This is a genomic window from Rhizobium jaguaris, assembly GCF_003627755.1.
GTDB lineage: Bacteria > Pseudomonadota > Alphaproteobacteria > Rhizobiales > Rhizobiaceae > Rhizobium > Rhizobium jaguaris.
In genome coordinates this window covers 344,428-803,052 of sequence record NZ_CP032695.1, presented here as the reverse complement: position 1 = coordinate 803,052, position 458,625 = coordinate 344,428, and the positions used below count along the sequence as shown (strand labels likewise).

Sequence of the window (458,625 nt, the reverse complement as noted above, 5' to 3'; positions counted from 1 at the left end):
TAACGTGGTGATCGGAGCGTATATCGGTCAGGAACGAATGGCGACGAGGATCGCTTTCGAAATGCTTCGGGGCTCGACTTCACGCGTGAAGTGGTGAGCGTCATGATTGCACGGGACGAGACCTTGGATTGCGGCACGCTTTCCACACCCGACCACCCCCTTGAATGTCAGAAAAAGATGCCTTATTTTCTGACACATGAAAGCGAACGTCACATCGGTTCCCGATCGGATCATGAAGCGCGCCCGCGCTATCGGGCGCGGCGGCGTTTTCACGCCCAGCGATTTCTTGGACATGGCGGCCCGAGCGGCCGTCGATCAGGCGCTTTCCAGACTGGTCAAGAACGGCAAGCTGCGCCGCCTTGCCCGCGGCCTTTACGACTTCCCCAAGGCTCATCCGAAGCTCGGCCTGCTTTCGCCGACGCCAGACGATGTCGCGCAGGCATTGGCACGTGAGACCGGGTCGCAGGTGCAGATCTCAGGCGCTCGCGCCGCAAACGCCCTCGGCCTCACAACTCAGGTGCCGGCAAGGAGCACTTATCTGACCGATGGTCCGTCGCGGCGCGTCGTGTTGGGAAAGCGCGTCGTCGATCTTCGCCACGCCTCGCCTAAGCACCTGATCGCCCCCGGAAGTGCAGTCGGTACGGTCGTGCAGGCTCTCCGTCACGTCGGCCCCGTGCGCGCGGCCGACGTTGCGCAGGTGGCCGCTCGTCGGCTTTCGGCCAACGACAAGAAGACCTTGGCCTCGACCGCCGTTCAGGCGCCGGCCTGGATGCGGCCGACGCTCGTCTCGATCGCCAACGCAGCGGTAGCCGATATCGATGGATAAGGTTGCCCGTCTCCCCATCGACGATCGCGCCGCCCTGTTCGGAGAGACGGGCGCCGGCCGGGGTGTCGCCGACACGATCATCGAAAAGGACTTCTGGGTCTGCTGGAGCCTGAAGCGTCTTTTCGATCTGCCGAAAGGGACCACGGCGAGCCTCGTCTTCAAAGGCGGCACGTCGCTCTCCAAAGCATTCGGCGCCATCCGACGCTTCTCCGAGGACATCGACCTTTCGTTCGACCGCGCCGAACTCGGATATACCGGCGATCGCGATCCCGAGAAGGAGGGGATAAGCAGGAAGCAGGCCGCACGGCTTATTGACGACCTGGTCGACGACGTTGAGCGCCACATCGCCGAGAAGCTTCTTCCGGCGCTCCGTGCTGCGATCGTCGAGCAGCTTGGAGAGCCGACCAACGGCGAATGGTCGCTCGAGATCGACGCCACCGACGCCCAGACAGTCAACTTCCATTATCCCACGGCGCTGCCCGCAGCCGAATATGAAGGCATGGCTTACATCACGCCGCGCGTGAAGTTCGAACTCGGCGCGCGCGGCGATCCCTGGCCAACCGAGGAGAAGGTCATCCGCCCCTATGCAGCTGACGACTATTCCGACTTCTTCGAGGCTCCTGACGCCAGCGTGACGGTCCTGTCAGCGCGGCGCACCTTCTGGGAGAAGGCGACCGCCCTTCATGCGGAAGCACATCGTCCGGCCGAGTCACCGACGCCGCAATATTTCTCGCGGCACTATTACGATCTCGCGATGCTGCTCGACACTGACGAAGGCAAAGCTGCAGCGACGGATGTCGATCTGCTAGCTCAGGTCGCCAAGCACAAGACGACGTTTTTTCGCTCCGGTTGGGCGAGCTATGACACCGCCAAGCCGGGCAGCCTGCGGCTGATGCCGAACGAAGGGCGGATCAAGGACTTGCGCGCGGATTATCGGACGATGGCACCGATGATGTTCGACGAGACCCCACCTTCGTTCGGCGACATACTTGCGAAGATTGCGGCACTTCAAGAAGCCATCAATAGATAGATCGGTGCAGTAGAACGGCAGAACCGGCCGTGACATTTCTCCGACGCAGGGACTTCCAGTTACGGTCTTAATATCCGGTCATCTCCAAATACCCAACGCCTGAGCGATTTCCGGAAATCCTGATCGGCCCTTCCCAATACGGAAACTGACTTCTAACCCAGGAATCGTTGTTCAACGCCGAAACGGTGAAATCCAGGTTTTTCTCCGGAAGCTCCAGCCGCCATTCCACTGGAACGTCTCTGCCCGCCGCCAAAGCGTTCTTGAGAGGCGTAACCTTGAGTTCGTTCGAAGCGATATCCGTTGGCTTGCCGTCAGGCGAAATCCATGTCCCGGACGTGAAGCCCCCTCCAGAGGTATCCCGAAGTCGAAACCCCATCATTTTCGAGCCGTCATCGAAATGCAGCGAAAACCAGTCCCATCCTTTCTGATCGACCGCCAACGGCTGGCTGGACCACTCACGGTCAAGCCAAGCCTTACCGGTGACTTCGACACTTTTGCCAGCCAGTCGAAGCGTTCCCGAAATCGAGTAAAACGGTTGGGAGTAATAGTAGCTCGCCTGGCCCTCTGCGGATTTGACCGAATACCCGTTGTCGCCTTGCGGCACCACCGGACCCTTGGCCTCAAGGTTAAGCTGATATCCGAAATCGGTTCCCGTCGCCGACATCGTCAGCTTGGAAAGCTCGTCGCTGCCGACAGCAACGCTTGTCGCCTTGAGCGCCCATTCATCGATCCAGGCATCGAACGGCGTTATGGTGACGCCCGCTTGCCCTATGCCGCCGCGCGCGGTGCGTTCTGCCGAAAACTGCCTGTCGGGGGTGGTTACGGCCGCATTTCCCATCCACACTTGAGGGCTGGACCATCCCGCTTTTTCACCGGGAGCAGCCGCGGAGCGGAACAGCGTCCACTGTGCACCATAGTCGAGGCCATCGGTACCCTTTAGATTGGCAGTCACATACCACCATTCGATCCTGAAATCCGGATGCGGAGCATGGTCGGCGGGGAAATGGAAATGCATTCCCGGCTTCGGGACCGCAAAGCCCTGTGCCGTCGATCCGAGGCCTGCGAAGCCCTGCGTATGGCCACCTGCGGCCGAACCGACCAGAAGACCAAGAGCGAGGATCGAGCAGATGCTAACGTTCATTGGCAAACACCTTCAGCAGCGTCGAAGGTGTGACCTTCGACAATCTCCGCAGGGGGACGGCCGCGGAGACAAGAGCGGCTACGACGGCAAGTCCGGCTAGGCGTATCCAATCGCTAGGAAATAGCCGCAAGGGCAACCGCCAACCGAAGGCCTCGACATTGACGACCGTCAGCAAAACCCACGCAAGAGCGATACCCACTGGAATCGCCAAAACCAGGGTTACGAGCGCCAGCAATAAAGTCCGCCATAACTCAAGTGCGACCAGTCGCCTCCTCGTCAGCCCCATCGCCCAGACCGGTGCAAGCTGTGGCAGTCGCATGCCCGCAAGCGTCGACATACTCGCAAATAATGCAACGCCCGCAACTCCTAATGTCAGGACGTTTAATGCGGCGGTGACCGAGAACGTTTGCTCGAAAATCTCGATAGATCGCTTCTTCAGACTGGCTTGATCAACGACGTTTTGGGCCGGAAGGCCAAACTGCCCGATCAGATCTTGTTTCAGCCGTTCGATCCTGTCACGAGGCACCCGCACGCCAAACCTTAAACGCGGGACGTCAGGGTAATGTCGCGTCAACGCCTCGATCCCGACAATGGCCTGCCCGGTCGGATTGCCGTAATCGGAATAAACGCCTCCGATGGGAAGCTGCCAACCGCCGGGCAGTGAGAGCACATCGCCAAGTCGGTGATGACCGCGCCGATAGAGCTGCTCGTTGACCAACGCGGCTTTTCCGCTTGCTATCTCGTCCCAGGCACCGGGGCGGCTTTCGAGCAAGGGCCAGTTGTCGCGGTAGGTTTTGTCGTCCACCACACCGAACACCTGCCCGGGTGCGCCATCCAGGTTTCCGTCGGTGTTCCAGACTGGCAAAACCACTTCGACGCGGGAGCGCAGCCACGTCGCAAGTTTGTCTCCCTCTTCGTCCGTTCTTGCGGTCAGATAGAGCTCCGAAGCCAGCCTCTGGTCCAACCAACCGGTGAAGGTGGTCCTGAAACTTGCAACCATGGTGCCGACACCGACGTTCGCCGATAGGGCGATCAGCAGCGCCATCAGTGCCAATGCCAAGCCCGGAACTTGTTGCCGGGTGTCGGCCCAGAACCACACGGCCAATGGTTTTGCGGATAAACGGGACATCAAAGAAAGGAAAAGGGTTAAAAGGCCCGGTAACAGCAGAGCGGCTCCCAATAGCAAACAGGCCAGCACGCCGAAGCCGACGATCAACCCAGAACCCCATCGCGCCAAGCCGAGCGAGGCAACAAGCAGAAATATCGAAATCACCGATTGTCCGATGATCAGCTTTTCCGACGCGAGTGCCCAAGCCCTGGGCTGTGCCGGAGCAAGAAGTGGCATGCGCGATATCTGCCAAAGGCTCTGCGCTGCTGACAAAGCAGTTCCCAATACGGCGATCACCATTCCGCTCAAGACCCAACCGCTTCGGAATGCCACGCTCCCCTCGACGCTCGCTCCATAAAGACTTCGAAGAGTGGCAGCGACGCCGGGCAGCAGGAATGATGCCAAGAGGTATCCCAGCCCAACGCCGACAACTCCCGAAATCGTCGCGAAGACCAACAGCTCGACAGCTAGGAGGCCCACCAGTGTGGTCGCGGGAACGCCAAGGGATCGCAGTGTCCTGAACGTTTGCCGCCGTTGCTCGAAGGCCAACCCGATCGTGGCGTAGACGATGAAGAGACCGACGGCGAAGGCAAGGAAGCTGAATGCTGTGAGGTTCAGGTGGAAGCTGTCCGTCAGGCGACTGATGTCCGCCTGTCCGCCCGGCTTTTTGAGAACAAGGTCTGGCGCAACGACGGAAAGTTCCTGCCTCCCAATCGGTTGATCCGGCGCGACGATGAGCCGCGAAATCCGCAATGGCTTAGCGAGGAGTTCTTGAGCGATGCCTATGTCGGCAACGGCCGTCTCAGGGAGCAGGTTTTTACTGATCACTAGCTTGGGAGTTGGAAACCCTCTCAACTCGTGGGCGGTTTCCGGAGAGACATAACGATGCCGGGCGGTGTGATGAAAGCGGCCAGCTCGGAGGTACTGCCCAGTGAACCAGCGGACGCGCCTTGGGGCAGGCTTACTGGCTCGATGCCGACAAGATGGATGTGGTGATTACCAAGCCTCCAATCGCCCTCTAAAACCGGAGAAACGTTCCAGCCAGCACGGCTAAGACGAACGAAGACATCCTGTTCGACCGTCTCCCCGCTGACCGGCACCAGCTGGTCAAATCTGTCTTGGCCGAGGATAGCCGCGGCTCTGTCGTAGCTCGCCCTTGCCTCGGAATTGATTGCCTGAACTCCCGACCACAGTGCCGTGGCCAGGCATAGCCCGAGAAGCAGCATTGCAAGCTGCATCGGTCTGCGCCACCAATGGGATAGAAGCGCGCGGAAAATTGCCCCGATCACGATGCAAACCGCCCGCTCGTTAGTGTGAGCTGTCTACCGAGCCGAGCTGCCAGCCTCATCGAATGGGTCACCAGCAGTAGCGCGGAATTTGTTTCTGCAATGAGCTCCAGCATCAGGCTCATCACGGCGTCGCCGTTCGCCTCGTCAAGGTTTCCCGTTGGCTCGTCCGCCAGAATAAGAGACGGACGCATGGCAAGGGTTCGCCCGATGGCGACACGCTGCTGTTGTCCGCCGGAGAGCTGCTCGGGATATCGCTTCATCAGCCCCGTAAGGCCAAGCCTGTCCGCCAGTCGGCTTTCCCAGGACGCGTCGGTGCGACCTGCCAGGCGTGCGTGGAAGGCCAAGTTGGCAGCGACGTCCAGCGATGGGATCAAATTAAACTGTTGGAAGACGATCCCAACGATACCGCGCCTAACAGCAGCCCTCCCCTTATCGTCCAGATCGGACAAGACGTGTCCCGCAACATCGACACTGCCGCTGTCAGGTTTATCCAAACCCGCAGCCAGATGAAGCAGAGTGCTTTTTCCGCTTCCGGACTCACCGGTCAGAGCGAGACTTTCACCCGCAGCCAGATCGAGATCGACGTCAACAAGGATATCGAGCCTGCCCTCGGCCGTATCGAAATGTTTGCTTACTTTCTTCAGCGACAAGACCATAAAACTCGACGCACCCATTCTTCGACTCTTGGGCAACAGCCTTGCCAATGTCCGTCCTGGCTGTCTAGCAACCGTATTAATCTAAGACGATTGGCCCAGGGAGTAACCAATCAGGCATCCGTTCCGAAAATACCGAGGCAATGCCTCCGGTCGCCGAGCGGACCAGGATCATCTGCAATCCGCGCGGATATGCGGCATGAGCCTAGCTGGTTGCGGCCTGCGCCGGCAGTTTCGCGAAACTGGCCCGCAGCGGCACGGCGGCCGGAGCGCGGCGTACCGGTGGCCGTCCGCACGACCCGGTTCCCATTGCCGGCACCAGTGCCTGCAGATGCAGGACCCGTGGCGATAGGGCGGCGAGATAGGCTTGGGACCCGCCGATATAGATCATCGTCGTGTCTTGCAGGCAGGCCAGCACTTCTACCAGACGCTGCTGGACACCTGGTTCCAGCCCTTCCAGCGTTTCGTCTAGTATCAGCCACCTCGGCCGGGCGAGCAGCGCATGTGCGAAGGCGACTGCCTTCTGCTCATCCGCATCGAGCAGGCGGTCCCAGCGGGCGCGAGTGCCGAGCTTGCCATTCAGGCGGCCGAGACCTACTTTCACCATCGCAGCTTGAAGAGTATCATCAGCATAGGCGCTGCGATCCTCGGGGAAAGCCAGTGCTTCGCGGAGCGTGCCGCCCGGCACGTAGGCGGCTTGCGGGATGAACACCATTTCCTCCGGCGGCGGAAGGTCGATCTGGCCTTTGCCGCAGCGCCACAGACCCGCGAGGGCCTGGAACAGAAGCTTGCGGTTCACTCTGTGGTCGCCGTTGATCATGATCCGCTCGCCGGCAGAGATCTTGACCGTACCCTCGCCGATCCCGAAGCCGTTTTCGACGATGCCGTCGGTCGTCCGGGTGAAGATTTTGATCTCCTTCAGCGTCAGGGCATCGCGTGATGCATGCTTTAGAACGATCGTGTTCGGCATGGACTTGTCGCTGTCCATATCAAGGAGCGCCTGGCGGAAATCGGTGACGCGCATCAACGTTGCGCGCCATTCGGCGATCGGCCCGAAATTGGCGACATACCAGTGCAGCGCGGTGTTGACCTGGTTGAACGCGCCGACCACCATCATGAGCTGACCGAAGGAGAGATTGTCGGTGAAATAGGCGGGTGCTGCCACGAGGATCGGTACGACGAGCACCGTCCAGCCGTAGCTTGCAGATACCCAGGTAAGATTGGTGTTGGCGACCGCCAGCTCGCGAAGGACGGCAAGGACTGCCGTTATGTCGGTGTGGATGCGCCGGCGTTCGTTCTCCTCGCCGCCGGCAATCGTGATCGCCGGCATGTTCTCGCTTGCATGCATCAGTGCGAAGCGAAGCTCGGCTTCTTGGGAATAGCGGTCGGCATTGAGCCGTACCAGCCTGCGTCCGACGAGTTGGCTGAGAACCGAGGCAGAGGCGGCATAGAGGATCGCGGCCCAGACCATGTAGCCAGGAATCGAAAAGGCGCTGCCATAGAATCGGAACACGAAGCCCGCCGACAGTTCCCACAGTACACCGACAAAGCTGAAAAGAAGGATCGTAGATTGTACCAGCCCTATCGCCAGATTTGTCGTACTTTCGGCAAGGTTTCGCGCATCTTCGTGCAGCCGCTGGTCGGGATTGACGCCAATCACGCCCCACGCGGAAAGCTTTAGCGCGCGCTTGCCCTTCAGCCACTGGTCCACGAGATCGCGCGCCAGGCCCTCGCGCATGAGGAGCGCGGTCATCTGGTTGAGCCAGGCCTGCACGACATTGAGGATCAGTAGCGCTCCGGCGATCATCCCGAAAACCCCGAGCTGACGGAAGAAGTCCGTCAGCTCGCGGCGGGCCAGGGAGTCGTAGAAAGGAGCGTTCCAATCATTGAGCAGTACTTGAACGTACGCCGTGACGAAAATTATCGTCAAGAGGCTGACGGCGAGGCAGATGAGTTTCAGGCGGCGACTCGAACTCCAGAAGGCGGCTAACATCATCATGAGACGATAAAAGAGCGAGAGATCGTAACCCGCTCGATCGTCGCCCTGAGTGCCTGGCGTGCTTTTGGTCTCAATCGCCATCAAAGCTCTCCTTCAAAACACCGCCGACCAGCCGGCAGTTGCCGAAACGACCCGTCATTCAAAGGTTCCTTTGACGACCGCCGGCTAGACGATCGACGCAATGACGCGGCTGCCGGCGCAGCTCATCCATTATGTGATTCCCGGCGACTTGCGGCCCAGGAACGGCGGGGCCGCCAGATTGGCAACAATTGCCGCGCATTGCGTCATGATTTGAGGTCGACGGCTTCGCGCTGGCTGGTAGCCGGTGGGGAACGCGTACTCTGTTCACACTCCTTCAGTGACCGGATTCCCTCGGCAATCAATGCGCCGAGGGCCGCCAGTCCCTGCAACATGTCGTCCCTGCCAGCCGCAACCTGATCTGCAATCCGCGCCGCTTCCTCGAGCGCTTGATCCCTAATCCCTGCCGTGGCATCTTCGCTCACGTATCGCCCGATCAGATGCGTCGACGGATCGACAGTGCTCCAGTCCGACCAGCCGCCAGTCGCCGAAACCGCTGCAACAGTATCGTTCGAACAGCCACGGCTGGATTGTGGAGAACCCGCCGATGCGGACCAGCATTTGGAAGCCATAGTCAATCTCAATCCGTGCATAACAACTCTCGCGTGCCTTGGGAGAGCATTCTCCCATAAAGATCTCATGCAGCGGAGAGTAATGCTTTGGGTTACGCCGAGCTATCGTGCGCGCCGGTAGTGGACTGACCGATAAGGCTCGCTTGCCTAGACCTAAGTTTATGCCTGACACAGCGGCTACTTTTATTTTCAGAAAAATATACTCGGTCGGCGAGCCTCGCTGACTATGGTTGACGCACGGTCGAAAGCATTGTGAGTGAGAATCACCACAAGTTAGGCGCGAGGGTTTCGGCTACAAAATGCCCCAAATAGACGGCAAGATCCGATCTTTTGTTGGTATTTCAAAAATTGGATGATCCGCGGCGATTAAGACGACGACTTCAGCGAATTTGTATCGATCGGCAGACTGCGCACACGCTTGTTTGTCGCCGCGAAGATCGCATTGGTCACCGCGGCACTCACAGTAGCTGTTGAAGCTTCGCCAATGCCACCCGGAGCCTCCGCGTTCTTAATCAAGTACGTCTCCACCACCGGCACCTCATCGATACGCATCGGCAGATAGTTGTCGAAATTGCTCTGCTCGACCCGTCCATCCTTGAAGGTGATCGAGCCATGGAGCACCGCGGTCAGTCCGAAAAGCGTTCCACCTTGAACCTGTGCCTCGATCGTGTCGGGATTGACGTACAGGCCGCAGTCGATCGCGCAGACGATACGCTTGATTTTGACTGAGCCATCGGTCCCCACTTCGACCTCGGCGACCTGCGAGGCGTAGCTTCCGTATGCGAATTGTACCGAAATCCCGCGGCCATGCCGTGCAGGGAGTGGTGATCCCCACCCTGCTTTTTCCGCGGCAAGGGACAGAACGGCAAGCGCTCGCGGATTGTGACCGAGCAATCCCTTGCGATAAGCGACGGGATCCTGGTTCGCGGCGCGCGCAAGCTCATCCATGAAGCTTTCGACCACGAAAACATTGTGCGTCGGTCCGACGCCGCGCCACCAGGATGTCCGGACACCAGGGGGCTCGACCTGGACAAAGTCGACGTGGATATTGGGCAATTCATAGGGCGGCTTGGCCGCCGCTTCCACCGCATCAGGGTCCAATCCGTCCTTGACGTAAGGGGGATAATAGCGAGCCATGACGGAGGAGCCGGCGATCCGATGCGTCCACGCAACCGGCTTGCCGGTCACATCAAGTCCGGCCGACAGCCGATCGAGATAGTACGGCCGATACATATCGTGCTGGATGTCCTCCTCGCGGCTCCAGATCACCTTCACCGGACCATCGACGTGCTTTGCTATCTTGACGGCGAGGATCGTCCCATCCGGCTCCAGCCTTCGGCCGAAGCCACCGCCAATCAGATGATTGTGAATTTTGATCGCATCCTTTGGCAGGCTGGTGAGGTCGGCCACCTGGGACTGCGTGATCGTCGGCGCCTGGGTCCCGACCCAGATGTCACAACAATCCTTCTGCAGATGAACGGTGCAATTCATCGGCTCCATCGCCGCATGGGCCAGGAAAGGCACCTGATAGATAGCGTCAACCCGCTGCGCCGACTCAGCAAGAGCCCTCTCTGCATCGCCGTCGCTACGCGCGATCGCGCCAGGCTTTTTGGATTCCTCCTCCAATTGCTTGATGATATCGGAATTGCTGACCATGCCGTTCGGCCCGTCATCCCACGTGACGGCGGCGGCCTCGAGCCCCTTCTTTGCGGCACCCGTGTGATCGGCCACTATGGCAACTGCTTCATCGATATTGACCACCTGCCGGACGCCCTTAACCGCCAACGCCGCCTTCTCGTGCACCGTCTTCACTCTGCCGCCGAGCACAGGTGAAATAGCAACGGACGCAACCTTCATGCGGGCAGTCGCGTATCGATGCCATAGAGTGCGCGCCCGTCGACCTTTATCGATGAATCCACGCGCTTGGCACGCGTGCCGATCAGCGTGAAATCCTTCGGATCCTTCAATTTGACGGTTGCCGCAGGCGGCACAGGCATCATCGCCGCCGCCTCCGCGAGTTCGCCGTAGCTCAGATGCTTCGAGCCTAACGCGTCGAACACGACGCCGTCCATGGCGCGGCAAGTCGCCGGATCGACATTCCAGCTCCTTGCGGCTGCCGCAATCAGCAGATTTCGACCCACTGCGCCTGCCTGACGCAGCGGTATCCAGAAGGCGCGGACAGAGGCGGAACCACCTGTATTTTGAATGCCAATGATCGAATTGACGTAAAGCGCATGATTTGGCGGCGCGTGCTGAACTTGAATCTGGTCAAGCTTCACTTCGAGTTCTTCAGCGAGAAGCATCGAGAGCGACGTGTAAACTCCCTGCCCCATCTCGACCATCGGCATGACCAGGGTCACGGCGCCGGTTGGATTGATCCGTATAGATCCGTTCGGCGCGAAAGTACCCGTGACCTCGTTCTCGACCACCTGTGAAGCTGGCGCCGCGAAGACGGGCTCTGTGCTTGCACCGGTCAGTGCAAAACCAAGCAGCAAACCTGTGCCTTGAAGAAAGAGCGGCGCGACATCGTGCGTTCCATCGGCAATCTGTTCTTTGGGACAAGCTCATCCATGATTTCAAGCCCCCGCAGCGTGTTTGATCGCGGCGCGGATGATGCGTGATAGGTGCCGCATCGGCAGACATTGCCCGACTGGCGGCATCGATGTCGTCATCGGTCGGCTTCGGCGTGTCTCTCAGTAGCGCTGCCGCCGACATGATCTGGCGGACTGGCAATAGCCGCATTGCACTACCTCGAGCTCCACCCACGCCTTCTGTAAGGTCGCGCCCTGTGGTGACTCGCCGATTGCTTCGATCGTGGTGACCGCGCTGTTGCCGACGCTGTCGACTGGCGTCTGACACGAGCGGACCGGCTGACCGTCGAGATGGACGGTGCAGGCGCCCGCCAGCCCTGGCCGCAGCCGAACTTGGTCCCGGTCATGCGAGTATGTCGCGCAGCACCCACAAAAGCTGGATGTCGCCGTCGACGTCGACCTCATGGGTGTGCCGTTGATCTTTAACGTGAAAAGCCATGGACGCTCTCGGTAGCTAGGACTAATGCTAAGAGGGACGCAGCCGGCCGATCCGGACAGCGCCGGCCGACTGCATGCGCCCATGGGCGCGCATCCCTACGGACGAACCCGAATGATTGTCTTCCCCTTGCGTCGCTCGTCGGATTTAAGGCGGCGACGGCTTCCTCGAGGGTCGAGACGGTACGATGTTCGTCCGCAAGCGTCTGTCCCGCACCCGCTGAACGATCTCACCCAGTTGGGCGCAATGGACTCGACAACGAAGTCGATCGTCAGACCATCGCCGGGCCGCGCTCGGTCGGCCCGGCGATGGTCACCAGTGTTCCTCCGGGCCGAATCAGGCCTGCCGATCTCTTCGCAATGTCGCCGCCGAAGACGTCGAAAACCAGATCGACCGAGCCGACGTCTTTCAGGGCGTCGTTCTCGAGGTCGACGAACTCCTGAGCGCCGAAATCAAGCACCGCCTGACGGTCGGCGGCACGTCCGGTGCCGATGACGTATGCGCCGGCCTGTCGTGCGAGCTGGGTAACCATTGAACCGACCACACCGGCCGCGCCGTGCGCGATTACGCTCTGCCCCGCCCGTAGGTGGCCATGTTCGAATAGTCCCTGCCACGCGGTCAGGCCCGGCATCGGCGGGCTGGCGCCCACGGTGAAGTCGACGTCGCCCGGCAGCGGCGCGAGATTGCGTGCCTCGACCGCCACATACTCCGCCAAGCTTCCGTCGCGATACCAATCCGTGAGGCCGAATACCCGTTGTCCGACCGACAGCCCCGTCGTACCATAACCGAGGGCCGTGACCACCCCGGCCAGTTCGTGCCCAGGGATCGACGGTGCTCGGTCACGATTGAGGCGGTCAGTCCAGGTCGGCGGCCACGTCAGCTCATCCCAGGTGAATCCCGACGCATGAACCTGAACGACGACGTCGTTTATCGCTGCCTGCGGCTGGGGCCGCTCCGTCAGCTTCATGCCGGCCGTTCCCGCAGCCTGATCCGTTACTACGATTGCCTTCATGATAATTGTCTCCTCGGTTCGTTCGTCTCGGATGCGGCAACGCCCGTCATTCGGCCGGACATGGAACCTTTCCCACGACCGTCAGGTCGATCGCTGCCAGCGTTTTCTCCCTCGCTAATGCGGCTTGGTCCCGGTCGAGAAACGCGGTGGCCTGCACGGAGAAGAATTGCTGGGTTTTCAGGCCAATGCTGCCCAGTAAGGCCGCCAGATACGGCGTGAGAAAATCGGGCTGGTTGGCTCGCTCGCCGCTAAAGACGCCACCGGAAGCAATGCCAATAAAGACCGGACGATCCGGCAGCATTCCCACCTTCCCGGTCGGCGTCGACCTGAAGGTGCGACCGGCGCGCACGATTTGGTCGATCCACGCCTTGAGGACCGAGGGAACGGTCAAGTTGTGCATGGGCGTCCCGATGACGACCGCGTCGGCCGCCTCGACTTCATGAATGAGCGCTTCGGCGAGATCCAGAGCGCCTTTCAGCGGTGCCGCCAACGTGGCCGGAGACGACAGCGTGGTCGCGTAATCGGATGTGGCGTGCGGCAGGGGGGAAGCGCCAAGGTCGCGCCGGTTGATGTGAGCGCCGGGCGCGACCTCGAGGAGCTTTTTGACAATCGCCGCCGAAAGCTCGCGGCTGTGCGATTGAGGACGCGGGCTGCAATCAATATGAAGGATGTTCATGCGAACCACCTCAACGGCTTGACGAAGCCAATCGTAGCGCCAACCGGTCCTTCGCGTTTGTAGGAGCGCCGCGCGCTCCTATTCGTCGCCGCGGCGTCGAATACCGGACACTTGCGATATTCATCGATACTGATCACGGACAGTCCTTTCAAGCGAGCCGCGCCAATCTCTTTTCCCTTCTCGCCCGCAGGCGTTATCCCGATTGTTTTCATGGGAATTGTCTCCTTGATCGTGTGTTTCTTTGGTGGAAATGTCGCAGAAACGGAAATCCCGTTCGACATCTCATGTCAGCGGTCATGGGGAGCTTCCGAAAGTCGAGGGAGAACCGCCCGTCCATGCGGCGACCCGGTTATCGATTGAAAATCGGATAGCCTTGCCTGTAGATCCAGTCCGACTGTCGGGCCGGCTCGTGACAGGCCTGACAGTCCGCCGTGTAGTCGGTGGATGTGGTCTTCTTCGGATTCGTTGCGTCGAACCAGGACCAACCCCAGCCGTCGCCCCAAAGCTTGTTTCCTGGAAATCGGCCGGCGCCGTCTTTTACCATGACGAACCAGCCGGCGAGCGTGCCGGCACTGCTTACGGTTCCGGTTGTCATCTCGTTGGTCGTCGCATTGAAGACTTCCTTTACGAGAACGGCGCCGTCGGGAAAGCGACCGTCCTTTTGATATGCGGCGACGGTTCCGGGCGATGCATAGACCACGTGCAACTGTTTTGACCCTGGACCATCATCTTTCGCGACTGCCCAACTGCCCAGCACCTGATAAGCGGTCCGATAGTCGGAAGGCACCTGCAGATTTCCGTTGTCGTCGACAACGGCCGCGGCAGCACCGTCGTACTGCGAATGTGTCTTGGCTTGGCCGTAGGCAGTGACTGCGCCGATCACGGACAACCCTGCAAGGACGACACCCAAGGCACTGATGATTCTCATGGCGTTGCTTCCTGTGTTTGCGAACCGGTAGCGTTCGTTGACCATTTCAGTTGTCGCAGTGGGAGACGAAGTTTTCCAATAATTGGCTCGTATCGATTCCATAACGGTGGGGAATGCGGCAGCACCGGTCCTCGTCCATCCTTGTTACGGCGGCTTCAGCGGTATCGATTTCAGAGGGCTCCCTGGCGTGGGAATTAGCCGATCAAGACACCGGTGAAATCGATCTTCAGAGCGTCCCCCGCCGGCGAGGCGGCAAGGCCCGCGGTGCGTGCTTTCATCAAGTCCCTGATGTCCTGAACTACGCCTGCGGCGATCGTGCGCGCTAACGCCATCCCAATTACAACAAGCTATCGACTTGATGGCGAGAGGTGATTTCCCTTTGCGGGCACTGGGATCCATTCTGCTGTTCGACGCCACGCCGAACAGGAATTCGTTGTCCAAGCGGATGGCTTCGGACCACGGACCAGGAGGTTGATATGCAAAAACCAGATGGACTTGGGGCGACCACCCCATGCTCGAAAGCCGCTCCCGCCCTTGAGGTTCTTCCGCAAGACATCGTCGTACTGGCGGACGGTGCGGGCGTGGCAAGCGGAGACGGGCGCCTCTTCGCTGCCACGGTTGCTCCGACGCGCGCGTGTGGACAACAAAGACCGGCGCCTGTGCTCCGGTCTGTCGACATCCCGTTAACGGGCCCCGATGGAGAGGTTTCGGGAATCTTGTGCCGCTTCCAGCCCGCGGCCGGGATCGGCGACCTCCCGGTGCACATCGATCCCGGAACGCGCGGATCCGGCGACGAGGTTTCAAAATCTGTGGTGCATGATATGAACAATCTCCTGGCCGTGATCGATGGCGGCCTTCGCCTTCTGGAGCACCAAAACGACGCCGATGCCCGAAAGACGATCTTCACCCGCTTGCGTGGCGCGATCGAAAAAGGCGCGATTTTGACGCGGAGGCTACTGGACCATGGAAGTCCAGCCCGTCGCTGCTATGCCGGCACGACGCAAGCGCAATTGTCCATCGCCGTTGAGGCCTTGCGACCGTCGTTAAGCCGGGACACGGTGATGGAAATAGAGATCGAATCCGACCTGTGGCCGGTGAAGGCTGATCCCGATGAACTCTATTTCGCGTTGCTGAACTTGTGTCGAAACGCTGATGCAGCCACACGCAAAGGCGGCCTGATCGTCATCTCCGCCGCGAATGTTGCCGAGCGACCGGATGGGTACGGTGGAATGGTCGCGATCACGGTCGGCGACAACGGCTCAGGGATGACCGAGGAGGTGATGGGCCGGGTCTTCGAACCCTATTTCACGACGAAGGAGGTTGGCGTCGGAACCGGCCTCGGACTTGCCCAGGTTCGCGCATTTGTCGAGCGGCAAGGGGGATGGATTCAATTGCAGTCCGAGTTAGGCGTCGGAACCGCGGTCCAGTTGATTTTCCCCCGCCTACCGGACGAGGAGTCTGCTGCTCCCGTCCGGGAGCCGAATGGTGACGACAGTTTCTCGCACTCGGCGCCCTCCACTATCGCCTATACCCCGTCCTCGACGGGGGGCATTTTCCACGTCGTACCCGCAAGGGGGCAACGGCCTTGTTTGCAACAGGCCCTGCGGACTCCCGTTGATGGATCCGTCAACGCTTGCGGCGGGCTTGATCAGTCCGATGACCTGGATCGCGAGCACTTGCTCCGCCCGCCGAGCGTTGAGTAGCGCGAGTCGAATAGCGCCCCGCCCTTTTTCCGCCCAACTGATCGGGCTTGGTTGCATAAGCCTTTAGAGGAGAAGAGCACTTAGCCGAACCGCTCGGTGTGTTCGAGCACCGACGGCAACAAATGCCGTTCGCTGTATGCGAAAGTTTCGTGTTTCACCGGGGTCCTGTCATATGGCGCAGCGATTGGCCCGCACTGTCATTCCGCTCATCGCAGCTTTGGCGGCAACCCCCTATGCCGCACTTGCTGCGCCTCCGGCGGCGCGCCTAGCTCCGCAGGTGAAGTACACCAGCGATTACCGCACTCCTGTTATGCGGCAGGTCCACATTGTACCGACCATCAGCGGACCAGGCTTGTTGACTCTCTTCGGAGCCGATGGATTGCAGGCGCAAACACTACGGGAGATGGGAAACGCGTCGATCTTCGCCACGGATGACATCGCGCGAGCAATTGAGGGCTTCTACGGACAGCCAAAGGCTAAAACAATTTGGGTTGATGCAGGCGGGCCAACGTCGAAGGCAATCCAGGCACTGAGCTTTCTCAAACAAGCGGATGACTGGGGCCTCAATGCTGGCGACTACACAGTTAAGCAGACCTACGACCGATATCCCAAGGGTTCGACTGAGAGAACTCAGGCGCTTGCACAGTTCGAGGCCAGTCTGAGCACCAAGTTCCTCATGTTCCTGCAAGACAATTATCGTGGACGTATCGATCCGAACGCGCTCTCGAACTATTACGATTTCAAGCGCAAAAGTCTGGATCTAGCGGCCACCCTGAGTGAGCTTGGCTTAGCTCCAAACCTGTCGCTCGTAATCAAGCATGTGGTGCCAGACAACGCCAAATTTGCGCAGCTCGCGATCGAACTCCAATTTCTTCGCAGCTCGTCCGCTTCGAGCAATACATTGGCCGATATCAACAAGGTTGTCGTCGCGATGGAAGAACTGCGGTGGCTTCCGCGGGAGTTTCCGGATCGATACGTCTTCATCAATCAGCCTGCGTACATGGCCTATTATCAGGAAAACGGGCAACTGGCTCTTTCGATGAAGGCGGTGATTGGGCAGCAGGATCATCAAACAAACTTTTTCGATGCAACCATCAAAACGGTCGAGTTCAACCCTGATTGGGGCGTTCCGCAATCGATCATCAAGAACGAAATGCTACCCAAACTGCGGCGCGATCCCAACTACCTTGACCGGGAAGGCTATAAGGTTTCCGTTAAAGGCAAAATGATGCCGTCGGCAAAAGTCGACTGGTCGCAACCCCTGGACAACATCTCGGTGGTGCAGCCACCGGGGCCGGAGAACGCGCTTGGTCGTTTGAAGATTCTGTTTCCTAATCCGCATGCCATCTACATGCACGACACCCCGGCTAGGGGAAAATTTGCGTCACAGGATCGTATGTTTAGCCACGGATGCATCCGCCTTCAAAACCCTCAGGCGATGGCGGCAGCCGTGTTGAAAACCTCGATTGATTTCGTTGATGGTCAGATCGCAGACGGAGCAACAAAGGACATGCCCGTCCCCGAGGAGGTGCCGGTATATGTCGCTTACTTCACCGCCTGGCCGACAACTGACGGAACCGTGCACTACTACGAAGATATTTACGGTCGTGATGCCGAAACGCTAAACGCAATTGCGGCGATCACCGCGAGCCGTTCGAACACCTAACGGAAGCGAGCGCGATGTGGATTGGCGTGGCTCTTGTGAATATTGATTTTGCCGCGTGAACGGTTCTGCGTCCATGGTGCCCCTCTCTTTTACCAGCTCCGACCCAACGGCTTGCCGACCGGCGGCCGAAAAACATTTTATAATGTGTGAGTTCATGGCGAACCGCGACTAGCGGAACTGCAGAAGCTAACCCGCATGTCTCACCTGAGCGAGCAGTTTCTTGCGGAAGACTTCGGCTGGCGTTCGCTAGCCAAGACATTTGCGCGGTGTGGCGTTGAGCCGGTTGCAGATATCGATCAGATCGGCCTCTGTGATCGACAATGGATCGACCTCTCTCGTAAGCCATTTCCCTACCCGGCCGTTCTCATTCTCGACCGTGCCCTTCCACCAAGGTGATTGTGGATTACAGAACAACGTTTGCGCGCGTATATTTGCCTGAAGATAGGGCGGGTCTGTATCAACGCAATTTCGACGGGGTGCTCACAATGGCAATCGACTCGACGTGCAGATCGCGCCTACTATTGATGGCAATTCCCACGGTGGCGGTGTTCATTGCAGTCACCCTCTCCTCTTGCACTACCAATAAATATGGAACGCCCGGGCAAGGCATTCCTCTCAGCCATCACGGTCCGGGCTCAAATCGTTAGGGTGCTGGAACGACGTCGCCGTGAGCACGGCCATGCCGATGAAGCGGACCCGGTGCCCAGTTTGCCCGGCCAGCCATAACGCGGGGCTTCTGGTGTTCTGGCTTTGGGGAGAGCAAATCGGGTTTTCAATGGCTGGTCGTTGGCGCGTTTGGACACGGCTAATGGGCAAGATAATGTCTCGTCCCGCCGTACGGCGCGTCATGCTAATTGAAGGGTTGGATTGACCGGCCGCTCCAACGCATGATGCTCGTAGTTTGCAGTCGCCTTATCGGCTTGACGTCGATTTTCATGATGGATGGCACGGCAGCTTTGAACAATTGAAATCCGGAACAGGGAGTCTCACAAAATTCTTGGAGATGGCTGTCGCCGAATGTGGACTTCAATCGTCACGGCGGTCATCAGACGACCTTCGAGCATCCAGAATTTCCCGCATTTTTTCAGAAAGTTGTCGGCGCGTGTACGGTTTGCCGATAAAATGCAGATCGTCGGATTTATACTCGGCCAAGTCGGCAAAGCCCGTTGTCAGGAGGACGGGCAGGTCCGGATGGAGACGGCGGATTTCCTGTTCAAGTTGGCTACCGTTCATGGCCCCCGGCATGACAATGTCGGTGAAGACCAAGTCAAAGGGTTCCTCGATGCTGAGGATCTTGATCGCCTCATCAGCATCGCTGGCGCAGTCGACGTGGTATCCGTATGTCTTTAGGAACTGTTCCGTAAAGTCCCTGACCCTTTGATCGTCTTCTACAATCAGAACACGTTCTGAGCCCCTGGAAACGCCTGTAGACAATCGTTCGGATCCGAATTCAGGATCGTCGGCTCTCGGCAGATAGATTGATACCGTTGTGCCAACGGCCGGTCGGGAATCAATCTCCACATGACCGCCTGACTGTTTGACGAACCCGTAGACCATGCTGAGGCCAAGACCACTTCCCTTGCCGAATTCCTTGGTGGTGAAGAAAGGTTCGAAAGCCTGTTCTCGGGCCTCGGCATCCATGCCCTCGCCATCGTCGGCTATGCTGAGAACAACATATTGACCGGCGGAGACAAGATGGCGGTGCCGGCCGGATCTTTCCACTTCGATATTTTCCGTTCGCACCATCAACTGGCCACCTGACGACATGGCATCCCTGGCGTTCAGGCACAGGTTCAGAATGGAAGATTCGAGCTGCGCCGCATCGGCCTTCACGCTCCAAAGCTTCGCGCCCGGCAGAATCGTCATGTCGATCGCCCCGCCGACAGCGCGTAATAAAAGTTCCTCAATGCCTGCGATGAGATTGTTGAGATCCAAAACCTTCGGCTCCAGCGGCTGCCGACCGGCGAACGTCAGAAGCTGGCGCGTCAGGGCGGCTCCGTGCTCCGAGGCTCTCCGGTTGAGTTCCGCCGTCTTCCATAACCAATCGTCTTTGGGCAGCTCGTCGGTCAGGGTTTCCGCCGTTCCGATGATCACGGTGAGAAGATTGTTAAAATCGTGCGCGACACCGCCGGTCAATTTCCCGATGGCCTCAAGCCTCTGCGTCTGCAGGCGCTTTGCTTCGATCGCGCGACTCTCGGTAATGTCTCGGATGCCGCCAACCACCCTTGTAGCGGCACCTGAACCATTGCGAATAATGTGGCCTTGATCCAACACGTTGGCAAAACTTCCGTCGCCGCGTTGGAACCGGTACTCCATTTGCCAGCATTCCTCCGACCCGGCAATTGCGGCGCGGACATTGGCGAGCACTTCGGTCCGATCATCCGGATGAACATTGGCTTCCCATTGTGCGAACGCCTGCTCAGGCGTCGCCGGGTCATGGCCGAAAAGCGACGAGATGTTGTCGTTCCACCGCACGGTATTACTAGCCATATCCCAGTCCCAAACAGCGTCGGTCGTCACCATTGCGATGATCCTGAAACGCTCCTCGCTTTCTGCCAGTACCTCTTCGGCCTTCCTCCGCTCAGAGATGTCCCTCCCCGTCGCAACGAAATGCGTCGGCTTTCCCTGCGTGTCGAGGATGGGAGCAATACTCAGCTCAACCCAGTATTCATGTCCGTCCTTCGCATAGTTTATGAGCTCGGCACGGATCGGCTTGGCTTGCCGAAGGGATGCGTCTATTCGTTCGACGATGGACTCCTGCGTTTTGTCGCCTTGCAGAAAGCTTGGCGACCGGCCGATTGCTTCTTCGCGCGAATAGCCGGTGATCTCCACAAAAGCATCATTCACATAGAGAATGGTTTGACGATGAGGCGGCCCTGAGGATGCGTCAGTCATGATGACAAAGTCCTTGATCTTGGACACCGCCATCTCGAGCAGCTTAAGTTGCTGTTCGAACGCTCGCCGCTCCGTAACATCGTGAAAGAAAACTGTCAGGCCGGCGACCGACGGATAGGCGGCTATCGAGAACCAGGTTTCAACTCGTCCATAGAATACCTCGAAAACTCTCTTCTGCTGGCTGGCGACCGCCTTCCGGTATTCCTCGCCGATAATGCCATCTGCGGCTTCCGGGAACTCATCCCAAAGGAGCTTTCCGAGCAAAGCTTCGCGCTTTCTTTCCAGAAGCCTCTCCGCTTCGCGGTTCAGATAGGTGAAGCGCCAGTCGCAATCGACGTGAAAGAATGCGTCGGAAATGCCCTCCAGAGACTCAGCAAATTTAAACTCCAGCTTGAGTGCGGAAAGCGTCAGTCGTTTGCGCTCGTCAATATCCTGAACGGTACCCTGTACCCTGTTAATCCTGCCCTTCTCACCGCGCTGGGCCGTGCCTGTTAGCCGCACCCATTTTCGCGGCCCGTCCCGTGTCGCGACTTCGACTTCGATGTCATAGGGCCTTCCGTCGCGGGCGCAGGTTTCAAAGGCGTCCCTGATGCATTCCCTCCATTCCGGCGCGAAGAGCTGGAGCCCCTCTTCAAGCGAAATCGTCCCACGGGGATGGACGTCGTGGATCGCCCAGGCCTCGTCACACAGCGAAAGCTTGCGGCTTGGCAGGTGCGCCATCCAGCCGCCTGCATGGGATGGGCCTGGTGCGGGTCCGGTGATAGGTGCCGTGTCGTGCTGCCGGGCGCAGGCCCTAATCTGATAGATGAGAGCCGATCCCAACATGCCCGCGATAAAGAATGTCCCGCCGGACAGCGACGAGCGCCCGAAGGGGTTGTTCGTGATCACGATCGCCAGAACGATACTTCCAGCGAACGCGCAAAATTGCGAGACAATTGAAACCACCGCAATTCTCTTGCGAAAATCCACGGCACCATTCTTAGTTTGCAATGTTCATGAACTCCGGCGCGAGCGCCCTGCTAGTCCCGTGAAACCTCGATTGGCCAGCCATCCGTTTGCTCGCTCAATACGTCCGAGGTTGCGAGAATCAACAAGCATTTAGTATCGCGCCACGTTGCGGCAATCCATAAGCATTGTCGTATTAACCTTTTTTAAATTTCGCGTTGTGATCCCTTAACGCCGCGCTGATCTATTCGTTGCCTTGCAGTTCAAGTGTTTGGGAGGCCGAGCACCCCCGGGGAGGACTGCCAAAGTATGCAGTGGGTCAAGCAATCGATGTCCGCAAAGCGAAGCACATATCTGTCGAGGGTGGAGTCCAGCTACTTCAGCCGCAAATGGTATCGCCGCGAGGTGCGCCTGTTCTGCAGCCTGCTATTCACGGCGAAATGGATGCGACAGGCGCAGATCCAAAGATGTTTGATGACGGATATCAGTGAAGGTGGGGCATCGCTGCGTATCGGCAAATCGAGGGTGCCGGATCACGTCTATCTCGTTCTCGGAAGCTTTGACTATGTGATCGGCGGCGTGGTCGTCGAAAGGCAAGGAGGAACCCTCCATGTTTGCTTCGTCAAGGAATTGACACCATATTTCGTCAATCGACTGTCGCGGATTCAATCTCCCTTCGCCACTCTGGGAAGCCTGACAAGGAGATCCACATTCCCTGAAACCCCGCAATCGCAATCGCCGTTGTCGGTCGTTCCGGAAAAGGAATGAGCCGCGAGAACGGCAAGACATTCGAGCATTTGTGAATGCCATGAACATACTGGTTGTTGAAGACCAACAGGATATTATTGAAATGCTGCGACTGACGTGGTCGGATTCGCGTGACAAGTTGGAGTACATCTCGTCGGTCAGACAGGCGAGGCGCTACATCCATTCCAACGAACTTTCCGCATATGATTGCATCATCATCGACATCAATTTGCCGGACGGCAGCGGCCTGGAACTGTTGCGGGAAGGCAGGCTGCGCTCAGACATTCCGGTGATTATGATTTCGGGCGCAGGTGACGCAGATAGCCGGGCGGACGCGATCAGCGTCGGCGCAGATGACTACGTCATGAAGCCGTTCAGCGTGAAGGAATTGCGAGCGCGCGCGCACCGTCTCTATGAAACGCGTCGCAGCACCCGGTCGTCGCCACATGCCGCGTCATTTTCGGTAGGTTGCGTCGTATGCGATCTTCAGCGGCTCTTGCTCGAATGTTCCGACATGACAGTCTCCATTACCGCCCTCGAAGGGCGAATCCTTCAAGTCCTGCATAATTGCGAAGGTGCGGATTGCCCGAAATCGCTAATTGCCAGGCAGGCGTTGTTTCGCGAGTACGATCCCCGCGACAAAACGATCGATGTCTACATCAATCGCTTGCGCGGCAAGCTCGCCGAACTTGATGGCGGCAGCGCCGACGCGATCAAAACTGTGCGTGGTGTCGGGTACCGCCTGAGTGGACGCTGAGAACCAGCAGAGAAGAATGGTGTTCCACCACCTTACGGTTCATTTCAAAGGCGATTCACGGGCTCGTCCTGACGACCAATGAGGATACTTGGCCTTGGCTTACCAACTTCCCCCGAACGAACGTGCACGTCTCGACAAGCTTCATAGCCTCGCGGTGCTGACATCCGGGAGCGATCCCATCCTCGACACGATCGTGGAAATTGGCTGCATCGCCGCGAAAATGCCAATCGGGTTGATAACGCTACTGGATGCCGAGTGGCAGTGGTTCAAGGCAAATCGAGGGCTTTCAAAGAACAGGATCCCCCGTGAGCATGCATTCTGCAACTACACGATTCTGAACGACAGACCTCTCATTGTCCCCGATGCTGAAAAGGACAGCAGGTTTTCGGACAATCCCTTTGTCCGCGGGAAGGAACACATCCGGTTCTATGCCGGTGTGCCCATCGAGGTCGAGCCTGGCATCCGTATCGGGTGTCTTTGCGTTGTCGATCGCGAACCGAGAAAGCTTGGTCGCGATGCGATACAGATCTTGAGACGATTGGCCGATTGTGCCGCCGAGAGATTGCGTCAGCGGGGAAACGCGCGTTTGCTGGAGTTTTTCTCTGCTGAACGGCGCGATCAGCTGAAAGCCAGCCTCAAAATGATCGATGCCGCGAAGGTGGCGCTGGCCCAAAATGCGTTTACGCTGTTCTATCAGCCCAAGTTTGAACTTCGAACACGGACACGAGTGGGTTTTGAGGCGCTGTTGCGTTGGCGTCAAGCCGACGGCTCCGTCCTCGCACCTGCGGCCTTTGCCGAGGCTCTAGACGATCCGGAATTCTCGTGCCGCATCGGCAGCTACGTGTTGGGGACAGCCATATCACAGGCGAAAACTTGGGAGCAGGCAGGCTTCGAATTCGGACACATCGCCATCAACGTTTCGTCCAGCCAATTTGCGGATACGGAGGGAAAAATGGCTTTTGCCGATGAGGTGCTAGCGGCTACGAAAAGCGCTTCACTCGACCCTTCCAGGCTGCATATCGAGGTTACAGAAGGAGTGCTCTTATCCGGTCGCGAAAACCAGGTCGCTAGGCAATTGGCGCAGCTCAGGGCGACAGGTTTCAAAGTCGCGTTCGACGATTTCGGCACCGGTTTCGCATCGCTGGTTCACCTGAAAGAGCTGCCGTACGATCAGATCAAGGTCGACGGCTCTTTCGTGCGTGCGATGGTCAACTCCGAGGAAGACATGGCCATTGTCAAGGCAATCGTTGGACTGGCGCAGAATCTCGGAAAGGAAGTTGTCGCCGAAGGCATCGAGACGGAAGCGGAGCTTAGCGCGCTGATAGAGATGGGCTGTGGCTATGGTCAGGGGTATCTCTTCGGCCGGCCGGCTGCGGCGAGCGACGTGACGAAAGTTGAGGGCAATGCCACTTAAGCGATATGGCAACGGCGACAGGAATGCCCGGTCCCGCAGTTCAAACAGGCAGACTTTGGAGAATAACCGGGCTAGGCAATCGCCTTCGTCTTTAGAATTTTTGATCTTGGCCAGGGCAGAGGAAGAGACGTTTCTTTCCCAGCTTGGACGCAAGGCCGCGTGGAAGATATCTTGACCATAAAAGCCTGCATACTCACGGAGAGCCACCTCAAGACCGCCCTCGAAATAGTCCGGGACAACCCCGAATTTCGATCGGTTATGCCGCTGTTGGAGGAGGCGTTGATTGAGGTGGAAGTCGTGCGTCGCACCCGGATGTCCTCTTTGGCTTTGAAAACAGCCCGAGATGGCAACTCGAATGATTGAAGCTAGTCGCTACTGACCTCTTTCAGAAGATCGGCTGCCTTGGCGCCCAGGATCTTTGCAAGATTATCGACAATGTCGATCGTCGGTATCGGAAGCTATGTGCCATGAGCGGTAACCGCCCGTGCGTTGTTGCAGGCGCTAGTGCTGCCGGTGGGCGGGCACCGTGAAGTGAAAAATGGCTCCCCGGGGTAGATTGGCGGTCACCCACAACTGCCCCCCATGGGCCTCGATGATCGACCGGCAAATCGACAACCCCATCCCCATCCCGTTCGCCTTGGTCGTAAACTGCGGTTTGAATATCAGATCGATCGCGCTCGGCTCGACACCCTTCCCCACGTCTTCCACCGACACCATCAGACAGCTGGAGTCGTAGACTTTAGATCTTAAGGAAAGTACCCGGTCCCCATCTTCAGTGGCCATTGAATCGATCGCGTTCGTGATCAAATTCACGAGCACCTGCTGCAGCTGAACCTCGTTGCCCTCTATCGGTGGGAGCGATTGGTTGTAGTCGGTTTGAACCGCTACCCGATGGGTCTGTAGATCGTAGCGGACGAGCGCCAGAGCTTCGCGGATCAGATTGTTGACGTCGAGCGAAGTCCGGATTCGTGCGTCGGTCTTGAAGAGCGTCCGAATATTATCGATCATCGCGCCCATACGGTGGCCGTTGTTCACGATTTGCTGTAATGCGGCTTTGGCCTCATCGATGTTGGGCGTCGCGCGATCAAGCCAGCGCAGGCTCGCACTGGCGTCCATAGTCATCGCCGACAATGGCTGCTTGATCTCGTGCGCCACGGTGGCTGCGACCGCGTCCCCCGTCAGCAGACGCACCTCGCGCTCGCGGCGTTGGCCGACGACTGCGCGCAGCAGTTCACCGTATAGCATCGTCACTTCCTTCATCAGGGTGACCAGCACAAAGCTGCCGGAAAACACGCCGTAAACTCGCCCGGCATACCAACCGACGCTAAAGCGGTACGGGATAGGAAAGGCGGTGAGGGAGATCTCGATGATGTATGCGAACAAGACCAACATCAGCCAGAGATCGAGAACCGAGCGGTGCCGCAGCCATAGCAAGACAAGCGCGACGACGAACAATCCCGCCATCGGTCCGACCACGTAATACCAGAGATAAGAAACCTCCGCCGTGTCGAGCATGATGCGCGGGAGGAACGCATGGCCTGCTGTAACGAAAACTGTTGCGCAACAGCCGAGGGCAGTAACTGATCCGACAGTCGTAAGGACCCTCGCACGAATGGAGCGTGGCGACAGCGCCTCCATCGGATCGGCATCCTTCAACAGTGTATAGACGATCGCGAACAGGGCGAAGCCCGCGTGGGACAGGACATAGAGCCAAACCGTACTCTGGAGGCCGCCGCCAAGGCCGCCCTCCGGCGCCAATACGCCTGGAAATGTGAGCGTCCAAGGAATTGCGAGGAGCGCCGTCAGGAAATAGCCATTCGCTAGTGCGAGGAGCGCATGCGAGCGTAGGACGGAAAACTGCGCGAAGAGCAGGGCTGCGGTGATAGAGTCGATGAGGAAAATCGCAGTGCCGTAAGCGGGTACAAAGGCGTCAACCCGCCTCAGTGGCATGCTAGAGAGTGGGCCCGCCACGATGATAAAGACAACGAGCAGCACTAACACAACGCCAAGCGCGAACCGCCTTTGAGCGACGCTGGGCGAAAGATTCGAGAGCACAAACTCATCCGCCCGTAATCCGGCCGCTGACCCTTCCACAAACATATTCGCCTCACGTCGAAAGCCCGCGATGGACGGCAATTTCAAGTTCGCCAGTCTCCAATTCGAAATCAGACTTCCAGAATGTGGTGCCTTTCCTACTTGCGCGACGAGATCGTCCGATCTCAGTAGCCCGAAGCTGCAGCGCGCCCCGACCACAGTCTAATGCAAGCGATCACTTTCGCCAATGCCGGCACAAGGCGAGTGCAATTGAGCGATAGGGACGTTTCTCTGACCTAACCCCGCCGAAAGATGCGCAGCCCGCTAAGCCTAGCTTATCCCAGCTTTATGCCGCGTTAGCGGCTTCGTTCAATCCCAAATTTCCGATTTTCCAAACGGGTCTCTGACGACATCAAAGAACAACCTCCGGCTATGAAAGATGGCCGGTAATCGAAGCGGCTCAATCCAATCCTAGGTTGACTACCGTCCACGAGAGCTTGCCTGTCCCGGCTAGCCGCATCTCTCTGCGTGCCTGTCTACACCTCGAGACTCGTCGTCTCAATCACGTCCGAAACGCCACAGGGCTACGCCGGTCATCGGATTGACGATTGGTCGCTCCCTTGCTGCCGGCGGGCTGGACGGTCGGCGACGCGAGCGCGATTCTTTGTCCGCCTTTTCGGGTTTTGCCGGTACTGGATTCTCATCCTTGGGGCGTCGCGTTCGTGTCGTTGATGCTCATCGTGTTCTCCATCGGGCTTGGCGTCCGCCTCAAAGAACGAGGATTGTCGGCACCACGCTTCAATCGAATTGTTCACCGTGCCCGATCTGCTCGCGAACTGCATCGCCAATTGGCGGATCATCAGCAGGATCCGGGTCCGCACTGTTGGCGTCCTCCAGAGAGTGAGCCGCCTCGACCAGTGCGGCGAGTACCTCTCGCGCGCCCCACCCCGCTTCGTTCGCTGAAGCGACAACCTCTTCCAGGGCGTATCCGGCCGCCACCTTCAATTCCTCGAAGCGCTGGTGCAAATCCTGAGATCGTGGTGGTGGAAACGGCATGGTCGGCTCCTTTCGTCGACGAGGTAACCCGCAGGATATCGGTCCGCTCCGCCTTCTCGACGGGCCCTAAATAATCGCAGAAAAACCTCCCGTTAACCAATGGATTACTCGACGCGTTTTGGCGCCGCCCGTGGTCAACAAGCTGGCGTGTCGACGAAACCTATGCGCAGCGCGCTGTTGCCTACCTGCATGGTCTTCAGCCGGCGGCCGATGAAGAGCGGGAGGCAGCGTGATGGCGTCCCTCTCCCCGTCTGCTGATCCTTTTCTACTCCGCAACGAAACGCGACCTTTGGGAAAACTTGCTGGTGATCGACCATTATGACAGGGAGGCCGGGAACGAATGCGAGGGCATGTGCGGCGTCTGATTGCTTGTAAAATAGTCAAATAAATCGTATAAGTCGATTTATCTGTAGGAGGCTTACCGTGCAGAAATTTACGACCGTCGATCTGCTGCGCGATATCAAGACCGTCACCATGGCGGCCGATCGTCAGCCGGTTGCGATTACCCAGCACCGCAAACCGCGATACGTCCTCATGACCTACGACGAGTTCGAGGCCATGAAAAGCAGGAGCGACCCTCGAAGGGTTTTCGGCCCCAACGAAGCCCCGAAGGAACTGGTCGATATCATCATGCCAGAGTTGGATCGCTTGATCGAGGAAGGGCGGGAAGCCGATGGCTGATATTCCGGCCAACGGTTCGGTTCTTCGATATCCGTACCTTTGGGCGTGGCAGCGCGACAAGGGCGAAACGGAAGGCCGCAAGTCCCGCCCCGTCTGCATGGTGCTGGCGATCCACAAGGACACGCAGACCCATCTCGTCATTCTGGCGATTTCCGGCACGCCACCGCGTTCTGACCAGACGGCGCTCGAAATCCCGCAGCTTGAATGCCGACGCGCAGGGATTCGCGACTGGAAAGACGCGTGGATCACCGTATCGGAGTTCAACCACGACATCGCTGAGGTGTCGTTCTACTACGACCCCAACGCCGAAATATCGGGCGCTTTCAGTAAGGGGTTCCTGGCCAAAGTTTCCGCCGCCTTCAAACCGTTCCTCGCAACGCCTGCCGCGCGGGTGAGCAGGGGCGGAATAGGGCGCGCTAAGGCCGGCCCCAGCCACTCCAATATGCGCTGGCCGCTCTCAGGAAACTCGCCGAACCCTTTCTCAACTTTCAAAAGATGGACCTGCACCATGGATGGGACGACCTTGTCGATGCCGAGAATCTTCAAATAGGTATAATAGCCGAAGGGCTTCTTCTTGACCGTGCCTATAACGCCGGCCTCTTCCCAGGCTTCCCGTTCCGCAACTTCATGGGCCTTGAGCCCCTTGATCGGCCATCCCTTCGGAATGCTCCAGCGTTGTGTTTCGCGTGTGGTAATCAGGAGCACCTCGATGGAGCGCGCCTTCCCGCGACGAAAACAGATGGCACCGACCTGTCGCGCCATTTCACCATTCATCATTGCCTCCACATGGTCGGCGATGCGTGCTTGGTCATTGTCCCTCACTGAAGCTTTGCGAGCACTATGTCAGGCGATCTGACTTTCTCGAACACGACGCTCGGCGTCGACTGATGGGACAAGGTTCCATCACAGATAATGCCAGGCCCACGTCAGCCACATCGAATTCCCGGATCCTCGCAGCTGCAGCTATGCCCCGATGGGTTTCACAGCGTACTTCTGATAGTAAGTGTTCCTGATCTCGTCCTGACTTCGAGGAGGGCGGGCAAAGACGTGGGCTGGAGACAGCAACGGGATGATCGAGGTAGTTTCGATTTTGACTACGTGATCGACAGGATACTCCGGTCCGTTGGTCGCCCGAACCCAGTTGGCGATCATCAAATACTCGTCATCGCCTGGCGGCAGTATCAACGCACGGCCCTTGAAGCGATAACCGCGCCTCTGGAAGATGTCGACTACGTTAATTTCGACGGCGGGATTGCGCTTCAAATTCACTATCGTCTGGGGCGATGCGATATCAGCGAAATAGAGAACGCCGTTCACGACCATCAAGGACGCCTTCGGCGAAAGATTGGGCGTCCCGTCCTCGTTGATTGTCGCCACGAACGACAGTATTGCCTGCTCGATGATCGCCTTCATATCGGCGGTGATTTCAATCATAGGCATCCTCGCTTGGAAAGATTGGGGCGGCTCCATGCATCGCCCGCTGGAACTCATCAAATGTTGATCTCGGCATCCCGTCTGCGATCGCTCAATGGACGCCCCTTTCACCCGTACACGCGGGCGAGCGACGGAGGCTCCAATATTGGATCTGTGACGGTAAAAAAGAAAATCACCTCTCGCCATGGAGTCGATAGCCGGCCGTTATCGGAATGGCTGAGAGGCGCTTATACGATCGTGATCCTCCGTGAGAGCTCCCCGCAGCATCTTGCTTTCCTTTGACGTTCGCGCCGTTGCGGTCTCCATCTCCGTGCCTCTAGTCGCGACGCGGAACACTGATTCCTTTTTGAACGGCTGAGCGCACGAGGAAGGTGTCGAATGCTCGCAGCACCTGACGAAACTCTGATATCCACACCAAATCGCCCGCCTCATAAAGACCGATCAAGTTTCGAATCCACGGAAACGTTGCCATGTCCCAATCGTGTACCGGTCGCCCATGATCCACGGACGATCGGCAAGCCGCTCACTGAGCGCATTGAGGAGACGACGCGACTCTGCAATGTATCGGTCCCGCGGACGCTTGTTCTCATAGTCCTTACCAGTAAACTTATTGAAGAATCCGACTTGACCAAACATTGGCCCGACACCACCCATCTGAAACATCAGCCAGTGGATAGTCTGATAGCGGCCAACGGGATCCTGCGGAATGAACCGGCCGCTTTTGTCAGCCAGGTATAGCAGGATCGCGCCCGATTCGAAGAGACCGAACGGCCGACCGTCTGGGCCAAGCGGATCGATGATGGCGGGAATCTTGCGTAACGGTGGCCCGACGGCGTTCTCAGCCGACGGGCCAACCATGCGCTTTGATTACTCGGCTGCCTGCTGCAGATCCTCGTCATCCTCTTCGTCATGTTTGCGCGGCTTGTAGCCCGCACGGAGCAGCACATAGAAGACGGGCGTCAGGAGGAGACCGAAGATGGTCACCCCGAGCATCCCGCTGAACACGGCAGTGCCGAGCGACTGGCGCATCTCGGCACCTGGTCCCTCAGCCACCGCCAGGGGGAGCACGCCGAAGATGAATGCAAACGCCGTCATGAGGATCGGACGCAAGCGCAGATGGCTTGCCTCGATCGCGGCCTCAATGGCTGTCTTGCCTTCATCCTGCGCTTGGCGGGCGAACTCAACGATCAGGATCGCGTTCTTGGCCGCCAGGCCGATCAGGACGACGAAGCCGATCTGTGTCAGGACATTGTTGTCCATGCCCCGGAGGTTGACGCCGATGAGCGCGCCGAGAACTGCGAGGGGAACGATGAGGATGATTGCCAGCGGCAGTATCCAGCTCTCATATTGGGCCGCAAGTGCTAGGAAGACGAAGACAACCGACAGCGCGAAGATCCACACCGCGCTGCCGCCCGTATGCGTTTCCTGGTAGGCGATATCCGTCCATTCGAATGTCATGCCCGGCGGTAACATCTTGGTGGCGAGTGCTTCCATCTTCTTGATGGCGTCGCCGGTCGAAACGCCGGGCGCAGCATTGCCCTGCAGCGGTACCGATACATACATGTTGTAGCGCTGGAGGAGGGTCGGGCCGCTGGTGTCGCGGATATCGGCAAGTGTGCCGAGTGGGACAAGCGCGCCGGTGGCGGACCTGACCTTGAGATTCAGCATGTCGTCCTTCTCCATCCTGAACTGCTTGTCGGCCTGCGCGCGCACCTGGTAGACGCGCCCGAAGGCGTTGAAGTCGTTCACGTAGGAAATGCCGAGGTTCGTCGACAGCGTGTCGAAGATGTTCGGGATCGGCACGTTGAGGTACTCGGCCTTCTCACGGTCGATGTCGAGATAGAACTCGGGAGTGGACTCCGAGAACGTCGTGAACACTCCGGACAGACCCGGCGTCTGATTAGCCGCCGCCATCAGCCGTCGCGCTACGTCGAGCGCGCGTGTCATGCTGGAATTGTTCTGGTCCATGATCTGGATTTTGAAGCCGCCGGAATTGCCGATACCCCGAACAGGTGGTGGCGGGACCGCGATGATGAAAGCTTCATCGACGCTCCGGAGGTTTTTTGAAAGCGATCCGATGATCTTGGTGGCATTGTCACCCGTCTTTAGGCGTTCGGCAAACGGCTTGAACGATGTGAACACGACGCCCGCATTGGAGGCATTGGTGAATGTCGCTCCGCTGAAGCCTGCAAATTCCACCGCATCCTGAACGCCAGGCGTCTTCCTGGCGATGTCGGCGACCTTGCGTACGACGGAGTCCGTCCTTTCCAGCGACGAGCCGTCTGGAAGCTGGACGACCACAATGGCGTAGCCCTGGTCCATCACGGGGATGAAGCCGCTCGGGACCCGCGTGCTCATGAACCATGTTGCACCCAGAAGGCCGACGAAGACGACCATGGCGCAACCGACCCCGATCCAGGATCGGACGATGAACCGCACGACGGACGAGTAGCCACGGCTGAGCGCGTCAAATCCCTGATTGAAGCCGCTCGCAGCACCGTGCCCGATCCTAGCAAAAATGTTCCTTCTTTCCTTCGCGTGATCGTGCTTCTTCAGGACGACTGCCGCGAGCGCCGGCGATAGGGTAAGCGAGTTCAATGCCGAAATCGCAGTCGCGATCGAGATGGTGACGGCGAACTGCCTGTAGAACTGCCCCGAGATTCCCGGGATGAAGGCCGTCGGTGCGAAGACGGCGATCAGCACAAGGGAGATTGCGACGACGGCGGTGCCGACTTCGTTCATCGTGACATGCGCGGCCCTGCGCGGACTCATTCCCTTTGCAAGGTTACGTTCGACATTTTCAACGACGACGATCGCATCATCGACGACGATGCCGATCGCCAGGACGAGACCGAAAAGCGTCAGCATGTTCAGCGACATGCCGAAGGCAGCGAGGAAGGCGAAAGTACCGATCAGCGATACCGGGATGGCAACAATCGGAATAATCGCTGTGCGCCATGACTGCAGGAACACGAGGACCACGATGGCGACCAGCACGGCCGCCTCTCCGATCGTTCGATAGACCTCAGAGATGGATTCGGCAACGAACTGCGTCGGGTCGTACACGATGCTGTACTCAAGACCGGGTGGGAAGTTCTTTGACAAATCCGCCATTATCGACTTGATTTGCCCGGTCGTCTCGAGCGCATTCGTGCCCGGTCGGGCGTTGATAACGAGCGCGACGGCCGTTTTGTTGTTCAGATAGCTGTTCGTGACATAGTCCTGCGCACCGAGTTCGACACGCGCGACGTCCTGAAGCTTCACCAGCCGGCCGTCGGCGGCAGCCTTGACGATCACGTACCGGAACTGACGGGTGTCGGAAAATCGGCCATCCGTCCTCACCGTATACTGGAAGGAGTTGCCGCTACCCGCGGGAGGCGCTCCGATGGAGCCGCCCGTGACCTGAACGTTCTGGTCCCTGAGCGCATTGACTACATCGGCGGATGTCATGCCGTAGGCCGACAGTTTCTCCGGGTCGAGCCAGACGCGCATGGAATATTGACGCTCACCGAACATCTGGACGTCGCCGACGCCTTGCAGACGCACGAGAACGTCGCGAATGCGGGTCCGTGCATAGTTGGACGTATAGAGCTGGTCGTAACGGCCGGTCGGGGACAGGATATGGACGACCATCAGCAGATTCGGCGAGGTCTTGTCGGTGGTGACGCCGAGACGTTGCACCTCCTGCGGAAGGCGGGGCAACGCAATGGCGACGCGGTTCTGGACGAGCACCTGTGCTTTATTAAGGTCGGTTCCGAGCTTGAAGGTGATTGTCAGCGCCATCGAGCCGTCGCCACTGGAGTAGGATGACATGTAGAGCATGTCCTCCACGCCGTTTACCTGCTGCTCGATCGGCGTCGATACCGCGTCTGCGATTGTCTGCGGATCCGCACCCGGATAGGACGTGCGCACGACGATCGTCGGTGGCGCGATTTCCGGATACTGCGCGACGGGGAGCTGGAGATAGGCAACGCTGCCGATAATGATGAGAACGACTGAGATAACCGACGCAAAGATCGGCCGGTCGACAAAGAAATGAGCGAACCTCATTGGCCTGCTCCCGCCTCTGAGGCCGCTTGTTGGGCCGTCTCGGGCACATCGTTCGGGTTCTCCCTGGGCAGCTCCACGGTGACTGGAGTAACCTTCGAGCCGGGCCGGACACGGACGGCGCCCTTCACGACGATTTGCTCATCGCCCGTGAGGCCCGAGCGGATAACGCGGTAGCCGTAAAGCTTGGGACCCGGGCGAACGGATTTCGTCGTAACAGTGTTGTCGCGATTGAGCACGTAGACCACGCGCTCGTTCTGGTCCGCGGAAATTGCTTCATCGGGTATGAGGATCGCCGTGTAGGAATTTGAACCTTCGATCTCGACGCGGCCAAAGAGACCGGGCTGAAGGACGAAGTCGGGATTGGCAAAACGAGCGCGCACACGCAGCGTGCCCGTGGCCTGATCGATGGTATTTTCCGCGAAGTTCAGCGTGCCCGCGAACTTCGTCTGGTCGCGGTCCCCGAGACGAACGCTGACCTTCAGACCACCGCCCCCCTCCTGGAGGACATTTCCGTTCTTCCGCGCCGTCTCGGCATAGTTGAGCAGACGACGCTCATCGATATCGAAATAGAAGTCGATAGGATCGAGCGCGACGATCGTCGTCAGCTCGGTCTGGTCGGCCTGCACGAGGTTGCCGACAGAAATCAGATGACGGTTGATACGTCCGCTCAATGGGGCCGTGATCTTGCTGTAGGTGAGATCGAGCTGCGCCCGTTCAACACTTGCCTCGGATCCCTGGAGGTTGGCCTGTGCGGACTGCAGCTCCCTGCGCCGGTCATCGAGTGTCGACACCGTCTGGCTGCCGGACTTTACCAGAGTGTTCACGCGGTCGAATTCCGACTGCGCGTAGGTCAGGGTCGAGCGGGCGACCGCAAGCTGGGCGGTAGCCTCGTTGTATGCGGTGATGAAGGGGCGCTGGTCGATCTCGAAAAGCTCGTCACCCTGCTTGACCAACTGGCCATCCTTGAAGTTGACGCTCTGAAGGTAGCCGCCTACCCTGGAGCGGATGGAAACCTGCTCGGAGGGCTGGAAGCGGCCGATGAAGTCGTCGTCGTCGACGACGTCTCTGACGACCGGCTTCGCCACGGACACCTGCGGTGGCGGAGGCGTTTCCTGGGCCTGCGCAGCTCCCGCCGAGAGAGCTGCGAAGACCAGCACAAGATGTTTCAAAGTTGAATGGCGGAACTGCATCGATTACCTCCGACGTTTTCGATCGAGAAGCCACAGTGGCTCCGGTCTTTTTCGTCGTTCTGCTGAGATTGAACGTTCGTTTGGGGATTGAATGCTTGTTGCGTCCGGCGAGCTCTTGAAGACTGCTTGCTCTCACGTCAGCAGCGAGGCGGCCTCGGGATTTTTGTTGTATTTCTTCATCTTCCGACCTCCTTTGCCGGCAGGCAAAAATAGTAGGATGGCGAAACTCTGTGGTCCAATGACCTGTGGCTATGGAATCGATGCCAGCGGCGCGGCGCAAAAATCATCGATGCGGTCCAGACGCCGCACGCAGAAATTCGATGACGGCGCGATTCGCTTCTTGGAGATTCGAGGCAGGCGTTTTCGGGAGCGATATCGAGGCGCGCCATTTCGGTGATCGCGAGATCCTTTGGGCCTCGTCGCGGCATCCTTGTCGCTATGTCCACGCTGGAGGACGCTGATGCTGTACGGAGATATCGAACACCTCGGCAGTGTCGGCCTCCCGGACCGCGCGCAGAGCCTAGAGCTATGCCCCGACGGGTTTCACAACGTACTTTTGATAATCGGTGTTCTGATCTCGTCCTGACTTCGAAGAGGGCGGGCAAAGACGTGGGCTGGAGACACCAGCTGGATGACCGAAGTGGTTTCGATTTTGACTGCACGATCGACAGGATACTCCGAGCCGCTCGTCGCCCGAACCCAGTCAGTGATCATCAAATACTCGTCATCGCCTGGCGGCAGTATCAACGCACGGCCCTTGAAGCGATAACCACGCCTCTGAAAGATGTCGACTACGTTAATTTCGACGGCGGGATTGCGCCTCAAGTTCAGTATTGTCCGGTGTGTTGCGATATCGGCGAAATAGAGAACGCCGTTCACGACCGTCAAGGACGCCTTCGGCGAAAGGTTGGGCGTTCCGTCTTCGTTGACCGTCGCCACGAACGACAGTATCGCCTGCTCGATAATCGCCTCCATGTCGGTGGTAATTTCAATCATAGACATCCTCGTATGACAAGATTGAAGCAGCTCCATGCATTCGCTCGGCGGAACTCATCAAATATGGATCTCGGCATCCCGCCTGCGATCGCTCGACGGACGCCCACTTTGACCCGCGCACCGGGGGCGAGCAACGGATGCTCGAAGATTGGGTCTGTGACGGTAATAATGAAAATCACCTCTCGCCATGGAGTCGATAGCCGACCGTTATGGGAATGATGAGATCATGATTGTGACGGTCCCGGCGGCAATCCCATACCGGGAACGTCGAAGCTGATCGCTATGCGGTCGTAGGCATTCATTAGGCCGATCGCGATCGTGAGATCGACCGGTTCCTTCTCGCCGAAAACAGCGCGTGCCGCCTGGTAGGCGTCCTCCGGCGCACCGGTCTGTGCCACACGCATCACCGTCTCGGCCCAGGCCAGGCGCTGCACGCTCGGTCTCGCTGAAGAAGGCGCCCCCTTCCTCCCAGGCCTGAACCAGGGCTAGTTTCTCGATCGAGACGCGCCTCTTCGTGAGATCGTTTATGTGCACGTCGAACCAACAGGCGCGGTTGTTAGTCTGCGAAACGGGGAGAAAGACAAGATCGATCACCTCGGCGGTCAGGTCACACTACATGATATAGTATTACACACTACCGAGGACCTTCGCTCCGTTCGGAGCGATTTGGCTTTAGTCCAGACGGCTGGTCATCGGCGTCCTGCCTTTAGGATTATTTAATGGGCGTGGTCAGAGGGCTGTCATTGGTGTCGAGGACAAAGACGGCGAGCAGCTTTGCCGGTTCGGTCTTGCTCGCGTTGCGGCTGATCGAATGGGTCGCACCTGGCGCTTCGGACCAGCTTTCGCCCGCCCGATAGATGCGCGTCTCGCCGTCATTGACCTTCGACTCGATCGCACCGGAAATTACATACGCGTAGATGAAGGCCGACTTCGCATGCGCGTGGGACGGGGAGGCCGCGCCGGGCGCGTAGTCGACCTCCACCGCAATCAGCGACTTGCCTGGAATATTGGGAATGGCCGCTTCGAAGTTCTTCTTGACGGTTTCCGCTTTGCTGTCATGGGCGGAAACAGGTCCGGCCATCGAAAGTGCGAGGGCAGCGCAGATGGCGGTGATGATGGTTCGGGTCTTCATGGCTTTCTCCTTCATCCAAGTGAGGCTGGCATCCAAGTGAGGCTGGCCTTCTAATAGCCTCTGGCCGAAATGTAGCAGTCATCGACTGGGCTTGTTGATCGCCGGCAGCCGTATTGCAGAGTGTCGACGTGGCGCGTGACGGCTTAATTAAGCTTCTTTCCGAGAGAGACGTAACCACTCCTCTAGATTGAATCGGCCAAGACGTGTTTCGCCCATGGGTACGAGCGACTTTTCCTCGAGTCGACCTCCAAAATATCGGGCCTCAGGATCGCGCCGAACCTCGCGCGGATCGCCGAGAGCCTTCAGATAGCGGCCGATGATTTCGCTGAACGGTGCTCGTTCCGGGCCTGCGATCTCGACGATCCCGTTTCGCGGATTAGCGAACGCAACTTCGGCGACAAAGGCGGCGACGTCGTCAGCCGCGATAGGCTGCAGCAGCGCTGGCGCAAGCCTGACGACGCCTCCGTCCGTACTCGCATCGGCGATGCTGCCGAGGAATTCCAGGAACTGGGTCGAGCGGATGATCGTGTAGGGGATACCGGAAGCCTCGATCAGTTTCTCTTGCGCCACTTTGGCACGGTAATAGCCTTGGTCTGGTACGCGGTCAGTCCCGACGATGGATAGCGTGACATGATGCCGGACGCCCGCCGCGGCCTCTGCCGCTACAAGGTTGCGGCCGGAGGTCTCGAAGAATTTCAACACTACCTGGGGGTCGAATGAGGGCGCGTTGGAGAGGTCGATCACCACCTGGGCGCCGGCCATGGCTTCTCTGAGCCCCTCTCCCGTGATGGTGTTGACGCCACCTTTGGGCGACGCCGCAACGACGTACTGACCGCCTCGGCGCAGAATGGCAACAGTCTTCGAGCCAATCAAACCAGTGCCGCCGATCACGACTATCTTCATGGTTACTCTCCTTCGTCGGACACCGGATGCCGCTGATCATTGTTTCGATGCGCTGTGAGATGAGGCGCGGACTTCTTTCCTGAGACGTCCGATGCCAGGGAAGAAAACTTCTCAGGCCCCGCGCCCTCGGGAGTCAGATCGTCGCGTGCCACGTGCGTAGAAGGTCGCGTGATGTGTTTTCCCCGGAGGTGCCAGCAGAGACGGGAAACATCTGGGCCCATCTTTGCCGGTGGGACATCCAGCGGGACATATTGCATGCATCGGCTTTCAATTTGTTGGCGAGGACCGGACTATATGGGCGACGATGCGGACATTAAACGTCGATATCGCCGACTTATGTGTCCGCGCGTCCAAAATGCGTGATCCTCCGTCTGATACCATCGGAGCCATGCGCATCACCGGCTCCTTAGACTTGATGGCGCCACGGCTGGTGGCCGGATATGGCGCGGCGGACCTGAGAGATTGTTGTCGTGAACCCGCGACGCCAACGTGCCGAGAGCATCGTTACTGATGGAAAAAATGGCGCGTCGCTGCGGCAGGCTGGCCGCAACGGTCTCAACAAGGACGCCGGGGGCAACGCATCTATTTTCTATTCTCGGACATTGCGTTTCGTCGGCGCCGTCGCGTTCGGGGCGGCTACGGTCTGGATGCTGACCAGGCGGCTACCCTCAATTGGTTCATCGAAGGCGCCGTGCCTATCGTGCGCCGTCAGGTGGTCAACTTCGGTGCCGAAATAGAGTCAAGATTGGAACGCGATGCCCTGGCCATGACGGCCGAGCGCGTTCAGTTGAGACAGGTACTCTTCAATTTGATCAGACCACGGTTGGATCAGTCGACCTCAAATGTCCCGGCTAGAGCGCCCCGGTGCGACGCGAAAACGAGCTGTCCCATACCCACGTATAATTTTCGCGAGCGTGCAAAGTCGGTATGACTTCCCTTGCCTTGCTTTCCCAAGACCGAGGCCACAGCGGTTGCCCGACGGCCCGTTGCTGATCGCGAGTGCTTCCCCCTGCCCCGAACGCGGAGCGACTCGCACTAAAACCGTCTCCCCTTCCGGAGACGGTCTTTTCCGCCACAGCGCTGGAGTTTGTAAAATGACTACAAAAAAGGTCCTCATCGTCCATGAGCAGATCGGGTTCGTTGCCGCTGCGTCGAACCGTAGTGACGCGGTACAACGCGACCGTCCATGATCATCCGTAACTAAACGGTCTCGCCGCCGCGACCGCAGCTCGCTTGCCGCTATCGCAGGCCGCCGAATTCGTGAGGAGAGCATATTCGTATCGTCATGAGAGCTTCACGCGAGTTGAACGGAACTATCGGATAGCGGCGTAAGCGCCGTCTCCGCCCCATTGGATTGGCTGTATTTTGAGGCTTGCTGCGTGTGCGAGAAGGTTTCCAGGACTATCTGGAGATTGGCATGGCAGATGATGGATTTGTTGGCCGCTACGAAATTGTCGAGCCGCGCCGCGGAAACCGGCGCTGGCCGGATGATGTGAAGGCGCGGATCGTGGCGGAAAGCCTTGAGCCTGGTGTTCGTGTTGTTGATGTCGCGCGCCGTCATGACGTTGTGCCGCACCAGCTTTCCTTGTGGCGCCGGCAAGTGCGCGAGGGCATTCTGGCCCTGCCTTTTGAGGCTATGTCGGGCCTGTCGGAGAGCGGCGATGCCGCGCCTGCATTTGTGCCTTTGGCGGTTGCGGCAGAGCCGAGCGAGGCGGTGAATGTTTTGGCGCCGCCGCTGCCGGAGGCGGGTTGGCCGGTCTTGACGTTGGAGATCGGCCCGGATGTTGTGATGCGGGTTCCCGGCGATGTGCCGGTTGAACGTGTGGCGGCTCTGGTACGAGCCATGCGAGGGACGGCATGATCGTCGCGGGCCAACGACTGCCGATCCTGATTGCAACGCGTCCGGTGGACTTCCGCTGTGGGCATCAGGCGCTGGCCTTGATGGTGCAGACCGAGTTGAAGCTCGACCCGCATTCCGGGGTGACGGTGATCTTCCGGTCGAAGCGCGGGGATCGCCTGAAGATCCTGGTGTGGGATGGCACCGGAATGGTGCTAACCTACAAAATTCTTGAACATGGAAACTTTGCCTGGCCCAAGGTTCAGGATGGGACGATGCGTCTTTCCAGGGGTCAATATGAGGCTTTGTTCGAAGGTCTTGACTGGCGACGGGTCATGGCACAGCGGGTGACCGCGCCGTCGGCGGCAGGGTAAATATCCGGCCGTCTTTGCATTGTTTTATTTGGCTTTTTTGTGCTGCCTTGCTATAAGGCCGCATGTCGTCGCGCCTTGATCTCAGCCTGTTTCCGGACCTTCCGCCAGAGGTTATCAAAGCCTTTGCGGCGATGCAGTTCGAGCTGTCGGTCGAGCGTGCTGCGCGTCAGCATGAGCAGGCTGTGGTGGCCGAAAAGGACGCCTTCATCGCCGAGCTGAAGGAACTGATCGAGAAGCTTGAGGGGCAGGTTCACGACTATCGGCGCACCAAGTTCGGGCCGAAATCGGAAAAGCTCGATCCGGCGCAGATGGAACTGGCGCTGGAAGACCTTGAAACGGCGATTGCCGAAACACAGGCGCGGATCGCCGCCGTCGAGAAAAAGATCGAAGCCAGCGCATCCGATCCGGAAAAGGCCGCTCCTCGCAAGGAGCGTAAGGCCCGTGCACTGCCCGAACACCTGCCGCGGGTCGAGAAGGTGATTGAGCCCGACAGTATTGTCTGCCCCTGTGGTTGCGGCAACATGGTCCGGATCGGCGAAGATCGGACGGAACGGCTCGACCGGATTCCGGCACGCTACGAGGTGATCGTCACGATCCGCCCGAAATACGCATGCCCCAAGGGTCGAACGGGCGTCGTCCAAGCCAGAGCGCCGGCGCATCTCTTGGAAGGGAGCTGGCCGACGGAAGCCCTTCTGGCTGAGATTGCCGTCTCCAAGCATTCCGAACATATGCCGCTCAACCGGCAGGCCGAAGTCATGGCGCGACACGGGGTGCCGATAGACCGCACGGTCCTGGCCGATTGGCTTGGGCGCACGGGCAGCGAAATCGCACCGGTGGTCGACCACATGGCCGAACGGCTGCTGTCGGAAAGCGCGCGGCTCTATGTCGACGAGACCACGGCTCCGGTGTTGGATCCGGGGCGCGGCAAGACGAAGACCGGTTATCTATGGGCCGTGTTGCGTGACGATCGCGGCTGGAATGGCTCCGCGCCGTCGGGCGTGGTGTTCCATTATCGACCTGGGCGTAAAGGCGAATATGCCGCTGAAATCCTCGACGGCTTCAACGGGACAATCCAGGTGGATGCCTACGGTGGTTACTCTCACCTCGCCACGTCGGACCGGATGGGTGGCGACCCCTTGAAGCTGGCTTTCTGTTGGGCGCACGGACGCAGGAAGCTGATCAAGGCCACGCCAAAGAGTGGATCGCCCATCGTCGACGAGGCGCTGGTGCGGATCGCCGCGCTCTACAAGATCGAAGACAGTATCCGGGGCTCAGATCCCAAACATCGCCGGGCAGTTCGACAGGACCTGTCCCTCCCGCTGGTGGACGAGTTCTTCACCTGGCTGGCAGCGCAAGCCAAGCGCATCTCACGCAAGTCTGACCTCGGAAAAGCCCTGGCTTATATGCTAACGCGGCAGGACGGCTTCCGGCTGTTCCTGGACGACGGCCACGTCGATATCGACTCCAACCTGGTGGAAAACGCGATCCGCCGACCCGCCATGAACCGCCGCAATGCGCTCTTTGCGGGGCACGATGAAGGGGGCCGCAATTGGGCCCGGTTTGCCAGCCTGATCGGCACTTGTAAAATGAACGGCGTTGAGCCCTACGCCTATCTGTGCGACCTCTTCACCCGCCTCGCAAACGGCCACCTCGCCAAAGACATCGACGCCCTGATGCCATGGGCTTATGCGCAACGGATCAGAGCCTCACAATGAGCTCGTCAGGTACTCTTCGGTGAGCTCATTTGACGGCCCGTAGATCAACCTCAGACCGCTGCAACTGAAAATTCGATGGGGCGTGGACGCCGCATACATAGCGGCGCCGGCACATTTCAAAGCAAAATTGGTTGGGCGCGAGCGCTTGCCGGCATTTCGATCATCCTTTCCGCAGATACAAAAATTGCATCGACCTCTGAAAGCGAGACAAGAATGAGTTTGGAAGACGCGAAAGGTTTTCGCATGCACCTTGTCAAGCAACTGGCCGATCCCGGCTGCCCTCGGTCCCCGGAGAGGATCAGCGTTGAGGAATTCGGCAGGTGTCATAACCTGGACATCAGCCAGATCCGGCAGTTGCAGTTGCTATTCGGCCCTTTCGCAGACAGGGACGAGTTGTGGGCGAACGTCCGCTGGCCTTCCCGCTTCAGGTAACGACCGCCGCCAATTCGTCAAACCCAGGGCCGATGGCTTCCGGGGGTAATCGCACAACCCTTTGGGCGAAAGCGTTACCGCCGTACAAGGAAGGTAACCTCGCGATGACGCAGCGCGTGCGCGAAACCTAACGTGTCTGTGGTGACTTTCTACACCAAGCGGCAACGTCGCGGGTGGTCTACTTAAAATGCCGCTCGCATCAAGATCGTGCCGCACCTGGTGTTTCACCATTTCGAGTATCGGTGAAGGTTTACCAAGGACGTTAAAACTCAAGTGCACGAAGTTACCAACGAACCGAGACAAGAGATGCGTGGCTGCAGTGCGAGTCGCCCGGACGTTGGCCGGGTTCGGTGTGCTTTGAAATGAAGTAACAACCGGTGCAGTTCGGCGCGCGCACGCCTTCAGAAATAGTCGCCTCCGCCATGCGGCGTGAGATGCCCCAGATAGTCCTTCTTGCCCGCCGGAGCTCCAAGATGCCGCAGAATCGCGTGCGCCACCGCGATATGGAAAAAGAAATCCGCTAGCACGACGTGTCGAATGTAATCGTCTCCGCCGATCCAGTCCTTTGCAACCGATGGGGCCAGTTGGTAAATGTGGCTCTGAGCGTTGGCTAGGTCTTCCGGCTGGATTGTCCGCAAGAAGCTGCGCGTCTCTAGCAGACGTCCTTGAAGAGCGGGATAGATCATCGCGACGTTAGGCGGAGCCGCCTGGTTTCGATTCATAAGCTTGGTCATGTGCAGCTCGACCTTGTTGCAGTTGACCACGAATTGTTCGCCGAACGTCAGCATGTCGGGAGCGAGCCTGGATGTCAGTACGGATCCCGGATCCAGGGAATTGGAGCGTTCCAGGTTTTGGGCATGAAGGAGATAATCATCCATAACCACGAGTCCATGCAGCATCACGGGGACGGTGATGTCGTATATCGAAAAGGACATGTACCCTCCATCATGCCCGATACCGCCATGCACTGGGCTTGCCAGTGCCGAAAGAAGCTCCCTCTCCAGCCGAACTTTCGGCAATCCGTCCAAATTTCCCTGGTGTGTTTTACACTGCGCGCATTGCGAAAGGAGTAGCATCGCCTTTACCGGCGGGAATTGCAAATTCCGTTTGGTGATGCTTTCGATAGGCAATGGATATCGTCGGCGCGGCTCCGTAATCGTGCCCACGGCCGCGAATTTTTAGGCGAAAAAGTTCCTCTTCTCCAACCACAATCACACCGGGATGGAACGCAGACGGAGGGTAGCGTCGTCCAAATGGACGATCGGAATCGCATTGTAGACTTGCTGTGCGGGGCAAGAATCTACGGTGACGCACTTGGCCGACGCGCTATTCGAGCTGTTCGGACTGGTTCGCTACTGAACCCGCCGATCGTCAGATCATGATTCATCCAACACGTCTGACGAAATAGGCCTATTTGCCACCCATTCATGTCGTGACTGAAATTATCATATTCGGGCGTAGAGACTACACTAAACCCTACAGCTGAGCGATTGTGTGCGGGCCTTCATTTGAGGTGATGGTGTTTACTGATGCTCAGTCGAGCCGGAGTGCATGAAACCGTTCACATGACGTGCTGCGCGGAGCGTTCGCGTCAAACAGCGGCGTCAGCAGCCTCCGATCGTCGAGCTGATGTAAGCTAACGCAGCATGAGGTTTTCTGGGTATGGCATGCGAACCGCTTTGGCGAATATCGCGAGCTGATCTCGACAAGCTAATGGGGACGATCGAAGTTGAGTCGGCCCGATTGTCCGAGTGCCGGTTCGCCGCGGGAGCCCGCCTCGGCATCGAGAGAGTCGATCGACCGACCATACATTATGGTCTTACCGGTTCCGGCAAGATCATTGTCGATGGCGAAGTGGCGATCGAGCTCGTCCCGCACATGCTGGTCGTGACGCCGCCGAACAAGTCGATCGAGATCGTCGCGAACGGTTCGTCATTCGGGTGCCCCGGTCCGGTCGCCGGCGGCATCCAGAAAAGCACCTTCGTTCCCGGCTCGGTGACCCGCTACGAGATCGGCGAAGGCGAGCCATCGTTCTCGCTTGTCTGCGGTTGCTTTCGTGCGGTTTACGGTCCGGGACTGGGTCTCTTTGCTTCGCTCGCTTCGCCGGTCGTTGAAACCTTTGACGCGTATGATCAGCTCGACCAGGTCATGAGCTATGCGATGGCTGAACTCACCGCGCGCGAGATCGGTCGCGGGCCGATGGCGTCAGCGCTGTTCAAGCTCGTGCTGCTGACCCTGCTTCGCCGCAGTCTGACTTCATCAAACGCTTGGGTCGAACGCTTTTCGCTTTTGAACGACCCGCCGATAGCGCGCGCGTTCGCCGAAATGGCGTCAAGTCCCGCAGCGGACTTCAGCGTTCAAACCCTGTGCAGATCGGTTGGGTTGAGCCGCTCGGCGTTCATGGCGAGATTCACGGCCGCGTTTGGTGAATCGGCGATGTCTGTCCTGAGACGTCTTCGCATGCGGCATGCGGCGAGCCTGCTCGCCGCCAATGCGCTATCCGTCGAACAAGTCGCACTTCAAGCGGGATATCAGAGCCGTAGCAGCTTCACTCGCACCTTCCGGCAGCACTACGGGACCGACCCGTCAGACTATCGCTCAGAAGCGAAAAACGCATCTTAGAGACGCATGAGACCGAAGATGGCGGCGCCCCGAGCGAATTAGCTGCCGCCGGCCGTTTGTCTTAGTGATACTCAGTTCTTATCAAATAAAGTCAGGTGACGGCAGCGGTCAGTCGATCACCTAACATCGACACCTTTCCAGAATGCGATATAACCGCTTATGGCCGCTGCCGCATCGGTGGGATCGGCATAGTACCATGCCGCGTCTTCATTGGTTTTGCCATCGACGAAAAGCGAGTAGTAATTCGCAAGGCCCTTCCATGGGCAACGGCTGGTGGTGGTGCTCTGCGCAAGATATTGTGTCTTGACCGACTGAGGCGGAAAGTAGTGGTTGCCTTCGACGACAACGGTCTTGTCCGATTGCGCTATCACCGTCCCATTCCACGTCGCCACTGCCATTTCTCATTCCTCTCTATGCGATAAAAGCCGATCCAGCCCTGGCTGGAACCGTTCGATCGGGCCGGTCGTCGCCCCGTAGATCAGCCTGAAGTTGGCTATTGGAGCCGCCTGCCAATTCGCGTCCGCAGTTCCTGCAGGTCCCTCGCGAATACGCGGATGCCCTCGGCCAATTTCTCGGTTGCCATCGCGTCTTCGTTCATGATCCAGCGGAAAGTCACTTCATCGATCGGACCACCGGGCGCCGGATGCTTGATGTCGACCGCGTCCTCGCTCACAAACCAGTGGCAAATGGCATCGGCCGGCCGCCGCAGCGGTTGCTCGGGATGCGTACCGGGTGAAAGTGCTCTCTCAAGTTGATCGCTGTTTGATTCCAAGGCATCCAGGAGACTGGGCGCGATGGTAAGTCGATCGCAGCCGGCCAACGCCTCGATTTGACCGGTATTTCTGAACGATGCGGCCATGACGATCGTCTCAATGCCTTCGGTCTTGAAGTGGTTGTAGATGTCACGAACGGATCGGACACCAGGGTCTTCCTTGGCTGTGAAATCCCTGCCTTCGACTTTCTTGTACCAATCATAAATGCGCCCTACGAACGGCGAGATCAGGAATGCCCCCGCATCGGCGCTTGCAATGGCCTGCGCGCGGTTCAACAAGAGCGTCATGTTGCACGACACGCCCTCGCTCTGCAGGATCTCGGCCGCGCGTATCCCTTCCCACGTCGCCGCGAGTTTGATGAGCACCCGGTCGCGCTGGACACCGCGCTGCTCGTATTCGGCTATGATTTGACGAGCCTTAGCGGTTGAGGCCGCGACATTGAAGGAGAGGTTGGCGTCAACTTCCGTCGAGACATATCCAGGCACGCGGCGCAAAAGCTCGATCCCAACAGAAATCGCCAAGCGATCTGCGGTAGCTGCCGCAATGTGTAACGGGTCACCGCTACACTTACGCCCCCATGACAGCGCTTCCTGGACGACCTCCTTGTAAGGTTCGCTTTCTATGGCCTTGAGAACGATCGTCGGGTTCGTAGTGCAATCCACTGGCTTCAGCCGCTCCACGGCCGCCAGATCACCGGTATCGGCGACAATCGTCGACATCCTGCGCAACTGTTCAAGTTTTGTCGTCATGTTCATTTCCTTTCGGTGCCGGCGGTGATGCGCCGCCCAGCGGGCAAGGACCAACTCCCCTATGCCGCGAGCTCCTGGACGGACCTGGATCCCGTGGTTGGCGAACGCGCGGTCAAATCGGGTTGCGTGATTCCTCTTCTTCGAAGGTGACGGCCACAGCCGCGTTCGCCGAAAGGCGAACTTGCCTGCCATGCACGATAGAGACCAGGCTGAGGTCGACAAAATGATGGTGCCCCTTGTGACTGCCCTCACCACTATCGCGCTTCGACAGTTTGATGCGGCCATCAACTATAGAGTCGACGGTTCCGACATGGACGCCGTCGGCGCCGATCACTTCCATGGCAGGAACGATCTGATATTTGCTCATGGGTTCTCCATCACATTGAGATCAACACATCTTGGCCCGCCGGCCTCTTAAGCGTCCTCAGCGAGCCTCAGCCCCGAAAACTGCCATCGAGCATGCCCGGGAAAGAAATTTCGGTAGCTTGCGCGAATATGTCCTGGCGGGGTTACGCAGGAGCCCCCGCGAAGCACGTATTGGCCTGACATGAATTTGCCGTTGTACTCGCCAACTGCGCCCTCGACCGCGCGAAACCGCGGATATGGCAGGAAGGCGCTGCGGGTCCACTCCCAGACATCCCCAAACATCTGCTGAAGGCCTCTGACGTGAGGTGATGCCGGTTTGGGACGGAGACGATGCGTGTCGAGGAAGTTGCCCTGGATTGCGATCCCCTGGGCTGCTGCTTCCCACTCGACCTCCGTTGGAAGGCGCTTTCCGGCCCATGTCGCGAATGCGTCCGCCTCGAAATAGCTTATGTGAGTGACCGGCGCGGCAGGATCGAGGGGTTGGAAACCTCTCAGTGTCATCGTCCAGTTTTGTCCATCGCACTCCTGCCAGTACAGAGGATGGGACCATCCTTCGGCCTGCACTTTTGCCCAACCCTCTGACAGCCACAGGAGCGATTTCTTGTAGCCGCCGTCATCGACGAAGGCCGCCCACTCGGCATTGGTGACAAGGCGGTTGGCGAGCCGGAAAGGTTCGATCAGGGCGCGGTGTCGCGGACCTTCGCTATCGTATGCGAATCCAACGCCTCCATGCCCAATCTCAACGATTGTCTCGTCGAAGTCGGTAAAGGAGAGCGGAGGTGGATCAGCGGTGTCCACGGTGACGGGCGTGGGATCACGATAAGCGGGACGAAGTGGATTCTGCGCGAAGAGATGCAAGATGTCGGTGAGCAGGAGTTCCTGATGTTGCTGCTCATGGTGGCAGCCGAGCTCGACGAGCTCATTAATGTGCTTTCCGGGGCTCGTGCGCAGTAGCGCGTCGAGGGCATCGTCGACATGCTTCCGATAATCCAGGATGTGGCTCAACGCTGGCCGTGTGATCATCCCACGTCGCGGCCGCGGCTGACGCGACCCGAGCGATTCATAATACGAGTTGAAGAGAAAGTTGAAATCCTCATCAAAGGTTTTGTAAGCCGGGACAAATGGTTTGAGCACCATCGCCTCGAAGAACCAGGTCGTATGTGCGAGGTGCCATTTAGCGGGGCTCGCGTCCGGCATGGACTGCACCGTCGCATCGGCATCGGAAAGTGGTTGACCCAATCTTTCGCTGGTCTGACGAACGTCGTGAAAGAACGTGTGAAGGTCATCCGGCTCAAGCGCCGTCTGGAAAAGCTGCGAAGTTTTCATTGCAAGGCCTCTGAACAGTTTTTGCGCCGGCTATCGAAGACTGAAGTTGGCGTCCAACACGAAGTTAAAGCAAGCTCGCCTCAGAAGAATCAAAACCGTGTCCATGCATGCCGTTGGACGCGTTTACGATCGTTTTCCGAAAGCGCTCAGGAGTCTGTTAGCGTCGATCGAGAAGCCTTTCCGGATTGCCGCTCCTGTAGGATTGCTCCGTGCCATGCCGCTGTGTGACGCGGTACTGTTCTGGCGTCAGCCGCGACACCGCCTCGGGATTTTTGTTGTGTGTTTTCATCTTCCGATCCCTTTGCAGACAAGCGAAGAATAGGGTGGCGAAAATCCACGGTCCAATGACTGGTGGCTATGGAATCAATGCCATCGAAGCAGCGTCCTATGACCAGGCCGACCCGAACGGACTATCATCGACGGCAGCCGGACCAACCGGGCGGCGATCGTTGTCTGCGATGGTAAAGCCCGCTCACGTTGCCGCCTACGACGAACGCTGAATGTGATTCGCATCCCTGGGTCAGCGTCTGAACCATCGCATCGCGCAAGACCATCGGCGTACCGAGAGCGCCGGATCCGGTCCTCGGTCGGTTTCAAATCTATGAACTGCCGGCATCGAGACGACCCGAGCGATGCGCAAAGGACAAGCGAGATAGACTTGCGCTCGGGTACCATTGCTCGACGAGCAGTTCGATACCCTCGCTGCCTGAAGCCTTCCACGAGCCAACTGTTCTCGCGATAATTTTGCGACAGAATCGATGCCCGGCCTAGTCGCTTTCATGTCGCGCCACTTCACTGGCTCGGGAAAAATCGGTCCATTACCGCGTTCGTAATGCGCTCGGACCGGCGATCACCAAGCTGATAGACGCTACCGAAGGCGGGACCGAGTCGGCGCATAAGCACTCCACCCAGCAAGCGTTGAGAGCCGCGCAGACGGGCCCCTATCGTCTCCGGTGCGAGTGCAAACAGCTCGGCAAACTGCCCCGCGGTCATGCCGTCGACGACGCAAGCCACAAACACGATGCGCAGCTTATCGGGCAAGTCATCTATCGACCTTTCCAGGACGTCTCGAATCACACCGTCGGCCATCTAGCGTTCCTTCTTGCGATAACGGCTCGCAGCGCCGGACTACCTGAGCGCCGGCGCATTTAGCGAAATCGTCCGATCGGGCCACAAGGCCCCGGCTCGCCAGGCGGCGCTGCCCTCGCTGCCGGTGTCCACGGACGCAACGAGGACGGCCGAAGACCACCTGAGTGCCCGGTGTACCGGACGGTTTCCTGCAATTTCGACGACCTATGGCCGTACTTGCCCGTTGATTTCTAGCGCATCGCCGATGACGAGCTAATCCAAGCAGGTCGCAAAGGCGAGAATGGTCAGGCAAGCGACATGGTCTAAAACGCGACAATGTTCGGCGAGGAGCCCAGAGTCGCTCGCCCTCCCCGAGTTGTCAGGGACGAACGCGGATGATCGTCTTCCCGGTGCGTCGCTCGGTCGGATTTAAGGCGGCGACGGCTTCGTCGAAGGTCGCGATGTTGCCGATGTTCGTCCGCAGGCGTCCGTCACGCACGCGCTGGATGATCTCACCCAGTTGGGCGCGATCGGACTCGACAACAAAGTCGATTGCCAGGCCGTTGGCGGGGCGCGCCTCGGCTGGCCCGACGATAGATACCAGTGTTCCTCCGGCCCGGATCAGGCCTGCGGACCGCTTCTGGATGTCACCGCCAATGACGTCGAAGACCAGATCGACTGCGCCGACGTCTTCGAGGAGGTCCTTGTCGAGGTCGACGAATTCCTGCGCGCCGAAGTCGAGCGCCTTCTGACGGTCTGCGGCACGGCCGGTGCCGATGACATAGGCGCCGGCTTCACGTGCGAGTTGCGTCACCATCGTCCCGACTGCGCCGGCCGCGCCGTGTGCGAGGATGGTTTGCCCTGCCTGAAGGCGACCATGCTGGAACAGTCCTTGCCACGCGGTCAGTCCCGAGATCGGCAGGCTGGCGCCCACCGAGAAGTCGATGTCGCCCCGCAGCGGCGCGAGGTTGCGTGCCTCGATCGCCACGTACTCGGCGAGCGTGCCGTCGCGATACCAGTCCGAGAGACCGAACACCCGCTGTCCCACCGACAGACCCGTCGTACCGTAGCCGAGGGCGATGACCACTCCGGCCAGTTCGTGGCCGGGGATTGACGGTCTACGGTCACGGCCGCTGCGATCGGTCCAGGTGGAGGGCCAAGTCAGCTCGGTCGGGACGAATCCCGACGCATGAATCCGAACGACGACATCGTTTATCGCTGCCTGCGGCTCGGGCCGCTCCGTCAGCGTCATCCCAGCCGCTCCCGCAGCCTGGTCCGTTACTACGATCGCCTTCATCGTCCGTCTCCAATGAAAGAACACAAGGGACAAAACACCTTCAAGTGGCGGCTTTTCCTTGGGTTCGGTTATGTTTTGACCGGCGTTTTGACCGATCGGCTAAATCTCTTCCTTCCGCTGGACAGGTTGTTCCCGTCCTTCGGTCTTGAACCATGCTCCAATACGTGACCCTGATGCGTTAGCTTCGGTCACAGAATGGCGTTCGGCTCCCGGTTTCCCATTCTCCTTTAAGAGCGCAGCCCAGTTCTACCGGGCTCGCTAGCTTGCCATCAGGACAACCGGGATATCGTCGATGCGCCTTCCGTGGTGCTGCGCGGCTCGTAAGCGCGCTGGTCACGCAGAATCTGGAAGGCGATCGTCAAAAGCTTGCGCGCGATGGCAACCCGCGCCTTGTTGGTTCCTCTGATCTTCAGGTGTTCGTATTGGGCGCGAAGCTGGGCATCGCTGGCGATGGCGGGCGTGACCGCTTCGACGAACGCCCAGCGCAGCCACTTGTTGCCCTGCCGGATGATCTTGCCGTGGAAGGTCTTCCCGCCGCTCGAATAGGTCGACGGCACAAGCCCGGCATAGGCGGCAAGCTTCTTCGGATTGCGGAACCGCGATATGTCGTCGATCTCAGCATCGATCAGTCGGGCGAAGAACTCACCGATGCCGGGGATCGTCTTCAACAGCTTCACATTGGTGTTCGCTTTCGTCATCGCCCGGATCGTTGCTTCCGATTGCTTGACCCGCACGTCGATGTCGGCGATGAAGGCGAGGCCGCGGTCGATCTGGATGCGGTCGATCTCTGAGACCTTCACCTGAGCCAGCTGGATGCGGCCGGCCTTGCCGAACAGGTCGCCAAGCGTCTTCAACTGCGCCGTCTGCTCCGGGTAACGATCAAAGACCGTCACAATCCGGTTCTTGGTCATCGTGCGCAGCCGCACGTAAAACATCCGTTCGCGAAGGGCGACGCGAAGGTCTCGCGATTTCTCGCTTGGTGCCCAGGCCTCCGGCACCAGGTCGGCTCTGAGCAGATGCGCCAGCACCGTCGCATCGATCTTGTCGGTCTTGATCTTGGCGTCGGCGATCGCCTTGACCTTCAACGGATGGGCGAGAACGACATCATCACAAATGTCGTCGAGCCAGTCGTACATCACCATCCAGTTGCGGGTCGCCTCGACAACCGCATGCGAGTTCTCGCGGTAGCGTTCCAAAAACCCGCCCAGCGACTGGCGATCGTTCTTCACCCGGCCGGAGCGTAGCGTCTTGCCGGCCGAATCCTGCACCACCAGGTGACTGTAGGATTTGTGGTAGTCGACCCCGATATGGTATTCATAAGAGGCAGTCATGCTTCCAACTCCCTTGTTGAGATTTGCAAAACCCCAACAGGATAAGCCGAAAGGCTGGAAGTGTGACTGTCCCTCCATCATCACCTGCATCTCAGTGATCCGTTCTCTCAACGGGCGCGGCATCTTTCATGCCATCTCCTTGTCCGTGGTCATCTTCCAAATTTTTTGCAGAAGTTGAAAATAGGGCGGCAAAACTCGATGGTCCAATGACCTGCGGCTATGGAATCGATGCCATCGACGAGGCGCGTGAAAATCAACGAACGGCGCAAACATATGCGTCGCACGTAGAGAGGGAACATTCGTTTCAGCCTTCCCGGCGCGACGGGTCGGTCCGGCTGATAGGTCGGGGAAGTGCTCGACACGATGCCCGCCAGAATTCGATCGAGCTGGTCTCCTCGCAAAAACTCGGCTGATAAGCCTGTCACCGTGGCAGACGCCTTTGCAGCGTTGTGGGTGTGTCGAACAATACGGTTCGTTCTTTGAGCCCGCGGCTCGCCATCAAGCGAACCTGATCTTATGCATAAAATAGCGCAAGTGGCTGGCTGCGGCGGTGCCGAAGTGCCCGCTATGGAGTGGCATCCTGTTGTTCGACGGCTCCGGCCAGGTCTGTTCGGCCGGAGCGCCTCGACTGCGGAAATAGATCAGCCAAGGAGTTAACTGCCTCGAACAGTCGAAGCACTTCCTGCGCTCGAAGCTCGTCTATCTTCTCATGCAGGAGCTCGATTTCCAGTTCGGCCTTTATGTTGATTTTATAGTCGTTTTCTGCCGCTCTTCGGTCGATATCTTGCTGCCTGTTCTGGCTCATCATGATGATCGGCGCTGCATAGGCAGCTTGAAATGAAAGCGCCAGGTTCAACAGGATGAACGGATAGGGATCCCAACTTCTCCCCGCCGCAACGAGGTTGATCGAAATCCACGCCACGAGGAGGAGGGTCTGGATAATGATAAACTTCCATGAGCCCATGACGCTTGCAACCGAATCCGCCACGCGTTGACCGACCGAGATCGGCTCCATCGGATCGCGCACGTCCACCGGATGAAAACGCGACGACCGGCGCAGCCGCCGCAATTCGCCGAGCAGTTCGCGCTCAGTGGGCTCCATGCTGTCGATTTCCGGCTCTACGGCTTTCATGGCTCTGCTCCTCGCCCGCGCGGCGGACGCGTCGCTGGCGCAAAATAAGACTTGGTGTTCGTGGGAAATCTCGGCGCCGCATCCGCCCAGCTCGTGGGTTCCGTAATTAAATTCGACGACCATCCGGGTAAAGCTATCGTATCCATAACCGATCGGAATGCTCGGCGGCGAAGCTAGCGGCGCAGCTCCGCGGCGAGGAAATCCGCCATGGCGCACGGCGGCCCGACTGCGCCATCCTAGAACCCGCGAGTCTCCGATCGATCTTCAGTGAGCCGAACTGGCCGCGTCCGCTGCCTGTTTCGTGAAGTCACCACCGTCGCTGCGCCGGCGAAAGCTCGGATCGCTATCAAAGCAAGGCGCGAAGGCAGCTTCAGCCTAACCGATGGCGTAGGCTCGATTTAAGTGGGGCTCACGATCAACGAAGCGGACCGCATTCCGGACGCTTTTCGGTCCAGCGCACGAATTCGTTAGGATAGTGATCGTGCGGAACAAATCTCTCGCAACAAACGGATCGGTTCGCCTGGACGCGTGACGGGTTACATGTAACCGGGCACCGCCTCGGACATGGCGGCTTCTTCCTGCCTGATACGGACCACCAATGGTATGCAATACAGCGGCAGACCGACGATGAGGGTCCAGTATGCATTCAGGGCAAGCCCGAACCCAATAAGCTCTGGAATGATGTTCAGAAAGTAGTTCGGGTGTCTGACCCAGCTGAAAAGACCAGTCCTGATGAAAGGCTGGCGTTCGTTGATAATAATTTTGACCGTCCATAGCCGCCCCAAGGAGCGCAGCACAGAAATCAGGGCAAGGGCGGAGACCAGATAGATGACGACTCCTATTGCAGACAGGGTGAAATTGAGTTTCGGCAATTTCGCGCCTTCTACTGTCGCAACGATATAGAATGCCAGATGCGCGAGGGCGAGGAAGATGCTGTTGGCAGCCCCGACCTCGTGCGCCCCGGAAGCCTTGAGCGCCCGTTCATTTAGAGTCGAAATGACGACAGTGGAAATGCGCCAGACGAACGCGATGATGACGAAAATGAAGAGAGGTGCAGGCATGATTTCTCCGGGTCAATGCTTCGTGATGCGATTAGATTGAAGTCTATTCTCGAGAGTTTGATCCGATCCGCCCTCGCATAGCGAAACCTTCGGGCGCTCCCCTTCCCTCCTTGCAGATCGCCATAACGTCGCCACTAGCTCCCTCACGAAACGAGCTGGGTTCTCCGCGGGGTAAAGATGCAACCCCGATTTCACCGTGCCAAAAATAACACGGAATCTTTCATCGTAGTGTCACTCGACGGACGTGTTCAAAAGCCGGTCTCTCCGCAAGTCCACAAGATAGTACCGATGCGAACGCCTGCCGCAACATAGTTTGGGTATTGGTCGCCTATACCTCCGTACAGTTGCCGGCCTTCTGCCGAAAACCGCCTTGGATGCGCGCGGCGCCCATTAGCGCCTTCAGAAAAATCGAACTGTGCGCAGAATAAGTTCCCGTTACCGATCTCGATCCTTTGAACGCAGGGACATCGGACCTAAACGACGACGCACTCTACTGGATCATTCGCGCATCAGCGCCAGCCTTGGTGCATGCACGCCTGCGGGAGAGCCAAAAGCTCGTCAATTTTGTCGCGCCGCGGTCGGATCAGTCGACCTCAAGTGTCCCGGCTAGAGCGCCCCGGAACTACCCGAAAACGAGCTGTCCCATACCCACGTATAATTTTCGCGAGTGTGCAAAGTCGGTATGACTTCCCTTGCCTTGCTTTCCCAAGACCGAGGCCACAGCGGTTGCCCGACGGCCCGTTGCTGATCGCGAGTGCTTCCCCCTGCCCCGAACGCGGAGCGACTCGCACTAAAACCGTCTCCCCTTCCGGAGACGGTCTTTTCCGCCACAGCGCTGGAGTTTGTAAAATGACTACAAAAAAGGTCCTCATCGTCCATGAGCAGATCGGGTTCGTTGCCGATAGACTTCCCGCGACATTTGACGTCCTCAAGGCGTGGGAACCCCTGACGCCCGCCGAACGCGATAGCGTCACCGCAATGGTGGTCTCGGGTGACATCCAACTACAGAACACTTACCTCTCCGAATTCCCGAACGTCGGGCTGATTGCGTGCCTTACGAGCGGCTATGACGGTGTCGATGTTTCCTTTGCTGCCGATCGCGGGATCAAGGTGACACGAGCAGTAGAGGTGAATCATGAAGACGTCGCGGATCATGCCATGGGTTTGCTCATTGCTTGGACGCGGGGATTGGTGACGGGTGACAAGCTCGTTCACTCGGGAAAATGGAACGGTGCCGCGAAGGTTGTGACCCGATCGCTAAGCGAGCTATCTGTCGAGATTGTCGGTATGGGCGCGATAGGCAAGGCAGTGGCCCGCCGATGTCTCTCTTTTGGAGTGCCGGTGTTGTGGTGGGGCCCGCGGGAAAAGGATGGTCTCCCGTTTCGTCGCGTGCCAGACCTCGAAACCCTGGCCCACGAAAACAATGTCCTCATCGTCGCAAGCAGCGCCGACAGATCAAACCGGCACATGATTTCCGGAAAGGTCTTAGATGCATTGGGACCTGATGGTCTCCTTGTTAACGTCGCACGCGGAAGCCTTGTCGATGAAAGTGCTTTGATTGAACGCCTGCGATCGGGAAAACTGGCGGGCGCGACGCTCGATGTCTTCGAGCAAGAACCAACCGACCCCGCGAGATGGCGTGACGTTCCCAATGTGATCCTGACGCCGCATTCAGCTGGGGCTACGCGCGCTGTCCTGCCGAAATTAGTGAAACAATTGATTTCGAATCTTGAGGCTTACTTCGGCGGCCGGGATTTGCTGACGCCGATCGCCGCCTGACCGACCGCGTCTGACGGTCGTGAGAAACCATACCTTAGGAGTGCCGGCTTGATCGTGGAGATGTGGCAGCCGAGAGCCGTTTGGCATTCTTACGACCGTCACCGCCGGTGACGCTCATATGGACGGGCAACGGTACTGGGCCTCCATGAGCAAAGACCGGCCTACTGCGATCTGGAGACAGGACGATCCCTTGTTCCTGCGCCCGGGACGCGGAAGCCTGCAAGCGCGACATCGGCACTGGAGAAGTTCGCTTCCCCAATCCGGGATGCTTCGCGCTTCAGACACGCCGCGAGCAAATCGCGGATGCGATCGCCGAACTTCTGGCCGTCTGGATCATTTGCCCCGGGCAGCACACGGTCGTTTCGGCCCTGGGCGGCAAGAGAGCACGGAACCGATCGTCGGGGGCGACACCCTCGACACTGAAACAGGTGGGAATGGAAACCATAACCCTTGGCCATTTCCCAGTGAAAAGGCACGGACGTAGTTTCGCCCCGAGCTCAGCCCGCGAGGATACGGATTATGGTCCTTTGCACACCTTCCAGGTCGTGAGGAGGTGTCGTACCCACCGCATATCACCCGCCTCGTGCCAGCTTCAGGGCCATTCAAGCAATAACTTGCGGAGAAGAGAATGTTGCTGCCTCGTCGACCAGTTCCCGAACTGCGCGTTCCGACCATTGCTCATGGCGAGTTTGATCTTGCTGCCGACGCACCGGAACAATTTACGTTGATATCCTTTTATCGCGGTCTCCATTGTCCGGTCTGCCTCAAGTATCTGCGTGATCTAGATTCGCTGATCCCTGAATATGAGCGTCGCGGCACAAAGGTCATCGCCATCAGCTCCGACCTTCACGAGCGCGCTCAGGACATGGCGAGCAAGGTCGGCACCAACCTGCGATTCGGATATTCGCTGCCACTGACGGTTGCCCGGCAATGGGGACTCTATATTTCTTCGTCGCGTGGAAAGTCATCGATTAAGATCGAAGAGCCGCCGCTATTTTCGGAGCCGGGCGTGTTCCTCGTCCGACCCGACGGTACTTTGTATTACAGTGCGGTTCAAACAATGCCGTTCGCGCGTCCGCTTTTCTCTGAATTGCTTCAGGCGATCGACTTCGCGATCGTCAATGATTATCCGGCGCGTGGCGAGTATGACGGCCCGCTCTAAGCGACCGGCGGCGTAGCTGCGGCCCAGGCCTGTTGCGAGGAACGAAGGCTCTCGAGGAGGTAACGATGGACAAGAATATTATCAAAGAGACAATGCTTTCACTTGAGGACGTGGCCCTTCAAAGCGCTCGCGAAAAATACTTCGACTACGTCGCTGATGCCCGGCTCGATCGAAGCGAACCGGTCGAAAGTGATGAGCAGGCCCAGGCCGAAATCGCCAGTGATCTTTCCGAAGCCCTGGACGATACCCTCCACGATCAGACTGACAAGCTCGAAAAGTTGAGGGAGATCGACTTCGGACCGAAGTCGACCGTTAGCGAAGGGGCGCTCGTGCAGCTTTCCGGTCGATTCTTCGTCATTGCCGTCTCCACCGGCAAATTCACATGCGACGGTCGAGAGGTCATGGGGATTTCCACGATGGCTCCGATTTTCGAGGCGATCGAAGGAGCACACGCTGGCGAGACCGTGGAGTTCAACGGAAGGAAGCTGGTGATAGAAGACGTCGTGTAGCGAGGCTCTTTGTATCGCCGGGGAACCCGGAGAGCGCATGACGGAACTGCCGCGCCAAAGTGCGGCAGCAGTGACCACCGCGTTGTTCGTCTTTGACGCACCGGCTACTTGGCACCGGTGGGGCCCGAGTGAAGCTCTTGCATAGCGCGCGAGAGGGGTAAAAAGAGCACTTCGGATCAGTCATGCTCCGCGTGAATAACTCAAACGCATTTTCACGATCTAGCGCCTCGTGGATGAATTGGTCATTTTAGGTGCCGAACAATTCGAAAATCGTTCAGGAGATACAAGCTTTTTGCGGAAGCCTCCGTTGAAACTGCTCTCGCGCGTTGCTTTGTCACGATCGGAGCCTTCACTGGTTCAACGACGATTGTGGCCGTCAAGAATGAGGCAGCGAACACGGCCAGCTTCCATTGACGCCGTCGGATCGCCACCCTTTTGGCGTCCCGCCCGCAGCTCACGCAGCAACGCGACGCGCGGGCATCGAAATCCAAAGTAACCCGAGTGGGAGTTCGCACCGAAATTGCGGTGCTTTCCTTCCAAACCTGCCGAAATCGAGTTCGCGATGACAAGTGATTCCACGCCGGCTGGCGCGAGAGAAACTCTATCGGACATGGGTGAACCGCCAACCGCGTTGGCGAGCGGTTCTCCCGATGTCAGCTTTGGGTGCGACAGCGTCCCGGCTTTAATCTGCGAGATCGATCTCGAGCGCGGCGGGCGCAGATTCAATCGCGCCTGGGAGCTCTTCACTGGGATCGCCCCCCCAGGCCTTGTCGGCGACGCGTGGCTGAATGCGGTGCATGAGGAGGATCGCGAGACCCTCGGCCATGCCGCCGACACCGAGGGCAGCCCGCGGTCGGTCGACATCCGGATTCGGGACCGAAATGGTCAGTATCATTGGTTCCTGACCAACATCGCTCGACCCATCGCGGCCGATCTCCCTTGGTCATCGAGGACTCTGGTCGCGCTTCCGATTGACGAACGTAAGGCTTGCGAAGCCGCACGAGATGCGGAGTCCGCTGACGTCCGCATGATGCTCCAAAACATGCCAACCATGATTTGGCGCACGACAGCAGCCGGCGAGATGGATTATGCGAACGAACGATATCTTGCGCGCTGGGGTCAAACACACGACACCATCAATGGTTTCGGATGGAAGGACTCGGTTCATCCCGACGACCGCGATGGAATCGTAAGCTACTGGGCCAACCACGTCGGAACCGACGTTGACGGAATGTATGAGTTCCGCGCAGGCTCTCCCTCGACCGGATATCGTTGGTATCTCTCTATTGCCACGCCTCGCCGTGACGACAACGGGAATGTCGTTCAGTGGTATGGCGCAACCTTTGACATCGAGGACAGAAAGCGCGCTGAATACCAGCTCCGGCGGAATGAAGCATTTCTTCGCCAGGGCCAGCTCATCAACAAATCAGGCAGCGTCGGCGCGAACCTTCGAACCGGCGAACATCATTGGTCAGATGAAACCTATCGGATCTTGGAATTCGACCAGGGAGTGACGCCGGGGTTTGGGCCGTATCTCCAGCGTGTTCATCCCGACGATATCGACCTTGTTCGGGAGAAGCTTGAACACGTAAAGCGCAACGAAATCGAGGTGGAGTTTGAGCATCGACTTTCCTTCCCGGACGGTCGGATCAAGCACTTGCGCGTGTTGGTCAATCCGGCGCCCGCGGGTTTGGATGATTTGAACACGGTCGGCGTTATCATGGACGTCACCTCAGCGAAGATGGCCGAACGGGAAATGCACCGCGCCCAGGCTGAACTCACTCGCGTCACCCGCATCGCGACAATGGCGGAGTTGACCGCGTCGATCGCGCACGAGATCAATCAACCGCTTTCCGGAATCCTGACCAACGGCGAGGCAGGTCTGCGCTGGCTCAACCGCGACGAACCGGACATCACGGAAGCAACGGAGGCCATAGAGCGAGTCGTCGTTGGTGCCCGCCGCGTCAGCGATGTTGTTCGGCAGCTTCGAGCGATATTCACCCGCAAGGACCCGGCCCCTACCAAGTTCGACCTGAACGACTTGGTGAGGGGCACACTGCCGCTACTGCGTTCGCATATCAATCATCATCAGGGCGCAGTCAGTCTCAGCTTGGCAGGCAACATTCCGGCAATTTTCGCGGATCCCGTGCAGATTCAGCAGGTCGTCATCAATCTTCTGACCAACGGACTGCAAGCACCGAGGAAATCGGATACGCATGAACGCCGGCTCACGATCGAAACCGCGCGCGATGAAGTCAGCGTTACGCTTCGTGTCAGCGACGACGGGCTTGGGATCGATGACGCGCATCTGACGAACATCTTCGAACCATTCTTCACAACGAAAAACGACGGCATGGGAATGGGACTGTCGATCTGCCGGTCGATCGTGGAATCGCATGGTGGCCGAATGTTCGCCCAAGCAAATCCTGCCGGTGGGGCGACTGTAGGCTTCGCGCTACCAATCGAGCCCAATTTATGAGCCGTGGAGACCGTCATGACCAAGACCTTCGTATATGATCCTATACAAACGTTCAGTAGGCGGCGCCTCAAGCCTAGGCTAAATCCAAAGTGCCCTTGGATTGGCGAACTCAAAGATAACGACACTGCGAGCGATGGGGCTGAAATTGCGCCTAATGTCGTACACTGCAAATCCGTCCGCCATGCAACCGACCTCTAGCGGCGCGCCGATCGTACTCATCGTTGACGACGATGAGCTGGTCTTAAAATCCGTGGATGGTCTTGTCAGATCCGCGGGATATCGGTCTGCTCTTTACCCAAGTGCGGTCGAGCTCTTGTCCAAGCCTCTGCCTGAGGGGGTGCGATGCCTGGTTGCGGACGTGCGCCTGCCGCTTGTGAGCGGGCTCGACCTTCAAGCCGAACTTGCCAAGCGCGGAGAGCGCGTGCCCATCCTGTTCATAACGGGCCACGGCGACATACCGATGTCGGTGCGCGCGATGAAGGCCGGTGCGGTCGACTTCCTATCGAAACCCTTCCGCGACCAGGACATACTGGACGCGATCGCATGCGCGCTGGCCGAGGACATCCGGTTAAAGGAACTGGAGGGCGAACTCGAATCGTTGCGTGCGCGATACGAATCGCTGACGTCGCGCGAGCGCGAGGTTCTGCAAATGGTCTCGTCCGGGCTCCTCAACAAACAAGTGGCATGCGAACTCGGATTGAGCGAGATAACCGTCAAGCTGCATCGCGGGAGCGCAATGCGCAAAATGGGGGCTCTGACGCTCGCACAGGTCGTCAGGATGATGGAGGCGATCGAGCGAGGCACCCTCCAAGGCCATACACCAGTATAGGCTGGGCGACCACATGTTGGATTGTCCTGGCTCTCAATGGCGTTAAACTGCAATCCGAATTTGTGTGTTTCCCCGAAAGGAACCCCTTGGGCGCGAATATCGCCATCGCGATCGTCGACGACGACGAGCTTGTCCGGACCTCGATAGCCGGCTTGCTGCGTTCGTTCGGCATTCGGACTGCGGCATTTGAGTCCGCTGATGCGCTGCTCCTGGCCGGTGCAAACAGGTTCGACTGCGTCGTTTCTGATCTCCAAATGCCCGGGACGAGCGGCCTCGAGCTGAGGCGCATCTTGAATGACCAGGCAGATGTCGTGCCCGTGATCATTATGACGGCCTTCCCCGAGCGCGCCAGCGATGCGCGCCGCCACGGCGAACACTTCCTTTTGATCGAGAAGCCGATCGATAGCGGGCAGCTGATCGCATATATCGAGGATGTCGTTGGATGCCGGATCGGCTGATCCGAGAAGCGTTAGGCGGCGCGATGCTGAGCCATATTTTAGTCGGGTTCGAAGGTGCCGGGGACGCCGTAAGGACCGACGTCGAAGGAGGTGCCGGCGTTCCGCGCCGCGTCGAACACGATGGCATCAGCCCGATCACTCGCTGCTGATCAGCAGTCCCCACTACCGGCGGGGCCGGCTCTTGGAGCCGATCGAAGCGAGATACTTCTTTAACCCCATGACCGTCCATATCGCCTCGCGCAAGGGTAAACTCTCGGCGGATTTGAATCCGATCCTGATCATTTTCGCGGCCGGCATCATCTGGATCCCTATGGCGAAATTAATCTCGGTGTGCCTGCGAAGCCGAGACTGGAGTTGCGAGGCCCGTTGGTGCGATGCGGGGTGGACGGCGCCTGAGCCCGGTACTCATCATTTTCCGTATCGGCTTGGCTCGTCCAATTTCTAAGATTGCGCCAGCGTTCGACGACCTCCCTTGCGCGAGCGAATAACAGCCGTTTTGTGGTCCCGTGGAGCAGCAGAATTCCGCGACCGAGTCCGTCGGAACACCGTATCGAGATACCCAGGGCGGGAGTGGAAGATCTACTCCCGCTATCTGCCATCGAATGCGGCGATCCGGGTTCACCGGGGTGCGTGCCGTAACAAACACTTTCCAACGGGTAGTTAAAACAAACCACTGTATGATTTTCTACCGGCAAGATTTCATGAATAAAGGACTTCGTCGCAAGGCGGAGGTCCCAAATGGTAGTCGACAAGACATGTATTTCGGTCGGCGGAAAAACGGTCGCGGCGGATCGTGTTATTGGCCATCGAGAGGTCGGTCGCTGGGTCGCGAACGGTCTCAAGTTAGTCTCAGCGCTTCCGGGCTTTCAAGCGAGGCGATCGTCAAAACCTGGGGCCCCTAATGCGCTCGCCGCCGCCACCGATCGCATCTTTGCAGTCGCGGGCGTTCCCCGCCAGCTCTGGCGCGAAGGGTCCCAGCATGCCGCCGACATCGCCTCTTATTCTCTCAATCTCGCCGCGGCTCTCGAGCAGGGCGGCCACGCAGCGATCGCCATTACGCCGAGTATCAGCTCGCGCGTTATCGGGGCCATGAGCCGAGAGAGGAACGCCGTTTACGGGTACGCCCTGGATGCGGAAGGGCACGGATTCGCGATTGTCGCGCGGTCAGTGGCGATATCGCTATCGGATCTAGCGCCCTGCGGCTGGCGTGATGCTGCATCGCCATCGCCCGGGCTCAGTAGTCACGGAAATAGTTGACGGTGAACACCATGGAACTCCATCAGGTTCGGTATTTTCTAGCTGTCGCAAGCACGCTGAACTTCACGCGTGCCGCGGAGATGTGTAACGTTACGCAACCGTCACTGACCAAGGGCGTGCAAAAGCTCGAGCAGGAACTTGGGGGCGAGCTCATCTACCGGGAACGTCAGCTCACCCATCTCACCGACTTGGGCAAAGCTGTGCTGCCCATGCTCGAGCGCGCCCTTGCATCGACCGAGGCCGTTCGACGCCGGGCGCGTGAGTTTCGGCAAAAGGAAGTCGCTCCATTAACGATCGGTCTCGCCCCATCGATTTCCGCGTCGCTCATTGTCGAGCCGATTGCGGAAATTCGCAAATTCGTCCCCGGCCTCTATGTCGAGCTTCGAGAAGAGCCGCCAAGCCGCCTTGTCGAACTCCTGCTGGAGGGCGAAGTCAATGTCGCCCTGGTCGGCGATCTTGACGATACGCCAGAACGGATCGACGATTGGGCGCTGTTCGAAGAGCGCTGTGTCGCCGTCCTCGCTCCGTCGCATGAACTTGCAGACCTTCCAGAGATCGGAATGGACGCGCTTCGCGAAGCCACTATCCTGGATCGCTCCTACTGTGACATGGCTCCAAAGTTTCATCGTCTCTACTTTCCCGACGCGCCGCCGCATCACAATCATCGCAGTTGCCGGGACTTGCACCTGCAGCATTTGGCAGCCGCCGGGTTTGGAATAGTCCTCGCTCCCGAGCATATGCCCCTGCTACCCTCACTGAAGGCGCTTCCGATCGAAGGGGATCCGGTATGGCGAGAGGTCCGGCTTCTTGCGGTACAGGGCCGCCGCTACTCACCGGCGCTTGATGCCTTCATAAAGGTGGTGCGGTTGCGCGACTGGTCGCTTCACACAGAAGCGCCCCGCCAACGCGCGGAGGCAGAAGAAGAGATCCGTCTTCCGCGTGCCAGGCACGCGCCTCAAGGGTGAGGCCTGGCACAGGTTGCAGCATTGTGCTGATCCGTGCCGGCCGGCACGACATGATGCTGACGAGCTTCGTGAGGGAATACCCTCACTAGATCTCCATAGTCGCAACTCAAGATGGTCGCGTCTGTTATTGATTTAATAGGCAACGGTAATCTCGAGAAAAAGCTAAGTTGATTCCGACATTTAACGGGATCTCGCCGCTTGGGAGCGAGGGGGGTTCCAGCATTTCCAGACGCTAGTCGGCCTGCTAATTTTACCTGAATATTGAATTGGAAAACGCGAATGCCGACCAGGCCCGACTACATTAACGGTGACGTCTGCCGTGTCATGACAGGTTATCCAGAAGATCGCACGACAACAGAGGCAATACGCTACGTCTCCTCGCACAGCTCGCTCGGAGCGCTGCTGCTCGCTACGAGTGAGAAGGGGGTCGTTACGGTCCTGCTGGGTGCCGACGCTGTTCCACTGACCAAGCTTCTGCTGGAGCGGTTTCCCCTGGCCGACGTACGGCCAGGGCACTGGTCGGAGGATGAACTCGCGATGCGTGTCGTGCATTTCATCGAACGTCCGTCTCGTGGGCTGAACGTGCCGCTTGACCTGCGTGGTACTCGATTCCAGCACCGTGTCTGGGAGATCATCAGGGATATTCCCGTCGGCGAGACCTCAACCTACTCCGCCATCGCACGTCAAATCGGCGCGCCATCCGACGAGAGTGCAGTTGGTTTGGCGTGCGCAGCGAACGAGCTGGCCCTTGTCGTGCCCTGCCATCGGGTCGTTGACGACAATGCACGGACGGGATCACGATACAGGTGGGGCCGTGCAAGGCAGACGGCGTTGCTGGCGCGCGAAAAAGCGAGCTTTGCCGCCAACGCGGCCGACTGAGAGGTTCCCAATGACATGTGGCTTCCTTAATGTCTTGTCGAGGCCCAGCGTCAGGGCCGAGCGGGCTCGAAACGGGTTTGGCGATTTCTGGAGAGAATTCCCGGAGCACCGGGAATTTGATAGGTTGACGACGACGGAACGGCAATTTGTCGAAACCCGCGACCGCATCTTCATCGATAGCGCGGCCGAAAACGGTTGGCCCTACGTTTGGCAACGCTAAGGCTCTTCCGGGGTCGGGAACCTGCGAGCCGACGAGAAGCCGGCGCTCACCCGAAATTATCCCCGGCGCCCGAGTCGCAAGGTTCTGAAGGGTGCGGGAATCACACATCCCGCCGCTGACATTGAGCTGACACGCCCGGACAGCTCCGGCGATCTCGTCGGGACTCCTCAGATTGCGCGCAAGATCGGACCGGCCAATTCATCGCGCAGTTTATGACGCGTTCGCGAGGACAGCAGTCCCGGTAAGCTCCGGGTGATGACGTCGAGCCCTCCAACCGTGCCGCCGCGAGCGAGGCCAAAGATGGATGATCTTGGCGCGACGGCGTTTGCAAGCGACCCCGTCCCTCGCCAGCGTAGAGCCGTATGAAACGTCGAGGATGAAGCACTGGCATTGTGTAGGGACGTACCGATTGCTCGAGCGGCGAGAAATCAGCGCGTTCTCCAGGATCAACTCCGCATGCTCCAAATAGAGGTCTCGATTCTGGCCATGGCACACACTGTCGCGAGAAGCATAGTTCAGGTTGCCGCTCCGCGATGCATGGAACACTTACAGCTCGTGTTCCGAGATGCCGTGGCGAGCCATTCGCACAATGGCTTCCGTCGTGATGCCGAACTTCTCGAAAACGTCTGCCGCCTTGCCTGACGCACCGAATTCGGTGAGACCGACGAAGTAGCCGCTTTCGCCGAGATATCTGTCCCAGGAGTCCCGTATTCCCGCCTCTACCGCCACCCTAATCCCGGAACTTCCCAGGACAGTGCGCCGATATTCCTCGGGTTGCTGCTCGAACAGGAGCCTGCAGGGCATGGAGATTACGCGCGTAGGCACTCCCTCCTGTCGAAGGATCTCGTGGGCTTCCATTGCCAGATGCAGCTCCGACCCCGCAGCAAGGAACGTTACGATGGGTTCGTCGCTTTCCGCTTCCAAAACCACGTACGCCCCTTTTGCCGACTTGTTGCCCGGGGAGTGGTCATGGCGGACCGGCGGCAGAGCCTGCCTGGAGAGTGCGATCAGCGATGGGCCCTCGTTGCGCTCGAGGATCGCTTGCCAGCACTCAGCCGTTTCGACGCCGTCGGCGGGCCGGAACACTGCAAGGTGGGGAATGGCTCTGAGAGCGCTCAGTTGTTCGACAGGCTGGTGCGTCGGGCCGTCCTCGCCGAGGCCAATCGAGTCGTGCGTCATCACGAATACGGTCAGTGCGCGCATCATCGCGGCCAACCGGATGCTGGGTCTGCAATAGTCCGAAAACGCCAGAAACGTCCCACCATAAGGCCGCAGGCCGCCATGCAGGGCCATCCCGTTCATGGCCGCAGCCATGCCGTGCTCGCGCACACCATAGTGGAGGTACGACCCCGAGAATTTCCCCGGTGCGATTTCCTTCTGGATGTCCGTCTTCACGTTGTTGGATGGGGTCAAGTCGGCTGATCCGCCAATGAGTTCAGGCATCGCGACGGTCAAATGCTCGAGGACCAAGCCGCTCGCCTTGCGGGTCGCCATCGGGGTATCCGTACCGCTCATCTCGTTGATGGCTCGCGCGATCGCCTTCCGCCACTGCGCTGGCAACACCCCTCGCATTCGTCGCTCGAACTCGATCTTGACTGGAATGGGGGAGGCGTCCAATCGGTTCAGCCATTGCCGGCGCGTGGCCTCACCCCTCGATCCCACACCGCGCCACGCGTCAATCAGCGGTTCCGGAATCTCGAAAGGCTTGGAATTCCATTCGAGAAGTTCACGGGCACCGGAGACTTCGTCCTCTCCCGGCGTGTCGCTGTGCGCCTTGCGCGTCCCGGAGATTGTCGGGAACCCGAAGCCGATGACGGTCTTGCATGAAATAAGCGAGGGACGGTCCGTAACCGCCTGAGCATTGTGTATGGCCTCCCTGATCGCATCGGTATCGTGCCCGTCAATTTCCTGGACGTGCCAGTTTGACGCGGCAAACCTCGCCGCCTGGTCGTCGGAGACGGCAAGCGACGTGGGGCCGTCGATGGTGATAGCGTTGTTGTCGAAGAACGCGATCAGCTTGCCGAGCTTCAGGTGACCCGCAAGCGAAATGACCTCGTGACTGATGCCTTCCATCAGACAGCCGTCCCCCATGAAGACGTAGGTAAAATGGTCTTGCAGGTCATCCCCGAAGGTCGCGTTGAGGACGCGCTCGGCGATCGCGAACCCGACAGCATTCCCTACCCCCTGACCGAGTGGCCCCGTCGTCGTTTCGATGCCCGGGATGTGCCAATACTCGGGGTGTCCCGCAGTGTTACTGCCGACCTGTCGGAACCTTCGAATGTCGTCCATTGTGATGCCCTCGTATCCCGTCAGGTTGAGGACGCTGTACAGCAGAAGGCAGCCGTGGCCATTGGAGATGACGAATCTGTCCCGGTCTGGCCAGGAAGGGTCCTTGGGGTCAAACTTCATGAAGTCGCGGAACAGCACGGTCGCGATGTCCGCCATTCCCATTGGCATGCCCGGGTGTCCACTCGTCGCGTTCTGGACGGCGTCGGCTGCGATGAACCGAATGCAGTTAGCCATATCGCGCAGAACCGGATCGCGTGGGGCCGGAAATTTTCTGGGCTGTCCACTCGTCATATCAGTCGGCATAGTCTGGGCCTTTTTTAAGATAGTGCTCGGTAATGCAAGCTCCGGCATTCGTTTGGCTTGTCGTCGACGCAGCCACAAAAGTGGCTTCACGCTCTCACCCGATCGCGATGTCGACGATACGCCCAACACCGAAGCTGGCAGCATTTCCAGCAAAGCCAATCCGGCATAGCAGTACCAATGAAACGTCGGAATAGAATCGATAACCAATTCGCTGCCTGTACTTCATGCGCCGATCTTTCCCCGCGGGAAGGCCCGACGAACACTTTCGAGCTGCCGCCCCGGGATCTCCTCTCCGGGCGCTTCCGACCGATTCCGAGACATTATCGATCCTGACTCTCGTATAGCCTCGCCGCGGTCAGTTACCGGCAGGAATGGAAACCATCTCTAGCGGTTATTGGCGTGGCCCAAAAGTCGATCCTACACTGAGTGCTCGAACACATCGCGGCGCCGTCTAGAGCCACCCGGAGGATTTTTCGATGTTTCACCGTTTCGACACCACGCAAGCGAAAGAGGATCGCCGGTTGGATCGTTGCGACATCTACGTTTTGCGGGGGCCGACGGCGATGGCGACAACTTCAGAAGGAATGAGGCAGTGAGTTTCAGCGTCTACGACACCATCATCCCCGGTATGACGCACGGATTTGCCGTGCTGGATACTTATCTCGACCACGGCAAGGCGTTCGAGAAAGAAAAGGGCCTCCAGTCCGGCGACGTGTTGCGCGCCCGGCTTGCGCCCGACATGCTGACCTTCGGAGAGCAGTTTAGCGTCGCCGCCAACAAAGCGGAACGACACCTGTCGTTCCTCATCGGCCGGGATCCAACTGCTCCCCCTGCCGTTGAGCAGACTTATGCCGCCCTTAAAACCCGCGTGACAAGCGTTCGCGCGTTCCTGCAATCGATAACGCCCGAGCAGCTCAGCGGAGCGGAATCTCGGACATACCAGCTCACGCCTCCTATTGTGCGCGGCTGGTTCGGCGGCGCCGACTACATTTTTTACCTGGTGATCCCTGACTTCTACTTTCACCTCGCGACGGCGCACGACATCCTCCGACACCTCGGCGCGAACGTGGGCAAGCGAGACTACCTCGGATGGCTCAATATGGAAAATCCGTTGGGATACTCATGAGCGTCAACTCCGTTCAACGGCGTCGCATGGCCGCGGAACGAACGGCCGGTCCCAGCAAAGCTTGCGGCGACGAGACACGTGGCACAAGGAAGTCTTCGCTTAAACGTGCCGCCGGCTGCGCAATAATAACCCGCTCGCAGATGGCTGCAAATTAGACAGGGTGCCAGAACAAACGGCCTTACCAAAGGAGGCGTCAAATGCGTCCACCGCATAATGAGAAGACAACCTTCCTTGTCTTGTTCCAGACCGATATCAATCGGGGATACATGTGCAACTACAGTGACATCCAACGAGAGCTCGAGCGGCTCGGCGAGGACGTCGTCGAGTGTCGGACCGACACTTGGTTCGTCGAATCGCAATTGAGCGCTGGCGAGATCAGCACGCAGTTGCGGCGTAACCTCAGCGGCGCCGAGAGCCTGTTTGTCGCGGCGCTCGGGTCGGACATCGCGTTTTTTGGTATCCTGCCCGAGAAGATCGCCGCGGTTGCGCGCCACTCCGCCGAGCCCAAGCCGAGCGTCTAGGCGCAGCCCGCCGCGAGGCGCCTTCTATTCCAGTATTCGATCGGGCCTGCCTCAGCCCGGTGATTCCGGAGCCTGTCGGGCTCGATACGGAAAATCCGGAATGTGATGGCGCAAGCCCGAAACCCCTACCGCCAACGCCGGCGCGACCCCTGAAGCTCCAAGAACGTGACCTGTCTCTTCATCCATGGACGGGGCGCTGCTGGAATGGTTGGCCGGCACTTGATACGAACCGATTGGAACCAACGTGAACAACTTAGATTCCGAACTGGGACTCGTCGCCGTCCCCTCACCGCCTGCAGAGAATTCCGTGTCGAAAGAAGGAGAGTCGCCCGAATTCGACGTTGACCTTTTCGTGATCGGCGGAGGATCCGGCGGAATTCGCGCGGCGCGCGTCGCCGCAGGCCACGGTGCGCGCGTGATGCTGGCAGAGGAGTCCCGCCTGGGCGGGACATGCGTCATCAGGGGCTGCGTGCCGAAGAAGCTTTTTGTCTATGCGAGCCGTTTTGCCGATGCCCTCGACGAGGCGGCAAACTTCGGCTGGAAGATATCGCTTCCCCGTTTCGATTGGCCTTCGCTGGTGGCAGCCAAGGACAGGGAAATCGCTCGCCTCGAGGGCTTGTACGCGCAGGGGCAATCCGAGGCGGGCGTGGAGGTAGTCCATTCGCGTGCGATGCTGGAGGACGCACACACGGTACGCCTCGCTGACGGGCGCAGCCTCCGCGCCGACATCATCTTGATTGCGACTGGCGCGAAGCCCGAGCTTCCGCCATTCGAAGGCATCGAGTTGGGCATCACCTCTGATGCAGCCTTCGACCTCAAGGAGTTCCCGCGACGCCTTGTCATCGGTGGTGCCGGCTACATTGCAATGGAGTTCGCGGGACTGTTCGACGCACTTGGCAGTGACGTCACAGTCGTGTGCCGCGGAAGCAATGTCCTGCGCGGCTTCGACGAAGACATGCGTCAAGCCATTACCGCTTCCTACACGAATCGCGGGATCAAGGTGTTGCTCGGCGACAGCATCAAGCGCCTGGCGTCCGGGAAGGTCGGCGGAGGCGGACAGAGGCCAGCCGCGATCGATGTCGTCACTGAGCAGGGCGCGCGCCTTACTGCCGATCAGGTGCTACTGGCCTTCGGGCGGACGCCCAACACCATCGGACTTGGGCTGGAGCGCGCTGGAGTAAAGACCGATGAGAAAGGTGCAATCATCGTCGACGCCAGCTCGCGCACCAGCGTCCCCAACATCTTCGCCGTCGGTGATGTTTCCAACCAGTTCAAACTGACACCGGTGGCAATCCGCGAAGGCCACGCCTTCGCGGACAGCGTCTTTGGGGACAAGCCGTGGCGGGTCGACTACGCCAACGTGCCGACGTCCGTGTTCTCGAGCCCGGAGATTGGAACGGTCGGACTAACGGAACTAGAGGCGCGCGCCGGATACGCAGTCGTCGACGTCTACAAAGCGCGCGTCCGCCCGCTGGCGGCGGGTGTCACCGGAAACTGCGAAACCGCGCTGCTCAAGCTCGTGGTCGACGGTGAGAGTGATCGAATTCTCGGCACACATCTCTTCGCCGAAGACGCAAGCGAGATGATCCAAGCCCTGTCGATCGCATTGGCGAGCGGCGCGACAAGGGCGGGCTTCATGTCGACGATGGCCGTGCATCCCACGTTCAGCGAGGAACTCCTTGCAATGCAGACACCGACGATCCGGTACGATCGCCGATAGTCGACTTCGGCTCCTTCGGAGCGCTCGGCAGATCGGCGATCGACGCGGGCTTCGTCGCCTTCGCGACGGTCTCCTGATTGACCCCGTAACGCGTCAAAACCGCCCTCAGCAAATCATGTTTATCCACCCCAAGTAATAAAGGAACCAGATATGAAAAACCTCAGTGTCACCGTGCTTTTGGCGCTCTCGATCCTTACTCCCGTAGGAGCCCGGGCCGCCGAGTACGAGGTCAGAATGTTGAACAAGGGCACTGACGGACAGGCGATGACGTTCGAGCCGGCCTTCCTGCATATTCAGCCGGGGGATACGGTGCATTTCAAGCCGGTTGATAAGGGACACAATGTCGATACGATACCCGGCATGCTGCCGGATGGGGCGGCGGCGATGAAAGGCGCCATTTCCCACGCCGTGGATATGACTTTCCAGGCGCCCGGCCTCTACGGCTATCGCTGTGTGCCTCATTTCGGAATGGGAATGGTCGGCCTAATCGAGGTCGGCAACACGCCGGCGAACCAGGCTGCTGCGCTGCAGGCGAAAATGCCACCGTTGGCGAAAAAGCGGATGGATACCTTGGTTTCGCAGCTGCAGTGACATTTGCGGATACCACCTGGGTGCCGGCGCTGCGATCCGCCGCCGCGTCGGCCAGCTAAACCGGCCGCCAACCACCCCGGCGCTTTGCAAGGTGGGTATTGTGGGCCGGCGGTCACCATACTCCTCGCGCGCCGGACCACAGTCACCGAAGTAGCGCCGACATATTTGGAGTTCGCGCGCGATGACATCATCACATCAATAACGATGAGCAATATCTCGGGAAGGACCCTTTCGGATCCCGTTGCCAGGGGATGAAATTGATAACTTGTGGCCATTCTCAAAATAAACGGGAGAACCGCGGCCTGTCTGCCGCTAATATATTCAACTGAAGGACCGACGATGAGCGACGTGACCGATGCGATAAGTGAAATCGAGGAGCGAATCTCCATTGCGCGAGACGGCTTGCGAGAATTGAGGGAACAAGCAACGGCTGCGCGAGACGAGACTCTCGTCGCGGAACGGGTGGCGGAACACGAGGATGAAATCGCGCGACTGACATTGCTACTCGCTGAATTGCAGAGTGGAGCCGCCCCCTTTCTCGCATAGCAACGGGAGCGATCCATCGACCCGTTTTCCTAGCGATGGATGTCTCCCGCTTTCCACTTCACGGGTCCCGTTTATACGGCTTCTTCAGATCTGCGGAAGCGCCTCTGCTCCATCTTCAGGGGTCGACGGCAATTTATCACTGGCGCCTTCCTTCGCTGTGGCATCGACAAGGCGCGTCCAGCGCGCCTTGTCGATGCCGTGCATACGCCGCCGTTCGCGAGCTTCTCAGTTGTGCCGTCCTATCACGCGACGCTCCGACCAGGGCCGTTAAAAGCCGTGTCGGGCAGCGCGCTACTGCGTTTGAGACACGCCTTTTGGATTTCCGGACGCGCCGCGCTGTGCCGCGGCTGTGTTTTGTGGCGGGGGAACAGATTATCATCGATGTGAGGAAAGGATTTTGGTGTGGCAACAGTCGAACTGAAGCAACTGTCTGGTGAATACACGATCGCCAAGCTCCCTGTGCTGGCGTCGATCCCCTCATGGGGCGACGGTGAGGGCTTTGTCAGCATAAGCCGTGGCGACGACGAGTTGTCGGTGATCTGCTTGAGGGACCGCGTGCCCACATCCGTGAAGAGCGAAGGTAATTGGGCCTGCTTCAAGGTTGAAGGCCCGTTCGTGTTCGGCGAGATGAGCATCGTGCTCTCAGTCGTGGAATCGGTGCCGGAACACGGCGTTGGCGTGCTCGCTGTCTCAACTTTCAACGGGAACTATCTCCTGGTGCGGAGCCAAGACGCCGCGGCCGCGATCGACTTTTTCATCGCCGCCGGGCACCGCGTTGAATAGGTGATTGCAGCAGCGCGAGAGACCGATGATCTGACACTCGGGAGGGGGCCTATAGCGACCGGACCAATCTGGTACCGCGTTCGCAGATTTGCCTGGGCATGCTCTAACGAACAGCTTCAAGACACTTATCGTGTTCGATCTGTCGTTCGCGTGTGATGCGATGCTGGCCAATCTTAATCGGCGAGTTGTTCCGGGTCGAAGTCGTTTCGCCAGATGGATATACACGGACATTTTTGATTGAATACGCCATCAGCTTACGGAGGTTGGCGTGACATGCCGCGCCTGAAATCGCAGTCCATGGGGCCATTGGTTTCAATGACACTCTAGAACCGCATCGGATGCTGCTTGACCTCGGTCATCGACCGAAAGCCATCGCCGCACATTTCGCGAGCGACGAGCTTATCAGCCTGTCGGGCGAAAGGCGGGCCTGGGCTCCCGACCGGATTGACCCATGCATTTTCCGGTCCGGGGTGTCACGGGTTGATGGAATGAATATGATAACAAGCGGGCATTTCTAAACCATTCGGCGGAGGACTAGATTCAACGGGTACCGCACTCAATACGTCTGGCGCCAGCTTCATCTGCGCTCGACAACTGCCAGTATTTTAGCGGTGCGAATTCGATCACGACCTGTCAACCGAGTCTGGAGAACCCGCAATGCCGTTCCGCTTCGTCACCAAATCTATCCACGCCTATCTCATCGACTATCCCGTAGCGATTGTCCTGCTCGCTGCGCCTTTCGTTTTGAAGCTTGGTCATAGTGGCCCGGTCGCCATGTGGCTTTCGGTAATCACGGGCGTCGCGGCGCTAATATTGCCCATCTTGACCGATCATCAGACCGGCCTCATTAGGATAATTCCCTATTCGATCCACCTCTGGATCGATCGGGCAGTTGGAATAGTATTCCTTGCCGCGGTCTTCGCGTTCGGTTTCACCGGCATCGACGGATGGTACTACGGCGTCCTCGGCATCGCTGTTCTCCTCACCACTTCGGTTCTTAACGCCCCTGAGCCATCGATCTCGGTGCATGGTGCAATGGGCGCCCGCGACACATTCTGAATCGGCTGCTGCGCCCCGGCGACCGTTGAGAGCTCGCCGGGGCGTTTTTCCATTGGCCACTTCGGCGAACCACTCCGCAGAGTGGGAACAGCGTAGGCTAGCCTCATTTCTAAAGCCTCGGGCGGGGACAAGCTTCCCCTGCACCTCACCGAAGAAGGCCCGTGCAGCGCGAGCGCAGCCATTTCACCGGCTTGGAAAACCTGGAACGCGGCGCAATCGCCCGCTGTTGTTGACGACCTAACCTCAACCCAACACGGAGGATTCGAGCCTTGCCAATGCACTTTGCAGACCTCGTCCAACCCGACTGTGCACAGGAAACCAATAAGATTGGGGAGGTCAAGCGACGGGTCATCGCACTCGGCAAATACGATCTCGATGCCGTGGGTAATTGTATCTCCCGGCTCTCCATCGACGTGCGAACAAATTCGGCGGTGACATTCGATTGGTCGACCCGACAGCGAGGCTTGGGACCGGTCGGGGGCACAGAGCTGAAGGGGGAGACGACATGCCCGGACTGACGGCCCTGGAACTCGCGCGCATCCAGTTTGGTTTCACGATTTCCTTTCACATCATCTTTCCGGCGATCTCCATCGGGCTCGCGAGCTATCTGGCGGTACTCGAAGGCCTGTGGCTATGGAGGCAGGAGCCGGTGTACCGTGACCTCTATCATTTCTGGTCGGAGATCTTCGCCGTCAACTTCGCGATGGGCGTCGTCTCCGGCCTCGTCATGGCCTATCAGTTCGGTACCAACTGGAGCTATTTCTCGGCCTTCGCCGGCAGCATCACCGGGCCGCTTTTGACTTATGAGGTGTTGACGGCCTTCTTCCTGGAGGCCGGCTTCCTTGGCGTCATGCTGTTTGGCTGGAACAAGGTCGGACCTGGCTTGCACTTCTTCGCGACGATCATGGTGGCGCTCGGTACCTTAATTTCTTCGACCTGGATCCTGGCCTCCAACAGTTGGATGCAGACGCCACAGGGCTTCGAGGTCATCGACGGCCGCGTCGTACCGGTCGACTGGCTGAAGGTGATCTTCAATCCTTCCTTCCCCTACCGTCTGGCGCATATGACGATCGCCGCCTATCTTGCGACGGCGCTCTTCGTTGGGGCGTCCGGTGCCTGGCATGTGCTGCGCGGGCGGGCGACGCCGCCGGTGCGCACCATGCTCTCGATGGCGATGTGGATGGTCCTTGTCGTGGCGCCGATCCAAATTTTCGTCGGCGACCAGCACGGACTCAATACGCTTCGGCACCAGCCGGCCAAGATCGCAGCCATCGAGGGGCACTGGGAGAAGGCGTCGGGCGAAAGTGTGCCGCTCATCCTCTTCGGCATCCCTGACATGACGGCGGAGAAGACCCGCTATGCGATCGAGATCCCCTATCTCGGCAGCCTGATCCTCACCCACGACATCAATGGCCATGTTCCCGGTCTCAAGGAATTCGCGCCAGAGGATCGGCCGAACTCCACCGTCGTCTTCTGGACCTTTCGATTGATGGTCGGGGTCGGGATGCTGATGCTGCTACTCGGCCTCTGGAGCCTTTATCTTCGCTGGCGTGGCGACCTGTACGACTCGAAGCTCTTCCTGCGCTTTGCAACAGCAATGGGCCCAGCCGGGCTGATCGCGATCCTCGCGGGCTGGCTGACGACCGAAATCGGCCGCCAGCCGTGGGTCGTTTATGGCGTCATGCGCACAAAGGACGCGGTCTCCAACCATTCGGCGCTGGCGCTCTCCACGACACTGATCGTCTTCATTGTGATGTATTTCGCGGTCTTCGGCACAGGAGTCAGCTACATGCTGAAGCTGGTCGCCAAGGGGCCGCAACCCTTCGATGATCTTCCGCCGCACGATAAGGGGCAATCTCGGAGGCCGGCGCGTCCGCTCTCGGCGGTCTCCGGCAACATCACTCCATCGGTCAATCTTTCCCGGCAGAAGGAGGCCTGAAACCATGGGCATCGATCTTCCTCTCATATGGGCGATCATCATCGGTTTTGGCCTCATGATGTATGTCATCATGGATGGTTTCGATCTCGGCATCGGCATCCTCTTTCCCTTCATCGGAAACCGCGAGGATCGCGACACCATGGTCAATACCGTCGCTCCGGTCTGGGACGGAAACGAGACCTGGCTTGTATTCGGGGGAGCGGCGTTGTTGGCGGCCTTCCCCCTTGCCTATTCAGTTATCCTTAGCGCGCTTTACCTGCCGTTGTTGCTGATGCTGGCTGGCTTGATCTGGCGCGGCGTCGCCTTCGAGTTCCGTTTCAAGGCAGAGGAAGCTCACAGGCCTTTCTGGGACAAAGCCTTCGCTTGGGGCTCCTATATCGCCACCTTCTCGCAAGGTGTAGTGCTCGGCGCCTTCCTCAACGGGTTCAACGTCGTCGACGGCGCCTACGCGGGCGGCTCCTTTGACTGGCTGACGCCGTTCAGCCTGTTCACCGGCCTCAGCCTTCTCGTCTCCTATGCGCTGCTCGGCTCGACATGGCTGATTATGAAGACGGAAGGAGCGCTTCAGCTGTGCATGAAGAAACTGGCACGGCCGGTGACGCTCGCCCTGCTCGCCATCATCATCATCGTCAGCCTGTGGACCCCTTTTTCCCATCCAGATGTCGCGAGCCGCTGGTTCTCGCTACCGAACATAGTCTTCTTCGCGCCGGTGCCGATCCTCGTTGTGCTCGCTACATGGGCAATAATCCTCAGCCTTGGTCAAGACGCTCAGGCCGCCCCGTTTGTCCTCGCCCTCTTCCTGCTCTTTCTCGGTTACAGCGGGCTCGCGATCAGCCTCTGGCCGAACATCATCCCGCCGTCGATCTCGATCTGGGATGCCGCTGCACCGTCGCAGAGCATGGGCTTCACGCTGGTCGGCGCGCTCTTCATCATCCCCGTCATCCTCGCCTATACCGCCTGGTCCTATTACGTATTCCGCGGCAAGGTGAAATCCGGCGAAGGCTATCACTAATGCCGGCCGCGACGACCCGCGAGGAATGGCTGCGCCGACTTGGCTGGCTGGTCCTTATCTGGGCGGCGAGCGTCGCAGCGCTTGCGGTTGTTGCCATGCTATTCAGATTGCTGATGGAGTTTGTCGGACTTGCACTGTAGCAATTCCACGAGGGAGTCGTTTGAGGTGGCGCCTGCGTTGCCAAGACGCGCTCTAGGAGACCTTTCGGGACCTGGTGCGAGCTGAGACTTCCGCCGGTTGGTTGGAGGACGAGGGGTCCTGGCAACCTGAAACTGATGCGAAAGCTGCTGAAAGGCCAGGGCATGACGCGGCGTGTCATGATCACCGACAAGCTCAGGTCCTACGATGCAGCCAAGAGGCAAATCATGCCCGGTGTCGAGCATCGTCGCCCGCAAGACCTTTGCCATGCACCGTTGTGACGGATGGCGGCGAACAATGACCTAGTGTATCTGATTGACAGGAATAGTGCCTCGCCGAACGCTGTACAGCTCACGAGCGTTGCGGCTTGTCGGGCACCAGCTTGAGCTTCTCCGCCATTCGGCCCAGCTCGGGAAGCGAACCGGCCTTCATCTTCTGCATAGCCCTGCTCCGATGCACCTTCACGGTGGCTTCGGCGATGCCGATATCATAGGCAATCTGTTTGCTCAGGCGGCCGCGAGCGACCTCAATCATGATCTCGCGCTCCCTCGGACTGAGCGAGCCGAAGCGCGCCCTAAGGTCGACCAGGTCCTTCTCGTTTTCCCGGCGTGCGCGATCACGGGAAAGGCCGAGTTGAATGGCGTCGAGGAGATCCTGATCGCGATACGGCTTGGTCAGGAATTCGATGGCACCTCTCTTCATCGCCTGCACGGACATCGGGATGTCGCCGTGCCCCGTGACGAAGATGATAGGTATTTCCCTGTTTGCCTCGGCGAGCTCGCGCTGCAAATCAAGACCGCTTTGCCCCGGCAATCTGACGTCGAGCACTAGGCAGGTCGGCCCATCCGGTGGATCGGACCTGAGAAAATCGGCAATGGACCCAAACAGCTGGGCGGTGACACCGACCGATCGCAATAAGCGCCCGACCGAGGCTCGAACCTCCGGATCGTCGTCGATGACCAAGACGGTGGAGTTTGGGTCAAGCATCGCGCCCCCTGGGTCAAAGGACCACGGAAATGAACCTTTGTCTCAGTTTTCAAATTTGTTCCACCCACTCATTTCTAATCCCAATCACTCGACCTGAACAGCCTCATCCAATTCTGGAGCATTCGGAGACATAGACCAAAGTCTACGCACGAGGAGGCGCCTCTCCGGCCTCCTCTGGTGCCGCGGCCGCGCAACTTCACCCCGGGATAAGCCAAAGTTTACAGAGCACTGGCGTCGCACAAGTGGCATTCTTGGTCGGGATCACAGAGTCGCACCCAGGGCGGCGGGCACTATTGGGCTGCTTACACGGTGGTTCGAGCGAACTGCTAAAGGCGGCATGATGAAGAAGTTATTGGTTTCAGTCGTTGACGATGATCGGTTCTTTCGCGAGTCCCTGCGAAGGCTCATGAGGTCGTTGGGCTACACCGTCGAGGCTTTTCCGTCAGCAGCCGATTTCCTCGCATCCCCTCGCCTCACGGAAACGGCTTGCCTCATCGCCGACATCCACATGCCTGCCATGACTGGGCTCGAACTGTACCGACACCTTGTCGATACGGAGCGAAGGATTCCGACAATCCTCGTGACAGCCTACCCCAATGATGCTGATCGGGCCCGCGCACTGAATAATGGTGTCGTCTGCTATCTGCGCAAGCCAGTGGATGAGGACGATCTCAAGAGGTGTGTTAGCTCAGTGCTTACGGCAGGTGGAACGAGAGCAGGAGATTCATGATCTCGCTTCTGCGCCAGGCAAGGTGAACTGAAATATAGCGCCGCGAGGCTCGTTTGGCTCCGCCCACAGCCGACCCCCGTGGGCATCGATGATGGACCGGCATATCGACAAGCCCATCCCAGTTCCGCTGGGCTTGGTGGTATAGAACGCCTCGAAAACGCGCTCCAACTGCTTCGGATCGATCCCTGGCCCGGTGTCGCGGACTGCCACGACGACTTCAGTGCCGTCTTGTTGGGTGCTGATCAACAGCTCTCGTGGCCCCATCTCGACCGCCTTGATCGCTTCGACCGCGTTAAGGATCAGGTTGAGGATGACTTGCTGTAGTTGAACCCGATCCCCCTCGACGACACCCAACCCGTTGGCAAACCGGGTCTGGACCGAAACCGCTTTTTCGATGGTTACGCTTCGCGCTAATGCGATCATTTCATCGATGGCAGCGTTGAGATCAAAGCACTCTTTTCTCGGCGGAGCCTTCTTCATTTGCTTGCGAATGCGGTCGATGATGGCCCCTGCTCGATCGGAATCGCCGACAACGCAGGCGAGCGCTTCCCTGACCTCGCCTAAGTCCGGCGGCTGTATGTCAAGAAAATTCTGGGCTGCGCGGGCATTGTTGCGCGCACTGGCGATCGGTTGCGTGATTTCGTGAGACAGCGAGGCAGCCAATTCTCCCATCGTGCTTACCCGGTTCATGTGAGCGAAATCCGATTGCATCTGCCGCAATCGCGACAGCGCCTCTTCGGCATGCACCTGATCATCTATGTCGCGAGAGAGGCCGTACCACTGAACGATGCGCCCGCTCTCATCCCGCAGTGGCTCCGCGCTGCCTTCCATCCAGCGATAAACGCCATCTGAACGCCGCAGGCGATACTTCTTGGAGAAGCGATCGCCGGTGACGAAGGAATGGTTGAGCGCTTCCTTGAGGCTGTCCGCATCATCGGGATGGACGGCGCCCTCTATAATGGCCGCCAGCCGGCCCATGCCAGGCTTCTCCGCATCTGCTATCGCTGTGCCGAGAAAATTCCTCAGTCGCTTGCTGAGGAAAGTGGGCTCTCCCTCCGGACTCAATCTCCAGATGAGGCTCGGAAGCATCTCCACGAGCTGCGAGAACTCGCGCTCCCGGTCGCGCAAGGCCTCCTCGGCTTTCTTGCGCTCCGTGATATCGATGAAGCCGACCAGGCTCTTGTCGGCGACTGCGCCGGGGCGAGCGGTCGTGAAAAGGACATCGATGACGCCGCCGTCGATTCGCGCCACCTTGGTCTCTTCCTGGAAAACCTCCTCACCGCGATAACGGGCCTCGATGGAGCGGCGGATGGTGGAAATGCCCGGCTGCCAGTAGCGGGTAATCGGGCCGCGCATCTCCTCTGCATTCCTTGCGCCGAACATTTTGATGGTGTGCCGGTTGACCTCTTCGACTTCCAGCGCTTCCAGCGCACGCGGCAGGAATTCGGGGTGCTCGTCGATATAGGTTTGGAGATCCGTTACACCTCGTGCCCGCAACTCCTTGAACAGGGGAACGAGCTTGCTCGCATCCACCTGGGTGAGCCCGATCGGCATATAATGGAACAGGTCGCGGTAGCGGCGCTCGCTTTTCTGCAAATCCTCTTCTGCGTGCACTTGATCGTCAATATCTTGGCAGAGGCCGTACCACTGAACGATGCGCCCGTCCTCGTCCCGCAATGGCTCGGCGCGGCTCGACATCCAGCGATGGACGCCGTCAGCGCGGCGCAGGCGATACCGCATGGCGAAACTCTCGCCGGTGACGAGGCAGCGGTTGAGGGCGTCCCTAAACTTCGCTGCGTCGTCCGGGTGGATGGTCTCTATAATCGCGTCCAGCCGGCTCATCCCCGGCCTGTCCGTATCCGCTACGTCCAGGCCGAGGAAATCAACCATGCGCTTGTTGAAGAAGGTCGGCTCGCCGTCCGGCGTCAGCCGCCAAAGGTGACTCGGAACCATGTCTACAAGCTGCGAGAACTCCCGCTCCCGGTCGCGAAGCGCCGCCTCGGCCCGCTTCTGGTCGTCAATGTCCATTGTCGTGCCGTACCATTGGGTGATACGCCCCTGACTATCGCGTGAGGGTCGTCCTGCGTTTCGAAACCAGCGATACACACCATCGGCGCGGCGCAGACGATGCTCTGTGTCATAGTGATCGCCCGTTTCGAGGCAATGGCGCCATCTGGCGGCGACTCGATCATAATCGTCGGGATGGACGACCCGACGCCAGCCGAACTCATCCTCGCCGTCGGGAATATTAAGATCTTCGCGCGCGTTACCGAGGAAAGCCAGGGTGTTTGGACTGACATACGTGAACCTTCCGGTGGCGTCGGCCGACCATGCGTGGCCGGGCATGCTCTCGATAATTTGCAGCGCGCGCTTTGCTTCGGAGTCGTTTTCGCCAGGTGAGTTGGATGCTGTCGTCATTGGCTACTCCAGCCGGACAAAGAAGGACTGGGGACTATCGGTGCTTAATATAGCACTTGCTCCAGGACGGTTCAGGCTCCACTTCTGGTGCGGTGGGCGCGTATGAGGTGGTGCCGGTCGACACGAGCGAGGGGAAGCACACCAGCCCTCATTCGGGTCGTCAATCCCAACGGTCGAAGCCGTTTCAGATCTCCTAAGACGCGGCTACGATCCACGAGTACCGAATAAGGGACGCCAGCTCTGCGACCTGACTGACGACAAGCCCGTCGCCGCCGGCGAAGCGCGCGTGGATGGCGCGATGAGGTTCGAGACCGTCCCGATGCGCGGGACCGTTCAAACATCTACGCGAACGCATACCGGAACGCCGGCGGCAAGGGGATTCGCCTTCAGCTGTTCGTGGAGTTCTCGCGAGCACTCTTGGTCCAACGCATCGAAGGCGTCGATCAACAGGCCGCCATTCTGCTGTATCTCGCCGAGAAAACGGGCCGCTTCCTCGGACCGCCTGCCGACCCGGAGCGAGCTCTTGTCGTGGCTTTTCTTCCTCGGAACAGACCTCGGGCCCTTCTGGGACAGGCCGTTCATTTCCAGTTTGCCGCTCCCGAGGGCCTCGACTACGCCGTCAACAAGTATCGCCGCGAAGCGGAGCGCCACTATCGCGTACTCGGCAGCCAACTCGCCCGCCGCGGCTACATCGTCGGGTCCGACTACACCATGGTCGACATGTCTGCCTGGGGTTGGATCGATCGCGCCTCCCGTGTGATGAAGGCCCGGACGTTAGCCCGGACTCGTCCAAGAACAGGGCGACCTTGGCTGGATTGGGCCTCGGGTGCAAATTGCAGTGGATCATCGCGCTCACCTTCAGGATTTCAGACTGACTGCGCGCAAGGACTGCGCGCAGGGTCGACGGGGCCGCCCGTTCAGGCGGCCGGCGCGACATCGCCCGTGCTTTCGCGGCTACCGAAGTGGCGCAGCGTTATCGATTTCATCTCCAGCCGCTTAGGGGGCTCGGTGGCGCCGCAATGTTCCGAGTGGGGGCGCTTTCGGGTGCGAGCCGGTGGCGTCAGGGGCGGCGCTTGGGACGTGCGGGGTCGAAGCGCCGCGCCGATCGTACCGCACCGCCGGAGTCTGCATTGCGACGATCTCCTCGCCGCGTCGGGTGCACGGCCATGACCGACACGAAGTCTTTCACCGTGGCTCCGATGCCGACGGCGATCGCGAGTATCTGGATCATTTCGCTGGCCTCCTCCGCGCAGATATGGATCCCGGAAAATCCGGTCCGTCTCGCAATCACATTCAGAAGCGAGGCCTCGCAATCGCCCATCGCGGCGGCCTTCGGCGGCCGGAAGCGGGTCTTGTAGACGTCGACAGCGGGGTATTGGGCCCCAGGCTCCGCTTGAGCCGCTGTAGGAAGTCCCTCGTCTCTGGCGTCACGACTGCGAGGGTCGCGCCGGCGCTCTCGAACTCGCCCTTCGCAGCCTAGGGGACGCTCGGCTCAGCGGTGCGGAACGGACACCAGCCACCACGGAAGAAAGTCAGGACGAGGGTCCGTTGCGGCGAAGTTGCTCGGAAGAGTGGAGACGGTCATCGGCGTCCGGTAGGAGGACGTCCGGCGCGGCGTCTCCGACCTTCAACACGTGCGATGCCACGCCCGTATCGCGGAGCCAACCCACCAGCTGGTTGTATATCTCTCAGTCCGCTGCGCTGAACGTCGTCAATAGTTCGGTGCGGATCTGGGCGAGTGTCTTGTCTGTCTGGCTTGGCATCAGTCGGGCGTCATCAGGCTGCGGATCAATTGGCTGGAAGCGGTTGGCCGCCGGCGTGTCGTGGTCATGCGGGCGCGCTCGCCACCTCCGGGAGTGTTGCGCGCGGCATGCCCTGATGAGGGACTTCGACCGCCCAGTCCCGGAGTCGCGCGACTTTGACGAAAGCGTCCAGCGCCGGCGAGTAGCGGCGCCCCTGCACGGCCAGCAACCGCACCTCCCGCGAAACCGGGTTGCCTTCGAGCGGAATGGTCTTGAGTGTCGGAAGGCGCGGCATGTGCTCGGGCGCGAGTATCACGCCAAAGCCCGCCGCGGCCATGTGCTGCAGGTGCAAGTCGTTGCCGCTGCAGTGCCCAAGGTGAGGCGGTTCCTCAGGGAAATACAACTGTTGGATCTTCGAGGCGACCTCGCAGCCGGCGCGTTCCAGCAAGACGGTCTCGCGGAGGTCGTCGACGCCGATCGAGGGACGGTTTGCGAGCTGGTGTGTCGGCGCGAGAACCGCGACGTAGCGCTCCTCGAACAGCAACCAGTCGTCGATGCGGGCGGGCATGTCCTGCACGTCTCCGACCATTGCGGCGTTGATCTCCCCCTCAAGCAAGAGGTCGACGAGCTTCTCCGCTGAGCCCTCGCGCAACTCGACGTGAAGTCCAGGGACGAACTTTGCGATCTCCACGATCGGATCGAGGACGAGCGACGCCGAGATGGAGGGGGCGAGGCCGATCTTCAGTGGCGCGACCTCCTTGCAACGGAACTCCTGGGCTCTGCGACGCACCGCCTGTGCCGAGGCCAGTGTGCGCTCCAGCATCGGAAGGACTTCCTTCCCAAGGTCGGTGAGCTGCGTCAGCTGGCGCTCGCGGAAGATCAACTGGCCGCCGAGCTCCTGCTCGAGCCTCTGCACTCCCTTGGTCAGGGAGGGCTGCGTGACATTGCATTGCTCAGCTGCGCGGGTGAAGTTGAGTGTTGTAGCGACGGCGAGGAAGTAGCGAACTTGCTGAAGCTCCATGGGTTACTCTCTTTCAAGTTGCGGCGATCTATACTGACGAGCCTTTGCACCGACGGCGTGACGGGGCGCGCCGTAGAATCGGGCGCGGCGGCGGTCGACTACCGTCCGTCCGTAACCGGACGTGGCTGCTTGCCCGAGAACGAAGACCAAGCGCCTGGATACGACGCTCGGTTACGCGATCGCGAACTGCGGATATCCAGTCGGTGATTAAAGCGCGGAGTTTCATCGTGGTTGCGCCGTTCCTATCCAAGCAGCCCTCAGTCGACATCGAAGGCCAACATTGCCGGCATCCAAAGATCGATCGTCGTGCCCCGCCGAGGAGCGCTTCTTATTGAGAGTCCGCCACCCAAACTTTCCATCAGTCGCCTGACGGTCGCGAGGCCAAGACCGGTGCCATTGGTCCTCGTTGAGAAGTCCGGCTGTCCCGTCATCTTCAGCGTCTGGTCATCCATCCCCAACCCGCAGTCGGCGACAGAAAGACGGATCATTCGCTCGGATCCGCCTGGGTGAAAGGCAGGCGGAAACTCCAACGCCGCTAGAATTGTGACGTCGCCGCCTTCGGGCATAGCGTCGCGCGCGTTGAGGGCCAGGTTGAGCAGAGCGCGCTCGACGAGTTGGCGGTCGATGAAGGCAGGCGGAATCTCTTCGGCGATGTCTAATTTGAGCCTGACATTGGGAGAGAGGATACTGACGAGAGCCGTCTCGAGTGGCTCAAGTAGCTGGCGAATCTGCACAGGCTCTGGGCTTACCGGCCGCGGATTGACAAAATCGAGAAGTTGGCGGGCGAGCACCTTGGCGAGAACCGCGCGGTAAATTGCCCCATCGATCTTCTTCAGCTGCCTGGACGTACCTACGTGTCGAGCTTGCAGTTCCTCAAGGATAGTGACGATTGGCGTCAGTAGGTTGTTGAAATCGTGAACGATGGACGAAAGAAGCAGCCGCGAGTCAGTCGCTGTAACGGCAGGGACCGGCTCCGAGCCGCAATAGCCTGATGTCGAAGGCGCTAGGGCCTGGTGAGCGGGCAAGAGACCCAAAGCCGTCGTGGATTCTGATGCGCACATGCCAACCTCGCGAGCTTGGAAGAGCCATTCGCGGCAACTACGTTACTTGTAGTTTGATGGTTTTGCATGCTGTGAGCCATTGCACGTGGGTGGTGCGCAATGATCCATACGTTGCAGCAAGTAAACCTAGATTTAGTACGAACGCATCGAAATTTCATGTTTGCACGTCGCGTCCGCCAGAAGCTCCGGGCGCGGCAAATCAGAGAAAGTCGGGTGGCGAATGTAGCTCGCCCGTGGCATGCAGGACGGAACTGCCTCGACTTAGAATCCCTCCATCCGCTGGGCGCGGTCGACTTACACGTTGGTATCGCATCACAATGCCCAAGTAGAATAGGCTCGCGGAAGGAATAGGCGCATTCTGCTCCGTACCGGCCACGGCCTCTATGGAGGAAACAATGCGTAATGTCATCGGGATGCCGTCGCACCGCGTGTTCCTTGCACCGTGTTCTCCGCATCGATTCTCGTCTCATATCTGGCCCACGCGTGAAGCGCTTCCGGCAGCCGACAAGCAGCTTTGCTGGAGCCGCAGAGCTATCCGCGCGTGCTAGACCGCGTTCCCTAAGTCCCTTCGTCGGAGCCCCCAACGAAACTAAACGCGCACTGAAGCGACGGTCGCTTCAGTGCCTCTGACCGGATTCTGACCATGAAAATCGCTTTCACACTCATCCATATCCTCGCACTCGGCACCTGCTTCGTGGTGCAACTCGGCGCGCCGGAGGGGCGAGAATGCCGGGCGTTCGGCGCGCCTTACAGACGATCGAAAACGACAGCGCGGCATGTGAGCGACGTGTCCTCACCTGCGATGGCCGCCGTGTTGAAACCGCATGAGGTGATATCTTGAGCAGGGCAAAATGCGATGGGCGCATTACACACCTTGGCACCAACGCCTGACAACCACGGGGGATTCAACGTGAGCGCGACGAACAGCCCACCTTTTCTTTTGTGAATGAGGCCGCGAGATAAGCTCTATCATTGATAGGAGTGGACCGGGATGGTTGGAGATCGCGCTGATGCCATGCTTGAAGTCATGGATGAAGGCATGCATGAAGCCAGGCATGAGGGAAAGTATCGGCGGATCGAGATGATCACCGGTCGGCGGCAGCGGCGGAATTGGACTGACGAGGAGAAGGCGCGGATTCTCGCGGAGAGCGCAGAACCTGAAGTGAACATTTCGGCTGTTGCGAGGCGCTGGGGCGTCAATCGCGGCTTGCTGAATGTGTGGCGACGGGAAGCCGGACTAACCTCTCAACGGTCGGCAAAGACCAGTTTGCCACCTGCCGTGTTCGTGCCGGTGACAGTGGTTGGGGATGGCGCACGACACGAAGGCTCGCCATCGAATGCCCCGGAGGTTCTCGCTGGCCGAATTGAGATCGAGATTGCGGGCGCACGCATGACGGTCATCGGCTCGGTGGCGCCTGAACTGGCGCAGGCGATGGTAGCGGCGTTGCGAGGGCGCCGGTGATCGGAGTTTCGCCAAATGGCGCGAAGATCATGGTTGCGACGCAACCTGTCGACTTCCGGCGCGGGATGAATGGGCTTGTGGCCTTGGTGGCGTCAGCGCTTGCGGCCGATCCCTATTGTGGCGACGTGTTTGTATTCCGCGCCAAGCGCCTCGATCGCCTTCGCTGCATTTACTGGGACGGATCAGGCATGATCCTGGCAACAAAGTGGTTGGAAAGCGGAAAGTTCGTTTGGCCGCCGATCTGCGATGGCGCGATGCAGATGAGTGCCCAGGAGTTCTCGCTTTTGCTGGCCGGCATTGACTGGACGCGGGTCAAACGAAACGCGGTGAGAAGGCCCTCAAAAGCAGGCTGATCCTATTGGTTTTGCTTGAAGATTCAGGCTCATATGGTAGGGTCTGTCATGCCGCTTCGACCCGATCCCTTGCCCCAGGATGCTGCGCAATTGACCCGGATCATTCTCTCGCTCAACGAAGAGAATGCCGACCTCAAGGCGCGCGTGGCCTTCCTTGAGCGCCAACTCTTCGGGACGAAATCGGAGAAGATGACGGTGCTCGATCCGACGCAGGCAATGCTCGATCTTGGCGATCTAAGCGACATTCCCGTTGCTGCCAATGACGATGTCGCGCCAGTCGATGACGACAAAACGCAGGCACGGAGATCGCCAGCCCGCAATATCGGCCGCTTGCCCAAACACCTTCCGCGTTATGACGAGGTCATCGAGCCGGAGAGCAAGACTTGTCCCTGCTGTTCGTTCGAACTTCATTGCATCGGCGCTGATGTCAGCGAGGCGCTCGACATCGTGCCTGCGGTTGTCAGGGTGAAACGGACGATCCGGCCGCGCTATGCATGCCGGGCTTGCGAAAACGTTGTTGTGCAGGCGCCGGCACCAGCGCGCGTGATGGACGGTGGCATGGTGACCACGGCGTTTGCCGCGCATGTCGCTGTTTCGAAGTTTGCCTGGCATCTCCCGCTCAATCGCCAGGCCCAGATGCTGGCCTCCTGCGGCGTCATCATCGATCGCGGCACACTCGGTGCCTGGGTGACGCGGGTCGCCTGGTGGCTCGAACTTCTCTATGATGCACTCACCGCCTTCATCCGCTCGCAGCCAAGGGTGTTCTGTGACGAGACGCCACTTCCGCGCCTCGATCCGGGGCGCAAACGAACCAAGCTTTGCCAGTTATGGGCGCAAGCAGTTGACGACCGCCCCTGGAATGGTCCGGCGCCACCGGCGGTGGCCTATACTTTTGCCGAAAGCCGCAGCGCTCGCGAGGTTGAGGGGCAACTGTCGTCGTTTGCCGGCGTGCTTCAGGTTGATGGATACCAAGCCTATAAAACCATGGTCAAACGACGCGGCAAGAGCAACGTTGCCCCCATGCGGCTGGCCTTCTGCCTCGCCCATGCACGGCGAAAGTTCGTTGATGTCGTCAAACTGACCGGCTCTTCGGAGGCCTTGTCGATCCTTGCCAGGATTGCCGAAATCTATCGCATCGAAGCAAAACTACGAGGGGAAGATGAAGATACCCGGCTTAGCGGCAGGCGTCGTGAGGCAGCTCCCATCATGAGAGAACTGAAGGTCCATCTCACCGAACTGAGCGACGAGGTGTCGTCGAAATCGGCACTTGGCAAGGCAGTCACTTACATGCTCAACCACTGGAGCGGACTGACAGCCTTCCTGGAGGATGGCCGGATCGAGGTGGACTCCAATGTCGTCGAGCGTTCAATGAAATCCGTGGCCTTGACGAGAAAGAACTCATTATTCGTGGGCAACGAGCGGGGTGGCAAGACCTTCGCGGTCCTGGCATCGCTCGTGAACACGGCAAAGCTTAACGGCGTGGACCCCGACGTCTGGCTTGCCGATGTGCTGGAGCGCATCATCTCCGGCAAAGTGAAAGCCAACGAGATGGAGAGCCTTTTGCCTTGGGCCTGGAAGGCGGAGCGCGAAGCGATGACACAGCAGGAGCGACAAGCGGCATGACACAGAACAGCCAGGAGATGGTGAATTAGCCCCCGAAAGGCCCGGACATGCTCCACCACTTAGCTAAGTGGGTAGGAGTAATGTTGGTAATATGACTAGCAGCAATTTTAAGATGGAAGTCCTCGCCGGGCCGGAACGTCGGCGGCGCTGGAGCACGGCAGAGAAGCTGGCAATCATCCACGAGACCTATGAGGCGGACGCGACGGTGAGCATCGTCGCGCGTCGGCATGGCATCCAGCCGAACCAGTTGTTCGCCTGGCGCAAGCTGGCGTCCCAAGGGGCACTGACGGCGACGGCCGCCGAAGAGGAAGTCGTTCCGGCTTCCGAATACCGAGCGCTTCAGGCCCAGGTGAAGGAGTTGCAACGCCTGTTGGGCAAGAAGACGATGGAGAGCGAAATCCTGAAGGAAGCCCTCGAAATCGCCGGTGGCCCAAAAAAACATCTGTTGCGCTCGCTCTCTCTTCCGAGGGGGATTTTGGAATGAAGACCGTCTGCGAAACTCTAGGTGTCGCCCGCTCGAATATCGCCGCGCGTGCCGCAGGCTCCCCTTCCAAAGCCAGAGGACGCCCGCCACTACCTGATCGCGAGCTGGTGGAGGACATCAAGGCCGTCATCGCCGATACGCCTACCTACGGCTATCGGCGTGTCCATGCCATCCTGCGTCGGAATGCCCGGAAACTGGGGCGTTCATGGCCGAATGCCAAGCGCGTCTACCGGGTGATGAAGCTGCACAATCTGCTACTGGTGCGTCATACCGGAGCGGTCGATGATCGCCTTCATGACGGCCGGGTCGCCGTCGAGCGTTCAAACATCAGATGGTGCTCCGACGGCTTCGAGATCGGCTGCGACAACAAAGAGAAGGTCCGCGTCGCCTTCGCCCTCGACTGCTGCGACCGCGAGGCAATTGCCCATGTCGCCACCACCGAAGGCATCAAGAGCGAAGACGTGCAGGACCTCGTGATCACCGCTGTCGAGAACCGCTTCGGCCGCATCAACATGCTATCCGAGCCCATCGAATGGCTCACCGACAACGGCTCCTGCTTCATCGCTAGGGACACGGCATCCTTGCTCCGCGAGATCGGCATGGAACCTTGCACGACACCGGTGCGAAGCCCGCAATCGAACGGCATGGCCGAGGCGTTCGTCAAAACCTTCAAGCGCGACTACGTCTCGGTCAATCCAACCCCGGATGCTGAAACCGTCATCGCTCAACTGCCGTTCTGGTTCGAGCATTACAACAATCTTCACCCGCACAGTGCTTTAGGATATCAATCGCCGCGCGAGTTCATCAACTCGCAATCTCAAACCTGAGCATGTCCGGTCTTTTGGGGGCAACTCCAGATGACGCCGCGACCGAAGCTCGATGACGAAGCGTTCGAAGCCTTTATCAGGAGACGTCGTCCGCCATCGCCTATCTGGTCAATGAGCAGTCTCGATGGTTATCTTACGGCCCTCATCATCGGCCCGAAGTTCATCGACCCACGGCAATGGATCCCGGAACTGACCGGCCCGGATGCCCTAAACCTGCCGATGGAAACAACCGAACATCGGGCCGTGCAGACGATCGTTGCAGAGTATAATCGGATATCTGCAAGCCTTTCCGAGAGACCGAAAGACCACCGGCCAAGGTTCACCCAGATCGATGATCAGACCCTTGATCCATTTGATTGGGACCTCTGCTTTTTGCTGGGAACAGGGTATGCGCCGAAGCTGTGGCGGCCTGTCCTTCGAGGTCATGCCGTCACTGGGGATATCATCGCGCCACTCCGCAAGCTCGGCGAGATAAAACGGAAAGCGACCCACCAGGATGCTGCTGCCGTCGCCGAAGCACTCGTCAATATCCGAACCTATTTTATGCCGAAGCGGGCAAAGCAGAAGTTCTGACCGAGAGCCAGAAACCTATTTTAGTCAATCACAAAAGCCGTGGGCCATTCATTGCGCTCACGATTCAACCTTCGGCGTACGAGCAACCTGGCCGGGCACGCTCCCGATCATGCCACCATGGAGGCATGGGACGTTGACGTTTGTGAAACTTGTCCCGAGGTTCCACGATCGAAAACTCGGCGGGAAAGCGATGACGTTTATAACGATGCGGCGTGAGATCGGCCGGCGGGAGCTTGCTCATGCCGGTGACTACCACCGCAAACGTTAAGGCGACGATACCGATTAACTCTTTGTCCAAAGAACCGGCAGCAGGCCAAACCCGCGGTAGGCCAAGGTCTAGGCGGGCAATACCTAGGTGTAATTACGCTGCCGGCAGGATTGAACTAACCTCTCCTCGTAGCCTCACCCCCATGAGGCGGGTAGCTTCCTCCCGGCTACCTGGCTTCGGCGTCCCTCCCCTCGCCGCTGAAGCCGCGGATCCTCCCAAGATCCGCCTCAGGCCGTCTCCATCCAACGGGAGACGGCCTTCTTTTTGTAAGGGTCGGACGCTTGAAATGCCGACGGAAGAGCGTCGGGACCAAATAAACTGGGGGAGCAATGTCGATCGCATCAACAATACTTCGCGCACGCGATGTTGAAGCAGGCCATCGGGTATCGTCGCCTTAACTTTCGTCGAGCAAGGAACGGTTAGTAGAGAGGCGCTCGGGCGGCAATCGACAAGGGTGACGTCGCGCGAGATTATCATGGCGGCTGCACGGCGCTTGCGATGCCTAGCGGCGCTGATGCGATGGCGGTGAAGATGGTGCAGACTGGCCGCCTCGCGCGCCCGCACCAGGTCGCGGATCGCCTCATGGCCTTCATCTCGGACCCAGACCGCGGTCAGCTCGCCCGCCCGGTGAAGGCCCGCCAGACTCATGGCATCCCGGCGGTTTGTCTTCACCCGATCGCCCGCACGCTTGGGCACCAGCGACGGCGCCACCACCACGCAGTCATGCCCCAGCTCGACAATCTGGCGGTGAAGGCCGTAACCGGTCGGACCCGCCTCATAGCAGAAGTGAAGCTTGGCTCCGCGCTTGGAAAGCTTGTTGACCATCGATGCCACTGATGCCGGCTCCAAGGAAATGTCGCCGAAAAACCGTACCTCTCCGTTGCGGCTTCCATCGGCTATGGCCACAGAAATCTTCAGCTTCGACGTATCCAGGCCGATGAAAATTACGCTATCTTCTTTCATGGTTCGCCCTCGCTAAGCATGGGGCAAGGCTCCGGCCTATCCAGAGCAACCCCCGATTTAGCTTACCGCGGGGGCGGGCCACCTTCATCCCGCGAACATACGGTCTAATCGCCGTTGGATGAACTTCAGTGGCAGGTCAACTCACAAACAAATTATTCTCCGCCTATGGTTTCGGTGTTACCGCTTGATAGCATTGGCTTCAAATACCCGCCTTTCATCAGCGTTTTAATCGGTAAAGATATTTCAGGAATCCTTATCAGGCCGTACCGCTCATGCCCCACGGTCTCTAAAATAAGTGTCCCTTCTTTGTCTTTCATGAAGATATCTTCCGGAAAGCCGCGTCCCGCACCGTCGAAAAAGCCGTCCCAGTACCTGCGGATTGCATCTACGACGCTCGCGGACATTTTGCACTCTACCACTCGCGCGGTGTCTAGAAGAAGTATGGTTCCCGGCCAAGAGTGAGAATCCGCCTCATTAATTATTTCTGCCTTAATCGCTTCTAGGAAAAGACTGCCTTCATCTGAGAGTTCGTTTTGTTCTCTCAACACGAAACCAACTACATCGCTATATTTGCTTAGCTCGTTGATGAGTTCTGCAAAAGCTCTTCCACGAACATTTTTGACTATATCGAAAGCATGCATGATCAGTTCACCGGTATGTGGTTAATAGGACCAACGTGAATGTGCAGGATATTAAACGGACGATTTGGGTGAATTTCCGGTCCTCTGCATGGAAGGCCATATTCTTGAGCCCAACCGAGCAGTGTCTGCGCATCCGTTATCGACAATCCTCCTCTTTGAGCACCTTTCGCCAAATCAACTACTGCCGATTGATCCGGTGTAAACGGATTGAGCCCACTTTGATCAATCTCAATTGTTGGTCGCGCGTTAGCATATTGATAGGGGTTTACTTCGGAAGCCAGTGACCCGCCTCTAAGCAGAAAGTCCGCCTCTGAAAGTGCCCCGACTTTCGTGAAAGAGAAGGGTGATAGGGATGAGATGCTAACCGCATTGTCTATGCTCTGACCAATCATCTGGACGGTGGAATCGGTTAGCGGATCTCGAGAAAGCCAGCGTCCGGTCGAGGCGTCATAGCCGCGGTATTGCGAGAGGTTTAAGCCGACTTCCTCTGACTTTTCAATCATCCCAGCATAACCGAAATCTGTTGGTATCGCATCGGCCTGTACGGCCACGCCCGAAGGGTCGAAATCGGAAGTCGGAGCGCTAGTCGTGCTTTCGTATACACGTCGCACCGAACCGATCTGATCAATACCGTAGTAGAGCGAGGGATCGGTTGCTCCAACCTTGTACTCACCCTCATCCAGATAGCTTCGGGTCACAGCATAGGAAGCATCGCGCGCCTGGCAGAGCTTGCTGCCGCACCAGACGTACTTCGAGATAGCGGCGCTCCCTCCCCCGACTGACGCATCGTCAGTCTCGACCCGACGACCAAACCCGTCGTAGGTAAACTTCGTCCGTTTGCCAGGCTGTGAAGCATAAGTGACACCGACTAATCGATTTTCCACGTCCCAGGAATAGGTACGATCACCGTCAGACAACAGATTGCCCTCGGCGTCATAGTTGTAGGCTTGACCGGATATCTGTGTGATCTCGTTGAGATTGTTGAAGGATACGGTCTGCGCGACGGGATCGGGTTCCGGTACGCTCGCGTCGCTCTCTTGCGTGATGCCGGTAATAAAATTCTCGGGCGTGGTCTCGAAGGTGAAGTTCGTGAATTGGCTGGTTGTCAGTCCGGTGTTGGCGATACCGGACAGGCGCCTGTCATGGGCATTGTCGAGATAGCTCCAAGTGGTCTTCAGGCTGGAAGTCGCCGGCAGCAACTGCCGGACCGTTACCTGAGCGGTTTGGCCGAGATAGGTAAGCTGGAAGGCGCCAAGGTCGCTGGAATGATTGCTCACACGGCCGATCGCATCGTACTGGAATGATGCCCACAGCGGAAGTCCACCGGCTGCGTTGCAATCAGGATCGGCAGTCGTCGGCCCGCGACGATCATGCCGCCCCTCGCCTCGCTCGCACCAGAGCCGCCACACGTTCAACCGGCACATCGCCGGGAACCCGCATCACAACGTCCGGACCGATCTCCAACGTCAAGACCGGCCAACCCGCCTCCGGCAGCGGCGGCGCCAAAACATTCACAGCCTCGCTCGACTCTGCCGCAATCGCCAAAGGCACAAATGCAGGCTCGGCATCGCCGCTCTCCGACAGGCCCGACATAGCCTCAAAAGGCAGGGCCAGAATGCCCTCGCGCACTTGCCGGCGCCACAAGGAAAGCTGGTGCGCAACAACGTCATGACGGCGCGCGACATCAACAACACGAACACCAGGCTCAAGGCTTTCCGCCACGATCCGCGCCTTCACATCATCCGGCCAACGCCGGTTTCCGCGGCGCGGCTCGACAACTTCGTCGCGACCAACAAATCCATCATCTGCCATGCAAATCTCCAGATAGTCCTGGAAACCTTCTTGCAAACGCAGCAAGCCTCAAAATACAGCCAATCCAATGGGGCGGAGACGGCGCTTGCGATTTCCATGCCGCCGTTGCGCAACAGTCGCCGATAGCTGACCGGCGACTGTGAAACCAGCGCGGCATATGGATGGACACAGTTATGACCTTATCCCCGACGGAAACAGGTTTCGAAGGCAGGCGATATGGCTCGAACTCTGTCACAGGTTCCGACAACCACATCACAACCCAGTCATAGGGATCGTCCCATGATTGAAGACTTTTGCTCGGATGGCTACCGCTTACGCTACTCGCCAAGATGTTTCTCATTATCATCCGCAACAGGACGCGGCATCCGAGGCTCGCGCGAAGGATCAAAGGTTCTGCTTGCAATATTCGAGGAAGTCGCTAGGTCGGTCGGTTGCCGCAACTGCTTAGAAGACGCCGGCCCGGTTTTCGCACTGTTCGGTGATTGACAGGTTGGCAATGTTTTCGCCACCTGCAGATGACATTTTCTGGATCATCGTTCCCTGATGGGGTCTCCGGCATACTGACCCAACGGCGAGGGGTCTAGGCAAGCTAAATAAGCTTAGCTTTACGACGCAAAATTAGTTCATCGTCGACATGCTCTGCAAGCCACTCGCTGGAGATCTCATCATATATTCGCGCAGCTGCTTGACTATTGATTCCGCGCACGAAGATGCGGTCGCTTTTCGGATGGTGCTCAGTCAATGTAGGGAGCATCGAAATTACGTTTTCAACACTGCCTCCGAGATCGATAAATACTGTAACCGACGAGAAACGTTTGCTGCTTCTCATGGTTTCAGCTAGTCGCATGTTTTCGGGAGTCTTGACCATCCAGATATGTCGGCCATCATCATTTTCTTGAACAGTAAACTGAGGAGACAGCGACAGTACAACTTCATTTTGCAATGGATTTTCCTCATCAGTAGCCGGGTGGAATCGGAAGCCCATCAAGACGGTCATCGTTTGTGGGTCCCTTCCAAAAATGGAGGTGGGGCATTCCTGCGCCGTGATCATGGTCCAGATCTATATCACAGAAAGGACCTCCCTGCATGTTGTAGATCCTGATCTGCTTTCCCGGTCGCGTAAGCGCGCCACCTGGTGGTCCATTTAAAGGGAGACTTTGAGATGCCATGAACCGCGCCGGGTTTGCCGGAGGCTGTTTGGTTTAAGTTATGCCGCCATGGCTGGTTCGTCCAGCATGGCGTAATACTGCTCCTCGGCTTCGGCTGGCGGGATGTTTCCGATGGGCTCCAGAAGTCGTCGATGATTGAACCAGTCGACCCATTCCAAGGTGGCGAATTCAACCGCTTCGAAGTTGCGCCATGGTCCGCGCCGATGAATGACCTCGGCCTTGTAGAGGCCGTTGATCGTTTCGGCGAGGGCGTTGTCGTAAGAGTCGCCGACGCTTCCGACAGAAGGCTCGATGCCTGCCTCGGCCAGTCGCTCGGAATACTTGATCGACACGTATTGAACGCCCCTGTCCGAGTGGTGAATCAGGCCGCCGCCATGAACGGGACGCCGCTCATGAAGCGCCTGTTCCAAAGCATCGAGGACGAACCCGGCATGTGCCGTCCGGCTCACCCGCCAGCCGACAATCCGGCGCGCGAAGGCGTCGATGACGAAGGCCACGTAGACGAAACCCTGCCAGGTGGCCACATAGGTGAAATCCGAAACCCAGAGCCTGTTCGGCGCGGGAGCCTTGAACTGGCGGTTCACCCGATCGAGCGGGCTGGGAGCCGTCTTGTCCGGGATCGTCGTGCGGATCGGCTTGCCCCGGATGATACCCTGAAGCCCCATCGATCGCATGAGCCGGGCGACGGTGCAACGGGCGGTATCGAAGCCTTCCCGCTTCAATTGCCGCCAGATCTTGCGCACGCCGTAGACGCGGAAGTTCGCCTCGAACACACGGCGTATCTCGATCTTCAATGCAATGTCGCTGCGGGCGCGGACCGACAACCGGTCCACGTCCAGGCGTTTGGCAACGTTCTCGTAATAGGTTGATGGGGCAATCGGCAGCAGTCTGCAGATCGGCTCGACCCCGAATACCGACCGGTGTTCGTCGATGAAGGAGATCATCGCTTCAATGGGCGGTCGAGCTCCGCCATCGCGAAATAAGCGGACGCTTTGCGCAGTATCTCATTGGCCTGCCGAAGCTCGCGGTTCTCCCGCTCCAGAGCCTTCATCTTCTCGGCCACGTCGCTTGGGAGACCAGGCCGGGAACCATCGTCCACTTCCGCCTTCTTCACCCATTCATTGAGCGTCTGCGCCGTGCAGCCGATCTTGGCGGCGATCGAGGAAACCGCTGCCCATCGCGAGGAATATTCGCCTTGGTGATCCAAAACCATCCGCACTGCTCGGGCGCGGACTTCCGGTGAAAATTTGTTTGTTGTCTTGCGCATATCGGCTCCACTTTCTCAGAAGTTGGAGCCTCCGGCAAATCCGGCGCGGTTCACCAGGCCACCCGGATCGATCTTGGACAAGGGATTTAGACTGACGTACCGATACAAATTCTCAGGACTATCGCTTCGCTCCGCTATTGGGTCCCGGGAAGCCCATCGCCCGGTCGTTTGATCGTAGGCCCGGTATTGCGTCAGTTTCACGCCGACGTTTTGGCGATCAAACATTTGAGCAAAGCCAAAGTCGACGATTGAGTCGCCGGCTAGAGGCCGAACTCCCCAGGGATCGAAATCGTAGTTTGGCGCGCTTGCTGTGCTCTCAAAGACCCGTCGCACCGAACCGATCTGATCAATACCGTAGAAGAGCGACGGATCGGTTGCGCCAACACGATACTCACCCTCCTCCAGATAGCTCCGGGTCACAGCATAGGAAACATCGCGCGCCTGACAAAGCTTGCTGCCGCACCAGGTGTATTTTGATGCGACGGTGCCTCCACCACCAGCGGGTGTATCATCAATCTCGATGCGGCGTCCAAGTCCGTCGTAGACAAATTGCGTCTGCTTGCCGGGTTGTGAAGCATAGGTGATACCGATCAACCTATTTTCCGCGTCCCAGGAATAGGTCCGCTCACCATCAGACAACAAATTGCCATTAGCGTCATAGTTGTAGGTCTGACCGGATATCTGTGTGATCTCATTGAGATTATTGAAGGAGACGGTCTGTGCGACGGGATTAGGCTCTGCAACGCTCGCATCGCTCTCCTGCGTGATGCCGGTAATAAAATTCTCGGGTGTGGTGTCGAAGGTGAAGTTCGTGAACTGACCCGTGGTCAGCCCTGTGTTCGCGATACCAGACAGGCGCCGATCATGGGCATTGTCGAGATAGGTCCAGGCGGTTTTCAGGCTCGAGGTCGCCGGTAGCAATTGTCTGACGCTGATCTGAGGGGTCTGACCAAGGTAAGTGAGCTGGAATGCGCCGAGATCGCTTGAATGGCTGATTACACGGCCAATGGCATCATACTGAAACGTCTCTGCGCCACTTCCGGAGATCTGTCGGCTCGCGGCCCGCCCCAAGGCGTCATAGCCATAGGCGATCGTGTGAGAGCAACTCGGAGCACCGGTTGCCGTGAAGCACTCCTGGGCAAGCTGCTGGGCGCCGTCGACGTAAGAAGGGTTATAGGTATAGGTCGTGGTCCCCGCACCATCCGTCATCGAAGCTGGTCGGACGAAATAGGGATCATAGGTAAGTGACACATTTGGTGTCGGGTTGGCCGCGTTGAGATAGCTCAGACCAGTTAGATTGTTGTCGATCGCATAGCTATATTGTTTCGTCTGACCCAGCGCGTCGAGAACGCTCTTCAGACGGCTGGTCGTGTTTTCATAGATGTAGGTGACGGTGCTGTTGTCAGCATAGGTTTTGGATGTCTGCCGGGCCTGAACGTCATAGGCCCAGGACGTCACGTTCCCTTTCGGATCGGTCAGAGAAACGAGATTTCCGGTGGGATCATAGCCCAGCTTTGTCGTCTGCCGCAGCGGATCGATGATGCCAACTAGACGTCTATTGGCGTCGTATTGATATCGCCAAAGCCGTTCCTCCCGGTCCTTGTAGGAGACGAGCTCCAGCCTCTGATAGGTGTAGCGAACCGATGTCCCGTCCGGGTAAGTGATTTTAGTGATGCGGTCGGCAGCGTCATAGTCGAATGTGACCGTCCAACCCTCAGAATCGGTATAGGTCCGCACGCGAGCAAAGGCATCATAGGTGTAGCTTGCCGCGGTGGCGTTGTTGGCGTTGGTAACCGATGCCAGATTTGCGTTCGCATCATACTTATATGTTGTCTTTTCGCCGAGTGCATCGGTAATGGACGTCATCTGAGCAGCTGCATTGTATTCGATCGTGCTCGTGCGACCGGCCGCGTCGGCATAAAAAATCGGCCTATGCTGCTTGTTGTAAATGAACTGCGCAAGCGTGGACTGTGAGCCGAATTCACTCGCCTGACTGACAGCAGCGACATCAATTCCGTTCGTGTACGAGTAGTAGGTAATCCGTCCGGACGGATCAGTCGCCTGGGTAAGGTTCCCACTGCTGTCGTAGGAAAACGTACTGATCTGTGACGTGCCGTCGTCTAACACGCGTCCAATGCCAGTCGGCTTGTTATAGGTGCCACCAAATGGAGTGCCCGTTGCGCTCGTCTGGCCGGGATAGGTGTACCAGACACGGTTCTCCAGCGGATATTTTTCACTTTCGATCGACGTACCTTTGATGGTGGATCCCGGCATGTGCACGAAATGACGGATCCTGGCCTTGGTATAGTCGCATCCACCGGTATCGGTGCAACCTGCCGCGACATAGGCACTCTTGTCCCAATGGAAACTGTTGCGGTAAGTCAGATAGCCGTTTGTCAGCGGAAGTGGCATGCCCACCGGAACAGTGGCAGCTGGATCGCTTGCGGGAATTGGAGCTGGCTCCAACCATTCCTCGCGCTCCTTATTGCCGAGTGGATCCGTGACCTGCACGAAGCGAGGCGGACTTGCCGTTCCCGGCGCCGTGTAGCTGAAACGTGTCGTGCCATAGGGCGTGGTCAAACTGTTGATCAGAGAGTTTGCATCATAGGTGAAACTCGAGGTGAGCCCGATGATGTCGGTGATCGAAATCAGGCGTCCCTGATTGTCATAGGCGAGCTTCGCACTGCGCCCGAAGGGATCGGTGATATCACTGATCAGTAACGGCTGTCCGGGCACGTTGTAGCTGAAGGTCGTCTCACGCCCAACCGCATCGGTGATGAAGGTAAGCCGCTTTTGGCTGTCATAATGCAAAATTGCAGCATTGCCTTGAGGATCAATGACCTTGCTGAGAAAAATCTTTCGCGGATAGGCGGCGCTGCCGTCGGACTGTTCATAGATTTCCATGCCGCCGTTGCGCAACAGTCGCCGATAGCTGACCGGCGACTGTGAAACCAGCGCGAGGATCGAGCCGTCCGTATCCTGCGCAGCAAAGGTCTTACGGGCGGAATCATAGCCGATGTAATAGAAGGCACCGCCTTCGCCCATGGTGCGTGAGACGTTCGCACCCGGATTGGTGGGATCATCGATGATATAACTCGACCAGCTCAGCGACCATTTCTGGCTGATGTTGAAGTAATCGAAATTGGCGGGCTGGCTGTCCTCGCGCTGATTATAACTGATACCGATCTTCATCGATGGACCGACTGGCGGCACATAACCGACAGGCGTGTCGGAGAGTGCCACGCTGACGCTGGATTCCTTGATGCTGACGACGCAGAGAGGGCACCTATTGTTGTTATTGCCGCCCGTGGCACCTGGCCAGGGAGTTTTATTGCCATCCCCACCCAGCCCGTCCGAACCGCCAAGAGAGGGAATGTTGGGATCAGGGGGCGTTGGTCCTTGGCTGCCTGATTCTGGATCGCCGGCATCACCTTTACGAGTGCTGTTGGTGGATCCCTTGCCACGAATTGCGGCGGCTTCCGTCAGCGTAACCGGCTGCCACTTCGAGCTGGCCATTTCACTGGCAGGCACCAAAAAATAGCCACTTGCCTCCGTGTTCAGCGCGTCCGGAGTGATCCAGATGTCTGTATTCGGAAAGACGGCATCCTGCACATGATAGCGGCCGTTTTCAAAGCCAACGATCGCAGCAAAGTGACCCACTTTCCAGTGAACGACAGAGGGGACAGGAACAGCCTCGTCCGGTGAACGATGGACCAGCCGGTTGTCGAACTTCAGACGGTCGGCCAATCCGCCGAGTTCAGCGAGTGTCGTGCCCTCGAGCCCGGCATTGTAGAACTGCAGAAAGTTGAGCTTATCCGCGCTGACATTCTGACTGAGCAGAAGCGCCCGCAAGGCGAGTGGTCCGCAGTTGAACAAGTGTCGCGGATCTGCCTTGACGAGCGTCAGCATGTCGCGGGCAGACTGAATGGATTCAGTCGCCGGCCCGGACACTTGTCTTTGCCCGATCTGACCAAAGAGCGCCGTCAAATCGTCGGTTCGGCCAAAATTGGCCTCAAGGCTGGCAAGTTCGCCGACGGCACGATCGACAAGGACTCGAGCTTCGGGAGAAGAGCCGTCCTGCCCTTCCGCCCAGGCTTTCTGCCACGCATCGATCGCGCGCGAGAAATAGCCGTCATGAAGGTACGAAAGACCGATATTTGTCCAGAGCGCTGTCGACCAGCCGCTGTGCGGATATCTCGACAGAAAGGTCATGAGGCTTGAGAGGTCAGACAAATCTTGCCGACGACTGAAGGCCTCAACGGCGGCAGAAAGATCGCCATCCTCGTTTGCGGCCGTAGGTTTCGTTTTAACCAGGGGTTCGGCAAAGCCAGTGCTTGTCATCACTGCGGCCGGTACCACACCAGCGCACGCCGTCGATCCCCGGGCATGAACTGGCCGGAGTGGTCACCGCGCTCGGCTACGGCACGACGGGACTATCGGTAGGACAGCGAGTCTTCGGGCTTTCGGACTGGTATCGCGATGGCAGCCTAGCGGAGTATATAGCTATCGAGGCACGCAACCTCGCACCGCTGCCGGGCGACGTCGACTTCACGGTGGGGGCAAGCCTCCCGATCTCTGGCCTAACCGCGTGGCAGGGGCTGTTCCAGCACGGCCGCCTTCAGGCGGGTCAGAGCATCCTTGTGCATGGAGCCGCCGGCGCGGTCGGCACGATGGCGACGCAACTCGCACGAGAGGCCGGCGCTTATGTCATCGGTACTGGACGCGCTGCCGATCGTCAGAAGGCGCACGACTTCGGTGCGCAGGAATTCGTCGATCTTGAAAACGATGTTCTCGAAGACGTGGGCGGCGTCGATCTGGTGTTCGACGTTGTCGGCGGCGACATCCAGAAGCGGTCCGCACGCCTGATACGAGCCGGTGGAACGTTGGTCTCCATCGTTGGGCCGGTCGAGGCGCGACCCGCCGACGGCTTGGCGATCGACTTCGTCGTCGAATCCGATCGTTCCCAACTGAGCGAGATCGGTCAGCGGGTGCGGGATGGACGCCTACGCGCGAACATCGGCACCATCTCTACCCTCGATGACGCCATTGCCGCCTTCAGCCCGACCGAGCGACGCACCGGGAAGACGATCATCCGCGTTCGTCCGTGAGATTCGGCAGCGTATCCGGAGCGACTTATGCGCCAAGCCACTCTCCCGTGAGATCGGGAGAGTGGCTTCTAGCCAAAAGAAAACCCCTGGACACCGACTTTCGGGGGTCAGTCCATCCGCTCGTGGGGCTAGGCTAAAAGAAACGACGAAATGGTCGGTTACCGCCATCTCCGTCAAACTCGATATCTGTCCAAGACCATGCCATTGGCAGGACGGTCGGTGGAAAAGGGAATAGATTAGGAACTCTACTTGTTCCTCAACAGCCAGATCTTTCCGGCCATCGTGATACCATAGACGTCTTTCGCAGCATCATCATCAAGGTGTCGCCGTTCTAGAAGGCCCTGCGCCGTCAACTGGCCTAATGTGACGTCGCTTGTGAATTTTATCTTTTGCGGACGTTCTTTCCAGCGGTCGGATTTAGCGAACGTCACAGTCGCGTTCTCATGGGTCCATTTCTTTGGCGACTGGGGATAAAGATCCCCCTGTTGGGCAAGTTTCAGCCCGGCGATCTGCGACGGGGTCAGTTCAATCATGCTTACAAAAATCTCCGTTTCAGTTTTGAGGGCGCACATAACACGGAAATGTCGAAAGTCTAAAAAAGAGAGCAGAACTGGCTCGGGACATGTGGACAACGCGGATAAGTGGAATTTCTGCCTGAGTTCGGGTTAGATGCCAGGAACAGGAGAGAGCATGACAAGACGGCCGCGGCTGGAATCTCGGCAAGGGTGGACCAGATTGAAATCAACACCCTTGCCGGATCGCGCGTATGTACCACATAAGGATTGTCGCTTGGTTCAGGCTCGATCCCTGGTGGCAAATGCTAGTCCCAATTGAATCCGGCGATGAAGCAATCGATCATCAAAAAAACGAACAAAGCACTCCAGACGCGCATCGTCGCCGGAATCGGCGGCCTTCTGGCCGGTGCGCTATCGCTCGGACTATCGGTCTACGAAACCCGCACGGGCGCGGAGGTGACGCGTGTAGCGGCCGGCGCCTCCGTCGATAGCGGTCAGTGGAAAGTCACACTCAATTCTGCCAGTCTGGCTGCCCAAACACCGGATGGCCTACGCGTCTCCAATGGCAAGAAGGCCTTAACGGTAGATCTGACGCTCGAGAACCTGACCGCGGAGAGTTCGAACCTGTATCGGGACGCAATCAAACTCGACAACATTCCGAACGCGCCGATGCCGCAATTCTATCTCGTCCGGGATCGCGAGCAACTTTGGGATCTTCAGCCGATGATGCCTGAAGCAGTGGAGGCCGTTTGGGAACTGCCGGCAACACAGGCATTACCGAAGGTCCTGAAAGTAACGGTCATCGGTACGACGTACAAGCCGAAGGACAATCTTTATGCCGCGCCGGGATGGTTCAATCCCACCAACATAGCGCGCGTCGATCTGCCGGTTGCCGCGGCCGCGGAAGGAGCGACCCCTTGATGCGGCTGCTTCTCTCCCTGGTGCTGGTCGGCCTCGCTGCCCTCATACTCGCCTTCCTGCAATCCACGACGCCAAGCTATGCCGTCCTGACGGGACCAATCGAGACGATAGGCCGGCAGAAGGATGCCGTGTCGAGCAAGACCTTTAGCGTCAAGGTCGACAAGATCATACGCGCCAAGACGCTTGCATTCACCCGCTATGGAAAGCCAATCGAACGGCAGACGGAGGGCGTCTGGGTGATTGCCGGCGTCGAACTCCAGACAAAACATGAAACGATGACGATCCAGGCGGCAGAAATAGAAGGGGCTTCCGGACGTCTTTATCGGCAAAGCCACCGCGCGGACGGCGCGCCTCGTCTGGTGTCGACCAAAACGCTGCAGCCGGGCCTGTCGAGCACGGGCATAGTCATATTCGAACTGCCGGAAGCAGACGCGCGCGATATGACACTGGTCGTTTCCAAGCAGCCGTCACCGCAGTTGGACTCTGAAATTCGCGTTAAACTCGATCAGAGCACCATCGAGATGCGTGACCGGGCGGAGATTGGCGATAATGGTGTCTAGACGGGAACAACGGCTGTGGTTGGCGTCCTTGGTGAGCCTACCCTTCCTGCTGGCAGGCAACTACGCCATCAATGTATGGCGCAATGCCCAGGACTACGTTCGACGAAACGAGCTGCGGGTCCATGACAGCGTCGACGGACACGCTTATGCCAAGGCCCTATGGTCACTCGATCAGGCAAGACTGATTGGCGATGGCCGCGATGCGAAGATAACCTTCCCAGGGCAAATGCGCCTTTTGATTGTGCGAATGACCGCAAAAGCCGAAGAAGAGATCGGCGATTCCTGGGCGCAATGTCAGCTGACCCTAACGGATCCCAGCGGGCGACGTTGGCTTCCGCTCAATTTCATTCTTTCCAACGATATCAGCCGCGATCTCGATCCGAAGGCAACGCCGGTCGACGGGTGTGACGCAGCATCTCGCAAACCGCCAGCCAAGGGAGCAAGCGCGCTCATCGAAGAAAAGTTTGTCGTACCGGCCGATGCGATCCCCTCATTGTCGGTACGGCTAAGCTTCGACTCGACGCGGCCGGACACCATCTCCTTTCCGCTGCGGCTAAACTAGGATCAATCGCCGCTTCGGCGCCATTGCCGTCCTTGCGCAAAACCTATCTCCAGCGCAGCGGCAAGCAGGCAAATCTTGATCGGCATGACGAGAACGCCGTCACCCGGCGAACTGGGGCTGCCAAAGAAGAGCGTTATGGCCTGGGCAATCATCTGCCATAAAGGCAAATCGTGCGGACCGATGAAACGGGATACCCCGTACCAGGCCCATGCAGAACTCCAATCCAGCATCCTGTAAAGCACGATAACGCCGAGCGTTAGCCCGATGCCGGAACTTAAGGTCAGGCCGACGCCCTCCGCCAAGGCGCGATAGCGTTTGGCCGTCCCTGCAATGAAGTGCGAAATGAAATCGCGTATGGCTTTCGGCAGTGCCTCCCATCGCGAAACTGCACGCGTCAGGCGACCTTCTGTCAGCGGTCGTTCGCCATTGATGTCATAGCCATAGACCAGTGCCGCAAGAGTCAGCCATACGACGGGATAGAGGGCATAGAGGAACAGACCGCGCATTTGCCTGGAAAAGGAAATCGAAGCAGCTTCCGCAGTCGGCGGAAAGACAGTGGCTGCCGCAGCATCGCCAACCGGATTGAGAAGTCCGAGGAAATGTCCGATCGTTTCGGGGAGGTTGGCCACCCAGGAGCGGATATCGCCCTCCCAGGTGGAAATGACGTAGAGACCGATAAAAGCCCAGTTCGCCTCGCAAACCACGATGATGATCGCCCAGATCGGAGCCTTCGATCGCTTGTGCATGAACTTGGCGAAGCGCCGGACCGCCCAGGCGACGGCGACCGACACGAGGAGCCAGGCGCTACTACCGAATTTCAGGGGATTATAGTCTTCGCCGAACATCGTCAGGTCGATCGACAGCCTGGAATATTCTCTTACCGTATCGCCCAGGAAGCCCCAGGCGGCATAATAGGCGAAGAATGGCACGAGGGTGAGCGCGAGCAGCGATGTGAAGCCCGGCATCGCAGGACTGTCCCCGCCATCGCTATCGGGGCGCGCGGCCGCAACACGTGAGGCGGCGTCGAGTGCCGGCAATCCCGGTCGTACGGTCTCGAACAGCGCGACGATAATCACCAGTTTGAGAAGCACGACCAGTGCCAAGGTGGACAGGCCGGCCAATGCATTTAACCGGCCGATCATGACTGCAAATTCGTTGAGAAGTGAATTTCCAATCAGTCCGAGTAGCCACAGCACCATAAGCTGCGGCCAGAAACGCCACAGGAGTCGCAAAGTCAGCAATGGCAGCCGGAACAGGAGGCGGATTGGCTGGCTAGTGTCCTGCGAGAAAGCCGTCATGAAACGGACAGTAGCAATCGAACCGTCAATCGCCAATCCATCTTCAACCACTTGGCGATAAATTATCCCCTCCCGCCTAACAGAAGCATTGCCTTGGCCTCCGTCACGCCCTCATTAATCCGTGCTAAATACTCATCTATCCCGAGGGAACACTGCTAGGCTCGATCAGAATCGGCGATAAAATCGAGAACAGGCGCCGATGATCGCAAGCAGCGAAATTTAATGTTCACGGGCCGATCAGCGCCGATACACGCCGTCCAGCTCAATATAGTCGGCTTGTTCTTGCGTGCATTTTTTTGTCACGGTTATGCGCCAAGCTTGGCTTCCAAAGCGTCGAAGCGTGACGATACATCCGTCGCCCATATCCATGTGTCCCAGACCGCCTCTCATTGTGGCCACGCCATCCAATCCACTGGCATAGACGTTGCCGTTTGTTGCAGCGTCTCGCGCCGCGTAAATACCGCTGATGGAAACCACCGCAAGGCCGCCATCTGGACCAAACATCTGCAACGTCCCACTATAATTGCTGCCGTCGCTGTAACTGTGAGATCGCGAGTATGATGTCGTTGCGATCCCACTACTATTCGTGATCAGATTGGGGATCCTGTCGTCGTATTGCTCCTTCACACAGGCGGCATCGCCGCACGCCTGTACCTTGGCGAGCCATTGCTGCTGAGCAGCACGTACCGCACCATTGTCGTCTTTATTCCGTGCTACCGCGTAAAGCTTAGACATAAGTCTGTCTCTGCCGATCAGGCTTTTGTCGCCGCAGATGATGTGGTCAACAGTCGAAGCCGCCTTTGAGCAATCGAGGCCTGCTGCGTGGGCGCCACCACTTGCTACCATGAACAGCGCCGAAGCGGCTAAAAAACGGATAGCCCCAGCTTTTCGTTTGCCGTCACTGCGTCGCATCAAGCTACTCCTTGGGTTTTGAGGATCGATGTCCTGAAACGGCTCCTAGCCGAACGCCTGAATGCTCGAACAGGTCGTCAGAAAAGCAGACAGGATTAAAGCCCTGGAATATGTGCTCACCGCAGCGTCTTTTCCCGAGGGGGCTGCATCCCATTCAAGGCTAGGGCAAAGGAAAATGACCGACGAGCTCCCTACTCTTTACTTTATTCTATTCCGGCGTGCAAATTTAGGTCAAACGCATTTTCGCTGGCATTTGATCACGGCGCCCCCGATAAGGCGCACTTCGAGGAGATCAATCTACGCTCGTCTGTACATTTGCCTTGTCGAAAGCCCGTGTGGCCTCTGGCGTCCAACCAAAGTTATGGATCGAACAGCGCGGACCGACTCACGTCCTTGATAGTTCGCCTGACATTATCATCGGCGATCGAGCGCCTTGAGGAGAGTAAAACCTGAGGCACTGTCATTTGGCATCCGGGCAGTTGAACGGATTTGAGCCGCAGACCAGGCTTTCGACAAAGCCGGTGTCGAGCCGGCCCTAAAAGCTACGGGCGCTTTCGTTTATTTCGTTTATTTCGTCTGCTGCGAATGTAGAGTAGAAATTGGTTTCGAATGGAGGGCCATCAAAATGACAGTTCCAGCAGCAGCCCAGGAACGGGGTGGGCGCCTGCCTTCGGCCTCCGAAAAAGCTGCAGCAAACCACCTGCGGAAGATACTGGCCGCTCATGCTACCGGCGACGCAAAATTGCGCTTGCTGGACGAAGAGACGCAGCAGTTGACGGAGATTATCCTCACCCCAGCGCTATCCAGTCTCCTAACGGAGCTATTGCGTCATATTGGCAAAGGTGATGCGGTGACGCTCGTTCCCGTCAGTAAGATGCTGACGACACAGCAAGCGGCGGACATTCTCAATGTATCGCGGCCATTTCTGATCTCCTTGCTCGATAACGGCGAGATCGAGCACTCGCTTGTTGGTCGACATCGAAGGATTCAGGCAGATCATCTTTTCAAGTACAAGAAGGAACGCGACGAGAAGCGGAGTAAAGCCCTTTCAGATCTTGCCGAATTGGATGCGGAGTATCTGTAAGCTTGTTCGCTAACCGCTTCACTGCCTTCGTTGACGCCTGCACACTTGCAAGTGCACTGAAGCGAAACTTGCTGCTGACCCTAGCGGAAGCGGAATTTTTTCGCCTCCGCTGGTCCGCAACTGTTCTTGATGAGGCCCAGAAGGCCGTCGAGAAGATCCTGGTCGATAAGGGCGTCGCCGATGCCGCAGTACGGGCATCGCGCGCGAGAGCAAGCATGGAGGCGGCATTCGAGGAAGCGATGGTCGTTGACTTTGATCAGTTTCTCTCCGCTTGCGAGGGTCTCCCTGACCAAAACGACGCGCATGTAGTTGCTGCCGCACTGAAAACGCAAGCCGCTATAATCGTAACCGATAATCTGAGAGACTTCCCCGACGAATTGCTCCGCCAGCTAAACCTTGAAGCGAGGTCGGCGGATGCCTTTATCGCCGATACGATCGCCTTGGATATCTCAGCGGTCGGCCCGTGGACGCTCTGAACGCCTGGCTGGACGCCGCCAGGATCGACAGCGGCAGCGTGTTTCGGGCGATCGATCGCTGGGGCAATGTTTCCCGCCGCGCGCTCGATCCGAAGGCGGTCAATGATATTGTCAAGCGGCGGGTGGCTGAGGCTGGGTTGGAGGTGCGGGAGTTTTCCGCACACGGGCTTAGATCCGGCTATCTGACCGAGGCCGCCACCCGCGGAATTCCCCTCCTCGAGGCGATGGATCAATCAAGACATCGCTCGGTTCAGCAGGCATCAAGTTATTACAACAGCGCGACGCGACAGAGCGGGCGTGCAGCACGGTTCTTGGTCCCGTAAGGGTCAATCAGGACAAATATCTCGTTTCAATTGCCGCCAAGGTTTTCGTCGTCGCTGGATGAAAGATCCGTAACCGCTCATCCGCCGCAATTATAATGTTTGTGCAAAAACATTATAATTGGCGCCATCATTGACATGGAACAGGAGAGTTATAATGTTTCTGCAGAAACATTATAATGAGTGATGTCTGAGATGAGCGGAGACATCTTTTCAAGAAGAAAGCCGCCTACGAAAGGCAATGGCCGAGTTGGCGGCCCAGCGGCTCACTGCGCTTCAGAAGGAAGAAATGCCGATGAAAGAGATCGATCTGGCATACCGAACGATGTTCGCGGAGCTGGTGCAGCGCTCGTTCGATGCGCAGTTCCATGCGGACTTTCCACTGGAGGGCCGATTTGTCACGGTTCCCGTCAAGGGCCGCGACTACTGGTATTTCGATCTCCCTACTCCAAACGGCGACAAGCGAAGCTATGTCGGCCCGCACAGCGACGAAGAGATTACGGCACGGGTGCAAGCTCACAAGGAGATCAAGGACAACATTAGGGAGCGCCGGCGCATGGTTAGCTCGTTGCGTCGTGCTGGCCTTCCCGGTCCGGATCCCTTCGCGGGCGACATCACGAAGGCCCTTGCGGACGCAGGATTGTTCCGACTGCGAGCCGTCCTGATCGGGTCGGTGGCATTTGGCACCTATGCGGGCCTTCTCGGCGTTCGGCTGCCCTCTTCAGCAATGCAGACAGGTGATGCCGATTTCGCGCAGGATTTCGCGATCTCCGCCGAGGTCGGCGACAGCCTGCCGCCTGTACTGGAGATCCTCCAGTCGATCGATCCCAGCTTCCGGTCGCTCCCGCATCCATCGGACCAAGCGAAAGTCGTCGCGTTCATGAACGGCAGGGGCTACCGAGTCGAGTTCTTAACGGGAAACCGGGGTTCGGACGAATACACGGGCAAGCCGTCGCCCATGCCTGCCCTCGGCGGCGCGTCGGCGGAAAACCTGCGATTTCTCGATTACCTGATCTACGAACCTGTCCGCACGGTGCTTCTCCATCGTGAAGGCGTAAACATCCTCCTACCTGCTCCCGAGAGGTATGCTGTCCATAAGCTCATCGTGGCCTCCAGACGACTGACAGACGCGCTCGGACGCGCCAAGGCAGACAAGGACCGATCTCAGGCAGCTTTGCTCTTCGAAGCCCTCGTGGAGACGCGCCAGGGAGACGTGCTGGCCGATGCCTACGAAGAGGCATGGGAGAGAGGACCGTCATGGCAGGAAGGCATCAGCAGCAGCCTCGCGAGGCTGCCTGACAGCGGCAAGCAAGCTCTCGCGAAGGCTCTCGGAGTGAACGTGGAAGATTTCGACAAGAAGTGAGCGGGCTGATGTTCCCCTAAGCAACGCTTGTCGGACGTGAACTGCACATGTCTGTCGTACTTTTTGTGAAGCGATGGTCTGGCGCCCACACCCGCTCACTGGCGGAGACCTTTACCCACCAGCCCGTCGAACAGTTAAGTGCCCTACGAGCGATCCCCGATCTGGCGATATATCGGCCCGGCGACGCGATCGAAACAGCCGAATGCTGGGAAACTATACTCGACAGATCGGAGCACCCTGCCCTCCTCGCACTATCCAGGCAATCGATGCCGTTGCTGCGACGAGATCGTTCAACCAGCAATCTTGCATCAAGGGGCGGTTACATTCTCGCGGATGCGGTTGGAGGAGAGCGCGAGCTGTCGATCCTGTCGTGCGGCTCAGAACTGCACCTGGCACTTGCGGCACGCAGCGCACTTCAAGCGGAAGGTATACCGACCGCGGTTGTTTCTCTGCCCTGCCAGCTCATTTTCGACCAACAGGATGATGAGTATCGCTCGATGGTACTCGGTAGGACGCGAGCCCGCGTTGCCATCGAAGCTGCCGTTCAAGCTTCATGGGACAAATACCTTGGATTAGACGGCGGCTTCGTCGCCATGCATACATTCGGCGCATCAGGAAAGGGAACCGAAGTCCTGAAAAACTTCGACATCACAACTGATGCCGTTATCAGACGATCAAGAGAAGTGGTTGCGCGGCTGAAAAAAACAGCCGCTTGATCGCAGGCAAGGTCAAATTATGGCTTGAGGATCTTATGCCATAGCAGAAATCCTCGGGTCAAAGCCGCAATCTCATAGCGTCGGAAGTCACGACTCTTGCGCAGGCATGGCCGCCTCGCAGATCTCGCCAGTCTTGCGATCGACGATCGGCACCTTTATTGCCTAGCCGGATCGTCTCCTGGAAATCACAGTGAAGTAGACTCAAACTCTACTGAGACAGCCTTTGAATTTACCATGGTGGAAAGTCCGACGCAGATCATACGTATCAGGCGCCGCTCCGCTTCGCTCATGCTCCCGCACGTTGGTTAGACCCCTGCAATGGGAGACGCTGATCTATGCCACTACCTCGGCGCCCAAGGGCCGCCTGGGACCGCAGGCGCCAGGCGGCATCAGCCCGATGGTGGCTGTACCTTGACAAAGCGATATAGCTAGCCGCCGAGCCGGCTATGACAAGGCCTCTCCGTGCAGACCATCTGGCCGGGCGGGTTCCTAACCAGGTGCCGACGCGTCATCCACTTAGCCGCCTGGTATGTCCTGGAATCGCGATCGCATAATCAGCCCTTTTGGAGTAAGCGGCGTCACGTTCAGATATTGATCGCCGACCAGTACCGGGTTTAACCAGACGACGCAGATCGGGATTTAAGATCCAGCCGCCGCTTGCGCGCAAAGCTCCAATCGATACCGCAAACCTCCGACATCGCTCGCCATCAATCATGGCCTCCGTACAGAACCCACGTCTGTCACCGCAGCCGGTATCCCTAGTGCGGCATGTTGCCGGCATTCAGGGGCAGTGCGTGGTCTATTGGGCCAACCGACAAAGACCCGCCGGAATGCAATAAATTGAAAACAGCGAACCAGAAATGGCCATCCGATACACGCCCATCTATCTTTGCAGATAACGCGCACCAAGCCACAGCAAGTGCCGCATCAGGACCATAGACCACCTGCGCGGCCAACGCTGCCGCCGCCGGCTCGCCATCAAACCAATTAGAGATATTATCGCCCAAGTACGGCAATTGACGATGTTTAGAAGAATCGATCACAGTCATAGGAACTCTCCCGTGAGTGTCCGGCACGGGTCGATCTATAGGCCGGACGTTGTTCTCACGAGTGAGTCACGACTGCGGAATATCGCATGTGTCGTGTGATCCCTGGCCTCTTCCTATTTTATTCGCACCAATCCATCTGCCTCGACATCAATCTCGGCTCTGAGTCGTCCTGGTTTTGGGCTGTCGCACCCATCCTCCTTTTTGTCGCAACAAATATATGACTAAATTTGTACGATTTTCCCTCTTTACGCGCAATATGAAATTGTGACAAAAAAATAACACCATATAGTCGCGAACTCGGACAAGATCGCTACCGATGGAAGTTATTTTTGTTGCATCAAAAATGCCGGCGACGCGATCTTTGATTTGCTCTTATTGTCGCGCGCCGGCGTCTATCGTTTGAAAGGACGCTATCGATGAAACCACTCGTCCTCATCCGCTCACCGGATTACGGATTTTATCTTCTGCTCGCACACATCCTAAACGCAGAAGGTTTCGAGTCCTCCTTGGCCGAAGGAACTGAAGAAGCGCTGGCCGGCATAAGCTCAGATGGCTTGGTTGCCGTGATCGTAGATTGCCACATCGATGCCTTCCCAATCAGCGATTTTGTGGCGGAAGTCAGGGCAGCTTCGGTCGACAAAGCTTTACCGATCGCTGTCATCGTGGGAGCAGGCAATCAGGAACTCTATCTTGAGGCCCTCAAAACAGGCGTGAATGAGATTTTCATGCGTCCGTTCAATCCGGAGCGATTTTTATCTTATTTGGCAAGTTTGCTGCCAAATAACATCTCGCGATCATCCGTTGAGAAAGCTTCACGCAACCAGCTCGTCTACGCGGAGATCACGATGGAACTCGATGCCCGACGCGTTGAAATCAACGGCACGGAGGTGCGACTAAGCCCTATCGAGTTTCGTCTTCTTCAACATTTCCTGCAAAAGCCAACCCATGTATTCAGCCGCGACGATCTGATTCAAGCGGCTTGGCCCGAAGGTTTCTTCGTAGAGCCTCGAACCGTCGATGTGCATGTCGGGCGTCTACGCCGGGCGCTCAAGAATATCGCAGGTCGCGACGTTATCCGGACGGTGCGTGCCGCTGGTTACGCACTTGAGGATTATCAGAAGGCGGACTGACTGCCAGAAACGTCGCTCTCGCTACGAAATCGAACCGGTCATCAATATGATGCTGCTTCTAGCACGTTCATCGAACATTCAACTCCGTGTCCTTGGCTTCACGGTATCTTCCAACAATATTACCGAAGCGATCGTTGTTCGCCGGCCCTTTTCACGGCAATAAAATGACATCGCGTCGCAGTTGAGATGCGATACGCACCGGCAGGGTCCATTCGCTGCTCGTGTCGTTGCCGCCACCACGAACAATTCGGATATTCCAATGAGCGATGATCGTCATTCGCCCACGGCCGCAGCCATGCCGCGGCCTTACCGCAACACCCTGAGCGTCATAAACTTCGCCGACCGAAATCTTGCGGCCGCTGAGCGAGAAGGCCTCATGGCACTCTACGTGAAGCCGGACAAGAATCGATCCGTTTTCTGGTCTGCAGCTTCCGAGGACCGTCAGGTCACAGACTTTGTTCGCTGCTCCTATCTCGGCCTCGACAATCATCCGCAAATCCTCGAAGGCGCCATAGAGGCGGTGCGGCGACACAATGCTCTGCACTGGTCCTGCGCGAGAACGAGACTAAATTTCAGCATGCTTGGCGAACTCGAAGACGCGCTGTCCGATCTATTTGTCGCCCGGGTCATAACCTATACGACGGTTTTAGCTGCCAATATGGGAGCCTTGCCGCTCCTCGCCTCCGGGCATCTTACCGAAAATAAAAGACCAACGATCGTCTTCGATCGGCTGGCGCATGCAACGCTTGCCTTTCACAAACCCGTCGTCGCTAACGAAACACGGGTCGAAACAATCGCCCACAACGATCTCAATGCGCTTGAGGACATTTGCCGACGCAACGACCGCGTCGTGTATGTCTGCGATGGCGTCTATTCAATGGGCGGCAGCGCGCCGATTGGAGATCTCCTGGCTCTACAAGATCGGTACGGCCTGTTTCTTTATATTGATGACGCCCACGGAATTTCCCTATTCGGCACGTCCGGCGAAGGCTTCGTACGATCACAGGTTGGCCGGTCACTCGGCGAGCGCACGATCATCGCCGCATCGCTCGGCAAGGGTTTTGGTGCTTCGGGAGGTTTGCTGATGCTCGGCACATTGCGGCAGGAAGAATTGTTCCGTCGCTTTTCGATCGCATATGCCTTTTCCGCATCGCTGAATCTCGCAGCAATTGGCGCCGCCATGGCGTCACAGGCTCTGCATCGCACGGAGGAACTCAAACTGCGCCAAGACGCACTTGGACAGCGGATCATCGCGTTCGACGGAAAGGTCGCCAGCGAACAGGCAGGCTCAACGCTGCCAATTCGCACCATAGAATTCGGAGGTGAGAGGTCAGCTATCCATGCCGCACGCCGCATTCTTAATAAAGGTTTCTTCACTTCGGCGATCTTTTTTCCGACCGTCGCAAAAGGCAAGGCTGGCTTGCGCATCTGCCTCACGGCTAGCCACAGCATCGAGGAGATCGAGGGACTAGCCCATGGAATCAGCGAGGTGCTCGATGAAGCGGGATAGATTGACAATTAATACATCGAATAGAAGGGGCGGTCCCGGATGGATGTGTCTGCAATCAGTTTACGACCACTTTTCTACGATGTCGTTCCAAATCGCGCGGTGGTCCGCGAAGGGAGCGAGCCACAGCCATCAAATCGAGAACTGGCGGTATCAAGATGTGCGACTATATTGCAGAAACTCACATTCTGTCGTCCGATGCCAATACATTGCTTGAACAAATTTGCCGACCGATAGCCGCTCTGTGCCATTCGGTGACGGCTAAAGGTCTGGAAAGATCCCTTGAATTTGATGACGGCCGCGTGATTATCAGGGCTGTCGACAATGGCTTAATTTTCTGGATCGTCGCAGGAAACATCCTCACCTTTTTCGGCATACGAACAATACTCGAGACCAGTCTGTTCAAGATCTCCCACACCGTACCGGAATGGATCCGCTTGTCTCCGACTGGAGGGGCATCCTCTGGCAAAAACAGGCGAATGGTCGATCTTTCCCGCCGCCGATAGCTCGGATCCCCCTCGGGAGCCCGGTTCGCCGCACGCCGGAACGTCTCGGCATAGATGGTTTCAATCTGCCGGACTTCTGCCTCACTGAGATCTGCAAATTCTCCCGCGCGGGCTCGCTTGGAAAGGCGCGCTTGAATGCGGGTGCAAGACAATCTCGTCTTACGATCACCTTCGCCCGCGGCACCGAGTTCACAGACTGGCCTATCTTCAGGCAAATATACGCGCGCAAACGTTGTTCTGTAATCCACAATCACCTTGGTGGAAGGGCACGGTCGAGAATGAGAACGGCCGGGTAGGGAAATGGCTTACGAGAGAGGTCGATCCATTGTCGATCACAGAGGCCGATCTGATCGATATCTGCAACCGGCTCAACGCCACACCGCGCAAATGTCTTGGCTAGCGAACGCCAGCCGAAGTCTTCCGCAAGAAACTGCTCGCTCAGGTGAGACATGCGGGTTAGCTTCTGCAGTTCCGCTAGTCGCGGTTCGCCATGAACTCACACATTATAAAATGTTTTTCGGCCGCCGGTCGGCAAGCCGTTGGGTCGGAGCTGGTAAAAGAGAGGGGCACCATGGACGCAGAACCGTTCACGCGGCAAAATCAATATTCACAAGAGCCACGCCAATCCACATCGCGCTCGCTTCCGTTAGGTGTTCGAACGGCTCGCGGTGATCGCCGCAATTGCGTTTAGCGTTTCGGCATCACGACCGTAAATATCTTCGTAGTAGTGCACGGTTCCGTCAGTTGTCGGCCAGGCGGTGAAGTAAGCGACATATACCGGCACCTCCTCGGGGACGGGCATGTCCTTTGTTGCTCCGTCTGCGATCTGACCATCAACGAAATCAATCGAGGTTTTCAACACGGCTGCCGCCATCGCCTGAGGGTTTTGAAGGCGGATGCATCCGTGGCTAAACATACGATCCTGTGACGCAAATTTTCCCCTAGCCGGGGTGTCGTGCATGTAGATGGCATGCGGATTAGGAAACAGAATCTTCAAACGACCAAGCGCGTTCTCCGGCCCCGGTGGCTGCACCACCGAGATGTTGTCCAGGGGTTGCGACCAGTCGACTTTTGCCGACGGCATCATTTTGCCTTTAACGGAAACCTTATAGCCTTCCCGGTCAAGGTAGTTGGGATCGCGCCGCAGTTTGGGTAGCATTTCGTTCTTGATGATCGATTGCGGAACGCCCCAATCAGGGTTGAACTCGACCGTTTTGATGGTTGCATCGAAAAAGTTTGTTTGATGATCCTGCTGCCCAATCACCGCCTTCATCGAAAGAGCCAGTTGCCCGTTTTCCTGATAATAGGCCATGTACGCAGGCTGATTGATGAAGACGTATCGATCCGGAAACTCCCGCGGAAGCCACCGCAGTTCTTCCATCGCGACGACAACCTTGTTGATATCGGCCAATGTATTGCTCGAAGCGGACGAGCTGCGAAGAAATTGGAGTTCGATCGCGAGCTGCGCAAATTTGGCGTTGTCTGGCACCACATGCTTGATTACGAGCGACAGGTTTGGAGCTAAGCCAAGCTCACTCAGGGTGGCCGCTAGATCCAGACTTTTGCGCTTGAAATCGTAATAGTTCGAGAGCGCGTTCGGATCGATACGTCCACGATAATTGTCTTGCAGGAACATGAGGAACTTGGTGCTCAGACTGGCCTCGAACTGTGCAAGCGCCTGAGTTCTCTCAGTCGAACCCTTGGGATATCGGTCGTAGGTCTGCTTAACTGTGTAGTCGCCAGCATTGAGGCCCCAGTCATCCGCTTGTTTGAGAAAGCTCAGTGCCTGGATTGCCTTCGACGTTGGCCCGCCTGCATCAACCCAAATTGTTTTAGCCTTTGGCTGTCCGTAGAAGCCCTCAATTGCTCGCGCGATGTCATCCGTGGCGAAGATCGACGCGTTTCCCATCTCCCGTAGTGTTTGCGCCTGCAATCCATCGGCTCCGAAGAGAGTCAACAAGCCTGGTCCGCTGATGGTCGGTACAATGTGGACCTGCCGCATAACAGGAGTGCGGTAATCGCTGGTGTGCTTCACCTGCGGAGCTAGGCGCGCCGCCGGAGGCGCAGCATGTGCGGCATGGAGAGTTGCCGCCAAGGCTCCGATGAGCGGAATGACCGTGCGGGCCAATCGCTGCGCCATATGATAGGACCCCGGTGAAACACGAAACTTTCGCATAGCGAATGGCATTTGTTGCCGTTGGTGCTCGAACGCACCGAGCGGTTCGGCTAAGTGCTCTTCTCCTTTAAAGGCTTGTGCAACCAAGCCCGATCAGTTGGGCGGAAAAAGGGCGGCACGCCAGGCGATCCTTCTCGCCGTGAAGTCAGACACGCGCATGATCGCCTTCCATTAGGCAAAGCACAGGCTGTAGTGACGTAACTGTCACGGCCACGTCGTTATGGCAGCAATGATGACGAAGCCTCTGAAGTCGGCGAGCAGCTTATCGTAGCGGGTGGCAAGCCGGCAGAACTGCTTGAGCTTTGCAAAGAAGCGCTCGATGAGGTTGCGTTTTTTGTAGAGGCGCAGTCGCAGCGTTGCGGGTGGCATCGCTCTGACCGCGGCGGGATGACCGGAATAGCGCCGGCATCCAGAATGGTGTCGTGGAAATGCACGGCGTCATAGGCCGTATCTGCGATGACGTGGCCGGACTTGAGGCCATCGAACCACGCCGGATGGCCAACGGTCCGCTCCCGGTCTTACCTGTTCATCCGGGCTACGACATTCGAACAGACCTGGAAGAAGCCGCAGCCTTTGGCGATTGATCTAAGAAATCATATAGCAGTTACAATTACATATGAGTTCCCAGTTCCATCCTCTCCGGCGCGCCGCGTCAGCGGCTACGTTCAATCGGCAATGATTCAAACACTCTAGTGGCGCAGCGAACGGGCGATACCACAACCGATGTCGGCAAAAAATTGAAGTCAGCTTCTCCTGCTAGGCGCTCCTTTGGCCGGAGGAAGCGGCAAATCCCAATCAGGTCTGGGCGATAGATTGGTTCATGACCATTTGGCGAAATGCGAGATCCATCCTTTGCACCCCTAACTCCCGATCGCCCGCGTTCCACTGATCGTACGAGTGTTACGCTCTGCAATGATCTTCTGATTGCTGTCGATCCGAACTGCGTGCTGCAAGACCTTCAGAGATTCACGCATAACCTCGAATGCCTGTCGTTGTGTGGCGGGCACCAGGTTCGCGGCATCGTTACCACCACGAGCGATGGCGCTTCGCCCGAAACGGGCGTCGAGCGCCTTACTGACCGCAGCAAACTCCCCGCGAACTTGCGGATCCAACGTGGCGACTGCGGCATCTAAAGCCTGATTGCGCAGTCTTGCCGCTTTTATCAAACGAACAAGCTCGTCCTGTGCGGACTGCGACAGTCCCGGAATGGCGATTGCCATGCGCCGGCGCTCTTCCGTGATTGTTTGGCTCTCCATCTCAAATGCGGCGACATAAGACGATGCGAGCGCTTTGATGCTGATGTCCATGTCGGCGACAGCTTGCAGCGCCTCCTTTCGCTCGCGACCGGGTGCAAGCAGCCGGTCCATCATCTTGCCGGAACCGCGGAGTGCGCCATAAGCAGTTGGATCGTTATGGACGGCGGTGGTAATGCGCTCGGCAGATATGCCTTTGAGAACCAAGCTCTCGATTGTCTGAGCCGCATCTGCAGGATCACGCCAGATCCGTGTCGCAGTCTCGGCGAGTGCGGCACGTTGCTGCCGATGATAAGATCGTGCCAAAGCCCGGCTGCGAGCTTCCTCTTCAACCGGCGTTCTGAATTCGGTGACGGCGGGAAGCATGGGCGGCGCAACCTTATTTTCCGGAACACTCGCGGTGGCAAGGGCTCGCGACCGATCGTACCGCTCGATCTGATGCTGCTCCTCTGCAAAGCGCTTTACGGCTTCAAATAGCCTCGCCAGCTCGTCACGCTTTTCTGGTGTGAGGTTCTCCGGCATACGCTCGATCATGCTACGCTCGGCAATGACATCGGCCTTCGACGTGAAGGCGCTCCAGCCGAAGCGTGCAGTCAGCGCTTCGCCGACCGCCTTGATCTCCCGCACGATCGCGCGATCTTCAGCGGCAACGGCGAAGGCGGATTTATAGGCATCCTCTCCGCCCTTCATACGCACCACCTCGATTTCGGACAGGCGAGCAAGTGCTTTTTCGGAGAGCGCCGGAACGGACACGGACATCGATGAGCGACGGTTCTGCTCGAGCAACTCAAATTTTGCAGCATCTTTGCGGAAGGCTTCGGCATGAGCTCTCGCCAAAGCTGTCATATCCGCCACAACTGTCATGGCCGCATTGCGCTCATCACGTGCCACGCGCCCGTCGATCAAATGCTCAGAGCCGCGCAGAGGTCCGAGTTGATCCGGAGATCGGGCGAGGCTTTCGGCAAGGCGTCTCGGCTCAGTCCCTAATACTTTCTCATTTAGTGCCAGGAGCGCCCGATCGGGATCGCGATAGATTGTCTCGATCAGGGTTCGCAGAATAACTTCTCGCCCCTTCCACGCTGTCGACGCCTCCTGCGCGCGGCGCGCATCCTCAGCAACACTTCGCGGGAATGACGTCATCGGCCCCAGCAGATTACGCGGATCCTCCATAACTTTATTGCGCGCAATGGGCGGTGACGCCACTCTGTCGTCATCGTAAGCCATGCGCCGCTCCCTGACGATCGCCAACCCCAATGCAATGCTCGCGCGCTCCCAAAGCTCAGCCAATTTCTCCCCCTTCTCGGCAAGCCATGTCCACCGCTTGGACAAAGCCTCTTCGATCTCGCCCGCAGCTTCGGCAAGCCGGTCGATGCCGCGGCGGCGCGCAAAATCATCGACGTGGCGCTGATAGCCAACCTCGTTCTGGTAATCGAGCGTCACCGTCTTGGCACCCGAGCGCGACAGGCGCTCGATCAGCGGCTTGAATAGTTCCGGCCGATGGCTTTCGCGCTCAATACGCATGCGGCGCGCCTCACCGCTTTCAACCCACTGCGCCGTCCAGACATTGCGCTTGACCAGCCGTTCCTCGTAACGTCTTGTGCCGTTCTCTCCATCGACGACTGGCACCTTCACGGTCACTCGCTCGACGCCGTCCTTGCGCAAGGTCACGGTATCGCCGACGCAGATACCGCCCTTCTCCAATGCCGCCGGCATACTGACGCCCCAGAGGCGATGTGTTTTTCCGTCGTCGGTCTTCACCTCGGCATAGGGGCTTGGGTCGACATCGGCGCCCTCGCGGAACTTTGCCTGACCGACCGCCACGAGCTCCCCGCTAACGCCAGCGGCATGATCGACACGCGCCGGCCTTTCCCACTCAGGGCGTGGTACGAAATCCTCTTTTGCCGCATAAAGATCGACCCGGTCGCGATGACGCGTCATTGCCACATAGGTCAGATGCCGGTCCATCATGCCAGTTGCCAGCACGAAGGTCCGATCGACGGTTGCACCCTGCGACTTATGGATCGTCACCGCATAACCATGGTCGATATTGCGATAGCTATCCTCGCCAAAGACAACCTCACGGCCACTGTCGAGACGGACCGAAAGCAGCGTGTGACCGGGCCTGCCGGTAATCGACATCACCGTTCCGAGCATACCGTTTTTCACATGCTGAGGACCGAGATTTTGTGCCCTGTGCTCAACGAGGCGCGCATTCTCGAGGAAGATGATGCGCTCTCCGACGGCGAATTCGCGTTTGCCGCGCTCAGTCATGATGGTACGCTGTTCGCGCAGTATCCCTTGTTCGACCATGACCGCCCGCAATGCCTCGTTAAGGCGCTTTACGTCCGCATTGGTGTGGGCGATAACGAGCAATTCATCACCGCGGAGGCGCGCAGCGCGATCTGCAGGATCGTCCGCCTCCTCCAGACACTGCATCCTGGCTTTTGTCCAATCGATAACGATCCTACCGACGGCTTCGTCTCTGCTGTTCGTTTCGGTAATGCGACCATGCGCTGCCTGGAGATCAAGCGCCGGTTCTACCTGGCCGCGCGCCAACAGGCGGGATGCATCGCGTGCCCAGTCCTCGCGCTGGCGGCGCACACCGGCGAGTTCGGCGAAGCCGATGCGTTCGACAATAGCACGAAATGCAGCACCCGCCTGGATCGGCTGCAACTGCATCGCATCACCGACCAGAACTATTTTCGCGCCCGCTTCCTCCACAACCTTCAAAACACGCGCCATCTGACGCGACGACACCAAGCCGGCCTCATCGATGACAAAAATATCGCCACGCTCGAGTTTAGAGCGACCGGCGGCCCAGGCGGCCTCCCAGGAAGCCAGCGTCCGTGAGAGGATCCCCGAACTGTCCTCAAGTCCTTCCGCCGCCTTACCTGCAAGGGCCGCGCCAATGACGCGTCGACTGTCATTTTCCCAGGCGATGCGAGCCGCTTTCAGAAGCGTTGACTTGCCAGTGCCGGCAAGACCAATGACGGCCGCAATGCCGTTGTCGCGCGTGATGTCACGGATCGCATCGATCTGTTCGCTGTCCAGACGAAGCACGATTTCCGAATCGTGCTCCTCGAGGTTTCTGATGGCCGCGGCGACACGCTTCTCCGCAACTGCGAATCCACCGCGCCTCGACAAAATCTCCGCCGACCGGACCATCTCATATTCGACGCGCAGCATATGCCGCGTCGTGAAGATCGCCGGTTCCGCCGCCATTGCGGTCTCGGGATCACTCTGCTGCGGTTTCAGCAGTACAAGCTCATCCGAAATCATCAGCTTCGCATGGATATTCGCGAAGTCGGAAGGATCGTCCACATAACGATGCAGCGCTCGCGCTATATCGCGCTCATCGAAGGTGGAGCGCTCATTGCCGAGCTGTTCCAGCACGAGCTGTGGATCGCGAAGAAGACGGTCCGCTATCTCCTGTCGGCGGGCCAACTCCGCCGGAGCAAAGTACATCTTCCCACCCTTCTTCACCAAGGCCGCCTTGGCCGGGCCAAGATGTTTTTGAGCAATACCGTCCAATCCCTTTTCGGCATAGGAGCGGCCGTCAAGGTGGATGTCGTGGCCTGCAAGCGAAAGGTGGCGATTGGCCGTTTGTGCCCAGGCGATCTTCCACTCATTCAGCGTCTGCCGGTCACCACCCCACCGGCGATAGACGATATCTCCCGTCGCACGTCCAGATCTGGGCACACGCAGCGGCTGACCATCCTCTCCGATCACCATCTCAACCTTAAGCCCAAACCCCTCATCGGTCAGCGGACGCAATGTCATCATCAAGTGGACATGCGGGTTGCCTTGCCTGTCATGATAAACCCAGTCGACGACCATCCCTTTTTTGGTCAAGTTCTCGCGCACAAATTCGCGCACGAGCGCGATATTCTCGGCCGGCGCCAGCTCTTTCGGTAGGGCGATAATCAGCTCGCGAGCAAGCTGCGCATTGACCCTCTGTTCAACCGTCTCGACGGCATTCCACAAGACCTCGCTGGCGCCGGCGACCGTCCGACCATCAATCGCGCTGCGCAGCCAAGCCGGCGCCTGATCTGGCAGCGCCAATTCCTCGTGCACCAGTTCCGCCGCGATGCCCTTGCTGGGGAAAGCGGTGCCAATCTGTTCGTCCACCATCTTCTTGCGGTGGCGATAAGCGGCAGCCGAGATAACGCTGCGTCCCGCGCCTCTGCCAATCATCTGCGCTCTGACGAACATGATCGCCATGATCGATCTCCAATCCTTCCGAGCATGTTGCGCCCCGCCGCAAAATAACCCATTTTACTGATGTGTTCTAGTCAGTATAATAGGCTGTCAAAACGATGCCCCAATCGAAATGGAAGTGACAAATGGCCATAAAATCATCGATAATGGACCTTGATGCACAGATCGAGAAGCTCCGCGAACGACGAAGAGTTTTAATAGTTAAATCTGCCGAGCGCTTCGCCCGCGCTGCGACCAAGTCCGGCTTGGCGGAGATGGAGATTTCTGACGAGGAGCTCGATCGGATCCTCGAAGAGGTTGCTGCGCGATTTCGCAAAGAAGCAAAGAAAGGAGCTGGCGGCGCGTCTCCTCAAACGCACCAACCACCAGATAGTGGCACTGGAGCGCCGTCGGAGGTTTCAGATGAGGGCTGATCGAAAGAAGGAAGCGCACGAGAAATTCCTGCTCGGCGGCATCGTCGTGAAGGCCGGCCTTTCGAAAGCCGATCGGGCGTTCCTGCTCGGCGGCCTCATCGAACTGGCGCAAGTGACGCCGGGGTCAAGCGAACATAGGCGGTTGCGCGACATTGGCGAAGAGGCGTTCAAAACCCCTCCGCCCGATCCCGTTCCGTTGCACATTGAGGAGAACGCCGAATGGCGCTGAAGGGTCGATTGCATCTGAGTCTGTCACTCGTGTTCGTGCCGATCACGGTGACTGCGATCACCGTCTATATCGTCGGCTGGCGGTGGTCGGGTTTGGCCACAGGCATGACGGGCAAAGCGGAATATTGGTTTCTTCGGGCAGCTCCGGTGCCAGCGCTACTATTCGGATCGTTGGCGGGGCTTTTGGCCGTCTGGGCGCTGCCACTGCATCACCGGCGACCGATCGCGATCGGGAACCTGCTGTGCTTTCTCGGCATCGCGGGGTTCTACGCGCTCAGGGAATACAGACGTTTGACACCTTTCGTGGAGAATGGGGTCGTCACCTGGGAACGGGCGCTATCCTATCTCGATATGGTCGTCGTGATCGGCGCGCTCGCGGGGTTCATGGCGATGGCCGTTGCTGTCCGCATTTCTGTCGTCCTGCCCGAACAGGTCAGACGCGCGCGTCGCGGAATCTTCGGCGACGCCGACTGGCTTTCCATGTCGGCGGCGGCGAAGCTATTTCCGCCCGATGGCGAGATCGTCATTGGAGAGCGTTATCGCGTCGACAAGGAAGTCGTTCATGAGCTGCCCTTCGATCCCAACGATCGCGCCACCTGGGGAAAAGGTGGCAAGGCGCCGCTACTAACCTACAGCCAAAACTTCGATTCCACCCACATGCTCTTCTTCGCTGGCTCAGGCGGCTACAAGACGACCAGCAATGTCGTGCCGACAGCTCTCCGCTACACCGGTCCACTGATATGCCTCGATCCCTCCACCGAGGTCGCGCCGATGGTGGTCAAGCACCGTGCGCACGCACTTGGCCGGGAGGTCATGGTGCTAGATCCGACCAACCCGATCATTGGCTTCAACGTTCTCGACAGCATCGAAGTGTCGAAACAGAAGGAGGAGGACATTGTCGGCATCGCGCATATGCTGCTGTCGGAGAGCGCGCGCTTCGAGTCCTCGACCAGCTCCTATTTCCAAAACCAGGCGCACAATCTTCTGACCGGTCTGCTGGCGCATGTCATGTTGTCGCCGGAATATGCCGGCCGGCGAAATCTCCGCAGCCTGCGTCAGATGGTGTCAGAGCCGGAACCATCGGTGCTTGCTGTGCTGCGCAACATTCAGGAGAATTCTGGGTCAGCCTTCATTCGGGAAACGCTCGGCGTCTTCACCAACATGACCGAGCAGACGTTCAGCGGCGTCTATTCCACCGCGTCGAAGGATACGCAATGGCTGTCACTGGACGGCTACGCAGCGCTTGTGTGCGGCAGTACTTTCAAGTCGAGCGATATCATCAATGGCAGAAAGGATGTGTTCCTTAACATACCCGCTTCAATCCTGCGCTCCTATCCGGGTGTTGGTCGCGTCATCATCGGTGCACTGATCAATGCCATGATTCAGGCCGACGGCGCCTTCGGGCGTCGGGCGCTGTTCATGTTAGATGAGGTCGATCTTCTCGGCTATATGCGGTTGCTGGAGGAGGCTCGCGACCGTGGTCGCAGGTACGGCATCACCATGATGCTTATGTATCAATCGGTCGGACAACTGGAACGGCATTTCGGTAAGGACGGAGCGACCTCATGGATCGATGGCTGTGCCTTCGTCTCCTATGCGGCGATCAAAGCGCTCGACACCGCGCGCAACGTGTCGGCGCAATGCGGGGAAATGACCGTCGAGGTTCAAAGCCGCTCCCGCAACATCGGCTGGGATATGAAAAGCGGTGGCACCCGCAAATCCGAGAGCGTGAACATGCAGCGCCGGCCGCTGATCATGCCACACGAGATCACCCAATCGATGCGCAAGGACGAGCAGATCATTATCGTGCAGGGCAACAGTCCGATCCGCTGCGGTCGGGCGATCTACTTCCGGCGCAAGGATATGAATAGGGCGGCCAAGGCCAATCGCTTCGTGCGACCCTGAAAATCAATGTAGGCCCGCAGCGACGCGGTGGCAGTATGTTGGCTTCCGTCATCTCCCGCACATATCGCGCAGGCCAAGCACGTAGGATAACAGCCATCCAATTGAACTCTTTGGGGGAAACATCAGCTTTCTATATCGCGTTCCCTCGCGCTGAAGACAAGCTCTAAACAGGCCCGCGCCATCCAGATTGCTCCCGCAGCCGGATCACTGCATCCCGCACAGATTCGACAGGCGTATTTGCGCCCAGTTGCGCAGAAATTCTTGCGTCTGCGGCAGGCCCGACAAGAGCTCGCCGGCCTTGCCGCTAATATTTATATCCGAATCCGTTATCTTGCATGCACCGATATCCATCGTCACCGTCGCCACGACCTTGCCGTCCAGTGGTGATAATTGCAGGAAGGATTCCGAACTCGATCCGCATGTCAGAGATACGTTTGCGGTGATTGAAACGCCGTTTGGAGCCGTGCAGAAGTCGACAGCGGTGACCTCGAGCCTCCTGGTGCGATTTGGTCCTGAAGGCATCTGTTCGCACAGCTTTGCAGTAGAAATTATTGAGGCTATCTGTCGCCATTCCGGGCTTTTCAAAGCTGACCAGCAGCCGGCCGAAGCAGTATCGGACAATAAAAGAAATAAGCCTGCGGAAATACAGCCTACTCCCGCAAATCTGACAAACCGGTCTCTCATTTGACCGCTCTCAATATTTTTATGCGGTTGAATTCTACATGGGTTTTGCATCGCATTCAACCATCAAAGCTTTGAAAACACTGTCATAGGCTTTCGCGCACTCGCCATGCGCTGTCGGCAATGCCGGGCAACGTCATTCTTCGGCGCCTCAGGCCGCATCAGCTCCAATCGTTGGGCCACGGCGCAAAGTCTGCCCAACTCAACAGGCCGTTGCTGTGCGCTCGGCCGCCCGCGCCATCTGCACTCCAACACTTCGTGGCCGCTAAACTCGCGACCCACGTTCTAGCTGCAGCCAAGCAAAAGCTTCACTATTCCGGCACGGTCTTCGTTCGAGACGGACGCATCAGTCGAAGCATCGGGCGTTCGATAAGGACGTAGCAAACCAGGGAAAGTCCCAGCGAGCCCGCCACGACGAGCAAGGGAAGCGCCAAATGCGGCACCCCAACGCGCAACAGGATCGCGGTCACCACGACACCGGTGAGCACATGCCAGATATAAATCGAATAAGAGGCGTCCCCCAGGAAGTGCATGACCGCCAGCTCTGGCAAGCCTCGCTCTCGTTCGGCAAAAACCGCACCCAAGATCAGAAGAGTTGCCGGCACGCCCCAGCGAAGGACCCGATCGAGATTGGGCAGCAACGCACTGATCAGCAGCAAGACAAATCCGCCTATCATCAAGACCATGGCGATCCGAAAAGGGATTCTAAAATTCGATGTCCACAGCCGCCCGATTATGACGCCTGCCGCGAACTCCAGAATCATCGGCGCGGTAAAAACACGCGCATAGCTGAAAGGCATCTGGGAATGCGCAGCAACGATAAGAACCAAAGCCATCAACAAAAAGCAAAACCGATTGAATTCCGAAAGGAGCAATGAAATGCAAAAGATGAGATAGAAGAACATCTCATAGGACAATGTCCAACCCTGCACCACAATGGGATGCAGCGCATCATCCTTGATAAGAGGCAGGAAAAATAGCGAGCCGACAAAATTCGTAGCACTCGGATCCGCCTCGAAAAAGAACAGTGGCTTCATGATAATCATGACAACCGTAACGATCGTCGCAATCCAGTAAACCGGCACTATTCTCGATATTCTCCGCGACATGAATTCCTGTGGGCTCGTCAGTTTTCCCTGGGTCGTAACCCACATGATGAAACCGCTGATCACGAAAAATATATCGACGCCGGAAGCTCCGATCTTAAATCCAAGGTCGTATGTCTCACTGACGTGAAAGAAGACGACGGAAATCGCCGCCACGGCTCGCAGATACTGAATACTCTTGATCTGGCTATGACTTTTCAACATGCCGCCTGAAATCCTCTTCGGCTCATCAGACGGGATCAGAAACCATAGGCCTGTCTCGCCTCAAATGAACAAACGTTCCTATAGTGCTAGCATCGATCAGGCGCCGCCGATCACGGCGAAGATCGTGCGATAGTAAGAGGAGCCACTTTGGCATTTCAATGGACGTGAATAAGATCGATAGACAGTGATAGGGACAGTTGATCGATCGTGATGCTTAAAACCAGCGGTCCAACTGTCCCGCCACCGACAGTCCGTAGCAAGTGGCTAACGTTGCTGTCGCCTGCCGATTTTGTTTTCGCATGCTACGCCGCTCGATTCGACCTTACAAGCTGGCCCCCTCTACTCCAATATGAGGGTGCAATAACTCTCGGTTGTTCAAGTGGCGCTGTTTTGCGGCCAGAGAGCGAGTGATAATATCCGCCGAGCGAGCCGATGCGGATTTCGTCGACAAATAGACCAGTCTGTCACAAGATTGACGAGGACTGCTGTCCCAGAGCAAAGGATATAGCTGATGAGCATCACCTGCCCTATCTGTGAAGCCGAAGCCGAAGAAAAGCTGCCGCGCGTAAGCGACCGCGTCGAGATTATCTGCCCGATGTGCCTTCGTTTTGGCATCACCACATCTGCGCTCGCCATCGTTTCCCATCGGCTGCCAGAAGATCGACATGCGGCTCTTTACCATGCCAGGGCAATTGCCGTGCAGGACGAGAACCTACCGCTTATCACCGCCGGGATGTTGTGAACATTTCCTCCAAGCGATCAGACCAATCACCGCATCCGCTAGACACGGCGATGCGCTGAACGGCCGGCCTGGTTCACCGACCGCTTGCTGAGAGGCGCTATGCGTTTAGCGCCAATAGATCGGCACTCACCGGCCTGCCCAGATGAAACCCTTGAACCCGGTCGATGCTGAGGTTCTGGAGGACAGACATCTGAGCCTCGGTCTCCACGCCTTCTACAAGAATCGTGTTCCCCCGGTTGCGGATAAGGGCGACCATGTCTTGCAACATGGTCAGTCCCCGTTGGTCCGAACAATCATGCAGGAAGGTTCGGTCAACCTTGACGGTGTTGAACTCGATCGCCCGAAGCCACGACAATCCAGCATAACCAGAGCCGAAATCATCCAGCCAAATCTCGACGCCAAGCGCTTGGAGATCGGCGACACACTGCAGCACCTCGGGTTGCATCTCCATATCCAAGCCCTCAGTGACTTCCAACGCAAGCCGGGCGCCGGAGACGCGGGTTTCTTCCAGAATAGCTGCAACGCTCATGGCGAAACCGGGAGATCTTAACTGCACCGGAGAGACATTCACGCTCACTGTGGCCAAGCGATCGGACGCCAGGATGTCCTGGCATGCCGTCTTGATGGCCCATCGACCCAATTCGATGATGGAGCCAGTCCGTTCCGCGACAGGAATAAAGACGCCTGGCGGCACGGAGCTTCCATCGGGCATACGAAGCCGCATCAAAGCCTCGACGGCTTTCATCTGGCCGTCCCTGAGATCGAATATCGGTTGATAGACCAGCGATACCAGTCGCCGGTCGATGGCCGCCGCCAGCAGCGGCACCAGCTTTCCGGCATCCTCGTTCGGACGCCGCAACGTCGGATCAAATGTTCGAACGCAGTTTCGGCCAGAGGCTTTTGCGTTGTAGAGCGCGAGGTCGGCCTCACGCACAAGCCATTCCACCTTCGCTCCCGATCGTTCGCTGATGAAAGCAACGCCGACACTCACCGTTACGAACTGTGTGTCGTCCGGCCGCTCTTCATGCCGAATTGCGCGCGCCTCAACCTGGTGTCGAATTTCCCCCGCTATATAGGTCGCTTCACCCTGCGCCTTTAAAGGCATGACGGCGATGAATTCCTCGCCGCCGTAACGACCAATGATCCCCTCGTGGCGTTCGACAAGTTTCTGAAGCGTCGTGGCAATCACGGTCAGACATCGGTCACCTTCCTGATGGCCGTAGCGGTCATTGAAGCGCTTGAAGAAGTCGACGTCGATAAGGATGACAGAAAATTCGCGGCCGTCGTTTTTCCATGCGCTCCAGCACTCATCCAGCCTTCGGTCGATCGCGCGCCTGTTCTCGATGCCCGTGAGATAATCAGTGTGCGAAAGACGCAGCAAGGCCTTTCCGCGCTCCGTTGCCTCCCAATGCTGATGGCGAGCCTCTGCCGCATTCAGGAACACGTTGTAACGCTCGACATTCAAACGCCAGTTCACGAACGACGTGAATACAAAACATGAGACGTAAAACAGTCCGAAGGCGAGGTGGTACACCGGTGTCGATGGAAAGAATCCGTAGAGCGCCACAAAAAACACGCCCAACACCGTGCCTGATGTCAGGACGGATAGACGAAACGAGAAGCTGAAGAACAGATTCGCGCCCATCATGAAAATCGCGCCGAAGATCATGTAGTACGACATGCTCGTCGCATATTTTGTTGTGACAGCCGGACAGAGCCAGGCGACGTAACCTAAGATCAGCGCCAAGGCGCATGTGCCGTCCAACCAAACGGTCTTCGCCTTCGCCAACCTCAAAATCTCAAAGGCCATGAGCACGATGACCGCTGTAACAAACCGCAAGGCGATCGTTAGCGGCGCGACGTCAGGAATGAGCCAAACGTCAGGGGCGGCAAAGGCAACATAGACGGCGACGGCCATCCACAAGCCGTGACGCGTGCATTGCCGGCGGACAGCATCATTTTCCGATGCGTAGGCAGCCCTCATCTCCGAAAGGGAGCTACGGAAGTTTTCTGTCGGGACAGCGCAGTCTGCATCCGGAAAAGGGGCCGTTGCGGGGCTTCCTGATGCAATCTGTTCTGAAGACATTCCATCATAGAACATGCGGCGACGCCCTCCGAGCATTGCTGCCGATGAACCTGAGCTCACCGCTTCCAAAGTTCCGTTCGTCTTAGCCACGAGTTTTTACTCGCATTACTAGAAATACCCTCTTGACGAGTAAAATCCAATCGCGTTCTGTTGTCCACACGTTTGTGGTTAATGTTTCGTCAACCGAGGGTTCATGATGGCACAAGGCTTTAAGTTCGACGGCGAGAGTCTCATTGCACCTGGACAGATTTTTAGCCCGACTAAGCCAGACGGCCTTCCATCCTCGGAACAGATGATAATCGCCAAGGCGGAGCTTGCCCTCACGCTCGATTTATCCCTTCAACAAATCCGATCCAAAGTGGATCCTCATGCGATTGTGAGCCGACTGTCGCAGGCATTGCATCAGATCCGCCGCCGATTTCACGCCAATATATGGAGCGAAATTGCCTTCCTTGCGCAGAACCATCCTGTAGCTCAGTTCCTGCTTCAGGACCCATTCACGCGATGGTCATTCGATAAACCGCGTGGCTATTCAGGCGACGCGCATCTGCTCGACTTCATTTACGGTCATGCCATGGTGGAGGCAGAAATCGAGGCGTCCACCGAGCTGGGTAGAGCGATATATGAATACACCAAAAACGCGTCCTCATCGGTCGCCGTAAGAGAACGCCGCGATATCCTTGCACGGCGGGTGGATGAGCACGCCAAGGATCGACCAGGCTCGGTCGAAATCCTTGCGGTGGCGTCGGGTCATCTTCGTGAAGCGGCATTGTCAACTGCGCTCAGGGAAAGAAAAATCAAGCGCTGGATTGCACTCGATCAGGACCCGCTGAGTGTAGGAACGGTTGCGCGCGATTTTGCCGGAACTTGCGTCGAAGCCGTAGACGGTTCGGTTAAGAGCTTGCTTTCCAACAAGCACGCTCTCGGTCGTTTCGACTACATTTATGCTGCGGGCCTCTATGACTATCTCACCTTTCCAATTGCCGCCAGACTGACACGCAAATGCATTGAAATGCTCAAGCCCGGCGGCTCCTTCCTGTTTGCGAACTTCTCGCAGGAAATCGAGGTAGACGGCTATATGGAAGCGTTCATGAGTTGGCCTCTCCTCCTGCGTTCGGAAAGCGACATGCGCATGATTGCCGACGCGGGCACCCGCAACGCAGAGACAAAAGTGTCTGTCTGGTTTGGGGATAACCGCAACATCATTTATTGCGAGATTGCAAAGGCGGCCTAAGCGTCAGATACGCCTCTATCCGCAGCGCCTGCGTTCGATCGGCCAACCGACGGCATGCGGGTCACCGATGACTTCAGTGCCCCGAGCCGATTAAGGTTGTCGGCAACCGCGAGGTTTCGGCGCGCGGGCTCAGTTGCTTGCGTACGATGCGCCGGCGTGCTCGTCGCCGAGAGCCGAAACTGAACAATCCCCATCGCAGCGAGCCGCATGCGAGGCTCGCTTCTGATCGTACATCAGGATATCCGCGCGCTTCACGACGCTTTCCATCGCCTCTCCCGGCTCGCTCGTCGCAACGCCGATCGAGACACTTAAAGGTGCGCTCGAATAAAACTGATTGTTGATCTTCAGCACTTCGTGGATCGTCTCCACCATGGCATTTGCCACCTGCCTGTCCGCGCCTGGCAGCAAGATGGCGAATTCGTCGCCGCCGATGCGCGCGGCGTGGTTGGGTTGCGAGACGACACCGTTCAGAACTTCGCCAAACCGGCGCAAAAGTGCGTCTCCAGCATCGTGGCCGAGCGTGTCATTTGCGTCCTTCAGGCCGTTAAGATCCATAACGATTACGGAAACGGGCCGAAGTGTCTTTCGTTCGAGACGATTGAGTTCATCCATGTAGAACGCGCGATTATGAAGCTTTGTCAGCACATCGTGCTTGCCAAGGTATTCAAGATAGGCCTCCGCTTTCTTGCGCGCCGTAATATCGGTCAAGGCGACCTGTACACGCAACCAATTGCTCTCGTAGCCTGGGAAAACCGCAAAGTGGAGAAGAATGTGGCGAACCGTCCCGTCGAGCGCGTAGTTAACCACCTCCCTGTGATGAAACAGGTTTCCGTTCCAAAGCTCCATAAGCTGCTCGCGGAACGGCTTCTCCATGTCATCATGGAAAATGTCCCCGAGACGTTGAAGGAGCGTCTGCCGGTCAGGCGCGCAAAATAGGTCCAGCGTCGCCTGGTTGACGTCAATGACCTTGATCTCGCTCATGCACTGCCGGACGAACTCGGGGTGCACATCCGTGAAGGTGCGGAAATCCGTGATCCCCTGCTCGCGAACATCGTCGATGAGCATCTTGACGCCGCTAAAATCCTCTATCCAAAGAGAGACGGGCGAATGTTCGAAGATGCCTTCAGCGTAACGTCGGTTGATTACTTCTCCGCGTCGGGCGTTTTCGCGCGCCGTCACATCTTCAGTCGTCAGCAGTACTTTCCCGAGCGAATTCTCGAAACCAGGGAGCACAGAGCCGCGCAACTGGATGTCCAGCCGCTTGCCGGAAACCGCATAGTTCGCTGTGGCGCTGCTAAAATCTGTCTTGCCGTTCCATAGATCTGAAAGCTCGTTGACATGCGTCTCCAGCATATCGTCGCGAAAAACATGCGAGAGATTGGCGATGAGATGGTCCAGGTCGTCCGCCTCGAAAAGCTCAAGCGTCTTGCGGTTGACGCTCAAAACCCTGATTCGCCGTGAACATTCGGCTACCCGGCTCAAATCCTCGCGCAAGAATGCGCTGATGTCATCGACGCCGTGAGCGCGCCATTGATCGAACAGTGCCTTCACCTCGCTGAAATCCTCGATCCACATCGCGATGGGCGCAAGTTCAAAGATGTCGGATTCAAACACGTCGCTCATGGGTATGTCCATCCTGTCCACATCTGTCTTTGCGCACGCCGTTTGCCGGTCGCCAGATACTTACGCAAGTTTTGCTCGATTACAGCGCGCCCGTTACTCTCAACCGGCTGGCGAAACGCAGGTGCCTGTCGAAAACAGGGGTACTGTTCTTCGAAACGGCGTCAAGCCGAGTTTCAGCATTTTTTGATAGATGCGCATAACTTCCACTTTATTTGCCGCACGCACCGCGGACAATGCCGCAGCTTAAGCCTGTCGCATTCGTCACGGTAACAGGCTCAAGGTCTCCAGACGAGCGGCCGCGCGCTATGGCTCTTGGCGAATGTTCGAACATCTTATAGGACGATGCAGGGCGAAGAATTTCGCGCAGTCGCGCGATATTCACGCGAGCCCTTCTGCGATATCTCGCATCGCGATGAACATCTTCCCCAGTAGTATGCGGCCTTAGATGGCGGAACTTTAGCGCGGTCCATGCGTAGACTGTCCGAGATCACCACTATAGCTTTCTTCCACCGCGCCCGATCAACGGAAGTATTACAGTCAGTATGTGTGATAATATCTATGACCGAGTTTGGGCGAGGCCCATTAGTGTCGATCTTCCAAAAATCGGCAGGATTGTCATTTCCACCGCACGAGAGGCTGCGGACTGCTTGTTGGACCATTGGCCAGAGGATCACAGCCACGCATACGACGAGGCCTTGCGCATCTGCCTGGATGTCTATGAAGGAAATGAGATGCCGGAGGCAGCGAGGGCGGCGTTTATACGGGCTGCCAGGACGGTGGCGGTTCCCGTGATATTCTTGGAACCGCGGGGAAGCGACCAATAGATATAGCATTCCGCCACAGTGCGCTCCGGGAATGCCGGGCGGATATGTCGGAAACCAGATTTGCAGGGGGGATAACAATGACAACCGAAAGCTCTGATCTCACAATTTCCCGGTACATAGGCGCTCCGCGCTCCGCAGTGTGGAAGGCATGGAGCGACCCCAAACATTTCGAACAATGGTGGATTCCTGCGCCTTTGCGATGCAAGGTGGTCAAACTGGACCTACACCCGGGCGGCGGCATCGAGACGCTGATGCGCGAAGGCGATGGTGAATTTGAGCCGCATGTAGAGGGCTGCTTCCTCGAGATTGTGCCCGAGCAGCGCCTGATCTTCACGACATCCCTCATCGAAGGCTGGCGCCCCGCCGAACCGTGGTTGGCGCTCACCGCGATCATCACGTTGATGCCCGAAGGTATGGGCACTCGCTATATGGCTCGCGTGCTTCATAAGAATGCCGCCGACGGTAAGAAGCACGAAGAATTGGGCTTTTACAGCGGATGGGGTGCCACAATCGATCAATTGGCTGATGTGGCGGAACGGCTAATCTGATATCAGTCCGCCCCTCGCGGTCGCAGCCATTGGCGCGTCGCGTGTCAGTACATTTTCAATCCCGGCGCTCGATATCCGGCAAGGTCCAGCTCTTGTCGAAGAAATGTTCGGTAGGCCCGTACCAGCGGAAATAGGCGAACCATCCCCGGCCCGGTATCGTCTTCACCCAGTTGCCTCCCTCCTTTGATGCTTTGGGACCGAAGTGGATGTCGACAGAACCGTCCGTGTTCGTCTGCAGCTTGTCATTGCTTGAAACGCCCGCCTTCATCGTATCCGTCTTGACCATCGATCGCGTCAGAACGTCATAAACGGTCACCGCCCAGAACTCCTTGGCGGGCACGTCTGCGGGAACGTGGAGAGTATAGTCTTCTCCTCCGTCGAGCCATGCTCCATCCTTGTCCTTGGCGGCACTCATATACTGCGAGCCGGCGCCGACAATGGTTTTCACCATGCCTTCCGCGACCGTGATCGCCTCGAAGGTGTAGTCCGTCCGCTCGTCAAGCTGGCTGTAATCCGCCGCCTCCTGGTTCGGATTGAGGGTCAAGACCCATTCCCAATGCGTTCCGGGATAGGACGATGCGTTTGGTAAGCGCGGAGCCATGCTGATCGTCTGAGCCATCAGGAAGCCGACCTGGGCAGCATCCGTCAGTATCTTCTTCTGGCGAGCGTCCGGCTCGAAGGGTTTCCCCTTTTCGATACCGAGCGGCTTGAGCATTGCGTGAAAGAACCGGTCGCGCTCCTCGACCGGTTCCTTGTCCAGAACGTCGGCGAGCAACTGCCAATATTCAAACCCTCTGGGCGCGATGGAATCCATAGGCCGGTCAGCAGCGTGGACCACGTTGGTTGGCGGAGGATCGGCCGCCTTCGACAGTGGGTAGACTTTGATACCGGCCAGCGTCTTGACCGCCGACGCGACATCGCCATCCTTTACGAAGGCCCGCCCGACGAACATGGTCTGGTTCGTCTTCGATTTCGCAGCCAGGTAACCGTCCGGGACGACGCCCGTGTAGTCCGGTGGTAGCAGGAGGAATTTGCCACCCTTTCCCTTGTCTGGCCCGAACGGGCCGACTTCCACTACGGGACGCTGCCAGAAATCGTCGATGACGCCGTACGCCCCCTCGGGGGAGTCGATCACCACCGGCCCGTCGCGTCCGAGATCGGTAAAGACGACGGCGTAGATGGTGGTGTTATTGGCCGTCAACGCACTGATTGCGGGAGTGGTATAGCCGTCGACCAGGCCGACATCATTGTAATCCACGCCCCAGTCGCGTTTGTTGGCTCGCCGGACCGCCTCCATCGCCGCGATCGGTGTCGCCCAGATGTAAGCCTGGGATGCGCGCTGGAAATCGATCTCGTCATAGAGCTTCTTCACCGAGCCGGCGCTGGGGTAGCCGCTCTGCAGCTCGATCCGTCCGATGGGGGTATCGACGCGTCCGCTGAGGACATCCTTGGCATCGGCCCCGCCTGTGATGAACAGCACTGCCACGCCGAGGGCCGGAAGAAACTTGTTGAGCATGCGCGTTGTCCCCAGCCGATTTTCCATTGGTTATTTCCTCACCAGCTCGACATCCGTGAGCACCCATGTCTTGTCGAAGAGCGCCTTCGTCGGTGCGTAGAGACGGAACATCAGCTCGAAGTCGCGCTTCGCATCGGTCGGTATCCAGTTCGTCTCCCTGCCCTTGGGCGCCTTCGGTCCGATGAAGATGTCGACCGAGCCGTCGGCGTTTTTCTGCAGATCGGCGATTTGCGACGAGCGGCTGGCGTGGGGCATGTTAAGGATCAGCGCATGCGTTTCGCGATCATAGGCGGTCAGCGACCAATATTGCTCCACCGGGACGTTGGCCGGCACGTTCAGGCGATAGGTCTTCGAGCCGTCAAACGGATGGCCGTTTTTGTCTTTGATTGCGATCAGATAGAACTGGCCCGCTCCAAGGCGTTTAATGCCGATATAGGCATAACTGTAGGTGAGACCGCGAATATCGACAGGATAGGCATCCGGCTTGTCGAATGACGCCTGCGCCGCCTTCACAAGTTCGGGGTCAACGGGGAAGTTCCAGTGGCCACTCTCAAAAAAGGGCTTGAAACTGGTATCGTATTTCGCCTCCAGCCATTCGCGCGCCTCGTGGATTCCGGTTTCAAGCTCCTTGCTTGTCGTCGCGTCCGGCTCGAAGGGCTTGCCTTTCTCGATGCCCAGCGACCTGAGCTGATCGATCATGGCCCGATCGCGCGGCAGCCAGGGTTCGGTCTGAACGATCCGGTCCAGAGATTGGAAGAAGCTGGTGTCATACTTGATCGTGGAGTCGAACAAGACGTCTTTGGCGTCGGTGAATATGGTCTCCGGCGGCGAGGCAGCCTGCGACAGTGGATAGACTTTCAATCTCTTGCCGTAGGCGACAGACTTTTCGATATCGGCGTCGCTATGGCTAGCGAGATTGGAGCGCAGAAGCGCGTAGCCGCCATAGGTGTCCGAAGCGAGCGGGATGTAGCCGTCGGGAACCTTGTCCTTGTAGCCGGGCGGCAGGACCAAGTACTTTCCGCCCTTGCCGTGGTCGGCGCCAGATGGTCCGGCGTCCTCAAGCGGCATCTGCCAGACGTCGACGATATTGCCGTTGATCGACCCTCCCTCGGCCGGAGGCACCTCGATGACGACCGGCCCGACGTCCTTTGTGTCGGTGAAGACCATCAGATAGATGGCGTCCGGATTGGGTGTCAGGGTCTGATTGTGCCAATCAAGAGGGCGCGACCAATAGACAATCTGGTTCACCTCACCGCTCGTTTTGGTGACCATCTCCTGGAGCATGAGGTCGTAATTGACTGCCGGAATACCCCAGACGACCGCCTCCACAGCACGGCGCTCGATCGTGCGTTTCGCCAGCTCCTCAGGCGAGAAGGCGGCAGCAGCCGATGCCATCGCCATCACTGCCATTGTCGCCAAAAGCATTCTTCTCATGCGCCGACCTCCTGCCGATCGCACACCGAGCGACAGGATCGCGCAACCCCGCAGGACGCATAAGTACGTTACTGTAAATGCGAGCGTAAATGCTTTGAGTTGCGGCATGTCTGACGGACACGCCTCACTGGCATCGGCAGCGGTGATTTCAAGGCGATACCGCGCGCTTCATCGCTGTAATTTACCGTAAAGTACTTAACCAAACGCCCGTGCCGCTTATGGTGAATCCGAACGACCGACGGAGCGCCGATGCGGAAGAAGTTTGTGCTTGCAATTCTGCTGCTGCTATCCGGCTGCGGGCATCCAACTGGTGTGATGACGCCCGTGACGCTGACGGCGACCACGCCCAAAACCGCACAAGTCGACATGCTCGTGGCGACGACCCGCCAGCCCTCCGGCAATCCTGCAACGCTGTTCAACGGTGAGCGCAGCCCCAAGCCCTCTCTGACAGATATCGCGGTCTCCATTCCGCCGAAGCGCCCGGTCGGATCGGTGCAGTGGCCGAAGAAGCTTCCTCCCAATCCCGCCACCGACTTCGCCGTCACCCATGTCAAAGAGCTCTACACGGTTCCCGAGGGCCGCGCGTGGTTCCACCAGCACACTGAAGGCGGCCACGCGATCGTCTTCATCCATGGTTACAACAACACCTACGAGGATTCGGTCTTCCGCTTCGCCCAGATCGTCCATGACAGCGACATGCACGCGACGCCGATCCTCTTTACCTGGCCGTCGCGCGCCCGGGTCGCCGCCTACGTGTACGACAAGGAAAGCGCAAATTATTCCCGCACGGCCCTTGAACAAGTGCTGAGAGTCCTGGCCCAAGATCCCGAGGTCAAGGACATCACGATCCTCGCGCATTCGATGGGCACCTGGCTCGCGATGGAATCGCTTCGGCAAATGGGCATCCGCGACGGGCACGTGGATCCGAAGATTCACAATGTCATCCTCGCCTCACCGGACCTCGATATCGAAGTCTTCGCCAAGCAATTCGTTGAGATGGGAGAGCCGAGGCCGAAGTTCACGCTCTTCGTTTCACAGGACGACCGCGCGCTTGCGGCGTCCAGATTCATCGCGGGCAACGTTGGACGCCTGGGCGGGATCAATCCGGCCGAAGAGCCTTACCGCTCCCGCCTGGAGAAGGCGGGCATCACCGCCATCGACCTCACCAAGGTCAAGACCGGCGACAGCGCGAACCACGGCAAGTTCGCCGAAAGCCCTCAGATCGTTCAGCTCATCGGCCAGCGGATTATGACGGGTCAGCCGCTGACCGATTCCCAGGTCTCGCTCGGAGAAGGTGTCGCCGCCGTTGTCGGCGGCACCGTGAAGACGGTAGGCACCGTCGCCGGCACGGCCGTCGCGGCACCGCTGATGATCACCGAACAGCCCTCACGTCCGAAAGAACAGCCGTCACGTCCACAAACTGCTGCAGATGTGGATGAGACGCTACGGTCAAGTCCCGAGTCGAAACCCCTGACACCCTGACCGCGGATTTACGTCCCTGATACATCTCGCAACCCCACGTTTACAGTAACGTACTTCCGCGCAAACGCCAAAAGTAGAAGTCTCTCCTGGTCGAATGACAACGATCCAGTTTCGGCGGCGGCCAGGCCCTGCCCGATCACAAGGAGAGCGAAATGTTGAACGACCATAATTGGGCGGGGAGGATGTGATGCGCACGGCCTTCTCGCGACGCCTTCTCGGCGCCACCGCAGCTTTCGCGATGACGCTTGGCTCAGTATCCCTCGCCGCCTCTTATGTTCAAGCGCAGGAGACGGCACCGGCTGCTGCTGCGCCAGCGCAACCGTCAAGCGATGCCGGCTCGAGACCGAACATTCTTGTCATCTTCGGTGACGATATCGGCCAGACGAATCTCAGCGCCTATTCCTTCGGCGTCATGGGCTACCGAACACCGAACATCGACCGCCTCGCCAAGGAAGGCATGATGTTCACCGACTACTACGCCGAAAACAGTTGCACGGCAGGGCGTTCGACCTTCATTACTGGCCAGGTCTGCCTGCGCACCGGCCTTTGCAAGGTTGGGATCCCCGGCGCCACGGTAGGAATCCAACCCCGCGACATCACCATCGCACAGGCACTGAAGCCGCTCGGCTACGCAACCGGCCAGTTCGGCAAGAACCACCTCGGCGACCGCAACGAATTCTTGCCGACGAACCATGGCTTCGACGAATTCTTCGGCAACCTTTATCACCTGAACGCCGAAGAGGAGCCTGAAAGACCATATTATCCCAAGGATGATCAGGATTTCGTCAAGTCGAACTCTCCCCGCGGCGTCATTCACTCCTTCGCCGACGGCCGTGTCGAGGACACCGGCGCACTGACGGCAAAACGCATGGAGACGGTCGACGACGAGACGACCGCGGCAGCGATAGATTTCATGCAGCGGCAGGTGAAGCAGGGCAAGCCCTTCTTTACCTGGATGAACACGACCCATATGCACTTCGTCACCCACGTCCGCCCCGAATACAGGGGCCAGAGCGGGATGCCCGGCAACGACTATGCCGACGCGATGATCGAGCATGACAATGACGTCGGTAAACTTCTGAAAATCCTCGATGATCTGAACGTCGCCGACAACACGATCGTGCTGTACACGACGGACAACGGACCGAACCAGTTTTCATGGCCGGACGCGGCGACGACACCCTTCCGTAGCGAGAAGGACACCAACTGGGAAGGCGCCTTCCGCGTGCCTGCATTGATACGCTGGCCGGGACACATCAAGGCGGGTCAAGTTTCCAACGATATGATGTCGGGCCTTGATTGGTTTCCGACGCTGCTGGCTGCGGCCGGCGACACCGACATCAAGGATCGCCTCCTCAAGGGAACATCCATCGGCGGCAGCCAGTTCAAAGTCCATCTCGATGGCTACAATCAGCTACCTTATCTGACCGGGCAGGAACCGAAGTCAGGGCGGCATGATTTCTATTATTTCAACGATGACGGACAACTGGTGTCCTACCGCTACGACAATTGGAAGATTGTCTTCTGCGAGCAGCGCGCTCCGGGCGGCCTGCAAGTGTGGGCCAATCCATTCACCTGCCTTAGAGTGCCGAAGGTGTTCAATCTTCGCATGGATCCTTATGAACGCGCGGACGTAGTTTCCGACCAATATTATGACTGGCTGGTGAAGAACGCCTATCTCGTCCAATACGGCATCTGGAGAGTGGCACCGTTCCTGCAGACATTCCGGGACTATCCGCCGAGCCAGCGCCCGGCCAGCTTCAGCATCGATCAAATGATCGAAGCGCTGATGTCGTCCCTCCAGCAGAACCCCAGTGCTCAATAATCCAAACGAACCGAATGGCGCGGTCCCGACCGCGCCATTCCCATCGGTAGCAACGACTGGATCCGCCATGACAGCACGTGACGACATCCTTGAGCTCGGCAAACGCATCAGCGAGTCGATCATCGGCCAGGAGACGATGGTGGAGCGGCTTCTGCTCGGGCTTCTCGCAAACGGTCATCTGCTCGTGGAGGGTCTGCCCGGCCTTGCAAAGACGAGGGCGATCAAGAGCCTGGCGAAAAACCTCGATTCCGAGCTTTCGCGTGTCCAGTTCACACCCGACCTGCTTCCCGCCGACATTACCGGATCGGAGATCTATTTCAGCGAAAGTGGCAAGAGCGAGTTCAAATTCCAGCAGGGACCGATCTTCGCCAATTTGATCCTCGCCGACGAGATCAACCGCGCCCCCGCCAAGGTGCAGTCCGCCCTGCTCGAAGCCATGGAGGAGCGGCAGGTCACGGTCGGCGGGAAGAGCTATTCGCTTCCAGCCCTCTTCATGGTCATGGCGACGCAGAATCCGATCGAGCAGGAAGGCACCTATCCGCTGCCCGAAGCCCAGCTCGACCGGTTTCTGATGCACGTTCGGGTGGGCTATCCCGACGAGACGTCGGAAGCAGCGATCATGCGACTGAACCGTGACGAGGAGAACGAGGCACACCGCGACGGCAAGCCCGCTGCCCCGCAGAAGCTCAATCCGCAGGCCGTATTCGAGGCCCGCAAGGAAATTGGAGCGATCACCGTTTCGGATCCCGTCGAGAAATACATGGTCGCCCTGGTCTTCGCCACCCGCTATCCCGACCGCTACGACAAGGACCTGGCCAAGCTGCTGCAGGTTGGCGTCAGCCCGCGTGGCGTCATCGGTCTCGACAAGGTATCGCGCGCCCATGCCTGGCTGAAGGGACGCGACTATGTGACGCCCGATGACGTCAAGGCGATTGTCAACGATGTCTTCCGCCATCGGCTGATCCTTTCCTATGAGGCGCATGCCTCGAGCACCTCGGCCGACCAGGTCGTCGACCGGATCACTGAGCGGGTGGCTGTCTCATGAAGACGTCCGCGAACATGGACGGCATCTACGTGACCACCGAAGGTCTGGTGACACTCGAAGGGCGTGCGCGCGACCTGGCATTCGTTCAGAAGGCACGCAGCCACCAGCAGCTTGCCGGGCGCATGCAATCCTCGATGCGTGGCCGCGGCCTGACCTTCGAGGAACTTCGAAACTATCTACCGGGCGACGACATCCGCTCGATCGACTGGCGCGTGACGGCCCGCACGAACAGGCCGGTGGTTCGCGTCTACGACGAGGAGAAGGAGCGTCCCGCGATCCTCGTCGTCGACCAGAGGATCAACATGTTCTTCGGCAGCAGGCTGGCGATGAAATCCGTCACTGCCGCGGAGGCTGCGATGCTCTGCGCATGGCGCATCCTCGGCTCGGGCGACCGCGTCGGCGGCTTCGTCTTCAACGATACCGACATCGACGAGGTCAAGCCGCACCGCAGCCGCAACGCCGTCATCGCCTTTGCCGACAGATTGGCGAAGCAGAACCGTAAGCTGAGCGTAACCTCGGCCACCCCCCCTGCACCGGAACAGTTCGATGTGGTTCTCGGCACGGTGGCGAATATTGCCCATCACGACCATCTGGTCGTCGTCATTTCCGACTTCGACGGCCACACGGCGCGGACACGCGACCTGTTGCTCAAGCTCTCAACCCATAACGACGTAATCTGCCTGCTTGTCTACGATCCCTTCCTGCTCGAATTGCCGAAGTCCGGCGACATCGTCGTCAGCGGCGGCCGCCTGCAGGCAGAACTTGCCTTGCGGCAGTCGGACGTCCGCCGCGCCATCGACAGGTTCGCGCGCAATCGTGGACGCGAGCTTCGGGCCTGGCAGCGCAAACTCGGCCTTCCCATGCTTCCGGTGTCGGCGGCGGAGGAGACCGCTCCTCAGCTGCGGCGCCTGCTCGAACAATCCGCCTGGCGGCAGCGGAGGCGATGATGGAACAGCAAACGTCACAGCCGGATCCGATGACAGAAGCGGCGTTGCGCTCGCTGCACGACATCTCCATGCCGACGCCTGTCTCCTGGATGCCCCAGACCTGGGGCTGGATGGTCCTTGGGCTGATCTTTCTTGCGGGGCTGACGCTCGCGTTCCTGCTTTGGCTTCGGCATTACCGCGCCAATGCCTACCGGAGGAAGGCGCGGCGTATCCTTGACGGGATCGAAATCAGGATTCGCAATCCCGAAACTCGTCAGGACGCTATCCATGAACTTGCCGGTCTTCTGAAAAGGACCGCGCTGGCGGCATGGCCCCGCGACGAGGTCGCCTCTCTGTCCGGGCAAGCATGGGTCCGATTCCTCGACGGTCACGCCGAGGGCGGTGCCGGGCATATGCTCGCGCTGCTGCTCGACGACGTCGAATACCGCAACGATGCGAACATCGACGGATTGCCGCAGAACGATGGCGACGACATCGCCGCGGCCGCTCGCAGATGGATCGAGCGTCATCATGTATCAGCTTGACCTTCCATGGCTGCTATTCCTTCTTCCGGTGCCACTGCTTGTCCGGTGGCTGCTGCCTCCGCACCGCCAGACGTCGGCATCCGTGCGCCTGCCCTTTTTCGAACAGGTCGCCAAAGCGGCCGGCGTACGTCCGACGGAAGGATCCATCGTCATGCGGCGGACGCGGCCGCAGTTCATCTGCGAGAGCGTTGCCTGGTGTCTGATCGTTCTCGCGCTGGCCCGGCCCCAGTTCGTGGAACCTCCGATCGAGAAGATCGAACCGCAGCGGGACATACTGCTTGCACTCGATCTGTCGCAGTCGATGGACACCAAGGATTTTCATGCGCCAGACGGAACGATCGAGGCGCGCGTGGATGCGGTCCGCACGGTTGTCGCCGATTTCGTCGCCAGACGATCGGGAGACCGCATCGGCCTGATCGCCTTCGGCGACGCGGCCTACCCGCTCGCGCCGTTCACGATGGACCACGAGCTCGTCCGGACAATGATTGCCGATACCCTGCCGGGAATCGCGGGGCCGCGGACGTCGTTGGGCGACGCGATCGGGCTTGCGATCAGGATGTTCGAAAAGACGACGGTTCCGGAAAAGGTGCTGGTCGTGCTCACCGACGGCAACGACACCGCCAGCAGAATGCCACCGGTCAAGGCGGCTGATATCGCAAGGTTGAAAGGCATCGTGATCCATGCGGTCGGCATCGGCGATCCCGAAGCAACCGGAGAAGACAAGCTCGATACGACGACACTCCAGCAGATCGCGCATGACACCGGCGGGCGCTACTTCTTCGGAGCCGACCAGTCGGACCTCGCGGCAATCTACAATGTCCTCGACCGGATTACGCCCGAGAGCCAGAAGAACCTCTCATGGCGGCCGCGTATCGAATTGTTCCATTGGCCACTGGCTACCGGCATCGGCTTGCTCTCTACCTACTACATCCTATCCGGCTTCGCGGGGGTCATGCGCAGGAGGATTGCAGCATGAGCGCGGACTTCCACTTCATGCGGCCCTGGCTGTTGGTTAGCCTTGTCCTTCCGGTCGCGGTGCTGTGGTTGTCGTCCCGATCCGGCGACGTCCGAAATCAGTGGAAGGTAATAATTGCCCCGCACCTGCTCGACCGGCTGGTCGTCGATGTCACCGAAGGACCGAGTATCCGACCGTCATGGGTACTGGCCGGTATCCTCACTGTAGGTATATTGGCGGCGGCGGGTCCGGCCTGGGAGCGGGAGCGACCTCCGTTCGTCGAAGATACAGCTCCGCTGATCATCGCTGTAGACCTTTCCCCCACGATGGATGCCATCGACGTCACGCCCTCGCGGCTCGAACGGGCAAAGCTGAAGATCCATGATGTCATCGCCTCCAGAAATGGTGCGCGCACGGGCATCATCGCCTATGCCGGATCGGCCCATCTCGTCCTGCCGCTGACCGAGGACGCGTCCCTCATTGAGACCTACATCGACGCGCTCGCCACCCGCATCATGCCGGTCTCCGGGAAGGACACGGCAAAGGCCCTGAAGCTTGCCGAGGATATGCTCGCGCAGGAAAGCGCGACCGGAACCATCCTCTTCATCACCGACGGTGTCGAACAGACTGCATTCGAAGCCTTCAAGCAAAACACTGGAAGCGGCATCGTCGTGCTCGGCGTCGGCACGGCTGAGGGTGGGCCGGTGAAGACGCCGGACAAAGGATTCCTCAGCGAGGGTGGAAACCGAGTCCTGGCCAAACTCGATGTCGATGGCCTGCAGAACTTGCATAGGTTGACCGGAGCCGACGTAGCGACAGCGACGGCCGACGACACCGATATCCGCTGGGTCTCACAGCGGATCCGATCGAACTTCGCCGAGAAGAAGGCGACCGAAGGCGATCGGTGGCGCGACATGGGCTGGTGGCTCGTCGTGCCGGTGGTGGTCGCTCTCGCGCTGAGTTTTAGGCGGGGCTGGGTGGTGCGGACCGGAGTCTTCCTTCTTGCCCTGAGACTGCTTTCACCTGGCGACGCGGGGGCAGCCGAATTCACGGATATGTGGCTGACGCCGGATCAACAGGGCCGCCTGGCATTCGAACGCGGCGACTTCGCGGGTGCGGCATCGCATTTTTCCGATCTGATGTGGAGAGGAGTCTCTTTCTACCGGGCAGGAAAGTTCGCGGACGCAGTCGACGCCTTCGCCTCCGTCGACACGGCCGAGAGCTGGTACGATCAAGGGAACGCCTTTCTCCATCTGTCGAGGTTCGAGGAGGCGGTCGCCGCATTCGGCAAAGCGCTCGATAAGCGGAAGGACTGGCCCGACGCACAGGCAAACCTTGTGATCGCCGAGCGGCTTCTGGAGGCACAGAAGGACAAGGAGCAAGAGGAGCAGCAGGACCCGAACGAAAAGCCGGACAGCGTGCAGTTCGATGATAAGGGCAAAAAAGGCAAGGAAGGACAGATCGATATCGCAGAGCAGACGTCGGAGATGTGGATGAAGAATCTCCAGGTGAGCCCGGCCGATCTTATGGCGCGAAAGTTCTCGCTCGAAATACAGAAGAGGAAGCCATGAGGTTGCTGGTGGTACTCTTCTGGCTGGCGACATCCGGCATCGCTGTCGCAACCGAGCCGTTCGCGCAGGTCGCAGTCGAGGGTGGCGGACAGATCGTCCCCGGCCAGCAGGTGCACATTGCCATTGACGTCTTCGTGCCCAACTTCTTCACGTCGCCACCGCAATTTCCGCTTTTCAATGTCCCGAATGCCCTCGTGACGTTGCCGGAAGAACGAGCACAGAACCTTCTGCGGACGGTGGATGGCGTGCAGTATTCCGGGATCAGCCGGCGCTATGCCGTCGTGCCGGAGACCGCCGGAACCTTCACCCTGCCGGAGATCGAGATCGAACTCGGCTACTCGCAGGACGGAAGGCCGGTGAAGGCGACAGTATATGCGCCTTCCACGAGCTTCCAGGTCGCCGCAACGGCTGATGGAGCGGCTGCGGCGCCGGGCTTTGCCGCGCGCGCGTTGACGCTGATGCAGTCTTTCGACCGGGACCCGTTGACGCTCAAGGCGGGTGATGCACTTGTCCGAACCATTACTGTCTTCGCCGAGGATACACAGGCGATCATGATCCCGCCTGTCGACGTCGGAACGGCGCCCAATCTGCGGCAATATGAAAAGCCGCCGAAGGTCGAAGACGGCATTAAAGCCGATCGTGAGACAGGCAGCCGGCGCATCCAGATCGTGGTTTATACCGCGCAGACCACGGGGATTTTCGACATCCCCTCCCTCTCCTATCCCTGGTTCGATGTCAGCGATCACACTTGGAGGTCGGCAACGCTACCTGCGGTGAAAGTCGTAGTCGCTGCGGCAGCCGCGACGCGTCAGGTAACTACGCCCGACCTTCAGGACGACCAGTCCAGGCTGCTGGGAAATCCACTCTGGCTCATGATCGCATGCGTCGCCGTCTTTGTGCTGCTTGTCATATTCTTTCGGCCTGCACGTCGAGTGGCCCTCCGGCTTACGGACCGGATTTCTGAGATCGACCAGAGGCGACGGCTCTCCGCTCGGCACCAGCTTGGACAGTTGCGTCAGACGATCCGGACGGGCAATCCCATGGTGATCTATGCCGGACTGCAGGCATGGTCCGCAAAGCTCGGGCATCGGACACTAGCGGACTGGCTCTCGTCGGAGAACTCGCCCGAACTCTCCCGCGAGGTTTCCCTCCTTGCGGAAGGGCTGTTTCGAGGAAAGGCCGAAGTCGAGATCGACAGAAAACGTCTTGCCCGCCTTGTCGGAATACGCGGTTCATCCACCAAGTCCAGGACAAAGCCTATCCTGCCGGATATCAATCCAGTTTGACCCCAATGGGCGGATGGAAGGGCGGCTGCCAGGAAAACCTTGTCAACATCGTTACGTCGTTGACGCCGGAATTTACAGTAACGTACTTCCCCTTCCACCCGCCAGGCGCGAAACTACGGCCTTCGATATTCGGAGGCTGTAATGGCATTGCCATTCGAAAGGGAACCTGCGAAGGCACCGGAAGGCATGGTCTGGATTCCCGGCCGCACCTTCGCCATGGGCTCGAACGACCACTATCCGGAAGAGGCTCCCGTCCATTCCGTCGCGGTCGATGGCTTCTGGATCGACGACACGCCTGTCACCAACCGGAAGTTCATGGAGTTCGTGAAGGCCACGGGATACGTCACGTTCGCCGAGAAAACTCCCGATCCTAAAGACTATCCGGGCGCACTGCCGGAGATGCTGAAGGCTGGATCCCTCGTCTTCACCATGCCGAAGACCATCAGCGGTACCGATATTGGTCAATGGTGGACGTTCAAGTTCGGAGCAAACTGGCGGCGGCCGCTCGGAGGGTTGAGCGATCTTCGAGGTAAGCTTGATCATCCCGTCGTCCATATCGCTTATACCGACGCAAAAACCTACGCGGAATGGGCTGGGCTCGATCTGCCCACAGAGGCCGAATGGGAGCTGGCCGCTCGCGGTGGATCGGATGATACCGAATATGCGTGGGGCGATGAGCTGATGCCGGGTGGCGTCGCCATGGCCAACACCTGGGCTGGCACCTTCCCAACGCACTCCACCAAGCCGAAAGGCCGCGAACGCACTTCGCCTGTCCGATCTTTTCCGCCGAACGGCCACGGCCTTTACGACATGATCGGCAATGTCTGGGAGTGGACGTCAGATTACTGGTCGACACGGCATCCGGAGCCAGCCGCCAAATCCTGCTGCATCCCGAGAAATCCGCGCGGCGGCGATATCGAACAGAGCTACGATCCCAGGCAACCGCAAATACGGATACCGCGCCGCGTGCTGAAGGGTGGGTCGCACCTCTGCGCGCCGAATTACTGCCGCCGGTACCGACCTGCCGCCCGCCATGCCGAGCCTGAGGATACCTCGACGAGCCATGTCGGCTTCCGATGCGTGAAAAGAGTTCTCGCTTAAGAGGAGAGTTCCGATGAGAAACCGCTTGAAGGCTTCCGACGCGATCTTTGCATCGCTGCTCGTCGCACTGGTCATGCTGATCGCAGGCGCATTATCTCCGGGGCTAGCACAGGAAGCGCTGCCGTCTTGGAACGATACGGCCGCGAAAACCCGGATCATGGACTTCGTCAAAGCAACCACGACGCAGGGCGGAGAAGGCTATGTTGCCCCCGAGGACCGCATCGCCGTCTTCGACAATGACGGTACGCTCTGGGTGGAGCAGCCGTTCTACACCCAGCTCGGCTTTGTGTTCGACCGGGTCAAGACATTGGCTCCGGACCACCCGGAGTGGAAAGAGCAGGCACCATTCAAATCCGTCCTTGCCGGAGACCTGAAGGGCGTCGCCAAGAGTGGCGAGAAAGGTATTGTCGAGTTGGGCATGGCAACGCATGCCGGCATGACCACCGACCAATTTTCCAAGATCGTCACTGATTGGTTTGCGACCGCGAAGCATCCGAAGACGGGGAAGCTCTACACGGAGATGACCTACGTGCCGATGCGAGAGCTTCTCGACTATCTGCGCGCTAACGGCTTCAAGACCTACATCGTCTCCGGCGGCGGCGTAGAGTTCATGCGTCCGATAACGGAAAAGATCTATGGCATTCCACCGGAACAGGTCGTGGGCAGCACGATCACCACGGAATACGCCCTGGTTGACGACGTTCCAGTTCTCAGGCGGCTGCCGAAGATCGATTTCGTGGACGACGGCCCAGGAAAACCAGTCGGCATCAACCAGTTTATTGGCAGAAAGCCGATTTTCGTGGCCGGCAATTCGGACGGCGACTACGAAATGCTGCGCTGGGTGACCGCGGCCAAGGGACCCGGCTTCGCCATGCTGATCCATCATACCGATGCCGAGCGCGAATATGCCTACGACCGGCAATCGTCATTCGGCAAACTGGACAAGGCCTTGGACGAAGCCGAACGGCGGAACTGGCTGGTCGTCGATATGAAGGCTGACTGGCGAAAGATCTTCGGGTGGGAGTAACCCGCAGGGTCGGCGTTGACGTTTCAGAATGCGCTCGCCAAGCCTTCGGAGCTCAGGTGAGCGCCAGCCTTCCGTAACCCCTCCTCCATGGAGGCAACCAATGCCTGCTGGTAGCGCCTGCCTGCGATCAGGCTGCGAAAGCGCGTTTCGAAATCTGGATTCTGGCTGCGGAGCTGCGCCAGCCGTTGTGCCGCCGCATCCGATCCCAGCTGGCCGAGCGACGCGGCCCGAAGCGCTCTGACAACGAAATCGCTGCAGTTTACCTGCTCGGCAAGCAGCGAGGCTTCCGACCAATTACCTCTTCGATAGGCATCCAATGCAAGCACGAGCAGGGCATCGTGCGGAACGACATCCACCGACTTTGCAGACCCTTCCGCCATCGCGGCGGCCGCCTGCCAGTAACCGGCCGCGAAGAGGATCATCCCGAGCTTGGCTGCGGCGTCGGGATTGTTGGGATTGAGAGCCAACGCATGGTTTCCGGCGCTTATCGCAGTCTGGATGCGTCCCGCGTGGAACTGCGCCATCATGACCGCGATCTGCGCGCGGTCCGAGAGCGGTGCAAGCGACACGGCGCGATCGGCGAGTGTGAGCGCGCGAGCTACGGTCTCTTCCGGAACAACGCTCCCCTCCTTCGCGACGAGCACGCGCGACAGCGTTGCGGCGGCATCGGCATTGGACGGCTGCGCTGCCACCATTTGTTCGAGACAGCCGGAGGTTCCTGCGATGTCCGAGGGGCTGCCGTCGTCGAGTTCGTATTCCGCTCTCAAGATGCAGGCATTTCCAAGCGCTCCGATCGCATTCTGGTGGATCTCGATGCTGTTGATCACGCCGCGGGTCGTGGCGAACCGCCGCGACAATGCCGCGATTAGCTCGCCGCTTACCGCCTGCGGGCTCTTCCCATCTCCTTCGACCTTCTCGAGCCCGGCCTTCAGAAGGTCTCCGGATCCCGAGTCGACGATCTGCCACCACACGCTTCGGTCGCCATCTTCACCGTAATACTTCATGTCTATGCGGTACGACCGCCCTGGTTGATCACGCGACGCGGGTGTTACCGATCCGGTGGCGCCGTCCTCCGATGTCACCGTCAGAGTCTGGAACTGGGTCAGCGCCGTGATCAGCATGTCGCGTGTCAGGGTCGCCTCCCCCTCTAACCGCTGATCGGCCGCCGAGATGATGACCGAGACCGCTGGCTTCGTGGTAAACACGGGACGGGTGTAGAGCCACACGGCAGTCGCGGCCGACAACGCCACGCAAAGCATTGCCGCGGATGACAACGGGATAATCCATTTTTTCGATCGTGCGGCGGGGCCCACCGCCGGCGTTGCCGTTTCTGTCGGCGTCACAGAATATGCTCTCTCTGCTTCCTGCCCGCCGTGTCCCACGGCCGCCCCGCTCTCCGCAGGCTCATCCGCCGCCGCCTTCGAGAACACGACGACGTACTTCCCCTTTGGCAGGTCGATCGAAACCCAACCCGGCTGTCGGAAAGCTTCATAATAGTTCGCGACCGCAGACCGCAGGCGACTGACTTCTATCCGCACGATGGGGTCGAGAGAGGGCTCGAAGCTGCTTGATCTGCCAAGCACGTCTATCGCGATCGAGTAGGCCTTGACGCCATCGTCATGTCCATCGAAATGCCGCTCGGCGAGGTAGCGCAGTATGGCGCACTGGCGCTCCGTTGCGTGGAATCTGGTGTCAGAAAGAAGCCGCTCGACTTCAGCGCGCGCCTCGGTTTCCTTGACCTCGCAGTCCCTCGTACCATGTTCCTCAGCGCGCATCATAGCCCCCGCTACGCTTGGTCCAAGTCCATCAGAACAAATGAATATATTGCTCAGATGACGAGCGGTTGCAAGACAAGATGCCAACAAAACCGAAACGTGATCTTTTTCGGTCGCCTCTCCGCCTTATTTTGGTACGTCCGGGCTATGTTCGAGACAATATTCGATGACTTCGTTTTCGACCTCCCTGCAGATCGTCTCATATTCGAGGATCATCGGACGGGCGTTGCCGCCTTTCTCCTTGAGCAGGCGCTCCAGTGTCACGCTTGCGTCCTCGTAGGCTTCAAACAGATCCTGAAGCGCGGAAGATTTGGCGCCAAGAATCTGAAGGCGGCCACGCATCGCCGGCAGCTTTAGCATCAGCCTCCAAAGTCCCCGCCGGGCGGCCCCTTCCTGCGGGTTCGTGCTACCCGTGCCCATAGACCGTTCTGCCCTCCATTCGAGTTCAAGGAAGACATCCTATGCGGTCTCGCGATTTCCGTAAGTACGTTACAGTAAACGCCCATGATCGTCCTCGATCGGCTGAATGTTACGCCCGAATTTACCGTAGCGTACTGGCGTAACGGAAGAATTCGTGATCTCGTTTCCGTCGGAAGCGGCAGAGAAGGGGACGAAACATGAGATGGGTGGCAACGGTCCTTTTCGTTTTACTTTTCTCGATAGCGGCGCATGCACAGACCACACCCTCCGCTCAACCGAAGATCGATGATCTGGTGCGCCTTCTGCAGGACCCGGATGTTAGGGCATGGCTGGAAAGCCAAAAGCCGAAGAGCGAAACAATGCCCCCGTCCGCAGCGGCCAAATCGGATCTGGAAAATTGGGACAACCAGACCCGCGACCGCATTCATACCGTCATATCTGCGCTCCCCCGCATACCCTCCGAGATTGCGGCCGCGTCCGCGCGAACGAGGTCCGACGCTATATCCCACGGTTACGCTCCGGTTATGGCCATCTTCGCGGTTCTGGTCGCCGTCGGCGCCGCAGCGGAGCAGCTATTCCTGCGGATCCGTGCGGTTCGGTTCGCCAAAGCGCCCGGCGCCATCGCCGCCGCCGGAGCCAAGCTGCTTCCCGTGGTTGTCTTTGCTTTTGTCATCGCTGTGATCTTCTTTGCCTTCGATTGGCCGCCGCTGGCACGCATCGCGCTGCTCACATTCCTAATCGCCTTCGTGGCCTATCGCTTTCTATCCGTGCTTGCAGCGTTCGGCGTCGAGAGCGATCGACTGCTCCGACGCGCACGTCTCTTCTTGGGCATTCTCGTATTCGCCCTGGCCATCAGAAGCCTTGGCGAGCCGCTAGGTGTCGATCCTACCGTCTCGATGGCGATCTCCTATTGCTTTTCCGTAGTGCTCCTGCTGATCGGAGTGGAAGCCGTTTGGCGGACTTCCACGAAATCCCGCGTCATCAAAGGCGCCCTGAGCCTCTGTCTCGTCGGTATCTGGGTGCTTTGGTGTCTTAATCTCAAGGGCCTGTTTTGGATTGGACTCTATGCGCTCACTTTGCCCGGTATCTTGAAGGCCGTCGGGCGATCGATCGAAGGAGCGATTTCCTCCGAAGACGGCTCCCGCCAGAACCGCGTCCGGAGCATTTTCCTGGTCCGCGGCAGCCGCGCAGTTGTTGTCGCGTTAGCGGTGGGGTGGCTGGCGGTTGTCTGGCAGTTCAATCCCAGCTCAGTTGCACATCAGGACCCCACGATAGCTGCCATCGTCTACGGCCTTTTAAAGAGCGTCGTCATTCTTCTGGTCGCCGATCTCATTTGGCATATCACCAGGGCCTTCATAGACGATAAGCTCCAGACATTTTCCGCCGATCCCTCCGCTCATGGCGGTGAGGCCGCGAGCGAGCACCGCATTGCTACTCTCCTGCCGATCTTCAAAAATGCGCTTGCGGTTTTCGTACTGGCGGCGGCAGTACTCACGGTCCTTGCCCAATTGGGCGTTCAGATCGGTCCGCTGATTGCTGGAGCCGGCGTGTTCGGCGTGGCCCTGGGTTTCGGATCACAGACGCTCGTCAAGGACGTCATAAGTGGCATCTTCTACATGTTGGACGATGCTTTCCGGGTCGGCGAATACATACAAAGCGGCAGCTACAAGGGCACTGTCGAGTCCTTTAGCCTCCGCTCAGTCAGATTACGCCACCATCGCGGTCCGATCTTCACTGTGCCTTTCGGCTCCCTCGGCGCGGTCCAGAATATGAGCAGAGACTGGGTCATCGACAAGTTCATGCTCCGCGTGCCCTTTAACACCGACGTCGCCAAAGTGAAGAGGCTGGTGAAAGGCGTCGGCGCCGAATTGCTGGCCGATGAAGAACTCGCACCCTTCATCATCGAGACGGTGAAGATGAAGGGGGTCGAACAGATCGGCGATTTCGGGATGGAAATAAGCTTCGCATTCACCACCGCTCCTGGACATCAGTCCGTAATCCGCCGCCGCGCCTACACCATGATCCGCGACGTCTTCATGGCGAACGGAATCGAATTCGCGACGCCAACCGTTCAGGTCGGCGGCGAGGAGAAGGCCGCCGCCGCTGCCGCCGCCTCAGCCACCGCCACCGCGATCAAGGCGGAGCAGGCGAAGGCCGCCGCATCGGAGGGCTGACATGGCAATCGTCGACACCGGGCAGGCTCTCTTACCTGCGCTCCTTCCGCTATTAGTAGTAGTCGCGTCTTGTACCTCGCACGCTCAGTCCGGACCGATTGTGAAGCGGTTGTTGCTTCTCTAGTCTATGGAGGTCGCTATGTGGTTCCCAATTCTCGCCCGCCTGCCGTTCGCAGTGGCAGGAATTATTGCGGGCTGGTTCGTTGCCGAAGGCACGCTGCGTTACGACGTCGTGCAGCTCGGCATCGCGCTCGTGATGCTGGCGAGCTTTATCGCTGCGATGATCTACGGACCGACCGTGTGGCGGTGGTTCGGGATCCGGCGCGGACCGGACCATCGTCCGTAGGTCTCTATGGATCGACGCTGGAGCCAGGTGCCGATCCGAACGGCAAGGAGGCTGCTGCGGCCGAATCTGGTGTCATGCCTCGGGCGGAACCGTACGCTCCCGGCACTCACGCGGTACCCCGTCGCTAGAAGTATCGCGCCCGCGGAAGGCAAAATACTCAAATCGATCATGAAAAACCAGAACATCTCCCCCAATCCTAGTAATCTTTCCAAGACCGAATGAATTAATCAAACCTAGCCAAATATTTCTCTATGAAAGTATTTACGAAAACGGTAATATATTCATGCGTTAAGGTGCCCCCTACCCTATATAACGCGCAATGGAGTCGATGCTCCGTGCCCTCCGTCTGCCCCCGGACGGAGGGCAACTTTATGATGGCTGAGGATTGCCGATGCTCGCGATCGGCGCGCAGAATCTGCCGGCCGGCCTTCAGATTGGTCGTGACCTTGCCATTCAATTCAGCCTGCTTGCCTTGAGGATTGACGCCACGAGATCGCGCTCTGATGATACCATCAGGCGTCAAACTCGACCTTTCAGTTTTCGCCCGTCGGGACCTTACTTCGGAAAGAGGAAAGTCATCGCCACCCGGAAGCCCCATCCCTCCGGCCCGTTATCCGGGGCCGCGGCCCAGTAGCGCGCGCCTGCCTGGAAGCTGACAGGCTGCTTGCCGAACTTGACGAGCTTCGCTACCTGAAAGTTGATCGGGACCGACCATTGTTCGCCTTTCCAATCGTAAGTGCTCTCAGTGTTAAGGGTGAAGGTCCAGGCATCGGATGTCGTGTAGGAGACGAAAGGCTGCAAGAAGGTTGAGCTAACGTCAGGCCGGTTTGCCTCGCCCGCCACCGACCAGATGTGGTTGGCGAGCGCCCCGACGGTCCACGGGCCTTCCTGCTTGAGGACTACGGCGGTCGGACCGAGGCCGAACTTGCCGCTGCCAAGCAGATCGTCGGTCGCCGTCGGTATCAGGAACGCGGGACCTGCACCCCAGATGATCCCGCCCGCCGTCGGTTCCTTAGGAGAGAAGAAGAAGCTCTGCGTGATGTCGCCCAACCCAAATTGACTGCCGGACGGACCTGCGATGTTGTCCTGCCAGATGACGGGAAGGATGGTGCGGGATATGACGTTCCAGTTCTCATTGATCGAAAACGGGATGACGGGCTGGATGTTGAGGGTCTCGCGGTTGCCGTTGTTGGGGCCGAAGCCACGATCGTAGTTGAACTGGAACGGCACGCTGATCAGCGATGCCACGGGATTGCTCAGCTTTTTTGCCAGATCGCTATTCGCCTCTTGGGCGTTCGTGATGCCAGCACTCGCGATCGTCGCGCAGGGCACGAAGATCATGGCCAAATGCAATTTCATTGCGTCCTCCAACTTCAATTCACGACGGGCCCACGAAATCCGCTAGAACTGCACCGCGACGTCTTAAAAGGCCCCCGTTGCAAGGCGTCGAAGTAGAAAGTCGCACTGTAATCAACCTTTGCTTGATTTAGAATAGGATTGTTATCGCGATCGTACTTTACGGCATCGGCTGCCGCGCACCGTCACCTCGTCAGAACAACAGCCTGTAGGTTCTGCATTGGTCGCGATCAAAGCGTCGGCCAGAAGCCAAAAGAGGGAAGACCGCGCGGGCGGGCTTCCCTTTTCCCATTGCGACGATTGCCTTCTGGCTGCCCGGCACAAGCAGCCCATCAGTAGCAAGGCGGATAAGGATAGTAGCCGCATCGTGGATATGGATAGTGCGGATATGGATAGTAATACGGGTTGGCTGCCGCAGCGCCAATGGCCGCGCTCGCTGCCACTCCTGCACCGACTGCCACTCCTGTGGCAACCGGAGCACCGCGATACCAGGCCCCGTGGTAAACGGGCGCATGCCAGTAGGTTCCTCCGACATGGGCGACGTTCACATCACCCACGTGCGCATAGCCTCCATGGAAACCGCCCGCAGCAAAGTCTCCACCATGAAAACCGCCCGCAAAATCTCCGCCGCGGAAGCCACCTCCGCCAAAACCACCTCCGCCAAAACCGCCGCCGAAGTGGTCGATGAAGACGGCGGCGGGTCCGGCCGCGCCACTCAGACTTCCTTCCAGAACGGCGATGTCGAATGTGAGCGTATGGCCGTCCAGCTTTGGAGATTTCAGAGTGACCACGGCATCACTCACGTCCGACCCGTCACCTCCCAGTACCGAGACCGTTGCGTTCGGAGGGTCGATAGCAAAGTTGTCCTTGCCCTCATCCCATTGCATGATGAACTGTTCGGTGGCCACGTGTCCCGCAGCCCGCACCGGCCGGTCGGCAAAGACGATCGCACTTCCCGCCACGCCTGTCAGTACGAGCTTTCCGTGCTCGATCTTGGCACTCTCGGAATTAATAACTGCAAGCGACGGTACCGGAGCGGTGGGCGTGACTTGGCCGATGGTCTTTTCCAGCGGCATATGCTGCTTCTTGGTGGAATCCTGGGCCAGTGCACCGGATGCTACCAGCGCAAGGCCTCCGACAACGGCTATCAAGCCGGCGAAACGGTTGCTGTACATTTTGGTCTTACTCCTCGGGAAAGATCCGCTTCCAATCGACCTTCCTGTCGACGACGGCCCAACCTGCGTTGACTGGCGCATCGAGCGCCTTGTCGAGCCAGCCGAAAGGGGCGTCGCGGTCGTATGCGAACTTGACCCACAACGGGCCGTTGTAGTCGAACACGGCGAAGGCGGGCGGCGTAAGGATGCCGCCCGCTTTCCTGCCCGCCTTGATTAGTTGCCCGGCTTATTCTTGATCGCCTCGTCGATCTGTTTCTTTACAGCATCGAGGTTGAAAGACGCCGGATCCTGCATCGGCGGGTAGTCGATTGCTGTGAGCGCCAGTTTTTTGACTTCATCCTGAACACTGACAAAGCGCCAGAACTCGCGAGCATAGAAGTCATTCATATAGCCTCCACCGAGGTCATTGAGGCTTTGCTCTGCAATAGACGGTGTCCGCTCAAATGGATCCTGGCGGATATTGACCATCGTGGGCATATCCGTCGTTGTCTTCGCGCCAGGCCAACCCTGGTCCTGTTGATAGAACTGGTATTTGAAATCGTCGATGCGAATTGCACCGAGATGAGGGCCTCCGAAGTAGAAGAACTCATGACGTGCAGACGGCGCGTTGCCCTCCAGCAGGTCTAGCTGGTTGTAGCCATCAAGGTGGTTCTTGTAGGTCTGATCACCCAACTTCGCGCCTTTCAGGAGTTCATCGGTGATGTTGGGATTGCCGGCGGCAGCGACCAGTGTGGGGTACCAATCCAAGGCCGAGAAAATACCGTTCTCGACGGTGCCCGCCTTAACCTTGCCAGGCCAGCGGATGATGGCCGGCACACGGAAGCCACCTTCCATCACGGTGCCCTTGGTACCCTTGAACGGCGTCATGCCACCGTCAGGCCAGGTAAATACTTCTGCGCCGTTATCGGTCGTGAAGATGAGGATCGTGTTGCCGGCCTCTCCCATGTCATCAATGCATTTCATGATGGCGCCGACGCTGTCGTCTAATTGCGCCATACCGGCTTCCTCAAGACCATAATTGCTCTGGGCGTTCATCATGGCCTGATACTTGGGAGACAGGAACGTCCAGACGTGCATGCGCGTCGTGTTGTGCCAGACGAAAAACGGCTTGCCGTCGGCCTTGGCCTTGTCCATGAAGTCGCACGAGGATTTGACCAGGACGTCGTCGAACGTGGTCATGTCGTACTTGGCCTTGGGCGTGATGTCGTGCATGTTCGGGACGTGGGACATATCGGGGAATGGCGCCAGCGGGCCTTCATCGACGATCTTCTGCTTGCCGATCTTGCCCCAACGCGGCTGCTGGGTCTGGTCGTCCGTGTCCGTTGCGAAGCTGTGTACCAAATCGCGCGGCCCGATCTTGTCACGATACGACTGATCATCCGGGAACGAATACCAATAGGGATCGGACATCGCATCGAGGTGGTACAGGTAGCCGAAGAACTCATCAAAGCCATGGACAGTCGGCAGGTACTTGTTCAGATCGCCGAGGTGATTCTTGCCGAACTGACCGGTGGCATAGCCCTCGGTTTTGAGGACGGTGGCGATGGTTGACGCCTTGTCCGGAATGCCTACATCTGCGCCTGCCTGACCGACCGTGGTCAAACCAGTGCGCAACGGAATCTCACCCGTGATGAAACTCGCTCGGCCGGCTGTGCAACTCGCCTCAGCATAATAGTCGGTGAACATCATGCCCTGAGACGCCAGCTTGTCGAGGTTTGGCGTCTTGCCTGACATCATGCCCCGGTGGTAGGCGCCGATGTTGAACCAGCCGACGTCATCACCCATGATGACGACAATGTTGGGCTTCCTCTGCGTCTCCTGAGCTTGGAGGGGAGACACTGTACACCAAAGAGCGGCCGATGCGGCCAACGCCCCGATGCCAAAGATCATCTTGCGGTCCATCTTAACTTCCTCCCGTTGCGATTTCCGGCCGGACGATTCATCGTGGCGCACTACGACAAAATGCGTCGAGCGCCGCCGGTCGCGTGTTCAATCTGAATCCAATCGAAACTTCTGAAGCGATTTCAAATTCCGAACGCCTTCGCTGAGAACGACGTTCAACCGCGAGCAGCCGTTGCTCATTGCAAGGGCGCTCGTCGCCTAGAACTTACCGAAGGGCGGCATGGAGCGATATTGTACCTTCGGGCAACTGTGATCGTTGCCGATTTTCTCAGTTATATTTCGAAGGTTGCAAGGATGACGAGGCTTCGCGCAGGTGGTATTGTTGTGCAGCTTTTCGTGGGGGAAGGGCTATGGGCTTTCAGAGCGGGAAAGTTCTATCGCGCGGGGTCCGTTGGTGCGCGGCCATCTGTTGCTTCCTTATCGCGATATTCGGCACCGCAGCTTCTTCGTCTATGGAGATTGCCCGCCGTGTTCCACGCATCCTCATCCTCTACCCATACGATGAACGGATAGTCGCGACGACCGAGGCGGGAGAAGCGGTGAGGACGCGCCTGCTCGAAGTGACCAACGCGAAGATCGAGCTCTTCTCTGAGTTTCTCGATCTCTCGAGATTTCCGGAGCGCGAGCACCTTGAACGCATGGCTCGATATCTTTCGGCGAAATATGCCGATCGCCAGCCGGATGTGGTGATCGCGCTCGGTGAGGAATCGGCAAGATTTATCGTTCAAAACCGCAACGGCCTTGCGGACCATGCGAAGATCATCTTCGGCGGCTTCAGCCGTGCGACCGCCAACAACCTGAAACTGCCGGACGACATGATCGGCGCGCTCAGCGAATTCGACATTCTCAAGACGGCGGAGATGGCTCGCCGGCTGCAGCCACAGGCACACCACCTCTACATCATCGGAGGTTCGGCGGACTTCGACCGCGCCTGGCTTGCGACCGCCCGAACCGATCTTGCAAACTTCTCGAAAGATTACGAAACCACCTATCTGGAAAACCTGACGATCGAAGAGTTCACCAGGCGGGTCGCCGAGCTGCCCCGAGACAGCATCATTCTTGCCCTCACCATTTTCAAGGACAGCTCAGGCAGCAATTTCATTCCGCGCGAAGCAATCAGACAGATCGCCCAGACTGCCAGCGCACCGATCTATGGTCCCTACCCCACATATATCGACTACGGCGCTGTCGGCGGCAATTTCGTCACCTTCAACTCGCTCGGAACGACCATGGCCGATCTTGCCCTCGGCGCGATCGCCGGCAAGGGGGGGTCCAGCGTCGATGCTCCCCCGACATATGTTGTAGACGCAAGACAACTGCGGCACTGGGGCCTGTCCGCGGCAAATCTGCCGCCGGGCGCCATCCAGATGTTCAAGGAAAAGACGTTCTGGGAGCAGTACCACTATGTGATCATCGCAACGCTTGCCGTCATAACGGCGCAAGGCGTTGTCATCACCGGGCTGCTTATTGAGCGCCGCCGCCGCCGCAAGGCACAGAGCGAATCGCACCGTCGTCTGCTCGAAGTGGTGCATCTCAACCAGTCCGCGACTGCGGGCGCCTTATCGGCGTCGATCGCACATGAGCTCAACCAACCCCTCGGCGCCATCCGCAGCAATGCCGAGGCAGCGGCAGTCATCCTTCGGTCGGAGACGCCCGATCTGAAGCTGATCGAGCAAATCCTCGTAGACATCCGGGACGACGATCAGCGCGCCCATGAAGTCATATCGCAAGTGAGGAACCTGCTGAAAAAGCGGGGCGACATCGATTGTCAGACATTCGACCTCAACGATGTTGCCGCCAGCGCGATCAAGATACTTCACGGCGAGGCGCTGCGGAGGGGCGTCGCGGTTCACACTTACCCTCTGCCGCGGAAGCTGCCGATCCGGGCCGACAAAGTGCACGTCCAGCAGGTTATTCTCAACCTGGCGACGAATGCCATGGACGCGATGCTGGACGTAGCCGCTTGCGACCGACGCCTCATCATCGAGACCGCCCTGGCACGCGGATCGAAGGTCGAACTGTCGGTTTCCGACACGGGCCGAGGAATTCCAGACGGCCAACTTGCAAGCGTCTTCGAGCCATTCTTTACGACGAAGCCGACCGGAACCGGTCTCGGACTTTCCATCGCACGCGCGATTGTCGAGACCTATGGCGGCAAGATTTCGGCCGGCAATCGCCCGCAAGGTGGCGCCATCTTTCGAATTGTGCTTCCCCTTGCCCAAAGTGGATGAGTCAAATGGAACCCACCGTTCACATCGTCGATGACGATCAGTCCGTCCGCACCGCAGTCGGACGTTTGCTGTCGGTATCCGGCTACCAGGTCGCCCTCTATGAATCAGGCGACCAATTTCTACACCAACTGCCTGGCGGGGGAGCCGGCTGCGTTCTCCTCGATCTGGATCTGCCTGGCTTAAGCGGGCTCGAACTGCAGAATCGACTTCTGGAGAAAGCGCCCCTGCTGCCGATCGTGTACCTTTCCGGCCGTGGCGATATCAGGGCCTCCGTGCGGGCCATCAAGGCGGGCGCGGAGGACTTTCTGGAGAAGCCGGCTCCCGCTTCCGTCGTCGTGGAGGCGATCGACCGTGCCTTGGCGCAGTACGAGAAACGACGGCTGGAACACGAACGCATCGACACCCTTCGCGCCCTGGTGGCCGCCCTGACGCCGCGCGAAGCCGAGGTATTTGCTCTCATCGTACGAGGCTATCTCAACAAGCAAATTGCCTATTCCCTCGGGACGTCGGAGAGAACGGTGAAGGCCCACCGGCATCGTGTAATGGAAAAGCTGGGCGTAAGATCTCTGGCGGAGGTTGTGTCGATCGCCGAGAGAACAGGCATGCTTGATCATCAAGTATAGTCATCGGGCAGCTTCCCTTTAGGACAATATCGGACGTGCCGCCCCAGGCATAAGCTCATGCCGGAGAGCCGAATATCCTCCCATGCGAATAGAAGAGAGGCACAAATTGGCAACCCCGCTCCATATGGTCGCTATCGTGGAGGACGATGCAAGCATGCGGAGGAGCGTCAAGCGACTTTTGAACGCCCATGGTTTCGCCACCGAAGAGTATCCGTCGGCCGAGTCCTTTCTCAGACGCACCGGCGACGGCAACGTGGAATGCCTCGTCCTGGACGTGGATCTTGGTGGCATGTCCGGGATCGAACTGCAACGGCGGTTGAAGGGCGATGGTTCCTGCCCCCCGATCATCTTCATCACCGCCCTTGAAGACGAGGCGCTGCAAGCCGACGCGGAGAAAGAGGGTTGCTTCGCCTATCTGCGCAAGCCGTTTCCTGCGGGCTCATTGATCCAATCCATCAACGAAGCGTTGGGAGCATGAAGGCTATAGAGGCATTGAGGTCAGGCAAGCGTCAACCGCTCGCAATTATCCCAAAGATAGACTGAGCCACGCCAATCCATTAGGATATTCTTATATTCTGAAGATTCCAGCGGGGGCAAATAATGGCTATCTTCATGGATCGACATGATCTGTCGGGAACCACAGCAGCCGACGTTGCCGAAGCGCATCGCAAGGACCTTGATATCCAAGATCGTTACGGGGTCAAATTCCTCACATACTGGTTCGATCAGAGGCGCGGAACTGCGTTTTGTCTCATGGATGCGCCCGATATGGAAACGGCACAATGCGTGCACCGCGAGGCGCACGGCTTCGTTGCCGGTGAAGTTGTCGAGGTTTCGTTGTCCGCGGTCGAGGCATTTCTCGGCCGAATTCACGACCCCGAGGGCGTGCCGGGACAATCCTCGTCCGAAATGGATTCCGGCCACAGGGCGATCCTTTTCACCGACATTGTCGGCTCGACGGAAATGACATCGCGCCTCGGCGACCGCATGGCGATTGAGCTGGTCAGGGCACATGACGCCGTTGTGCGCAGATGCCTCGGCCAATCTTCGGGCCGCGAGGTGAAGCACACCGGCGACGGCATAATGGCGACCTTTGTTTCCATCACCGCCGCCGTCGATTGCGCCATAGCGATCCAGCAAGAATTCGAGCGTTACAACCGAGGCAATCCCGAGCCCATTCATATACGCATCGGATTGGATTGCGGCGAGCCTGTCGCGGACAGCAACGACCTGTTTGGCTCGACCGTTCAACTTGCAGCACGTTTGTGCGCCGCCGCCTCTACCGACCAGGTCCTTGTGTCGGAGAGCATTTTTCGGGAATACGGCACCGCCGATCTCTTCACCCATGCGAGCCGTCGCCGTCTGAAAGGTTTTTCGAAGCCTGTCCTAATCTTCCAATGTGACTGGACCAAAGCCGGCGTACAATGATCGAGTTCGCGCATCGCCTAACCATCTGTCTGCGCCCACGGAGGGTGTCCCCACGCGTCTCCAGCACATTGGTCGAGATGCCGTTGAACCGATGCGATCGGCTTTGCGGTCGATACGGATCTTCCGGAATGGGCTTCGAGCAACCGTTTGGATGGGGTGTGAAAGGAACCGGCCAAACCCTAGCATCGAGCCGGCTCGGTGCTGTATAGATTCGGCCGTCGAAGCCAAATGGACGTCGGCGTCCAAGGAGAAGAACAATGGACGACCTGTTCCCCGCGACCTCGATGCCGGACCGGGATTGGTGGGCCGCACTTTGGCCGCGACCAACGGACGTCCTGGAGCAGCTCGACATCCGGCCTGGCATGACCGTGCTCGACCTTTGCTGTGGCGATGGCTATTTTACCGCCCCGCTCGCCAAGCTGGTCGATGGCCGCATCTATGCCCTCGATCTTGATTCCGGGATGATCGAACAGGCAAAGGTCGAGGTCGAGCGGCTCGGTGGAACTGTTCGCCAATGGATCAACGCCGATGCACGCGAGATCGCATCGCTGCTTGATGAACCGGTCGACTACGTTTTGATCGCCAACACGTTTCATGGAGTTCCCGATCAGCCAGGCCTTGCGCGGGCGGTCTGGCATGTTCTGCGACCCGGCGGCAAGTTCTCGATCGTCAACTGGCATCCGCTGCCCAGGGAGCAGACCGTCGTGCTTGATAAGCCGCGTGGGCCGAGGACGGATATGCGCATGTCGTACGACGCCGTGAGGAAAGTCGTCGAACCTGCGGGATTTCGAACTGTTCGCGTCGAGGCATTACCGCCCTATCACTACGGCATCATATTCGAGCGCGTCGCATGACCCACAGGCCCAATCGGGATCATGCGATCTCACCGGCCGCTCAGTCGCAGCGACGAAGACATCAGATCGTGTTGCGCGCGCATCGCATCGGCTGATTGGCGAACGATTTCGGAAATCTCGAGGAACTGCTTGGCCAAGGGGCTTGTCCTGCGCCAGATCATGCCAATGGTTCGCGAGGGCTGGGGCGTATTGAAGCGAGCGACAGACACCGATGCCGAGCGTGTTTCCACCGATACCGCCATTTCGGGAATCAACGTGACGCCGATACCGGCGCTGACCATCTGGACCAGGGTAGACAAAGAGCTGCCGTCCAGCAGCTCTCGCGGCAGCATCGAGCGCATATTGCAAAAAGACAAAGCTTGATCGCGAAAACAATGGCCTTCCTCCAGCAGAAGCAACCTCATCTCGCGGAGCGCTTCGCGATTGGGTACCGGCTTGCCCTCGTCCTCGCTGGGCCGAACCAGTACGAAGTTCTCAGAAAACAGCGCAACCTCGGTCAGCGAGGGTTCGGATACCGGCAACGCGACAATTGCAGCGTCAAGCCGGCCGTCTGTCAGCTCTTGCACCAGCTTCGAAGTCAACGTCTCGCGTATGTGAATATCGAGCCCGTCATGCATGCGGGTGAGATTGCCGATGATCTGAGGCAGAAGATAGGGTGCGATCGTCGGGATGACACCTATTCGCAGCCGCCCCGCCAGCCGGTCTTGCGATGCGCGCGCCATATCTCCGAGTTCGTCGACCGAGCGCAGGATATCGCGGACGCGCAGCGCAAACGCTTCTCCGAAACTGGTTAGCCGGACCTGGCGCGCGCCTCTTTCGAAGAGCTCGGTGCCCAGCGATTCTTCCAATTCCTTGATCTGCATCGACAAAGCAGGTTGAGAGATCGCACAGACATCCGCCGCGCGTCCGAAGTGACCATGTCGTGCCAAAGCCTCGAAATAGCGAAGCTGCTTGAGTGTCAAGTTCGTCATAACCCTACCTTATCGCCGCAATCAGTAAATCCAACTTAAATTAATCAAGCGGCTTGGGTATGGTGTATAAGCGATGATGAGGTGTTGTCACATTTGGCCCATACAATGGCCGCCGACAATGTGCGGCTCATTGACGCCCAGACTATCCAGAACGCCGGCACCCCAGGCTGCTTCAGGACAGCCAGCATCGAAGAAGGCCCGAAACAACAAGGATATTCCATGTATCTGGCATTTCGTCACGCTGGCCATGAAACCGGGTCGCTTACTAGAGGATTCAAGATGAATTTCCTCTGGACGGCTCAATTCAAGTAATTACGAGGGAGAGAAATATGGATACGAAAGCCGAGACTGCCGGCAAATGTCCGGTTGCGCACACACACACGGCCCACGGTGGGAGATCGAACCGGGACTGGTGGCCAAACCAGTTGAACCTCAAGATTCTCCATCAGAACTCCTCCCTGTCCAGTCCGATGGGCAAGGCGTTCAACTATACCGAGGAATTCAAGAAGCTCGATCTGAATGCCCTCAAGCGGGATCTGCATGCGTTGATGACGGATTCGCAGGATTGGTGGCCGGCCGACTTCGGCCATTATGGTCCGCTTTTCATCCGTATGGCCTGGCATAGCGCGGGCACCTACCGCACCGGCGATGGCCGCGGTGGTGCGGGAGCCGGTCAGCAGCGCTTCGCGCCGCTCAACAGTTGGCCTGATAACGTCAATCTCGACAAGGCCCGCCGGCTGCTCTGGCCGATCAAGCAGAAATACGGCAACCAGATCTCCTGGGCCGATCTGATGATCCTGACCGGCAACGTCGCTCTGGAATCGATGGGCTTCAAAACGTTCGGCTTTGCCGGCGGCCGCCCGGATGTCTGGGAACCGGAGGAAGACGTCTATTGGGGCGCCGAAGACACCTGGCTTGCCGACAAGCGTTACTCCGGCGAACGAGATCTCGAAAATCCGCTCGCTGCCGTGCAGATGGGTCTGATCTACGTCAACCCGGAAGGGCCGAACGGCAATCCTGATCCGCTTGCTGCCGCCACGGATATCCGTGAGACCTTCGCGCGCATGGCCATGAACGACGAGGAGACCGTTGCTCTTATTGCGGGCGGACATACGTTCGGCAAGACGCACGGCGCAGGCGACGCCGCGCATGTCGGCGCTGAACCCGAGGCCGCCGGCATCGAGCAGCAGGGCCTCGGCTGGGCAAGCAGCTTTGGCACGGGCAAAGGCGGCGACACGATCGGCAGCGGCCTGGAAGTTACCTGGACGACGACGCCGACGAAGTGGAGCAACAACTTCTTCTGGAACCTCTTCGGTTACGAATGGGAACTGACGAAGAGCCCGGCTGGAGCGCATCAGTGGACACCCAAACACGGTGTTGGCGCTGGTACGGTACCGGACGCGCACGATCCCTCCAAGCGTCACGCGCCGTCCATGCTGACCACGGACCTCGCCTTGCGCTTCGACCCTGTCTACGAAAAGATTTCGAGGCGCTTCTTCGAGAATCCGGAACAATTCGCGGATGCCTTCGCTCGGGCGTGGTTCAAGCTGACCCATCGCGACATGGGCCCGCGGGTACGCTATCTCGGCCCGGAGGTTCCGGCAGAGGAACTGATCTGGCAGGATCCCCTCCCCGCCGTTGATCACCCGCTGATCGACGCACATGACATCGCCGATCTCAAGGACAAGATCCTCGCATCGGGACTGCCCGTCTCCGCGCTGGTCTCAACCGCTTGGGCCTCGGCGGCAACCTTCCGCGGCTCCGACAAGCGCGGTGGAGCGAACGGCGCGCGCATCCGTCTTGCTCCGCAGAAGGATTGGGCGGTCAACCAGCCTGCCCAGCTCGCGACCGTGCTCGAGACGCTTGAAGGCATCCGGAAAGCGTTCAACGACGCCCAGTCCGGCGGCAAGAAAGTGTCGCTCGCAGACCTGGTCGTCCTCGCCGGCTCGGCAGCGGTCGAAAAGGCCGCGAAGAACGCCGGCCACGACATCGCGGTTCCATTCGCGCCCGGCCGCACCGACGCGACACAGGAGCAGACCGATGTGGAGTCCTTTGCCGTTCTGGAACCGATCGCCGACGGCTTCCGCAACTATCAGAAGGGCGAATATTCCATTTCGCCCGAAGAGTTGCTGATCGACAAGGCGCAGCTTCTGACGCTGACGGCGCCGGAAATGACGGTCCTGGTCGGCGGCATGCGCGTGTTGAACGCCAATGCAGGACAGTCCCAGCATGGCGTCTTCACCACACGCCCCGAAACGCTGACCAACGACTTCTTCGTCAACCTGCTCGACATGGGGACGGTGTGGAAAGCTTCCTCGGATTCGAAATATGTGTTCGAGGGACGCGACCGCAACACGGGCGACGTAAAGTGGACAGGCACCCGTGTCGATCTTGTCTTCGGTTCGAACTCCCAGCTCCGGGCGCTTGCCGAGGTCTACGGCCAACGCGACTCGCAAAAGAAGTTCGTGCATGACTTCGTCGCGGTCTGGACGAAGGTGATGAACGCGGATCGCTTCGATCTGGTCTGATCCGGACAGAAAATGCGCGGGCGCGGCTGAATTTCAGCCGCGCCCGAGTTTTATGTCAGAAAAATTGCCTGTGGCGTCAGGTGGCCGACGTTGCCGGAGCCGTGCCCGCGGCGAGTGCGTCCTGGAGCCTTCGCTCCTGCTCGGGCGACAGCGACGAGCGCAAGATGCGTGCGTGCTCGCCCTTGAACTCCTCGAGCACCTTTTCCGGCTGAACCTTGCGCACCAGCAGGAAAAGCGCGGAGCTATTGACCGGGATCGTTTCAGCCAGCCGCTTGATGAGATCGTCATTGATGCCGTAGTCGGTGATCGACCCGGCAAGTGCTCCTGACCCCGCCCCGAACGCGCCGCCAAGCACCATCCCGGCTAGCGGGTTGAGAAACAGCAAGCCCACAAGCGCCCCCCACAGGGCGCCCGAAAGACCACCGCGCGTCGCGCCCGTCGCCGTCAGGTTCACGCTCTGTTTGAGGCGAACCTTGCCGTCGCCGTCGCGTACCGCGACCACGGCGTCCTCGAGGTCGATCAGGTATTCCTTCTCAAGCTGCGACAATTTGTTGAGGATCGCATCGGCCTTGTTGGCGTCATCGAAGCCGAGCACTACCAGTTCTGACATGGAAATTCCTCCGTGTTGAGATCGCGATCTAAAACTAGAGCTGCAACCCGGTTCGTCCATGGAACGAACTGCGGCTACAGCCTGTTTCCTGTCGCTACCACAACCGTGTGAGAGGCCGATGAAAGAGCGTGACTTGAGGGAATTCGGTGAGACATCCTCAACGAGACTACGTCTCCGGATGTATCTTCCTCACTGCTTGTAGGTGATACCAGCCCCATTCTGCCGACAAGAAGAACCACGGTAACTCCCGAGACGCGCGCTCCAATGCCGTGAGTACCTAGAAAATCGCGTTGCCGATGTCCTTCGCTTCAATGGCGCAGTCGCCTATGCCGCCCGTGGTCGACGAGGCGCCCGTTGATATCAATCGGCCTACAGCAGTTATCCTGTCACCTCGCGGACAAGCTGTAACGTCGGCAGCCGGTCGATAATTCGCTTCGCTCGCTCCTCACCCAGAAGCTCAGGCGCAGCCGCCGGCCATAACTCCAGCGCTTGCTTCACGGCGGATGCAACCTCGCGCGCGATCCATTTAGGATCAACGTGCAGAAACCTAGCCACTCGCTCGAAGCGGTGAATATTGACGTTTTCGAACTGATGCGTTTTGACGAAACGCAAGGCCAGCGTATCGCCGGGGATGAACAGGACAGTCGGCACGATGTCATAGGCCGGAGACAGACGGATCTGGCCGGGCTCTGGAAAGCAAAACGACCAGTTCTTGAGGTGATTGTCGCCGTTCCCAAGCAGAACATCTGCGACAACCCGCCTGACTGCCTCTAAGAGGTCGTCCCGATGGTCGGTACTAAAGCGATGAACCATGTTGATAATCGTCTCGGTCGTAGCCATGGTATATTTCCGATCACCGATCGCCCCTATGATTTGTCCCGCATCTTCGGTGTGGATGCGTTGCCCATCGGCCGTGCGATCGAAGCGATCGACGACCAGAACGTTTTGACCGTGAGCAAGAAGCTCCGGGGGCACGCCTGTGACCGCGTCGCGGGAAACGAGACGGCAATTCGCGGTACGCACACCGATCATCTCGGCCAGGCGCATGGCTCCATATTCCGCCTCAGGCAGATCGGGAAATCGTTCGCTCGCAACCTTGATAATGCAACGGCCGGTGTCGCCGCGTCCCGGTACGGTCAGCCGGTCACCATAGGGATTGGCGGTGAACTTCAACTGGACGCCGGCGAGCGAAAATTTCACCGTGCCTTCGGGCAACGGTGCCTGAAAGCCCTCGACATTCTCCAAAGTAAGCGGGCCTGCTGAAGGGGGGACTTCGGTTTCCGGCACGATCAGGACAGCACCTGGAAGGTCCGCGCCGAGCCGAGTCAGTACGTCGAACTGATCATGATCACCAGGTCCCATTTCGCTTAGAACCAGTTGGCGAAGAGCGCCCTCCGGCAGGAGCCCAGAAAACCAAGGAGGTAACGTCCCGTGCAGACCGATCTTGTCGCCCCGTTTTGAAAGCCTATCGCGTGTGCCTTCATCGCTCTCGGGGTCATACCAACCAAGGCTTAGGATCGGACGTCCAGGCTCCCGCAGATACGGTTCAGCAACGCTGAACGCGACGCCACCATCTACGTCCCGCGTCAATGTCCCGACCCGCACCGAGCCGAGCACATGGTCGAGAAGATGAGCGCCCAATATCGCGGGGACCTTCGCCATCAACTCTCCTCATCCTCATCGCCAAGATCGACGAACAGTTCGTCGAACGCCGTTGCTATCGGAGTGGCGCGCCGCACCTGGCCAGTCTCTTCGAGCAGCTCCCGAATTTCGGAAGCGCGCGAGCGCGGAACCAAAACCGGAACCATATCGAGAGCGTCGCACATTTCAGCAAACAACGTCAGTCGATCGCGCCCCCAGCGATTGCCGGCAAGGTCGCGTTCGAGTTCGGAGATGCGAGCTCGATTACGTCCGAGCCGGGCGGCAAGCTCGGGCTGACTTAGGCCGCGCCGAACCCGGGCGGTGCGGAGTTGAACGCCCAACATATTGAAGATTGTCGCTGACATGCGGTATTCCGCTCGATATTAAGGGTGGTGTACGATATTCCGCTACATTCTTTGCGACAAATATTCAAGCGGTATTCCGCTACAATAACATCACAAGAGCGGGATAACGCTCGAAAGGTCGCGACACCTTATCATCGCCATGCTTATGTGACTGATGCTGGAGGCGCGATTGATCGAACTCTGCAACACCCGCTCATGGGAACTAAGATGGGATGGTTGCCGCCCTCCCCCAACGGCATCGCAATGTGCCAGGATGGTGGTTCGTTAGGGCCACCGAGCGGAGAGGACGGCGGAATGTACGATACTATGATTGGCATTGATCTGGCAAAAAATGTATTTCAGCTTCACGGGGCATCGATGATGGGGGAAGTGAAGTTCCGCAAGAAAATTGGCCGCGTGCAATTTCTCAGGTTTATGGAAGCGCAGCCGCCATGCGTCGCGGTTATGGAGTCGTGCGGTAGCGCGCATTTCTGGGCGCGCGAGCTGGTGAAGCTTGGACATGCAGTCAAGCTAATCGCCCCGCAATATGTGCGGCCCTTTGTCAAAAGGCAGAAGAATGATGCTGCAGATGCCGAGGCGATTGTCACTGCCGCGCAGCGTCCCGAAATGCGCTTTGTCGAACCAAAGACGGAAGCTCAGCAAGCACGAGCGATCTTATTCCGCGCACGCGAGCGCATCGTCCATCAGCGCACCGAACTGGTCAATGCTTTGCGCGCCGTGCTCTACGAATACGGTCATGTCGTTCCGTTGGGGATCAGTCATATCAAGCGTATCGAGGCCATTCTCGATGAAATAGGCAATGATCTGCCTCAGCTCGTCCAGGAAGAGTGCCGCGATCTTTTGGCTCAGATTGCGGAGAAGACCGCCAGGATCGATGATAAGACAAAGAAAATTGGAGAGGTCGCCAAGCAGACGGATATCGCGCAGCGGCTTCAGACCATGCCCGGCGTCGGCCCGATGACGGCAATGGCCGTTGAAGCCTTCGCGCCGGCAATGAGAAGCTTCCGTCGCGGCCGTGATTTTGCGGCATGGCTTGGTCTTGTCCCAAAACAGTTTTCCTCCGGCGGGAAAGAGCGCCTTGGCCGCGTTTCCAAAGCTGGGCAGGCCGACATTCGCAGGTTGCTGATCATTGGCGCGATGTCGCGCATCACATGGATGGGTCGTAAACGGATTGCTGACGGTTCGTGGCTGGCCCGGATGCTGGCAAGAAAGCCGCGCATGCTGGTGGCGATCGCTCTCGCAAACAAGATGGCGCGGGCGATCTGGGCCATGCTGGCGAAGGGTGAAAATTATCGAGTTCCGGCGTCGGGCATGGCTGTATGAACTTCATGCAGAGCATGCCTGAGTAACGCAGGGAGACGGGTGTGAGAAGGCAATGACCAGAATGGGCGCATGATCGAACCGATCGGGACGGGAAAACCAGTTTGGCACTTTGAGCATGCAAGCTCGGAATTAAGATTTGGACCCGCTCCGCAGATCACCATACCGGCCGGCGGCCTTTGGAAGCGTCGCAACGAAAGGCCTGACAGAAGACCGCACTCGATCACACGCACAAAAGGTCAGAAACTTCTTGCAAAACGGGCGGCAACCACAGAAGTGCAAAGCGACACTTGGCTCAACGATATCATCGCGGTAGGCACGGGGCACCGCCTCCCAGACGGCCCAATCTACAACGTGTTCGAGGTTCTATAGGAAGCACCAAACAATCCGATGCCCCGCACCTCCCTGCTTATCGGTTTGCGGCAGCTTCGACTGGTGGAACCGCAACTTTAACTTCGCACCGCGCGCCTGATCGATTGAGGCGGCTGCCCGTAGATGCGGATGAAGGCCCGTCTCATGTTTTCCGCATCGCCGAAGCCGACCGCCTCAGCGATGCGTTCGACAGGTTCGGTGGTCGTCTCAATGCGACCTCGAGCCAGATCGACTCGAAGGCGTTCCACTACGCGGGCCGGTGTGGTGCCAGTTTGCGCGCGAAATACGCGGCCGAACTGCCGGAGGCTCATACCCGCTATCTCTGCCAAACGTTCGACCGTGAGCGTTTCTGCGATGTGGTCGCGGGCATAACCGAGGGCCGCTGCAAGCCGATCGTTCCTGGGTGCCAGATCGACGGAAGCTGCGAATTGCGACTGTCCGCCGTGGCGGCGATGGTAGACTACAAGATGTTGCGCTACGCCCTTGGCGACCGCAAAACCATGGTCGTCCTCGATCAGTGTCAACGCAAGATCGATGCCTGCTGTGATACCCGCTGAAGTCCAGACGTCGCCGTCCCGACAGAAGATGCGGTCTACCTCGACATGTATCGACGGGTAGTCCCGCTGAAGGCGCGCCGCATATTGCCAATGCGTCGTCGCTCGACGACCATCCAGCAGTCCTGCGGCAGCGAGGGTAAACGCACCGGTGCAAACGCTAGCCACGCGACGGCTTCGCTTGGAAGCCTCCACGATGCGGCGTTGTGTGTCTGCCGAAGGCGGCTGGTTGATCGGTCCGCCGATGACGATAAGGGTGTCGAGCTCGGCGTCATCAAGCGATGCGACAGGCGTTGCCATACCGAGGCTGTTTGCTACAACACCCTCAATCGCTGCAAGCACCTGGATGCGATAGGCGGAGATTCCAAGTTGCTGATTTACGGCTTCAAACGCTCCCGCTGGCCCCGCGAGGTCGAGCATTTGGAACCCAGAAGAAACGTAAAAGCCGATTCTGTGCATGGCTGAAAGATAGGGAACTATGACCTTTTGGTCAAATGTTTCGTGCTGTAGTTTGCGCTCAGGAGACCAGATCATGTCAAAACCAATCACTGTTGTAATGCCGGTATACGACGGGGTGACCCAACTCGATTTCACAGGCCCCCACCAGTTTCTGTCGCGGACCCCCGACCTGAATATTCAAGTGGCCTCGCTTGGAGGACAGCCGATCACGGCGGACAACCTGACATTCGCAAATCTGCAGGACTTGGCCGCCATCGAGTCGTGTGACGTCCTCTTGGTGCCCGGCGGCGGCGGCTGTAGACGCAGCGTTTCCTTGCTCCCAGTCCGCCCACTGTCCGATGCCGATAGCATCGACAGCATCCTGCTCGGCTTTGGGCAGGCTTCGAAAAGACGCGAGGTCTTCGGGCTTCATGGTGCAACGGAGGGAAATCCCAGGAAATCGGAAAAACGTTTCAAAATCAATATAATAAAAGCCGCCCTGCGGATGATAATGTATCTGAACGTCGGTTGCATGACTACTCGCTGAGTCTGGATAAGATGAACATAACAGGAACGGACTACCAGTCAATTAACGGTTTATTGAACGAAAGAAACAACTCGCGAGACGCGAACTCGTTCAAGTCGCGTGACTTTACCTACCTCGTCGTCCTTCGTGGGTCACTCCTGTGCTCGCAGCGGTTAGCACAAGCTCAAAACCAGAAACTCACCCTCTGACGAACCGATACGCCGCCCCGTTCCGCTCCACATACCCAACGCCCGGGTATGTCCAATGGTATCCGAGCATCCGAAGTTTCTCGTTCGCAGCCTTGTCCAGCAGAGCCGCCCTGTTCGCCAATGCGATCTCCGGCTCCGTATCGAAACCGAAGTGCCACCCCGGATTCTCGAAGGAAACGATGTTGTTCGGGATGACGTCGCCGGCGATTAGCAGGTTTCCATCTCCCGCCAGCTCCAGCGAAATGTGCCCCGGCGTATGCCCGCGGGTGCTAACCACGTTCATTCCTGAAACGATCTCGTCTCCGGGCTCCACCATCGTCAGCCTGTCCCTGACGGCAGTCAGATCGCGCTGGGCGCCGCGCGCGAACACATGCAGCGGTTCCGGCATTTTCGCTTCGTAGTCGGGATCCGTCCAGAACGACCACTCGGCTTCGTTGACGAAGTACTGCGCGTTCGGAAACAAGAGTGATCCGTCAGCTTTCGTGGTCCCGCCGGAGTGATCGGGGTGAACGTGCGTGAAAACGACCTTGGTGATGGATGCGGGATCGACGCCGATCGAAGACAGGTTTTCGGCGAGCCGGCCGTCGCTTGGTTGAAAGTTGCCGCCTGCCCCGGTGTCGACGAGAATGAGATCGTTTCCGTGGCGGATGAGCGGGATGTTTGTCTGTAGCGGGGCGCTGTCGGCGTCGCCGCCGAGCCGACCGAGAATGCTTCGCGTTTCTTCCCGATCGCCATCGGGCATGAGGATATCCGACGTCAGGGTGATGTAGCCGTCACTGAGGACAGTGATTTCGAAGCCCCCGTGCCAGAGCTTGTGGAAACCACCAGCGAGCACGTAGGGTGCAAGCACAGCCTTCTTGGAAGTCATGTCGGTCTCCTTCGATCAACTTCGAGGATCTTGCCGCCTCGAAGCGAGAAACGCGAGTGTTTTCCCGTGAGATGTTGTGAGAGCGATCGTCCGGAAGTTGCACTTCGATATCTGCGCGAGTAGAAAAATCCGATCACATTCTGTGATTGCAATCCCGCAATGATCGTGAATAAGTTGCGCTGCACCAGTTCTAAGGAGGTGGGCGAAGCGGGCATCTTCACCTGGAACGTGCGGTCGGATCTCGTGTTCGGTGACAGTGCGATCGCGGGGCTCTTCAGGTTTAATGCCGAATCCGCCTTGGGTGGCCAGAGGATGACAGCCTATCTGAGCCGCAATCATCCTGACGATCTATCGATGGTGGCGCTGGAGCTTCACGCCGCGATGACGAGCGGAGCGCCCTATCGATGCGATTACCGGGTGCGGGACGCCGACGCCAATTCCGCCGGGTGGCGTCGTTCGGCTGTTGTTTTCGCGGCAGTGACCGGTAACCGTTCCAGTTCGCAGGGATCATATACCCCGTCGATCAACTCCCGAGACGGACGATCCTCTTCTTGATACGTGCAGCGTTGGGCCTGGATTGCCGAGGAACTAAGCGACGTCGCGGCGAAGCTCGTCACCGTCATCCTCGCGTTCAATACGCGTCCTGCGCCGCCCTCAGCGTAAACGAGAACACGCTTCCCTCCGGTTCGTTCGGAGTCACCCAGAGACGGCCCCCATGGGTTTCCACGATCGAGCGGCAGATTGACAGACCCATGCCGAGACCTCCCGATTTAGTGGTGAAGAACGCGTCGAAGATCTGCTCCATCGTCGACGCGTCCACACCGGGTCCGCTGTCGGCAACCTCGACGAGGGGATTCCCGTCGCGCGACTTCCCGGACCGCACCTGCAGGCGCCGCGGTCTGCTTTCGGATGATCCTATGGCCTCGACCGCATTGAGGATCAGGTTGAGGACGACCTGCTGCAACTGGGTGCGATCCCCCACTGTCGATCCCGTATTCATATCCAGTTCGGTTTCGAGCTTTATGCCATGCCGCTGCAGCTCACCGCGGGTCAGGACAAGAACCCCCTCGATCATCGCGTTCACGTCGACCTCCTCCATGGCCAACGGCGACTTCCTTGCGAGCGCGCGGATACCCGTAATAACATCTCCGGCGCGATGGCCGTCCCGGATGATCCGCTCGGCTGCCTGCCGGGCCTCTTCGACGTCGAGCTGGTCGTCGCTCAGCCAGCGCAGGCAGGTCGCTGCGTTCATCACGATGGCCATCAAAGGCTGGTTGACCTCATGCGCGATCGATGCCGTGAGCTCGCCCAACGCCGTCAGTCGTCCGGCGCGGGCCAGCAGCTCCTGAGCCTCCTCGATCCTCTTGAGATCGTCGATGTCCGTATTGGTGCCGTACCATTTGAGAATGTTGCCGTGCTCGTCGCGCATGGGAGTCGCACGAATAAGAAAGGAGCGAGCAACTCCATCATAGCGAATAATCCGCCCTTCGAATTCGCCGGCTTCGCCCGCCGCCAGAGCTTCGCCCCATTTTTGGGCGACCTTCTGGACGTCGTCGGGATGTATCGACCTCGCCCAGCCGCTGTCGAGCGAGTCACCCGGCGGTATCCCGGTGTAATCGTGCCATTGCTTGTTGAACACCAGCATCGACCCGTCCGGACGGCTGTTCCAGGCCAGCGCCGGGATCATGTCGTATGACAGTCGAAGCTCTTCCGCTGCGCGGCGGGCACGTTCGTGCGTTTCCTGTGCTTCGTGAAAGAGAGCGGCGTTTTCGAGCGAGATCGCTGCCTGGGAAGCAAGAAGCTGAAGTACGGCCACCTGGTCCTGGGTGAAGAGGTGGGACGACAGTCCGTTCTCGAGATAGAGTACTCCGACAAGTTGCTTCTGCTTTACCAGCGGAAGGCAGAGGATCGAACTTGAACCGACTTCTTCCACGTATGGGTCGGATGAGAACAGCTCCGCCCTCCGGGCGTCGTCGAGAAGCACGACCTCCTGTGTCCTGGTCACGTAGCTGATGATCGTTTCCGGAAGCTTCCTCTCGAACCCCTCGAGCCTGACCGCAACGCCCTCGTCGTTGGTGAGCGCTTCGGCGACGATGCGCATCTCTGCTCGCTTCGGAAGGAGAAGCAGACCCCGGACCGCCCCGGAATGTTCAACCACGGTGATCATCAGACGCTCGACGAGGCGGTCGAGAACGATCTCGCCGGAAACGGCCTGAGACATCGTCAGAACGGCGGCCATATCAAGTTGTTGCGTCTCGGAGCCGAGGATTGTCCTCTTCCCGTTTACGTCCGGGTTCGGACCTGAACTTTCGAGATCGAGTTGACGGACCTTTCCGTTCGCACCCCATGCCAGATAACAGGACCGCGCGTTGCGCATGAATGCGCTGGCACTCGTCTTCAGGCCGCGATCCAGGCAGAACCGCGCCGCCAGTTCATTCGCCATGGCTTCGTTCTGAATGAAGCCGTATTGCCTCGACGAGCGAACGGCTTCCTCATAAAACCCGAGTGCATCCATGTCGCGGTTTTCGAGCCGGGCGACTTCGGCGGCAACGAGGGCGCGACGGTTGCCATGGTTTTCCGGGCCGCTCTCGGCCCATGTGTCGATCTGTTTCTGGTGCCGCCGTATCGCCTCGAAGTGCTCTCGCCGGTCGTCGCCGATTGCCGCATCGCAGGCGGCCGCATGAATAAGTGCGGCGTAGAAATGGTATTCGGCGATGTCGATGAAAGACCTGGTGGCCTGCACGACGCTGCGAGCTTCGCGCTCGGCCTCGATCGCCGAAACGTAGTCGCCCGCAACATAACGCGCCTGCATCTGCTGGATCAAATACCAGGCGAGTGGAAGCACGAGCTGCGCGCCAGCGTCCTGCAGATGCCGGTGATACGAACTCTTGTCCGGAAGCACCGAGCCCTCCGGCGTGTCCGGACCGTCGAGCCCGCGCAGCTCGCGAATAAGAAGTAGCTGGCCGATCGCAGAGTCCGCGGCAAGGCTGAACCCGGTCCTCCGGGCCGACGCCAGAAACCGTTCGGCCTCCTCCTCCACCAGTGTAAGGTCGGCGCCTGCGACCAATAGATGCGAAACCAGCATCTGCGCGGTCGTGACGATGAACACCAGGTCACCGGCCGCGACGCCAACCTCGATGGCCTTCCGGCTGAAGGTCTCCGATATGCGAAGATGTCTTTTCCAGGGAACAACGAAGCAGGCGTAACAGGTATAGGTTCGCGTCTTAAAGCGGTCCATCCCGTGACCGTCGACGAGTGCGAGGCCCACGTCGCCAAAGCGGCCGCCGGAATCGTAGTCTCCAAAACGAAGGCCCAACGCCACCATGATCGACACGTAGGCATAACAGGAGGCGTCGCAATTGCCGTGCTGCACGCTGAGCGAGACCATCTGCGTGTAGATTAAGTCTTCGAGATTGCCATCGGTCAAGATTGCCGGAAGGATCGTGTAAGCGAGGACGTCCATCGCGGCGAGCCAATCGGGGTCCGTCATTCTTGGAAGGTCTACGAGATCTTCGATCGGACGGTCCGCGAGCAATCCGCGCAACGCCTCGATCGCCACCCGCAGCTCCTGTTCGGTCGGATGGGCAGACCACTCGATGCCGAAGTCGCGAAGATAGGTGAGAGCGACGTCGACCGCCTTCGCCTGATCTCCGAGTGTAACGTAAAGCGACGATCGAAGGCGCACCACCGCCGCGCCGTCCACGCGGTTCCCAGCCCGCAGAGACAACTCGAGAAGATGGTCGTCGGCGACAACGTGATCACCTGTCAGGTATTCGCATTCCGCTTGCTGGAGTTCGAGTGGAAATATGAGGTCATAGCGCTTTTCCCAGTGCGATGGTTTCAGAAGGCCCAGACCTGTGCGGAAATACCTCAGCGCCGACGGATAAGCGACGGAGGTCTTTGCGCGAATCCCGGCTTCAAGGAAGAGTTCGGCGACCTGCTCGCGTTCGTCGTCCGAGGTGACCTGTCCAAGTCCTCGGTCAAATTGATCGATCACCTCGAATATGCGCTCTTGAATTCCCGACGATGTCAGGCTCGACATCAACGCGCGCCCGATCCGGACATGGGCGACCGGCCTATCGGCTGCCGGCACCAACAGGTAGGCCGCTTCCTGCACCCTGTCGTGAGCGAACACGAAGGCATCGTCGACACGCAGCAGAAACCTTGCTTGAACTGCTTCCCACAGGATCGCCACGATCTCCCTTGTGGGCTTACCGGATGCGATGCTCAATGTCGCCAGTGACGCCCCAGTCCCCAGACAGGCCAGCAATTTGACGGCTTCCAGCGTCAGACGAGGGAGGCGACCAAGTTTGGAAGCAACGAGTTCGGCCACGTTGTCGGTGACGCCAGTATTCCGTATTCGGTCGGCGTCCCATCGCCACACGCCCCTGTCGGCGTCGAACACGATCAGTTCCTCCTCCTCCATGGAGGCGAGGAACTGCAGCACGAAGAAGGGATTTCCTTCCGTCTTGTCGACCACGAGACCGGCCAAGGGCCCGACGGAGCGCGCGTCCGAGCGCAGCATGTCGGCCAGCAGACTTCCGACGTCCTGAGGAGTCAACGGGCCCAGCTTCAATTCTCCAAGCTTGTCGAGGTCCTCCCGCATCGAGCCCCGCGTCGCATTGAACGGATGTTGTGGTGAAACCTCGTCGTCGCGGTAGGCGCAGATGAGAAGCAGGTTCCTCACCTCTTGATCGAGAGTGATCGTTTCGATGAGCTCGATCGTGGCTGCGTCCAACCACTGGACGTCGTCGATGAACAACACCAACGGGAGTTCGGGACGGGCGAAAACTGCAATGAACCGCCGAAAGACGAGATGGAACCTTGTTTTGGCCTCGTGAGGCTGAAGATCGGGGGCCGGCGGCTGCTCCCCGATGATCAGGGCGAGTTCTGGCACGAGATTGATCATAAGCCGGCCATTCGGCCCCAAGGCTTCGACGAGTTCTTTTCTCCAACGCTCCAGGTCGGCGTCGCCGGAACCTAGCATCTGGCGGACGACACCTCGGAATGCCTGTGCGATCGTCGCATAGGGAATGTCGCGCGTGTATTGGTCGAACTTACCGGATGCGAACAGGCTGCCGGTCTGGGCCAGCGACTTTCGCAGCTCGTGCACGACGGACGATTTCCCGACGCCCGCCGGGCCGGAAACCAGGACGACCTCGGTAGCGCCTTGCGACCTCACCCGATCGAAAGCCGCCCTGATGGTGCCTATCTGACGTGACCGACCATACAATCCCTCCGGCACTCGAAGACGGTCTGCAGCGTCACTGGAGGCCACTTCGAAATCGGCGACGCGACCGGTCGAGTTCCAACTGTCGAGGCATCTCTGGAGATCGCTTTCGAGACCCGCCGCGGTCTGGTATCGGTCCTCCGGCCTCTTGGCAAGGAGCTTGAGGACGATGCGCTCCAGGACAGGCGGAACGGCCTCGTTTCGCTGATGTGGAGGGATCGGCCGTCGCGCGACATGCGCATGAACCCATTCCACCGCATCGACGGCCACGAACGGCAGATCCCCCGTGAGCATCTCGTAGAACACCACGCCCAGCGCGTAGAGATCGCTACGGGCGTCGATCGAGCGCTTTACCCGGCCTGTCTGTTCGGGGGCGATGTAGGGCAGCGAATTTCGTTGGAATCCCTGGGAACCTCCCGATGCTTCGCCCGCAGGCCGGGTTGGACCGGCGATGCCGAAGCCGGTGAGCCATACTTTTCCCGAAGCGTCGACGAGCACGTTGTCGGGTCTGAGATCCTTGTGGACGATGCCCCGAGCGTGTGCCTTGCGTAGAGCCGCGGCGGCGTTCACCGCGACGGAGAGGAAGGTCCCGATATCGAGGGCCGCTTCTACGGAGTTGCTCAACGGCATGCCGCCGCCGTCCGTCAGAAGGAGGTAGGTCTGTCCGTCGTGGCGTTCGAGAGCGAGCGGTTTCGCCGCCCACCCTGAATCCAGCCGATCCGCAAGAGACATTTCACGCTCGAGGCGCTGCATTCCTTCGTGTGAGGCGCCGATCGAAACCGAAGCCTTCATAAGGACGGAGGTGTTTCCATCCCCGGAAATGCCGCGGTAAAGGACGAAGCTGTCGTCCTCTCGCAGAAGCTGGCGCTGGTATCGAGACACGTCCATCACGATGCTCCGATCGGCCTTGCTTCGAGCCGGCTCGCGATCCTAGAACATTCGACAATGGCGATGCAAAAAAAATCCGGCGCCCACAGTGAGGCGGCGAAGCCTATATTTGCGCCGACCCGCCGTCCGCGAAAAGCTCGCATCCGTTGACGAAGCTGCTTTCGTCCGAGGCAAGGAAGAGTGCGGCGTTGGCGATTTCGCGTGGATCGCCCATGCGCCCCAGGGGGATACCCGCCAAGGTCAGACGCATCATCTCCTTCTTCATATCCTCCGACGTCGCAAGATCGTGCCAGCCAGGCGTCGACGTCGCGCCGGGCGCAAGCACGTTCACCCGAATGCCGCGTGGAGCGAGGTCAAGGATCCAGTTCCGGGCGAAGCTGCGGATGGCAGCCTTCGTCGCGCCGTAGACGCTGAACGCCGGAATGCCCGTCGACGCCGCCGTCGAACCGGTCAGGATGACGGAGCCGCCGTCCTTCAGGAGCGGCAATGCCTTCTGAACAGTGAAAAGCGTGCCTTTGACGTTGATGGCGAAGGTCCGGTCATAGTGCTCCTCGGTTATCGCGCCGAGCGGTGCGAACTCCCCTCCTCCGGCGTTTGCGAACACGATGTCCAGATGGCCGGCCTCGGCCTTCACGATATCATAAAGATGATCGAGATCGCCGAGGTTGGCGATGTCGCCTTGGACACCTCGGGCGTTCGCACCGACTTCGCTGACGGCCGCATCGAGTTGCTCCCTGCGCCGGCCGGTCATGAAGACGCGAGCGCCCTCTTCTGCAAATCGCTTGGCGGTCGCAAGGCCGATGCCGCTGTTAGCACCGGTAACGACGGCGATCTTTCCCTGGAGTCGCATGTTCATCTCCTATGGTGACGTGACCTGTTGTGATGGCTGCGAAGGTACTCTCGGGACTGATAGAAGGCTAAGGAGTTGCAGCAAGCGCTTGTGAGTCTGCGTGAGAAGAGTTGACAGCGAAGATGGGGCCGGATGTCGGAGGACGGCAACAGCCTATTGGAGTCGTGGGGTCAACGCTTGCTGGCCCCGCCTCTCATGTCATCCTTTGATGAATGCCAGGATGTCCGGGTTCAGCACCTCCGGATGCGTCGACAGCATCCCATGCGGATATCCATCGTACGTTTTCAACGTCCCGTTCTTCAGAAGCTTGACCGACAGGAGGGCGGCATCCTGGTAGGGGACGATCTGGTCGTCCGTGCCATGCATCACGAATACCGGCACCTCGATCTTCGTCAGGTCTTCGGTGAAGTCCGTCTCCGAGAAAGCCTTGATGCATTCGTAGTGGGCGTTAGCGGCGCCCATCATGCCCTGCCGCCACCAGTTGTCGATCAGACCCTGCGAGATCTTGGCGTCCGGGCGATTAAAGCCGTAGAACGGGCCGGTCGGTACATCGATGTAGAACTGCGCGCGATTGGCGGCCAGTGCTTTGCGCAAGCCGTCGAAGACGTCGATCGGAAGGCCGCCGGGGTTCTTGTCGGATTTCAACATGACCGGAGGGACTGCGCCCGCGATGACCGCCTTGGCAACCCTGCCCGGCTTTGCCCGCGCGACGTAATGGACGACTTCGCCGCCTCCGGTCGAGTGACCGATGTGGACCGCTTTTTTGAGATCGAGAGCTTCCGCCACTTCTGCAACGTCGGCGGCGTAGGTGTCCATCTCGTGACCAGTCCGGCTTTGCGAGGACCGGCCATGGCCGCGACGGTCGTGCGCGATAACTCGGTATCCTTCACTAAGGAAGAAGAGCATCTGGTTGTCCCAGTCGTCGCCACTCAGCGGCCAGCCGTGGTGGAAGACGATCGGCTGCGCATCCTTCGAACCCCAGTCCTTGTAGAAGATCTCGGTTCCGTCCTTCACTTTTACAGTTCCCATGAACTTATCCTCCGTTCGTGTTTGTTTCGGTTTAGTGGCGGCTGAGGCGGTCGGGGCGACTGCCAGCGCGATCGCGGCAGCGGAGCCCGCCAACAAAGCATCTCGTCTTGTAAGAGGTATAGCGGACCCCAATGTCATTTGAGCGATCCTCCAGAAGTTTGACGGATGAGGCAGCTTCCGGCGGCACCCGGTCCTCACGCGCGTGACGTCCGCCGCTCATTTATCGAACGCCGTGATTGTTGCGTTTCGACCAATGACGGTCTTTCGAAATAGTCTGGTCCAGGAGACGCCGCCTTTTCTAGGCGAGATACCCGCCGTTCACGTCGAGCACAGAACTCGTCACGTTGCCAGCCGCCGGGCTTGCGAGGAAGACGATGCCGGCCGCCGCCTCCTCGACGGTGGCGATCCCGCGGACGCCCGTCTTGAGCGGCGACAGCGGCGGATACTTTTCATCCATGCCCGCCTCCATTTCGATGGCTTTCCTGCATTAAGGCACCCGGTTCATTCCCTGTCGAGAAGCATATGCCTCCGGGCGCCCGCTATCGTACTTTAACGAAATCGAGGACAGCTTGCCCATATCTCGGGGCCTGCTACTCTGGCGGTCGGGTGCACCTCCGGCGGACCTCGTCATGGACACAACGGCAGGCCTGCGAATGCTCCGAGCGCTGTCCGTCGATGCGGACCGCGATAGGATCGCCGATGCGCTCGCGACGGCCTGTCTGGGGTGCGGCAAGGTCGGACGGGCGGAGGTGGTCTTTCTTTCCGAAGACGGCTCGCACCCAAGTGTTCCCGCTTCGGTCATCTCGTCGCTTTCAGAGACCCGGAAACCGGTCGCGATGACGAACCACGCCCTAGCTGGAGAGGGTCTCGCTTGCTCCTTGTTAGTGCCGCTACAGTTTGGAGAGCGCATTCTTGGCATCCTGGAGCTGGAGAGCTTCTCGATCGCGGCGTTCGACGCGGAGGAAACCGAGGCATTCGAAATCCTGGCCACTTATGCCGCCGTCCGGATCGCGAAGGCGACATCGGACGCCGAACTCGGGCAAGTGCGTGAAAGAGCGCGTCTAGCCGAGCGGGAGCTCCGCCTTTCATGGGACATGCTTCCCGCCCATGCCTGGCACACGAAACCGGACGGCATCCTCGAGGCAGTCAATCGACAGTGGTCAACTTACTTCGGCCTTACCGAGGAAGAGTCCGTCGGCTTTGGTTACATGCGTGTCTTCCATCCGGACGATCGGGCGCGCGTCGACACCATCTGGACGCGGCTGCGAACCGAAGAGGTAGCGGGAGGCACCGAGTCCCGCATGGTAGGCCGCGACGGCTCTTCGCGCACGTTTCTCATACGGGCAGTGCCGATCAGAGACGAAAGTGGCAAGGTAATCCGTTGGTACGGCATTAACATCGATGTCGAGGACCTGAAGGTCGCGCAGGATCGGATCCAGGAGAGCGAGCGGCGTTACGCGGCGACGCTGTCGAGTATCGGCGACGCGGTGATATCGACGGACGACAAAGGTCATCTGATATTCATCAATCCGGTAGCGGAGAAGCTTACAGGGTGGACGCAGCAAGATGCCGCGGAGAAATCGGTGGCAGAAGTATTCCAGCTGATCGACGAGGCGCGCGAAGTCGTCGCCGACCCGGTGTCGGAGATACTCGGCCGCGAGGTCGATCTCGCAATCGGCAACCAGTACACCCTCCGATCCAGGGCCGGGTCGGAATCGATAGTCGACCTGTCCGGAGCGCCCATCATCGACTCTCGTGGCGACATGAAGGGCGCGGTGCTGGTGTTCCGGGACATGACCCAACGAAACGAGACCGCGGAAGCTCTGCGCAAATCCAAGGAGGACCTTGCTCGCATGAGCCGTCTGACCGCGATCGGGGAACTGGCCGTGTCCGTGGCGCACGAGATGAATCAGCCGCTGATGGCGATCGTCACAAACGCAGCCGCAGCCTTGAGCTGGCTCGAAAGCAGATCTCCCAACATCGAGGAAGCCTCGGAGGCTATCGGGTGGGTTCTCCGAGACGGCCACCGCGCCGGCGCGGTCCTGAGCGGGATACTTGCTCTCGCACGGAATTCGCGGCCGAAGGTTGAACCATTGAGCATCCGGGGCGTGATTGAGGAAGTGCTGCATTTGACGAAGAGCGAGCTCCGTCAGCAAGGCGTCGTTGTCGAGGCTGCCTATGACGGTGCCGCGGACGCGGTCAATGGCGATCGCATCCAGCTCCAGCAGGTGCTGATCAACCTGGTCATGAATGGCGCGGATGCAATGACGACGCTGGAAGACGAGCGAAGGGTATTGCACGTAGTCACCAGACTTCAGAGCGACGGGCTTGCGCAGGTGAGCGTGTCGGACAACGGCGTCGGCCTCGATCCAGATACGGCCGACCGGGCGTTCGAGGCGTTCTTTACAACGAAGGCGACTGGCATCGGCATGGGGCTCTCGATCTGCCGATCCATCATCGAGGCCCATGGAGGACATATCTGGGTCACGACTAAGAAGGGCAAGGGAAGCACGTTCAGCTTTACCCTTCCGCCTCCGTCATCCTCGCAAGAGCGATCCGCAACTCTTGAAGAATAGCCGGGCGTGGGTCGAAGCTCGTATAGGAGAGGTGGATGCGTCCACCCAGGTGGCAGACGCCGATGCATTGCCTCTGCTCGAACCCCAAACTCACGAAAGGCCCGAATACTGCCTCCAGACGGAGCATGCCGTAGTCGGTTCGAAGATCGAGCTTGCCGAGGTTCGTCAGAACTATCTCAGCCCCGAGTACCGATGCAAAAAGTCCCGAAGCCTCTCCTATCGCGTGATGCTCGTAGCAAAACGCACGGCGATCCGATTTCCGGAGAACGCCCACAGTCCCTTGATTAGACGGTAGTCGAGTTCCTACGCCAACTTGCGCGCGAGGAATGCTTCGATCGCCGTGCGGCCGACGACGAACTCCGCGCGGATCCGCCAATGGCTGTCGACGCTGTACGCGAGGGTGACCTTCACGGGATCGTGGGTGTTCCAGCCGTCCTCCGCCAGCCGCACATTCTCGATCGCGGACTGCAGGGTGAAAGGAGGCAGTGGCGGGCGGCTCATATCGGAATCCTTTGAGTGAGACTATCGAACGCCGGAAGATGCCGCAGATTTCAGTGTGGCGATCTCCGCCTCCAGTTCCTTGATCCGCGAGTCCCTGCTCTCGATCGCCTTCAGCACTTCGTCAGCCTCGAACCGGAGCGGAATATGCTGCGGGCAGTTTGCATCCCAGGCTTCGACATGGAAAAGGATCACCTGCTCCGGCCTGGCCTGGTACCCTTTCGGCATCAACTCATCGAGGAGCGCCGGATCGTCTTCGACAACACGGGCCGTCCCCCAGATCTTCACCCGCGACCGGCTGCCGTAGTCGATCAAGAAAAGCTGCGCCTTGTCGTTGTCGGCGAGGTTTCCCTGCGTGATGTATTGGCGGTTGCCGATGTAGTCCGCGAAACCAAGCGTGGTCTCGTCGAGCACACGGAGGAACCCTGGCGGGCCGCCCCGGTGCTGGATATACGGCTGGCATTCCCTGTTGGCGGTGGCCATAAAGATGCTGATCTGCTTCTCGATGAAATCCTTCAGATCAGGGGTGATGGCAGTCGCCCATCCGCCGCGCTCCTCGACGCGGGCGTAGGATCGGCGCGATCCCTTCCTTGTCTGGATCTCCTTCACCGACGGCGAAAAGGCGACGTCGCTCGAGATATGCTTTTCGGTCTCCACGGCGGCCTGCCCTCCCTGCGGAGCGGCGGATTGAGGCCGCCGCGAGGAGCTTCCTCTCAGACGCCCTCGTAAACAAGGCGGGTGAACAATGCCGGCGAGATCGCCCAGTTTCCGAAGACGGGATCCCACTTCTCGGTGGGCTTGGCGGCGACGGTTTCCTCCATGCTGCGACCGTCCTTCTTCAGCTTGGCGATGTTCTCGCGGCTGCCGACGAGCATGTCCCGCCAGGCGATCAGGTCCTTCTTGTTGCCTATCTCGCCGTGCCCCGGAATGACGATCGTCTGGTCGTCTACCATCTTGACGTTCGCCTCGGCCGCATTGATCTGTCCGTCGATGCTCCCGCCGGTCGAATAGTCGATGAAGGGGTAGACGCCGTTCCAGAAGGTATCGGCCACATGGACGACGTTCGCCTCCTGGAAGAACACCGAGATGTCGCTGTCGGTATGGGCGGGGCCATAGTACCTCAGCGCGATGGTCTGGCCGCTGAACTTCAGCGTCTCTTCGTCGCCCTCCATCAGCTTCGTCGGCAGCGCTCCCTTCGGCGACGCCGGGAAGTCGAAGTCCCAATCGACGACGCGGGTAGCGACGGTCAGATGTTTCAGCGAGTTCGGATGGGCCATGATCATCGCGCCTTCTGAATTGAGCCATTCGTTGCCGTCGGTGTGGTCGAAGTGCCAATGCGAGTTGATGAGGTGCTTGATCGGCTGCGAACCGAGCTCGGCGAGCGCCTTTTCGATGCGCGGACGCGTGGCCGTGATGCCGGCGTCGACGAGGACTTTGCCCTCGTCTCCAACCAGGACGCCCATGTTGCCCCCGGAACCGGACAACGCACTGATGCCGCCCCGCAGATTGGTTGTGGTGATATCTGCCGCAGCGGCAGCCTCGCGGATTTGGACAACGAGGCTTTTGGCGGCGGCGAATACTTGCGACGGAGTGAGCCAGCCGCCGGTGGTGGCGAAGGTCGCGCCACCGAGGCAGCAGAGGCAGAATCCACGTCGTGACATATTGTAGCCGTGCTTGTTCATTTGTAGCTCCATCGGTTGAGGAGATCGCGATTGGACGGGAGTGCCACCACGCAGGGAGGCTCGCGTGGTGGCGTGCCTCGATCTAGTTCCGACTCAGCTTTCGATCGAGGAAATCATGGATCATCGGCGCCATCTCCGGAAGCTTGTCTTCGAGTGCAAAGTGGCCGGTGTCGAGCAGATGCATCTCGGCGTGCGGCAGGTCGCGCAGGTAGGGAGACGCGCCGTCGGCCGGGAAGATCTTGTCGTTCTTTCCCCAGACGATCAGCGTCGGCGGCTTCTTGTCCCGGAAGAACTGCTGGAATTTCGGATAGAGTGGGACGTTGGTGCCATAATCATGGAACAGGTCGAGCTGGATGTCCTTGTTGCCTGGACGGTCGAGCAAGGGCTGGTCATGACCCCAGTTGTCTGGATCGATGTGCGTGATGTCGCTCATTCCGTCGGTGTACTGGAACTTAGTCGTCTCGGGCGCGACGAGCATCGACAAGGCCTCGCGGTTGGCGGGCGTGTCGCTCTTCCAGTAGGCCTTGATAGGATCCCAGAACTCCTTGAGACCCTCTTCGTAGGCATTGCCGTTTTGGACGATCAGCGCCGATACGCGGTCGGGGTGCTTGAGCGCCAGCCGGTAGCCGACCGGAGCGCCGTAATCCATCACATACATCGCGTATTCATTGATGTTCAGTTTGCCGAGAAGGCCGTCGACGATATCGGCGTAATGGCCGAAGGTGTAAGCGAACTTGGTGTGATCGGGCGCCTCGCTCTGGCCGAAGCCTGGATAGTCCGGCGCTATGACGTGATACTTGTCGGCGAGGATCGGGATGAGGTTCCTGAACATGTGGGACGACGTCGGGAATCCATGAAGCAGGAGCACGACGGGTGCATCTGCTGGGCCGGCCTCACGGTAGAACACGCTCGTCCCGTCGACGTCCACCGTGTGATAGGTGACCTGCGGGACGACGAGCTTATGTGTGGCTACAACCTTCTTCGCCGCGTAGGACGTGGCCGGCAGGGCTGTCGATGCGGACAATGCGATCGCGATGGCCAATGCCGTCCTGCTCATGATGGATTTGTTCATTTCAGCCTCCGGTTTTTCGAATGAGGGCGCGAGTGCGACTGCGCGTTGCGTCGCCGATTTCCCCTTAATTGCTACGCTCGGCGAGCGGAAACGACGAGCTAGTTGTCGTAAGGCATCGTGAGTTTGCGTGAGACGTCATGCCAACGGACTCCACCAAGTCGTTCGAATTCCTAGACCTTGGTCTAGTTCTTCACGACGTTGTCGGCGTCGGACTGGCCATTGGTCGGATTGTTTGCGTGCGGGGCCGGAGCTAGGCTTTCCTTGCAATCGCACACAATTGGAGATCGCCTCCTGTAAGCGGGACCAGATTTGTAAGACGCGATCTTAAGCAGCGCGATGAACAATTGCAGCCGACGGGGGAAGTCAGCCATGCAAGTCCAATTCAACGATACGCTGGAACAAACGAACTCGTCGGACGCCTACCCGCCATACTCTTCCAGAGAGGCGAAGCGCGAAGCCTTTGACGACGCGATCCGCTTTGGCAGGTTCTGCGCCATCCCGCATTCCCGTCAGCTTTTGCTGGACGGGCGTCCGAAGGAAATAGGCGGGCGGGCGTTCGATCTTCTGATGGTTCTACTCAGGTCCAACGGCAGGATCGTCAGCAAGGGCGAGATCCTGAACGAGGTGTGGCCGTCGATGGTGGTAGAGGAGTGCAATCTCCGCTTCCAGGTGAAGTCCTTGAGGCGAGCATTGGGTAGTCACGGCAACATGATCAAGACAATCGTCAGGAGAGGCTATATGCTGATCAGGGAAGACGTACTGCCCCAAGACGAGGCGCGGTTCGACGCGATAAGGTCGACGACGATTTCGGAGATCGACACGCCTGCTGCGGCGAGGGCCGCGGCGCCCTATATCGTCCTGATCGAGGACGACGAAAGCGTCCGGCGCTCGATTTCAACACTGCTACGATCGGTCGGCCTCGGCGTTGCATCCTTTGAATCCGTCAAGGAATACCGGGAGAGTGGGCACGCACCTCAGCCCGATTGCCTCATCCTCGACGTCTGCCTGCCCGGCAGAAGCGGCTTGGACTTTCAGGCCGACCTCTTGAAGACAGGAATACGCTACCCGATCATCTTCATCAGCGGTTATGCGGACATCCAGATGTCGGTGCGTGCGATGAAGGCGGGCGCGGTCGAGTTCCTGACGAAGCCGGTGCGGCATCAGGATCTGTTGTCGGCGGTGGATATGGCCATCAATGCGTAGCCGCTTGAGCTAAATCTCTCATGGCTCGCCGTTGACCCGTCAGTTCACCAGTTGCCCGGATCCGCGGTGTGATCAGTCGCTGCAAATTCATCCGCCTGGGTTCGATCAAGTAGAACATCCACCGCCGTATTCGCTTCATTTGTGACAAGATACGAGACGGGAGCCGGCCCCGTGGCTAGGCTCTGATACATGAGCAAAGCGGCCTCCTCGGCCGTGTCAGCCTGGATCTCCTGCTTTGTGGTCACAACGAATTTTTGCATCGCTCTCGCCTCGTTTGCAATGTTACGGCGGAGTATCGACGCCGATCGGGACGCCGTCAACGAAACGCAGTTTGCCTCGAGAATTTCCCGACCAGCCCCTTCAACTCGGGCTCCTCCACGAGAAGCGATGCTTCGGAGGCTGGCAACCACACGAGGTCCCGCTGTCCTTTCTCCGGAAAATGCGATCGTGTTGTCCGCGTTTCGAGCAAATGCACCTGGACGACGGGTGGCACCCTTTGTCCATCGGTGAGCGTTTTGACATATGTAAAGTAGCCGAACGGCTTCTTCTTGACCTTACCTTTGACGCCGGCCTCCTCCCTCGCTTCACGTTTCGCGGCCTGGTGTGGCTCTAGTCCCTTGATCGACCAACCCTGGGGGATCGTCCAACGTTTGGTCTCTCTCGTCGTTATGAAAAAACCTCGACGGCGGCGTCGGCAGACTGGCGGTAGCACAATCCCCCAACCTGCTGAGCGGAGGTTCCATGCAGCATCGCATCGGCGTATTCCGCAAGGCGGGACAGGTACGACATCGGTTTCTCCATCCAACTGAAATGGCGCAGGCGGCGCTCGGCAAGACGAAACGTCGAGGGGTACATTGATCTCTGATCACAAGAGATCGTATCGGACCTTGGAGGCCGAAAGGGGAACCCGCAGCAGGTTCCCTTTAAGCAAGTCAATGCACTGCCGCGCCTGACATGCGTGCCGCACAAATGCCCTTGCAGCATCTCTAATATGTGCCCTGTTGGTTAATTGGAAGTTAAGTGAAATAAACGCCCGCGCGCACCGGATTTCACACGGCATCGCGACAACTCACACCAACGGATGGCTGCCCGTAGTAGCCTCGCGGGAAACATAAACCGAGCGCGCATGCTCACCGCAGCAGGCGCCCAGTGTGAGGTTCTTCGCATGAACAAGTGGTTGTCGAGTTCAGCAATGGTCGCGGCTCTCATCGTGAGCCAGAGCGCAATGGCGGCGTCGAAGCCGACGATCGTCCTTGTCCACGGAGCCTTCGCGGAGTCGGCGAGCTGGGACGGCGTCGCCGCCAAGCTGGTCAAGGATGGCTATCCTGTCGTCGCAGTGGCCAACCCGCTGCGGGGGCTGAAGTACGACTCCGACTACGTTTCGGCAGTCCTGAAGTCCATCGACGGGCCGGTCGTCCTGGTCGGCCACTCATACGGCGGCTCGGTGATCACCGACGTCGCGGTCGAAGGAACGAACGTAAAGTCCCTGGTCTTCGTGGCAGGACTCGCGCCGGACAACGGAGAGAGCGCCGGCAGCCTCGGCAAGAAGTTCCCGACCGGCACGCTTGGCGACGCCCTGGCACCGCCCGTCGTGCAGCCCGATGGGAAGCACGATCTCTACATCTTGCAGAGCAAGTTCTGGAAGCAGTTCGCTGCAGACGTCCCGGAGCCGCAAGCAGCGCTGATGGGCGCGGAACAGCGTCCGGTCACGGCCGAGGCCCTGAACGATCCTTCGGGAGACCCATCATGGAAAAAGCTGCCTTCGCATTTCATCTACGGCACCGCTGACAAGAACATCCCGACCGAGCTTCACGAGTTCATGGCGAAGCGAGCGGGCGCAAAGGAAACCGTTGGCGTCAAGGGGGCGTCGCATGTGGTGATGATCTCCCATCCCGATCTAGTGTCCGCGATGATCGAGCGGGCCGCCGCCGACAAGTAGCGCCACAGCCATCAACTCAATTCGCACCCTTTTCATGAGGAGCAGCCGATGCAGACCGATATCGCCATCAAGGTGAGCTTGGGCCGGATACGTGACGTCTTCGCAACCATCGACGACTCCCTGCACGTCGAGCACTACAGCGTCGCCGACCCGAATATCTACCTGGCGAAGTTAACACTGGAAAACGGAAACCGGGCGATCACAACCTCGCTAGGTTCCGGCGTCGGGACGTTCGTCGTCGCAGCCCTCGACTCCGAGCTGCACCTTGAGCAGAAGGGGCGCGTGCTGTTTCAAGGACTGATGGTCGAGGACAGCGTCACCTTCGTCGAAGGCCCTGATCCTATTGCGGTGGAGCTGCAGTCCGATGCGTGTCTCTATGTGCTCACCTTTCTGCGAGAGCCTTATCGGGCGCCATGCTCGGTCGTCGGAGGAAGATTCAACATCCGCGACATCCGCCTCGCGGAGCTGATTGGGGAGATCTCCGAAAGTTCGCCCGCGAGAAGAAGCGAGATCACCAGAGACTTTTCGAGGTTGGCGTTCGAACATTACAAGTGTCTCCCGCGCGTCCACCCCCTCTCGGCATGGCGACTGAGCAGAGTCAGGCGCTACGCGGAATCACGCCTCGATCAGCGGATGTCGCTGGAGGAGCTGGCGGGTGTCGCGGGGTTCTCTCGGGCGCATTTCGCGGCCACGTTCAAGGCGGCCACCTCGATGAGCGCACATGAATTCCTTCTACGGATGCGAATTCAGGTCGCAGCCAGGCTGCTGATTTGCACCGATCTGGCCCTCGTTGAAATCGCCTTGCAGACGGGTTTCCAGAACCAGCCGCATTTTTCGACGGTCTTCAAGAGAATCACCGCCGTCACGCCGCGCAAATGGCGGGACTCCCGGCGGTCCGTCGCAATGGCGCACAGCCCAGAGCAGGTGGTCGAGGGCGCTATCGTCATCGAACACCTGCCGGGAGAGCCGGAAGGATTCCTTCCGCACGATCTGCATTGAAGACCGGCTTCACGCAGAACGACTACAGGTCCTGACGCAACAAAGGAGATTGAAAATGGCTCGAATTCCGATTCCCGCGACACTCGAAGCGGCACCTGAAGCCTCGAAGCTTACGCTCGAAGCGATCAAGAAGCAAATCGGCGCACTGCCCAACGTCTTTCGCATGATGTCCAACAGCCCGGCAGTCCTCGAAGCATATGCCGCGATCAACGGGGCGCTCGGCAAGGGCAAGCTCGACAAGAAGATCCGCGAGCGGATCGCGCTGGCAATCGCCCAGAAGAACGGCTGCGAATATTGCCTCGCCGCCCATACCTACACCGGTACGCACGTGACCAAGCTCAGTCTCGAAGAGATCGCTGCTGCCCGCCGCGGCGGATCCTCGGAGGCGAGGGCCGACGCCGCCGTCAAGTTCGCGGTGAGGGTCGCCGAAGCCAGGGGTGGGGTCTCCGAACAGGAAGTGGAAGGACTGAAGGCTGCCGGCTTCGATGATGGCGAGCTTCTGGAGATCGTCGCTCACGTCGCAGCGAACACTTTCACAAACTACACGAACGAGGTCTTCAAGACCGACGTCGACTTCCCGAAGGTTGAGCGCGAAGCCGCCTGAGCGATCCATACCTTTGAGAAGACCCTCCCTGGAAGGCGGCAATCCGCCATCCGAGGACCTGTCATGCCACGTTCGCCTGCCTTATTCACAAAAGAACATGCCCTCGCGACGGGGTGCGCGAGGGCATGCTTTTAGCGATCGCGGCCTGAGAGGGGCAGACGTTTACGGGCACGGCGCGTTCCGCGTGCGATCGCCTTGGGAGCTCGAATCCTTTTGGACTATCTCTTCTCCGGCACGAGGAAGGTGACCGTTTGCTCCGTGATCACGTGATGCCTCTGGTCCGCTAGTTCCACGAGCACTTTGTGTTCGCCGGTCGGAAGACCGACGACAATCAGCGTCTCGCCGCTCGCATCGACGAAGTGCCATGGAAGATCGTCAATCGTCACGTGGACGTGTCCGACGCGGGGAGAAACCTGAAGCGCCTTTTCCGAAAACCGGGACGATGCGGATGTTCTCCGCCCGATACTGGATGAAGACAAGGCCGCGGGACAGCGGCTCAGGAAGCGGCGGAACGACGATTAACTTCGGCGCCGGCTCGTATTCGATGGCAATCAGGGGTGAAGGACCCTTGATTTCCCCAGCCGACAGGCCCGAGGCGCTCGTGGCAGGCGTCGTCATCGCTGGCCTCCTGGCTCGATTGCTTCGATGATCCGCAGCCGCGCGTTCGCGCGACGTCGACTATCGCTCCATCAATTTCTGCCAGAGGGCCGATGAAGTCGAGTTAGTTGTCGTGAGGTACGGTTTGATATGGTGCGGTCGCCGGTGACAAGCACTCTTATGCCGTGTGAGCTGGACCACCCGCCAGAGCGGTCCTGATCGCCTCCAGCAAGTCCGTTGGACTGACGGGCTTCAGGAAGATGCGCGACGCCCCTGAATTCCTGGCGCGGTCGCCAGCCGCGACGTCGGAGTGGGCGGTGATAAGAATTGACGGAATCCTTCTGGTCATCCCGGACAGCTTGTCCAGCAAGTCCAGTCCCGAAATACCGCCGAGCCGGATGTCGGTGATCAGGCAAGCCGCGGTCTGCAACTCCGTTGAAGCGAGGAATTCTTCGGCCGACGCGAAGGCGACCACCCGCATGCCGTTGGCGCGCAGCAGTCCTCTGAGCGCGTCACGGACGGGTTCGTCATCCTCGACGCAAACCACCAGGGAGGTCTTCGACGCATCAACCATCAATCGATCCAATCGCTGTAATCCTATGGCCGGGGTTGAACGCTCGCAATGCGACTAACGTCTTGAAATATTCTATTAGAACTAGCCTTTAGTAGAGGTGTTCGCCTGCTCGCCCAAGTCGAGCAAATCGTAGTGGCGCACCAGCTCCGGAAGGGTCTGGACATGCATCTTCTGCATCACATTCCCGCGGTGCAGTTTGACCGTCGCCTCGGTAATCCCCAAGGCCGCGGAAATCTGCTTGTTGCGCTGCCCCTCCACCACCCGGATCAGCACCTCCTGCTCACGTTTCGTCAGCGTCTCGAAGTCGGCGCGGGCGCTTGCTGCCGCCTCCTCCTTCATCGTCGAGCGGCTGTCCCGCTTCATCGCGGCGTGGACGGCGTCTAGGAGATCCTGCTCGCGCACCGGTTTCGTCAAGAATTCCACTGCCCCTGCCTTCATCGCTCGCACGGCGATCGGAACGTCGGCATGGCCGCTCATGAAGATCACCGGCCTGTGGAAACCACGGATCCGCACCTCTTCATAGAACTCAATGCCGCTCTGGCCGGGGAGCCGGACGTCCAGGATCATGCAGCCGACAGACCCCAATTGGCCTTTCGACCAGAACTCGGTCGCCGAGGAAAATGCGGTCACGTTGAACTTCATGGAATGCAGCAGGGCGACAAGAGACTCGCGTACGCCGACGTCGTCTTCGATGACGACGACCAGCGGGGAGGCGTCCTCACGTTGCTTCTGGTTCATTTGCCCCCCTTGCGTACGGTATCGCGAATTCGAAGACCGCGCCTCCAGACGCCAGCTGCCGTGCCGACAGCGTCCCGCTATGCGCCTCGATGATAGACCTGCAGATCGCCAGACCCGTGCCGGTCCCTCCGGTTTGGTGGAGAAGAATGCTTCGAAAATGCGTTCTGATGCAATGGGGTCGAGACCATGGCCGTTGTACCCGAAATCGCCTTCCCTTTCCCGCAGCCGATCACTTCGCGAACGATGATCTCATCCAGTTCGTGAAGAATCGCTGGCACGAACACAGATGAGACATCTTCGGCGGTTGCCATGGCGGCGACCATGACGCCGTCGTCGCCGGACATCACAATAAATCCCCTGTCCGCTCGAGCCACGTGCAACGCCGACACCAGGAACTACTCTATATCGTGCTTATCGGCGCCCTCGATGTGCGACGTTCCTTGGGTTTCCGCATGCGAGACGTCGTTCATCGGTGCCACTGCTCGGCGATCACGTGCCGGGATGCTAATCCTGAGGGCCGACGAAAGCCAGTTATGAACGCAGTCTGGCGTTCGGTATCCCATGGCATGCTACGCCTTCCACGCGGCGATCGCGCTCGATGACATATTCGGCCGCTTGCCCGAAGAGTACGCCCAGCCCACCCCAGACGATCAACTGCAGTAGGGCAGCGTGTATGCGGAACTCGAAAAGGAGGCCTCTGGGAAAATCGTGGGGCGTTTCCGAGATCGCAGACATGATCATCATCAACACTGCCGCAAGCGCGACGAACGCGGCGATGCCGATCGAGGCCGAGATTGTCAGTCTCATCCTTCGCCCGGACCTGTAGGCAATCCAGACCGACACCGTCATGCACATGGCCGATGCCATGATCATGACGAAGTAGAGTTCGGTCCTGCCAATGGTCTCAGCACTCCCGACGCCGGGAGGGCTTGCCGGATGCTTGAGCTGGGGCACCAGCACGAGCGAGACGTTAGCCGGCCAGGGCGAGCATCCAGACTGCCGACCGCGGCCTCACACTCGGCCGACCATGGAGAAAGGCCATCCCGATCGCAAGGATACCGCCGAGCGCCGTGCAGTATGCGGCGACGCCCGTGAACAGGCCGGCGTTGCGTTGGGTGCTCCGACTGACCGTTCCTTCCTCGGCAGCAGCATGATCATGAGCTCCCCCTCGAGGGAGATCGCGCGTTCGATGGTCGGTTCGACGTAGACGCGCGAACGAAAAGGCGAACAGCGCGACGACCAATCTGGACAGCTTTCCTGCTAGCAAAAGTCTCTGAACCATGGCGACGACCTCAATGGCACGGAAAGCCGAGCAGATGCCGGCCGTCGTCGATGAACTCGTGAACGACGTCGCCCTGCATGAGCAAGGTCGCCCCCTGCTCCGCGCCAACGAAGTAGAGCGTCATCAGCAAGAGCAGCCCTACGAAGGCGGCCCAGGGAAGTAGCTCTTGACAGGAGATAGGCGACGGGCTCGGTGCTGGATGGACGACGATGTCGGTCATCGGCACGTTCCTTTGTGGGGCATGGACATCCCTGCCATCGGACCAGATCGGTAGCGCGCCGTTTATCGAAACCGTCCGATAGCGCGCACGTCGTCGTCCATCACGACATCGCACGAATTCGAAATATCGCACAGCGTCGCCCCCGTAGTCTCTGTCGAGAACTTTTGGTGGATCGGATGAAGTCCGCCCATAAACCCACCAGGAAGATCGAAGGGATCGCGCCGGCGTTTGGCGAGCTGCCCATCTTCGCGGTCGGGCAGTCGGTCAAGGTCTCGGATCGTGCACCGGTCGCGCACTACCGTGCGCCGGCCTACCTGCGTGGCAAGACGGCGGTCGTCGAAGCGATCATGGAACCGAAGGCCGTCAACAACGAGGAAGAGGCGTTCGTTGAGAACACGCCGAAGGTCCATAATCTCATCGTCTGCACGCTCTGTTCCTGCTACCCGAGGCCGGTCCTTGGGCTCCCGCCCGACTGGCACAAGTTGAAGCCTTACCGGGCGCGTGCGGTGTACGAGCCACGGAAGGTGCTTGAAGAATTCGGGACGAACATTCCCGACGACGTCGAAATCCGCGACAGCGATCAATCTGCTCGCCACGCCGCATAGCGCGTCGGTCGTTGCGGTATTGCTCTTTGTAGTCATTCAAATTGCCGAGGAAGCCTTGCCGCACTGACGGTATCGACATCTATCCCGACGGAGGTTGAAATGCGAAAATTCACAGCTTTCGGTTTGCTGTCATCAGGCATCGGCGCGATCTACCTTTCGGTCGCTGTGGCCGATGGCGCGACCGACAACGTCTCACCGATCTACGGTGTCAGCCTCCCGGATGGGTACCGCGGCTGGCAGATGATTACGGTTGCCCATGAAGCTGGGCAGAACAACGACATACGCGGGATCCTTGGAAACGACATCGCCTTGAAGGCTTTTCGAGAAGGAACCCGCCCCTTTCCAGATGGCGCGGTAATTGCGCGCCTTGCCTACGTTTATAAGTCGTCTCCGGAAAACGATGCCGTTTTTCCGGCACCGCAATCCTTCGTGGCGGGGAATTCCACGAATGTCCAGATCAGCGTGAAAGATTCGAAGAAGTACGCGGACAGCGGCGGCTGGGGATACGGGCAATTCGAAAACGGCGTCGCCAACCAGAGCGAGCCGCTCTTGAAGTCCTGTTTCGCGTGCCACACGAAACTCGATCGATCGAAGGACTTCGTGTTCAGCCACTACTCCCCCTGAAGAGCGTCCGGGGCGTGCTTGAAGCGAGCAAGGGGTCCGGCTTGAGACCTTCATCGTCGTATATGTCGATCCCTACCTCGTTCTTGAGGAACTCGAAAAAGGTCTGGTTGGTGAACTCGAGGACGTATCCGTCTCGGACGAACAGGTCTTCGATAAGCTTGGATTCGATCGGGCGGAGAGTCACTTAATCTCAGTCTCTAGTGATAAATCGCACACGGACGAGCAGTTCGTCGAACGTGACAATATCCACGTTCCGGGTGTCTCGTCTGAAAAGTTCGAAGGTATTGCGCCTGACTTCGGCGTCACGCGCGCTTCTCTCGCCGTTTATCTCGCGGCCCTGGCTTGAGCGGAGGGGAGGAACAGTCGATGACTACGCCTTTCCCAGTCGAGTCGATCACGCCGATCATCTCAGCACTCGCCAATATGCCCGGCTGGTCGACGAGTGGGTTACCGCTATCGGTCTAAGACGCGAGGACTATGGAACACATTCGCTTCGACGTACCAAGGCCGCGATGATCTACAAGGCGACGGGCAATCTTCGTGCAATCCAGACCCTGCTCGGACACACCAAGATCGAGAACACCGTCAAATACCTGGGAGTCGACATAGTGGATGCGCTGGAATTGGCGGAGCATACAGAAATCTGAAAAATGTGCGGCCTCGCGCCGAGCGGGGCCGTGCTCTCAGCAGAAGCAGCTATGCGCCCCAGAGCCGTCAGAAATAATTTCCGCTTCACGCCCTCCATTTCGGCCGTTCGCACCATCCGCTCTAGCTCCTGAAGGCCGTGACCGGCGAAGCGCGTTATGACCGCTTCAGCATTTTCGGCGATGTCCTTTATACGAAATTCTCCATGAACGCTCCGACTCCGAGAGGCATCGTAGCCAATAACGTCGACGTCGACGCCAAGTCCTTTGCCGGCCTCATTGGCGTTGGATACGCATTGATCGACCGGCCAAACGCCACTCTCGATATTGTCGGCGGTGCGAGGATTTGGAACGTGGACACGAACTTCTCCCTCAATGGCGGCATCGTGGGCAATGTCCTGGGCGGTTTCGAAGGCGGATTTTCGCAGGCCTGGGTCGACGCCATGGCGACGCTCAGCTTCACTGCCGTACCGTCAAATCTTTGCCACCTTGAGGCTCCGTCCAGCCTGCTTTGCGCAACCCGGCAACCAGGCTTTCGACAATCGTGTCGATACCTTGATGCTGACGGTACGCCGCCGCGGGATCGCGAGCCATAGACGGCGATCTCGCCGCCATCTCGGCGAGAGCCTGTTGGGCGGCCTTGCGATTGCCAAGCGCACCTTGCGCAATGGCAACAAAGGACCAGCTTATCGCCGAACCGTCAGAGGTGCCCCGCTCAGCGCTTTCGAGGGCGGCCGCGTAGTCCCCCTGCAGATACTGATGGATCGTGATCAGATTGAAGTACCAGCCGGGGGGATTGATCGTCCGGTCGATCGCGCGTTGCAGATAGGGCAGCCCTTCGTCCCATTTTCCGCGGGCGGCAAGCCGCCAGCCGAATTGGGCAAGCATATCCGGATCGTTCGGATTGAGCGCCAGAGCCCGGTTCTGGAGCCGCTCGGACTCGTCGAAGTTTCCTGCATAGTAGTTGATCGCCGCGAGAGCCTCCAACGCCAGGACGCTGCTTGCGTCGAGTTCGACAGCATGACCGGCGGCGCTATAGGCTTGCGCAAATTCGCCGGCGACCGCTGCCTTGGGCACCATGTCGAATCTCGCGGCATCGAGATGAAGCCAGCCGAGCATCGCCCAGCCGGCGGCATAACCGGGATCCCGGCGGACGGAATCTTCGATGCAGGAGCGCACGGGAGTATACAGGTCTGCCGCAAAGGTGCGCCGGTAAGCATAGGCACGCAGCATGCAGGTATAGGTGGGCATGCTCGGAGCTGCCCCTTTTTCCAGCAGCCGGCTCGCCGCGTCGCTATTGACCACCCCGTAGGGCTGGCCCAGCACGCCGGCGATCCGGCTTGCGAGTTCGTTTTGAACATTCAACAGCGCACTGGGCGTCATCGGCCGATCATAGGTTTCGCTCCAGAGGACTAGGCCACTGGCGCCGTCGACCAGCTGAACGCCGACGTGAACCGATCCGCTGGCCGAGCGAAGATTGCCCTTCACCACATAGGAGATTGGAATGTTCCGCCCGAGGTCCACTGGGTCGGCCTTCGCATCCAATCCAAAGGTTGCAGGTAGGGAATAGAGCCGAAAAGCGGAGAACCTCATGAAATTGGTGATGAGCTCCTGCGTCAAGCCGGTGGCGAGAAAGCGGTCGTCCTCTCCCGAGCTCAACGCTTCGAATGGCAGCACGATCACCGAAGGCCCGCGGGCCACCGTCTCCTGCCGCCGATTGCTAACTGCGACCCACATCCCGACGATCACGGACAGGAGGACAGCCGCGAGCCCCGCGGCCATGATCAATCGGCTGGTCCGCCACCCGGTAAAAGCCTTCCCACGACTTGGCGCTGAAGCGGCCGATATTGCAATCACCGGTCCCGCCGGTTCGTCAGGCGGCGTCAAGCCTATCGAGACCGGTGGCTCTAGATCAGGATCGTCAGCGGGCTTTGGGGCCGGCCGAGGTGTCGCGTCCGTCCATTCGAAAAGTGGAATATACCCGCCCCGCGGGATCGAAATCCGCAGCCGGTCTTGAGCGCCCGCGCCAGCATAGTATCCATCGAGATCGCGCCTGAGGCGGCGGGCCTCCAGGCGGACAACCGGATCCGACTGCGGATCGAAGGTGCCGTCGCGGCCGAAGACCGAGAGCGCGATCGAGTAACCTTTCAATTTTTCGGTGCGCTTCGCTAGGGTCTCCTCTACAAGGTAACGGAGAAGCGTTTTTCGGCGCGGGCTGGCCTGGAGAGAAGGGCACGCCAGAATGCGCTCCAACTGCTGGCGGCAGTTTTCTGGCGATGGGTGAGAAGGACTTCCATCCGCGTCCTGGTTGGATGGGTTCTGGGTCGATGCCATCGGTCATTCCCCACTTCACGCCTCCACTTCGCGCGTCTGCGCTGAAGGCGGTAATCCGGTTTGCCGAATCGATCAGTAGCCGTCCCATCGAGTTGTCCGCAGCAGTCGACCTACTCAGGACAGCGGGCGCCAGTATGCGCTCACTCTTCCGTCCATGAAACCAGCACGTTGAGGTTAATCATCGTGACCGCTTCATGACGGCACACGCCGTGCCTGGATGGACCAAGACCCGTCACTTCGGCGTTTCAGCAGAGTACGAACATGTTCGTACCTTGTCCCGGCCCCCTCATCGCGCTTAGCTGGGTTGCCCGTGAATCCCTGTCGCGATCACGGAGGCAAGCGCCATGTCAATAGTGGGCCGCCTTATCAGCCGATTTCCACACCGGGAGCTGCCGATACGCAGGCTCCTTGCTCAAAGCGCGGAATTTCGGGCGGTCTGCGCGGACTACGAGGAAGCATTGGCAGCGATGCGGCATTGGCAGGCAACGAACTGCGATGCGAAGGCGAAGGAATACGGGGCTTTCGCGTCGGAGCTGGAGGCTGAAATCGTTCGGATGCTCGACCTCTCCACTGAACCGAAGCCATAGCCGCGAGCGGGAATGCGCCGCTGCCGGTCGCTTGGTGAGCCCGAGCCCGCCGCGCGATGAATTATCAACGAGGAGGGAAGCCGCAATGAATATCAGACAGAATCTTCTGATGGCCGCATTGCTTTGTGGCAGCGCGCCCCTGCTTGCCGGCCATGCGCCCGTGCAGGCTCAAGAACAACTAAAGCCTAATATCCTCGTCATTATGGGCGATGATATCGGCATGTGGAACATTGGTGCCTATAGTCGCGGCCTGATGGCGGGGCGTACCCCAAATCTCGACCAGATGGCCAAGGAAGGCATGCTCTTCACGGACTATTATGCGGAGGCCAGTTGCACGGCGGGTCGCGCCAACTTCATCACGGGCGAGCTGCCGATCCGAACCGGCATGACCACGGTTGGGCAGGCTGGCGCGTCGGTAGGCCTTCCTGCCGAAGCCGTGACCATCGCAACCGTCTTGAAGTCAATGGGCTACAGCACCGGCCAGTTTGGCAAGAACCATCTGGGTGACAAGAACGAGTTCCTGCCGACCGTTCACGGCTTCGACGAGTTCTTCGGCTACCTTTATCATCTCGACGCGATGGAGGACCCGGCGCATCCCAACTATCCCCAGGATCTGTTGAACGTGGTTGGGCCGCGCAACATGGTTCATAGCTGGGCGACCGACAAGGATGACCCGACCGAGATGCCGCGCTGGGGCAAAATCGGCAAGCAAAGGATCGAGGATGCCGGCCCGCTCTATCCCAAGCGCATGGAAACGGTCGACGACGAGATCCGCGACTTCGCCACAGGCTTCATTGAAAAGGCGAAGAAGGACAACAAGCCTTTCTTCGTCTGGCTGAACCCCACGCGCATGCACATAGTCACCCACCTCTCTCCCAAATATGAGGCGATGCGAAACGCTGAGAACGGCTGGTCGGAAGAGGAAGCCGGCATGGCCCAGCTCGATGACGACGTCGGGCTCGTGATGAAAAAGATCAAGGATTTGGGCGAGGACGACAACACCATCGTCCTGTTCACGACCGACAACGGGACGGAAGTGTTTACCTGGCCCGACGGAGGGCAGACGCCCTTCGCCCAGGCAAAGGGTACCGTGCTTGAAGGCGGCTTCCGCGTCCCTGCCATCCTCCGTTGGCCGGGTCATGTGCCGGCTGACACGGTTCAGAACGGTATTTTCTCCGGCCTGGACTGGTTGCCGACCTTTGTTGCCGCAGCTGGCAATCCGAACATCACCAACGAACTGCTGCAAGGCAAGACCATAGGTGACCGGACCTATAGGAACCATCTTGATGGCTACGACCAAATGGCGGCTATCACCGGCAAGGCTCCGTCAGCACGCCACGAGATCTTCTACCTTGGCGAGAGCACGGTCGGCGCAGTTCGCATCGACGATTACAAGTTCCGCTTCATCGATCAGCCTCAAGGCTGGCTTGGCGAAAAGACCCATCCCGACGTGCCATACATTACCAATCTGCGGCTCGATCCATTCGAGCGGACCGGTTGGCCCAACAACGGAACGAAAGAAGGCGGCCAGCAATACTTCGACTGGTTCAAGTATCAATTCTGGCGCTTCGTATTTGTCCAGCAGTTGGTCGGAAAGGAACTCCAGACCTTCATCGATTTTCCGCCGATGCAGCGAGGCGCCAGCTTCAATCTCGACGCCGTCAAGGCCGAGATGCAGCAGCGCATGGCGCAGGCTGAGGCGGCAGCAAAAGGTCCGAGCAACTGATAGCCAATCCTCAATGCGGGCCTCAATGCGGGCGGTCTGCCAGAGCCGTCCGCGCTGGGGTCTGGCCGTTGAGGACCTTTCGGGCAGCCGAGCGAAGGCCGCCCTGCACTGTTTCTGATTGGAGCGGTGTTTATGCGAAGCACGATATCCGTTCCTTACCAGAGCCATTAGCGACCATCTTACGGTCGCGTAAGAGAGGACGCCCCACTGGGGTCGGCATGCCGTTTCGGTGGAGATGGAGAATTGCAATGCGCTACCTCGATAGCCAACCGGCAAGACGCCACGTTCTGTTCGCAGCGATGGCCCTAAGTCTCGGATTGCTTGCCACATTGTCACCGCTGCGAGCGCAAGACAGTTCGGCCGATCCGCTGCCGTCCTGGAATGACTCGACGAACAAGCAGGCAATCGTCGACTTCGTGAAGGCGACGACCGACCTGAACAAGTCCACCTTCGTGCCGGCGGAGCAAAGGATCGCCACCTTCGACCAGGACGGCACACTATGGGTAGAGCATCCCATCTACAGCCAGATCATATACTGTCTGGATCGGGTTCCGGCGCTCGTGGCCGCAAAGCCCGAACTCAAGAAGGTGGAGCCCTTCAAGACGGTGCTGACGGGAGACCGCGAGGCGATTGCCAAGCTGCCGATGAAGGAGCTGGAAAAGCTGCTTGCGGCGACGCTCACCGGCATGACCATCGACCAGTTCACGGCCGAGGTGAAAAAATGGCTGGCGGACGCCAAGGATCCGCGCTGGAAGCATCCCTACACCGACCTCACATACCAGCCGATGCAGGAGGTGCTGAAATACCTGCGCGCCAATGGCTACAAGACCTACATCGTCACGGGCGGCGGTCAGGATTTCGTGCGCGTCTATGCGGAAGGAACCTATGGAATTCCGCCCGAGCAGGTGGTGGGAACCGTCGGCGGAACGACCTACGGCCACGACAAGAACGGCAAGCCGACCCTGACCAAGCAGCCGAAGCTCCTTCTCAACGACAACAATGCCGGCAAGCCCGAGGGCATTCACTTGATGATCGGGCGGCGGCCGCTGATTGCCTTCGGCAACTCGATCGGCGACGAGCAGATGCTGGAATACACCAAGACCGGCGACGGGCCGCGGCTCGCCCTGCTGCTGCTCCACGACGATGCCGTGCGCGAATATGCCTATGGGCCGGCCCAAGGCCTTCCCGACTCGAAAATCGGCACGTTCACGCAGAAACTCTACGACGAGGCCAAGGCCGACGGCTGGCTCGTCGTCAGCATGAAGAACGATTGGAAACGCATCTTCGCGGATGACGTTGTCAGCGGACAATGAACCGGGAACGAGCGACGCGTCCGATCCGACGTCACGGCCGAAATCGGTCTCGATGCGGTTCCCACTGGGAGGACCACTCACATGAAGGCTTCAATTTGCTTGGCGGTTGGTTTATCGGCCGCATCCGCATTCCTCGGCAGCACGGCAATCGTCGTCGGGCAGGAACAGCCGCAGAAGACGATCGGCACGGTCAAGCCATCAGGACCTGTGCCATCACTCTTCGTTCTCAACTCCGCGGGGGCTACCTTGCAGGATGACAAGCTGACCATGACCGGTGTGTCGGCCAATTCGATCGTCTTCGCCGATCGTCCCGTGCGGGCGGCGGGTCATGTGACGACCGAACAGTTCATCATGCAGTGGGACAAGGATAAGGACAATTTCATCAACGATCCGCCGAATGCCACCATATCGGTCCTCGGCGGCGATGGCTCGAAGGTCGCGGACGCAGTGGTGGTGCTGAAGACACCTAAGCTCGATGGCGGTAATCTGACCTTCGACGTCTCGGTCCTTGAGGGGAGCCTCGCCGGATCCAGCGGACCGGCGGCCCTCTTCATCGATCGTGGCGGCGGCTTTGGCGGAGGCGGTTTCGGCGGCCACGATTTTGGCGGGGGCAGCTTTGGTGGTGGTTTTGGCGGCCGTGATTTTGGCGGTGGCGGTTTCGATCGCGACCGCGGAGACTTCGCCGGCAGTTATGGGCGCGTAGGCGACACCGCCGTGTACCACAATGACCGGACGGGAAATACATATGCCTGGCACGGCAACAATTACTGGCACGCCCCTGTCTATCATGGTGCGTGGTATACCGGCGCCCCGGTGGCAGCAGGCGTAGCTGCCGGGGTCGCCGTAGGCGCCGCGGTCGCACGCCCCTACTATCCGTACTACTACAACGACGGTTACCGGTGCGGCTACTATCCATATCCGCCATGCTAGTCATGCGGCAGAGACTGCGTCCCTGACTGCCAGAGAGGGCGCACGGGGATATAGGCTTCAACGGCGGCGCGACCGAGATCGCACGATCCCGGCATTTTCGCCCGCTCAAAGAACGGAGACCAGCAATGCTTGCCAGACATCTCTCCTGTCTTGTTGTGGTAGCCAGCGCATTCTGTTGCGCCGCTGGCGCGTTCGCCCAGGAGGCGGATGTAAAGCCGCATGTTCCCCTGCAGAAAACGATCGGCGTGGTTACGCCCACCGGGCCGGTCCCGTCGCTCGCCGTCATCAATTCCGCAGGTGCCACGCTGACCAGCGACAAGCTAACGTTGACAGGCGTCTCGGCGAACTCGATCGTATTCGCCGATCGCCCGGTGCGGGCGGCGGGTCATGTGGCAACCGAGCAGTTCATCATGCAGTGGGATGAGGGAAAGGACAATTTCGCCAAGAATCCGCCGAATGCCACCGTGTCAGTGCTCGGAGGCGACGGTTCTAAAGTGGCCGACGCCGTGATCACGCTGAGATCGCCGAAGTTGGACGGCAACTCTCTCACATTCGATGTTTCTGTTCTCGAGGGAAGCCTTGATGGCGTGAGCGGCCCTGCCGCCCTCTTCATCGATAATTTTGGCGGCGAATATGGAGGCGGCGGTATCGGACGCTCGGACTACACCGGCGTTGCGAGCGGAGGCTTCGGCGCTGGACCGACCACTGAGGAAGGTCACGACAACCGGACGACTGCCTGGCGTAGCGCACACTACTGGCACGCTCCCGTCTACCACGGCGCCTGGTATCGCAGCGCCTTGCCCGGCGTAACTGGCGCAGCGATATCCGCGCAAGAACCGTATTATGCCGACCGCTACGACAATACGTGTGTCGATACGCCGTTTGCGGCCTGCTACTGAGCGTTCGATGGTGCGGATGGTTTGCCGGCATTTGCAGGCGAAACCTGGGTAATGGCCGCGGGATGGTGCCAGGCCCATTAGCCCGCCAAGTGGATTGACTCGCCGTTTATGCCGGCCGGCCATCGCGGCGATGGCCTCTCAAGGGAGGAACAGGACATGAGACATACAATAAGGCGTAGCACAGCAGCAATTGGCGTTGGCAGCAGCCTCTGGTTAGCCGTCGTGCTCGTGTTTGCCCAAACGGCCGTCGCCCAGGAAGTCACAGCAATCGACATTGCGCTCGAACCAGACGCGATGATGATCCAACACGCGAGGGACGCCAACGCTCGTCTGCTCAAGAACTTTCCGAAAGGCTTCGCCCTGGATGAGACGCACCACCCACACGTTACTATGTTGCAGCAATTCGTCCGCACGGATGATCTCGACAAGGTGTATGCTGCGGCGAACGCGGTCATGGTCAAAGAAAAGCCAACCGCATGGAAATTGAATGCTTTCAAATACTATTACATCCCGTCCCCGCCGGTTGGCCTTGCGGGGATCGTGGTCGAACCTAGTAAAGACCTTCATCGGCTGCAGGATGAACTCCTCGCTGCGGTTAAGCCCTATACCTTGAAGACAGGGACCCCGGCGGCGTTCTTCAGTGAGGAGGGCGGTAAGGACATTCAAAAAGACCTGATCGAGTACGTCGCCGACTTCGCCCAAATCGCTTCGGGCAAGCGCTTCAATCCACACGTGACGATCGGGGTCGGAACGGAAACCTATCTTAATAAGATGATGGCGGAGCCATTCCCGTCGTTCACATTCTCCCCGAACGGAGTGTCGGTCTATCAGCTCGGTACCTTCGGCACAGCTCGCAAGGAGCTCAAGGCGTTGACACTGGCGCCCTGAGGCAGGATCGGCGAGACCACACACCCAGCCACTAGTAGAGAGGCTAGGCAATCAACGAGCCGCAACGATAAGAGCAGCCCTAAGCATTCCACCGCAAATTGTAATGCAAGATAGGCGGGCAGATTGGCGACCTAGGCCTCTTGGATGACGATAGCAAGCGCGGCGTCGGCTTTTCCGCAATGCTTCAATAATTCCGGAACAATGCTGCACAACGTCTGGAGATACCCACGCATCTTGAAAGGGCTCTGTTGCAAGAATTCCGGTTGGTTTGAGAGGTCCTGTTTTCCCTGCCGTTACGCCGCCTGGCCTTCGAGATTCGACGCGAGCAGGGCTACAGCGTTGGTGCACGGATCCTTTATCGCTGCTGGGGTAATCGGCAGCGATCGCAACAGACCAGTGCTGGCCTTATGCCCTTCAAATACAATTCCACCCGCCGCTATCGTATCGGCAAGATGAAGTTCAAGCTGACGAACTGGCCGGAATACGAAGCCGGTCTTCGCCGGCGTGGCAGCCTGACGCTTTGGATAACGCCGGAGGCGCTTTCGTCCTGGCAGGCCCCGAAGCGGACAACACGGGGCGGCCAGCCACGCTATTCGGATCTGGCGATCGAGTCGGCGCTGACACTGGGTCTGGTGTTCGGCCTGCGTCTGCGCCAGACCGAGGGCCTGCTGGCTTCGGTTCTGAAACTGATAGGATTGGATCTCGCCGTGCCCGACCACACCACGCTGAGCCGGCGGGCTCGGACATGGCGATCGGTTGACGGGCGAGAGGGCCAAGACATTGCTGCGAAACAAGCCGTTCACGTCCTTGTCGACAGCACCGGGCTTGAAGTCTATGGAGTCGGCCGATGGCTGGAAGACAAGCACGGCGCCAGATCGCGCCGTGGCTGGCGCAAATTGCACCTAGCGCTGGACGCCGACAGCGGCGAAATCATCGCTCACGTCATGACCGGCCAGGATGAGGGCGATGCCTCACAAGTCGAACCGCTGCTTAATCAGATCGACAACCCGATCGGTCAGTTCATCGCCGATGGCGCTTATGACGGCGACCCGACCTATGAGGCAGTCGGCAGACACAGTGCTGGTGCGGTCGTTGTCATTCCACCTCGGTCCAACGCAATCGAGCGCCCCGATGCAGGGAACACCAGCCAGCGCGACCGGCACATCGCGGCCATCAAAGCGAACGGCCGAATGCGTTGGCAAGCGGCGAGCGGCTATGGCAGGCGGTCGCTGATCGAGACCGCCATCGGCCGCTACAAGTCGATCATAGGACATCGGCTACGGGCACGCTCATTCAGCGCGCAACAGACGGAAGTCGCCCTCGGCTGCACCATCCTCAATCGGATGTTGGCATGTGCACGCCCGAAATCCGTCCGCTGCAGGACAGTTAAAGCATAGCCTCACTATCAAGGATCGAATTCCGCTCAAACCGCGATCGCTGCACCAACGCCGGCCTGAAGGACATCGTCGCACCACAGACCCTGCGCTTCATTCTGCCTCCGGCAACGAGCACGAGCATTTCCGTGATCAAGGAGACCTCTGTCCTCAGCGTCGTAACGGTGGGCGAGATCACCTATCAGGGCCTCGTCGTCCAGCGGAACACGTTCGCGCCCTTCGAGGTGTTCATTTCCACCGCACTGCTCTACTGGGCCATCACCGCCGCGTTTGCGAAGATCATGCGGACCGTGGAGAAGCGCACGGCCTCCGGCCAGGGAGCGAGCCGAGGCCGCATGAGCCTCGCAGACAAATTCCTGAAGATTGAGGTTTAAGGCCATGCCGACGCAGCCCCTCCTACAAGTCCGCAATCTGACAAAGACCTTCGGTCCGGCGAAGGCGCTTAACGATGTCAGCTTCGACGTCCGCAAGGGCGAGGTGATCTGCATCATCGGACCCAGTGGCTGCGGCAAGAGCACGCTTCTTCGGTCCATCAATTATCTTACCGAACCGGACGATGGCTTCGTGCAGGTGAACGGCGCCTATCTCGGCAAGGAACGGACGATGGCTGGGGTGGTCCGGCGCCAAAGTTCCCGGGAGATCGACCGCCGCCGGCCGAAGATCGGTTTCGTCTTTCAGCAGTTCAATCTTTGGCCGCACCTTACCGTGTTGGACAATATCACCAAGGGACCGATCCGGGTCAATCGCGTTTCCCGGCAGAAGGCTGAGCAGGATGCACGAGCCTTGCTCAGTCGGTTCGGACTTGAAGACAAGGCGGACGCTTTTCCTTCCGAGCTTTCCGGCGGCCAGAAGCAGCGCGTTGCGATCGCTCGCACGCTGGCCATGGAGCCCGATCTCGTCCTTTTTGACGAGCCGACCTCGGCCCTTGACCCCGAGATGGTCCACGAAGTCCTGGTCTTCCTGAAAGAACTCGCCGGTTCCGGCATGACGATGGTGCTGGTGACGCACGAGATCGGTTTCGCCCGCAGTGCCGCGGACCGGATCATCTTCATGGACAAGGGGGCCATCGTCGAGGAAGGCCCATCCGGCGAGCTGCTCGCCCGGCCAAAGAACGAGCGGCTGAAGCTTTTCCTCAGTCAGCTGTCAATAGACTTCGACGCCTGAACCACCCGCTGACGGAGACCACCCATGGCAAATGCCGCAACAACCCCAATTGTCGTCCTGGAAGGCGTTTCCAAATTCTTCGGAAATGCGCAGGTGCTGAAGGATGGGGAGCATGATGTCACTTTCCATTTAATTTCGAGAATCGCGACTCAACGATATCAGGCCATTACCCGTTCACTTAATTTGAAAATTCCGTAGCCACGATTCTCACAATTAAATGCCAAGCCTGAACCAAACTGCCGCATTCTTACAATTAAGATGGGATGGTTGCCGCCCTCCCCCAACGGCATCGCAATGTGCCAGGATGGTGGTTCGTTAGGGCCACCGAGCGGAGAGGACGGCGGAATGTACGATACTATGATTGGCATTGATCTGGCAAAAAATGTATTTCAGCTTCACGGGGCATCGATGATGGGGGAAGTGAAGTTCCGCAAGAAAATTGGCCGCGTGCAATTTCTCAGGTTTATGGAAGCGCAGCCGCCATGCGTCGCGGTTATGGAGTCGTGCGGTAGCGCGCATTTCTGGGCGCGCGAGCTGGTGAAGCTTGGACATGCAGTCAAGCTAATCGCCCCGCAATATGTGCGGCCCTTTGTCAAAAGGCAGAAGAATGATGCTGCAGATGCCGAGGCGATTGTCACTGCCGCGCAGCGTCCCGAAATGCGCTTTGTCGAACCAAAGACGGAAGCTCAGCAAGCACGAGCGATCTTATTCCGCGCACGCGAGCGCATCGTCCATCAGCGCACCGAACTGGTCAATGCTTTGCGCGCCGTGCTCTACGAATACGGTCATGTCGTTCCGTTGGGGATCAGTCATATCAAGCGTATCGAGGCCATTCTCGATGAAATAGGCAATGATCTGCCTCAGCTCGTCCAGGAAGAGTGCCGCGATCTTTTGGCTCAGATTGCGGAGAAGACCGCCAGGATCGATGATAAGACAAAGAAAATTGGAGAGGTCGCCAAGCAGACGGATATCGCGCAGCGGCTTCAGACCATGCCCGGCGTCGGCCCGATGACGGCAATGGCCGTTGAAGCCTTCGCGCCGGCAATGAGAAGCTTCCGTCGCGGCCGTGATTTTGCGGCATGGCTTGGTCTTGTCCCAAAACAGTTTTCCTCCGGCGGGAAAGAGCGCCTTGGCCGCGTTTCCAAAGCTGGGCAGGCCGACATTCGCAGGTTGCTGATCATTGGCGCGATGTCGCGCATCACATGGATGGGTCGTAAACGGATTGCTGACGGTTCGTGGCTGGCCCGGATGCTGGCAAGAAAGCCGCGCATGCTGGTGGCGATCGCTCTCGCAAACAAGATGGCGCGGGCGATCTGGGCCATGCTGGCGAAGGGTGAAAATTATCGAGTTCCGGCGTCGGGCATGGCTGTATGAACTTCATGCAGAGCATGCCTGAGTAACGCAGGGAGACGGGTGTGAGAAGGCAATGACCAGAATGGGCGCATGATCGAACCGATCGGGACGGGAAAACCAGTTTGGCACTTTGAGCATGCAAGCTCGGAATTAAGATTTGGACCCGCTCCGCAGATCACCATACCGGCCGGCGGCCTTTGGAAGCGTCGCAACGAAAGGCCTGACAGAAGACCGCACTCGATCACACGCACAAAAGGTCAGAAACTTCTTGCAAAACGGGCGGCAACCACAGAAGTGCAAAGCACGGAGCCTGGCTAGCCGGGACGACCTGCCGTCGCGTATCGTGAGACGGAACGCTGCCAGTTCCCGGTTCAACCGCTAGAGAATAGCGCCGCCAATAAAAGTCTTGCTCAGCAGGCGCTGGCATGGATGATGGCTGACAAACCATTCGGAGATCGACATGCCCAAAGGATCGGAATTTCTTGTCGCCGCATTGGAAAATGAAGGCGTCGAACGCATATTCGGGATTCCCGGAGAAGAAAACCTCGACGTCGTTGAGGCGATCCGGACGTCCTCGATCGAGCTTGTACTGACCAGGCACGAGCAGGCCGCCGCTTTCATGGCCGCGACCTACGGCCGGCTGACTGGAAAGCCCGGTGTGTGCATTTCCACCCTCGGCCCCGGCGCGCTAAATCTCTCGACAGGCGCTGCCTACGCTCTCTTGGGTGCAATGCCGATGATCATGATCACCGGGCAAAAGGGCGTTCTGTCTTCACGCCAGGCGCGCTTCCAGGTCGTCGATGTCGTCGGCAGCATGAAGCCGCTGACCAAGCTTTCTCGCCAGATCGTCTCGCCGTCGATCATACCGACGCTGGTACGCGAGGCGTTCAGGATTGCGCAGGAGGAACGGCCGGGTCCCGTCCATCTGGAGCTGCCTGAGGATATCGCCGCCGAGGAAAGCGCGCCTGTCCCGATGGTGCCGCCTCATCCGGCAGAGCTGCCCGTCGCGAATGCGGACGCGCTCAATAGGGCGGCCGAATTGATCCGGCGTGCGAAGCGGCCGCTCATCATGCTCGGCGCAGCCGCCTCCCGCCCGCGTTCGACATCGGATCTGGCCAATTTCGTCATCAGGACCGGGATACCGTATTTCACCACCCAAATGGGCAAGGGCACGGTGCCCGGCGGTACTGAACTCTATATCGGCACGGCAGCGCTCTCCGAACGCGATTACGTCCATGAAGCGATCGAGCGGGCGGACCTCATTGTCACGATCGGCCACGATACCATCGAGAAGCCACCGTTCATCATGGGAAAAACCGGTCCTCAGGTGGTCCACGTCGGATATCAGCCGGCAACGGTGGAGCAGGTCTATTTCCCGCAAACGGAGGTCATCGGCGATATCGGTCCCTCGCTGAAGCTCCTCGCCGACAGGCTTGAAGGACAGCTCCCCAACGCGAAAGCCCTTCTGCCGCTGCGTGCGGGAATCCTGGAAAGGGTCGCAGCGCGTGCGGAGGAAGACCGTTTCACACCGCAGCGGATCGTCCATGATGTGCGCACCGTCATACCGCCCGACGGCATCGTGGCGCTCGACAACGGCATGTATAAGATCTGGTTTGCCCGGAACTACAGGACGCAGGTTGCGAATACGCTGCTGCTGGACAATGCGCTTGCCACCATGGGTGCGGGCCTTCCGTCAGCAATGACGGCCTCTCTCCTCTATCCTCATCGCCGAGTAATGGCAGTCTGCGGGGATGGAGGCTTCATGATGAACAGCCAGGAAATCGAGACCGCGGTTCGCCTCAAGCTCAACCTTGTCATTCTGGTGCTGGAAGACGGGGCATACGGGATGATCCGCTGGAAGCAGGCAGTCGACGAGTTCCCGGACTACGGCATGACTTTCGGGAATCCCGACTTTGTAAGATATGCTGAAGCCTATGGGGCCAAGGGCCACCGCGTGGAACATATCGATCACTTCGTTCCGACACTGGAGCAGGCATTCTTGGAAGGCGGGGTCCATCTTGTCGTGGTACCCATCGATTATTCCGAGAATAAGCGCGTCCTCGTTGACGAGCTCAGCAAGAGACTTCCCGTTTTGCCGGAGCAGACAGCATGAGCACTTTGACAGTATTTCAAGCCTTCGACCGTTCGCCCGCGCGCGAGATACCGATGGACGATGCGCCGACTCTAGCGACCAAGCTTGCGGCCGCCGCCGCGGCATTCAAGGATCGGGATGGCTGGCTCAAGACATATGAGCGTGTCGCCATCCTCCGGAAGGTTGCCGACCTTCTAAACGCCCGGGCGGAAACATTCGCCAAGCAGATCGCGCTGGAAGGAGGCAAGCCTTATCCGGATGCGGCTGTGGAGGTCGCCAGAGCTGCCGACGGTCTCCGCAACGCCGCCGACGAGCTGAGGAACTTCGCCGGCAAAGAGATCCCGATGGGGCTGACGCCGGCGAGCGAAGGCAGATGGGCGTTTACGACGAAAGAGCCCATCGGTGTAGTGGCCGCCATTTCCGCATTCAACCATCCCCTGAACTTGATCATCCACCAGATTGCACCTGCCATAGCGGTCGGGTGCCCCGTCATCATAAAACCAGCGGCTGCGACACCCTTGAGCTGCCTCGATCTCGTGGCGCTCTTCCGCGAGGCCGGACTGGAAGAACGCTGGTGTCAGACGCTCATCACCGACGACAACCTGCTGGCGGAGAAACTCGCGACCGATCCGCGCGTTAGATTCCTCAGCTTTATCGGATCGGCGAAAGTCGGATGGTATCTCCGGAGCAAGCTTCCTCCCGGCACGCGATGTGCACTTGAACACGGCGGAGCAGCTCCAGTGCTGATCCATAGCAGCGCGGATATCGGGACGATCATAGAACCGATCACGAAGGGCGCCTATTATCACGCAGGCCAGGTGTGCGTTTCCACCCAACGCATTTTCGTGGACCGTGCGCGTTTCGATGACTTTGTCGAGGTTCTCTCGGCACGTGTGGCCGCACTTCGGGTTGGCGATCCGCTGCTTCCAAATACCGAAGTCGGACCGCTGATCCATCCGCGTGAAGCCAACAGGGTCTCCGAATGGATCGACGAAGCGATTGCTGCCGGGGCAGGCCGGATCGGCGGCGGACATCTCTCGGAAACGACGCTGAAGCCCTCCATCCTGCTGAACCCGCCGCCCGAGGCGAAGGTCTCGCAGCTCGAGGTTTTCGGGCCGGTGGTCTGCGTCTATGGTTACGAGGATTTCGGCTCCGCCATCGAAGCGGCAAACGGTGTCAGATGGTCCTTCCAGGCAAGCGTTTTTGCTAGGGATATCGGACCTGCCCTGACCGCTGCGCAAAGATTGGAAGCCTCCGCCGTCATGATCAACGACCATACGGCGTTCAGGACAGACTGGATGCCATTCGCCGGCCGCAAGGAGTCGGGCTATGGCGTCGGAGGCATTCCCTGGACCATGAAGGATATGTCCGAGGAAAAGATGATCGTTCTACGGCGATAAGAGTGCTGGGCTCGGCAACGACCCGGTGGGGCCTTGCTCAGCGCAATGTTTAGCAGCGAGGTGGGAGCGGGCAAACCATCAGAGATCTCCACGCCGGATGACGAATTGAACGCGTTCGCCGGCATACCGGGTCTCATGATAAACGATTGGATGTCCCTCCAGATCGATGTCGACGCTCTCCACGAACAGGACCGGTGACGATTCCGACTGCCTCAGATGCTTGACGTCCTCCGGCGACGGCATCCTGGCAATACAGCGCGTTACGTCGCGCTTGTAGTCGAACACACCGTAATGCGCCAAAGCCTTGGTCATCGAATAGGTTTCCCGGTATTTCGCCCCGAAGCCCGGAAACCGGGCTGCCGAGAGGTAGGTTTCACCCACCGAGATCGGAATATCGTCGGCCTCGCCGATCAGCGAGATGTAGACTGCCGGATCGCCCTCGGCCATGTTCAGAGCCTGCGCAGCCTTCTTGTGCGTGGCACGTTCGTCGACCACGAGCAGGGTATGTGCCGGCTCGCGCCCCTGTAGGGCGACGTTAGTACTGAAGCGGGTTCGCTCGCCGATGGCGTAGTCCAGCATCTCCGGAACGACATAGGAACCGCCGCCCTTTCGCTTGAACAGCACTCCCCGCTGCACCAGGGCGGCAATTGCTTGGCGGGCCGTGTGCCGGTTGACACCGAATTCCGCCGCCAGATCGAACTCCGAGGGAAGTCGCCCATTCCCCCTGAAACGCCCATCCTTGATCTCTTGCAAAAGAATAGCCTCGATCTGTTTCCAGAGCGGCTCGTCCTGCCCCTCGTGTCGCACGAGTTCTGCTGCCATTACCTGTATCCGTCATTCTGTGGTCGACTCGCCATCATAATATGGAAGCCTGGCACGACCCGGAACCACCCAAATTGCCGCTCGCATCTTATACGCCGCTGTCACGAAGCTGAAACAGAATCTGTCTAGACAGATTGTCGTCAAGACAAATTTGAGTGAGCTGCGGACAATCCCGACATGGCGGAACTGAGCCTTTCCAACCTGACGAAGAGTTACGGCCCGACGCCTGTGCTCCGCGACGTCTCACTCGACGTCGCGCACGGGGAATTCCTGACATTGCTCGGACCGAGCGGTTGCGGAAAGTCGACACTGCTGAGGATCCTCGCCGGGCTCGAAGTCCAGGACGGCGGAAGCCTGTCGATCGGCGGCAGAAATGTCGACGGCCTACGGCCCGGGGCGCGTGACGTCGCCATGGTGTTCCAGTCCTACGCGCTCTATCCCCATATGACCGTTGCCGCGAACATGGCCTTGCCGCTCAGAATGCGCAGGCTCTCGGCCTGGCAGCGCCTGCCGCTGATCGGCTGGTTTATTCCGGGTACCGGGCGGACCGGCGCCGAGATCGAAAACGCCGTCGCCGACACCGCCGATGCGCTCGGCATCGGCCACCTGCTCGGCCGCAAGCCGGGGCAGCTCTCCGGCGGGCAGCGGCAGCGGGTGGCAGTCGGCCGCGCAATGGTGCGCGATCCGGCTGTCTTCCTGATGGACGAGCCACTCTCAAACCTCGACGCCAAGCTGCGCGTCCAGATGCGCGCCGAGATCAAGGAATTGCACACCCGGTTGGGCGTCACCTTCATCTATGTCACTCACGATCAGGCGGAAGCCATGACATTGTCGGACCGCGTCGCGGTCATGCTTGAGGGCGAACTGCTCCAGGTGGGTAAACCGCAGGACATCTATGCCGACCCGGCGGACCTCCGTGTGGCGGAATTTATCGGTTCGCCGAAGATCAACATATTGAAGGCGGCGGTGCGTGAGCGCGGCAGGGTCGAAACTGCCGGCACACTATTGCCGCTGACCGTCGAACAGCAGCCCGGCACAACGTTGACAATCGGCATCCGCCCTGAAGCATTCCAGATTGCCGGACGCGACCAGCCGGACGCCTTCTGCGGGCGCATTCGCCTCGTCGAACATCTGGGCTCCGACCTCTTCGTGCATTTGGACATGGATGGCGTGGAAGAACTGCTGATCGCCCGCCTGCCTGTGGAGCAGGCCTCGGAGGCCGTACTTGGCAAAACGTTGCAGCTGACAGTCCCGGCCGACCGCATGATCGTCTTCGATGCGGCCGGCATGCGTGTTAGGCCCAGCGCCAGCACCCATGCGATCAGGGAGTATGCGCGATGACGGTCGCAATCGATCCCGTGCCGAAGACGCGCCCTTCGTCAACCGATGGACCGGGCGCGGCGGCGCGGGCGATGGCGGCAGGCGAGGCGATGGCGGCCTTCTGGCTCGCAGGACCTGCGACGGTCGCGCTCATTGCCCTCTTCATCCTGCCGGTTCTGGCCGTGCTCGGCATTGCCCTTACCGATTGGCAGTTCGGCGCGACGAGCCTGCGCTTCGTCGGACTTGCCAATTTTCGCGAGGTCTTCGGCGACCCGGATTTCCAGGTGTCGTTCTTGAACACGCTCATCTACGTGTCAATCGTCGTGCCGGCGACTGTCGTCCTCGGCCTGGTGGTCGCTCTTCTGGTCGAAAGCGGCAGGAGCCTCAGGGCCTTCTATCGGGCTGTGCATTTCCTGCCCTACATGGCGATGTTGGCGGCGATGGCGATCTCCTGGGAGGCGCTTCTTCATCCGACAATCGGGCTCGTGAACCATATTTTTGCGGCCGCGGGTCTTCCAACCGCTAACTGGTTGCGGGACGAGAATACCGTGCTCGCCGCGCTCGCCGTCATCGGCATCTGGCAGAATCTGGGCTTCGCCATGGTTTTGTTTCTGGCTGGCCTCAAGGGCATCCCGAAGGATCTCTACGACGCAGCGAGTGTCGACGGCGCCGATCTTTGGCTCGACCGGCTAAGGACGGTCACACTACCGATGCTCGGCCCGACGACGATGTTCGTGGTGATCGTCGTGGCGCTCAACGCCTTCCGGGTCTTCGATACGGTGCAGATCCTCACGCAGGGCGGACCGCGCCATTCCTCCGACGTGCTGCTCTACACGCTGTACCGCGAAAGTTTTGAGTATCTGCGCACAGGCTACGGCGCCGCCGTCACGATCGTCTTCCTGGTGATCGTCGTCTCGCTGACGCTCTTTCAGGCGCGCGTGATGGATAGAAAGGTCCACTATTCATGACCGTCTCCCCATTCCGCCTCGGCATCGGCCTTGGTCGGCACGCAGCTCTGCTGCCGACCACGCTCTTCGCTCTCATTCCCTTCATCTGGATGGTAAGCCTGTCGGTAAAGCCGCCGAACGAGATCTTCGGCTCGCCCTTCGCGCTTATTCCGCAGCATTGGGATGCCTACGAAAACTACAGCAAGGCGCTCAGCACTGCGCCGCTCGCGCGCTTCATGGTGAACGGCGCAATCGTCTGCTTTGCCATCCTCGCCCTGCAGATCCTCTTCTGTGCGCCTTGCGCCTATGCGCTCGCCAAGCTGAAGTTCCCCGGGCGAAATCTGCTCTTAGCATTGGTTCTCGTCGGCCTGCTGTTGCCGCATCAAGTGCTGGCGCTACCGCTTTTCATTCTCTGCTACAAGCTCGGCATCCTGAACACTTATGCCGCCCTGATCCTGCCCTTCATCATCTCGCCCTTCGGCATCTTCCTGTTTCGCCAGTCGTTCAAGTCGATCCCCGACGATATTGTCCAGGCTGCGCGGCTCGACGGGCTTTCCGAACTGGCGATCGTCTGGCGCATCATGGTCCCGATGGCGCTGCCGGCAACCATTGCATTTTCCATCTTCTCTGTCGTTGCCCACTGGAACGACCTCTTCTGGCCGTCAATCGTTATCAAGAGCAAGGATCTCATGCCACCCTCCCTCGGCGCTGCAGCCTTCCGAAGCGTTGAGGCCGGTTCTGATTTCGGCCCGCTCATGGCCGGCGCGGTGCTTATCATCCTGCCGCTTCTCCTCGCCTTCGTTCTCGCCCAGCGATGGTTCATCGAAGGGCTTGCTTCCTCCTCCCTCAAGTAGATCAGCACGGAGTTCATTCATGCAATCTCTCGTCAAATCCCTTGCGCTAGCCGGTTTGCTCGGCCTGACCGCCGGTGCCGCGCGGGCGGCGGACACCACGATCAACGTCCTCTATGCCAATGACCGCACAACGGCCGAAGCTCACGAGGAGATCAAGACCCGCTTCGAAGCGGAAAATCCCGGCATCAAGATCAGTTTCCTCGCTCCGGCCGACAGCTATGAGACCGCAACCCAGAGCCTGCTGCGCGGCGCGCTCATCGGCGATCTGCCTGACGTCGTCTTTCAGGGCCAGAACCTGATCCGCAGCCTGGTGGATCGTGATCTGGCCGTGCCGCTCAACTCCTTCATCGAGGCTGACGGCGGCGCCGACAAGCTCGGCTACGATGCTGGCATGCTGCGCATCGGTACGCTCAAGGATCGCTATTACGCCATTCCGTTCGCGGTCTCGACACCGCTCGTCTACGTCAACCTCGATCTTCTGAAGGCGGCTAATGTCGATCCCGAGCAATTTCCGACGAACTGGGCCGACATGGTGGCGCTCGGCAAGCGGCTCGACAATCCGGCAAACGGCGTGACCGGCTTCTATTTCCAGTGGGACATCACCGGAAACTGGATGTTCCAGAGCCTCGACTTCAGCTATGGCGGCCAGATGTTGAGCGCCGACGAAAAGACAGCTGCGCTCGACGGCCCGGCCGGCATTAAGGCGCTGGAAACGGTGGAGAGCTTCGCCAAGGCCAGCATGCCCAACCTCCCCTCCGCCCAGGCGCGCCCCGCTTTTGCAGCCGGCAAGATCGCGATCTTCGCCGACTCCAGCTCCAACCTCGGCAAGGCAACGGCCGCGGTCGGCCAGAATTTCAAGTTCCGCACCTACCCTTTTCCTCTGCCGTCCGCTGACGGTCGTCTGCCGGCTGGCGGCAATGCCGCGTTGATGCTGACGAAGGATGCGGAAAAGCAGAAGACGGCCTGGAAATACATCAAGTTCGCCACCGGCCCGATTGGCCAGACAATCATGGCTCGCCATACGGGCTACCTGCCGAGCAACAACATCGCCATAAACACGCCTGATCTGCTTGGCGACTTCTACAAGAGCCAGCCGAACTATCAGACCAGCATCAAGCAGATCCCGGTCCTCACCGGCTGGTATGCCTTTCCCGGGCCGAACGGTCTGAAGATCATCGATGTCATCAAGGGACATCTCGAAGCGATCGTGACTGGCAAGAAGACAGCTTCGGAAACCGCTCCGGCGATCACCCATGACGTACAGGCCCTGCTGCAATGACTTCAATCGATAACAACACGGCGGATTCGGCCGTCACCGCCAGCCCCTATGATGGGCTGGCAATCAGCTACAACGAAGCACGCCCAAGCTATCCGGATGCGGCTATCGCAGACCTCGGCGGCTTGTCCGGCCTGGTCGTCGACGTGGGTGCCGGAACAGGCATCTTCACCCGCCAGATTGCCCGCCTCCTGCCACAGGCCGAGACGGTCGGGATCGAGCCGAGCGCCGACATGCGGCGCATGGCACAATCCGCATCGGCCGATATCGGCAACATAACCTTTATAGCCGGTTCGGCCGAAAAACTTCCCTTTTCCGATGGGGCCGCAGCGGTGATCACCGCCGCGACCGCTGTTCACTGGTTCGATCGACCGGTCTTCTACGCAGAGGCCTTCCGATGCCTTTGCCCCGGCGGCCGCCTGGTCGTCCTGCAGAACATCCGCCGGTGGTGGCACAGCGAATGGCTAGCCGCCTACGAGAACCTGCACGAAACCGCAGTGAACGGCTACCGGCGCGGCACCTTCCCCGCCTTTGACGGGCAATATCGGGCGCTCGACGTCGCTGCGGAGCTTTACGTGTATGAACGGTCATCATCCGTCGCGACGCGGGATTTCGAATGGCGAACCGCCCTGTCGGAAAAGGATTTCATCAGCTTCAGCCTCTCCTCGACGATCACTCAGCGCGCCATCGCGACGATCGGCGAGGCGGCCTATCTCGAAAGGCTGACACAGCTGATCCGAACCCATTCGCAGAACGGTATCCTGCCGATCGACTACGTCACCAGGGTCGTCACCGCGACGCGGGCCGACGATCCGGCCGCCTGAGTGCATCCTCCTTTCGCCAACAAATAGGCCTTCGCATGCAAAACTCTTCCGATCAGTTCCGCATCATCCAGATATCCGATCCTCATCTCGGCCGCCGCCGCCCCTTCTTCCAGCACAATTGGGAAGTGCTGGTGGAGCTGCTCGCCGCCGAGACTTACGATCTCGTCGTCTGCACCGGCGATATGTCGATGGAAGGGGCGCAATTCGAGGCCGAGCTCGCCTTCGCCGCCCGACAATTTAAGCGCATCCGCGGTCCTATCGCCTTCGTGCCGGGCAACCACGATATCGGCAACAGCCTGCCGGACGTGCGCGGCGGCGAAACGGTGATCACCACCGCCCGCCGCGAAGCTTACCTCCGCCATTTCGGGCCGGATTTCTGGACGCGCGACATCGGCAGCCACTGGCGGCTGGTCGGCCTCAATTCGATGCTGCCGGGAAGCGGCCTCGAGGGGGAAGCACAACAGCAGGTCATGGTCGAGGAGGCCGCCGCCAGCGCGGCCGGCCGCCGTCTGATGGTCTTCAAGCACAAGCCGCTCTATATGGGCACGCCGGACGAAACTGTGCTCAGCCAGAGCGCGCTTTACCCCGAACACCGGAACCGGCTGAGGGACGCTCTGTCGCCGGCCAGCGATGCGCTGGTATGCAGCGGCCACATCCATGACTACAAGACCGCGACTTGGCAAAATCTCCAACAGATCTGGGCGCCTTCGACAGCCTTCGTCATTGATCGGGACGGCTTGCAGTATCCCGTTCACGGTATTCGCCGAGCCGGCTATTTGGTTCACACGCTCTCAGGTGACGGGCATGTCCATGCTTTCGTCGAGCCGGACCGTTTCCTCAACATCGACGTCGGAAACTGGATGCGGGCGCCGGAGAGCTTTCATGCTCGTTACCACACGGAACCCCTGCGTGGCCTCATTCTTGCCGGAGACGAATGAAACCGGGCTCAGCTCATCCATTCGGTCGCCAGATACCAAGCGTGGAATGCTCGCAACGGCGCTGATTTCATCTTGAACTGCATTGTTCTAAGCTGTTGCCTGAAGACTACCGTCAAGTCGGTGCATCATGGTCGACCAACTGACAATAGAGGTATTGGGCGAACTCAACGTCAGACAGCAGGGACGGCTGTTGCCCCTGCCAAAGTCGAAGAAAACCCGTGCCCTTCTTGGTTATTTGGCCGTCATCGGAAGACCCCAGCGTCGCGACCACCTTTGCAGGATGTTCTGGGAAATTCCGGATGATCCTCGAGCTTCCTTAAGGTGGAGCCTCCACAAAATCAGGCCAATCGTGAACACGGAAGGTCATGAACGTCTGCATGCGGACCACAATTCCGTTCTTCTCAGCCCCCAGACGGTCAGCGTGGACTTCAAGGGCATAGTCTCCCTTCGACCCGCGGACCTCGACGCCTTGGATACGTCGACACTGGAGTCGCTGGCGACGATATTTCGCGGTGAATTTCTCGAAGGCCTCAGCCTGCCGCACTGCCCAAACTTTGAAGCGTGGCGGCTATATCACCGGGACAGAGCGTTTCGGCTGCACACGGCGATCCTGCGCACCCTCATCCGACGCCTTCGCGACAATCCCGAGCGTGTGCAGGCTCATTCCATGGTGCTCGACAGACTTATCGAAGAAATAGCCGACGTCGGTCTGCCCGAGCAGTGGCCGGAGTCGTCAAATTCCGCGACCAAACCGATGCAGTCTGGTCGCGATGCTCCATATCAGCCACCTGGACCTTTCGCACTAGAATCAGGTCCTAACTCTCGGGCGTTTGCCCCTTTGCTGCCCGTGGCGCCCGGCAAGAGATCGCACGAAATTCGCTTCTGCAAGACCGCGGACCAGGTGACGATTGCCTATGCGGTGCGTGGACACGGATCACCGATCGTGCGAGCCGCACACTGGATGTCGCATCTCCAATATGATTGGGAAAGTCCAGTGTGGAGGCATTGGATCGACGCCCTTTCGGAAAAAACGATGCTCATACGCTACGACGAACGTGGCACCGGTCTCTCGGACTGGGTTGCCGAGGATCTGTCGTTTGCGGCGATGATCGCAGACCTGGAGAGCGTGGTCGACGCGGCCGGCCTCGACCGATTCACACTTCTGGGCGTATCGCAAAGCTGCGCCGTCTCTGTTGCCTATGCCGTCCGACATCCTGAACGGCTTTCAGGGCTTGTCCTATACGGAGGATTTGTAAAGGGCTGGAGGAAGCGAAGCGACAGCCATGAAGTAGCCACGCACGAGGCGATGACCGCACTGATCCGGGAAGGCTGGGGACAGAACAATCCGGTGTTTCGGCATCTCTTCACAGCAATGTTCATCCCAGGGGCGGACCAGGTGCAGATGGATTGGTTTGACGAACTGCAGCGCATTTCGGTGTCGCCTGGCAACGCGGGTCGCCTGCACGAAGCATTCGGGGAAATCGACGTTTCAGACGTCCTGTCGCAGGTGACGGTTCCAACGCTCGTCTTGCATGCCAGGAAAGACGCTGTCGTTCCCTTCCAGTCTGGAAGGGAGTTTGCAGCCGGAATCCCTGGCGCTCGATTTGTCGATCTCGATAGCGCCAATCACATTCTTCTCTCCAGCGAGCCCGCCTTTGAGCAGTTTATTCGTGAAGTAAGGCGGTTCGTCGCCGAAACGGCGGAGCCGCAGGTTAGAATGCCTTGACCTGTTGGCTGCGCTCTTTCAACGATTGGGCCGGCATTTTCAACGATTGCCCCCACACTCTTTCTCACGCAGGCAAAATAGCGTGCTTCTTGCTGCATTCGACCCTCACAGGGAGGCATGACGATGAAGATTCACACTGTAACTGGCGGTGCAGGATTGCGACTGCACGTTCGCGAGTGGGGAAAAGAAGACGCGCCGTCGATCTTTTTCATCCACGGATGGTCGCAGAACCATCTGTGCTGGAAAAACCAATATGAAAGCGCGCTTGCGGAGGATTTTCGCCTGGTAGCCATGGATCTGCGCGGTCATGGCATGTCGGACGCCCCGCTTGAAGCCGGGCACTATACTGAACCGCAGCTCTGGGCAGACGATATTGCCGCCGTCATAGATCAACTCAACCTTGCTAGTCCGGTTCTCGTGGGCTGGTCCTACGCCGGCTACATCATCTGCGACTATCTCCGCGCTCATGGACCTGGCCGTGTTGCGGGCATCAACTTCGTGGGCGCGGCGACCACCATGAATAAGGCGGCGCTTGGCGCCCTGATTGGCCCAGGCTTTCTCGACCATGTCATTGGCGCCACGAGCGACGACTTGCCCAGCAACATTGAAGCAATCCGCAATTTCGTACGCGGCTGCACTTATTCGCAACTGCCTTCCGATCTGTTCGAGATGGCAATTTGCTGGAACATGGCCGTGCCAGCGAAGATCCGGGCTGCCCTGCTCGCCCGCGAAATCGATTCTGACGACATGCTAACTGCACTTACACTGCCTGTCCTTATGACCCAAGGCCAAGAGGACACCGTAATCCTGCCGGCAATGGGGCGACACCTTCTGGCATGCTGCCCTCAGGCGACAGCATCCTGGTATGCCTCGACCGGACACGCACCCTTTCTGGAGAATCCTGCCAGGTTCAACGATGAGCTATACCATTTTGCGCGTGACGACCATTTCCATGCGGTCGAACCCGTATTGCCTTGAAAGAAAAACGGCGCCGCAGGCTCGGGCTTTCCTGCAACATTTCTTTGCAAATCACCCCCGAGCCGCCACTTTTTGACGAACAGCCCGCCGTATTTGGCGCGCCTCAATGCCGTCCATCAGATGTAACGCCCCCAAGGAGCGCGCGATGGAGATGAGGCAGATTGAATTGAGAAGTGCTCGAGACGGCTCCTTCTTGGGTGCGGGGTTAGCACTATGTGCATGCGCCGCCGTCGTCGGGCTGTTTTGTGCAGCGACACAAATCGAGAGTCTCGGCCCAGTTGCGGTTGGTGATAGCAAACTCGACAGCTCACCAACCATCAACAGCCTGCAGGCAGCGGTCGACACAAGTCCGGCGGCGCCGCTACCAGCGATCGCGAATGCGGCTGTCCCCATTCCAGTGGCAAGATCGACCAGTTTGGCGAAGCTGGTGATACCCCGAGTCCACTCGCAAAAGGCAAAAGCGCCGCTTCCGGCGTCGTCAGATGTGCTGCGGTTCAACGAATGCCTGCCGCAGTGCGAGACCAAGGACCCCATGATCGCGGGATACCCCCTCGACAACGACCATGCTGGCAATCTGCTATTGCAGGCGAGCGACGACCACGCGGATGAACCCGGCTTCTCACCATTGAAAGATGCGACGTATGTCGTGAGCCGGGTGGCGGACGCTTCCGGGGCGGCCCTCAAGGGAGGGCGCAAGATGCTGGATCACGTCATTCCCACGGATTGGTGAGATGCAGCCCTTTTTCAGGCACGCTCAAATCATCAGATTGCAAGGATATTCACAATCGTTCGAGAGCCGCGCCATCGGGGCTCAATATAAGAAGCATCCAAACGATACTCACTGTTTTACCTGCTTGCCGACAGCAAAGCTGTCGCGCCCACTCGCAATAAAATCGAACAAAACCAAACAAACAGCGAGACGCGCAACGGCTAATCTCTTCTTGCACACAGGAGAATTGTCATGGTCTCAGACCTAGCGACGAGCGCCCAAAAGCTCATTTTGATATTTCTGCCGAACGGCGCCGCTCATGTCATCGCGACGAAGTTGGCGGAGCACGGGTATGAAACGACAGTTGCATTGTCGATACCGGAAGTGTTCGACGCCCTCTGTTCGGATCGATACGGTCTCGCCGTCACCACGCGTCCCGACATTGATATCGTCCGCAATATTCGCTCAATACCCGTGGTGAATCTCGAGGTCTTTTTTCACGCAGTCCCCTCCGACAGCGGCCTGGTCACCTCGTCGAAGCAATTTGACGACACCGGGTTCCTCCAGCGAATCAGGGCGCTCATCGAACCAAGGCCCGGCAGAACCGAAGTCACCCAGGCCGGATCGACGTCGAATGCAACGGCCGGTGCAGACGCCAGATGGCCCTCTCGATTGCTTACATCCGCAAGATCTCTGCTCGGAAGCTACATCGCGGCGAGCCCAAAGAGCTGAGACATGGCCGATCATAGCCCTGTTCGAGACGAATTCGGCTCGACACGCGATCGGAACGCATGCCCCTTTGGATTTTCTGTCCAACATCTTCAAGCCGCAGCGCCGAGGGGGGAGCTGCTATTTTACGGCGGAAGCATGACAATGGTCTGGATAATGGGTGCGGCATCGTTAAGCGGCTACATTTTGACAGCGCTGTTTGCCATCATAGCGGTGTGGCGGCTCTTCAGGAGCGCCGCGAGCGACCTGATAGCGGGCATGCCGAAGCGCTCCGCGTTCAGGCACTACACGGTGAGCATAATCTCGCTGGTGTTGTTTTTCCTACTGGCCATTCGTGCCTGCTACATCACCACGATTATCGTCGATACCGTATTTCGCGGCGATCTGTTCGAAAAGGTCGCCGTCAAGAACCCCACTTGATTTTACTCCCGAGAGATGCCGACTGCGGCGCCATTCCTCTGCGCCAAAGTGAGGACATCAAGGGATGGAGCACCTGGCTGCCCCGCTGCAATATATCGCAACATTATCGAATATAACTTCACACAAGAGCTGATAGCTGTATTAGCAGCAGCAAAGAACGATCATGGCGTATGGAGTGACTGTGCCCGAACAAGCCCGGATTCTGATTGTCGAAGACGATCTCGACATTGCGAGCATGCTTGTCGATCTCGTCAACAATAGCGGGTTCCTGGCGTCCTCCGTGGCCAACGGGACGGAGATGGACCGGACACTCGCCCGCTCCAATTTCGACTTAATTCTCCTTGATGCGATGTTGCCCGGAGAGGATGGATTCAGCATTTGCAGACGCCTGCGGTCCTCCCGGAAGATCCCGATTTTGATGCTGACGGCTCTGCGAGACGACATTGACCGCATCCTGGGACTTGAGCTAGGGGCGGATGATTATGTCACGAAGCCTTTCAACTCACGGGAGTTGATGGCACGTGTGAAAAATATCCTCCGACGAGCGACAGATGCGAACGAACCCGCCGAGGAAGAGCTCGGTCCGATGACCTTCGCAGGCTGGCGCATCGACCCGAGAAGCCGTCAGCTTCTTGATGCGGAGGGCGCTCAGGTCTCCATGACGACGGCGGAGTTCGACCTTCTGTGGGCATTCTGCCGCAATCCCAACAAGGTGCTCACGCGCGAGCAACTGCTTTCGATGACGCACGCCGGCGCGGCGGGACCAGTTGAGCGCAGCATCGATGCGCACATCAGCCGCGTCCGGCAAAAGATCGAACCGAATTTGAAAGATCCGACATTCATCAAGACGGTGCGCCTTGGAGGCTATTTGTTTGCCTCGAAGGTGGAGCGTGTCCCGTGAGAAGCCTGCGCACGGCATCGATACACAAACAGCTCGTCGTCCTTGCGATTTTGCTCGTCGTTCTGGTGTCGATCGTTGCCGCTGTATCTGAGCCCTTTATCTACGGCCGGCACGACAAAGGTATCGAGATCGGGCTGTTCTCCGGAAGATTGGAGATGATCCTGGATGAGTTCACGCGCAGCCAGACCGCGGAAGAGGAGGAAACCGTCCTGCGTTTTGCTGGGCAGCTTGGAATGTCGGTGCAGCGGATACCGCCATCAGAGGCATCGACAATCTACGAACGAGGAGCCTCCAACGAACTTGTCAGACGGGTAAGAGAACTCACGGAATATGGATTCGTAAAATCGGCGCTAAGAGCGTTCGAAGGCGACGAGGAGCCGGGGCGCCTTGCGATCAAAATCGATGACAGGCGTGCGCTTTCTTTTCGCATGCCCGCCTTCCCAAGCGGCGTTTGGTTTGCGCCTGCGGTTGCCAGCGGGCTCCTTAAAATCGTCATCCCGCTGGTTCTGCTTGCTCATCTTGGCAGTTGGTTGATTACCGAGCCGCTCGTCCGCTTCGCGGCGGCTGCCAAGCGCGCCAGCATGGACGACAATTCCGACGAGCCTTTCAAGGTCGAGGGCGCATCCGAAATCCGGAGCCTGGCGGCTTCCCTGAATACGATGCAAACTCGAATCCAGCACATGCTGCGGGACCGCACCCGCGTGCTGCGCGCGATAAGCCATGATCTGAGAACGCCGCTGACACGATTGCGGATGCGTGCCGAGCGTTCGAACGAGCCGGAACTCAGGCGTCTTATGCTTGCCGATATAGAGACATTGGGCTCCATGATCGACGAGAGCCTGGCCTTCCTCGACAATACGCCCGAACAACCGCGCAACGTGGATCTATCGAGCCTGCTGCAAACGATCTCGACCGACTTCTCGGACACGGGCGTCGCTGTCACATTCGTTGGTCCGAGAAGGCTCACCTATATCTGCAAGCCGCAAGGTATGACCCGCGCGGTCTCCAACCTGATCGACAACGCCCGTCGCTACGCGGACAATATCGAAATTGAATTGCAGCAGGCCGAAGACGGCGGGGTGAAAATCAGGGTGAGCGACAATGGGCCCGGCCTGCCTGACAACCTCAAAGAAAAAGTTCTCGAGCCTTTTTTCAAAGCGGATCAGGCGCGACAAAGCGGAGCGAGGCGCGGTGGGTTCGGGCTTGGGCTTTCGATCGCGCAGGGGATCGTCAAAACGGGCCATCAAGGCACGCTCAGATTGCTCGACCGGGAGCCGAACGGCCTTGTCGTGGAAATCGATCTTCCCCCGTCAAATCAGCCCCGACCGGCGTTGGTATAAGAGCCACCGACGCAAGATAGAGTCGCAGCACGGTCGACGACGCTTCAGCTCAGCTTTGTCGCGAACATCTCTCAACATTATCGAAAACACAGCAACAGGCTGATCCGCTACCGCTGGTTCCGGTCGCTTTATGCCGTTCGGCATTCTCACCCGCCTGGAGCCACAAAATTGATGAATACATCCAAAGTTATTGCTGCGCTGATAATTGCTTGTTCGACGATTGCCGGATGCACAACAGCTGATCCCACCGTTTACGCGGGTCTCACCTCGGCCTCACAGCTTCAGCCGAATCCCGAGGACAGAAGCGGGCGCACGCCCTACCGCTTTCGGAGCGATGTCGACTGGAGGCGATACAATAAGATCATCGTCGATCCTGTCACCGTCTACAGCGGTCAGGACAACCAGTTCGTGAAAATCTCGGAACAGGACAAGGCTACCCTTGCGAGCTACATCCAGACTCAATTCACCGACAGGCTCAAGACCCGATTTGCTATCGTCAATACGCCGGTGCCTGGCACGTTGCGGCTTCACCTGACGCTGACGGGTGCCAAGACCACCACGCCGTTCCTCGGCCCCTTCTCCCACATCGATGTCGGGGGTGGCGTTTATAACGCAGTTCAGGCTGCTCGCGGCAAGGAAGGCTCGATGACGGGCTCGGTCAACTACGCGGTGGAGATCTTCGATGCACCCAGCAACCGTCTCCTGTCCGCCTACGTGACCAAACAATATCCCAATGCAATGAACGCCGGTGCCGCCTTCGGTGCACTGGAGGCATCCAAGGTCGGCATTCGCAAGGGTGCGGATGCCCTTCTTGCGCAGTTCAAGTGAGCGGCGCCCCCCTGTCGAGGCAGCTCCGAGAAACACTCCCACTGGCATCCCCGCCGCGGAAAGATGCCAGCTGGGACGAAAAAATTTGTAATAAATTCTTGCTGAAAGGGTCGCAGCAAACTTCGTTCGCAACATTCCGCCGCGAAGAAACACTCGGAAATATAAGGACGCACCCCGTTTATATGCTTCGCCTAGCTTAGCATCAATGAATTGAACCAGGTTCAAAGGCATTGATCATGAAGCATCTGCGTATCGTCGCAACTTTATTGCTAACAGCCGTTGGCGGCTTTAGTATCCCAGCTTTTGCCGAGGAGCCCTCAATCCCGGCTGCCGAGCAGAAACCCGTCGGTCCTGAAAAAATGCAATTTGCGCCGGAATGGATGCGGCCGGAAAGAGGGCCATGCCCCGGCTTTCGTCGCGACCCTCGATTGGACAGCGGTATGATAGCATTCAGGAGCGGTATGCCCGCCCCGCCGCCGCCTGGACCGCCGGTCGATTTCCCTCATGACTCGGATCGCACGTTGGAGCTCGCAAGCAGATTATCGGCCATGGAAACGCTGATCGGTGTCCGTGTCGCCCAGCTTGATGCTTGGAGGGACTACACCGCTGCACTGACGGACTTTCTTGATTTTCCGAGCCATATGCCGCCAAGGCCTTTTTCAGGGGCCGAAACGAAACCATCAGGTCCTGACATCGGCGAGAAGAAATCGCCCGGACTGTTTGGGGAAGAGATCGCCGATCGCATGCTGGACCAAGCAATCAAGGCTCGCGTGCTGAAAGACAAGGCGGCCGCACTCCGTGCCGTCCTGACGGCTGATCAGCTCGAGAAGCTCGAGGATGCCGAACGATCGCTCGATCCAGGCCCTCACGGGCTCCACTAGAAGCCAAGCGCTTCCGAATTCGTGGTCATCCATTCTACCTCCTTCTCCATCCGACGGGGATTGACCCCCGGACGCAGTTCGTCCGATCCTTGTTGGGTGGACGGAGTGGCCCGTAAAAGGGCTGCAAGGTCCGGGGCGCCCCGCCCGGCATCCCCGGACCAATCTCTGCGCGGATGCCAAGCAAACCAGAGATACGCCTTTTGCAGATATGTTCGCATTTTCATAAACGGCTCCCAAGCATCGCCGGTCCTATGGTGCTTTCCCTGGCGCTGGCCGGTTGCGTCGTCGGGCCCGATTATCGCAAGCCGACACTTACCATGCCGTCGCATTGGGGCACCAAGACCTCGAGCCAATCAGCAAAGGCCCCAGAACTGTCGCGCTGGTGGAAACAGCTCAAAGACCCGACGCTCGATGCATTGATCGAGGAGGCAGTGGTAGGCAATCTGGACGTCGCCTCGGCCAAGGCGAAGATTCGCGAAGCGCGCGCCAGCTATCGCGAGCAGAAGGGCGCGCTGCTGCCCTCCGTTGAAGGAACGGCATCGGCGACACGAACCCGGACGGCGGCCTCGGATGCAAGCTCCGAGGCGACTACCTATTCGCAATACCAGACGGGATTCGATGCAAGCTGGGAGCTCGATCTTTTCGGCGGCAACAAGCGCGCGGCAGAGGCTGCGAAATATGGTGTCGACGCCGCCGAAGAAGAGCTGCGCGATACGATGCTGACCCTCGTCGGTGACGTCGCTTCCTACTATGTTCAGGCCCGCGAATATCAGGCCCTACGAGATCTCGCACGGCGCACCGCCATCTCGCAGCGCAAGACGGCAGCTTTAACTCAAGCCGAATTCAAGGCCGGGAGCGCCACCGGCGTTGATGCCGCCAAGGCTGAAGCGCTGGCAAGCAGCACGGAAGCTGACATCCCGACCTATGAGATTTCTTATGCCACGGCGGTCCATCGTCTCGGCCTACTGCTTGGCAAGCCGCCGGCAGCACTGGAGGAGCGGTTGAAATCCGGCGGTCCCATTCCGAGGCCAAAGACCGAAGTCTCGACCGGCATTCCCGCCGATATTCTCAGCTCCCGACCCGATGTCCGCCTCGCCGAGCGGCAGCTTGCGCAATACACGGCCAAAATTGGCCAGGCCGAAGCCAATCGCTATCCGTCGATCTCGCTCACGGGCGATATCGCATCCTCTGCCACCAGCATTGCAGACCTCGGCAAGAAATCGACCATCGGCTGGTCGTTTGGTCCTTCGCTGACCGTGCCGATCTTTCAGGGTGGCCAGCTGAAGGCCGCCGTCGACGTCGCCAAGGCACAACGCGACCAATATTATGTCGCCTATCAGGCTGCCGTTCTTTCCGCCATGGAAGACGTCGAAAATGCCGTGGTATCGCTGACCCAGGAACGGCTGAAACACGGCAAGCTCAGCGCTTCCGCCACCTCTTACCGCCGGGCAACGGACTTGTCCCGCACGCTCAATCAAGCCGGCGTGACCGATTTCCTTGATGTACTCGACGCGGAACGCTCGCTTTACAGCGCGGAAGAAGCCCTGATCGAGAGCCAGGCCTCAATCGCCACGGACTATGTCGCACTTAACAAGGCGCTTGGCGGAGGCTGGGACGGCGAGGTTGATAGCTCCGAGCCCGCGGTAGTCGACACCAACACCGGTCCGCACTTAGCCGCAGCCAAATAGTCCCATGCTGAACTCCCCAGGCCCGATAATGGCACAAACCGAACTCAGACAAATTGAAAGAGCCGTGCCACGCGTGCGGTCATTAGGCACTTCGCGAAAAACCCGGCTTCGGCGGCCAGGTTTGGCTTTTGCCGCACTCGCTCTGCTTCTTGCCGCCGGCGCATTTCTGTTTCGCGGTGAAATCTTCGCCCAGGAAAGCTCATCGGCCATCACTGCCGCGGTGACGCGGGGCGATGTCGAGGAAGCCGTGCTTGCCTCAGGCACATTCAAGCCGATCAAACTGGTCGCCGTCGGCGCGCAGGTCTCGGGGCGGATCACCGCGCTGAATGTCAAGCTCGGCGATGAGATCAAGAAAGATACGCTGATCGCCGAGATCGACTCCACGACACAAAACAACGATCTGAGAACAGCACAGGCTTCGCTTGCCAACGTCAAAGCGCAACGCGAGGAAAGCGAAGCCGAACTCGTCAATGCGCAACAGACACTGGCGCGACAGCAGACCGTTTTTCGCAATCAGGCCGGCTCCAAGGCAGATCTGGATAGCGCGGAGGCCAGCGTCAAGAAGATCACCGCACAGATCGCTGCGCTCGATGCACAGATCGTTTCAGCAGAAGTCGCGGTAGAGACGGCACAAGCCAATCTGTCCTACACCCGGATTACCGCGCCGATGGACGGGACCGTGCTTGCCATCGTCAATCAGCAAGGCCAGACCGTCAATGCCGCCCAGTCGGCGCCGACGATCGTCATTCTCGGCCAGCTCGACACGATGATCGTTCGCACCGAAATATCCGAGGCCGACGTCGTCAAGGTCAAGGTGGGCCAGCCGGTCTATTTCACCATCCTCGGCGATCCGGCAACCCGCTATGATGCCGTGCTGCAATCGATCGAGCCGGCTCCCGAATCGATCACCAGCGACAGCAGCGTTACCTCTTCCAGCACGTCCTCCTCGAGCAGCACATCGACCTCCTCTTCCTCGTCTTCGGCGATTTATTACAATGGCATCTTCGCCGTACCGAATAAGGATAACCGCTTTCGCACCTACATGTCGGCCGAAGTCCATATCATGCTCGGCGCGGCCAAAGGCGTGCTGATCATTCCATCGTCGGCGCTTGGAGCAAAAGCCGTTGACGGTTCCTACAGTGTGCAGGTGGTCGCAGCGGACGGAAAGCAGACCCTCCGAAAGGTTACGATCGGCCTCAACAACAACGTCACCGCCGAGGTTCGATCGGGCCTGTCGGAAGGCGAGCGCGTCGTTATCGGGGAAGCGAGCACGACCATCACGGCGAAAAGCAGCATGGGCGGCGGGCCGCCGCCGATGGGGTTCTGAGCTATGGCTGCCCCACTCCTAGAACTGAAAGGTGTCAGCCGGGAATATCAATCCGGCGACCGCACCATTGCGGTGCTGAAGGACATCAATCTGTCGATCGCCGAAGGAGAGATGGTGGCCATCGTCGGCCCCTCCGGCTCTGGCAAATCGACGCTCATGAACATCATCGGTCTGCTCGACCGTCCCACCGCCGGTACCTATGCCATCACCGGCTCCGAGACACATCAGCTCGACAGCGATGCCCTTTCAAGGCTGAGGCGAGAGCATTTCGGCTTTATCTTTCAGCGCTATCATCTGCTTTCCGAGCTAAGCGCACTCGGCAATGTCGAAGTCCCGGCGATCTACGCGGACCGGCCCAGCGACGCACGGCAGGCCCGCGGCGCTGCACTTCTCGACCGCCTTGGCATGGGCGACAGGGCCGGACACAAGCCGGGGCAGCTCTCCGGCGGCCAGCAGCAGCGTGTTTCCATTGCGCGTGCCCTGATGAACAACGGCAATGTCATCCTCGCCGACGAGCCGACCGGCGCGCTCGATCAGCAGAGCGGCGAGGAAGTGCTTGGCATCCTCTCCGAGCTGCATGCCGAAGGCCATACAGTGGTGATCGTCACCCATGACATGAAGGTCGCGGCCCGCGCGCAACGTGTCATCGAGATCTCCGACGGCCGTATCGTCGCCGACAGGCGCGCGCGCGAGGAAAATGCTCAAGTTCCCCATAAGCAGAGCTCCATAGCTGAGAAGGAGCACCGCAGCGCCGGCTGGGGTGAACTGGGCAACCGGCTGCGCGAGGCGTTTCTTATGGCGATCCTCGCCTTGAAAGCGCATCGGTTGCGCACGTTCCTCACCATGCTCGGCATTATCATCGGCATCGCCTCGGTCGTTAGCGTCGTTGCGCTCGGGGAAGGTTCGCAGCGCAAAGTATTGGACAATATCAATAATCTCGGCACCAACACGCTGGAGATTTTTCCTGGCAAGAGCTTCGGAGATACTCGTTCGGGACGCATAAAGACCTTGGTCGTCGCCGATGCCGATGCCTTGGCCAAACTGACCTATGTCAGCGCCGTCACGCCAACCGTTTCGACCAGCAGCACGGTCCGGTTCGGTTCGACGGAGGCCAATGCGCTGATCAATGGCGTGGGCGATGCCTATTTTTCGGTCAAGGGTTCGAAACTTGTGGCCGGTCGACTGTTCGACGCCGACGGCGTGCGACGTATGGTGCAGGATGCCGTGATCGACCAGAATACGGCGACAACGCTCTTTGCCGATAAGGGCCTCGATCCCACTGGACAGGTCATATTCGTCGGCAAGGTGCCCGTCCGTGTCATCGGCGTCATCGCTTCGCAGCAGGGCGGCTTCGGTTCCAGCGACAATCTTTCGGTCTATCTTCCTTATACCAGCGTTCAAGCGCGGTTCCTCGGCGACATGTCGCTTCGCAGCATCACCCTGCGCATCAATGACGATACCGAAAGCTCGCTCGCCGAGGCCGCGGCGACACAATTTCTGGAACGCCGGCATGGCACCAAGGACTTTTTCATTCTGAACACCGACGATATCCGGCAGACGATCACGAGCACGACGCGGACGATGACCCTGCTCGTCTCCGCCATTGCCGTCATCTCGCTGCTTGTCGGAGGCATCGGCGTCATGAACATCATGCTGGTCTCGGTGTCCGAGCGCATCGCCGAGATTGGGGTCCGCATGGCCGTCGGTGCCCGCCGGCAGGATATATTGCAGCAATTCCTGATCGAGGCCGTGCTGGTCTGCCTGTTGGGCGGCACGCTCGGGATTGCCCTTGCGCTCAGCTTCGGCCTTGCCTTTAATCGACTGGGGTCGAACTTCGCCATGGTCTATTCGGGAAGTACCATCGCGCTCGCATTTACCTGTTCCTGCGTGATCGGCCTCACCTTCGGCTACCTGCCAGCGCGCAACGCGTCCAGGCTCGATCCCGTGGCGGCCCTTTCAAGAGATTGATCGTGGGCTGACTGAAGTCTCGGGGCCAGAAAACCGACCATCCCCTTTTCACAGTGGAAGAAGAACCGGCTTCGCCATTCATGTTGGGGGCGTCTGGCGAAGCCGGCCATGCGGGTGATCAGAGCATAGGAAAGCTCCGGACCGCATATGAATTTACAGCAACCACGTTTGGAAATATTTCCAAACATTGCTGAAACAAGGTTTTTTTAGGAAATTTCTTATCCTAACGTTTCCAATATAGCGTGTTTATTCTGGATTTATCCATTACATCTTTCGATATATTTATACATCGCCCGGAGTTTATTGATGTTTTTTGATTACATCATTCGAACTGAGTAGAATTACCATCTATATCGCTCGTTTGACTATTTACTTTCGTTTAATGCACTGGACACATGATCGGCCCTCCGAATAACGAAGCAACGATCAGGACAGGAAATGGTCAGCGCAATCTCTGCAGTCGCAACGGGATCTCAGTTGAGTTCCACATCTACAACTTCCTCAAGCTCGGACGATGCCGCCAAGATACAGGCGCAGATCGCAGCAAAGAAGGCACAGCTTGCCAACACTAAGGACCCTAATGAGGCTGAAACGCTCCAAAAGGCCCTCGCCGCGTTGGAAGCCAAACTGGCCAAGCTGGAAAAATCCAGCGACCAACCCAGCGCAGCCGGTCAATCCGCCAAATCTGGCACGGCTTCGAATACCACCTCCGAATCCACTTCTTCGAACAGCAAGCAGCAATCATCGCTTTCGGGCGAAAGTGATCGCATCGGATCAACGAACTTCAACGGGAATACAGAGTTTGGCGACCGGACGGCCTATGTTTGACGAGCGACGCTAGGCTGAAACGGCGGCCCGATGTTGGAAAAAGGCAGTCGTCAACCGGCGGCTGGTCCATCGCCACGGCTCTTGAAGGCAACCACCTGCTCTAGACCCCTTGGTTGCCGATTGCGCACAGTGATCTCTCCTTCGAACCTGGAAACGATTTCCTTGGCAATGGCCATGCCAAGCCCTGCGCCCGGAAAGGACCGCTGCCTTGCGATATCAATCCGAAAAAACGGCTCGAACACTTGGCCCAGGCGTTCTTCGGGAATACCAGGCCCGGTGTCGACAATCCTGACCACGGCCTTGTCGCCGGAGTGAGTGACGGTGACGATCGCCGATTCACCATGCGTTGCAGCGTTGATCAGGAGGTTGCGCAAGGCCCTTGTTACCGCCAGTGAGCCTGCGCAAATCGTCGCGGGTTGTAACTCGCCGGCTTTGATAGCCATACCCATCGTCGTCAACTCCGCCACGATATTTGCGACGATCGTATCGAGCTTTACGCGCTGCAGGCTATCCGTGGAGATTTCCTCGCGCACCAGTCCGATGGCGCTATCGGCGATCGTGTCGAGCTCTTCGAGGTCGGCAAGCCATTTCAGCCGATCGTCTTCATCCTTGATGAATTCGGCACGCAATCGCATGCGCGTCATGGGGGTTCTAAGGTCGTGTCCGGCGGCTGCGACCAGCCGCATCCGGCTCTCTGTTGCAGCCTTTACCCTTGCCGATAGTTCGTTGAGTGCCCGTGCCGTGACGCGAATTTCACCCGGACCAATTTCGGGAACATGCGGAAGCGTCCCATCCGGACCAATTTCGGTCGACGCCCGCTCAAGCAGGCGAAGCGGCTTCATGATCTTTGATGCGGCGAATATGGAAATCAGCACACTTCCCGTAATGATGAGTCCGAGCCAGCCCGCGAGAATCTTCCATCCTCCAGGCGGCGGACCGAGTTCCGGCATCAGCATCACCATCCAATTGCCATCGGGGAGATAGAGGGAGGCAGTTGTAGTGCCGGTCGATTGGCGGGATACGGTCGCTACCCGAACGTCGCCGGTTCGCCGCAGGCTTTCCATCAGAAAGCCGGAAAGAGGTTCATCGGGGGCTCCGTCTGCAGGAGCAGCGGCTATGACCACGCCAGCAGAGATCGCCGCAGCTCTGTCTTTTTCCGCAAGCTTCGCGAGCATGGAGAGCTGGTGCGCCATCGGTTCCATGGTTGTTTCCGGCCGCGGCCCTCGCATCACGAGGCTTGCCGCAAAAGACGACGTGATGACGACCAGAACAATGGCGGTCAGCAGGAGAAGCGCCAGACGGGCGCCCAGGGATTTCATGGATCGCCCTTAACTGCGGTCACCGGGACGACGAGCTGATATCCACCGTTTCGGATCGTTCTGAACACTGGTTCGTCGGCCGTCTCTCCCAGCTTGCGACGCAATCGGCTCATCAGCACGTCGATCGAACGATCGGCCGGGTCACGATCACGCCCTTGCGTCAAGTCGAGCAGTTGGTCCCGGGACAACAGCCGGCCGGCTCGTTCGAGAAAGGCTTTGAGCAGATCAAATTCGGCACCCGTCAACGAAACAACCTCGCCATTGTCCCTGGTGACGCGGCGAAGCTGCGGATCGAGGGTCATCTCGGCAAAACGAAAACGGCGCTGATCCGGTTCGGGAGACGAATCCTCATTTGTCCGGCGCAGGACCGCCCGAATACGCGCGGCCAGCTCTCGCGGGTTGAACGGCTTGCCGAGATAGTCGTCAGCGCCGATCTCAAGCCCCAGGATCCGATCGATATCCTCCTTCAGCGCGGTGAGGAGAATGACCGGGATGTGGGGACGGCGGTTTCGCAGATCACGGCAAAGGTCAAGGCCCGATCCATCGGGCAGCATCACATCCAGGACGAGGAGATCCGGCGTGCGCCGACTGAGGGCCTCATTGCAGCCGCGAAGATTGCTTGCCGTCGAGACGCGAAAGCCCTGCTCCTCGAGATATCGGCTCAGAAGCGCACGAATTTCATGGTCGTCATCGACAATCAAGACATCAGACGCGGCGGTCACAGTCATAGGCACATTCCATTTCTTCGGTCTTTTATACACGCTCCTCTCCAAAAGAAGGTTTTTCGCAGGCAAAACCAGCAAAAACTCCCGCCGGAAACATTGGTTTACAAAAATCCCGATAGTGGAAATCTTGAGCACAAAACAAGTCAGCCGCTTTCAGCACTTTTTATGCGAGGCACCGATATCGAGCGCACCTCAATCGCTGACCAAAGCTGTCGACCACCGAGGACTATCACGATAGAAGCCTTGAACGGCAAAAAGGGTACTTGGAAATGTCCTCATCCAGATCAGTTTATCATTTCAACTCCGCCATCGTTCGCGAGCCATCGCGCTCGGTCGTCGACGGCCTGCGTGCCGGCGAGCACGCCAGTCCGACCTATGAGGGCGTGAAGATGGAGCATGATGGTTACATCACCGCGATACGCGAGGCCGGCGTAGAGGTGACCATCCTGCCCGCGCTCGAGGCTTTCCCGGACTCCATCTTCGTCGAGGATCCCGCGCTCGTATTTACCGAAAGTGCGATCCTGCTTCGTCCGGGTGCAGCAAGCCGCGCTGGCGAAGCAGCCGCAATCGCACCCACCTTGCGCGACATGTTCGACAAGGTCCTCGATCTCCCAGGTCATGGGTATGTGGACGGTGGCGATGTTCTGAACACACCGAAGAGCGTTATGATCGGTCTTTCGGCACGAACCGACAAGGCAGGCGCCGAGGCTCTCGCCGGCTGCATCGACAAGCTCGGCCGCAAAGCCGAGCTGGTTGCGACGCCGGAAGGCGTCCTTCATTTCAAGACCGACTGCTCGTTGCTGGATGACGAAACCGTGCTCTCGACCGCCCGCCTTGCACGCTCCGGCGTCTTCAAGGACTTCAAACAGATCATTATTCCGGAAGGCGAAGAGCCGGCTGCGAATGCACTGCGTGTCAATGACGTCCTCATGGTCCCTTCCGATTACCCGCGTACGCTCGAGATGCTCGACAAGCTGGGTTACGGAATCGTCCCGATGAAGACCGCGGAAATCGGCAGGATCGATGCAGGTCTCTCCTGCTTGTCGCTGCGCTGGTATCGCAACGGCCAATAGCATTGCTGAGAATCCGAGCAGTCCTGATGCGGCAATCGGTTCCTCAGGGCACCAACACGATCTTTCCGCCAGCGGCGCGATCTTCGAACGCCTCGTGCGCGCGCCAAGCCTCGTGAAGCGGGAATTTCCCGCCTAGCGGAACGCTGATTTGAGCACTGGCAGCAAGCTCAAAAAGTTTTGCAAGGTCGGTGCCGACGTTTTCCGCAGAAAGCAGGGGCAATAGCGCAAACCCTGTCAGCGACTGGTTTTGCAGGAACAATTGATCCATCTCGTTCTTGCCGAGATCGAAACGACCAAGTGCGGCGAAGACCAATTCGCCAGCCGGGGCGAGCGCTCCCAGTGCCGCCTTCGTTACCGCGCCGCCGACGGTATCGTACAGGAGATCGACACCGAAGCCATCGGTTTGCGCTCTGACGGCGTTGGGCCAATCCGTTTCACCGTAGTCGATCGCCAGATCGGCGCCTAGCGAAAGGGCGAATTCACGCTTCTTCTTCGTGCTCGCCGCGGCAATCACCTGCCTGGCGCCTTCACGCTTCGCCAACTGCACAAGCAGTGAACCGACACCTCCCGCGGCTGCAGTCACGAGAACCCTCTTGTCTTTCGCAGGAAAGCGCCGCGTCATGTGCAGCGCAGTCAAGCCCTGAACCATCAATGCGACGGCATCGTCAAAGCTGATGCGATCTGGCAGGCGGATCAAGGAAGCCGCGTCGACCGCGACGAACTCCGCATAGCCTCCGGCGCGGCCAAGAAGAAATAGCGGAACACCGACGCGAGCGCCAAGCAGCGCCGGATCGGCCCCGCCCCCGACCCACTCGACGACGCCGGCCACTTCGACGCCCGGGATCATCGGCAGTTCCGGCGTGACGGCGTAGCGGTCGGCCCGCATCAGCACTTCGAAATAGTTGACGCCGGTGGCCTGGACACGCACCAGCACCTCGCCCGGCGCCAACTCCGGCAAGGGTAACTTGACGACTTGCAGAACATCCGGCGGACCGAAGCGGCTGAATTGAACGGCTCTCATGGCAGACCTCACGTTGAAATGCTGTGAGGCACGGTTTAGCTTTGGACTTCACGCCAAAATACACACTCTTTCGTTCCATACCCACCAGGAGGTGACCATGGCGGATCCGACGAAGAGACTGCCGAAATTGCCGGTCGAACGCGCACTGAAAGTCATCGCCGGCCGATGGAAACCGGTCATTCTCTATTATGTCTTCGACGGTCCGAAACGCCTTTCGGAGCTGAAGCGCATGATGCCCGACATCACGCAGAAGGTTCTGATCCAGCAGTTGCGGGAAATGGAAGAGCACGGGCTTGTCCGGCGAAAGGTCTTCGCTGAGGTTCCTGCCCGTGTGGAATATACGGCAACGGACCTGGGGCTCGCTCTGGAGCCGGTGCTTCTGGCGCTCTGCCGATGGGGTCAGCGTCACGCGGAAGAACAGAACGAGTTGGGCGGATTGGCCGATTGCATCGTCCGTCCGCGGTCGAACCAGGCCCGCGCAAAGACGGCGGCCTGACTGCAATGTAAGTCCCTACCGCCCACTTACCCGCCTCGATGGGCGTGGTCACTATTTCCGGCCGTGGCGAACCAGATCAATTCGACGCAGCCTTCAGGACCCTATGTGTACTCGACTCCATCGCTTGGCCGGTTTGCTTTGCGTCCGTCGCCATTCCCTTTACCGTGTTTGCACAGGAAGACAACGTCAACAGCACCAGCATTGCGGTAGCAAGCGAGAGCCTGATCATGGCGAAATCTCCCGTGGTGAGAACGTAGATTCAATTTAGCCGCGCATCTCTCCTTTGCAAGGAAGCCGGATGAAGAACACGACGGCTAGGCCGAACGGCTGAACAAGATTGCACACGATGCAGTTTGCAATCGTGCCTCGAACGCTGGTATTATTAACCGCGCCAATCCGGCAACCGCGTAAGTTTCGGCTATCCATCGGCGGACCTGATTGCTCTCGACATGTCAATGATGATGCCTTCGCCACACCGCGAGCAGTACGACGAATATTCGCGGCGTTTGCCTGTAATCAACGCGCGGGTCATTGGCTTCGGCTAAGGTGAAGACCGATCCATTAAGTGTCTGAACGGGAGTGAACAGTTGAGCCTCCTTTTGAAAGAGATTCGCCACAACCCCATGCTCTGGTTGTTGGTCGCCGTGCCGGTGGTTTTCGTTGCTGCGGCACTCGTCCCCGAAGCCCACACTGCGCTCTTTGTGCTGTCGGTGCTTGCCATCGTACCACTGGCCGGGTTGCTAAGTCACGCTACCGAATCCGTTGCTGCCAAGACGGGTGACGCCGCCGGCGGGCTGCTCAACGCCACGCTCGGAAATCTTACCGAGTTGGTCATCGCGCTGGCTGCCCTGGGTGCCGGGCAATACACGTTGGTGAAGGCATCCATCGCCGGCGCGATCGTTACCAACACGCTGTTCATGCTGGGCGCCTCGTTTCTGCTTGGCGGGCTCAAATACCACTTGCAGGAGTTCAATCGAGCCAGCGCGCGGCTTCAAGCGGGCCTGCTTTTTCTGGCTACGATTGCCCTGCTGATGCCTTCGGCGATTGCCGGGATGGAGTCGACATCGGCTGCGGCAGCCACCCAAAAGCTAAGCCTTGGCCTGGCCGTTCTGCTCATCGTCGGATACGGACTGGGGCTACTGTTCTCGCTCAAGACACACCGTGAGGTCTTCTCCGGAGCGGAGCATGAGGAAGCAGAGGAAGCACCGTGGCCGATCGGCTTGGCCCTCGCCACGCTTGCCGGTGTCACCGTACTCGTGGCGCTGGTGAGCGAGATCTTCGTCGAATCCGTGCAAAAGGCAGCCGAAGCTTTCGGAATGACCGCTGCATTTGTCGGTTTCATTGTCGTCGCACTGGTTGGCGGCGCCGCCGAAATGGCTTCGGCGTTTTCAGGTGCGCGCAAGAACCGCCTCGATCTCAGCGTGGGTATCGCGTTGGGGAGCGCTTCCCAGATCGCGTTGTTCGTTGCGCCTGTTCTGGTGCTGGTCAGTTATCTGATCGGCCCCTCACCGATGGACCTGCAGTTCTGGCCGGGTGCCGTCGTAATGGTACTCTTCGCAACCATGACCGCGATGTTCGTCACTAATAGCGGACGGTCGGCATGGTTCGTCGGAGTATTGGTGTTGATGGTCTACATGATCTTCGCCATGACACTGTATATCTTGCCGCCGGCGGGGCAGTGAAGTCGACAGGAGAAACGCATTGGCGCCTGTTGACCACCGGATAAGGCCCTCCGATGTTTCCGGCATCATCTTCACTGCTCCCCCGACACTGAACCGCAGAAAGGTGGAAAGTCGTGTCAGCACCATCAGGCAATAGGGCGCGCTCGAAGCAAATGAGACGCCTGTTCTTCCGCGCGCTTCTCCAGCAGCTTCGGGTGGTCTGGCCAATCCTGTCCGGAGTTATCACGGTCATGGTTGGATGCGGGCTTATAATTTGGCGCATAGAGGACTGGCGGCTCGACGAGGCCCTCTATTTCACCTTCGTAACCGGGCTGACCATCGGCTATGGCGATTTTTCGCCCAAACACGTCTCGGCGCGAGTGCTCGCACTGGTGATCGGTTTTGCGGGCATCGTGCTGACTGGCCTGGTTGCGGCTGTCGCAGTGAGGGCTCTGAGTGCGACAGACCGGCACGACGCGGAATGATCAACTATCGAGAATCAGCTCGGCACTTTCCACAATATAAGGGACGTAACGATAATCACGGATAAAGGCGATCTGCCCTTCCCGCCATTCTATCCGCATGAAGTGGTTCGGCCTTGGCGCCGGACCATTTTCGAACACGGCGATCACCTCCTGCCCCTCGAGCCATGCGGCGGCGAGATGAATTGCTGGTGCTTTCCGTGCGTAGATCGTGAAGAACATGCCGACATCTGCTCCCGACCGGACCGCATGCGTGGCCTGATGCAGTTTGACGTCGTTCGCAAGGAGCGCTCTGAGGCTCTCCCAGTCACGCCGGTTGAAAAGCTCGACATAACGCAGGTTTTCGGCTGAGTGCGTTCGGATGGCCGAACGTTTCGGCGCTCGCGCATTGATCTCCCTCAGTCGCGCCCGACCTCGAGCAAGGTGGCCCTTCACCGCATCAACGCTAATCTCAAGGAGGCCTGCGATGTCGTCGAGCGATTGGTCGAGCACGTCCTTCAAGACGACGACGCTCCGCTGGATCGTCGGAAGTTCGACGAACCGCGATACGGCCGTTGTGATCGCTTCCTGACGCATCAGCCTCTCCAAGGGATCGGGAGCATCGTCATCAGGCATCTCCGATGCCGCCTCCAACGGTTCGGCTGCTCTTAATGCGCGACTGCGCAGAAGGTCGAGAGCGCGGTTATGGGCGATACGAAACAACCAAGCGCGCCAAGCATCCTTTGCCTTCAGGGTCTCAAGGGTCTGATAGGCCTTTACGATTGCCTCCTGCACCACGTCCTCGCCATCGATCACCGAACCGGTCAGGCGCGCGCAATAGCGATGAAGCTCTGGCCGGATCTCGCTGACCATGGCAAGGAAACTTTCCTCATCGACGCCTGCGGTTTGTTTTCGGTTCATGCCGCCTATTCTTCCAAAACGGTGACGCCCGTGTCACCCCTGATGCCAATTGCAAGCGCTGAATCATATGTCGCGTCGGTGAGAACCCGAACGACGTGATTGCCGAATTGGCGCGGCGGCATAGTGGGGTACCGAGCGAGGAATGCATCCTGCTCTATTCCCATTGCCTGGGCGTAAGCGCTGGAACCCGCGCCGCCGACACCAGTACCGGCGACCATCTGCTTAGGCACTATCGCCTGGAAGCGAATGTCAAGGCCTTTCTGTTCGGAGAAGCCATTGGCGTATTTGGCCATCAGCCACAGCATCCGCTTGGCACCTCCGTAACCACCGGACATGGGCGATCCCTGTTGCGCCGCGCCGCTCGAGCTCACCAGAACCCGGCTGCCGGGAGCAAGCGGAAGATTCAACGCAGCCTGCATCCAGTAAAGGCCACCCTTGACGTCCGTGTCCCAGGTCACCGTGAAGTCTTCCCAACTGGTACGATCGATCGGCGCCATGCGCGGCACCGCCCCGGCGTTGAGAACCAGGACCGCCGGACGCACATCCGAGAGAATACTGTTTGCGGCCGCTGCGTCGATGATATCGGCCGAGGCCGTCTCCACCCCCAGCCGTGTCCGCACCTTTTCAAGATCGGCAGCGTCACGGGCCACCACCCAGACTTTGGCCCCCTCATCAACGAGAGCTTCCACCAGTCCCAGTCCGAGGCCTCGGGTCCCCCCGGTCACCACGACGCGCTTGTTCTTCAGGCTCATGACGTTCTCCTTTGCTGTCCTGAAACAAAGACGAATGAGGCCTGGCAAAAGAGTCAGACAAAATACGCCGCAGTGCCTGAAAGCGTGTGTGATGGTCTCTGCCGGCTTACGTGGCTTTCGGCACGGCTGGCGGCCACATCATCGAAACACGCTGGAATTTGGAATAATATTCCATTCCCACGGTCGATATTGTGCATGGCTGCAATTTCCCTACGATCGGAAGCGATCTTATAATCCACAATCTTAGTAGATTACATCTCGAACCTATTACAATGGGAATATGGAACGGCAGCCGATCTGCGGTCGCTTATCACCAACATTACTCAGCCAAGACATCTTCCCATCGATTCCGTTATCCCAGCCACACATAGCCGCAGGCGCACAGCATGAGCAGCAATTCCGAATTTCTTTGGTATATTCCCAACGACGTCAAAGCCGGTCACCGTGGCGATTCCGCCGTCGAAAACCACAACAGCCTCACGACGCTGACCGACCACGCGAAAGCGCTGGAGGAGCACGGTTGGAAGGGCGCGCTCATCGGAACCGGCTGGGGCCGGCCCGACACCTTCACCGTCGCGACCGCGCTCGCCGCGCGAACCACCAGCTTCGAGCCGCTCATCGCGATCCGCCCGGGCTATTGGCGGCCAGCGAATTTTGCTTCCGCTGCCGCCACGCTGGACCACCTGACCGGCGGCCGCGTGCGCGTGAACATCGTATCCGGCCAGGACAAGCTGGCCGCCTATGGCGACAGCGAAGGCGATCAGGCGCACCGCTATGCCCGCACCAAGGAATTCATGCGGCTGGTTCGCAGACTGTGGACCGAAGAGAACGTCACTTATGCCGGCGAACACTTCCACGTCACCGAATCCACCATAGAGCCGCGCATCCAGGTCCGCGGCGACCGTCGACACCCCAAGCTCTATTTCGGCGGAGCCTCGGAGGCGGCCGAGCGAGTGTCTGCCACCGAGGCCGATGTCCAGCTGTTCTGGGGTGAGCCTCTCGACGGCGTTCGTGAGCGGATCGAGCGGCTGAAGGTTTTAAGCAGAGAATTGGGGCGCGACCTTCCTCCACTGGAATTCGGATTGCGGATCACCACGCTGGTCCGCGACACCACGGAGCAAGCCTGGGCCGACGCCGAGGCGAAGGTCGCTGAAATGGCCATGGGCAAGGGCGCCGGCTGGAACGATCACCGCCGGGCAGTGGCAGTGGGCCAGCAGCGGCTGCTCGATCTGCACAGGCGCGGGGATGTGCTTGACGACAACCTTTATACCGCGCCCGGCAAGTTTGGCGGCGGTGGCGCCGGCACGACATGGCTGGTCGGTTCCGCAGCCGACGTTGCGCGTTCGCTGCGCAAGTACCAGGATCTGGGCATAACTCACTTCGTGCTCTCCGACACACCGTACCTTTCTGAGATCAAGAGGCAGGGCAATCAATTGCTTCCGCTGCTGCGCAATTGAGGCCGGAGCCCGCGCTTCGAACTGCGGCCCTGGACCGTGGCCCTCCAATTTCCGGTCCGTGCACGGAGCTGTCGGTGGATCGGTGAAGAGCCTTGAAGCGGTTTTCCACAGCACGAATGTCCTGGAGCAGAACATGTGACGTAAGGGCATCAACCGGTTGCCGAACTTTGGCAGAATGCGGTTTATCAACTGGCAACCATTCGGGCCGGTGTAAAATCGCCGTTCCAGAGAATCGTGTACCCTTCGCTTGCTTCAATGACTGAAGGGGAATGAAACATGTTTTGGCAGATTGCGCGTCTCGTGGATTCGATCGTGGAAAATCCTGCTATTGGTGACGATGAGCTGATCATCGCGATTGATCACCTCAACAAGACACTGAAAGCAGCGGCAACCGGTGCAATCAGCCAGCCACCAACAGACGCACTCCACGTCAAGCAGGTTCTTGAGCACGTCGCACTACAGCGTGGGCTTCCCCTGAGCTGACGTCACCGCAGCCCGGGATAAAACCCGACGAGCCCAGCTGAAACGGTCGCACGCGTCCCGCGGTAAATGTCTCAGTGTTCGACGCGTTGTGTCTCGTGTGCCCTTACGATGGCATCCGCTTCCTTGCCATATAGTTCCTCGAAATGATCGAAGGCTTTGGAAAAATAACCAATACCTTGCGTTGCCGAGCGCAGGGTCCGCGCCAGATCGTCGAGCGCGCTACCCGGAACGAGTGCCCGGAAGATGTCCCACCCCTTGGCGGTTTCATCCCGGTCGAAGCCGAGAACTTGGCCCTTGAGGGCGGAGACGATCTGGACGAGATTGCCGGAATAGACCGACGGAATGTGAATTTCGCTGCGGAAGATCGGCTGCATTAAAACGGCCGATCCTTCGGAAAGCGCCTGTCGCACTCCCATCTTCGACGCGGTTCGAAAGGCGTGTTCCGAACTGTCGACGGCATGGTGCTGACCATCGAACAGCGTTACGCCGACATCGATGACCCCGAAGCCGAGCGGCCCCTTCTCCATCGCTTCGCGCGCGCCTGCCTCGACGGCAGGGATGTAGTTGCGCGGAACGACGCCACCCTTGACGGTTTCGCTGAAGGTGAAGCCCCGGCCACGCTCGTTGGGGCGAATGCTCAGCTTCACATCTGCGAATTGCCCGGCACCGCCGGTTTGTTTGCGATGGCGGTAATGAACCTCGGATGGCTTCGCGATTGTCTCGCGGTAGATCGGGCTGGGCGTCCGATCGGTCACGTCGATGTGAAAGACGTCGGACAGGGTTCGGCAGAGATCGCGCAGATGCACCGGCCCCTGGGCACGGACGAGCTGGGCACCGGTGCCTTCTTCCTGCAAAACGACCAGACCGCGATCCGTCTCGGAAAGTTTAGCCAGCGTTTCGGAGAGCTTGTTTTCATCGCGCTCGCTGCCCGGGACCAGTATCCTTTCAAGCATCGGCGTCGGTGGCTCCGTCCACTCCGGCGGGGCGACCGGCGCGTCTGATGTCAACAACGACGGCACGGGCAAGTGGTCGGACTTGACTGTCGCGAAGACATCCCCCGGCGCAGGCGCAATCGCCGAGTTGGACCGTCCGTTTGCGGGATCCTGTACGGCGCCGAGGCCGGATCCGCCCAATGATACGCCTTGCCGCAATCCCTCACCAAGCGCACGCACGAGCACCGTTTTGCCGATATTCTGACGATGATAGGCGTGGAAGCTTACGGCCGTCAGCCTTCCTTCCTCGACGGCGCTCGCACGAGCGAGACGCTGTCGAAGAGCCGCTACCGGCGGCGCTTCGTGGCGGAGCGCCTTCATCAATCTCATCATGCCGTTGCCATGGCTTGCAGAGCCGATCAGGACTGGAATGATCCTGTTTTCCCTGAGAACCCGGGATGAAATGGCATAAAGTGCGTCGCTGGCCGGTTCTCTGTCCTCGATCAGTTCCTCGAGGAGCCAGTCATCGAATTCCGACAGGTGTTCCAAAAGCTCGGTTCGCGCTTCGTGCTCGCGCTCGGCGGTGCTTTCCGGGATCGCGATCAACGCCGAAGTTTGGCCTTCCCGGTAGCGCCATGCCCGTTCCGAAATCAGATCGCAACTACCCACGATCCTATCCCCCTCGCGGATCGGGACCTGGCGAAGCAGAAGGCTGTGGTTGGCATAGTCCTGAAGCGCGGCGATCACATCCCTTAGCCGCCCTCTCGGTTCGTCCATCCTATTGACGAAGAGGATGCAAGGCGTCTGCGAAGCCTCGATTATGCGCAGATAGGGCGCGGCGAGCACAGCCTCCTCGGGAGCTGGAGAAACACACAGAATGCAGGCGTCGCTGGCGAGAAGCGCGTGCTGCACATGCGCTAACGCTTCGTTCGGTCCCGGTGCATCAAGCGCGCACCAGGCTTCGTTTGTGAAGGTGAATTCTGTCAAATTCAGTCCATAGGGAGAGCTGGATTTTCTCGGCGTTCCCTCCAGCGAGCCGAGCTTTTCGACAATTGTCGATTTTCCAGTCTGCGAGGGTCCAAGTACGGTAAAGCAACGCATCGGCATTCCTCCAACTGCCATAGGCACAATTTTCGGCTATCACAGGATGCCCTGAACCGCGGCAAGGCGCAATTTTCTTATTTTCTTATTGAACAAAGGTTCCGCCCTTGGCGCGAGCATTGAGCTAAAAAACCATCTGAGCGGTTCAAACCGGAGATCCCGCCATCGGCGATCGCGGGCGAAAGGAATAGAGCTCGATATCGCGGCCAGGCAGACGGTGATGGCATTGTGTGAGGTGCGTCACCGTTGTACCCTGTGGAAGTGCTCGATGTTTAGCCGGAACTGAAGTCCGGTGGCGCGTTTCAACCCGTGAAGAAGTAGCCGCGGATCATGGAACTTATCGTCGCCCTTGGTCTGATCGCCTTCAAGGTCGCGTTTCTGATCGCGGCCCTCCTGTTGCTGCCCTTGCCGCTGACCTGGCTTGAACGCAAGATCGCCGGACACATGCAGCAGCGGATGGGGCCGATGCGCGTGGGTTGGCACGGGCTACTGCAGCCGATGGCGGACGGGATCAAGCTCCTAACCAAAGAAGACCATATTCCGGCCGAAGCCGACCGCTTCCTGTTCAAACTGGCGCCGATCCTGGCGCTCGTCCCACCCTTTGTGGTGTTCGTCGCGATCCCTTTCGGCGAAAATGTCTCGGTCCTCGGCACCGAAATCACGCTCTACGTTTCCAACATGAATGTGGCGATCCTTTTCGTCTTCGCTGTGATTGGGATCGAGGTTTATGGCGTCATCTTCGGCGGCTGGGCCGCTAACAGCAAATATGCCGTTCTGGGCAGCCTCAGAACGTGTGCGCAAATGATCAGCTACGAGATCCCGATGGGATTCTCGGTCATTGGCGTGGTGATGCTGGCGCAATCCATGAGTCTGCTCGAAATTGTGCGAGCACAAGCCCATGTCTGGAATATCGTCTATCAACCGATTGGCTTCTTCGTGTTCTTCGTCGCCGGACTGGCCGAAGCGCAACGCATTCCCTTCGATCTGGCGGAGGCGGAAGGCGATCTGGGGGCCGGGTTCCATACCGAATACAGCGGCATCCGCTTTGCGTTCTTCATGGTCAGCGAATATGCCATCATGCTCTTGATGTCGGTGCTGGTGGTGATCCTATTCTTTGGCGGCTGGAACGGTATATTGATCCCGCTGCCACCGCTCCTCTGGTTTCTGCTCAAGGTCGCGTTCTTCGTCTATCTGTTCATGTTATTCCGCTTTACTTTCCCCCGCTATCGCTACGACCAGCTGATGGCGATCGGATGGAAAGTCTTGCTTCCTCTATCGATCGCGAACATAATCCTAACTGGAATTGTTTTCTTTTAGGGGCCATTACGGCTCCGCAGCGAGGCGGCAATGTCGCGCGCGCAGGACAGACTTGGAACATGGATCGGCTGGGCATTCTTCGCCGATCTGGCGAGAGCCTTGGCTTTGACCTCCGGCTACATGTTCTCCAGATCTGTGACCATGCAATATCCCGACAAGGAAAAATGGCTGCCCTACTCGCGTTACCGCGGTCACCACTTCCTGAAGCGCGACGACGAGGGCGAGATCAAATGCGTGGCCTGCGAACTCTGCGCGCGGATTTGTCCCTGCGACTGCATCGAAGTCATCCCTTACGAAGATGAGAAGGGCAATCGTCACCCCGCAAAATTCGAGATCGATACGGCTCGGTGCCTGTTCTGCGGGCTGTGCGAAGACGCCTGTCCCGCAGACGCGATCGCGCTTGGTCAGCAGTACGAATTCTCGAGTTTTTCATCCCGTGACCTGGTGATCGGGCGCGACGATCTGCTCGGCAAGCCGGGCAAGGCGATAACCGGCGGTGGCGTGGTCGCTGCGCGCCTGAACACCGAAGAGGAAGTTCTGGTCGAAACGAGCGAACCGCAAGGTTACAACTGGTGGCGAAATATCCGGCGAACGTGAACGCGCCTGCCGTCCAGCCGGAGTGTGAGACAGGAGGCTCAGATGCATGTGTGCCAAATTTTGAAAAACAAATCTCCCGAACTCATCTCGATCAGGCCGGATCGGCCGATGGTGGAGGTCCTGCGGCTGTTTCGGGACAAGAACATCGGCTTCGTGGTCGTTGGCCGCAAGCCCGGAGAATGCATAGGCACGCTGTCAGAGCGGGACTGCTGCAATGCGGTGGCCGAACACGGCACCGAGGCACCCATGATGCGGGTTGCCGACATCATGAACCGCAATGTGGCGACGTGTTCGACACAGGATTTGCTGCCCTATGTGATGGCGATCATGACCCAACGGCGGACGCGCCATGTGCTGGTCATGGATGGCAACACCCCCATCGGCGTGGTGAGCATCGGCGACGTGGTCAAGCACCGGCTCGAAGAATCCCTGCACAACGAAGAGGCAATGCACGAATATATTGCCGGGACCCGTTATCATTGATCTCGCCGGCTCGATGCGCGGACGTAGGCCAGTGAGACTGCGATGTTTCAGCTCGGACTCTCCGGTCTCGCCTCGGCGCCGGCAGCCCTGGGAAACTCGAAGACCGCATGTGCCTTTTGAACATCCACCGGACATGGGTATTCGCCCCGCCGCATGAGGTTGTTGAGACGCAGGGCCCTGTAGTTTTCAGGAACGAACACGAGGCCCGTTGGGAAACGTCTGTTGACTTTGAGCTTCGCCGTTAATTCACCCCGGTCGGATCGCACGATCACCTGATCGCGATCCGAAAGGCCAAGTTGTGCGGCATCCTCTCCGCTCATCTCGACATAGGGGTCTTCAGCGATCGTATTCAGGATCTCCGAGCGTTCGGAGAGATATCCATTGTGGAACAGGCCGTTGCCGGTGACCAGCATCAGCCGGTCGGCTGCTTTCGGGGTAGGCGACGGCGCGAAGAACCCGCCAGCCGGTGATGTTGGGACCGCCTTGGTGAACGCACCGTCGGCGCCAAGCTCCTCCTGCGTCAGACCCTGATAGGCGGGAACCAGCCGGGTAATCTCGGCAAAAATTTCGCCTTGCGTCGATGGCTGCAGTGGCTGGTTACGCAACGCCGCGACGAAATCGAAGATCGCCAGATTGCTTCGCGCCTCGAAGGCAGGTTCGCGGAATTTATGGACATTTTGGGTCCGGCCTTCGTTGTTGGTGAAGGTGCCGGATTCCTCGCCATAACCTGCGGCGGGCAGCACGACCTCTGCCAGGCCCGCCGTCTCCGTGAGGAAGGTGTCCTGCACGATCAGGAGATCGGCGGCGCCAAGTGCCCGTGTCACGAAACTCCTGTCGGGATAGGCGATCAATGGGTCACTTCCGGCGATGTAGAGCATGCCCATCCGTCCACCGACGCAGAGCTCCAGCATGGCGTCGAGACCCGCGCCGGGTTCGGAGGGGATTTCGGTACTCCAGTTCCGTGCGAGTGTTCCGCGAGCCTCATCACCACCGACAGCCTGCAGTCCTGGGAGAGCCGCCGGCAGAACCCCCATGTCCCAGGCCCCCATCTGGTTGGCACGGTCGAAGAGAAACTGCATTGTAGGGCATTTGCCGAGCCGGCTGAGAAGCTGCAGCAGGTTGTTGAGTTGTTGCAGCGTCGCTCGCGCTTCCGGCAATCTCAGCAGGTCGACGCTGACAAGCACGGTAACGCTGTGGCCTTCCTTGAGCGCGGCGACCAGACGATCCAGCCCGTCTGTACTCACCGCCGGCCTGCTGATTTTTGCTTGGATGTCCGCCAAGTCGTCGCTCGGCAACGTCTGATCGGCGACCGCTGCAAGCTCGGCTACAACAGCCGCCAGGCTTGCCGCTTCTCCGCCCGGTGGGGCACGAAGGACTGCCCGGGCATCGGCGTCCAGACGGGATGGCCGCGCCGAGAGCATGAGCAACGCGGTGTGTCGCCGCCGTGCGGCGTCCCGTAGCAGATATTCGGTGACCGGATTCTCTTCGGTAACGTTGCCGCCAACAATGAGCACGCAGTCTTTGCCGATCACTTCGTCGAGCGGTGCTCGGCTGTAGAAGCTTGCGGCCAACGGACCGAGTATATCGAAGGGTGTGGACCAGCGCGTCGAGCAGTCGATATTGTTGGTCCCGAAGACCGTCCGCATCAGCTTCTGGAACTGATAAAGCACCTCATTTGGCAGGCGCGGCGACGCCAGCCCGCCAGCAGCCTTGCTCTCGACGGCAGACAAACGCCGGCGCAGATAATCCCCCGCTTCGTCCCAGGAAACCGGCACCAGGACGCCGTCACGACGGATCATCGGCCGCTTTATCCGGTCCCGGCTTGTGACGAAATCGAGGCCGAAGCGTCCCCGTGCGCAGAGCGTTTCGTGATTGACCCCCTCGTCCCATTTCGAGCGCACCCGCATGAACTCGCCCTTGCGCGTGCCGACTGTCAGTTGGCAACCGGTGCCGCAATGCGGGCAAATGGTGTCGGTCTCAACCAGATCCCAGGGCCGCGCCTTGTAGCGATAGGGGAAGCTCATCAGCGCCCCGACAGGGCAAACCTCGACGCAATTGCCGCACTGATCGCAACTTGCGAGGCTCCCCTCGAAGCCGGTGACGGCGGTATCCATGCCTTTTTCGACGGTGCCGAGCGCAACCGCGCCGACAACCTCCTCACACATCCGGACGCAGCGCTGGCACTGAATGCAGCGGTTGACGTTCATGATGATCACCGGACTGAGGCGGATATCTTTCGAGTGGAACACACGTTTGTCATCGCGGAACCGGCTTTCGCGCGGGCCGTACGCCATCACCATATCCTGAAGCTCACATTCGCCGCCCTTGTCGCAGATCGGGCAATCGAGGGGATGGTTGGCGAGTAGCATGTCGAGCATGGAAGAGCGCGTTTCCTCGATCAGCGGCGTGTTCGTCCGCACCACCATGCCATCGGTTACCGCGGTGGCGCAGGACGGCTGCAGCCGCCGCAACCCCTCGATCTCCACCAGACACATGCGGCAGGAGGCCAGCGCCGGCAGGCGTTTCAGATAGCAGAAGGTCGGGATGTCGATGCCCAAACGCTGGGCGGCCTGCAGCACCGTCGAGCCGGCCTCAACTTCCAGCGTTTGTGTGTCGATCGTGACGCTAACCATGACTTCCTCACGCCTCTCACCCATTGCACTCCTCAGTGAAACGGGCACCTCCGCTCCTCGATATGGGCCACGAATTCGGGTTCGAAATGCTGCAGCGCCGCCCTGAGCCCCATGGCCGCGCCGTCGCCCAGAGCGCAGAAGGTATTGCCGAAAATGCCCTTGCAGAGAGCCTTAAGCTGGTCCAGATCGTCCGGCGCGCCCTGCCCCGCCTCGACCCGGTGCAGCACTTTCACGGCCCAGTCCAGCCCTTCGCGGCAGGGAGTACACTTGCCGCAGGACTCATGATGGAAGAATTCGATGATCCGGGTCGCGACCTTGACCATGCAGGTCGAGTCGTCGATCACGATCACTCCTGCTGAGCCGAGCATCGAGCCGACAGCGGCCAGCGAGTCGAAGTCCATCCCCACGTCCAGACCGCGCTCCGGAATCAGCGGCGCCGAAACCCCGCCGGGGATCACCGCCTTGATCTTGCGGCCCGGCAGGGCGCCGCCGGCGTAGTCCTCGACCAGCTCGCGCAGCGGTATGCCCATCGGCAACTCGTAGAGGCCGGGTTTGCGGACCTGCCCGCTGAGGCAGTAGAGCTTCGGGCCGGGGCTCTTGTCCGGCCCGATATCCCGAAACCAGTCCGGCCCTCGCATAATGATGTGCGGCACGCAAACGAGCGTCTCGACATTGTTGATCACGGTCGGGCTGGCGTAGAGCCCGGCCACGGCCGGAAATGGCGGCTTCAATCGCGGCTGCGCTCGCTTGCCCTCAAGCGACTCGAGCATCGCGGTCTCCTCGCCGCAGATATAGGCGCCGGCGCCGCAGTGGATGTGTATTGCGAAATTGAAATCCGAGCTTAGAACCTTCCGCCCCAGATAACCCTTTTCATGAGCCTCGGCGATCGCGTGCTCGAGGTGACGTATCGCCATTACATATTCTCCGCGGACGTAGACATAGGCGGTTTCGGCTCCAATCGCGTAGGCGCTGATCGCCAGCCCCTCGATGAGCTGGTGCGGGTCTCGCTCCATGATGATCCGGTCCTTGAAGGTGCCCGGCTCGCCCTCATCGGCGTTGCAGCACAGATATTTCGGCTTGTCGTTCCGCTTCGGCACGAAACTCCATTTCATCCCCGTAGGAAATCCGGCGCCGCCACGGCCGCGCAGATTGGACGCTTTGACGAGATCGATGACCTCGTCGGGCGAGTGCTCGTGCAGCACCTTCGCCAGAGCCCGGTAGCCGCCGCCGGCCTCATAAGTCGACAGCAAACGGCTGTCGGGATCACCTATATTTCTGAGAAGAACCGGGTCGAACATCACGCTACTCTCCCGACGGCCGGATAGAGGCGGGCTCAACGCCCACTACTCGCCCGGCGGTCGCCCGCAGACTGTTCAAGAGCGCGTCTATCCGAGCGACATCGAGGTCGCCGTGGTAATCATCGCCGACTTGCATCACCGGAGCCATCTCGCAAGCACCAAGGCATTCGACGGTCGAAAGCGTGAACAGCCCATCTGGCGTCGTGCCGCCCTTCTTGATCCCGAGAACATCCTCCATATGCCGCAGCAGGTCCTCGGATCGGCGCAGCATGCAGGAGACGTTGTCGCAAAGCTGCAGGTGGAACATCCCGATCGGCTCGGTATGGAAATGGGTGTAGAAAGTCGCCAGTTCGTAGACCCAGATCCGCTCGACCCCAAGAATGTCGGCAACCTCTTCCAACACCGGGCCAGGCAGATGGCCATGTTCCTTCTGGGCGATCAGTAGTGCGGGCATGATCGCCGAGCGCCGGTCGGGATACCGCACTGCCGCCTCTTCGATCTTTTCGCGCATGGTCATCGCATCCAAATCCCTGCTACTTGTCCACCTCTGCCATCACGGGGTCGAGGCTGCCGAGCACGGCGATCATGTCCGCCAGGTAGCGGGCGTTGGTGACCCCGAAAAGGGCCTGAAGGTTGACGAATGAAGGTGCCCGCACCTTCATGCGGAACGGCTTTGGCGACCCGTCGCTAATGATGTAAAAGCCGAGCTCGCCCTTTGGCGCCTCGATCGCCGAATAGACCTCGCCCTTCGGCACGTTGAAGCCGTAGGCCGACAGGTCGAAATGCTGGATGAGCGCCTCCATCGAGCAGTGCACCCGATCCTTGTCCAGCGGGAAGGCGATGGTCGGCATGTCGATCAGGAACCGCCCTTCGGGCATCTGCTCGATGCATTGTTCGATAATCTTCATGCTTTCGCGCATCTCGTCGACCCGGCATTGCCAGCGCGCGTAGCAATCGCCCTCCTTGCGGGTGATGACGTTGAAATCGAGCCGGTCATAAATTTCGTAGGGTTCGTCGCGACGGATGTCCCAGTCGACTCCGGAAGCACGTAGGTTCGGGCCGCTCAGGCCGAGATCGACGGCGTCGTCGCCGGAGATCACGCCCACGCCTTTCGTGCGCTTGAGGAACACCCTGTTATCTTCGAGCAATCGCTCATAGTCGCGGATCCGGCTCGGGAAGATGTCGCAGAACTCCCTGATCTTAGGAAGGAAACCGTCCGGCAGGTCTTCGCGCACCCCGCCAACCCTGCAGAACGAGGTGTGCATGCGCGCACCAGTAATCATCTCCATCAGGTCCATGATCATTTCGCGCTCGCGCATGGCGTAAAGGAGCGCAGTCATGGCGCCCAGGTCCATCGGCAACGCGCCGGTGATCAGGAGATGGCCGGAAATCCGCGCCAGCTCGGCCATCATCACGCGGATATACTGCGCCCGCAGCGGTGCTTCTATGCCGAGGAGTTTCTCCACCGCCAGCGCGAAGGCCAGGTTGTTCGAAGGCGGGCAGAGATAGTCGAGCCGGTCCGTCAGCGGGAATATCTGCGTATAGGTGAAGCTCTCCGCTAGTTTTTCGGTACCGCGGTGGAGGTAGCCGATATGCGGGTCCACGCGCTCGACAAGCTCGCCGTCCAGTTCGAGGACGAGCCGAAGAACCCCGTGAGTGCTGGGGTGCTGCGGGCCGAGATTGAGAAGCACTTCCCTAGTATTGAGCGCTTCGCCTTCGGGCCTGTCGAGCTCGGTGACTTCAGTCATCTCAACTTTCCGGTTTAGAACGGCCTCCTTGTGGAATATTCCTTGTGGCGAGGTCAGGCTGCGTTGGCGGCGGACCTTCGGCGCCGAAGGGGTTTAACTTATCCTTGTAGCCACGCAGGGGAAAATCCTTGCGCTGGGGAAAGCCCTGGAAACCCTCCCACATGTAAATCCGGCGTAGATCGGGATGCCCCTCGAACCTGATGCCGTACATGTCCCAGGCCTCGCGCTCATGCCAGTTGGCCGTGCGCCATACGCCCGTGACCGAGGGAACCTGCGGAGGATCGCCGAGCCGGCACTTGATACGAACCCGCCACCTGTTGGGTAGCGAATAGAGGTGGTACACCGCCTCGAACCGGGGCGTTTCGGGGTAATGATCAACCCCGCAGATGTCCGAAAGGAAATTGAGCCGCAACGCCGGATGTTCTTTCAGAAACCGACAGAATTCGACAATCGCCGCAGGTGGAACAGCAAAGACCTGGATACCATGCGCGACGCCGAGGTCCTCGATTGCTCCCCCGAAACGCTCCATGATCAGAGCGCTATTGAGAAGCGGCTTCACACTCATGATGTTGCAACCCGATCGAGAGGCGTCCCGGCGAGCGCGCGGGACCTCTTGATCTTCTCTTGAAGCAGCAGGAAGCCATGCATCAGCGCCTCGGGCCGGGGCGGGCAGCCCGGCACATGCACGTCGACGGGCACGAAGGTTTCCGAACCCTGCACCACGGCATAGGTGTTGTAGACCCCGCCCGAGATAGCGCAGGTGCCCATGGCGATCACCCAGCGCGGTTCTGGCATCTGGTCATAGAGCCGCCGCACGACGGGCGCGAATTTCCGGGTCACGGTGCCGGCGATAATCATCACATCGGACTGTCGCGGCGAAGGGCGGAACACCACGCCGAACCGGTCGAGATCATAGCGGGCGCATCCGGCCGAGATCATCTCGATGGCGCAGCAGGCAATGCCAAAGGTTTCCGGCCACAGCGCCGACCTCCGGCTCCAGCTAATAACGCTATCGGCCGTGGTGAACAGCACGCTGTCGCGGATCGCATTGTTTACGCCTCCCATTCCAGCGCTCCTTTCAGCCAGGCGTAGCCAAAGCCCACGAGAAGCAGCAGCATAAAGACGAACATCTCGACATATCCGACCAGCCCGATCTCTTTCAGGACGACGGCCCAGGGAAAGAGGAACATCGCCTCGACATCGAAGACGACCAGCAGGATCGCGAGAATAAAAAACGGCACCCTGAAGCGGCCGCCGGCTGCCTCTCCAGCAGCGTCCATGCCGCATTCATAGGGCATGTTCTTCGCGCTATAGGGATTGGACGGACGCAGCAGCGAGGAAACAAACAACGTCACCACCGCCACCAGGACCACTCCGGCGACCATGAAAAGAACCGGCAAGAATTCCATTGCAGTCATCGCACTGCACCGATCACCCAACTAAGGGCTTTTCTCAGGCGGCGACGGACCTCATTTGGGACCAGTTGCGCGGTCGCCCGGAAGCGGTTTGGGCAATCCTTTCCTACGTTCAGAGTTTATTCCGTCGGGCGGATCATTGCAAATCCAATCGATCAGCCGCCCAATACCGAATGTTGGGCAAGTCTCAGAAACCACGATGGAAATAGGCCGATGCCGATAGTGCCGGCGGCGGTGAAAGCGAGCGTGGCGCGCACCAAGGGCGTCAGCGCCGGGGCGAAGACCCTCCCTGGCTCGCGCATATAAATCACCATGACGATGCGGATATAGAAGTAAGCAGCAACGGCGCTCAGTAGCACCGCGATCACCGCCAGCATCACGAAACCACGCTCGACGAGCGCGACCAGCACGTAGAACTTGGCGAAGAAGCCGGCCGTCGGCGGAATGCCGGCCAGCGAGAAGAGATAGAGCAGCATCAGAAGCGCAAGCCCGGGATGCGACTTGGCCAAACCCGCATAGTCTTCGATGGCCTCGCCCGAAAAATCGGCGTTCCGCATCATGATGACCGTACCGAAAATCCCGAGGTTCATGAAAGAATAGATCAGCAGATAGAGCATCACACTGGCGATGCCGTCCGGACCACCGGCCACCACGCCGAAAATGGCGAAACCGGCATGCGCAATACTGGAATAAGCCAGAAGGCGTTTGAAGTTATCCTGTACCAGCGCCACGAAACTGCCGAGCGCCATCGTCGCCACCGCAAGGACCGCAACGATGATCCAGACGTCGGAGGCTGCGAAGAGAGGGTTGAGGAATACGCGCAGGATCACCGCGAATCCAGCCGCCTTGGGGCCGACTGACATGAAGGCCGTGATCGTCGTCGGCGCGCCTTCATAGACATCCGGTAGCCACATATGGAACGGAACCGCGCCGACTTTGAAGACCAACCCCGCGACGATGAAAACCACCGCCAGCAGCAATCCGGGATCGACCGGATGACCGCTCGCTGCCGCAGCCATCGCGTCCAGTTGCGTCGTACCGGTGAGCCCGTAGACCAGGGAAACGCCGTAAAGAAAAATCCCGGTCGAGACCGCGCCAAGGATCACGTATTTCAGCGCCGCTTCGTTCGACCGACGCTCCCGCCGCATAAAGCCGGTCAGCACATAGGTGCAAAGCACCATCAGTTCGAGCCCCACGTAGATCGACAGGAGATCGGTCGCCGAGGCCATGATCATCATTCCAGAAAGCGCAAAGAGCAGCAGGACATAATATTCGCTGCTCTCGATCCCTTCGATGTCGGCATATTTTCGTGAAAGGAAGAATGTCAGGACGGTGGCCAGGTAGAAGACGAGCTTGAAGAAGACCGCGAAGCGGTCGGCGACAAACATGCCCGCGTAAGCCGGCCGCACCTCGCCCGCCAGCATGAGTGTCGCAATCGCGGCGATCAGCACGACCGCGACAGACGCCCAGACAAGGAAATATTCCTGCTCCTTCCGCACGAACTGTCCCAGGATCAACAGGACGCAGGCTCCAGTGACCACCACGATCTCGGGCAAACTTGCAAGGATCGACTGGAACAGCGCGGCGTCGGTCATTGGCCGTTCCCCTTAGCGTGCACTTGCGCCAGCAGATGCTGCACCGAGACGTCAATGATGTTTAGAAAGGGTTTCGGATAGAGCCCTATCCAAAGCACGAAGACGGCCAGCGGCAAAATCGCGGCCATCTCACGGGCATTCACGTCGCGTACCTTAAACTGGAAGCCGGCGCTGGGCGAACCAAGTGCCACATTCCCAAACATGCCAAGCAGATAGGCCGCCCCCAGCAAAGCGCCCAAAACCGCGGCCGCACCAGCGGCCAGGTTGGCCGTAAATCCGCCAGACAGCACCAGCAACTCGCCCACGAATGAATTCGTTCCCGGCAGAGCCATCGATGACAGGGTGAACAGCGCGAGAAACGCGGTATAGACCGGCGCCACCTTCATCAACCCGCCATAATTTGCGATGCTGCGGGTATGCGTCCGCTCGTAAATCAGGCCGACGAACAGGAACAATGCGCCCGTCGTTACGCCATGATTGAACATTTGCAGGATGCCGCCCTCGATCCCGCGGAAATTCAACGCAAAAATTCCCAGCGTCACGAAGCCCATGTGGCTGATGCTGGAATAGGCCACCAGCTTCTTCAGATCGTCCTGCGCCAGCGCAAGCAACCCGCCATAAACGATCGCAAGCGCCGAAAGCGCCAGCATCAGCGGCGAATAATACACTGTCGCCGCCGGCAGCATCGGCAGCGAGAACCGCAGGAATCCGTAGGCGCCCATCTTCAGAAGCACGCCGGCGAGGATGATGCTGCCAGCCGTCGGCGCCTGCACATGGGCGTCCGGCAGCCAGGTGTGCACCGGGACCATAGGCACCTTGACCGCGAAGGCGATCAGAAAGGCGAAGAACAGCCAGGACTGGACCTGGAACGGCAAAACCTGTGCCGTGAGTGCGAGGATGTCAAAGGTCCTACCGCCCTGGAAATAGAGCACGATGACACCGATCAGGAAGAGGAGGCTGCCCGCCAGCGTGTAGAGAAAGAATTTGAACGCTGCATAGAGCCGCCCGTCGCCGCCCCATACGCCGATGATCAGGTACATCGGGATCAGCATTGCCTCCCAGAAGACGTAGAACAGGAACAGGTCGAGCGCGCAAAACACCCCCAGCATCAGCGCCTGCATGACCAGCAGACTAATCATGAACTCTTTCACCTTGCGGTCGATCGCAACCCAGGAGGCAAGCACGCAGATCCAACTGAGCAGCGCGGTCAGGAACACGAAGAGCACGCTGATTCCGTCGACACCAAGTGCATAGGTGATCCCAAGTGCGGGCACCCATTGGCGCGACTCGGTAAACTGCATCGCCTGGCTGGTGGTGTCGAAGCCGGCCAGCATGGCGATGCAGAAAGCAAGGTCGAGGATGGTGACGCCCAGCGCCGTCCACCGCACCGCATCGTCGCCGCGCAGAAACATCAGAATCGCCGCACCGGCGGCAGGCGTGAATACGACGAAGCTGAGGAGCGGGAACCCCATGGCACCCCCCTACCGCCACGCCACTGCGAAGACGATGATGGCTGCCGTCACCCCGACGAGCATCGCCAGCGCGTAATGGGTGACGACGCCGGTCTGGAGCCGCCGCAGCCTGGCTCCGCCACGCAGGATCGATCGGGCAACGCCGTTCACAACGGCATCCACGCCGGTGAGATCGACCCGCAGTCCCGCCCGCGCCGCACCATGCAGGAAGGGCAGCGCCGCGGTCTCGGACACGTCGCTCACCGCCTTCTCGTAGCGCGCCAGAGGCTTTTCAGCGAGCCACATGAAGCCCCGCGCGCCCTTGCGATAGAACCAGTCGGTATCGATGCTGATCGTGTTCTCGGGATCGAGCGCCTTGAGGAACAGCACGAATCCCAGGGTGGTGAACATCAGCAGGCCGAGGCTCTCCATGACATGGAGGCCAGTATAGGGTTGGAAATCGACGGGATAGGGCAAAAGCGCATAAAGCGGCTGGGGGAAGACCCCGATCGCAATGCAGAGCACCGCCGCCATGGCCATCGCGACCAGCATGTTGCGCGGCGGCTCCCGCGCTTCCAGTTTCCGATCCGTGCCGAAAAACATGTAATAGGGGAGCTTGAGCCCGGTGTGCAGGAACGTCCCGGACGACGCCATCGTCAGGGCCAGCACCACCAGCGCCCGATGATCCTCTCCAGCCGCGGCGATGACCATCGATTTGGTGACAAAGCCCGAGAAGAACGGAAATGCCGAGATCGCGAAGGCGCCAACCATGTAGAGTGCCACGGTCAGTGGCATGGTCTTGTAGAGCCCGCCAAGCTCGGTGAGCTTGCGCCGCCCCGTGACGTGGATCACCGCCCCAGCCCCCATGAAAAGCAGCGCCTTGTAGAGAATATGCGCGAAGGCATGACTGGCGGCGCCATTCACCGCCATCTCGGTCCCGATGCCGATCCCCGCCACCATGTAGCCCACCTGGCTGACGATGTGATAGGCGAGAAGCCGTCGGCAATCGTTCTCCAGCACCGCATAGATGACGCCATAGAGCGCCATCACGGTGCCGAGCCAGACCAGTATCTCGGTGCCCGGAAATGCCCGCGCCAGGACATAGACGGCGGTCTTGGTGGTGAAGGCGCTCATGAACACCGCCCCGGTGACGGTCGCCTCCGGATAGGCATCGGTCAGCCACGCGTTGAGCGGCGGCACAGCTGCGTTGAGGATGAATCCGGCGAGGATCAGATAGGCGCCGGCGCCCATCCCGCCATCGATCGCCCCCCGCCCCATCGGGCCAAAGAGCAGCGAGCCAGTGGAGAGCCCGTGGAGAATGATGCCGCCGAGCAGAACGACGCCACCGGTTATATGGACCATCAGATATCGGAACCCTGCCCGTATCGCTGGCCCGCCGCGTTGCGCGAAAACCAGGTAAGCGGAGGCGAATGCCATGGCCTCCCAGAACATGTAGAGAGTCAAGTAGTCACCGGCGAACACCACACCGAGCGCGCCGCCGACATAGATGAAGGCCGCCACGTGCTGGCCAGCATCCGTCAGGTGCAGCGCATAGACCATGCCGATCAGCGCCATGATGGTGAAAACGGTGGCAAAGACGATGCTCAGCTTGTCGACCTTCGCGATCAGGAGTTCCTGCCCGATGAACCGCACCTCGCCATAGCTGCCAGGCTGCATCGTGAGCACGGCGAGGATCGCGAGCGCCGGGATCAGCAGCAGATAGGCCTTGCGGATCGACCCGCTAAGGAACGGGATCGGCAGAGCGCCGAGGATGAAGAGCAGAGCGGGATGGATGAAGTCAGTCATAATAATCCTCGCGCCGCATCAGCCCGACCCGATGGCCGAGAAACTTGGAAACGAAGATGAGCACTATGCAGGAGCCGAAGCCGTAGACGGCGGACCACCCAGGTACGCGGTCCCACGGATATTCGGCATGATCTCGAGGGACCAGAAAGTCAGCCGCGACGATCAGGATGAGCATCAGATAGAACAGCTGGCGCCGCCGCCTGGCATATTCCTCGTCACCAAAGAAATGGACGACACGTTTGATCATCTGACCACTCCATCCGCCAGGGTGAGGAAATAGCCGGGGAAGATGCCCATCAGCACCGAGAGGATGGCGGTCGCGACAAGCGGGATCGTCACCAGCGGTATTTCACGGACCGTCGGCGGGCTCTCTTGCGCCTCCGTCCCGAAGAAGGCGGCGTAGCTCACCGGCAGGAAATAGGCTGCGTTCAGGACCGAGCTTACCAGAAGCACAGCCACGAACGCGATCTGCCCCGCGTCCACGGAGCCCATGGTCAGATACCACTTGCTGACGAAGCCCGCGGTCGGCGGTATTCCGATCATGCTTAGTGAAGCGATGAAAAATGCGCCCATCGTCCAGGGCAGCCTGCGGCCGATACCAGCCATGTCGCTGATGTTTCGCTTGCCGGACGCGCAGTAGATCGACCCGGCGCAGAAAAAGAGCGTGATCTTCGAGAATGCGTGCGCAGCCATGTGGATAATGCCGCCGACCATCGCGACCGGCGACAGCAGAACCGCGCCCAGCACGATGTAGGAGAGCTGGCTGACTGTCGAATAGGCAAGCCTCGCCTTCAGATCGTCCCGCGTCAAAGCATAGATCGATGCCATCAGGATCGTGAACGAGACCAGATAGGCTGTGGCGATGCCGAGGCCCAGCTCGCCGACCAGCTTGACGCCGAAGACATGGAACACTACCCGCAGCAAACAAAACACGCCCATCTTGACCACAGCCACGGCATGCAGGAGCGCGCTAACCGGCGTCGGCGCTACCATCGCGGCCGGCAGCCAGGCGTGCATCGGCATCACTGCCGCCTTGGCGAAGCCGAAGAGGTAGCAGAAATAGACGACCGTCAGTAGCGCCGCCGAGGCATTGACGCCGGCCAATAGTCCCCCCTCCCTAAAATCGAGGGCCCCTGCAATGGAGTAGGTCAGCGCCAGCGCGGCGAGCAGCACGCTTTTCGACGCTCCCATCAAATAGACGAGGTACTTGTGGGCGCCCTTCCATCCCTCTTCGTCCTCATGGTGATAGACGAGTGGATAGGTAACGAGGCTGAGCGCCTCGTAGAATATGACCAACGTGAACAGATTGGCGGCGAAGGCGCCCCCGACGGCGGCCGCAAGGCTGGTGGCGAAGCAAGCGAAGAACCGGGTCTGTGCATGCTCGTTCAAGTGCCGCATGTAGCCGATGGAATAGATTGCGGCCACGATCCATAGCAGCGACGAAATGGTGGCGAATACCATGCCGAGCGCATCGGCCCTGAAAGCGAACTCGACCCCCGGCAATATCTCGAACAGGTGCAAATCGACCGTCCCGCCCGAAAGCACCGTGGGGGCCATCGAGGCGACAATCGCGAACAGGACAATTGCGGCCAATGGCGAGACGAGATCGCGGAGTTTCTCACGGTTGTTCAGAAGCAGAATTATCAGGGCCGCCAGGCCTGGAACGGCGACGGCAAGCAGTGGCCGGATCGATGTCACCGGGTCCAAGCCGCTATCCTTTCATCATGGTCACGTCGTCGACCTTGAGGGTGGATTTGTTCCGCACAAGGGCAACCAAGATACCGAGGGCGACGGCAACCTCCGCCGCGGTGATTGCGATGACGAAGATCGCGAAGATCTGCCCACGGAAATCGCCGTACTGGCGCCCGAAGGCGAGGAAGTTGATGTTGACCGAATTGAGCAGCAGCTCCAACGACATCAGCACGACAAGAATATTGCGCCTGAGCAACACGCCTGCCGCTCCGATCACGAACAGAACCACACCGAGCAAAATATACCACCAGAGCGGAACCATCACCCCGACTCCTTGCGCGCCAGAACGATGGCGCCGATCAGGGCCGCCAGCAGGATGACGGAGGCGACTTCGAACGGCAGGAGATAATCGGCAAAAAGCGTTGTGCTGAGCTGTCTGATCTCATCGCCGCCACCCGGGGCGACGGGCTCCGTAACCGCAAAACGGCCGCTCCGGAGCACCAGCGCAACCATCTCGAGCCCAAGCAGGACGAGCAGTACCAGAGCTGACAGATTGCCGCCCGGTAGGAACCGCTGCAAAACCGCTTCGCGCACATCAATCATCATGATCACGAACAGGAAGAGGACCATGATCGCGCCGACATAGACGAATAGCTGGATGACCGCGAGGAACGGCGCCCCGAGTAAGACAAAGATGGCAGAAATCTGCAGGAAACAAGCCATCAGCGCCAATGCGCTGTGAACCGGATTGCGCGCCACGACCACCATCAGGGCCGCGATCACGGACACCGAAGCGAACAGAAGAAAAAACCCCTGATCCATCGACGCGACCCTCCCACGCGAGCTATTACTCGGCGCGAGACGGCCGGATTTGTGATAGCTCCGCACTTCAGGTGCATTCACAAATTGTGCCCTAGTATTGGATTTTTAACAAGATTGTTGTCGTCGATGGCGCTACCGCGCGGGTCCAAATGCAGCGAAAGACGCTTCGGAAGCTGGCTAAGCACATATTGGGAGCAAAATGCCGCTCGGTCCTCCGGTTATGGTCCGCAGGACCAGTGACACTGTGAACTTGTCGGCTGGGTCAAAATACGGCGCCAGGCGGTTTAAGCCGCCTTCCCGTTCATTGAAGCATTCAATAAAGCACGACGCTGCGAATGCTTTCCCCCGAATGCATCAGCTCGAAGCCCTTGTTGATGTCTTCGAGCGGCATGGTGTGGGTAATCATCGGATCGATCTGGATTTTGCCTTCCATGTACCAGTCGACGATCCTCGGAACGTCGGTGCGGCCGCGCGCCCCGCCGAAGGCCGTGCCCATCCAGGTGCGGCCGGTGACCAGCTGGAAGGGACGGGTGGAAATCTCCTGGCCGGCGCCGGCAACGCCGATGACGACGGATTTGCCCCAGCCGCGATGCGAGGCTTCCAGTGCCTGGCGCATCACCTTGGTGTTGCCCGTGCAGTCGAAGGTGTAGTCGGCCCCGCCGATCTGGTCGGCGCCGCGCTTCGTCATGTTGACGAGGTAGGGCACGATGTCGTCGCCGACCTCCTTCGGATTGACGAAATGCGTCATGCCGAAGCGTTCGCCCCAGGCCTTCTTGTCGTTGTTGAGGTCGACGCCGATGATCATGTCGGCGCCGGCAAGCTTCAGCCCCTGGATGACGTTCAAACCGATGCCGCCGAGGCCAAAGACGATTGCGGTCGCTCCCATCTCCACCTTGGCGGTGTTGATGACCGCGCCGATGCCGGTGGTCACCCCGCAGCCGATATAGCAGATCTTGTCGAAGGGGGCGTCGGGATTGACCTTGGCGACGGCGATCTCCGGCAGCACCGTATAATTGGCGAAGGTCGAGCAGCCCATATAGTGATGGATCTTGTCCTTGCCGATCGAAAAGCGCGAGGTGCCGTCCGGCATCAGGCCCTGGCCCTGGGTCGAACGGATCGCCGTGCACAGATTGGTCTTGCGCGACAGGCAGGACGGGCATTCGCGGCATTCGGGCGTATAAAGCGGAATGACGTGATCACCCTTCTTGACCGAGGTGACGCCCGGGCCGACATCGACGACGATGCCGGCGCCCTCATGGCCGAGGATCGCCGGAAACAGGCCTTCCGGATCGGCGCCCGACAGGGTGAAATCGTCGGTATGGCAGATGCCCGTCGCCTTGACCTCGATCAGCACTTCGCCGGCCTTCGGGCCATCGAGCTGCACAGTCATGACTTCGAGCGGTTTTCCAGCGGCAACGGCTACGGCGGCGCGCACATCCATGGACATTCCTCCAATTATTGTTCTCGAGTTTTGTTCGAACTGTCAGTCGGCAGTTCTGGCCCACAAATCGCGGGCGTGCTGCATCAAAAGCAGGGATTCCTCCCACCGGTCCGTGGTGTCTTCTCCATCCCGTCCCGTAATCGCATAGGGCTTTGGCCCCAACTCGCAAGTGAACGCGAGGGTATCGGCCGCGGCAGCGCGCTTGCGCCAGCTGCGGAAACCATATTCCCACCAGCCGAGGAAAAGATCGACCCAAGGCCGATGATGAGGAAAGGAAATTTCGATCTGAACCTGTTCGCGTGAAGCGACACGGCCATGAAACGCCCATGAGCTATCAAGGATTCGGTGGATCAGAGCATGATTTTCGTCGGACACCGGCCAGGCGAATTCCCGTCCGACAAGAAAATGGGAGATGTCGCCCAACAGCTTCAAATCCGGAAGCCGGTCGAGCAGATCGAGCGTGAAGAAGAGATCGGTAGTCATGCGGTCCCGATGTGTCTCGATCCAGACGTCGATACCGGCTTCCTCCGCCAGCCGTTGCCAGCCCTCCAGCAAGGGAATGCAATCTTCCAGCCGCCGCAGCCGCACATCCGGCTGAAGACAGATGTGGTGAACATTGTATTCGGCGGCGATTTCGAGCACAGGCTTCAGGTCGTCGACGGTCTTGGGAAAGCATTGACCTTCCGCCTGCAGACCGTGCTCATCGAGCAAGCCTGCAACACGACGCACGACATTGCGATCGTACCAATGGGTGCTGATGCCATCAAAGCCAGCCACCGCGATCTTTTCGATATTCTCCTCCAGAGTGAGCTCCGGATATGTCGCGCTGCGCCGCTCCATGGCCCAGAGCGACTGGAATATGAGCATGCTCTGCATGGTGCCTCCCCCTACCTGTGGCTTCACAAATCACGAATTTCACGCCTTGGCCAGACGGTCGGTTGAGGTGTTTTGATCATCACGGCGTTTCATTGCAAAACGGATGTAATCCGGCGTCTGGAGCCATAGGCGTGATGGTTTTTCATCAAAAAACTCTCAGACGCCAACCGGCTCTATCGGTAACTCTCTGGAGGCGGTCACTTGGGCCGCTGTTTCCTGGGAGGAGAACATGCTGAAATTTCTGAGCGCAAGTGCTTTGGCACTGGTGTTGTCATCGCAAGCCCACGCCGCCGATCGCATCGGCGTTTCGATGGGGTACCTGACGACCAATTTCCAGACCCTGATCGCCAACGGGATGCAGGACTACGCCAAGACTAGAGGCTTGGACCTGCAGGTGGAGGACGCGTCCAACGACGTCAACAAACAGGTGGACCAAGTGCGGAACTTCGCAGCAGGCGGCGTATCGGCCATCATCGTCGATCCGGTGGATTCGGACGGCACTCCCGCGATGAGCAAGATTGCCGAAGAGGCCGGCATTCCGCTGATCTACGTCAATATCCAGCCGACCGATTTGTCGACGCTCGGCAAGAAGCAGGCTTTTGTGGGATCGAACGAGACCGAATCCGGAACGCTTCAGACCAAGGAAGTCTGTCGCGTGCTAGGGGGAAAGGGCGACGTCGTCATCATGATCGGCGATCTTTCCAGCCAGGCGGCGCGTCAGAGAACCCAGGACGTGCATGACGTGCTGAAGTCCAAGGACTGCGGTGGCATCAAGGTCGCACGGGAGCAGGTCGGTAACTGGAGCCGCGTTGATGGCGCCGACCTCGTCTCGAATTGGCTGACCTCCGGCTTGAAGTTCGATGCCGTCATCGCCAACAACGACGAGATGGCCCTCGGAGCCATCGCTGCGATCAAGAATGCGGGAGGCTCGACCGACAAGACGATTGTCGCGGGCATCGACGCCACGCCCGACGCGCTTCAGGCGATGAAAGCGGGCGACCTCAAGATCACTGTGTTCCAGGATGCGAAGGCGCAAGGGCGCGGCGCTGTCGACACCGCCGAGAAGGCCATCAAAGGCGAGCCGATCGACAAAGAAGTCTGGATCCCGTTCAAACTCGTGACGAACGAGAATATGGGCCAGTTCGAGCATCTCAATTAAGGTTCCGCGCCGCTAGTCGCGTCAGCCGAGCACGAAAAAAGGGGAGGCATAGGCCCCAGCCGCTAACTGATATGTAGAATATTTCCCGTCGCAAATACCTATCGCGAAGCGCCGACTTTTGCGAGTAGGTCTTGCGACGGGATTTTGTTGACGAGTTCAAAGCTGGCGATTGTCGCGAAATTAGGAATTGCGCGGCTACTGTCCTGCGCGCTTGACGCACGCCAAGCCAAAGCGACGGGGTACTTAGCCATTGCCAAATAGCCTGCAGTTAATCGAACGAGATCGAAATGGGCGTTAAGAACTATTTGATCGAAGGCGTTTCCGGGACTGGCAAGACCTCAGTCGCCACCGAACTGCAGCAACGCGGTTACCACGTCATCCATGGTGACCGTGAGCTGGCTTATCAAGGCGATCCCCAGACGGGTAAACCGCTCGATGGCTCTGCGCATAAGCAGAACATTCTGGATGTCGCCTTTGGGCATAAGCACCACCTTTGGGACGTCGACAAAGTCAAATCCCTGGTGGCCGATCGAAGCAACCCGATCTCCTTCTTCTGCGGCGGCTCAAGGAATTTCCATCACTTTATTGATCTGTTTGACGGGGTTTTCGTTCTCGACATCGATTTGGACACGTTAAAGAGGCGGCTTGCCAGAAGACCTGAAGACGAGTTTGGCGGAAAGCCAGCCGAACGAGACCTGGTTATGCGACTGCATGCGACGCAAGAAGACATCCCCAAGAACGCAACAACCGTTGACGCTACCGCGCCACTCGCCTCTGTTGTCGATGACATTCTATCGAAATGCGGAAAGACCGACTAACGGCGGCGCGCCGTAGTCTACTTCGATCGCGCTGGCCGGCGGCTCGGAACCGAGCACTTCGCCTTCCTTGCCACGCGTTTCTGCGCCGTGAGTAATTTTCATCAAATCTGTGCTGTCGTTCCGAGGCGGTGTCGGTGAGAATTGATTGCATAATTTCTGTCAATTGGGAGAGGACACCATGGACGACACACTCTACGGGTCGCGCGATAAACGCGGAGACTGGAAGCCCAACAAGCTGCTCAAATATCCTCCGGTATTCATCTGGCCCGCAAAGCCTGTCGCCTTCCTGAAATGGTTCTTCGGATATCCCGGCTATCTGCTGCCGTGGAACGTCCTCTACGCTGGCATCGGCACACTGCTGTGGCTTTATGCGACACCCTCAATGGAAATGATGAAGACCTTCGCGCCAGGTTGGATCGCATATCTTCTTCTGCGCAATGCCGTCCTCGTCTTTCTCTTCTTCGGCTTTTTCCATCTGCGTCTGTACATGCAGAAGGAACAGGGCACGAGCTTCAAATACAATGGCAAATGGCCATCGACGAACAATTCCGCCTTCCTGTTCGGCAACCAGACCGTCGACAACGTGATCTGGACGTTCGCGAGCGCCGTGCCCCTGTGGACAGCATTCGAGGTGCTGACCCTTTGGGCGTTTGCAAACGGGATCATTCCCTATGTCGATTTCGCTCAGCATCCCATCTATTGCGCCGTGGTCATGCTGTTGATCCCGGCGTTCCGAGACCTGCATTTTTATCTGATCCACCGCCTGATCCACTGGCCGCCGCTCTATCATACGGTTCACAAGCTGCATCATAACAACGTGAATCCCGGTCCGTGGTCGGGATTGGCCATGCATCCCGTCGAGCATCTTTTGTATTTTTCCGGCGTACTCATCCATTGGATCGTGCCGTCCAATCCGATCCACGCTGTTTTCCATCTGACGCATTTGGCCCTTGCGCCAGCGCCGGGACATGTCGGATTCGAAAAGATCGTGATCGGAGAAGACAGCGCCATCGATACCCACGCCTATGATCATTACCTTCATCACAAATTTTTCGAGTGCAATTATGCCGACGGCGTCATTCCGCTCGACAAATGGTTTGGCACCTTCCACGACGGCTCCAGGGAAGCGGAGGACCGTATGAACAAACGGTTCATGGAACGGGCGAAAAAGTACGCCGAAAAGCAGGCGCAGCGCTCGCAGGCCTCTGGCTGAGGCGCCAGCCGTCGTCCTCGACGAAAAACCGTGAACGCGACGCGTCCTACTACGGCATATCGATCTCCCCCCGCCGCCGGCCAACGGGCTGTAGACGGCGGGACATGCCGGAGCCTGTTCCCCTCCGTTGCAGGCTCCGGTCTTTTTCCGATCAGGCCGGCACGGAGAATTGTCCGATATTCTCGCTGGTGTAGGTCAGGAATGGAACCGGATCCTGGCTGACGGGAACGTCGATGATCCCCATCCTGTGAAGCACGGTATCCAGCGCGCGTCTGGCTTGCGTTTCAGGCGCCTGGTCGAGAACCAGCGTCATCAAACCGGTGGAAATGAAGCTCCGCGTTTCATCATTCAGTTCGTGCGCGATCCAGACGAGTTCGCCTCGCTTCCTTTCCCGATAGCGCTGTAGCACGGATCCTACGCCAAGATTTGCGCCCCCGGCATTGTAAATTCCGACGACGCCTGCTTGCCGGCGTAACGTTTCCGTCAGCATCTCGGCAGACCTCACGTCTTCGTCCAGGCCGAATATGACCTCCGAAAACAGATGATCCGGATTGTGATGGGCGGCAAGGTAGTCGGAGAAGCCGCGAATACGCTCCTTGTGAATCTGATAGGCCCAGCTATGACAGACGGCCACGATGCTTCCGGCCGTGTGTGCAAGCATCTTGGACATGTAAAAGCCAGCCGTTCGCCCCGCCGCATAGTTATCAATGCCTACGAATACATTGTCCTTTCCGGCGGTATACGAAACGATCTGGACCACCTCGATCCCGGCACAACGGGCCTGGCGCAGGCTCTCCCTGATTTTGGGATGATCGACCGCCACCACGATCATGCCGTGGCGGCGAATGGCGGTATTGGACACATGGGCCGCGAACTTCGCGGGATCATTCTCGTCGACGAAGGTCCGGTGCAGGGTTATCGAGCTGTCGAGCGACGCCGCAATGCATTCGAAAGCCCGGTTGAGCCTGGCGAAGAAGGGCGTCTCCGGTCTGACCATGATCACTTCGATGCGGATAGTGCCGCGATAGAGGTTTGGAATAAGTCCCTTGTATCCCAGCCGCTTTGCAGCAAGCACCACCTTCTCTGCTGTCTGGGGTTTTACGCTTCCGCGTTCATTGAGAACGCGTTCGACTGTGGCCAGGCCAACGCCTGCCGCCTGCGCGATATCGACCAAACGGGTTTTCTTCATTCCGCTCCTCCTGAGGAAAAATGATCATAATCGAACTGGAATGTGAAGGGCTACTTCCAGCATGCTCAGTTCTGCTCTGGGAGGAAAAAACCGAGTGCGATCAAGGAACATGCTCCACGGGGCGAAATGCCTCATGAGATACACCTTCCCCTCCCGCAGAGCTTTAGCGGTGGTCGCGAGTCACCGGACAGCCGTAGCCAGGAGAAGACAAATGACGACATGGATCGAAGCGTGTGGAGCCGACGACATTGACCAGGAGGACGTCGTTCGGTTCGACCATGAAGGCCGGACCTTTGCCATCTATCGAAGCCCTGATGACCAATATTTTGCGACGGACGGGCTTTGCAGCCACGAGAGGATTCACCTGGCCGACGGACTGGTAATGGATGACATTATCGAATGCCCGAAACATAACGGGCGGTTTAGTTACAAAACAGGCGAAGCCCGCGGCGCGCCGGTGTGCATCAACCTCAAGACATATCCAATCAAGGTGGACGGCGACCGCATCATGATCGGCCTCGGGTCATGAGTGATCGAGCCGGTATCATCATCGTCGGAGCCGGCGAATGCGGGGCGCGGGCAGCGCTCACGCTAAGGGAAAAGGGCTATGAGGAGCCGATCACGCTGATCGGTGAAGAATTTCAGCTGCCTTACGAGCGCCCTCCTCTCTCCAAGCAAGCGCTATTGGCCGATTCTGTTCCGCAGCCGCGTGCGGTCCTCAGCGAGGCCGCCATGGAGGAGCGCGCGATCCGGCATATTGCCGGAACCACGGCATCCGCCATCGACAAGACGATGAAGCACGTCCTTTTGGCGGATGCCCGCAGGCTGCCTTACGACAAGCTGCTCCTGACGACGGGGGCAGTCCCCAGGCGTTTGCCGAATGCCCCCGCCGGTCCGCGCGTACGGTACCTTCGAACGATCAACGATGCTCTGGCCCTTCGTCCTTGGATAGCTACGGGCATGCATGTCGCCGTGCTCGGTGGAGGCTTCATCGGCCTGGAGGTTGCCGCATCGGCGCGCAGCCGCGGCGCAGAAGTTACAGTTATCGAATCTCAGGAACGCGTTCTCCAGCGCGGCGTACCCGATGCTGTTGCCGAAGTCATAAATTCTCTGCATCGCCGTAACGGAGTTTCGGTGCGATGCGGCGTAACGGTTTCAGCGATCAATATTGATGACCAGAGCGTTAGCATCGATTTTCAGGATGGGGAACGGTTAGAGGCAGACGTCCTTGTTGTCGGGATCGGTGCTCAGCCGCGCACGGAGCTCGCCGAGCTGGCGGACATTGCGATCGACAACGGAATCGCGGTCAACGAATATCTCGAGACTTCGGTGAAAGACATCTATGCCGCCGGCGATTGCTGCTCGTTTCCGCATTCCTTGTACGATGGGCGCCGGCTTCGTCTCGAAGCATGGCGAAACGCGCAGGATCAGGGCATCGTTGCCGCTTTGAACATGCTTGGCTCAGCATGCAGCTATGATTGCGTGCCTTATTTCTGGTCGGACCAGTTTGACCACACCCTTCAGATTGCGGGCCTCGTAGGTGAGGGGCGCATGACGGTTCGAAGAGACATCGGTGACGACGCTTTCATCCTGTTCCATTTGGACGATGAACAGCGGCTTGTCGCCGCTAGCGGCATAGGGCCTGGCAACAAGATCGCCAAGGATATGAGACTGAGCGAAATGCTGATTGCGAAGCGGATAGCCCCGCCGATAGAAGCACTAGCCACAGGTGGGAACTTAAAGAGTTTGCTGCCCAGGGCAGGCTGATGATCGGTCATGCATCCGCGAAGATTAATTGGGTGGTGAATACGCCAGCGAATTTGTTCCGCCCGGATACCATGAAGCGATTGGTGGTCGTTTGGCCTGGCATTCCACCCTCACCCATCGAATTTGATCATCGCAGACGTTCCACCATGCACCACAGGGAACCGCCTTCGCGCTAGGGCGTTTCATAAGTTGTATCGGGTATCACCGGCATTCCGCCGACACGCCCGACTGGGAGAGAATGATGAAAACGCTGCTAGTCTCGATAGGCCTTTTGGCTGCTACCGCTCTTTCGGCTTTTGCCGCCGAGCCCGTCAAGATGGTCGATACGAAAATGGGTAAGATCATGACCACGGATAAGGGCATGACCCTATACATGTTCGACAAGGATACCAAAGGTAAATCAAACTGTGATGCGGCCTGCCTGAAGAAGTGGCCGGCCTTCCATGCCGCTGCCACAGCCAAGGCTGAAGGCGAGTGGTCGCTGGTCAAAGCCGCCGATGGTAAGGAGATGTGGGCCTATAGCGGCAAACCGCTCTACACATATTCCGGGGACAAAAAAGCCGGTGACATGAGCGGCGACGGCGTTGGCGGCGTTTGGCATGTGGCCAAGTGAATTTGACGTTTACATGCGGCGTTTGCCGCGTGCGCTTATCTAAGACGACAGCCATGAATCGTCGATCGAGGACGAGACCGGCTTAAGGCACGTTGGGGCGCTGGTGTCCCCACTTTCGGCAAGTCATCTATGCCACCGGCAAGCCGCTTGGTTTCGAGGCGGCTTGCCGGGGCCGGATGAAGAGTTGTTGGCAGCCGTGTTGCGCTCGCACCAACGAACGCAGGCGGATACTCAATACTAATTCGCCGCAACTCTTCGAGCGAGAGCCATCACATATTCATCTGCGATATCGGCCAAGGTCAAAGCGACCTCGGATTCCTTCCAGCCTGCGGCAACAGCCGTAAGCACGAATTCTCGAAATGCCTCAGCAAGGACCTCCTCGCGCTCGACAACGCGATATGGGTTATTCGCAGCATGCTGAGGGGCGCTGATTTGTATTGTCGGGCGGGTAGGTTCCATTGATGCGTCCCCTGAAGGTTGATTCATTGCATTTTCGTCTGCACTCGGTCTGTCATGCCAGCACCGCTTTTATGCTTCTTTTCTAAAAGGTTGCGCGTGACCTGTCGTTAGACACGCATCCTGAAATTTGCCGCAGCGTCCATTTCTGCAATTACAGACCCGAAATTCCCGCCCTTTGCGCCCTTCCATCCCGAGAGCTTGAGAGCACTTAAACCAAGCAGGTTTTCTCGAAATTCAGTCAATCGATTGACTTATTCAAAAATCGGTTGATTATGAGGGCATGAAACAAAGAAATGATGCAAGATCCGAGACCGCGCGCAGCGACGCCACGCGGGAAAAATTGCTCGAAAACGCCCTCGACGTTTTCGGTCGATATGGTTTTGACGGTGCTTCGACGCGCAAGATCACAAATGCGGCCGGCGTGAACCTTCAGGCGATCCCTTATTATTTCGGCAGCAAGGAAGGGCTTTACATCGCGACGGCCGAATATCTCGCCGACATGATTGGTCAGTATGTCAGCGGCATGCGGCAACGGATCGCGGAACAGATCGCAGCGCTCGATGCAGCGGGTGCGCCGCTCGACGAAGCGCAGGCTCGGCTCTTCTTGACCGAGATTGTCGAGACAATGGTCGTCCTTTTCGTCAGTAAGAGATCCGAAGCCTGGGCGCGTTTCATTATTCGCGAACAGATGGAGCCGACGGCGGCCTTCGAACGTGTCTATTCGGGCATCATGGGGCCGATGCTTGGCCTTGGGCGACGTCTTATCGGGGCGATCATCGCCGATGATCCTGCATCAGAAAATGTGCGCCTGCGTTGCCTGTCTTTCGTCGGCAGCCTGATGGTTTTCAGAATGGCCAATGCGGCGGTGCTCGCTCAGATGGAATGGGATGCCATCGGAGAGAAGGAGATCGTCAGATTGCAGCAGCATGCGCGCCGGCTTGTCGTCGCCCTCGGGCCGGCGAGAGGAGAAATATCGTGAACAGGATCATTCCGATTGCTGTCGTCGCCATCGTTGCCGCCGGCGCAGCCGCCTGGTGGTCTGACGCTCCGGCAAAACTCGGCTGGAATTGGCAGCAGCAACAAGAGTTCGTGCTCTACGGCAATGTGGATATCCGCCAGGTCTCGCTAGGGTTTCGCGTCAACGGCAAGCTCAGTGAGGTTCTTGTCGACGAGGGCGACGTGCTAAAAAGCGGCACGGTGCTCGCCCGGCTTGACGCGGAGCCCTATGATTATGCCGTCCGCTCGGCCGAGGCCAATGTGGCAGCGCTGCGCGCCACGCTCGACAAGCTCAAGGCAGGGCCGCGCCAGACGGAAATCGCGCAGGCGCGCGCCTCCTATGAAGAGCGGCTTGCCGATCTGGAAAACGCCAATTTGGCCTATGACCGCGCCAAGCAATTGCGGCCCCAGGGGAACATATCCGAAGCTAATATGGAGCAAGCGGCGGCGGCGCGGGCCATGGCCGCGGCGCGCGCAGATTCCGCCAATCAGGCGCTGAAGTTGCTGGAAGAAGGCAGCCGCGCCGAAGATATCGCTGCGGCGGAAGCACAGCTAAAAGCTGCCGAGGCAACGCTCGCGACCGCACGGACCTCGCTTGGCGATACTGAACTGCGTGCCCCGAATGACGGTGTGATCCTCTCGCGTGTGCATGAGCCAGGCTCGATCGTGGCGCCGACCGACCCGGTCTTTGTACTGTCGTTGACCGAGCCTGTCTGGGTGCGCGCCTATATCGCCGAACCGGATCTCGGCCGGATCCACCCCGGCATGAAGGTCAAGGCGACGTCGGACACCAAGCCGGACGAAGCCTATGACGGCACGATCGGCTTCATTTCGCCCGTTGCAGAATTCACGCCGAAATCCGTGGAGACGCCCGAATTGCGGACGGATCTCGTCTATCGGTTGCGGGTCACCATCGACAAGCCCGGGCCTGATCTGCGCCAGGGCATGCCGGTAACGCTCCACTTCCCGACATTGCAGGCGGCGGAAAAATGAGCGACGTGGGCGACAGAAACGGCGGCAACGACCTTGTCCGGTTCGAAGGGGTCACAAAGCGGTTTGACGTGGCAAAGCCGGCGCTTGACGCCATCACCGGCGCGGTCCGAGGTGGCGAGATAACCGGCCTCGTCGGTCCGGATGGCGCCGGCAAGACGACGCTTATCCGCCTGATGACGGGGCTGATGTTGCCGGAAAGCGGAACCGTGCAGGTTCTCGGCTTCGACACGCGCAAAGACCCCGCCGCGATTCAGGCGGGGATCGGCTATATGCCGCAGCGCTTCGGGCTCTACGAGGATCTGTCGGTTCAGGAAAATCTCGATCTCTATGCCGATCTGCGCGGGCTGCCCAGGCATGAAAGGGCCGCGACCTTCGACGAGTTGCTTGCCTTTACTGACCTCAAGCGCTTCACCAGCCGCCTCGCCGGCAAGCTTTCCGGCGGCATGAAGCAGAAGCTCGGCCTTGCCTGTGCGCTTCTCAAGAAACCGAAGCTGTTGCTGCTTGACGAGCCCGGTGTCGGCGTCGATCCCATTTCGCGGCGCGATCTCTGGAAAATGGTCGAAAACCTGACGGAGGAAGGCATCGGCGTGGTCTGGTCGACCGCCTATCTCGAAGAAGCCGAGGCCTGCGACCGCGTGTTCCTGCTGAGCGAAGGCAAATTGCTTTTTTCCGGTGAGCCGAAGGATCTGACCGCGCGAGCAGCCGGCCGCGTCTTTCGGGTCAGCGGCATCCCCGGAAGGCGTCGCCAGATGCTGACAAAACTCCTCGATGAAGACGGCGTGGTCGACGGTGTCATTCAAGGAGACGCAATAAGACTTGTCACGGTCAAAGACAGGGAAACCCGGTTTTCGGCGGCCGGAGATGCCGAAGTCACGGCTGCGGAGCCGCGTTTCGAAGATGCATTCATCGACATGCTGGGCGGCGGACCGGGCGGACGCTCGCGACTGGCCGAGACGCAGCGCAGCTTTACGGTCGAAGGCGAGAAACCCGTGATCGAGGCGCGTGCTTTGACCAAACGCTTCGGCGATTTCACCGCGGCCGACAACATTACCTTCGACATCCCGCGCGGACAGATCTTCGGATTGCTTGGCCCTAACGGCGCCGGTAAGTCGACGACGTTCAAGATGCTATGCGGCCTGCTGAAGCCGACGAACGGCGAGGGCCGGATTGCGGGTTTCGACCTGCGTCGCGACACCGCCGAGGCACGCAATCGTCTTGGCTATATGGCTCAGAAATTCTCGCTCTACGGCGATCTCAGCGTTTCCCAGAACCTGCAATTTTTCGCCGGTGTTTACGGCCTGCACGGTGCGCACAAGCGCGAGCGTGTCGACCTGATGACATCGATCTTCGATTTTCGTTCTCGGCAATCCATGTCGGCGAAGGTCCTGCCGCTCGGGCTGAAACAGAGGCTGGCGCTTGCCTGCGCGGTGATGCACGAGCCGGAGGTGCTCTTCCTTGACGAGCCGACTTCCGGCGTGGATCCGATCACGCGGCGGGAATTCTGGACCCATATCAATGGGCTCGTCGAAAAGGGCGTCACGGTCCTCGTCACCACGCATTTCATGGACGAGGCCGAATATTGCGATCGCATTTCGCTGATCTATCGCGGGCGCTCGATAGCACTAGGCTCGCCTGACGAGTTGAAGGCCAGGGTCGCCAATGCGGAAAACCCCGATCCGACGATGGAAGATGCCTTCATCGCCCTCATCCAGGCATCGGAGGAGGAAAGGATGGCTGCATGATGTCCCCTTCCCCGACGGCAACCGTTTCCTCACGGCGCGAGCGCGCGCGCCGCTTCGCCGCGCTAGTGCGCAAGGAGAGCTTTCAGATCATGCGTGATCCGAGCAGCATCCTGATTGCTTTCGTGCTGCCGATAATCCTGCTCTTCCTGTTCGGATATGGCGTTTCGCTCGATACCCAATTGACGCGCGTCGGCTTGGTCATGGAGGAGACGACGCCGCTTACCGCTGACCTCGCCGCCAGCTTCAGTGCATCGCGCTATTTTTCCGTCGTCAGCGGTCGCGACCGCCGGCAGTTCGAGGAGGATCTCGTCCTTTCACGCGTCCGCGGCATCATCGTAATACCGGCGAACTTCACGGCGAATTACATGGCGGGCGATCGCCCGCAGCTTCAGGTCATCGTCGACGGCTCCGATCCCAACACTGCCAACTTCGTCCAGAATTATGCCCAAGGCGCGGTCACCAACTGGCAGCGACAACGGCAGGCGGAAATGATGGGAGGCAATCCGGCCATCGCTGTCGAGCAACGCTTCTGGTTTAACCCGGAACTTACCAGCCGCTCCTTCCTCGTGCCCGGCTCCATTGCGATCGTCATGACGCTGGTGGGGACATTGCTGACATCGCTGGTGGTGGCGCGCGAATGGGAACGCGGCACCATGGAGGCGATGATGGCGACGCCTGTAACGGCGGCCGAACTGCTTGCCGGCAAGCTGCTGCCCTATTTCGTGCTCGGCTTGACCTCAATGACACTCTGCGTCCTGCTCGCCGTCTTCCTCTTCGGCGTCCCGTTCCGCGGCTCGGTCCTGGCGCTTTACGCCTTGTCGGCGGTCTTCCTGATGCCGGCGCTGGGTCAGGGTCTGTTGATCTCGGCTGTGACCAAGAACCAGTTTCTCGCCTCGCAGCTTGCGCTGATTTCTGCGTTCCTGCCGGCTTTTCTGCTTTCGGGTTTTCTCTTCGAAATCAACTCGATGCCCACTGTCATCCGGTGGATCACCTTCATCGTGCCGGCCCGATATTTTATTCCTAGCCTGCAGACGGTCTTTCTTGCCGGCGACATCTGGCCGATGTTCCTGCAAGCGATCGCCATCATGTTTGCCATGGGCTGCATCTTGTTCCTGCTTGCCGCGCGCAGCACAAAAAAGAGGATCGGGTAAGATGTGGTGGTCAAGGCTAAAGGCGCTCATCATCAAAGAGCTGCTGGCGGTGCTGCGGGATCCGAAGAGCCGCTTGATCTTGATCGGCCCACCGATCGTGCAGCTTCTGGTCTTTTCCTCCGCGGCAACTCTGGAGGTGCGCAACGTCGATATTGCGTTGCTGAATCGCGACAGCGGCCACTGGGCACAGGAACTTGTCCAGCGCATCGAAGGCACGCCGACTTTCCGAAGCATCTCGCAGGTACAAAATCTCACCGAAATACGCGAAGCGGTCGACCGGCAGCACGTCACCGCCGCCCTCGTCGTCGACCCGGATTTCTCACGCGATATCGAGGCAGGCAGGCCAGCCGGCCTGCAGATCATCCTCGACGGCCGACGTTCGAACGCCTCGCAGATCGTCGCCGGCTACCTCAACCAGATTGTGGCAACCCTTGCCGCCGAAACGCCAGCGGGGACGCACGCGGCTGCGAAATCCGTCGTCGTGGTGCCGCGCAATTGGTTCAATCCCAACTTGATCTTCCAGTGGTTCATGGTGCCGAACCTGATTGCCAGCATCGCGCTGCTCATCGGCCTCATCGTCACCGCGCTTTCCATTGCGCGTGAGCGGGAGCTCGGCACGTTCGATCAGCTCATGGTGTCGCCCTTGCGCACCCATGAAATCCTGATCGGCAAATTCATCCCGCCGATGATGATCGGCCTCTTTCACATGACGATCTATATTCTCGCGGCGGTCTTCATCTTCGGCGTGCCGCTGCGGGGCTCGCTGCTCCTGCTGTACGGTAGTTCGCTCTTCTATCTCGCTTCCGTCGCCGGTCTCGGCCTCTTCATTTCAGCGCTCTCCGCAACGCAGCAGCAGGCAATCCTCGGCGCCTTCCTTTTTCTGGTCCCCGCCATGCTGCTTTCAGGCTTCGCCACGCCGATCGAGAATATGCCGAGCTGGCTGCAGCCGCTGACCGTAATCAATCCCCTCCGCTATTTCCTGGTGATCGTCAAAGGCGTCTTTCTCAAGGACATCCCGCCTGCCGAGGTGCTCAATCAGACGTGGCCGCTCGTAGTGATCGCGGCGGTAACCCTCAGCACCGCGTCATGGCTATTCCGCCGCAGGCTTGAGTAGCCGGGGCGGGCGAATTAGAGGTCGACGCGGCGCATATGTTCGTCGGGATAGCGCGCACCTTGGACCTTGATGTTGGCAGCTTTGATTTCGGCAAGGTCCTCTCTCGTCAATTCGACCGCCAGGGAACCGATATTCTCGTCAAATCGCTCAAGTTTACGGGTCCCGAAGAGCGGAACGATCCACGGCTTCTGGACGAGCAGCCAGGCAAGTGCCACCTGTGCCGGAGTCACACCCCGCTTTTCGCCGATATGTCTGAGGAGATCGACGAGCTTCTGGTTGGCCTCCCGCGCATCCGGCGCAAAGCGCGGGATGCTGTTGCGCATATCCGACTTGTCCAGTTCCGTGCCGACATCGATCTTTCCGGTCAGGAATCCCTTGCCCAGCGGACTGAAGGGGACAAGGCCGATGCCGAGTTCCTCGAGCACCGGAATGATTTCGGCCTCGGGCTCGCGTGTCCATAAAGAATATTCGCTCTGGAGGGCGGCGACCGGCTGGACGGCGTGGGCGCGGCGGATCGAGCCGGCGCCTGCCTCCGACAAGCCGAACCAGCGGACCTTGCCCTGCGTAATCAGATCCTTCACGACGCCCGCAACGTCCTCCATCGGCACTTCCGGATCGACCCGGTGCTGATAGAGCAGATCGATGTGATCCGTCCTCAGGCGCCTCAGACTACCGTCGACGGCGCGGCGAATGTGATCGGGCTTGCTGTTAACCCCGCCATGATGGACGCCCGTATCTGGATCGATATCCCAGCCGAACTTGGTTGCGATTTTGACTTGGTCTCGCAGCGGTTCGAACGCCTCGCCGACCATCTCCTCATTGGTGAAAGGGCCATAGACTTCGGCCGTATCGAAGAAGTCCATTCCACGTTCGACTGCCGTGCGCATGAGGGCGATCATCTCAGCCCTGTCAGGCAATTCGCGCGCCTTGCCATATCCCATGGCGCCAAGTGAAAGCGCCGAGACCTCAAGGCCCTGTCCGAGTTTGCGTTTCTGCATAGCGATATCCTCCACCTCGGGATTCCGCGCCAATGCGAGCCTGCCTCGCTTGCGCAGCATGCCAAGATTAACGCATGATGCGTGACCACATCGAGTCCTAGCCGCGGCAATGAATTCAGAACCAGATATCGCAATCATAGGCGCCGGCGCAGCCGGCATCGGCGCCGCACGGCGCCTTGGCCAAACCGGGCTTTCCGTTTCAATCTTCGATGCCCTGCCGCGCCTTGGGGGCCGTGCCTGGACGTACAAGACATCCGTAGGGCCTCTCGATCTCGGCTGCGGCTGGCTGCACTCCGGCGATCGCAACCCATGGACACGTATCGCTGAAGAATCGGGATTTAAGGTCGACCGTGGCTTGACTGCCTGGGGCCGGCAATTTCGCAATCTTGGGTTCCCGAAAGCCGAACAGGAGGAGGCGCGACGTGCCTTCGCGCTATGGAGCAACCGAGTTGCGACGGCGCAGCTTGCCAGCGACAGAGCGGCGGACGCACTGGATCCCGACGGGCCTTGGACAGCCTATCTGCAGGCCCTGAGCGGGTATATCAGCGGCGATGAGCTTGAGCGCATTTCGGTGAAGGATTATGCGGCCTATGACGAAGTGTCGACCGATTGCAATTGGCGCGTACCCACCGGCTATGGTGCCCTGATTTCGGCAAGCCTGCCGGCCGGCATCGAACCTCATCTCTCCACCCCCGTGGAAGCGCTGACAACAAACGAGCGCCGCATCGTGCTCCAGACTGCAGGCGGGGCCGTGCGAGCCCGCACAGCCATTCTCACGGTTTCCACAAATGTTCTTGCCGGCAGCGCAATTTTGTTACCATCGGCGCTTGATCCATGGCGCGAGGCCGCAGCCCGCTTGCCGCTTGGCAACAACGAAAAGCTGTTCCTGGAGATTGTCGGCGATAGCCCCTTCGCGCCTGAAAGTCACGTTCTCGGCGATCCCCATGATCCGACGACCGGCACTTACTACATCCGCCCCTTCGGGTCACCGGTGATTGAATGCTTTCTCGGAGGAGCCGGTGCACGGGTCGCGGCCGCCGAAGGGCAACGTGCTGCGTTCGAGCGAGCGATAGGTCAACTTGCATCGCTTTTCGGCTCTTCCGTGCGCGATTGCCTTCGGCCACTCGTCGCTTCCGACTGGGCTCACACGCCATCGATCGGCGGTGGCTACAGCCACGCTTTGCCAGGTCATGCGGACGCTCGAGTTGCTTTAGCCCGGCCATTCGACAACCGGTTGTTCTTTGCAGGTGAAGCTACGCACACGAGCGATTTTTCGACTGCGCACGGTGGCTATGAAAGTGGTATTCGCGCCGCCGAGGAAGCGATTAACGCCCTCGCCAACGATTGCTGATTGCGGCATCCGGCTGGAAGTGTCTCGGGCGTTCAATCGCTTAGCTGTCTTTCAGTTTCTCACGCAGGAACTCGATAAACCTCTGCGCCTTCGCAGGAAGCAAGCGGGTCTCCGTCACCGCATACACCGACCCTGGTGATCCCTGCCAATCCGGAAGAATGTTTCGCAATTGTCCGCTGGCCACTTCTTCCGCGACGACGCGCTCGGGAAGGAAGGCGATGCCCATGCCAAACCCGGCCAGCCGCCGGATCATGGCGACGCTGTTGACCCTAAAACGACTCGTAGCCTTCGCCTCGAAGGTTTCCATGTCCGTAAACATCTTCCAGACGGGCGTCGTGTTCATCGTCAGACACTCATGTCTTTCGAGCTCCGAAGGGTGGACGGGGTCTCCGTTTGCCTCGAGATAGTTGGGCGACGCGTATAGCTTCGCAGACACACGCGTGATGACACGCACGATGAGATTGGATGTCTCTGGCGTCCCCATCCTGATGGCTAGATCGAACGGCTCTGCCACGAGATCGACATTGCGGGGCGTCAAATCCAAGTCGAAGCGAATGCCTGGATAGAGCGCTACGAATTCCGGAAGCAGCGGAGCGAGGTAGGTCGTCGCGAAATCTACCGGAAGCGACACACGCAGCACGCCACTTGGCTGGGCGACCATATTGCCGAGTTCTTCGTGCGCGAGCCGGGCCTCGTCCACGATTCGTTTGCATCGCTCATAGTAGAGCTGCCCGGCTTCCGTCAGTTCGATCTTGCGGGTCGTCCGATGCAGGAGCCGCAATCCAATTCCTTCTTCCAGTAGGCTGATCCGGCGCGACAATGTGGAGTTTGGCATGTCGAGCGCATCGGCCGCACGGCGGAAACTGCGCGTCTTCACCACTTCGACGAACAGTGCCATGTCGTTCAGATAATCCAACCAATTGCTCCATTGGTGAAATAATTATTTCCATTCACGTGAGCTTATCCCACAGGATGGACAAGATTATGTTTCTGTTCAACACACAGAAGGATTTTCGAAATGAGCGACATCTTCAGTCCCACGCGCCTCGGCCGGGCCCAGCTTTCAAACCGCCTGGTCATGGCACCCATGACCCGCTCCCGCGCCGAGCAGGACGGTTCGCCAGAAGAACTGGCCGCCGAGTATTATTCCCAGCGGGCGACCGTTGGCCTCATCGTCACCGAAGGGACGCAGCCGTCCGATGATGGGCAGGGATACCTGACGACGCCGGGCATTTACACGGACGCCCATGTTGCGGGCTGGAAAGCGGTCACCTCCGCCGTCCACGCCAAGGGCGGCCGCATCTACATCCAGCTCATGCATGCCGGGCGCATGTCACATCCCGACAACACGCCGCATCACCGTCAGGGCGTCGCCCCCTCCGCCATCGCGCCTGGCGCTCCGATGTTCACCGCCACGGGCATGAAGGATATCCCAACGCCGCGCGCGCTAACCACCGAGGAGGTCCGCCAGACCGTCCAGGACTTCCGCTTCGCCGCGCGCCGCGCAATCGAGGCCGGAGCAGACGGCGTCGAAATCCACGGGGCAAACGGCTATCTCGTTCAACAGTTCTTCGCCCCCAACGCCAATCTCCGGACGGACGAATATGGCGGCTCGATCCAGAACCGGGCGCGCGTCGCTATCGAGGTGGCCAGCGCGATCGCCGAGGAAATCGGTGCAGACCGCACCGCCATCCGTCTTTCGCCCGGCACCACCATTGGAGGCATCGACGAGGGTGCGGAAGGTCCCGCTCTCTACCGCTATCTCGTCGAGGAACTCGACAAGCTGGGTCTGGCCTATGTCCACGTCATGCACACTGGCAACGAAGCGCTGCTGGCCGACATTCGCAAGCTGTGGCACCATGCACTCATTCTGAACAGGCCCAGTCGCCCGCGCGGTGAAATCGGTACCGATATCGCATCGGGCCTCGCCGATCTGGAGGCCTATGGCCAGATGGTCCTCGCAAACCCGGATTTCATCGACCGCCTCAAGGCCAACGCCCCGATGAACGAGGCCGATCGGAGTACGTTCTTCGGCGGCAACGCGAAGGGCTACACGGATTATCCGGCACTGTCCGACGCTATGGCCGTGAAGGAAGCGGCGCAATAAAGCACAACAAATCGCTGGCATAACGTCGCGTCGATAAGAGGATGCTCGATCTCAAGCCACCAAGGGTGGCGGTCGTCGGCGGGACGGGTGGCATCGCCGCCCGTTCAGCCGGCATTCGGACTAGAACCAGCCCCGGCGCGATGACGCCGTTAGCCGCCAATCATCAGCTTGACGATTTCCTCGTGCGTGGTTTCGCTGATCTTGCGCTCTCCGGCAACGATGCCACGGCGAAGGACGATGATGCGGTCCGACACCGCGAAAATGTCCTGGAGATTGTGAGAGATGAAGATCACGCCACGACCTTGCGCCTTCAGCGACTTGATCAATGCCACCACCTTGCGCTGTTCCGGCACGCCGAGAGCTGCAGTCGGCTCGTCCATGATCAGGATCCTGGCGTTCCAATAGACCGCGCGGCCGATGGCGACCGCCTGACGTTGGCCGCCGGAAAAGTTGCTGACCGGCGCATCGAGCCTTTTCACGTGGAAGTCAAGCCGCGCCATCGTTTCGCGAGCCGCCTCTGCCATCGCCTTTCGGTCGAGGACGGGCAGAAAGCCGAAAAGCTTTTTCATGGGTTCGCGGCCGAGGAAGATATTGGCGCCGATCGTCAGATTGTCTGCAAGTGCAAGATCCTGGTAGATCGTCTCTATCCCTTTTTCCCGCGCATCCTGTGGCGAGGAGAAGGTGACAGGCTTTCCTTCGATCAGGATTTCACCCGCCGTTGGTGGATAAACGCCGGAGATCGCCTTGATCATCGTCGTCTTGCCCGCACCGTTGTCTCCCGCCAGCGCGACAACCTCGCCGGGGTGGACGGTCATGGAGCAATTGTCCAGGGCGCGTACAGCTCCGAAATACCGCGACAGATTCCGGACTTCGAGAAGGGGCATTTCGCTATTCATCCTGTTTTGCTCCGCTGAACCGGCGCTGTGCCTGATCGATGAGCACCGAGATGATGATGACGATGCCGACGGCGATGAACTGCCAGAAAGGCTCGACATTCATGAAAACCAAGCCGTACTGAATGACGGCGATGACCAGCGCCCCGGCGATGGTGCCCGTGATCGTGCCCGAACCGCCGAACAGGCTGGCACCGCCGATGACGACTGCGGCCACGCTATCGAGCAGCAGCGGTTCGCCGGCCTGGGCCGCGCCGGCCGTGAAGCGGGCGGCATAGAGCGCGCCACCGAGACCTGCACAGACCGCCGAGAGTATGTAGAGCCGCAGGAGGTGGGTTCTTATATCGATGCCGGCCCGTCGCGCGGCCTGTGCGTTGGCGCCGATCGCATAATTGTGCTGGCCAAAGCGTGTTTGGCTCAGCAGGTAATGCATGATGATAACAAAGACGATGGTGACAATAACGAGATAGGGCACGCCGTAAAAGCGGCCGTTACCAAGCTCGGCGAAATAGGAATTCTTGACGGGCACCGTCGTGCCGCCGGCGAGAAGAAATGCGGTGCCGCGGGCGACACCGAACATGCCGAGCGTGCCGATGAAGGGCGGGACCTTCAGGCGGGAAATCAGCAGGCCGTTGATGAGACCGGGCACGACGGCGGCAAGCATTGCGACGAGAATTCCGAGAAGCATTGCCACCGGCAGCGGCATATAAAGACCGGCGATATTGGTGACGTGCGCGGCAATGACCGCCGCGAAACCCATGATGAAGCCGGTCGAAAGGTCGATGCCGCCTGATATGATGACGAAGGTCTGGCCGATGGCAAGCAGGAGCGGCGCAACGGCAAAAACCGCAACCGATTGCCAGTTGAACGATGAGCCGATGAAGGTACCGCCGAAATCGATGCGCGCCCAGATCTCGAAAATCACGATCAGCGCGGCAAGGAAAAGCCACGCACGCAATTGTGCGATGCGGTTGACAATGGTCTTTGCCTGATCGCCGTGGTCTGCCTGTGGCGCCACATGTTGCTGGTCCGTTTTGCGGGCCTCAATATTGTCGATTGTCATGTATCAACCCGAACCAGAGCGAGGACAGACAGAAGTCGCCCCGCTCGTTCTCTCTACTGTGGTCAAAGATGCGCCTCGCCCATCGAGCGGGGCGCCAGACTCCATCCGATCAATCGGAGTAGATGAATTTCGCGACGTTCTTGTCGGTGACATTCGACTTGTCGATGACCGTAAAGCCGGTACCGATGGCAGTCGGAATAGAGTTGCCGGTCAGATGCGCATAGGCTGCCATCACGCCGAAATAGCCGATTTCCGACGGATGCTGGGCAATCGCAAGATCGACAAGACCGGAATTGATGTTGTCGACGATCGATGTCGGCGCATCGAAGGCGACGACGCGGATCTTGCCCGTCTGACCCGCCTGCTGCACACCGTTCGCAGCGCCGAGAGCGGAAAACAGATTGGCTCCGAAAACGCCATCGAGATCCGAATTGCGGGCATAGACTGCCTGCAGTTGGGATGCCGCCTTGTTGGCGTCATCGTCATTGTACTGCGTTTCCAGAACGGTGATGTTCGGATATTTCTTCATCTCGTCCTTGAAACCCTGCTCGCGCTGGTCAGTGGTCGAGATACCGGGCTTCACGTTTGAAACGTAGACTTTGCCTTTTTCGCCGATGGCCTTTGCAAGCGCGCGTGCAGCGATCGCGCCCCCGAGCAGATTGTCCGAGGCAATATAGGAAAGCGGGAAATCGGCATCGCCTTTGCCGGTTTGGTAGACACCCGTGCCGATGAACGTATCGACGGTGATGACCGGAATGCCTGCATCCGCAGCCTTCTTCAGGGGCTGGATAAGCTGATCCTTGTCGGTCGGCGCAATCAGGATCGCATCAGGCTTCTTCGCAATGATAGCGTCGAGAACCGGAACCTGCGTGACCGGATTGAAGTCAGGCGCCCCTTGGAACACAAGCTCCGCACCTACGGCCTTGGCAGCCGCTTCGGCACCCTTGCGCATGGTGATGTAGAAGGCGTCTGTAGTCAGGCCTGGAATCAAGGCGATGGTGAATTTCTTGTCTTGTGCCTTGACGCTTCCGGCAACAGCCGACACGCCAGTGGCAAGTGTTGCCACAGCGGTGGCTTTTAGAAATGAGCGACGCTCCATAGTTTCCTCCTCTTGAAACCGAACCTCCCCTGTCCGGCAGAACGGATAATCAGCGGCTTATAGCGGGCCGTCAAGTAATTTTTTTCTGTAACGAATTTCCGGTATCTATTTGAAATAACTCGACAATCAGCGCGATCGCCGACGCTCCGCACCCTGCGCGCCGATGGAGTGCCGCGCCGCGGTTTGAAGTCAGGTCAAGCTTTATCGTCCGCCGGGACGGCGGCTACTTTCATGCCTGGTCAAATACCTTTGAAATCCAGGCCGTCACATTCGCCATGTCGGGTTCCTTTGTCTGATCGACTGTCATCACTGCACCACATCCCATGGGTTCTGCGCGATCGGCGAGCGCCACCAGTTCCGGAACATATTCGGCCCCCGGATGGCCTGGCAGCCTGTTCTTCAGACGACTGGCATATCGTTCTCCGGCTATGACGCCAGGGATCTTGCACCAAAGCTCGGCGACGCGATCGACACCAGCATTTTTGATATAGGCTTCGAGCACGGCTTTTGGCTGAAACCCAAACCATGCATCGACGATGAATGTCGATCCGGCCGGCGCCTCACGAATAAACGACCAGATCGCCTGGTAGCTTGCTTTTCCCAATGTCCGGTTGAAATCCCGGTCCACGCCGCCGATGTGCTCCAAGAAGGGGTTCTTGATACCATCGAGGGAAAGGACCGGCCATCCGGTCCCCTGCGACAACAATTTTGCGAGACGGCTTTTTCCCGATGCCGGCACGCCGTTGACGAGCACAACGCGCTTTTCGGCAGAGCTGTCGGAGCCCGCGAATGTCGAAAGGCCCGCCCCAATCACCCCGGCGTCATCTCCGAGTTTCGCCGGCACTATCGTTGGCCGAAACCACGGTGCTATCGCCGGAAGATCGGCGAGCGCTCGCGTCGCGTCGGAACCGAGGCCACCTCCCAATACAATGATTTCCGGATCCATCGTTGCTGCGATGTTGTCGAGCGCCATACGCAAAGGGCACGCCCATGCCTGCAACACCGCCCCGGCGGCCGCATTTCCGCGCGAGGCCATTTCAAACACCTCACCAACGGATACGGCCGGGAGCCCGGCTGCTTTCATATGCCGGCGCAACGCCGTTCCCGAGCTGAAGGTCTCCACGCAGCCACGTCTTCCACACGCGCATAACGGACCGTCCTGCAGCACGGAGATATGGCCGAGCTGCCCGGCCGTCATATGGCCGTGATAAATTCGGCCGTTATTGGCAACCGCGCCGCCAATACCTGTTCCTATGGTCAGCATCGCGACGCTTTGGTAACCCCTGGCAGCACCGATGCTCATTTCGGCTATGAGCGCCATGCTGCAATCGTTATCGAGGACAATCTTCTTGCCGAGACCGGCCTCCAGCCGATCGGCGAAATCAATGCCGGCCAGGTTTAGGATGCCGCCGGATAGAACCGTGCGATTTGCGATGTCGACGCGGCCGGGGATGCCAACGCCGATCCCGTCAATTCCAGCCACGTCGAATTGCGTCACCATTGCCCTGACGCGCTCGACAACCTGCAAGGGATCGGTCGGAGTTTGTTCCGATAGCTTGCTGAGAAGCTCGCCTCGACTGGAGACGAGCGCGGCACGGATGTTCGTACCGCCAATATCCACGCCAATGGCTATGTCAGGCATCTGCTTTCTGTCCCTGGTCAATACCTTCGGACTTAACGCCTTTGAAATGGGCTGATATCACCGCTTGAATTTCGCGAAGCCGCGGAACCGCCACCGACTGCAATCGGTCCTTCGTCACGGAACGGTCGAGCGAAATGCAGTCTTTCCATAGTGACCGGCCTGCGATGACGCCGGATGCTCCATTGCGCATGGCATCTTCAACCTGCTTCAGGAACGTCGAGTGGTCGACGCCGGCGGACAAAACCGCCCACGGCACGTCTCCTGCAAGCCTCGTGACTTCCGCGCAGGCCTCGGCAGTTCCAGGATAGGGAATCTTCAGCACCTTCGCGCCGCAATCCAGGCAAATCCTGCTTCCTCCGATGACCAGCGACGGCAGCATTGTCTTATACTCCGCCTCGTCTTCGTCATCAAATCTGTAGGTCAGGAACTCGACGACGAGCAGCAGGTCCTCGCGTGCAAAGTCGTCGATGCACTGGCGCAGGATTTTGATGTTGTGAGTATTCGCCTCTTCCCTGTCTGAGCGGAGATAGACCATGATCTTGCCGCCGGTGGCGCCGAGTTGGCGGACGCTGCGGGCCGATATGCCGGGAACCAGCTTGGATAGGCGATATCCTTCCGGCGACGTATCCCATCCTGACGCATCCAGGCCGATCAGAAGCGCTGTATCACGTTGGATGATGCGGTCATCGACCAAAGCCGGAACAGCACAGATCGGATCGACCAGCACACAGGATGCCTGGCTTGCCAGAAATCTGGCGATGTCAGCCTTCGTGTCGCCGAGCGTCTTGTCGGAGATAGCTGCTTGCGCCTCCGGATCCTTTGCAAGCAAACTGCGCATGCCGCCGCGTTGATCGCAGGCGATAACCATCATTGCTCCGTCATTACCGCAAATCTGCTGGTAACCTCGCATTTCGGCTGTCGTCAATCTGGACATCTAATCCTCCCTTTAGGGCGCTCGAAACAAGATGCTGAAGGCCAATCCCACCCCGGGTTCCCAAGGGATGGCCAATGAACATTGAGATCCCTCATGCGCCGCATAATCGTTGCGAAATCGGCTGTTTTGAGCGATAACTCCTTCACACGCCGCACATGTAACACATTGCAGAAAGGAATTTCAACCTGAATCCGTCTCAGTCGCAAGAGGCTGCAACAAATCGTGCCTTGCTGCATATGGTTGCAAAGCTGCATTACGAGTCCGACATGTCGCAGGTCGACATCGCTAAAAAGCTGGGACTATCAACGGCTACGGTTTCGCGATTGCTCCAAAAAGCCCGCTCGGCAGGGATCGTTCGGATCGAGGTGATCGATCTCTCCCCGTCGGAGGATTTGAGTGCGGCGCTGGTTGACGGCCTGAAATTGCGTACGGCAGCCGTAATCGACACCCCGTCGTCCAATGTCCTCGCTGCGCTTGCTCCGCCGGTCGGGTCCATGCTCCAACAAGCGGGCCTGCGATCGGGTTCGACACTTGGCATCGGCTGGGGACGTGCCGTTCGGGAAGTTACGCTTGCGGGCTTGCCGCGGTTGCCCGGCATCGTGACTACCGCCCTCAACGGCGGAATGCAGCAGGCAGCGCCGCATTTCCAAATCAACGAATTCGTGCGCCTGGCAGCAGAGCAAATGGGCGGTATCCCGCATTTCCTGCACGCCCCCTACATTTCGTCATCGGAACTGCGCGATGCTTTCCTCGCCGATCCCACCGTGCAGCAGGTGACCTCGCTCTGGGACAAGCTGGACGCCGCGATCGTTGGTGTAGGTCTGACACACGCTGCAAATCCGTCCGAAGCGACGGCAGCGCTTCCGGGAGAGAAAGCCCTAAGCCATGCCGCGGGCGATGTTCTGCGCCACTATGTGACTGAGGCCGGCGAAATCCTTCATTGGGATGGTGAGGAGCGTATGATCGCCGCGTCTCCGCAGCAATTGCGGCAGGTTCCCTTGTGCATCGCGGTCGCCGCAACGCCAGCCAAGGCGGCCGGCATCATCGGCGCAGCCCGGTCAGGCATGATCAATGCCCTTGTAACGGACGCCAACACGGCGCAGGCCGTTCTCGATCGCCTGTCCGCCCACAAGAGCGAGGAAACATCGTGACGACCCCGCTGTCAGGGGGGTTCGATCGGTCACGCACTGATTTCTACCCCGACCGATCCTTCGGCGCCTTCCTGTTCGACATGGATGGAACTGTCTTGAATTCGATCGCGGTGGCCGAGCGGGTTTGGACGGCATGGGCTTTGCGGCACAACGTCGATGTCGAGAGCTTGCTGGCGACGGTTCACGGGAGAAAGGCAGCCGAAACCATCTCGCGGCTTGGGCTGCCTGGGATCGATCCGGCCGAAGAAATGCGGCTTCTCACATTGGCCGAAATCGCTGACGTGGCAGGCATCGAGCCTATAGCAGGAGCGGGCCGCTTCCTGGAGGCTTTGCCCAGGGACCGCTGGGCGATCGTAACATCGGCGCCGCGAGACCTGGCGGTTGTCCGCCTCAAAGCCGCGGGCCTTCCCTGGCCGCCACTCTTGATTGCCGGCGAGGATGTTGAGAACGGCAAACCGGCACCGGACTGCTTTTTATTGGCCGCCGAGAGATTGGACCAGCCGATAGAGGAATGTCTTGTCTTCGAGGATGCTCCAGCGGGAATAGAAGCCGCGGAAGCGGCTGGCGCTGCGGTGATAGTGATCAGTGCGACCCATCGGACCCTGCTGCAGACGCCGCATCCGAGCGTTGCGGACTATGATGACATCGTCGCAGACATCACGCGTGCCGGGTCCCTTCAGATCTTGTGGAAGCGGCGTTAGGTTTGCTCATGCCGAGATGAAGATTTTCCGGTGCTTCCTCTGCGTTGCACTAGCTTTGTTGAGCAGAATTGATAGCCTCCGCGTAGATATCGAGCACGCGAATGACACTGCCGAGGACGATAGCGTCTGCCTGTGGCGCCAAAGATCCAGATGCGACCATCGGCTCCAGCTGGCCGAGATGCTGACTGATCAATGGGCGCGGAATTGTCAGCCCCTGAAGGGCCGACATAAGTTCGTTCACTGCATTTTGCGCGGCGGGCGCTGCCCAATAATAACGGATACGGTCGCTGAACGAGTAATGCCGCTGGGCATGTTGTTGATGCGCGTCTCCCGGATAATATTTCTGCCAGTGATCCGGCGACGAGAGCATGGCTCGCTCCATCGCGGCGGGCAGGCTTTCGCGGATCGCGTTCGGCACCAGGATCCCGGCAATAGCGCTCAGCCCATACAGGGCCTCGCGCAGAGCGAACGTCAACCAGGGACCGACTTTCAAGATCGCAAATCCGTCGCCGACGAGGTCGGTAAGTGCTTGCTGGCTCTGGTAGTCCGTCGAATGGGCCTCGAAAACAAATTGCGGTATGTCGCTCAATGTGGCGACGAGCTCGGCCGCTGCTTCGCGCTTATAGGCAATGACCTCCGCATTTCCGAACTCCACGCCCGGTTGGACGACGATGCCGATCGCGCGTGCGAAAGCCTCGTCGAGCCCGAGCCGGGAGAAGGCAGCGCGGTGAAGTTCCACGGTTTCACGGGCGTCCGCGGGGGTCGTAATATGCAAATGGTCGAGTGCTTCGACCGCGCCGCCCGGAACAGGAACCTCAGTGCCGATGATGTAGCTTGGAGCCTGCGTTCCGATTTGGCGCACCCTTGCTTCCGACACCGCAGCCAATTGGGCTGCGCGGGATGCAATCGTCTCATTGGGAACGGCCTGAGGATCGCCTGCGCAGGCCATGCTTGTATCGAGATGGAGTTTGGTGAAGCCCGCGGCTGCATAGGCATCAATCATTTCGCTGGCTTTGCGCATAGCCTCGCCGGCGGCCAGGTGCTTCCAGGGATTTGGCCCAAGATGATCGCCGCCGAGAATGAGTTGATCCAGGGGAAAATCGACTTTTGCCGCGATCTTTTCGACGAAGGCGCGAAAAGCAGCGGGCGTCATGCCGGTATAGCCACCATCCTGATTGACCTGATTGCAGGTCGCTTCGATCAGCACATTGGTATTCCGGCCCCTGCCGTGGATCAGCGCCGCCTCGATCACCACGGGGTGGGCAGAACAGACGGAGGTGATGCCGGATGGCCGACCGAAGCCACGGTTATTCGGCATGCTTGCCAGCCGTTTCGCCGCGGCGCTCATGACGATGAGCCCTCCGTCGCATCGGAAATAAAAGCCTGTACTTCGTCAAAGGTGGCTATTCCCTCCATCGGTCCCTTGCGTGTCACAGCCAGGGCGCCGCAGGCGCAGGCAAACCTCAATGCTTCCTCTGGCGGCGCGCCCCGTAGCCAAAGGGAGACGAAGCCTGCGCCAAAGCAATCGCCCGCCCCCGTCGGATCGACCTCCTGGACGGAGAAACCGGCGGCGGTGACCCGACGATGCTGCTCGTAGTAAACGGCACCCTCCGATCCCTTTTTAACGATGACTGCCGATATGCCGCGCCCAAGCATCTCGGCGACCGCGGATGCCTCGTCTTCGGCCGTGGTGAAGATTAAGAGCTCCTCACCGCTGGGTAGGAAGAGGTCGGTTCGAGCCAGAACCTGGTTCAGCGCCTCGCGCATGCCAGGCAATTCGATCATCTCTTTTCGTATATTCGGATCGAAGGAAACGGTGCCGCCACGGCGTTTGATCGTCTCGATTCCTGCAAGAATGACGGCGATTGCCTTTTCGCAAAACAGGGAAGAGCCCATGACATGAAAGTGATCGGCACTGTTCAGCAAGGCTTGCGCTGCGTGGCCGATCTCCATCAATCCCGCCGCACTATGCCTGATATTGAAGACGAAGTGGCGTGAGCCATCTGTCCGATAGGCCACAAAGGCCGTGCCGGTCGCTTGCCCTTTGTGAACCGTGACAGCGGAGACGTCGGCGCCCCAATCGCGCAGTCTGTCTATGTTCATCTGACCGAAATCGTCTTCGCCAACAGCGCTGATCAAACCCGCCGGCTGCCCCAGTCGCGCAGCTTGAGCGATAAAAATAGCCGGTGCGCCCGATGGAAATGGCCCGTGAAGCAGCCCAGGCTCGGCCAAGCTCTGACCGAGCTGATCTGCCATGATTTCGACAACGATCTCCCCGGCACTGACGATCTTCTTCATGAGGGATTGAACTCGCTTCCAGAGAAATCTCTTTTGGTGGTTGAGGTGGCCGATTAACCGCGCACATTTTCTACGGCTTGTATTTTTATGCGTCAAATAATAAATTTGCGCATGTAATGTTTTTACGTGGCATAAGGCCCGAAAGAAGTTGCGCGAAACTTGCGCTGCCAGTTGCGCCGCTTTCCGCGCAGACGCATAACGATCACTAGCAGAAACAGTGGTTTGAAGAATGGTCGGCTTCCGATGGAAAAATTGACGCATAGGACAATGGAGGATTTCGCAAAGTCCTGCGGCGTCTCTCGCCCGACCCTTTCAAAATATTTCGATGATCCGACGAGCGTGAAGCCGGCGACGCGCGCGCTGATCGAGGCCGCGCTTCGCTCGTCGGATTACCAGCCTAATCTTTACGCGCGAAACCTCAATCGGAAAAGAACGCGCAATGTCGGCATTCTGGTTCCCGCTCTCACCGACCCATTTTACGCCGAGATGGTCAATCGCCTGGAACTGCGGCTGCGGAACGAGGGATACTGGCCGATCGTGTTTTCCTCGCACGGCCTGCCGGAATTGGAAGCCGAGGCCGTCAGCACGATGCTGTCGTTGAAGGTGGCGGGTGTGCTCGCCGCACCGCTCGGGCAGAAATCCGATCCGCGCGCGTTCGAAAAACTCGCGCAGAATCTGCCCGTTGTCTATTTCGACACCTATATCGAGGGCAACACGCCGTTCATCGGCAACAATAATTACCAGAGCGTCGCAACGATTGTCGAATATCTCTGCAGGTCCGGAGAGCCACCGGCCTATTTCGACATACCGCACGTCAACCACAACTCGCCGGAGAGACTGGCAAGCTATGTCGCCACGATGAAAGCTTCGGGCTTTGAGCCGGTGGTGATCAAGACCAACGCCGCCTACACCTGGGATTTCGAGCGTGTCGGATACGAGCAGATGGACGCCATCCTCGATGCAAAGAAGCTCCCCCGCAAAACCATCCTCTGCGCCAATGATCGCCTCGCTTTTGGCGTTATGGCTGCGGCATTCGCACATGGGCTAAAGGTCGGACGCAAGAAGGGCGACGACCTCCGTGTTGCGGCCCATGACGATCATCCCTTGAGCCGTTACACCTGCCCACCGCTCACGACGATGGCGCAAGATTTTGCTTCCATGACGGCAAACAGTGTCGATACGTTACTGACGTTTCTGGGAGACGCGGAGGCGCCAGCTGCAACGATCGCACTCAAGGTCAGTCTGGATGGGACGCTGGTGATGCGGCAATCGGCATAGGGCGACGTCTGCGGCCACTCAATCCGGAGTCCCTTCAAAGCTGCGCCACGCCGCCGCTGCTTCCTGTATCGCCAACCGTGCGGCCGGTATGAATTTCCCCATCGACACAAAGCCGTGAATCTGACCCGGCCAATGGCGCGAGATGACCCGAACCCCATCCTCCCGCAACCGCGCGGCATAGGCTGTGCCTTCGTCCATGAGAATGTCGTATCCGGCGGTAGCGATGAATGCCGGCGCAGCCCCTGCAGTGCTTTCGGCCAGCAGGGGCGAGACCTGCCAATCGACGATATCGGCAGCGGTGCGAACATAGTGATCGCGAAACCATTTCATCGCCGTCGTGGTTAAACCGAAGCCTGTGCCATAGCGGCGATAACTGTCAGCCGTCTGCGTGGCGTCCGTGTTGGGATAGATGAGCAGTTGAGCCGCAAGCCGCGGAGCGGCGTCTGAGCGCGACATCAGCGCAAGCACAGCCGCAAGATTGCCGCCGGCACTATCACCGGCGACGGCGATCCGCCGAGCATCGACGCCGAAATCCGTGGCGGACTTTGCCATGAACGCCAGCGCCGCGGCGCAATCCGTTAGCCCAGCGGGAAACTTGTGTTCCGGCGCCAAGCGATAATCCGGGCAGATCACGGTGCATTCGGCGAGATTGGCGAACCATCGGCAGATCTCGTCGTGAGAGTCGAGATTGCCGATCACCCAGCCGCCGCCATGAAGATAGAGAAGACCCGGACCATCCTTCGAGGGCGCGCCAATGCCGCGATAGATGCGCAGGGTGATCAGACCGTCGGGGCCGCTGATCTGACGATCCTCCACCGACACAACTGCCTCCCGGACGCCCTGCAGCACCGGGAAGCCCGCATTGTAGTCGATACGGGCTTGCCGAGGAGTGCCGGTTTCAAGCGGTCGAGTGTTAGACCGATTGCTTATATCGAGAAGGTATCGAACACTCTCATCAAGCTGGTCTGTCATATCGGCTTCTTCCTTCGGCGATCAGGCCAAAAAACTGCGCGCTTCTTCTTCGCCAAGGAGTGGCGGCGGCGTCAGACTTTCACGAACGCCAACCGACTGCCCACTTTCGCCGGATGCCAGAATGGCCTCCATGATCTCGAGCACATGAAGGGCCAGCTCGCCGGATGCGCGCGGCGGTCTGTTCTCCTCGAGTGCACGTGCGAGGTCGGCCACGCCCAGCATGCGGTAATTCGCCCGGTCTGGCGCCGCGAACGGCCAGTTTCTTTTTCCATACAGCTCGTCGTCACTTTCGAAATCACGCCACTCGGCACCCCGTTCGGACAAGGAGACCGTCCCGCCGAATGTATCAGGGTCCGGCAGGCGCAGTGAGCCTTCGGTGCCATGCAGTTCAATCGGATGATTTGAATGGCGGAAGACATCCCAGGACGCGCCGAAGTTGACGGTCGCACCGGACTGAAATTCCAGCAACGACAGGACGTTGGTCGGCGTGCCAACCTTGAACGTCGTATTCTTGAACGGCCCCTCGGCGGTGATGAGGCGTTCATTCTGACCCTTCGTCGCCATCGCCATGACACGCACCACGGGGCCGAGCAGATTGACCAGCATTGTCAGGTAGTAAGGTCCCATATCGAAAATCGGACCGCCGCCTGGTTGATAGTAGAATTGCGGATTGGGATGCCAATGCTCCATACCGCGCCCCATCATGAAGGCCGTCCCGCTCACCGGACGGCCGATTGAGCCCTCCTCCATGAGGCGGCGAGCGCGCCGGCCGGCAGCGCCGAGGAAGGTATCGGGCGCTGAGCCGAGCAAAAGACCGCGGCTCTTCGCCTCCGCCACCAACGTCCGCCCCTCTGCAGCCGACGTTGCAAGCGGCTTTTCCGTGAATACGTGCTTACCCGCGGATAAGGCGGACATGGTCACGTCAAAATGCACCGCGGGAACGGTCAAGTTGAGAACGAGGTCCACCTCGGGATCAGCGAGCAGCTGGTCGACGCTGACGGTGCGAATGCCGTATTCGCGGGCACGAAAGGCCGCGATGTCAGCGGCGATATCGGCGCAGGCGCGCAATTCGATACCGGCGAACAGTGCGGCGTTACGCAGATAAGTCATCGATATATTGCCGCAGCCAATGATACCGATACCAAGCCTTCCCTTTGTTTTCTCTACCATATTTCTCATCCCTCCCTGGATCCGATGACTGCTGCGCACTCCACGGGCAAACCTGCCTGATGCGTCTCTATATGACTTAAAGCATCTTATTTCTTGACGCGCGACAACTTTTTATGGAACATATGAGAATACTGGCACGGAGATTGTGGAGGTCGCCAGTCTTTCCTGGGAGGGAAACCATGCCTGATTTCAAGAATGCGTCAGCCGGTTCGAACGCGACCGGATTTTCCGCAATGCTCGACCGCCGCCAATTGCTGCTCGGCGCTGCGGGCGCCGCTATCGGTGCGGCTACTCTCGGTGTCGCATCGGGACTTGGCATCCGCACTGCACGCGCCGCCGATCGCACGGAGATCAGCTTTGCCAGCGCAAGTTTCTTCGGAAAGGAAGGTATCGGTGATCTCGTCAAAGCCTATAACGAGTCGCAAGACCGCATCATGGTCAAATTCATCGAGCTCCCGCCGCCGAGTTCGTCGACAGAGGTCTATCAGGGCCTGATCCAACAGCTGGCCCGCCGTAACGGAACGCCTGACGTCTTCAGCCAGGACGTGATTTGGATCGCCGGCTTTGCAGCGGCGGGCTGGGCATTGCCCTTGGACGAGTATTTTCCGAAGGAAAAACGCAGCGATTATTTTCCCGGAACCGTCGCCGCCTGCACCTACGATGAAAAGCTGACCGCGCTTCCGTGGTTCGTCGATTCCGGCATGTTCTACTATCGCAAGGATCTCGTTGAGAAGCATGGCGGCAAGGTTCCGGACACATGGGACGACATGGCGACCATGGCTGCTGCGGCCCAAAAGGCCGGCGATGCCAAGTTCGGCTATCTCTGGCAAGGCAAGCAGGCCGAGGTTCTGATCTGCGATGCCGTGGAAGTCATCACCTCGAACGGCGGCTCCATTCTGGCGCACGACGGCAAATCCTCGATCATCGGCGAGAAGGCGGCGGTCGAAGCGATACAGTTCCTATACGACACGATCAACAAGAGGAAGATCAGCCCGCAGAACGTTCTCTCCTGGGATGAAGAGCCTTCCCGTCAGCCCTTTACCTCGGGCGAAGCGATGTTCATGCGCAACTGGTCCTATGTCTATCCGATCGCGCAGGACCCGAAAGCCTCGCACGTCGTCGACAAGGTCGCCGTTGCGCCGCTGCCGCATTTTGCCGGCGGGAAAAGCGCCGCCTGCCTCGGCGGTTATCAGCTTGGCGTCAACGCCAATTCCAAGAAGCGGGAAGCAGCGATCGAGTTCCTGACCTGGATGTCGTCTTCGGAAACGCAAACCCGTCTCGCCCTGAATTTCGGTCTCGCGCCGTCGCGGCCCGCGATCTTCCAGGATGCGAAACTAAAAGCCGAGCAGCCGTTCATGGCAAGTCTTCAAAACGTCTTTACGGGTGCCACACCCCGACCAATTACACCGCAATATGCCAAGGTGACGCTGGCTCTGCAGTCCGGCATTTCCAAGGCGTTGGTCAGTGGCAACGTCCAAGCAGAACTGAAGGCTACTGCCGAACAGATCAACAAGATCGTTGCCTGATATGGCTACCGCAGTGACGGCCCCCGCCAACGGCCGAACACAAAAATCAACGAGGGCGCTTCCCAGCGCCCTCTGGCCCTGGCTCTTGCTGTTGCCGGCCTTCATGTCGCTAGGATCGGTCTCCTTCTATCCGATCGTCAATGGCGTCTATCTCTCCTTCACCAATCGTTCCTTGATCACGCAGGACAATGATTTCGTCGGCATTGCCAATTATCTGCAATTGTCGGCGGATCCGTCATTCTGGAATGCATGGTGGCATACGATCTGGTTCACCACCGCATCGACCGGGCTCGAGACCCTGATCGGTCTGGTCATGGCACTGATCCTTTGTGAGGCTTTCAGCGGCCGCGGGATCGTCCGCGCGGCGATGCTTGTTCCCTGGGCGATGCCGACAGTCGTCACGTCAAAAATGTTCGGGTGGCTGTTCGACGGGCAGCATGGGATCATCAATTTCATCCTGCTTCACGCGGGACTGATCGATCAGAATGTAAACTGGTACGGCGCGCCCGAAACCGCGCTGACGACGATCATTCTCGCCGATGTCTGGAAAACGACGCCGTTCATGGCCTTGCTGTTGCTGACGGGTCTTCAGACCGTTCCGAAATCGTTGATCGAGGCGGCCCGCGTGGATGGTGCCAGGGCATGGACAATCTTCTGGAATATCCGCCTGCCTCTATTGCTTCCGACCTTGCTTATCGCCGGCCTTTTTCGGGCGCTGGACGCGTTTCGCGTCTTCGATCTGGTCTACGTACTGACGGGCGGCGGTCCGGCCGATTCCACGGAAACCCTTTCGACGCTATCCTACAAAATTCTCTTTTCGACTTTGCAGTTCGGCTACGGCTCAGCCGTATCGACAGCGATGTTCATGACCGAAGGGGTGATCGCCCTGGTGTTCTGTCTCTTCCTCGTCAGACAGCTAAGGAAGACGACATGAACGAGCGCTCCGCTTTTCAAAGCATCATGATCTACTTTGGCGCGCTTCTCATTCTCATCTGGTCCGCCGGCCCGTTCCTGTGGCAGTTTTCAACCTCGTTCCAGCACGACAAAGCGCTGACGGAAGGCACGCCCTCGCTCATCCCGGACCCGTTCACGCTGGAGCATTATTACAATGCCTTCGTCGAAAAGGGCCTGCACCACTATGTGCTGAACTCGCTGGTCGTATCGCTCGCCACCACAGCTCTCTGTCTGATCGTTGGCTCTTTAGCCGCCTTTGCCCTGTCGCGTCTCGATGTAAAGGGGCGATTTGGCATCCTGATGGTTATCCTGTCGGTTTCGATGTTTCCGCAGATCGCGCTCGTCGGACCGCTTTATCTGATCGCCTCCGACCTGGGACTTCTGGATACCTACAGGGCGTTGATCATCACCTATCTGGCGCTCGGGCTTCCACTCGTGACCTGGGTTCTGTTCGGCTATTTTGAAACGCTGCCGCGGGAGATCGACGAAGCCGCGCGCATCGATGGCGTGGGCGTGATCGGGCTGCTCTGGCATATCATCCTGCCGATGTCGCTTCCGAGCCTCGTAACCACGGGTTTGCTTGCCTTCATCACTGCCTGGAACGAATTTCTGTTCGCACTGGCATTCACATCCGACAGAGACAGCCAGACGATTCCGGTGGGCATCGCCAATTTCACCAATCAATATTACGTGCCTTGGGGGGACATCGCTGCAGCATCGGCGGTCGTGACCGTGCCGCTGATTGTTTTGGTCCTCTTTTTCCAACGCCACATCATCGAAGGCCTGACACAGGGCGGAATCAAGGAATAATGACATGATTAGGGATTTGAAGGTTGGCTGCCAGACGTTCACATGGGAGATGCTTGGCGAAGCCTGGACCGGAATGCCCGATGACCTGCTCGCAGCGATTTCCGCCGGCGGTTATTCGGGCATCGAAATTACCGACACGATGATCGGCCACTACGCGACAAAACCCGGCGAATTCGCCAAGGCTCTAGCGGATAGGGAGTTGCAGCTCGTCTCTTTCGCCTTCGGCTCCAAAAGCGGCTTCACTGTTGCCGATGCAATGGAAAAGGATCTGGCCACGGCACAGAGGTGGATCGACCATGCCGCGCAATTTCCGGGCGCGCTCGTCTCGATCGGCTCAGCGACAATCGTCTCGGAAGGATCGCGCGAAGATAAGTTTGCCATCGCCGCCGAGTTCTACAATCGCGCCGGTGCGCTCGGCAAGGCATCCGGTGTCGATGTTGCAGTCCATCCGAGTTCGCACCACAATACCCTGCTGTTCAATCGGGCCGACTACGATCGGATCTTCGCATTGCTCGATCCCGCACTGATCGGCTGGGTTCCCGACACCGGCCATATTCTGCGCGGACATGAGGACATTCTGGATACGATGCGCACCTACCAGGATCGCATTCGCTATCTGCACCTCAAGGATGTCGATGCGAACGACCAGTGGGCGATGCTCGGCAAAGGTGTTCTCGATACACCGGCGGTGATCGATCTCGTTTCACAGGCGCCACGCTTCAACGGATGGCTGGTGCTGGAAGAGGAATCCGAGACGGCCGCGGCTGATCCGGCCGCAGCCATAAAGGCCAACCGCGAAACGATGCGCAGCTACGGCGCGTAAGGAATAAAATCATGATCGAGAAGGAAAATCGTCGTCTTCGCGTCGGTGTTCTGGGCTGCGGCCCGATTGCCCAGTTTGCGCATCTGGAATCCTGCGTGAAGGCCAGGAATGCGGATCTCTATGCGATCTGTGACGCCGCACCCGATCTGCTGGCGCGTATGGGCGCGACCTATGAGCCGCAGAAGATGTTCAGCGACTATGATGCCATGCTGTCCGACCCCGATCTGGAAGCGGTCATCGTTGCAACGTCCGACGCCTATCATGTGCCGATGTCCATCAAGGCGCTCGAAGCCGGCAAGCACGTGCTCTGCGAAAAGCCGATCGGTGTTTCGGTCGAGGAAGGACAACAGCTCGCCGATGCCGTCAGGCTCTCGGGCAAGATCCTGCAGGTCGGGCACATGAAGCGTTTTGATCCCGCACTTCAGGCTGCGCGTGACTTCGTTCACAACGATATCGGCCAGATCTTCGCGCTGAAAGCATGGTATTGCGATTCCACCCATCGCTATACCAACACCGATGCGGTGCAGCCGCTTCCCATCACAAGCAAACTTGCCCGCAAGCCGGCCGGTAATCCGAAAGCCGATCTCAGACAGTATTTCATGCTGGCGCATGGCTCCCATCTGGTCGATACCGCCCGCTTCTTCTGCGGCGATATCGTCGCCGTGCGCGCCCGCCTGCTGGAGCGGGCCGGCGCTTATTGCTGGTTCGTGGAAACCGAATTCGCCAATGGCGTCCTCGGCCATCTCGACCTCACGGTCGCGGTCCGCATGGATTGGCACGAAGGTTTCCAGCTCTACGGCGAAAACGGTTCCGTGCTCGCTAAGACCTTCAATCCCTGGTACTTCCGCTCCAGCGAAGTCGAGATCTTTCACGAGAAAGATGCGACCAGCAGGAATCCGCTCGGCGCGGACGGGCATTTCTTCCGCAGGCAGCTTGAAGGCCTGGCCGATACGGCGCTCAAGGGTGCACCGATGCGCGGCGCCAATGTCGAAGACGGTATCGCCTCCATCCGGGCGATGGTGGCGATCGCACGATCGGTGGAGACCGGCGAGCGTGTCGAACTCGCGGCCGTGACAGGAGCCGTCTGATGCAGGTCGGGATCTTCGCCAAGACCTTTCCCGGGACGGATCCCCTAAGCGTCCTCTCCGCGGTGCGCGACAGCGGCTATGCCGGCACGCAGTTCAATCTCGCCTGCTGCGGCCTGCCCTCGATGCCAGACGCTGTGCCGGAGCCTTCGGTATCGGCGACCCGGGCGGCAGCGCAAGCGACGGGCGTTACGCTCGCCGCCTTGTCCGGCACCTACAACATGGCCCACCCCGACCCGTCGGTACGTCAAAAAGGCCTCACCCAGCTCGCGGTTGTCATCGAGACGGCGGCAGCACTTTCCATTCCGCTCGTCACACTCTGCACCGGCACGCGTCATCCCACCGATCAGTGGGCACATCATCCGGACAACACCGATCCCGCGGCCTGGGCCGACATGGCGACCGAAATGTCGAAAGCGCTAGCACTGGCCGAGGACCATGGCGTCGATCTCGGCATCGAGCCCGAACAGGCGAATATCGTGACATCGGCTGCGGACGCCGAGCGGTTGATCGCCGAGATGAGATCGAAAAGGCTGCGCATAGTCCTCGACCCTGCCAATCTCTTCGAAAGCGCCACGCCTACGGAAGCGCGCGCCATTGTCGAGCGAGCAGTGGAGACGGCGGCCGGGCATATCGCCATGGCACACGCCAAGGATCGTTATGCCGACGGACGTTTTGCGACCGCCGGCCTGGGCGTGGTGGATTTCCCTGATTTTATTGCCCGGCTGCGGTCCGTAGGTTTCGACGGTCCGCTCGTCACCCACGGCCTTTCGGCAGCGGAGGCACCGCGCGTCGCGGCCTTTCTCAAGGAATTGGTCTGATGAGGGCAGCAACGCGTTTCATGCGCGGCGATGCGAGCCTTGCCGTTTTCGACAGCGGGCAAGGGCTGCCTGTCCTCTTCCAGCACGGCTTAGGCGGAGATGAGGCGCAGGTTGCGCAAACTTTTCCAACGGTCAGCGCGGCGCGACGAATCACGGTCGAATGCCGCGGACATGGCGCGTCATCGCTTGGCGACATCAGGCCCTTTTCACTTCGAATGTTTGCCGAGGACGTGCTGGCCGCAGCGACAGATCGCGGATTTGATCGCTTTGTCGTCGGCGGTATTTCCATGGGGGCTGCAATTGCCTTGTATCTCGCTCACCATTACCCGGACCGCGTCGCAGCCCTCGTTCTTGTCCGTCCCGCCTGGACCTTTACCGCCGCACCGGACAATCTGGAGCCGGTTCGCGCTGTCGCGGCCTTACTCCGCTCGTATTCGATCGGAGAAGCCAAGGAGCGCTTCGCCAGTTCAGAGATCGGCATGCAGATATGCGCGAACGCGCCCGATAATTTTGCCTCCCTGCTCGGCTATTTCGACCGACCGAATGCCGTTGCTTTCGCATCCGTGCTGGCCGATATCGCGGCCGACGGTACGGGCTTGACTCAAACAGTGGCTGCCGCCCTCACCGTCCCTACCCTTGTCATCGGTAACGAACAGGACGCTATCCATCCGCTTGCGCACGCACGGACTCTCGCCGACACCACTCCCGACGCGTGCTTTGTCGAAGTCACTCCCAAGGCGGCCGACAAGGCACGGCATTTCGCCGAAGTCCAAGACGCCATCGCCACTTTCCTCGCATCCAAGACCATCCGGAGCCTCATCCCATCATGACCCTCAAGACTCTTTCAGGCCCGGCAGCCATCGCTGCACTCCCCCGCGACCGGCTGCTGGGCGAATTCTCGCTGTGGTCGGCCGATCTCGCCAACATGGAGGCCGATCTCAGACGCATAGAGCCCTATGCCGACCTGCATCATATCGACGTCGCCGATGCACGCTTTACCCCGGGCTTCCTGTTTTTTCCGGATTTCGTCGCGCGCATCGCCAAGGCAACCGCTAGGCCGATTCACGTTCATCTGATGGTCGAGGCCGAAATCGTCGAGGAACAGACGCGCCAATTCATCGAGGCGGGTGCCGATCTTATTAGTGTTCACGCCGAAAACGGCGAAGCCGGTTTACGCGCCATTGCGCTGGCAAAGAAGCTGGGCGCAGAAGCCGGTGTCGTCCTGCGATTGGAGACCCCCAATTTAGCCGTCCGGCCATTCATCGACCACGTCGCCTTCGTGACTTTGCTTGGCACCTCGATCGGCGTCAAAGGGCAAAGCCTTTCCGAAAAGGCCTGCGACCGGCTGATCGAGATGCGCTCCCTACTGAAGCAGTTCGGTCGCGAAGATCAAGTCATCTTGGCCGCCGATGGCGGCATTCGCGAACAGACCGTGCCGCTTCTACGGCAAGCCGGAGCACAAACGGTCGTTCTTGGTTCGCTCGCATTCGGTGACAAGAACCTGGGTGAGCGGATCGCCTGGCTGCACGGATTGGAGAGTCGGGTTTCGTGAAAAAGGTTGCCCTTGCATTCGATCTCGGTGGAACGGAGCTTCGCGCCGCGCTGGTGAGCGACAAGGGGAGCCTTCTGTCTTTCTCGGTCGTCCCGACGCATGCCGCCGGAGGGCCAGCTGCCGTGGTCCAACAGATCGAATTGTTGGCGTCTACGGTGCTGGCGCAAACACCCGATCTTTCTCCTGTCGGAATCGGGATCGGCGCGCCCGGCCCCCTCGATCCCGAAGCCGGCATCGTTATTGCGCCGCCGACCTTGGCCGGATGGTATGAAGTTCCGCTGGCTGACATTCTCTCCAGCCGTTTCCAGTTACCGGTGCGGCTCGAAAACGACGCCAATGCGGCGGCACTTGGCGAATGGCGATATGGCGCCGGGCGCGGCGCGAGGTCGATGGTCTTCGTCACCGTATCGACCGGTATCGGCGGCGGCGTGATTGCCGATGGACGGATCTTGCATGGCAGACGGGGCCTGGCCGCGGAAATCGGTCACATGACGATCACAAGCGAAGGGGAGCGGTGCTTCTGCGGCGCGATCGGCTGTTTCGAAGCGGTCGCCTCAGGGACGGCTCTTGGCAGACGGGCAACGGCACGCACCCAGCAGTTCGATGGGTCGGCGCTGCGCCAACTCTCTGCGGACGCGGATGTGACCGGACGGCACGTCGTCGAAGCCGCGCGAAAGGGCGATGTCCAAGCCCTCGAACTGCTTCAAGCCGAGGCGCGATGGCTGGGGATCGGCTTTACCAATCTGCTCCACCTCTATTCCCCGGACATACTGGTGATGGGCGGCGGCATATCACATGGCTTCGACCTCCTGCAGGAGGCCATGACGACGACCATTCACGATCGCGCCATGCCGGCCTATCGTGATGTGCCGATCGTTCCCGCGCAACTCGGGCGTCATGCGGGTCTGATCGGCGCAGCCAGTCTCATCCTGAGCAGTGAAGAAAAAATCGGCCCTGGGCCATCGAGCCCTGAAGATGCTGACAAACGTGGCGCGGCGTGATCTTCCGGCAAAAGGGAGACTAGCGATGGCTAATCGCAAGCTCCGCGATACGCGCAGCTCCTACAGCGCCCTCTGATGGGATGGAGGAAAGCGGGCTACGAGCGGAATAGGTGGCCGCGGTCGGTATATCGGCTATCCTTTGCGACGACTGCCGCACCGATACCCCCCGGCCTTCCCAACCGCGCTTGTCTCGAATGTGCAGAAGGCTGCAGGTTTGCCCCGTTGCCGCATCCTGGTGCATCGATGGTCATGCGTATCTTACGGCAGCTCGGCCGGCATTACCGTAACATACTTCCGTGTGCGTTAGCTTTCGGGCAGGTTTTGCCGGCACGCCGATCCCGGCGTTGAAATCTCCATGGGGGACAAGAATGTCGAGGAGAAGCACTCTTTTCGCGGCGGTTGCGCTTGCCTGCATTGTGCATGGCGGGCTCGTGCAGGCCCAGACCATGAGCTATGCGGATGCGATCACGAAACTGGCGGGCGACTGCGGTTCCGACATCCACAAATTCTGCAGGGGTCTGAACCTCGGTGGCGGCCGCATCGCCGACTGTCTCCAGCAGAACGCCGCGAAGGTGTCGCCGACCTGCAAGGCCTCGGTCGCCAGCGTCGTCCAGTCGATCAGCCTGCGCGAGCAGGCGCAGGCGGCCTATAGCGACGTCTGCAGGTTCGACATTGCCCAGCGCTGCAGAGGCATCAAGGGCGACGGCAATATTCTCGCCTGCCTCGTCAAGAACAAGCTGACCACCGACAAGTGCAGCCAGGCAATCACCGATGCAGGCTGGAGGTAAGACCATGATCGCGCGTTCCTTCAAGACACTCGCAGTTCTCCTTGCCGTCTCCATGGTGCCGGCAAGCCTCGCCTTCGCCCAGCAGGTATCGCAACAACGGATCATTTCGGGGCTGGGCAAACTCAAGGCGAACGCCCAAGCCGTCGATGTCGAACTGTTGCGCCAGGAGGCGATGAAAGGGGCGGGCCAGCCGATGTCGGCGCTGCCCAATTGGAGCAGGATCGGCCAGCTGCCGCAGATGGTCGTCGAGATCAATTTCGAAAATGACTCGGTCGCCATCGAGCCGGAATCCTATCGCACCCTCGGATTGATCGCCGACGCCCTGCACCATCCCAACCTTTGGGCCTACAAGTTTCTGGTGATCGGCCATTCCAGCTCGACCGGCGACGCGAAACACAATCTCGAGCTCAGCGATCAGCGTGCCGCAGCCATCAAGGAAGCGCTGGGAACCACCTTCGCCGTCGATCCGCAACGGCTCTATGCCGTCGGTGTCGGCGAGGCCTTCCCGATCCCAGGCTCCAACACAGAAGCCGCAGCCAACAGGCGCGTGCAACTCGTCAATCTCGGCGTCTTCACTCAAAAAAAGTGAAATCCGAAAGGCCTTGTGTGCCGGTCGTGAGGATCGCGCCCAGACGCAACCGAAGCCTTGCTCTTTTGGGGGCAGCTGGGCGCTCAACGCACGCTACGCCGGGTCTTCCGAAAATCATCACTCAATGAGAGATCTGATCCTGTCGAGATCCGCTGACGTCACCGGATTGTAGATCACCATGCTGAGATCGGGGCGGCCATCGACCGCAAACGCTGAATATTCAAACGCGAGCGGGCCTAGAACCGGATGCTTAATGTGCTTGACGGTCTCGCCATGGCTGCGGATGTCGTTGTCGCGCCACATCACTTTGAACTCAGGGCTCAATTGGCAGAGTTGAGCGACGAGCGGCTCCACTTCCGCCGCGGCCCCTGCACGCGCCGCATCTATCTTGAACGCGCCCACGACGAAGCGCGCCACGCTTTCCCAGTCATATTGCGCTGCGCGGGCGCGCGGATCGAGGAAGATGAAGCGCAGGATGTTGCGCTGTTCCGGCGGTAGCGATCCATAGTCCATCGACATCACGGCCACGGCGCGATTCCAGGCGACAACGTCCCATATCGCCGTCCTGATGAGGGCGGGGGTCGGCTCCAAGGCATCGAGCACGCGCTGCAACCGCGGCGTGACGCCATCATCTTTCCTGTAGCGCACCTCAGGTGGATGACCGAGGCCAAGCAGGAAGAGATGCTCGCGCTCGATATCCGTCAGCATGAGGGCACGCGCGATCCGGTCGAGCACATCGGCCGAAGGCGCCCCGCCGCGCCCCTGCTCAAGCCATGTGTACCAGGTCGGACTGATATTGGCGCGTTGCGCCACCTCCTCGCGGCGCAGGCCAGCGGTGCGGCGCCGCGCCGGAGAAAAGCCGAAGGCAGCCGGATCAAGCTTTCCGCGCCGGTCCCTCAGATAAATGCCAAGCAGATTCTCGCTCGTGACGTGTTTGTCCATCCTGTTAGCCATTATACTACGATAAACTCACTACTTTACCAGGATAGCGCATCGGTACACATCTGTCTCCAACGAAACCACAGGAGACTATATTGATGCGTGTATTTGTCACCGGCGCGACCGGTTTCATCGGCTCGGCCGTCGTAAAAGACCTGATTTTGGCCGGCCATCAGGTGCTCGGCCTTACGCGCTCACACGAGAAAGCGGCGGCCCTTGCTGCCGCTGGTGCCGAGGTTCTTCACGGATCGCTGGAGGACCTGGACAGCCTTAAGGAGGGAGCTGCTCGCGCGGACGGCGTCATCCATCTGGCCTTCAACCACGACTTCTCGAGATTCGTGGCGAACTGCGAGGACGATCGCCGTGTGATCAAGGCAATCGGCTCGGTTCTCGCGGGCTCCGACCGGCCACTGATCATTACGTCCGGGACCCCGATAGCCAACACCGTACCCGGTCAGCCGGCCAAGGAAGGCAACGCGACCGTCGGTTCCGACGTACATCCTCGCGCGGCCTCTGAGGAGGAGGCCGCATCTGTCGCCGCAAGCGGGGTCAATGTCTCGGTGGTGCGACTTCCGCAGGTTCACGACCCGGTCAAGCAAGGTCTGATCACCCCCTTGATCGAGATGTATCGCGAGAAGGGCGTGTGTGCCTATGTTGGAGACGGACTCAATCGCTGGCCGGCGGCGTACGTTCTGGATGTAGCCCGCCTCTACCGGTTGGCCATCGAAAAGGCTGAGCCGAACGCAAAATATCACGCGGTCGAGGAAGAAGGTGTGCCGGTGCGTGATATTGCGCAAGCCATTGCTGGACGCTTGAAGCTGCCGGTCAAATCCATCGGCCCGGAAGAGACCCAGGCTTATTTCGGTTGGCTCGCAATGTTTGCCGGGCACGACATGCCCGCTTCCAGCGAGCAAACGCGGAGGAAGCTTGGGTGGGAACCGGTGGGACCCAGTTTGATCGCCGATCTCAATCAGTTGCGCGGCTTCGACAGCTGAAGCTGAAAGCGCCTGCCCTGCTCTCCCCTGCCGAGGCTCGCCCGCAAAGATAGCGGACGAGCTCAATCGCCTGGCGGCTTGCCATATTTCGTCTTGGTCTTTGGTACCGTTGACTAGCCCCGCTCTTCAATCGGTACCAGCGACTTAACCAGACTTATGATCTTAAGCCGCGTCCGCGTGTCTTTGATCTTGGCGAACGCGCGATTTAGTTCGACGCCCTCCCCTGAGGCGAGGAAGCCGGCTAGGCCATTCCCGGCAGCGAAAATTTCTTCCCCACTATTCTCCGGCGCCGCAGAGACGCCCTCGAAGAAAAATGAAACCGGCACGTCGAGACAGTTTGCAACGCGTTGCAGCCGGCTGGCTCCGACCCGGTTTGTACCTTTTTCATATTTCTGTACTTGCTGAAACGTAACATTCAGGCCTTCTGCGAGCCTCGTTTGACTCATGCCCAATATGCGACGCCGTATTCGAATGCGTCGCCCGACCTCGATATCTATCGGGCTCGGGTCCTTCTTACTTGTTCCCTTTTGCACGATTCCCTCGTTCTGCCTGACAGTGTCTTGGTGCCCTGAATGGACACAAAAACCGTCCATCGAACCTGGGGACTCGATGGACGGGGATTGGGCCTGCTCCGGGACCTGCTTACGTCATGGCTGCAGGTCCCACTGCCCATGAGTGCCGTGCTGCGTGTCGCACTTCAATGAGATTGAAGCACACCATGAGCGGGCGCTCCGTTTTCCTGCGTATTCGGGATAACGTTCGCGCTATGCGAACATTCCTCGTTACCCGACAGGCAACGGCGGACGACTTCTGGTGTCCTTGAGTTTTGCCGACCTTTTCGATGACCGCTTGCTAGCTGTGATGGTATCGTTCACTTGTTCAGAGAGTGCCGTCAGCAATGTTACCGTCGAAGTTTTACTTGCCCCCGCCCCGGCGCAGTTTCGCTGCGTTGGATGGCATTTCACCAAAGGATTGGTGATAGAGCGCTGCAAAACGTCCCATATGGGAGAACCCCCAACTCCGCGCGACCTCGGAAACCGACAGGGAGGTGGCAGGATCTGTCAGCGCTTTGCGCACACCTTCCAAGCGGATTGCCCGCAGATAATTTAGAGGCGTGGTGTCCTTGAATTGCTGAAAAGCTGCCTGCAATGCCCGCACGCTTGTGCCAGCCGCCTCAGCGATATCAGCGATACCCATCGGAGACGAAACATTGGCATGCATATATTCGATTGCTCTCTTCAAGCGCTTTGGTATCGCCGGAGAAATCGGTTTTGTCAGCCGCGCCGAATAATTATTTGGCACGGTTTCCAGCAGCAGGGTCATCATCGCCTGCAACAGGCGTTCGATAAACGCCGAAGAGGCCTGATGCACCTCATCAACATCCAGGCAACTCCAGATAAGATTTCCGAGTGCCGCTATCCGCGAACCTTTTACAGTTCCCAGATTAACCGTGTCAGCAAACTCGATACCATCAGCAACAGGCGCATCCAGCAGTTCACTTAATTGCCGGATCATCGCGGATTTTTCGAACGCGATGCCGATGTGGCTGCGGTCCTCATGAAGAACCAGCTTATCGAAGCACGACATATCACCCAAGAGGCCAACTGCCGGCTCCGATACGAGTTGTTTTCGACCCGTCTCTATTGCCATCACGCCTGAGGACGGAAGGTAGAGAGCATAGGCATCTGGCCCGCCCGAGAGCGTGACCCTCATCCCCGAATGGCATCTTCCATTCCAGACGCCGCAGCGTTCAACGGCATAATGCCGGTCTTCCACCGAAATCAGAGAGCGTCGCTGAAGGGGCTCCACCTTCACCGGCGATAAGGTCTTCGCATAGTGCTCCGTCATTTCATCGGCATCGGCATTCATGATCTTGAAAACGGAAAGACCGGCGTACTTCATCAATTTCCCCAAACAGGCAGTCCCCCAGAACGCTCTCAAGGGTCACCCAAACCACATGAGAGGCAGACCGCAAATCACCACTCGAAGTCCATTTCTATCCAAAAAGCGTATTCCATATCCGTTTTGCGAGTATTAATTCGCAAATCCGGATCACCTGGTTATGCTTTAAGTAATTATTATCAATGAAACACCAAAATAAACGTAATTTTGAAGACAACAATCTAAGATAGAGCTTTCAAGCAAAGCACAACTTCGCAAACTACAGTATATATACTTATAGAGATTTCTTGATGCTCTCCTAGCGATTTCTGTTGCCAAAGTTTTACAGGCCCACACCCGCGCTTCAGGTGATGCGCGAGGGGGCAAACTTTTACGGTGAAAGCGCCGCATGACGAAGAAAATCCGCAGACAGCCGTTCAGCAAATTATACGAAATTTCCCGGCGACTGATCGTCGATAGATCGGGAAATTTTGGCGGGATCACGGTCTTGCTTGCCGTTCCTCTCGTGGCAACGGCCGGTCTGGCACTGGATGTTACAAATGCGCTGTTGGTCAGGACAGAGCTTTACAACGCAGCCGATGCCGCAGCGATCGGAGCAGTCGCAAATTCCTCGCCCGCGGTTGCCGCGGCTATGGCCATGTCCGGTGACGGGACCGTTACCGTTGGTCAGGATGACGCGCGAAAACTGTTCTTCGGCCAGGCATCCGCGGACCTTCGAACCATGCCGGTCAACGTCAACGTCGCGGTAACGAAAGCCGCGAACGTGGTTACGTCCAAGGTGACTTTCAACGCCACGGTACCGACCTCGCTTCTGCAAATTTTGGGGAAGACGTCCATACCGGTCGCCGGCTCCGCCACCGCGCAGTACCAGACGGCAAATTTCATCGATTTTTATATGCTTCTCGACAATTCGCCTTCCATGGGGGTCGGAGCCACTTCGACCGACATCACGACCATGGAAAACAATACGAGCGATAGCTGCGCGTTTGCATGCCACAATCTGGATACGACGAACAACTACTACAACTTGGCAAAGAAGCTCGGCGTAAACATGCGCATCGACGTCGTGCGTCAGGCCACCCAGAAGCTGACAGAAACTGCCACCACCAACCGCTCGAGTCCCGACCAATATCGCATGGCCGTTTACACCTTTGGAAGCCAGGCCGAAAAGGCAGGGCTAACAACGGTATCCGATCTATCGGCCGACATGACGCAAGTGAGAAATTCCACCAGTTCGGTGGACCTGATGACCACTCCCTACCAAAATTACTTTAACGACCAGCTGACGAGCTTCGACACGATGCTGTCGCAACTGAAGACGGTGATGGGCACGGGCGGCGGCGGCACGACCAATACCGATCGCTCAAAAGTGCTTTTCTTCGTGACCGATGGGGTTGGCGACAGCCACAAGCCAAGCACGTGCACGGAGACAACGACAAGCGGCGGCCGCTGCCAAGAACCGATCGACACATCTTTCTGCCAACCCCTGAAGAACCAAAACATAAAGATCGCCATTCTCTACACGACTTATCTGCCGCTGCCGAAAAACGGCTGGTACAATATGTGGATAGCGCCATTTCAGTCGCAGATTTCCACGCGTCTCCAAAGCTGCGCCTCTCCCGGCCTATATTTTGAGGTAAGTCCGACGCAGGGTATTGTCGATGCGATGAATGCGCTGTTTCTCAAGGTCATTCGCTCGCCACGGCTCACGGGCTAAGCGTCGCAAGGGGTGCCGGCGCTAGGCCTCTTGCTTGCGAATATCTGCATGCGTGCGATGGAGGTGTCAAAGATGGCAGCCGACACCTTACCGTCACGGCTGCCTCGCTTCAGAGCGACGCCGTGATGCCGCCGTCGACATAGAGCACATGCCCGTTGACGAAAGAGGATGCGTCGGAAGCCAGGAAGACGCAGGCTCCGATCAGTTCTTCAACGCGTCCCCACCGCCCGGCTGGCGTGCGCTTTTCCAGCCATGCCGAGAAATCGGCATCGGCGACCAGCGCCGCGTTCAATGGCGTGTCGAAATAGCCCGGCGCGATGGCATTGCATTGCAGCCCGTATTTCGCCCAGTCCGTCGCCATGCCCTTGGTGAGATTGCCGACCGCGCCTTTGGTTGCCGTGTAGGGCGCTATCGAGGGCCGCGCCAGCGCTGTCTGAACGCTCGCGATGTTGATGATCTTGCCGGCACCGCGCTTGATCATGTGACGTGCCACAGCCTGGCCGACGTTGAAGACGCTGGATATATTGGTTCGAAGAAGCCGCTCGAACGCATCGGCAGGGAAATCTTCCAAAGGCGTGCGAAACTGCATCCCGGCGTTGTTGACCAGAATGTCGATGGCACCGGTCTCGGCTTCGAATTTATCTATGGCGTTGCGAGACGCTTGATGATCCGTCACGTCGAAGGGCAGAACGTGAACCGTGCCGTCGAGCTTAGCCGCAGCCGTGGCAAGCTTTTCGGCATCGCGCCCGTTGAGAACCAGCTCCGCACCGGCGCCCGCCAGTCCTTGCGCAAGAGCGAAACCGATGCCTTGGGACGAACCAGTCACAAGCGCGCGCCGCCCTTTGAGATCGAAGAGGTCAAGAGACACCGTTTCCTCCGTTTTCAGCTCGACAAATACCGGTATTTGCTTAGTTATCGATAACATTCGATGTCAAGGGAGGCATCCATGCAAAGGCCAGCGGTCGTCGAGATCGGGATGGGCTTCGACATGCAGATCGCCTGTTCCGAAATCGAGGCGAAAGCTCGGGCGACCGACATGGAATTCATCTCTGATCCGGCGAAACCGGCAGAGACGCCTGTTCTTTGAGGAGAAAGACATGAAGGCCATTGTCGCTCACGACGCCAAGGACTTGCGGATCGAGGACTATCCGGACGAGGAACCGGGTGCGGGAGAGGTCAAGCTCAGACTCGCCACCGGCGGAATCTGCGGCAGCGATCTTCATTACTACAACCACGGCGGCTTCGGTGCCGTCCGATTGCAGCAGCCAATGATCCTGGGCCACGAAGTCAGCGCCACGGTTGCGGCGCTCGGCCCCGGCGTTCAAGGGCTTGAGCTCGGCCAACTCGTTGCCGTTTCACCGTCCCGTCCGTGCCGGTCGTGTCGTTACTGCCAGCAGGGCTTGCACAATCAGTGCCTGAACATGCGCTTCTATGGTAGCGCCATGCCCTTCCCGCATATTCAAGGCGCATTCCGAGAAACGCTCGTCGCCGACGCCATTCAATGTGTTGCGGCAGACGGCCTGACAGCCGGCGAAGCGGCCATGGCTGAACCGCTTGCCGTTACGCTGCATGCTACGAGGCGCGCCGGCGAGTTGCTGGGCAAACGGGTCCTTGTCACCGGCTGCGGACCGATCGGCGTCTTGTCCACCCTCGCCGCTCGCCGTGCCGGCGCCGCGGAAATCGTGGCGACCGATCTGACGAATTTCACCCTTTCGGTCGCCAAGCAAGCCGGCGCCGACAGGGTCATCAATACCAAGGAAGAGCCGGAGGCGCTCGCCGCCTATTCGGCCGACAAAGGAACTTTCGATATTCTCTATGAATGCTCGGGTGCCGTCGCGGCGCTTACCAGCGGGATCGGCGCGCTCAGGCCACGCGGCACCATCGTGCAACTGGGTATCGGGGGCGACATGACGCTGCCGATGCTTGCGATCACCGCGAAGGAACTGGACCTGCGCGGCTCGTTCCGTTTCCACGAGGAATTCGGCACCGCTGTCGAATTGATGCGCAAGCGCCTGATCGATGTCAGGCTGTTGATCACCCATTCCGTGCCGCTTGCCGACGCGATCGGCGCTTTCGAGATCGCTTCGGACCGCAGCCGGGCCATGAAGGCACAAATCGTCTTCTCCTGAGGCAGGGTTCATCTGCCTTACGAGTCAGAAAAACCAAACGGTGCCTCAGTGCGACGATAGTCGTCCGGCAGGATTTGGCGGCCAATGGGCGGCTCGGAGCGCGAAGTGCACGTCGTGCGCTGGCAGAGCCGGCAGGCGATTCCGATAGGCGTGGGTGCGCCAGCCTGGGGATGATTGCGGCCGTAAATCAGGCGTTCGGCGTGATGCGCTTCGCAAACGAGGGCGACGGCACGCTCAACGCGCGGCGCCCCAAAGGCACCCCCGCCGGAACTGACAGTGCGTGCAATCGAGAAGAAGCGCTGGCCGTCCGGCAATTCCAGCCATTGGGTTACGACCTTGCGAGGCGTCGCGAAAACCTGATGGACGCTCCAGAGGGGGCAGCCGCCCCCGTGGCGGGCAAACGGGAAGTTGCCGCTGTTGAGCCTCTTGGAAACATTGCCGGCGACATCCACGCGGATAAAAAAGAACGGAATTCGCTCATGCCCCGGCTTCTGGAGCGTCGTCAGCCTATGGGCAGTCTGCTCGAAGCTCGTGCCGAACTGACGCGACAGCGCCTCGATGTCATAGCGGCGCGTCTCGACCGCCTTCGCAAAAGCCGCATAGGGCATGATGATGGCGGCGCCACAATAGGCCGCAAGGGCCCGATGCGCGAGCCTGCGCGCGCTCTCGGTTTCGAAATTGCCCTCCTGCGTGGCAGTTCCGATCTCCTGGTCGAATTCGAGATAGGCGAGCTGTTGCGCAAGCTGAAAATTCTGGCTTGCGGCATCCAGCGTCTCATCGAGCAATAGGTCCTTTCGATGCCAGTCCAACCGCCTGAGAGAGCCGGCCATCACCTCTGACGGCAATCGCCTTACTCGAAGCTGATGACGCTGCTTGAAATAGTCCGGAAGCCCTCCGGCCTCCGCGATCTTCGTCGACAGCTTTTCCGCGGCGACATCCAAGATTGGAAAACAATTGTGCCGCGCCGACAGGAAGTTGCGCACGGCGGCGACCGGGTCTCCCGAAGCCCCGACACCCTCGCGAAAACCTTCCTGCCTTCGATCGGCGAGAGCGAACTGCTCCTCCTTGTAAGCGGTGTAGAGGCGCAGCATGGCTTCGGCAACGCCAGGAAAACTATGCACGACATCGCCAATTTCCAAGGGCACCAGGTCAATATCCGCAAAGATCGGATCACGCATGACTGTTTGAAGTCGCGCGATCAGGTCAGGCCCCGTCTGTTCCGCGAAATCGGAGAAATCGACTTTGTAAGCTTTTGCCAAGCGCAGCAGTGTTTCCGCCGTCACCGGCCGCTGATTGCGCTCCATCAGGGCGATGTACGAAGGGGAAATCTCGAGGTCCGCCGCCATATCGGCCTGCGTGAGTCCGAGATCGCGGCGTAGCCGCCGCAGACGTGGTCCGAGGTAAACGCCGTGCTTGTCCATGTCCAATATTACAACATTACAAAGCCAGCTTGTAAAGTTTGACAACATGACACCGCGATGCCTTCCCTCGCGAACCGATTGGCTTACGCTCTCTTCGCAGTCGCAGCATCATGACCTGTGGAGGAACAATGTCTTATCAGACCTTAGTCGAAGACGCCGACAAGCTCATTCAAACAAACGAAATGTGGACGGGCATTACCCCCGAGGCCGTCGCCCGTATGCGCCTGCAGAACCGTTTTCGCACTGGCTTGGATATTGCCAGGGATACTTCAGCGATCATGCGGCGGGATATGGCCGCCTATGATCAGGATCCAAGCAAATATACGCAGTCGCTCGGTTGCTGGCATGGCTTTGTCGGGCAGCAGAAGGTTATTTCGCTGAAGAAGCATTTCGGTTCCACCGAGCGGCGCTATCTCTACCTCTCGGGTTGGATGATTGCAGCTCTCCGCTCGGACTTCGGGCCGCTTCCCGATCAGTCGATGCATGAAAAAACCAGTGTTCCGGCTCTGATCGAGGAACTTTACACCTTCCTTCGCCAGGCCGACGCACGTGAGCTCGGCATGTTGTTCCGGGATATCGACCGGGCTCGCGAAACGGGCGACAGCGTTCGTCATCGTCAGTTGCAACAGGCGGTCGACAACTATCAGACGCATGTTATTCCGATCATAGCCGACATTGACGCCGGCTTCGGGAACGCTGAGGCGACCTATCTGCTCGCAAAAAAGATGATCGAGGCAGGCGCTTGTGCTCTGCAGATCGAAAACCAGGTCTCCGATGAAAAGCAGTGCGGCCATCAAGACGGTAAGGTCACGGTTCCGCATGAAGACTTCGTCGCCAAGATCCGCGCTTGTCGTTATGCATTTCTCGAACTCGGCATTGACGACGGCATCATCGTCGCGCGCACCGACTCCCTTGGTGCCGGTTTGACGAAACAGATCGCTTTCAGCGCCCGGGAAGGCGATATCGGCGATCAGTACAATTCATTCCTGGATTGCGAGGAAATCGCCGATAGTCAGCACCAGAACGGCGAAGTTCTGATCACAAGAGGCTCAAAGGTTCTTCGGCCGAAGCGGTTGCGTTCGAACCTCTATCAGTTCCGCGAGGGCACGGGCAGCGACCGCTGTGTCCTGGATTGCATCACTGCCCTACAGAATGGCGCCGACCTTTTGTGGATCGAAACGGAAAAGCCCCATATCGAGCAGATTGCCGGCATGGTCGACCGCGTTCGCCAGGTTATCCCGAATGCCAAGCTTGTTTACAACAACTCTCCTTCGTTCAACTGGACACTGAACTTCCGCCAGCAGGTGTTCGATGCCTGGAAGCACGACGGCAAGGACGTTTCCGGCTACGATCGGTCGAAGCTCATGAGCGAAGAGTATGATGGCACACGACTGGCGATAGAGGCGGATGAGAACATCCGGACATTCCAGCGCGACGCCTCGTTGCGTGCCGGTATCTTCCACCATCTTATCACCTTGCCGACCTATCACACCGCGGCTCTTTCGACCGACAATCTCGCCAAGGACTATTTTGGCGACCAGGGCATGCTCGGTTACGTCGCCAACGTCCAGCGCAAGGAGATTCGTCAGGGTATCGCTTGTGTAAGGCACCAGAATATGGCCGGCTCCGATATCGGAGATGACCACAAGGAATATTTCTCCGGCGAGGCCGCACTGAAAGCGGGCGGCAAACACAACACGATGAATCAGTTCGCCGCATAAGAAGCGGCCACACACTACAAGCACATGGGCGGGCGATAGCGTCCCGCTCACCTCTAAGATGGGAGAAAAAAATGTCCGAATATCATGAGGCAACAGTGCCCAACCAGCCGCAGCGATCGCGTGCCGTTTTTTCGCAGGAAGATTTTGAGCTCATACGGGTGGCGATCGCACACTATCTGCAAGAGGTCGAAGGCAAGCGTGAAGCAGTCAAATATTCGAACCTCTATCACCGCCTTGGTCGGATCGGCTGAGCAACAGTTCGACCTTTACGTCAGTTGGCAGCGGATGTGTTGTAGCGAGGCGTAGCAAAACGGTGGTGATGCCGCGCGGCGGTCGACAGAGATTGACATCGACCGACCGGCGCCTTGTCATTGCCGATCAAGCGTAAGTTGCTCTTTACCCAAATAATCGCCTGTCCCAATAAACCGGGTGATGCAGGCTGGCAGAGATAGCCCGGAATTCGGGGTGAGCCGGATTGATGATAACATTGTTGTCGAGACGCGCTATCACACTGGGCACGATCAAGATCGCGCTTCGTTTCTCCAGGCACCATTGCTCGCCGAATCTCTTGCTGACCGTCGCGGGCATGACATCCCAACCTGGAAGCGCCGGTTGGGAAAAGACCTCATAGGTCAATCCCCGTGGAATCGTGATTTCCACATAGTGCTGGTTCGGAGGCAGCTGGCCACTGCCATGGACCAGCTTCTCCAGCAGGGCGGTCGAATAATGTTCGCTGCTGTAAATGACTGGACTTCCCGGTGTGTTCCATCGTCCCGGCGCGATAGTCGAACCTGTAGCATCGAAGATCGGAAATGTTCCTGTCGGATCACCGATCCTGAAGGACGAAAGCGTGCGATCAAGAATCTGAGCCGTCACGCAGCGCTGCCGTATTTGAGGCTGGCAAGAATATCGAGCACCAATTCCGCACCGATCTCATTCTGGATAACCACATCAATCGGCCTTCTGTCCTCGAGCATCGGATGAGCGCGAAACAGAAAATCTCGTGCAGCATCAGCCGTCTGCCAGACATCAACGGCGAGATTCCAGACGCGCGCCACCCGCGCGACCCGCATTCCTTCATCCGACGACAGGCGATGCGAACTCTTACGCCGCTCATAGGTCGCTTTCGGAACAAAGCGGTATTTGAACTGGCTATCATTCGGCGCAAGCAGGTTCGACACATGCTCCAAGGCAGAGATAGGCAACCCGCCCTCTATTCGAGACATTAGCCCGAACGGCGAACGAGCTGATGTCTCCTTGGCAGGCAGGCCAAGCACATCGGCAACATTTTCGAACGCCAGCATCTTCATCTCCTTCGGTCCACTTGAGGCTAAATATAGTCTCATCCAAGACTATCCGCAAGTGAGAGACCATGAGGCCTGCTTTTGTCGCGCGGCGAGGGACCCTGGTTTGCTGCCCAGCACACTGAATTTGTTCAGAAAAGCGGGCGCACTGCGGTGGCCGACAGGTACTCACAACGAATAATGGGCGATTCTGCTTCCCGAGGAGTATATTCAGACGCCATGTAACTCGACAAGGATAGCCATCTCGCCGCGTGGGAGCAGCGCAAGCTCTTCTGCGCGGAACTGCGCATCGCGTTCCGGCCGCTACGCCAGGAGATTTGAAGCCCACATCTACGGCGGCTTGCCGCCTCGTTCTCCTTCCTGGACCCGGACATCCGAACCCGGCCGCCGCACATGACCTCATAAAGGCAACCAACCTGAGGAGCTAAAAATGAGCAATACTCAAGTGCACAGCGAAGCAGCAATTGAAATACCGAGGCCGCAGGCAGTCGATACGAAACTGGAGGTCATCGTGATCCCCGTCTCGGACGTCGATCGCGCCAAGCGCTTTTACGCTGACATGGGCTGGAGGCTCGACGCCGACTTCGGCGAGGGTGACGACTACCGCGTGATCCAGTTCACGCCGCCGGGTTCCGGATGCTCGGTCATATTCGGCAAGAACGTCACCGCGGCCGCACCCGGCTCCGCCCAGGGATTGTACCTGATCGTCTCCGATATAAAGGCTGCTCGTGACGAGTTGCTTAGTCGCGACATTGCGGTCAGCGAGGTGTTTCATCCCACCGACGGCGTGTATACGGGCGCGGACGAACCCTACCTCTTTGGACGGCGTCGCGTCAGCGGCCCCGATTCCGAGCAACGCAGCTATCGCTCGTTCGCCTCGTTCAGCGATCCGGACGGCAATGGCTGGCTATTCCAGGAGATCACCACGCGATTGCCCGGACGCGTAGATGCGAACGAAACCACATTCACCTCGGCCGGCGACCTCGCAAGCGCGCTCCGCCGCGCGGCGGCCGCGCATGGTGAGCACGAAAAGCGGAACGGTGGTCAATACGATGAGAACTGGCCGGACTGGTACGCCAAGTACATGGTCCGGGAACAAGCCGGCGAGCCGTTGCCCTCATAGGTAACGAATACGGCATCACATTGAACTTGGCCTGATCAAGGCCGCGAGCAAATGATCGGCGTTGCATTGCGCGACGCCGATCATCATAGACTTGCACCGGAAGGCGTTTATTTCGGCCGACGAATGGCCCGGATCTTGCCGCTGTTTCCGCCGCCGCAAAAAAACTGATCTCCACCATCGGACTCAAGCCCGGATACGAAGAAGCCGGCCGGCATGGTGACACGCTCCAAGATCTTTTCCGTTTCGGGATCCACCCGCCGCACATCACTCTCCTCGCCGTCCCAGCTGGCGTGCCAGAGTTCGCCGTCGACCCAGGTGACGCCGGTGACAAAGCGGCTGGATTCGATGGTGCGAAGAATCGTCCCCGTTTCGGGATCGATCTGATGGATCTTGCGGGCCTGATACTGCCCCACCCAGAGCGTTCCCTCAGCCCAGGCCAATCCGGAGTCGCCGCCGTTACCCGGGGCCGGGATCATCGAGAGCACCTCGCCGGTCTTCGGATCGATCTTCTGGATGCGATCCTCGGCGATCTGGAAGAGATACCGGCCGTCGAAGGCCGTTCCGGCATGTGAAGCGACATCGATCGAGTCCACGACCTCGCCGGTTGTCGGGTCCAAAGCGCTGAGCTTGTCTCCGGACGCGAACCAGACATGCTCGCCGTCATAGGTGATGCCGTTCACACGACTGCCCGCCGGAAAGGGCCCATACTCACGAAGAATTTCGGCTTTAGACTGTTTCATCGGTTCATCCTAATCGCTGTGAAACGAACCGTAGAGTAACAAAATTGACGGGAATCGACTCAGGGGAACGCCCTATTTCAAGTCGTCGGCATCTTGTCGAATTTCGGCAGTGCTGGATCGAGATGATCCCAGGCATGCCCGGCTGCGGTCCAGGACACCAGTTGCGGCTTATAGCGGCTTGGGTCGTCGAGGCTTGCCGGCGTGACGATGAACACATCCGGCATGTCGGGAAATGTCATGTAGACGGAAGAACCGCATGTTGGGCAGAAGCCACGCCGCTTCACGGTTCCGCCGTCACCGACGGTCTGCCAGTGCGATGCTTCTCCCTCGACCTTTACCTCCGACGCAACAAAAGTCAGGTGCGATTGATGTCCGGTGCCGCTGTCGCGCTGACATTGCCGACACTGGCAGTCAACCATGACGGCCGGCTCGCCCGCAATCTCATAATGAATCGCGCCGCAGGCGCAGCCACCTGTATACAGATTGTTCATATCGTTCTCCTGTTGCTTCAATGCTTTTGCGAAGACGCCTCTTCGGCGATCACTATGTCGAGGTTCTTGACCACCTTTTTCCAGCCTTCGCCCATATTGCGGTAGGCGATGTCGTTCTTCGGAAGCACGAAGCCGGAATGGACGAGGCGCAGGCGCGTGCCTGCCTCGGTCTTGGAGAGAGTGAAGGTGACCACCGTCTCCAGTTTTGAGCCATAGCCGTCATTGCTCTCATGGCCGCCCTTCCACGCATAGGCTAGCCGCTCATTCGGCACGACCTCCAGCACCTCGCAGTGAATGGTACCGTCCCATTCGCCTGCCGGCGTGGTTTGATAGGTAAAACGGCAGCCAGCCACAGGCTCGAAGCCCTTCGGTGCCATCAACCAACGGCCGATCAGCTCGCCGCTGGTCAAGACTCTCCAGACCACCGCCGGCGCGTGCGGGAAGACTTCTTCGGCCACGATGGCCTGCGTGTTCGGATTGACGGCTTGGTTCATGGGTCGATCTCCTTCAGGAGGGTTCTGAGATTGGTGAAGCGCTCGCGCCAGAAGACGCCATAGTGGCTCATCCAGTCCACAAGAGGCGTCAAACCTTCCGGTTCAGCGCGATAATAGACATTCCTGCCTTCGGGCCGCTCGGCGACCAGACCGGCTTGTTTCAGCGATTTGAGGTGCTGGGAGATGGCGCCCTGCGTCACGCCGCTCCCCCGGGTCAGTTCGACCACGGTTATTTCATCCGAACTTGCGATCCGTTCGTAGACCGCTCGCCGCGTCGGATCGGCAAGTGCACGCATGACATTGGTAATGGAGGCTGGTTCGATCATGAAGATACGATAGTCCGCACTAATCAATTAGTCAATACTATTTATTTTAGATAGCGATAACCGCCTACGATCTCTCGCCGCCTGTCCTGCAGCACGGCACGTACATTGCCCCGGATTGTCGGATGGTTAACGCTCTGACCAGGGCAAACCGCGCGAGAATTGTTCGATAATCCAATCGGCAAAGGCGCGTGTCTTGTTGGGAACGTGCTGCTTGGACGGATGCACGACGTAGACGCCGCCTTCGTCCGGAACCGGATAGTCGCCAAGGACGCGAACGAGGCGTCCGTCGGCGAGTTCGCGGCCAACAAGCCAATCGGTTGCGTAGAGCAATCCGTGCCCAGCAATTGCCGCAAGGACCAGTGCTTCCGCATCGTCCGAGATGAACGGACCGGCTATCGGCACCGAAAGCTGCCCCGCCCCTGGCATCATGAACTCCCAAAGGTAAGGGTTCGCCTTCCCGGAGAAAATCAGGCAATCATGTCTGGCGAGATCTTGCGGTGTCGTCGGCGGGGCATGTCGCCGAAGATAATCGGGGGATGCGACGATCATGCGCTTTCTCTCCGCCAGCTTACGGCTCACCAGTCGCGAATCCGGCAGGACGCCGAGCCGTATCGCCAGATCGAAACCTTCTCCGATCAGGTCGACGAAACGGTTTGAAAAGGCGACGTCGAGCGTCACTCCCGGATGAGTATCGAGAAACTCGACAAGCAGCGGCATCAGCCACATGCGCCCGAAGCTTCCCGGCAGGGCAAGACGCAGCCGTCCTTGCGGCTCTCCATCCGAGAAGCGCTCGGTTTCCTGGCCCGCCGCCAACAGCTCCCGCAGCAGAGGACGAATTCGCTGAAGATAGGCTTCTCCAGCTTCCGTAACGACAACCTTGCGCGTGGAACGCTCCAGAAGCCGAACCCCGAGACTCTGCTCCAGGTTCTGGATGCGTCGCGAAACAACGGTCGCATCGCGGTTCACGCGATGGCAGGCCGCACTGAAGGATCCCTCCTCGGCAACGGCGATAAAGGCCATCAAAGCGTCGATATCCGGTAGCTGGTTCAATTGCTGCATAAATTGCAGTTATAAACTGCGATAGCGCGTTATTCAATGATCTGGACGCAGGGATCATAGTCGCAGGCATTGGAGTTCGCGAAAGGAAAACTGATGCACGCGATTTCACTAACCGGACCTTCCCTGGATCATCTCGCGAGAGTTGAGGTCCCCGACCCCCTGCCTCCCGGTCACGGGCAAATCCTTGTGCGCATGCGGGCCGCAAGTCTCAACTTCATCGATTTGGCGGTTGTCTTTGGACAATATCCCGGCATCAACTATCCGCTCATTCCCGTTGCCGACGGTGCCGGCGAAGTGATTTCCATCGGGGACGGCGTTACCGGCCTCGCGGTTGGAGACCGGGTCGCCGTGCATCCAAAGGCGATATGGTTTGCAGGACGCGGCACGATGGAAAAAGCCGCTACGACCCGCGGCGTTTCGTTGCCAGGTTCTCTGATCGAAATAGCAACCGTCGATGCAGCCTCTGCCGTCAAGCTTGCCGACCATCTCTCCTACGAAGCGGCCGCGACACTGCCGATTGCCGCGACAACGGCCTGGAACGCGCTTGTTTGCGCCGACGTCGGTCCCGGCTCGACGATCGTATTGCTGGGAACGGGTGGCGTTTCCGTTTTCGCTCTGCAACTCGCCAAGGCACGCGGCGCCCGCGTGATCGTTACCTCCTCATCCGACGTCAAACTTGCTTTGGCGCGAGAGCTTGGGGCAGACGAAACGATCAATTACAGCACATCACCGGACTGGGATGCCGAGGTCCTACGTCTGACGAATGGCCTTGGCGCCGACCTGGTGCTCGATACAGTCGGATCGGCTACATTTGGCCGATCAATTGCCGCCACTCGCTATGGCGGCGTCATCTTCACGATTGGCTTCATCACCGGCACGAGTTTGCAACTCGATCTGATGCCCGTCATCGTCAAAGCCTTGCGAATACAAGGTAACAACACCGGATCGGTCGAAGATTTCGGCAACGCGATGCGGGCAATCCATGCGGCGCGGATCGAGCCGGTGCTCGCAAACATATTCGGCCTCGGCGATATCGCCGAGACCTATCGCGCCCAATCCAGCGGTCCCATCGGCAAAGTCGCCATCCGGCTCAACTGGTAGCCTCCGCTATCTTGGTTGCTCAGCTTATCGCTGCTCGTCGCGGAAGCTGGGATCATGCGCGTCACAGCGGCGTGGTCATACTTTGTGAAGACGCCGTTTGCTGTATCCCGTTTAATTTGTGGCCTCCCTGACAACGCGCCAGTTGGGGAGACCATAGGGCTTGGGCCAAGGATAGAGCTCCTTGTCATTGAAGTAGACAATGGCCGTCAGATTCGGAAATTCGGCATATCGCTTGGCAGCGTTCGCAGCCCAGTTGCCAACATATGTGGAGTCCCCTTCATAGCCCAGCTCGGCCACCATGACGGGCTTGGCAAAGCCCTGGACCAGCCGATATTTGGGTGCCAGCAACTGAGCAAACGTCCGATCTGTACCGAAATGATCCTTGTCGAACTGTTGCAGGCCGAAGACTGACAGGCCGATGACGTCGACGACGTCATTCCCGGGATAGAATGCGGCAAGGCCGGGCTCCCCCTTGGGCGACCACATATATTTCGCCGATTTGTCATGCTTGCGGCAAACGTCTACCATTCGCCGATAGGCAGCGACGTAACTGCTGGGTTGCCAGTGCGACCAAGTGAACCGGTTTTCGGTTTCGTCCATCTCCTGCGCCCAACGGATGGTGACATCACTCTTCAGCGTGGCTGCAGTCGAGCAGACGGCAGCCATGTTGCTGTCATACCTGCCAGCCAGAATGCCTTCGAGCAGTTTCTCGGGTGTCGAACGCCAATCTGTCGACCAGGACCACGGCTCCACCGTAATCAGAAGCTTCCGTCCCCGCTTCTGCGCGTACTCATCGGCGAGCGTCAGCGTTGAAAGATCGACATCTTCCCAAGGAAGGAAAATATGCTCGATCTTTGAGTTCGGGTCGTTGGTGAAATCACCGTGAGGATCATATGCGCCGAAGGTAACGGAGTCCGGACCGATTTTCGGACGTTTGTCAGTTATCTGGTCGTTCTGAACCGCCGCGCCAGCCGGGATTCCGCGGGGTATACTTGCCGCCAAGATTGTTCCCGTCGTCGCCAAAGTTACAAATAAGGCGACTGTTACTGCCTTGGTTTTCTTGTTGCTCATTGGGTTTTCCTCCTGTCAACAAAACATTGATGTCGTTTGCCTAGTCGTTTCCGGCCTCAGATCGGATCCGATGGCTCGTCTTGCAAAAGCCCAGTGTTCGACGTGGCGGGCAACCAATGTGGCTTGAACGTGAACCTTTGGAGCTCTTGCCTTCCAAAGCCTGCGCCAGCCACTGCGTAGGTGGTTTCATAAAGCCTCAATTGCCCGGCACCCCACGTCAGAGACGCCAATCCTTCCGTTCCGCGTTCGACGGTGGCGAACCCCGGCGCGGCGATGAGGCAGAGGAGGCTCGCGGCCATAACCGGCCGATACGTGTTTGCTCGAATCCTCACGACATTTTCTCGGGCGTGCTGGATGACGATCGTCAGCAGCAGAAGGGTGTAGAGCACGGAATTGATAATTCCGAAGATATAGAAACCTCGCGTTTCACCAGCGTTGTTCACAAGCAGAACCGGTGCCACCGAAGCGAGTGACAGGACAGCGTAAGGCATCAAGACTCGCCACGGCAGCGGATCCACTTCAGACGCGCCTTTGGGCGTGATGCGAAAGTCGACATAGGAGTCGGTCATCCAGTCCCGGACGGCAGCGATCGTTCCAGCCACCGCCCATGGCCAGCGTGCAAAGAGGAAAAACACGGCCTCCCAGCTCAAAATCTTGGCATCGAACGGCCGGAATGAACCGCTGGCCCGCCAACGATAAGCCAGAACCGTCAGCGTGACAGAGAGCGGCGCAAAATGCGCGAGAAATTCGGGATAGCCCACGGCAGCAAAGTTCTGATGGCAGGCAAGTGCCAGAATTGGCATGACGAACATCAGGGTCATGAACAGCGCAAAAAGCGGATACCACAACTGAGCGAACACAAACTGGCACTTCAGTCTCAGGGGCAAGCGCGAAAGGTAAATCGGCGAATATCGCAGCAGCAGCATGACAAGGCTGCGTGACCACTGAAATTCCTGAGTGACGAGATCCGCAAACGTGCGGGGGCCGTCGCCATGCGCGATAGCATCAAGCGCATGCACACCACGCCAGCCATGTGCATTCATGATCAACGTCGTCGAATGGTCTTCCGCAAGCTCCGGTCCCAGCCCCCCAATTTCCTTGAGGGCGGCGGTGCGCACCGCATAGTGCGATCCGATGCAAAGAGGAGCGAGCCCGTAGTTATAGCCAGCCTGGAGCGAGCCATGCATGCTCGCCTCCGCATAAAGCCGCCCACGTGCAGACCAGCTTTCCGATGCATTGCGATCGCAGATGCTCGGCGCGGAGACATAGCCGACAGCCGGGTCGCCAAAGGGGCGCAGCATTTCGACGAGATAACCCGGCTCCGGAACATGGTCCGCATCGAGCTGCGCGACGAAATCGTAGCGGTCATAGCCGTAGTGATCGTAGAAAAAGGCGAGATTGCCCTCCTTGCAGCGCGTGCGGCGCGGCCAGGTCGTACGGTGATAATCCGGCCTGTTCTTGCGCGTTGAAACGAAGACGCCGCGCTGTTGGCACCAGTTCAACGTCTCCGGGCTCGGATCTTCGTCGGCAAGCCACGTGTCGTGCGGAAATGCTTGATCGAGCATGGCTTGCAAGGTCGTTGCCACGACGGAAAAAGGCTCGGACGGGGCTTTCGTTACGACCATGGCGACGCGGCTGCCGGCGGGCAGCTGCAGCGGTCCGCTGGGTTTGCGCGCGCGATGGAATATTGCAATGAAGTAGGCCGGCAGAAGTGTGACCCAAGCCAATATGGCCGTGACCAGAGCGAAGCGCCAAAAGCCGATATAATGCTCTGGCTTCAGCCACCAGGCCCAGAAATAAACAAGCATTGCCAGCCAGATTGCAGCACCGACAAGATATTCCTTGCGGTACCGGCCTTCGAGAACCGGGACCTGTGCCGGTTCAGCCGCATCCAGAGTGATTTTGTCAGCGACATCCGTCATGCCCGTGACCCCAAGCCAAAAAAGGGAGCCGCTGTGCGGATGATGGTGTCGATGTCGGAATATTCCGGCGAGAAGCCCAGCGTCTCACGCGCAAAGGTCGAATCAGCATATAGAGCCGGCGGGTCGCCGGCCCGTCTTGGATGCATTTCAACCGGTACTTCGCGACCGGTCACGCGAGCGATGGCCGTCAGGATTTCGCTTATCGACAAGCCATGACCGGTTCCGAGATTGACTGCGAAGTTCCGGCCACCGTTGACGAGGTGTTCAAGCGCCAGAACATGGGCGCGTGCCAGATCCGTCACGTGGATGTAGTCGCGGACGCAGGTTCCATCTTCCGTGTCGTAGTCGTCGCCGAAAACGCCGAGATGCGAGATCGCCCCGCTGGCCGCGAGCAACGCTCTTGGAATGAGATGCGTCTCCGGCTCATGCCATTCGCCGAGCTCGCCATCAGGATCGGCCCCGCATGCATTGAAATACCGCAGCGCAACATATTTCAGATCATAGGCTGTCGCATAATCCCGCAGGACCTGCTCGGCAATGAGCTTCGTCCTGCCGTAGGGATTGATCGGCTGCTGCGCCGTTGTCTCCGTTATCGGGAGAAACTGCGGCGTGCCATAGGTCGCGCAGCTTGACGAGAATATGATCTTGTCGATTTCGGCATGACGGCAGGCGTCCAACAGGGACAGCGTGCCGATGACATTGTTCCGGTAATATTTCGCGGGGTCCTCGACGGATTCTCCGACATAGGCCGATGCAGCAAAATGCACGACCGCATCCGGCTTGTATTGCATGAGGGTCCGTGTCAAGGCGCTTGTGTCAAGGATGTCGCCGTGCACGAATGGTCCCCAGCGCACTGAAGAGCGATGTCCCGTGACCAGATTGTCAAAGACAATCGGCTCAATATCGTTTGAGTGAAGGAGCTTTGCCGTGTGGCTGCCGATATATCCGGCGCCACCGGCTACCAGAACTTTTCGTTGCGACATCACGCGGTCCCCACCCATTCATGTGCTTCTACGGTGAGGAGGCGATCGAAATAGCAGATCGTCCTTTCCAGGCCGGTGGACAGCGGCACCAGCGGTTGCCAGCCCAGTTTGCTCTGTGCGAGGGATATGTCGGGACGGCGCTGCTGCGGATCATCTGTCGGCAGCGGCTTACGGATCATTTTCGAGCGCGAGCCGGTCAGTTTGATCACCTGCTCGGCGAGTTCCAGAATGGTGAATTCACCCGGATTCCCAAGATTAACAGGTCCGGTGAACGACGGCTCGGTCGCCATCAGCTGCTGAAAGCCCTCGATGAGATCATCGACGAAGCAGAACGAGCGCGTCTGTGAGCCGTCGCCGTAGATCGTTATGTCCTGACCCTTCAGCGCTTGAACGATGAAGTTGGATACAACACGGCCGTCATCGGGACGCATGTTGGGGCCATATGTATTGAAAATTCGCGCGACCTTGATCTCGACATCGTGTCTCTGATGAAAATCAAAGAATAGCGTTTCGGCGCTGCGCTTGCCCTCGTCGTAGCAGGACCGAGGGCCAAACGGGTTCACGTTTCCCCAATAACTTTCAACTTGAGGATGTACCAGAGGGTCGCCATATACTTCCGACGTGGAGGCCTGGAAGATGCGGGCACCGGTGCATGCAGCAAGTTCCAGCAAATTGAGTGCACCGAAAACGGACGTCTTCATCGTATGCACCGGATCAGCCTGATAGTGAGGAGGCGATGCCGGGCAGGCAAGGTTGTAGATCTCATCGACTTCGATGTCGATCGGATCCACGACGTCATGCCTTATGACACTGAAGCGCTTGAAGTCCCGCAGATGGCTGATATTGCGTTCCAGTCCCGTTGAAAAATTGTCAACGCAGATGACCGTGTGGCCCAATTTGAGGAGGCGCTCGCAAAGATGCGATCCAAGAAAACCAGCACCACCGGCGACCAGAATATGTCGAGCCTGCTGTTTCGAGCGGAGAACACGTATCTCGCTAATGAGCGAGTCAGTATTAATGCGGTTGGTTATCGGACGCATGACTTTCATCGATCTAATCCCAAAGTCTGCCTATTCTTTGTCGATTGGAGGCACACTTGTGATGTGCCTAATCGGAGCAAAGCGTTGTATTCGGCGTTGTTATGATTGTTTTTTTATACTTTCTAAAATTCTAACTGTCGTTAGACGCGAATCCTGAAACTTGCCGTAGCGTCCATATTTGCAACAGCATGTCTTGCCGATCGCGATTTTGAGAGGATCGGCGAATGCGGCTCCTTCGGCCCGGTCTGCAGATCAGCCAACGATGTCCGCTTCTCTCATCTGGCGCCGGTCTTCTGACCGATCCCATACCGCTTCGAAAGTGCCCTCAGGCTCCGTTCACTATTTTGTATTGCTCGACGGATTGCCTTGTCGTCGGGCGCTCCCATGTAGAATATGGCCACGGTGAACTCCTCCGAGATCGCGAGAAGATTGCACCATCAAACATCGGCACCAAACATCCAGAGTAAGGATCCAATCGTCAGGGCGATGCGCGCCACCTGTCTATTTCACCCACAGGTTTTCCATGTCTGCATCGAAGTTATACTGTCTACGGGCCGGCATTCGCAGGCTTACTGAAATGCGATCAATGTTTCAGGCAAAGGAAAGCCGATGAGAAATTCAGCCGTCGCTGCGCTTCCGCTTACACTCGCCATGATAATGTTTGCGGCAGGTGCCAGGGCGGACGACACGGCACCGCCATCCTACGCCGAAACGACGCTCACCGGCGATTGGCATGGCTATCGCAACTGGTTGCGGGATCAGGGTGTCACTTTCACGATGTCGCAGACCAGCGATGTACTTGGCAATGTATCGGGCGGTCTGAGAAGGGGAGCTGCCTATGACGGTGTCTTCCAATTGCAGGGCGACTTCGACATGGGCCGGTTGGCAGGCTGGACCGGCGGCAGCATTCATATTTCCGGTTATGCCATTCAGGGCCAGGGCTTGTCTGGGAAGAATATAGGCAATCTCCTGACCGTGACGTCGGTTGAGGCAGATCCCGGCTTCAGGCTTGGAGAATTTTATATCTCGCAGAGTCTCATGAATGGCGCGGTGACGGTGAAGCTCGGGCAAATTCTGGCGGACCAGAATTTCGCGATCAGCAATACCGCCAGTCTTTTCGTCAACTCGACATTCGGATGGCCCGGCATTTTCGCGGCGGATCTTCCGGGAGGAGGACCGGCCTATCCCTTTGCCGTTCCGGGCGCCCAGATCATCGTCAAGCCTGACGATGCTTGGACGTTGCAGGCCGCCGTCTTCAATGGGAGTCCAACCGGATCAGATCCGAACGGCAATGCCAATGGACTGGGGTTTCCGGTTGGAGATGGCGTGCTCGCGATTGCCGAAGCGGCTTATGCCTATATGCCGGGGAAAGGTGATCCGGGTTTGCCTGGCACCTATAAGATCGGGGCCTGGTACAATTCGGAGGAGTTTGACAGTCTCTCCACCGCATCGAACGGTGTTTCCCTGGCCGATCCTTTGTCGAGCGGGAGCCCGCGTCGGCTCTCCGGCAATTTTGCGCTATATGGCGTTGTCGATCAAACACTTTGGCAAGAGCCAGGCAGTTCAGACAATGGTCTTAATGGATTTGTCCGCATAGCGATCGCACCACAGCAGGATCGCAATAGCATGAACTGGTATTTTGATATGGGTCTTGCCTATAAAGGGCTCCTGCCAGGGCGTGACGATGACACGGCCGGTGTCAGCTTTGCCTATGCCAGCATGAGTTCGGGCACGTCGGATCTGGTAAAGGCTCAGAATGCCTTCACCGGAGCATCACAGCCCGTTCCGAGCTCCGAGGCTGTGATCGAAACCACCTATCAGGCCGCTGTAACGCCTTGGCTGTCGGCCCAGCCCTTCTTTCAATATGTCATCCGACCCGGCGGCAATGCAGCCGACCCCAGCAAGCCCAATTCACGGATACAGAATGCCGCGATTTTTGGTCTCAGAGCCGTGGCAACCTTCTGAGACGGCTTGGGACATCCCCGCCAAGCATAACTGGAGATACGCTTACATCAATGTCCGAGGGAATTAAGCCAGTTACCAAATGGGTTTGAGCTGTCTTTTATGTCCACGGGTGAAACTGCCCGAGCAAGAAAGGGCGGCGCTGCAACGTTTCTGGCCTCGCGAGGCGTATAACCAAATTCCTTGCTGAACGCCCGGCTGAAGTGAGCCGCGGAGGTAAAGCCGACAGCGGTGGCAATCTCCAGAATCTGCTGTCGGTTCACAGTGTCGCTGAGCGCAACATGTGCTGAAAAAAGGCGACGCTTCTGGATATAGTGGAGGACGCCGCCACTCGACTCGAACAATTGGTAAAGCCGGGTGCGCGAAATGCCGAGTTCCCGGCATATTGTATCCGGCGTGAGATTCTGCGAACTCAAATTTTGCTGAACAAAACGACGCACGCGCTCCATCAGGGCTAAATTGCTCTGTAGTTTTTCAGGACCGGAGTTTCCCGCCGGGGACGACAGACACGTAACCAGCATGTCGCGGGTTGTTTGGACAACACGAGGAAGGTCCGGCGCAGTCATGCTGGCCAGCTTTGCCTCAAGGCTACCGAGATAGTCGATCAAGAGATTAATATAAGTATCGGAGAATACCATATTATTCTTGATGTCGTTGACGGCAGCCGTGTCCAGAAATAGCTCCCGCGGCAGGTAAACGGAGAGACTTTGTGAGTCGGTCGCCCTTCCTCGAAAAGGATGGCCCAAGGACCTTAGCTCCACCTTCCCCGGCCCACCCTCAGAGACCTTGCCATCCACCTCGGTCCAGCTTCGGCCGCTGCGCAGCAGTACGACATGCCAATGGTCGATCGAATTTGATCGCAGCTTTGCCGCCGAACGCGCGTAAGAATGCGGAGGTACCGATTGCTGGACGACGAGCATGCCGCCAAGGTTCCAAGCCGTATGATCGGCAGGAAAGCCAGCTTCCTCCGATACACCATCCGGCAGTCTGATATCCATCAGAGGCGCCAAATACGTCTGCCAGGCTGCAAATTGATCACTCAACGGCAGACTGCGCGTGGAAAACCGCAGAGGCTCCAGCGCCGGCGGCAAAGGCGCACTTGCTTCCTGAGCAGTGTCCGACGATCGGGGCCAACGCCGGCGTTCGATCTGCAAATTCGGTTGCGCACTAGCCTGCCCGTCACTTTGTCTTTCGACGGGAACTGGTGGCGAAGGCCCATTCTGTGGCGAGTCAGGCAAAATTTCCTCACAATAATCAGTGGCTTATTTGTACCACCCTGAGTTTTCATAAGCAAACGTTTTAAAACTAAGTTGTTTATGATTGATTGAGAATATATATATTCAATCAGGCGGCGAAACAAAGTGCCCTCAGGTCGCCAAGAATGTTTGCGCACCAGGGGCATGCCTCGTGACTGGCATCAGAATGGCCAACGACCATCGAACCAAAAAAGTCGACAATCCTCTGCCATCGCCTTGGGTGGCCCGCTCGCCACCATCTGCAAGGCGATTATCAACGATACGATGAGAAGAACCTCTGCCCTCCAGCCGAGGCCGACGGGTGCGGCGCCGCGATCCTGATGCTGGAGAAAGGATTAAACGCGGCTGCAAAAAACCAGGCGCTTGCAAGATCAACCCCAAGCTGCTCAAATCGACAAACAGACGGTCAGATATCGCAATTCTTCCAATGCCAATCTGTCGGAAATTAATCGCCGGCTGACATCCAACAGACAGGAGGAAACCAATGACTGTATTCCGAACGCTGCTATTATTGTGCATCTTCGGTGCGATCAGCACGGGTGCCATTGCTGCAAATGCCGCCCAAAGCAGTATGGCAAAACCGCCAGCTAAGTCAGTCCCACTGTCCACCGAAGAGGTGTTTCAGCTCTACTACAATCGCACCTGGATCTGGAAAGACGGCGCAGGCTATTTTGCGGCAAAACAGCGCGACTTTAAGGCGTGGTCCGGTGAAGGAACGGGTTCATACGGCGTTGGGCATTGGTTTGTAACCGATCCGGGCAAGCTCTGTTTCAAGGCCACATGGTACGCGAAGACAGGACACGCCCCGGCATTGACCTGTTTCAGTCATCGAAGGAGAGGCAACGTTATATTCCAGAAACGCGAGCCGGACGGAGATTGGTATGCATTCAAGACGACTCCGGCCAAGGCCGGCGATGAATATCAGAAGGTACGACCTGGCGACCATGCAACCGCTGGATACAATCGCATGCGGATAAAGCTGTCGCAACACAAGTAGACCAAAGCATTCCTGCAAGGACTTTTTTTTGCTGTCTGACGGGCCGATTGCTTACATGCTCACTTTAGGGCTGTGAACAGACGGCCCTTTCAGTCTGCGTTCTGTACTCCTCGCGGATCCTACCCGGCGCTCAAGACCGAAAGCCGCTCATCTTAAAAAGCATTTTGAAGTGTGCCCAAATCCGCTTGGTGTGCAAATATACGGCGCAGCCCCGAGATAAATTGGCTTTACAAAATTTGTAGAAGTCGCGTTTTTGCTCTTCGTCATCTTCTTTTTTGCATCAGATGGCTTCGCGGCATTTTGATAGCCCTGCTCTACCGAGATTGGTTGTGCGGCTGCCATTTCTGTCGGCACGGCCGCACAAACGACGACGAACAAGGCGGCCTTCAATATTTCCCATAACAACTTCGATGCAAGTACTACTCTGAGTCTGCCTTTAAGCGTTTCAAATGGCAGGAAAACACAAATTTTATTTTCAATAAACATCCCAGACGACTCCCAGACTTCGACAGGTGAGCGTTTTAATACAAGATGTATTTCAGGGCGTTTAACGCGGCAGAACTGACGCCAGGCTTCAGGGCCGATCGCGGCATGATAGGCTATTGGAATCTTGGTCGCGAGCGGGTCATGCCCAGATACCGATTCACGATGCGATGCGGATCCCGACGCTGACTTTAGTCTCGGGAGACTTAGCTGTCAGAAAAATCTTTTAGGCCGGCTTCCACCAGGGCATTTGTCAACCGGAGCATGGAAAGCGGCATGCTCCGGTTACCTCTTTTACTTCTGAATGCAAGTGTCGGCGGTGTCCTTGGTGCATTCATCGAGCCCCGTGAAGAGAGTACCCTCGACCTTCTTGCCGGCGATCAGGTCCATCATCACGGAGGGCGCCTTGTAGCCCATCTCGAATGGCCGCTGGCCGACGAGTGCCGTCACCAGGCCCTCCTTGGCAATCGCCACTTCGTCGCCGATCGTGTCCGCAGCACCAATCGCGAACTGGTTCTTGCCAATCTTGTCAGCCATCGGTTTGAATAGATCACGATAAGGCTGCGGGGCGCCGAACAGCGGCCAGCCACCCATGATACCAAACGCCACGAGATCTGGATTTGCAGCCAGGATGTCCGTCATCGCCTGGACACCTTTGGCGCCATCGTCATTCGTGAACACCGGGCAACCGGCGACTTCCGTCCAGCCGCCCTCGCCCTTTAGTTCGGTAAGACCTTTCTTACCCGTCAGCGTATCACGCATCCCCTGTGCACGGCGAAGAATGTTGTCGGCGCCGGGGTTGCCTTCAATCGTGCAGATCTTGCCGCCGCTCGGCATGGCCTTCTTGATATACTCACCGATGCGCGCACCCATCAGGTAATTGTCGGTTCCGAGATAGGTCTTGCGCAGCGCTGAGTCCTCGGCCGCAAGGTCAGCGTCAACCGTCATCACCGGAACCTTCGGATTGGCCGTCTTCAGCGTCTGGGCGATGAGTTTGGCGTTTGACGGCGATATGGCGATCGCTGCCGTTTCCGCCTTGCCCAACACGTCCTGAACGATCTGCGCCTCGCCAGCCTCATCAGAGGTCGAGGCAGGACCGGTGTAGAAGCACTCGTATTCGGAGCTCGCGTTTTCCTTATTCCACTTCTGGCAACCCTGGTTGATCGCTTCGAAGAACGGGTTGTCCAAACCCTTCACGACTATGACAAGCTGTTTCTTGGCTGCCAGGGTTTGTCCGGCCGTAAGCGCCAATACCGCGACTGTAAGCAACAATGCCTTCCTCATGGCTTCCTCCCTTTGAAAAGCGGGCGCCACTGCCCGCCACGTGATCAACCCGGATACCAGACGATGCGCGGATCCTCCTCCGAACGCTCGTATTCCCAGGCCGAGTCGATAAGCATTTCCAGATCGTAGACGGGGCTCCAATTCAGCAGGTACTTGGCCTTGCTGTTGTCCATCCAGTTCGAATGGAACTGGCTGGCTATATCGATGGAACCGAGACCTCGCGTGCGGGCGAGATAGGCTGCGACTTCGCCATAGTCGACGGGTCGATCCATGCAGACGTTGAAAAGCTGTCCCTTAGTCCGCGCATTATCGATGGCCGAAAGGATCGCCGAAACAAGGTCTTCGACATGAACGAAATTGCGCTTCAACGGACGTCCGTCTGCGTCGCGCAGCAGCGGAACCGTACTGTCCTTGGCATAACGCTCCGCATCTGCCCGCGGGACAAGCGTCTTCCAGTCAGGTCCGCCGAAAACGTCGTTGCCGAACGAAAGCGTGAACTTGAAGTCATCCTTTTCCATGATCCAGGGCGCGCGCAGGCAGCAGCCGTTGAGGCCATATTGGATACCGAATTGCGCTAGCATCAGCTCTTCCAGCACTTTCGAAAGCGCGTAGCATCCTGGATAGGCCTGGTGCGGCGTGGTTTCGGTGATGGGCGCTTCGTGGCGATAGTAGAAATGGCCGATACCGGCGTCACCGCCGATGAGGATGAACTGGCGCGCGGTGGCGCTCGTGCGGAAGTGCTCGAGTAGCCAGAACAGCCCCTTGACGGTGACGTCCATGACGTCGGCGGGCGTTTCCTTGCATGTCGCAAGATGCACGACGTGGGTGACACCGGTAAGCGCCTCGGCAACTGTTTCTCGATCAGCAATCGAGCCTCGTGCTACCTCTACCCGCTCTGTTTCAGGGCAAGTGCGATTATGGCAAAGCGCACGGATGCGCGCCTTTGAAAAACGTGAATCGTCCAGCAGTCGGGCAATGAAGTGCTGCCCGACCTTGCCTGTTGCGCCGGTGACAAGGATTAACATGCTCCCCCTCGACAACAGCTAATATACAGATACCCTCGCGCGTCAGCGGAATTGTACTACAAACGAATAATTGTAGGGAAGACAGTAAATTAGTGACATCTGATTGACGATTTCGCGCGGTTCTGAGTAAATGTTACTGACGCTTGCAGGGAGGAAACCGGCAGGCGAAGCGCAGCTCAAATCCAAACGAACATATTCGGAACGGGCGAGCCTGCGGCTTTGGGAGGCTAGACAGCTGGTGGCAGTTCTTGAGCTTGCCAACATCTCGAAACATTTTGGCGCCATCCAGGCGGTCAATGATGTTTCGTTTTCGTTGGAGGCGGGAGAGGTTGTCGGGCTGATGGGCGACAACGGCGCCGGCAAATCGACGCTCGTCAAGATGATCGCCGGCAACTTTCGGCCGAGCCACGGCACGATGAGCCTCGATGGCGAGGATCTCTCCCTTTATCGGCCGGTTGAAGCACGGCAACGCGGCATCGAAATCGTCCATCAGGACCTCGCTCTCTGCAACAATCTGACGGCTGCCGCAAACGTCTTTCTGGGGCGCGAGCTTCGCCTCGGTCTCGGCCCCCTGCGAATCCTCGACTATAAGGCGATGTACAAGCGCGCCGGCGAAATTTTCAAAGAGCTGAAATCCGAGACGCGGCCCCGCGACCTCGTCAAGCAGATGTCTGGCGGCCAGCGGCAGGCGGTGGCGATCGCCCGCACGATGCTGGCGGAGGCAAAGCTGGTCCTCATGGATGAACCAACCGCCGCCATTTCCGTTCGGCAGGTGGCTGAAGTGCTCGCCCATATCCGCCAATTGCGGGACCGTGGTATCGCCGTCATCCTGATCAGCCACCGCATGCCGGATGTCTTTTCCGTCGCTGATCGGGTGATTGTCATGCGGCGGGGGCGGAAAGTTGCCGACAAGCCGATCGCGACGAGTTCACCCGAAGAAGTCACGGGGCTCATCACGGGCGCGATCGAACAGGTATGATCAGCAGGCTGCTGCGCCATCGAAAGCAGGAAGATGACAATGGCAATTACCCTGGACCAGACGATCGCACAGAAGCAGCGGAATTGGCTGACAGCGCTACTCGGCAGCCAGACATTCTGGGTGTTGATTGCAGTCATCCTCGCCGGCATTTTCCTATCCTTCGCCACCAGTTCCTTCGCGACGCCGACCAACCTCTACAATATCACCCGCAACGTCACCTTCGTCGCGATCATCGCGCTCGGCATGACGCTGGTTATCATCACCGGAGGCATCGATCTTTCGGTGGGCTCGGTGCTTTGCCTTTGCAGCATGATACTGGCTGTTGTCATGCACGCGGGCTACGGCATCGGGGTCGGCATCGTCGCTTCGATCGGCACGGCGCTTGTCATTGGGGCCTTTAATGGCATCCTGATCGCCTATCTCGGCTTTCCACCGTTCGTCGTCACGCTCGGAATGCTGTCGATTGCCCGCAGCTTGGCGATGGTCGCGTCCAACAACACGGTCGTCTTTCAATTCGGACCGGATCACGACAAGCTTCTTGCACTCGGCGGCGGTGCGTGGCTCTTCGGCATTTCAAATCCCGTGGTCTACATGATCGTGCTGGCACTCCTGACCGGCTTCGTGCTGCGCTGGACCAGATTTGGCCGCTACGTCTTTGCGATCGGCGGTAATGAATATGCCGCGACGCTCACCGGCGTTCCCGTGCGAACAATCAAGGTCGCCGTTTATATGCTCTCCGCTTTGTCGGCCGGCGTCGCCGGCATTGTTCAAACCGGTTGGCTCGGTGCCGTCACCACCAATATCGGCGCCGGGATGGAGTTGCAGGTGATCGCCGCAGCCGTCATCGGCGGCGCCAATCTTGCCGGTGGCGTCGGCACCGCCTTCGGTGCGCTCGTCGGCGCTGCACTGATCGAAGTGATCCGCAACAGTCTCGGCCTGCTCGGCATCAATGCCTTCTGGCAAGGCACCTTCATCGGCGGCGCGATCGTGCTTGCCGTCCTGTTCGATCGAGTCCGCAATTTCCGGCAAAGCGAGTAGGAAGCCCGCAACGGAACCTTCAACCTCTATGGGAGACGAGCCGATCGTGAAATTAAACCCGAAATTCCGTTTGCGCGCCTAGAAACGGGGTTCTGCGAGCAGACCACGGAAATGCGGACGGGAGAGCCTGCGAAGCCAAACGTAACCTAAACCAGCCTAGGAGGATAACGTGAGCGATCATGTCTATAAGAAGGTGGAACTTATCGGCAGTTCCAAGACCTCGGTGACCGAGGCGATCGAGACGGCGATTTCGCGAGCCTCGAAAACCATGAGGAACCTCGAATGGTTCGAAGTGGAGCAGGTCAGAGGGCACATCAAGGATGGCGAGGTGGCGCATTATCAGGTGGTGGTGAAGGTCGGATTTCGCATCGATGATTGATGCCTATTACTGGCCGATGCTACGGACGCACGACACGGTTCTTCGGGGATATTAAAAGCCGCGGATCCGAATAGCCGAACGCAACGAAGTTAATCAGAAACGGCAAGCGCCCGTGCCTGCGCCGGCGAGGCGAAGACACGGGCGCGAGCGATGGGGTCCGGCCATCAGAACCGCTGCGGCGCAGCCGGCTTGTTTCCTACGATGGCCTCGATGCGAGCCAGCACCTCAGGGGTCAGCTTGTCTTTGTGTGCCAGCGCCGCCAGATTGTCCTCTAGCTGGCTCATGCGCGATGCACCGAGGATCACCGTCGACACATTGCGGTTGGAAAGGCACCAGAGCAAAGCGAGATGAGTGATCGAAATGCCGACCTCGTCTGCGAGATCAGCCAGTTGCGCCACCTTGGCCAGCTGAGCGCGGCCAGCCTCGCTAGACCATTTCTCCTTCAGCCATTCATAACCTGGTAAGTTCAAGCGGCTGTCGTTGGGCACGCCCTTGTTGTACTTGCCGGTCAGAACGCCCGATGCGAGCGGGGACCAGATCGTCGTGCCCAAGCCGATCAGATCGTAAAGCGGCAGGTAATCACCCTCGACCTTCTGGCGTTCAAAAATGTTGTATTGCGGCTGTTCCATCGTCGGAGGCGTGATGCGCAGATCACGGGCCACCGCATAGGCTTCGGTCAATTGCTGGGCCGACCATTCCGACGTGCCCCAGTAGAGAATTTTGCCCTGGGTGACGAGGTCGTGCATGGCACGGACGGTTTCTTCGATCGGAGTATCGATGTCAGGCCGGTGGCAAAAATAAAGGTCGAGATAATCCACCTGCAGGCGCTTCAGTGCAGCATGAGCAGCGTCGGTAACATGCTTGCGCGACAGGCCTCTTTGCGTCGGTTTCTGGCCACCCCAGAACACCTTGCTGGAAACGATGAAGCTGTCTCGGCTCCAACCGAGCGTTTTCAGCGCTTCGCCCATGACGATTTCGGATTTTCCGCTCTCGTAACCCTCGGCATTGTCAAAGAAGTTGATGCCGTTGTCATAGGCGTACGCCATCATACTGACGGCATCGCTACCCTCGACTTGCCTGCCGAAGGTAACCCATGATCCGAACGAGAATTCGCTGACCTTCAGGCCCGATTTTCCAAGACGACGATATTCCATGGCGCAATTCCTTGAGACAACAGATGCGGCACCATAGGCCCATGGCGGCAACAAAGACAACCGACTTCCTGCCGGTTTCATCGAGCACCATTGCGGCAGCTTCGGCATGATGGACAGCGGCTTACGCCATCGGGTTGTCCAATGTCGAGTTGTTGTTGTCGATTTCCAGATAGCGCATTTTTTTCAGCACGCGGCTCGTCGTCCGTTCGACCGCCATGATCTTCTGGTCGGCCACACCGGCGCGCGAGCCCAGGAACAGCCGGCCGTTTTCGATTTTTGGGCTGGAAGGCAGCATCTGGATCGTGCCTTCGGCAACATAACGAAGAGCCATCGCGGTCGGCAGGATCCCGGCCCCCAGGCCCGCTGCCACGAGCTCCGGGATGACTGCCACGCTGGTGCAGACACTGATCTTTTGCGGCTGGATGCCCGCTAGTGCAAACCAGTGCGTGACCTGCCGGTACATGGCCGACGGCGGCGGATTCGAAATGATGGGCTTGTCCCAGAGATCCTTGGGTTCGACGGCACTCCCCATGTCCCAGGAAGCCGGCGCCACCCAATGTGTCGGCTGGGGGCCGAGCGGCTTGAGCGCGAGTTTTTCGTGACCGAGCGGATTGAGCAGAACGGCGACGTCGATCTTGTCATCCAGAAGCGAGGCTTCCAGTGTCGTGCTCGTGGCAACGACCCATTCGGGCTCCAGGGAAGGATAATCCTCCAACAGGCCAGCAAGCAGCGGCGCCAGGCAATTGACTGCGAAACCTTCTGCGAGCCCGACCCGGATGGCCCCGACAACGGCAAGAGCGGAATCCCGCTGCTGGATGCTCTGTATTTCCGCCATTATCGATTTGACGCGGGGCAACAGCATGCGCCCTTCGGCCGTCATGATGAGACCGCGACTTGACCGCTCCAGCAACTCAACACCCAGGGCCTCGCCGAGATCCTTCAAACGCAGGGAAATGCTCGGCTGCGCAAGATTGAGATGATACGCAGCCTTCTGCGCCGAACCGAGCTGAACCGTCCAGTAGAAAGCTTCGATCTGAGCAAGCGTTATCCGCACATTAATATTTCCTATATTGCTATCTTTAAAAAACTCATTTGATTGAAAATGTCAATGTTGGTTAAAGGAGCGGCAGGGATGCGGGCCACTGTGGGCCTGCGGGAGGAGATAATTATGACGGATAGATCAGATATCATCAGCAAGGCCGCAAGGCGGATCCTGCCGATCCTTATGCTTTGCTATTTGGCCGCGTTTCTCGATCGCGTGAACATCGGCTTTGCCGCTTTGACGATGAACGGCGACCTCGGCTTTTCGGCCTCCGCCTTCGGTTTCGGGGCGGGCATCTTCTTTCTGGGCTACGTTTTGTGCGAGCTGCCGAGCAACCTTATGCTGGCCCGTGTCGGCGCGCGCCTCTGGATTGCTCGAATCCTCATTACCTGGGGCATTCTCTCGGCCTTGACAGCCTTCGTCTGGAATCCTGCCAGCTTCTATGTCGTGCGTATATTGCTGGGCGCTGCCGAAGCCGGCTTTTTCCCAGGCATGATCTTCTACATGACATTGTGGTTTCCGCGTGCCTATCGGGGTTCGATGTTCTCGTCGTTCAATGTCGCGGTGCCGCTGGCCTCGGTGCTTGGAGCTCCGATATCCGGCCTCATTCTGGAAAACCTGAACGGAGTGGCAGGCCTTCAGGGCTGGCAATGGATGTTCCTGATCGAAGGCCTGCCCGCGATCATCATGGGGCTTGTCGTCTTCTTTGCTCTTCCCGACAGACCCGCCTCCGCATCCTTTCTCAACGAAGAGGAGCGTAGCTGGCTGACGAAACGCCTGGACAGCGAACGTGAAGCCCAGGAGAAGGTCGAGCACTTCTCGGTCGGACGCGCCCTGGTCGATCCACGTGTTTTGCTGATGTGCCTGATCGCCGTCGGCTTGGTCATCGGCACCACGGGCATCGCCATCTGGATGCCGCAGTTCATCAAGCAGTTCGGCCTTTCCACCCTTCAGACCAGCCTTGTGGCGGCGATCCCCTTCGTCTTCATGGCCGTCGCTATGATCACGGTTGGCCGTCATTCGGACAAGACGGGCGAACGCGTCTGGCATACGGCCGGGCCTTTCATCGCCAGCGCGATCGGCTTTGTGATCGCCGCCTTCGCCGGCAACCCGTTCGTGGGTGTCATTGGCCTGACGATCGGAGCGGCCGGCATCGGCGGCGCTTCGCCCACGATCTGGATTTTCCCCTCGACACTTCTGACTGGCACCGCGGCTGCCGCCGGCATTGCGCTGATCAATTCGGTTGGCAGCACGGGCGGCTTCTTTGGGCCGACGATTATCGGATGGGTTCGTGACGCGACCGGCGGCTTCCAGGGCGCGCTGCTCTTTCTGGCGGCGGCCATGGCCGTCACGGCCGCCGCGATCTTCATTCTTGGCTACAGCATGAGGGACCTGATGCGCCCTAAGGCTTCAGCTGCCCTCTCGGCAAGGACGCAATCATGAAAATATCGGAAATCCGCCTCTACCATCTCTCGGCTCCCTTGGAGGAGCCGATTGGAAATGCTCTCATTTTCTTCCCCAATCGGCAAACGCTTCTGGTGGAGATCGTGGCTGGCGGGCGTTCCGGATGGGGCGAGGCTTGGGTTGCTCCCGCGACTGCCGCAGCCATGATCGAAGGGCAGCTCGCCCACCATTTGATCGGACAGGACCCGACGCATATTCGAGCGCTGTGGCAGGCGATGCGCGAAGCCAACGAAGGCGACGGCATCATGACTGCAATTTCCGCGGTAGACATGGCGCTGCACGATCTGACGGCGCGCGCCTATGGGATACCGCTCTCCAGCCTTCTCGGCGGCGCCCGTCGCGACAAGGTTCTTGCCTATGCGAGTGGTCCGTTCTTCAAGCCCGGCGGCCACCCGTACCGGGATTTCGAACGGGAGATCGACGGTTATCTCAGCGAAGGTTTCCGCGCATTGAAGCTGCGAAGCGGCTTCAACCCAACAGACGATGTGGCCGCAGCATTTGCCGCGCGTCGGCAGATCGGCAACGAGGCCGATCTCATGATTGATTTCAATCAGTCATGCACAGCGCCGCGTTCGATCTCCACAGCCGCCTTGATGGAAGAAGCCCGGCTTCTCTGGGTCGAGGAACCGGTGACCCCGACCGACTTGCAGGGCTACCGGCTGGCAGCACGCCAAATCGAGACAGCCATCGCCGGCGGCGAAGCGATCATGAATCCTGCGGGTTTCCTGCCGTTTTTGGCGGATGGCTGCATGGACATTCTTCAGCCGGATATCGCGATTTGCGGCGGCCTCACGGGTGTCGGCCAGGTGGTCGCTTTGGCCCAAATGCATAATCGCCCCGTCATACCGCATGTCTGGGGAAGCACCGTCAATTTCCATGCAGCGCTCCATCTGCTCTCGACGTTGCCTCGCCACCGGGCCGGCGGGCAGCAGCCGTTTCCCTATCTGGAATACGATGTCGGGCCGAACCCGCTGCTGGAATTGGCCGGAAGGCCGAAGGTCAATGCCGATGGCACCGTTTCGCTTCCCGAAGGGCCGGGGCTCGGAATAGAGCTCGATGCCTCCGTGCTCGAGCCATATGTCGTCTCCCGCAAAATCATTTCGGAATGAAGCCCTGGACCTATCTGTCCCCCGACAGATCGCCGCTTAGCTAAAGCCGCCTTGGCGATCGCGCTGACGCTTGCGACGTGATCCATCGCTGCCAAATCGGAGCGCCGTTGGGCGCACCGATTTGAATATCTGAGAGGCGACAATAGCCAAGGATGATCGAACTCAAGCACCGGCCCATCATCCTCGGCCAGGCCGCTATATGAGCTTATCCAACGTGATAGGCAGATCGCGGATGCGTTTGCCGGTCGCATGGAATACCGCGTTGGCAATCGCCGGCGCGACGCCGACGATGCCGACCTCGCCGACGCCCTTGCCGCCCAATGCCGAGGCATTGTAGTCCGGCACGCCGACCGAGATCACTTGGATATCCGGTATGTCCGAGTTCGTCGGCACGAGGTAGTCGCCCATATTGTTGTTGACCGTCCGGCCGTTGCGCATGTCGACCAGGCCCTCTTCCAGCAGCGCCTGGCCGATGCCCATGATGATGCCGCCGCGCCACTGGCTTTCGACCAGCCGCGGATTATAGAGCCGGCCGCAATCGAAGGCGGAGACCATGCGGGACACCCGCACCGTGCCGAAATCTTCATCGACCCGCACCTCGGCAAAATGGGCGCACCAGCTGTGCATGGAATAGTCGCCCATGGTCGGACCCATAACCTTCGACAAGGTCGTCCAGGCCTGATGATGATCCTGTGCGCTTGCCCCTTCCGGCAACGTATTGCGCCGGATTTCGATCTCCGCGCGCTTGAGCCTGGCCATCAACTCCGCCAGCGTAAGCGAGGGCCCTTCGCCGCGCGGGGCAGAGACACGGCCGTCGCTGAAGTTCAGCGTATTCGCCCCTGTGTCCCGGAACGGCGAGTTGGCGTCGTTGAGCGCAAGCCCGATGAGCTCGTCGCGTGCAGCCGTTGCCGCCTTGTGCACGGCGCCCATAATGGAACCCGCCAGCATCGAGCCACCGGCGATCGCCGAACCCGGCAGGCGTGAATCCCCGAGACGGACATCCACCTGATCGATCGAAACTCCGAATATGTCGGCCGCAGTCTGGGCGAGAATGGTATAGGTTCCCTGCCCCATGTCGATCGCGCCGCTGACGACTTCGACCCTGCCATTTGCGAGGATGCGGATGAGGGCTTCGCTCGGCGCCTGGATGACCGGGAACGTACCGCAGCCTACGCCCCAGCCGATGAGCTGGCGGCCGTCTCGCATGGAACGCGGCGCGTGGCTGCGCCGCGACCAGCCGAAGGCTTCGGCGCCCTCGATCAGGGCCTCGCGCAGCCGGCGGGTCGACCAGGGCTTTCCCGATTGGTAGTCATGATCGGCATAGTTCTTCAGCCGGATTTCAAGCGGGTCCATCCCGATCTTGTAGGCCAGTTCCTCAATCGCGCTTTCGATGCCGAAAGAACTCGGGTTTTTGCCCGGGCCGCGGAGCGCACCGGGCGTGACGGTGTTGACCGGCACGACCCGATGCTGCGACGAGAAATTCTCCACTTTGTAAAGGATCGGCGTGGCGGCCCCGGTCTGCTCCGGCCAGTCCGCATAGGTGGAGGTCTCGCTGACGCCGCGATGCACGATCGCCTGCAGGATGCCGTCTTCCGTGGCCCCGAGCTTGATCGTCTGGCGCGTCGCGGCACGGCCGCCATAGCTAGTGAAGTTCTGCGCTCTTGTGACGGCGAGCTTCACCGGTCGCCCAAGTTTTCTTGCCGCGAAGGCAGCCACCGCACCATAGGCGAGAGCCCCACCCTTCGAGCCGAAACCGCCGCCGATGAAGGGCGAGATCAACTGGACATTTTCGTAGGGAATACCGAACCATTCGGAATAGGTGCGCGCCATGCCATGCGACCACTGGCTCGGCTCCCAAACCGTCAATTGATCGCCGTCCCATTTTACGGTCAACCCGTGCGGCTCCATCGCGACGTGATATTCACGCGGCGTGCGATATTCGCCTTCGACCTTGATGGGTGCCGCGGCAAGCGCCGCTTCGGCATCGCCCCAACCGGCGGTGAGGTTGTCCATCACCTTGCCTGCGCCGGCATTCGGGTCATCCATGCTCGCGATCGCCGGCGTCTCTTCATAGGTGACGCTGACCAGCTTGGCAGCTTCAGCGGCCTGTTCGCGGCTTTCGGCGACGACGGCCACGATCGCCTGGCCGTTGAACCGAACCTCGCGCGGCAGCGGAAAGTAGGGCTGGTTTTCGGGTCGATTGCCGTACCAGTCGACAGCGGTCATGAGGCCGAGATCGTCTTCCGGTGTCAGCACCGTCAGTACGCCAGGTGCTGCAAGCGCCATTGCCGTATCGACCTTGACGACCCGGCCGGCCGGGATGGTGCTCTGCACCAGTACGGCGTGGGCGAGCCGTTCGACGGGATATTCCAGGGCATAGGTCGCCGAACCCGTGACCTTCATGCCGCCTTCGAAGCGGGACTGGCGGCCGCCGATCATTCCGTCGGAGGCGTCGCCGTGTTTGCGGGGTTCCATAATGGTCATGCCAGACCTCCAACTTTTAGGATGGCGCGGTTAACGACGCGTGGCGCGAGTTCGATCTTGTAGTGATTGCCGCCATTCGAGACGGCTCCGTCCATGGCGAGGAGACTCGCCTTGTCGACCGCTGCGGCATCGAGAACCTTGCCAATGAGCGCCTGTTCGACGGCGCGTGCCCGCCAGGGCTTGGTGGCAATTCCACCGAGGGCGATACGGATGTCGCGCACCGTCCTGCCGTCCGGCTCGAACTCGAGACCGACCGCCGCGCTGGCGGCCGCGAATTCGTAGGACTGGCGGTCGCGGACCTTGAGATAGGTCGAGTTTCTTGCGGCGACAGAGGTCGGGATGACGATGCCGGTGATGATCTCACCGCGTTCGAGGATCGTCTCCTTGTCCGGCGCGCTGCCGGGCGTCAGAAAGAAATCGTCGATCGCTACCTTCCGGCCGCCGAGATCGACCAGCGCATCGAAAGCCGTCAGAGCGACGGCAAGGTCGCCGGGATAGGAGGCAATACAGGCATCGCTCGTGCCGAGGACGGCATGATTGCGGGTCACCCCGCCAATCGCCGAACAGCCGGAGCCCGGATTGCGCTTGTTGCAGGCGACAAAGGCGCCGGGATCGCGGAAATAGGAACAGCGGGTTCGCTGCAGGAGATTGCCTCCGATCGTGGCCATGTTGCGAAGCTGCGCGGACGCGGCAAGCGACAGGGATTCCGAAACCGCCGGGAAGGCCGCGCGGATATCGTTGTGGTCGGCCACCTCGCCCATCCGGGCAAGCGCGCCGATCTTGGCCCCCTCGGCATCGACGGCAATTGCGTCGAATCCGGCTAGATGGGTGATATCGATGACAGCGTCGGGTTCGACGACACCGCATTTGGCAAGATCGAGGAGCGTCGTGCCGCCGGCAAGCAACATGGCACCAGCCTGAAGCGCAGCACTACGGGCCTCATCAGCCGAGGCGACGCGGAGATAGGAAAAATCTTTCATCGGGCCGTCTCCACTGCTTCGCGCACCGCTGCGACGATGCTGTTATAGGCCCCGCAGCGACAGAGGTTGCCGGACATGTATTCGCGGATTTCTTCATCGGAACCCGCATGGCCTTCACGAATGCAGGCGACCGCCGACATGATTTGACCCGGCGTGCAGTAACCGCATTGGAAGGCGTCGTTTTCGATAAAAGCCGCCTGGACCGGATGCAGATCGCCGTTTTCACCCGCCAGCCCCTCGATGGTGCTGACCTGTCGGCCTTCGACTTGAGCAGCAAGCGTCAGACAGGAGAGCACGCGCTTGCCGTCGACATGACAGGTGCAGGCGCCGCACTGGCCCTGATCGCAGCCTTTTTTTGTGCCGGTCATCGCGAGATGCTCGCGCAGCGCGTCGAGCAGGGTGACGCGCGGCTCGACATCGAGTTCGTGGCGCCTCCCGTTTATATCGAGCGAGAGATGGATGGTTCGTGTCATGAAAAGCTCCTGCCTTCGTCACGAGAATGAAAATTTCGGCTTCTACAAGGGACTGGTCGATGGGCGACCGAAGACTAACTATTTTCTCCAAGGGACGCGCCGATGAGATTTCGGCATGACATCCTGGAAGCGTCGGGACTAAGAAGTGAAAGGCACCCGCATAAGCGGAGGCGCCTCCGTTTAAACTAGCCACTTATAGAACTTCGTCAAGTCTCTTTTCTTTGGAGCAGCGTTTGGCCTCTGCCGGGGCGAAGGCAGCACCGGTCGTCCGGACCGGGTTACGTGTCCGCGCGGCGCAACCGCGTAAGGTCTGTATGCTGCTTTTTTTGGGGGGGACGAGTCGTAAGCGGTGTGAGCTTCTACAGTACGGATATCGCTGGAGCCGATTGGTGACCAATCCAAGGTCAGGGTCGACGAACGGAGCACGCCTCGGGGACCGCGACTGCTCCGTCCGTCCATCAGCCGGCGGAACCGGGCTGATCGCTGAAGGGGCCGATTCCGTTCCTGCACAAACAAGAGCGCAGCGGGCCCGGACACGCTATGCGTGCTCTCGTGTAGAACACGTCACTGTGTCGTGAGCGTTTTAGGTTTCTTCTCTGTCCATTGCGGAGGCGCACCGTACTTCGCGGCCACCGCGCCTGCCAATCCAGGCGCCCGGCCAAACTCCTCACACGCTGCGTATTTGGGTTTTCCGCCGAGCCAGGATTGCATCCGCTGTTTCGAAGGAAGAGAGAGGTCCAATCCCTTCGGCTCCTTGCCTGCAATCAGCATCCGGGAAAAGTCATTTCCAAAGGTCGAAGCGAGACTGTATGCATCCCCGACCTCGGAAACGCGGGGATTGTTCTGGATCGAATTTGCCCCGCGAGCCCACACCATCGCGGCGCGTTGGGCGCCGCCGCTATCGACCGCCTCCGCCTCGACGGCAAGTCCGCCGAGACCGGCGGGCAGGCGCGGCACACTGACGGGCAAGACAAAACCGGAACCCACCGATACGGCGGTTGCGACCCCTGCCATCGTCTTGTTCGTCGGAACGATATCGGTGACGACGGACCGAATCGTCATATCCGCCGGCTGGCCGGCTGAGACCATTTGATACTTGTCGCTAAGCGCGACGCAGAGTGCGCGGTCCAGTGCGTTTGACACCAACGAGCGGTCGGCTTCAGATTTGACGCGGGAGGCGGCGCTGAATGTAAATGCGGTCGGCACGATTCTGATCGTCTTGACCGCCGCAAGACGCTGTCCATCGACGTAAATACGCGACTTGGACAACTTTCCCTTGGGCGCGCCGAGATTGTTGTAGGAGGTGAGCGTTCCGCCCTCTTTCAAAGGCACTGAGGAACACCCGGCCACCGACAGGGTCAGGGGTAAAGCAAGATAAAGAGGTCTTAGGGAAAAGGTTGGCGCGAGGCCGGGAAGTCGGAAAAATGATTTAATCGATGGATTGCTGCGCACGCTTTCGGGCCTCCGTCACGGGTGTTTCGGAGGTGGACATTGAAAGCGAAGAATTGCTGCAGCATTACAGGATATTTGCAGATCATTTCAGAGGATGTTCGGTAGGTCGACCGGTCACAGGTAGATCGAGGACGTCTCGGGGACAGCGTTGCGCAAGGCGCAACCTGCCGCCCAGATTGGCGGGGCCAGGCTCCGTCAGAGCTGAATCGCCACCCGTGTCCCGGTCGGGCCGCTTTTGATGCTGACCTCTCCGCCGTGATTTGCGGCGACTTGCTTCACCAGGCTCAGACCGAGACCTGCGCCCTTGCTTTTGGGGGTCGCGCGATAGAATGGTTCAAAAACCAGCTCTTGGTGTTCGGCCGGTATACCGGGTCCTTCGTCGGCCACATTGATCTGCCCGCCGACTGAGACCGAGACCGTGATCATTCCGGTATTGCCGCCGTGGTCGATGGCATTGCGAACCAGATTGCTGATTGCCCTCGGTAAGGCCGAAGGACTGCCTTTGCGCTCGAGACTTTCCACCTCGCTCTGAAAGGAAATCTGGTATCCGGCCGCAATCGCCACGGGCGCAAGATCGGCGACGACCATTCGTGCGATTTCAACGAGATCGACCGTTTCGTTGAGATCCGTCGCCTGGTCGTTGCGCTCGAAATCGAGAAGCTGTTCGGCCGTATCAGCCAAACGCGCCACGCTGTCCAACAGTCGCTTACGTTCCAGGCCCTCGGGCATCCCGTCGATCCGCGTCTGCATGATGGCGATTGGCGTTCTGAGCTCATGCGCCGCATCGATCAGGAAGCGCTGGCGTTTTCGAAATTCATTCTCAAGCCGCTCAAGCGTTCCGTTGAAGGCGACCACCAAGGGAGCGACTTCCTTGGGAATGCCGTCTGCAGGGAGGCGTACTCCATGTCGGCGCGGTTCGATTTCCGATGCTTTGCGGGCAACGTCGCTCACACCGGCCAAAGCGCGCCCGACGATGCGGCGGACAGCGAGAAAGACGGCCGGCAGAGCGATGATCAGCAGCGGAACATAAATGGGATAGGTCTTGGCAAGCATCACCAAAAACGTCGAACTTCTGCTGGGGTTTCCGCCATACATCACTCTGGCCTCACCGAAGGCTGTCTCGGCCACGTCGATGGACGCGATCTCGCTCGTGCCTGGAGAGCCTTGTATGTCGGCACCTTTGATCAGGTGGACATACTTGGCCAGGTCTGCATAAGGCGCGGGAACTGCACCATAAGAAGCTGTCTTCCCGTCAAGCGTGGCAACAAGAAACCAGAGCCCTTCGTTCTCTGCCTCCAATGATCGGAGACGCGGTCTATCGGCGATAACAAGCTTACCTCCCGAATCCTGCGTAACAGCTTCTTCGACTGCAGCGATCAGCTTGTCCTCCATCCACTCGTTCGGCGAAAGGATTGTCGCCCCGTAAACGCAGAGGCCGACGATCACCACGCCAACGACGGCCACGATGACAAGACTGAGCTGCCAGCTCAGTTTCCACCAAAGTGATGGGTTCAAGCTTTTCGCCTCGCGCATCATTCCTCCTTCAGGAGATATCCGACGCCCCGGATGTTGTGGATCGCGACGCCGGCGCCCGCATCCGATAGTCGCTTGCGTAATCTGGATATATGCGCATCGAGAGCGTTCGACTGGATTTCCTCTTCGTAATTGTAAACCGCCGCCTCGAGAGCCGATCGAAGGACGGTTCTGTCCTTCCGCTTGGCCAGCGCAGCAAGAACGAGAAGTTCGCGTCTCGGCACGTCGAACGGCATGGATTCTACGGTCACGTTCAAATGCAACGGATCGATCACCATTCGACCCACGCTGATTTGAAGTTCCGCCAGACTTGGCGGTCGTCGCAGCACAGCCCGCAGGCGAGCCATCAGTTCTTCCACAAGAAACGGCTTGCCGAGATAATCGTCCGCACCGATATCCAGTCCCTCGACACGCTCCAGCGGTTCATTGCGTGCTGTCAGAACGATTATCGGCGTGTCGGTTCCCGTCCGCCTCAACCGTGGAATAAAGGTCAATCCCTCACCGTCGGGCAGGCGGCGGTCCAGAAGGATCGCGTCATAAACATTCTGGAGCGTCAATTCGACCGCGTCGGCGAGATGCATTGTGTGGTCGGTGACGATGCCGTGCTTTTTCAGCGCCACTGACAGCGCATCCGCCAGTTCCTTCTCGTCCTCTATCAGTAGCAGTCTCATCGTCTTTCCGCTTTTCCGCTCCTTTGTCTCCACTGCCAACATTGCAGCAGCATTGCGGCCATCGACGATAAACAAAGAAGGTCAAAAGCCGCGTGGCCTTTGTTGAACGACGTTGTGACCGCTTCATGTCCTCCCTTAGGTAAAGGCCGGCGCTGGCCAGTTTGTCGTGAGCCGAGTATCTCTGCCCTTCATGGCGATGAGGACCTCGTGGAATGCGTTGAAAACGCTTGGACAATCGTTCTTGCGGTAGACAAGAAGCGTATCGACGGGGCCGAGTTGGTAGGTCTGGACCCTTGTCGGCCAATGCATAAGATCAAGGACCGATCTCGGCATCACCCCGGCCGCGTTGCCGGTCGCAACGCTCGCCAAGATCGCGTGGTAGGAGCCCAGCTCGGTCGTCTGCAGGGCGCTTGATTTTTGCGCCCAGCTTTCGGCAATCCTGCGATAGATGCAGCCAGGCTCCAACACGGCAAGCGAACCAACACGAAGGTCGGCAGCGGACTTGATTGATGGATGGCCGGACGGCAGCACGATCAGCAGGTCCTCGACAAAGACGGGCTCCATCTCGAGCATCTTGAGTTCGGCGTCAAAATCCGGCTCTTCGTCCAGCATCGCCTTGGGCGGACGGGCAATCAGCGCACAATCCAGGGCACCGGCCAAAACACTCCGACTGAGGTCGCGGGAGGCTCCTAGCGTCAGAGACAGAGAAACATCCGGCCACATCTGGTTGAACTGCGACAACGCCGCCGGCAGCCGGCTCGCCGCGGTACTTTCCATCGTGCCAACACGCAATGTTCCCGATGGCGCAACAGGCCGAACGGCCTGGCGCGCTTCAAGCGCAAGCGCCGTCAGTCGGTTGGCATAGGCAAGAAACGTCTCGCCCTCCCGCGTCAATGTCATCTTCTTGCCGTCGCGGCTGAAAAGGGAAACACCAAGGTCTTCCTCGAGCTGCTGGATGCGCGTCGTCACATTCGACGGCACGCGTCCGACCGCCTTGGCGGCCTTTGTAACGCTGCGGTCGCTGGCAACCGCGAGGAATATCTCGATCGACGAAAGGTCCACCGGAAAAATCTCGATTCCAGAACTAAGTTCACCTATAATTCTCTATACAAAAACGATTTTTTCAGCTCAAGCAAGTTCGGATGGCGGACCGCATAGCGCGATTTGAGGAATGCAGATGACCATGTCGGATGAGCGAGATAGGGACGATGGCCCCCTCGAATTCGCATCGCCAGCCTGCCTGATGCATGAGATCGAACCAGCCTACAACGGCAATTCCGCCGGCGAGGCTGCCCCCTCAGACGTTCCGGCATGGAGGAAGACAGAGCGTGAAAGATTGATCGATGAGCGGAAGTCCCTGCTGTCGGCGCAGCGTGAGGAATTTACCCGCTTGATTGCGACCTATCTCGATCACGTGATTGCCGACGTCGCGGGCAGGCATATCAGCATGTACTGGCCGTTTCTGGGAGAGCCCGATCTTCGTGGATGGATGGCTGCTGCGACTAGCCGTGGCGCCATATGCCTGTTGCCCGTCGTCGTCGCCAAACGCACGCCCCTGATCTTCCGATCATGGAAAATGGGAGAGCGGCTGGAACGCGGCATCTGGAATATTCCTGTACCGGCAGACGGCAACGAGGCTATCCCCGATGTCGTTATAGCGCCGCTCGTCGGCTTCGATACCAATTGCTTCCGGCTTGGCTACGGCGGAGGGTATTTCGACAGGACTCTCGCTCATCTCGACCGCAAACCGCTAGCGATCGGCGTTGGCTTCGAATCGCAAAAGATCAAGACCATTCACCCCCTTGCCCACGACATTCCGATGGATGTGATCGTGACAGACGCAGGGGTGCGATATCGATGAACTCCCGCGCAAACCTCAAAACCCTGAGAATCTTGGGAACATTTTCCAAGGCATGACATCCAATCGCTGATTGGAGATTAAAATGAAGGCAACAAATCTTGTAATCGTGGCCGGGCAGCCCCTTCCGGATGATCGCACGAGTGACGCGGTTCTGATCAAGCGCGCCACCGGCAGAGATCCGGAGGCCTTTCGAACGATCATGCGCCGCTATAATCAGCGTCTTTTCCGGATTGCGCGCGCCATAGTGCGCGACGACAGCGTCGCCGAGGACATTGTTCAGGAAGCTTATATGCATGCTTTTGAGCATCTTGGCAGTTTTCGGGCCGATTCATCGTTGTCCACGTGGTTGCACCGGATCGTCATGAACGAGGCGCTCGGCCGACTTCGCAAGGCCTCGCGCCGCCTGGAAGTTGCCTTGCCAACCCATACGGCAAGCGCTGACGTCGTCCCATTTCCAAACGGCATAGCCACAGACGATCCGGAAAAGACCATGGCACAAAGGCAGATATTGCGGCTTGTGGAAGAGGCGACCGACGAATTGCCGGATGATTTCCGCCTGGTTTTCATTGCCAGAGTTATCGAAGGCATGAGCGTCGAAGAAACGGCGGAGCTCTTGGGCATCAAGCACGCGACAGTAAGATCCAGGCTTCATCGCGCCAGGGAGCTGCTGCGAAAGCACATCGACGACCGCATCGGCCCGATGCTCCTCAATGCATTTCCCTTTGCCGGATGGCGCTGCGAGCGGCTGACGACAAAAGTGATGAAACGGCTTGGCATCGAGGACTAATTTTTTCGGAACGTTCTGCCTCGAGCGGCATCCAATGAGCGTCACCAAAACAGACCGGCGCGCAAATCGTCGCCGGAAAGAGGAGCTCTAGAATGTTCGTCCGATTGAGCGCGGCCGTTGCCGCAATCTGCCTTCTCAGCCCCGCCGCTTTCGCCGCCGGCGCCGCGCCGACCGATCCGCAGATCGCTCACATCGCCTATACGGCCGGTGTGATCGATATCGAAGCGGCAAAACAGGCCCTCAGCATCTCCAAGAACAAGGATGTCACGGCCTTCGCGAACGATATGGTGCGCGACCACGAGGCCGTCAACAAAGAGGCTCTCGACCTTGTGAAGAAGCTGAAGGTCACCCCCGAAGACAATGACACAAGCCGCCAATTGACCAAGGCTGCAGCGGAAGAGCGCGCCAAACTGGCAAAACTCAAAGGTGCTGCCTTCGACAAGGCTTATGTGGAGAATGAAGTCGCCTACCATAAGCAAGTCAATAGCGCACTCGAGGGCACGCTGATCCCTTCAGCCCAGAATGCCCAGCTGAAGGATTTGCTGCAGACAGGCCTCAAGCTGTTTCAAGGCCACGAACAGCACGCCGAGCATGTTGCGGCGATGCTGAAATAGGGAAGCGAACCATGCGAATTGCATGTGAGGGCCGGCTGGGGTTGGTCGGCCTCGGGCTATTGCTGTCCGTCCTTCCCACCGAGGCTGCCACGATCGAAGTCACCATCGAAAAACTCGAGTTCAAGCCTGCGGTGATCAACGCGACCGCTGGCGACACGATAAGGTGGGTCAATAAGGACATCATGGCGCATACGGCTACCGCCGACGGGAGATTCGATGTCGTCATTCAGCCGCATCAGTCGGCTTCGACGGCGGTAAGTAAGGCGGGTGCGGTGGACTATTACTGCCGTTTTCATCCGAACATGCGCGGCCGGTTGGAAGTGGCCGAGTAGTCATCTCCGAATATTTCTCCGGCGGATCACCGCGGTCCGCCGGTTCCGCATCAGAAAGCGCTATCGCAGGCTGCTTTCGCATTTGAGACTATCGAATGCTGATTGCCGAACAAAACGGCAGACCGCCCGTCAAACCGGCATTGTTTCATTTCTTCGCCTCGGCTTGCCCTCACGGACTATCGCTTCCGGACGTTGGCACATGGATTGCGTCCGTATCTCGGATACCTGAAGAGATGACATTCGATGTTGTATATTTTCCCCTCCTTGCTTTTGAGCTTTTCCCTCGGACTGAGCTGGAACAGATTTCTGCTTACATTTACAAACCGAATTGAGCTGCTTCAAAACCAGACGCCGGTGACGGCGGTCGCCGCAGCCATCAGCCTTTCCGCTTTCGCGCTGTCCATCGCCGACAAGGGGCCCTGGCAGGGTGGAACGATCATCCTACTCGGGCTGGCGCTCGCCGCAATGATCAAAGGCCTTTTCCACCCGACGCCTGTTGTGGCGCTTTCAGCGGTCAGCCTCGTGGTCTACCTGTATTTCAGAGTACTTTCCCTTTAGTTCTCTGCGACGACGGCACCCTCCAACTCCATAAACTCGGCCGCTTTCGTGACACGCCGCCACAAACGGCGGCGATCTTCTATCCGGATCAATGCTGACCTCTCATGGCCGGCGGAAAGGTCTTCGAGTTGCTCGTATCGCGCTTGATGCCGCGTCCTGCCAGTGGTTTAGTCAGCGTCGAAATGGAGGTGAACTTCTGCAGCTCGTCTCATAAATGTTCGACCGCTAAAGAAAGAAATACGCGCAGGTGACGACCAGTATCAGACATATCGCTAAACTTGCGGGAACATCGGTCTCTTCGGTCTCACGCGTGCTCAACAACAGCGGTTACGCTTCTCCCGAGCTCAGGGACCGGGTAGAAGCTGCCATTCGCACACTGAACTACACGCCCAGCAAGGGCGCGCGCATGCTGCGCGGTGCGCCAAGCCGGATGATCGGGCTCATGTTGCCGTCGATCGACGTGCCCTTCTTCGGTATCCTGGCCCATGCCATCGAGCAGGAACTGTTTCGGCACGGCTATCAGACGCTGATCTGCAGCACAGCCGAAAACATGGAGCACGAGGCACACTACATGTCCATGCTGCTTGCCCAGCGCGTCGATGGCGTCATCGTGGCAAGTGCCTTCGGCAGCACCGAGCATTTTCAGGTACTGCGGGACGCAGGTATCCCGATCATCGCCATCGATCGCGAGCTCAGCGGCATCGCTCACGACGCGGTCATGGCCGATCATGAGGAAGGCGGCCGACTGTTGGCGCGACATCTGATCGACCTCGGCCACCGGTCGATCGGCATCGTCGGCGCGCCGGCCCACAGTCAGCCTGTGCAGCTTCGCCTGCGAGGTATTTCGGCAGAAATGGCGACATACGGGATTACGCCTGCCGCCGTGACGATGGCCGAAGAACACAGCTTCGCGGCAACATACCCGCTGGCGCGGGATCTGCTGGCAGCGCACCCGGAAATTACGGCGATCATCGGCACGACCGATATTTCGGCGATTGCGGCAATCCATGCCGTTCTTGATCGTGGTTTCTCCGTTCCGAAGGATTATTCGGTGATCGGTTTTGACGATCTGCCCGAGGCAGCCTACGTCTTTCCGCGGCTAACAACGGTCGCACAGCCCATCCGCGATGTCGGGCAACTGGCAGCACGGCGGCTAGAAACGCTGATCGAGGAACACCATACGGGGAACGAACCAAAAGCAGGCGCCATCTCAAAAGTGCCGGTCACCCTGATCCAGAGAGATTCCACCGGCCCCGTCCGTGCTTAACGAGGAGTGGGTCAGGGCGTGACCCGATGCTAGGGTCGGACGATGACCTTGATCTCGCCTGGCAATGGCGCGCTGCCCACCACCTCGGCGACCTCTTCGAGACCGACGCTCTTGGTCACAAGCATATCCAACTCCAGCGCTCTGCTCGCGACCAATGCGGCAGCCCGCGAATGGGTGAACGGGTTGAGATAGGCCGGCCTTATATCGACTTCACTGACGAGCAGGTCGAAAGGCAGAACGGGCACCTCGATACCCGCGGGCGTCACTCCGAAAAGCACAAAGATGCCACCGCGCCGCGCCATCTTCAGGCCGCCTTGAAGGGTGTCGGGAACACCGGCGCATTCGATGACGACATCCGCGCCACCATGGGTGACGTCTCGAACAGCGGCAACCGCGTCCGAAGCTGCCGGGTCGAAGGCATGCGTCGCTCCGACCTGCAGCGCGGTCTGCCGTCTTGAGAGCTGCCGCGTGATCAAAATCACCTGGCTTGCCCCAGCCATACGGGCCAATTGCACCATGAGCAGACCGATCACGCCTCCTCCAAGGATGGCGACGCTGTCGCCCGGACGGACCTCTGCCTTGTCGATGGCATGAAGACAGCAGGCAAGCGGCTCGCAAAAAGCGCCATGCGCGGGATTGAGATCGGCAGGCAGCGTGAATGCCTGACGGTACGGCACCGTTGCATATTCGGCAAAGCCGCCATCTCGTGTTACGCCGATGGCGGTCAAGCTCTCGCACAAGTTCACACGCCCGCGCGTGCAGGCATGACAGCGGCCGCAGGCGATATTGGGGTCCACCGTTACGAGTTCGCCGCCGGCAAAGCCCGCGACCTCATCGCCCACCTCTTCTACGATGCCGCAGAATTCATGGCCCATCGTGACCGGAATCGCCGTCGGATATTCGCCCTTGTACATGTGGCGATCCGAGCCGCAGATGCCAGCGGCCAGGACGCGGATAAGCAATTCGCCTTGCCGGGCAACCGGCTTCTCGACGCTGCGCATCGTCATCGACCCGATCGACTCCAAACGGACAGCCTTCATTCCTCTCCTCCTAGCAGATGGCCTCACATTACAAATAACGAACCTACCTGGCATCCGCCTGGGAGGTCCTATTCGAACGATCAGCTCATGACGTTGCCGCCATCGACATTGTAGCACTGTGCGACGATGTACGCCGCATCCGGCCCGGCCAGGAAGGCAGCCATAGCAGCCTGTTCTTCGGCCGTGCCAAATCGTCCGGCGGGGACGGCGGCGGCCACGCGGCGCTTCACCTCGCCAGGCTGCAAACCTTCGCGACTCCCGAGTTTCGCATCGACGACGTCCCACATCGGCGTATCGACCACGCCGGGAGCGATGGCGTTCACGTTGATCCCGTATCGGATCAGTTCCTGAGCACAGCTTTGGGTGATGCTGATGACGGCCGCTTTGGAGGCGCAGTAAGCCACCGCCGGTCCCTCTCCGCGCCGGCCAGCCTGAGACGAGAAGTTGATGATGCGTCCACCCTCGCCTCTCTCCACCATATGCCGGGCAACCGCCTGCGTCATGAAAATCACGCCCTCGATATTGACCTGGAAGACCCTGGCAGTGCGCTCGCGGGAGATCTCCAGGATGGATTGGACTTCGTAAATGCCAGCGGCGTTCACCAGTATGTCTATCTTACCAGCGGCCTCTATCGAAAAGCGCACAGCGGCGTCGATGCTTTCCTGGCTGGTCACGTCGAGCGCCACGCCCCAGGTGTCTGGGCCGATCGCCTCCGCGACTTCTGCGCATCGTGTGCCGTCCAGATCCGCCACGACGACCTTCGCGCCTTCCGCCGCGAAGCGTTCGCAAACAGCCTTTCCGATACCGCTCGCGCCTCCGGTGACCAATGCCACTTTTCCGGACAGTCGAGATGTCTGCACCAAGATCATCACGTCAACTCCTCGATCACCGTGCCGCCACGGCCGCTACTACGAATGGCTTCATGTCGTCCTTCCTCGATTGGATCGTCACTGTGCCACCTTCTCCCGATGCAAGTTCAACAGGTTGGTTAGTCGGATACCGGATTCATCTCCTTCATATCCTCCAGGAGGACCGCCATACTGGGGATGCCATCGGTGGCCGTCGCGCCCGCCAGGCAACGCGCAGCCGCAGCGTGGGCCACCGCACAGATATGCTCGACAGGCCAGTTTTCATGCAGGCCGTAGAGTACGGCGGCACAGAAGGCGTCTCCCGCGCCAACCGTGCTGACGATATCATGTGGCTCGACCGGCCGCGAGCGCGTCACGATCGATGAAGCGTCGGGCGCAAACCAGAAACAGATTTCCGGTGCATGGATGATTGCCCCTTTGGTGACGCCCGCCGCAAGCAGGCGCTCGCCCGCCTCCAAAAGCCCAGCCTCGATCAGATCTCCCTTCGCATTGCGAACAGCAACTCCAGTGGCCCGGCCCGCCTCCATCTCGTTGATGATCAGGAAATCGCAGAAGGGCAGAGCGACACCGACCTTGGTGGCGAATTCCGGATCTTCGCTCGATACGAAGTCCACGCAGGTCGTAAGCCCCGCGCGGCGAGCGGCTTCCAGCAGGCGGGATGCCCCCGAACGACCGTCTGGGCCAATCTGGTCGAGCCCGGGCAGCAGCATCAGATAGCCGAGATAGAAGAGCCGATAACCGGAGTTGGCGAAGATCGCAGGCGAGACGAGCGCATCCGTGAGCGCATCGTTGGCACCGCCATGATAGAAGAAGGTGCGGTTCTGGCCTGGCACGTTCATGACATGCGTGTGAGCCGTCACCCGATCGGTGAGCGCCACCAGGCCGCCGATATCGATGCCGGCGGCTGCAAGGCGCGCCCTGACGATCTCTCCATCCGCATCCGCACCGATGCATCCCGCCACCGCCAGCTTTTCGGGAAATCCGAGCGAGGCGAGGTCGGTGACGACATTGGCCGCGCCGCCCCCGACACCCAAATCCTGATGCAGGATGTAAGCGAGATTGCCCTGTTCGGGCCAATAGGACAGGGTGTGGACGCGATCGATAATGAAATTTCCCGCGCAGACGATGCCGCCCTTGTCTTTCTTTTCGCCGCTGCGAACCTCCTCCCCGGTTCGCATCAGCCACCTGCCTCATTCCATAGGGGTCTGAGAGGCAGCTCGTCCTCCTCGATCGCGGCGAAGCGCCCGATCGGCTCCAGAAAGTAATTATCGCTGTTGTCGTCGTTGACCTGGCTAACCTCGCCGACGAACACAGGCCCACCGCCCATTCGGCCGTAGAAACGATGATAGAGCCCGGTGTGGATCGTAACGCTCTGGCCGGGAGACAGAACCAGCGGCTCCCATGCGGCAAGCTTCCTCGGCAAGCCGTCCACCGGAACGGTCACATCGTCCCGCAACACATTGCCTTCGGCGTCGGTCGCGGCAAATTCGATAACGAGATCGCCGCCGGCCCGGTTGATGATGTCCTCCATCTTTGCGGCGTGGCGATGCGTCGGCGTCACCTGCCCTTCCTCGACGAAGAGCAGCTTCTCCGCGTAGGTGCGCTCGCCCTCAATGCCAACGATGCCGTTGCGCAGGCAAAACAGCACGAGCCCGCATTTGGCAAACCGGCCAGAACCGAAGTCTGTGACATCCCACCCCAATTGATGAGCGCGCAGATAGCGCGCCGCTTCCGGATTGTCGGCGAAATCCGCCGCAGTCCAGTAGCCCCATTCCGGCAGCGACCATTGCCAATGTTCGAGGGTCTTCGTTGCGCGCCGCAGCGCTTCATTGATCTCGGAGCGCTTCATCAGACTGACGCTCCAGCATACTCGACCTGCACCACGGCATCCTCACGGCCAGATTTGAGGGCCGCCGTCAGCACCGCGTGATGCGCCTGCGCCTCGGCCGGTGTCGCGCAGGCAAAACCGTTCGCATTTCCTCCGGCAAGCTCGTCGACGAAGGCGGCCCACATCTGCTGGATAGCATCGGCAAAGCCGAATTCGAAAATCTTGCCGGTGATCGCCGGAAACAGCGAGCCGTATCCAAGATCCTCGGTGCTCCAGGCCTGCGCGCCGCCATTATAGTCCATCCACTGCCATTGGCGCGGCGACTTCGTGCTGAAGAATGCGCTCTTCTTCATGCCGAGAATGCGGATGTACCAGGTGTTGGATTCGCCCGGCGCAATGCGCCAGGTCTTCAGCACCATCGGGAAATCCTGATCCACGGTGCGTACGCGCGTGCTGATCGTGGCATTGTCCCAGGTGGTGCAGGGCAGCATCCCGCCCTTGCCGTCAGGACGTTCGGTGACCTTCTTGACCAGTTGCGCATGCAGAGTTTGCGGACGCCAGCCAAGGCGCAGCGGCACGTGCAAGACATGCATGCCGAGATCGCCCATACAGCCATATTCGCCGTTGATATCGGCCATGCGCTTCCAGTTGATCGGCTTCTGCCGGTCGATATCCGAGGAATGCAGGAAACCTGCCTCGACTTCGAGGATATCTCCCATCTCCCCACTTTCGGCGAGCGCGATGACCTTCTGCGCTCCGGGGAAGAAGGGCATTTCCGACGAACAGCGGACCAGGAGTTCGGGATGCTTGGCGAGCTCAGCCATTATCTCGTGGTTCTGGGCGGCGTCCATGCCGAACGGCTTTTCGCCGAGCAGATGCTTTCCGGCCTTCAGGATATCGATATAGAACTGCTGGTGAAGCACATGCGGCACGGCGCAATAAACCGCGTCGACCTCAGGATTGGCCAGAAGCTCCTTATAGTCGGCAGTGAACTGCCGCACGGTCGGCACATGATCCCTGAACCAGTCGAGCAGCGCTGCATTGGTATCGCATACTGCGACGATTTCCGGCCGCGCCTTCATATCGGCCAAATGCAGCCAGCGCGCCGCAGCACTCGCGAACTCGCGCCCCATCAAACCACAGCCGATGATGCCGAAGCGGAATGTTTTTGACATGCCTCCTCCTCCCAAAATGCGTCAAGCGAGATGCCGTGAGGCTTGTTCGACGGAAGCCTTGTCATGGACGATCGTCATCAAAGCGCGCGTCATGCCGCCGGGATTGTTGTGCTGAATGACGTTGCGGCCGTAGACGATGCCGCGCGCGCCCTGCTCCATCAACTGTTTTGTGCGCGTCAGGATTTCCTGGTCCGAAACGCGGCCGCCGCCACGCACCAGCACAGGAAGGCCCTGAGCAATTTCGACGACGCGGTGATATTCCTCAACGTTATCGCACGGGTCCGCCTTGATGATATCAGCGCCGAGTTCGGCCGCCTGGCGCACGAGCGGCAGGATCTTGTCGATCGCGCCATCGACCATATAGGCGCCCTTGGAATTGTCCTGCATGACGAGCGGCTCGACCATCAGCGGCATGCCGTAGATCTCGCATTCCCGCTTCAGGCTATTCACGTTGCGCACGCAGGCGCGGTAGACTTCCGGCTGATCCGGCAACATCAAAAGATTGACGACCACGCAAGCGGCGTCCAACGCAACGCCCTGCTCTACTGCCCTGTCGATCATTTCCGAAAACAGCGCAGATGGGAGCGGATTGCCATAGATGTTGGCAATGTCCGTGCGCAGCACCAGTGCCGGCCGTTGCTTGCCGGGGATGGCCTGCAGAAGCGGCGCCGTGCCCGGGGGAAGCTGAATGGCATCGGGCGCCGCATCGGCGATCACCTTGATCGCAGTCTTCATGTCCTCAATGCCGGCCAGGAAGGTCCGCTCATTGAACATGCCGTGATCGATGGCGACGTCGAAACAATTTCCAGACACGCCGAAAAGGCGGTTAAGCCGCGCGGACTTCATCAAGTTCCTCCCAATGCGGTAACGTTTCCACACCCACATTAGGGAACCGGAATTTTGAGTCAAGAGCGATGTGGTAACGTTTCCACATTTCGCCGGATTCATGCCTGACCAAAATAAGCGTCGACAGAAAGCAGCCGTGCAAACAACTCCCGCTTCAGGAGATTCCTACGGGGAAACCCGCCGCTGGCGAGGGGGCCAGACCAACGACGGGCTTTGGTGACGGCTGGTTGTTCAGCGCTGCCGCTTATCAACCAATGGCCAAACAGCAACCGGCGGGATTTGTTCCATTGCGTGCGAAATTGCCGCCCCCCCGGAGAGGCTAATGCTTGCCGTCATTTGACGCCGACAAGTGTCACGAGCTGATTTTCGTCGTGAACCCCTTGCCGATAGAGTTCAATGACCATTGCCGCAATTTGCTCGGCTTCTTCGGTATCGCGCGCAACATTGAGTTTGATCAAAATGGCATCAAAAGCGCGTTGGCAGATGTTTAAATCCGTTGAATCCAGAGCCATTTCATGCTTGCTGAGATACTCCTTGATCATGGCAATTCTTTCGCCCCATCGCCATCGCCACAGCGGCAAACAATGCATTTTCAACTGAAATGAATTCCAACACAATAGTGTTAGGGGTTTGCCCGCCTCAAAGATCTTCGACAAAAAAGAGCCCCGTTGTAAGCAGGGCTAGAAGTGAGAGTGCGGATATTGTGACTTGCAATACACAAGTCCTGAAATACTAACGATTTATCGCAGCTTTTGGTTCCAATTCCCGAGGTCACAAGGCGAAAGACCTTCGACCGCGACCTTCGCGCGATATAACAAAACCCGCCGTCGGCGTGAGGGGCGACAACGACGGGTTTTCATCAATGTCATTAAATTGGCCGGCTCATCCAGCCGAGGGATGAACGTCAGCGATTGTCGTTTGTTCCAACATGGTCGCGGGTCCTTCGTCGGGGCCACTTTTGCGGATGAGGAGTGTAATCCGCACCGCTTGCGCCCCACAAGGAAACAGCCCAAATCATTGCATTGTCGCTTAAGCGACAGCCGGCCAGTGCGTATCGGCTCGCTCCATCCGACTTTTTTACCCATCGACGCTGACTGTACGATTCTAGCTATACAACTAACATGTTAGCCTGTATGTACTGACAGCACACTTGGAGGAATGAAATTTGTCTCGCAAATTCGGTCTATCGGTCGCGCTGACGACGCCCTTCGATACCAACGGCGATATCGCGATTGGCCCAATGATCAACCAGGCCGAACGAAGCCTTGCGTCGGGATGCTCGAGCGTCACGCTTTTCGGCACCACTGGCGAGGGATCCTCTATCGGAACGCAGGAGCGAGGAGAGGTGATCAGTGCCTTCCTGGAAGCAGGCGTGGCGCCAAACCAGATCATCGTGGGTGTCATGGCGGATTCCGTTGAGGACGCCGCCGCCCAAGCGGGATTCGCGCTGACCAAAGGCGTGCGCAACATCCTGCTTGCACCGCCTTTCTATTTCAAAAACGTCAGCGACGAAGGACTGTTTCGCTGGTTCTCGGCCGTATTCGCGCAACTGGGCGACAATGCGCGTGACATCATCGTCTACAATATTCCTTCCGTTACCATGGTGCCGCTCTCGGTGTCCTTGATTGGCAGGCTGCGCAGCGCCTTTCCCGACATTGTCACCGGCGTCAAGGACTCCTCCGGCGATTGGCCGTTCACCGAGGCGCTGTTGAAGGCGCATCGCGATCTCATCATCCTGATCGGCGACGAGCGCCACCTGGCAAGGGGGGTTCGGTTGGGCGGACAGGGGGCGATCTCCGGGATGGCGAATTTCGTGCCCCACGAAATCCGGTTGATGGCTGAAGAAGGAAAGGATGATCCACGCGTCGAGGATTTTGTTCCGGAATTGCTGAAATTCCCGGTGACTGCCGCGGTCAAAGTCATGGTGGCACAACTCTCAGAGGACGAAATCTGGCTTGCGGTTCGTCCGCCGCTTGTTTCAATATCCGGCGAAGGACGGAATCATCTTACCAGCGCGTTCAATGCGCTTTTCAGGTCCAAGGCGGCTTAGACCAGCAGGACAAGGAGGTGACAATGGATGGCATGGACGAGCAGCCGACGTTGCGGGAAAAAGCCTATGCAAGCTTTACCCATCATCTGCTTGCTCGCGATGTGCGTCCCGGCCAGTTCGTCTCGCAGCGCAGGCTTGTGGAGCTGACGGGGCTACCACTCGGCGCCATCCGCGAGCTAATCCCGCGGCTGGAAGCCGAGGGCCTGATCAAGACCGTGCCGCAGCGCGGTCTCCAGATCGCCCATATCGATCTCAACCTCATCCGCGAGGCCTTTCAGCTACGTCTCTTTCTGGAGAAGGAAGCCGTTGCCCTTTTCACGCATTCGGCTTCGGACGACACGATCGCCAAGCTCTTGAAGCAGCACCGCGATATTGCGGACGCCATCCAGGTGGGCGATACCTCGCCGGAGCTCGAGGTCCACGCGCAATTGGTGGATTGGGGCATGCACGATGCCTTCATCGACGCGCTCGGCAACACCATTATTTCAAACGCTTACCGCGTCAACTCGATCAAGATGCGGCTAATCAGCCAGGATCGATTTCGGATCAACGGGCATGTCGGGCCGGTCATGAACGAACATCTGCAGGTGCTTGAAGCGATCCAAAGACGATCTGCGGAAGATGCCGTCGCGTCTCTCGTTTCGCACATCAACGGAGCCAGAGATCGTGCATTAAAAATTTGAATTCAACAGGCCGCAAATGAGGAGATTTCCGGCCAAAGGAGGAGGAACAGCATGGCATCATTATTCATCAATCCCACACGCCGGCGCTTCATGGCGGGTACGGCAGCGATGGGAGCGGCAAGCCTGCTCGGCATACGCGCGGCATCCGCGTCGGTGGATTGGAAACGGTTTGCCGGGACCACGTTGGAAGTCAATCTGGTCAAGAGCCCGCGCAGCGAAACCATCCTCAAATATCTCAGCGAATTCGAGGCGCTGACCGGCATCAAGGTGAATGCAGAGGCGACGCCGGAACAGCAGCAGCGCCAGAAAACGACGATTGAACTGAGCTCCGGGAAGCCGAGCTTCGACGTCGTGCATCTGAGCTACCACGTGCAGAAGCGGCAGTTCGAAAAGGGTGGCTGGCTCGCCGACATCAGCGGTTTCCTGAAAGATCCTTCCTTGACGGATCCATCGCTGGTCGAAAGCGATTTTGCCGAGGCAGGCTTGAAGTTCGCCAAGGATTCCAATGGCGTCCTGCGCTCCCTGCCCTTCTCGGTCGATTACTGGATCGTCTATTGGAACAAGGCCCTATTTGAAAAGAAGGGGCTCGCCTTCCCGCAAACCTTCGACGATATGGCGAATGCCGCGGAAGCGCTCACGGACAAATCGACCAACACCTACGGCTTCGTCGCCCGCGGCCTCAAGAATGCCAACACCCCGGTCTGGACAGCCTTCATGCTCGGCTACGGCACGACGCCGCTTTCGCCGGACGGCAAATTGCGCACCACCTCGCCGGAAGCGGTGGAGGCTGCCAAGCTCTATCAGCGTCTGATGACCAAGGCCGCACCTCCGGGCGTCTCCGGCTTCAACTGGGCCGAGTCTCAATCCGCGTTCCTGCAGGGCAAGATCGGCATGTGGTTCGATGGCGTCGGCTTTGCACCGCCGATCGAAAACCCGGAAAAATCCCGCGTTGTCGGTCAGGTGGGCTATAGCGTCATTCCCAAGGGGCCTGCCGGACAGGCGGCAGCCACCTTCGGCGACGGTATCGGCGTGACGGCGGCGAGCCAGAAAAAGGAAGCCGCCTATCTCTTCTGCCAATGGGTGGTCTCGCATGATATGGGTGCGCGGCTGCTGCAGGCCGGCGCCGGCGTGCCATTCCGTCAGTCGGTCCTTGAGGATCAGAAGGTGCGTGAAGGCGTTTCCATGCCGAGCGCCTGGCTCGACGCCGTTGTCGGCTCCGGCAAGGTCTCCGCGCTCGGTCTGCCGGTCATCATCCCGGTCACCGAGTTCCGCGATATCTACGGCGTGGCGCTTACCAACATGATCGGCGGTGCGGACCCCGCAAGTGAGCTGAAGACCGCGACTGCGCAGTTCGAGCCGGTGCTGGCCCGAAGCGAGGGGTGATGGTGTCCGCGCACATCGAAAATACCACGGCGAGCAGCGTCAAGAATGGGAGCAAGCCGAAAAGTCGGCTTGCTCCCAACTATTGGCCCTTCGTCATTCCGGCCCTTGTGGTCATTGCCGCAGTTATCGTTTTTCCGTGGGCCTTCACCTTATGGATGAGCGTCAATAGCTGGACGCTCGGGCAATCCCAAACCTTTGCAGGCTTTGCCAACTACGTCCGCCTGGCGACTGACGCCCGCTTTTGGGAGGCTCTTTGGCACACGGTTCTCTATACAGGGCTCTCCGTCATCGCGCCGGTTTTCTTAGGCACACTCGCCGCCCTGATATTCGACGCACAATTCCCCCTGCGTGGCTTCCTGCGCGGCATTTTCGTCATGCCGATGATGGCAACGCCGGTCGCCATCGCGCTCGTCTGGACCATGATGTTCCATCCGCAGCTCGGGGTACTCAACTATCTCTTGTCCTTTGTCGGCATCGGTCCGCAGGAATGGATTTATAATCAATTCAGCGTCATCCCGTCGCTGGTCCTGGTCGAAACCTGGCAATGGACGCCGCTCGTCATGCTGATCGTGCTCGGCGGATTGGCCGCCGTTCCGCGCGAACCCTATGAAAGTGCCGAGATCGATGGCGCCAATGCCTGGCAGAAGTTTCGCTATCTCACCCTGCCGATGATCGCGCCCTTCCTCATGATCGCCGTCATCATTCGCAGCATCGACGCGGTCAAGAGCTTCGACATCATCTATGCGATGACGCAGGGCGGGCCGGGAACGGCCTCCGAGACGATCAACATCTATCTCTACAACACCGCCTTTTCCTACTATGACATCGGCTACGGCTCGGCCATGGCGGTCATCTTCTTCATCCTCATCGTCGCGCTCTCCTTCGTCCTCCTGATGGCGAGACAGCGCGCGAACTGGTCGGATACGGAGACACGGTGATGAAACGCAAGACGCTCGATCGCATTGGTCTCCTTTTCGTGGCGCTGGTGATGATTTCGCCGGTCATCCTCTTCTTCCTGTGGATGATCTCGCTGTCGTTGAAATACGAGATCGACAACGGCGCCTACCCGCCGATCTTCGTCCCAGAGCGTTTCGCTTGGTCGAATTACGTTAAGGTTTTCGAAGAGAATAATTTCTTCCTCTATTTCTGGAACTCGATCCTGGTGACGGGATCCGCGACCTTACTCGCCCTGCTGATCGGCGTTCCGGCCGGCTATGGCATCGCGCGGCTGAAGGCCGAGAAGTCGGCGGTCGTCATCATGATCGCGCGCATGACGCCAGGGCTTTCCTTCCTCATCCCGCTGTTTCTGCTCTTCCAGTGGCTGAATCTCCTGGGAACGCTCTGGCCGCAAATTATCATCCATCTCGTCGTGACGGTTCCGATCGTCGTGTGGATCATGATCGGCTACTTCGAGACGACACCGATGGAGCTGGAAGAGGCGGCCAGCATCGACGGCGCAACACCGTGGCAGGTCTTCCGGCTGGTGGCCCTGCCGATGGCCAGGCCGGGGATCGTCGTTGCCTTCATTCTTTCGGTCATCTTCTCATGGAACAATTTCGTCTTCGGCATCGTGCTTGCCAGCCGCGAGACGCGCACCCTGCCGGTCGCCGTCTACAATATGCTGTCCTTCGAGCAGGTGAGCTGGGGGCCGCTTGCCGCGGCAGCATTGATCGTGACGCTGCCAGTGCTGGTTCTGACGATATTTGCCCAGAAGCAGATCGTGGCCGGCCTGACCGCCGGCGCCGTCAAGGGCGGCTGATTGCAAAGCCTCAACCTCTTTCGAACAGGATCCAATCATGGCACCCGTGAACATCCAGAACATCGAGAAACGCTTCGGCCAGGTCAAGGTTATCCATGATATCAGCGTCGACATCGCCGATGGTGAGTTCGTGGTCCTCGTCGGCCCGTCGGGCTGCGGCAAATCCACATTGCTGCGCATGATTGCCGGCCTGGAGGAGGTCAGCGACGGCGAGATCCGCATCGGCGCTCGCGAGGTCAGCAACCTGCCAGCGCGTGATCGCGACATCGCCATGGTGTTCCAGAATTACGCCCTCTATCCGCATATGACCGTCGCCGAAAATCTGGGCTTTGCGCTGAAACTGAAAAAAGCCAATCCCTCGGAAATTTCGGCAAAAGTGGAGAAGGCGGCGGCCATTCTCGGTCTCGAAACGCTGCTCGACCGCCTGCCGCGCCAGCTCTCCGGCGGACAACGCCAACGCGTCGCCATGGGCCGCGCACTGGTGCGCGATCCGCAAGTCTTCCTGTTCGACGAACCGCTGTCCAACCTCGACGCGAAGCTTCGCGTCCAGATGCGGGCCGAGATCAAATCCATGCATCAGCGCGTCGGTACGACGACGATCTACGTGACCCATGACCAGGTCGAAGCCATGACGATGGCCGATAAGATCGTCGTTCTGCATGGCGGCCTGATCGAGCAGATCGGCGCGCCGCTCGATCTCTATGATCGCCCGGCCAATCTTTTCGTCGCCGGTTTCATCGGCTCTCCCGCGATGAACTTCATCGACGGCAGAATCGAAGAAGGCGTATTTCGCAGCGACAAAGGCCTCGTCCTGCCGCTGCCGGAGGGACTACCTGTCTCGCAGCATGGCGGACGCCCGCTGGTCTACGGCATCCGCCCCGAACATATTCGCGCGGAAGCGGGAAGCATTTCGGGACGGGTCGAGGTTGTCGAGGGCACAGGTTCGGAGATTTACGCCAAGCTCGATTGCGACGGCGAGCAGATATCCTGCCTCTTCCGCGAGCGGCTCGACATCCGCTTCGGCGACACGGTCGGTATCGCGATCGATGCGGGCAGCGTGCTTCTGTTCGACAAGGCAAGCGGCAAGCGGCTTGCTTTCAATCCGTAGACGGGCGTGCCATCGCCAATTCTCTCGTAGGCTAATGCTCTCGTAGGATTGTCGCCGCTTACCTGATGTCGTGGCCGTCATCCAGCGACTGTCACGAAAAAGCGATCATCGGGTGTTTCCAGGGCGAACAAATTCGCCAATACGATGAGTTCACCGTTTACTTGGATCAGAATTGCGCAGAATATTAGCAAGTTAGGGAGGAAGCCTTCGGCCCCACTCTCGATAAATTGCGCTCGAACGGCTCTCCTCCCTTGGGTTCATGGGAGGACCAATCATGAAGCGGATTTTGCTGTACGCGGCATCGACCGCGGTACTGTCGCTCGGCATTTTGCATGCATTTGCGCAGTCGGGCAGTGTGGAGAAAGCGGTTGGCGGCTACAATTTCGCCGAAGCCGCCAAGGAAGCCCCCGGTACGAAGAATTTCCACTCGGCTGATGGTCATTTGACCTTCGCAATTGTGACGCACACGGCAGGCAATGGCTTTTTTGACCCTGTCTATGTCGGCGCAACCGTCGCCGCCAACATGATCGGTGCCAAAATATTGCTGCTCGGTTCGGAATCGCCTGTGGACGATCCGGCCCGCGAGATCGAGATCCTGAACCAGATCGTTCAGGACCCAACCATTGACGGGATTATCATGACGACGCCGCAGGTCGGCGCCTACAATGATATCGTCAAGGCCGCCGAGGCGGCTGGCATCCCGATAGCCACGACCAATTCGTACGATCCGACCCTTCTGCACCGTAGCAGCATAAGCCATACAGGTCAGGATGCGTCAGCAGCGGCGATCGGCGGCGAGGCGCTCGCAAATTGCGTGCTCAAAAGTGGTAAGACCAGCGGCTCGATTGTCCTGCCATCCTCGACGGCGATGGGTAATGTTGAGGTGAACAACCGCGTGACGGCCGCTTTCAACGCAATCGTCAAGACGCTGAAGGACGCCGGCAAGCTCGACGCCTTCAAGGTCGACGCCGGTCCGGAGAATGTCGGCATCGACACCAATGCGAACGATCCGGTCAACGCGCTTGTTTCGCTTTTCGAGTCCCGCGGTGACGTGGTCGGCGCCTTTACCGCCAACAACGTCTTCACGCCCCCGCTCGTCAAGGCAGTGGCCCAGATGGGGTTGACCAACAAGTTCTGCGCTTTTGGTTTCGATCTCGGCCCGGCGCAGCAGGAAGGTATTGCCGCTGGAAATCTGACGGGCTCGCTGGGGCAGCAGCCGTTCCTGCAGGGCTTCTGGCCCGTCATGCAGCTCTATCTGCAAATCGATCGCGGCATTTCCGCCGCCAATCTCGACACGCGCGCCCAGCTCGTGACGAAGGATACTGTCGCAAAGGTTGGCAAGCGCTTCGAAAACTAAGCGCGCGCTTTATCTGGATTGATGTGGGAGGGCACAAACCCTCCTGCATCGCGGCAGCAGGGATTGGTCGGTAGAAACCATGGGGCTCACCAAGATGACATCGCTAGGCCGTGCGCCACCTCAGCTCGTCGGCGGCTGGGAGGCCGGGCTCCTGATCTTCCTTGCGTTGCTCTATCTTGGGGGCATCATCGTCAACCCGACGTTTTTCGGATCGACGGAGGCTCTCCATGCGCTTCTGCGCGATACATCCCGTGTAGGGATCATCGCGGTCGGAATGACGTTTGTTATCGCCAACAAAGATCTCGATCTTTCCGTTGGTTCAACTTACGGCCTGGTCGCTGTGGTCTTTGCCAGGCTTTTTGCGCCGAGCTTCCTGGACTTCGATATCGTCACGTCCGTGATCCTGTGCATGCTTTTAGGCACGGCGATCGGCCTGCTCAACGGCGTGCTTGTCACGATCCTGAAGGTCCCTGCATTCATAGCGACGCTGACGATGCTTTTTATCGGTCGCGGCTTCGTGCTCGCATTCACGCAGGGTCAGGCAATCTACTACTCCGACAAGGCAAACGAAAATTCGCCGTTCTTTCGTCTCGGTGAGACGAATGCTCTCGGCTTCAACAACCAGATTGCGATCTTCTTCCTTATTGCCGTCGTCGGGGCCCATGTGCTCGCACAGACTCGCTGGGGTTACGAAACCTTCGCCACCGGGGGAAACGAGCAGGCGGCGGCCTATGCCGGCATCAACACGCGTTGGGTGCGCATTCGCGCCTATCTGCTCTCATCGCTTTGCGCGACCCTTGCTGCTCTTCTGTCGGCCGCGCAGGACAAGGGCGTGACCCCTCTTTACGGCGTAGGCTGGGAGCTCACCGTTATTGCGTCCGTCATTATTGGCGGAGCATCGATCCTCGGCGGGCGCGGACGGGTGATCGGATCGTGTCTTGGCACTGCTGTCGTCGTGCTGATCGACAAGGTATTGCGCGAAGGCTGGCCGATCACGCGCACCGTCGTTATCGACGGCGAAAAAATTGCAGTCGGCGCCAAGTTCACGCTGCCCGCAGGCGCCGTGCTGGTCTTCCTCGGTCTACTTCTTGTCATTGCCGTGCTTATCGAACCTTTCCTCATTCGGCGCCAGGCGGCTGCCCGATTCTGGGCGTGGCTCCGCCGCCGGCCACCGCCGCCGGCCCCTGACACGGGCGGCGTGGCCCTGGAGGGCGTCCAGACCAAGGGCGCTATGGCGACCGACACAGCGCTGTCGGCCACCGGGCTCGGCAAGTTTCTTGCCCGGCGCGATGCACTCGCCATCATCCTGACAGCCGTGTTGTGGCTGACGGGCCTTGCGCTCAGGCCCGACTACTGGTGGAACCTGTCCAACACCTTCGCCATCCTGCTCAATTACACGGAACTGGCAATCATCGCAGTCGGGATGACCTATGTCATCGCCGCCGGCGATATCGATCTCTCCGTAGGTTCGGTGCTTGCGCTTGCAGGCAGCACCGCGGCCTATTTCCTGAAGGTGCTGGGCGCCGAGCCGCTCACTGCCATAGCGATGGGCCTGCTCGCTGGGTCAGCCGCCGGATTGGTCAACGCGGCCGTCACGGTCGGCTTCAAACTGCCTGCCTTCATCGCCACGCTCGGGATGTTCTACATCGCGCGCGGTCTGGCCGCCTGGTTCGTCGCAGGACAGCAACTGACGGGCTGGTCCGAGGGTTACAACCTTCTCGGCCGCAAGATGGATGACGTATTCCTCCATTTCGGCCTTGAGTTGCCGCCGGGGGTCATGCGCACGGTGGCTGAGGTTGTCAGCGTCCAGACGATCTGGATGTTTTTCGTCGCCATCATCGCCGGCATCGTGCTTGCCTACACACCATTCGGGCTCAAGGTCTGCGCCGCCGGCGGCAAACTCCGTGCCGCTGCCTATGCCGGCATCAACACGAACCGCGTGCGCTTCATCTCACTCATGCTTTCAGCGGTCTGCGCAACCATGGCCGGGATCATCAATGTCGCGTATTTTCGTAGCTTCAACCCCGTCGCAGGCCAGTTCCGCGAGCTTGATGCCATAGCCTCGGTGATCATCGGCGGCGGATCGATTTTTGGCGGTTATGGCACGATGATCGGCTCGCTTGCCGGCGCGGCCGTCATCACACTCGTCCGGGCACTCCTTCAACTCAACGTTCAGGGGTTCACCATGCCGCAGCACTGGATCAATGTCTTCATCGGCGTCATCCTCATTGTCGCGGTGCTGATCGATATATGGGTGCGCCAGGCAAATATCTTCGGACGCCTGCGAGAGCGCATCGCGAGAGGCGCGAGAACAGGAGAAGGCATCCATGGCTGACGCGACGCCACTACAGCCGATTGTGGAAATGCGGGGCATTGAGAAAGCCTTCGGCGCCGTGCAGGCGCTTCGCAAAGTCGACCTTGTACTCTATCCCGGAGAAATTCTCGGCCTCGTCGGCGACAATTCGGCCGGCAAGTCGACGCTGATGAAGATCCTGACCGGCGCCTATCAACGGGATGCCGGCGAAATCCTTGTTGCCGGGCAAACGGTACACTTCAAGAGCCCGCATGAGAGCCGCGATGTCGGCATCGAAATGATCTACCAGGACTTCGCGCTTTGCGGGAACATGGACGTCGGCCAGAACATATTCCTTGGCCGCTGGCCGCTCAAAGGTCTCTTCGTCAATCGCAGGAAGATGTATGCGGATGCCGACAGCGTGCTGAAGCGGCTCAAAGTCGACGTGAACTCCGTCTATCAAAAAGTGGAGAGCCTGTCGGGCGGGCGCCAGCAATCGGTGGCGATTGCCCGGGCGATCTCGTTTGAGCCGCGCGTTGTGATTCTCGATGAGCCGACCGCCAACCTTTCCGTGATGGCGACGGAACGGCTGCTTGAAACCATGCTGGAACTCAAGAAACAAGGCGTCGCCCAGATCATCATCTCGCACCGCCTGGTCGATATTTTTGCCGTCGGCGATCGCGTCATGGTCTTGAAGCGCGGCGAATATGTCGGTGATCGCTACGTCAAGAACACCGATGAGCACGAGGTCTTGGAGATCATCGTTTCCGGCACGCCAGAGACCGCGCTAACGGCCGATGCCGCAAGAAACATTTGATCAGCCATCGCAGCGTCACGGACCTCACGGGAAAAAGAAAGTCGCGGCCGACGCTACCAATCCGCCGTGGATTAGCGATAACATCGATGCTGCCGTATCGACGGCAGCATCGGCGAAATTCAACTGGGGCGAGGCAACGACATGGCTGACCGGCTAAAGGGCAAGATCGCAATCATCTCCGGGGGCGCGACGGGGATGGGAGGAGCGTCCTCCCGGCTCTTTGCCGCCGAAGGCGCGCAGGTCGCAATCATCGACCGAAACGGCGACGCCGCCGCTGAAACCACAAAAGCAATTCGCGACGCCGGTGGCTTTGCGGACTATTGGGTCGCAGATGTTTCCGACGAAACCGCGGTTGCCACCGCGGTGAAAGGGGTCGAGGACAAGTTCGGGCCGGTCACCGTGCTCTTCAATCACGCAGGAACGATCGTCATCAAACCGTTCCTGGAGACGACGCTTGCGGAATGGGACTGGCTGCACGCGGTCAATGTCCGCTCAATGTTCCTGATGACCCGCGCGGTGCTTCCGCGGATGATCGCGGCAGGCGGCGGCTCCATCATATGCACGTCATCGATATCAGCCGTGGCGGCGACGCCGATGGAAGTGCTTTACGACACTACCAAGGGCGCGGTTCATATGTTTGCACGCGCCATCGGTGTCGAATTTCGAGACCGCAATATCCGCTGCAACGCCGTCTGCCCCGGCTTCATTCGCACGCCGCATGGATTACGCGAGGTGAACGAGCTTCAAGCGCTCGGCGTTGACGTGTCGGATGCGGCGATTGCCGCCCAGCAGGGCCGCATCGGCGAACCTGAAGATGTGGCGCGGGCAGCGCTTTACCTCGCAAGCGATGACTCTCGTTTCGTCAACGGTGCGCATCTGTTCGTGGATAACGGCTTTACAGCCATCTGAAAAAAGAAGCCGCTTTGCCGGCACCTGACCTTAGTGCAAATGGCTGGCCGTTTTGCCTTGCCGTAGACCGGACCTCACTCTTATCCGGGCTGCCGGGTGAGCTGCGCCAACGCTGCGGGACGCTTTATAGTTTCGTCCGGTGCGTCATCGTTGGACGCCTGAATTACGACAGCACGCAGACGAAAACGTTGCAGTGCAATGAGCGGCATTATTTCTTAAAAAACGTATTGTTTCAAACCGAGTTTCCATTATACTTGCTATGGTTGTACGCTATCCTTATTCTTATTGAGATTATCCCATGACAATCCCGTTCGAAGCGTTCCAACATGTCGATTGAGGGCCGACTATACGTTGTCGCCCGTGAGTCCGTAAATGGACAATTTTCCACCTATGGCGACCTTGCGGCCAAGGTGCATGAGGCCGCGCCCGCAGAATTCACGTATAATCGCCTCGAAGAAAAGCACGTCATGCAAGTGTCTTCGATCGTGCCCTACGTGTCCCTGATCCATTTGATTGGTCTACTCCGGGTCAACGGCGACGAGCTCTACGAAAGCATATTGGATTCAGAACCGTCGCCCGAAGGTGCGGAGGTGGTGATCAATCAACGGGCCATCGCTAAATTGGAAGAATCCGGTTTTAACCGCGCCAACTACTTGCGGGCGGTTCACGACATGCTGCGCCAGGATGCCATTGTCTTGCCGACCCTGCGCGACGTTTACCAGGCAATGGGGCCAGACGTTAGCGAACTGCATTTTCTTCAGCTCTGCGCTCTCGGCGGTGTCCGCCGCCATTTTGGGTTTTCGCTCGTTACCAGACGCATGATGATTCCGACGGAGGTTCGTCCATGAGCCGGGAGCAATTCATATCCTATGTGCAGGAATCGGATGCGCGCACCGACCCAAACTTGGATCTCTATCGTGTCGAGACCCAAGCCATGAAGCGGCTGGCAACAACTGCGGATCGCGCCTTCCTGGCTGTTGGTTTGAAGGGTGTTGGCAAAACCGCCTGCTTCAAGAGCCTGAGCGCCGGACGTGACGTCGATTTCGTGCAAGCGATCAGTGCCGGCACACAAGAACCGCTGAACATCGAAGGGTCGCGACCGACGCTTCAGTTTGTGGAGGACATCCGCTCAGAACTGGTGATGCAGGCGTTGAACACCCTGGTCGAGAAGCTGAAGACAGATAAGAAACTCGCCAAAAAGGTTCCCGATGATCTCCATCAGGAAGCTCAGGTGCTGGTCACGAAGCTTTGGAAGCGATTGAAAGACGCCTTCGGCAACCTTGGTGGCATCACTATTCTCGGCTTTGGGATCAGCTTTCGAAACCGCCAGCAGCAAGACACTGGTTTGAGGCTTGTGCCGAGGGATGAATACACCAAGGCGTTCTCGATTGTTGAGCGCCTGTCGAAATCCATTGATTTCCGGATCGTCGTTGACGATCCTGAATCGGTATTTGCGGCTGATGAAGGCCTCAACGAAAACCTCGTCGCCGCCTTGGCCATTGCTGCCCACGAGCTGCAAACTCGGCTTACGAATTTCAAATGCATCGTCTTGATGAAGCCGAACGTCTTTCGGGCATTGCGAAGAGTCGACGAATTCGTCAACCTGCCCCCAAATGGCCGCGTCCGGCTCAGCTGGACGGAAGAGGAACTGAAGGATGTCATTCGACTGCGGGCAAAAGCTGCGCAGATTGATTTGGCCACGGCATTCAAGACCGATCCGGAGCCGGCACTCGACGCCATTGTTAAAGACTGTCGCTCTGGCCCGCGCGATGCCTTGCGTCGGCTTGAATTGCATTTCGATGCTCATCTCGACGAGCCCGTCACTCCTGAGACGCTTGAGAAAACAATCGACAGCTACAGCGAAGCCTGCTTCGAACAAATGTATGGCGCATACGAACGACAATATCGCGGCCTGTCGCGCGCAGCGATTGTCCTCTTCGAAGGCCCATCCGCGAGTGTTCCTAAGGTCAATGTTCGCAACCGGCTCGATTCCATGATCGGATCAAGCAAGGAAATCCTGGCATTCAAGGATGAAAGCTGGGCCCGTGACGCGACCCTATTCGCCGACCTTCTCGTGCAATTCGGGCTCGTGGCGATTCAGACCGCCAACAGCATCGTCTTGCCTTATCACGCCCACTACCCCGAAGAAGCGGCCAAGTCCGACGCCGTTTTTACGCTTATTCCCGGTTTGCGGGGTCGCGCGAACATCGCCGCGGCAAGGACAAAGCCCGTCACCGAGCGTCGCAAGGGCCGTTAACTTTTTGGAGTATCACGGCCGCGAAAAATCCAGATGAACAGTTGCAGGCTTGCCGGCGAGCAAGGTCGAGCACGATCAGCAGCGGTCTTCCACGGTTAGCACGTCAGTTCTTGTGTTCCGGCATCGCCGAGGAGTGATGCGACGCAATCAGCCACTTTCCATGTTCGACTTCGTAGGTGAAAGTGTAGCGGGCCGGCACTTTCGTTCCATCGGCCATCGTAAACGTATAGAGGCCGGTGTCGGTGACCTTATTGCAACCGATCCTGATGGTCCGGCTGTCGATCTTGCCTTGCGGCTTCTTCTTTAGGAAGTCCTTGAAATAGGCCTTGCGCTCTTCCTGCGTCACGCGCGGCTTGTTCGATAACGTCGGCAGGAGAACCGCGTCGGGGGCGTAGTTCTCGACGACCTTCTGGGGATCGAGCGTTGCCAGCGACGCATTCCACCGGTCGAAGAGCCCTTCCACCTGTTTCTTTGTGATCGGAGTACATTCGACGGCCCACGCCGGACCCGCGATGAAAGATGCGAATGCGGCTACCAGAACAAGTTTATGCATAGTGCCCCCGACTTTTACTGTTTTCTCCCGTCAACCGCAGAATACCGCGTTCAGGTCGCACTGGCGAGGGAGAGGCTCCGCACGGATGGGATCCGCGGCAGCCTCGGATTTCCTCATGGCCGGGTCTTTCGTTACGGTTTCGCGCGATCCGGATGCGCCGCCTGAAAGGCGGGCAGTGTGGCGCATCTGCCATCGATATCGACGATGCGCTCGAAACCCGTCACGTCCACGCCCCAGCGGCGGGCATTATAGACCTGCGGCACAAGACAGAGGTCCGCAATCGTCGGCTGATCTCCAAAGCTGAATTCTCCATCGGATTCGGAGAGCATTGCTTCCAGTTTGCCAAGGCCGTCCGCAATGAAGTGCGTCATCCATTCTTCGCGGACCTCAGCTTTGCCCACTATGGTCATGACATGCGCCGTGACATGCATGTTGCAGATGGGATGGATGTCCATAGCGATCGCGTATGCCAGTGCACGCACCTGTTGCCGGTCTGCAATATTCGGTGGCATCAATCCGCATTCCGGCCGAAGCTCGGCCAGATATTCGATGATTGCCAGCGACTGTGTCAGCACCCTTCCATCGATCACCAATGTCGGCACGAACCCCTGCGGATTGAGCGCTAGATAGTCCGGGCTCCTCTGCTTGCCTTCCAGCAAGTTGATCGGCACGGCTTTGTAGCCAATTTCAAGCATATTGAGCGCAATGCGGACGCGATAGCTCGCCGATGATCTCCAGTAATCGTAGAGAATGACCTCACTCATGGCGACTTCAATTCTCCATATCTTTCGACAGTCTGTTCGATCGCCCCGAAGATCGAATGCCCAGCCTGGTCCTTCATTTCGATACGGACCTGATCCCCGAACCGCAGGAATGGGCTCTTCGGCGATCCGGTTTCGATGGTCTCGATCATCCGTATCTCGGCAATGCAGGAATAGCCGTCTCCTCCATGTTCCACCGGCTTGCCTGGCCCCCCGTCCAGCTTGTTGGAGACTGTTCCTGAGCCGATGATCGTGCCGGCCACGAGATTGCGGGTTTTGGCGGAGTGGGCGATCAGTTGGCCAAAATCAAACGTCATGTCGACGCCGGCGTTCGCCTTGCCGAATGCCTTGCCGTTCAAGCTCACAAGCAGTGGAAGATGCACCTTGGCGCCGTCCCACGCCTCTCCAAGTTCGTCCGGCGTCACCGCGACTGGAGAAAATGCCGATGCGGGCTTGGACTGGAAGAAACCAAATCCCTTTGCCAGTTCCTCCGGTATGAGCGCGCGCAGCGACACGTCGTTGACGAGCATCACCAGGCGTATGGCGCTGCGGGCAGCCTCTAGACTGGAACCCATGGCAACATCGCCCACGACGACGGCGACCTCGCCTTCCATGTCGATCCCATAAGCCTCGTCAGCCATCGCGATCGGATCGCGGGGGCCAAGGAAACCGTCCGATCCCCCTTGGTACATCAACGGATCGACCCAAAAGCTGGCCGGCATCTCAGCGTTGCGCGCCTTGCGCACCAGTTCGACATGGTTGACGTAGGCCGAGCCGTCGGCCCACTGATAGGCCCGCGGCAAAGGCGACGCGGCGTCATGTTCGTGAAACCGGATCGTCGGCTGCGCGCCCGTCTCGATGCCTTGGGCGACGCGCACAAGTCTGGGCGCCACGTGCTCCCAATCGTCGAGAGCGGCCTGCAACGTGCGGGCAATATGACCGACCTCGGAGCAGCGGGTAAGGTCACGGGAGACGACAACGAGCCGACCGTCCCTTGTGGAGTCCTTCAACGTCGCAAGCTTCATGTCTCAATTCCAGTGTCGGAGGATGGATGCACGGGCCGGGCTTCACTTGATGCCCGGCGTTCCGTCGAATCTGCGTTCCAAGCCGTCCCAGCACTCCAGGTAGTTGTCCTGCCGTGTTTCAAGCTCGGCCGCGTATTTTGTCACCTGCTGTGGAAACCTGGTCTCGAACATGAACGCCATGGTGTTCTCCAGCTTCACCGGCTTAAGTTCGGAACTGGATGCCTTTTCGAAACCCGATGCGTCCGGCCCGTGAGGAAGCATCATATTGTGCAGGCTCATGCCGCCCGGCACGAAACCCTGCTCCTTTGCATCATATTGGCCATGAATCAGGCCCATGAACTCGCTCATGATGTTGCGATGATACCAGGGCGGGCGGAAGGTGTGTTCCGCCACCAGCCAGCGCGGCGGAAAGATCACGAAATCGACATTCGCCGTGCCGGCACTTTCGGTTGGAGCGGTCAATACGCTGAAGATCGACGGATCGGGGTGGTCGAACAGGATCGCGCCGACCGGCGAAAATGTCCGCAGGTCGTATTTGTAGGGGATGTAGTTGCCATGCCACGCGACCACATCGAGGGGCGAGTGGCCGATTTCCGTGACATAGAACTTCCCGCACCATTTGACATGCACGCGGCAAGGCGTTTCCTTGTCTTCGAAGGCCGCAACGGGGGTCTTGAAGTCGCGCGGATTTGCCAGGCAGTTCGCGCCGATAGGTCCGCGATCCGGCAACGTGAATTTCGCGCCGTAATTCTCACAAATATATCCGCGCCAGACATTCTCATCGCCCTTGCGCGTCACCTTGAACATCATGCCGCGCGGGATGACGCATATTTCCAGGGGCTCGATGTCCATGGCGCCCATTTCGGTGAACACCCTGATGGCGCCGATCTGGGGGACGATCAGTAGCTCGCCATCGGCATTGAAGGAATAATTGTCCACCATGTCCTCGTTGAAGACATAGGCGTGCGACGCCATGCCCGTCTGGGTCATGACATCACCGGCGGTGGTGATCGTGCGAATCCCTTCGAGGAAGGTCAGTTTCTCTGTTGGTGTTGGGACTGGATCCCAACGGAGCTGGCCCAGAGGAAGCGAATGTTCGTCCTGGCAGGGCGCGGATTTCCAGAGCGGATAGGAGGTGTTCGAAAAGCGACGGGTGTGGCGCACGCTCGGGCGAATACGATAGAGCCAGGACCTTTCGTTCGTCCCGCGGGGGGCGGTGAACGGTGAGCCGGAAAGCTGTTCGGCGTAGAGACCGTAATTGCATTTCTGCGGGCTGTTCTGGCCCTGTGGCAGAGCCCCCGGGAGCGACTCCGTCTCGAAGTCATTACCGAAGCCGGGCATATATTGCAGCGTCTCCGCCGCCGTGGTCTGGCGGTCGGAACCCTGAGTTCTCGTCTGGTCCATCGCTCCACTCCTCCCGAAAACCACAGCGACCCCGCCCGTTCACGGGATCGCCGAAAGATCATTCCGCTGCGGTGCCGATGACGCCACGCTTGATCTGATCCGCCTCGATCGACTCGAAGAGCGCACGGAAATTGCCTTCGCCAAAGCCTTCGTCACCCTTGCGCTGGATGAATTCGAAGAAGATCGGGCCAATGACGGTTTTTGAGAAAATCTGGAGCAGGATTTTCGTCATGCCGCCATTCACCACACCTTCGCCGTCGATAAGGATACCATGTTTCTTCATACGTTCGATGGGCTCCTCATGGCCATTCACGCGTTCATAAGACATGTCGTAATAGGTCTCCGGAGGACCCGGCATGAAGCGGAGGCCGTTGCCGGCAAGCCTGTCGGTGGCCTCGTAGATATTTTCCGTCCCAACGGCGATGTGTTGGATGCCCTCGCCATTGTACCTCTTCAGAAACTCCTCGATCTGGCTCGTATCGTCCTTCGATTCATTCAGCGGAATGCGGATTTTGCCGCAGGGCGACGTGATGGCGCGGCTCACGAGGCCCGTGATACGCCCATCGATATCGAAGAAGTGGATCTGCTTGAAATTGAACTTTTCACGGTAAAAATCCCACCATTTGTCCATGTTGCCGCGGAAGACGTTGTGCGTCAGATGGTCGAGATAATAGAAACCCAGACCTTCGGGATGCGGGTCACGCAGGCCAAGCCAATCGAACTCGGCGTCGTAAGCCGATCCCTTTTCACCATAGGTTTCGACAAAATAGAGCAACGACCCGCCAATGCCAACAATCGCCGGGACATCGAGCGTCTTGTCGTCTCCTTCATAGGGAACGGCACCTTTTGACACTGCGTGGTCGAACGCGTGCTTGGCATCGACAACGCGCCAGGCCATCGACGGGGCACAGGGACCATGATCTGCGACGAAACGGGTGGCATGACTGCCGGGTTCGGCATTTAGAACATAGTTGATGTCGCCCTGCCGCCAGACGGTGATGTCTTTCGTCTTGTGCTTGGCGACCACAGCGTAGCCCATGCGTGTAAAGAGCTCGCGCAGTTTCTCGGGTTCGGGATGGGCGAATTCGACAAATTCGAAGCCATCGGTACCGGCCGGATTGTCGGCGCTGATTTCCGGCGGCGGCGCATCATGCGGGAAGGGACCCATTTTCTCCTCCTGGGAAATTTGCATTTTGATTATGCAAAGTGTGATCCAAAACGCATGCAATGTTCTTGCATTCTTTATGGAAAAGGAGGAAGTTATGCACGATCTGTGAGTGTTTCTGAGGTTTCGCGCAATGAATGAACAGCTCGACAAATTCGATTTGCGTCTGCTCCAGGAGCTTCAAAAGGACGGCCGGTTGACCAACAACGAGTTGGGCGAACGGATCGCGCTTTCGCCCTCGCAGTGTTCGCGCCGGCGGACGAGACTGGAGGCTGAGGGATATATTCGGGGTTACCAGGCCAACCTGGATAGGCAGAAATTAGGTTTGGAAATGCTGGTGGTCATTTCCGTGACGCTCGCAACCCACAACAGGGACAATGCTCAAAGATTTTCCCAGCTAATCAGCGGACTCCCGGAAGTTCTCGAAGCCTATGCGCTGACGGGTGAAATGGATTATCACCTGAAGGTGGCGACCCGCGGACTCACCGACCTTTCAAGATTCGTCAACGATGTCCTGTTGCCGCACGAGTCGGTGCAGCATGTGAAGACTTCGATCGTCCTCGATACGCTCAAGACGTTTGAAGGACTCCCGGTGTTCATGCCAAGCAGCTGGCATGGCGATAGCTGAGTCGGTAACGCGCGAAACGCGCTAGATCGGCAGTTCGGTCGAGAATTTCAGCTCGCGCAGCACGAAGCTCGACACCACCGTGCGCACATGCGGGTTGCGCATGAGGTATCGGGTCATGAAGGCCTCGTAGCTTTCCACGTCCCTCGCCCGGATCTTCAGCATGTAGTCGAAGGCGCCGGACAACGCGTAACACTCCATGATCTCCGGCCGTTCCAACACCACCGAGGCGAAAGACGCCACAGCTTCTTCGTGATGATCCTCCAGCGTCACATGCGCGATCACGCAGAGCTTGAGATCGAGTTTTCCGGGGTCGAGCAGTGTCACACGCTTGCGGATGACGCCGTCCGATTCCAGCTCCTGGATCTTCCGCCAGGCCGAACTCTGCGACATGCCGGCCCGTTCCGCCAGCTCTGCCAGCGACAGGCTGCCATCGGCTTGGACGAGTTGCAAAAGCTTGCGATGAAAGTTCCCATTATCTTTCATTTATAGCGCCATATTCGAGAGTATTTTCCATTATCATGGCGAATACCAGCGCAAAAGAAAAGAAAAACCGTCGATTTCGGAGTATAGTTGCAAGACCGACGCAAGTGCCTGGAGGATCGGCATATGACCAAGGAAAGCAGCTACACCGCCAAACTCCCCGGCCCAGACGGCTTATACGCTTACACCTCCGAAGAAGACGCAATATGGGGCGAACTATACGAGCGCCAGATGAGGCTGCTGGCCAATATGGCCTGCCGCGAATATCTGGACGGCGTCAAAACCCTGGGGCTCAAGCCCGACAAGGTGCCTCAGCTTCGCGATGTCAACCGGCGCCTGAACGAGACCACCGGCTTCGGCGTGGAAGGCGTGCCAGCGCTCATTCCGCCCTCGCGCTTCTATGAGCTTCTGTCGGAAGGCAAATTCCCGCTCGCAACCTTCCTGCGCCGTCGCGAGCATATCGACTATATCGAGGAGCCGGATCTATTCCATGAGGTTTTCGGCCACTGCCCGCTGTTGACGAACCAGAGCTATGCGAATTTCGTGCGGCATTTCGGCGAAACCGCCGTCCACCTCGGCAAGGGCTATTCCTGGCACCTGTTCCGCATCTTCTGGTTCACCGTCGAATTCGGGCTGATCAACACGCCGCAAGGCCGCCGCTGCTTCGGCGCGGGCATCGTCTCGTCGCCAAGCGAAACGAAGGCGGCTATGGAGGGCAAAACCTGCGAATTCCGGCCGTTCGACCTGCTAAGCGTCCTCAGGACACCCTATCGGATCGATATCGTCCAGCCGATATACTATGTCATCGACAGCTTCGCCGACCTTGAAGCGATCGTCGAGCAGGATATCGGGAGCCTGATCGTGACCGCCAAGTCTCTGGGTGATTTCGCCCCACTTTCGAAGCCAAGGCCTCGTGAACGGCTGATTATCGGGCAATCGGCTGCAGCAAATAGATGCAGCCGATTGCCCTTATCAAACTGCGGATCAGTATTTCGGCGGAACATAGAGTTCCGGCGGCAGAACTTTGCGCTCGTAGCTAGGATTGAACACCCGCTGCGGCAGCGCGACTTCCTCATGCGGCACGTCTTCGTAGGGGATCTGATGGAGCAGATGGTCAATGCAATTGAGACGCGCGCGCTTCTTGTCATTCCCCTCGACGATGTACCATGGCGCTTCCGGAATGTTGGTGCGGGCGAAGGTTTCTTCCTTGGCCTTGGTATAAGCCTCCCAGCGAACGCGCGACTGCAGATCCATGGGTGACAGCTTCCACTGCTTCAAAGGATCGTGGATGCGCACCAGGAAGCGCATCTGCTGCTCCTCGTCGGTGATCGAGAACCAGTATTTCACCAATCGGATTCCGGAGCCCACCAACATGCGCTCGAATGCAGGCACGTCGCTGAAAAATTGTTCGACCTGATCTTCGGTCGCAAACCCCATCACTCGCTCGACACCAGATCGATTGTACCAGGACCGGTCGAAGAGGACGATTTCACCGCCGGCCGGAAGGTGCGGCACGTAACGCTGAAAGTACCATTGCGTCTTTTCGCGATCCGAAGGAGCAGGTAGTGCGACTACCCGGGCCACACGTGGATTCAGGCGCTGGGTGATGCGCTTGATGACGCCGCCTTTACCTGCCGAGTCGCGGCCTTCGAAGATCACCACAACCTTTTCTTTGTGATAGGCGACCCAGTCCTGCAACTTGATCAGCTCGGCTTGAAGCGTAAGCAAGGCTCGAAAATAGTCGATGCGGGGAATCGAGGGGGGATGCGCCTTTTGATAGATCCTGCGAATTTCCTCGGAAAGCGCCGGCTCCGAAAGCTCGAGCTCGTAGTCTTCATCTATGGTATCGGCCAGTTCCGCTTCCAGCCAGTCGGGCTGCTCGGCCTTATCTTTCGACGTCATCTTCCGCTCCTACGCGCTTTGCATCCGCTGTGCCCTCAGCCCGCGGTTGTCAGGCTGGCATGTTGTCACTTATTCCATATCCGCATGAAATAAATTTGAAACAATGTCCAAGCGTCGGTAAACGGATGAGGCCTGGTGGTTAACCAGGCCTCGGCAATTCCGGTTGTCAGTTCTTGCGAGCAGATTGGCTAAACCACTTGTCGAAGCCGATGGCGCCTATGCGGGCGTTGTCCTCTTCCCTCGGGACGAGCGAGCCGTTATCCAACTCCGTGCCGAAATAGAGCGCGTGCGGATCCGCAGCGACCTTGCGCGGATCGTTGGACGCCTTCAGGAACCGCGCGATGATGTCGGTGAAGGGCGCCCGTTCTGGCCCGGCGATATAAATTATGCCGTTCGTCGGCGGCGCTAGCGCCACGTCTGCCATGACATCCGCGACGTCATCCGACGCGATAGGCTGAAAATTGACGGCCGGCAGGTGCACGGTCTCGCCGACCGTTGCCGACTGAGCGATGCCGGCCAAGAACTCGAAGAACTGCGTCGAGTGAACGATGGTATAGGGGATCCGGGAAGCCCTGATCAGATTCTCCTGGGCCATCTTAGCTCGCAAATAGCCGCTTTTCGGCAGACGCTCAGTTCCGACGACCGAGAGCGCGATGTGGTGCTTCACGCCAGCGGCGGCTTCCGCGGCAAGCAAGTTTCGGCCGGACGTTTCGAAAAATTCCAGAACGGCCTTGTCCTCGAAGGATGGCGAATTCGCGAGATCAAGTACGACCTGCGCTCCGGCAACAGCCTGGGCCAAACCTTCGCCGGTGATGGTGTTGACCCCAGTGTTCGGGGAAGCGGCGATTACTTCGTGACCCTTCTTGCGCAGCCTCTCTGCCGTCTTTGAACCGATCAGGCCCGTGCCGCCAATAATAACGATTTTCATGTCGAATCTCCCAATTTACGGTTTGAAATTGCGTGCTCTGCGTGGTCGTGACCAATGCTGCGGAGAATGCGCCAGCCCGGCGCGCGAGCCTATCGAACGGAAGCATTGGCCACATGATGCCAAAGTGTAGGTTGGCTATATCAGGCGATCGGCAATCCCGGCCGAAACGGGTTCGCGGCTCTCGGCATTGGCTGGGTTCGCGGTGCGCGCAGATGGCTGATCGGTGCCAGGTATCGGTTCATGACGATCGGAGCATCTGCGTAAGCAGACACGCACCTAACCGATGGTAATCTATCCAAGGAAGACATAACGTTCCCCGACCCCAAGAAGCTCGAAGCTACATATTCGATCGAGCTGGCTGCTCACAGTGGCGAAGGATCACTTGGGTGTGAGCTTTGCATTTTATCAAAAATGCCGCAAGACACGCAGCGCGACCGCACCTACGACTTAGCGGAAATCGCACTCAGCTCTTCGAGATCGAGGTCTCGTTCAAGCTCATCCAGCGTCTCGTCATCGATATCGCCGGCGCGGTGAAGCCGTATGAGTTCGCGGCGCCCGGTAGCGACCGCTTCCAGAACAACATCGAAATGGGCATGGAGCACAGGTACATAATGTTCCGTGCGCTCTGCATAGTCGACAATCATCACGGCCCGGCGCTGATACCGCTCCAGCAATTGAGGATGGATGAGATTGCCCTGGCCATCATAGGCCCGGCGTTGGACAGTCGCCAATTGCGCCTTGGCCATGGCGGCCTCGGCCTGGCTCATGGTGAGGCGCGCCTTTTCCGACTCGGGCTCGGTCAGCCTCGCCCAGTCGATCACCCGCCCCAGCGTCGTACCCTGGACCAACACCGTGCCGAGAATGACGGCAAAGGACGTCACGAGGATGAAATCGCGGCCGGGAAAACCTTCGGGCAAGCTCAGCGCGAGCGCCAGCGTCACCACGCCACGAACACCTGCCCAACTGAGGACAGTCGCGCCGGGAGCGCCTAGCGGCGTGTACCGCTTAAGCCCCAAAGCGTTGCAAAGCCTGATCAACAGGTCTGATCCGAACACCCAGGCAAAGCGCGCAAGCGCTAGTGCGATCAAGATCGCGAGGATCGGCCCTCCCATGGTTGCAAGCACCACTCCAAAGCCACCGCCACGTTCGACGACGCCGCGCAGGGACAGCCCGATCAATATGAAGACCGTGGCTTCCATCAGAAAGATTATCACCGTCCAGAATGACGTGCCGCGCATGCGTGTTGCGGCCGAGAGGAGAGTGTGTTGATACCAGCCCGCGATCAGGCCTGTTGTAACAGCGGCAATGACGCCCGAAACATGGACCATTTCGCCGAGTAGATAAGACAGCCAGCCCAAAAGCGTGGTGGAGGCGATGATCAGATATTCGTCGCCCAGGCGGCGTACGAAGAGGACCCAGACCGTACCGACGGCAATGCCGACGAGAGCGCCGCCGAACGCCAGCAGAAAGAAGCTCGTCACCGCATCGGTCGTGCTGAAGAGACCCGTTACAGCAGCGGCAACGGCGAAACGGAAGAGCACCAGGCCGCTCGCGTCGTTGAACAGGCTTTCCCCTTCGAGCAGGATCTGCAGCCGCCGCGGGAGTTTCACGCGCTGCAGCACGGCGCGGGCAGACACCGCATCGGGTGGCGAAACGATCGCTCCCAATGCAGCGCAGGCCGCCCAGGGCAGCGATGGAAACATGAGATGCGCCGCCATGGCCACTACGGCGCAGGTGAAAATCACCGCACCGATCGCAAGCGATGCAATACCGATCACATGGCGGCGCAACCGGCCAAGGGCTATTGACCAGGCACCGTCCATGAGGAGCGGCGGCAGGAAGATGACGAGCACCAAGGCGGGATCGACTGTGATCGCCGGCAGGCCCGGTAGGAAGGCCAGCAGCGCGCCCCCGGCCAGCAGCGCCACCGAAGGCGGCAATCCGAGCCTGTGGGCGGCGTAATGCAGCGCGATGATCGCCATGAACATTACGATCACCAGCTCGAACAAGTGTATTGGGTCCATGGGTGCCTGCCCTGAAACTGCTTTTATTGCGATGGGTTTACTACAACGCATTATGATGGGTTTTATTACAAGGCGTGGTGCGTCGAAACGCAACCATTCAAGCGTGCTCATCGGGATGGATTCAACGGAAATCGCCCGGTCACCTACCCAAGGCCAGAGTAGGTTCCCAGATGTACACTGTCGCGTTCGCGGGATGGGAACAGTAAGAGCCTGCAGTCAGCCGATCGATCGACGCGGCTGAGGCAGCATGGCGTGCAACGACAACCCTTCCTGCCCGATGCTCCTTTTAGAAGAGCGGCCGTCGCCGCATTCAGGCATATGTTCCGCCAGTGGGTTCGGAGATACGGGCGAATTGGGTTGGCAGCCAAAACCGGAACTCGGCACCGCCGTCCGGACAATTCGAGACGCTTATGCTTCCGCCATGTGCGATGATGATCGACTGGCACACAGCTAGTCCGATACCGACGCCATCGTCCTTTGTCGTGAAGAAGCAATCGAAGATACGATCAAGGTCGCCGACTGCAATACCAAGGCCACTGTCATGGACGGAGAACACGACTTTATCGCCATCCTCGACGCCGGTGCTGAGATCGATGCGCTGCAACGAACCGTTCCCTTGGTCAATGGCCTGGATGCTGTTGACGAGCAGATTGACGATGACCTGCTGCAGCTGGATCCGGTCTCCCAGAACCGCAGGAAGATCGGCGGCAAGCTTCACCGATAGAGAGATCGACCGAGCTTCGATATCGTGGCGGACGAACAGCAGGGCTTCGTCGACCACATCGTTCAGGTTGAGCGGAAGCCGCTCCGGTTCTTGTTTCGCCGCCATCCCCCGAATGCGCTTGACGATATCACTCGCACGGCGCGCGCTTGATACTACGCGCGTCGTGAGCTCGCCGACCTTGACCAAATTCGGATCGTCGCGCGACAACCATCTGAGGCTGGTCTCGCCATTGGTCACGATGGCGGAGAGAGGCTGGTTGACTTCATGCGCGATGGATGTCGCGAGTTCGCCGAGGATGGAGATTCGCGCGGCATGCGTGAAGTCGGTTTCGAGCTGACGAAGCCGTCGCTCCGTTCGGAGCCGTTCGGTGATATCCTCCAGCCCAATGAGTGCGACATCAAGCCGTTGCGGCCCCGGATAGGTTACCGATACCCGCACGTCGAGGATCTGGCCATCAAAAGTCCGGACCTTCATGACCTCTGAATAACTACGTCTGCCTTCGAAGCGTGCGACGATTACCCTGCGAGCCGTTTCGGGAGATGCTGCAAACAGGAAGCCGACGGGCCTGATGAAATCGGCGGGCGCGGTTCCGTTGAAGAGCGCCACCGCCTTCTGATTGGCGTCAATTACACGAACGACGCCGTTGGCGAAGTCTAGCAGTTCCGGGTGATCGTCGAGATAGGCGTCCAGGTCGCTGACGCCCTCGGTTTTCAGCTCTCCGAATGTCTGTCCCATGCGACTTAAATCGACCTGCAGCAAGGCGGTCGGCAGCTGGTGGATCATTTTGCGATAGCGTTCTTCGCTGGCGCGCAGATACCAGAACGAGCGATCGTCGTCGATCACACCATTGACGGCCACGAACACCGTATCGCTGCGCTCAAGCGCCTCGGATCGCCAGACGGTTACGACCGCATCGCGCAGTATTCCATCAGGGGCGACCTTGCGCATGCTGGTGGCGGAGCGGTCGGTTGCCACGGCCGCGATAAGTTCGGCGAGTACGGCACGGCCGACCCGTGGCCAGAAGGCGCCGACAGACTCGCCGATCATCCCGGCACGTCCGGCATGGGCGCCTACGAGATGCGCAGCCCGTTCGTTGACATTGACGATGCGGGTGCCTGTCAAAAGCTCATCTATCCAATCCGGCCGCTGCGCCAAATCGGCGCCCAGGCCTCGGCTCATCAGGTCCCCGATCGCCTCGAGAAGCGGGCGGACGTGTGACGTGTCGAGTTCCCAGCTTGCGGCCGCTTGGCGGTGCAAGTTGATCTCTGGGAAAGAAGACGGATAGCGTTCCTTGCCGGCACGTTGTCCGTACTCGACTATGTCGCGGGGTCGGCCCTCTGCGTCGCACCTCACGGTCTGCCTGACGACCGCAGTGACTTGTCCACCGCACGACGCACGTCGTTTGACCAGGCCCGCCCAGGTCCCCTCCTGCAGAAGCGTGTGCCACTGCTTGACGCATAGCTCCGCATTGGAGGACATCTCCGTGATACTGCGTCCGACCGAGCCAATGGCCGGCCAGCCGTAGAGCCGTTCGGAAGCTGGATTCCAGTATCGGATATTACCGGCAAGGTCGAAGACCATCACGCTCTCCGACGCAAGATCGGCGAGTTCTGTCTCTGAGCCTACGTTCCAGGAAGCATCGCTCTGATCAGCCGGAACACGTCTCGCCGCCATTTCAGCCATCGGGTCCATCCTCCTGTTCGTTTGCATCACCAAGCCGACCATTCGAACGCAGCGCCGAATTCAGATGCCGAAGAAGAGCTTCGTCGGCGAATGGCTTGGTCAAATAGGCATATGCACCGCCTTCCAAGGCACGGGATCGGATACTTGAATCCGCATAAGACGTGACGATGATCACGGGCAAGGTCGAACCCCGCTGTTTAAGGCGTTGTAGGAGATCGAGCCCACTGATACCGGGCAGCCGCACATCGCTGATGAGACAACCGAAAGGCGAATGTTCAAGAGCCACCAGGAAAGCTTCAGCCCGATCGAAGGTACGGCATGGCAGGCCGAGAACCTGAAGGAGATCGGAGAGGGCTTCTCGCAACGCTTCGTCGTCTTCAACGATCGCAATGACAGGCGACTCGAACAAGTAAATGGCCTTTGTTGCTGCCGCGGCGTCTCAGGCCGCCCTCCCAAAGTTTTTCTGAATCCGCCCCACATTGTAACCATACCAAGGTCTAGGGTTGATGCTTCTCGCGAATGTCGGCGGGCAATATTTCCCAGGCTCGGATGAGCTCCCCAACGGAAATGGTCCGCATCTTGCGCATCATATTGCTTCGATGAAGCTTGACGGTGATCTCGCTAATACCGAGCTCGAAGGCGATCTGTTTGTTGAGGCGGCCATGCGCGACTTGATGCAGGACCTGCCGTTCGCGTGGCGTCAACGATGTGAACCGCCCTACATGCTGCTTGACGGTCTGGGCTTGTGCCCGCTGCGCGGCATCCCGTTCGATACCCGCGATCACCGCGTCAAGCAGAGTCTGATCCCGGAAGGGCTTTGTGAGGAAATCGATGGCGCCGGCCTTCATTGCCTGCACCGTCATGGGAATGTCTCCATGGCCGGTGAGAAAGATGATAGGCTTTGCGTTGCCTCTTGAAGCGAGCTGATACTGAAGGTCGAGGCCGCTCGATCCGGGCATGCGGACGTCGAGCACCAAGCAGCCGGGCCGCTCGGGAAGCTCCGAATCCAGCAGCTCGCGCGGCGAGGAGAAACAGCGGACATCGAGTCCAACGGACAACATGAGTTCCTGAAGCGAATCCCGCACGTCGTCGTCATCATCGACGATAAGAACGAGCGGGCGATCCGCGTCGGTGGCAAGCGTGGTCATGAGCTCACCTCGTCGGCTAGGAAGTCGGGAAACACGAATGGCCCGACCATGTCCCTTCCATCGCGACAGCTTCCATTGCCCCCTGTCCGCGCCTTCAAGTCGGAAAATCCCGCGCCGACGATGATGATTTCTCGTTCCATAGCCATACCCCTTTCTGTTCGCCGGACGCGACGCGCCTCAGCCGTCCGGCTGCGGCCGGAAAAGACTTGGTCTCTCAGGGTTTGTCGATCTTCGGTTGAGAAGACGGGTCGCGCCCTACCGGTTTTCGGGCACGAGACTTGATCCGGCCGCCAAGCCAATCTCGAACGTCGTTCGAAAAATCAGCCGGCGCCTTGCGGTCTACGATGCCTGCCACGTCTGCCAGCGTCTGACTGGCCAACGAGTCACGCATGGCCTTCTCCGCACGCAGCATCACCGCGTGGATCGCGCATGTTCCGGCTGTCGCCCAGCCAGGCGGCCGGTCACCGAATAGGGCGCAACGACCGCGAATCTCCTGGCAATCGAATAGCGGCTTCTCGCCCTCGATCGCATCGACGACATCCAAAATAGTGATATCCCCGGGCTTTCTGGCGAGTAGATATCCGCCATGTACCCCCTCCGACGCCCGTACGATCCCGGCCTTCTCGAGCTTCGGGAAAATCTTCGCCACGAAGCTCGGAGAGATGCCCTGAAACTCAGCCAAATCACGGCTGCTCACTGGCATAGCCGAACCAGCCAACCAGAGCAGACTGTGCAAACCATATTCCACGCTTACGGTCACATGCGCCATAACACGGACTATATCAATCCGTGTTATGGCGCGCAAGCTAAAACTCAGATAATCTTTATCCGTGTTCACATCGCTGCCCCAAAGGACAATAGGCAAGGGCCGAATTTCGGCTCACAAACCATCGACGGAGGGCGGAGGCACCGGCGCCGCATCGAGTAGCCCATCTGCCGCAAGCTGCACCCGGAATTTTGAAAAAATGAACCGGATAAAGAGGGATATCCAGCCATGTTGAGTGGAAATTTAGCCTTTGTTGCCCTGTTGGCCGGCGGCTTCTGTTTCGCAGCAGGTGCAGCGCTTGCTCAGGATGAACACACCAAGCCGCATCATGTTCCGCTGCAGAAAACGATCGGAACGGTGACGCCGACAGGACCCGTACCTTCGTTGGCCGTCATCAATGCCACAGGCGCAACATTGGAAAACAACAAGTTGACGTTAACCGGCGTTTCGCCGAACTCGATCCTGTTTGCTGACCGCCCGGTCCGAGCCGCAGGTCACGTGGCCACCGAACAGTTCATCATGCAATGGGACGAGGGAAAGAATAATTTCGCGAAGGATCCTCCAAACGCTACGGTATCTGTGCTCGGTGGGGATGGCTCGGAAGTCAGCGACGCCGTCGTAACGCTGAAATCGCCCAAGATCGAAGGCAACAATCTGACGTTCGAAGTTTCAATACTTGAAGACAGTCTCAACGGATCGAGCGGTCCGGCCGCGGTGTTTATTGATGATTTCAGCAGCGGAAGCATCGGCACTGGTGAAACGCGCGGCGATGAAGAGGGTGATCGTGCGGGATACGCCCAAACAAGAAATACCGATGTCGGGCATCACGGGAGCTACTGGCATGCACCGGTCTATCACGGCGCCTGGTATGCCAGCACGCTGCCTAGTATCGCCTCGGAAGCCGCAATAGGAGCTGAGGACCCCCGCCCGTATTACGACAATGACACTACCTGCATCGATACTCCCTTCCAGGTCTGCTATTGAGATTTGCCAAATATCAGCACCGGGACATGGAAAGGCGGACCGCCTCCGCGCCAAGGAGTCAACCGCTGGCCGGCGACGCACGTGCTCGATGTCGCCCGCCTCTACAGGCTGGCGTCTCCCCTTGACCTTGCTCGTTGACTTCGATCATTGATCATCATCGTCTGGACTGGACCTCCAGACCGTACGGACGAGCAACGCAATGAGATAGAATGAGACAAAAAGGACGACGGCTGCGGCCGCGTAGTGAACGTTCTCCATCAGCTTGCGATGGTGCCGCTCGAGCAGCTCGCCCATGTTGTAGGCGATGATCGCGAAAACGGTAAGCAGTGCAGCCAGCAGGAACGGCCAGCGCTTCTTGATGAACGCTACGATCGTTCGCAACATGCGAACCTCCCTGAAGAGGATGGGATCATACTTTTGCAGTTCTGAATCCATCGGTTTACCTGTTGGACGGAGTGTGGGCAGGGGCAGAAGGGGCTTCTGCCTAAGGTTGGGCGGTGCGATGCTCGTTACGGGCGGCTTCCCAAACCTCCCGTGCGGCATCGGCATTCATAGCGGCGATGGCTAGCCCGACAATGATGTCAGGCCAGGCCGAGTGCCAGACGAAAGCGGTCAACACACCTGTAGCGATGATGGCGATGTTTGCAATCGCGTCGTTGCGGGCGGAAAGGAAGGCGGCGCGCGTCAAGCTACCGCTGTGGTGGCGGTAGCGAGTGAGCATCAAGGCGCAGGAAAGATTGACGACGAGCGCACCCAGGCCGGTCAGCGTAAGAGGCAGGGGATCTGGCGCCACAGGGGCCATGAACTTCTGCCATGCGGTCCAGATGGTCGCGATGCCTGGCACGAGCAGGATAACAGCGAGCACCATGCCGACGCGGGCACGGTTGCGCGCGCTCCAGCCGATGGCGATGGCGATCAGCAGATTGATGGAGGCGTCTTCAAGGAAGTCGATGCTGTCGGCAAATAGGGATACCGAACCGATCGACAGAGCCACCACGAACTCGATCCCGAAATAGCCGAGATTGAGAAGCGCGACCTGCGTCACCACCCGCTTCAGGCCCTCGCCCATGAACACCGCCATCGTCAGTCTGTCTCCTCCACTGGCTTCGAGGCGCTGCTGCGTGTTTCCTCATGCGCCTCGAACACCTGCTTGGCGAAGGTGTCGAGCAGGGTCTCGCAGGCTTTGAGCCGTTCTTGTGCTTCGGCTGCCAATGGAGCGCCATAGAAGTCGAGCTTTCCGATCTTCTCGAGCCAATCCTGAAGCTTCTTCAGGTCGGCGTCGTTCTCCTCAAGCTCCGCATAGGAAAACTTGCCCACCGCCGTTTCCTTGGCGATCTCTTTTTCGAAGTCGCTGCAGCGTTCAAGAAACTCGTGATAATGCTCGTCCCGATCAGCCTTGAAGCGGACGATCACCTTTTCCTGCTGGCCGGGATCGATCGCGACGGTCTCCAGAATGACGGCCTCTCCACCCATTTCCACAATATCGTTCTCGAGCATCTTGAAGCGGCGGACGTGTTCATCCGTCTTGGGCAGCATGCAAACGCCGTTTTGTAGGTAAACAGCACCTAGCCCCTTGATCTTGCGCCAAAGCGCCACCCGCTTGGTCGCGGGATCAGATGGAACTTTATACGTCAGCAGCAACCATGAAACCTCGGTCATGGTTTACGCCGTAATGTAACGGTCGTTGCATGTCAATCACTACGGACGTTGACCAAGTCTATGCAGACTGCTCAGCGGTTCTTGCTCAGCTACCAAGTCGCGCACAACGAACCTGCATCGAGCGGAGACAATGAGCCGCAAGCTTGCAATTATCGCGGGAACTAGGCAACGAGGTCGTTTATGAGACCGATACAAATCCATTGAATGGCTGGGTGAGAACGGCGCTCTCGCGGCAACTTGGCGATGTCCGCCGCGTTGACCGGACATGACAGAGATGGCGAATGCAAGGGTTTTTCGGTTTCACCCTGCAACCGACGAAACGGCAGTCGAGCGGCCAACCTGTCCGGCTCTACCTCACGTCCGTGACGCCGCCGGAGCCTCGTATCGCGGCCGGGGATTGCCAGCGAAGCGATGAGCACCGGTGTGACTGAGCCTGCTGCCGGTATCGAGCCAAATCTCTCCGCCGAGAGCTCGCCAGCGATGACAGAAGGCAAAGTCCTCGCTGAGATAGATGCCGGTCTCTTCCTCGATAAGGCTCTCAAAGAGCGCATATTGCGTAGCTGGTGTGCGTTTGGCGCCGGGATAGGCGTGGATCGCACCGTAGCGCAGGTCAGGATAGGCAGCGATCATCTTTTCGATGACAGCGCGCTTGATCAGAAGCATCCCGGTGCCCGCATAGATCGCGGTGACGAAATCGCCGTCCCATTCAGCATTCGGACCAGTCAGTGGCGTGCCTACATAGTGCAGTGCGGCTTCCGCCAGAGTTTCAGCATCCCTCAAGGGTGCCTTCGCGGCACTGCTCCAGTCATAGTCCTTGATGGGGTACATGGCGGCAACCACATCCTTATCGACGTTCAGCAGCCGCATAACCTGCTCGGGCTCGAAGCTGATGTCCGCATCGACAAACAGCATATGGGTTGCCGCGGTATCATTAAGAAAGTGCGAGACGAGCGTGTTACGGCTGCGGGTAATCAGCGCATCATTGCCGAGCAACGCCAGCGTCAACTGCACGCCGGACTGCGCACCGACCTGCATCAGGGAAATGATGGATTGCATATAATCCTTGGCGACCATACCGCCGAAACAAGGGGTGGCTATGAAGACAAGCCGGTTTTCGGTCATTCGCCAGATATCCCTTTTCCGCTAGGCGCGCTCGGCAGAATCTAGGGAGATTCGATGTTTCTGTGTGTGCCGAATTATTGAATTTTGTTTCTGGCGACTAGGCGTGACAACTTGATATGAGCGGTGCCTTCAGGGGCGCCGACAGGCCCTGGAGATGGAGCTGGAAACGAGCACATCGGCGGGGCTTTACAAGGTTCGCACAAGCTTTCCTGTGCAAGCTCAAGCTGTTGGGGAATACCAGATCGAGATTGTGGACTGCCGATAACGCCATGATGGCGGCAACTGTCATGGCCTATTTTTTCATCCGTCTTCCGGTCGCGCATTCGCGCAAGCGAGGACCAGGAAGAAGCTTGGCCTCCAGTATTCGGTAACTTTTATTCGTCTGCATTGATCTCGAAAGATGCACTGCCGCGTTCATCGCGGCATGGCAAGCGTAGAGTCATGTAAGCGTAAAAACCAGAGTCCGTGCCAACGCTCGCATCTGGAGGTCCCCTTGACGAGCATTACATCAGTCTTATCAAATAGTTATTATCAATATCAAAAATCCGGCTCGACATCGTCTTCATCAGCTGAATCCGTGTCGTCCATTCTGGGCAGCAGTTCGTCCAGCAAGAGCTCATCGTCCTCTTCGTCTTCTTCGACAGATGATCAATCCTTGATATCGACGGCCGAGCAGCTCGTTTCGCAGCTCATGAACATCATGCTCAATCTGCAGTCAAACGCTTCGGGCGACGGATCCACCTCGGATTCGGCTGACAGCTCCAGCAGCACATCGGCTGCTCAACAGTCTGGCGGTTGCAACGGTCAAGGCGGCAGCCAGAGCAACAAGATTGCTGCGATGGATACGAACGGTGACGGCAGCATCAGCGAAGCGGAATTCGTCGCCGCGCGTCCGTCCGACGTGAGCCAGGATCAGGCTACTACGCTGTTTGAGAGTTTCGACACCAGCAATAGCGGATCGTTGACGGAAGACCAGGTGGCAAGCGCGATGCAGTCCGGTGGACAGCCGCCGGCGCCGCCTGCCGGACAAACGCCGAGCGACGACCAGCTCTCCAGCATGTTCTCCGCAATGGATACGAATGGCGACGGCAATGTCAGCCAAGCGGAATTCGTCGCTGCGCGTCCATCCGACGTGAGCGAAGAACAAGCCACAAATCTGTTCGACAGTTTGGACACGACAAGCTCGGGATCCCTGACGCAGAGCCAGTTCGAGACAGCGATGAAGGCGCAGCAGCCACCGCAGCTTCCGGATTTCGGCTCTCTGTTCGCCTCGACTTACCAAGACACCACCACGAGCGACCTGCTTACTGTCTGATTGAAAATGACGCCAGCAGTTCACATTCAATAATTTCTATCGGCCGGCAACTTGAGCAAGAGACGTTTGAAGCGTCTCGCCCAAGTATGCCGGCCTTTCTTTCATAAGCGATCCGATCCGGGCGAACACATATTGAAGGGTCGGTCCGCGCGCGATGAACGCGACGGCTCGAAGGGCGTCCAAGCTTGGCATTTCGGGCGACCTGAGCGGACGCGATGGCGACCCCCGCCACAATAGCGTGGCCCAAATAGCTGTAACCCGCCATCGCTGGTATCCTACGGTAACCTACCACCTATCCACCGTATTTTACTAGGATGCTCGGTTTGCCTGTTCTATTATTCTCTAAACAAGCGGAGGGTAATGTCATGGCTGAAGAAGAGAAATCGGGTCCTGGTCCTTCGATGATCAGCGCGGAAGAATTGCGCAAACGAGCGCTTGAGTTGCAGCTCGTGGAGATGCAACGTGACGAAAAGATCAGAGCACGTGAAGCCGAAAAACATGCGGAATTTATCCAAGACTTCTTTCGAAAACATATCAGCGACAAAGAGCGGGACATGATCCGCCGGGTGGTCATGAAGGCTGTGGCAGACGGGAAAGTCGAGGCACTGGTCTACAGCTTTCCATCCGATTTTTGCACCGATAGCGGCCGCGCCATCAATAGCCAGCGCTCCGACTGGCCTTCGACCCTCCAAGGAAAAGCGAAGGAATTGTACGATCTTTTCGATGAAGTGGCCCGTCCCAAAGGCTACGGGCTGACAGCCGCGGTCATCAATTTCCCCGGCGGGGTGCCGGGCGACATTGGCTTTTTCCTGAATTGGGAAGCCCCGTCGTCTGATATCTGCTGAAGTTTTGACGCAGGGTTAGAGCCGGCGCCTGAGGCTGCCGGCTTGTTCGGTTGGTTTGAAAGAGCGAAGTCCGCCGCAAATGCTGCCGCTCCGCTCTTAAACACCGATGGCATTGGAGATTGGGACAACTCATGAGGACAAGAGAGATCGAGCGGAAATTTCTTGTCCGGAATGACACGTGGCGCTGCAAAGCGCTGCCGGCCAGTGAATTGCGGCAAGGATATCTCCTGTCCGACGCCGACAAATCGGTCCGTATCCGATTGATCGATCGGCGCTTCGCTTTCCTGACGGTTATTCGAGCGACAAGGGATCGTTCGCGACGAGTTCGAATACCGCATTCCGCTTGACGAGGCGGAGGAATTGCTTGAACGGGTCGTCGGAACGGTCATCGAGAAGTCCCGATACAAGGTGCCCAGATTCGTCTGGGAAGTCGACGTCTTCCACGGAGCGCATTCCGGGTTGACCATCGCCGAGATCGAAATGTTCCGCGAGAGGGACAGGCCCGTATCGCCACGCTGGCTAGGACCGGAGATGACCGGGGATAGGCGCTATTCCAACCGGACTCTTGCGACAACCACAGAGAAGCCACTGATCCAGCCCCGCCTATCTAAGGACAACAGGGCCATGGCTGTCGATGAGGTGCTCGACCTCACTCGCCAACGATCGACCAATTGTGGTCCGGATTGAATTCCTTGATGGATTCGGCGATCTTGGTGGTATCCTCACCCAAGTCTCGCTCGTAAATCACGCTCTGGTCGCTGATGATGAACGTCTGTACGCCTGTTTCACGATATTTGACCGGCCAGGCAATAAGCGCAAAGCCATCAGTCATGTGGCCGTTGACCACGTAGCTGTGTCGCCCTCCGAAAACATTCGGGCCTTGGCCTTTGAGAATGCGGTATCGGTAGCCGAAATAGCCTTCGCCCTTGAGCGCTTTTCCGAATGCTGCACTTTCGATCAAGTCGCTGGCGGGACTTGCGTCGTCTTCGCTCTCAGCCGGCCAATAGAGCCCGTTTCTTTTGCCTTTGTCGCTTATCAACACCTGGGCATATTCATGTATGCCGTCGCCATTTCTGGGCTCGCTGGCGTAGACATGCTGGGCCAGGACATAGTCGTGCATCGTCTGAATGGTTTGCAGCTCGTTTTCGCCAATACGCCGATTGAGAATCTCTTCGAGACCGGCTTGCGTGTCGAAGGCCCATTTCCCATCCTCCCGTTTGACCAGGGGAAACGGCAGCGGCCATAATTTGTCTCCGACAGCAACGATCTTGCGGTCCCAGATATCTTGTACGGCAACCTGCCTTGCCGCACCCTCCTTGATGAGACCAAATGCAACAACGGCTTCCTCGCTCGCCTTCAATTTCGCGGCGTCAAGCCCCAGTAGCTGCGCCAGGCCCTCGACATCATCGGAAGCCATTACTGCCTTGAAGCGATCGATGGCCTGCGACGGCTGATCGAACTCAGGCGACTTGCTGCCTGAAGCGAAGCTCTCGAGTCTTTGCCGGTTCTGTGCCATTCCGGTGTGCCCGCTCGACAGGGCCAGCACCGAAGCCCCGATGATCAATGCGGCCAGCTGCATTCCGCGCGTCGTTCTCATTGCACTGTCTCCCCGGAAAATATCGCCTGCCTATCTTCTGCCGCCTCTACCGCCGCCGCCTCGGCCGCCGCCACCACCCCTACTCGGCATGGGACGATGTCCGCCGCCACCGCGATGGGCCGTCGGCCTCGGGCCGCCACCGCGACTCGCTGATGCTCTGGGGGCCGGTCGAGAAGTGCCCCCCATGCTCTGGCGGCCACGCTGGGACGCCATGGCCTCCCGGCGGCCTGACGACGGGTTGCCGAGCGCCGAAGCCTGGCGGCCTCTGTTGTCAGGCCTGGAGGCCAGCTTCTGATTGTTTTGACGAGCTGCGTTTGCATTGCCACGGTTTGCGCCTGACGCCGCCCTCGGTCCCTGGCCGTCGCCACGAGCCGCCGCCGGCCGATTGGCTGCGTTCGTCGGTCGAGCCGTCGGCCTTTGTTGCAAGCCTTGCATCGTGTCTCTGCGGACATCAGCAGCGCGGTTAACGCGATCGCCTGCGACACCGGTACGCTCCCGATTTACAGTCTGAGCGCGGTTGCGCAAATCGTTGCGGCTATCGGACTGAAGATTGTTTCTGATCGTGGACCTGTCCATATTCGCGAGCTGTTGCCTGTCGATGTTCAGCTTGCTGCGATCCACATTCTTCCAGTCGATATCGTTCCATTTGACCTTGCCGTTGAAATTCCTGTTGTTGAAACAGTTGTTGCAGTCAACATCGACGTCTCCGCGCCAGTTGCCGCCCCATACTCCCCAGTTATCCCAGTTGACGGCTGCAGCCCATACGGCGCCGGTCACCGCCGCGGCGAAGAAGGCCGCTCCGGGATAGTAATAGTTTGGGTAAGGCTCCGAATAGTAGGAAACGGGCTGCGGCGCATAGCCAGTCTGATAAAGCATTTCCGGCGGATACTGCGGGACGTAGATCTTTTCGGGATTGGTCGGCTGAATGATGACGTTGTCGTTTTGCGTCACCACAGTGATCTTTTCATCGGTCTTGATGATGCCTTTGGCGACAGCCTCGTCGCGCAACTGCTGGATAGCGACCAGCACATCTTTCTGCTGGTTCGTCAGGGCATTGCCAAAATCTTGCGTCCATTCCAAGTCGTCGCTCATCATCTTGACGACTTCCGGATAGTTCAGCAGCGAGATGACACTGCCGTCCCAATCACTCTTTGGTTTGAGATCCGCATTCTTCTTCTTCGCTTCCAGGAAACGGGAAGCCTCGACTATTTGAAGCGGGAAAAGCGACGCCGCGGAGATGGCCGCCACCAGATCATCCGGATAGAGCGCGATACGGGCGACGAGGACTTCCAGCTCGTCGTCCGAAAGTACCGCAGGCGCTTCTTGAGCCGTTTGCGCCGCTGGCGGATTGGTTGCGGGTGCTGTTTGCGAATAGGCTGGACGCTGCTCCTGCATTACAAGGAATGACACGACCGATAGGCCGATAACAAGCTTTTGCACTTTTATCCCCATGATAATGCCTCCCCCATAGCGATTGATTCCAAACGCCGATTACGCCCGCAGCAAGAACGGCTTGATGGAGCTCCTTTCGGATCCCGCATCACTTTCAGATTTGCATCGGTTGCTTGCCGAGAAACAGGCCTCAAACCGCAATAAGAGCTACTTGCCATGTCCAACTGGTTTGCGTGCGATCACATCGCAGTTCCCGCCAATGACATCGGTTCAGCCCTACCGATGGCCAGGAGCATATTACATCCGGTTGCATGTTGAATGTATCATACACGAAGTTACGGCGGTGCGTTCTGCAGGCGGGTACGCGGCTCTCGCCCCGGACACGCAACACAATCGGCTTGCGGCAGGCAGTCGTCACCCGCTTGAATGGTTCCATTTCGTGGGGAGCAGAACTGGTACTATCGCATGAGGCTAGGCGAATAATGTGTCTGGTCCCTGGAAGGAGCCCGGGGACGGTATTCGCAAACGGTCAATCGGCTGCTCCCCATGACAAGAGCCACAAGCCTCTTTAGCAAAGATTAGCCGGATAGCGGTTCCTATGCATGTTGCGGGCTTTCAAGCTACCAACCGGTAGCAATGGCTTACCTTCCTGCTTGCCTTGACCAACGCAAGCATTTTGCTTTGGCGGAAACGAAGGATCGCCCTCGCGGCGCTGCGACCTCAATGCCGGTGGGAACAAGAACGTCCTGCGATGGTCTGCAGATTGCAAGCGCGCACCCCATCGGCGAAGGAGCACCGGCCAGTGCCCAAGTCGGCTGCCAGCAAGCGGCGCCCAGCCGCCGGACGGCGGCACGGGGGATGTTACGCGATGCTACACACGCTGCGACGGTCATCGCATTAAAATCCCACTTGCCGACCACGACGAGGATAAGCAGTTGGATGAACTACGACTTTCTCGAACATTGCAGAGGCTGATCGCAGCCGTGGCGGCGGAGCCGGTCCTTTTGACCGACGCCCCTCGCAGAAGGGAGTTCTGAATGGCCGTCAGTTTTCGTCTGCCCATGTTGCGAGGCCTGGTCGGATTTCGCCCGGACTGGCTGCGCAGCGACATCCCCGCTGGACTGTCGATCGCGGCGGTCGGACTGCCCAGCGCCATAGCCTATCCCGCCATCGCGGGACTGCCGCCGGAAACGGGAATTTATGCGTGCATTGTCGCTCCCATCGCCTATGCTCTTTTCGGCCCCTCGCGGGTATTGGTGGTCGGGCCGGACGCTGCGACGATGACAGTACTCGCGGCCGCAATGAGTGCGATCGTCGCGAGTTTGCCAGCCGGGGCTCCGGTCGATCGCGTGTCAATCGCGGCGGCTCTTGCGCTGGGAGTTGGATGTTTCTGCTTTGCCGCCCGGCTGTTGCGCCTCGGCGTTGTGGCGAATTTTCTTTCCCGGCCAATCCTTGTCGGCTTCTTCGCCGGCGTGTCGCTTTCCATCATCGTGGGTCAGATCAGCCGTTTCACCGGCGTGCGCATTGAATCGGACGGCCTGCTGGCGCCGGTGATCGAAATACTTCGCAAGAGCGCATCGATCCACTGGCCGTCGTTGCTATTCGGTCTTGCGATGTTCTGCCTGCTTTGGATCGCAAAGGCCATGCACTCCCGGATACCAGGGCCGGTGCTGGTGGTTGTCGTATCCTGTCTGCTCTCTGCCCTTTTTGATTTTCAGGGGCGAGGGATTGCTGTGATTGGCGACATTCCTCGTGGACTCCCGTCGATTTCTTTGCCCGCGATCTCGCAGATGCCGCTGGACAAGATTGCGCTGGGATCGGCCGCAGTCTTCCTCGTCAGTTTCGGCGCGGGCCTCGTCGCTGCTCGCAGCTTCGGAACGCGTGCAGGCGAAGAAGTCGACGCCAACCAGGAGCTGATCGGGCTGGGCGCCGCCAACATTGCTCCGGGCCTGTTTGGGTCTTTTCCGATCAGCGTATCGGACTCGAGAACAGCGATCAGTTTATCGGTCGGCGGCCGCTCGCAAGCAGCCGGTCTGGTGTCCGCGGCGACTTTGGTTGCGGCACTGGTCTTCCTGCACAGCGCCCTGCGCATCCTGCCTATTCCCGCTCTTGCCGCTATATTGGCGACCGCTGCGATCGGCCTGATCGATGTTCACGAACTTCGGAAGATATGGCGCATCAGCCGGATGGAGTTCGTCTTCGCACTGATCGCCATGTGGGGCGCCATCAGCTTCGGTGTCTTGAATGGCGTGATCGTCGCCATAGTCGCGACAATGGTCTATCTCCTGCGCAAGACGATGTATCCTCGTGATGGGCTTCTGGGTCGTATTCCAGGCCGTGACGGCTTTTACGATATGGGTCGGTATCCGAATGCTGCCGGGATTGAAGGGGTAGCGATATGCTTCATTCAGGGCAGCGTCCTTTTCTACAATGCCGACTATGTGCGAACGCGACTACGCGACATTGCGAACGATCTCCCTCCAAATATCAGCCGCTTTATTCTCGATGGCAGCGCGGTCGTGTATCTCGACAGCACTGGAGCGTCGGCGCTTGATGCCGTGCGCTTGGCCCTGCAGGAGCGGGGTATCGTCTTCGGGGTCGCGGAGCTGAACGCCGAGGCGAAGGCGCTGCTTGAGCGCGCGGGCGTTGCCAAAAATATCGGTGCGGAAAATTTCTTTAACGACAAGGAATCCGTCGTCACGAGATTCCATCTCCAGAAGGAACGCGACGGGATGCCTGCTCGCGGCGGAGGGGAACAGACATCGTCACCCAGGGAGGGAAATCATGAACAAGACGTCTGATGTAGATCAAGAAGAAGCAGCAGGCAGCCGCGACAGCAAGAAGAAGAAAAACAAGAACTATGAAAAGGAGATCGGCAAACTGCAGGTCGAGCTCGCCCACCTGCAAGCTTGGGTCAAAAGCTCCGGCGCCCGCATCGTGATCATATTCGAGGGCCGCGACGCCGCCGGCAAGGGCGGCATGATCAAGCGCATCACGGAACGCGTCAGCCCGCGCGTGTTTCGGGTGGTCGCGTTACCTGCCCCTAATGACCGGGAAAAGTCGCAGATCTACATGCAACGCTACATCGCCCATCTTCCGGCAGCGGGAGAGATCGTGATCTTCGACCGCAGTTGGTACAATCGTCCCGGCGTCGAGCGTGTGATGGGCTACACTCCCGAAAAGACGGCCCGCCGTTTCCTCGAGCTCACCCCCCGTTTCGAGGCCGCCATGGTGGAGGGCGGCATCATGCTGCTCAAGTATTTTCTCACCGTCAGCGAAGAAGAACAGGAACGTCGTTTCCGCCGAAGAATCGACGACCCGCTGCGGCAGTGGAAGCTCAGCCCCATGGATGTGGAGTCCTATCGCCGCTGGTGGGATTACTCGCGTGCCTATGACGACATGATCCGAATGACTGACAGTGAGCACGCTCCATGGTGGATCGTCCCATCGGATGACAAGAAGCGGGCTCGCATCAATTGCATCTCGCATATTCTGAAGTCGATCCCCTACGAGCGGGTAAAATTCGACAAGCCGGACTTGGGCAAGCGGCAGAAGCGGCCGGCGAACTACATCGAAGACGCGAGCCTTCGCCATGTCGTACCCGATCTTGCTTGGTAGGCAGCGGGATCAGCGCGGCGAATGCCAAAGTCCATCAGCACGAAACCAGTTCAGCGGCCTCCTAACGGGGAAGTAGCGGGATAGCACCAATGCATGACGACTACTACAAAAGCACGGCCGCTGACGAAGTTCAGCGGAGCCACGCCTCGACTGACGCGCGCATAAGCGATTTCATCCGATTTGGCATCATTGGCCTCTTCGCTTATTGGTCCTTCACAGTCATCGCGCCTTTCATATCGATCATTGCCTGGGCCGCGATATTGGCGATCGCTCTTTTTCCGCTCTTTCATCTGCTCTCGACGCTTCTGGGCGGCCGCGGCGTAATTGCTGCGACTTTGATCGTCGTCGCGTGCCTGGTCGTCATTATCGCGCCGGTGGCGGCCATAGTGTTCAGCTTTGCCGACGCTACACAGGGGTTCTTGACCGGCATGAAAGAAGGGACGATCGTGTTGCCGACGGCTCCTCAAAGCCTAAGAGATTGGGCTCCGTTCGGCGAGCGCCTTTACCAAGCATGGAACTACGCCGTAGCCAACTTCGCGGCGATGTTGAAGCAATTTCAGGGACCTATACGGGAATTGGCCGGAGTCATCCTCGAGAGAACAGCGGCCTTCGGAGGCAACGTTCTAAGCTTTATCGCATCAGTATTGCTGTGCGGCTTCTTCCTCGTTGCAAGGAGCCGGCTCATCACGGCAGTCAACATTGTTGCCATGCGCGTCGGGGGAAAAAGAGGCACCGACTTCGTTCAACTCGCAGGCATGACGGTGCGCAATGTTTCCCGGGGCGTCATTGGTATAGCATTATTGCAGACGCTGCTCTGCGGGCTGTTATTCGTAGTGTTCGACGTCCCTGCGCGTGGAGCACTGACCTTCATCGTCTTCATATTGTGCATCGCACAGATTGGGCCGGGCCTTGTGCTATTGCCCCTGGTCATTTGGGGTTGGTTCACATGGTCCTTCTCGGAAGCGTTGCTGTTTACACTCCTTTCGGTGCCGGTCACCGTTCTTGATAATTTCCTAAAGCCAATCTTGATCTCGCGCGGCTTGTCCACCCCCATGTCGGTCATCTTGTTGGGTGTCATCGGAGGGGCTTTGTCGCATGGCCTGGTTGGTTTATTTCTCGGCCCGGTCGTTCTCGGCGTCTTCTACGATCTGCTCGCTGCCTGGGCGAGCCCGGCACCACGTCCCGACGATAAGCCCGCTGCGGCATCCGTTTGAGGCCTATTGTGATCAAGACGACGTCTAATCACACTGCCCTCGGCTCTTGCCGGATACGATCATCTTGGCATGATCGCTTTCGCGACGGCATTATGACTTGGGCCGGTCGGCCGGCCGTCTCAACACCACGACGTTCGAGCGCCGGATCGCATCGTGTATTTCGTTTACAAGAGCGTCGACGAGATCGGCGTATTCCTGTCGTCGCGTCTCACGTACGCTTTCCGGCAAGCGGTCGACATGGGTGAGTGTTTCGACGGCTGCAGCCAAATCTTCACACATGCTGCGAAAGGTTTCGTCAATCTTGATGAGCTGTTGTACTCGCATGACCTCGTCAGGGAAGCGTACCTCCAAAATTGCGAGGGCGGACAAGTGCGCTGAATTGTTTTCTTCCGACATTATCCTCGCCTCACTCATCTGGGGTACGCCATTTAGATTGAGACATTATATTGGCACCACCTAGATTAGAGGTGTAATATACAGGAACATACGAGGGTACAGACGTCGACAAGGCGCGAGGGGACATCATGCAAAGTGCGCGAGCAAGCGGCGGGGAAAGTGCGTCCTCCCCAGAAATCAGCGAAATCAGAGAGCAACTTGAGCGGATCCTTGCAAGTGACGAGTTTCTCGCACCCGAGCGGGGCCGCAGATTCCTGGAATACATTGTAGAAGAGACGCTCGCGGGGCGTGCGGACTATCTCAAGGCCTATACGATTGCACAGGAGGTCTTCACACGGGACCCTTCCTTCGACGCACAGAATGACCCGGTCGTCAGAATAGAGGCGGGCCGCATACGCCGGGGACTCGAACGCTACTATCTGGTCGCAGGGCAGACGGACCAGGTTGAAATTACGATTCCGAAGGGTGCCTATGTCCCCTGTTTTCGCTACGCCGCCGCTGAAAGGCCTCACGATCAACCGACGGCGGAGGACGGCTTTGCGAGCGCCTCCGAAATGCCGAAACCGGTACCGGCCGCGGAGCATAAAGATCGGTCACCTCGTTTCTCATGGGCATGGTACGCGCTGCCGGCGGCCGTCGCCCTCGCACTGTTGATTGCGATCACCGCCTTCTTCTTCCCGTTGCCCTGGGCACGCAAGACCACCTCGGCCTCCATGAGCCTGGTCACACCCGAGGTGCTCGTCGAACCGTTCGAAGAAATTTCCAAGCAGGGAGAGCCTTCCGACATCGCCCGCGGACTTACCGACGAGGTCATTGGCGAACTGGCAAAATTCAAGGAAATCGCCGTTATTACGAGAGAGCCATCTTCCGGACCGGGTATCCAGCAAGAGGAACCGCGCTACGCACTGCAGGGAGGCGTGCGCGTCGGCGGAGACAAACTTCGGCTGACTGCCAGGCTGGTCCACCGAGCCGACGGATCGGTGATTTGGGCGAGCAACTACGACAGGGACCTTCGCGTTCAGGATGTCTTGGAGGTCGAAGCCGATGTCGCGCAGCGTGTCGCAACAGCTCTTGCCCAACCTTATGGCGTCATCTTCCAGGCCGATGCTGCACGCGTGGCCCAGTCTCCACCCGACGACTGGGATGCCTACGCCTGCACCTTGTCCTATTACAGCTACCGGGTTGATCTTAATCCGCAAAACCATGATGCGGTCCTCGACTGTCTCAAACGCACGACCGAGCGTCTGCCGAACTATTCGACCGCATGGGCATTGCTTTCCCTGACCTATCTGGACGAGGTCAGGTTCCAATACCAGCTCGATATGCGGCGATTGGCCGAGCCGTTGACGCTTGCCGTTGATACAGCCAAGCGCGCCGTGGACCTAGACCCGCAAAATGCACGGGCTTTGCAGGCACTAATGCTCGCGAATTTTTTCCAAGGCGATGTCGACGCAGCATTAAGGGCGGGAGCAGCCGCCTACGCCATCAATCCCAACGACACCGAAGTCGCTGGCGAATATGGTTTTCGGCTCGCTTTCTCCGGAAAATGGGACACGGGTTGTGAACTGATGTCGAGCGCGATCAACAGAAATCCAGGCCCGATAGGATACTACGAGGTGGGGTTGGCGCTCTGTGCCTACATGCGTGGCGACTACCAGGCGGCCGAACTTTGGGGGCGCATGGCCGATCTCAAATACAACCCCATGCACCATCTCGTCCTGCTCGCGGTATTCGGGGCTCAGGGCAAGCTCGAGGATGCCCACCAAGAAGAAGCCTGGCTGAAGGCGAACGCACCAGCTTTGTTGGCCAATATTCGCAAGGAAGTCGCTAAACGCCTGCAGCGCCCGTCGGACCAGGACCGCTTTCTTGAAGGACTAAGATCGGCCGGGATTGCAATCTCCCCCTGACAAACACGAATTTTGCGACACGTCCGCGCCCCTGCCGATAGACGATACGTGATGTTACGGGCGTTCGGGGCGTCGCAGCGCTACTATCTCCTCCTAGACCAAGGCCGGTTGGCTCGGCTGCGCCAGCCGGAAAGGAGGGACTGTGTTTCTTGACTATTTTGCACTTGGGGTGCTGTTTTTCGTGGTGATCACCCTGTTCTACGCAGTGATCGCAATTCACGACATCCCGCATCTGATCGCCAAGGCTCGCAATCATCCGCACCAGGACGCGATCCATATCGCTGGATGGGTGAGCCTGTTCACGTTGCACGTCATCTGGCCGTTTCTGTTCATTTGGGCGACCCTCTATCGGGAGGACCGCGGTTGGGGAATGCGGCCCGATGGCAAGTTCACGCACGAGGCCGAAGCGAACGCCGAAATCGCACGCCTTCACGCTCGCATCGCCGAGCTTGAGGCCCGCCCGTCGGAGAAGGAAAAAGTCTGATGGATCTGCTCCTTATTCTTACCTATGCCGCGATCTGCTGGACGATCTTTAAGGTGTTCCGGATTCCGGTAAACCAATGGACGCTTGCAACGGCCGTCCTTGGCGGGATCTTTCTGATCTCCGCCCTGCTGCTTATCATGAGCTACAACCATCCCTATTCCAGCGATGGGCGCATCTATTTCACCTCTGCACCCGTCATCCCCACTGTCGGCGGGCAGGTCGTGGAAGTGCCCGTCACGCCAAATGTGCCGCTGAAGAAGGGCGATGTCCTCTTCCGCATCGATCCGCGACCATACCAGTTCGTCGTCGATCAAAAGAGGGCAGCGCTGGCCGAGGCGGAGCAGAATGTCCTTCAATTGAAGGCTGCGCTCGATGCCGCCAATGCCGGGGTGGTCGGAGCAGAAGCCTCGCGAGATCGTGCGTTGCAGGCGTTCCAGAAATTCCAGGACTCAAACGAGAACGCGAAATCCAGTGGCCGGGGCGCTGTCTATTCCGAACTCGAAGTCGAAAACCGCCGCGGGCTTTATCTGACGGCCGAAGCGACCGCCGACACGGCACGCGCGCAGGCGGCGCAGGCGAGACTCGCTTATGAATCCGACATCAATGGCACGAATCCTACCGTGGCCAGACTGAAGGCGGAACTGGGCAATGCGGAATACGAGCTGGATCAGACGACGGTGCGCGCACCTAGCGACGGTTACGTGACGCAAGTCTTTCTCCGTCCGGGGATGATGGCGAACCCATTGCCGCTGCGTCCGGTTATGGTGTTCATCGATAGTGCGGACCGAATCCTTGCCGCTGCGTTCATTCAGAATTCGTTGCAGCGTGTGCGCGCCGGTGATGAAGCCGAGGTCGCGTTCAGGGCGGTTCCCGGCAAGATCTTCAAGGCCCGCGTCGCACAAGTCATCGATGTGATGGCCCAGGGTCAGCTTCAGCCGAGCGGAGCGCTGATAGACCCGCAGTCGCCCGAACGCGTCGCCCCAGGACAGACGCTGGCGGGCATCGAACTGCTAGAGCCGACCGACCAGTATCAGCTGCCAGGGGGCGCCGTCGCATCGGTCGCGGTCTATACCGACCACTGGCACCATGTCGCGATCCTTCGCAAGGTCCTCCTGCGTATGAGCAGCTGGATGAACTACGTCTTCCTCGAGCACTGAACGGGCTCGAAATAACTGCAGCAAACCGGCAGTGTGATGCTTGATTATTTGAACAAGCCAAACCAATCCCAGGTATTGCTGGGATTGGAACTGCGGATGGGTTTCTCGCCAACGCGTGTGGCCTGTCCCGCCAAGCTTCAGCCGGGCAGTTTCCGGATGGTGTCCATCAGCGCAATGATCAATGGCTTGGTGAATTGGGTGGAGAAATGCTCCGCCGACGCTGTTCGATGGCGGTCGTCCAGCGACAGGGCATTATGAAGTGCCGCGCGCTGGCGTTTCGAAAGGCCGCCCGGGAGTGCTGAGGAAATGCCATTCGCCTGTGCCTCCAAGGCGTTGGCGGCACCGAAGGGCCTTTCTCCTGTCAGCATCAGATAGGTTATGACGCCGAGGGAATAGATGTCGTCGCCCTCGCTGGGCTCTGCGCCCATCAGGCGCTGCGGCGAGGCGTAGATCGGCGTGACGGCACCGAGGCGGCCGAGGATCCGCACCGTATCCTCCTCGCCGAGGCGCGAGACCCGCGCGACCGGATAGGCAATATTGAAATCGATGAGCTTCACCCGGCCGCTGCGCTCGATGAAAACATTCCCCGGCTTGAGGTCGGCGTGAATGATGTTATTGGCGTGGGCATACCGAAGGGCGGCAGAAATGTCGGCGACGATTCTTTCGATCTGAGCAAGCTCCAAGCGATGTTCTCCCGCCTCCCGCAGGATTTTCGCCAGCGTTTGCCCTTCCAGATGTTCCATGACCATGAAATGGACGTTGCCGTCGCGGTCCATGTCATAGACGCGCACGATGTTCGGATGCTGGAGGTCGCGCAGCCGGCGCGCCTCACGGTACATGAGCGCAAGAATGTCCTGATCGGTTTCGGCATCCTCGACGATGATCTTCAAGGCGACGAAGGCGTTGGCGAAGCCCGCCCTGGCGGCGACCAGATCCCTCGCTTTGTAGACCACCGAAAGGCCGCCGCGACCGATTTCGGCAATCAGCTCGAAGCGGCCGCGAAGAATCGCACCTGGCTCGACCGTCGGCCACCGCGACCGCAGCGGCAGATCGACAACATCCTCGCGTTGCGCCTCAGCGCTCATGGTAACCCACCCAAACCAAAATGGCCGTCACATCGTCCGCCGACCCGCCGGCGATCGATTTTGCCAGCAGCCGATCGACGGGCGCATGGCCATCCGACCCAAGAAGATCGGCGACCGCCGTCTCGCTCATACCCTTGAGAAGCCCGTCGCTGCAGAGCAGAAAGACGTCGCGATCCCTGACTTCGATGATCCGCCGATCAACCTCGATATAAGGAGACGAGCCGACCGCCCGCGTCAGAACGCCACCTTCCCCTACGTGATCCTCGGAAATCAGATAAAGACAGTTATTGCGGAAAAGATAAAGGCGAGAATCGCCAGCCCAGAGACAACATGCATAATTCTCATCGATGATGACTGCGACGACCGTCGAACCGGAAATATCGGCTCCCGGCGTGGCTAGTGTCTGGTCGTAGAGCACCTTGTTGACGGTCTGGATTGACTGCGTCGCCATCTCGATCCTCTGCTCGAAGGACGCGTCGCCATCGAGCGTGCGCTCCAACAGTGAAATGATTGCGCCGCTGGCGACATGGCCGTCGCGATGCCCGCCCATGCCGTCGGCGACCGCGAAGAATCCGGCATTGAGATTGACGGTATAGGCGTCCTCGTTCACTGCATGCTTGCGGCCGCGGCTGGTCGCGGCCTCCGCCTCCAGGAACGGCGATCTGGCTGTCGGGTGTTCCGTCATCACGCCTCTGCCTCGCCCCGGATTGGCAGAGCCGACAGGGTCCAGCCATGCTTCAGCCATTCGCCGAGGAGGAAGGGAATGGCGGCCTGTGCGACGGGAAGACCGCGGCTGACGCAGAGGGCGGCGGGCTGCATCCGGGTGTCGTCATGCCACCAGAGGCAAAGACGGGAGGCCTCGCCGCCGGCGCCCGCCCAGCAATAGGCTGTCCGCGATGAACTGTGCTCAGCTGGACCGGACAGGCAAAGCATATCCTCTCCGTCACGCGGCAACAGCAGTTCCCGGTCGCCTTGGGCAGGAAACTGCTCGAGGGCTGCACGCAGCGCTTCGGCGCAGACATCAATCCCGGCAACCAGCTCCTCCCGGCTGGCCTGCCCCTCCATGAAGGCGAGCATCCGGGCCTCCAGACCATCGAAAAACGCATCGATCGTCGCAGTCGGCTGCCGAGCGGCGGGATCGAGATCGACCGATATCATGACAGTAAAGGGAAATTCGCGGCCGACGCGATCGATCGACCCCGCAAAAAGTCCGACCCAACCTTCCGGGCTCACGACGTCGCGCGCAAGAGCGAACCGCCAGACGGGCGATGTCAGGAAGGACTTCTGGAAAGAGGCGCCGCCAACCGGCCGTGCTGCGGCCAGCCAGCGCTGCATCTGGCTCGCCCAGATTTCCGTCATGCGAACCGGCAGGGCTCGGAAAACGAAATCGCCGACCGACGGAACTTTGCCGAAATAGCCCTGCGCCTCCATCGCCGCGCCGCGCCTATAGTGCCGCAGGGCAGCGGAAAGAGGAATAGAGATCGAGATTGAACGGGTTCGTCACGCTGCCGGCCTTAAGTCTGAAGCTCGCCTGCACCTTGTCCTTCGCGATCGAGAAGACGAACTGATCCTGGCCCTTGACATTGGCTAGCCCCGAATTGCTCAGCATGCGGAAGACTGCCCAATTGCCGGTGCGCTCCAGCGTCTGCGACGTGCCGTCCAAAAGGTTGATGCGCAATGTCGCGGTGCTGGAATCCAGCTTGCTTGGCCAAGTAAAATCCTGGCCTCGAACCGGACCGTGGCGATAATCCAGCTCGGCATCGTCGAGGATGAAGGAGGATTTGAGCGCCTTCGGATCGAGGAAGAAGGGCTCGACCGTGAATTTCGCCTGCGGCGTCGTGCCGCCGGCGCCGAAAAAGGCATCGCGGATCGTTTGTGCCCTCGCAAACTGCGCCAGGGAATCCTTTGAAAGACCGAGGCCCCCGCCCTGCCCGGCCAGTTCGGTCAGCTGCCTGCCCCGGACGCTGACGAACGGAGTGAGATAATCGGTGAAGAACTTGTCGATGATGCCGCTCGGTTTGAAAAGGTCGGAGAAATCCTGCAGCGAAACTTCCTGCTGCGAGTCGAGGGCGAAGGGATAGCGGTCCGCCAGGATGTTGTTGCAGGCAGGAACGACTTCCTGCTGCCAACGGCCGTTGATATAGGCGTAGCTCTGCCGCATCAGCTGGTCCAGAGTCCGCTTCGAGACAAAGCTGACCATGGACCGCACCGGCTCCGGCTTCGTCGCCGCTTGCGCCCCAAGCTTCGAAAAGCTGTCATTGATCGGGCTCTTGGCCCGCTGGGCGATGAAATCGTAGGCAGCGGCGGATGGATCCGGCGCCGAGGTGACGCTGGCGACAGTGCCCAGCATGTCGCCGAACAGCTGCTGCACTTGACTGAGCGAACCCAACGGATTCTGCGGGTCGACAAGGGAATTCAGCGGCCTGAACGCATCGCCGATCGGCGTGCCGGGCCATGGCGCATTGCCGAAGGCCGTCGAAATCGCTGTCTTCGCCATGGCGTCGGTCGCTTCGCCGGCAACCGCCGTGATCAGACCGGCCGGCCCACCGACCTTTGCCGCGGCCTGAGAAGCGGCCTCGTCGGCAGCACCGCCTTCCTTGACGGCCGGCAGCGGCAGCTCAGTATTCTCCCGGACTTCATTGAGCAAGGCGGTCAGCGGCGACTGCGGATTGGAAAGTTCCTGCAAGACCATCTGGGCACGGCTCAGCGAATCGAAATCGATAACCCGAACCTGGCCGATGGCACTGCGCCATGACGCGATATAATCTTTCACATAGGCGGCGACGATCTGCTGAGCCACCTTGTTGTAGGCATCATTGCTGATGGCGTTGTTGCCGAGAACCCAATCGGTGCCTGTTGAGTTGCGGATATATTCCGGCAGGCGCGGCAGGAAGAAATTATAAAAGCCGTTCTTGGTGTAAAAGCCCGGAATGACGCTGTTGCCGCCGAGCGCGGCGGTATCGGCTCGCAATACGCTGGTGCCAAGAACATTGACGATGCTGATCGGCGTCAGCTGATAGCGGCGGTCGGCATCCGTCACCATGCGCCGGTAGATATCCAGTGCCGGCGGAACCCGGCTCAGACGCTCGCGCGCATCCCCCACCGTGCCGCTGTCAGGCTGCGTCCGCTCCGGCAGGAGAGTGATAAGATGCTCCATGTGCGCGTCCATCCGGGAATGGTCGGCGGGGTTGAGGGCGAAAGCCGCATCGTTCTGCTTGGCGAATTCCTGCTCGACCTTCGGCTTGGCAAAGTTCTGGCCGGTGGTCAGCATCAGATAGGTTTCGAGCTGATCGCGCAGCAGAAGATTGTTGTTGTCGCCTGAAGAGGAAAGCAGTTGGACCTGTGTCTGCAGCCGCCTCGTCACCGTCGGCAGCAGGAATTGACCGAGCACATTGTCGTAGGTCGCACCCGCCGCAGAGGCCAGTTGCGGACGAGCGTCGATGCCGACGATCTGCCCGAACCAGCCGAAGGAACCGGAAACGTTGTCGCGCAGCGCGCTTGCGGTATCCAGCGCCGGCAGAATGGTGTTCAGGCTGCGATTCAGATTGGCCGCTCCAAGCCGGTCGCGCAGCGTATCAGCAGTGTCGTTGGTCTGCTTGATCTGCGCGAGCGACGCGCTAAGGCCGTACAGCCAGAAGCCGGAAAGCGCGACAGTAAAGACAACCAGCGCCGCATAGGCGCTGTAGCGGGCCGTCGCCAGCCGTCGTTCAAGCTTGGTGTTTCTGCCGACCAGATTCTGTTCGGCGAAGATGATATCGGTCAGAAGCTTGCGGATGAAGAAAGCTTTGCCTTGCCCGCTCATCGGCAGTTGTTGGCTGGGCGCCAGCGAGAAGCTGCGGCCCATGGCACCGAGCAGCCGGTCGAACGGCGTGCCTTCCTGAGTGCCAGAGGTGAAATAGACGCCCCGCAGAAGCGGCTGAGCCTCAGAACGATTGATGCGGAAGACATCGGTGACAAAGCCACGCAACGTGCTCGCCATGGAGCCGAATTCATGCGGAAACAGATAGATGCGGCAGCGGCGGCTGTTGCTGCGCTCGGCTGCGAGCTTGAGCGGGAGGCGACGCTCAAGGCGGGCAACGAGATCGGTGAAGCCGGACTCGAATTGCCGTCCGAATGTCATCTGCTCGTGGTCGCGATCAAAGGTCATGCCCCAGATCTGCTCGCGCTCCTCTTCCTGCGTCTCATCGAAGAATTCCTCGAAACCGGCAATCAGGTCGCATTTGGTGAAGAGCAGATAAACCGGCAGCCGCATGCCGAAGGTGCGGTGAAGTTCGCGCAGCCTCTGGCGCAGGGTCTCGGCCTGCTTCTGGCGCTCGGCATCGCTGGCGAGCACGACATCGGCGATGCTGACGGCAAGCAGCACGCCGTTGATCGGCCGGCGGCGGCGATGCTGCTTTAGAAGACCGAGGAAACCGTTCCACGCGGCGGCATCGATGCCGGCGTTGATGTCTTGCGTCGTGTAGCGGCCGGCCGTATCGATCAGCACGGCCTCGTCGGAAATCCACCAATCGCAATTGCGCGTGCCGCCGATTCCCTGAAGTGCCGGGTCGCCATCCACCGCCAGAGGAAAGTTCAGGCCGGAATTGCGCAGGATCGTCGTCTTGCCGGTGCCGGGCGGCCCGATGATGATATACCAGGGCATATCATAGATGAAATCGCGCTTGCGGCGGCCGCCGACCGGGTTGTCCCGCAGCGTCTTCAGCGTCTTTTCGAAACGCTCGCGGATGATCTCGATCTCGCCCGAGGAGAAGTCGCTGCCCATCGAAACGAGCTCGTCATTGGCAAGCATCGAGTTGATCAGCCGGGCATTGGCGCGGCGGGCGAGCAGATGGCGCAGAAACGTCACCAGCAGGTAGAAGACGAAGACGCCAATGATGATATAGACGCGCAGCGACGCATCCGCGAACGGCTTGACGCCCTTGATGGCAAGCGTCCCGCCGAAGAGCCAGAAAACAACCGAAAGTGCTGCAAGAACGAGCAGGATGATCAGGCTGGTCGGTCTGAGGAGAGTGACGAGATACGTTCTCAACATCGCGCGAAACCCTATCCCACCGTCAGCGCATGAATTTTAACGAGCACCGGCGCAAGTGCGTTGGAGAGCGTGAACTGCGCGTAGACATGCACGATGATGAGCACGCAGAAGGCCGCAACGACCACCATCCAGAGCGGTATGGCAGTGCGAATCCGCCGCCCGCCCTTGGCAGCCTTCCCCTCAGCGGAGAGCGGCTCTTCAGGTTTAGCCTCGGAATAGCGGCGGATCGTCCGCGAGAGGTCGTTTCGCAACTCCTCCAGGAGATCGCGGCCACGCTCCAGAACCCTGTAGCGTCCTTCGAAGCCGAGCATCAGGCAGGCGTGGATCAGAAGCAGTAATGGCAGCTTCTTCTCGCCATTGGTCTTGACGCGATCGAGGATGGTAAAGACCTTTTCGCCGCCCCAGGTTTCGTTGTGATATTGGTTCAGCAGGCTATTGGCGCTCCATTCGCTGCGACTGCCCCAAGGTGTCATCAGCACGGTCTCATCGAGCATGGAGCAGAGGACATAGCGGGCGGCGATGATGTCGCCGGCCTCGCAGCCGCTCTTCTGCGCCGTCTGCTGAAACCGGTCCATTTCCTCGGCGACCTGGCGGCGCAACGCTGCGACATCGGCGCGATCGACGGAGTTGCGCAATTGCGCGCCGATCAGAAGCAGCGGAGCGGCGGCGCGCACGAGCTTTCTCTCAGGCGTCGCCTCAAGTTGCTGGACGATGACCGCAGCGCTTTGCAGCGACGAGGTCCCGGTCGCGGGCGTTTCGGCGGGCGGGTTGGTGTGGCGATGGATAACGACGGTCGGCGCGTCCTCTTCGCCTTGGGCGGCGAGCGCGGTGCGAGCCCGCGGGCTCAGGCGCCGGGCGACCGTCGGGTGATCAGACTCCTCGCCTAGGCTGCTCATTGGGCCGTTCCCTTCTGGATCGCCCAGAGTTCAAGCTTGAGCCCCGGATATTCGCCGCTGACATGCAGCGCGAAGGCGGCCGAATCCCGAAAGCGGCTCCAGAGCGGATTGCCGTCGTCGAGCTCGAAATAGACGGCGTTCTGAATGAAGGGAATCTCGCGCGGCGCGACCGACAGCGGCTGCACGCCGATGCCGGGCAATTGCAGATTGACGAGATCGTGGATTTGCTCGACCGGACCGATCTTGACCTGGATCGGCATCTGCACGCGGATAGTCTCGAGCGCAATGTTTGCCCGTGCGATCAGCACGAAGCGTCGGCCAGCAAAGGTCACACGGTCCTTGATCTCGCCGAGCCAGATGCCGTAATCCCTCTCGGTCAGCGGGATGCTGACGGCATTGCGCTCGACGATGACGCTGAGCAGGTTGCGCAGGATCGGCATCAGGTTTTCAAAGCTTGCCCTCAGGTCGCGATGATTATAGCGGCCGAGATCCGGCAGCTTGCGTCCGGTCGCGGCAAAGGCCGAAAGCTCGCCGGCAAGGGCGATACATTCGCGGTAGACGATCTCCGGCGTGTGCGCGGCCGATGCGATCATGTGATCGAAGACTGCCTGATAGCGGTTGACGATGCCAAGCGTAATGAGGTCGATCGTGCCAGACCGTGTGCCACCGTCTTCGCCTGCAGCGCCCGAGGCCAGGGCATCGGAACGGCTTTTCAGGAGGCCGCGGATCTGCTCCATCAACGAGACGAGCCGCACACTGGCGCTGGCGACGAGCGCGGGCGGAATGAAGGTTTCCGACAACGTCACCTGGCCCTGCGCATCGACGGCGTCTATTTCGGCGATCGGAATATAGACAAGCTCGTCCAGGGACTCGCCTTCGATAACCAGGCGCGCGTTTAAGGCGGCGAGATAGATATCAGCTGGCGGACGATCCGCCTTGGCGCTATCGCGAAGCTCGGTTGCGACCCGTCGGAAGCGGTGTGTAGGATTGTCGTTGTCGGCGACATCAATGCCGCCGGGTGCCCGCAACGGCGCGGCCATGAACAACCGCTTGCCCTGAAAATCGGTGGTCAGATGCCGCGCGGGCGGCAAAGGCTGCGCTGCGGGCGCGGCATAGACCGTCCCATCTGGAAAGATCATCTCGACCGAGATGACCCTTACCTGGCCATTCTTAAGCGCATTGGGATCGAGCTGGAGGCTGCGCAGACCCCAGGAATGCGGCAGCAACGCCGCCACGCGCTGTTCGAGGCTGTCTTCGATCCAGCGGTCATATTGCTGCAGATGCTGTGGGCGAAGAAACATGCCCTCCAGCCACAATGGCTTACCCGTCGACACCAATCGTTCCCTCCGAGGACCTACTCCTCATAAACTCTCTGCCCATCAGCCGAACCAGCCGCTTGCCTTCTGGATCCGGACCGCAGCGCTGGTGAGATAGACGACCAGCCTATTCTTCGAACCCTTGTGCAGCTCGATCGAATCGCGCCAGGTCGCCGACTGGATGTTGCGGAAGGAGGCGACAACGCCGATATAGGCCGCTTCGCTCGAAATCTCCTTCTGGTATTTCTGCTGGCTACCCGGGGTCATCTCGTATTCGCGACTGGCGATGAGATCGGCGCCGAGGATCTGCGTATCCTTGTCGAAATCGAAGAAATTGGCGTTGTTGAACGCCTTGATGCCCTTCAGCTCATAAATCCTGACGACGACGGGAGATGCCGCGCCGGTCTCGCCCGGGTTGATGCCGGGATCGGCATTCAGGACGATGGATGTGGGCGTCGGATCGGGCGTATGGCCGCACCCGGTGAGCGCCAGAATGGCGCTCGCACCCAATCCCTCGAAAACGGCACGTCTCGTCACTGTCACTGCTTTTTCTCCCAATAGGCGGATGCCGCCTTTCGTGCCTGCTCTTCCTGAACCTGTGCAAACGCCTCGGCGATGATCTGACGGGCGACCCCGTCGATATTGCCGCTCATTCGGGCATGGCTTTCGACATAGGTTTCCCATTTTCCCTTGCGGGCGCCGAGACCGCGGATGCGCAGACCGCCCTCATCCTCCGCATCACGGGCGATGACGTCGGGCGAAAGCCGGCGGAAGAGAAGATTGATGGCGCGCTGCATGGCCGACATCGTCAGTACGGCATGCTGCTGCAGATCGGCGAAAGCGGAGGCGACAGATTCGGCCGGTGGCTGGAACCCGCCACCCTTGGTCAGAAACAGTTCGTCGAGCGCCAGTTCGGCGATCTTGAAATGCTTGAGCGCATTGTTTTCCTCCGGCTGCACCTGGGTCTCGTCCATCCGGAATTCAGTCTTCAGCAGACGCCGCGCCGCAAGAAGCGCAATCAGGCCCTCGGCCGTTTCGCGCACCACTTCACCGGCTTCCTTGGCAATCGTGCTCCCCCGCTCCGCCGTCACGCGCTCGGCCGGGAAGCCCATGCCTGTGAAAAGCGCTGCGATGATCGTCAAGTCTGCTGCTGCTGCGCCGGGATTCGCGATAACGGGAATACTCTCGGGCGGCAGCTCCGAACCAGCGGGCATGGGCGGCGATTTGGGCAGATCCGGTAGGGCGGTCGCAGACACGGCGGGCACAGCCGCGGCAGACGGCGGAGGCGGAATAGGCGGACCGGCATTGCCGTTCCCCTTCGCCTTTTCGAGCAATGCCGCCTTGCGCTCCTCGCGGCGGCTCTTCATCGCCTCAAGCGGATCGAAAGGCTCTCCAGCTACATTCCCATTTCCGGCGCGTGTCGCTGCGGCAGGAGTCTCGACTTTCACGAAATCCGCAAGCAGAGCCGGGCTCAGCGGCTCGGGTGGGCGGGCGGCGGCAACCGGCGGCAAAGGCGCCGACGGTACGGAGATACGCACGGGCACTTCTGCAGGAACCGCCTGCGGGACGAATGTGCGCGGCGGGCCGAAGGCGGTCAGCGGATCGAAATCATCCGGAATAAGCTTTGTCGCCGGTTGAGCCGGAGGCGCGGCGGAAGAAGGACGAGCGGACGAATCAGGATTGGCCGGTGACAGCGCGGGAACGGTCGACAAGCCGCTTTGCCTACTTGCGCCGAAGGACGCAAGAAAATCCTCGGGGATAGACCGGGTAGCGACCGGCGGCGGTTCGGGTGCCGGCTGAGGGATTGCGGCGGGCGGCAGTGCTACCGGCTGCGCCAGAGTGGGCGCGAGCGGCGGTACGGCAAATGCCTGGACCTGAGCTGCCGATATCGGCAGCTCGACGCTTGGACCGATGCCACGCGGACCGGGCGCAGCGGCAAAGAGATCGTCGAGGCTTCCGTCGGCAGCGGGTAAGACCGGCGACGCAACCGCCGGCGTGCCGCCGAAACCGGCGTGATAGCCACCCTGTCGCGCATTCTGAGCGGGAAATCCCGGTGCGGGATGGGAGGCGACACGAGGGCCGGCAATATCCATCGGAGCCGGCGTGTCGAGGTAAGCAAGCGGATCCTGCGAGTTGCGTCCCGCGGCTCCGTCGAACAGACCGTCATTGCGCAAGACCGGCTCGACACGCCGTTTCCCGGCCAGCGGTACCGGCGCATCGGGCCAAGGGGACGGCGCGGACTGCTGCAAGCCGGATGCCTGAAGGACGGGCAGACCTTGATCGGCCTCGCGAACCATCTGCGCTTCGATCAGGTATTTTGCGGCGCGGAATCGCAACTTGTCCTGCAGGACAATGGAATTGCCACGGCCGAGCGGGTCCTGCCGGCCGTCGAGCACGATACCGTTGGTGCTCTCATCGATCAGCAGGTAGCGGCCGTTCGAAAACTGTATCCGGCCATGAACGGAAGAAAGAATATGCTCCGGATCCGGCAGCACCCAATCGCATTTGGCAGATCGGCCAAAGATGCCGCCATCCGGCCCGAATGTGTGCTCGGTCTGCTCCGACGCATCGACGAGAGACAAGCGAACCTTCATTGCCCCGCTCTCGCCTCCCTGAAACGCTGCGAGTCCCCGGCGGCAGGCATGGGGTGGTACCCCGCATCGTCACCAAAGTCCTCGTCGTCCGGGTCTGCATCGCTATCCGCCTCAAGGACAGCGAGCCGCACGGTACTCTCCAGATGATCCGCATCATGGGCATAGAGCCACCCGGACCAGCCGAGCTTCATCTCTCCCAAGCATCCTATCGGGACGGTCTCAGGCTCGAACTCGAACTGCATGTCCCAATCGAGCGGCTCACGGTTGACCATGGACAGCAGTTCCGAGAGCTGCCGATGGCGGTTTCCTCCCGGAAGAAAGGGCGCAATAGCCGAAAACGGCGACCGGCCCAAACAGACCCGGAATTTCCCGAGATCATCGTCGATCTCGCCGCCGATGATCGTATCCTCGCCGAGCAGATTGTTCGCCACGCCAAGCTGGAACTGCGAATCCGTATCCATGACGACATGCCGGTCGATGAATTCCTCGATGCGGCAGGGTATCCTGAAGAAATTGGAGAGCGTTGCGGATACGACATCCGCGGAATTGGAATAGAGCGACAGAAGACCGACATGCGGCAGCAGCGCCGAACGTGAGATCTGGCCGATACGATCCCTATCCTCGATCGGAAAACCGCAAAGCGCCAGGAACCGCTTGGATAAAGCGTCCGATCCGCCGGTTTCGTAGCGAAGATAATAGCGGTACTTCCGCCAGATGACGTGAAGCAGCGAAATAAGGCGATGATTGAAAAGATCGAGCAGATCCTCGACGGAGGCCTGGGCCCGATCTTCCTCGATGATCCGTTCCGTGAAAGATGGCGGCAGTGGCGACGCAGGACCGTAAAGGCCGAAGAAATTGACCCGGATATCGAGACGCTCGCCGTCGTCACCATAGTCGACAGCGGAAAGATCGCCGGGGCCGAAGCTCAGGGATCGCGTCGCGCGGAAGCGGATATACTCCTCAGCGGGATCGCCGAGCGCGCCGATCGGGCGGGCGCCCTGCCGCTGCATCTCGATCAGCGTGATAAGTTGGTGGAAGCGGAAATGACGCAAGCCAGCCAGCCGATCGGCGCGGGCCTTGCGTGCATCGATCCGTTCTTCCGCCGATGCCGCGGCGATAACCGTGCCACCATCCGGGGTCATAGCGTCGCTGCCTCTCCCCATTTGGGAGTCCACTTATATGTCGTGTTCGTATCCAGCCCTCGCACCGAGAAACGGTGCAAGCTGTTGATGCTGGCGTAGGATTTCAGGAATTGATCCAGGATCGTGCCGAAGAGATACATTTCCCCTTCGCCGCCCATTTGGCTCTCGGAGACCGTCAGCGCCAGCTCATAAGCCCGGCTCGGCCGGCCACCGCGCATGATATCGATGCCACGCCGCTCGAAACGGCGAAAACTCTGCAGAAGGAGATCGCGCTGCTGCGCGGCCTGCTTGTCGGCATTGGCGCGAAAATCATAGGCGCCGACCACCGTGCGCAACGCCTCGACATCGATCAGCGATGCGAAATTGCGGGCCAGATTGGCAATCAGCGTCCAGAGGATATTGTCTTCGAGCGGCGGCGGCACTTCACCAAGGATCGGCGTGATGTTCGAGAAATCGAGCTTCGGCGGCGTCGACGAGGTCGGCTGATTGACCGAGCCGATGCCGTGCTGGAGGGCCAGCGGACCGTTGGAGCATAGAAGCTTCATCGACACCGTCTCCGTCTCCGGCCGGCCGATCTCGTCGAGACGGGTGACGAAGGAAAGGTAGTGGTCGACGCCGTTTCCGAGAATGGCCGGACGTACCTGCGTTCGGTAATAGAGCTTGGCCGTCCCCTCATTGGCGGGATCATGCCGAAAGCTTTCAAAGGCTTCGTAATCGATCCGCTTGCCGCTCCCCTGCACCCAGCCGACCACGGATTCCACCGCATGGACGCTGCGCTTTTCGAAACCACCCGTCGCCCGGACCGGATATTCCGAACGGTCGTGCGAGATCATGAGCGCCTGCCCCTCGACCGAAAAAAGATTGACGGCAGGCGACGTGTTGAGAGCGAACTGATCCGCAGTCAGCCGCGATGCCTCCGGAAAGCGCTGCGCCATGTCGAAGGAAAGGCTGAAGCCGTCGGTCTGCTGGCCGGCAAACCTTTCGAGGCCGTGCAGGCGGGCATACATGAACTTTTCCGGACAGGAGAAATATTCCTGCATGATGCGGAAGCCGTCGAACGAGCCCTGCGGATAGGGAAGCGTCGCTTCATCGGCGGAAAAGCCGAGCGGCTCTATCCTGACGGGCACGACAACCGCCTCGCCGCCCTTCGGCGTGAAATACACGCGCTGCACCTTTTCTATGAAAAAGAGGTAGAGCTGGCGGGCAACCGCGGCGTCGCGATGGCTGTTGAAGAAGATCGTCAACGGCGCCTCGGCAAGCGCCTGCAGGCCATTGCCTGCGATGCGCTCGAAATTGAGGGTCAACCTTGCGGTGTTCTTGCGGTTGTCGAGATCGACCCCCGTAATGTCGAGCGGCAGCACCGAAAGATCGTAGCTTGTGCTGAAAACCACCGCTTCGCCACCCAGGGGGTTCGTTTGAACCTGCGTGCCGCGCGGCACTTTCATCGAGGCGCCACTTGCCCCTTCGGCAAAACGGAACTGGACGGTGGTGATCGGCGGCACCGGGCGCAGATAGTGCGGCCAGACGAGCTGCAGCAGCGTCAGCGCCAGCTCCGGCATTTCCGCATCGAGCCTCTGACGGAGCCGCCCGACCAGGAAGGAGAAGCCTTCCAGAAGCCGCTCGACGTCCGGATCGGATGCCTCCTTGGCGAGATAGGCTGATAGGCGCGGATTGGCCTTGGCAAACAGGCTGCCCATTTCCCGCAAGTAGGAAAGCTCGTCTCGGTAATAGCTGTTGACGGACACTCGGTTCGACCTTCTATCCGTTGAGACGCATATAGCCGTCGCTGCCGAGGACGGAATCGAAGGAAATTCGCACGGTGCGGTCGCCGTGAGCGAGTTCGCCGTTGATGTGGAAGATCAGCTGGGACAGCTGGGTCTTGTCCTCGACCGCCCGGACGATGACGTTGCGGATACGCGGCTCGAACAGCCTGATCTGTCGTTCGACATCCCTGGCAATCAGCGGGATCGAACTGCGGTAGTCCTCTGTCGCGTTGAAATCCTGCAAGCCGTAATCGGGACGGGTCTCACAGCAATTGCGGCGACTGTTTAGGAGAGACCGCAGGTTGCTGAGCACGCTGTTCATGATTGCAGTGTCGTCGTTGACGGTAGAACCTGATCCGCCAACGACATCATCACGCTCAAGACGTTGCAACAAACTAACCGATACCATTCCCAACTCCCTTCCGACGCCGGCTCCAGCGGGCAAGATTGCCTCGTTTCAGGGCCGGCGGCGGCACTCAAAGCGCGCTTCAGGCCTTGTCCAGCTTACCCTTCAGGGAGAGGGTGAAATCCGCGCCCATATATTTGAAATGCGGCTGAACGGACATGCCGACGCTGTACCAGCCCGGTTCGCCATCGACATCCGAAACGGTAATCTGCGCCTTACGAAGCGGACGGCGCGAACGGACGTCGGCCGACGGATTGTCCTGGTCCGACACATACTGGCGGATCCAGTTGTTGAGCTCGTTTTCGAGTTCGCCGCGGTTCTTCCAGCTACCGATATTTTCGCGCTGGAGCACCTTGATGTAATGCGCCAGGCGATTGACGATCATCATGTAGGGAAGCTGCGTGCCGAGCCGGTAGTTCAGTTCGGCATTCTTGCCCTCGGCGGAGTTGCCGAAGAATTTCGGCTTCTGCACCGAATTTGCCGAGAAGAAGGCGGCATTGTCGCTGCCCTTGCGCATGGTGAGCGAGATGAAGCCCTGCTCGGCCAGTTCATATTCCTTGCGGTCGGAAATCAACACTTCCGTCGGAATCTTGCTCTGAAGCTGGCCCATTGCCTCAAAGGTGTGGACCGGCAGGTCCTCGACGGCACCACCGGACTGCGGGCCGATGATATTCGGGCACCAGCGATAGTTGGCAAAGCTATCGGTCATGCGGGTGACAAGGGCGATCGCGGCATTGCCCCAGAGGTAATTCTCGGTGCGGCCCTCGGCACGCTCTTCATAATTGAAGGCCTTGACCGGAACCGTTTCCGAACCGTAGGGCGTGCGCAGAAGGAAACGCGGCATTGCCAGGCCGAAGTAGCGGGCGTCTTCGGATTCGCGGAAGCCATTCCATTTGGCGTATTTTGGGCCTTCGAAAATCGATTCCATATCCTTGAGGTTCGGGATCTCTTCGAAGCTGTCGACGCCGAACATCGACGGTGCGGCGCCGGCGATGAAGGGCGCGTGCGACATGGCACCGACACTGGCGCAATATTGAGCGAGCTTCACATCCTGGGCGCCGGGGCCGAAGGCATAGTCGCAGACGACGGCACCGACCGGCTGGCCACCGAATTGGCCGTATTCCGCAGTGTAGATATGCTTGTAGAGGCCGGACTTCGCCACTTCCGGGCTGTCCTCGAAGTCGGTCAGCAGATCGGCCTTCGAGACGTTCATGATCTCGATCTTGATGTTCTGGCGGAAATCGGTGCGGTCGACAGCGAAGCGGAGGCTGCGCCAGGTCGATTCCAGCGTCATGAAGTCCTTATTGTGGAGGACTTCGTCGACCTGGGCCGACAGTTTCATGTCGATTTCGGCGATCATCTGGTCGATCGCGGCGCTGTTGACGGTGCTGTCGGCACGCGTCGGCTTCAGCAGTTCGGCGATGAAGGCGCTGACACCCTTCTTGGCGATATCATAGCCATCGTCGCTCGGGGAAAGCTTGGTTTCCTGCAGGATCTGGTCGAGGAGGGATCCCTCCGCTTCCTGGTAGGTGGTCTCGACTTGCTGCGCCGTCTCTCTCTCAGACATCGTGTGAGCCTTTATTCGGTCGTCATCAAAAACGTGAGTTCAGTCCTCGAACTCCACAGGCCGGGCCCGGCACAGCGGAGATCCGTTCACTGATCTTTTTTGGAGGATTCAGTATGGGCAATCAGTTCCGCGAGAAGCTTTTCGCGGGCGTCGTCGTCTCCGAGCACGCCCTGGATCGCCTTGCGGAAGGCTGGGACGTTGCCGAGCGGACCCTTCAGCGCAACCAGTGCTTCACGCAGCTCAAGAAGCTTCTTGAGTTCCGGCGTTTGGCGGGCGATCGCTTCCGGCGTGAAATCGTTAAGGTTGTCGAATTTCAGCGAGACGGTCATCTGGCCTTCTTCGCTGCTCTCGTCCACGAGCTTGTTGTCGACGGACATATCGAGCGACAGATTGTGGCTCTTCATGACCTCGTTGAAGTTTTCCTTGTTCACATTGATCAAGGAACGATCTTCGACCGGCGTGTCATCGGCGCGCATCGTATAGTCTGCGAGGAATACCATCTTCAGCGGAAGTTCGACTTCTTCCTTCGCATCGCCGGTGGCTGGTTTGTAGCGGATATTGACGCGCTCTTTCGGCGCAACAGACGATTCGTTCGCCATCACCTAATCCCAATCCATGCCTGTCTCGAGGCATATGAAAACAAACATTAAGTATAGATGCCGGGGCGCCGAAGCTTGCCGGTCAGTATAGTGCGTATTGCGTAGCCCGAAATGAGGCCTTGGGGATAATGACTGATTGAAATGTCAGTTTTACAACGCTTTTGTCACGGCAATGAAAAACGTGCCGCCATGACCATATCGAGGCCTGCGAGTGTCGAGACGATCGCGCTCTTCCTTTCCAGCAACTCGCCCTCATCGAAGAAGCGTTTCGCATTCTTGTGGTCGAGCGCTCGCCAGGACAAATTGGCGAGTGCTGCCGCCAATTGCGGTTCCCAATGCGCAAGGCCGCTCTTTTCGGCGACGGTTTCAAGCTTAACCACAAGCGCTAGAAGAGGCTGCAGCAGATCGAAACGCAGGCAATATTCGCCGACTTCGAGCCGGGCAAGGAAGCGGTCGCGCTCGCCATGCCGCCCTTGCGCAAAATCTGCCAGAAGCTTCAGGCCCAGAAGGATCTGGCCCTGCTGTGCGAGCTTGGTGGCCTCTGCCTTCGCGATATCAATGTCGGAACCCGATGCACTCGCACCGTCGCCGGCCTCGACCTCCCCGGCAATCCAGGCGATGGTTTCGGCGCTGGCAAATGGCGTGCCGTCGCTGAACGAGAGCTGCGGGAGACCCGGCACTCTCTTCAAGAACAGCGCAAGTTCGCCGATGACCGCGACGCGCGCCTGATCATATTGGGCGCCAAGCGCCTGCATCGATTGCGCGATCATATATTGCGCATCGAGCCAGAAGGGCGACGAAAAGAATGCGCTCTCGGCCGACATCAGCAAATCCTGGTGGTTTCCGGCAGCTTGCAAGGCCTTGATTTCGGCAAGCCGGTTCGGCTGCGGCGGCGGCAACGCCGTCTTTCCGGCTCTCTCGGGCGGGAGTCGGTCGATCTCACCCCAGATGGCAAGGCGAGCGCTGAGATAGACGCGGGCATCGGCCGGCGCCTCCTGCCGAACCGCGGTCGCGATGCGCGCAGCGGTGCTGAAGAGCGTTTGCAATGCTTTTTCCGCGCCTTCGCCGACACCTATCTCTGGCACGGCCGGCATGGCGACCACGGCGGCGGAAGAAGCGGGCGACGGCCGGGACGGTGGTGGGGGCGCAACAGCCACCGCCGGCGCCGGAGGCGGCGTTTCGGCTGGGGTGGAGGGTTGCGGCGCATCAACGGGTGCAGCGACGGAAGGCGGCTCAGCCGCAGCCCTTTCCGCCTCGGCTTCGCGCGCAGCCTGGGCTTCGATGGACTGCCGCGCCTCCCGGCTATGCGGACGCAGGGCGCGCACGAGCGGTCCCATCGCCACTGGATATTTCTTCAGTTTTTCTGAAAGAAGCGTGTCGAGCTCGACAAGGCGGTCATATGCAACCAGAGCAAAAACCTTCCTGTCTTCGGCGGGCGGCTCACTTTCGACGGTGGTCGCCAGCTTTTCCGCCATCCAATCGAGCGTCCCTGCCCTTCCGCGTTCGCGGCTGAGCGGAGGAAACATGCCCTCCCAATGATCCGCCACCATACCGCGCAAGATGCTGATCCCGACCGCCATGCCGCGATAGCCTTCCTCGCGATACAGTCCGTAGACGAGCCGGGAGGCCAGGACGAGATCCTTCGAACGGCCCTGCAGAATTTCCAGCGTCTTTCCGTTCAAAAGCTTCCAGTCGACCGCAGTCGGACCGCCCGTTTCGATCTTGCGGAATTCCGTTTCCAGAATTTCGAATTCCGGTTCGCCGCGCAGATCCTCGCCGGAGGGCGTCGGCTCGATCGGAAGAGCGCCGATGTCGGCGCGAGAATCATCGAGAAGAAGAGCAAGATCGATGTCCGTCATAAATATCTCCGGCTGCCAACCGGGAAACGGCGACAGGCGCTGATGAAAAGGAAGATTGCGGCAATGAAGCAAAACGAAACAACGTCATAGTCGTGTAAATTGTAACTTCTATGAAGTGGCATTCGAAGCGCTTCATCCGCCTGCGACGGCGTACGCGCGGAGTATCACGACGGGCGTAGATCAACGGGAAGGCACTGGTGAATGCTTGAGCTGGCGGATTCTTTCGAGAACGGCGCGACGATCGTCCATGCGTCGGGAAAGCTCGACACATTGACGGCCAAATCCTTCGAGACGCATCTGAGGGCGCATGTCGAGACGGGCAGCGGCCCGCTTCTCGTCGACATGCAGGCAATAGACTATGTCAGCAGTTTCGGCCTGCGTTCACTGCTCATTATCGCCAAACAGATGGCGCCCTATGGCAGAAAATTCATATTGTTTTCACCCAATACGTCGGTGCTCGAGGTTCTCCGCGTCTCCGGCTTCCTGCGGATCATCTCCGTTGCGGACAGCAAAGCTACAGCCCTTGCGGACATCTCCGAAGCCGCCGTGAGCGACGAGCAACCGAACTAGGCGGGCAAGAGGTACGTCGGAACACGTGACATCGATGACACGCATGATCTGCGAAATATCCGTCGACAATAGGTTGGAGCAGCTGACGGAGATCTACCGTGGTCTCGAATCCTTCGTCGACAGCAACGGTCTATCAGACGATATAAAGAATCGCCTGTTCCTGGTCACGGAAGAATTGTTCACCAATCTCGTCCGTTACGGCTACCAGGACGGCGTCGGCGACCTCATCGTCATAACGGCGGAGCGACTAGGGGCGGACGTCCGGCTGACGATACGAGACCACGCGGCAGCCTTCGACCTAACGCAGCCGCCGAAAGCACCGTCTTCCGACGCGGATATTGAAAGCATGGAGATCGGCGGCCTTGGACTGTTCCTCGTCCATGAATTCGCACGGTCCGTAGAGAGCCGAAGGGAAGGCTCCGCCAACATCACCGAACTGGTGCTGCCCTTGTAGGTAAGGCTCAATTTCTTTATTTTTCTGCAATTTCGGACGGGAAGATCGCTGGCCGCTTCTCCGGGAATTCCCCTAGAACTCGACGCGCAGAAACGAAAAATCGTCGGGAAGCGTTTCGCTTCCGTTGATCGCACGCGCCCAGGCGAGAACGGCCGCCGGCTCATCACCACCCGGCTTCCGCGTAAAATCGAGAATATCCTGGAAGGTTAGAGGTTCACTGCCGTCGGTCCCGATTTCATAAGTCCCGTCGCTCAGCACCAGCAGACGGTCGCCCGGCTGCACGAGGACGGTCGATGCATCATAGTCCAGATCGGCGATCGCGCCGATCGCCATGCCGCCGCTGCCGATTAGGAGATCGGTGCTGACGGAACCATCCGGCATTTCATGGAGCAGGATCGCAGGCGGATGCCCGCCGCTTGAAAAGACAAGCTGTCCGGTCGATCGCTGATACACGCCGTACCAGATGGTGAAGAACATATTGTTCTGCTTTTCCATCGGAAAGGCCGCGTTCAAACCGGCAAGCACCGCCGACGGATCGCGAAAATCGGCATTGGGAAGAGCCGAGGCTCTCAGGACATTGATGACGGATGCGGACAAGAGCGCGGCGCCGACACCGTGACCGCAGACATCGAGCAGATAAATGGCAAAATGATCCGCATCGATATCGTGATATCCAAAGGAATCGCCGCCAAGCTCCGTCGAAGGAACGAGCATCCAGTCGGCGCGCGGGCCGCTTTGCCGCGGCTGTGGCAACAGCGACAGGACATAACGCAGCGCATCGTTCAATTCTTCTTCCAGGCGCGCCTGGACGCGCTGAAGCAGCATGTTGCTCTCGGCAAGCTGATCCTCCACCGCTTCGCCGTGCTCGATCGTCGCCTCGTAGAGCAACTTGAGGTCCTTATTCTCGGCACGAAGCGCCTCAACTTCCGCAAGCAGCCGCGCCATGGCGTCCCCGCTGCCGGCGGTTGCGAGGGGGCGTTCGTCATCGATCGTGCTGGTAGAAGCCTGGTTATCTTGCATAGCGGATTGAACGGGCCAAAAGGTGGTTTCGAGGTGTCATAATAAACACGCCATGTGACATAATACTGTCAACCGCCGTCTATAGTTTAGCCATCAGAGAAAAGATCTGCCGTATGTCTTCGACACGGCAATTACTAGATTCCTAATATACTTGCTCCCGCTTTTTCAGGACTTTCTGGCATATTTTTCAATCCTGGTTTTGGATAATGAATATAGCAGCCTTTCCGCACGACACGTCTTCCACCGCCAAATTTCAATCGCTCATCGAAGTCGATATGGAGATTGACGTATTCGGTTCGAATTGGAGCCATTGCGATCGTCTTTCCTCCTATGTGGCGCGCATGATCAGCCACAACCGCACCGACTCGCTGCTCTATTCCAACCTTTTCTCCTCCGCTCTGAACGAACTTCTCGAGACTATCTTTCGCACACACGAGGGATCGGGAAAATTCAGCTGCTCCGTGCGTCGAAATGGCGCGGTCGATCGCGTCGAACTTATCCTTCCCTGCAGCCGCGGCCAGGCGGGCTTCTATCGCGACACCGTCGAGCTCGCGAGGGGGCCGGACGCGACGGAGAAATACAGAGAGATGCTCTTTTCATCGGATGTGGTCGATACCCGCATCGGCCTGTTCGAACTCGCCGTCGATTATTCGGCCGATATTTCCGTCGAAACCGACGGCAGCGACACCATCAAATTGATCGCCGAGCTGGCGCTGGAAGATGCGGTAAATTGATGTCCGAAGCAGCAAGCAGCACATACAAGGTCCGTTTCGACGAGAACAATCAGGAGTTCTCGATCATCGGCTCGATGCGTCCGCAATATGTCGAGGAACTCGATTCCTGCATTCGCTTGATGGAAACCTCGATCGCCAAGGTCAAGGGTACAGTCTACGTCAACGTCAAGCGCCTCGTCCGCCTCAACAATCTTGCCTTCCATGTGCTGGCGAACCTTCTGGTGAAGGCCTGCGCGGAAAGGCCGGATCTGAAAATTTCCGTCATCACCTCGAGCGTCGTGGGCTGGTCCACCCGTAAGTTCAGCGCGCTCCGCGAAATCAGTCCCAATATCGTCATCGAGCAATACGACAGCGCGTTCTATCCGGGACAGACCTTCCTGGAAGAGGGCGGGTTCATTCCCGTCCTGCGGACGCAGACGAAAATGACCTGGCAGCACGAAAAGGCGATCCTGCCGCAGCATGGCATGCGCGAGGGGCTGACGATCGCCGATATCTGCTGCGGCATCGGTGATTTCGCGGTGTTGCTGCATAAGGAATTCCAGCCGGCTCGGCTTGTCGCGCTCGACCATTCGAAATCAAGCCTTGCCTACGCCCGCAAGGTCGCTGCCGATTTCGGCATACAGGGCATCGAATATATCTATGGCGACGCATCCGAGATGCTGCTCGACGAAGGTCAATTCGATTTCGTCACCTGCCGTCATTCCTTGCAGGTCTTCGACCGGCCGGAACTGATCCTGCGGGAGCTCTATCGCATCTGCAAACCCGGCGGCCGCGTCTACATCACCAATGAGAAGAACTCCCATTGCCTGGGCGAGCCGCGCGCAGAGTCCATCCAATGGACATATAACGAAGTCGCCAAGCTCTGGGCGCATTTCAACATGGATATCGAGCTCGGTCCGAAAAGCCGCCGCTATATGACGGAAGCCGGCTTCGAGGACATCCGCATCGAATCCTTCATGGTCACCAATCTCGATGGCGATCCGCAGAATTTCGCCGACATCATCCAGTCGTGGGAAGATGTCTATGCCGGCCAGATGTCGGTTCAACGTGGTGACAGCGCCGAATTCAACGAGAAATTCCGGCGCGGCTTTCAGGATCACATCTTTGCGGCGCTTCATCCCAAAGGCTATGCCGGCTGGCCGGTCTGGGTCGCATCGGGGCGCAAGCCACAATGACAATGGTTGATAACGCCATCGCGCAACCACCGGCCGTCGGCCGCTTTTCCCGTCGCAGTTTTCGCGCAAAGTTCATCCTCGTCGTCGGCGCCGCGGTGCTCTTCGATCTGATACTGGGTGGCGGGATTGCCATCTGGAACGTGCAGCGGCTTTCCCACAATGCCACGCAGCAGGTGGGCGAAGGCCTGACAGAGGCGAGCGAAGAATATCTGCGGACCTATATCAATACGACGGCCGAGCGCGCCGATCTGCTGCTGGATCAGGTGCATTCGGAAGTGGAATCCCTTGCGAATTCGATGCAGGGGCTGATCGACAATCCCGATCTGCGCCAGGGCCTCGGAACGACGATCGAGGCCAATTCGCAGTTGCGGGACGATCTCGTTTATGACGCAGCTGGAAACTGGGCGCAGAATACCGGCGGTGCGTCTGTTATCAGCGTATGGAGCTATCTGCTCGGCCCGGACAAGAAGCCTCTGCCGGAGGTCGATGCGCTCGTCCGGCAGAGTGCCGCCTTCAATCTCTTCGCACCTGGCCTGCTTGCGACCGGGGCGCCGAAGCTGCAGATGTATTACGTCGGGCCGAAGGATCGGCCGATCATGCGGACAACACCCTATTCGCAGCAGGCGCAGACCTTCGACAAACTCTATCCCGGTCATAACAATATGAATTTCTGGGATTTCTTCTTTCCCGGAGTGTACGAGGGCTGGCAGAACTGGATCAAGAATCCGTCGTCGCGCAATGTTACCTCCTACATCACCACGACCGCGCCATACATCGACGCAATCACCGGCAAGCTGATCGTCAGCTTTTTCCACCCGCTTTGGACGAAGGATCGCAGCGACGTCGCCGGGATGACCGCAGCCGACATCACGCTCGACCAACTTGCCGGTGTCGTACAGAGCGTCAACATCGCAAGGACTGGCTTTGGCTTCCTGGCGATGTCGAACGGCAACGTCATCGCCACCAGCAAGGCCGGCGAGGAGATTCTTGGGCTGAAGTCGAGCGATGTCGGTGGGCAGGGCGTCACCGGCATCAACCGCTCGCTGCGCACCAGCTCCCAACCCGCCATCGCTTCCCTGCAGCTGCCGCAGGATCAGGGCACGACGATCAAGCACATCTTCCTCAACCGCGACGGCGAGGATGTCCCCTACCTGGTCGTGTTGAAGCAGTTGCGGCCCGCCAATCTTTGGGACGGCAAGAGTATCGTTCAAGAAACTATGTCGCTCGGCTTCGTGGTATCCGAGCGCGAAATCTATCACGCGCTGATCGCCGCTCAGGACAACATATCGAAAGCGACCTCCCGTATCGTCGATTATCAGCTGCTGGCGGTTCTGGTCAGTCTGATCATCGTGCTGCTGGCCGTCTTTGCCATTTCCGGCCGTATCACTGCCGGTCTTAGTGCCCTGACCGATGCCGCGAGACGGCTGCAGAACAAGGATTATAGTGTACGCGTCAAGGTGCAGACCCGTGATGAAATCGCAGAGGTCGGACATGCCTTCAACCGCATGGCCGAGGAGATCAGCTTCCATACCGAGAACCTTGAGAAGCTGGTCGACGAGCGAACGCGCGAGCTCGAAGATGCCAATGAGGAGATCACCACCCTCAACGAGCGGCTGAGAAGCGAAAATGTCCGTCTCGGTGCGGAACTCGACATTGCGCGCCACATTCAGATGATGGTTCTGCCCAAGGCCAACGAACTGAACGATATCCAGCAGATCGAGATTGCTGGTTATATGGCGCCGGCTGACGAAGTGGGCGGCGACTATTACGACGTGCTGCACGAAAGCGGCCGCGTCAAGGTCGGTATCGGCGACGTCACCGGCCATGGTCTCGAAAGCGGCGTGCTGATGCTCATGGTTCAGTCGGTCGCCCGCGCCCTTCAGGAAAAGGGTAGCGACGATCCGAAGATGTTCCTCGAAGTTCTGAACCGCGCCATCTACAAGAATATCGAACGGACGAACTCCGACAAGCACCTGACGCTCGCCTTCCTTGACTATCACGACCAGAACGTGACGCTCTCGGGCCAGCATGAGGACGTTCTCGTCATTCGCCGTGATGGTGCGATGGAGCGGATCGATACCGGCGATCTTGGGTTCCCGGTCGGCCTGGAGAGCGATATCTCCGCCTTCGTCGCCACCCGCAACCTGCCCTTCGCAAGCGGCGACATTATCATATTGCATACGGACGGCGTGACGGAGGCAGAAAGCCCCAGCGGCGAGCTTTTCGGGTTCGACCGGCTTTGCGCCAGTGCGCACGACTACCGCTCGGGCGGTGCAGACGAGATCGTTCGCGGCATCATCGCGGATCTGATGGCGCATATCGGCACACAGAAAATTCACGATGACATCACGCTCGTAGTTATGAGGCATCGCTAGGCATGATCCAGCAATTCGGACACACCGATTCTTCGAACGGAGCAGCGGCCGATCTCGGTAAGCTCCGCCTTTCGGAAGGCTCGCTTGATATCAGCTGGCACCATTGCAGCACGACCGCCGATTTTCTCGGCGATTTCTTTGCCGTCCAGGCGAAGGTCGGTGATCCGGAACTTAACGAGATTCGTCATGCGATCGGCTATCTCGTCAATGAACTTCTCGAGAATGCCGTGAAATTCCGCGCACCCGGCGATATCGAGATCGAGGCCTCTTTCGAGGACGGCAATTTCGAACTGCGCGTCTTCAACCTGATCGCGGAAGAGACCGCCCTGCGTTTCCAGAGACTATTGTCGGAAATCACGGCTCGCGACGCAGGGGAACTTCTGATAGAGCGGATCGAACAGAATGCAGCCGATCCTTCATCGAGCGGATCCGGCCTTGGCCTGCTGACATTGATGAGTGATTACGGTGCGCGTCTGGGGTGGAAATTCATACATGACGAGAGAGCCGGGCCAGTAGAGCTGCAAACCTATGCCGCGCTTTCCCTCTCATGAGACGCTGATAAACTGAGAAACGGTTATCGAAAATGGAAATTAAAACCAAAGAATATCGCGTGTGGCGGGAAGAAGCGACGATCCACTATGAGGGAACGATGCGTCTTTCCGGGACGGAGGCCTATGCGCCCATTCTCGAGCTGATGGACGATGTGTTGAAATCGAAGCCGGAAACGATCGTTCTCGACGTGACGGAGCTCGAATTCCTCAATAGTTCCGGCATCAATCTTCTGGCGAAATTTACCATCGAGGTTCGCAATCGGCCTGATGTCGGCATGGCGGTCAGGGGATCGACTCGGATTCCGTGGCAATCGAAGTCCCTGCCAAACCTGAAGAAGCTTTATCCGGCCGTCGAACTGACGATCAACTAAACTAAACAGTCTGGCGCCGCCAAGACCTGAAGCAGCAGTCGCTGGGAGAAAGACGTGGCGGAGCCGGATGGACAAAGTGCGCTGAAGAGCCTCGCAGCGGTATGCGAGGCGATTGCGCATGCCAGCTTCGACGATGCGGATCTGCTCTTCAACATCGTCGCCGACGAGACAGTTTCCGAAGATATCCGCAACCTCGCGGAGACGTTTGTCAGCATGATGGTGCAGGTCGAGGCGCGCGAGTTTCATGCCAGTCAGTTAATCGCGGATCTCAAGGAAACGCAGCGTCAGCTCGAGGCGGCACAGCAGCAGCTGCAGCGTGAAAATACCAATCTCAAGCAGCGCTTGAAAAAGCTCGATGTCCATTTCGATGAGACGCAGGCCGATCTCGAAATCAAGGAAATCGTCGAGACCGAATATTTCCGCGAGCTGCAGCAACGGGCGAAATCGCTGCGGTCGAAATTCAAACACCAGGCCGACGGCGAGGTCCCGTGACCAAGATCATCTCGACCCACTCCTATCGCGGCGGCACCGGCAAATCGAACCTCACCGCCAATCTCGCCGCGGGCCTTGCTCTGCGCGGCTATCGCGTCGGCGTCATCGACACCGACATCCAGTCTCCGGGCATCCATACGCTTTTCAAGGTCGATCCGCACAACCTCCGATTCACGCTCAATGACTATCTCTGGGGCCGCTGCGGCGTGACAGAGACTGCGCTCGACGTGACCTCAGGAATCGTCGATGAAAACGGCATGGTCGTGGTGCCTGACGGCGGGCGTGCTTTCCTCGTTCCGTCGAGCATCAAGACCGGCGAAATCGCACGCATCCTGAAAGAAAAATACGATGTCGAGGACCTGAACACCGGCTTTCAGAACCTCTGCGTCGAGCTGAAACTCGACTATTTGCTGATCGACACGCACCCCGGAGTCAACGAGGAAACGCTGCTGTCGATCGCAATTTCGGACACGCTGATGCTACTGCTGCGTCCGGATATCCAGGACTATCAGGGAACGGCCGTAACTTTGGAACTCGCACGCAAATTGGAGGTGCCGCAGCTGCTTCTCGTGGTCAACAAGGCGCTGGAAAGCTTCGATTTCCAGGACTTGTCGCAACGCATCTTCTCGAGCTACCGCACGCCGGTTGCGGCCGTGCTGCCGCTGTCGACTGACCTGGTGCGCATCGGCAGCACTGGTCTCGTCAGAACGCTGTCTCCTGACCATGCCTTTTCGGCGGGTGTGGAAGCGATCCTCGATCTCGTCGAGGGCTGAAGCAATTCCAGGAAAAGTGCGGTTTTCCGTCCGGAATGCGTAAAAACAAAGGGATAGAGCGGTTCTGAGATCCCGTGAAAAACTGAACCGCTCTGACACAGCGGTCAGGTCTCGAAGAGGCCGTGAACGAATTCGTCGACCGAACCGATGCGCTCTTCCCTCTCGAAGCGAAGAGCCCCGGCGATCACCGCCCAGGCGGCGGGATCGAGATCGGTAATCGCCTCCGGTTCGATCTTTTGGGCTGCCACCTGATTGGACGGTTGCATGAGGAAAGGATGAACGCCCGTCAGCAGTTGATAGGCAATGCAGCCAAGCGCGAAAATATCGTCGCGCGGATCGCGGATCGCGCCGTCGAACATTTCAGGGCTGGCATAGGATGTCGTCAGCGCGTTCAGCGACTGGACATCGAAACCGTCCGATGAACCGGCGGTCGCAAGACCGAAATCGAGCAGTTTCACGCTATTGTCATCGCCGACGAAGATATTTCCCGGTTTCAGATCGGAATGCACGACGCCGTTCTGATGCGCGTAGGCAAGCCCGGCGCAGATGCCTTTCAAAATCGAAACAATCTTGCCGCCCGGCATCGGCTCTCCAGCCGCGGTTGCCAGAACTCGGTTCAGCGGCCTGCCGGTCAGCAATTCCATGACGATGAATATTTCCGACCGATCACGGTCGAAATCATAGACTGTGGCGATGTTCGGATGGGCAAGGCTTTGCGCCTTGCGGGCCTCGGCCTCGAGCACCCGCAGACTATCGGAATTGTTGCGGAACTCGTCATTGAGAAGCTTGAGCGCCACGTAGGGAGCACCGGCTCCGGCCTCTAGACGCCGCCGGTCGACCGCCGAATAGACGATACCCATGCCGCCCCGACCGATTTCCGCATCAAGGATGAAGCGGTCGCGCAGGATGGCGCCGACGCCGGCGCGCTGTCCGTTGAAACCATCGATCTTGCCGAGTTCGAGACCGTCCCGTGCATTGCCGCTGACGGCGCGGCGCGCATCGGAGCGGAACCTGGCGCTTTTGTAGTTGACGAGAAGCCCGTCCAGGGCGTCCGGTCGGCCGGTGGCCCTGGAGGCAGCATCGGCCGACTGCCAGTCCTGACGAAGGCCGCGATAGTCCTTGACCAGGGCGGACAGGACGACATCGTCGACCTTGCTTTGCACATCGCTATATTGCGGTGGCGCTGCCCCATCACCGGCCAGGCTCGTGTAAGACGGCGGCAGCGGGGGAATTTTTTCCGAAGGTTGCCTCAGCGGGTTTGCCGTCGGTTTTGCCGGCGATTCAGCCTGCCGGAGCAGCGGCACCGTTGGCTCGTCGAACAAATCCTCATTTGCGACAGGCGCTGCAGTCGCGTCCTTGCCCTCTTCCGGATCTTTCCGCTGCTCTGCAGCCGCTGCCGGCAAAAGTTTCAGGAGAATATCGGCAATGTCGAGAGGAAGCGTGCCTACCGTCGCCGCATTGGAGATCGCGTCCTGCACCCTTGCCGCGCCCGCCTCGCCACCGCCGATTTCAGCGGCCAGACGGCCGACGAGGCCGTCATAGGTCAGCTTCCCGGTGATGAACATCCTGATCGCCCCATCCGCATCTTCGGCGGGAGGTTCGCTGCGATCACCTCTTTTGCCCAGCAAGAATTTCAGCTTTCAATACTCTCGAGGTCGATGCGTGATACGGAGCCTGGGCGACGAATGTCATAGCGTTGGAGCTTCTCGACTATCGTGCGTCGGCTGACATTGAGATTGCGCGCGGCGCGGCTTTGATTCCAGTTCACTTCCCGCAATTTCGCTTCGATAACGAGAGCCTCGTATTGGCCGACGATCGATTTCAGGTCACCGTCGGGAATCGTGCTCGACATTTCCACTGCCGGCTTTCCAGACATGCCGGTCAACTCGGCCGGAAGATGGCTGCGACCGATCTGCTGGCCGTCATCGACGAGCAGCACGGCCCGCTCCAGGATATTGCGCAGCTCGCGCACATTACCGGGATAGCTCCAGCACATCAGAGAATCCAACGCCTCGGCCGAGAGCTGCGGCGCCTGACGTCCGATATTGCCGGCGGCGATCGCCAGGAAATGATTGACCAGCTTCGGGATGTCAGACGGTCGTTCGCGCAGCGGCGGAACGACGATCGGAAACACATTGAGGCGATAGAAGAGATCCTTGCGGAACTCGCCACGCTCGATCTTCTCCTCGAGATTGGCGTTGGTGGCGGCGACGATGCGGACATCAACATATTCGGCCTTCGTCGAACCGACGCGCCGCACCTCGCCCTCCTGCAGCAGGCGCAAAACCTTGGCCTGCAGGCTGAGCGGCATGTCGCCGATCTCGTCGAGAAACAGCGTTCCCTGGTGCGCCTCATGGGCAAGACCGGACTTATTGGCAACAGCGCCGGTGAAGGCGCCCTTGACGTAACCGAACAGCTCGCTTTCCAACAGGCTCTCCGGCAAAGCAGCGCAATTCTGCGCCACGAAGGGCTTGCCGCTGCGCTCGCTCGAGGAATGGATGAAATTCGCCATCATCTCTTTGCCGGTGCCCGTCTCGCCGCGCAGCAGAATGGGCACGGCGGAGCAAGCGGCGCGCGCAATCAAGCCATAGGCGCGCTCGATCGGCGGACTGTCGCCGACAATGCCCTTGGGCTTGACGACCTTGCGCGCCACCTTGTTGAGCAGGCGGCTATTTTCCTGGAGCAATTCCTCATTCTGCCGGCCGAGCTGTCGGATCAGACGCTGGTTTTCCTCTAGCAAGCGGGTGTTCCAGATGGCGACTGCGGCATGAGCGGCAAAGCTCTGCAACGGCCGCAGCAGGAAATCCGGAAGCGCGCCGACGGTTCCCGTCACCTTATCGCGGACATTGACGAGCTGCAGAATGCCGATCGTCTGGTCGCCATGAATGAGCGGCGCGATGACGAGGGAGGATGTCTGGAAGCCGATCGCCTTGTCCATCTGCCGGATGTTCGAGAAATCATAGCCGGCGGCACTGTTGATATCGGCGAGATTGACGGCCGTCGCCGTCGAAACGGCGAAGGCAGCGGGTTCCTGCAGATTGAGCTGGAGTGATTTCCCATAGATCGCGATGCGCGCTTCCGACTGCGATCCCTCGGTGAGGCCACGATAATTGAAAGAAACGCGGTGCAGGTGCCGAGCGAGCCGATCCAGCGTGAAGATCGCCGCACCTTCGGCATTCGACAGCCGCATGGCTGCCTCGACAACACGTGCCATCAAGGTCTCGATACGCCGCTCGCTCGAGAGCGCAATCGTCAGATCCATAAGGTCTTCATAGATCGTGCGATTGCTCATCTTCACGACCTTGGACCTTTCCTCTCTCGGCAAGCGTTGATCCAGCGCCATCGCAGCCCCTCGCCGCTCCTGCACCGGCAACTAAGACAGGAGGTAAGCGAAGCCTCCCGTTTCGGCGAGTTCGACGCTCACCTTGTCATGGTTCTTGCCCTCTTCGCCAAGATTGCTGAGCAGCTCGGTTGCGAGCTGCGGCAGGAGCGTGCGATTGATGATGTGATCGATATTGCGAGCGCCGGTTTCGACTTCCGTGCAGCGGGCAGCGATGGCGTTGACGACTTCGTCGGAATAGGAGAACGCCATCTTCTGGTTTTCGCGCAAACGCTTGCCGACCTTGTTGAGCTTCAGCCTGACGATCTTTTCGAGCGGTTCGCCAATCAACGGGTAGAAGGGCACGATCTGCATGCGGGCGAGCAAGGCCGGTTTGAAATGGGCGCTGAGCGTCGGACGGATCGCTTCAACCAGTTCCTCGACGCTCGGCTTTACGCCGCGCGTGCCGAGTTCGGTGAGGATGTCGGTTGCGAGATTGCTCGTCAGCACAATGATGGTGTTCTTGAAATCGACCAGGCGACCTTCGCCGTCGGACAACATGCCCTTGTCGAAGACCTGGTAGAAAAGGTTCATCACCTCAAGATCGGCCTTCTCGACCTCGTCGAGCAGCACGACCGAGTAAGGACGCTGGCGCACCGCTTCCGTCAGCACGCCGCCTTCGCCATAACCGACATAGCCGGGAGGTGAGCCGACGAGCTTGGAAACCGTGTGCTTTTCCTGGAATTCCGACATGTTGATCGAGATCAGGAAGCGCTCGCCGCCGAAAAGCTGATCGGCTATCGCGGTCGCAAGCTCGGTCTTGCCGACGCCGGACGGGCCAACGAAAAGGAAGACGCCCATCGGCGCATCCGGATTCTGCACGCCGGCCTTGGCGACGCGCACACCATGGTCGATCGCCTCGATTGCCTGATCCTGACCGATCACGCGCTGGCCGAGATTTTCAGCAAGCGTCAGAATCGACTTGGCCTCGTCGCGAACCATGTTGCCTAGCGGGATACCGGTCCAGTCGGCGATCACCTGACCGACGGCTTCGGCTGTCACTTCGAAGGAGACCAGCGGATTGCCGCGCTGCAGCTGCTTGAGCTTGGCGGAAGCCTCCTGGAATTCGTTCTTCAATGCATCCGCATCAACGGCGGCGTCTGTGGTTTCGCCGCCGTCCTCGGCCGGCTTCACCGCCTTATCGCCTTCCAGCGACAGGCCGAGCTGACTGCGGATTTCGAGGATGCGATGCACGAGCTCGATTTCCGCGTTGCGCTTGGCAATCAGCTCGGCAGCCTCAGTTTCGAGGGTTGCGATATCAGCCTCGATTTCGGCAATGCGCGGATCGGTATCGCCGAGATTGGAGTGATGATCGCGCAGCAGCGCTTCGAGCGCACGTTTCTGCTCGGCGATGCGCTTCTGCTTGAGCTCGATGACGGAAGGCGTCGAGGAAAGTGACAATTTGACCCGGGCACAGGCGGTATCCAGAACGTCAACCGCCTTGTCGGGCAATTGCCGGCCAGAGATGTAGCGAGCGGAGAGCTTGGCCGCAGCTTCGACGGCGCCGTCGCGAATATAGATGCCGTGCGCCTTCTCATATGCCCCGCGTAGGCCGCGCATGATGGTGACCGCCTGTTCCGGGCTCGGCTCATCGAGCTTGACGAGCTGGAAGCGGCGGGCAAGAGCCGGGTCCTTTTCGAAATACTTCTTGTATTCGCTCCAGGTCGTGGCGGCGATGGTGCGCAGCTCGCCACGGGCAAGCGCGGGCTTTAGGAGGTTTGCAGCATCGGCGCCCCCGGCCGCGCCGCCGGCGCCGATCAGCATGTGGGCTTCATCGATAAACAGAATGATCGGCTTCGGCGAGGCCTTGACCTCGTCGATGATCGCCTTGAGGCGGCTTTCGAATTCACCTTTCACACCGGCTCCGGCCTGCAGCATGCCGAGATCGAGGCCGATGAGTTCGACATCCCTGAGGAAATCCGGGACATCGCCCTCAGAAATCTTCAAGGCTAGGCCCTCAACGACGGCCGTCTTGCCGACGCCCGGATCGCCGACGCAAATCGGATTGTTCTTGCGGCGGCGGCCGAGGATGTCGATCATCTGCTGGATTTCGAGATCGCGGCAGAAGACCGCATCGATCTTGCCAGCGCGCGCCTGGCTGGTGAAATTGGTGCAGAATTTGCCGAGCGCACTGCCGGGATCGGTTCCCGCCGCAGCGCTGCTGGCAGCGGCGGCTTCGCCGCGGCTTGCGGCAGCAGCCTCACTCTCCTGCGAGCCGTCGACGGCGGCAGCAAATTCCTTCTTCAGACGTTCGAACGAAATGGAACCGAGAACGGACAGCCACCGATCGTCGCCAAAGCGATTGGGACGGGCAAAGACAGTCGCAAAGAGACTGCCGGAACGGACCTGATCAAGCCCCAGCTCGACGGAACTTACCAGCCACGCGTCGGTCAGCCATTCAACCAGAAGCGGCGAAAAGACCGGGCGGCCCTGGTTGCCGCTGCGGATCGTTTCCAGAACTCCCTGCAGCTTGCGCTTCAGATTTGCCGGATCGACTTCGAAATAGCGGCAGATGGATTGCACATCATGCTGCGTGTCCTCGATGAAGACGAGCAGAAGGTGCTCGATCGAGACTTCATAGTGGCCACGGGAAACCGCAAGGCCAGCGGCAGATTCCAGAGCACGGCGGCAATAGGTGTCAAGGCGCCCGATCAGGCGACGAAGGTCCAAGTCAACCACCGAAATATATCCTTGTTCGCGTCGCAGAAAAAACGACGCCTGAAAAGTCTCAATTGAAAATACTATCGAGGTATCGCTAGCGCGCCGATGTAACAGGAATTTTTCAACTGTCACGAAATCAGCTTTTGATGAAAGCCGCCCCCGCAAGATACGGGAACGGCCGCAATCGAGCATCGCAGGCTCCGAAGTGGAGCAATCGCTGCGTGAGCTGGATCAGGCAACCGGCTTGCGCCAGTCGTCGGAAGCCGAGGTGCCGGCCTTCTCGTGCGTCCAGTCGCACTTGCGGTAGGTGAACGACCATTCTTCGATGTTGCCGCGATGATCGTTGGCGGAGTCATTCACGTCCGGGAGGATCGTCTTGCCTTCGACGAGAACGGCATCCGTCCACTTGATGGTGAAGTAGTGTTCCTGCGTGCCCTTGGTCGAGGTGCGCCAGAACTTCAGTTCGATCTCGAGGTTTTCGCCGGTGGCGAGCGCCTGCCAGAGCATCGGAGAAGCCTTGTCGAGCGGCTTGACGAACACAGCCGGCTCATGGCGGCGCGTGCCGATGGCAGTGCCGGAGTTCGGATCGCGCGGAACGATCGCGTTGCTGCGGAACGAGTAGACGATGGATTCGGCTTCGTGGCCTTCCTGCCAGGTGTTGCCGATGGAGTCAGCGGTCGAAGCGTCCTTGGTGATGGCACCCTGAGTAGCGCCACTGATGGTAATGTAGCCAATGTTAGCCATGAAAAATGTCTCCAGAAAAATCGCGAATGATCAACTGACGGTTCGAGGGTGTCAGCGCCAACAACAGCAGCAAGCAGCATGCCAAACTCATCGCTGAAAAATTCTCCAAGCTTAATCAGTGGCTTGAAGCGGCGACGCCGATTTTTCACCCACTTTCATCTGCGCAGTTTTCTTCTCAGCACCGCTCTAACCGCGCGGGTTTCCATACGTACGCTCCGGTCGGAAAAATCGACGGACCGCACCATCCAGGGGACGGGTCCGATTGATTTCATTGGCTTTCCGGGTCCCGCCCCTCATTGCTGAAATAGGCACTGCGCATTTTTTCTGGAATTGACGATATCGGCCGATCGGAGAAATTTGCCCGACAGACCTCAGCCGACCTTTCGCGTCATCCTTCATCATGGCGGAAGCCAGTCGGGCCGGAGCTGAGTTTTCAGAAGAGGAGCGACGAGCATGCCAGCCATCATCAAGCCGTCGCGCATTGCCACCGCCGTTCATATGGAACCGGCCGAACGCGGTGGGCAGATGACCCTTTCCGCCTTTCTTCTGTTCGATTTCGCAACCCCCGGCAAGTTTTTGACCGACCAGGCGCTGTGGCCGATGGTCGTCGAGCAGATGCCCAAGGGCGCCATCTTCGACAAAGGGCAATTGAAACCCAAGGGCGAAATGATCGTCGCCGGAGCGGCGCTTGCGCCGGGCGACCAGCCGGTCACCGGCATCAGGGTCACCGCAAGACTGGGAGCGATCGAGAAGCGGCTTGCCGTTTTCGGCGATCGCTACTGGCGGATGACGGATCGCGGGATCGTCATGACCGAGGCCCGGCCGTTCGATCGGATGCCGATCGACGACCAGCATGCGTTCGGCGGTCCGGACCACAAGGTCAACCCTCGCGGAAAAGGCGATAAGGCCCGGCAGATCGTCGAAGCAGGCTATGAAGCACCCCTGCCCAACGTCGAGGATGCCGACCGGCCGATACGCTCGATAGACGACAGGCCTCTGCCGGTCGGTTTCGGGCCTCTGCCCCCCGATGCGGCGCAGCGCATGCGCTATGCCGGGACCTACGACCAGCACTGGATCAAGAACGTCTCGCCGCGGAAGCCGGCGGACTTCAATCCACTTTTCCGCTGCGATGCACCCGGGGATCAGCGCTTCGATGCACATTTCACCGGTGATGAAGCCTTTGCCGTCTCAGGCATGTCGCTCGGAGGCCTTGCCGCCGGCCGGTTGCCGAATGTGCGGCTTCGCGCCTTCGTCCACCGCAGCAGCGATGGCAGTCTCACCGAAACGCGGATGGTCTGCGATACCGTGACTCTGTTTCCCAATATCACCAAGGCGACGATGGCGTTCCGCGCCCTGGCAAAGGACACCGATTCCTTCTGTGCGGATATCGCTACGGTAATGATCGCCATGGAACATGCCGAAGCGCCTCCCCGCCCTGCGGACTACTACCGCCATATTTTCACATTGCGTACCGATCGGCAGGAAGCCCATAAGCATGCCTTCTCCGACTTCCAGCTGATGCCCGAGGTCGATCCCGCCATCGTCTCGGCTCGCCGCGCGGCAAAGCTCGAGGACGCGCGCGCAAAGCAGTTGCAGTTCATCGACAATCTGAATTGGGCCGCAAGAAAAGTTGTTGAGGACCAGGGCCTGCCTGCCGACATCGTATCGCCGTTCGACAGCAGCGGTGTCGACGCCTTGCCACTGGTTCCTCAGCCGACCGCGCAGGAAATCGCCGACGGCGATTTCGACCTTGCAGAGCTTATCGATGACGTGAAGACCATGGAAAAGGCGCTTCTCGAAATGCGGGACCGGGAGATGGCGGCCGCCGAACTTCAGCGCCGCGCCCTGGTAAAATCGACGCCGGCATTTCTGAATGATTTCCTGGCGCAGCCGATCGCCGACGACGCCCATATGGCACGCTTCCCCGATCTCAGCCTCGACGAGGACTTCACGGCCGGCCTTGCCGGTGCCGGTCGGGTCCTCGGCGACAACAAGACCGCGCTGGAAGGGCTCCATCCCGAATTCTCCGGCGAGGCCTTCGCGCATCTGCCGGACGAACTGGACAATATTTTCGACACGCTTTCCGACAGCGGCCCCGTGGATGCCGAAGCGGTCGAGAAACAATTTGCGGCTGCCTGTGCCCGGGCGATGCGGCAACCGGAAGGCTCGCTGCTGTTCGAAGCGCGGCAATCGATCCGGAACACCAAACTCGACAGTTTCGACTTCAGTCAGGCCTTTGATCAGACAGCAGATGTGCACCGCGAATTCGCTGATCTCTTCGGCAATATGACGACGAAGACGCCGGCCGGCGAGGCAACGACCTCACCGGCTGGGCTGTTTCCGACGGAGGAGATCGCATTCGACCGCAGCGATGCCGAACAGGCGCTCGCAAAGGCAGCGGCAACCATCGATGCCAAGTTCCCGCATCTGGTGGGCAACGGCGACGAAGGCGACGCCATCGAGCGCCTGATGTCGAAAGTCCGGGAATTTACGCCTCCCGCCACGGACCAGGAGGCCAGGGCGCTGGCTCCAGCCACATTGGTGGAACGCAAGAGATCGGAGGCCTTGGACAATTTGGACGAGGCCGAGGAGATGGTCGACGAAGCGATCCTCGCCGGCAGGCAGAAGACTCCGGCTGCTATCTTTCCGATGCAGGCTTTCCTGCCCGGTGTTGCCGAACGTCTCGGCGCTTTCGTGATCGAAAAGCTGAAAGAAGGTCATGACTTCAGAGGCGCCGATCTTGCCGGCGCCGACCTGCGCAACGCGGACTTCAGCGGCCTCGATCTGCGCGCAACATTCTTCGAGCGCGCCGATCTCACCAATGCTTGTTTCGCGGGCGCGAATCTGGAAGGCGCGGTCTTTACCGAGGCCATCCTTAGCGGCGCAGATTTCAGCGGTGCAGCAATGAGCAAGGCGAACCTTAGCAAGGCCGTCCTGCGCGGCAGCAGGCTCGACCGATGCCAACTCGACAACTGCACGCTGGTCGGCACGGATTTCACCGGAGCATCGGCGCGTGAAATGCGCGCGTCACGGATCACGATTATTGAATCGGTTCTCGACGACGCCGACTTCAGCGGCGCCGATTTGGCCGAAGCGCAGATACTGAAAGGCAAAGCCGATGGTCTGGTTCTGGACAAGGCGCGCGTCAGCCGCGCCTCCTTCATGGTGCTCTCCATGAGGGCCGCATCCTTCAGGGAAGTAGCGCTGGAACGGGTTGCTTTCATGGAACTGACGGCGCCTGGCGCGAATTTCGCGCATGCCCAGATGAACTGCGTCGGCTTCATCGGCAAGGGCGATCTGAGCGGCGGCGGCTTCGAGGAGATCGTGGCCACCGATACATCCTGGAACACTGCCGACATGACGGAGTCCTGCTTTTTGCGGGCGCGGTGCGACTCCTGCCTTTTCAACGATTGCGATATGAGCGCGTCCGATCTGCGTCTTGCCTCGCTGAAACGTGCCCGCTTCGACAAATCCATCCTTGCCGACAGCGATCTCTTCGGCGCCAATCTTTATGGCGCGTCGATCGGCAAGGTCGATCTGCGGCGGACCTCGCTGCGCGGCGCCAACCTCTATCTCGCCAATTTGACAGACGCGATGCTTGGAAGCTGCGACCTGACGGGCGCCAATCTGGGCAAGACACTGCTGGAGGCGCCAAGCGATGCCTAAGCAACCCGAGAGATTACCGACCAATCTCGACGAGATTTTCGATTACCTGGCTCACGCCCAGCCTGTGATGCTGAAGATCGCTTCCGGCACCGATTTTTCGCGGCAATCGATGCGGAAAGCGTCCTTCGTGCTCTGCACCCTCAAATCCAGCTTGTTCGTCGACGCGGACCTGACCGGCGCCTCCTTCACCAGCTGCGATCTTTCGGACACGGTCTTCACCGGCTGCATCCTGTCCGGCACGCGCTTTGTCGACTGCGACCTCTCGCGCGCCGATTTCCGCGATTGTCAATTGGAAACGACGCAATTCGTCGCCGGCAAGGCGGCCCGCGCCGCATATCAGGGTGCGGCGATCGCCAAGGCATCCTTTGCCAAGACGGATATTTCGCAGACCGATTTCCGGGATGTCACCGTGGAGCGCTCGGCCTTCCTCGATTGTCCGATCCAGGGACTATCGCTGACGGGGGCGGTGCTTTCCAGCGTCATGCTGACCAAGGCCGATCTGCGCGATATCGATTTGACCGATGTACATATCGACACCGCCGTTTTTTCCGAAGCCGACCTTTCGGGTAAGGATCTCAAAGGACAATCGCTGCAGAGATGTACCTTCTACAAGGGTAAGTTCACGCAGGCGCGTCTCGATGCCGCCCGACTTGACGGCAGCGTTTTTGCCGATTGCGATTTCGAGGGGGCATCGGCTTCGGGAATTTCGGGGAATATGACCTGCTTCACCAAAAGCAGGATGGACGGGCTCGACTTGTCGAACAGCAATCTGTCGATGTCGAATTTCGTCCAGTCCAGCATCAAGGGCGCGATCTTCAACGGCAGCCAGCTCTATTCGGCCGCTTTCACCGAAGCCGACGCGAAAGCCGCGCAATTCGAACGCTGCAGCCTGCAGCAGGCTGACTTTTCCCGTGCCGATCTTTCCGCCGGCAATTTCGGCGCCGCGACCTTTTCAAATACCAAGTTTCATGCAGCCAGGCGCGATGGCGCGCTGTTCGCCGGCGCATCCGGCAGCGTGATCGAGACAGACCAGGACCGAGCCATCAGCGAGCTCTATTCGCCGCGGATCGTCGTGCTCGATGAAGAAGATACCAGGGAGACGAGGTAAAGAATGTTCGTGAATTCACAAGGGCCCATTCCGGGAATGGATTTCTCGGCGCCTGACGTCTACCTGCAGCCCACACCCGTCGGTCCCGTTCCCGTTCCTTTCATCAGCATGGGGATGCGCCCTACCGATATTCCGACGAATTTCCGATTCCTGATCATGTGCATGCCGTCGCACAATCTCATGAACGAGGCGCCGGTCACGATCAGCGGCCCCGGCCCCGGCGTCGCATCGGGCATGGTATGTTCCGAGAGCCACAATGCCATCGGCTCCGTCAAATTCTTCATTCAAGCAATGCCGGCCACCCGCGCATTGCTGGATCCCACCCTGCAGAACGGCATATCGCCCAATTCGGTCGGGATGACGATCGTTCCCTCCCAAGTGTGCCTGGTCAACCCGAGCGCCTGACGACAACAGCCGAGAGAGTAGAAGATGAGCACGAATAGCATGCAGGAAATGCTGATCACGCTGCCGGGAACAACGTCGGACGCGGTCTACGTCGAAAGCGTCAGGGGACGCGAGGCGCTGTCGAGCGCCTATGAATTCGAGGCCGATGTCGTTTGCCGTACTCCGCTTCAGATCGAGCAGATGCTCGGCAAGGCGGCGAAACTCGAGCTGCGCGTGCTTGACGAGGAAGCCGTGGTCCACGGCATCGTTGCCGCCGCAACAACGCTCGATCCGACCACCAACCGCGAATTCTGCTACCGCTTCGTCATCGCCCCCGAATTGGCCCTGATGAGGCTTAGCCGGCAAAACCAGATCTACGGCACCGATCACGACATGAACGTGGTCGACATTGTCGAGAAGGAATTGAGCGACGGCAACAAGAGCGGCTCCAAAACCGCCTCCAGCCGCATCGGCCGCTCCATCCTGCATCAGATACTTGCCGACAAGTCGAGCTATCCGAAGCTCGATTTCACCATGCAGTACAATGAAAGCGATTTCGATTTCATCTCGCGGCTCAGCGAAAAATTCGGCATCTTCTACATGTTCGATCAAAGCGGCGATCAGGAGGTCGTCCAGTTCTGCGACCGCAAGGAGCATTTCCGCCGCGTGTCGGGACGCAAGCTGACCGAGGAGCTGCCGTTTCGTGGCGAAGCCCAGATCCGCAGCCAGGGCGACTTTGCTATCCGCTCCTTCAAGGGCACCTACAAGGTTGCGGCCGGATCGATCCATCGCCGGGAATTCAACGATGAAACGCCGACGGTCGATCTCTCCGTTTCCCATTCAGCGACCTATTCCGGCCAGGGCATCGACGTGCGCTACGGCGAGAATTACCGAACGGTCGGCGAAGGCAATTTCCTGGCGACGCGGCGGATGGAGCAGGTGGCCGCCGAACGGCTGACATTTGTCGGTGAAAGCAATATTCCGCTGCTCCGGCCCGGAATAATCTTCAAGCTTGTCGATCATCCGATCGCCGAACTCGAAGCCTATTACGTCATCACCCATGCCGAGCATGAGATGACCGAGCCCACGCCGCTCGGCTTCAGCTCAACGGACAAAAAGAGCGAGCCCTATCGCAACCGCTTCACCTGCATTCCCTTCAATACTCAATACCGTCCGCCGCTTTTGACGCCGAAACCCGTCGTCAACGGCTTCCTGATCGGCTTCGTCGACGGCGAAGGCAGCTCCAAGCGGGCAGAACTCGATCAGTACGGCCGCTACCGCATCCGCATCATGGACGAGGAGAGCGGCCTTTCCGGCGGCAAGGCCAGCTATCTGGTGCGCAAGGCCGAGCCCTATGGCGGCGGTGACGGCTTCGGCTCGCATTCGACGCTGAATGTCGGCACGGAAGTTATCCTTGGTTTCCTGCATGGCGACCCGGACCGGCCGGTCATCATGGGTGCCTTTTCCAATGCCCACTTTTCCAATCCCGTCACACAAACCAACAGCAATGTCGCTCATCGCACGCGCACCGCATCCGGCATCATCCTGCAGATGTGCGACGGCGCCGCCAGCTGACGATAGCCAAAGGACACGGCAATGACCGACGCATCCTCCTCTTCGGTTTCAGTCTCCGATACTTCCGGTACGGCTTACCAGAACTCCTCCACCTATCTCTTCGTCCCCGGCGCATTGGGCAAGGATTCCACTGTCGCGACCGACGACAGCAGCACGCCAGGCTCCTATTTCCGGCTTGGCAGCTATTCGGACATGGAGACCGGCGCACAGAAAAATGGCGCCAATCGTGCGCTGTTTTTTCCCAGAGATCATGTCAAGGACGAGACATCAAACGGAAGTCAGAGCGTCGGGAAGGGTATCCTGCTTGCCTGCAACGGCCGACTGCTGATGCGCAGCTCCGACCAGACCTATCTGCATAGCACGGGCTCGATCAATATCGACACTGAGGACAAGCTGAATGTCCATGCGGACAAGGATATCCTCGTCACCTCGAATGAGACGATAACGATCCAGAATGCTCAGTCGAAAGCCATCACGATCATCGCCGGCAACGGTCAAGGGAACCTGACGACCAAAGGTCTGCAGGCCACCATCGAGATCAACGGCAACGAATTCAAATCCACCACCTCGGACAGTTTCAGCTACTACCGATGCAACGTCTACACCTATAAGCTCGGCGGCATGGTCGACGTGACGCTGGGCGGCAAGTTTTCCTATTGGCTGGGCGACGCACTAAGCATCACGACCTCTATCGACCTGACGATCTCGCTCAGCATCGCCATGACCCTCTACGTCGTCAAGGTCGACATAGGCCTCATAAAGGTGGACTTCGTCCGCAACAAATACGAAATGAAAGAAGGCAAGTTCGTCGCGGCCAAGGCCAACTTCTTCATCTTCGGAGCCAAGGCGGAAACAACCGTCACAAAGGCCGACGAAACTGCGGTCAGCAACGAAACCAAGGCCGTCGATTCAGGGGATGCAGGTGTGCAGACCTGGGTCAAGGGCGTGGTTTCGAAGGTCAGCGGACCGGACTCCGAAATATCCGAAATCAAAAGCACCATGTGACGCAATGCCGGAAAACCGGATGGGGAAATAGCATGACAGGACCCATGACGAGCCGATCGACGGTTCAGCATGCCGCGACAAAACTGCCGCCGGCCGCCTCCAACGGATTGATCCGCGGCACGGTGAAAACTCTGATGACCGCTACTGAGGCAGGCGTCGAGACCGACGCAGGAGAGAGCGTTCTTGCCCGGCAAGCGGCAAGCTGCCTGCTAGCGCCGGCGATCGGCGATCGCGTCCTTCTCTGCATGATCGGCAGCGAAACCTATGTCCTTGCCGTCCTTGAACGGGAAAGCCAGCACGCGGCCGAAATTTCCGTTCCCGGAGCCCGCAAGGTTACCATCAGCGCCGGCGAAACGCTGGAGCTGAGTGCGCCCTCGATGAACCTCGCCGCGCGGCAATTGACCCTGCTCGCGCGCAACATGGCGCATGCGGGCCAGATTCTGACCAGCAATTTCAAGACCATCGTCGAAACCGTCATCGACAAGACGATCGGCGCCCGCAGCCTGACGACAAAAGCGGACGTACGAACCGCTGTCATTACCGAGGTGGAGACGCTGAATGCCGGCACGCTGGTGCAAAACATCGACACGGTCGCCACGCAAAACAGCGAGATCGCCCTTGTCACAGCCCAGCGTGATGTCAGGCTGGATGCGGAGCGCGTCAGTGTCGGCTGATCGGCCGGGTTCCCCCAACCCACCACTTTTCTCGCCGCGGACTGGTGCGGTTCGAGCTTCCATGGCATCGAAAAACTGCTCCATCTCTTTGTTCTTCCGCGATTCCGGCGAGAAAGCCGCGGCGCGGTTTTCGTGGAACTGCTCAGATGGTGCTGCGGAATGTTGCTGATCGACGAACGGCTCTCCGCCGCCAGAGGCCACCGGTCCGCCGGGCGCAATGATGACGCCAGTCTACTCTATGAGAGCGTGCTGGATGTCAGTCCCTCGAACATCCCCGCCCTCAAGGAACTCGCGGCGATCCGCCTAACGGAAGGCCGGCTGGACGAGGCGATGGATCTTGCCATGCGCGCTGCGTCACGGGTCAACGATGATTGCGAGGTTTTCGCGCTGCTTGCTAGGGTGGCGCTTCTATCGGACCGTTCGGATGTCGCGGCCGTCGCCATCGAGCAGGGCCTGACGCAGGATCCGCATCATCCCGAAATCAACAAGCTCAAAGCAGGCACATTGCTGCAGGGCGGCGATCAGAAGGCTGCCGAACGGTTGCTCATCGCAGCTTTGAGACATCATCCGAACGATGCCGGTCTGCTGACCGCGCTGTCGCAGATGTATCTGGACGACGGCCTGTCGGAGCCGGCGTTGGCCTACAGCCATAAGGCCCTCACCCAGAATCCGGACAATCCCGACCTGCTCGCACTCGTCGGCTCGCAGCTTTCCGTCCTCGGCAACCATGCCGAAGCCCTCCCTTACCTGGAGCGCGCCCATCTGCAGCAGCCTTCGAATGTTCCTCTTCTGAGCTACCTCGCCGAAACGCTTCTCAGTGTCGGTCAACTGACGGAAGCGCATCGCCTGGCCAAGCGTGTCGTCACCCTGATGCCGCACCTTCTCTCCGGCTGGCAGACTTATGTGAAGGTCATGGCCTACCGTGGCGACGCAGAAGCCGCGCTCGCCGAATTCGTTGCGATCGCCAAGCAGCACCCCGAAAAAATCGAGGCGGCGCTGACGCTTGCCGGCGCCTACAGAATTTCCGGCAATCCGGCTCAGGCGCTGCGCCTGCTGCAGCCGCTGGCGGCCAAATTCGCGACGCTGAGCCCGACACGCAAGATGTTGGCCACGGCTCTCATCCGCGATTGCTGCCTGACGCTGGGGCTCTTCGACAAGGTGGCGGCCACATTCCCGCAGACGGATCTGCATGCCATGCTCGGCCTGACGCAACATGGCGGGAAAAACGCCGAAAACGATGAGCTACCTGCGGCGCTTGCCGAAACGAGCCTGGTCATCGACGGCAATCTCTCCAGCCTCGATGCCATGGTCTTGCTGCGCTTCAACCTGTGCCCGCCGGAAACCGGCCCTCCGACGAGAGTGCTCGGGGCGTCAAGCCTTGCCGATATCGTCGCTCTCATGCCAGGCAAACGTTTCGAAGCCAATGACATGCCGGAGGCCGACGACAGGGATGACATCGTCCGCGCCCTGCCGCTCTCCTACACCCTGGCACTTCCCGAGGGCATGCGCGGCACTATGACCTCGACCGTACCCTATGCCAGAGCACCCGAGGAGAGGCGGGAAATCTGGCGCCGCTCGCTTGCCGGACTGCCACGGCCGTTAATTGCACTGGCGTGGGACGCAACGCGCCCGGGGCTGCTCCTTGACGACTACCGGACCGCCTTCAACGGTTTCCAGGGCACCCTCGTCAGCGTCATGTGGGACGAAGCGCGCCATCAACTTTCCGATTGGTCTCTCGTGATCGATGCCGGCGTTCATTTCACGTCGATGGCCGATCTTGCCGCTGTTATCGCCGAGACGGATGCGATCATCGGCCCGAACGGAGTTCCCCTGCATCTGGCCGGCGCCATGGGCGCGAAAGCCCTGCTGCTGACGCTACCGAACTGGCCGTGGTACTGGCATAACCAGGATGGCGTTTCATCCTGGTATCCTACCGTGAAGGTCCTCAAGACTGGGACCATCGGCAGCTGGGCCGCGGGGATCGAGGAAATTGCACCGGCGATCGGAGAATTCTGCCGCTCTCTGTGCGTCCCGTCCCTCGCATCGAACGGTCGTGATCCGACTAACCTTTCCGCAGCCGAGAGAGGCAAGCCATGACATCCTGGCGTCCGCCAACGCGTGAACCCGATGCGCTTCGCGCCGCCCTTCACGATTATCTTCGCAATCGCACAGCGCAGGTGTTCCTCAGCAAGGCCGCGACGCTGCAATCGCTGGGCCGCGCGGAGGTGGTCATGAGCAATGGCCGCAACCTTGCCATCGACCTTCGCATATCGCCCGTCGACATCACGAAATTCGCCGATCGCGCCACAATCGTCTTTGCCGTCGAGGGGCATGCCGCCGAGAACGGTACAGGCTACGAAGTCAACGGGCGGATCGTCCTTGACCGCAAGACGCTGGCATACCTCTCGATCGAGGTCAGCCCGACGGTCATCAACGGCGGCGTGCGTGCCGGCTAGGTTCGGGCTTGCTTGGAAACATTGTTGCCGAATCTCGCGGCGGTTGGGCGAGAACGAAAGCGTATTTTACGGTAGTTTACACATTGAATTCTCGCGCGAAGGCAAGCGGTTGGCCAGTCCTGAAATTTGGCAGCGCAAGCGCGGCGTTTGGACAGACGGCGTGCAATTCATATCGATGCGCAATGCAGGCGTGTCTGCGACGACGTTACCGTAACATAACCGTAACTTACTTCCGTGCGCGTTAGCTTTCGGGCAGGTTTTGCCGGCACGCCGATCCCGGCGTTGAAATCTCCATGGGGGACAAGAATGTCGAGGAGAAGCAATCTTTTCGCGGCGGTTGCGCTTGCCTGCATTGTGCACGGCGGGCTCGTGCAGGCCCAGACCATGAGCTATGCGGATGCGATCACGAAACTGGCGGGCGACTGCGGTTCCGACATCCACAAATTCTGCAGCGGTCTGAACCTCGGTGGCGGCCGCATCGCCGATTGTCTCCAGCAGAACGCCGCGAAGGTGTCGCCGACCTGCAAGGCCTCGGTCGCCAGCGTCGTCCAGTCGATCAGCCTGCGCGAGCAGGCGCAGGCGGCCTATAGCGACGTCTGCAGGTTCGACATTGCCCAGCGCTGCAGAGGCATCAAGGGCGACGGCAATATTCTCGCCTGCCTCGTCAAGAACAAGCTGACCACCGACAAGTGCAGCCAGGCAATCACCGATGCAGGCTGGAGGTAAAACCATGATCGCGCGTTCCTTCAAGACACTCGCAGTTCTCCTTGCCGTCTCCATGGTGCCGGCAGGCCTCGCCGTCGCCCAGCAGGTATCCCAGCAACGGATCATTTCGGGGCTCGGCAAACTCAAGGCGAACGCCCAAGCCGTCGATGTCGAACTGTTGCGCCAGGAGGCGATGAAAGGGGCGGGCCAGCCGATGTCGGCGCTGCCCAATTGGAGCAGGATCGGCCAGCTGCCGCAGATGGTCGTCGAGATCAATTTCGAAAATGACTCGGTCGCCATCGAGCCGGAATCCTATCGCACCCTCGGATTGATCGCCGACGCCCTGCACCATCCCAATCTTTGGGCCTACAAGTTTCTGGTGATCGGTCATTCCAGCTCGACCGGCGACGCGAAACATAATCTCGAGCTCAGCGATCAGCGCGCCGCAGCCATCAAGGAAGCGCTGGGAACCACCTTCGCCGTCGATCCGCAACGGCTCTATGCCGTCGGTGTCGGCGAGGCTTTCCCGATCCCAGGCTCCAACACAGAAGCCGCAGCCAACAGGCGCGTGCAACTCGTCAATCTCGGCGTCTTCACTCAAAAAAAGTGAGGCAAGAACCGTCCAGCACTTGGGCAACATGGGAATGACTGCAGCCGGGACGGGCATATCTCAATCGACGACCTGTACCGAAGAACCGCGCAGGCGCGAACTTGAGTGTTACACATGGGAGCCACCCTCCTCTAGAGCAATTCCAGGAAAAGTGCGAAGCAGTTTTCCGTCCGGAATTGCGTAAAAACAAAGGGATAGAGCGGGACGGCGATTCCGTGAAACGCTGAACCGCTCTAGGTCGGACGAAACTGTCTTCAGCATCTGAACGACCGGACTGCGAGCAATTGCCAGGAAGGCCAAAATAGGGAAGGACGTGAGATTCATATGACGACCCTAAACCAAGCCGTCGATCGCCATCTGCCTGCATCAACGGGCATGGATTTTATGGAACAGCGAAAACCTACCTCAAGCACTGCTTTTAAGGTAAGGGCTGGCCAGGGCATCTACTGCGAAGGCCAACGCGCGAATGTGATCTACCAGGTCCAATCGGGTGCGGTTCGCGTCTACCGGCTCATGCAAAACGGCCAGCGCCACATCCTCTCCTTCTATGGGCCGGAGGAATGGTTCGGCCTCCAGGATGGACCCTTCCATGACGATTTCGCGGAAGCTATTTGCGATTGTCAGCTGCAGCCGTTCTCTATCGGCGGCTTACCAACGCTGCCGGTGAACCTGTTGGGCATCGCACTGACCAGCCTCGCTTACGCGAACTCACGGCAACTTATGATTGTCCGCCAGAGCGCGCTCGAGCGTGTCGCCGTCTTCATGAAAGAAATGGCTGATCGCCATCCCGGCGTAAACGAATTCGAGCTTGTTATGTCGCGCGCCGATATCGCCGATTATCTGGGACTGACAGTCGAGTCGGTCGCGCGCTCGTTCACCAAACTGCGGACAAGCGGAATTATCCGCCTTCACGGACGAGGCCAACGCTATGTTCGTATCGTCAATGCCGACGCTCTTGCAGCGCTTAGCATGTAGGATTCGAGCCGGCCTATCTGACGCCGCATCGAACCGCGACATCGCCCCTCCCACGTCGCCGAGGCCAATTTGCTCGGCGGGGAGATTTTCCGCAGCATCGGGCGCGCAATCCTTACGCTCGCGCTCCCGCACCCTTCCTTGGAGGTGACTACCAATGGCTCGCCTATCTATAATCAGAGCGTCCAAACCGGTGGCTGTAATGGCGGCCACGGCCTACCTGTCGCTTAACCTGTCGGTTTCGGCAGCCTACGCGCAGCGCGGCCCGTTTGACGACTTCCCGATCGTCATCACCTGTGAACAGAAGGGCACGCAGCACGCCTTCTACCTCTCGAGGGTGACACAGGACGGTACAGCGACCTACATCGCTTCAGAAAGGATTGCAGGGACTATTTCGCTCGGCGGCCAGGCAAAGGCCGTCGGCGGTCCCGCGGGAGGAAACTGTGTAGGCAAAACCCTTCAGGAACTCCGTGCCTCGGGCCAGGCCTATGATCTCCGACGTTAGCCGCTCAATCAAGCGGCCCCAATCAACCAGAGCAGCGTTGCGATAACGACATGCGCAAAGTCAAGTGTCTAAGGCGCAAGGAGCGAAAGTGAAAGATCGCGACACGCTTTGGAACTCACGCTCGAAATGCAAGATGCCGGTCCACTGATCGGTGTTGGCTGTGTCCCAGTTCGTGTACGAGATTTCAGCTGGATTGGCATGGCAGGAGACGCAGACATTGCCGGTCGCGGCAAAAAAATCGATCACGATTTTCGGATGGGCCTCGGCAAATCTCAACAGCGGCGAAATGATGCCGTTGTCAACTTGCCAATCTTTCCTGTGATTTGCCGACTGTCTCCCGAAAGGTAGCAAAGAATTCGGCCGCTAGTTTCTTGGCCGTGGAATCGATCAGGCGCGCGCCAAGCTGGGCGATTTTTCCACCCACGTCAGCCTTCACCACGTAACTGAGAACCGTGACGTCCAGTCCTTCGGAGTGCAGTTGCACGTCGGCTCCGCCCTTGGCAAAACCAACGACACCGCCTTTGCCCTCGCCTGCAATGCGATAAGAATTCGGTGGATTGAGATTGGTCAGTTGCACGGCACCTTCAAACCGGGCCTTGATTGGACCGATCTTAAGCGAAACGGTTGCCGTCATATCGGTATCGGACATCTTTTCCAGCCTCTCGCAGCCGGGAATGCATTGGCGCAGGATGTCGGGGTCGTTGAGCGCCTGCCAGACGGTTTTCAAGGGCGCGTCAATCCGCTCGCTGCCTGTCATATCCATATCAGAACTCCTCTTTCATGATGATTGGCGGCCGGCAGGCTGGCGTTGCCCATGCCTGCGCCGTTCGATGATCTCGGCAAGAATCGAGAGTGCTATCTCTTCCGGCGTAATCGCCCCGAGATCGAGCCCGGCCGGAGCCTTGATCCTGGCCAGCGCGGCGGCGTCGATGCCGTCGGCGGCAAGCTTTGCCTTGAGCACCGCTATTTTCCGCCGGCTGCCGACAAAGCCGAGATAGGCGGCATCTGCCTTCAGTGCCGCTCTCAGCGCTGCTTCGTCGCCTTTGCTCTGTGTCGAAACGACGATGTAGCAGTGCGCAGAATAGGTCTCCGGAATATCGAATCCCTCAACAAGCAGATCGGCGTTCGGTCTCTCGGTAAAATCGGCCGGCGGAGCTGCAGCGGTTATGTGAAATCCAAAGTACCGCGCAAGATCGGCCAATGCGATCGCGACCGGACTTGCCCCCAGGATTACGAGGGACGGGCGCGGCAGTACCGGTTCGACAAAGATGTCCATCGTACCCTTGCTCGGACACGTATTCTTGGCGAAGCGGATGCCCTCGCGACTTTCGCCCGGCTGGACGCCCAGTTCGGCGAGAAGATTTTCAGGCTGAACCGAGACAAGTCGCGACTCGCCATCGAGCAGCGCATCCTGTGCGGCCTTCAGGACCGCGCCGCGGGCGCAGCCGCCGCCGATCCACCCGGCCGCAATCGTACCGTCGGGCCGGATCACGGCCTTGGCTCCGGCTTTCGCGGCCGTCACCGAAACCGTGCGGACGACGGTCGCGAGCACGAAGGCTTCGTCCGCGGACCGCATTCTTGATACCAACTCCATCACATCGACATGGGCGGTCATGACATCCCTGCCTCAGAGTTTGGCCAGATAGGGTTCGAGTGCCGCCAGGCTCTCCAAGGAATGGGCAGGCGCATGCAAGTCCACATAAGGCAATGCCGCCTTGATACCTGAGGCTTCCGGCGTATAACCGTCCCAGCCCATCATTGGGTTGAGCCATACGATCCGTCGGCAGCGACGCGCGAGCGCCGCCATTTCCCGGCCGAGCAATGCCGCATCGCCGGTCTCGTAGCCGTCGGAGACGATCATCACGCAGGTCCGCGAATGGATCACCCGTTCGGCATAGGCGCGATTGAAAGTTTGCAGGCATTCGCCGATCCGCGTGCCACCGCCGGCGCCCTGCACCATCATCGACAGCCGATCGAGCGCACGGGCGGCATCCCGCTCCTTCATCGCGTCGGAGACATGGGCAAGCTGCGTGTGGAAAAGAAAGGCTTCCGCCTCGCGAAAGGCGTCGAGAACGCCGTGCATGAAGCGCAGGAAAATGCCGGTATACATGCTCATCGAGCCGGAAGCGTCGAGCAGCATGACGAGCCGCAACGGCTTTGTCTTACGCCGGCGCCGCACAGGATTGATCGGAACGCCGC

The 458,625-nt window shown here is 59.0% G+C and carries 415 protein-coding genes, 23 pseudogenes and 1 other annotated feature (1 of these 439 only partly in view); of the genes and pseudogenes, 229 read left to right on the top strand and 209 right to left on the bottom strand.

What is annotated here, in order from left to right:
• Positions 1 to 232 precede the first annotated feature (232 nt).
• Positions 233 to 826 carry a DUF6088 family protein gene (locus tag CCGE525_RS25910; RefSeq protein WP_120708629.1) on the top strand — a complete coding sequence of 198 codons (594 nt, stop codon included), beginning with the start codon at positions 233 to 235 and terminating at the stop codon, positions 824 to 826.
• Positions 819 to 1,856: a nucleotidyl transferase AbiEii/AbiGii toxin family protein gene (locus tag CCGE525_RS25905; RefSeq protein ID WP_120707181.1), complete on the top strand. Its 1,038-nt coding sequence runs from the start codon at positions 819 to 821 to the stop codon at positions 1,854 to 1,856. The genes CCGE525_RS25910 and CCGE525_RS25905 overlap by 8 nt, the downstream gene beginning before the upstream one ends.
• Before the next feature lie 67 nt (positions 1,857 to 1,923).
• Here CCGE525_RS25905 and CCGE525_RS25900 read toward each other — a convergent pair whose 3' ends face one another.
• The 12 genes and pseudogenes from CCGE525_RS25900 to CCGE525_RS38470 all read right to left on the bottom strand — a co-directional run bounded on the left by CCGE525_RS25900 (position 1,924) and on the right by CCGE525_RS38470 (position 14,671).
• A complete protein-coding gene (locus CCGE525_RS25900) occupies positions 1,924 to 2,997 on the bottom strand; it encodes a lipocalin-like domain-containing protein (protein WP_120707180.1) in 1,074 nt (357 codons plus the stop codon).
• Positions 2,987 to 5,343: pseudogene (locus CCGE525_RS25895) on the bottom strand (ABC transporter permease). Before CCGE525_RS25895 ends, CCGE525_RS25900 begins: the two are co-directional and overlap by 11 nt.
• 47 nt (positions 5,344 to 5,390) lie before the next feature.
• Complete coding sequence (locus CCGE525_RS25890) at positions 5,391 to 6,050, bottom strand: ABC transporter ATP-binding protein (RefSeq protein ID WP_120708628.1); 660 nt, start codon at positions 6,048 to 6,050, stop codon at positions 5,391 to 5,393.
• A 202-nt stretch (positions 6,051 to 6,252) separates the two neighbouring features.
• A complete protein-coding gene (locus CCGE525_RS25885) occupies positions 6,253 to 8,127 on the bottom strand; it encodes an ABC transporter ATP-binding protein/permease (protein ID WP_120707179.1) in 1,875 nt (624 codons plus the stop codon).
• 203 nt (positions 8,128 to 8,330) lie between these two features.
• Complete coding sequence (locus tag CCGE525_RS25880) at positions 8,331 to 8,696, bottom strand: hypothetical protein (protein ID WP_120707178.1); 366 nt, start codon at positions 8,694 to 8,696, stop codon at positions 8,331 to 8,333.
• Positions 8,697 to 9,062: 366 nt separating this feature from the next.
• Entirely contained in the window at positions 9,063 to 10,553 is a 1,491-nt protein-coding gene (locus CCGE525_RS25875; RefSeq protein WP_245472299.1) for a xanthine dehydrogenase family protein molybdopterin-binding subunit, read from the bottom strand.
• Positions 10,550 to 11,191 carry a molybdopterin cofactor-binding domain-containing protein gene (locus CCGE525_RS39145; protein WP_245472298.1) on the bottom strand — a complete coding sequence of 214 codons (642 nt, stop codon included), beginning with the start codon at positions 11,189 to 11,191 and terminating at the stop codon, positions 10,550 to 10,552. Before CCGE525_RS39145 ends, CCGE525_RS25875 begins: the two co-directional genes overlap by 4 nt.
• A gap of 81 nt (positions 11,192 to 11,272) precedes the next feature.
• Positions 11,273 to 11,692 (bottom strand): annotated as a pseudogene (locus tag CCGE525_RS25870) ((2Fe-2S)-binding protein).
• Positions 11,693 to 11,821: 129 nt separating this feature from the next.
• Positions 11,822 to 12,735 (bottom strand): annotated as a pseudogene (locus tag CCGE525_RS25865) (NADP-dependent oxidoreductase).
• 46 nt (positions 12,736 to 12,781) lie between these two features.
• Positions 12,782 to 13,411, bottom strand: coding sequence for an FMN-dependent NADH-azoreductase (locus tag CCGE525_RS25860; RefSeq protein ID WP_120707177.1), 630 nt, complete (start codon positions 13,409 to 13,411; stop codon positions 12,782 to 12,784).
• A gap of 349 nt (positions 13,412 to 13,760) precedes the next feature.
• Positions 13,761 to 14,339: a cytochrome P460 family protein gene (locus CCGE525_RS25850; RefSeq protein WP_120708627.1), complete on the bottom strand. Its 579-nt coding sequence runs from the start codon at positions 14,337 to 14,339 to the stop codon at positions 13,761 to 13,763.
• 194 nt (positions 14,340 to 14,533) lie between these two features.
• Positions 14,534 to 14,671, bottom strand: coding sequence for a hypothetical protein (locus tag CCGE525_RS38470; protein WP_162950314.1), 138 nt, complete (start codon positions 14,669 to 14,671; stop codon positions 14,534 to 14,536).
• Positions 14,672 to 14,815: 144 nt separating this feature from the next.
• Between CCGE525_RS38470 and CCGE525_RS25845 the strand changes: the two genes are divergently transcribed.
• Positions 14,816 to 16,042 (top strand): sensor histidine kinase, encoded by a 1,227-nt coding sequence (locus CCGE525_RS25845; protein WP_120707175.1) that lies wholly within the window; start codon positions 14,816 to 14,818, stop codon positions 16,040 to 16,042.
• Between the two features lie 172 nt (positions 16,043 to 16,214).
• On the top strand, positions 16,215 to 17,708 hold the full coding sequence (locus CCGE525_RS25840) for a L,D-transpeptidase family protein (protein WP_120707174.1): 1,494 nt from the start codon (positions 16,215 to 16,217) through the stop codon (positions 17,706 to 17,708).
• A gap of 246 nt (positions 17,709 to 17,954) precedes the next feature.
• On the opposite strand, the pseudogene CCGE525_RS39140 reads toward CCGE525_RS25840, so the two are convergent.
• Positions 17,955 to 18,164 (bottom strand): annotated as a pseudogene (locus CCGE525_RS39140) (IS30 family transposase); the annotation flags it as partial.
• Positions 18,165 to 18,734: 570 nt separating this feature from the next.
• The gene (locus tag CCGE525_RS25830) at positions 18,735 to 21,572 is read right to left on the bottom strand and encodes a hybrid sensor histidine kinase/response regulator (RefSeq protein WP_120707173.1); all 2,838 of its coding nucleotides are present in this window, start codon (positions 21,570 to 21,572) and stop codon (positions 18,735 to 18,737) included.
• A 450-nt stretch (positions 21,573 to 22,022) separates the two neighbouring features.
• Between CCGE525_RS25830 and CCGE525_RS38460 the strand changes: the two genes are divergently transcribed.
• The 5 genes and pseudogenes from CCGE525_RS38460 to CCGE525_RS25810 all read left to right on the top strand — a co-directional run bounded on the left by CCGE525_RS38460 (position 22,023) and on the right by CCGE525_RS25810 (position 24,829).
• Positions 22,023 to 22,316 carry a hypothetical protein gene (locus CCGE525_RS38460; protein WP_162950313.1) on the top strand — a complete coding sequence of 98 codons (294 nt, stop codon included), beginning with the start codon at positions 22,023 to 22,025 and terminating at the stop codon, positions 22,314 to 22,316.
• Positions 22,317 to 22,356: 40 nt separating this feature from the next.
• Complete coding sequence (locus CCGE525_RS25820) at positions 22,357 to 23,052, top strand: response regulator transcription factor (protein ID WP_120707171.1); 696 nt, start codon at positions 22,357 to 22,359, stop codon at positions 23,050 to 23,052.
• A gap of 154 nt (positions 23,053 to 23,206) precedes the next feature.
• A pseudogene (locus CCGE525_RS39900) lies at positions 23,207 to 23,596 on the top strand (GAF domain-containing protein); the annotation flags it as partial.
• 42 nt (positions 23,597 to 23,638) lie between these two features.
• Complete coding sequence (locus tag CCGE525_RS39135; RefSeq protein ID WP_245472297.1) at positions 23,639 to 24,466, top strand: EAL domain-containing protein; 828 nt, start codon at positions 23,639 to 23,641, stop codon at positions 24,464 to 24,466.
• 171 nt (positions 24,467 to 24,637) lie between these two features.
• Positions 24,638 to 24,829 (top strand): hypothetical protein, encoded by a 192-nt coding sequence (locus CCGE525_RS25810; protein ID WP_162950310.1) that lies wholly within the window; start codon positions 24,638 to 24,640, stop codon positions 24,827 to 24,829.
• 138 nt (positions 24,830 to 24,967) lie between these two features.
• Here the strand turns inward: CCGE525_RS25810 and CCGE525_RS25805 are convergent, their stop codons facing one another.
• Both CCGE525_RS25805 and CCGE525_RS25800 read right to left on the bottom strand, forming a co-directional pair.
• The gene (locus tag CCGE525_RS25805) at positions 24,968 to 26,608 is read right to left on the bottom strand and encodes an MASE4 domain-containing protein (protein WP_245472296.1); all 1,641 of its coding nucleotides are present in this window, start codon (positions 26,606 to 26,608) and stop codon (positions 24,968 to 24,970) included.
• A gap of 690 nt (positions 26,609 to 27,298) precedes the next feature.
• On the bottom strand, positions 27,299 to 27,556 hold the full coding sequence (locus CCGE525_RS25800; RefSeq protein ID WP_120707167.1) for a hypothetical protein: 258 nt from the start codon (positions 27,554 to 27,556) through the stop codon (positions 27,299 to 27,301).
• Between the two features lie 423 nt (positions 27,557 to 27,979).
• Here CCGE525_RS25800 and CCGE525_RS25795 point away from each other — a divergent pair, with 423 nt between their 5' ends.
• Complete coding sequence (locus tag CCGE525_RS25795) at positions 27,980 to 28,237, top strand: type II toxin-antitoxin system Phd/YefM family antitoxin (protein WP_120707165.1); 258 nt, start codon at positions 27,980 to 27,982, stop codon at positions 28,235 to 28,237.
• A complete protein-coding gene (locus tag CCGE525_RS25790; protein ID WP_342637462.1) occupies positions 28,230 to 28,787 on the top strand; it encodes a hypothetical protein in 558 nt (185 codons plus the stop codon). The genes CCGE525_RS25795 and CCGE525_RS25790 overlap by 8 nt, the downstream gene beginning before the upstream one ends.
• Positions 28,788 to 28,798: 11 nt before the next feature.
• Here the strand turns inward: CCGE525_RS25790 and CCGE525_RS39720 are convergent.
• The 9 genes and pseudogenes from CCGE525_RS39720 to CCGE525_RS25740 form a co-directional block, all read right to left on the bottom strand.
• A pseudogene (locus CCGE525_RS39720) lies at positions 28,799 to 28,999 on the bottom strand (NUDIX hydrolase); the annotation flags it as partial.
• Between the two features lie 201 nt (positions 29,000 to 29,200).
• Positions 29,201 to 29,671 (bottom strand): pyridoxamine 5'-phosphate oxidase family protein, encoded by a 471-nt coding sequence (locus CCGE525_RS25780; RefSeq protein WP_120708624.1) that lies wholly within the window; start codon positions 29,669 to 29,671, stop codon positions 29,201 to 29,203.
• A gap of 316 nt (positions 29,672 to 29,987) precedes the next feature.
• A pseudogene (locus CCGE525_RS25775) lies at positions 29,988 to 30,493 on the bottom strand (glutathione S-transferase C-terminal domain-containing protein); the annotation flags it as partial.
• Positions 30,494 to 30,538: 45 nt separating this feature from the next.
• Positions 30,539 to 33,721, bottom strand: a complete 3,183-nt coding sequence (locus CCGE525_RS25770; protein WP_120707164.1) for an efflux RND transporter permease subunit — start codon at positions 33,719 to 33,721, stop codon at positions 30,539 to 30,541.
• On the bottom strand, positions 33,718 to 34,911 hold the full coding sequence (locus CCGE525_RS25765) for an efflux RND transporter periplasmic adaptor subunit (RefSeq protein WP_120707162.1): 1,194 nt from the start codon (positions 34,909 to 34,911) through the stop codon (positions 33,718 to 33,720). Before CCGE525_RS25765 ends, CCGE525_RS25770 begins: the two co-directional genes overlap by 4 nt.
• A gap of 526 nt (positions 34,912 to 35,437) precedes the next feature.
• A pseudogene (locus CCGE525_RS25755) lies at positions 35,438 to 35,907 on the bottom strand (pyridoxamine 5'-phosphate oxidase family protein).
• A gap of 224 nt (positions 35,908 to 36,131) precedes the next feature.
• Positions 36,132 to 36,573: pseudogene (locus CCGE525_RS25750) on the bottom strand (carboxymuconolactone decarboxylase family protein).
• 46 nt (positions 36,574 to 36,619) lie between these two features.
• The gene (locus CCGE525_RS25745; RefSeq protein ID WP_120707160.1) at positions 36,620 to 37,039 is read right to left on the bottom strand and encodes a cupin domain-containing protein; all 420 of its coding nucleotides are present in this window, start codon (positions 37,037 to 37,039) and stop codon (positions 36,620 to 36,622) included.
• A gap of 147 nt (positions 37,040 to 37,186) precedes the next feature.
• The gene (locus tag CCGE525_RS25740) at positions 37,187 to 37,942 is read right to left on the bottom strand and encodes an SDR family oxidoreductase (protein WP_120707159.1); all 756 of its coding nucleotides are present in this window, start codon (positions 37,940 to 37,942) and stop codon (positions 37,187 to 37,189) included.
• A gap of 1,417 nt (positions 37,943 to 39,359) precedes the next feature.
• Here CCGE525_RS25740 and tnpA (CCGE525_RS25735) point away from each other — a divergent pair.
• From tnpA (CCGE525_RS25735) to tnpC (CCGE525_RS25725), 3 genes are all read left to right on the top strand, one after another.
• Entirely contained in the window at positions 39,360 to 39,803 is a 444-nt protein-coding gene (gene tnpA, locus CCGE525_RS25735; protein WP_120702554.1) for an IS66-like element accessory protein TnpA, read from the top strand.
• Complete coding sequence (gene tnpB, locus CCGE525_RS25730) at positions 39,800 to 40,153, top strand: IS66 family insertion sequence element accessory protein TnpB (RefSeq protein ID WP_028005268.1); 354 nt, start codon at positions 39,800 to 39,802, stop codon at positions 40,151 to 40,153. The genes tnpA (CCGE525_RS25735) and tnpB (CCGE525_RS25730) overlap by 4 nt, the downstream gene beginning before the upstream one ends.
• Before the next feature lie 62 nt (positions 40,154 to 40,215).
• The gene (tnpC, locus tag CCGE525_RS25725; RefSeq protein ID WP_120702553.1) at positions 40,216 to 41,868 is read left to right on the top strand and encodes an IS66 family transposase; all 1,653 of its coding nucleotides are present in this window, start codon (positions 40,216 to 40,218) and stop codon (positions 41,866 to 41,868) included.
• A gap of 833 nt (positions 41,869 to 42,701) precedes the next feature.
• Here the strand turns inward: tnpC (CCGE525_RS25725) and CCGE525_RS25715 are convergent.
• Positions 42,702 to 43,430 (bottom strand): DUF1993 family protein, encoded by a 729-nt coding sequence (locus CCGE525_RS25715; RefSeq protein WP_162950309.1) that lies wholly within the window; start codon positions 43,428 to 43,430, stop codon positions 42,702 to 42,704.
• A gap of 532 nt (positions 43,431 to 43,962) precedes the next feature.
• Here CCGE525_RS25715 and CCGE525_RS25710 point away from each other — a divergent pair.
• Complete coding sequence (locus CCGE525_RS25710; protein WP_120707156.1) at positions 43,963 to 44,922, top strand: helix-turn-helix transcriptional regulator; 960 nt, start codon at positions 43,963 to 43,965, stop codon at positions 44,920 to 44,922.
• Positions 44,923 to 45,038: 116 nt separating this feature from the next.
• Here the strand turns inward: CCGE525_RS25710 and CCGE525_RS25705 are convergent, their stop codons facing one another.
• From CCGE525_RS25705 to CCGE525_RS25655, 10 genes are all read right to left on the bottom strand, one after another.
• Complete coding sequence (locus CCGE525_RS25705) at positions 45,039 to 45,320, bottom strand: DUF427 domain-containing protein (RefSeq protein WP_120707155.1); 282 nt, start codon at positions 45,318 to 45,320, stop codon at positions 45,039 to 45,041.
• 95 nt (positions 45,321 to 45,415) lie between these two features.
• Positions 45,416 to 46,444 (bottom strand): transaldolase, encoded by a 1,029-nt coding sequence (locus CCGE525_RS25700; RefSeq protein WP_120707153.1) that lies wholly within the window; start codon positions 46,442 to 46,444, stop codon positions 45,416 to 45,418.
• Positions 46,445 to 46,556: 112 nt separating this feature from the next.
• Positions 46,557 to 46,811: a DUF2171 domain-containing protein gene (locus CCGE525_RS25695; RefSeq protein WP_120707152.1), complete on the bottom strand. Its 255-nt coding sequence runs from the start codon at positions 46,809 to 46,811 to the stop codon at positions 46,557 to 46,559.
• A 47-nt stretch (positions 46,812 to 46,858) separates the two neighbouring features.
• Complete coding sequence (gene egtB / locus CCGE525_RS25690; RefSeq protein ID WP_120707151.1) at positions 46,859 to 48,136, bottom strand: ergothioneine biosynthesis protein EgtB; 1,278 nt, start codon at positions 48,134 to 48,136, stop codon at positions 46,859 to 46,861.
• 157 nt (positions 48,137 to 48,293) lie between these two features.
• A complete protein-coding gene (locus tag CCGE525_RS39895; RefSeq protein WP_281024681.1) occupies positions 48,294 to 48,425 on the bottom strand; it encodes a hypothetical protein in 132 nt (43 codons plus the stop codon).
• 503 nt (positions 48,426 to 48,928) lie between these two features.
• A complete protein-coding gene (locus CCGE525_RS25680; protein WP_120707150.1) occupies positions 48,929 to 49,225 on the bottom strand; it encodes a hypothetical protein in 297 nt (98 codons plus the stop codon).
• A 358-nt stretch (positions 49,226 to 49,583) separates the two neighbouring features.
• Entirely contained in the window at positions 49,584 to 50,501 is a 918-nt protein-coding gene (locus CCGE525_RS25675; protein ID WP_120707149.1) for an NADP-dependent oxidoreductase, read from the bottom strand.
• A gap of 269 nt (positions 50,502 to 50,770) precedes the next feature.
• Positions 50,771 to 51,832, bottom strand: a complete 1,062-nt coding sequence (locus CCGE525_RS25670; RefSeq protein WP_120707148.1) for an IS110 family RNA-guided transposase — start codon at positions 51,830 to 51,832, stop codon at positions 50,771 to 50,773.
• A gap of 565 nt (positions 51,833 to 52,397) precedes the next feature.
• Positions 52,398 to 53,087, bottom strand: a complete 690-nt coding sequence (locus CCGE525_RS25660) for a DUF1003 domain-containing protein (RefSeq protein ID WP_342637453.1) — start codon at positions 53,085 to 53,087, stop codon at positions 52,398 to 52,400.
• A 413-nt stretch (positions 53,088 to 53,500) separates the two neighbouring features.
• Entirely contained in the window at positions 53,501 to 54,025 is a 525-nt protein-coding gene (locus tag CCGE525_RS25655) for an isoprenylcysteine carboxylmethyltransferase family protein (RefSeq protein ID WP_120707145.1), read from the bottom strand.
• An 849-nt stretch (positions 54,026 to 54,874) separates the two neighbouring features.
• Between CCGE525_RS25655 and CCGE525_RS25650 the strand changes: the two genes are divergently transcribed.
• From CCGE525_RS25650 to CCGE525_RS25600, 11 genes and pseudogenes are all read left to right on the top strand, one after another.
• The gene (locus CCGE525_RS25650; protein ID WP_162950308.1) at positions 54,875 to 55,804 is read left to right on the top strand and encodes a 2-hydroxyacid dehydrogenase; all 930 of its coding nucleotides are present in this window, start codon (positions 54,875 to 54,877) and stop codon (positions 55,802 to 55,804) included.
• A gap of 628 nt (positions 55,805 to 56,432) precedes the next feature.
• On the top strand, positions 56,433 to 56,966 hold the full coding sequence (locus tag CCGE525_RS25640; protein WP_120707142.1) for a peroxiredoxin-like family protein: 534 nt from the start codon (positions 56,433 to 56,435) through the stop codon (positions 56,964 to 56,966).
• Positions 56,967 to 57,031: 65 nt separating this feature from the next.
• Positions 57,032 to 57,475: a hypothetical protein gene (locus CCGE525_RS25635; protein ID WP_120707141.1), complete on the top strand. Its 444-nt coding sequence runs from the start codon at positions 57,032 to 57,034 to the stop codon at positions 57,473 to 57,475.
• Between the two features lie 562 nt (positions 57,476 to 58,037).
• Positions 58,038 to 58,331, top strand: a pseudogene (locus CCGE525_RS39890) (hypothetical protein); the annotation flags it as partial.
• A gap of 171 nt (positions 58,332 to 58,502) precedes the next feature.
• Positions 58,503 to 59,954, top strand: a complete 1,452-nt coding sequence (locus CCGE525_RS25630) for a PAS domain-containing sensor histidine kinase (protein WP_245472293.1) — start codon at positions 58,503 to 58,505, stop codon at positions 59,952 to 59,954.
• A gap of 133 nt (positions 59,955 to 60,087) precedes the next feature.
• Positions 60,088 to 60,783 carry a response regulator transcription factor gene (locus tag CCGE525_RS25625; RefSeq protein WP_425375916.1) on the top strand — a complete coding sequence of 232 codons (696 nt, stop codon included), beginning with the start codon at positions 60,088 to 60,090 and terminating at the stop codon, positions 60,781 to 60,783.
• 86 nt (positions 60,784 to 60,869) lie between these two features.
• Positions 60,870 to 61,241: a response regulator transcription factor gene (locus CCGE525_RS38455; RefSeq protein WP_162950306.1), complete on the top strand. Its 372-nt coding sequence runs from the start codon at positions 60,870 to 60,872 to the stop codon at positions 61,239 to 61,241.
• Between the two features lie 181 nt (positions 61,242 to 61,422).
• Positions 61,423 to 61,686, top strand: a complete 264-nt coding sequence (locus CCGE525_RS39710; protein WP_162950305.1) for a DUF4863 family protein — start codon at positions 61,423 to 61,425, stop codon at positions 61,684 to 61,686.
• 293 nt (positions 61,687 to 61,979) lie between these two features.
• Positions 61,980 to 62,498: a histidine kinase dimerization/phosphoacceptor domain -containing protein gene (locus CCGE525_RS39885; protein WP_120707137.1), complete on the top strand. Its 519-nt coding sequence runs from the start codon at positions 61,980 to 61,982 to the stop codon at positions 62,496 to 62,498.
• Between the two features lie 11 nt (positions 62,499 to 62,509).
• Complete coding sequence (locus CCGE525_RS25605) at positions 62,510 to 63,463, top strand: LysR family transcriptional regulator (RefSeq protein ID WP_120708622.1); 954 nt, start codon at positions 62,510 to 62,512, stop codon at positions 63,461 to 63,463.
• Positions 63,464 to 63,742: 279 nt separating this feature from the next.
• Positions 63,743 to 64,342, top strand: a complete 600-nt coding sequence (locus CCGE525_RS25600; RefSeq protein ID WP_120707136.1) for a methylated-DNA--[protein]-cysteine S-methyltransferase — start codon at positions 63,743 to 63,745, stop codon at positions 64,340 to 64,342.
• Positions 64,343 to 65,108: 766 nt separating this feature from the next.
• Here CCGE525_RS25600 and tkt read toward each other — a convergent pair.
• Positions 65,109 to 67,142 (bottom strand): transketolase, encoded by a 2,034-nt coding sequence (gene tkt, locus CCGE525_RS25595; RefSeq protein WP_245472363.1) that lies wholly within the window; start codon positions 67,140 to 67,142, stop codon positions 65,109 to 65,111.
• 604 nt (positions 67,143 to 67,746) lie between these two features.
• Here tkt and CCGE525_RS25590 point away from each other — a divergent pair.
• From CCGE525_RS25590 to CCGE525_RS25535, 11 genes and pseudogenes are all read left to right on the top strand, one after another.
• On the top strand, positions 67,747 to 68,280 hold the full coding sequence (locus CCGE525_RS25590) for a DUF1993 domain-containing protein (RefSeq protein ID WP_120707135.1): 534 nt from the start codon (positions 67,747 to 67,749) through the stop codon (positions 68,278 to 68,280).
• Positions 68,281 to 68,516: 236 nt separating this feature from the next.
• Positions 68,517 to 68,801 (top strand): hypothetical protein, encoded by a 285-nt coding sequence (locus CCGE525_RS25585; RefSeq protein ID WP_162950304.1) that lies wholly within the window; start codon positions 68,517 to 68,519, stop codon positions 68,799 to 68,801.
• 307 nt (positions 68,802 to 69,108) lie between these two features.
• Positions 69,109 to 70,521, top strand: a complete 1,413-nt coding sequence (gene gorA, locus CCGE525_RS25580) for a glutathione-disulfide reductase (RefSeq protein WP_120707133.1) — start codon at positions 69,109 to 69,111, stop codon at positions 70,519 to 70,521.
• Between the two features lie 150 nt (positions 70,522 to 70,671).
• Positions 70,672 to 71,112, top strand: a complete 441-nt coding sequence (locus CCGE525_RS25575) for a pseudoazurin (RefSeq protein WP_120707132.1) — start codon at positions 70,672 to 70,674, stop codon at positions 71,110 to 71,112.
• Between the two features lie 339 nt (positions 71,113 to 71,451).
• Positions 71,452 to 71,658, top strand: a complete 207-nt coding sequence (locus CCGE525_RS25570; RefSeq protein ID WP_120707131.1) for a hypothetical protein — start codon at positions 71,452 to 71,454, stop codon at positions 71,656 to 71,658.
• Positions 71,659 to 72,060: 402 nt separating this feature from the next.
• The gene (locus CCGE525_RS25565; RefSeq protein ID WP_120707130.1) at positions 72,061 to 72,441 is read left to right on the top strand and encodes an ACT domain-containing protein; all 381 of its coding nucleotides are present in this window, start codon (positions 72,061 to 72,063) and stop codon (positions 72,439 to 72,441) included.
• Between the two features lie 657 nt (positions 72,442 to 73,098).
• Positions 73,099 to 73,500, top strand: coding sequence for an SPW repeat domain-containing protein (locus CCGE525_RS25560; RefSeq protein ID WP_120707129.1), 402 nt, complete (start codon positions 73,099 to 73,101; stop codon positions 73,498 to 73,500).
• Between the two features lie 505 nt (positions 73,501 to 74,005).
• Positions 74,006 to 75,439, top strand: coding sequence for a cytochrome ubiquinol oxidase subunit I (locus CCGE525_RS25550; protein WP_120707127.1), 1,434 nt, complete (start codon positions 74,006 to 74,008; stop codon positions 75,437 to 75,439).
• A 4-nt stretch (positions 75,440 to 75,443) separates the two neighbouring features.
• A complete protein-coding gene (gene cydB / locus CCGE525_RS25545; RefSeq protein ID WP_120707126.1) occupies positions 75,444 to 76,451 on the top strand; it encodes a cytochrome d ubiquinol oxidase subunit II in 1,008 nt (335 codons plus the stop codon).
• The gene (locus CCGE525_RS25540) at positions 76,451 to 76,591 is read left to right on the top strand and encodes a DUF2474 family protein (protein ID WP_120707125.1); all 141 of its coding nucleotides are present in this window, start codon (positions 76,451 to 76,453) and stop codon (positions 76,589 to 76,591) included. The genes cydB and CCGE525_RS25540 overlap by 1 nt, the downstream gene beginning before the upstream one ends.
• A gap of 126 nt (positions 76,592 to 76,717) precedes the next feature.
• Positions 76,718 to 76,852: pseudogene (locus CCGE525_RS25535) on the top strand (IS6 family transposase); the annotation flags it as partial.
• An 88-nt stretch (positions 76,853 to 76,940) separates the two neighbouring features.
• On the opposite strand, the gene CCGE525_RS25530 reads toward CCGE525_RS25535, so the two are convergent.
• Positions 76,941 to 77,576: a response regulator transcription factor gene (locus CCGE525_RS25530; protein ID WP_120707124.1), complete on the bottom strand. Its 636-nt coding sequence runs from the start codon at positions 77,574 to 77,576 to the stop codon at positions 76,941 to 76,943.
• Between the two features lie 337 nt (positions 77,577 to 77,913).
• Between CCGE525_RS25530 and CCGE525_RS25525 the strand changes: the two genes are divergently transcribed.
• Positions 77,914 to 78,306 carry a response regulator transcription factor gene (locus CCGE525_RS25525; protein ID WP_120707123.1) on the top strand — a complete coding sequence of 131 codons (393 nt, stop codon included), beginning with the start codon at positions 77,914 to 77,916 and terminating at the stop codon, positions 78,304 to 78,306.
• On the opposite strand, the gene CCGE525_RS25520 is transcribed toward CCGE525_RS25525, so the two are convergent.
• A complete protein-coding gene (locus tag CCGE525_RS25520) occupies positions 78,301 to 80,724 on the bottom strand; it encodes a PAS domain-containing protein (RefSeq protein ID WP_120707122.1) in 2,424 nt (807 codons plus the stop codon). The two genes, CCGE525_RS25525 and CCGE525_RS25520, sit on opposite strands and share 6 nt — an antisense overlap.
• A gap of 438 nt (positions 80,725 to 81,162) precedes the next feature.
• Between CCGE525_RS25520 and CCGE525_RS39125 the strand changes: the two are divergent.
• Positions 81,163 to 81,489, top strand: a pseudogene (locus CCGE525_RS39125) (glutathione S-transferase C-terminal domain-containing protein); the annotation flags it as partial.
• A gap of 295 nt (positions 81,490 to 81,784) precedes the next feature.
• Here CCGE525_RS39125 and CCGE525_RS25510 read toward each other — a convergent pair.
• The 3 genes from CCGE525_RS25510 to CCGE525_RS25495 all read right to left on the bottom strand — a co-directional run bounded on the left by CCGE525_RS25510 (position 81,785) and on the right by CCGE525_RS25495 (position 84,548).
• Positions 81,785 to 82,045 carry a hypothetical protein gene (locus tag CCGE525_RS25510; protein ID WP_120707121.1) on the bottom strand — a complete coding sequence of 87 codons (261 nt, stop codon included), beginning with the start codon at positions 82,043 to 82,045 and terminating at the stop codon, positions 81,785 to 81,787.
• Between the two features lie 506 nt (positions 82,046 to 82,551).
• A complete protein-coding gene (locus CCGE525_RS25500; protein WP_120707120.1) occupies positions 82,552 to 83,487 on the bottom strand; it encodes a LysR family transcriptional regulator in 936 nt (311 codons plus the stop codon).
• A 257-nt stretch (positions 83,488 to 83,744) separates the two neighbouring features.
• A complete protein-coding gene (locus CCGE525_RS25495; protein ID WP_120707119.1) occupies positions 83,745 to 84,548 on the bottom strand; it encodes an ATP-binding protein in 804 nt (267 codons plus the stop codon).
• Between the two features lie 643 nt (positions 84,549 to 85,191).
• Here CCGE525_RS25495 and CCGE525_RS38445 point away from each other — a divergent pair.
• The 6 genes from CCGE525_RS38445 (at position 85,192) to CCGE525_RS25470 (ending at position 89,870) form a co-directional block, all read left to right on the top strand.
• A complete protein-coding gene (locus CCGE525_RS38445) occupies positions 85,192 to 85,389 on the top strand; it encodes a hypothetical protein (RefSeq protein ID WP_162950303.1) in 198 nt (65 codons plus the stop codon).
• Positions 85,390 to 85,539: 150 nt separating this feature from the next.
• Positions 85,540 to 86,010 (top strand): IS66-like element accessory protein TnpA, encoded by a 471-nt coding sequence (gene tnpA / locus CCGE525_RS25490; RefSeq protein WP_120702912.1) that lies wholly within the window; start codon positions 85,540 to 85,542, stop codon positions 86,008 to 86,010.
• Positions 86,007 to 86,363, top strand: coding sequence for an IS66 family insertion sequence element accessory protein TnpB (gene tnpB, locus CCGE525_RS25485; RefSeq protein ID WP_120702911.1), 357 nt, complete (start codon positions 86,007 to 86,009; stop codon positions 86,361 to 86,363). Before tnpA (CCGE525_RS25490) ends, tnpB (CCGE525_RS25485) begins: the two co-directional genes overlap by 4 nt.
• Before the next feature lie 48 nt (positions 86,364 to 86,411).
• On the top strand, positions 86,412 to 87,986 hold the full coding sequence (tnpC, locus tag CCGE525_RS25480; protein WP_120702910.1) for an IS66 family transposase: 1,575 nt from the start codon (positions 86,412 to 86,414) through the stop codon (positions 87,984 to 87,986).
• A 91-nt stretch (positions 87,987 to 88,077) separates the two neighbouring features.
• Positions 88,078 to 89,297 (top strand): IS3 family transposase gene (locus tag CCGE525_RS25475; protein ID WP_120703081.1). Its coding sequence is split into 2 segments (ribosomal slippage): positions 88,078 to 88,414 and positions 88,414 to 89,297, totalling 1,221 coding nucleotides; the frame shifts between segments, so codons are not numbered across the junction.
• Positions 89,298 to 89,327: 30 nt separating this feature from the next.
• A complete protein-coding gene (locus CCGE525_RS25470; RefSeq protein WP_120707118.1) occupies positions 89,328 to 89,870 on the top strand; it encodes a UPF0149 family protein in 543 nt (180 codons plus the stop codon).
• Positions 89,871 to 90,678: 808 nt separating this feature from the next.
• On the opposite strand, the pseudogene CCGE525_RS25465 reads toward CCGE525_RS25470, so the two are convergent.
• The 7 genes and pseudogenes from CCGE525_RS25465 to CCGE525_RS25435 all read right to left on the bottom strand — a co-directional run.
• Positions 90,679 to 91,101, bottom strand: a pseudogene (locus CCGE525_RS25465) (IS110 family transposase); the annotation flags it as partial.
• Between the two features lie 152 nt (positions 91,102 to 91,253).
• A complete protein-coding gene (locus CCGE525_RS25460) occupies positions 91,254 to 91,742 on the bottom strand; it encodes a hypothetical protein (protein ID WP_120707117.1) in 489 nt (162 codons plus the stop codon).
• A gap of 2 nt (positions 91,743 to 91,744) precedes the next feature.
• Positions 91,745 to 93,019 (bottom strand): RHS repeat domain-containing protein, encoded by a 1,275-nt coding sequence (locus tag CCGE525_RS25455; RefSeq protein WP_245472292.1) that lies wholly within the window; start codon positions 93,017 to 93,019, stop codon positions 91,745 to 91,747.
• 91 nt (positions 93,020 to 93,110) lie between these two features.
• Positions 93,111 to 93,554: an IS66-like element accessory protein TnpA gene (gene tnpA / locus CCGE525_RS25450; protein ID WP_120707115.1), complete on the bottom strand. Its 444-nt coding sequence runs from the start codon at positions 93,552 to 93,554 to the stop codon at positions 93,111 to 93,113.
• Between the two features lie 589 nt (positions 93,555 to 94,143).
• On the bottom strand, positions 94,144 to 94,605 hold the full coding sequence (locus CCGE525_RS25445) for a hypothetical protein (protein ID WP_120707114.1): 462 nt from the start codon (positions 94,603 to 94,605) through the stop codon (positions 94,144 to 94,146).
• A gap of 156 nt (positions 94,606 to 94,761) precedes the next feature.
• A protein-coding gene (locus CCGE525_RS25440) for an IS3 family transposase (RefSeq protein ID WP_120707113.1) occupies positions 94,762 to 95,990 on the bottom strand; the annotation gives its coding sequence in 2 pieces (ribosomal slippage) (positions 94,762 to 95,696 and positions 95,696 to 95,990; 1,230 coding nt in all).
• Positions 95,593 to 95,709: a sequence feature (AL1L pseudoknot), on the bottom strand. Its footprint overlaps the gene before it by 117 nt.
• 15 nt (positions 95,991 to 96,005) lie before the next feature.
• A complete protein-coding gene (locus tag CCGE525_RS25435; protein WP_245472291.1) occupies positions 96,006 to 99,977 on the bottom strand; it encodes an RHS repeat-associated core domain-containing protein in 3,972 nt (1,323 codons plus the stop codon).
• Positions 99,978 to 100,324: 347 nt separating this feature from the next.
• On the opposite strand from CCGE525_RS25435, the gene CCGE525_RS25430 reads away from it, so the two are divergent.
• Positions 100,325 to 101,098 carry an NADP-dependent oxidoreductase gene (locus CCGE525_RS25430; protein WP_245472290.1) on the top strand — a complete coding sequence of 258 codons (774 nt, stop codon included), beginning with the start codon at positions 100,325 to 100,327 and terminating at the stop codon, positions 101,096 to 101,098.
• Positions 101,099 to 101,343: 245 nt separating this feature from the next.
• On the opposite strand, the gene CCGE525_RS25425 is transcribed toward CCGE525_RS25430, so the two are convergent.
• Positions 101,344 to 101,631, bottom strand: a complete 288-nt coding sequence (locus CCGE525_RS25425) for a hypothetical protein (RefSeq protein WP_120707111.1) — start codon at positions 101,629 to 101,631, stop codon at positions 101,344 to 101,346.
• A gap of 309 nt (positions 101,632 to 101,940) precedes the next feature.
• Here CCGE525_RS25425 and CCGE525_RS25420 point away from each other — a divergent pair, with 309 nt between their 5' ends.
• From CCGE525_RS25420 to CCGE525_RS25410, 3 genes are read left to right on the top strand one after another with little or no spacing between them, the layout of a single operon-like run.
• Positions 101,941 to 102,534, top strand: a complete 594-nt coding sequence (locus CCGE525_RS25420; RefSeq protein WP_120707110.1) for a hypothetical protein — start codon at positions 101,941 to 101,943, stop codon at positions 102,532 to 102,534.
• Positions 102,534 to 103,094, top strand: a complete 561-nt coding sequence (locus CCGE525_RS25415) for a hypothetical protein (protein WP_120707109.1) — start codon at positions 102,534 to 102,536, stop codon at positions 103,092 to 103,094. Before CCGE525_RS25420 ends, CCGE525_RS25415 begins: the two co-directional genes overlap by 1 nt.
• Positions 103,095 to 103,125: 31 nt before the next feature.
• Positions 103,126 to 103,656 (top strand): hypothetical protein, encoded by a 531-nt coding sequence (locus CCGE525_RS25410; RefSeq protein ID WP_162950302.1) that lies wholly within the window; start codon positions 103,126 to 103,128, stop codon positions 103,654 to 103,656.
• 2 nt (positions 103,657 to 103,658) lie between these two features.
• Here the strand turns inward: CCGE525_RS25410 and CCGE525_RS25405 are convergent, their stop codons facing one another.
• On the bottom strand, positions 103,659 to 105,005 hold the full coding sequence (locus CCGE525_RS25405) for a hypothetical protein (RefSeq protein ID WP_162950301.1): 1,347 nt from the start codon (positions 105,003 to 105,005) through the stop codon (positions 103,659 to 103,661).
• 186 nt (positions 105,006 to 105,191) lie between these two features.
• Positions 105,192 to 105,866: a lysozyme inhibitor LprI family protein gene (locus CCGE525_RS25400; protein ID WP_120707106.1), complete on the bottom strand. Its 675-nt coding sequence runs from the start codon at positions 105,864 to 105,866 to the stop codon at positions 105,192 to 105,194.
• A gap of 625 nt (positions 105,867 to 106,491) precedes the next feature.
• Between CCGE525_RS25400 and CCGE525_RS25395 the strand changes: the two genes are divergently transcribed.
• From CCGE525_RS25395 to CCGE525_RS25375, 5 genes and pseudogenes are all read left to right on the top strand, one after another.
• A complete protein-coding gene (locus CCGE525_RS25395; protein ID WP_120707105.1) occupies positions 106,492 to 106,950 on the top strand; it encodes a helix-turn-helix domain-containing protein in 459 nt (152 codons plus the stop codon).
• A gap of 2 nt (positions 106,951 to 106,952) precedes the next feature.
• Positions 106,953 to 107,426, top strand: a complete 474-nt coding sequence (locus CCGE525_RS25390) for a PIN domain-containing protein (protein ID WP_342637452.1) — start codon at positions 106,953 to 106,955, stop codon at positions 107,424 to 107,426.
• Positions 107,384 to 107,749: pseudogene (locus CCGE525_RS25385) on the top strand (tyrosine-type recombinase/integrase); the annotation flags it as partial. The gene CCGE525_RS25390 and the pseudogene CCGE525_RS25385, both read left to right, overlap by 43 nt.
• A 292-nt stretch (positions 107,750 to 108,041) precedes the next feature.
• A complete protein-coding gene (locus tag CCGE525_RS25380) occupies positions 108,042 to 109,109 on the top strand; it encodes a nucleotidyltransferase family protein (RefSeq protein WP_120708620.1) in 1,068 nt (355 codons plus the stop codon).
• A gap of 47 nt (positions 109,110 to 109,156) precedes the next feature.
• A complete protein-coding gene (locus CCGE525_RS25375; protein ID WP_120707104.1) occupies positions 109,157 to 109,825 on the top strand; it encodes a transketolase-like TK C-terminal-containing protein in 669 nt (222 codons plus the stop codon).
• Positions 109,826 to 110,583: 758 nt separating this feature from the next.
• Here the strand turns inward: CCGE525_RS25375 and CCGE525_RS25370 are convergent.
• A complete protein-coding gene (locus CCGE525_RS25370; RefSeq protein WP_120707103.1) occupies positions 110,584 to 110,874 on the bottom strand; it encodes a hypothetical protein in 291 nt (96 codons plus the stop codon).
• A gap of 416 nt (positions 110,875 to 111,290) precedes the next feature.
• Between CCGE525_RS25370 and CCGE525_RS25365 the strand changes: the two genes are divergently transcribed.
• The 4 genes and pseudogenes from CCGE525_RS25365 to CCGE525_RS39120 all read left to right on the top strand — a co-directional run.
• A complete protein-coding gene (locus CCGE525_RS25365; RefSeq protein ID WP_120707102.1) occupies positions 111,291 to 112,004 on the top strand; it encodes a winged helix-turn-helix transcriptional regulator in 714 nt (237 codons plus the stop codon).
• A 259-nt stretch (positions 112,005 to 112,263) separates the two neighbouring features.
• Complete coding sequence (locus CCGE525_RS25360) at positions 112,264 to 113,514, top strand: 8-amino-7-oxononanoate synthase family protein (protein WP_120707101.1); 1,251 nt, start codon at positions 112,264 to 112,266, stop codon at positions 113,512 to 113,514.
• 155 nt (positions 113,515 to 113,669) lie between these two features.
• Positions 113,670 to 114,017: an SMa0974 family conjugal transfer regulator gene (gene rctB / locus CCGE525_RS38440; protein ID WP_162950300.1), complete on the top strand. Its 348-nt coding sequence runs from the start codon at positions 113,670 to 113,672 to the stop codon at positions 114,015 to 114,017.
• 152 nt (positions 114,018 to 114,169) lie between these two features.
• Positions 114,170 to 114,417: pseudogene (locus tag CCGE525_RS39120) on the top strand (transposase); the annotation flags it as partial.
• Between the two features lie 246 nt (positions 114,418 to 114,663).
• Here the strand turns inward: CCGE525_RS39120 and CCGE525_RS25350 are convergent.
• The 3 genes from CCGE525_RS25350 to traA form a co-directional block, all read right to left on the bottom strand.
• Positions 114,664 to 116,157 (bottom strand): L,D-transpeptidase family protein, encoded by a 1,494-nt coding sequence (locus CCGE525_RS25350; protein ID WP_120707100.1) that lies wholly within the window; start codon positions 116,155 to 116,157, stop codon positions 114,664 to 114,666.
• A gap of 240 nt (positions 116,158 to 116,397) precedes the next feature.
• On the bottom strand, positions 116,398 to 116,562 hold the full coding sequence (locus CCGE525_RS25345; RefSeq protein WP_120707099.1) for a transposase: 165 nt from the start codon (positions 116,560 to 116,562) through the stop codon (positions 116,398 to 116,400).
• Positions 116,563 to 117,053: 491 nt separating this feature from the next.
• Positions 117,054 to 121,667: a Ti-type conjugative transfer relaxase TraA gene (gene traA, locus CCGE525_RS25340; protein ID WP_120707098.1), complete on the bottom strand. Its 4,614-nt coding sequence runs from the start codon at positions 121,665 to 121,667 to the stop codon at positions 117,054 to 117,056.
• A gap of 122 nt (positions 121,668 to 121,789) precedes the next feature.
• Here traA and CCGE525_RS25335 point away from each other — a divergent pair, with 122 nt between their 5' ends.
• From CCGE525_RS25335 to traG, 3 genes are read left to right on the top strand one after another with little or no spacing between them, the layout of a single operon-like run.
• Positions 121,790 to 122,077 (top strand): TraC family protein, encoded by a 288-nt coding sequence (locus tag CCGE525_RS25335; protein WP_120707097.1) that lies wholly within the window; start codon positions 121,790 to 121,792, stop codon positions 122,075 to 122,077.
• Entirely contained in the window at positions 122,067 to 122,306 is a 240-nt protein-coding gene (locus CCGE525_RS25330) for a conjugal transfer protein TraD (RefSeq protein ID WP_120707096.1), read from the top strand. Before CCGE525_RS25335 ends, CCGE525_RS25330 begins: the two co-directional genes overlap by 11 nt.
• Positions 122,297 to 124,210, top strand: a complete 1,914-nt coding sequence (gene traG / locus CCGE525_RS25325) for a Ti-type conjugative transfer system protein TraG (protein WP_120707095.1) — start codon at positions 122,297 to 122,299, stop codon at positions 124,208 to 124,210. The genes CCGE525_RS25330 and traG overlap by 10 nt, the downstream gene beginning before the upstream one ends.
• Before the next feature lie 204 nt (positions 124,211 to 124,414).
• Here traG and CCGE525_RS25320 read toward each other — a convergent pair whose 3' ends face one another.
• Both CCGE525_RS25320 and CCGE525_RS25315 read right to left on the bottom strand, forming a co-directional pair.
• Positions 124,415 to 124,894: a hypothetical protein gene (locus CCGE525_RS25320; protein ID WP_162950298.1), complete on the bottom strand. Its 480-nt coding sequence runs from the start codon at positions 124,892 to 124,894 to the stop codon at positions 124,415 to 124,417.
• Positions 124,895 to 125,202: 308 nt separating this feature from the next.
• Positions 125,203 to 126,201, bottom strand: a complete 999-nt coding sequence (locus CCGE525_RS25315) for an acyltransferase family protein (RefSeq protein ID WP_120707093.1) — start codon at positions 126,199 to 126,201, stop codon at positions 125,203 to 125,205.
• Positions 126,202 to 126,712: 511 nt separating this feature from the next.
• On the opposite strand from CCGE525_RS25315, the gene CCGE525_RS25310 reads away from it, so the two are divergent.
• Positions 126,713 to 126,943: a hypothetical protein gene (locus tag CCGE525_RS25310; RefSeq protein ID WP_120707092.1), complete on the top strand. Its 231-nt coding sequence runs from the start codon at positions 126,713 to 126,715 to the stop codon at positions 126,941 to 126,943.
• Between the two features lie 97 nt (positions 126,944 to 127,040).
• Here the strand turns inward: CCGE525_RS25310 and CCGE525_RS25305 are convergent, their stop codons facing one another.
• The gene (locus tag CCGE525_RS25305; protein ID WP_245472359.1) at positions 127,041 to 128,927 is read right to left on the bottom strand and encodes a putative bifunctional diguanylate cyclase/phosphodiesterase; all 1,887 of its coding nucleotides are present in this window, start codon (positions 128,925 to 128,927) and stop codon (positions 127,041 to 127,043) included.
• A 298-nt stretch (positions 128,928 to 129,225) separates the two neighbouring features.
• Here CCGE525_RS25305 and CCGE525_RS25300 point away from each other — a divergent pair, with 298 nt between their 5' ends.
• On the top strand, positions 129,226 to 130,263 hold the full coding sequence (locus tag CCGE525_RS25300) for a class I SAM-dependent methyltransferase (RefSeq protein ID WP_120708618.1): 1,038 nt from the start codon (positions 129,226 to 129,228) through the stop codon (positions 130,261 to 130,263).
• A 129-nt stretch (positions 130,264 to 130,392) separates the two neighbouring features.
• Here the strand turns inward: CCGE525_RS25300 and CCGE525_RS25295 are convergent, their stop codons facing one another.
• On the bottom strand, positions 130,393 to 131,886 hold the full coding sequence (locus CCGE525_RS25295) for a sensor domain-containing diguanylate cyclase (protein WP_120707091.1): 1,494 nt from the start codon (positions 131,884 to 131,886) through the stop codon (positions 130,393 to 130,395).
• Between the two features lie 542 nt (positions 131,887 to 132,428).
• Between CCGE525_RS25295 and CCGE525_RS25290 the strand changes: the two genes are divergently transcribed.
• Positions 132,429 to 132,710, top strand: a complete 282-nt coding sequence (locus CCGE525_RS25290) for a DUF982 domain-containing protein (RefSeq protein ID WP_120707090.1) — start codon at positions 132,429 to 132,431, stop codon at positions 132,708 to 132,710.
• A gap of 77 nt (positions 132,711 to 132,787) precedes the next feature.
• Positions 132,788 to 133,258, top strand: coding sequence for an SRPBCC family protein (locus CCGE525_RS25285; protein ID WP_120707089.1), 471 nt, complete (start codon positions 132,788 to 132,790; stop codon positions 133,256 to 133,258).
• A gap of 55 nt (positions 133,259 to 133,313) precedes the next feature.
• Here CCGE525_RS25285 and CCGE525_RS25280 read toward each other — a convergent pair whose 3' ends face one another.
• Both CCGE525_RS25280 and CCGE525_RS25275 read right to left on the bottom strand, forming a co-directional pair.
• Positions 133,314 to 134,801, bottom strand: a complete 1,488-nt coding sequence (locus CCGE525_RS25280; protein WP_120707088.1) for a DUF1254 domain-containing protein — start codon at positions 134,799 to 134,801, stop codon at positions 133,314 to 133,316.
• Between the two features lie 3 nt (positions 134,802 to 134,804).
• Positions 134,805 to 136,208 (bottom strand): DUF1254 domain-containing protein, encoded by a 1,404-nt coding sequence (locus tag CCGE525_RS25275; RefSeq protein ID WP_120707087.1) that lies wholly within the window; start codon positions 136,206 to 136,208, stop codon positions 134,805 to 134,807.
• A gap of 249 nt (positions 136,209 to 136,457) precedes the next feature.
• Between CCGE525_RS25275 and CCGE525_RS25270 the strand changes: the two genes are divergently transcribed.
• From CCGE525_RS25270 to CCGE525_RS25225, 10 genes are all read left to right on the top strand, one after another.
• A complete protein-coding gene (locus CCGE525_RS25270; RefSeq protein ID WP_120707086.1) occupies positions 136,458 to 137,690 on the top strand; it encodes an alpha/beta hydrolase in 1,233 nt (410 codons plus the stop codon).
• A gap of 187 nt (positions 137,691 to 137,877) precedes the next feature.
• Positions 137,878 to 139,515: an arylsulfatase gene (locus CCGE525_RS25265; protein WP_120707085.1), complete on the top strand. Its 1,638-nt coding sequence runs from the start codon at positions 137,878 to 137,880 to the stop codon at positions 139,513 to 139,515.
• Positions 139,516 to 139,582: 67 nt separating this feature from the next.
• The gene (locus tag CCGE525_RS25260; protein WP_120707084.1) at positions 139,583 to 140,560 is read left to right on the top strand and encodes an AAA family ATPase; all 978 of its coding nucleotides are present in this window, start codon (positions 139,583 to 139,585) and stop codon (positions 140,558 to 140,560) included.
• Positions 140,557 to 141,507, top strand: a complete 951-nt coding sequence (locus CCGE525_RS25255; RefSeq protein ID WP_120707083.1) for a DUF58 domain-containing protein — start codon at positions 140,557 to 140,559, stop codon at positions 141,505 to 141,507. Before CCGE525_RS25260 ends, CCGE525_RS25255 begins: the two co-directional genes overlap by 4 nt.
• The gene (locus CCGE525_RS25250; protein WP_342637451.1) at positions 141,504 to 142,031 is read left to right on the top strand and encodes a DUF4381 domain-containing protein; all 528 of its coding nucleotides are present in this window, start codon (positions 141,504 to 141,506) and stop codon (positions 142,029 to 142,031) included. Before CCGE525_RS25255 ends, CCGE525_RS25250 begins: the two co-directional genes overlap by 4 nt.
• The gene (locus tag CCGE525_RS25245) at positions 142,018 to 143,007 is read left to right on the top strand and encodes a vWA domain-containing protein (RefSeq protein ID WP_120707081.1); all 990 of its coding nucleotides are present in this window, start codon (positions 142,018 to 142,020) and stop codon (positions 143,005 to 143,007) included. Before CCGE525_RS25250 ends, CCGE525_RS25245 begins: the two co-directional genes overlap by 14 nt.
• Positions 143,004 to 144,557 carry a VWA domain-containing protein gene (locus CCGE525_RS25240; RefSeq protein ID WP_120707080.1) on the top strand — a complete coding sequence of 518 codons (1,554 nt, stop codon included), beginning with the start codon at positions 143,004 to 143,006 and terminating at the stop codon, positions 144,555 to 144,557. Before CCGE525_RS25245 ends, CCGE525_RS25240 begins: the two co-directional genes overlap by 4 nt.
• The gene (locus CCGE525_RS25235) at positions 144,554 to 145,843 is read left to right on the top strand and encodes a BatD family protein (protein WP_120707079.1); all 1,290 of its coding nucleotides are present in this window, start codon (positions 144,554 to 144,556) and stop codon (positions 145,841 to 145,843) included. The genes CCGE525_RS25240 and CCGE525_RS25235 overlap by 4 nt, the downstream gene beginning before the upstream one ends.
• A 141-nt stretch (positions 145,844 to 145,984) precedes the next feature.
• Positions 145,985 to 146,944, top strand: coding sequence for a formylglycine-generating enzyme family protein (locus CCGE525_RS25230; protein WP_120707078.1), 960 nt, complete (start codon positions 145,985 to 145,987; stop codon positions 146,942 to 146,944).
• A gap of 13 nt (positions 146,945 to 146,957) precedes the next feature.
• A complete protein-coding gene (locus tag CCGE525_RS25225) occupies positions 146,958 to 147,971 on the top strand; it encodes an HAD family hydrolase (protein WP_120707077.1) in 1,014 nt (337 codons plus the stop codon).
• Positions 147,972 to 147,994: 23 nt separating this feature from the next.
• Here the strand turns inward: CCGE525_RS25225 and CCGE525_RS25220 are convergent, their stop codons facing one another.
• A complete protein-coding gene (locus tag CCGE525_RS25220; protein ID WP_342637450.1) occupies positions 147,995 to 149,749 on the bottom strand; it encodes a tetratricopeptide repeat protein in 1,755 nt (584 codons plus the stop codon).
• Between the two features lie 123 nt (positions 149,750 to 149,872).
• The gene (locus CCGE525_RS25215) at positions 149,873 to 150,106 is read right to left on the bottom strand and encodes a hypothetical protein (RefSeq protein ID WP_245472289.1); all 234 of its coding nucleotides are present in this window, start codon (positions 150,104 to 150,106) and stop codon (positions 149,873 to 149,875) included.
• A gap of 257 nt (positions 150,107 to 150,363) precedes the next feature.
• Here CCGE525_RS25215 and CCGE525_RS25210 point away from each other — a divergent pair, with 257 nt between their 5' ends.
• Together CCGE525_RS25210 and CCGE525_RS25205 are read left to right on the top strand one after the other, a co-directional pair.
• Positions 150,364 to 152,340, top strand: coding sequence for a mechanosensitive ion channel family protein (locus CCGE525_RS25210; protein ID WP_120707075.1), 1,977 nt, complete (start codon positions 150,364 to 150,366; stop codon positions 152,338 to 152,340).
• A 139-nt stretch (positions 152,341 to 152,479) separates the two neighbouring features.
• Positions 152,480 to 152,686: a hypothetical protein gene (locus CCGE525_RS25205; RefSeq protein ID WP_120707074.1), complete on the top strand. Its 207-nt coding sequence runs from the start codon at positions 152,480 to 152,482 to the stop codon at positions 152,684 to 152,686.
• A gap of 555 nt (positions 152,687 to 153,241) precedes the next feature.
• Here CCGE525_RS25205 and CCGE525_RS25195 read toward each other — a convergent pair.
• The 4 genes from CCGE525_RS25195 to CCGE525_RS25185 all read right to left on the bottom strand — a co-directional run bounded on the left by CCGE525_RS25195 (position 153,242) and on the right by CCGE525_RS25185 (position 157,119).
• Positions 153,242 to 154,027 (bottom strand): transporter, encoded by a 786-nt coding sequence (locus CCGE525_RS25195; RefSeq protein ID WP_120708616.1) that lies wholly within the window; start codon positions 154,025 to 154,027, stop codon positions 153,242 to 153,244.
• Positions 154,028 to 154,374: 347 nt separating this feature from the next.
• Complete coding sequence (locus CCGE525_RS25190; RefSeq protein WP_120707072.1) at positions 154,375 to 155,217, bottom strand: hypothetical protein; 843 nt, start codon at positions 155,215 to 155,217, stop codon at positions 154,375 to 154,377.
• A gap of 7 nt (positions 155,218 to 155,224) precedes the next feature.
• Positions 155,225 to 155,380, bottom strand: coding sequence for a hypothetical protein (locus tag CCGE525_RS38430; protein ID WP_162950297.1), 156 nt, complete (start codon positions 155,378 to 155,380; stop codon positions 155,225 to 155,227).
• Positions 155,381 to 155,430: 50 nt separating this feature from the next.
• A complete protein-coding gene (locus tag CCGE525_RS25185; protein ID WP_120707071.1) occupies positions 155,431 to 157,119 on the bottom strand; it encodes an arylsulfatase in 1,689 nt (562 codons plus the stop codon).
• A 452-nt stretch (positions 157,120 to 157,571) separates the two neighbouring features.
• Here CCGE525_RS25185 and CCGE525_RS25180 point away from each other — a divergent pair, with 452 nt between their 5' ends.
• The 5 genes from CCGE525_RS25180 to CCGE525_RS25160 all read left to right on the top strand — a co-directional run bounded on the left by CCGE525_RS25180 (position 157,572) and on the right by CCGE525_RS25160 (position 162,255).
• Positions 157,572 to 159,350: a sensor histidine kinase gene (locus CCGE525_RS25180; RefSeq protein ID WP_245472288.1), complete on the top strand. Its 1,779-nt coding sequence runs from the start codon at positions 157,572 to 157,574 to the stop codon at positions 159,348 to 159,350.
• Positions 159,347 to 159,973 (top strand): response regulator transcription factor, encoded by a 627-nt coding sequence (locus CCGE525_RS25175; RefSeq protein ID WP_120707069.1) that lies wholly within the window; start codon positions 159,347 to 159,349, stop codon positions 159,971 to 159,973. The genes CCGE525_RS25180 and CCGE525_RS25175 overlap by 4 nt, the downstream gene beginning before the upstream one ends.
• Before the next feature lie 124 nt (positions 159,974 to 160,097).
• Complete coding sequence (locus CCGE525_RS25170; RefSeq protein ID WP_120707068.1) at positions 160,098 to 160,451, top strand: response regulator transcription factor; 354 nt, start codon at positions 160,098 to 160,100, stop codon at positions 160,449 to 160,451.
• A gap of 122 nt (positions 160,452 to 160,573) precedes the next feature.
• Entirely contained in the window at positions 160,574 to 161,401 is an 828-nt protein-coding gene (locus tag CCGE525_RS25165; RefSeq protein WP_120707067.1) for a nickel-binding protein, read from the top strand.
• A 257-nt stretch (positions 161,402 to 161,658) separates the two neighbouring features.
• The gene (locus CCGE525_RS25160) at positions 161,659 to 162,255 is read left to right on the top strand and encodes a class I SAM-dependent methyltransferase (protein WP_120707066.1); all 597 of its coding nucleotides are present in this window, start codon (positions 161,659 to 161,661) and stop codon (positions 162,253 to 162,255) included.
• A 29-nt stretch (positions 162,256 to 162,284) separates the two neighbouring features.
• Here the strand turns inward: CCGE525_RS25160 and CCGE525_RS25155 are convergent, their stop codons facing one another.
• Positions 162,285 to 163,226, bottom strand: a complete 942-nt coding sequence (locus tag CCGE525_RS25155; RefSeq protein ID WP_120707065.1) for a hydrogen peroxide-inducible genes activator — start codon at positions 163,224 to 163,226, stop codon at positions 162,285 to 162,287.
• 329 nt (positions 163,227 to 163,555) lie between these two features.
• Between CCGE525_RS25155 and katG the strand changes: the two genes are divergently transcribed.
• A complete protein-coding gene (katG, locus tag CCGE525_RS25145) occupies positions 163,556 to 165,754 on the top strand; it encodes a catalase/peroxidase HPI (RefSeq protein WP_120707063.1) in 2,199 nt (732 codons plus the stop codon).
• Between the two features lie 76 nt (positions 165,755 to 165,830).
• Here the strand turns inward: katG and CCGE525_RS25140 are convergent, their stop codons facing one another.
• The 3 genes from CCGE525_RS25140 to CCGE525_RS25130 all read right to left on the bottom strand — a co-directional run bounded on the left by CCGE525_RS25140 (position 165,831) and on the right by CCGE525_RS25130 (position 168,370).
• Complete coding sequence (locus CCGE525_RS25140) at positions 165,831 to 166,364, bottom strand: DUF1269 domain-containing protein (protein ID WP_120707062.1); 534 nt, start codon at positions 166,362 to 166,364, stop codon at positions 165,831 to 165,833.
• Between the two features lie 378 nt (positions 166,365 to 166,742).
• On the bottom strand, positions 166,743 to 168,026 hold the full coding sequence (locus tag CCGE525_RS25135) for a type II toxin-antitoxin system HipA family toxin (protein WP_120707061.1): 1,284 nt from the start codon (positions 168,024 to 168,026) through the stop codon (positions 166,743 to 166,745).
• The gene (locus CCGE525_RS25130; RefSeq protein WP_120707060.1) at positions 168,026 to 168,370 is read right to left on the bottom strand and encodes a helix-turn-helix domain-containing protein; all 345 of its coding nucleotides are present in this window, start codon (positions 168,368 to 168,370) and stop codon (positions 168,026 to 168,028) included. The genes CCGE525_RS25135 and CCGE525_RS25130 overlap by 1 nt, the downstream gene beginning before the upstream one ends.
• A gap of 294 nt (positions 168,371 to 168,664) precedes the next feature.
• Between CCGE525_RS25130 and CCGE525_RS25125 the strand changes: the two genes are divergently transcribed.
• A complete protein-coding gene (locus tag CCGE525_RS25125; RefSeq protein ID WP_120703055.1) occupies positions 168,665 to 169,693 on the top strand; it encodes an IS110 family RNA-guided transposase in 1,029 nt (342 codons plus the stop codon).
• A 446-nt stretch (positions 169,694 to 170,139) separates the two neighbouring features.
• On the opposite strand, the gene CCGE525_RS25115 is transcribed toward CCGE525_RS25125, so the two are convergent.
• Complete coding sequence (locus CCGE525_RS25115; RefSeq protein ID WP_120708615.1) at positions 170,140 to 171,075, bottom strand: GlxA family transcriptional regulator; 936 nt, start codon at positions 171,073 to 171,075, stop codon at positions 170,140 to 170,142.
• A gap of 73 nt (positions 171,076 to 171,148) precedes the next feature.
• Here CCGE525_RS25115 and CCGE525_RS38790 point away from each other — a divergent pair, with 73 nt between their 5' ends.
• Positions 171,149 to 171,601, top strand: a complete 453-nt coding sequence (locus CCGE525_RS38790; protein WP_205587511.1) for a type 1 glutamine amidotransferase family protein — start codon at positions 171,149 to 171,151, stop codon at positions 171,599 to 171,601.
• Positions 171,602 to 171,778: 177 nt separating this feature from the next.
• On the opposite strand, the gene CCGE525_RS25105 is transcribed toward CCGE525_RS38790, so the two are convergent.
• A complete protein-coding gene (locus CCGE525_RS25105) occupies positions 171,779 to 172,657 on the bottom strand; it encodes an MBL fold metallo-hydrolase (RefSeq protein ID WP_120707058.1) in 879 nt (292 codons plus the stop codon).
• A gap of 159 nt (positions 172,658 to 172,816) precedes the next feature.
• On the opposite strand from CCGE525_RS25105, the gene CCGE525_RS25100 reads away from it, so the two are divergent.
• Complete coding sequence (locus CCGE525_RS25100; protein ID WP_120707057.1) at positions 172,817 to 173,212, top strand: PAS domain-containing protein; 396 nt, start codon at positions 172,817 to 172,819, stop codon at positions 173,210 to 173,212.
• Between the two features lie 76 nt (positions 173,213 to 173,288).
• On the opposite strand, the gene CCGE525_RS25095 is transcribed toward CCGE525_RS25100, so the two are convergent.
• The 4 genes from CCGE525_RS25095 to CCGE525_RS25080 all read right to left on the bottom strand — a co-directional run bounded on the left by CCGE525_RS25095 (position 173,289) and on the right by CCGE525_RS25080 (position 181,111).
• Positions 173,289 to 178,775, bottom strand: coding sequence for an AAA family ATPase (locus CCGE525_RS25095; protein WP_120707056.1), 5,487 nt, complete (start codon positions 178,773 to 178,775; stop codon positions 173,289 to 173,291).
• 103 nt (positions 178,776 to 178,878) lie between these two features.
• Positions 178,879 to 179,631, bottom strand: coding sequence for an SDR family NAD(P)-dependent oxidoreductase (locus CCGE525_RS25090; RefSeq protein WP_162950296.1), 753 nt, complete (start codon positions 179,629 to 179,631; stop codon positions 178,879 to 178,881).
• 192 nt (positions 179,632 to 179,823) lie between these two features.
• Positions 179,824 to 180,654: an alpha/beta fold hydrolase gene (locus CCGE525_RS25085; RefSeq protein WP_120707054.1), complete on the bottom strand. Its 831-nt coding sequence runs from the start codon at positions 180,652 to 180,654 to the stop codon at positions 179,824 to 179,826.
• A 298-nt stretch (positions 180,655 to 180,952) separates the two neighbouring features.
• Positions 180,953 to 181,111, bottom strand: a complete 159-nt coding sequence (locus CCGE525_RS25080) for a hypothetical protein (RefSeq protein WP_205587510.1) — start codon at positions 181,109 to 181,111, stop codon at positions 180,953 to 180,955.
• A gap of 172 nt (positions 181,112 to 181,283) precedes the next feature.
• On the opposite strand from CCGE525_RS25080, the gene CCGE525_RS25075 reads away from it, so the two are divergent.
• The gene (locus tag CCGE525_RS25075) at positions 181,284 to 183,230 is read left to right on the top strand and encodes a PAS domain S-box protein (protein WP_120707053.1); all 1,947 of its coding nucleotides are present in this window, start codon (positions 181,284 to 181,286) and stop codon (positions 183,228 to 183,230) included.
• Positions 183,231 to 183,464: 234 nt separating this feature from the next.
• On the opposite strand, the pseudogene CCGE525_RS25070 reads toward CCGE525_RS25075, so the two are convergent.
• From CCGE525_RS25070 to CCGE525_RS25055, 4 genes and pseudogenes are all read right to left on the bottom strand, one after another.
• Positions 183,465 to 183,731, bottom strand: a pseudogene (locus CCGE525_RS25070) (DUF1348 family protein); the annotation flags it as partial.
• A gap of 21 nt (positions 183,732 to 183,752) precedes the next feature.
• Positions 183,753 to 184,385, bottom strand: a complete 633-nt coding sequence (locus tag CCGE525_RS25065) for a pyridoxamine 5'-phosphate oxidase family protein (RefSeq protein WP_120707052.1) — start codon at positions 184,383 to 184,385, stop codon at positions 183,753 to 183,755.
• 56 nt (positions 184,386 to 184,441) lie between these two features.
• Positions 184,442 to 185,410, bottom strand: coding sequence for an MBL fold metallo-hydrolase (locus CCGE525_RS25060; protein ID WP_120707051.1), 969 nt, complete (start codon positions 185,408 to 185,410; stop codon positions 184,442 to 184,444).
• An 82-nt stretch (positions 185,411 to 185,492) separates the two neighbouring features.
• On the bottom strand, positions 185,493 to 186,467 hold the full coding sequence (locus CCGE525_RS25055; protein ID WP_425375929.1) for an alpha/beta fold hydrolase: 975 nt from the start codon (positions 186,465 to 186,467) through the stop codon (positions 185,493 to 185,495).
• A 384-nt stretch (positions 186,468 to 186,851) separates the two neighbouring features.
• On the opposite strand from CCGE525_RS25055, the gene CCGE525_RS25050 reads away from it, so the two are divergent.
• On the top strand, positions 186,852 to 187,685 hold the full coding sequence (locus CCGE525_RS25050; protein WP_120707049.1) for a response regulator: 834 nt from the start codon (positions 186,852 to 186,854) through the stop codon (positions 187,683 to 187,685).
• 44 nt (positions 187,686 to 187,729) lie between these two features.
• Here CCGE525_RS25050 and CCGE525_RS25045 read toward each other — a convergent pair whose 3' ends face one another.
• The 3 genes from CCGE525_RS25045 to CCGE525_RS39600 are packed head-to-tail and all read right to left on the bottom strand — an operon-like array spanning position 187,730 to position 188,474.
• Positions 187,730 to 187,945, bottom strand: coding sequence for a hypothetical protein (locus CCGE525_RS25045; protein WP_120707048.1), 216 nt, complete (start codon positions 187,943 to 187,945; stop codon positions 187,730 to 187,732).
• 56 nt (positions 187,946 to 188,001) lie between these two features.
• Entirely contained in the window at positions 188,002 to 188,397 is a 396-nt protein-coding gene (locus CCGE525_RS25040; protein ID WP_245472287.1) for an NUDIX hydrolase, read from the bottom strand.
• Positions 188,352 to 188,474 carry a hypothetical protein gene (locus tag CCGE525_RS39600; RefSeq protein ID WP_281024688.1) on the bottom strand — a complete coding sequence of 41 codons (123 nt, stop codon included), beginning with the start codon at positions 188,472 to 188,474 and terminating at the stop codon, positions 188,352 to 188,354. Before CCGE525_RS39600 ends, CCGE525_RS25040 begins: the two co-directional genes overlap by 46 nt.
• A 376-nt stretch (positions 188,475 to 188,850) precedes the next feature.
• On the opposite strand from CCGE525_RS39600, the gene CCGE525_RS25035 reads away from it, so the two are divergent.
• From CCGE525_RS25035 to CCGE525_RS25025, 3 genes are read left to right on the top strand one after another with little or no spacing between them, the layout of a single operon-like run.
• A complete protein-coding gene (locus CCGE525_RS25035) occupies positions 188,851 to 189,624 on the top strand; it encodes an alpha/beta fold hydrolase (protein WP_120708614.1) in 774 nt (257 codons plus the stop codon).
• Between the two features lie 48 nt (positions 189,625 to 189,672).
• Positions 189,673 to 190,623, top strand: coding sequence for a helix-turn-helix domain-containing protein (locus CCGE525_RS25030; RefSeq protein WP_120707047.1), 951 nt, complete (start codon positions 189,673 to 189,675; stop codon positions 190,621 to 190,623).
• 55 nt (positions 190,624 to 190,678) lie between these two features.
• Positions 190,679 to 191,227, top strand: coding sequence for a carboxymuconolactone decarboxylase family protein (locus CCGE525_RS25025; protein WP_120707046.1), 549 nt, complete (start codon positions 190,679 to 190,681; stop codon positions 191,225 to 191,227).
• Positions 191,228 to 191,445: 218 nt separating this feature from the next.
• On the opposite strand, the pseudogene CCGE525_RS25020 reads toward CCGE525_RS25025, so the two are convergent.
• The 8 genes and pseudogenes from CCGE525_RS25020 to CCGE525_RS24995 form a co-directional block, all read right to left on the bottom strand.
• Positions 191,446 to 191,845: pseudogene (locus CCGE525_RS25020) on the bottom strand (DUF6130 family protein).
• Positions 191,846 to 192,002: 157 nt separating this feature from the next.
• Positions 192,003 to 192,398, bottom strand: coding sequence for a response regulator transcription factor (locus CCGE525_RS25015; RefSeq protein WP_120707045.1), 396 nt, complete (start codon positions 192,396 to 192,398; stop codon positions 192,003 to 192,005).
• An 81-nt stretch (positions 192,399 to 192,479) separates the two neighbouring features.
• Complete coding sequence (locus CCGE525_RS25010) at positions 192,480 to 193,136, bottom strand: response regulator transcription factor (protein ID WP_120708613.1); 657 nt, start codon at positions 193,134 to 193,136, stop codon at positions 192,480 to 192,482.
• A complete protein-coding gene (locus CCGE525_RS39705; protein ID WP_342637461.1) occupies positions 193,117 to 193,227 on the bottom strand; it encodes an ATP-binding protein in 111 nt (36 codons plus the stop codon). The genes CCGE525_RS25010 and CCGE525_RS39705 overlap by 20 nt, the downstream gene beginning before the upstream one ends.
• The gene (locus CCGE525_RS38425; RefSeq protein WP_162950295.1) at positions 193,214 to 193,480 is read right to left on the bottom strand and encodes a hypothetical protein; all 267 of its coding nucleotides are present in this window, start codon (positions 193,478 to 193,480) and stop codon (positions 193,214 to 193,216) included. The genes CCGE525_RS39705 and CCGE525_RS38425 overlap by 14 nt, the downstream gene beginning before the upstream one ends.
• A gap of 187 nt (positions 193,481 to 193,667) precedes the next feature.
• Positions 193,668 to 194,090 (bottom strand): CbtA family protein, encoded by a 423-nt coding sequence (locus CCGE525_RS39595; RefSeq protein ID WP_281024680.1) that lies wholly within the window; start codon positions 194,088 to 194,090, stop codon positions 193,668 to 193,670.
• 16 nt (positions 194,091 to 194,106) lie between these two features.
• Positions 194,107 to 194,418 (bottom strand): CbtA family protein, encoded by a 312-nt coding sequence (locus CCGE525_RS39590; RefSeq protein WP_281024679.1) that lies wholly within the window; start codon positions 194,416 to 194,418, stop codon positions 194,107 to 194,109.
• A 10-nt stretch (positions 194,419 to 194,428) separates the two neighbouring features.
• Complete coding sequence (locus CCGE525_RS24995; protein ID WP_120707044.1) at positions 194,429 to 194,638, bottom strand: CbtB domain-containing protein; 210 nt, start codon at positions 194,636 to 194,638, stop codon at positions 194,429 to 194,431.
• 176 nt (positions 194,639 to 194,814) lie between these two features.
• Between CCGE525_RS24995 and CCGE525_RS40040 the strand changes: the two are divergent.
• The 4 genes and pseudogenes from CCGE525_RS40040 to CCGE525_RS24975 all read left to right on the top strand — a co-directional run.
• A pseudogene (locus CCGE525_RS40040) lies at positions 194,815 to 195,009 on the top strand (SH3-like domain-containing protein); the annotation flags it as partial.
• A pseudogene (locus CCGE525_RS40035) lies at positions 194,986 to 195,228 on the top strand (nitrile hydratase subunit alpha); the annotation flags it as partial. The pseudogenes CCGE525_RS40040 and CCGE525_RS40035, both read left to right, overlap by 24 nt.
• Before the next feature lie 114 nt (positions 195,229 to 195,342).
• A complete protein-coding gene (locus CCGE525_RS24985; RefSeq protein ID WP_120708612.1) occupies positions 195,343 to 195,867 on the top strand; it encodes a cytochrome P460 family protein in 525 nt (174 codons plus the stop codon).
• 284 nt (positions 195,868 to 196,151) lie between these two features.
• Positions 196,152 to 196,514, top strand: a complete 363-nt coding sequence (locus tag CCGE525_RS24975; protein WP_425375928.1) for a tyrosine-type recombinase/integrase — start codon at positions 196,152 to 196,154, stop codon at positions 196,512 to 196,514.
• A 456-nt stretch (positions 196,515 to 196,970) separates the two neighbouring features.
• On the opposite strand, the gene CCGE525_RS24965 is transcribed toward CCGE525_RS24975, so the two are convergent.
• Positions 196,971 to 198,845 carry a hypothetical protein gene (locus CCGE525_RS24965; RefSeq protein WP_162950294.1) on the bottom strand — a complete coding sequence of 625 codons (1,875 nt, stop codon included), beginning with the start codon at positions 198,843 to 198,845 and terminating at the stop codon, positions 196,971 to 196,973.
• A gap of 344 nt (positions 198,846 to 199,189) precedes the next feature.
• On the opposite strand from CCGE525_RS24965, the gene CCGE525_RS24960 reads away from it, so the two are divergent.
• The 13 genes and pseudogenes from CCGE525_RS24960 (at position 199,190) to CCGE525_RS24905 (ending at position 212,591) form a co-directional block, all read left to right on the top strand.
• The gene (locus CCGE525_RS24960; RefSeq protein ID WP_120707038.1) at positions 199,190 to 199,432 is read left to right on the top strand and encodes a hypothetical protein; all 243 of its coding nucleotides are present in this window, start codon (positions 199,190 to 199,192) and stop codon (positions 199,430 to 199,432) included.
• A gap of 85 nt (positions 199,433 to 199,517) precedes the next feature.
• Positions 199,518 to 201,158: an arylsulfatase gene (locus tag CCGE525_RS24955; protein ID WP_425375915.1), complete on the top strand. Its 1,641-nt coding sequence runs from the start codon at positions 199,518 to 199,520 to the stop codon at positions 201,156 to 201,158.
• A 248-nt stretch (positions 201,159 to 201,406) separates the two neighbouring features.
• Positions 201,407 to 202,471, top strand: a complete 1,065-nt coding sequence (locus tag CCGE525_RS24950; RefSeq protein WP_425375914.1) for an HAD family hydrolase — start codon at positions 201,407 to 201,409, stop codon at positions 202,469 to 202,471.
• Positions 202,472 to 202,552: 81 nt separating this feature from the next.
• Entirely contained in the window at positions 202,553 to 203,401 is an 849-nt protein-coding gene (locus tag CCGE525_RS38785) for a hypothetical protein (protein ID WP_245472286.1), read from the top strand.
• A 125-nt stretch (positions 203,402 to 203,526) separates the two neighbouring features.
• Positions 203,527 to 204,300 carry a hypothetical protein gene (locus CCGE525_RS24940; RefSeq protein WP_120707037.1) on the top strand — a complete coding sequence of 258 codons (774 nt, stop codon included), beginning with the start codon at positions 203,527 to 203,529 and terminating at the stop codon, positions 204,298 to 204,300.
• A gap of 156 nt (positions 204,301 to 204,456) precedes the next feature.
• Complete coding sequence (locus tag CCGE525_RS24935; RefSeq protein WP_120708608.1) at positions 204,457 to 205,188, top strand: 2'-5' RNA ligase family protein; 732 nt, start codon at positions 204,457 to 204,459, stop codon at positions 205,186 to 205,188.
• Positions 205,189 to 205,595: 407 nt separating this feature from the next.
• The gene (locus tag CCGE525_RS24930; RefSeq protein WP_120707036.1) at positions 205,596 to 206,585 is read left to right on the top strand and encodes an IS5 family transposase; all 990 of its coding nucleotides are present in this window, start codon (positions 205,596 to 205,598) and stop codon (positions 206,583 to 206,585) included.
• Positions 206,586 to 206,638: 53 nt separating this feature from the next.
• Positions 206,639 to 206,956: pseudogene (locus tag CCGE525_RS24925) on the top strand (amino acid ABC transporter permease); the annotation flags it as partial.
• Positions 206,957 to 206,960: 4 nt separating this feature from the next.
• A complete protein-coding gene (locus CCGE525_RS24920; protein WP_120707034.1) occupies positions 206,961 to 207,746 on the top strand; it encodes an amino acid ABC transporter ATP-binding protein in 786 nt (261 codons plus the stop codon).
• 24 nt (positions 207,747 to 207,770) lie between these two features.
• Entirely contained in the window at positions 207,771 to 207,944 is a 174-nt protein-coding gene (locus CCGE525_RS38415; RefSeq protein WP_162950293.1) for a hypothetical protein, read from the top strand.
• 147 nt (positions 207,945 to 208,091) lie between these two features.
• On the top strand, positions 208,092 to 209,120 hold the full coding sequence (locus CCGE525_RS24915; protein ID WP_120703055.1) for an IS110 family RNA-guided transposase: 1,029 nt from the start codon (positions 208,092 to 208,094) through the stop codon (positions 209,118 to 209,120).
• Between the two features lie 439 nt (positions 209,121 to 209,559).
• The gene (locus CCGE525_RS24910; RefSeq protein WP_120707033.1) at positions 209,560 to 211,212 is read left to right on the top strand and encodes an acetolactate synthase large subunit; all 1,653 of its coding nucleotides are present in this window, start codon (positions 209,560 to 209,562) and stop codon (positions 211,210 to 211,212) included.
• Positions 211,209 to 212,591, top strand: a complete 1,383-nt coding sequence (locus CCGE525_RS24905) for an aldehyde dehydrogenase family protein (RefSeq protein WP_120707032.1) — start codon at positions 211,209 to 211,211, stop codon at positions 212,589 to 212,591. The genes CCGE525_RS24910 and CCGE525_RS24905 overlap by 4 nt, the downstream gene beginning before the upstream one ends.
• A 78-nt stretch (positions 212,592 to 212,669) precedes the next feature.
• Here the strand turns inward: CCGE525_RS24905 and phnF are convergent, their stop codons facing one another.
• Positions 212,670 to 213,413 (bottom strand): phosphonate metabolism transcriptional regulator PhnF, encoded by a 744-nt coding sequence (gene phnF / locus CCGE525_RS24900; RefSeq protein ID WP_120707031.1) that lies wholly within the window; start codon positions 213,411 to 213,413, stop codon positions 212,670 to 212,672.
• A gap of 177 nt (positions 213,414 to 213,590) precedes the next feature.
• On the opposite strand from phnF, the gene CCGE525_RS24895 reads away from it, so the two are divergent.
• The 19 genes from CCGE525_RS24895 (at position 213,591) to CCGE525_RS24800 (ending at position 233,895) form a co-directional block, all read left to right on the top strand.
• Positions 213,591 to 214,754: an ABC transporter ATP-binding protein gene (locus CCGE525_RS24895; protein WP_120707030.1), complete on the top strand. Its 1,164-nt coding sequence runs from the start codon at positions 213,591 to 213,593 to the stop codon at positions 214,752 to 214,754.
• Positions 214,755 to 214,825: 71 nt separating this feature from the next.
• Complete coding sequence (locus CCGE525_RS24890; RefSeq protein ID WP_245472356.1) at positions 214,826 to 215,701, top strand: carbohydrate ABC transporter permease; 876 nt, start codon at positions 214,826 to 214,828, stop codon at positions 215,699 to 215,701.
• Positions 215,698 to 216,534: a carbohydrate ABC transporter permease gene (locus CCGE525_RS24885; protein ID WP_120707028.1), complete on the top strand. Its 837-nt coding sequence runs from the start codon at positions 215,698 to 215,700 to the stop codon at positions 216,532 to 216,534. Before CCGE525_RS24890 ends, CCGE525_RS24885 begins: the two co-directional genes overlap by 4 nt.
• A gap of 19 nt (positions 216,535 to 216,553) precedes the next feature.
• On the top strand, positions 216,554 to 217,813 hold the full coding sequence (locus tag CCGE525_RS24880; RefSeq protein ID WP_120707027.1) for an ABC transporter substrate-binding protein: 1,260 nt from the start codon (positions 216,554 to 216,556) through the stop codon (positions 217,811 to 217,813).
• A complete protein-coding gene (locus CCGE525_RS24875) occupies positions 217,810 to 218,634 on the top strand; it encodes a class I SAM-dependent methyltransferase (RefSeq protein WP_120707026.1) in 825 nt (274 codons plus the stop codon). Before CCGE525_RS24880 ends, CCGE525_RS24875 begins: the two co-directional genes overlap by 4 nt.
• Positions 218,635 to 218,669: 35 nt before the next feature.
• Entirely contained in the window at positions 218,670 to 219,572 is a 903-nt protein-coding gene (locus tag CCGE525_RS24870; RefSeq protein WP_162950292.1) for a metallophosphoesterase family protein, read from the top strand.
• A gap of 127 nt (positions 219,573 to 219,699) precedes the next feature.
• On the top strand, positions 219,700 to 221,298 hold the full coding sequence (locus tag CCGE525_RS39100; RefSeq protein WP_245472285.1) for a bifunctional AfsR/SARP family transcriptional regulator/alpha/beta hydrolase: 1,599 nt from the start codon (positions 219,700 to 219,702) through the stop codon (positions 221,296 to 221,298).
• A gap of 123 nt (positions 221,299 to 221,421) precedes the next feature.
• A complete protein-coding gene (locus tag CCGE525_RS24860) occupies positions 221,422 to 222,276 on the top strand; it encodes an alpha/beta fold hydrolase (protein ID WP_120707024.1) in 855 nt (284 codons plus the stop codon).
• A 145-nt stretch (positions 222,277 to 222,421) separates the two neighbouring features.
• Complete coding sequence (locus tag CCGE525_RS24855; protein ID WP_120707023.1) at positions 222,422 to 223,006, top strand: hypothetical protein; 585 nt, start codon at positions 222,422 to 222,424, stop codon at positions 223,004 to 223,006.
• 231 nt (positions 223,007 to 223,237) lie between these two features.
• Complete coding sequence (locus CCGE525_RS24850; RefSeq protein ID WP_245472284.1) at positions 223,238 to 223,717, top strand: hypothetical protein; 480 nt, start codon at positions 223,238 to 223,240, stop codon at positions 223,715 to 223,717.
• 141 nt (positions 223,718 to 223,858) lie between these two features.
• Positions 223,859 to 224,134, top strand: a complete 276-nt coding sequence (locus CCGE525_RS24845) for a hypothetical protein (RefSeq protein WP_120707021.1) — start codon at positions 223,859 to 223,861, stop codon at positions 224,132 to 224,134.
• A gap of 163 nt (positions 224,135 to 224,297) precedes the next feature.
• Positions 224,298 to 225,035, top strand: a complete 738-nt coding sequence (locus tag CCGE525_RS24840; RefSeq protein WP_120707020.1) for a response regulator — start codon at positions 224,298 to 224,300, stop codon at positions 225,033 to 225,035.
• Positions 225,032 to 226,375 (top strand): ATP-binding protein, encoded by a 1,344-nt coding sequence (locus tag CCGE525_RS24835; RefSeq protein ID WP_120707019.1) that lies wholly within the window; start codon positions 225,032 to 225,034, stop codon positions 226,373 to 226,375. Before CCGE525_RS24840 ends, CCGE525_RS24835 begins: the two co-directional genes overlap by 4 nt.
• Before the next feature lie 171 nt (positions 226,376 to 226,546).
• Positions 226,547 to 227,203 (top strand): DUF3313 domain-containing protein, encoded by a 657-nt coding sequence (locus tag CCGE525_RS24830; RefSeq protein WP_120707018.1) that lies wholly within the window; start codon positions 226,547 to 226,549, stop codon positions 227,201 to 227,203.
• A gap of 548 nt (positions 227,204 to 227,751) precedes the next feature.
• Positions 227,752 to 228,084 carry a hypothetical protein gene (locus tag CCGE525_RS39095; protein ID WP_245472283.1) on the top strand — a complete coding sequence of 111 codons (333 nt, stop codon included), beginning with the start codon at positions 227,752 to 227,754 and terminating at the stop codon, positions 228,082 to 228,084.
• 251 nt (positions 228,085 to 228,335) lie between these two features.
• Positions 228,336 to 229,772 carry an efflux transporter outer membrane subunit gene (locus CCGE525_RS24815; RefSeq protein WP_120707015.1) on the top strand — a complete coding sequence of 479 codons (1,437 nt, stop codon included), beginning with the start codon at positions 228,336 to 228,338 and terminating at the stop codon, positions 229,770 to 229,772.
• Positions 229,773 to 229,776: 4 nt separating this feature from the next.
• Positions 229,777 to 231,099, top strand: coding sequence for an efflux RND transporter periplasmic adaptor subunit (locus CCGE525_RS24810; RefSeq protein WP_245472282.1), 1,323 nt, complete (start codon positions 229,777 to 229,779; stop codon positions 231,097 to 231,099).
• A gap of 3 nt (positions 231,100 to 231,102) precedes the next feature.
• Complete coding sequence (locus tag CCGE525_RS24805; RefSeq protein ID WP_120707013.1) at positions 231,103 to 233,067, top strand: MacB family efflux pump subunit; 1,965 nt, start codon at positions 231,103 to 231,105, stop codon at positions 233,065 to 233,067.
• Positions 233,068 to 233,505: 438 nt separating this feature from the next.
• Positions 233,506 to 233,895: a hypothetical protein gene (locus CCGE525_RS24800; protein WP_120707012.1), complete on the top strand. Its 390-nt coding sequence runs from the start codon at positions 233,506 to 233,508 to the stop codon at positions 233,893 to 233,895.
• A 50-nt stretch (positions 233,896 to 233,945) separates the two neighbouring features.
• Here CCGE525_RS24800 and CCGE525_RS24795 read toward each other — a convergent pair whose 3' ends face one another.
• Together CCGE525_RS24795 and CCGE525_RS24790 are read right to left on the bottom strand one after the other, a co-directional pair.
• The gene (locus CCGE525_RS24795) at positions 233,946 to 235,214 is read right to left on the bottom strand and encodes an ATP-binding protein (protein ID WP_120707011.1); all 1,269 of its coding nucleotides are present in this window, start codon (positions 235,212 to 235,214) and stop codon (positions 233,946 to 233,948) included.
• On the bottom strand, positions 235,211 to 235,942 hold the full coding sequence (locus tag CCGE525_RS24790; protein ID WP_120707010.1) for a response regulator: 732 nt from the start codon (positions 235,940 to 235,942) through the stop codon (positions 235,211 to 235,213). Before CCGE525_RS24790 ends, CCGE525_RS24795 begins: the two co-directional genes overlap by 4 nt.
• A gap of 266 nt (positions 235,943 to 236,208) precedes the next feature.
• On the opposite strand from CCGE525_RS24790, the gene CCGE525_RS24785 reads away from it, so the two are divergent.
• Entirely contained in the window at positions 236,209 to 237,012 is an 804-nt protein-coding gene (locus CCGE525_RS24785; protein WP_120707009.1) for an arginine deiminase family protein, read from the top strand.
• 43 nt (positions 237,013 to 237,055) lie between these two features.
• Here the strand turns inward: CCGE525_RS24785 and CCGE525_RS24780 are convergent, their stop codons facing one another.
• Positions 237,056 to 238,033, bottom strand: coding sequence for a quinone oxidoreductase family protein (locus CCGE525_RS24780; RefSeq protein WP_120707008.1), 978 nt, complete (start codon positions 238,031 to 238,033; stop codon positions 237,056 to 237,058).
• Between the two features lie 97 nt (positions 238,034 to 238,130).
• Between CCGE525_RS24780 and CCGE525_RS24775 the strand changes: the two genes are divergently transcribed.
• From CCGE525_RS24775 to CCGE525_RS24760, 3 genes are all read left to right on the top strand, one after another.
• Entirely contained in the window at positions 238,131 to 238,529 is a 399-nt protein-coding gene (locus CCGE525_RS24775; RefSeq protein WP_120707007.1) for a winged helix-turn-helix transcriptional regulator, read from the top strand.
• A gap of 587 nt (positions 238,530 to 239,116) precedes the next feature.
• On the top strand, positions 239,117 to 240,211 hold the full coding sequence (gene cax / locus CCGE525_RS24765) for a calcium/proton exchanger (protein ID WP_120707005.1): 1,095 nt from the start codon (positions 239,117 to 239,119) through the stop codon (positions 240,209 to 240,211).
• Between the two features lie 152 nt (positions 240,212 to 240,363).
• Entirely contained in the window at positions 240,364 to 240,675 is a 312-nt protein-coding gene (locus CCGE525_RS24760) for a potassium channel family protein (RefSeq protein ID WP_120707004.1), read from the top strand.
• Here CCGE525_RS24760 and CCGE525_RS24755 read toward each other — a convergent pair whose 3' ends face one another.
• A complete protein-coding gene (locus CCGE525_RS24755) occupies positions 240,676 to 241,572 on the bottom strand; it encodes a sigma-70 family RNA polymerase sigma factor (RefSeq protein ID WP_120707003.1) in 897 nt (298 codons plus the stop codon).
• A gap of 5 nt (positions 241,573 to 241,577) precedes the next feature.
• Positions 241,578 to 242,324, bottom strand: coding sequence for an SDR family NAD(P)-dependent oxidoreductase (locus tag CCGE525_RS24750; protein WP_120707002.1), 747 nt, complete (start codon positions 242,322 to 242,324; stop codon positions 241,578 to 241,580).
• Positions 242,325 to 242,710: 386 nt separating this feature from the next.
• On the opposite strand from CCGE525_RS24750, the gene CCGE525_RS24745 reads away from it, so the two are divergent.
• Together CCGE525_RS24745 and CCGE525_RS24740 are read left to right on the top strand one after the other, a co-directional pair.
• Positions 242,711 to 243,781, top strand: coding sequence for an LLM class flavin-dependent oxidoreductase (locus tag CCGE525_RS24745; protein WP_120707001.1), 1,071 nt, complete (start codon positions 242,711 to 242,713; stop codon positions 243,779 to 243,781).
• A 276-nt stretch (positions 243,782 to 244,057) separates the two neighbouring features.
• Positions 244,058 to 244,264: a hypothetical protein gene (locus CCGE525_RS24740; protein ID WP_120707000.1), complete on the top strand. Its 207-nt coding sequence runs from the start codon at positions 244,058 to 244,060 to the stop codon at positions 244,262 to 244,264.
• A gap of 71 nt (positions 244,265 to 244,335) precedes the next feature.
• Here CCGE525_RS24740 and CCGE525_RS24735 read toward each other — a convergent pair whose 3' ends face one another.
• Positions 244,336 to 246,297, bottom strand: a complete 1,962-nt coding sequence (locus CCGE525_RS24735; RefSeq protein ID WP_120706999.1) for an elongation factor G — start codon at positions 246,295 to 246,297, stop codon at positions 244,336 to 244,338.
• Between the two features lie 330 nt (positions 246,298 to 246,627).
• On the opposite strand from CCGE525_RS24735, the gene nuoH reads away from it, so the two are divergent.
• The 3 genes from nuoH to CCGE525_RS24720 are packed head-to-tail and all read left to right on the top strand — an operon-like array spanning position 246,628 to position 248,694.
• Positions 246,628 to 247,614, top strand: coding sequence for an NADH-quinone oxidoreductase subunit NuoH (gene nuoH, locus CCGE525_RS24730; protein WP_120706998.1), 987 nt, complete (start codon positions 246,628 to 246,630; stop codon positions 247,612 to 247,614).
• A gap of 30 nt (positions 247,615 to 247,644) precedes the next feature.
• On the top strand, positions 247,645 to 248,211 hold the full coding sequence (locus CCGE525_RS24725) for an NADH-quinone oxidoreductase subunit I (protein ID WP_120706997.1): 567 nt from the start codon (positions 247,645 to 247,647) through the stop codon (positions 248,209 to 248,211).
• A 42-nt stretch (positions 248,212 to 248,253) separates the two neighbouring features.
• Positions 248,254 to 248,694 carry a CBS domain-containing protein gene (locus tag CCGE525_RS24720; protein WP_120706996.1) on the top strand — a complete coding sequence of 147 codons (441 nt, stop codon included), beginning with the start codon at positions 248,254 to 248,256 and terminating at the stop codon, positions 248,692 to 248,694.
• A gap of 47 nt (positions 248,695 to 248,741) precedes the next feature.
• Here the strand turns inward: CCGE525_RS24720 and nuoG are convergent, their stop codons facing one another.
• The 16 genes from nuoG to CCGE525_RS24640 form a co-directional block, all read right to left on the bottom strand.
• On the bottom strand, positions 248,742 to 251,327 hold the full coding sequence (gene nuoG, locus CCGE525_RS24715; protein WP_120706995.1) for an NADH-quinone oxidoreductase subunit NuoG: 2,586 nt from the start codon (positions 251,325 to 251,327) through the stop codon (positions 248,742 to 248,744).
• Positions 251,328 to 251,359: 32 nt separating this feature from the next.
• Positions 251,360 to 252,625: an NADH-quinone oxidoreductase subunit NuoF gene (gene nuoF, locus CCGE525_RS24710; RefSeq protein WP_120706994.1), complete on the bottom strand. Its 1,266-nt coding sequence runs from the start codon at positions 252,623 to 252,625 to the stop codon at positions 251,360 to 251,362.
• Between the two features lie 4 nt (positions 252,626 to 252,629).
• Entirely contained in the window at positions 252,630 to 253,142 is a 513-nt protein-coding gene (locus CCGE525_RS24705; protein WP_120706993.1) for an NADH-quinone oxidoreductase subunit NuoE, read from the bottom strand.
• A 16-nt stretch (positions 253,143 to 253,158) separates the two neighbouring features.
• The gene (nuoD, locus tag CCGE525_RS24700; RefSeq protein WP_120706992.1) at positions 253,159 to 254,373 is read right to left on the bottom strand and encodes an NADH dehydrogenase (quinone) subunit D; all 1,215 of its coding nucleotides are present in this window, start codon (positions 254,371 to 254,373) and stop codon (positions 253,159 to 253,161) included.
• A gap of 1 nt (position 254,374) precedes the next feature.
• A complete protein-coding gene (locus tag CCGE525_RS24695; RefSeq protein WP_120706991.1) occupies positions 254,375 to 254,938 on the bottom strand; it encodes an NADH-quinone oxidoreductase subunit C in 564 nt (187 codons plus the stop codon).
• On the bottom strand, positions 254,935 to 255,438 hold the full coding sequence (locus CCGE525_RS24690; RefSeq protein ID WP_120706990.1) for a NuoB/complex I 20 kDa subunit family protein: 504 nt from the start codon (positions 255,436 to 255,438) through the stop codon (positions 254,935 to 254,937). The genes CCGE525_RS24695 and CCGE525_RS24690 overlap by 4 nt, the downstream gene beginning before the upstream one ends.
• Entirely contained in the window at positions 255,426 to 255,791 is a 366-nt protein-coding gene (locus CCGE525_RS24685; RefSeq protein WP_120706989.1) for an NADH-quinone oxidoreductase subunit A, read from the bottom strand. Before CCGE525_RS24685 ends, CCGE525_RS24690 begins: the two co-directional genes overlap by 13 nt.
• A 152-nt stretch (positions 255,792 to 255,943) precedes the next feature.
• Entirely contained in the window at positions 255,944 to 257,383 is a 1,440-nt protein-coding gene (locus tag CCGE525_RS24680) for an NADH-quinone oxidoreductase subunit N (protein ID WP_120706988.1), read from the bottom strand.
• Positions 257,380 to 258,855 carry an NADH-quinone oxidoreductase subunit M gene (locus CCGE525_RS24675; RefSeq protein WP_120706987.1) on the bottom strand — a complete coding sequence of 492 codons (1,476 nt, stop codon included), beginning with the start codon at positions 258,853 to 258,855 and terminating at the stop codon, positions 257,380 to 257,382. Before CCGE525_RS24675 ends, CCGE525_RS24680 begins: the two co-directional genes overlap by 4 nt.
• A gap of 9 nt (positions 258,856 to 258,864) precedes the next feature.
• A complete protein-coding gene (locus tag CCGE525_RS24670; protein ID WP_120706986.1) occupies positions 258,865 to 260,640 on the bottom strand; it encodes a Na(+)/H(+) antiporter subunit D in 1,776 nt (591 codons plus the stop codon).
• A complete protein-coding gene (locus CCGE525_RS24665; protein WP_120706985.1) occupies positions 260,633 to 260,887 on the bottom strand; it encodes a hypothetical protein in 255 nt (84 codons plus the stop codon). Before CCGE525_RS24665 ends, CCGE525_RS24670 begins: the two co-directional genes overlap by 8 nt.
• The gene (locus CCGE525_RS24660) at positions 260,884 to 262,347 is read right to left on the bottom strand and encodes a monovalent cation/H+ antiporter subunit D family protein (protein ID WP_120706984.1); all 1,464 of its coding nucleotides are present in this window, start codon (positions 262,345 to 262,347) and stop codon (positions 260,884 to 260,886) included. Before CCGE525_RS24660 ends, CCGE525_RS24665 begins: the two co-directional genes overlap by 4 nt.
• Before the next feature lie 4 nt (positions 262,348 to 262,351).
• Positions 262,352 to 262,654 (bottom strand): NADH-quinone oxidoreductase subunit NuoK, encoded by a 303-nt coding sequence (gene nuoK, locus CCGE525_RS24655; RefSeq protein ID WP_120706983.1) that lies wholly within the window; start codon positions 262,652 to 262,654, stop codon positions 262,352 to 262,354.
• Complete coding sequence (locus tag CCGE525_RS24650; RefSeq protein ID WP_120706982.1) at positions 262,654 to 263,154, bottom strand: NADH-quinone oxidoreductase subunit J family protein; 501 nt, start codon at positions 263,152 to 263,154, stop codon at positions 262,654 to 262,656. The genes nuoK and CCGE525_RS24650 overlap by 1 nt, the downstream gene beginning before the upstream one ends.
• Before the next feature lie 313 nt (positions 263,155 to 263,467).
• On the bottom strand, positions 263,468 to 264,595 hold the full coding sequence (locus CCGE525_RS24645) for an S-(hydroxymethyl)glutathione dehydrogenase/class III alcohol dehydrogenase (protein WP_120706981.1): 1,128 nt from the start codon (positions 264,593 to 264,595) through the stop codon (positions 263,468 to 263,470).
• 42 nt (positions 264,596 to 264,637) lie between these two features.
• Positions 264,638 to 265,471 carry a sugar phosphate isomerase/epimerase family protein gene (locus tag CCGE525_RS24640; RefSeq protein WP_120706980.1) on the bottom strand — a complete coding sequence of 278 codons (834 nt, stop codon included), beginning with the start codon at positions 265,469 to 265,471 and terminating at the stop codon, positions 264,638 to 264,640.
• A 229-nt stretch (positions 265,472 to 265,700) separates the two neighbouring features.
• Between CCGE525_RS24640 and CCGE525_RS24635 the strand changes: the two genes are divergently transcribed.
• The 3 genes from CCGE525_RS24635 to CCGE525_RS24625 all read left to right on the top strand — a co-directional run bounded on the left by CCGE525_RS24635 (position 265,701) and on the right by CCGE525_RS24625 (position 268,661).
• Positions 265,701 to 266,630, top strand: a complete 930-nt coding sequence (locus CCGE525_RS24635; RefSeq protein WP_120706979.1) for a sugar ABC transporter substrate-binding protein — start codon at positions 265,701 to 265,703, stop codon at positions 266,628 to 266,630.
• A gap of 287 nt (positions 266,631 to 266,917) precedes the next feature.
• Positions 266,918 to 267,448: a nucleoside/nucleotide kinase family protein gene (locus CCGE525_RS24630; RefSeq protein ID WP_120706978.1), complete on the top strand. Its 531-nt coding sequence runs from the start codon at positions 266,918 to 266,920 to the stop codon at positions 267,446 to 267,448.
• Between the two features lie 178 nt (positions 267,449 to 267,626).
• A complete protein-coding gene (locus tag CCGE525_RS24625) occupies positions 267,627 to 268,661 on the top strand; it encodes a sterol desaturase family protein (RefSeq protein ID WP_120706977.1) in 1,035 nt (344 codons plus the stop codon).
• Positions 268,662 to 268,812: 151 nt separating this feature from the next.
• On the opposite strand, the gene CCGE525_RS24620 is transcribed toward CCGE525_RS24625, so the two are convergent.
• Positions 268,813 to 269,850, bottom strand: coding sequence for a LacI family DNA-binding transcriptional regulator (locus CCGE525_RS24620; protein WP_120706976.1), 1,038 nt, complete (start codon positions 269,848 to 269,850; stop codon positions 268,813 to 268,815).
• A 211-nt stretch (positions 269,851 to 270,061) separates the two neighbouring features.
• On the opposite strand from CCGE525_RS24620, the gene CCGE525_RS24615 reads away from it, so the two are divergent.
• The 3 genes from CCGE525_RS24615 to CCGE525_RS24605 all read left to right on the top strand — a co-directional run bounded on the left by CCGE525_RS24615 (position 270,062) and on the right by CCGE525_RS24605 (position 272,230).
• On the top strand, positions 270,062 to 270,379 hold the full coding sequence (locus tag CCGE525_RS24615; RefSeq protein WP_120706975.1) for a MocE family 2Fe-2S type ferredoxin: 318 nt from the start codon (positions 270,062 to 270,064) through the stop codon (positions 270,377 to 270,379).
• On the top strand, positions 270,376 to 271,617 hold the full coding sequence (locus CCGE525_RS24610) for an NAD(P)/FAD-dependent oxidoreductase (RefSeq protein WP_120706974.1): 1,242 nt from the start codon (positions 270,376 to 270,378) through the stop codon (positions 271,615 to 271,617). Before CCGE525_RS24615 ends, CCGE525_RS24610 begins: the two co-directional genes overlap by 4 nt.
• A gap of 241 nt (positions 271,618 to 271,858) precedes the next feature.
• Positions 271,859 to 272,230, top strand: a complete 372-nt coding sequence (locus tag CCGE525_RS24605) for a COG4315 family predicted lipoprotein (RefSeq protein WP_120706973.1) — start codon at positions 271,859 to 271,861, stop codon at positions 272,228 to 272,230.
• Between the two features lie 237 nt (positions 272,231 to 272,467).
• On the opposite strand, the gene CCGE525_RS39090 is transcribed toward CCGE525_RS24605, so the two are convergent.
• Entirely contained in the window at positions 272,468 to 272,689 is a 222-nt protein-coding gene (locus CCGE525_RS39090; RefSeq protein WP_120708606.1) for a hypothetical protein, read from the bottom strand.
• Positions 272,690 to 272,969: 280 nt separating this feature from the next.
• Between CCGE525_RS39090 and CCGE525_RS24595 the strand changes: the two genes are divergently transcribed.
• Genes CCGE525_RS24595 through CCGE525_RS24575 form a run of 5 tightly spaced genes read left to right on the top strand, consistent with a single transcriptional unit; the run spans position 272,970 to position 278,685 of the window.
• Positions 272,970 to 273,668, top strand: coding sequence for a CerR family C-terminal domain-containing protein (locus CCGE525_RS24595; protein ID WP_120706972.1), 699 nt, complete (start codon positions 272,970 to 272,972; stop codon positions 273,666 to 273,668).
• Entirely contained in the window at positions 273,665 to 274,678 is a 1,014-nt protein-coding gene (hlyD, locus tag CCGE525_RS24590; protein WP_120706971.1) for a secretion protein HlyD, read from the top strand. Before CCGE525_RS24595 ends, hlyD begins: the two co-directional genes overlap by 4 nt.
• Complete coding sequence (locus CCGE525_RS24585; protein ID WP_120706970.1) at positions 274,675 to 276,420, top strand: ATP-binding cassette domain-containing protein; 1,746 nt, start codon at positions 274,675 to 274,677, stop codon at positions 276,418 to 276,420. Before hlyD ends, CCGE525_RS24585 begins: the two co-directional genes overlap by 4 nt.
• Positions 276,420 to 277,571, top strand: a complete 1,152-nt coding sequence (locus CCGE525_RS24580) for an ABC transporter permease (RefSeq protein WP_120708605.1) — start codon at positions 276,420 to 276,422, stop codon at positions 277,569 to 277,571. Before CCGE525_RS24585 ends, CCGE525_RS24580 begins: the two co-directional genes overlap by 1 nt.
• A 1-nt stretch (position 277,572) precedes the next feature.
• Positions 277,573 to 278,685, top strand: a complete 1,113-nt coding sequence (locus CCGE525_RS24575) for an ABC transporter permease (protein WP_120706969.1) — start codon at positions 277,573 to 277,575, stop codon at positions 278,683 to 278,685.
• 14 nt (positions 278,686 to 278,699) lie between these two features.
• On the opposite strand, the gene CCGE525_RS24570 is transcribed toward CCGE525_RS24575, so the two are convergent.
• Entirely contained in the window at positions 278,700 to 279,683 is a 984-nt protein-coding gene (locus CCGE525_RS24570) for an aldo/keto reductase (protein ID WP_120706968.1), read from the bottom strand.
• Between the two features lie 109 nt (positions 279,684 to 279,792).
• Between CCGE525_RS24570 and CCGE525_RS24565 the strand changes: the two genes are divergently transcribed.
• On the top strand, positions 279,793 to 281,034 hold the full coding sequence (locus CCGE525_RS24565) for a flavin monoamine oxidase family protein (RefSeq protein ID WP_120706967.1): 1,242 nt from the start codon (positions 279,793 to 279,795) through the stop codon (positions 281,032 to 281,034).
• A gap of 40 nt (positions 281,035 to 281,074) precedes the next feature.
• Here the strand turns inward: CCGE525_RS24565 and CCGE525_RS24560 are convergent, their stop codons facing one another.
• The gene (locus CCGE525_RS24560) at positions 281,075 to 281,950 is read right to left on the bottom strand and encodes a LysR family transcriptional regulator (protein ID WP_120706966.1); all 876 of its coding nucleotides are present in this window, start codon (positions 281,948 to 281,950) and stop codon (positions 281,075 to 281,077) included.
• Between the two features lie 102 nt (positions 281,951 to 282,052).
• On the opposite strand from CCGE525_RS24560, the gene CCGE525_RS24555 reads away from it, so the two are divergent.
• The gene (locus tag CCGE525_RS24555) at positions 282,053 to 283,141 is read left to right on the top strand and encodes an alkene reductase (RefSeq protein WP_120706965.1); all 1,089 of its coding nucleotides are present in this window, start codon (positions 282,053 to 282,055) and stop codon (positions 283,139 to 283,141) included.
• 149 nt (positions 283,142 to 283,290) lie between these two features.
• On the opposite strand, the gene CCGE525_RS24550 is transcribed toward CCGE525_RS24555, so the two are convergent.
• From CCGE525_RS24550 to CCGE525_RS24530, 5 genes are all read right to left on the bottom strand, one after another.
• On the bottom strand, positions 283,291 to 284,037 hold the full coding sequence (locus CCGE525_RS24550) for an ATP-binding cassette domain-containing protein (RefSeq protein ID WP_120706964.1): 747 nt from the start codon (positions 284,035 to 284,037) through the stop codon (positions 283,291 to 283,293).
• Positions 284,030 to 285,097 (bottom strand): ABC transporter permease subunit, encoded by a 1,068-nt coding sequence (locus CCGE525_RS24545; protein WP_120706963.1) that lies wholly within the window; start codon positions 285,095 to 285,097, stop codon positions 284,030 to 284,032. Before CCGE525_RS24545 ends, CCGE525_RS24550 begins: the two co-directional genes overlap by 8 nt.
• A 109-nt stretch (positions 285,098 to 285,206) precedes the next feature.
• Entirely contained in the window at positions 285,207 to 286,196 is a 990-nt protein-coding gene (locus tag CCGE525_RS24540) for a substrate-binding domain-containing protein (protein WP_120706962.1), read from the bottom strand.
• Between the two features lie 229 nt (positions 286,197 to 286,425).
• Entirely contained in the window at positions 286,426 to 287,838 is a 1,413-nt protein-coding gene (locus tag CCGE525_RS24535; protein ID WP_120706961.1) for an ROK family protein, read from the bottom strand.
• Positions 287,831 to 288,772: a tagatose-bisphosphate aldolase gene (locus tag CCGE525_RS24530; protein WP_120706960.1), complete on the bottom strand. Its 942-nt coding sequence runs from the start codon at positions 288,770 to 288,772 to the stop codon at positions 287,831 to 287,833. The genes CCGE525_RS24535 and CCGE525_RS24530 overlap by 8 nt, the downstream gene beginning before the upstream one ends.
• 236 nt (positions 288,773 to 289,008) lie before the next feature.
• Here CCGE525_RS24530 and CCGE525_RS24525 point away from each other — a divergent pair, with 236 nt between their 5' ends.
• Both CCGE525_RS24525 and CCGE525_RS24520 read left to right on the top strand, forming a co-directional pair.
• Positions 289,009 to 289,923, top strand: coding sequence for a sugar-binding transcriptional regulator (locus CCGE525_RS24525; protein WP_120706959.1), 915 nt, complete (start codon positions 289,009 to 289,011; stop codon positions 289,921 to 289,923).
• Positions 289,920 to 290,624: an HAD-IA family hydrolase gene (locus CCGE525_RS24520; protein WP_281024678.1), complete on the top strand. Its 705-nt coding sequence runs from the start codon at positions 289,920 to 289,922 to the stop codon at positions 290,622 to 290,624. Before CCGE525_RS24525 ends, CCGE525_RS24520 begins: the two co-directional genes overlap by 4 nt.
• A 49-nt stretch (positions 290,625 to 290,673) precedes the next feature.
• Here the strand turns inward: CCGE525_RS24520 and CCGE525_RS24515 are convergent, their stop codons facing one another.
• Entirely contained in the window at positions 290,674 to 291,972 is a 1,299-nt protein-coding gene (locus CCGE525_RS24515; RefSeq protein ID WP_120706958.1) for a D-tagatose-bisphosphate aldolase, class II, non-catalytic subunit, read from the bottom strand.
• The gene (locus CCGE525_RS24510; RefSeq protein ID WP_120706957.1) at positions 291,969 to 292,922 is read right to left on the bottom strand and encodes a sugar kinase; all 954 of its coding nucleotides are present in this window, start codon (positions 292,920 to 292,922) and stop codon (positions 291,969 to 291,971) included. Before CCGE525_RS24510 ends, CCGE525_RS24515 begins: the two co-directional genes overlap by 4 nt.
• 243 nt (positions 292,923 to 293,165) lie before the next feature.
• Here CCGE525_RS24510 and CCGE525_RS24505 point away from each other — a divergent pair, with 243 nt between their 5' ends.
• Positions 293,166 to 294,200 (top strand): LacI family DNA-binding transcriptional regulator, encoded by a 1,035-nt coding sequence (locus tag CCGE525_RS24505; RefSeq protein ID WP_120706956.1) that lies wholly within the window; start codon positions 293,166 to 293,168, stop codon positions 294,198 to 294,200.
• 18 nt (positions 294,201 to 294,218) lie between these two features.
• Here CCGE525_RS24505 and CCGE525_RS24500 read toward each other — a convergent pair whose 3' ends face one another.
• On the bottom strand, positions 294,219 to 295,172 hold the full coding sequence (locus CCGE525_RS24500; RefSeq protein ID WP_120706955.1) for an alpha/beta hydrolase: 954 nt from the start codon (positions 295,170 to 295,172) through the stop codon (positions 294,219 to 294,221).
• Positions 295,173 to 295,193: 21 nt separating this feature from the next.
• The gene (locus tag CCGE525_RS24495) at positions 295,194 to 296,342 is read right to left on the bottom strand and encodes a Gfo/Idh/MocA family protein (RefSeq protein ID WP_120706954.1); all 1,149 of its coding nucleotides are present in this window, start codon (positions 296,340 to 296,342) and stop codon (positions 295,194 to 295,196) included.
• Positions 296,343 to 296,521: 179 nt separating this feature from the next.
• Between CCGE525_RS24495 and CCGE525_RS24490 the strand changes: the two genes are divergently transcribed.
• The 11 genes from CCGE525_RS24490 (at position 296,522) to CCGE525_RS24440 (ending at position 306,291) form a co-directional block, all read left to right on the top strand.
• Positions 296,522 to 297,868 (top strand): ABC transporter substrate-binding protein, encoded by a 1,347-nt coding sequence (locus CCGE525_RS24490; protein ID WP_120706953.1) that lies wholly within the window; start codon positions 296,522 to 296,524, stop codon positions 297,866 to 297,868.
• 103 nt (positions 297,869 to 297,971) lie between these two features.
• Entirely contained in the window at positions 297,972 to 298,802 is an 831-nt protein-coding gene (locus CCGE525_RS24485; protein WP_245472281.1) for a carbohydrate ABC transporter permease, read from the top strand.
• Complete coding sequence (locus CCGE525_RS24480) at positions 298,799 to 299,632, top strand: carbohydrate ABC transporter permease (RefSeq protein WP_120706951.1); 834 nt, start codon at positions 298,799 to 298,801, stop codon at positions 299,630 to 299,632. Before CCGE525_RS24485 ends, CCGE525_RS24480 begins: the two co-directional genes overlap by 4 nt.
• Before the next feature lie 4 nt (positions 299,633 to 299,636).
• Positions 299,637 to 300,455: a sugar phosphate isomerase/epimerase family protein gene (locus CCGE525_RS24475; protein ID WP_120706950.1), complete on the top strand. Its 819-nt coding sequence runs from the start codon at positions 299,637 to 299,639 to the stop codon at positions 300,453 to 300,455.
• An 11-nt stretch (positions 300,456 to 300,466) separates the two neighbouring features.
• Complete coding sequence (locus tag CCGE525_RS24470; protein WP_120706949.1) at positions 300,467 to 301,543, top strand: Gfo/Idh/MocA family protein; 1,077 nt, start codon at positions 300,467 to 300,469, stop codon at positions 301,541 to 301,543.
• Complete coding sequence (locus CCGE525_RS24465; RefSeq protein WP_120706948.1) at positions 301,543 to 302,361, top strand: sugar phosphate isomerase/epimerase family protein; 819 nt, start codon at positions 301,543 to 301,545, stop codon at positions 302,359 to 302,361. The genes CCGE525_RS24470 and CCGE525_RS24465 overlap by 1 nt, the downstream gene beginning before the upstream one ends.
• Positions 302,361 to 303,191, top strand: a complete 831-nt coding sequence (locus tag CCGE525_RS24460) for an alpha/beta fold hydrolase (RefSeq protein ID WP_120706947.1) — start codon at positions 302,361 to 302,363, stop codon at positions 303,189 to 303,191. The genes CCGE525_RS24465 and CCGE525_RS24460 overlap by 1 nt, the downstream gene beginning before the upstream one ends.
• A complete protein-coding gene (locus tag CCGE525_RS24455; protein ID WP_120706946.1) occupies positions 303,188 to 303,913 on the top strand; it encodes a ribulose-phosphate 3-epimerase in 726 nt (241 codons plus the stop codon). The genes CCGE525_RS24460 and CCGE525_RS24455 overlap by 4 nt, the downstream gene beginning before the upstream one ends.
• The gene (locus tag CCGE525_RS24450) at positions 303,910 to 304,914 is read left to right on the top strand and encodes an ROK family protein (RefSeq protein WP_120706945.1); all 1,005 of its coding nucleotides are present in this window, start codon (positions 303,910 to 303,912) and stop codon (positions 304,912 to 304,914) included. The genes CCGE525_RS24455 and CCGE525_RS24450 overlap by 4 nt, the downstream gene beginning before the upstream one ends.
• Before the next feature lie 368 nt (positions 304,915 to 305,282).
• Complete coding sequence (locus CCGE525_RS24445; RefSeq protein ID WP_120706944.1) at positions 305,283 to 305,702, top strand: hypothetical protein; 420 nt, start codon at positions 305,283 to 305,285, stop codon at positions 305,700 to 305,702.
• Between the two features lie 4 nt (positions 305,703 to 305,706).
• Positions 305,707 to 306,291: an OmpA family protein gene (locus tag CCGE525_RS24440; protein WP_120706943.1), complete on the top strand. Its 585-nt coding sequence runs from the start codon at positions 305,707 to 305,709 to the stop codon at positions 306,289 to 306,291.
• 117 nt (positions 306,292 to 306,408) lie between these two features.
• Here the strand turns inward: CCGE525_RS24440 and CCGE525_RS24435 are convergent, their stop codons facing one another.
• Complete coding sequence (locus CCGE525_RS24435; protein WP_120706942.1) at positions 306,409 to 307,233, bottom strand: helix-turn-helix transcriptional regulator; 825 nt, start codon at positions 307,231 to 307,233, stop codon at positions 306,409 to 306,411.
• Between the two features lie 95 nt (positions 307,234 to 307,328).
• Here CCGE525_RS24435 and CCGE525_RS24430 point away from each other — a divergent pair, with 95 nt between their 5' ends.
• Positions 307,329 to 308,225, top strand: coding sequence for an SDR family oxidoreductase (locus CCGE525_RS24430; protein WP_120706941.1), 897 nt, complete (start codon positions 307,329 to 307,331; stop codon positions 308,223 to 308,225).
• A gap of 113 nt (positions 308,226 to 308,338) precedes the next feature.
• Here CCGE525_RS24430 and CCGE525_RS24425 read toward each other — a convergent pair whose 3' ends face one another.
• Together CCGE525_RS24425 and CCGE525_RS24420 are read right to left on the bottom strand one after the other, a co-directional pair.
• The gene (locus tag CCGE525_RS24425) at positions 308,339 to 308,758 is read right to left on the bottom strand and encodes a helix-turn-helix domain-containing protein (RefSeq protein WP_245472280.1); all 420 of its coding nucleotides are present in this window, start codon (positions 308,756 to 308,758) and stop codon (positions 308,339 to 308,341) included.
• A 382-nt stretch (positions 308,759 to 309,140) separates the two neighbouring features.
• Complete coding sequence (locus tag CCGE525_RS24420) at positions 309,141 to 310,127, bottom strand: AraC family transcriptional regulator (RefSeq protein ID WP_120706939.1); 987 nt, start codon at positions 310,125 to 310,127, stop codon at positions 309,141 to 309,143.
• 388 nt (positions 310,128 to 310,515) lie between these two features.
• Between CCGE525_RS24420 and CCGE525_RS24415 the strand changes: the two genes are divergently transcribed.
• Positions 310,516 to 311,844, top strand: coding sequence for a pilus assembly protein TadG-related protein (locus CCGE525_RS24415; protein WP_120706938.1), 1,329 nt, complete (start codon positions 310,516 to 310,518; stop codon positions 311,842 to 311,844).
• Between the two features lie 109 nt (positions 311,845 to 311,953).
• Here CCGE525_RS24415 and CCGE525_RS24410 read toward each other — a convergent pair whose 3' ends face one another.
• Positions 311,954 to 312,712 (bottom strand): SDR family oxidoreductase, encoded by a 759-nt coding sequence (locus tag CCGE525_RS24410; RefSeq protein ID WP_120706937.1) that lies wholly within the window; start codon positions 312,710 to 312,712, stop codon positions 311,954 to 311,956.
• Positions 312,713 to 312,790: 78 nt separating this feature from the next.
• Between CCGE525_RS24410 and CCGE525_RS38410 the strand changes: the two genes are divergently transcribed.
• The gene (locus tag CCGE525_RS38410) at positions 312,791 to 312,931 is read left to right on the top strand and encodes a hypothetical protein (protein ID WP_162950291.1); all 141 of its coding nucleotides are present in this window, start codon (positions 312,791 to 312,793) and stop codon (positions 312,929 to 312,931) included.
• Between the two features lie 10 nt (positions 312,932 to 312,941).
• Positions 312,942 to 313,973, top strand: a complete 1,032-nt coding sequence (locus tag CCGE525_RS24405) for an L-idonate 5-dehydrogenase (RefSeq protein WP_120706936.1) — start codon at positions 312,942 to 312,944, stop codon at positions 313,971 to 313,973.
• A gap of 17 nt (positions 313,974 to 313,990) precedes the next feature.
• Here the strand turns inward: CCGE525_RS24405 and CCGE525_RS24400 are convergent, their stop codons facing one another.
• Complete coding sequence (locus CCGE525_RS24400; RefSeq protein WP_120706935.1) at positions 313,991 to 315,394, bottom strand: helix-turn-helix domain-containing protein; 1,404 nt, start codon at positions 315,392 to 315,394, stop codon at positions 313,991 to 313,993.
• Between the two features lie 128 nt (positions 315,395 to 315,522).
• On the opposite strand from CCGE525_RS24400, the gene CCGE525_RS24395 reads away from it, so the two are divergent.
• Together CCGE525_RS24395 and CCGE525_RS24390 are read left to right on the top strand one after the other, a co-directional pair.
• The gene (locus CCGE525_RS24395) at positions 315,523 to 317,115 is read left to right on the top strand and encodes an isocitrate lyase (protein ID WP_120706934.1); all 1,593 of its coding nucleotides are present in this window, start codon (positions 315,523 to 315,525) and stop codon (positions 317,113 to 317,115) included.
• Positions 317,116 to 317,186: 71 nt separating this feature from the next.
• Positions 317,187 to 317,366: a hypothetical protein gene (locus CCGE525_RS24390; RefSeq protein ID WP_120706933.1), complete on the top strand. Its 180-nt coding sequence runs from the start codon at positions 317,187 to 317,189 to the stop codon at positions 317,364 to 317,366.
• Positions 317,367 to 317,511: 145 nt separating this feature from the next.
• Here the strand turns inward: CCGE525_RS24390 and CCGE525_RS24385 are convergent, their stop codons facing one another.
• The gene (locus tag CCGE525_RS24385) at positions 317,512 to 317,991 is read right to left on the bottom strand and encodes an RES family NAD+ phosphorylase (protein ID WP_120706932.1); all 480 of its coding nucleotides are present in this window, start codon (positions 317,989 to 317,991) and stop codon (positions 317,512 to 317,514) included.
• Positions 317,988 to 318,419, bottom strand: a complete 432-nt coding sequence (locus tag CCGE525_RS24380) for an antitoxin Xre-like helix-turn-helix domain-containing protein (protein WP_120706931.1) — start codon at positions 318,417 to 318,419, stop codon at positions 317,988 to 317,990. Before CCGE525_RS24380 ends, CCGE525_RS24385 begins: the two co-directional genes overlap by 4 nt.
• Before the next feature lie 430 nt (positions 318,420 to 318,849).
• Here CCGE525_RS24380 and CCGE525_RS24375 point away from each other — a divergent pair, with 430 nt between their 5' ends.
• Positions 318,850 to 319,542 carry a VOC family protein gene (locus CCGE525_RS24375; protein WP_120706930.1) on the top strand — a complete coding sequence of 231 codons (693 nt, stop codon included), beginning with the start codon at positions 318,850 to 318,852 and terminating at the stop codon, positions 319,540 to 319,542.
• A gap of 107 nt (positions 319,543 to 319,649) precedes the next feature.
• Here CCGE525_RS24375 and CCGE525_RS24370 read toward each other — a convergent pair whose 3' ends face one another.
• The 5 genes from CCGE525_RS24370 to CCGE525_RS24350 form a co-directional block, all read right to left on the bottom strand.
• Complete coding sequence (locus CCGE525_RS24370) at positions 319,650 to 320,282, bottom strand: Vgb family protein (RefSeq protein WP_120706929.1); 633 nt, start codon at positions 320,280 to 320,282, stop codon at positions 319,650 to 319,652.
• 77 nt (positions 320,283 to 320,359) lie between these two features.
• Positions 320,360 to 320,773: a GFA family protein gene (locus CCGE525_RS24365; RefSeq protein ID WP_120706928.1), complete on the bottom strand. Its 414-nt coding sequence runs from the start codon at positions 320,771 to 320,773 to the stop codon at positions 320,360 to 320,362.
• 17 nt (positions 320,774 to 320,790) lie between these two features.
• Complete coding sequence (locus tag CCGE525_RS24360) at positions 320,791 to 321,267, bottom strand: SRPBCC family protein (RefSeq protein ID WP_120706927.1); 477 nt, start codon at positions 321,265 to 321,267, stop codon at positions 320,791 to 320,793.
• The gene (locus tag CCGE525_RS24355) at positions 321,264 to 321,593 is read right to left on the bottom strand and encodes an ArsR/SmtB family transcription factor (protein ID WP_120706926.1); all 330 of its coding nucleotides are present in this window, start codon (positions 321,591 to 321,593) and stop codon (positions 321,264 to 321,266) included. Before CCGE525_RS24355 ends, CCGE525_RS24360 begins: the two co-directional genes overlap by 4 nt.
• Before the next feature lie 126 nt (positions 321,594 to 321,719).
• Positions 321,720 to 322,613, bottom strand: coding sequence for a LysR family transcriptional regulator (locus CCGE525_RS24350; protein WP_245472279.1), 894 nt, complete (start codon positions 322,611 to 322,613; stop codon positions 321,720 to 321,722).
• 132 nt (positions 322,614 to 322,745) lie between these two features.
• On the opposite strand from CCGE525_RS24350, the gene CCGE525_RS24345 reads away from it, so the two are divergent.
• Positions 322,746 to 323,753, top strand: a complete 1,008-nt coding sequence (locus CCGE525_RS24345; protein WP_120706924.1) for a zinc-dependent alcohol dehydrogenase family protein — start codon at positions 322,746 to 322,748, stop codon at positions 323,751 to 323,753.
• A gap of 111 nt (positions 323,754 to 323,864) precedes the next feature.
• Here the strand turns inward: CCGE525_RS24345 and CCGE525_RS24340 are convergent, their stop codons facing one another.
• The 5 genes and pseudogenes from CCGE525_RS24340 to CCGE525_RS24320 all read right to left on the bottom strand — a co-directional run.
• Positions 323,865 to 324,824 carry a glycoside hydrolase family 26 protein gene (locus CCGE525_RS24340; protein WP_120706923.1) on the bottom strand — a complete coding sequence of 320 codons (960 nt, stop codon included), beginning with the start codon at positions 324,822 to 324,824 and terminating at the stop codon, positions 323,865 to 323,867.
• Between the two features lie 56 nt (positions 324,825 to 324,880).
• The gene (locus tag CCGE525_RS24335; RefSeq protein ID WP_120706922.1) at positions 324,881 to 326,746 is read right to left on the bottom strand and encodes a glycosyltransferase family 2 protein; all 1,866 of its coding nucleotides are present in this window, start codon (positions 326,744 to 326,746) and stop codon (positions 324,881 to 324,883) included.
• A complete protein-coding gene (gene galE, locus CCGE525_RS24330) occupies positions 326,743 to 327,729 on the bottom strand; it encodes a UDP-glucose 4-epimerase GalE (protein WP_120706921.1) in 987 nt (328 codons plus the stop codon). Before galE ends, CCGE525_RS24335 begins: the two co-directional genes overlap by 4 nt.
• A complete protein-coding gene (locus tag CCGE525_RS24325; RefSeq protein ID WP_162950290.1) occupies positions 327,729 to 328,778 on the bottom strand; it encodes a UDP-glucuronic acid decarboxylase family protein in 1,050 nt (349 codons plus the stop codon). Before CCGE525_RS24325 ends, galE begins: the two co-directional genes overlap by 1 nt.
• Before the next feature lie 185 nt (positions 328,779 to 328,963).
• Positions 328,964 to 329,207: pseudogene (locus tag CCGE525_RS24320) on the bottom strand (hypothetical protein); the annotation flags it as partial.
• A 171-nt stretch (positions 329,208 to 329,378) separates the two neighbouring features.
• On the opposite strand from CCGE525_RS24320, the gene CCGE525_RS24315 reads away from it, so the two are divergent.
• The gene (locus tag CCGE525_RS24315; RefSeq protein WP_120706920.1) at positions 329,379 to 330,734 is read left to right on the top strand and encodes a carbohydrate porin; all 1,356 of its coding nucleotides are present in this window, start codon (positions 329,379 to 329,381) and stop codon (positions 330,732 to 330,734) included.
• Between the two features lie 47 nt (positions 330,735 to 330,781).
• On the opposite strand, the gene CCGE525_RS24310 is transcribed toward CCGE525_RS24315, so the two are convergent.
• A complete protein-coding gene (locus CCGE525_RS24310) occupies positions 330,782 to 331,729 on the bottom strand; it encodes a helix-turn-helix domain-containing protein (protein ID WP_245472278.1) in 948 nt (315 codons plus the stop codon).
• A 742-nt stretch (positions 331,730 to 332,471) separates the two neighbouring features.
• Here CCGE525_RS24310 and CCGE525_RS24305 point away from each other — a divergent pair.
• A complete protein-coding gene (locus CCGE525_RS24305; RefSeq protein ID WP_120706919.1) occupies positions 332,472 to 332,984 on the top strand; it encodes a DUF995 domain-containing protein in 513 nt (170 codons plus the stop codon).
• A 147-nt stretch (positions 332,985 to 333,131) separates the two neighbouring features.
• Here the strand turns inward: CCGE525_RS24305 and CCGE525_RS24300 are convergent, their stop codons facing one another.
• The 3 genes from CCGE525_RS24300 to CCGE525_RS24290 all read right to left on the bottom strand — a co-directional run bounded on the left by CCGE525_RS24300 (position 333,132) and on the right by CCGE525_RS24290 (position 335,776).
• Positions 333,132 to 333,470 carry a hypothetical protein gene (locus CCGE525_RS24300; protein ID WP_120706918.1) on the bottom strand — a complete coding sequence of 113 codons (339 nt, stop codon included), beginning with the start codon at positions 333,468 to 333,470 and terminating at the stop codon, positions 333,132 to 333,134.
• A gap of 291 nt (positions 333,471 to 333,761) precedes the next feature.
• Positions 333,762 to 334,751: a substrate-binding domain-containing protein gene (locus CCGE525_RS24295; protein WP_120706917.1), complete on the bottom strand. Its 990-nt coding sequence runs from the start codon at positions 334,749 to 334,751 to the stop codon at positions 333,762 to 333,764.
• Between the two features lie 44 nt (positions 334,752 to 334,795).
• Positions 334,796 to 335,776, bottom strand: coding sequence for an NAD-dependent epimerase/dehydratase family protein (locus CCGE525_RS24290; protein WP_120706916.1), 981 nt, complete (start codon positions 335,774 to 335,776; stop codon positions 334,796 to 334,798).
• Between the two features lie 130 nt (positions 335,777 to 335,906).
• On the opposite strand from CCGE525_RS24290, the gene CCGE525_RS24285 reads away from it, so the two are divergent.
• The 3 genes from CCGE525_RS24285 to CCGE525_RS24275 all read left to right on the top strand — a co-directional run bounded on the left by CCGE525_RS24285 (position 335,907) and on the right by CCGE525_RS24275 (position 338,172).
• Positions 335,907 to 336,755 carry an ATP-binding cassette domain-containing protein gene (locus CCGE525_RS24285; protein ID WP_245472277.1) on the top strand — a complete coding sequence of 283 codons (849 nt, stop codon included), beginning with the start codon at positions 335,907 to 335,909 and terminating at the stop codon, positions 336,753 to 336,755.
• Between the two features lie 39 nt (positions 336,756 to 336,794).
• The gene (locus tag CCGE525_RS24280) at positions 336,795 to 337,793 is read left to right on the top strand and encodes an ABC transporter permease (protein WP_120706915.1); all 999 of its coding nucleotides are present in this window, start codon (positions 336,795 to 336,797) and stop codon (positions 337,791 to 337,793) included.
• Between the two features lie 169 nt (positions 337,794 to 337,962).
• The gene (locus CCGE525_RS24275; protein ID WP_120706914.1) at positions 337,963 to 338,172 is read left to right on the top strand and encodes a dodecin; all 210 of its coding nucleotides are present in this window, start codon (positions 337,963 to 337,965) and stop codon (positions 338,170 to 338,172) included.
• A gap of 164 nt (positions 338,173 to 338,336) precedes the next feature.
• On the opposite strand, the gene CCGE525_RS24270 is transcribed toward CCGE525_RS24275, so the two are convergent.
• On the bottom strand, positions 338,337 to 339,326 hold the full coding sequence (locus CCGE525_RS24270; protein WP_120706913.1) for a potassium channel beta subunit family protein: 990 nt from the start codon (positions 339,324 to 339,326) through the stop codon (positions 338,337 to 338,339).
• A gap of 121 nt (positions 339,327 to 339,447) precedes the next feature.
• Complete coding sequence (locus CCGE525_RS24265) at positions 339,448 to 340,380, bottom strand: LysR family transcriptional regulator (protein ID WP_120706912.1); 933 nt, start codon at positions 340,378 to 340,380, stop codon at positions 339,448 to 339,450.
• Positions 340,381 to 340,494: 114 nt separating this feature from the next.
• Here CCGE525_RS24265 and CCGE525_RS24260 point away from each other — a divergent pair, with 114 nt between their 5' ends.
• Both CCGE525_RS24260 and CCGE525_RS24255 read left to right on the top strand, forming a co-directional pair.
• Entirely contained in the window at positions 340,495 to 341,811 is a 1,317-nt protein-coding gene (locus tag CCGE525_RS24260) for an MFS transporter (protein ID WP_120706911.1), read from the top strand.
• Positions 341,808 to 342,941 (top strand): mandelate racemase/muconate lactonizing enzyme family protein, encoded by a 1,134-nt coding sequence (locus tag CCGE525_RS24255; RefSeq protein ID WP_120706910.1) that lies wholly within the window; start codon positions 341,808 to 341,810, stop codon positions 342,939 to 342,941. Before CCGE525_RS24260 ends, CCGE525_RS24255 begins: the two co-directional genes overlap by 4 nt.
• Positions 342,942 to 343,136: 195 nt before the next feature.
• Here CCGE525_RS24255 and CCGE525_RS24250 read toward each other — a convergent pair whose 3' ends face one another.
• The 7 genes from CCGE525_RS24250 to CCGE525_RS24220 form a co-directional block, all read right to left on the bottom strand.
• Positions 343,137 to 345,425, bottom strand: a complete 2,289-nt coding sequence (locus CCGE525_RS24250) for a xanthine dehydrogenase family protein molybdopterin-binding subunit (protein ID WP_120706909.1) — start codon at positions 345,423 to 345,425, stop codon at positions 343,137 to 343,139.
• The gene (locus CCGE525_RS24245; protein WP_120706908.1) at positions 345,422 to 346,405 is read right to left on the bottom strand and encodes an FAD binding domain-containing protein; all 984 of its coding nucleotides are present in this window, start codon (positions 346,403 to 346,405) and stop codon (positions 345,422 to 345,424) included. The genes CCGE525_RS24250 and CCGE525_RS24245 overlap by 4 nt, the downstream gene beginning before the upstream one ends.
• Entirely contained in the window at positions 346,402 to 346,878 is a 477-nt protein-coding gene (locus tag CCGE525_RS24240) for a (2Fe-2S)-binding protein (RefSeq protein ID WP_120706907.1), read from the bottom strand. The genes CCGE525_RS24245 and CCGE525_RS24240 overlap by 4 nt, the downstream gene beginning before the upstream one ends.
• 564 nt (positions 346,879 to 347,442) lie before the next feature.
• On the bottom strand, positions 347,443 to 348,330 hold the full coding sequence (locus tag CCGE525_RS24235; protein WP_425375913.1) for a DUF3313 domain-containing protein: 888 nt from the start codon (positions 348,328 to 348,330) through the stop codon (positions 347,443 to 347,445).
• Positions 348,331 to 348,525: 195 nt separating this feature from the next.
• Positions 348,526 to 349,863, bottom strand: coding sequence for a sensor histidine kinase (locus CCGE525_RS24230; RefSeq protein WP_120706906.1), 1,338 nt, complete (start codon positions 349,861 to 349,863; stop codon positions 348,526 to 348,528).
• Entirely contained in the window at positions 349,863 to 350,534 is a 672-nt protein-coding gene (locus CCGE525_RS24225; RefSeq protein ID WP_120706905.1) for a response regulator transcription factor, read from the bottom strand. Before CCGE525_RS24225 ends, CCGE525_RS24230 begins: the two co-directional genes overlap by 1 nt.
• A 135-nt stretch (positions 350,535 to 350,669) precedes the next feature.
• Positions 350,670 to 351,596: a LysR substrate-binding domain-containing protein gene (locus tag CCGE525_RS24220; protein WP_120706904.1), complete on the bottom strand. Its 927-nt coding sequence runs from the start codon at positions 351,594 to 351,596 to the stop codon at positions 350,670 to 350,672.
• A gap of 115 nt (positions 351,597 to 351,711) precedes the next feature.
• Here CCGE525_RS24220 and CCGE525_RS24215 point away from each other — a divergent pair, with 115 nt between their 5' ends.
• The 6 genes from CCGE525_RS24215 (at position 351,712) to CCGE525_RS24190 (ending at position 355,953) form a co-directional block, all read left to right on the top strand.
• A complete protein-coding gene (locus tag CCGE525_RS24215; protein ID WP_120706903.1) occupies positions 351,712 to 352,395 on the top strand; it encodes a 5-formyltetrahydrofolate cyclo-ligase in 684 nt (227 codons plus the stop codon).
• An 82-nt stretch (positions 352,396 to 352,477) separates the two neighbouring features.
• The gene (locus tag CCGE525_RS24210) at positions 352,478 to 353,182 is read left to right on the top strand and encodes an RNA polymerase sigma factor (RefSeq protein ID WP_120706902.1); all 705 of its coding nucleotides are present in this window, start codon (positions 352,478 to 352,480) and stop codon (positions 353,180 to 353,182) included.
• Positions 353,183 to 353,274: 92 nt separating this feature from the next.
• On the top strand, positions 353,275 to 353,796 hold the full coding sequence (locus CCGE525_RS24205; RefSeq protein ID WP_120706901.1) for a DUF4142 domain-containing protein: 522 nt from the start codon (positions 353,275 to 353,277) through the stop codon (positions 353,794 to 353,796).
• Positions 353,797 to 353,807: 11 nt separating this feature from the next.
• Positions 353,808 to 354,128: a cupredoxin domain-containing protein gene (locus CCGE525_RS24200; protein ID WP_120706900.1), complete on the top strand. Its 321-nt coding sequence runs from the start codon at positions 353,808 to 353,810 to the stop codon at positions 354,126 to 354,128.
• Between the two features lie 243 nt (positions 354,129 to 354,371).
• A complete protein-coding gene (locus CCGE525_RS24195) occupies positions 354,372 to 354,686 on the top strand; it encodes a hypothetical protein (RefSeq protein WP_120706899.1) in 315 nt (104 codons plus the stop codon).
• A 247-nt stretch (positions 354,687 to 354,933) separates the two neighbouring features.
• Positions 354,934 to 355,953 carry a LacI family DNA-binding transcriptional regulator gene (locus CCGE525_RS24190; protein WP_120706898.1) on the top strand — a complete coding sequence of 340 codons (1,020 nt, stop codon included), beginning with the start codon at positions 354,934 to 354,936 and terminating at the stop codon, positions 355,951 to 355,953.
• A 29-nt stretch (positions 355,954 to 355,982) separates the two neighbouring features.
• Here CCGE525_RS24190 and CCGE525_RS24185 read toward each other — a convergent pair whose 3' ends face one another.
• The 7 genes from CCGE525_RS24185 to CCGE525_RS24155 form a co-directional block, all read right to left on the bottom strand.
• On the bottom strand, positions 355,983 to 356,993 hold the full coding sequence (locus tag CCGE525_RS24185) for a zinc-dependent alcohol dehydrogenase family protein (protein ID WP_120706897.1): 1,011 nt from the start codon (positions 356,991 to 356,993) through the stop codon (positions 355,983 to 355,985).
• A gap of 80 nt (positions 356,994 to 357,073) precedes the next feature.
• Positions 357,074 to 357,862, bottom strand: a complete 789-nt coding sequence (locus tag CCGE525_RS24180) for an L-iditol 2-dehydrogenase (protein ID WP_120706896.1) — start codon at positions 357,860 to 357,862, stop codon at positions 357,074 to 357,076.
• 119 nt (positions 357,863 to 357,981) lie between these two features.
• Positions 357,982 to 359,040, bottom strand: a complete 1,059-nt coding sequence (locus CCGE525_RS24175; protein WP_120706895.1) for a carbohydrate kinase family protein — start codon at positions 359,038 to 359,040, stop codon at positions 357,982 to 357,984.
• The gene (locus CCGE525_RS24170) at positions 359,040 to 359,711 is read right to left on the bottom strand and encodes a D-lyxose/D-mannose family sugar isomerase (RefSeq protein ID WP_120706894.1); all 672 of its coding nucleotides are present in this window, start codon (positions 359,709 to 359,711) and stop codon (positions 359,040 to 359,042) included. Before CCGE525_RS24170 ends, CCGE525_RS24175 begins: the two co-directional genes overlap by 1 nt.
• Entirely contained in the window at positions 359,711 to 360,865 is a 1,155-nt protein-coding gene (locus CCGE525_RS24165; protein ID WP_120706893.1) for a Gfo/Idh/MocA family protein, read from the bottom strand. The genes CCGE525_RS24170 and CCGE525_RS24165 overlap by 1 nt, the downstream gene beginning before the upstream one ends.
• 21 nt (positions 360,866 to 360,886) lie before the next feature.
• On the bottom strand, positions 360,887 to 361,711 hold the full coding sequence (locus CCGE525_RS24160) for a class I fructose-bisphosphate aldolase (protein ID WP_120706892.1): 825 nt from the start codon (positions 361,709 to 361,711) through the stop codon (positions 360,887 to 360,889).
• Positions 361,712 to 362,043: 332 nt separating this feature from the next.
• The gene (locus CCGE525_RS24155) at positions 362,044 to 362,253 is read right to left on the bottom strand and encodes a hypothetical protein (protein WP_120706891.1); all 210 of its coding nucleotides are present in this window, start codon (positions 362,251 to 362,253) and stop codon (positions 362,044 to 362,046) included.
• 623 nt (positions 362,254 to 362,876) lie between these two features.
• Between CCGE525_RS24155 and CCGE525_RS24150 the strand changes: the two genes are divergently transcribed.
• The 12 genes from CCGE525_RS24150 (at position 362,877) to CCGE525_RS24095 (ending at position 376,327) form a co-directional block, all read left to right on the top strand.
• Positions 362,877 to 363,761 carry a dihydrodipicolinate synthase family protein gene (locus CCGE525_RS24150; protein ID WP_120706890.1) on the top strand — a complete coding sequence of 295 codons (885 nt, stop codon included), beginning with the start codon at positions 362,877 to 362,879 and terminating at the stop codon, positions 363,759 to 363,761.
• 23 nt (positions 363,762 to 363,784) lie between these two features.
• Positions 363,785 to 364,444: a GntR family transcriptional regulator gene (locus CCGE525_RS24145; protein ID WP_120706889.1), complete on the top strand. Its 660-nt coding sequence runs from the start codon at positions 363,785 to 363,787 to the stop codon at positions 364,442 to 364,444.
• Between the two features lie 51 nt (positions 364,445 to 364,495).
• A complete protein-coding gene (locus CCGE525_RS24140; RefSeq protein ID WP_120706888.1) occupies positions 364,496 to 365,827 on the top strand; it encodes an ABC transporter substrate-binding protein in 1,332 nt (443 codons plus the stop codon).
• Positions 365,827 to 366,765, top strand: a complete 939-nt coding sequence (locus CCGE525_RS24135) for a carbohydrate ABC transporter permease (RefSeq protein ID WP_120706887.1) — start codon at positions 365,827 to 365,829, stop codon at positions 366,763 to 366,765. Before CCGE525_RS24140 ends, CCGE525_RS24135 begins: the two co-directional genes overlap by 1 nt.
• Positions 366,765 to 367,586: a carbohydrate ABC transporter permease gene (locus tag CCGE525_RS24130; RefSeq protein ID WP_120706886.1), complete on the top strand. Its 822-nt coding sequence runs from the start codon at positions 366,765 to 366,767 to the stop codon at positions 367,584 to 367,586. The genes CCGE525_RS24135 and CCGE525_RS24130 overlap by 1 nt, the downstream gene beginning before the upstream one ends.
• Positions 367,587 to 367,623: 37 nt before the next feature.
• Entirely contained in the window at positions 367,624 to 368,694 is a 1,071-nt protein-coding gene (locus tag CCGE525_RS24125; RefSeq protein WP_120706885.1) for an ABC transporter ATP-binding protein, read from the top strand.
• A gap of 274 nt (positions 368,695 to 368,968) precedes the next feature.
• On the top strand, positions 368,969 to 370,051 hold the full coding sequence (locus tag CCGE525_RS24120; RefSeq protein ID WP_120706884.1) for a substrate-binding domain-containing protein: 1,083 nt from the start codon (positions 368,969 to 368,971) through the stop codon (positions 370,049 to 370,051).
• Between the two features lie 79 nt (positions 370,052 to 370,130).
• On the top strand, positions 370,131 to 372,386 hold the full coding sequence (locus CCGE525_RS24115) for an ABC transporter permease (RefSeq protein WP_120706883.1): 2,256 nt from the start codon (positions 370,131 to 370,133) through the stop codon (positions 372,384 to 372,386).
• Complete coding sequence (locus CCGE525_RS24110) at positions 372,379 to 373,161, top strand: ATP-binding cassette domain-containing protein (protein ID WP_120706882.1); 783 nt, start codon at positions 372,379 to 372,381, stop codon at positions 373,159 to 373,161. The genes CCGE525_RS24115 and CCGE525_RS24110 overlap by 8 nt, the downstream gene beginning before the upstream one ends.
• 141 nt (positions 373,162 to 373,302) lie before the next feature.
• Positions 373,303 to 374,070, top strand: coding sequence for an SDR family NAD(P)-dependent oxidoreductase (locus CCGE525_RS24105; protein ID WP_120706881.1), 768 nt, complete (start codon positions 373,303 to 373,305; stop codon positions 374,068 to 374,070).
• A gap of 326 nt (positions 374,071 to 374,396) precedes the next feature.
• A complete protein-coding gene (locus tag CCGE525_RS24100) occupies positions 374,397 to 374,918 on the top strand; it encodes a hypothetical protein (RefSeq protein ID WP_120706880.1) in 522 nt (173 codons plus the stop codon).
• A gap of 23 nt (positions 374,919 to 374,941) precedes the next feature.
• Positions 374,942 to 376,327: a P-loop ATPase, Sll1717 family gene (locus tag CCGE525_RS24095; protein WP_162950289.1), complete on the top strand. Its 1,386-nt coding sequence runs from the start codon at positions 374,942 to 374,944 to the stop codon at positions 376,325 to 376,327.
• Positions 376,328 to 376,430: 103 nt separating this feature from the next.
• Here CCGE525_RS24095 and CCGE525_RS24090 read toward each other — a convergent pair whose 3' ends face one another.
• The 5 genes from CCGE525_RS24090 to hppD form a co-directional block, all read right to left on the bottom strand.
• Positions 376,431 to 376,880 carry an SgcJ/EcaC family oxidoreductase gene (locus tag CCGE525_RS24090; RefSeq protein ID WP_120706878.1) on the bottom strand — a complete coding sequence of 150 codons (450 nt, stop codon included), beginning with the start codon at positions 376,878 to 376,880 and terminating at the stop codon, positions 376,431 to 376,433.
• A 131-nt stretch (positions 376,881 to 377,011) separates the two neighbouring features.
• The gene (gene maiA / locus CCGE525_RS24085) at positions 377,012 to 377,644 is read right to left on the bottom strand and encodes a maleylacetoacetate isomerase (RefSeq protein WP_120706877.1); all 633 of its coding nucleotides are present in this window, start codon (positions 377,642 to 377,644) and stop codon (positions 377,012 to 377,014) included.
• Positions 377,641 to 378,666 carry a fumarylacetoacetate hydrolase family protein gene (locus tag CCGE525_RS24080; protein WP_120706876.1) on the bottom strand — a complete coding sequence of 342 codons (1,026 nt, stop codon included), beginning with the start codon at positions 378,664 to 378,666 and terminating at the stop codon, positions 377,641 to 377,643. The genes maiA and CCGE525_RS24080 overlap by 4 nt, the downstream gene beginning before the upstream one ends.
• Before the next feature lie 42 nt (positions 378,667 to 378,708).
• Entirely contained in the window at positions 378,709 to 380,070 is a 1,362-nt protein-coding gene (hmgA, locus tag CCGE525_RS24075) for a homogentisate 1,2-dioxygenase (protein ID WP_120706875.1), read from the bottom strand.
• Positions 380,071 to 380,128: 58 nt separating this feature from the next.
• Positions 380,129 to 381,238 carry a 4-hydroxyphenylpyruvate dioxygenase gene (hppD, locus tag CCGE525_RS24070; protein ID WP_120706874.1) on the bottom strand — a complete coding sequence of 370 codons (1,110 nt, stop codon included), beginning with the start codon at positions 381,236 to 381,238 and terminating at the stop codon, positions 380,129 to 380,131.
• A 130-nt stretch (positions 381,239 to 381,368) separates the two neighbouring features.
• Here hppD and CCGE525_RS24065 point away from each other — a divergent pair, with 130 nt between their 5' ends.
• The gene (locus CCGE525_RS24065) at positions 381,369 to 381,863 is read left to right on the top strand and encodes an Lrp/AsnC family transcriptional regulator (protein WP_120708599.1); all 495 of its coding nucleotides are present in this window, start codon (positions 381,369 to 381,371) and stop codon (positions 381,861 to 381,863) included.
• Between the two features lie 21 nt (positions 381,864 to 381,884).
• Here the strand turns inward: CCGE525_RS24065 and CCGE525_RS24060 are convergent, their stop codons facing one another.
• Positions 381,885 to 382,346 (bottom strand): Lrp/AsnC family transcriptional regulator, encoded by a 462-nt coding sequence (locus CCGE525_RS24060; protein ID WP_120706873.1) that lies wholly within the window; start codon positions 382,344 to 382,346, stop codon positions 381,885 to 381,887.
• Positions 382,347 to 382,469: 123 nt separating this feature from the next.
• On the opposite strand from CCGE525_RS24060, the pseudogene CCGE525_RS24055 reads away from it, so the two are divergent.
• Positions 382,470 to 383,260 (top strand): annotated as a pseudogene (locus CCGE525_RS24055) (phenylalanine 4-monooxygenase).
• A 67-nt stretch (positions 383,261 to 383,327) separates the two neighbouring features.
• Here the strand turns inward: CCGE525_RS24055 and ppk2 (CCGE525_RS24050) are convergent.
• The 7 genes from ppk2 (CCGE525_RS24050) to CCGE525_RS24020 all read right to left on the bottom strand — a co-directional run bounded on the left by ppk2 (CCGE525_RS24050) (position 383,328) and on the right by CCGE525_RS24020 (position 391,521).
• Positions 383,328 to 384,245, bottom strand: coding sequence for a polyphosphate kinase 2 (ppk2, locus tag CCGE525_RS24050; RefSeq protein ID WP_120706872.1), 918 nt, complete (start codon positions 384,243 to 384,245; stop codon positions 383,328 to 383,330).
• A gap of 166 nt (positions 384,246 to 384,411) precedes the next feature.
• The gene (locus CCGE525_RS24045; protein ID WP_120706871.1) at positions 384,412 to 385,173 is read right to left on the bottom strand and encodes an SDR family oxidoreductase; all 762 of its coding nucleotides are present in this window, start codon (positions 385,171 to 385,173) and stop codon (positions 384,412 to 384,414) included.
• A gap of 440 nt (positions 385,174 to 385,613) precedes the next feature.
• Positions 385,614 to 387,197: a Na+/H+ antiporter gene (locus CCGE525_RS24040; protein ID WP_120706870.1), complete on the bottom strand. Its 1,584-nt coding sequence runs from the start codon at positions 387,195 to 387,197 to the stop codon at positions 385,614 to 385,616.
• Between the two features lie 310 nt (positions 387,198 to 387,507).
• The gene (locus tag CCGE525_RS24035; protein WP_245472276.1) at positions 387,508 to 389,604 is read right to left on the bottom strand and encodes a PAS domain-containing sensor histidine kinase; all 2,097 of its coding nucleotides are present in this window, start codon (positions 389,602 to 389,604) and stop codon (positions 387,508 to 387,510) included.
• The gene (locus CCGE525_RS24030; RefSeq protein ID WP_120706869.1) at positions 389,597 to 390,013 is read right to left on the bottom strand and encodes a response regulator transcription factor; all 417 of its coding nucleotides are present in this window, start codon (positions 390,011 to 390,013) and stop codon (positions 389,597 to 389,599) included. Before CCGE525_RS24030 ends, CCGE525_RS24035 begins: the two co-directional genes overlap by 8 nt.
• An 88-nt stretch (positions 390,014 to 390,101) precedes the next feature.
• Entirely contained in the window at positions 390,102 to 390,752 is a 651-nt protein-coding gene (locus CCGE525_RS24025) for a response regulator transcription factor (RefSeq protein WP_120706868.1), read from the bottom strand.
• A 214-nt stretch (positions 390,753 to 390,966) separates the two neighbouring features.
• A complete protein-coding gene (locus CCGE525_RS24020; RefSeq protein ID WP_120708597.1) occupies positions 390,967 to 391,521 on the bottom strand; it encodes an RrF2 family transcriptional regulator in 555 nt (184 codons plus the stop codon).
• Between the two features lie 225 nt (positions 391,522 to 391,746).
• On the opposite strand from CCGE525_RS24020, the gene CCGE525_RS24015 reads away from it, so the two are divergent.
• The gene (locus CCGE525_RS24015; protein WP_120706867.1) at positions 391,747 to 392,502 is read left to right on the top strand and encodes a hypothetical protein; all 756 of its coding nucleotides are present in this window, start codon (positions 391,747 to 391,749) and stop codon (positions 392,500 to 392,502) included.
• Between the two features lie 144 nt (positions 392,503 to 392,646).
• On the opposite strand, the gene CCGE525_RS24010 is transcribed toward CCGE525_RS24015, so the two are convergent.
• The 4 genes from CCGE525_RS24010 to CCGE525_RS23995 form a co-directional block, all read right to left on the bottom strand.
• Positions 392,647 to 392,886: a hypothetical protein gene (locus tag CCGE525_RS24010; protein ID WP_120706866.1), complete on the bottom strand. Its 240-nt coding sequence runs from the start codon at positions 392,884 to 392,886 to the stop codon at positions 392,647 to 392,649.
• A 100-nt stretch (positions 392,887 to 392,986) separates the two neighbouring features.
• A complete protein-coding gene (locus CCGE525_RS24005; protein WP_245472275.1) occupies positions 392,987 to 393,583 on the bottom strand; it encodes a cation efflux transmembrane domain-containing protein in 597 nt (198 codons plus the stop codon).
• 2 nt (positions 393,584 to 393,585) lie between these two features.
• The gene (locus CCGE525_RS24000; protein ID WP_120706865.1) at positions 393,586 to 394,161 is read right to left on the bottom strand and encodes a Chromate resistance protein ChrB; all 576 of its coding nucleotides are present in this window, start codon (positions 394,159 to 394,161) and stop codon (positions 393,586 to 393,588) included.
• A 354-nt stretch (positions 394,162 to 394,515) separates the two neighbouring features.
• Positions 394,516 to 395,283, bottom strand: coding sequence for a hypothetical protein (locus CCGE525_RS23995; RefSeq protein ID WP_120706864.1), 768 nt, complete (start codon positions 395,281 to 395,283; stop codon positions 394,516 to 394,518).
• Between the two features lie 493 nt (positions 395,284 to 395,776).
• On the opposite strand from CCGE525_RS23995, the gene CCGE525_RS23990 reads away from it, so the two are divergent.
• From CCGE525_RS23990 to CCGE525_RS39085, 3 genes and pseudogenes are all read left to right on the top strand, one after another.
• Positions 395,777 to 396,598, top strand: coding sequence for an EF-hand domain-containing protein (locus CCGE525_RS23990; RefSeq protein WP_120706863.1), 822 nt, complete (start codon positions 395,777 to 395,779; stop codon positions 396,596 to 396,598).
• Positions 396,599 to 396,963: 365 nt separating this feature from the next.
• The gene (locus CCGE525_RS23985) at positions 396,964 to 397,443 is read left to right on the top strand and encodes a hypothetical protein (RefSeq protein ID WP_120706862.1); all 480 of its coding nucleotides are present in this window, start codon (positions 396,964 to 396,966) and stop codon (positions 397,441 to 397,443) included.
• A gap of 131 nt (positions 397,444 to 397,574) precedes the next feature.
• Positions 397,575 to 398,130 (top strand): annotated as a pseudogene (locus CCGE525_RS39085) (CYTH domain-containing protein).
• On the opposite strand, the gene CCGE525_RS23975 reads toward CCGE525_RS39085, so the two are convergent.
• A complete protein-coding gene (locus CCGE525_RS23975; RefSeq protein ID WP_120706861.1) occupies positions 398,093 to 399,040 on the bottom strand; it encodes a DUF2950 family protein in 948 nt (315 codons plus the stop codon). The pseudogene CCGE525_RS39085 and the gene CCGE525_RS23975 sit on opposite strands and share 38 nt — an antisense overlap.
• Before the next feature lie 30 nt (positions 399,041 to 399,070).
• Positions 399,071 to 400,492 carry a DUF3300 domain-containing protein gene (locus CCGE525_RS23970; protein ID WP_120706860.1) on the bottom strand — a complete coding sequence of 474 codons (1,422 nt, stop codon included), beginning with the start codon at positions 400,490 to 400,492 and terminating at the stop codon, positions 399,071 to 399,073.
• A gap of 977 nt (positions 400,493 to 401,469) precedes the next feature.
• On the opposite strand from CCGE525_RS23970, the gene CCGE525_RS23965 reads away from it, so the two are divergent.
• The 3 genes from CCGE525_RS23965 to CCGE525_RS23955 all read left to right on the top strand — a co-directional run bounded on the left by CCGE525_RS23965 (position 401,470) and on the right by CCGE525_RS23955 (position 405,264).
• A complete protein-coding gene (locus CCGE525_RS23965) occupies positions 401,470 to 403,233 on the top strand; it encodes a SulP family inorganic anion transporter (protein WP_120706859.1) in 1,764 nt (587 codons plus the stop codon).
• Entirely contained in the window at positions 403,217 to 404,050 is an 834-nt protein-coding gene (ppk2, locus tag CCGE525_RS23960; protein ID WP_120706858.1) for a polyphosphate kinase 2, read from the top strand. Before CCGE525_RS23965 ends, ppk2 (CCGE525_RS23960) begins: the two co-directional genes overlap by 17 nt.
• Before the next feature lie 89 nt (positions 404,051 to 404,139).
• Positions 404,140 to 405,264, top strand: coding sequence for an AI-2E family transporter (locus CCGE525_RS23955; RefSeq protein WP_120706857.1), 1,125 nt, complete (start codon positions 404,140 to 404,142; stop codon positions 405,262 to 405,264).
• A gap of 90 nt (positions 405,265 to 405,354) precedes the next feature.
• Here the strand turns inward: CCGE525_RS23955 and CCGE525_RS23950 are convergent, their stop codons facing one another.
• Positions 405,355 to 405,660: a hypothetical protein gene (locus CCGE525_RS23950; RefSeq protein WP_425375912.1), complete on the bottom strand. Its 306-nt coding sequence runs from the start codon at positions 405,658 to 405,660 to the stop codon at positions 405,355 to 405,357.
• Between the two features lie 128 nt (positions 405,661 to 405,788).
• Here CCGE525_RS23950 and CCGE525_RS23945 point away from each other — a divergent pair, with 128 nt between their 5' ends.
• The 3 genes from CCGE525_RS23945 (at position 405,789) to CCGE525_RS23935 (ending at position 409,208) form a co-directional block, all read left to right on the top strand.
• On the top strand, positions 405,789 to 407,567 hold the full coding sequence (locus CCGE525_RS23945; RefSeq protein WP_120706855.1) for a hypothetical protein: 1,779 nt from the start codon (positions 405,789 to 405,791) through the stop codon (positions 407,565 to 407,567).
• Between the two features lie 142 nt (positions 407,568 to 407,709).
• Complete coding sequence (locus tag CCGE525_RS23940) at positions 407,710 to 408,051, top strand: DUF3302 domain-containing protein (RefSeq protein ID WP_120706854.1); 342 nt, start codon at positions 407,710 to 407,712, stop codon at positions 408,049 to 408,051.
• Positions 408,051 to 409,208, top strand: a complete 1,158-nt coding sequence (locus tag CCGE525_RS23935) for an HlyD family secretion protein (RefSeq protein WP_120706853.1) — start codon at positions 408,051 to 408,053, stop codon at positions 409,206 to 409,208. The genes CCGE525_RS23940 and CCGE525_RS23935 overlap by 1 nt, the downstream gene beginning before the upstream one ends.
• A gap of 137 nt (positions 409,209 to 409,345) precedes the next feature.
• Here CCGE525_RS23935 and CCGE525_RS23930 read toward each other — a convergent pair whose 3' ends face one another.
• The 14 genes from CCGE525_RS23930 to tssA all read right to left on the bottom strand — a co-directional run bounded on the left by CCGE525_RS23930 (position 409,346) and on the right by tssA (position 427,467).
• Positions 409,346 to 410,293, bottom strand: coding sequence for a serine/threonine-protein kinase (locus CCGE525_RS23930; protein WP_120706852.1), 948 nt, complete (start codon positions 410,291 to 410,293; stop codon positions 409,346 to 409,348).
• The gene (locus CCGE525_RS23925) at positions 410,283 to 410,978 is read right to left on the bottom strand and encodes a PP2C family protein-serine/threonine phosphatase (RefSeq protein WP_162950288.1); all 696 of its coding nucleotides are present in this window, start codon (positions 410,976 to 410,978) and stop codon (positions 410,283 to 410,285) included. Before CCGE525_RS23925 ends, CCGE525_RS23930 begins: the two co-directional genes overlap by 11 nt.
• Positions 410,978 to 411,724 (bottom strand): type VI secretion system-associated protein TagF, encoded by a 747-nt coding sequence (gene tagF / locus CCGE525_RS23920; RefSeq protein WP_120708595.1) that lies wholly within the window; start codon positions 411,722 to 411,724, stop codon positions 410,978 to 410,980. Before tagF ends, CCGE525_RS23925 begins: the two co-directional genes overlap by 1 nt.
• Before the next feature lie 13 nt (positions 411,725 to 411,737).
• Entirely contained in the window at positions 411,738 to 415,325 is a 3,588-nt protein-coding gene (gene tssM, locus CCGE525_RS23915; RefSeq protein ID WP_120706850.1) for a type VI secretion system membrane subunit TssM, read from the bottom strand.
• An 11-nt stretch (positions 415,326 to 415,336) separates the two neighbouring features.
• Entirely contained in the window at positions 415,337 to 416,221 is an 885-nt protein-coding gene (icmH, locus tag CCGE525_RS23910) for a type IVB secretion system protein IcmH/DotU (protein WP_120706849.1), read from the bottom strand.
• Complete coding sequence (tssK, locus tag CCGE525_RS23905; protein ID WP_245472352.1) at positions 416,218 to 417,555, bottom strand: type VI secretion system baseplate subunit TssK; 1,338 nt, start codon at positions 417,553 to 417,555, stop codon at positions 416,218 to 416,220. The genes icmH and tssK overlap by 4 nt, the downstream gene beginning before the upstream one ends.
• Positions 417,556 to 417,600: 45 nt before the next feature.
• Complete coding sequence (gene tssJ / locus CCGE525_RS23900) at positions 417,601 to 418,080, bottom strand: type VI secretion system lipoprotein TssJ (protein ID WP_162950286.1); 480 nt, start codon at positions 418,078 to 418,080, stop codon at positions 417,601 to 417,603.
• Positions 418,077 to 420,131: a type VI secretion system-associated FHA domain protein TagH gene (gene tagH, locus CCGE525_RS23895; RefSeq protein ID WP_120706847.1), complete on the bottom strand. Its 2,055-nt coding sequence runs from the start codon at positions 420,129 to 420,131 to the stop codon at positions 418,077 to 418,079. The genes tssJ and tagH overlap by 4 nt, the downstream gene beginning before the upstream one ends.
• On the bottom strand, positions 420,128 to 421,273 hold the full coding sequence (gene tssG, locus CCGE525_RS23890) for a type VI secretion system baseplate subunit TssG (protein ID WP_162950285.1): 1,146 nt from the start codon (positions 421,271 to 421,273) through the stop codon (positions 420,128 to 420,130). The genes tagH and tssG overlap by 4 nt, the downstream gene beginning before the upstream one ends.
• A complete protein-coding gene (gene tssF, locus CCGE525_RS23885) occupies positions 421,270 to 423,018 on the bottom strand; it encodes a type VI secretion system baseplate subunit TssF (RefSeq protein WP_120706845.1) in 1,749 nt (582 codons plus the stop codon). The genes tssG and tssF overlap by 4 nt, the downstream gene beginning before the upstream one ends.
• Before the next feature lie 13 nt (positions 423,019 to 423,031).
• Entirely contained in the window at positions 423,032 to 423,445 is a 414-nt protein-coding gene (tssE, locus tag CCGE525_RS23880) for a type VI secretion system baseplate subunit TssE (RefSeq protein WP_120706844.1), read from the bottom strand.
• A 79-nt stretch (positions 423,446 to 423,524) separates the two neighbouring features.
• A complete protein-coding gene (tssC, locus tag CCGE525_RS23875) occupies positions 423,525 to 425,009 on the bottom strand; it encodes a type VI secretion system contractile sheath large subunit (RefSeq protein WP_120706843.1) in 1,485 nt (494 codons plus the stop codon).
• A gap of 86 nt (positions 425,010 to 425,095) precedes the next feature.
• Entirely contained in the window at positions 425,096 to 425,608 is a 513-nt protein-coding gene (gene tssB / locus CCGE525_RS23870; RefSeq protein ID WP_120706842.1) for a type VI secretion system contractile sheath small subunit, read from the bottom strand.
• A gap of 164 nt (positions 425,609 to 425,772) precedes the next feature.
• Positions 425,773 to 427,467 (bottom strand): type VI secretion system protein TssA, encoded by a 1,695-nt coding sequence (gene tssA / locus CCGE525_RS23865; RefSeq protein WP_120706841.1) that lies wholly within the window; start codon positions 427,465 to 427,467, stop codon positions 425,773 to 425,775.
• A gap of 201 nt (positions 427,468 to 427,668) precedes the next feature.
• Here tssA and CCGE525_RS23860 point away from each other — a divergent pair, with 201 nt between their 5' ends.
• Both CCGE525_RS23860 and CCGE525_RS23855 read left to right on the top strand, forming a co-directional pair.
• Positions 427,669 to 428,037, top strand: a complete 369-nt coding sequence (locus tag CCGE525_RS23860) for an STAS domain-containing protein (RefSeq protein ID WP_120706840.1) — start codon at positions 427,669 to 427,671, stop codon at positions 428,035 to 428,037.
• A gap of 34 nt (positions 428,038 to 428,071) precedes the next feature.
• The gene (locus CCGE525_RS23855; RefSeq protein WP_120706839.1) at positions 428,072 to 428,491 is read left to right on the top strand and encodes an ATP-binding protein; all 420 of its coding nucleotides are present in this window, start codon (positions 428,072 to 428,074) and stop codon (positions 428,489 to 428,491) included.
• A gap of 72 nt (positions 428,492 to 428,563) precedes the next feature.
• Here the strand turns inward: CCGE525_RS23855 and CCGE525_RS23850 are convergent, their stop codons facing one another.
• Complete coding sequence (locus CCGE525_RS23850; protein ID WP_120706838.1) at positions 428,564 to 429,511, bottom strand: PP2C family protein-serine/threonine phosphatase; 948 nt, start codon at positions 429,509 to 429,511, stop codon at positions 428,564 to 428,566.
• A 206-nt stretch (positions 429,512 to 429,717) separates the two neighbouring features.
• On the opposite strand from CCGE525_RS23850, the gene CCGE525_RS23845 reads away from it, so the two are divergent.
• Genes CCGE525_RS23845 through CCGE525_RS23815 form a run of 7 tightly spaced genes read left to right on the top strand, consistent with a single transcriptional unit; the run spans position 429,718 to position 435,982 of the window.
• Positions 429,718 to 430,245 carry a ubiquinone biosynthesis methyltransferase UbiE gene (locus CCGE525_RS23845; RefSeq protein ID WP_120706837.1) on the top strand — a complete coding sequence of 176 codons (528 nt, stop codon included), beginning with the start codon at positions 429,718 to 429,720 and terminating at the stop codon, positions 430,243 to 430,245.
• Complete coding sequence (locus tag CCGE525_RS23840; protein ID WP_414130399.1) at positions 430,242 to 431,420, top strand: methyltransferase domain-containing protein; 1,179 nt, start codon at positions 430,242 to 430,244, stop codon at positions 431,418 to 431,420. Before CCGE525_RS23845 ends, CCGE525_RS23840 begins: the two co-directional genes overlap by 4 nt.
• Positions 431,417 to 433,795: a SpoIIE family protein phosphatase gene (locus CCGE525_RS23835; RefSeq protein ID WP_245472274.1), complete on the top strand. Its 2,379-nt coding sequence runs from the start codon at positions 431,417 to 431,419 to the stop codon at positions 433,793 to 433,795. The genes CCGE525_RS23840 and CCGE525_RS23835 overlap by 4 nt, the downstream gene beginning before the upstream one ends.
• Before the next feature lie 2 nt (positions 433,796 to 433,797).
• Positions 433,798 to 434,346 (top strand): slr1658 superfamily regulator, encoded by a 549-nt coding sequence (locus CCGE525_RS23830; protein ID WP_120706834.1) that lies wholly within the window; start codon positions 433,798 to 433,800, stop codon positions 434,344 to 434,346.
• Positions 434,347 to 434,378: 32 nt separating this feature from the next.
• The gene (locus CCGE525_RS23825) at positions 434,379 to 434,717 is read left to right on the top strand and encodes a slr1659 superfamily regulator (protein WP_120706833.1); all 339 of its coding nucleotides are present in this window, start codon (positions 434,379 to 434,381) and stop codon (positions 434,715 to 434,717) included.
• Positions 434,718 to 434,771: 54 nt separating this feature from the next.
• Positions 434,772 to 435,209: a hypothetical protein gene (locus tag CCGE525_RS23820; protein ID WP_120706832.1), complete on the top strand. Its 438-nt coding sequence runs from the start codon at positions 434,772 to 434,774 to the stop codon at positions 435,207 to 435,209.
• Positions 435,206 to 435,982 carry a MinD/ParA family ATP-binding protein gene (locus CCGE525_RS23815; RefSeq protein WP_120706831.1) on the top strand — a complete coding sequence of 259 codons (777 nt, stop codon included), beginning with the start codon at positions 435,206 to 435,208 and terminating at the stop codon, positions 435,980 to 435,982. Before CCGE525_RS23820 ends, CCGE525_RS23815 begins: the two co-directional genes overlap by 4 nt.
• Before the next feature lie 104 nt (positions 435,983 to 436,086).
• Here the strand turns inward: CCGE525_RS23815 and CCGE525_RS23810 are convergent, their stop codons facing one another.
• The 4 genes from CCGE525_RS23810 to CCGE525_RS23795 form a co-directional block, all read right to left on the bottom strand.
• A complete protein-coding gene (locus tag CCGE525_RS23810; RefSeq protein WP_120706830.1) occupies positions 436,087 to 437,547 on the bottom strand; it encodes a serine/threonine-protein kinase in 1,461 nt (486 codons plus the stop codon).
• Between the two features lie 68 nt (positions 437,548 to 437,615).
• On the bottom strand, positions 437,616 to 439,274 hold the full coding sequence (locus CCGE525_RS23805) for a sigma-54-dependent Fis family transcriptional regulator (RefSeq protein WP_162950284.1): 1,659 nt from the start codon (positions 439,272 to 439,274) through the stop codon (positions 437,616 to 437,618).
• An 81-nt stretch (positions 439,275 to 439,355) separates the two neighbouring features.
• Positions 439,356 to 442,046 carry a type VI secretion system ATPase TssH gene (gene tssH, locus CCGE525_RS23800; RefSeq protein ID WP_245472351.1) on the bottom strand — a complete coding sequence of 897 codons (2,691 nt, stop codon included), beginning with the start codon at positions 442,044 to 442,046 and terminating at the stop codon, positions 439,356 to 439,358.
• Positions 442,047 to 442,253: 207 nt separating this feature from the next.
• A complete protein-coding gene (locus tag CCGE525_RS23795; protein WP_120706827.1) occupies positions 442,254 to 442,766 on the bottom strand; it encodes an Hcp family type VI secretion system effector in 513 nt (170 codons plus the stop codon).
• A 453-nt stretch (positions 442,767 to 443,219) separates the two neighbouring features.
• Between CCGE525_RS23795 and CCGE525_RS23790 the strand changes: the two genes are divergently transcribed.
• From CCGE525_RS23790 to CCGE525_RS23735, 12 genes are all read left to right on the top strand, one after another.
• Positions 443,220 to 446,432: a DUF2169 family type VI secretion system accessory protein gene (locus tag CCGE525_RS23790; RefSeq protein ID WP_120706826.1), complete on the top strand. Its 3,213-nt coding sequence runs from the start codon at positions 443,220 to 443,222 to the stop codon at positions 446,430 to 446,432.
• A complete protein-coding gene (locus CCGE525_RS23785; protein ID WP_120706825.1) occupies positions 446,425 to 447,540 on the top strand; it encodes a pentapeptide repeat-containing protein in 1,116 nt (371 codons plus the stop codon). Before CCGE525_RS23790 ends, CCGE525_RS23785 begins: the two co-directional genes overlap by 8 nt.
• 3 nt (positions 447,541 to 447,543) lie before the next feature.
• Positions 447,544 to 447,945: a PAAR-like domain-containing protein gene (locus tag CCGE525_RS23780; protein WP_120706824.1), complete on the top strand. Its 402-nt coding sequence runs from the start codon at positions 447,544 to 447,546 to the stop codon at positions 447,943 to 447,945.
• A gap of 24 nt (positions 447,946 to 447,969) precedes the next feature.
• On the top strand, positions 447,970 to 449,499 hold the full coding sequence (locus CCGE525_RS23775; protein ID WP_120706823.1) for a type VI secretion system Vgr family protein: 1,530 nt from the start codon (positions 447,970 to 447,972) through the stop codon (positions 449,497 to 449,499).
• 21 nt (positions 449,500 to 449,520) lie between these two features.
• Positions 449,521 to 450,504, top strand: coding sequence for a hypothetical protein (locus CCGE525_RS23770; RefSeq protein ID WP_120706822.1), 984 nt, complete (start codon positions 449,521 to 449,523; stop codon positions 450,502 to 450,504).
• Between the two features lie 32 nt (positions 450,505 to 450,536).
• Positions 450,537 to 451,178, top strand: coding sequence for a DUF3540 domain-containing protein (locus CCGE525_RS23765; RefSeq protein WP_120706821.1), 642 nt, complete (start codon positions 450,537 to 450,539; stop codon positions 451,176 to 451,178).
• Between the two features lie 159 nt (positions 451,179 to 451,337).
• Positions 451,338 to 453,275 (top strand): tetratricopeptide repeat protein, encoded by a 1,938-nt coding sequence (locus tag CCGE525_RS23760; protein ID WP_120706820.1) that lies wholly within the window; start codon positions 451,338 to 451,340, stop codon positions 453,273 to 453,275.
• Positions 453,272 to 453,634 (top strand): hypothetical protein, encoded by a 363-nt coding sequence (locus tag CCGE525_RS23755; protein ID WP_120706819.1) that lies wholly within the window; start codon positions 453,272 to 453,274, stop codon positions 453,632 to 453,634. The genes CCGE525_RS23760 and CCGE525_RS23755 overlap by 4 nt, the downstream gene beginning before the upstream one ends.
• Before the next feature lie 306 nt (positions 453,635 to 453,940).
• Positions 453,941 to 454,360, top strand: a complete 420-nt coding sequence (locus CCGE525_RS23750) for a cysteine rich repeat-containing protein (RefSeq protein ID WP_120706818.1) — start codon at positions 453,941 to 453,943, stop codon at positions 454,358 to 454,360.
• Positions 454,361 to 454,364: 4 nt separating this feature from the next.
• Positions 454,365 to 454,949 (top strand): OmpA family protein, encoded by a 585-nt coding sequence (locus CCGE525_RS23745; protein WP_120706817.1) that lies wholly within the window; start codon positions 454,365 to 454,367, stop codon positions 454,947 to 454,949.
• Between the two features lie 324 nt (positions 454,950 to 455,273).
• Positions 455,274 to 455,924: a helix-turn-helix domain-containing protein gene (locus CCGE525_RS23740; RefSeq protein WP_120706816.1), complete on the top strand. Its 651-nt coding sequence runs from the start codon at positions 455,274 to 455,276 to the stop codon at positions 455,922 to 455,924.
• Between the two features lie 199 nt (positions 455,925 to 456,123).
• Complete coding sequence (locus tag CCGE525_RS23735) at positions 456,124 to 456,426, top strand: hypothetical protein (protein WP_120708593.1); 303 nt, start codon at positions 456,124 to 456,126, stop codon at positions 456,424 to 456,426.
• Between the two features lie 298 nt (positions 456,427 to 456,724).
• On the opposite strand, the gene CCGE525_RS23725 is transcribed toward CCGE525_RS23735, so the two are convergent.
• The 3 genes in view from CCGE525_RS23725 to CCGE525_RS23715 are tightly spaced (at most 15 nt apart) and all read right to left on the bottom strand, a layout consistent with a single transcriptional unit that may run on beyond the window.
• On the bottom strand, positions 456,725 to 457,189 hold the full coding sequence (locus CCGE525_RS23725) for an SRPBCC family protein (protein ID WP_120706814.1): 465 nt from the start codon (positions 457,187 to 457,189) through the stop codon (positions 456,725 to 456,727).
• Positions 457,190 to 457,204: 15 nt separating this feature from the next.
• A complete protein-coding gene (locus CCGE525_RS23720) occupies positions 457,205 to 458,041 on the bottom strand; it encodes an XdhC family protein (protein ID WP_120706813.1) in 837 nt (278 codons plus the stop codon).
• Positions 458,042 to 458,053: 12 nt separating this feature from the next.
• Positions 458,054 to 458,625, bottom strand: the final stretch of a protein-coding gene (locus CCGE525_RS23715; protein ID WP_120706812.1) for a vWA domain-containing protein. 631 nt of this gene lie beyond the right edge of the window; 572 of the gene's 1,203 nt are visible here — the last part of the coding sequence; the start codon falls outside the window, past its right edge; the stop codon is at positions 458,054 to 458,056.

Excerpts from the sequence above, each read along its gene's own strand:
- CCGE525_RS23750 (WP_120706818.1), top strand. The coding sequence starts at position 453,941 with ATGTCGAGGAGAAGCAATCTTTTCGCGGCGGTTGCGCTTGCCTGCATT.
- CCGE525_RS24415 (WP_120706938.1), top strand. The coding sequence starts at position 310,516 with ATGACGAAGAAAATCCGCAGACAGCCGTTCAGCAAATTATACGAAATT.
- CCGE525_RS24345 (WP_120706924.1), top strand. The coding sequence starts at position 322,746 with ATGCACGCGATTTCACTAACCGGACCTTCCCTGGATCATCTCGCGAGA.
- CCGE525_RS23955 (WP_120706857.1), top strand. The coding sequence starts at position 404,140 with ATGCATGACGACTACTACAAAAGCACGGCCGCTGACGAAGTTCAGCGG.
- CCGE525_RS25330 (WP_120707096.1), top strand. The coding sequence starts at position 122,067 with ATGAGGGCTGATCGAAAGAAGGAAGCGCACGAGAAATTCCTGCTCGGC.
- tssC (WP_120706843.1), bottom strand. The coding sequence starts at position 425,009 with ATGTCTGAGAGAGAGACGGCGCAGCAAGTCGAGACCACCTACCAGGAA.
- CCGE525_RS24170 (WP_120706894.1), bottom strand. The coding sequence starts at position 359,711 with ATGAAGCGCTCCGAGATCAATGAAGCGCTGCGGCGCGCAACGAAGACC.
- CCGE525_RS24610 (WP_120706974.1), top strand. The coding sequence starts at position 270,376 with ATGAGTGATCGAGCCGGTATCATCATCGTCGGAGCCGGCGAATGCGGG.
- CCGE525_RS24895 (WP_120707030.1), top strand. The coding sequence starts at position 213,591 with ATGGCGGAACTGAGCCTTTCCAACCTGACGAAGAGTTACGGCCCGACG.
- CCGE525_RS25540 (WP_120707125.1), top strand. The coding sequence starts at position 76,451 with ATGCCGGCCGCGACGACCCGCGAGGAATGGCTGCGCCGACTTGGCTGG.
- CCGE525_RS25055 (WP_425375929.1), bottom strand. The coding sequence starts at position 186,467 with ATGAGCAGGACGGCATTGGCCATCGCGATCGCATTGTCCGCATCGACA.
- CCGE525_RS24200 (WP_120706900.1), top strand. The coding sequence starts at position 353,808 with ATGCGAATTGCATGTGAGGGCCGGCTGGGGTTGGTCGGCCTCGGGCTA.
- CCGE525_RS24105 (WP_120706881.1), top strand. The coding sequence starts at position 373,303 with ATGGCTGACCGGCTAAAGGGCAAGATCGCAATCATCTCCGGGGGCGCG.
- CCGE525_RS25130 (WP_120707060.1), bottom strand. The coding sequence starts at position 168,370 with ATGTCAGCGACAATCTTCAATATGTTGGGCGTTCAACTCCGCACCGCC.
- CCGE525_RS24180 (WP_120706896.1), bottom strand. The coding sequence starts at position 357,862 with ATGATCTTGGTGCAGACATCTCGACTGTCCGGAAAAGTGGCATTGGTC.
- egtB (WP_120707151.1), bottom strand. The coding sequence starts at position 48,136 with ATGAAAACTTCGCAGCTTTTCCAGACGGCGCTTGAGCCGGATGACCTT.
- CCGE525_RS24295 (WP_120706917.1), bottom strand. The coding sequence starts at position 334,751 with ATGAGGAAGGCATTGTTGCTTACAGTCGCGGTATTGGCGCTTACGGCC.
- CCGE525_RS25640 (WP_120707142.1), top strand. The coding sequence starts at position 56,433 with ATGTTGCTGCCTCGTCGACCAGTTCCCGAACTGCGCGTTCCGACCATT.
- CCGE525_RS25180 (WP_245472288.1), top strand. The coding sequence starts at position 157,572 with ATGGAGATTGCCCGCCGTGTTCCACGCATCCTCATCCTCTACCCATAC.
- tssG (WP_162950285.1), bottom strand. The coding sequence starts at position 421,273 with ATGACCCCGGATGGTGGCACGGTTATCGCCGCGGCATCGGCGGAAGAA.
- CCGE525_RS24755 (WP_120707003.1), bottom strand. The coding sequence starts at position 241,572 with ATGAACCGAAAACAAACCGCAGGCGTCGATGAGGAAAGTTTCCTTGCC.
- CCGE525_RS24365 (WP_120706928.1), bottom strand. The coding sequence starts at position 320,773 with ATGAACAATCTGTATACAGGTGGCTGCGCCTGCGGCGCGATTCATTAT.
- CCGE525_RS25245 (WP_120707081.1), top strand. The coding sequence starts at position 142,018 with ATGTATCAGCTTGACCTTCCATGGCTGCTATTCCTTCTTCCGGTGCCA.
- CCGE525_RS25315 (WP_120707093.1), bottom strand. The coding sequence starts at position 126,201 with ATGTTGAAAAGTCATAGCCAGATCAAGAGTATTCAGTATCTGCGAGCC.
- CCGE525_RS25080 (WP_205587510.1), bottom strand. The coding sequence starts at position 181,111 with ATGGATGAAAAGTATCCGCCGCTGTCGCCGCTCAAGACGGGCGTCCGC.
- CCGE525_RS23775 (WP_120706823.1), top strand. The coding sequence starts at position 447,970 with ATGAGCACGAATAGCATGCAGGAAATGCTGATCACGCTGCCGGGAACA.
- CCGE525_RS24845 (WP_120707021.1), top strand. The coding sequence starts at position 223,859 with ATGGTCTGGATAATGGGTGCGGCATCGTTAAGCGGCTACATTTTGACA.
- CCGE525_RS24375 (WP_120706930.1), top strand. The coding sequence starts at position 318,850 with ATGAGCAATACTCAAGTGCACAGCGAAGCAGCAATTGAAATACCGAGG.
- hppD (WP_120706874.1), bottom strand. The coding sequence starts at position 381,238 with ATGGGTCCCTTCCCGCATGATGCGCCGCCGCCGGAAATCAGCGCCGAC.
- CCGE525_RS25195 (WP_120708616.1), bottom strand. The coding sequence starts at position 154,027 with ATGATCTTCGTGCCCTGCGCGACGATCGCGAGTGCTGGCATCACGAAC.
- CCGE525_RS24300 (WP_120706918.1), bottom strand. The coding sequence starts at position 333,470 with ATGTTTATTGAAAATAAAATTTGTGTTTTCCTGCCATTTGAAACGCTT.
- CCGE525_RS25705 (WP_120707155.1), bottom strand. The coding sequence starts at position 45,320 with ATGGCAGTGGCGACGTGGAATGGGACGGTGATAGCGCAATCGGACAAG.
- CCGE525_RS25050 (WP_120707049.1), top strand. The coding sequence starts at position 186,852 with ATGCAAGTCCAATTCAACGATACGCTGGAACAAACGAACTCGTCGGAC.
- CCGE525_RS24350 (WP_245472279.1), bottom strand. The coding sequence starts at position 322,613 with ATGGCCTTTATCGCCGTTGCCGAGGAGGGATCCTTCAGTGCGGCCTGC.
- CCGE525_RS25375 (WP_120707104.1), top strand. The coding sequence starts at position 109,157 with ATGTCTGTCGTACTTTTTGTGAAGCGATGGTCTGGCGCCCACACCCGC.
- CCGE525_RS23835 (WP_245472274.1), top strand. The coding sequence starts at position 431,417 with ATGACAATGGTTGATAACGCCATCGCGCAACCACCGGCCGTCGGCCGC.
- CCGE525_RS24605 (WP_120706973.1), top strand. The coding sequence starts at position 271,859 with ATGAAAACGCTGCTAGTCTCGATAGGCCTTTTGGCTGCTACCGCTCTT.
- tnpC (WP_120702910.1), top strand. The coding sequence starts at position 86,412 with ATGCCGCTTCGACCCGATCCCTTGCCCCAGGATGCTGCGCAATTGACC.
- CCGE525_RS24100 (WP_120706880.1), top strand. The coding sequence starts at position 374,397 with ATGTCGATTGAGGGCCGACTATACGTTGTCGCCCGTGAGTCCGTAAAT.
- CCGE525_RS24445 (WP_120706944.1), top strand. The coding sequence starts at position 305,283 with ATGTCGAGGAGAAGCACTCTTTTCGCGGCGGTTGCGCTTGCCTGCATT.
- CCGE525_RS24875 (WP_120707026.1), top strand. The coding sequence starts at position 217,810 with ATGACTTCAATCGATAACAACACGGCGGATTCGGCCGTCACCGCCAGC.
- CCGE525_RS39100 (WP_245472285.1), top strand. The coding sequence starts at position 219,700 with ATGGTCGACCAACTGACAATAGAGGTATTGGGCGAACTCAACGTCAGA.
- CCGE525_RS24480 (WP_120706951.1), top strand. The coding sequence starts at position 298,799 with ATGAACGAGCGCTCCGCTTTTCAAAGCATCATGATCTACTTTGGCGCG.
- tagH (WP_120706847.1), bottom strand. The coding sequence starts at position 420,131 with ATGAAGGTTCGCTTGTCTCTCGTCGATGCGTCGGAGCAGACCGAGCAC.
- CCGE525_RS23845 (WP_120706837.1), top strand. The coding sequence starts at position 429,718 with ATGAATATAGCAGCCTTTCCGCACGACACGTCTTCCACCGCCAAATTT.
- CCGE525_RS24510 (WP_120706957.1), bottom strand. The coding sequence starts at position 292,922 with ATGAAGAAGATCGTCAGTGCCGGGGAGATCGTTGTCGAAATCATGGCA.
- tnpA (WP_120707115.1), bottom strand. The coding sequence starts at position 93,554 with ATGGCAGATGATGGATTTGTTGGTCGCGACGAAGTTGTCGAGCCGCGC.
- tnpC (WP_120702553.1), top strand. The coding sequence starts at position 40,216 with ATGTCGTCGCGCCTTGATCTCAGCCTGTTTCCGGACCTTCCGCCAGAG.
- CCGE525_RS24080 (WP_120706876.1), bottom strand. The coding sequence starts at position 378,666 with ATGAAGCTTGCGACGTTGAAGGACTCCACAAGGGACGGTCGGCTCGTT.
- CCGE525_RS24255 (WP_120706910.1), top strand. The coding sequence starts at position 341,808 with ATGAAAATATCGGAAATCCGCCTCTACCATCTCTCGGCTCCCTTGGAG.
- CCGE525_RS25320 (WP_162950298.1), bottom strand. The coding sequence starts at position 124,894 with ATGAGAGACCGGTTTGTCAGATTTGCGGGAGTAGGCTGTATTTCCGCA.
- nuoF (WP_120706994.1), bottom strand. The coding sequence starts at position 252,625 with ATGTTCGACCCGGTTCTTCTCAGAAATATAGGTGATCCCGACAGCCGT.
- CCGE525_RS24045 (WP_120706871.1), bottom strand. The coding sequence starts at position 385,173 with ATGAAAATCGTTATTATTGGCGGCACGGGCCTGATCGGTTCAAAGACG.
- CCGE525_RS25285 (WP_120707089.1), top strand. The coding sequence starts at position 132,788 with ATGACAACCGAAAGCTCTGATCTCACAATTTCCCGGTACATAGGCGCT.
- CCGE525_RS24640 (WP_120706980.1), bottom strand. The coding sequence starts at position 265,471 with ATGCAGAGCATGCTCATATTCCAGTCGCTCTGGGCCATGGAGCGGCGC.
- CCGE525_RS25100 (WP_120707057.1), top strand. The coding sequence starts at position 172,817 with ATGATCGTGAATAAGTTGCGCTGCACCAGTTCTAAGGAGGTGGGCGAA.
- CCGE525_RS24515 (WP_120706958.1), bottom strand. The coding sequence starts at position 291,972 with ATGAGCGCCGCGGCGAAACGGCTGGCAAGCATGCCGAATAACCGTGGC.
- hmgA (WP_120706875.1), bottom strand. The coding sequence starts at position 380,070 with ATGGACCAGACGAGAACTCAGGGTTCCGACCGCCAGACCACGGCGGCG.
- CCGE525_RS23810 (WP_120706830.1), bottom strand. The coding sequence starts at position 437,547 with ATGTTCATCACCGGGAAGCTGACCTATGACGGCCTCGTCGGCCGTCTG.
- CCGE525_RS25220 (WP_342637450.1), bottom strand. The coding sequence starts at position 149,749 with ATGATGCGCGCTGAGGAACATGGTACGAGGGACTGCGAGGTCAAGGAA.
- CCGE525_RS25415 (WP_120707109.1), top strand. The coding sequence starts at position 102,534 with ATGCGGCTGCTTCTCTCCCTGGTGCTGGTCGGCCTCGCTGCCCTCATA.
- tssM (WP_120706850.1), bottom strand. The coding sequence starts at position 415,325 with ATGTTGAGAACGTATCTCGTCACTCTCCTCAGACCGACCAGCCTGATC.
- tkt (WP_245472363.1), bottom strand. The coding sequence starts at position 67,142 with ATGACGAGTGGACAGCCCAGAAAATTTCCGGCCCCACGCGATCCGGTT.
- CCGE525_RS23830 (WP_120706834.1), top strand. The coding sequence starts at position 433,798 with ATGATCCAGCAATTCGGACACACCGATTCTTCGAACGGAGCAGCGGCC.
- tssA (WP_120706841.1), bottom strand. The coding sequence starts at position 427,467 with ATGACGGACATCGATCTTGCTCTTCTTCTCGATGATTCTCGCGCCGAC.
- CCGE525_RS25025 (WP_120707046.1), top strand. The coding sequence starts at position 190,679 with ATGGCTCGAATTCCGATTCCCGCGACACTCGAAGCGGCACCTGAAGCC.
- CCGE525_RS24570 (WP_120706968.1), bottom strand. The coding sequence starts at position 279,683 with ATGCAGAAACGCAAACTCGGACAGGGCCTTGAGGTCTCGGCGCTTTCA.
- CCGE525_RS24760 (WP_120707004.1), top strand. The coding sequence starts at position 240,364 with ATGAGACGCCTGTTCTTCCGCGCGCTTCTCCAGCAGCTTCGGGTGGTC.
- CCGE525_RS24930 (WP_120707036.1), top strand. The coding sequence starts at position 205,596 with ATGCCCTTCAAATACAATTCCACCCGCCGCTATCGTATCGGCAAGATG.
- CCGE525_RS24785 (WP_120707009.1), top strand. The coding sequence starts at position 236,209 with ATGTCCTCATCCAGATCAGTTTATCATTTCAACTCCGCCATCGTTCGC.
- CCGE525_RS24135 (WP_120706887.1), top strand. The coding sequence starts at position 365,827 with ATGGTGTCCGCGCACATCGAAAATACCACGGCGAGCAGCGTCAAGAAT.
- CCGE525_RS25425 (WP_120707111.1), bottom strand. The coding sequence starts at position 101,631 with ATGATTGAACTGACCCCGTCGCAGATCGCCGGGCTGAAACTTGCCCAA.
- phnF (WP_120707031.1), bottom strand. The coding sequence starts at position 213,413 with ATGGCAGCAGAACTCGTGCGACACGAGGGGCAGGACGAGCCGCTCTGG.
- CCGE525_RS24580 (WP_120708605.1), top strand. The coding sequence starts at position 276,420 with ATGTCCCCTTCCCCGACGGCAACCGTTTCCTCACGGCGCGAGCGCGCG.
- CCGE525_RS25170 (WP_120707068.1), top strand. The coding sequence starts at position 160,098 with ATGGTCGCTATCGTGGAGGACGATGCAAGCATGCGGAGGAGCGTCAAG.
- CCGE525_RS25210 (WP_120707075.1), top strand. The coding sequence starts at position 150,364 with ATGAGATGGGTGGCAACGGTCCTTTTCGTTTTACTTTTCTCGATAGCG.
- CCGE525_RS25875 (WP_245472299.1), bottom strand. The coding sequence starts at position 10,553 with ATGAAGGTTGCGTCCGTTGCTATTTCACCTGTGCTCGGCGGCAGAGTG.
- CCGE525_RS25500 (WP_120707120.1), bottom strand. The coding sequence starts at position 83,487 with ATGGAGCTTCAGCAAGTTCGCTACTTCCTCGCCGTCGCTACAACACTC.
- CCGE525_RS24905 (WP_120707032.1), top strand. The coding sequence starts at position 211,209 with ATGAGCACTTTGACAGTATTTCAAGCCTTCGACCGTTCGCCCGCGCGC.
- CCGE525_RS24735 (WP_120706999.1), bottom strand. The coding sequence starts at position 246,297 with ATGCGTTGCTTTACCGTACTTGGACCCTCGCAGACTGGAAAATCGACA.
- CCGE525_RS24750 (WP_120707002.1), bottom strand. The coding sequence starts at position 242,324 with ATGAGCCTGAAGAACAAGCGCGTCGTGGTGACCGGGGGGACCCGAGGC.
- CCGE525_RS25900 (WP_120707180.1), bottom strand. The coding sequence starts at position 2,997 with ATGAACGTTAGCATCTGCTCGATCCTCGCTCTTGGTCTTCTGGTCGGT.
- CCGE525_RS25105 (WP_120707058.1), bottom strand. The coding sequence starts at position 172,657 with ATGACTTCCAAGAAGGCTGTGCTTGCACCCTACGTGCTCGCTGGTGGT.
- CCGE525_RS24935 (WP_120708608.1), top strand. The coding sequence starts at position 204,457 with ATGAGACATACAATAAGGCGTAGCACAGCAGCAATTGGCGTTGGCAGC.
- CCGE525_RS24145 (WP_120706889.1), top strand. The coding sequence starts at position 363,785 with ATGGATGGCATGGACGAGCAGCCGACGTTGCGGGAAAAAGCCTATGCA.
- CCGE525_RS24680 (WP_120706988.1), bottom strand. The coding sequence starts at position 257,383 with ATGACCGACGCCGCGCTGTTCCAGTCGATCCTTGCAAGTTTGCCCGAG.
- CCGE525_RS25160 (WP_120707066.1), top strand. The coding sequence starts at position 161,659 with ATGGACGACCTGTTCCCCGCGACCTCGATGCCGGACCGGGATTGGTGG.
- traA (WP_120707098.1), bottom strand. The coding sequence starts at position 121,667 with ATGGCGATCATGTTCGTCAGAGCGCAGATGATTGGCAGAGGCGCGGGA.
- CCGE525_RS24740 (WP_120707000.1), top strand. The coding sequence starts at position 244,058 with ATGTTTTGGCAGATTGCGCGTCTCGTGGATTCGATCGTGGAAAATCCT.
- CCGE525_RS24985 (WP_120708612.1), top strand. The coding sequence starts at position 195,343 with ATGCGAAAATTCACAGCTTTCGGTTTGCTGTCATCAGGCATCGGCGCG.
- CCGE525_RS25090 (WP_162950296.1), bottom strand. The coding sequence starts at position 179,631 with ATGAACATGCGACTCCAGGGAAAGATCGCCGTCGTTACCGGTGCTAAC.
- CCGE525_RS24615 (WP_120706975.1), top strand. The coding sequence starts at position 270,062 with ATGACGACATGGATCGAAGCGTGTGGAGCCGACGACATTGACCAGGAG.
- CCGE525_RS24780 (WP_120707008.1), bottom strand. The coding sequence starts at position 238,033 with ATGAGAGCCGTTCAATTCAGCCGCTTCGGTCCGCCGGATGTTCTGCAA.
- CCGE525_RS24015 (WP_120706867.1), top strand. The coding sequence starts at position 391,747 with ATGTTGAGTGGAAATTTAGCCTTTGTTGCCCTGTTGGCCGGCGGCTTC.
- CCGE525_RS24790 (WP_120707010.1), bottom strand. The coding sequence starts at position 235,942 with ATGACTGTGACCGCCGCGTCTGATGTCTTGATTGTCGATGACGACCAT.
- CCGE525_RS24130 (WP_120706886.1), top strand. The coding sequence starts at position 366,765 with ATGAAACGCAAGACGCTCGATCGCATTGGTCTCCTTTTCGTGGCGCTG.
- CCGE525_RS24065 (WP_120708599.1), top strand. The coding sequence starts at position 381,369 with ATGAATGAACAGCTCGACAAATTCGATTTGCGTCTGCTCCAGGAGCTT.
- nuoG (WP_120706995.1), bottom strand. The coding sequence starts at position 251,327 with ATGGTTAGCGTCACGATCGACACACAAACGCTGGAAGTTGAGGCCGGC.
- CCGE525_RS23975 (WP_120706861.1), bottom strand. The coding sequence starts at position 399,040 with ATGAGAACGACGCGCGGAATGCAGCTGGCCGCATTGATCATCGGGGCT.
- CCGE525_RS24675 (WP_120706987.1), bottom strand. The coding sequence starts at position 258,855 with ATGGGGTTCCCGCTCCTCAGCTTCGTCGTATTCACGCCTGCCGCCGGT.
- CCGE525_RS24685 (WP_120706989.1), bottom strand. The coding sequence starts at position 255,791 with ATGACTGCAATGGAATTCTTGCCGGTTCTTTTCATGGTCGCCGGAGTG.
- CCGE525_RS24840 (WP_120707020.1), top strand. The coding sequence starts at position 224,298 with ATGGCGTATGGAGTGACTGTGCCCGAACAAGCCCGGATTCTGATTGTC.
- CCGE525_RS23860 (WP_120706840.1), top strand. The coding sequence starts at position 427,669 with ATGCTTGAGCTGGCGGATTCTTTCGAGAACGGCGCGACGATCGTCCAT.
- CCGE525_RS24115 (WP_120706883.1), top strand. The coding sequence starts at position 370,131 with ATGGGGCTCACCAAGATGACATCGCTAGGCCGTGCGCCACCTCAGCTC.
- CCGE525_RS23950 (WP_425375912.1), bottom strand. The coding sequence starts at position 405,660 with ATGTCGGAAGAAAACAATTCAGCGCACTTGTCCGCCCTCGCAATTTTG.
- CCGE525_RS24995 (WP_120707044.1), bottom strand. The coding sequence starts at position 194,638 with ATGACCGACATCGTCGTCCATCCAGCACCGAGCCCGTCGCCTATCTCC.
- nuoH (WP_120706998.1), top strand. The coding sequence starts at position 246,628 with ATGGAACTTATCGTCGCCCTTGGTCTGATCGCCTTCAAGGTCGCGTTT.
- CCGE525_RS25655 (WP_120707145.1), bottom strand. The coding sequence starts at position 54,025 with ATGCCTGCACCTCTCTTCATTTTCGTCATCATCGCGTTCGTCTGGCGC.
- CCGE525_RS24645 (WP_120706981.1), bottom strand. The coding sequence starts at position 264,595 with ATGGATGTGCGCGCCGCCGTAGCCGTTGCCGCTGGAAAACCGCTCGAA.
- CCGE525_RS24485 (WP_245472281.1), top strand. The coding sequence starts at position 297,972 with ATGTCGCTAGGATCGGTCTCCTTCTATCCGATCGTCAATGGCGTCTAT.
- CCGE525_RS25860 (WP_120707177.1), bottom strand. The coding sequence starts at position 13,411 with ATGAACATCCTTCATATTGATTGCAGCCCGCGTCCTCAATCGCACAGC.
- CCGE525_RS25030 (WP_120707047.1), top strand. The coding sequence starts at position 189,673 with ATGCAGACCGATATCGCCATCAAGGTGAGCTTGGGCCGGATACGTGAC.
- CCGE525_RS25850 (WP_120708627.1), bottom strand. The coding sequence starts at position 14,339 with ATGAGAATCATCAGTGCCTTGGGTGTCGTCCTTGCAGGGTTGTCCGTG.
- CCGE525_RS25530 (WP_120707124.1), bottom strand. The coding sequence starts at position 77,576 with ATGCTTGACCCAAACTCCACCGTCTTGGTCATCGACGACGATCCGGAG.
- CCGE525_RS25765 (WP_120707162.1), bottom strand. The coding sequence starts at position 34,911 with ATGCAGTTCCGCCATTCAACTTTGAAACATCTTGTGCTGGTCTTCGCA.
- CCGE525_RS24230 (WP_120706906.1), bottom strand. The coding sequence starts at position 349,863 with ATGCGCGAGGCGAAAAGCTTGAACCCATCACTTTGGTGGAAACTGAGC.
- CCGE525_RS24505 (WP_120706956.1), top strand. The coding sequence starts at position 293,166 with ATGGAAAAATTGACGCATAGGACAATGGAGGATTTCGCAAAGTCCTGC.
- tnpB (WP_028005268.1), top strand. The coding sequence starts at position 39,800 with ATGATCGTCGCGGGCCAACGACTGCCGATCCTGATTGCAACGCGTCCG.
- CCGE525_RS25790 (WP_342637462.1), top strand. The coding sequence starts at position 28,230 with ATGGCTGATATTCCGGCCAACGGTTCGGTTCTTCGATATCCGTACCTT.
- CCGE525_RS24635 (WP_120706979.1), top strand. The coding sequence starts at position 265,701 with ATGCTGAAATTTCTGAGCGCAAGTGCTTTGGCACTGGTGTTGTCATCG.
- CCGE525_RS24535 (WP_120706961.1), bottom strand. The coding sequence starts at position 287,838 with ATGCCTGACATAGCCATTGGCGTGGATATTGGCGGTACGAACATCCGT.
- CCGE525_RS24870 (WP_162950292.1), top strand. The coding sequence starts at position 218,670 with ATGCAAAACTCTTCCGATCAGTTCCGCATCATCCAGATATCCGATCCT.
- ppk2 (WP_120706858.1), top strand. The coding sequence starts at position 403,217 with ATGAACAAGACGTCTGATGTAGATCAAGAAGAAGCAGCAGGCAGCCGC.
- CCGE525_RS25135 (WP_120707061.1), bottom strand. The coding sequence starts at position 168,026 with ATGGCGAAGGTCCCCGCGATATTGGGCGCTCATCTTCTCGACCATGTG.
- CCGE525_RS24670 (WP_120706986.1), bottom strand. The coding sequence starts at position 260,640 with ATGACTGACTTCATCCATCCCGCTCTGCTCTTCATCCTCGGCGCTCTG.
- CCGE525_RS25695 (WP_120707152.1), bottom strand. The coding sequence starts at position 46,811 with ATGAGCAAATATCAGATCGTTCCTGCCATGGAAGTGATCGGCGCCGAC.
- CCGE525_RS23745 (WP_120706817.1), top strand. The coding sequence starts at position 454,365 with ATGATCGCGCGTTCCTTCAAGACACTCGCAGTTCTCCTTGCCGTCTCC.
- CCGE525_RS24955 (WP_425375915.1), top strand. The coding sequence starts at position 199,518 with ATGAATATCAGACAGAATCTTCTGATGGCCGCATTGCTTTGTGGCAGC.
- CCGE525_RS23740 (WP_120706816.1), top strand. The coding sequence starts at position 455,274 with ATGACGACCCTAAACCAAGCCGTCGATCGCCATCTGCCTGCATCAACG.
- CCGE525_RS25905 (WP_120707181.1), top strand. The coding sequence starts at position 819 with ATGGATAAGGTTGCCCGTCTCCCCATCGACGATCGCGCCGCCCTGTTC.
- CCGE525_RS24360 (WP_120706927.1), bottom strand. The coding sequence starts at position 321,267 with ATGAACCAAGCCGTCAATCCGAACACGCAGGCCATCGTGGCCGAAGAA.
- CCGE525_RS23985 (WP_120706862.1), top strand. The coding sequence starts at position 396,964 with ATGGCTGAAGAAGAGAAATCGGGTCCTGGTCCTTCGATGATCAGCGCG.
- CCGE525_RS25880 (WP_120707178.1), bottom strand. The coding sequence starts at position 8,696 with ATGGCTTCCAAATGCTGGTCCGCATCGGCGGGTTCTCCACAATCCAGC.
- CCGE525_RS25335 (WP_120707097.1), top strand. The coding sequence starts at position 121,790 with ATGGCCATAAAATCATCGATAATGGACCTTGATGCACAGATCGAGAAG.
- CCGE525_RS23805 (WP_162950284.1), bottom strand. The coding sequence starts at position 439,274 with ATGAGCAATCGCACGATCTATGAAGACCTTATGGATCTGACGATTGCG.
- CCGE525_RS25240 (WP_120707080.1), top strand. The coding sequence starts at position 143,004 with ATGAGCGCGGACTTCCACTTCATGCGGCCCTGGCTGTTGGTTAGCCTT.
- CCGE525_RS24370 (WP_120706929.1), bottom strand. The coding sequence starts at position 320,282 with ATGAAACAGTCTAAAGCCGAAATTCTTCGTGAGTATGGGCCCTTTCCG.
- CCGE525_RS25600 (WP_120707136.1), top strand. The coding sequence starts at position 63,743 with ATGCCGACCAGGCCCGACTACATTAACGGTGACGTCTGCCGTGTCATG.
- CCGE525_RS39095 (WP_245472283.1), top strand. The coding sequence starts at position 227,752 with ATGGAAACGCTGATCGGTGTCCGTGTCGCCCAGCTTGATGCTTGGAGG.
- CCGE525_RS24630 (WP_120706978.1), top strand. The coding sequence starts at position 266,918 with ATGGGCGTTAAGAACTATTTGATCGAAGGCGTTTCCGGGACTGGCAAG.
- CCGE525_RS23725 (WP_120706814.1), bottom strand. The coding sequence starts at position 457,189 with ATGGATATGACAGGCAGCGAGCGGATTGACGCGCCCTTGAAAACCGTC.
- CCGE525_RS24040 (WP_120706870.1), bottom strand. The coding sequence starts at position 387,197 with ATGGACCCAATACACTTGTTCGAGCTGGTGATCGTAATGTTCATGGCG.
- CCGE525_RS25115 (WP_120708615.1), bottom strand. The coding sequence starts at position 171,075 with ATGCACAGAATCGGCTTTTACGTTTCTTCTGGGTTCCAAATGCTCGAC.
- CCGE525_RS25770 (WP_120707164.1), bottom strand. The coding sequence starts at position 33,721 with ATGAGGTTCGCTCATTTCTTTGTCGACCGGCCGATCTTTGCGTCGGTT.
- CCGE525_RS24215 (WP_120706903.1), top strand. The coding sequence starts at position 351,712 with ATGACCATGTCGGATGAGCGAGATAGGGACGATGGCCCCCTCGAATTC.
- CCGE525_RS25095 (WP_120707056.1), bottom strand. The coding sequence starts at position 178,775 with ATGGACGTGTCTCGATACCAGCGCCAGCTTCTGCGAGAGGACGACAGC.
- CCGE525_RS24545 (WP_120706963.1), bottom strand. The coding sequence starts at position 285,097 with ATGACAATCGACAATATTGAGGCCCGCAAAACGGACCAGCAACATGTG.
- CCGE525_RS23755 (WP_120706819.1), top strand. The coding sequence starts at position 453,272 with ATGACATCCTGGCGTCCGCCAACGCGTGAACCCGATGCGCTTCGCGCC.
- CCGE525_RS23825 (WP_120706833.1), top strand. The coding sequence starts at position 434,379 with ATGGAAATTAAAACCAAAGAATATCGCGTGTGGCGGGAAGAAGCGACG.
- CCGE525_RS24025 (WP_120706868.1), bottom strand. The coding sequence starts at position 390,752 with ATGACCACGCTTGCCACCGACGCGGATCGCCCGCTCGTTCTTATCGTC.
- CCGE525_RS24405 (WP_120706936.1), top strand. The coding sequence starts at position 312,942 with ATGAAGGCCATTGTCGCTCACGACGCCAAGGACTTGCGGATCGAGGAC.
- CCGE525_RS24530 (WP_120706960.1), bottom strand. The coding sequence starts at position 288,772 with ATGTCCAGATTGACGACAGCCGAAATGCGAGGTTACCAGCAGATTTGC.
- CCGE525_RS25235 (WP_120707079.1), top strand. The coding sequence starts at position 144,554 with ATGAGGTTGCTGGTGGTACTCTTCTGGCTGGCGACATCCGGCATCGCT.
- CCGE525_RS24470 (WP_120706949.1), top strand. The coding sequence starts at position 300,467 with ATGATCGAGAAGGAAAATCGTCGTCTTCGCGTCGGTGTTCTGGGCTGC.
- CCGE525_RS25295 (WP_120707091.1), bottom strand. The coding sequence starts at position 131,886 with ATGAGCGACGTGTTTGAATCCGACATCTTTGAACTTGCGCCCATCGCG.
- CCGE525_RS23855 (WP_120706839.1), top strand. The coding sequence starts at position 428,072 with ATGACACGCATGATCTGCGAAATATCCGTCGACAATAGGTTGGAGCAG.
- CCGE525_RS24175 (WP_120706895.1), bottom strand. The coding sequence starts at position 359,040 with ATGCGAACCGGGGAGGAGGTTCGCAGCGGCGAAAAGAAAGACAAGGGC.
- CCGE525_RS23790 (WP_120706826.1), top strand. The coding sequence starts at position 443,220 with ATGCCAGCCATCATCAAGCCGTCGCGCATTGCCACCGCCGTTCATATG.
- CCGE525_RS24550 (WP_120706964.1), bottom strand. The coding sequence starts at position 284,037 with ATGAATAGCGAAATGCCCCTTCTCGAAGTCCGGAATCTGTCGCGGTAT.
- tssB (WP_120706842.1), bottom strand. The coding sequence starts at position 425,608 with ATGGCGAACGAATCGTCTGTTGCGCCGAAAGAGCGCGTCAATATCCGC.
- CCGE525_RS24625 (WP_120706977.1), top strand. The coding sequence starts at position 267,627 with ATGGACGACACACTCTACGGGTCGCGCGATAAACGCGGAGACTGGAAG.
- CCGE525_RS24250 (WP_120706909.1), bottom strand. The coding sequence starts at position 345,425 with ATGACCATTATGGAACCCCGCAAACACGGCGACGCCTCCGACGGAATG.
- CCGE525_RS24920 (WP_120707034.1), top strand. The coding sequence starts at position 206,961 with ATGCCGACGCAGCCCCTCCTACAAGTCCGCAATCTGACAAAGACCTTC.
- CCGE525_RS38410 (WP_162950291.1), top strand. The coding sequence starts at position 312,791 with ATGCAAAGGCCAGCGGTCGTCGAGATCGGGATGGGCTTCGACATGCAG.
- CCGE525_RS23995 (WP_120706864.1), bottom strand. The coding sequence starts at position 395,283 with ATGACCGAAAACCGGCTTGTCTTCATAGCCACCCCTTGTTTCGGCGGT.
- CCGE525_RS24125 (WP_120706885.1), top strand. The coding sequence starts at position 367,624 with ATGGCACCCGTGAACATCCAGAACATCGAGAAACGCTTCGGCCAGGTC.
- CCGE525_RS25205 (WP_120707074.1), top strand. The coding sequence starts at position 152,480 with ATGTGGTTCCCAATTCTCGCCCGCCTGCCGTTCGCAGTGGCAGGAATT.
- CCGE525_RS24800 (WP_120707012.1), top strand. The coding sequence starts at position 233,506 with ATGGTCAGCGCAATCTCTGCAGTCGCAACGGGATCTCAGTTGAGTTCC.
- CCGE525_RS24595 (WP_120706972.1), top strand. The coding sequence starts at position 272,970 with ATGAAACAAAGAAATGATGCAAGATCCGAGACCGCGCGCAGCGACGCC.
- CCGE525_RS25060 (WP_120707051.1), bottom strand. The coding sequence starts at position 185,410 with ATGAACAAGCACGGCTACAATATGTCACGACGTGGATTCTGCCTCTGC.
- CCGE525_RS24910 (WP_120707033.1), top strand. The coding sequence starts at position 209,560 with ATGCCCAAAGGATCGGAATTTCTTGTCGCCGCATTGGAAAATGAAGGC.
- CCGE525_RS24890 (WP_245472356.1), top strand. The coding sequence starts at position 214,826 with ATGGCGGCAGGCGAGGCGATGGCGGCCTTCTGGCTCGCAGGACCTGCG.
- CCGE525_RS25345 (WP_120707099.1), bottom strand. The coding sequence starts at position 116,562 with ATGCCACCCGCAACGCTGCGACTGCGCCTCTACAAAAAACGCAACCTC.
- CCGE525_RS24400 (WP_120706935.1), bottom strand. The coding sequence starts at position 315,394 with ATGGACAAGCACGGCGTTTACCTCGGACCACGTCTGCGGCGGCTACGC.
- CCGE525_RS25360 (WP_120707101.1), top strand. The coding sequence starts at position 112,264 with ATGAGCGATGATCGTCATTCGCCCACGGCCGCAGCCATGCCGCGGCCT.
- CCGE525_RS24860 (WP_120707024.1), top strand. The coding sequence starts at position 221,422 with ATGAAGATTCACACTGTAACTGGCGGTGCAGGATTGCGACTGCACGTT.
- CCGE525_RS25155 (WP_120707065.1), bottom strand. The coding sequence starts at position 163,226 with ATGACGAACTTGACACTCAAGCAGCTTCGCTATTTCGAGGCTTTGGCA.
- maiA (WP_120706877.1), bottom strand. The coding sequence starts at position 377,644 with ATGAGTGAGGTCATTCTCTACGATTACTGGAGATCATCGGCGAGCTAT.
- CCGE525_RS24285 (WP_245472277.1), top strand. The coding sequence starts at position 335,907 with ATGTTACTGACGCTTGCAGGGAGGAAACCGGCAGGCGAAGCGCAGCTC.
- CCGE525_RS38470 (WP_162950314.1), bottom strand. The coding sequence starts at position 14,671 with ATGGCGTTAGCGCGCACGATCGCCGCAGGCGTAGTTCAGGACATCAGG.
- CCGE525_RS25305 (WP_245472359.1), bottom strand. The coding sequence starts at position 128,927 with ATGAGGGCTGCCTACGCATCGGAAAATGATGCTGTCCGCCGGCAATGC.
- CCGE525_RS24310 (WP_245472278.1), bottom strand. The coding sequence starts at position 331,729 with ATGGATATCAGACTGCCGGATGGTGTATCGGAGGAAGCTGGCTTTCCT.
- CCGE525_RS24240 (WP_120706907.1), bottom strand. The coding sequence starts at position 346,878 with ATGACACGAACCATCCATCTCTCGCTCGATATAAACGGGAGGCGCCAC.
- CCGE525_RS24805 (WP_120707013.1), top strand. The coding sequence starts at position 231,103 with ATGGCTGCCCCACTCCTAGAACTGAAAGGTGTCAGCCGGGAATATCAA.
- CCGE525_RS24885 (WP_120707028.1), top strand. The coding sequence starts at position 215,698 with ATGACCGTCTCCCCATTCCGCCTCGGCATCGGCCTTGGTCGGCACGCA.
- CCGE525_RS25605 (WP_120708622.1), top strand. The coding sequence starts at position 62,510 with ATGGAACTCCATCAGGTTCGGTATTTTCTAGCTGTCGCAAGCACGCTG.
- CCGE525_RS24815 (WP_120707015.1), top strand. The coding sequence starts at position 228,336 with ATGGTGCTTTCCCTGGCGCTGGCCGGTTGCGTCGTCGGGCCCGATTAT.
- CCGE525_RS24475 (WP_120706950.1), top strand. The coding sequence starts at position 299,637 with ATGATTAGGGATTTGAAGGTTGGCTGCCAGACGTTCACATGGGAGATG.
- CCGE525_RS24745 (WP_120707001.1), top strand. The coding sequence starts at position 242,711 with ATGAGCAGCAATTCCGAATTTCTTTGGTATATTCCCAACGACGTCAAA.
- CCGE525_RS23935 (WP_120706853.1), top strand. The coding sequence starts at position 408,051 with ATGGATCTGCTCCTTATTCTTACCTATGCCGCGATCTGCTGGACGATC.
- CCGE525_RS24195 (WP_120706899.1), top strand. The coding sequence starts at position 354,372 with ATGTTGTATATTTTCCCCTCCTTGCTTTTGAGCTTTTCCCTCGGACTG.
- CCGE525_RS24440 (WP_120706943.1), top strand. The coding sequence starts at position 305,707 with ATGATCGCGCGTTCCTTCAAGACACTCGCAGTTCTCCTTGCCGTCTCC.
- galE (WP_120706921.1), bottom strand. The coding sequence starts at position 327,729 with ATGTCGCAACGAAAAGTTCTGGTAGCCGGTGGCGCCGGATATATCGGC.
- CCGE525_RS25250 (WP_342637451.1), top strand. The coding sequence starts at position 141,504 with ATGATGGAACAGCAAACGTCACAGCCGGATCCGATGACAGAAGCGGCG.
- CCGE525_RS23850 (WP_120706838.1), bottom strand. The coding sequence starts at position 429,511 with ATGCAAGATAACCAGGCTTCTACCAGCACGATCGATGACGAACGCCCC.
- CCGE525_RS25190 (WP_120707072.1), bottom strand. The coding sequence starts at position 155,217 with ATGTACAGCAACCGTTTCGCCGGCTTGATAGCCGTTGTCGGAGGCCTT.
- CCGE525_RS24915 (WP_120703055.1), top strand. The coding sequence starts at position 208,092 with ATGTACGATACTATGATTGGCATTGATCTGGCAAAAAATGTATTTCAG.
- CCGE525_RS24495 (WP_120706954.1), bottom strand. The coding sequence starts at position 296,342 with ATGGTAGAGAAAACAAAGGGAAGGCTTGGTATCGGTATCATTGGCTGC.
- CCGE525_RS24165 (WP_120706893.1), bottom strand. The coding sequence starts at position 360,865 with ATGTCAAAAACATTCCGCTTCGGCATCATCGGCTGTGGTTTGATGGGG.
- CCGE525_RS23720 (WP_120706813.1), bottom strand. The coding sequence starts at position 458,041 with ATGACCGCCCATGTCGATGTGATGGAGTTGGTATCAAGAATGCGGTCC.
- CCGE525_RS25165 (WP_120707067.1), top strand. The coding sequence starts at position 160,574 with ATGGCTATCTTCATGGATCGACATGATCTGTCGGGAACCACAGCAGCC.
- CCGE525_RS24435 (WP_120706942.1), bottom strand. The coding sequence starts at position 307,233 with ATGGACAAACACGTCACGAGCGAGAATCTGCTTGGCATTTATCTGAGG.
- CCGE525_RS25890 (WP_120708628.1), bottom strand. The coding sequence starts at position 6,050 with ATGGTCTTGTCGCTGAAGAAAGTAAGCAAACATTTCGATACGGCCGAG.
- CCGE525_RS24810 (WP_245472282.1), top strand. The coding sequence starts at position 229,777 with ATGCTGAACTCCCCAGGCCCGATAATGGCACAAACCGAACTCAGACAA.
- CCGE525_RS25400 (WP_120707106.1), bottom strand. The coding sequence starts at position 105,866 with ATGCGACGCAGTGACGGCAAACGAAAAGCTGGGGCTATCCGTTTTTTA.
- CCGE525_RS24855 (WP_120707023.1), top strand. The coding sequence starts at position 222,422 with ATGGAGATGAGGCAGATTGAATTGAGAAGTGCTCGAGACGGCTCCTTC.
- CCGE525_RS23945 (WP_120706855.1), top strand. The coding sequence starts at position 405,789 with ATGCAAAGTGCGCGAGCAAGCGGCGGGGAAAGTGCGTCCTCCCCAGAA.
- CCGE525_RS25885 (WP_120707179.1), bottom strand. The coding sequence starts at position 8,127 with ATGGCGATTGAGACCAAAAGCACGCCAGGCACTCAGGGCGACGATCGA.
- CCGE525_RS25445 (WP_120707114.1), bottom strand. The coding sequence starts at position 94,605 with ATGATCACGGCGCAGGAATGCCCCACCTCCATTTTTGGAAGGGACCCA.
- CCGE525_RS24620 (WP_120706976.1), bottom strand. The coding sequence starts at position 269,850 with ATGAAGAAAACCCGTTTGGTCGATATCGCGCAGGCGGCAGGCGTTGGC.
- CCGE525_RS24205 (WP_120706901.1), top strand. The coding sequence starts at position 353,275 with ATGTTCGTCCGATTGAGCGCGGCCGTTGCCGCAATCTGCCTTCTCAGC.
- CCGE525_RS24725 (WP_120706997.1), top strand. The coding sequence starts at position 247,645 with ATGTCGCGCGCGCAGGACAGACTTGGAACATGGATCGGCTGGGCATTC.
- CCGE525_RS25470 (WP_120707118.1), top strand. The coding sequence starts at position 89,328 with ATGACGCCGCGACCGAAGCTCGATGACGAAGCGTTCGAAGCCTTTATC.
- CCGE525_RS38785 (WP_245472286.1), top strand. The coding sequence starts at position 202,553 with ATGAAGGCTTCAATTTGCTTGGCGGTTGGTTTATCGGCCGCATCCGCA.
- CCGE525_RS24325 (WP_162950290.1), bottom strand. The coding sequence starts at position 328,778 with ATGAAAGTCATGCGTCCGATAACCAACCGCATTAATACTGACTCGCTC.
- CCGE525_RS25270 (WP_120707086.1), top strand. The coding sequence starts at position 136,458 with ATGCGGAAGAAGTTTGTGCTTGCAATTCTGCTGCTGCTATCCGGCTGC.
- CCGE525_RS25630 (WP_245472293.1), top strand. The coding sequence starts at position 58,503 with ATGATGCTCCAAAACATGCCAACCATGATTTGGCGCACGACAGCAGCC.
- CCGE525_RS25010 (WP_120708613.1), bottom strand. The coding sequence starts at position 193,136 with ATGAACCAGAAGCAACGTGAGGACGCCTCCCCGCTGGTCGTCGTCATC.
- CCGE525_RS25710 (WP_120707156.1), top strand. The coding sequence starts at position 43,963 with ATGGCATGCGAACCGCTTTGGCGAATATCGCGAGCTGATCTCGACAAG.
- ppk2 (WP_120706872.1), bottom strand. The coding sequence starts at position 384,245 with ATGACGTCGAAAGATAAGGCCGAGCAGCCCGACTGGCTGGAAGCGGAA.
- CCGE525_RS24695 (WP_120706991.1), bottom strand. The coding sequence starts at position 254,938 with ATGAGTGTGAAGCCGCTTCTCAATAGCGCTCTGATCATGGAGCGTTTC.
- CCGE525_RS25495 (WP_120707119.1), bottom strand. The coding sequence starts at position 84,548 with ATGTGCGCATCAGAATCCACGACGGCTTTGGGTCTCTTGCCCGCTCAC.
- CCGE525_RS25035 (WP_120708614.1), top strand. The coding sequence starts at position 188,851 with ATGAACAAGTGGTTGTCGAGTTCAGCAATGGTCGCGGCTCTCATCGTG.
- CCGE525_RS25420 (WP_120707110.1), top strand. The coding sequence starts at position 101,941 with ATGAAGCAATCGATCATCAAAAAAACGAACAAAGCACTCCAGACGCGC.
- CCGE525_RS24390 (WP_120706933.1), top strand. The coding sequence starts at position 317,187 with ATGTCCGAATATCATGAGGCAACAGTGCCCAACCAGCCGCAGCGATCG.
- CCGE525_RS25745 (WP_120707160.1), bottom strand. The coding sequence starts at position 37,039 with ATGAAGACCCGAACCATCATCACCGCCATCTGCGCTGCCCTCGCACTT.
- icmH (WP_120706849.1), bottom strand. The coding sequence starts at position 416,221 with ATGAGCAGCCTAGGCGAGGAGTCTGATCACCCGACGGTCGCCCGGCGC.
- nuoD (WP_120706992.1), bottom strand. The coding sequence starts at position 254,373 with ATGACTGAAGTCACCGAGCTCGACAGGCCCGAAGGCGAAGCGCTCAAT.
- CCGE525_RS24690 (WP_120706990.1), bottom strand. The coding sequence starts at position 255,438 with ATGGGAGGCGTAAACAATGCGATCCGCGACAGCGTGCTGTTCACCACG.
- CCGE525_RS23785 (WP_120706825.1), top strand. The coding sequence starts at position 446,425 with ATGCCTAAGCAACCCGAGAGATTACCGACCAATCTCGACGAGATTTTC.
- CCGE525_RS25225 (WP_120707077.1), top strand. The coding sequence starts at position 146,958 with ATGAGAAACCGCTTGAAGGCTTCCGACGCGATCTTTGCATCGCTGCTC.
- CCGE525_RS24225 (WP_120706905.1), bottom strand. The coding sequence starts at position 350,534 with ATGAGACTGCTACTGATAGAGGACGAGAAGGAACTGGCGGATGCGCTG.
- CCGE525_RS38425 (WP_162950295.1), bottom strand. The coding sequence starts at position 193,480 with ATGTCCGGCGACGACGGCGTCATGGTCGCCGCCATGGCAACCGCCGAA.
- CCGE525_RS24850 (WP_245472284.1), top strand. The coding sequence starts at position 223,238 with ATGGTCTCAGACCTAGCGACGAGCGCCCAAAAGCTCATTTTGATATTT.
- CCGE525_RS25395 (WP_120707105.1), top strand. The coding sequence starts at position 106,492 with ATGACAGTTCCAGCAGCAGCCCAGGAACGGGGTGGGCGCCTGCCTTCG.
- CCGE525_RS25570 (WP_120707131.1), top strand. The coding sequence starts at position 71,452 with ATGAGCGACGTGACCGATGCGATAAGTGAAATCGAGGAGCGAATCTCC.
- CCGE525_RS25075 (WP_120707053.1), top strand. The coding sequence starts at position 181,284 with ATGGACACAACGGCAGGCCTGCGAATGCTCCGAGCGCTGTCCGTCGAT.
- CCGE525_RS25740 (WP_120707159.1), bottom strand. The coding sequence starts at position 37,942 with ATGAAGATAGTCGTGATCGGCGGCACTGGTTTGATTGGCTCGAAGACT.
- tnpA (WP_120702554.1), top strand. The coding sequence starts at position 39,360 with ATGGCAGATGATGGATTTGTTGGCCGCTACGAAATTGTCGAGCCGCGC.
- CCGE525_RS23970 (WP_120706860.1), bottom strand. The coding sequence starts at position 400,492 with ATGGGGATAAAAGTGCAAAAGCTTGTTATCGGCCTATCGGTCGTGTCA.
- CCGE525_RS25215 (WP_245472289.1), bottom strand. The coding sequence starts at position 150,106 with ATGCTAAAGCTGCCGGCGATGCGTGGCCGCCTTCAGATTCTTGGCGCC.
- CCGE525_RS24280 (WP_120706915.1), top strand. The coding sequence starts at position 336,795 with ATGGCAATTACCCTGGACCAGACGATCGCACAGAAGCAGCGGAATTGG.
- CCGE525_RS25550 (WP_120707127.1), top strand. The coding sequence starts at position 74,006 with ATGCCCGGACTGACGGCCCTGGAACTCGCGCGCATCCAGTTTGGTTTC.
- CCGE525_RS25800 (WP_120707167.1), bottom strand. The coding sequence starts at position 27,556 with ATGCCGTTTCCACCACCACGATCTCAGGATTTGCACCAGCGCTTCGAG.
- CCGE525_RS25845 (WP_120707175.1), top strand. The coding sequence starts at position 14,816 with ATGCAAAAACCAGATGGACTTGGGGCGACCACCCCATGCTCGAAAGCC.
- rctB (WP_162950300.1), top strand. The coding sequence starts at position 113,670 with ATGTGCGACTATATTGCAGAAACTCACATTCTGTCGTCCGATGCCAAT.
- CCGE525_RS25255 (WP_120707083.1), top strand. The coding sequence starts at position 140,557 with ATGAAGACGTCCGCGAACATGGACGGCATCTACGTGACCACCGAAGGT.
- CCGE525_RS24020 (WP_120708597.1), bottom strand. The coding sequence starts at position 391,521 with ATGGCGCATGTGACCGTAAGCGTGGAATATGGTTTGCACAGTCTGCTC.
- CCGE525_RS24465 (WP_120706948.1), top strand. The coding sequence starts at position 301,543 with ATGCAGGTCGGGATCTTCGCCAAGACCTTTCCCGGGACGGATCCCCTA.
- CCGE525_RS25085 (WP_120707054.1), bottom strand. The coding sequence starts at position 180,654 with ATGGGAACTGTAAAAGTGAAGGACGGAACCGAGATCTTCTACAAGGAC.
- CCGE525_RS24010 (WP_120706866.1), bottom strand. The coding sequence starts at position 392,886 with ATGTTGCGAACGATCGTAGCGTTCATCAAGAAGCGCTGGCCGTTCCTG.
- CCGE525_RS25680 (WP_120707150.1), bottom strand. The coding sequence starts at position 49,225 with ATGGCCGACGGTGTGATTCGAGACGTCCTGGAAAGGTCGATAGATGAC.
- CCGE525_RS25520 (WP_120707122.1), bottom strand. The coding sequence starts at position 80,724 with ATGACGACAGCATCCAACTCACCTGGCGAAAACGACTCCGAAGCAAAG.
- CCGE525_RS39090 (WP_120708606.1), bottom strand. The coding sequence starts at position 272,689 with ATGGAACCTACCCGCCCGACAATACAAATCAGCGCCCCTCAGCATGCT.
- CCGE525_RS24355 (WP_120706926.1), bottom strand. The coding sequence starts at position 321,593 with ATGATCGAACCAGCCTCCATTACCAATGTCATGCGTGCACTTGCCGAT.
- CCGE525_RS24380 (WP_120706931.1), bottom strand. The coding sequence starts at position 318,419 with ATGCTGGCGTTCGAAAATGTTGCCGATGTGCTTGGCCTGCCTGCCAAG.
- CCGE525_RS39590 (WP_281024679.1), bottom strand. The coding sequence starts at position 194,418 with ATGGTTCAGAGACTTTTGCTAGCAGGAAAGCTGTCCAGATTGGTCGTC.
- CCGE525_RS25175 (WP_120707069.1), top strand. The coding sequence starts at position 159,347 with ATGAGTCAAATGGAACCCACCGTTCACATCGTCGATGACGATCAGTCC.
- CCGE525_RS23795 (WP_120706827.1), bottom strand. The coding sequence starts at position 442,766 with ATGGCTAACATTGGCTACATTACCATCAGTGGCGCTACTCAGGGTGCC.
- CCGE525_RS24650 (WP_120706982.1), bottom strand. The coding sequence starts at position 263,154 with ATGGATCAGGGGTTTTTTCTTCTGTTCGCTTCGGTGTCCGTGATCGCG.
- CCGE525_RS24060 (WP_120706873.1), bottom strand. The coding sequence starts at position 382,346 with ATGAAAGATAATGGGAACTTTCATCGCAAGCTTTTGCAACTCGTCCAA.
- CCGE525_RS23965 (WP_120706859.1), top strand. The coding sequence starts at position 401,470 with ATGGCCGTCAGTTTTCGTCTGCCCATGTTGCGAGGCCTGGTCGGATTT.
- CCGE525_RS25575 (WP_120707132.1), top strand. The coding sequence starts at position 70,672 with ATGAAAAACCTCAGTGTCACCGTGCTTTTGGCGCTCTCGATCCTTACT.
- CCGE525_RS24665 (WP_120706985.1), bottom strand. The coding sequence starts at position 260,887 with ATGATCAAACGTGTCGTCCATTTCTTTGGTGACGAGGAATATGCCAGG.
- CCGE525_RS24880 (WP_120707027.1), top strand. The coding sequence starts at position 216,554 with ATGCAATCTCTCGTCAAATCCCTTGCGCTAGCCGGTTTGCTCGGCCTG.
- CCGE525_RS24960 (WP_120707038.1), top strand. The coding sequence starts at position 199,190 with ATGTCAATAGTGGGCCGCCTTATCAGCCGATTTCCACACCGGGAGCTG.
- CCGE525_RS23735 (WP_120708593.1), top strand. The coding sequence starts at position 456,124 with ATGGCGGCCACGGCCTACCTGTCGCTTAACCTGTCGGTTTCGGCAGCC.
- CCGE525_RS25525 (WP_120707123.1), top strand. The coding sequence starts at position 77,914 with ATGATGAAGAAGTTATTGGTTTCAGTCGTTGACGATGATCGGTTCTTT.
- CCGE525_RS24335 (WP_120706922.1), bottom strand. The coding sequence starts at position 326,746 with ATGACGGATGTCGCTGACAAAATCACTCTGGATGCGGCTGAACCGGCA.
- CCGE525_RS24340 (WP_120706923.1), bottom strand. The coding sequence starts at position 324,824 with ATGAGCAACAAGAAAACCAAGGCAGTAACAGTCGCCTTATTTGTAACT.
- CCGE525_RS24455 (WP_120706946.1), top strand. The coding sequence starts at position 303,188 with ATGACCCTCAAGACTCTTTCAGGCCCGGCAGCCATCGCTGCACTCCCC.
- CCGE525_RS24110 (WP_120706882.1), top strand. The coding sequence starts at position 372,379 with ATGGCTGACGCGACGCCACTACAGCCGATTGTGGAAATGCGGGGCATT.
- CCGE525_RS24395 (WP_120706934.1), top strand. The coding sequence starts at position 315,523 with ATGTCTTATCAGACCTTAGTCGAAGACGCCGACAAGCTCATTCAAACA.
- CCGE525_RS25370 (WP_120707103.1), bottom strand. The coding sequence starts at position 110,874 with ATGACTGTGATCGATTCTTCTAAACATCGTCAATTGCCGTACTTGGGC.
- CCGE525_RS24305 (WP_120706919.1), top strand. The coding sequence starts at position 332,472 with ATGACTGTATTCCGAACGCTGCTATTATTGTGCATCTTCGGTGCGATC.
- CCGE525_RS23930 (WP_120706852.1), bottom strand. The coding sequence starts at position 410,293 with ATGAGCGCTGAGGCGCAACGCGAGGATGTTGTCGATCTGCCGCTGCGG.
- CCGE525_RS25675 (WP_120707149.1), bottom strand. The coding sequence starts at position 50,501 with ATGAAGGCGATCGTAGTAACGGACCAGGCTGCGGGAGCGGCTGGGATG.
- CCGE525_RS24500 (WP_120706955.1), bottom strand. The coding sequence starts at position 295,172 with ATGACAGACCAGCTTGATGAGAGTGTTCGATACCTTCTCGATATAAGC.
- CCGE525_RS25290 (WP_120707090.1), top strand. The coding sequence starts at position 132,429 with ATGTGTGATAATATCTATGACCGAGTTTGGGCGAGGCCCATTAGTGTC.
- CCGE525_RS24290 (WP_120706916.1), bottom strand. The coding sequence starts at position 335,776 with ATGTTAATCCTTGTCACCGGCGCAACAGGCAAGGTCGGGCAGCACTTC.
- CCGE525_RS24460 (WP_120706947.1), top strand. The coding sequence starts at position 302,361 with ATGAGGGCAGCAACGCGTTTCATGCGCGGCGATGCGAGCCTTGCCGTT.
- CCGE525_RS25310 (WP_120707092.1), top strand. The coding sequence starts at position 126,713 with ATGAGCATCACCTGCCCTATCTGTGAAGCCGAAGCCGAAGAAAAGCTG.
- CCGE525_RS25840 (WP_120707174.1), top strand. The coding sequence starts at position 16,215 with ATGGCGCAGCGATTGGCCCGCACTGTCATTCCGCTCATCGCAGCTTTG.
- CCGE525_RS24245 (WP_120706908.1), bottom strand. The coding sequence starts at position 346,405 with ATGAAAGATTTTTCCTATCTCCGCGTCGCCTCGGCTGATGAGGCCCGT.
- CCGE525_RS25275 (WP_120707087.1), bottom strand. The coding sequence starts at position 136,208 with ATGAGAAGAATGCTTTTGGCGACAATGGCAGTGATGGCGATGGCATCG.
- CCGE525_RS24160 (WP_120706892.1), bottom strand. The coding sequence starts at position 361,711 with ATGAAGTCCGCGCGGCTTAACCGCCTTTTCGGCGTGTCTGGAAATTGT.
- CCGE525_RS24090 (WP_120706878.1), bottom strand. The coding sequence starts at position 376,880 with ATGCATAAACTTGTTCTGGTAGCCGCATTCGCATCTTTCATCGCGGGT.
- CCGE525_RS24555 (WP_120706965.1), top strand. The coding sequence starts at position 282,053 with ATGAGCGACATCTTCAGTCCCACGCGCCTCGGCCGGGCCCAGCTTTCA.
- CCGE525_RS24000 (WP_120706865.1), bottom strand. The coding sequence starts at position 394,161 with ATGACCGAGGTTTCATGGTTGCTGCTGACGTATAAAGTTCCATCTGAT.
- CCGE525_RS25510 (WP_120707121.1), bottom strand. The coding sequence starts at position 82,045 with ATGGGCGATTGCGAGGCCTCGCTTCTGAATGTGATTGCGAGACGGACC.
- CCGE525_RS24830 (WP_120707018.1), top strand. The coding sequence starts at position 226,547 with ATGAATACATCCAAAGTTATTGCTGCGCTGATAATTGCTTGTTCGACG.
- CCGE525_RS24490 (WP_120706953.1), top strand. The coding sequence starts at position 296,522 with ATGCCTGATTTCAAGAATGCGTCAGCCGGTTCGAACGCGACCGGATTT.
- nuoK (WP_120706983.1), bottom strand. The coding sequence starts at position 262,654 with ATGGTTCCGCTCTGGTGGTATATTTTGCTCGGTGTGGTTCTGTTCGTG.
- CCGE525_RS24705 (WP_120706993.1), bottom strand. The coding sequence starts at position 253,142 with ATGACCATGCGCGAAAAGATCGAAGAGGCGGCAGTGCGGTATCCCGAC.
- CCGE525_RS24950 (WP_425375914.1), top strand. The coding sequence starts at position 201,407 with ATGCGCTACCTCGATAGCCAACCGGCAAGACGCCACGTTCTGTTCGCA.
- CCGE525_RS24315 (WP_120706920.1), top strand. The coding sequence starts at position 329,379 with ATGAGAAATTCAGCCGTCGCTGCGCTTCCGCTTACACTCGCCATGATA.
- tagF (WP_120708595.1), bottom strand. The coding sequence starts at position 411,724 with ATGGAGGCGCAGGGCTATTTCGGCAAAGTTCCGTCGGTCGGCGATTTC.
- CCGE525_RS24525 (WP_120706959.1), top strand. The coding sequence starts at position 289,009 with ATGGTTGCAAAGCTGCATTACGAGTCCGACATGTCGCAGGTCGACATC.
- CCGE525_RS25300 (WP_120708618.1), top strand. The coding sequence starts at position 129,226 with ATGGCACAAGGCTTTAAGTTCGACGGCGAGAGTCTCATTGCACCTGGA.
- CCGE525_RS39885 (WP_120707137.1), top strand. The coding sequence starts at position 61,980 with ATGGTAGTCGACAAGACATGTATTTCGGTCGGCGGAAAAACGGTCGCG.
- CCGE525_RS23770 (WP_120706822.1), top strand. The coding sequence starts at position 449,521 with ATGACCGACGCATCCTCCTCTTCGGTTTCAGTCTCCGATACTTCCGGT.
- CCGE525_RS25700 (WP_120707153.1), bottom strand. The coding sequence starts at position 46,444 with ATGACGACAAAACTTGAACAGTTGCGCAGGATGTCGACGATTGTCGCC.
- CCGE525_RS24420 (WP_120706939.1), bottom strand. The coding sequence starts at position 310,127 with ATGAAGTACGCCGGTCTTTCCGTTTTCAAGATCATGAATGCCGATGCC.
- cydB (WP_120707126.1), top strand. The coding sequence starts at position 75,444 with ATGGGCATCGATCTTCCTCTCATATGGGCGATCATCATCGGTTTTGGC.
- CCGE525_RS39600 (WP_281024688.1), bottom strand. The coding sequence starts at position 188,474 with ATGTCGTACCTGTCCCGCCTTGCGGAATACGCCGATGCGATGCTGCAT.
- CCGE525_RS38445 (WP_162950303.1), top strand. The coding sequence starts at position 85,192 with ATGAAAATCGCTTTCACACTCATCCATATCCTCGCACTCGGCACCTGC.
- CCGE525_RS24210 (WP_120706902.1), top strand. The coding sequence starts at position 352,478 with ATGAAGGCAACAAATCTTGTAATCGTGGCCGGGCAGCCCCTTCCGGAT.
- CCGE525_RS24795 (WP_120707011.1), bottom strand. The coding sequence starts at position 235,214 with ATGAAATCCCTGGGCGCCCGTCTGGCGCTTCTCCTGCTGACCGCCATT.
- CCGE525_RS24270 (WP_120706913.1), bottom strand. The coding sequence starts at position 339,326 with ATGGAATATCGTCGTCTTGGAAAATCGGGCCTGAAGGTCAGCGAATTC.
- CCGE525_RS25350 (WP_120707100.1), bottom strand. The coding sequence starts at position 116,157 with ATGGCGCAGCGATTGGCCCGCACGGTCATTCCGCTCATCGGAGCCTTG.
- CCGE525_RS24575 (WP_120706969.1), top strand. The coding sequence starts at position 277,573 with ATGTGGTGGTCAAGGCTAAAGGCGCTCATCATCAAAGAGCTGCTGGCG.
- CCGE525_RS39895 (WP_281024681.1), bottom strand. The coding sequence starts at position 48,425 with ATGAAAACACACAACAAAAATCCCGAGGCGGTGTCGCGGCTGACGCCA.
- CCGE525_RS24140 (WP_120706888.1), top strand. The coding sequence starts at position 364,496 with ATGGCATCATTATTCATCAATCCCACACGCCGGCGCTTCATGGCGGGT.
- CCGE525_RS25625 (WP_425375916.1), top strand. The coding sequence starts at position 60,088 with ATGGGGCTGAAATTGCGCCTAATGTCGTACACTGCAAATCCGTCCGCC.
- CCGE525_RS23765 (WP_120706821.1), top strand. The coding sequence starts at position 450,537 with ATGACAGGACCCATGACGAGCCGATCGACGGTTCAGCATGCCGCGACA.
- CCGE525_RS25635 (WP_120707141.1), top strand. The coding sequence starts at position 57,032 with ATGGACAAGAATATTATCAAAGAGACAATGCTTTCACTTGAGGACGTG.
- CCGE525_RS25260 (WP_120707084.1), top strand. The coding sequence starts at position 139,583 with ATGACAGCACGTGACGACATCCTTGAGCTCGGCAAACGCATCAGCGAG.
- CCGE525_RS25650 (WP_162950308.1), top strand. The coding sequence starts at position 54,875 with ATGACTACAAAAAAGGTCCTCATCGTCCATGAGCAGATCGGGTTCGTT.
- tnpA (WP_120702912.1), top strand. The coding sequence starts at position 85,540 with ATGGTTGGAGATCGCGCTGATGCCATGCTTGAAGTCATGGATGAAGGC.
- CCGE525_RS25140 (WP_120707062.1), bottom strand. The coding sequence starts at position 166,364 with ATGTCAGAACTGGTAGTGCTCGGCTTCGATGACGCCAACAAGGCCGAT.
- CCGE525_RS25015 (WP_120707045.1), bottom strand. The coding sequence starts at position 192,398 with ATGGTTGATGCGTCGAAGACCTCCCTGGTGGTTTGCGTCGAGGATGAC.
- CCGE525_RS23780 (WP_120706824.1), top strand. The coding sequence starts at position 447,544 with ATGTTCGTGAATTCACAAGGGCCCATTCCGGGAATGGATTTCTCGGCG.
- tssE (WP_120706844.1), bottom strand. The coding sequence starts at position 423,445 with ATGGTATCGGTTAGTTTGTTGCAACGTCTTGAGCGTGATGATGTCGTT.
- CCGE525_RS25380 (WP_120708620.1), top strand. The coding sequence starts at position 108,042 with ATGAAAGAGATCGATCTGGCATACCGAACGATGTTCGCGGAGCTGGTG.
- traG (WP_120707095.1), top strand. The coding sequence starts at position 122,297 with ATGGCGCTGAAGGGTCGATTGCATCTGAGTCTGTCACTCGTGTTCGTG.
- CCGE525_RS25280 (WP_120707088.1), bottom strand. The coding sequence starts at position 134,801 with ATGGAAAATCGGCTGGGGACAACGCGCATGCTCAACAAGTTTCTTCCG.
- CCGE525_RS24005 (WP_245472275.1), bottom strand. The coding sequence starts at position 393,583 with ATGGCGGTGTTCATGGGCGAGGGCCTGAAGCGGGTGGTGACGCAGGTC.
- CCGE525_RS24775 (WP_120707007.1), top strand. The coding sequence starts at position 238,131 with ATGGCGGATCCGACGAAGAGACTGCCGAAATTGCCGGTCGAACGCGCA.
- CCGE525_RS24155 (WP_120706891.1), bottom strand. The coding sequence starts at position 362,253 with ATGATCAAGGAGTATCTCAGCAAGCATGAAATGGCTCTGGATTCAACG.
- CCGE525_RS24260 (WP_120706911.1), top strand. The coding sequence starts at position 340,495 with ATGACGGATAGATCAGATATCATCAGCAAGGCCGCAAGGCGGATCCTG.
- CCGE525_RS25185 (WP_120707071.1), bottom strand. The coding sequence starts at position 157,119 with ATGGACCGCAAGATGATCTTTGGCATCGGGGCGTTGGCCGCATCGGCC.
- CCGE525_RS25460 (WP_120707117.1), bottom strand. The coding sequence starts at position 91,742 with ATGCATGCTTTCGATATAGTCAAAAATGTTCGTGGAAGAGCTTTTGCA.
- CCGE525_RS38790 (WP_205587511.1), top strand. The coding sequence starts at position 171,149 with ATGTCAAAACCAATCACTGTTGTAATGCCGGTATACGACGGGGTGACC.
- CCGE525_RS38460 (WP_162950313.1), top strand. The coding sequence starts at position 22,023 with ATGACGGATATCAGTGAAGGTGGGGCATCGCTGCGTATCGGCAAATCG.
- CCGE525_RS24185 (WP_120706897.1), bottom strand. The coding sequence starts at position 356,993 with ATGAAGGCTGTCCGTTTGGAGTCGATCGGGTCGATGACGATGCGCAGC.
- CCGE525_RS25910 (WP_120708629.1), top strand. The coding sequence starts at position 233 with ATGAAGCGCGCCCGCGCTATCGGGCGCGGCGGCGTTTTCACGCCCAGC.
- CCGE525_RS25660 (WP_342637453.1), bottom strand. The coding sequence starts at position 53,087 with ATGGTCGTCGAATTTAATTACGGAACCCACGAGCTGGGCGGATGCGGC.
- CCGE525_RS24965 (WP_162950294.1), bottom strand. The coding sequence starts at position 198,845 with ATGGCATCGACCCAGAACCCATCCAACCAGGACGCGGATGGAAGTCCT.
- CCGE525_RS25365 (WP_120707102.1), top strand. The coding sequence starts at position 111,291 with ATGAAACCACTCGTCCTCATCCGCTCACCGGATTACGGATTTTATCTT.
- CCGE525_RS25125 (WP_120703055.1), top strand. The coding sequence starts at position 168,665 with ATGTACGATACTATGATTGGCATTGATCTGGCAAAAAATGTATTTCAG.
- CCGE525_RS24585 (WP_120706970.1), top strand. The coding sequence starts at position 274,675 with ATGAGCGACGTGGGCGACAGAAACGGCGGCAACGACCTTGTCCGGTTC.
- CCGE525_RS25560 (WP_120707129.1), top strand. The coding sequence starts at position 73,099 with ATGCCGTTCCGCTTCGTCACCAAATCTATCCACGCCTATCTCATCGAC.
- CCGE525_RS24940 (WP_120707037.1), top strand. The coding sequence starts at position 203,527 with ATGCTTGCCAGACATCTCTCCTGTCTTGTTGTGGTAGCCAGCGCATTC.
- katG (WP_120707063.1), top strand. The coding sequence starts at position 163,556 with ATGGATACGAAAGCCGAGACTGCCGGCAAATGTCCGGTTGCGCACACA.
- CCGE525_RS23925 (WP_162950288.1), bottom strand. The coding sequence starts at position 410,978 with ATGACGGAACACCCGACAGCCAGATCGCCGTTCCTGGAGGCGGAGGCC.
- CCGE525_RS25265 (WP_120707085.1), top strand. The coding sequence starts at position 137,878 with ATGCGCACGGCCTTCTCGCGACGCCTTCTCGGCGCCACCGCAGCTTTC.
- CCGE525_RS25670 (WP_120707148.1), bottom strand. The coding sequence starts at position 51,832 with ATGACTGCCTCTTATGAATACCATATCGGGGTCGACTACCACAAATCC.
- CCGE525_RS25045 (WP_120707048.1), bottom strand. The coding sequence starts at position 187,945 with ATGCAAAAATTCGTTGTGACCACAAAGCAGGAGATCCAGGCTGACACG.
- CCGE525_RS25780 (WP_120708624.1), bottom strand. The coding sequence starts at position 29,671 with ATGATTGAAATCACCGCCGATATGAAGGCGATCATCGAGCAGGCAATA.
- CCGE525_RS24540 (WP_120706962.1), bottom strand. The coding sequence starts at position 286,196 with ATGGAGCGTCGCTCATTTCTAAAAGCCACCGCTGTGGCAACACTTGCC.
- CCGE525_RS23760 (WP_120706820.1), top strand. The coding sequence starts at position 451,338 with ATGTTGCTGATCGACGAACGGCTCTCCGCCGCCAGAGGCCACCGGTCC.
- CCGE525_RS25230 (WP_120707078.1), top strand. The coding sequence starts at position 145,985 with ATGGCATTGCCATTCGAAAGGGAACCTGCGAAGGCACCGGAAGGCATG.
- CCGE525_RS24035 (WP_245472276.1), bottom strand. The coding sequence starts at position 389,604 with ATGGCTGAAATGGCGGCGAGACGTGTTCCGGCTGATCAGAGCGATGCT.
- CCGE525_RS24430 (WP_120706941.1), top strand. The coding sequence starts at position 307,329 with ATGCGTGTATTTGTCACCGGCGCGACCGGTTTCATCGGCTCGGCCGTC.
- CCGE525_RS24565 (WP_120706967.1), top strand. The coding sequence starts at position 279,793 with ATGAATTCAGAACCAGATATCGCAATCATAGGCGCCGGCGCAGCCGGC.
- CCGE525_RS38415 (WP_162950293.1), top strand. The coding sequence starts at position 207,771 with ATGGCAAATGCCGCAACAACCCCAATTGTCGTCCTGGAAGGCGTTTCC.
- CCGE525_RS24120 (WP_120706884.1), top strand. The coding sequence starts at position 368,969 with ATGAAGCGGATTTTGCTGTACGCGGCATCGACCGCGGTACTGTCGCTC.
- CCGE525_RS25820 (WP_120707171.1), top strand. The coding sequence starts at position 22,357 with ATGAACATACTGGTTGTTGAAGACCAACAGGATATTATTGAAATGCTG.
- CCGE525_RS24720 (WP_120706996.1), top strand. The coding sequence starts at position 248,254 with ATGCATGTGTGCCAAATTTTGAAAAACAAATCTCCCGAACTCATCTCG.